The 458,334-nt window shown below is 60.9% G+C and carries 401 protein-coding genes, 2 other RNA genes, 7 pseudogenes and 2 riboswitches (2 of these 412 running past the window's edge); of the genes and pseudogenes, 192 read left to right on the forward strand and 218 right to left on the reverse strand.

Annotation, left to right across the window (positions count from 1 at the left end; all coding sequences use genetic code 11):
- From AB9N64_RS00250 to AB9N64_RS00285, 8 genes are all read left to right on the forward strand, one after another.
- On the forward strand, window positions 1–2 hold a 2-nt sliver of the coding sequence (locus AB9N64_RS00250; protein WP_014718007.1) for a VOC family protein. The gene continues 424 nt to the left of window position 1, outside the view; a 2-nt sliver of its 426-nt coding sequence is all that appears in the window; its start codon lies beyond the left edge, outside the window; only part of the stop codon is in view: it crosses the left edge, with 2 bases visible at window positions 1–2.
- 111 nt (window positions 3–113) lie between these two features.
- The gene (locus tag AB9N64_RS00255) at window positions 114–1,370 is read left to right on the forward strand and encodes a cation:dicarboxylate symporter family transporter (RefSeq protein WP_137271305.1); all 1,257 of its coding nucleotides are present in this window, start codon (window positions 114–116) and stop codon (window positions 1,368–1,370) included.
- Window positions 1,371–1,474: 104 nt separating this feature from the next.
- On the forward strand, window positions 1,475–2,056 hold the full coding sequence (locus AB9N64_RS00260; RefSeq protein WP_020303201.1) for a TetR/AcrR family transcriptional regulator: 582 nt from the start codon (window positions 1,475–1,477) through the stop codon (window positions 2,054–2,056).
- A gap of 55 nt (window positions 2,057–2,111) precedes the next feature.
- A complete protein-coding gene (locus AB9N64_RS00265; RefSeq protein ID WP_282399022.1) occupies window positions 2,112–3,239 on the forward strand; it encodes an alkene reductase in 1,128 nt (375 codons plus the stop codon).
- 44 nt (window positions 3,240–3,283) lie between these two features.
- On the forward strand, window positions 3,284–4,027 hold the full coding sequence (locus tag AB9N64_RS00270) for an SDR family oxidoreductase (RefSeq protein WP_032892370.1): 744 nt from the start codon (window positions 3,284–3,286) through the stop codon (window positions 4,025–4,027).
- 92 nt (window positions 4,028–4,119) lie between these two features.
- On the forward strand, window positions 4,120–4,506 hold the full coding sequence (locus AB9N64_RS00275; protein ID WP_014718012.1) for a nuclear transport factor 2 family protein: 387 nt from the start codon (window positions 4,120–4,122) through the stop codon (window positions 4,504–4,506).
- Between the two features lie 313 nt (window positions 4,507–4,819).
- Window positions 4,820–5,041 carry a PLDc N-terminal domain-containing protein gene (locus AB9N64_RS00280; RefSeq protein WP_003190416.1) on the forward strand — a complete coding sequence of 74 codons (222 nt, stop codon included), beginning with the start codon at window positions 4,820–4,822 and terminating at the stop codon, window positions 5,039–5,041.
- A gap of 14 nt (window positions 5,042–5,055) precedes the next feature.
- Entirely contained in the window at window positions 5,056–5,571 is a 516-nt protein-coding gene (locus tag AB9N64_RS00285) for a hypothetical protein (RefSeq protein ID WP_014718013.1), read from the forward strand.
- Between the two features lie 15 nt (window positions 5,572–5,586).
- Here the strand turns inward: AB9N64_RS00285 and AB9N64_RS00290 are convergent, their stop codons facing one another.
- Window positions 5,587–9,732 (reverse strand): CheR family methyltransferase, encoded by a 4,146-nt coding sequence (locus AB9N64_RS00290; RefSeq protein ID WP_371359828.1) that lies wholly within the window; start codon window positions 9,730–9,732, stop codon window positions 5,587–5,589.
- A 308-nt stretch (window positions 9,733–10,040) separates the two neighbouring features.
- Between AB9N64_RS00290 and AB9N64_RS00295 the strand changes: the two genes are divergently transcribed.
- Window positions 10,041–10,898 (forward strand): SDR family oxidoreductase, encoded by an 858-nt coding sequence (locus tag AB9N64_RS00295; RefSeq protein ID WP_371359829.1) that lies wholly within the window; start codon window positions 10,041–10,043, stop codon window positions 10,896–10,898.
- Between the two features lie 258 nt (window positions 10,899–11,156).
- Here the strand turns inward: AB9N64_RS00295 and AB9N64_RS00300 are convergent, their stop codons facing one another.
- The 5 genes from AB9N64_RS00300 to AB9N64_RS00320 form a co-directional block, all read right to left on the reverse strand.
- A complete protein-coding gene (locus AB9N64_RS00300) occupies window positions 11,157–11,396 on the reverse strand; it encodes a hypothetical protein (protein ID WP_019821471.1) in 240 nt (79 codons plus the stop codon).
- On the reverse strand, window positions 11,393–11,650 hold the full coding sequence (locus tag AB9N64_RS00305; RefSeq protein ID WP_003190423.1) for a DUF6555 family protein: 258 nt from the start codon (window positions 11,648–11,650) through the stop codon (window positions 11,393–11,395). Before AB9N64_RS00305 ends, AB9N64_RS00300 begins: the two co-directional genes overlap by 4 nt.
- Window positions 11,651–11,752: 102 nt before the next feature.
- Window positions 11,753–12,034, reverse strand: a complete 282-nt coding sequence (locus tag AB9N64_RS00310) for a hypothetical protein (RefSeq protein ID WP_371359830.1) — start codon at window positions 12,032–12,034, stop codon at window positions 11,753–11,755.
- A gap of 173 nt (window positions 12,035–12,207) precedes the next feature.
- On the reverse strand, window positions 12,208–13,497 hold the full coding sequence (locus AB9N64_RS00315) for an SDR family oxidoreductase (protein WP_032903514.1): 1,290 nt from the start codon (window positions 13,495–13,497) through the stop codon (window positions 12,208–12,210).
- Between the two features lie 81 nt (window positions 13,498–13,578).
- Window positions 13,579–14,343 (reverse strand): OBAP family protein, encoded by a 765-nt coding sequence (locus AB9N64_RS00320; RefSeq protein ID WP_014718018.1) that lies wholly within the window; start codon window positions 14,341–14,343, stop codon window positions 13,579–13,581.
- Between the two features lie 192 nt (window positions 14,344–14,535).
- On the opposite strand from AB9N64_RS00320, the gene AB9N64_RS00325 reads away from it, so the two are divergent.
- Window positions 14,536–15,597, forward strand: a complete 1,062-nt coding sequence (locus AB9N64_RS00325; RefSeq protein ID WP_106111768.1) for a M28 family peptidase — start codon at window positions 14,536–14,538, stop codon at window positions 15,595–15,597.
- Window positions 15,598–15,629: 32 nt separating this feature from the next.
- Here AB9N64_RS00325 and AB9N64_RS00330 read toward each other — a convergent pair whose 3' ends face one another.
- Window positions 15,630–16,028: a low affinity iron permease family protein gene (locus tag AB9N64_RS00330; RefSeq protein WP_014718020.1), complete on the reverse strand. Its 399-nt coding sequence runs from the start codon at window positions 16,026–16,028 to the stop codon at window positions 15,630–15,632.
- A 123-nt stretch (window positions 16,029–16,151) separates the two neighbouring features.
- Between AB9N64_RS00330 and AB9N64_RS00335 the strand changes: the two genes are divergently transcribed.
- Window positions 16,152–16,652, forward strand: a complete 501-nt coding sequence (locus tag AB9N64_RS00335) for a CinA family protein (RefSeq protein WP_019821476.1) — start codon at window positions 16,152–16,154, stop codon at window positions 16,650–16,652.
- Between the two features lie 19 nt (window positions 16,653–16,671).
- Here the strand turns inward: AB9N64_RS00335 and AB9N64_RS00340 are convergent, their stop codons facing one another.
- The 3 genes from AB9N64_RS00340 to AB9N64_RS00350 all read right to left on the reverse strand — a co-directional run bounded on the left by AB9N64_RS00340 (window position 16,672) and on the right by AB9N64_RS00350 (window position 17,641).
- Entirely contained in the window at window positions 16,672–16,950 is a 279-nt protein-coding gene (locus tag AB9N64_RS00340) for a hypothetical protein (protein WP_020303212.1), read from the reverse strand.
- A gap of 5 nt (window positions 16,951–16,955) precedes the next feature.
- Window positions 16,956–17,210, reverse strand: coding sequence for a hypothetical protein (locus AB9N64_RS00345; protein ID WP_014718023.1), 255 nt, complete (start codon window positions 17,208–17,210; stop codon window positions 16,956–16,958).
- 248 nt (window positions 17,211–17,458) lie between these two features.
- Window positions 17,459–17,641 carry a general stress protein gene (locus AB9N64_RS00350; RefSeq protein WP_003190457.1) on the reverse strand — a complete coding sequence of 61 codons (183 nt, stop codon included), beginning with the start codon at window positions 17,639–17,641 and terminating at the stop codon, window positions 17,459–17,461.
- Window positions 17,642–17,962: 321 nt separating this feature from the next.
- Here AB9N64_RS00350 and AB9N64_RS00355 point away from each other — a divergent pair, with 321 nt between their 5' ends.
- From AB9N64_RS00355 to AB9N64_RS00370, 4 genes are all read left to right on the forward strand, one after another.
- Window positions 17,963–18,193, forward strand: a complete 231-nt coding sequence (locus AB9N64_RS00355) for a hypothetical protein (protein WP_371359831.1) — start codon at window positions 17,963–17,965, stop codon at window positions 18,191–18,193.
- 165 nt (window positions 18,194–18,358) lie between these two features.
- Window positions 18,359–19,243, forward strand: coding sequence for a manganese catalase family protein (locus AB9N64_RS00360; protein ID WP_014718025.1), 885 nt, complete (start codon window positions 18,359–18,361; stop codon window positions 19,241–19,243).
- A 63-nt stretch (window positions 19,244–19,306) separates the two neighbouring features.
- The gene (locus AB9N64_RS00365) at window positions 19,307–19,816 is read left to right on the forward strand and encodes a ferritin-like domain-containing protein (protein WP_133634799.1); all 510 of its coding nucleotides are present in this window, start codon (window positions 19,307–19,309) and stop codon (window positions 19,814–19,816) included.
- Between the two features lie 153 nt (window positions 19,817–19,969).
- Window positions 19,970–21,502 carry a histidine kinase famiy protein gene (locus AB9N64_RS00370; protein ID WP_231125719.1) on the forward strand — a complete coding sequence of 511 codons (1,533 nt, stop codon included), beginning with the start codon at window positions 19,970–19,972 and terminating at the stop codon, window positions 21,500–21,502.
- Window positions 21,503–21,668: 166 nt separating this feature from the next.
- Here the strand turns inward: AB9N64_RS00370 and cyoE are convergent, their stop codons facing one another.
- Genes cyoE through cyoA form a run of 5 tightly spaced genes read right to left on the reverse strand, consistent with a single transcriptional unit; the run spans window position 21,669 to window position 26,380 of the window.
- The gene (gene cyoE, locus AB9N64_RS00375) at window positions 21,669–22,565 is read right to left on the reverse strand and encodes a heme o synthase (RefSeq protein WP_191949207.1); all 897 of its coding nucleotides are present in this window, start codon (window positions 22,563–22,565) and stop codon (window positions 21,669–21,671) included.
- Window positions 22,523–22,861: a cytochrome o ubiquinol oxidase subunit IV gene (cyoD, locus tag AB9N64_RS00380; RefSeq protein WP_058410191.1), complete on the reverse strand. Its 339-nt coding sequence runs from the start codon at window positions 22,859–22,861 to the stop codon at window positions 22,523–22,525. The genes cyoE and cyoD overlap by 43 nt, the downstream gene beginning before the upstream one ends.
- A gap of 1 nt (window position 22,862) precedes the next feature.
- Window positions 22,863–23,477: a cytochrome o ubiquinol oxidase subunit III gene (cyoC, locus tag AB9N64_RS00385; RefSeq protein ID WP_371359832.1), complete on the reverse strand. Its 615-nt coding sequence runs from the start codon at window positions 23,475–23,477 to the stop codon at window positions 22,863–22,865.
- Window positions 23,478–23,480: 3 nt separating this feature from the next.
- Window positions 23,481–25,454, reverse strand: coding sequence for a cytochrome o ubiquinol oxidase subunit I (gene cyoB / locus AB9N64_RS00390; protein ID WP_014718030.1), 1,974 nt, complete (start codon window positions 25,452–25,454; stop codon window positions 23,481–23,483).
- A gap of 2 nt (window positions 25,455–25,456) precedes the next feature.
- Entirely contained in the window at window positions 25,457–26,380 is a 924-nt protein-coding gene (gene cyoA, locus AB9N64_RS00395) for a ubiquinol oxidase subunit II (RefSeq protein ID WP_014718031.1), read from the reverse strand.
- A 397-nt stretch (window positions 26,381–26,777) separates the two neighbouring features.
- Between cyoA and AB9N64_RS00400 the strand changes: the two genes are divergently transcribed.
- Entirely contained in the window at window positions 26,778–27,092 is a 315-nt protein-coding gene (locus AB9N64_RS00400; protein ID WP_020303217.1) for a hypothetical protein, read from the forward strand.
- A gap of 474 nt (window positions 27,093–27,566) precedes the next feature.
- Window positions 27,567–27,836 carry a DUF6555 family protein gene (locus AB9N64_RS00405; protein WP_003190473.1) on the forward strand — a complete coding sequence of 90 codons (270 nt, stop codon included), beginning with the start codon at window positions 27,567–27,569 and terminating at the stop codon, window positions 27,834–27,836.
- A gap of 55 nt (window positions 27,837–27,891) precedes the next feature.
- Here the strand turns inward: AB9N64_RS00405 and AB9N64_RS00410 are convergent, their stop codons facing one another.
- The 5 genes from AB9N64_RS00410 to AB9N64_RS00430 form a co-directional block, all read right to left on the reverse strand.
- Entirely contained in the window at window positions 27,892–28,101 is a 210-nt protein-coding gene (locus AB9N64_RS00410) for a hypothetical protein (RefSeq protein WP_019821488.1), read from the reverse strand.
- Between the two features lie 211 nt (window positions 28,102–28,312).
- Window positions 28,313–28,546: a DUF2934 domain-containing protein gene (locus AB9N64_RS00415; RefSeq protein ID WP_019821490.1), complete on the reverse strand. Its 234-nt coding sequence runs from the start codon at window positions 28,544–28,546 to the stop codon at window positions 28,313–28,315.
- Window positions 28,547–28,575: 29 nt separating this feature from the next.
- Entirely contained in the window at window positions 28,576–29,127 is a 552-nt protein-coding gene (locus tag AB9N64_RS00420) for an ATP-dependent Clp protease proteolytic subunit (RefSeq protein WP_371359833.1), read from the reverse strand.
- 53 nt (window positions 29,128–29,180) lie between these two features.
- Window positions 29,181–29,531 carry a general stress protein gene (locus AB9N64_RS00425; RefSeq protein ID WP_019821493.1) on the reverse strand — a complete coding sequence of 117 codons (351 nt, stop codon included), beginning with the start codon at window positions 29,529–29,531 and terminating at the stop codon, window positions 29,181–29,183.
- 328 nt (window positions 29,532–29,859) lie between these two features.
- Entirely contained in the window at window positions 29,860–30,036 is a 177-nt protein-coding gene (locus AB9N64_RS00430) for a general stress protein (protein WP_014718037.1), read from the reverse strand.
- Between the two features lie 418 nt (window positions 30,037–30,454).
- Between AB9N64_RS00430 and AB9N64_RS00435 the strand changes: the two genes are divergently transcribed.
- Entirely contained in the window at window positions 30,455–31,978 is a 1,524-nt protein-coding gene (locus tag AB9N64_RS00435; protein WP_371359834.1) for a diguanylate cyclase, read from the forward strand.
- A 27-nt stretch (window positions 31,979–32,005) separates the two neighbouring features.
- Here AB9N64_RS00435 and AB9N64_RS00440 read toward each other — a convergent pair whose 3' ends face one another.
- Together AB9N64_RS00440 and AB9N64_RS00445 are read right to left on the reverse strand one after the other, a co-directional pair.
- Window positions 32,006–32,155, reverse strand: coding sequence for a hypothetical protein (locus AB9N64_RS00440; RefSeq protein ID WP_019821496.1), 150 nt, complete (start codon window positions 32,153–32,155; stop codon window positions 32,006–32,008).
- A gap of 90 nt (window positions 32,156–32,245) precedes the next feature.
- Window positions 32,246–32,701 carry a GNAT family N-acetyltransferase gene (locus AB9N64_RS00445; RefSeq protein WP_003190483.1) on the reverse strand — a complete coding sequence of 152 codons (456 nt, stop codon included), beginning with the start codon at window positions 32,699–32,701 and terminating at the stop codon, window positions 32,246–32,248.
- A gap of 100 nt (window positions 32,702–32,801) precedes the next feature.
- On the opposite strand from AB9N64_RS00445, the pseudogene AB9N64_RS00450 reads away from it, so the two are divergent.
- From AB9N64_RS00450 to AB9N64_RS00500, 11 genes and pseudogenes are all read left to right on the forward strand, one after another.
- A pseudogene (locus AB9N64_RS00450) lies at window positions 32,802–32,963 on the forward strand (AraC family transcriptional regulator CmrA); the annotation flags it as partial.
- Window positions 32,964–33,068: 105 nt separating this feature from the next.
- On the forward strand, window positions 33,069–34,418 hold the full coding sequence (locus AB9N64_RS00455) for an EAL domain-containing protein (protein ID WP_371359835.1): 1,350 nt from the start codon (window positions 33,069–33,071) through the stop codon (window positions 34,416–34,418).
- A gap of 220 nt (window positions 34,419–34,638) precedes the next feature.
- The gene (locus tag AB9N64_RS00460) at window positions 34,639–35,304 is read left to right on the forward strand and encodes a response regulator transcription factor (RefSeq protein WP_038449765.1); all 666 of its coding nucleotides are present in this window, start codon (window positions 34,639–34,641) and stop codon (window positions 35,302–35,304) included.
- A 139-nt stretch (window positions 35,305–35,443) separates the two neighbouring features.
- Complete coding sequence (locus AB9N64_RS00465; RefSeq protein ID WP_161906649.1) at window positions 35,444–36,109, forward strand: response regulator transcription factor; 666 nt, start codon at window positions 35,444–35,446, stop codon at window positions 36,107–36,109.
- A 41-nt stretch (window positions 36,110–36,150) separates the two neighbouring features.
- A complete protein-coding gene (locus AB9N64_RS00470) occupies window positions 36,151–38,493 on the forward strand; it encodes an ATP-binding protein (RefSeq protein WP_371359836.1) in 2,343 nt (780 codons plus the stop codon).
- Window positions 38,493–40,826: an ATP-binding protein gene (locus AB9N64_RS00475; protein ID WP_198715091.1), complete on the forward strand. Its 2,334-nt coding sequence runs from the start codon at window positions 38,493–38,495 to the stop codon at window positions 40,824–40,826. Before AB9N64_RS00470 ends, AB9N64_RS00475 begins: the two co-directional genes overlap by 1 nt.
- Window positions 40,827–41,102: 276 nt before the next feature.
- Window positions 41,103–41,651, forward strand: a complete 549-nt coding sequence (locus AB9N64_RS00480) for a fimbrial protein (RefSeq protein ID WP_038449771.1) — start codon at window positions 41,103–41,105, stop codon at window positions 41,649–41,651.
- Window positions 41,652–41,724: 73 nt separating this feature from the next.
- The gene (locus AB9N64_RS00485; RefSeq protein WP_038449772.1) at window positions 41,725–42,471 is read left to right on the forward strand and encodes a molecular chaperone; all 747 of its coding nucleotides are present in this window, start codon (window positions 41,725–41,727) and stop codon (window positions 42,469–42,471) included.
- Between the two features lie 33 nt (window positions 42,472–42,504).
- Window positions 42,505–45,102 carry a fimbria/pilus outer membrane usher protein gene (locus AB9N64_RS00490; protein ID WP_081339063.1) on the forward strand — a complete coding sequence of 866 codons (2,598 nt, stop codon included), beginning with the start codon at window positions 42,505–42,507 and terminating at the stop codon, window positions 45,100–45,102.
- Window positions 45,099–46,223 carry a fimbrial protein gene (locus AB9N64_RS00495; RefSeq protein WP_371359837.1) on the forward strand — a complete coding sequence of 375 codons (1,125 nt, stop codon included), beginning with the start codon at window positions 45,099–45,101 and terminating at the stop codon, window positions 46,221–46,223. The genes AB9N64_RS00490 and AB9N64_RS00495 overlap by 4 nt, the downstream gene beginning before the upstream one ends.
- Before the next feature lie 11 nt (window positions 46,224–46,234).
- Window positions 46,235–46,681 (forward strand): hypothetical protein, encoded by a 447-nt coding sequence (locus tag AB9N64_RS00500; RefSeq protein WP_038449776.1) that lies wholly within the window; start codon window positions 46,235–46,237, stop codon window positions 46,679–46,681.
- A gap of 233 nt (window positions 46,682–46,914) precedes the next feature.
- On the opposite strand, the gene AB9N64_RS00505 is transcribed toward AB9N64_RS00500, so the two are convergent.
- A complete protein-coding gene (locus tag AB9N64_RS00505; RefSeq protein WP_038449779.1) occupies window positions 46,915–47,607 on the reverse strand; it encodes an alpha/beta hydrolase in 693 nt (230 codons plus the stop codon).
- A 232-nt stretch (window positions 47,608–47,839) separates the two neighbouring features.
- Here AB9N64_RS00505 and AB9N64_RS00510 point away from each other — a divergent pair, with 232 nt between their 5' ends.
- Window positions 47,840–48,679 (forward strand): DNA/RNA non-specific endonuclease, encoded by an 840-nt coding sequence (locus AB9N64_RS00510; RefSeq protein ID WP_371359838.1) that lies wholly within the window; start codon window positions 47,840–47,842, stop codon window positions 48,677–48,679.
- A 3-nt stretch (window positions 48,680–48,682) separates the two neighbouring features.
- On the opposite strand, the gene AB9N64_RS00515 is transcribed toward AB9N64_RS00510, so the two are convergent.
- Complete coding sequence (locus AB9N64_RS00515; RefSeq protein ID WP_038449783.1) at window positions 48,683–48,901, reverse strand: hypothetical protein; 219 nt, start codon at window positions 48,899–48,901, stop codon at window positions 48,683–48,685.
- A gap of 234 nt (window positions 48,902–49,135) precedes the next feature.
- On the opposite strand from AB9N64_RS00515, the gene AB9N64_RS00520 reads away from it, so the two are divergent.
- The gene (locus tag AB9N64_RS00520) at window positions 49,136–49,579 is read left to right on the forward strand and encodes a DUF421 domain-containing protein (protein ID WP_014718042.1); all 444 of its coding nucleotides are present in this window, start codon (window positions 49,136–49,138) and stop codon (window positions 49,577–49,579) included.
- Between the two features lie 134 nt (window positions 49,580–49,713).
- Window positions 49,714–49,863 (forward strand): hypothetical protein, encoded by a 150-nt coding sequence (locus AB9N64_RS00525; protein ID WP_014718043.1) that lies wholly within the window; start codon window positions 49,714–49,716, stop codon window positions 49,861–49,863.
- Between the two features lie 282 nt (window positions 49,864–50,145).
- On the opposite strand, the gene AB9N64_RS00530 is transcribed toward AB9N64_RS00525, so the two are convergent.
- From AB9N64_RS00530 to AB9N64_RS00545, 4 genes are all read right to left on the reverse strand, one after another.
- Window positions 50,146–51,486 carry a cytochrome c gene (locus AB9N64_RS00530; RefSeq protein ID WP_032905029.1) on the reverse strand — a complete coding sequence of 447 codons (1,341 nt, stop codon included), beginning with the start codon at window positions 51,484–51,486 and terminating at the stop codon, window positions 50,146–50,148.
- Window positions 51,487–51,502: 16 nt separating this feature from the next.
- A complete protein-coding gene (locus AB9N64_RS00535; RefSeq protein WP_032903499.1) occupies window positions 51,503–53,740 on the reverse strand; it encodes a molybdopterin cofactor-binding domain-containing protein in 2,238 nt (745 codons plus the stop codon).
- Entirely contained in the window at window positions 53,740–54,198 is a 459-nt protein-coding gene (locus AB9N64_RS00540; RefSeq protein WP_014718046.1) for a (2Fe-2S)-binding protein, read from the reverse strand. The genes AB9N64_RS00535 and AB9N64_RS00540 overlap by 1 nt, the downstream gene beginning before the upstream one ends.
- Window positions 54,199–54,370: 172 nt before the next feature.
- Window positions 54,371–55,300, reverse strand: coding sequence for a LysR family transcriptional regulator (locus AB9N64_RS00545; protein WP_323556247.1), 930 nt, complete (start codon window positions 55,298–55,300; stop codon window positions 54,371–54,373).
- Between the two features lie 108 nt (window positions 55,301–55,408).
- On the opposite strand from AB9N64_RS00545, the gene AB9N64_RS00550 reads away from it, so the two are divergent.
- Both AB9N64_RS00550 and AB9N64_RS00555 read left to right on the forward strand, forming a co-directional pair.
- The gene (locus AB9N64_RS00550) at window positions 55,409–56,908 is read left to right on the forward strand and encodes a CoA-acylating methylmalonate-semialdehyde dehydrogenase (RefSeq protein ID WP_060767473.1); all 1,500 of its coding nucleotides are present in this window, start codon (window positions 55,409–55,411) and stop codon (window positions 56,906–56,908) included.
- 174 nt (window positions 56,909–57,082) lie between these two features.
- A complete protein-coding gene (locus tag AB9N64_RS00555) occupies window positions 57,083–57,859 on the forward strand; it encodes an ABC transporter substrate-binding protein (RefSeq protein WP_060767472.1) in 777 nt (258 codons plus the stop codon).
- A gap of 158 nt (window positions 57,860–58,017) precedes the next feature.
- Here AB9N64_RS00555 and AB9N64_RS00560 read toward each other — a convergent pair whose 3' ends face one another.
- The 7 genes from AB9N64_RS00560 to xylA form a co-directional block, all read right to left on the reverse strand.
- On the reverse strand, window positions 58,018–58,644 hold the full coding sequence (locus tag AB9N64_RS00560; protein WP_003190517.1) for a transcriptional regulator: 627 nt from the start codon (window positions 58,642–58,644) through the stop codon (window positions 58,018–58,020).
- A complete protein-coding gene (locus tag AB9N64_RS00565; protein ID WP_019817277.1) occupies window positions 58,644–59,777 on the reverse strand; it encodes an FAD-binding oxidoreductase in 1,134 nt (377 codons plus the stop codon). Before AB9N64_RS00565 ends, AB9N64_RS00560 begins: the two co-directional genes overlap by 1 nt.
- Before the next feature lie 13 nt (window positions 59,778–59,790).
- Window positions 59,791–60,738, reverse strand: a complete 948-nt coding sequence (locus AB9N64_RS00570; RefSeq protein WP_371359839.1) for an ornithine cyclodeaminase family protein — start codon at window positions 60,736–60,738, stop codon at window positions 59,791–59,793.
- Between the two features lie 224 nt (window positions 60,739–60,962).
- Window positions 60,963–62,099 (reverse strand): sugar ABC transporter permease, encoded by a 1,137-nt coding sequence (locus AB9N64_RS00575; protein WP_014718057.1) that lies wholly within the window; start codon window positions 62,097–62,099, stop codon window positions 60,963–60,965.
- Window positions 62,100–63,653, reverse strand: a complete 1,554-nt coding sequence (gene xylG, locus AB9N64_RS00580) for a D-xylose ABC transporter ATP-binding protein (protein ID WP_137271292.1) — start codon at window positions 63,651–63,653, stop codon at window positions 62,100–62,102.
- On the reverse strand, window positions 63,650–64,651 hold the full coding sequence (gene xylF, locus AB9N64_RS00585; RefSeq protein ID WP_019817280.1) for a D-xylose ABC transporter substrate-binding protein: 1,002 nt from the start codon (window positions 64,649–64,651) through the stop codon (window positions 63,650–63,652). Before xylF ends, xylG begins: the two co-directional genes overlap by 4 nt.
- 101 nt (window positions 64,652–64,752) lie before the next feature.
- On the reverse strand, window positions 64,753–66,069 hold the full coding sequence (gene xylA, locus AB9N64_RS00590; RefSeq protein WP_014718060.1) for a xylose isomerase: 1,317 nt from the start codon (window positions 66,067–66,069) through the stop codon (window positions 64,753–64,755).
- A 139-nt stretch (window positions 66,070–66,208) separates the two neighbouring features.
- On the opposite strand from xylA, the gene AB9N64_RS00595 reads away from it, so the two are divergent.
- On the forward strand, window positions 66,209–67,384 hold the full coding sequence (locus AB9N64_RS00595) for a XylR family transcriptional regulator (protein WP_020302070.1): 1,176 nt from the start codon (window positions 66,209–66,211) through the stop codon (window positions 67,382–67,384).
- Here AB9N64_RS00595 and AB9N64_RS00600 read toward each other — a convergent pair.
- The 5 genes and pseudogenes from AB9N64_RS00600 to AB9N64_RS00620 all read right to left on the reverse strand — a co-directional run bounded on the left by AB9N64_RS00600 (window position 67,381) and on the right by AB9N64_RS00620 (window position 74,268).
- Window positions 67,381–68,643: a carbohydrate porin gene (locus AB9N64_RS00600; RefSeq protein ID WP_371359840.1), complete on the reverse strand. Its 1,263-nt coding sequence runs from the start codon at window positions 68,641–68,643 to the stop codon at window positions 67,381–67,383. The genes AB9N64_RS00595 and AB9N64_RS00600 overlap by 4 nt on opposite strands.
- 57 nt (window positions 68,644–68,700) lie before the next feature.
- Entirely contained in the window at window positions 68,701–71,109 is a 2,409-nt protein-coding gene (locus AB9N64_RS00605; RefSeq protein WP_371359841.1) for a glucose/quinate/shikimate family membrane-bound PQQ-dependent dehydrogenase, read from the reverse strand.
- A 521-nt stretch (window positions 71,110–71,630) separates the two neighbouring features.
- A pseudogene (locus AB9N64_RS00610) lies at window positions 71,631–72,150 on the reverse strand (methyl-accepting chemotaxis protein); the annotation flags it as partial.
- 57 nt (window positions 72,151–72,207) lie between these two features.
- Window positions 72,208–73,239 (reverse strand): annotated as a pseudogene (locus tag AB9N64_RS00615) (cache domain-containing protein); the annotation flags it as partial.
- 138 nt (window positions 73,240–73,377) lie between these two features.
- A complete protein-coding gene (locus AB9N64_RS00620) occupies window positions 73,378–74,268 on the reverse strand; it encodes a bestrophin family protein (RefSeq protein ID WP_003190542.1) in 891 nt (296 codons plus the stop codon).
- A gap of 329 nt (window positions 74,269–74,597) precedes the next feature.
- On the opposite strand from AB9N64_RS00620, the gene AB9N64_RS00625 reads away from it, so the two are divergent.
- Complete coding sequence (locus AB9N64_RS00625; RefSeq protein WP_172832686.1) at window positions 74,598–75,449, forward strand: hypothetical protein; 852 nt, start codon at window positions 74,598–74,600, stop codon at window positions 75,447–75,449.
- Between the two features lie 2 nt (window positions 75,450–75,451).
- The gene (locus AB9N64_RS00630; protein WP_014718066.1) at window positions 75,452–76,480 is read left to right on the forward strand and encodes a GGDEF domain-containing protein; all 1,029 of its coding nucleotides are present in this window, start codon (window positions 75,452–75,454) and stop codon (window positions 76,478–76,480) included.
- Window positions 76,481–76,490: 10 nt separating this feature from the next.
- Here AB9N64_RS00630 and AB9N64_RS00635 read toward each other — a convergent pair whose 3' ends face one another.
- Entirely contained in the window at window positions 76,491–76,790 is a 300-nt protein-coding gene (locus tag AB9N64_RS00635) for a helix-turn-helix transcriptional regulator (RefSeq protein WP_003190545.1), read from the reverse strand.
- 90 nt (window positions 76,791–76,880) lie between these two features.
- On the opposite strand from AB9N64_RS00635, the gene AB9N64_RS00640 reads away from it, so the two are divergent.
- Together AB9N64_RS00640 and AB9N64_RS00645 are read left to right on the forward strand one after the other, a co-directional pair.
- Window positions 76,881–77,972, forward strand: a complete 1,092-nt coding sequence (locus tag AB9N64_RS00640; protein ID WP_014718067.1) for an NADH:flavin oxidoreductase/NADH oxidase — start codon at window positions 76,881–76,883, stop codon at window positions 77,970–77,972.
- A gap of 189 nt (window positions 77,973–78,161) precedes the next feature.
- Complete coding sequence (locus AB9N64_RS00645; RefSeq protein WP_371359842.1) at window positions 78,162–80,291, forward strand: TonB-dependent siderophore receptor; 2,130 nt, start codon at window positions 78,162–78,164, stop codon at window positions 80,289–80,291.
- Window positions 80,292–80,782: 491 nt separating this feature from the next.
- Here AB9N64_RS00645 and AB9N64_RS00650 read toward each other — a convergent pair whose 3' ends face one another.
- Complete coding sequence (locus AB9N64_RS00650; protein ID WP_003190551.1) at window positions 80,783–81,505, reverse strand: FadR/GntR family transcriptional regulator; 723 nt, start codon at window positions 81,503–81,505, stop codon at window positions 80,783–80,785.
- Between the two features lie 48 nt (window positions 81,506–81,553).
- Window positions 81,554–83,290, reverse strand: a complete 1,737-nt coding sequence (locus tag AB9N64_RS00655; RefSeq protein WP_019817288.1) for an IlvD/Edd family dehydratase — start codon at window positions 83,288–83,290, stop codon at window positions 81,554–81,556.
- 191 nt (window positions 83,291–83,481) lie between these two features.
- On the opposite strand from AB9N64_RS00655, the gene AB9N64_RS00660 reads away from it, so the two are divergent.
- Genes AB9N64_RS00660 through araH form a run of 7 tightly spaced genes read left to right on the forward strand, consistent with a single transcriptional unit; the run spans window position 83,482 to window position 91,787 of the window.
- Entirely contained in the window at window positions 83,482–84,804 is a 1,323-nt protein-coding gene (locus AB9N64_RS00660; protein ID WP_003190554.1) for an MFS transporter, read from the forward strand.
- A 16-nt stretch (window positions 84,805–84,820) separates the two neighbouring features.
- Window positions 84,821–85,813 carry an AraD1 family protein gene (gene araD1 / locus AB9N64_RS00665; RefSeq protein ID WP_014718070.1) on the forward strand — a complete coding sequence of 331 codons (993 nt, stop codon included), beginning with the start codon at window positions 84,821–84,823 and terminating at the stop codon, window positions 85,811–85,813.
- A 10-nt stretch (window positions 85,814–85,823) separates the two neighbouring features.
- Window positions 85,824–87,404, forward strand: coding sequence for an aldehyde dehydrogenase (NADP(+)) (locus AB9N64_RS00670; protein ID WP_288857410.1), 1,581 nt, complete (start codon window positions 85,824–85,826; stop codon window positions 87,402–87,404).
- Window positions 87,405–87,420: 16 nt separating this feature from the next.
- Window positions 87,421–88,284, forward strand: a complete 864-nt coding sequence (locus AB9N64_RS00675; RefSeq protein ID WP_038449806.1) for an SMP-30/gluconolactonase/LRE family protein — start codon at window positions 87,421–87,423, stop codon at window positions 88,282–88,284.
- A gap of 39 nt (window positions 88,285–88,323) precedes the next feature.
- Window positions 88,324–89,310 carry a substrate-binding domain-containing protein gene (locus AB9N64_RS00680; protein ID WP_038449809.1) on the forward strand — a complete coding sequence of 329 codons (987 nt, stop codon included), beginning with the start codon at window positions 88,324–88,326 and terminating at the stop codon, window positions 89,308–89,310.
- On the forward strand, window positions 89,307–90,809 hold the full coding sequence (gene araG, locus AB9N64_RS00685) for an L-arabinose ABC transporter ATP-binding protein AraG (protein ID WP_093114189.1): 1,503 nt from the start codon (window positions 89,307–89,309) through the stop codon (window positions 90,807–90,809). Before AB9N64_RS00680 ends, araG begins: the two co-directional genes overlap by 4 nt.
- Before the next feature lie 9 nt (window positions 90,810–90,818).
- Window positions 90,819–91,787 carry an L-arabinose ABC transporter permease AraH gene (gene araH, locus AB9N64_RS00690; RefSeq protein ID WP_014718075.1) on the forward strand — a complete coding sequence of 323 codons (969 nt, stop codon included), beginning with the start codon at window positions 90,819–90,821 and terminating at the stop codon, window positions 91,785–91,787.
- Window positions 91,788–91,902: 115 nt separating this feature from the next.
- On the opposite strand, the gene AB9N64_RS00695 is transcribed toward araH, so the two are convergent.
- Window positions 91,903–93,051 (reverse strand): aldose epimerase family protein, encoded by a 1,149-nt coding sequence (locus AB9N64_RS00695; protein WP_102666800.1) that lies wholly within the window; start codon window positions 93,049–93,051, stop codon window positions 91,903–91,905.
- Window positions 93,052–93,189: 138 nt separating this feature from the next.
- Between AB9N64_RS00695 and AB9N64_RS00700 the strand changes: the two genes are divergently transcribed.
- On the forward strand, window positions 93,190–93,957 hold the full coding sequence (locus tag AB9N64_RS00700) for an SDR family NAD(P)-dependent oxidoreductase (protein WP_102666799.1): 768 nt from the start codon (window positions 93,190–93,192) through the stop codon (window positions 93,955–93,957).
- A gap of 134 nt (window positions 93,958–94,091) precedes the next feature.
- Here AB9N64_RS00700 and AB9N64_RS00705 read toward each other — a convergent pair whose 3' ends face one another.
- The gene (locus AB9N64_RS00705) at window positions 94,092–94,688 is read right to left on the reverse strand and encodes a glutathione S-transferase family protein (protein WP_019817325.1); all 597 of its coding nucleotides are present in this window, start codon (window positions 94,686–94,688) and stop codon (window positions 94,092–94,094) included.
- A gap of 30 nt (window positions 94,689–94,718) precedes the next feature.
- Window positions 94,719–95,252 (reverse strand): G/U mismatch-specific DNA glycosylase, encoded by a 534-nt coding sequence (gene mug, locus AB9N64_RS00710; protein WP_371359843.1) that lies wholly within the window; start codon window positions 95,250–95,252, stop codon window positions 94,719–94,721.
- A gap of 95 nt (window positions 95,253–95,347) precedes the next feature.
- On the opposite strand from mug, the gene yghU reads away from it, so the two are divergent.
- The gene (gene yghU, locus AB9N64_RS00715) at window positions 95,348–96,178 is read left to right on the forward strand and encodes a glutathione-dependent disulfide-bond oxidoreductase (RefSeq protein ID WP_020303155.1); all 831 of its coding nucleotides are present in this window, start codon (window positions 95,348–95,350) and stop codon (window positions 96,176–96,178) included.
- 122 nt (window positions 96,179–96,300) lie between these two features.
- On the opposite strand, the gene AB9N64_RS00720 is transcribed toward yghU, so the two are convergent.
- The 3 genes from AB9N64_RS00720 to AB9N64_RS00730 are packed head-to-tail and all read right to left on the reverse strand — an operon-like array spanning window position 96,301 to window position 99,042.
- Window positions 96,301–97,227, reverse strand: a complete 927-nt coding sequence (locus AB9N64_RS00720; protein ID WP_020303156.1) for a sugar ABC transporter substrate-binding protein — start codon at window positions 97,225–97,227, stop codon at window positions 96,301–96,303.
- Window positions 97,228–97,246: 19 nt separating this feature from the next.
- Complete coding sequence (locus tag AB9N64_RS00725; RefSeq protein ID WP_102666797.1) at window positions 97,247–98,026, reverse strand: TIM barrel protein; 780 nt, start codon at window positions 98,024–98,026, stop codon at window positions 97,247–97,249.
- Window positions 98,026–99,042: a Gfo/Idh/MocA family oxidoreductase gene (locus AB9N64_RS00730; RefSeq protein WP_137271408.1), complete on the reverse strand. Its 1,017-nt coding sequence runs from the start codon at window positions 99,040–99,042 to the stop codon at window positions 98,026–98,028. The genes AB9N64_RS00725 and AB9N64_RS00730 overlap by 1 nt, the downstream gene beginning before the upstream one ends.
- A gap of 188 nt (window positions 99,043–99,230) precedes the next feature.
- On the opposite strand from AB9N64_RS00730, the gene AB9N64_RS00735 reads away from it, so the two are divergent.
- A complete protein-coding gene (locus AB9N64_RS00735; protein WP_014718084.1) occupies window positions 99,231–101,192 on the forward strand; it encodes a sigma-54-dependent Fis family transcriptional regulator in 1,962 nt (653 codons plus the stop codon).
- An 18-nt stretch (window positions 101,193–101,210) separates the two neighbouring features.
- Here the strand turns inward: AB9N64_RS00735 and AB9N64_RS00740 are convergent, their stop codons facing one another.
- The gene (locus AB9N64_RS00740) at window positions 101,211–102,260 is read right to left on the reverse strand and encodes a LacI family DNA-binding transcriptional regulator (protein ID WP_106111782.1); all 1,050 of its coding nucleotides are present in this window, start codon (window positions 102,258–102,260) and stop codon (window positions 101,211–101,213) included.
- A 161-nt stretch (window positions 102,261–102,421) separates the two neighbouring features.
- Here AB9N64_RS00740 and AB9N64_RS00745 point away from each other — a divergent pair, with 161 nt between their 5' ends.
- Genes AB9N64_RS00745 through AB9N64_RS00765 form a run of 5 tightly spaced genes read left to right on the forward strand, consistent with a single transcriptional unit; the run spans window position 102,422 to window position 106,867 of the window.
- Window positions 102,422–103,516 (forward strand): fatty acid desaturase family protein, encoded by a 1,095-nt coding sequence (locus tag AB9N64_RS00745; RefSeq protein ID WP_014718086.1) that lies wholly within the window; start codon window positions 102,422–102,424, stop codon window positions 103,514–103,516.
- Entirely contained in the window at window positions 103,513–103,839 is a 327-nt protein-coding gene (locus AB9N64_RS00750; RefSeq protein WP_019817317.1) for a MocE family 2Fe-2S type ferredoxin, read from the forward strand. The genes AB9N64_RS00745 and AB9N64_RS00750 overlap by 4 nt, the downstream gene beginning before the upstream one ends.
- On the forward strand, window positions 103,836–105,035 hold the full coding sequence (locus tag AB9N64_RS00755; RefSeq protein WP_371359844.1) for an NAD(P)/FAD-dependent oxidoreductase: 1,200 nt from the start codon (window positions 103,836–103,838) through the stop codon (window positions 105,033–105,035). Before AB9N64_RS00750 ends, AB9N64_RS00755 begins: the two co-directional genes overlap by 4 nt.
- 2 nt (window positions 105,036–105,037) lie before the next feature.
- Window positions 105,038–105,856 (forward strand): sugar phosphate isomerase/epimerase, encoded by an 819-nt coding sequence (locus AB9N64_RS00760; protein ID WP_133632726.1) that lies wholly within the window; start codon window positions 105,038–105,040, stop codon window positions 105,854–105,856.
- 48 nt (window positions 105,857–105,904) lie between these two features.
- Window positions 105,905–106,867 carry a Dyp-type peroxidase gene (locus tag AB9N64_RS00765; RefSeq protein ID WP_371359845.1) on the forward strand — a complete coding sequence of 321 codons (963 nt, stop codon included), beginning with the start codon at window positions 105,905–105,907 and terminating at the stop codon, window positions 106,865–106,867.
- Here the strand turns inward: AB9N64_RS00765 and AB9N64_RS00770 are convergent.
- The gene (locus tag AB9N64_RS00770) at window positions 106,864–107,736 is read right to left on the reverse strand and encodes an undecaprenyl-diphosphate phosphatase (protein WP_038449834.1); all 873 of its coding nucleotides are present in this window, start codon (window positions 107,734–107,736) and stop codon (window positions 106,864–106,866) included. The two genes, AB9N64_RS00765 and AB9N64_RS00770, sit on opposite strands and share 4 nt — an antisense overlap.
- A 48-nt stretch (window positions 107,737–107,784) precedes the next feature.
- On the opposite strand from AB9N64_RS00770, the gene AB9N64_RS00775 reads away from it, so the two are divergent.
- On the forward strand, window positions 107,785–108,423 hold the full coding sequence (locus AB9N64_RS00775) for a GNAT family N-acetyltransferase (protein WP_014718092.1): 639 nt from the start codon (window positions 107,785–107,787) through the stop codon (window positions 108,421–108,423).
- Here the strand turns inward: AB9N64_RS00775 and AB9N64_RS00780 are convergent.
- Complete coding sequence (locus AB9N64_RS00780; RefSeq protein ID WP_019817312.1) at window positions 108,401–109,345, reverse strand: GlxA family transcriptional regulator; 945 nt, start codon at window positions 109,343–109,345, stop codon at window positions 108,401–108,403. The two genes, AB9N64_RS00775 and AB9N64_RS00780, sit on opposite strands and share 23 nt — an antisense overlap.
- A gap of 166 nt (window positions 109,346–109,511) precedes the next feature.
- Between AB9N64_RS00780 and AB9N64_RS00785 the strand changes: the two genes are divergently transcribed.
- A complete protein-coding gene (locus AB9N64_RS00785; RefSeq protein WP_019817311.1) occupies window positions 109,512–110,189 on the forward strand; it encodes a type 1 glutamine amidotransferase domain-containing protein in 678 nt (225 codons plus the stop codon).
- A 78-nt stretch (window positions 110,190–110,267) separates the two neighbouring features.
- On the forward strand, window positions 110,268–111,398 hold the full coding sequence (locus tag AB9N64_RS00790) for an alkene reductase (RefSeq protein ID WP_019817310.1): 1,131 nt from the start codon (window positions 110,268–110,270) through the stop codon (window positions 111,396–111,398).
- A 185-nt stretch (window positions 111,399–111,583) separates the two neighbouring features.
- Here the strand turns inward: AB9N64_RS00790 and AB9N64_RS00795 are convergent, their stop codons facing one another.
- Window positions 111,584–112,582, reverse strand: a complete 999-nt coding sequence (locus tag AB9N64_RS00795) for an NAD(P)H-quinone oxidoreductase (RefSeq protein ID WP_014718096.1) — start codon at window positions 112,580–112,582, stop codon at window positions 111,584–111,586.
- A gap of 183 nt (window positions 112,583–112,765) precedes the next feature.
- On the opposite strand from AB9N64_RS00795, the gene AB9N64_RS00800 reads away from it, so the two are divergent.
- Window positions 112,766–113,152, forward strand: a complete 387-nt coding sequence (locus AB9N64_RS00800) for a DoxX family protein (protein ID WP_014718097.1) — start codon at window positions 112,766–112,768, stop codon at window positions 113,150–113,152.
- Between the two features lie 52 nt (window positions 113,153–113,204).
- On the opposite strand, the gene AB9N64_RS00805 is transcribed toward AB9N64_RS00800, so the two are convergent.
- From AB9N64_RS00805 to AB9N64_RS00820, 4 genes are all read right to left on the reverse strand, one after another.
- The gene (locus AB9N64_RS00805) at window positions 113,205–114,023 is read right to left on the reverse strand and encodes an alpha/beta fold hydrolase (protein ID WP_014718098.1); all 819 of its coding nucleotides are present in this window, start codon (window positions 114,021–114,023) and stop codon (window positions 113,205–113,207) included.
- A 93-nt stretch (window positions 114,024–114,116) separates the two neighbouring features.
- Window positions 114,117–115,508, reverse strand: coding sequence for an alginate export family protein (locus tag AB9N64_RS00810; RefSeq protein WP_014718099.1), 1,392 nt, complete (start codon window positions 115,506–115,508; stop codon window positions 114,117–114,119).
- Window positions 115,505–116,401, reverse strand: a complete 897-nt coding sequence (locus tag AB9N64_RS00815) for a VOC family protein (protein ID WP_019817307.1) — start codon at window positions 116,399–116,401, stop codon at window positions 115,505–115,507. The genes AB9N64_RS00810 and AB9N64_RS00815 overlap by 4 nt, the downstream gene beginning before the upstream one ends.
- A 238-nt stretch (window positions 116,402–116,639) precedes the next feature.
- Complete coding sequence (locus AB9N64_RS00820; RefSeq protein WP_003190613.1) at window positions 116,640–117,212, reverse strand: LuxR C-terminal-related transcriptional regulator; 573 nt, start codon at window positions 117,210–117,212, stop codon at window positions 116,640–116,642.
- Window positions 117,213–117,342: 130 nt separating this feature from the next.
- Here AB9N64_RS00820 and AB9N64_RS00825 point away from each other — a divergent pair, with 130 nt between their 5' ends.
- From AB9N64_RS00825 to AB9N64_RS00850, 6 genes are all read left to right on the forward strand, one after another.
- Window positions 117,343–118,521 carry an acetyl-CoA acetyltransferase gene (locus AB9N64_RS00825; RefSeq protein ID WP_371359846.1) on the forward strand — a complete coding sequence of 393 codons (1,179 nt, stop codon included), beginning with the start codon at window positions 117,343–117,345 and terminating at the stop codon, window positions 118,519–118,521.
- 3 nt (window positions 118,522–118,524) lie between these two features.
- Window positions 118,525–120,054, forward strand: a complete 1,530-nt coding sequence (locus tag AB9N64_RS00830; protein WP_371359847.1) for a class I adenylate-forming enzyme family protein — start codon at window positions 118,525–118,527, stop codon at window positions 120,052–120,054.
- 33 nt (window positions 120,055–120,087) lie between these two features.
- Window positions 120,088–121,407, forward strand: coding sequence for an MFS transporter (locus AB9N64_RS00835; protein ID WP_137271403.1), 1,320 nt, complete (start codon window positions 120,088–120,090; stop codon window positions 121,405–121,407).
- Window positions 121,408–121,550: 143 nt separating this feature from the next.
- Entirely contained in the window at window positions 121,551–122,105 is a 555-nt protein-coding gene (locus tag AB9N64_RS00840; RefSeq protein ID WP_014718104.1) for a histidine phosphatase family protein, read from the forward strand.
- Between the two features lie 45 nt (window positions 122,106–122,150).
- A complete protein-coding gene (cobF, locus tag AB9N64_RS00845) occupies window positions 122,151–122,906 on the forward strand; it encodes a precorrin-6A synthase (deacetylating) (protein ID WP_371359848.1) in 756 nt (251 codons plus the stop codon).
- 10 nt (window positions 122,907–122,916) lie between these two features.
- The gene (locus AB9N64_RS00850; protein ID WP_371359849.1) at window positions 122,917–123,633 is read left to right on the forward strand and encodes an alpha/beta hydrolase; all 717 of its coding nucleotides are present in this window, start codon (window positions 122,917–122,919) and stop codon (window positions 123,631–123,633) included.
- Window positions 123,634–123,766: 133 nt separating this feature from the next.
- On the opposite strand, the gene AB9N64_RS00855 is transcribed toward AB9N64_RS00850, so the two are convergent.
- From AB9N64_RS00855 to AB9N64_RS00865, 3 genes and pseudogenes are all read right to left on the reverse strand, one after another.
- Window positions 123,767–124,321: a hypothetical protein gene (locus AB9N64_RS00855; RefSeq protein WP_014718107.1), complete on the reverse strand. Its 555-nt coding sequence runs from the start codon at window positions 124,319–124,321 to the stop codon at window positions 123,767–123,769.
- Between the two features lie 72 nt (window positions 124,322–124,393).
- A complete protein-coding gene (locus AB9N64_RS00860) occupies window positions 124,394–126,205 on the reverse strand; it encodes a monovalent cation:proton antiporter-2 (CPA2) family protein (protein WP_014718108.1) in 1,812 nt (603 codons plus the stop codon).
- A gap of 26 nt (window positions 126,206–126,231) precedes the next feature.
- Window positions 126,232–126,345 (reverse strand): annotated as a pseudogene (locus AB9N64_RS00865) (outer membrane lipoprotein carrier protein LolA); the annotation flags it as partial.
- A 271-nt stretch (window positions 126,346–126,616) separates the two neighbouring features.
- Between AB9N64_RS00865 and AB9N64_RS00870 the strand changes: the two are divergent.
- On the forward strand, window positions 126,617–138,004 hold the full coding sequence (locus AB9N64_RS00870; RefSeq protein ID WP_371359850.1) for an autotransporter-associated beta strand repeat-containing protein: 11,388 nt from the start codon (window positions 126,617–126,619) through the stop codon (window positions 138,002–138,004).
- 116 nt (window positions 138,005–138,120) lie between these two features.
- On the opposite strand, the gene AB9N64_RS00875 is transcribed toward AB9N64_RS00870, so the two are convergent.
- Together AB9N64_RS00875 and AB9N64_RS00880 are read right to left on the reverse strand one after the other, a co-directional pair.
- Window positions 138,121–138,792 carry a helix-turn-helix transcriptional regulator gene (locus AB9N64_RS00875; protein ID WP_072435738.1) on the reverse strand — a complete coding sequence of 224 codons (672 nt, stop codon included), beginning with the start codon at window positions 138,790–138,792 and terminating at the stop codon, window positions 138,121–138,123.
- Between the two features lie 231 nt (window positions 138,793–139,023).
- Window positions 139,024–140,268 (reverse strand): methionine gamma-lyase, encoded by a 1,245-nt coding sequence (locus AB9N64_RS00880; protein WP_073454248.1) that lies wholly within the window; start codon window positions 140,266–140,268, stop codon window positions 139,024–139,026.
- Between the two features lie 123 nt (window positions 140,269–140,391).
- Here AB9N64_RS00880 and AB9N64_RS00885 point away from each other — a divergent pair, with 123 nt between their 5' ends.
- Window positions 140,392–140,862 (forward strand): Lrp/AsnC family transcriptional regulator, encoded by a 471-nt coding sequence (locus AB9N64_RS00885; RefSeq protein WP_014718112.1) that lies wholly within the window; start codon window positions 140,392–140,394, stop codon window positions 140,860–140,862.
- A gap of 493 nt (window positions 140,863–141,355) precedes the next feature.
- Here AB9N64_RS00885 and AB9N64_RS00890 read toward each other — a convergent pair whose 3' ends face one another.
- Window positions 141,356–142,786, reverse strand: coding sequence for a PLP-dependent aminotransferase family protein (locus AB9N64_RS00890; protein WP_019817295.1), 1,431 nt, complete (start codon window positions 142,784–142,786; stop codon window positions 141,356–141,358).
- Window positions 142,787–142,944: 158 nt separating this feature from the next.
- Between AB9N64_RS00890 and AB9N64_RS00895 the strand changes: the two genes are divergently transcribed.
- The 5 genes from AB9N64_RS00895 to AB9N64_RS00915 all read left to right on the forward strand — a co-directional run bounded on the left by AB9N64_RS00895 (window position 142,945) and on the right by AB9N64_RS00915 (window position 147,142).
- On the forward strand, window positions 142,945–143,127 hold the full coding sequence (locus tag AB9N64_RS00895) for a rubredoxin (RefSeq protein ID WP_014718115.1): 183 nt from the start codon (window positions 142,945–142,947) through the stop codon (window positions 143,125–143,127).
- Window positions 143,128–143,154: 27 nt separating this feature from the next.
- Window positions 143,155–144,024 (forward strand): sugar phosphate isomerase/epimerase, encoded by an 870-nt coding sequence (locus tag AB9N64_RS00900; RefSeq protein WP_014718116.1) that lies wholly within the window; start codon window positions 143,155–143,157, stop codon window positions 144,022–144,024.
- A 69-nt stretch (window positions 144,025–144,093) separates the two neighbouring features.
- On the forward strand, window positions 144,094–144,726 hold the full coding sequence (locus AB9N64_RS00905) for a LysE family translocator (protein WP_014718117.1): 633 nt from the start codon (window positions 144,094–144,096) through the stop codon (window positions 144,724–144,726).
- Between the two features lie 79 nt (window positions 144,727–144,805).
- A complete protein-coding gene (locus AB9N64_RS00910) occupies window positions 144,806–145,864 on the forward strand; it encodes a diguanylate cyclase (protein ID WP_014718118.1) in 1,059 nt (352 codons plus the stop codon).
- 48 nt (window positions 145,865–145,912) lie between these two features.
- Window positions 145,913–147,142, forward strand: coding sequence for a M20/M25/M40 family metallo-hydrolase (locus AB9N64_RS00915; protein ID WP_020303175.1), 1,230 nt, complete (start codon window positions 145,913–145,915; stop codon window positions 147,140–147,142).
- Window positions 147,143–147,657: 515 nt separating this feature from the next.
- Here the strand turns inward: AB9N64_RS00915 and AB9N64_RS00920 are convergent.
- The 6 genes from AB9N64_RS00920 to AB9N64_RS00945 form a co-directional block, all read right to left on the reverse strand.
- A complete protein-coding gene (locus AB9N64_RS00920) occupies window positions 147,658–148,074 on the reverse strand; it encodes a hypothetical protein (RefSeq protein ID WP_019819573.1) in 417 nt (138 codons plus the stop codon).
- The gene (locus AB9N64_RS00925) at window positions 148,068–148,352 is read right to left on the reverse strand and encodes a hypothetical protein (RefSeq protein WP_074059145.1); all 285 of its coding nucleotides are present in this window, start codon (window positions 148,350–148,352) and stop codon (window positions 148,068–148,070) included. The genes AB9N64_RS00920 and AB9N64_RS00925 overlap by 7 nt, the downstream gene beginning before the upstream one ends.
- A gap of 50 nt (window positions 148,353–148,402) precedes the next feature.
- Window positions 148,403–148,714, reverse strand: a complete 312-nt coding sequence (locus AB9N64_RS00930; protein ID WP_014718121.1) for a contact-dependent growth inhibition system immunity protein — start codon at window positions 148,712–148,714, stop codon at window positions 148,403–148,405.
- A complete protein-coding gene (locus tag AB9N64_RS00935; RefSeq protein WP_371360406.1) occupies window positions 148,711–153,399 on the reverse strand; it encodes an RHS repeat-associated core domain-containing protein in 4,689 nt (1,562 codons plus the stop codon). Before AB9N64_RS00935 ends, AB9N64_RS00930 begins: the two co-directional genes overlap by 4 nt.
- Window positions 153,400–153,533: 134 nt before the next feature.
- The gene (locus AB9N64_RS00940) at window positions 153,534–156,608 is read right to left on the reverse strand and encodes an efflux RND transporter permease subunit (protein ID WP_014718123.1); all 3,075 of its coding nucleotides are present in this window, start codon (window positions 156,606–156,608) and stop codon (window positions 153,534–153,536) included.
- A 2-nt stretch (window positions 156,609–156,610) separates the two neighbouring features.
- Window positions 156,611–157,717, reverse strand: a complete 1,107-nt coding sequence (locus tag AB9N64_RS00945; protein WP_014718124.1) for an efflux RND transporter periplasmic adaptor subunit — start codon at window positions 157,715–157,717, stop codon at window positions 156,611–156,613.
- A 100-nt stretch (window positions 157,718–157,817) separates the two neighbouring features.
- On the opposite strand from AB9N64_RS00945, the gene AB9N64_RS00950 reads away from it, so the two are divergent.
- The 4 genes from AB9N64_RS00950 to AB9N64_RS00965 all read left to right on the forward strand — a co-directional run bounded on the left by AB9N64_RS00950 (window position 157,818) and on the right by AB9N64_RS00965 (window position 162,109).
- A complete protein-coding gene (locus AB9N64_RS00950) occupies window positions 157,818–159,023 on the forward strand; it encodes a multidrug effflux MFS transporter (RefSeq protein ID WP_371359851.1) in 1,206 nt (401 codons plus the stop codon).
- Between the two features lie 76 nt (window positions 159,024–159,099).
- The gene (locus tag AB9N64_RS00955) at window positions 159,100–159,966 is read left to right on the forward strand and encodes a pirin family protein (RefSeq protein WP_371359852.1); all 867 of its coding nucleotides are present in this window, start codon (window positions 159,100–159,102) and stop codon (window positions 159,964–159,966) included.
- 166 nt (window positions 159,967–160,132) lie between these two features.
- A complete protein-coding gene (locus tag AB9N64_RS00960; protein ID WP_014718127.1) occupies window positions 160,133–161,578 on the forward strand; it encodes a mechanosensitive ion channel family protein in 1,446 nt (481 codons plus the stop codon).
- Window positions 161,579–161,671: 93 nt separating this feature from the next.
- A complete protein-coding gene (locus AB9N64_RS00965) occupies window positions 161,672–162,109 on the forward strand; it encodes a carboxymuconolactone decarboxylase family protein (protein WP_003190655.1) in 438 nt (145 codons plus the stop codon).
- A 5-nt stretch (window positions 162,110–162,114) separates the two neighbouring features.
- Here AB9N64_RS00965 and AB9N64_RS00970 read toward each other — a convergent pair whose 3' ends face one another.
- Window positions 162,115–162,885 (reverse strand): helix-turn-helix domain-containing protein, encoded by a 771-nt coding sequence (locus AB9N64_RS00970; RefSeq protein ID WP_038449861.1) that lies wholly within the window; start codon window positions 162,883–162,885, stop codon window positions 162,115–162,117.
- Window positions 162,886–162,983: 98 nt separating this feature from the next.
- On the opposite strand from AB9N64_RS00970, the gene AB9N64_RS00975 reads away from it, so the two are divergent.
- On the forward strand, window positions 162,984–164,114 hold the full coding sequence (locus AB9N64_RS00975) for an MFS transporter (protein ID WP_371359853.1): 1,131 nt from the start codon (window positions 162,984–162,986) through the stop codon (window positions 164,112–164,114).
- On the opposite strand, the gene AB9N64_RS00980 is transcribed toward AB9N64_RS00975, so the two are convergent.
- Window positions 164,104–166,263: a TonB-dependent siderophore receptor gene (locus AB9N64_RS00980; RefSeq protein ID WP_371359854.1), complete on the reverse strand. Its 2,160-nt coding sequence runs from the start codon at window positions 166,261–166,263 to the stop codon at window positions 164,104–164,106. The two genes, AB9N64_RS00975 and AB9N64_RS00980, sit on opposite strands and share 11 nt — an antisense overlap.
- A 191-nt stretch (window positions 166,264–166,454) precedes the next feature.
- On the opposite strand from AB9N64_RS00980, the gene AB9N64_RS00985 reads away from it, so the two are divergent.
- Entirely contained in the window at window positions 166,455–167,234 is a 780-nt protein-coding gene (locus tag AB9N64_RS00985; RefSeq protein ID WP_003190660.1) for an acetoin reductase, read from the forward strand.
- Window positions 167,235–167,275: 41 nt separating this feature from the next.
- Here AB9N64_RS00985 and AB9N64_RS00990 read toward each other — a convergent pair whose 3' ends face one another.
- The gene (locus AB9N64_RS00990; RefSeq protein ID WP_014718133.1) at window positions 167,276–169,138 is read right to left on the reverse strand and encodes a sigma-54-dependent Fis family transcriptional regulator; all 1,863 of its coding nucleotides are present in this window, start codon (window positions 169,136–169,138) and stop codon (window positions 167,276–167,278) included.
- Window positions 169,139–169,445: 307 nt separating this feature from the next.
- Between AB9N64_RS00990 and AB9N64_RS00995 the strand changes: the two genes are divergently transcribed.
- From AB9N64_RS00995 to AB9N64_RS01005, 3 genes are read left to right on the forward strand one after another with little or no spacing between them, the layout of a single operon-like run.
- Window positions 169,446–170,423: a thiamine pyrophosphate-dependent dehydrogenase E1 component subunit alpha gene (locus AB9N64_RS00995; protein WP_371359855.1), complete on the forward strand. Its 978-nt coding sequence runs from the start codon at window positions 169,446–169,448 to the stop codon at window positions 170,421–170,423.
- Window positions 170,424–170,460: 37 nt separating this feature from the next.
- Window positions 170,461–171,480, forward strand: coding sequence for an alpha-ketoacid dehydrogenase subunit beta (locus AB9N64_RS01000; RefSeq protein WP_003190665.1), 1,020 nt, complete (start codon window positions 170,461–170,463; stop codon window positions 171,478–171,480).
- Window positions 171,477–172,580, forward strand: coding sequence for an acetoin dehydrogenase dihydrolipoyllysine-residue acetyltransferase subunit (locus AB9N64_RS01005; RefSeq protein WP_003190667.1), 1,104 nt, complete (start codon window positions 171,477–171,479; stop codon window positions 172,578–172,580). Before AB9N64_RS01000 ends, AB9N64_RS01005 begins: the two co-directional genes overlap by 4 nt.
- A 59-nt stretch (window positions 172,581–172,639) precedes the next feature.
- Here the strand turns inward: AB9N64_RS01005 and AB9N64_RS01010 are convergent, their stop codons facing one another.
- Window positions 172,640–173,536 carry a helix-turn-helix domain-containing protein gene (locus AB9N64_RS01010; RefSeq protein ID WP_032903529.1) on the reverse strand — a complete coding sequence of 299 codons (897 nt, stop codon included), beginning with the start codon at window positions 173,534–173,536 and terminating at the stop codon, window positions 172,640–172,642.
- Window positions 173,537–173,673: 137 nt separating this feature from the next.
- Between AB9N64_RS01010 and AB9N64_RS01015 the strand changes: the two genes are divergently transcribed.
- The 3 genes from AB9N64_RS01015 to AB9N64_RS01025 are packed head-to-tail and all read left to right on the forward strand — an operon-like array spanning window position 173,674 to window position 177,435.
- On the forward strand, window positions 173,674–175,032 hold the full coding sequence (locus AB9N64_RS01015) for a glutamine synthetase family protein (RefSeq protein ID WP_014718136.1): 1,359 nt from the start codon (window positions 173,674–173,676) through the stop codon (window positions 175,030–175,032).
- Window positions 175,033–175,057: 25 nt separating this feature from the next.
- A complete protein-coding gene (locus AB9N64_RS01020) occupies window positions 175,058–176,146 on the forward strand; it encodes a polyamine ABC transporter substrate-binding protein (RefSeq protein ID WP_060767324.1) in 1,089 nt (362 codons plus the stop codon).
- Window positions 176,143–177,435 carry an FAD-binding oxidoreductase gene (locus AB9N64_RS01025; RefSeq protein WP_014718138.1) on the forward strand — a complete coding sequence of 431 codons (1,293 nt, stop codon included), beginning with the start codon at window positions 176,143–176,145 and terminating at the stop codon, window positions 177,433–177,435. Before AB9N64_RS01020 ends, AB9N64_RS01025 begins: the two co-directional genes overlap by 4 nt.
- 159 nt (window positions 177,436–177,594) lie before the next feature.
- Here the strand turns inward: AB9N64_RS01025 and AB9N64_RS01030 are convergent, their stop codons facing one another.
- Entirely contained in the window at window positions 177,595–178,491 is an 897-nt protein-coding gene (locus AB9N64_RS01030) for a LysR substrate-binding domain-containing protein (RefSeq protein ID WP_371359856.1), read from the reverse strand.
- A 112-nt stretch (window positions 178,492–178,603) separates the two neighbouring features.
- On the opposite strand from AB9N64_RS01030, the gene AB9N64_RS01035 reads away from it, so the two are divergent.
- Genes AB9N64_RS01035 through AB9N64_RS01045 form a run of 3 tightly spaced genes read left to right on the forward strand, consistent with a single transcriptional unit; the run spans window position 178,604 to window position 180,859 of the window.
- Complete coding sequence (locus AB9N64_RS01035; protein ID WP_014718140.1) at window positions 178,604–179,614, forward strand: aldo/keto reductase; 1,011 nt, start codon at window positions 178,604–178,606, stop codon at window positions 179,612–179,614.
- A gap of 11 nt (window positions 179,615–179,625) precedes the next feature.
- Entirely contained in the window at window positions 179,626–180,423 is a 798-nt protein-coding gene (locus tag AB9N64_RS01040) for an SDR family NAD(P)-dependent oxidoreductase (protein ID WP_020301857.1), read from the forward strand.
- A 25-nt stretch (window positions 180,424–180,448) separates the two neighbouring features.
- Complete coding sequence (locus tag AB9N64_RS01045; RefSeq protein ID WP_032903525.1) at window positions 180,449–180,859, forward strand: SRPBCC family protein; 411 nt, start codon at window positions 180,449–180,451, stop codon at window positions 180,857–180,859.
- A gap of 42 nt (window positions 180,860–180,901) precedes the next feature.
- On the opposite strand, the gene AB9N64_RS01050 is transcribed toward AB9N64_RS01045, so the two are convergent.
- Window positions 180,902–181,399, reverse strand: coding sequence for an AAA family ATPase (locus tag AB9N64_RS01050; RefSeq protein WP_020301859.1), 498 nt, complete (start codon window positions 181,397–181,399; stop codon window positions 180,902–180,904).
- Window positions 181,400–181,555: 156 nt separating this feature from the next.
- Here AB9N64_RS01050 and dapF point away from each other — a divergent pair, with 156 nt between their 5' ends.
- Window positions 181,556–182,359 carry a diaminopimelate epimerase gene (gene dapF, locus AB9N64_RS01055; protein ID WP_130175657.1) on the forward strand — a complete coding sequence of 268 codons (804 nt, stop codon included), beginning with the start codon at window positions 181,556–181,558 and terminating at the stop codon, window positions 182,357–182,359.
- Here the strand turns inward: dapF and AB9N64_RS01060 are convergent.
- Together AB9N64_RS01060 and AB9N64_RS01065 are read right to left on the reverse strand one after the other, a co-directional pair.
- Entirely contained in the window at window positions 182,356–183,492 is a 1,137-nt protein-coding gene (locus tag AB9N64_RS01060) for a PAS domain-containing sensor histidine kinase (protein ID WP_014718145.1), read from the reverse strand. The two genes, dapF and AB9N64_RS01060, sit on opposite strands and share 4 nt — an antisense overlap.
- Entirely contained in the window at window positions 183,482–184,297 is an 816-nt protein-coding gene (locus AB9N64_RS01065; protein ID WP_020301861.1) for an alpha/beta fold hydrolase, read from the reverse strand. The genes AB9N64_RS01060 and AB9N64_RS01065 overlap by 11 nt, the downstream gene beginning before the upstream one ends.
- A 132-nt stretch (window positions 184,298–184,429) precedes the next feature.
- Between AB9N64_RS01065 and AB9N64_RS01070 the strand changes: the two genes are divergently transcribed.
- A complete protein-coding gene (locus AB9N64_RS01070) occupies window positions 184,430–185,623 on the forward strand; it encodes a YgcG family protein (RefSeq protein WP_020301862.1) in 1,194 nt (397 codons plus the stop codon).
- A 121-nt stretch (window positions 185,624–185,744) separates the two neighbouring features.
- Here the strand turns inward: AB9N64_RS01070 and AB9N64_RS01075 are convergent, their stop codons facing one another.
- The 4 genes and pseudogenes from AB9N64_RS01075 to AB9N64_RS01090 all read right to left on the reverse strand — a co-directional run bounded on the left by AB9N64_RS01075 (window position 185,745) and on the right by AB9N64_RS01090 (window position 189,209).
- Complete coding sequence (locus tag AB9N64_RS01075) at window positions 185,745–186,143, reverse strand: hypothetical protein (protein WP_014718148.1); 399 nt, start codon at window positions 186,141–186,143, stop codon at window positions 185,745–185,747.
- 329 nt (window positions 186,144–186,472) lie between these two features.
- Window positions 186,473–186,964: a GNAT family N-acetyltransferase gene (locus tag AB9N64_RS01080; protein ID WP_014718149.1), complete on the reverse strand. Its 492-nt coding sequence runs from the start codon at window positions 186,962–186,964 to the stop codon at window positions 186,473–186,475.
- A gap of 651 nt (window positions 186,965–187,615) precedes the next feature.
- Window positions 187,616–187,711: pseudogene (locus tag AB9N64_RS01085) on the reverse strand (fructose-bisphosphate aldolase); the annotation flags it as partial.
- Window positions 187,712–187,793: 82 nt separating this feature from the next.
- Window positions 187,794–189,209: a cytosine permease gene (locus AB9N64_RS01090; RefSeq protein ID WP_020301876.1), complete on the reverse strand. Its 1,416-nt coding sequence runs from the start codon at window positions 189,207–189,209 to the stop codon at window positions 187,794–187,796.
- Window positions 189,210–189,459: 250 nt separating this feature from the next.
- Between AB9N64_RS01090 and AB9N64_RS01095 the strand changes: the two genes are divergently transcribed.
- Entirely contained in the window at window positions 189,460–190,371 is a 912-nt protein-coding gene (locus AB9N64_RS01095; RefSeq protein ID WP_014718151.1) for a LysR substrate-binding domain-containing protein, read from the forward strand.
- 213 nt (window positions 190,372–190,584) lie between these two features.
- Here AB9N64_RS01095 and argE read toward each other — a convergent pair whose 3' ends face one another.
- From argE to AB9N64_RS01115, 4 genes are read right to left on the reverse strand one after another with little or no spacing between them, the layout of a single operon-like run.
- A complete protein-coding gene (gene argE / locus AB9N64_RS01100) occupies window positions 190,585–191,730 on the reverse strand; it encodes an acetylornithine deacetylase (RefSeq protein WP_014718152.1) in 1,146 nt (381 codons plus the stop codon).
- Window positions 191,727–192,404, reverse strand: coding sequence for a DUF1028 domain-containing protein (locus tag AB9N64_RS01105; RefSeq protein ID WP_014718153.1), 678 nt, complete (start codon window positions 192,402–192,404; stop codon window positions 191,727–191,729). Before AB9N64_RS01105 ends, argE begins: the two co-directional genes overlap by 4 nt.
- Window positions 192,405–192,415: 11 nt before the next feature.
- Window positions 192,416–192,826: a RidA family protein gene (locus AB9N64_RS01110; RefSeq protein WP_014718154.1), complete on the reverse strand. Its 411-nt coding sequence runs from the start codon at window positions 192,824–192,826 to the stop codon at window positions 192,416–192,418.
- A 23-nt stretch (window positions 192,827–192,849) separates the two neighbouring features.
- Window positions 192,850–194,181: an NAD(P)/FAD-dependent oxidoreductase gene (locus tag AB9N64_RS01115; protein WP_161981182.1), complete on the reverse strand. Its 1,332-nt coding sequence runs from the start codon at window positions 194,179–194,181 to the stop codon at window positions 192,850–192,852.
- Between the two features lie 178 nt (window positions 194,182–194,359).
- Between AB9N64_RS01115 and AB9N64_RS01120 the strand changes: the two genes are divergently transcribed.
- The 4 genes from AB9N64_RS01120 (at window position 194,360) to AB9N64_RS01135 (ending at window position 198,511) form a co-directional block, all read left to right on the forward strand.
- Complete coding sequence (locus AB9N64_RS01120) at window positions 194,360–194,950, forward strand: antibiotic biosynthesis monooxygenase (RefSeq protein ID WP_060767285.1); 591 nt, start codon at window positions 194,360–194,362, stop codon at window positions 194,948–194,950.
- Complete coding sequence (locus AB9N64_RS01125; protein ID WP_014718157.1) at window positions 194,947–196,785, forward strand: amidohydrolase; 1,839 nt, start codon at window positions 194,947–194,949, stop codon at window positions 196,783–196,785. Before AB9N64_RS01120 ends, AB9N64_RS01125 begins: the two co-directional genes overlap by 4 nt.
- A gap of 29 nt (window positions 196,786–196,814) precedes the next feature.
- Window positions 196,815–197,432, forward strand: coding sequence for an isochorismate family cysteine hydrolase YcaC (gene ycaC, locus AB9N64_RS01130; protein WP_003191905.1), 618 nt, complete (start codon window positions 196,815–196,817; stop codon window positions 197,430–197,432).
- Between the two features lie 197 nt (window positions 197,433–197,629).
- The gene (locus AB9N64_RS01135) at window positions 197,630–198,511 is read left to right on the forward strand and encodes a LysR family transcriptional regulator (protein WP_014718158.1); all 882 of its coding nucleotides are present in this window, start codon (window positions 197,630–197,632) and stop codon (window positions 198,509–198,511) included.
- Here AB9N64_RS01135 and AB9N64_RS01140 read toward each other — a convergent pair.
- The 51 genes from AB9N64_RS01140 to AB9N64_RS01390 form a co-directional block, all read right to left on the reverse strand.
- Window positions 198,498–199,535: an AraC family transcriptional regulator gene (locus AB9N64_RS01140; protein ID WP_102666987.1), complete on the reverse strand. Its 1,038-nt coding sequence runs from the start codon at window positions 199,533–199,535 to the stop codon at window positions 198,498–198,500. The two genes, AB9N64_RS01135 and AB9N64_RS01140, sit on opposite strands and share 14 nt — an antisense overlap.
- A gap of 1 nt (window position 199,536) precedes the next feature.
- A complete protein-coding gene (locus AB9N64_RS01145) occupies window positions 199,537–200,451 on the reverse strand; it encodes a GGDEF domain-containing protein (RefSeq protein ID WP_371359858.1) in 915 nt (304 codons plus the stop codon).
- A gap of 620 nt (window positions 200,452–201,071) precedes the next feature.
- Window positions 201,072–201,491, reverse strand: coding sequence for a tail fiber assembly protein (locus tag AB9N64_RS01150; protein ID WP_371359859.1), 420 nt, complete (start codon window positions 201,489–201,491; stop codon window positions 201,072–201,074).
- Window positions 201,492–201,504: 13 nt separating this feature from the next.
- Window positions 201,505–202,647 (reverse strand): hypothetical protein, encoded by a 1,143-nt coding sequence (locus AB9N64_RS01155; protein ID WP_371359860.1) that lies wholly within the window; start codon window positions 202,645–202,647, stop codon window positions 201,505–201,507.
- Entirely contained in the window at window positions 202,647–203,222 is a 576-nt protein-coding gene (locus AB9N64_RS01160; protein WP_371359861.1) for a YmfQ family protein, read from the reverse strand. Before AB9N64_RS01160 ends, AB9N64_RS01155 begins: the two co-directional genes overlap by 1 nt.
- Window positions 203,219–204,289 carry a baseplate J/gp47 family protein gene (locus tag AB9N64_RS01165; protein WP_371359862.1) on the reverse strand — a complete coding sequence of 357 codons (1,071 nt, stop codon included), beginning with the start codon at window positions 204,287–204,289 and terminating at the stop codon, window positions 203,219–203,221. Before AB9N64_RS01165 ends, AB9N64_RS01160 begins: the two co-directional genes overlap by 4 nt.
- 1 nt (window position 204,290) lies before the next feature.
- The gene (locus tag AB9N64_RS01170; RefSeq protein WP_138739430.1) at window positions 204,291–204,641 is read right to left on the reverse strand and encodes a phage GP46 family protein; all 351 of its coding nucleotides are present in this window, start codon (window positions 204,639–204,641) and stop codon (window positions 204,291–204,293) included.
- Between the two features lie 76 nt (window positions 204,642–204,717).
- A complete protein-coding gene (locus AB9N64_RS01175) occupies window positions 204,718–205,260 on the reverse strand; it encodes a phage baseplate assembly protein (protein WP_338741501.1) in 543 nt (180 codons plus the stop codon).
- Window positions 205,260–206,393, reverse strand: a complete 1,134-nt coding sequence (locus AB9N64_RS01180) for a phage baseplate assembly protein (RefSeq protein ID WP_371359863.1) — start codon at window positions 206,391–206,393, stop codon at window positions 205,260–205,262. The genes AB9N64_RS01175 and AB9N64_RS01180 overlap by 1 nt, the downstream gene beginning before the upstream one ends.
- The gene (locus AB9N64_RS01185; protein ID WP_371359864.1) at window positions 206,377–207,747 is read right to left on the reverse strand and encodes a DNA circularization protein; all 1,371 of its coding nucleotides are present in this window, start codon (window positions 207,745–207,747) and stop codon (window positions 206,377–206,379) included. The genes AB9N64_RS01180 and AB9N64_RS01185 overlap by 17 nt, the downstream gene beginning before the upstream one ends.
- A complete protein-coding gene (locus AB9N64_RS01190; protein WP_371359865.1) occupies window positions 207,744–210,161 on the reverse strand; it encodes a phage tail tape measure protein in 2,418 nt (805 codons plus the stop codon). Before AB9N64_RS01190 ends, AB9N64_RS01185 begins: the two co-directional genes overlap by 4 nt.
- Before the next feature lie 177 nt (window positions 210,162–210,338).
- Window positions 210,339–210,725, reverse strand: a complete 387-nt coding sequence (locus AB9N64_RS01195) for a hypothetical protein (RefSeq protein ID WP_371359866.1) — start codon at window positions 210,723–210,725, stop codon at window positions 210,339–210,341.
- Window positions 210,726–210,729: 4 nt separating this feature from the next.
- The gene (locus AB9N64_RS01200) at window positions 210,730–211,101 is read right to left on the reverse strand and encodes a hypothetical protein (protein ID WP_046068438.1); all 372 of its coding nucleotides are present in this window, start codon (window positions 211,099–211,101) and stop codon (window positions 210,730–210,732) included.
- A 13-nt stretch (window positions 211,102–211,114) separates the two neighbouring features.
- The gene (locus AB9N64_RS01205; RefSeq protein WP_371359867.1) at window positions 211,115–212,215 is read right to left on the reverse strand and encodes a phage tail sheath C-terminal domain-containing protein; all 1,101 of its coding nucleotides are present in this window, start codon (window positions 212,213–212,215) and stop codon (window positions 211,115–211,117) included.
- Window positions 212,212–212,403, reverse strand: a complete 192-nt coding sequence (locus AB9N64_RS01210; RefSeq protein ID WP_371359868.1) for a hypothetical protein — start codon at window positions 212,401–212,403, stop codon at window positions 212,212–212,214. Before AB9N64_RS01210 ends, AB9N64_RS01205 begins: the two co-directional genes overlap by 4 nt.
- A complete protein-coding gene (locus tag AB9N64_RS01215) occupies window positions 212,403–212,969 on the reverse strand; it encodes a phage protein Gp37 (protein WP_371359869.1) in 567 nt (188 codons plus the stop codon). Before AB9N64_RS01215 ends, AB9N64_RS01210 begins: the two co-directional genes overlap by 1 nt.
- Window positions 212,969–213,460, reverse strand: a complete 492-nt coding sequence (locus AB9N64_RS01220; RefSeq protein ID WP_301050485.1) for a phage protein Gp36 family protein — start codon at window positions 213,458–213,460, stop codon at window positions 212,969–212,971. The genes AB9N64_RS01215 and AB9N64_RS01220 overlap by 1 nt, the downstream gene beginning before the upstream one ends.
- Window positions 213,457–213,951, reverse strand: a complete 495-nt coding sequence (locus AB9N64_RS01225; RefSeq protein WP_371359871.1) for an HI1506-related protein — start codon at window positions 213,949–213,951, stop codon at window positions 213,457–213,459. The genes AB9N64_RS01220 and AB9N64_RS01225 overlap by 4 nt, the downstream gene beginning before the upstream one ends.
- 9 nt (window positions 213,952–213,960) lie before the next feature.
- Window positions 213,961–214,854: a Mu-like prophage major head subunit gpT family protein gene (locus tag AB9N64_RS01230; protein WP_371359872.1), complete on the reverse strand. Its 894-nt coding sequence runs from the start codon at window positions 214,852–214,854 to the stop codon at window positions 213,961–213,963.
- Between the two features lie 28 nt (window positions 214,855–214,882).
- A complete protein-coding gene (locus tag AB9N64_RS01235) occupies window positions 214,883–215,854 on the reverse strand; it encodes a phage protease (protein WP_371359873.1) in 972 nt (323 codons plus the stop codon).
- 251 nt (window positions 215,855–216,105) lie between these two features.
- Window positions 216,106–216,669 carry a phage virion morphogenesis protein gene (locus AB9N64_RS01240; protein WP_371359874.1) on the reverse strand — a complete coding sequence of 188 codons (564 nt, stop codon included), beginning with the start codon at window positions 216,667–216,669 and terminating at the stop codon, window positions 216,106–216,108.
- Between the two features lie 9 nt (window positions 216,670–216,678).
- Window positions 216,679–217,941 carry a PBECR2 nuclease fold domain-containing protein gene (locus AB9N64_RS01245; RefSeq protein ID WP_371359875.1) on the reverse strand — a complete coding sequence of 421 codons (1,263 nt, stop codon included), beginning with the start codon at window positions 217,939–217,941 and terminating at the stop codon, window positions 216,679–216,681.
- A gap of 2 nt (window positions 217,942–217,943) precedes the next feature.
- Entirely contained in the window at window positions 217,944–219,500 is a 1,557-nt protein-coding gene (locus AB9N64_RS01250) for a DUF935 domain-containing protein (protein WP_371359876.1), read from the reverse strand.
- On the reverse strand, window positions 219,500–221,053 hold the full coding sequence (locus tag AB9N64_RS01255) for a hypothetical protein (RefSeq protein ID WP_371359877.1): 1,554 nt from the start codon (window positions 221,051–221,053) through the stop codon (window positions 219,500–219,502). Before AB9N64_RS01255 ends, AB9N64_RS01250 begins: the two co-directional genes overlap by 1 nt.
- A complete protein-coding gene (locus tag AB9N64_RS01260) occupies window positions 221,050–221,562 on the reverse strand; it encodes a DUF3486 family protein (protein WP_010564657.1) in 513 nt (170 codons plus the stop codon). The genes AB9N64_RS01255 and AB9N64_RS01260 overlap by 4 nt, the downstream gene beginning before the upstream one ends.
- Window positions 221,563–221,566: 4 nt before the next feature.
- Window positions 221,567–221,875, reverse strand: coding sequence for a hypothetical protein (locus AB9N64_RS01265; protein ID WP_371359878.1), 309 nt, complete (start codon window positions 221,873–221,875; stop codon window positions 221,567–221,569).
- Complete coding sequence (locus tag AB9N64_RS01270; protein ID WP_010564659.1) at window positions 221,875–222,183, reverse strand: hypothetical protein; 309 nt, start codon at window positions 222,181–222,183, stop codon at window positions 221,875–221,877. The genes AB9N64_RS01265 and AB9N64_RS01270 overlap by 1 nt, the downstream gene beginning before the upstream one ends.
- Window positions 222,180–222,401, reverse strand: a complete 222-nt coding sequence (locus AB9N64_RS01275; RefSeq protein ID WP_339457213.1) for a TraR/DksA C4-type zinc finger protein — start codon at window positions 222,399–222,401, stop codon at window positions 222,180–222,182. Before AB9N64_RS01275 ends, AB9N64_RS01270 begins: the two co-directional genes overlap by 4 nt.
- Window positions 222,388–223,032: a DNA-packaging protein gene (locus tag AB9N64_RS01280; RefSeq protein WP_371359879.1), complete on the reverse strand. Its 645-nt coding sequence runs from the start codon at window positions 223,030–223,032 to the stop codon at window positions 222,388–222,390. Before AB9N64_RS01280 ends, AB9N64_RS01275 begins: the two co-directional genes overlap by 14 nt.
- Window positions 223,029–223,667, reverse strand: a complete 639-nt coding sequence (locus AB9N64_RS01285; protein WP_371359880.1) for a transglycosylase SLT domain-containing protein — start codon at window positions 223,665–223,667, stop codon at window positions 223,029–223,031. Before AB9N64_RS01285 ends, AB9N64_RS01280 begins: the two co-directional genes overlap by 4 nt.
- Before the next feature lies 1 nt (window position 223,668).
- Window positions 223,669–223,920: a putative holin gene (locus AB9N64_RS01290; protein ID WP_371359881.1), complete on the reverse strand. Its 252-nt coding sequence runs from the start codon at window positions 223,918–223,920 to the stop codon at window positions 223,669–223,671.
- Between the two features lie 38 nt (window positions 223,921–223,958).
- Entirely contained in the window at window positions 223,959–224,300 is a 342-nt protein-coding gene (locus AB9N64_RS01295; RefSeq protein WP_371359882.1) for a hypothetical protein, read from the reverse strand.
- Between the two features lie 110 nt (window positions 224,301–224,410).
- On the reverse strand, window positions 224,411–224,950 hold the full coding sequence (locus AB9N64_RS01300; RefSeq protein WP_371359883.1) for a hypothetical protein: 540 nt from the start codon (window positions 224,948–224,950) through the stop codon (window positions 224,411–224,413).
- A 22-nt stretch (window positions 224,951–224,972) separates the two neighbouring features.
- The gene (locus AB9N64_RS01305; RefSeq protein ID WP_371359884.1) at window positions 224,973–225,410 is read right to left on the reverse strand and encodes a Mor transcription activator family protein; all 438 of its coding nucleotides are present in this window, start codon (window positions 225,408–225,410) and stop codon (window positions 224,973–224,975) included.
- Window positions 225,407–225,823, reverse strand: coding sequence for a gp16 family protein (locus AB9N64_RS01310; protein WP_371359885.1), 417 nt, complete (start codon window positions 225,821–225,823; stop codon window positions 225,407–225,409). The genes AB9N64_RS01305 and AB9N64_RS01310 overlap by 4 nt, the downstream gene beginning before the upstream one ends.
- Window positions 225,820–226,098: a hypothetical protein gene (locus AB9N64_RS01315; protein ID WP_371359886.1), complete on the reverse strand. Its 279-nt coding sequence runs from the start codon at window positions 226,096–226,098 to the stop codon at window positions 225,820–225,822. Before AB9N64_RS01315 ends, AB9N64_RS01310 begins: the two co-directional genes overlap by 4 nt.
- An RNA gene (locus AB9N64_RS01320) (hammerhead ribozyme type II) lies at window positions 226,099–226,169 on the reverse strand.
- The gene (locus AB9N64_RS01325) at window positions 226,168–226,839 is read right to left on the reverse strand and encodes a DUF2786 domain-containing protein (RefSeq protein WP_371359887.1); all 672 of its coding nucleotides are present in this window, start codon (window positions 226,837–226,839) and stop codon (window positions 226,168–226,170) included. Before AB9N64_RS01325 ends, AB9N64_RS01320 begins: the two co-directional genes overlap by 2 nt.
- A gap of 4 nt (window positions 226,840–226,843) precedes the next feature.
- On the reverse strand, window positions 226,844–227,260 hold the full coding sequence (locus AB9N64_RS01330; RefSeq protein WP_371359888.1) for a hypothetical protein: 417 nt from the start codon (window positions 227,258–227,260) through the stop codon (window positions 226,844–226,846).
- Between the two features lie 5 nt (window positions 227,261–227,265).
- Window positions 227,266–227,336: hammerhead ribozyme type II (locus AB9N64_RS01335), an RNA gene on the reverse strand.
- Window positions 227,335–227,556 carry a hypothetical protein gene (locus AB9N64_RS01340; protein ID WP_371359889.1) on the reverse strand — a complete coding sequence of 74 codons (222 nt, stop codon included), beginning with the start codon at window positions 227,554–227,556 and terminating at the stop codon, window positions 227,335–227,337. Before AB9N64_RS01340 ends, AB9N64_RS01335 begins: the two co-directional genes overlap by 2 nt.
- Window positions 227,557–227,564: 8 nt before the next feature.
- Complete coding sequence (locus AB9N64_RS01345) at window positions 227,565–227,978, reverse strand: hypothetical protein (protein ID WP_371359890.1); 414 nt, start codon at window positions 227,976–227,978, stop codon at window positions 227,565–227,567.
- A 2-nt stretch (window positions 227,979–227,980) separates the two neighbouring features.
- Window positions 227,981–228,193, reverse strand: a complete 213-nt coding sequence (locus tag AB9N64_RS01350; RefSeq protein WP_371359891.1) for a hypothetical protein — start codon at window positions 228,191–228,193, stop codon at window positions 227,981–227,983.
- Window position 228,194: 1 nt separating this feature from the next.
- Window positions 228,195–228,815, reverse strand: a complete 621-nt coding sequence (locus tag AB9N64_RS01355; RefSeq protein ID WP_371359892.1) for a DUF3164 family protein — start codon at window positions 228,813–228,815, stop codon at window positions 228,195–228,197.
- Between the two features lie 11 nt (window positions 228,816–228,826).
- On the reverse strand, window positions 228,827–229,150 hold the full coding sequence (locus AB9N64_RS01360) for a hypothetical protein (RefSeq protein ID WP_371359893.1): 324 nt from the start codon (window positions 229,148–229,150) through the stop codon (window positions 228,827–228,829).
- Window positions 229,134–229,517: a hypothetical protein gene (locus AB9N64_RS01365; RefSeq protein ID WP_371359894.1), complete on the reverse strand. Its 384-nt coding sequence runs from the start codon at window positions 229,515–229,517 to the stop codon at window positions 229,134–229,136. The genes AB9N64_RS01360 and AB9N64_RS01365 overlap by 17 nt, the downstream gene beginning before the upstream one ends.
- Window positions 229,514–230,098 (reverse strand): hypothetical protein, encoded by a 585-nt coding sequence (locus AB9N64_RS01370; protein WP_371360379.1) that lies wholly within the window; start codon window positions 230,096–230,098, stop codon window positions 229,514–229,516. Before AB9N64_RS01370 ends, AB9N64_RS01365 begins: the two co-directional genes overlap by 4 nt.
- 30 nt (window positions 230,099–230,128) lie before the next feature.
- Entirely contained in the window at window positions 230,129–230,848 is a 720-nt protein-coding gene (locus tag AB9N64_RS01375) for an AAA family ATPase (protein WP_371359895.1), read from the reverse strand.
- A 24-nt stretch (window positions 230,849–230,872) separates the two neighbouring features.
- Window positions 230,873–232,999 carry a DNA-binding protein gene (locus AB9N64_RS01380; RefSeq protein ID WP_371360380.1) on the reverse strand — a complete coding sequence of 709 codons (2,127 nt, stop codon included), beginning with the start codon at window positions 232,997–232,999 and terminating at the stop codon, window positions 230,873–230,875.
- Complete coding sequence (locus tag AB9N64_RS01385; protein WP_371359896.1) at window positions 232,899–233,339, reverse strand: hypothetical protein; 441 nt, start codon at window positions 233,337–233,339, stop codon at window positions 232,899–232,901. The genes AB9N64_RS01380 and AB9N64_RS01385 overlap by 101 nt, the downstream gene beginning before the upstream one ends.
- A gap of 2 nt (window positions 233,340–233,341) precedes the next feature.
- Window positions 233,342–233,680, reverse strand: a complete 339-nt coding sequence (locus AB9N64_RS01390) for a transcriptional regulator (protein WP_371359897.1) — start codon at window positions 233,678–233,680, stop codon at window positions 233,342–233,344.
- 242 nt (window positions 233,681–233,922) lie between these two features.
- On the opposite strand from AB9N64_RS01390, the gene AB9N64_RS01395 reads away from it, so the two are divergent.
- The 6 genes and pseudogenes from AB9N64_RS01395 to AB9N64_RS01420 all read left to right on the forward strand — a co-directional run bounded on the left by AB9N64_RS01395 (window position 233,923) and on the right by AB9N64_RS01420 (window position 241,451).
- The gene (locus tag AB9N64_RS01395) at window positions 233,923–234,579 is read left to right on the forward strand and encodes an XRE family transcriptional regulator (protein ID WP_371359899.1); all 657 of its coding nucleotides are present in this window, start codon (window positions 233,923–233,925) and stop codon (window positions 234,577–234,579) included.
- A 505-nt stretch (window positions 234,580–235,084) separates the two neighbouring features.
- The gene (locus AB9N64_RS01400) at window positions 235,085–237,595 is read left to right on the forward strand and encodes a TonB-dependent receptor (protein WP_371359900.1); all 2,511 of its coding nucleotides are present in this window, start codon (window positions 235,085–235,087) and stop codon (window positions 237,593–237,595) included.
- Window positions 237,596–237,630: 35 nt separating this feature from the next.
- Entirely contained in the window at window positions 237,631–239,496 is a 1,866-nt protein-coding gene (locus tag AB9N64_RS01405; RefSeq protein ID WP_371359901.1) for a phytase, read from the forward strand.
- A gap of 47 nt (window positions 239,497–239,543) precedes the next feature.
- The gene (gene tolQ / locus AB9N64_RS01410) at window positions 239,544–240,236 is read left to right on the forward strand and encodes a protein TolQ (protein WP_014718164.1); all 693 of its coding nucleotides are present in this window, start codon (window positions 239,544–239,546) and stop codon (window positions 240,234–240,236) included.
- 15 nt (window positions 240,237–240,251) lie between these two features.
- Complete coding sequence (tolR, locus tag AB9N64_RS01415) at window positions 240,252–240,698, forward strand: protein TolR (RefSeq protein ID WP_038449895.1); 447 nt, start codon at window positions 240,252–240,254, stop codon at window positions 240,696–240,698.
- Window positions 240,695–241,451: pseudogene (locus tag AB9N64_RS01420) on the forward strand (TonB family protein). Before tolR ends, AB9N64_RS01420 begins: the two are co-directional and overlap by 4 nt.
- A gap of 800 nt (window positions 241,452–242,251) precedes the next feature.
- On the opposite strand, the gene AB9N64_RS01425 reads toward AB9N64_RS01420, so the two are convergent.
- The 4 genes from AB9N64_RS01425 to AB9N64_RS01440 form a co-directional block, all read right to left on the reverse strand.
- Entirely contained in the window at window positions 242,252–243,592 is a 1,341-nt protein-coding gene (locus tag AB9N64_RS01425) for an LLM class flavin-dependent oxidoreductase (protein WP_060767288.1), read from the reverse strand.
- A 10-nt stretch (window positions 243,593–243,602) separates the two neighbouring features.
- The gene (locus AB9N64_RS01430; RefSeq protein ID WP_014718168.1) at window positions 243,603–244,577 is read right to left on the reverse strand and encodes an ABC transporter substrate-binding protein; all 975 of its coding nucleotides are present in this window, start codon (window positions 244,575–244,577) and stop codon (window positions 243,603–243,605) included.
- Between the two features lie 82 nt (window positions 244,578–244,659).
- Window positions 244,660–246,243, reverse strand: coding sequence for a rhodanese-related sulfurtransferase (locus AB9N64_RS01435; RefSeq protein ID WP_371359902.1), 1,584 nt, complete (start codon window positions 246,241–246,243; stop codon window positions 244,660–244,662).
- Window positions 246,240–246,851 carry a cysteine dioxygenase gene (locus AB9N64_RS01440; protein WP_038449899.1) on the reverse strand — a complete coding sequence of 204 codons (612 nt, stop codon included), beginning with the start codon at window positions 246,849–246,851 and terminating at the stop codon, window positions 246,240–246,242. Before AB9N64_RS01440 ends, AB9N64_RS01435 begins: the two co-directional genes overlap by 4 nt.
- Before the next feature lie 213 nt (window positions 246,852–247,064).
- Here AB9N64_RS01440 and AB9N64_RS01445 point away from each other — a divergent pair, with 213 nt between their 5' ends.
- The gene (locus AB9N64_RS01445) at window positions 247,065–247,970 is read left to right on the forward strand and encodes a LysR family transcriptional regulator (RefSeq protein WP_003191880.1); all 906 of its coding nucleotides are present in this window, start codon (window positions 247,065–247,067) and stop codon (window positions 247,968–247,970) included.
- 510 nt (window positions 247,971–248,480) lie between these two features.
- Here the strand turns inward: AB9N64_RS01445 and AB9N64_RS01450 are convergent.
- On the reverse strand, window positions 248,481–249,266 hold the full coding sequence (locus AB9N64_RS01450) for a DeoR/GlpR family DNA-binding transcription regulator (RefSeq protein ID WP_038449901.1): 786 nt from the start codon (window positions 249,264–249,266) through the stop codon (window positions 248,481–248,483).
- Between the two features lie 120 nt (window positions 249,267–249,386).
- On the opposite strand from AB9N64_RS01450, the gene AB9N64_RS01455 reads away from it, so the two are divergent.
- Window positions 249,387–250,547 (forward strand): alpha-hydroxy acid oxidase, encoded by a 1,161-nt coding sequence (locus AB9N64_RS01455; protein ID WP_014718172.1) that lies wholly within the window; start codon window positions 249,387–249,389, stop codon window positions 250,545–250,547.
- Window positions 250,548–250,739: 192 nt separating this feature from the next.
- Here the strand turns inward: AB9N64_RS01455 and AB9N64_RS01460 are convergent, their stop codons facing one another.
- Window positions 250,740–251,666, reverse strand: coding sequence for an alpha/beta hydrolase (locus tag AB9N64_RS01460; protein WP_133633946.1), 927 nt, complete (start codon window positions 251,664–251,666; stop codon window positions 250,740–250,742).
- 165 nt (window positions 251,667–251,831) lie between these two features.
- Between AB9N64_RS01460 and AB9N64_RS01465 the strand changes: the two genes are divergently transcribed.
- The 7 genes from AB9N64_RS01465 (at window position 251,832) to uvrA (ending at window position 263,095) form a co-directional block, all read left to right on the forward strand.
- Window positions 251,832–252,419 carry an NUDIX domain-containing protein gene (locus AB9N64_RS01465; protein ID WP_034125680.1) on the forward strand — a complete coding sequence of 196 codons (588 nt, stop codon included), beginning with the start codon at window positions 251,832–251,834 and terminating at the stop codon, window positions 252,417–252,419.
- A 584-nt stretch (window positions 252,420–253,003) separates the two neighbouring features.
- The gene (gene lexA, locus AB9N64_RS01470) at window positions 253,004–253,621 is read left to right on the forward strand and encodes a transcriptional repressor LexA (protein WP_020301598.1); all 618 of its coding nucleotides are present in this window, start codon (window positions 253,004–253,006) and stop codon (window positions 253,619–253,621) included.
- Window positions 253,621–254,235, forward strand: coding sequence for a translesion DNA synthesis-associated protein ImuA (gene imuA / locus AB9N64_RS01475; RefSeq protein ID WP_003191873.1), 615 nt, complete (start codon window positions 253,621–253,623; stop codon window positions 254,233–254,235). The genes lexA and imuA overlap by 1 nt, the downstream gene beginning before the upstream one ends.
- Before the next feature lie 7 nt (window positions 254,236–254,242).
- Complete coding sequence (locus AB9N64_RS01480) at window positions 254,243–255,658, forward strand: DNA polymerase Y family protein (protein WP_371359903.1); 1,416 nt, start codon at window positions 254,243–254,245, stop codon at window positions 255,656–255,658.
- Between the two features lie 35 nt (window positions 255,659–255,693).
- Window positions 255,694–258,765: an error-prone DNA polymerase gene (locus tag AB9N64_RS01485; RefSeq protein WP_038449907.1), complete on the forward strand. Its 3,072-nt coding sequence runs from the start codon at window positions 255,694–255,696 to the stop codon at window positions 258,763–258,765.
- 101 nt (window positions 258,766–258,866) lie between these two features.
- Window positions 258,867–260,579 (forward strand): ATP-binding protein, encoded by a 1,713-nt coding sequence (locus AB9N64_RS01490; protein WP_014718178.1) that lies wholly within the window; start codon window positions 258,867–258,869, stop codon window positions 260,577–260,579.
- The gene (gene uvrA / locus AB9N64_RS01495; protein WP_371359904.1) at window positions 260,576–263,095 is read left to right on the forward strand and encodes an excinuclease ABC subunit UvrA; all 2,520 of its coding nucleotides are present in this window, start codon (window positions 260,576–260,578) and stop codon (window positions 263,093–263,095) included. The genes AB9N64_RS01490 and uvrA overlap by 4 nt, the downstream gene beginning before the upstream one ends.
- 58 nt (window positions 263,096–263,153) lie before the next feature.
- Here uvrA and tkt read toward each other — a convergent pair whose 3' ends face one another.
- Window positions 263,154–265,211, reverse strand: a complete 2,058-nt coding sequence (gene tkt, locus AB9N64_RS01500) for a transketolase (protein ID WP_014718180.1) — start codon at window positions 265,209–265,211, stop codon at window positions 263,154–263,156.
- A gap of 175 nt (window positions 265,212–265,386) precedes the next feature.
- Here tkt and AB9N64_RS01505 point away from each other — a divergent pair, with 175 nt between their 5' ends.
- Window positions 265,387–265,611, forward strand: coding sequence for a DUF465 domain-containing protein (locus AB9N64_RS01505; protein ID WP_014718181.1), 225 nt, complete (start codon window positions 265,387–265,389; stop codon window positions 265,609–265,611).
- Window positions 265,612–266,381: 770 nt separating this feature from the next.
- Here AB9N64_RS01505 and AB9N64_RS01510 read toward each other — a convergent pair.
- Complete coding sequence (locus tag AB9N64_RS01510) at window positions 266,382–267,758, reverse strand: VOC family protein (protein WP_014718183.1); 1,377 nt, start codon at window positions 267,756–267,758, stop codon at window positions 266,382–266,384.
- Window positions 267,759–267,956: 198 nt separating this feature from the next.
- On the opposite strand from AB9N64_RS01510, the gene AB9N64_RS01515 reads away from it, so the two are divergent.
- On the forward strand, window positions 267,957–270,593 hold the full coding sequence (locus AB9N64_RS01515) for a glucosidase (protein WP_371359905.1): 2,637 nt from the start codon (window positions 267,957–267,959) through the stop codon (window positions 270,591–270,593).
- Window positions 270,594–270,722: 129 nt separating this feature from the next.
- Here AB9N64_RS01515 and AB9N64_RS01520 read toward each other — a convergent pair whose 3' ends face one another.
- Window positions 270,723–271,037: an SCP2 sterol-binding domain-containing protein gene (locus AB9N64_RS01520; protein ID WP_014718185.1), complete on the reverse strand. Its 315-nt coding sequence runs from the start codon at window positions 271,035–271,037 to the stop codon at window positions 270,723–270,725.
- A 56-nt stretch (window positions 271,038–271,093) separates the two neighbouring features.
- Window positions 271,094–271,804 (reverse strand): histidine phosphatase family protein, encoded by a 711-nt coding sequence (locus AB9N64_RS01525; protein WP_014718186.1) that lies wholly within the window; start codon window positions 271,802–271,804, stop codon window positions 271,094–271,096.
- Window positions 271,805–271,998: 194 nt separating this feature from the next.
- On the opposite strand from AB9N64_RS01525, the gene sohB reads away from it, so the two are divergent.
- Window positions 271,999–273,024 carry a protease SohB gene (sohB, locus tag AB9N64_RS01530; protein ID WP_014718187.1) on the forward strand — a complete coding sequence of 342 codons (1,026 nt, stop codon included), beginning with the start codon at window positions 271,999–272,001 and terminating at the stop codon, window positions 273,022–273,024.
- Between the two features lie 133 nt (window positions 273,025–273,157).
- Here the strand turns inward: sohB and dhaL are convergent, their stop codons facing one another.
- From dhaL to AB9N64_RS01565, 7 genes are all read right to left on the reverse strand, one after another.
- Window positions 273,158–273,802 carry a dihydroxyacetone kinase subunit DhaL gene (gene dhaL / locus AB9N64_RS01535; RefSeq protein ID WP_019817619.1) on the reverse strand — a complete coding sequence of 215 codons (645 nt, stop codon included), beginning with the start codon at window positions 273,800–273,802 and terminating at the stop codon, window positions 273,158–273,160.
- A 3-nt stretch (window positions 273,803–273,805) separates the two neighbouring features.
- Window positions 273,806–274,807, reverse strand: a complete 1,002-nt coding sequence (locus tag AB9N64_RS01540; RefSeq protein ID WP_072434463.1) for a dihydroxyacetone kinase subunit DhaK — start codon at window positions 274,805–274,807, stop codon at window positions 273,806–273,808.
- 156 nt (window positions 274,808–274,963) lie between these two features.
- Window positions 274,964–276,079, reverse strand: coding sequence for an alcohol dehydrogenase catalytic domain-containing protein (locus tag AB9N64_RS01545; RefSeq protein ID WP_371359906.1), 1,116 nt, complete (start codon window positions 276,077–276,079; stop codon window positions 274,964–274,966).
- Between the two features lie 27 nt (window positions 276,080–276,106).
- Window positions 276,107–276,862 (reverse strand): SDR family oxidoreductase, encoded by a 756-nt coding sequence (locus AB9N64_RS01550; protein WP_371359907.1) that lies wholly within the window; start codon window positions 276,860–276,862, stop codon window positions 276,107–276,109.
- A 121-nt stretch (window positions 276,863–276,983) separates the two neighbouring features.
- Window positions 276,984–277,991: a substrate-binding domain-containing protein gene (locus tag AB9N64_RS01555; protein WP_014718192.1), complete on the reverse strand. Its 1,008-nt coding sequence runs from the start codon at window positions 277,989–277,991 to the stop codon at window positions 276,984–276,986.
- A gap of 34 nt (window positions 277,992–278,025) precedes the next feature.
- Window positions 278,026–279,003 carry an ABC transporter permease gene (locus tag AB9N64_RS01560; RefSeq protein ID WP_014718193.1) on the reverse strand — a complete coding sequence of 326 codons (978 nt, stop codon included), beginning with the start codon at window positions 279,001–279,003 and terminating at the stop codon, window positions 278,026–278,028.
- Window positions 279,000–280,487 carry a sugar ABC transporter ATP-binding protein gene (locus AB9N64_RS01565; RefSeq protein ID WP_060767524.1) on the reverse strand — a complete coding sequence of 496 codons (1,488 nt, stop codon included), beginning with the start codon at window positions 280,485–280,487 and terminating at the stop codon, window positions 279,000–279,002. The genes AB9N64_RS01560 and AB9N64_RS01565 overlap by 4 nt, the downstream gene beginning before the upstream one ends.
- A gap of 262 nt (window positions 280,488–280,749) precedes the next feature.
- Here AB9N64_RS01565 and rpiB point away from each other — a divergent pair, with 262 nt between their 5' ends.
- The 3 genes from rpiB to AB9N64_RS01580 all read left to right on the forward strand — a co-directional run bounded on the left by rpiB (window position 280,750) and on the right by AB9N64_RS01580 (window position 284,258).
- Window positions 280,750–281,211 carry a ribose 5-phosphate isomerase B gene (gene rpiB, locus AB9N64_RS01570; protein ID WP_019817614.1) on the forward strand — a complete coding sequence of 154 codons (462 nt, stop codon included), beginning with the start codon at window positions 280,750–280,752 and terminating at the stop codon, window positions 281,209–281,211.
- Between the two features lie 63 nt (window positions 281,212–281,274).
- A complete protein-coding gene (locus AB9N64_RS01575; protein ID WP_003191835.1) occupies window positions 281,275–282,255 on the forward strand; it encodes a sugar-binding transcriptional regulator in 981 nt (326 codons plus the stop codon).
- A gap of 434 nt (window positions 282,256–282,689) precedes the next feature.
- Entirely contained in the window at window positions 282,690–284,258 is a 1,569-nt protein-coding gene (locus tag AB9N64_RS01580) for a transporter associated domain-containing protein (protein ID WP_371359908.1), read from the forward strand.
- 85 nt (window positions 284,259–284,343) lie between these two features.
- Here AB9N64_RS01580 and AB9N64_RS01585 read toward each other — a convergent pair.
- Window positions 284,344–284,568: pseudogene (locus tag AB9N64_RS01585) on the reverse strand (thioredoxin); the annotation flags it as partial.
- Window positions 284,569–284,894: 326 nt separating this feature from the next.
- Here AB9N64_RS01585 and AB9N64_RS01590 point away from each other — a divergent pair.
- The 8 genes from AB9N64_RS01590 (at window position 284,895) to AB9N64_RS01625 (ending at window position 291,481) form a co-directional block, all read left to right on the forward strand.
- Window positions 284,895–285,743 carry a transporter substrate-binding domain-containing protein gene (locus tag AB9N64_RS01590; protein ID WP_019817613.1) on the forward strand — a complete coding sequence of 283 codons (849 nt, stop codon included), beginning with the start codon at window positions 284,895–284,897 and terminating at the stop codon, window positions 285,741–285,743.
- A gap of 52 nt (window positions 285,744–285,795) precedes the next feature.
- The gene (locus AB9N64_RS01595) at window positions 285,796–286,458 is read left to right on the forward strand and encodes an amino acid ABC transporter permease (protein ID WP_371359909.1); all 663 of its coding nucleotides are present in this window, start codon (window positions 285,796–285,798) and stop codon (window positions 286,456–286,458) included.
- Between the two features lie 11 nt (window positions 286,459–286,469).
- Entirely contained in the window at window positions 286,470–287,132 is a 663-nt protein-coding gene (locus tag AB9N64_RS01600; protein ID WP_014718199.1) for an amino acid ABC transporter permease, read from the forward strand.
- The gene (locus tag AB9N64_RS01605) at window positions 287,129–287,911 is read left to right on the forward strand and encodes an amino acid ABC transporter ATP-binding protein (RefSeq protein ID WP_020301585.1); all 783 of its coding nucleotides are present in this window, start codon (window positions 287,129–287,131) and stop codon (window positions 287,909–287,911) included. The genes AB9N64_RS01600 and AB9N64_RS01605 overlap by 4 nt, the downstream gene beginning before the upstream one ends.
- Before the next feature lie 14 nt (window positions 287,912–287,925).
- Window positions 287,926–288,315, forward strand: coding sequence for a RidA family protein (locus tag AB9N64_RS01610; protein WP_003191822.1), 390 nt, complete (start codon window positions 287,926–287,928; stop codon window positions 288,313–288,315).
- A gap of 134 nt (window positions 288,316–288,449) precedes the next feature.
- Complete coding sequence (locus tag AB9N64_RS01615; protein WP_014718201.1) at window positions 288,450–289,214, forward strand: IclR family transcriptional regulator; 765 nt, start codon at window positions 288,450–288,452, stop codon at window positions 289,212–289,214.
- A 9-nt stretch (window positions 289,215–289,223) separates the two neighbouring features.
- The gene (locus tag AB9N64_RS01620) at window positions 289,224–290,432 is read left to right on the forward strand and encodes an amino acid deaminase (protein ID WP_019817610.1); all 1,209 of its coding nucleotides are present in this window, start codon (window positions 289,224–289,226) and stop codon (window positions 290,430–290,432) included.
- 143 nt (window positions 290,433–290,575) lie between these two features.
- The gene (locus tag AB9N64_RS01625) at window positions 290,576–291,481 is read left to right on the forward strand and encodes a sugar kinase (RefSeq protein WP_371359910.1); all 906 of its coding nucleotides are present in this window, start codon (window positions 290,576–290,578) and stop codon (window positions 291,479–291,481) included.
- A gap of 159 nt (window positions 291,482–291,640) precedes the next feature.
- Here the strand turns inward: AB9N64_RS01625 and AB9N64_RS01630 are convergent, their stop codons facing one another.
- From AB9N64_RS01630 to AB9N64_RS01690, 13 genes are all read right to left on the reverse strand, one after another.
- Window positions 291,641–291,916 (reverse strand): peptidylprolyl isomerase, encoded by a 276-nt coding sequence (locus AB9N64_RS01630; RefSeq protein WP_003174397.1) that lies wholly within the window; start codon window positions 291,914–291,916, stop codon window positions 291,641–291,643.
- A gap of 43 nt (window positions 291,917–291,959) precedes the next feature.
- Window positions 291,960–294,497 carry a PAS domain-containing protein gene (locus AB9N64_RS01635; protein WP_032903871.1) on the reverse strand — a complete coding sequence of 846 codons (2,538 nt, stop codon included), beginning with the start codon at window positions 294,495–294,497 and terminating at the stop codon, window positions 291,960–291,962.
- Between the two features lie 138 nt (window positions 294,498–294,635).
- Entirely contained in the window at window positions 294,636–296,591 is a 1,956-nt protein-coding gene (locus tag AB9N64_RS01640; protein WP_371359911.1) for an acetoacetate--CoA ligase, read from the reverse strand.
- Window positions 296,592–296,718: 127 nt separating this feature from the next.
- Window positions 296,719–297,492 carry a 3-hydroxybutyrate dehydrogenase gene (locus AB9N64_RS01645; protein WP_032903869.1) on the reverse strand — a complete coding sequence of 258 codons (774 nt, stop codon included), beginning with the start codon at window positions 297,490–297,492 and terminating at the stop codon, window positions 296,719–296,721.
- Window positions 297,493–297,499: 7 nt separating this feature from the next.
- Window positions 297,500–298,891, reverse strand: coding sequence for a GntP family permease (locus AB9N64_RS01650; RefSeq protein WP_371359912.1), 1,392 nt, complete (start codon window positions 298,889–298,891; stop codon window positions 297,500–297,502).
- Window positions 298,892–299,184: 293 nt separating this feature from the next.
- A complete protein-coding gene (locus AB9N64_RS01655; RefSeq protein ID WP_014718208.1) occupies window positions 299,185–300,576 on the reverse strand; it encodes a sigma-54-dependent Fis family transcriptional regulator in 1,392 nt (463 codons plus the stop codon).
- Window positions 300,577–300,722: 146 nt separating this feature from the next.
- Window positions 300,723–302,294, reverse strand: a complete 1,572-nt coding sequence (locus AB9N64_RS01660; protein WP_019817606.1) for an ABC transporter ATP-binding protein — start codon at window positions 302,292–302,294, stop codon at window positions 300,723–300,725.
- 10 nt (window positions 302,295–302,304) lie between these two features.
- The gene (locus AB9N64_RS01665; RefSeq protein ID WP_014718210.1) at window positions 302,305–303,327 is read right to left on the reverse strand and encodes an ABC transporter permease; all 1,023 of its coding nucleotides are present in this window, start codon (window positions 303,325–303,327) and stop codon (window positions 302,305–302,307) included.
- Complete coding sequence (locus tag AB9N64_RS01670) at window positions 303,327–304,385, reverse strand: microcin C ABC transporter permease YejB (protein WP_069868396.1); 1,059 nt, start codon at window positions 304,383–304,385, stop codon at window positions 303,327–303,329. The genes AB9N64_RS01665 and AB9N64_RS01670 overlap by 1 nt, the downstream gene beginning before the upstream one ends.
- Window positions 304,385–306,244 carry an extracellular solute-binding protein gene (locus AB9N64_RS01675; RefSeq protein WP_032872826.1) on the reverse strand — a complete coding sequence of 620 codons (1,860 nt, stop codon included), beginning with the start codon at window positions 306,242–306,244 and terminating at the stop codon, window positions 304,385–304,387. The genes AB9N64_RS01670 and AB9N64_RS01675 overlap by 1 nt, the downstream gene beginning before the upstream one ends.
- 130 nt (window positions 306,245–306,374) lie before the next feature.
- The gene (locus AB9N64_RS01680; protein WP_014718212.1) at window positions 306,375–306,656 is read right to left on the reverse strand and encodes a peptidylprolyl isomerase; all 282 of its coding nucleotides are present in this window, start codon (window positions 306,654–306,656) and stop codon (window positions 306,375–306,377) included.
- 108 nt (window positions 306,657–306,764) lie between these two features.
- On the reverse strand, window positions 306,765–307,259 hold the full coding sequence (locus AB9N64_RS01685) for a DUF1543 domain-containing protein (RefSeq protein ID WP_069868398.1): 495 nt from the start codon (window positions 307,257–307,259) through the stop codon (window positions 306,765–306,767).
- 630 nt (window positions 307,260–307,889) lie between these two features.
- The gene (locus AB9N64_RS01690; protein ID WP_014718214.1) at window positions 307,890–308,405 is read right to left on the reverse strand and encodes an Hcp family type VI secretion system effector; all 516 of its coding nucleotides are present in this window, start codon (window positions 308,403–308,405) and stop codon (window positions 307,890–307,892) included.
- 469 nt (window positions 308,406–308,874) lie between these two features.
- Here AB9N64_RS01690 and tssA point away from each other — a divergent pair, with 469 nt between their 5' ends.
- From tssA to AB9N64_RS01765, 15 genes are all read left to right on the forward strand, one after another.
- Complete coding sequence (gene tssA / locus AB9N64_RS01695) at window positions 308,875–310,419, forward strand: type VI secretion system protein TssA (protein ID WP_196770413.1); 1,545 nt, start codon at window positions 308,875–308,877, stop codon at window positions 310,417–310,419.
- 24 nt (window positions 310,420–310,443) lie between these two features.
- Window positions 310,444–310,941, forward strand: coding sequence for a type VI secretion system contractile sheath small subunit (tssB, locus tag AB9N64_RS01700; protein WP_014718216.1), 498 nt, complete (start codon window positions 310,444–310,446; stop codon window positions 310,939–310,941).
- A gap of 27 nt (window positions 310,942–310,968) precedes the next feature.
- Window positions 310,969–312,447 carry a type VI secretion system contractile sheath large subunit gene (gene tssC, locus AB9N64_RS01705; RefSeq protein WP_014718217.1) on the forward strand — a complete coding sequence of 493 codons (1,479 nt, stop codon included), beginning with the start codon at window positions 310,969–310,971 and terminating at the stop codon, window positions 312,445–312,447.
- A 14-nt stretch (window positions 312,448–312,461) separates the two neighbouring features.
- Entirely contained in the window at window positions 312,462–312,863 is a 402-nt protein-coding gene (gene tssE / locus AB9N64_RS01710; protein ID WP_014718218.1) for a type VI secretion system baseplate subunit TssE, read from the forward strand.
- A complete protein-coding gene (tssF, locus tag AB9N64_RS01715) occupies window positions 312,853–314,640 on the forward strand; it encodes a type VI secretion system baseplate subunit TssF (protein ID WP_032903855.1) in 1,788 nt (595 codons plus the stop codon). The genes tssE and tssF overlap by 11 nt, the downstream gene beginning before the upstream one ends.
- Complete coding sequence (gene tssG / locus AB9N64_RS01720; RefSeq protein ID WP_019817599.1) at window positions 314,604–315,611, forward strand: type VI secretion system baseplate subunit TssG; 1,008 nt, start codon at window positions 314,604–314,606, stop codon at window positions 315,609–315,611. Before tssF ends, tssG begins: the two co-directional genes overlap by 37 nt.
- Before the next feature lie 104 nt (window positions 315,612–315,715).
- A complete protein-coding gene (locus AB9N64_RS01725; RefSeq protein ID WP_014718221.1) occupies window positions 315,716–317,245 on the forward strand; it encodes a sigma-54-dependent Fis family transcriptional regulator in 1,530 nt (509 codons plus the stop codon).
- A 35-nt stretch (window positions 317,246–317,280) separates the two neighbouring features.
- Complete coding sequence (locus tag AB9N64_RS01730; protein WP_014718222.1) at window positions 317,281–317,412, forward strand: hypothetical protein; 132 nt, start codon at window positions 317,281–317,283, stop codon at window positions 317,410–317,412.
- Window positions 317,413–317,423: 11 nt separating this feature from the next.
- Window positions 317,424–318,620 (forward strand): type VI secretion system-associated FHA domain protein TagH, encoded by a 1,197-nt coding sequence (gene tagH, locus AB9N64_RS01735; RefSeq protein ID WP_371359913.1) that lies wholly within the window; start codon window positions 317,424–317,426, stop codon window positions 318,618–318,620.
- 5 nt (window positions 318,621–318,625) lie between these two features.
- Entirely contained in the window at window positions 318,626–319,111 is a 486-nt protein-coding gene (tssJ, locus tag AB9N64_RS01740; protein ID WP_019817596.1) for a type VI secretion system lipoprotein TssJ, read from the forward strand.
- 1 nt (window position 319,112) lies between these two features.
- Entirely contained in the window at window positions 319,113–320,441 is a 1,329-nt protein-coding gene (gene tssK / locus AB9N64_RS01745; RefSeq protein WP_168224531.1) for a type VI secretion system baseplate subunit TssK, read from the forward strand.
- 5 nt (window positions 320,442–320,446) lie between these two features.
- Window positions 320,447–321,307 (forward strand): type IVB secretion system protein IcmH/DotU, encoded by an 861-nt coding sequence (gene icmH / locus AB9N64_RS01750; RefSeq protein WP_014718226.1) that lies wholly within the window; start codon window positions 320,447–320,449, stop codon window positions 321,305–321,307.
- A gap of 16 nt (window positions 321,308–321,323) precedes the next feature.
- Entirely contained in the window at window positions 321,324–324,689 is a 3,366-nt protein-coding gene (gene tssM / locus AB9N64_RS01755; RefSeq protein WP_371359914.1) for a type VI secretion system membrane subunit TssM, read from the forward strand.
- Window positions 324,690–324,694: 5 nt separating this feature from the next.
- Window positions 324,695–325,417 (forward strand): PP2C family serine/threonine-protein phosphatase, encoded by a 723-nt coding sequence (locus tag AB9N64_RS01760; RefSeq protein ID WP_044483593.1) that lies wholly within the window; start codon window positions 324,695–324,697, stop codon window positions 325,415–325,417.
- The gene (locus AB9N64_RS01765; protein ID WP_072434478.1) at window positions 325,414–326,256 is read left to right on the forward strand and encodes a serine/threonine-protein kinase; all 843 of its coding nucleotides are present in this window, start codon (window positions 325,414–325,416) and stop codon (window positions 326,254–326,256) included. Before AB9N64_RS01760 ends, AB9N64_RS01765 begins: the two co-directional genes overlap by 4 nt.
- Window positions 326,257–326,264: 8 nt before the next feature.
- Here AB9N64_RS01765 and AB9N64_RS01770 read toward each other — a convergent pair whose 3' ends face one another.
- On the reverse strand, window positions 326,265–326,594 hold the full coding sequence (locus tag AB9N64_RS01770; RefSeq protein WP_014718230.1) for a DUF6388 family protein: 330 nt from the start codon (window positions 326,592–326,594) through the stop codon (window positions 326,265–326,267).
- An 11-nt stretch (window positions 326,595–326,605) separates the two neighbouring features.
- Complete coding sequence (locus AB9N64_RS01775) at window positions 326,606–326,860, reverse strand: hypothetical protein (protein ID WP_224797013.1); 255 nt, start codon at window positions 326,858–326,860, stop codon at window positions 326,606–326,608.
- A gap of 345 nt (window positions 326,861–327,205) precedes the next feature.
- Between AB9N64_RS01775 and AB9N64_RS01780 the strand changes: the two genes are divergently transcribed.
- The 8 genes from AB9N64_RS01780 (at window position 327,206) to AB9N64_RS01815 (ending at window position 336,749) form a co-directional block, all read left to right on the forward strand.
- Window positions 327,206–329,275 (forward strand): EAL domain-containing protein, encoded by a 2,070-nt coding sequence (locus AB9N64_RS01780; RefSeq protein WP_038449948.1) that lies wholly within the window; start codon window positions 327,206–327,208, stop codon window positions 329,273–329,275.
- A 557-nt stretch (window positions 329,276–329,832) separates the two neighbouring features.
- On the forward strand, window positions 329,833–330,828 hold the full coding sequence (locus tag AB9N64_RS01785; protein ID WP_371359915.1) for an HOASN domain-containing protein: 996 nt from the start codon (window positions 329,833–329,835) through the stop codon (window positions 330,826–330,828).
- A 39-nt stretch (window positions 330,829–330,867) separates the two neighbouring features.
- Window positions 330,868–331,854, forward strand: coding sequence for an HOASN domain-containing protein (locus AB9N64_RS01790; RefSeq protein WP_032903843.1), 987 nt, complete (start codon window positions 330,868–330,870; stop codon window positions 331,852–331,854).
- A gap of 29 nt (window positions 331,855–331,883) precedes the next feature.
- Window positions 331,884–333,317, forward strand: coding sequence for an adenylosuccinate lyase (gene purB / locus AB9N64_RS01795; RefSeq protein ID WP_371359916.1), 1,434 nt, complete (start codon window positions 331,884–331,886; stop codon window positions 333,315–333,317).
- Window positions 333,317–334,765, forward strand: coding sequence for an adenylosuccinate lyase family protein (locus tag AB9N64_RS01800; protein ID WP_014718236.1), 1,449 nt, complete (start codon window positions 333,317–333,319; stop codon window positions 334,763–334,765). The genes purB and AB9N64_RS01800 overlap by 1 nt, the downstream gene beginning before the upstream one ends.
- Before the next feature lie 38 nt (window positions 334,766–334,803).
- Window positions 334,804–335,877 (forward strand): class I SAM-dependent methyltransferase, encoded by a 1,074-nt coding sequence (locus AB9N64_RS01805; protein WP_014718237.1) that lies wholly within the window; start codon window positions 334,804–334,806, stop codon window positions 335,875–335,877.
- Window positions 335,878–335,987: 110 nt separating this feature from the next.
- The gene (locus AB9N64_RS01810) at window positions 335,988–336,317 is read left to right on the forward strand and encodes a hypothetical protein (protein WP_014718238.1); all 330 of its coding nucleotides are present in this window, start codon (window positions 335,988–335,990) and stop codon (window positions 336,315–336,317) included.
- A 135-nt stretch (window positions 336,318–336,452) separates the two neighbouring features.
- On the forward strand, window positions 336,453–336,749 hold the full coding sequence (locus AB9N64_RS01815) for a chitin-binding domain-containing protein (RefSeq protein ID WP_157720743.1): 297 nt from the start codon (window positions 336,453–336,455) through the stop codon (window positions 336,747–336,749).
- A gap of 171 nt (window positions 336,750–336,920) precedes the next feature.
- Here the strand turns inward: AB9N64_RS01815 and AB9N64_RS01820 are convergent, their stop codons facing one another.
- Window positions 336,921–340,631 (reverse strand): hypothetical protein, encoded by a 3,711-nt coding sequence (locus AB9N64_RS01820; protein WP_371359918.1) that lies wholly within the window; start codon window positions 340,629–340,631, stop codon window positions 336,921–336,923.
- Between the two features lie 289 nt (window positions 340,632–340,920).
- On the opposite strand from AB9N64_RS01820, the gene AB9N64_RS01825 reads away from it, so the two are divergent.
- The 3 genes from AB9N64_RS01825 (at window position 340,921) to AB9N64_RS01835 (ending at window position 342,281) form a co-directional block, all read left to right on the forward strand.
- Window positions 340,921–341,367: a GNAT family N-acetyltransferase gene (locus AB9N64_RS01825; RefSeq protein ID WP_014718240.1), complete on the forward strand. Its 447-nt coding sequence runs from the start codon at window positions 340,921–340,923 to the stop codon at window positions 341,365–341,367.
- Between the two features lie 4 nt (window positions 341,368–341,371).
- Complete coding sequence (locus tag AB9N64_RS01830; protein ID WP_019820299.1) at window positions 341,372–341,632, forward strand: hypothetical protein; 261 nt, start codon at window positions 341,372–341,374, stop codon at window positions 341,630–341,632.
- Window positions 341,633–342,032: 400 nt separating this feature from the next.
- The gene (locus AB9N64_RS01835; RefSeq protein WP_014718242.1) at window positions 342,033–342,281 is read left to right on the forward strand and encodes a DUF1652 domain-containing protein; all 249 of its coding nucleotides are present in this window, start codon (window positions 342,033–342,035) and stop codon (window positions 342,279–342,281) included.
- A gap of 15 nt (window positions 342,282–342,296) precedes the next feature.
- Here the strand turns inward: AB9N64_RS01835 and AB9N64_RS01840 are convergent, their stop codons facing one another.
- Window positions 342,297–342,659 carry an NUDIX hydrolase gene (locus AB9N64_RS01840; RefSeq protein WP_014718243.1) on the reverse strand — a complete coding sequence of 121 codons (363 nt, stop codon included), beginning with the start codon at window positions 342,657–342,659 and terminating at the stop codon, window positions 342,297–342,299.
- Between the two features lie 126 nt (window positions 342,660–342,785).
- Here AB9N64_RS01840 and AB9N64_RS01845 point away from each other — a divergent pair, with 126 nt between their 5' ends.
- On the forward strand, window positions 342,786–343,763 hold the full coding sequence (locus tag AB9N64_RS01845) for a Gfo/Idh/MocA family protein (protein WP_014718244.1): 978 nt from the start codon (window positions 342,786–342,788) through the stop codon (window positions 343,761–343,763).
- A 45-nt stretch (window positions 343,764–343,808) separates the two neighbouring features.
- On the forward strand, window positions 343,809–344,438 hold the full coding sequence (locus AB9N64_RS01850; protein WP_060767546.1) for a ribonuclease T2: 630 nt from the start codon (window positions 343,809–343,811) through the stop codon (window positions 344,436–344,438).
- Between the two features lie 13 nt (window positions 344,439–344,451).
- Here the strand turns inward: AB9N64_RS01850 and AB9N64_RS01855 are convergent, their stop codons facing one another.
- On the reverse strand, window positions 344,452–345,054 hold the full coding sequence (locus AB9N64_RS01855; RefSeq protein ID WP_014718246.1) for a response regulator transcription factor: 603 nt from the start codon (window positions 345,052–345,054) through the stop codon (window positions 344,452–344,454).
- Between the two features lie 181 nt (window positions 345,055–345,235).
- On the opposite strand from AB9N64_RS01855, the gene AB9N64_RS01860 reads away from it, so the two are divergent.
- Window positions 345,236–346,849 carry a hybrid sensor histidine kinase/response regulator gene (locus tag AB9N64_RS01860; RefSeq protein WP_014718247.1) on the forward strand — a complete coding sequence of 538 codons (1,614 nt, stop codon included), beginning with the start codon at window positions 345,236–345,238 and terminating at the stop codon, window positions 346,847–346,849.
- On the opposite strand, the gene AB9N64_RS01865 is transcribed toward AB9N64_RS01860, so the two are convergent.
- Complete coding sequence (locus tag AB9N64_RS01865; RefSeq protein WP_014718248.1) at window positions 346,839–347,174, reverse strand: hypothetical protein; 336 nt, start codon at window positions 347,172–347,174, stop codon at window positions 346,839–346,841. The two genes, AB9N64_RS01860 and AB9N64_RS01865, sit on opposite strands and share 11 nt — an antisense overlap.
- Before the next feature lie 176 nt (window positions 347,175–347,350).
- On the opposite strand from AB9N64_RS01865, the gene AB9N64_RS01870 reads away from it, so the two are divergent.
- Complete coding sequence (locus AB9N64_RS01870) at window positions 347,351–347,833, forward strand: GNAT family N-acetyltransferase (RefSeq protein WP_014718249.1); 483 nt, start codon at window positions 347,351–347,353, stop codon at window positions 347,831–347,833.
- Here AB9N64_RS01870 and AB9N64_RS01875 read toward each other — a convergent pair.
- Window positions 347,817–348,305 (reverse strand): hypothetical protein, encoded by a 489-nt coding sequence (locus tag AB9N64_RS01875; RefSeq protein WP_058410579.1) that lies wholly within the window; start codon window positions 348,303–348,305, stop codon window positions 347,817–347,819. The two genes, AB9N64_RS01870 and AB9N64_RS01875, sit on opposite strands and share 17 nt — an antisense overlap.
- A 409-nt stretch (window positions 348,306–348,714) precedes the next feature.
- Between AB9N64_RS01875 and AB9N64_RS01880 the strand changes: the two genes are divergently transcribed.
- Window positions 348,715–349,302 (forward strand): LysE family translocator, encoded by a 588-nt coding sequence (locus tag AB9N64_RS01880; protein ID WP_019820289.1) that lies wholly within the window; start codon window positions 348,715–348,717, stop codon window positions 349,300–349,302.
- Here AB9N64_RS01880 and AB9N64_RS01885 read toward each other — a convergent pair.
- From AB9N64_RS01885 to gloB, 8 genes are all read right to left on the reverse strand, one after another.
- Window positions 349,244–350,137: an AraC family transcriptional regulator gene (locus tag AB9N64_RS01885; RefSeq protein WP_288855969.1), complete on the reverse strand. Its 894-nt coding sequence runs from the start codon at window positions 350,135–350,137 to the stop codon at window positions 349,244–349,246. The two genes, AB9N64_RS01880 and AB9N64_RS01885, sit on opposite strands and share 59 nt — an antisense overlap.
- A gap of 35 nt (window positions 350,138–350,172) precedes the next feature.
- Window positions 350,173–351,774, reverse strand: coding sequence for an ABC transporter ATP-binding protein (locus AB9N64_RS01890; protein ID WP_371359919.1), 1,602 nt, complete (start codon window positions 351,772–351,774; stop codon window positions 350,173–350,175).
- Window position 351,775: 1 nt separating this feature from the next.
- Window positions 351,776–352,795: an ABC transporter permease gene (locus AB9N64_RS01895; protein ID WP_003190688.1), complete on the reverse strand. Its 1,020-nt coding sequence runs from the start codon at window positions 352,793–352,795 to the stop codon at window positions 351,776–351,778.
- A gap of 1 nt (window position 352,796) precedes the next feature.
- The gene (locus AB9N64_RS01900) at window positions 352,797–353,870 is read right to left on the reverse strand and encodes a microcin C ABC transporter permease YejB (protein WP_060767548.1); all 1,074 of its coding nucleotides are present in this window, start codon (window positions 353,868–353,870) and stop codon (window positions 352,797–352,799) included.
- Entirely contained in the window at window positions 353,871–355,709 is a 1,839-nt protein-coding gene (locus AB9N64_RS01905) for an extracellular solute-binding protein (RefSeq protein WP_014718254.1), read from the reverse strand. It abuts the gene before it with no gap.
- Entirely contained in the window at window positions 355,706–357,535 is a 1,830-nt protein-coding gene (locus AB9N64_RS01910; RefSeq protein WP_371359921.1) for an extracellular solute-binding protein, read from the reverse strand. The genes AB9N64_RS01905 and AB9N64_RS01910 overlap by 4 nt, the downstream gene beginning before the upstream one ends.
- A 236-nt stretch (window positions 357,536–357,771) precedes the next feature.
- Window positions 357,772–359,172, reverse strand: a complete 1,401-nt coding sequence (locus AB9N64_RS01915; protein ID WP_020301567.1) for a transglycosylase SLT domain-containing protein — start codon at window positions 359,170–359,172, stop codon at window positions 357,772–357,774.
- Window positions 359,173–359,270: 98 nt separating this feature from the next.
- Window positions 359,271–360,038 carry a hydroxyacylglutathione hydrolase gene (gene gloB, locus AB9N64_RS01920; protein WP_060767550.1) on the reverse strand — a complete coding sequence of 256 codons (768 nt, stop codon included), beginning with the start codon at window positions 360,036–360,038 and terminating at the stop codon, window positions 359,271–359,273.
- A gap of 65 nt (window positions 360,039–360,103) precedes the next feature.
- On the opposite strand from gloB, the gene AB9N64_RS01925 reads away from it, so the two are divergent.
- Window positions 360,104–360,862: a class I SAM-dependent methyltransferase gene (locus AB9N64_RS01925; RefSeq protein WP_003190694.1), complete on the forward strand. Its 759-nt coding sequence runs from the start codon at window positions 360,104–360,106 to the stop codon at window positions 360,860–360,862.
- Between the two features lie 31 nt (window positions 360,863–360,893).
- A complete protein-coding gene (gene rnhA / locus AB9N64_RS01930; RefSeq protein ID WP_003173571.1) occupies window positions 360,894–361,346 on the forward strand; it encodes a ribonuclease HI in 453 nt (150 codons plus the stop codon).
- Window positions 361,347–361,481: 135 nt separating this feature from the next.
- Here rnhA and AB9N64_RS01935 read toward each other — a convergent pair whose 3' ends face one another.
- On the reverse strand, window positions 361,482–361,787 hold the full coding sequence (locus tag AB9N64_RS01935; RefSeq protein ID WP_003190695.1) for a DUF2388 domain-containing protein: 306 nt from the start codon (window positions 361,785–361,787) through the stop codon (window positions 361,482–361,484).
- A gap of 202 nt (window positions 361,788–361,989) precedes the next feature.
- On the opposite strand from AB9N64_RS01935, the gene dnaQ reads away from it, so the two are divergent.
- Entirely contained in the window at window positions 361,990–362,730 is a 741-nt protein-coding gene (gene dnaQ, locus AB9N64_RS01940; protein WP_164692278.1) for a DNA polymerase III subunit epsilon, read from the forward strand.
- 226 nt (window positions 362,731–362,956) lie between these two features.
- Here dnaQ and AB9N64_RS01945 read toward each other — a convergent pair whose 3' ends face one another.
- Window positions 362,957–363,898 carry a transposase gene (locus tag AB9N64_RS01945; protein ID WP_172832683.1) on the reverse strand — a complete coding sequence of 314 codons (942 nt, stop codon included), beginning with the start codon at window positions 363,896–363,898 and terminating at the stop codon, window positions 362,957–362,959.
- Between the two features lie 593 nt (window positions 363,899–364,491).
- Between AB9N64_RS01945 and AB9N64_RS01950 the strand changes: the two genes are divergently transcribed.
- On the forward strand, window positions 364,492–366,747 hold the full coding sequence (locus AB9N64_RS01950; protein ID WP_072434487.1) for an Orn/Lys/Arg decarboxylase N-terminal domain-containing protein: 2,256 nt from the start codon (window positions 364,492–364,494) through the stop codon (window positions 366,745–366,747).
- Window positions 366,748–366,767: 20 nt separating this feature from the next.
- On the forward strand, window positions 366,768–367,337 hold the full coding sequence (locus AB9N64_RS01955; protein ID WP_019820276.1) for a GNAT family N-acetyltransferase: 570 nt from the start codon (window positions 366,768–366,770) through the stop codon (window positions 367,335–367,337).
- A 4-nt stretch (window positions 367,338–367,341) separates the two neighbouring features.
- Here the strand turns inward: AB9N64_RS01955 and AB9N64_RS01960 are convergent, their stop codons facing one another.
- On the reverse strand, window positions 367,342–368,250 hold the full coding sequence (locus AB9N64_RS01960) for a LysR substrate-binding domain-containing protein (RefSeq protein WP_014718261.1): 909 nt from the start codon (window positions 368,248–368,250) through the stop codon (window positions 367,342–367,344).
- A gap of 183 nt (window positions 368,251–368,433) precedes the next feature.
- Between AB9N64_RS01960 and AB9N64_RS01965 the strand changes: the two genes are divergently transcribed.
- Window positions 368,434–368,772: a hypothetical protein gene (locus tag AB9N64_RS01965; RefSeq protein WP_020301563.1), complete on the forward strand. Its 339-nt coding sequence runs from the start codon at window positions 368,434–368,436 to the stop codon at window positions 368,770–368,772.
- Window positions 368,773–368,821: 49 nt separating this feature from the next.
- On the opposite strand, the gene AB9N64_RS01970 is transcribed toward AB9N64_RS01965, so the two are convergent.
- The gene (locus AB9N64_RS01970) at window positions 368,822–369,058 is read right to left on the reverse strand and encodes a hypothetical protein (protein WP_032874044.1); all 237 of its coding nucleotides are present in this window, start codon (window positions 369,056–369,058) and stop codon (window positions 368,822–368,824) included.
- A 227-nt stretch (window positions 369,059–369,285) separates the two neighbouring features.
- Between AB9N64_RS01970 and AB9N64_RS01975 the strand changes: the two genes are divergently transcribed.
- Complete coding sequence (locus AB9N64_RS01975) at window positions 369,286–369,843, forward strand: NADPH-dependent FMN reductase (RefSeq protein WP_032903539.1); 558 nt, start codon at window positions 369,286–369,288, stop codon at window positions 369,841–369,843.
- 52 nt (window positions 369,844–369,895) lie between these two features.
- Here AB9N64_RS01975 and poxB read toward each other — a convergent pair whose 3' ends face one another.
- The 4 genes from poxB to AB9N64_RS01995 all read right to left on the reverse strand — a co-directional run bounded on the left by poxB (window position 369,896) and on the right by AB9N64_RS01995 (window position 375,202).
- Window positions 369,896–371,620: a ubiquinone-dependent pyruvate dehydrogenase gene (gene poxB / locus AB9N64_RS01980; protein ID WP_371359922.1), complete on the reverse strand. Its 1,725-nt coding sequence runs from the start codon at window positions 371,618–371,620 to the stop codon at window positions 369,896–369,898.
- 78 nt (window positions 371,621–371,698) lie between these two features.
- Window positions 371,699–372,931, reverse strand: coding sequence for an NADH:flavin oxidoreductase/NADH oxidase family protein (locus tag AB9N64_RS01985; RefSeq protein WP_073452308.1), 1,233 nt, complete (start codon window positions 372,929–372,931; stop codon window positions 371,699–371,701).
- Between the two features lie 134 nt (window positions 372,932–373,065).
- On the reverse strand, window positions 373,066–373,560 hold the full coding sequence (locus tag AB9N64_RS01990; protein WP_003190711.1) for a DUF934 domain-containing protein: 495 nt from the start codon (window positions 373,558–373,560) through the stop codon (window positions 373,066–373,068).
- Window positions 373,544–375,202 (reverse strand): nitrite/sulfite reductase, encoded by a 1,659-nt coding sequence (locus AB9N64_RS01995; RefSeq protein ID WP_003190712.1) that lies wholly within the window; start codon window positions 375,200–375,202, stop codon window positions 373,544–373,546. Before AB9N64_RS01995 ends, AB9N64_RS01990 begins: the two co-directional genes overlap by 17 nt.
- A gap of 425 nt (window positions 375,203–375,627) precedes the next feature.
- Between AB9N64_RS01995 and AB9N64_RS02000 the strand changes: the two genes are divergently transcribed.
- Window positions 375,628–376,695: an ABC transporter substrate-binding protein gene (locus tag AB9N64_RS02000; RefSeq protein WP_014718268.1), complete on the forward strand. Its 1,068-nt coding sequence runs from the start codon at window positions 375,628–375,630 to the stop codon at window positions 376,693–376,695.
- Here AB9N64_RS02000 and AB9N64_RS02005 read toward each other — a convergent pair.
- The 3 genes from AB9N64_RS02005 to metH all read right to left on the reverse strand — a co-directional run bounded on the left by AB9N64_RS02005 (window position 376,692) and on the right by metH (window position 386,151).
- On the reverse strand, window positions 376,692–376,910 hold the full coding sequence (locus AB9N64_RS02005; protein WP_014718269.1) for a DUF2970 domain-containing protein: 219 nt from the start codon (window positions 376,908–376,910) through the stop codon (window positions 376,692–376,694). The two genes, AB9N64_RS02000 and AB9N64_RS02005, sit on opposite strands and share 4 nt — an antisense overlap.
- A gap of 52 nt (window positions 376,911–376,962) precedes the next feature.
- A complete protein-coding gene (locus AB9N64_RS02010) occupies window positions 376,963–381,807 on the reverse strand; it encodes a dermonecrotic toxin domain-containing protein (protein ID WP_371359924.1) in 4,845 nt (1,614 codons plus the stop codon).
- A gap of 633 nt (window positions 381,808–382,440) precedes the next feature.
- Window positions 382,441–386,151, reverse strand: a complete 3,711-nt coding sequence (gene metH / locus AB9N64_RS02015; protein ID WP_371359925.1) for a methionine synthase — start codon at window positions 386,149–386,151, stop codon at window positions 382,441–382,443.
- Window positions 386,152–386,318: 167 nt separating this feature from the next.
- On the opposite strand from metH, the gene AB9N64_RS02020 reads away from it, so the two are divergent.
- On the forward strand, window positions 386,319–388,610 hold the full coding sequence (locus AB9N64_RS02020) for a fatty acid cis/trans isomerase (protein ID WP_371359926.1): 2,292 nt from the start codon (window positions 386,319–386,321) through the stop codon (window positions 388,608–388,610).
- Window positions 388,611–388,691: 81 nt separating this feature from the next.
- Complete coding sequence (locus AB9N64_RS02025; protein WP_019820255.1) at window positions 388,692–389,714, forward strand: acyltransferase; 1,023 nt, start codon at window positions 388,692–388,694, stop codon at window positions 389,712–389,714.
- 17 nt (window positions 389,715–389,731) lie between these two features.
- Here the strand turns inward: AB9N64_RS02025 and AB9N64_RS02030 are convergent, their stop codons facing one another.
- Window positions 389,732–394,084, reverse strand: a complete 4,353-nt coding sequence (locus AB9N64_RS02030) for an SET domain-containing protein (protein WP_060767532.1) — start codon at window positions 394,082–394,084, stop codon at window positions 389,732–389,734.
- A gap of 214 nt (window positions 394,085–394,298) precedes the next feature.
- Here AB9N64_RS02030 and nfuA point away from each other — a divergent pair, with 214 nt between their 5' ends.
- Entirely contained in the window at window positions 394,299–394,883 is a 585-nt protein-coding gene (nfuA, locus tag AB9N64_RS02035) for a Fe-S biogenesis protein NfuA (protein WP_003190728.1), read from the forward strand.
- 115 nt (window positions 394,884–394,998) lie between these two features.
- Here the strand turns inward: nfuA and cobM are convergent, their stop codons facing one another.
- The 4 genes from cobM to AB9N64_RS02055 all read right to left on the reverse strand — a co-directional run bounded on the left by cobM (window position 394,999) and on the right by AB9N64_RS02055 (window position 397,109).
- A complete protein-coding gene (gene cobM, locus AB9N64_RS02040; RefSeq protein ID WP_288855946.1) occupies window positions 394,999–395,745 on the reverse strand; it encodes a precorrin-4 C(11)-methyltransferase in 747 nt (248 codons plus the stop codon).
- Between the two features lie 70 nt (window positions 395,746–395,815).
- Window positions 395,816–396,208, reverse strand: coding sequence for a cobalamin biosynthesis protein (locus tag AB9N64_RS02045; protein WP_020301553.1), 393 nt, complete (start codon window positions 396,206–396,208; stop codon window positions 395,816–395,818).
- On the reverse strand, window positions 396,205–396,909 hold the full coding sequence (locus tag AB9N64_RS02050) for a CbtA family protein (protein ID WP_019820249.1): 705 nt from the start codon (window positions 396,907–396,909) through the stop codon (window positions 396,205–396,207). Before AB9N64_RS02050 ends, AB9N64_RS02045 begins: the two co-directional genes overlap by 4 nt.
- Before the next feature lie 11 nt (window positions 396,910–396,920).
- Window positions 396,921–397,109 carry a CbtB-domain containing protein gene (locus AB9N64_RS02055; protein WP_003190735.1) on the reverse strand — a complete coding sequence of 63 codons (189 nt, stop codon included), beginning with the start codon at window positions 397,107–397,109 and terminating at the stop codon, window positions 396,921–396,923.
- 95 nt (window positions 397,110–397,204) lie between these two features.
- A riboswitch (cobalamin riboswitch) is annotated at window positions 397,205–397,417 on the reverse strand.
- Between the two features lie 191 nt (window positions 397,418–397,608).
- Between AB9N64_RS02055 and AB9N64_RS02060 the strand changes: the two genes are divergently transcribed.
- From AB9N64_RS02060 to AB9N64_RS02080, 5 genes are all read left to right on the forward strand, one after another.
- Entirely contained in the window at window positions 397,609–398,976 is a 1,368-nt protein-coding gene (locus AB9N64_RS02060) for a M10 family metallopeptidase C-terminal domain-containing protein (RefSeq protein WP_003190737.1), read from the forward strand.
- Window positions 398,977–399,040: 64 nt separating this feature from the next.
- Window positions 399,041–399,241: riboswitch (cobalamin riboswitch) on the forward strand.
- Between the two features lie 92 nt (window positions 399,242–399,333).
- The gene (cobW, locus tag AB9N64_RS02065; protein ID WP_371359927.1) at window positions 399,334–400,395 is read left to right on the forward strand and encodes a cobalamin biosynthesis protein CobW; all 1,062 of its coding nucleotides are present in this window, start codon (window positions 399,334–399,336) and stop codon (window positions 400,393–400,395) included.
- Window positions 400,396–400,397: 2 nt separating this feature from the next.
- The gene (cobN, locus tag AB9N64_RS02070) at window positions 400,398–404,147 is read left to right on the forward strand and encodes a cobaltochelatase subunit CobN (RefSeq protein ID WP_371359928.1); all 3,750 of its coding nucleotides are present in this window, start codon (window positions 400,398–400,400) and stop codon (window positions 404,145–404,147) included.
- A gap of 125 nt (window positions 404,148–404,272) precedes the next feature.
- Window positions 404,273–405,277 carry an ATP-binding protein gene (locus AB9N64_RS02075; RefSeq protein ID WP_019820244.1) on the forward strand — a complete coding sequence of 335 codons (1,005 nt, stop codon included), beginning with the start codon at window positions 404,273–404,275 and terminating at the stop codon, window positions 405,275–405,277.
- Window positions 405,278–405,330: 53 nt separating this feature from the next.
- Window positions 405,331–405,933 carry a VWA domain-containing protein gene (locus AB9N64_RS02080; RefSeq protein WP_019820242.1) on the forward strand — a complete coding sequence of 201 codons (603 nt, stop codon included), beginning with the start codon at window positions 405,331–405,333 and terminating at the stop codon, window positions 405,931–405,933.
- 322 nt (window positions 405,934–406,255) lie between these two features.
- On the opposite strand, the gene AB9N64_RS02085 is transcribed toward AB9N64_RS02080, so the two are convergent.
- A complete protein-coding gene (locus AB9N64_RS02085; RefSeq protein ID WP_201500733.1) occupies window positions 406,256–407,203 on the reverse strand; it encodes a DUF1853 family protein in 948 nt (315 codons plus the stop codon).
- A gap of 144 nt (window positions 407,204–407,347) precedes the next feature.
- Between AB9N64_RS02085 and AB9N64_RS02090 the strand changes: the two genes are divergently transcribed.
- From AB9N64_RS02090 to pepN, 6 genes are read left to right on the forward strand one after another with little or no spacing between them, the layout of a single operon-like run.
- Complete coding sequence (locus AB9N64_RS02090) at window positions 407,348–408,238, forward strand: NAD(+) kinase (protein ID WP_003217892.1); 891 nt, start codon at window positions 407,348–407,350, stop codon at window positions 408,236–408,238.
- The gene (locus AB9N64_RS02095) at window positions 408,235–409,209 is read left to right on the forward strand and encodes a metallophosphoesterase (RefSeq protein WP_371360381.1); all 975 of its coding nucleotides are present in this window, start codon (window positions 408,235–408,237) and stop codon (window positions 409,207–409,209) included. The genes AB9N64_RS02090 and AB9N64_RS02095 overlap by 4 nt, the downstream gene beginning before the upstream one ends.
- Window positions 409,206–410,075, forward strand: coding sequence for a rhomboid family intramembrane serine protease (locus AB9N64_RS02100; RefSeq protein WP_019820232.1), 870 nt, complete (start codon window positions 409,206–409,208; stop codon window positions 410,073–410,075). Before AB9N64_RS02095 ends, AB9N64_RS02100 begins: the two co-directional genes overlap by 4 nt.
- Before the next feature lie 14 nt (window positions 410,076–410,089).
- A complete protein-coding gene (locus AB9N64_RS02105; RefSeq protein ID WP_003190750.1) occupies window positions 410,090–410,350 on the forward strand; it encodes a YeaC family protein in 261 nt (86 codons plus the stop codon).
- Window positions 410,347–411,177: a DUF2797 domain-containing protein gene (locus AB9N64_RS02110; protein WP_173877532.1), complete on the forward strand. Its 831-nt coding sequence runs from the start codon at window positions 410,347–410,349 to the stop codon at window positions 411,175–411,177. The genes AB9N64_RS02105 and AB9N64_RS02110 overlap by 4 nt, the downstream gene beginning before the upstream one ends.
- Window positions 411,178–411,190: 13 nt before the next feature.
- The gene (gene pepN, locus AB9N64_RS02115) at window positions 411,191–413,848 is read left to right on the forward strand and encodes an aminopeptidase N (protein ID WP_019820227.1); all 2,658 of its coding nucleotides are present in this window, start codon (window positions 411,191–411,193) and stop codon (window positions 413,846–413,848) included.
- A 121-nt stretch (window positions 413,849–413,969) separates the two neighbouring features.
- Here pepN and AB9N64_RS02120 read toward each other — a convergent pair whose 3' ends face one another.
- Genes AB9N64_RS02120 through AB9N64_RS02130 form a run of 3 tightly spaced genes read right to left on the reverse strand, consistent with a single transcriptional unit; the run spans window position 413,970 to window position 417,268 of the window.
- Entirely contained in the window at window positions 413,970–414,827 is an 858-nt protein-coding gene (locus tag AB9N64_RS02120) for a metal-dependent hydrolase (protein ID WP_014718287.1), read from the reverse strand.
- A 15-nt stretch (window positions 414,828–414,842) separates the two neighbouring features.
- On the reverse strand, window positions 414,843–415,733 hold the full coding sequence (locus AB9N64_RS02125; RefSeq protein WP_020301543.1) for an SDR family oxidoreductase: 891 nt from the start codon (window positions 415,731–415,733) through the stop codon (window positions 414,843–414,845).
- Window positions 415,730–417,268: an NAD(P)/FAD-dependent oxidoreductase gene (locus AB9N64_RS02130; protein ID WP_014718289.1), complete on the reverse strand. Its 1,539-nt coding sequence runs from the start codon at window positions 417,266–417,268 to the stop codon at window positions 415,730–415,732. Before AB9N64_RS02130 ends, AB9N64_RS02125 begins: the two co-directional genes overlap by 4 nt.
- A gap of 287 nt (window positions 417,269–417,555) precedes the next feature.
- Between AB9N64_RS02130 and AB9N64_RS02135 the strand changes: the two genes are divergently transcribed.
- The 10 genes from AB9N64_RS02135 to AB9N64_RS02180 all read left to right on the forward strand — a co-directional run bounded on the left by AB9N64_RS02135 (window position 417,556) and on the right by AB9N64_RS02180 (window position 431,104).
- Complete coding sequence (locus tag AB9N64_RS02135) at window positions 417,556–418,554, forward strand: alpha/beta fold hydrolase (protein WP_014718290.1); 999 nt, start codon at window positions 417,556–417,558, stop codon at window positions 418,552–418,554.
- A 295-nt stretch (window positions 418,555–418,849) separates the two neighbouring features.
- On the forward strand, window positions 418,850–420,130 hold the full coding sequence (locus tag AB9N64_RS02140) for an alkane 1-monooxygenase (protein ID WP_014718291.1): 1,281 nt from the start codon (window positions 418,850–418,852) through the stop codon (window positions 420,128–420,130).
- 125 nt (window positions 420,131–420,255) lie between these two features.
- Window positions 420,256–420,750, forward strand: coding sequence for an alkane oxidation protein activator PraA (gene praA, locus AB9N64_RS02145; protein WP_014718292.1), 495 nt, complete (start codon window positions 420,256–420,258; stop codon window positions 420,748–420,750).
- A 134-nt stretch (window positions 420,751–420,884) separates the two neighbouring features.
- The gene (gene praB / locus AB9N64_RS02150; RefSeq protein ID WP_014718293.1) at window positions 420,885–421,370 is read left to right on the forward strand and encodes an alkane oxidation protein activator PraB; all 486 of its coding nucleotides are present in this window, start codon (window positions 420,885–420,887) and stop codon (window positions 421,368–421,370) included.
- A 141-nt stretch (window positions 421,371–421,511) separates the two neighbouring features.
- The gene (locus tag AB9N64_RS02155; protein ID WP_014718294.1) at window positions 421,512–422,957 is read left to right on the forward strand and encodes an outer membrane protein transport protein; all 1,446 of its coding nucleotides are present in this window, start codon (window positions 421,512–421,514) and stop codon (window positions 422,955–422,957) included.
- A gap of 217 nt (window positions 422,958–423,174) precedes the next feature.
- Window positions 423,175–425,685: an acyl-CoA dehydrogenase gene (locus AB9N64_RS02160; RefSeq protein ID WP_371359929.1), complete on the forward strand. Its 2,511-nt coding sequence runs from the start codon at window positions 423,175–423,177 to the stop codon at window positions 425,683–425,685.
- Between the two features lie 151 nt (window positions 425,686–425,836).
- The gene (locus AB9N64_RS02165) at window positions 425,837–427,180 is read left to right on the forward strand and encodes a 3-oxoacyl-ACP reductase (protein WP_371359930.1); all 1,344 of its coding nucleotides are present in this window, start codon (window positions 425,837–425,839) and stop codon (window positions 427,178–427,180) included.
- Between the two features lie 3 nt (window positions 427,181–427,183).
- On the forward strand, window positions 427,184–428,074 hold the full coding sequence (locus tag AB9N64_RS02170) for a MaoC/PaaZ C-terminal domain-containing protein (RefSeq protein WP_014718297.1): 891 nt from the start codon (window positions 427,184–427,186) through the stop codon (window positions 428,072–428,074).
- Window positions 428,071–429,369: an acetyl-CoA C-acetyltransferase gene (locus AB9N64_RS02175; protein WP_014718298.1), complete on the forward strand. Its 1,299-nt coding sequence runs from the start codon at window positions 428,071–428,073 to the stop codon at window positions 429,367–429,369. The genes AB9N64_RS02170 and AB9N64_RS02175 overlap by 4 nt, the downstream gene beginning before the upstream one ends.
- A gap of 31 nt (window positions 429,370–429,400) precedes the next feature.
- Window positions 429,401–431,104 carry an AMP-binding protein gene (locus AB9N64_RS02180; protein ID WP_133633839.1) on the forward strand — a complete coding sequence of 568 codons (1,704 nt, stop codon included), beginning with the start codon at window positions 429,401–429,403 and terminating at the stop codon, window positions 431,102–431,104.
- Between the two features lie 114 nt (window positions 431,105–431,218).
- Here AB9N64_RS02180 and AB9N64_RS02185 read toward each other — a convergent pair whose 3' ends face one another.
- On the reverse strand, window positions 431,219–432,334 hold the full coding sequence (locus AB9N64_RS02185; protein WP_069868436.1) for a Gfo/Idh/MocA family protein: 1,116 nt from the start codon (window positions 432,332–432,334) through the stop codon (window positions 431,219–431,221).
- A 431-nt stretch (window positions 432,335–432,765) separates the two neighbouring features.
- On the opposite strand from AB9N64_RS02185, the gene AB9N64_RS02190 reads away from it, so the two are divergent.
- From AB9N64_RS02190 to AB9N64_RS02210, 5 genes are all read left to right on the forward strand, one after another.
- Window positions 432,766–433,803, forward strand: coding sequence for a YCF48-related protein (locus AB9N64_RS02190; protein ID WP_038450003.1), 1,038 nt, complete (start codon window positions 432,766–432,768; stop codon window positions 433,801–433,803).
- An 18-nt stretch (window positions 433,804–433,821) separates the two neighbouring features.
- On the forward strand, window positions 433,822–436,197 hold the full coding sequence (locus AB9N64_RS02195) for an RND family transporter (RefSeq protein WP_032903192.1): 2,376 nt from the start codon (window positions 433,822–433,824) through the stop codon (window positions 436,195–436,197).
- A gap of 203 nt (window positions 436,198–436,400) precedes the next feature.
- Window positions 436,401–436,688 (forward strand): DUF5629 family protein, encoded by a 288-nt coding sequence (locus AB9N64_RS02200; protein ID WP_014718303.1) that lies wholly within the window; start codon window positions 436,401–436,403, stop codon window positions 436,686–436,688.
- Window positions 436,678–437,850: a lactonase family protein gene (locus AB9N64_RS02205; protein ID WP_102666575.1), complete on the forward strand. Its 1,173-nt coding sequence runs from the start codon at window positions 436,678–436,680 to the stop codon at window positions 437,848–437,850. Before AB9N64_RS02200 ends, AB9N64_RS02205 begins: the two co-directional genes overlap by 11 nt.
- 156 nt (window positions 437,851–438,006) lie before the next feature.
- A complete protein-coding gene (locus AB9N64_RS02210; protein WP_003190784.1) occupies window positions 438,007–438,186 on the forward strand; it encodes a hypothetical protein in 180 nt (59 codons plus the stop codon).
- A 110-nt stretch (window positions 438,187–438,296) separates the two neighbouring features.
- On the opposite strand, the gene AB9N64_RS02215 is transcribed toward AB9N64_RS02210, so the two are convergent.
- The 4 genes from AB9N64_RS02215 to AB9N64_RS02230 form a co-directional block, all read right to left on the reverse strand.
- Window positions 438,297–438,890 carry a glutathione S-transferase gene (locus AB9N64_RS02215; protein ID WP_003190786.1) on the reverse strand — a complete coding sequence of 198 codons (594 nt, stop codon included), beginning with the start codon at window positions 438,888–438,890 and terminating at the stop codon, window positions 438,297–438,299.
- Window positions 438,887–442,525: an AAA family ATPase gene (locus AB9N64_RS02220; RefSeq protein WP_371359931.1), complete on the reverse strand. Its 3,639-nt coding sequence runs from the start codon at window positions 442,523–442,525 to the stop codon at window positions 438,887–438,889. The genes AB9N64_RS02215 and AB9N64_RS02220 overlap by 4 nt, the downstream gene beginning before the upstream one ends.
- Window positions 442,522–443,763, reverse strand: a complete 1,242-nt coding sequence (locus AB9N64_RS02225) for an exonuclease SbcCD subunit D C-terminal domain-containing protein (RefSeq protein WP_020301530.1) — start codon at window positions 443,761–443,763, stop codon at window positions 442,522–442,524. The genes AB9N64_RS02220 and AB9N64_RS02225 overlap by 4 nt, the downstream gene beginning before the upstream one ends.
- 173 nt (window positions 443,764–443,936) lie before the next feature.
- On the reverse strand, window positions 443,937–444,188 hold the full coding sequence (locus AB9N64_RS02230; protein WP_197865557.1) for a DUF6124 family protein: 252 nt from the start codon (window positions 444,186–444,188) through the stop codon (window positions 443,937–443,939).
- A 407-nt stretch (window positions 444,189–444,595) separates the two neighbouring features.
- On the opposite strand from AB9N64_RS02230, the gene AB9N64_RS02235 reads away from it, so the two are divergent.
- Complete coding sequence (locus AB9N64_RS02235) at window positions 444,596–445,066, forward strand: hypothetical protein (protein ID WP_173877528.1); 471 nt, start codon at window positions 444,596–444,598, stop codon at window positions 445,064–445,066.
- A 156-nt stretch (window positions 445,067–445,222) separates the two neighbouring features.
- Here the strand turns inward: AB9N64_RS02235 and AB9N64_RS02240 are convergent, their stop codons facing one another.
- The 11 genes from AB9N64_RS02240 to AB9N64_RS02290 all read right to left on the reverse strand — a co-directional run bounded on the left by AB9N64_RS02240 (window position 445,223) and on the right by AB9N64_RS02290 (window position 453,589).
- On the reverse strand, window positions 445,223–445,345 hold the full coding sequence (locus AB9N64_RS02240) for a hypothetical protein (protein WP_020301528.1): 123 nt from the start codon (window positions 445,343–445,345) through the stop codon (window positions 445,223–445,225).
- A gap of 103 nt (window positions 445,346–445,448) precedes the next feature.
- Complete coding sequence (locus AB9N64_RS02245) at window positions 445,449–445,571, reverse strand: hypothetical protein (protein WP_254989527.1); 123 nt, start codon at window positions 445,569–445,571, stop codon at window positions 445,449–445,451.
- Between the two features lie 103 nt (window positions 445,572–445,674).
- Window positions 445,675–445,797 (reverse strand): hypothetical protein, encoded by a 123-nt coding sequence (locus tag AB9N64_RS02250; RefSeq protein WP_020301527.1) that lies wholly within the window; start codon window positions 445,795–445,797, stop codon window positions 445,675–445,677.
- A 103-nt stretch (window positions 445,798–445,900) separates the two neighbouring features.
- Complete coding sequence (locus AB9N64_RS02255; protein ID WP_020301528.1) at window positions 445,901–446,023, reverse strand: hypothetical protein; 123 nt, start codon at window positions 446,021–446,023, stop codon at window positions 445,901–445,903.
- Between the two features lie 103 nt (window positions 446,024–446,126).
- The gene (locus AB9N64_RS02260; protein ID WP_019820202.1) at window positions 446,127–447,767 is read right to left on the reverse strand and encodes a BatD family protein; all 1,641 of its coding nucleotides are present in this window, start codon (window positions 447,765–447,767) and stop codon (window positions 446,127–446,129) included.
- On the reverse strand, window positions 447,764–449,503 hold the full coding sequence (locus tag AB9N64_RS02265) for a tetratricopeptide repeat protein (RefSeq protein WP_371359932.1): 1,740 nt from the start codon (window positions 449,501–449,503) through the stop codon (window positions 447,764–447,766). The genes AB9N64_RS02260 and AB9N64_RS02265 overlap by 4 nt, the downstream gene beginning before the upstream one ends.
- Complete coding sequence (locus AB9N64_RS02270; RefSeq protein ID WP_122365615.1) at window positions 449,500–450,588, reverse strand: VWA domain-containing protein; 1,089 nt, start codon at window positions 450,586–450,588, stop codon at window positions 449,500–449,502. Before AB9N64_RS02270 ends, AB9N64_RS02265 begins: the two co-directional genes overlap by 4 nt.
- Window positions 450,581–451,075 carry a DUF4381 domain-containing protein gene (locus AB9N64_RS02275; protein WP_371359933.1) on the reverse strand — a complete coding sequence of 165 codons (495 nt, stop codon included), beginning with the start codon at window positions 451,073–451,075 and terminating at the stop codon, window positions 450,581–450,583. Before AB9N64_RS02275 ends, AB9N64_RS02270 begins: the two co-directional genes overlap by 8 nt.
- Complete coding sequence (locus AB9N64_RS02280; protein WP_014718313.1) at window positions 451,072–452,004, reverse strand: DUF58 domain-containing protein; 933 nt, start codon at window positions 452,002–452,004, stop codon at window positions 451,072–451,074. Before AB9N64_RS02280 ends, AB9N64_RS02275 begins: the two co-directional genes overlap by 4 nt.
- A 5-nt stretch (window positions 452,005–452,009) precedes the next feature.
- Entirely contained in the window at window positions 452,010–452,969 is a 960-nt protein-coding gene (locus tag AB9N64_RS02285) for a MoxR family ATPase (RefSeq protein ID WP_020301524.1), read from the reverse strand.
- A gap of 266 nt (window positions 452,970–453,235) precedes the next feature.
- On the reverse strand, window positions 453,236–453,589 hold the full coding sequence (locus AB9N64_RS02290) for a hypothetical protein (protein WP_003190803.1): 354 nt from the start codon (window positions 453,587–453,589) through the stop codon (window positions 453,236–453,238).
- 482 nt (window positions 453,590–454,071) lie between these two features.
- Here AB9N64_RS02290 and AB9N64_RS02295 point away from each other — a divergent pair, with 482 nt between their 5' ends.
- On the forward strand, window positions 454,072–458,334 hold the 5' portion of the coding sequence (locus tag AB9N64_RS02295) for an NAD-glutamate dehydrogenase (RefSeq protein WP_102666842.1). Its footprint extends 606 nt past the window's final position; only the first 4,263 of its 4,869 coding nucleotides appear in the window; the start codon lies at window positions 454,072–454,074; its stop codon lies off the right edge, out of view.

Below are 458,334 nucleotides of genomic sequence, written 5' to 3' on the forward strand. Positions count from 1 at the left end.
AAGAACACCCATGGCACAGCTGAGCTGTGCCATGGGGCTCACGTGAGCTGCAAGCTCATGACTCTAGCAACTGCTGATAACGCAGACCTTTCATTCCAACAAGAAGGCTAGACATGAAACGTATTCCCTTGGTGTGGCAAATCGTTGCCGGGCTGTCGCTTGGCGTGCTTGTCGGTTGGTACTTCAATACCCATCCGCACTATCAGGCATGGGTCAGCGTGCAGGTTCTGAAACCGCTTGGTGACATCTTTATCAAGATGATGAAGATGGTCGTTGTGCCAATCGTGTTCTGCTGCATGATTCTGGGCATTGCAGGTGGCCCAGACAGCAAGTCATTTGGCCGCATGGGTGTGCGCTCGCTCGGTTATTTCTTTGCGATTACCGCGCTGGCCGTCGTCATAGGCTTGTGTTTCGCAAATCTCTTCGAACCGGGAACAGGTACCGATATTTCCGGTGTTTCGCACGGTGCCGCATCCATCACGCTGGAGCCGCCGAAAGGAGCGCTGGTAATATTGCAGAACATCGTGCCCGATAACGTATTGGCTGCGATGTCGGAGGGGAAGTTGCTGTCGGTGTTGTTTTTTGCCGTGCTGTTCGGCCTGGCATTGAACGCCTTACCGAAAGAGAAAAACGCACCGGTCATCGCACTGCTTCAAAGTGTTTGCGATGCGATGTTCAAGGTTGTCTCCATGGTTATGGCTTATGCGCCTGTGGGTGTGTTCGGCATGATCGGCGCGACCGTGGCGACGTTTGGTTTCGCTTCCTTGTTGCCATTGCTCAAGTTGATTGGTGTTGTGTACCTGGCGCTGATTGTTTTCGCGTTGGTGGTACTTGGCGGTATCTGTTACTTGATAGGCGAAAACATTTTCAAGTTGATCCGGTACTTGCGCGATGAGTTGATGCTCGCATTCTCAAGTGCCGCCTCAGCCGCAGTGATGCCGCAGTTGATGACAAAAATGGAAAGTTACGGCGTGCCGCGTCGGATCGTCAGTTTCGTGGTGCCGGTGGGGTATGCGTTCAACCTCGATGGTGCGTCGATTTTTCTTGGGGTGGCGACGATCTTTGTCGCGCAACTCCATGGCATCGACCTGTCGTTATCCCAGCAGATCCTGTTGGTGGTGACCATGGTGCTGACTTCCAAGGGCGCAGCAGGGGTGCCAGGTTTCGCCATCATCATCTTGTCAGCGACATTGGCCTCAGCAGGTCTTCCACTGGAAGGCGTCGCGTTGATCGCTGGCATTTTCAGGATCATCGACAGTGGTACCACTACGTTGAACGTGTTGGGCAATGCCATTGCGCCGTTAGTCATCGCCAAGTGGGAAAAGGTCGAGCTCAGACCTTCAACGGATTATCCAGCCGCACGGGTCTAGTCGTTTGCAGGAGCAACGATAGGCGAGAACGCAGGAGGTCATTCGTCAGGTATTGCTAATGTTTTGTAGACGACCGGTCTAGTTTTGGATAGGCTCTCGTCATTATGAAAAAATCTAATCTGGACATGCGACAGCACATCATCGATGTAGCGAAGACACTGATGACCCACAAGGGCTATACCGCCGTCGGTCTTATGGAAGTATTGACGACGGCGGGCGTGCCCAAGGGCTCGTTTTATCACTACTTCCGCTCCAAGGAGGAGTTCGGCCAGGCACTACTGGAAGAGTATTTCCAAGAGTATATCGGTCGGGTAGACATCGTCATGGCAGCGCAAGGGACTGGCGCCGAGCGGCTGATTGGCTACCTGAGTTACTGGGCGAAGACACAGGCGTTCGATCATCCCGAGGAGAAATGCCTGGTGGTGAAACTCGGCGCAGAAGTGTGTGACCTCTCGGAGGACATGCGCAGCGTACTTGAAGAGGGCACCGCACTGATTATCCAGAGGATCACCCGGTGTGTTGAACAGGGGATGGCCGATGGCTCCATCACGTCAACCCAGAACGCCGAGACATTGGCTGAATCGTTGTATCAACTGTGGCTTGGGGCTTCACTGTTAGTGAAGGTGCGAAACACAACTGCTGCGTTCGAAACAGCGCTGAACACGAGTAAGCGCCTGCTGGCATAGGGGCGTTTTTTTTACCACTTTACTAGACGACCGGTCTAATTTATCGAGAGGCTTTATGACCGATATCACCACGGATACCGACCTTTTTTCTCCCATGCATCTGGGGGCGCTGCAATTGGCTAACCGGATAGTCATGGCGCCCGTCACACGTAGCCGGATGGCCGACGACGGTGTGCCAAATGAAATGCACGCCACTTACTACGCTCAACGTGCCAGTGCCGGCTTGATCATTGCCGAAGCGACGAACATTTCTGCCCAAGGACGTGGCTATGCCATGACTCCGGGAATCTGGTCGCAAGAACAGGTGGCCGGCTGGAAAAAGGTCACCGACGCAGTGCACGCGGCGGGCGGCAAAATTGTCAGTCAGTTGTGGCACGTGGGGCGTTTTTCCAGTGTCGAGTTGCAACCCAACGGCGATGCCCCCGTAGCGCCTTCGGCGATCAAGGCTGAAGGTAGCACCTACACCGAAAATGGCTTTGTCGAGGTGTCGACGCCTCGTGCGCTGCAAACCTCGGAGATCCCAGGGATCATCGAGCAATACAAGCGGGCCGCCGAGAACGCCAAGCGAGCCGGTTTTGATGGCGTAGAAGTGCATTCGGCCAACAGCTATCTGCTCGATCAATTCCTGCGTGATTCCACTAACAAACGCACCGATCAATACGGTGGCTCCATTGAGAACCGGGTGCGACTGACCTTGGAAGTCACCGAAGCCGTGGTTTCGATATGGGGTAACGACCGTGTCGGTATTCGCCTTTCACCGGTGACCCCTGATGCCGGTAATACGCCTCCTGACAGCAATGTCATGGCGACTTATGGCTACCTGATCCAGCAGCTCAATCAATTGAACCTGGCGTACCTGCATTTTGTTGAAGGCGCCACGGCGACCTCCCGCACCGTGCCCGAAGGCGTGGACCTGGATGCACTGAGTGCCCAGTTTGAAGGGCCATTCATAGGCAATAACAACTATGACCTGGCGATGGCAATCGAACGCCGGGCGCAGGGCCGGATTGATGCGGTGGCATTTGGTCGCTTGTTCATTTCCAACCCCGACCTCGTAGAGCGTCTGCGTCGCGGTATTGAGCTGACCATCGCTCCACGCGAGAGTTACTACGGCGGCGGTGCAAAAGGTTACATCGATTGGCCAACCGCTGACGCCTCAATAGCAAGGTCCCGCGCTAATTAAGGCGCAGGCGTCGCAATAGCATTAATTGCAAAAAGGTATTGAACATGAATTACCTGCAAAACAAGGTAGTCATCGTCACGGGCGCATCCTCAGGCATCGGCGCGGCAACCACCCGGGCGCTGGTAGCGCAAGGTGCGCGTGTGGTTGCCGCCGCCCTTGATGAAGAGGCGTTGGAGTCTTTCGTCGCTGACCTGCGCGAGGCCGCAAGTGAGGTGGTCGCGTTTACTACTGATGTGACTCAACCGGATCAAACCCAGGCACTTGCCAGGTTTGCCCGTGAAACATACGGCGCCATCGACATTCTGGTGAACAACGCTGGCCTGATGCTTTTTTCCCGTTGGGTTGATCTGGCCGTGCAGGATTGGGAAAAGATGATCGATGTGAACATCAAGGGTTACCTCAACATGACGGCTGCAGTATTGCCGTTCATGTTGGAACAGAAGTCCGGGCAGATTCTCAATATGGACTCTGTTGCAGGGCATCAGGTAGGGCCGTCTGCGGGTGTCTACAGTGCGACCAAGTTTTTCGTCCAGGCCATGACCGAGTCCATGCGCAAAGAACTTGGCGTGCAGCACGGTATTCGCGTTAACACGATCAGCCCTGGCGTCATCAATACAGGGTGGGCGGACAAGGTCAGTGATCCGCAGGGGCGCAAGGCTGCCCAGGCGCTGAACCGGATTGCTATTGGGCCTGACGATGTCGCCCGTGCAGTGATTTACGCGCTCAACCAGCCGGAAAACGTCACCGTCAATGACTTGATCATCTCGCCGACGCGCCAGGATTGGTAGCGGGCGGCGGTCATTGACTCATTCAGCAAGACCCCTCGGCTATGTCACGCGAGCGGTGTGGCATCTCATCCCCCATGAAAGGAAAAACAAGCATGTCGAAGAATATCAAGGCAGTACCCACCCACGAGTACGACGCTGTCATCGCCACAGCCAATCAGTACGTGGAAGGTCTGCGTACCGGTAATGCTCAAAGCGTTGCACAAGCCTTCCATCAAGACGCAGTGATGTATGGGTTCACCAATGGCGAGTTGCTCGGCGGCCCGATCAACAAGCTGTTTGATTTCGTTGCGAAGAACGGCGGCGCCCCCCAAATCACCACTCGCCTTGACGTATTGGCAATTACGCCGAGCACCGCAGTAGTACGTGTCGATATGGAAAACGATGCGATTGGCGCCGATTACAACGACTACCTGACACTGATCAAAATTGAGGGTGTCTGGAAGGTGATTGCCAAGGTGTATCACCAGTTCGACGCGTAAGCATCAACCGATCCCGGCACCCCTGATGCCGGGATCGCCGGGCTGTCTATTCAAAGGGTCATACGATGCCAATGGTTGAATTCTCCGCTGTTTTGAACGCCGTGCACAACGCGCCTGAAGCGTGATGAAGAAGTTTGGTGAGATCCAGCAATGGCACCCTGCGATTGTCAAAAGCAGCCTCGAAGACGGCGAGTCCGATGGGGCTGTTGGGTGTCTGCTTGCTCAGTGGCGATGAGTCCAACGGTAGGCCCTTAAAAATAATGAACCCTGCCTGCGCCTGTGCACCCAAAGTTACATAACCTGGAGGTGCATCATGCAAACCACTTACTTCTGGATAGGCCTGGCAGTGATCCTCGTACTGCTTGATGCGTGGATCATCAACAGCATCTGGCGCAGCGATAACGCCTCGGCGAGCAAGGCAGGCTGGAGTGCGGTAGTCGTGGTCCTGCCGTTCCTGGGCGCCGCAATATGGGCGATTGCCGGCCCAAGGGGTGTCACCAAGGGGCCGTCTTCTCCCGAGCACAGCAAGGGCTGAGTCCGGGCCGCGCTATGAACAACCCAGGCCCCGACGACTTACAGAGCCGCAACTACCCGGTACCGGAAGATATGGCCTTGCAGCGCAAGGTCTGGCGCTTTGAGCGGGTGGGTTGGTACGCGCTGCTGGTGCTGATGGGGCTGAGCCTGGCGGGCCTGTTTTCCAGCGGGCCGCTGAGCACCCGCCAAGTGCGCAGTGCCGATGGGCAGTTGCGCGTGGAGTACCAACGCTTTTTGCGCAATGGCGCCTCCGATGGGCTGGTGGTTCATCTGCAAGGCAAGGCCCAAGAACCCCTGGAGGTCGAGTTGAGCGGTGAACTGCTGCGCGGCTTCAATATCGAGATGCTGCAGCCTCAGCCGCTCAAGGCCAGGGCGGCCGGGGAGGGTGTAAGCGTCTGGATGCTGAGTGACAGTGCTGGCCAGGCCGTGCTGTACCTGACCTTGCGCAGCGACACGGTGGGCAGCGTGGATACCCAGGTGTCGCGACCCACAGGGGCGTCCGTGCGCTTTTCTCAGTTTATTTACCCTTGACCGTCAGCCCCGACCCTAACGGCGTGAGCTGCACAGTTTTTCGATCAAGGAGATCAACGAATCATGGCCCACGGGCTTGCTGACATGCGCATTAAAGCCTGATTCAGTCGCCTTTTTCTGGTCATTGCCTGCGCCGTAGCCGGTCAATGCAATGGCGGGAGCCTGTCGAAGGTGGCCTACTTTACGCAGCTTCTGCATCAGCTCATGGCCATTCATTTTCGGCATGCCGATGTCCGAAATAATCACGTCGTAATGGGCATCCCGGGCTGTTTCAAGCGCGCTTAACGGGTCGCTGAAGGCGCTCACTTGGGCGCCTTCCATTTCCAGCAGCATGTTCAGCACCTCAAGGACTTCGGCTGAATCATCGACCAGTAACACCTTGAGGCCATTGAGGCGCTGATCTTCGTTCTGGGTAGCGCCGCTATCCAGCAGATGATCCTGCTGTTCGCACAGCGGCAACCAGATCGAAAAGGTGCAACCGAAGCCCAACCCTCGCGAATGCACGCTCACCGAACCGCCGTGGGCCTCCACCAGCTGCCGCACCAACGACAAGCCAATCCCCAGGCCTTCGCGCTGGTGAGTCTGGTGCTGGTTTTCCGCTTGCCCGAACAGGTCGAAGATTTCTTCCAGGCTTTCTTGGGCCAGGCCCGCGCCGCTGTCGATGACGTCCAGTTGCGCGCGCCCGTCCGAGCGGCTGACCACCAACTGCACCTGGCCGTCTTCGGGGGTGAATTTCAGGGCGTTGTTGACCAGGTTCCAGATCACTTGCTCGATGCGCGTCGGGTCTACGTCAACGATCAACGGGCCCGGCACCGAAGGGGTTTGAAGGCTGACCTGGCGACGATGACCGTCGGCAAGCACCACGCTATGAATGTCCTTGAGGGTGCGAATCAGGTCGATCGGTTGCTTTTTCAGCTTCAGCTTGCCCGTGCGAACCCGGGCGACATCCAGCAGGTCGTCAATGATCCGCGCCTGGCTGGACACCGCTTCGCAGATGGTATTGACCGCCTTGATGGCCGGGCCCGCGACCTTGGTGGCGGGCAAGCGCCGCAACAGTTCGGCGTTCAGCTGGATCAGGTTCAACGGATGCTTGAGTTCGTGGGACATCACCGCGAAGAACTCATCCTTGAGATGGCTGTTGGTCTGGGTTTCCTTCAAGCGCTGATTCTGTTCGTCCTGGGTGCGTTTGTGGCCGGTAAGGTCCCGGGCAATCTTGACGTAGCCGCGCAAACTATTGCTCTTGAGCTGGGTGACCTCGCCGCTGCAATAGAAGCGGCTGCCGTCCTTGCGCACATGCCAGCGTTCATCTTCGCCACGCCCATGTTCGCGGGCGGTGCGCAGTTCTTTCTCCGGCACGCCAGCGGTGCGGTCTTCCGGGGAGAAAATCAGATCGTAGTAAGCGCCCAGCACCTCGTCCTTGGTGTAGCCGAAGATCAGTTCGGCACCGGTGTTCCAGTCGGTGATGGCGCCATGGTCATCGAGGATGATGATGGCAAAGTCATGGGTGCTCTCGGCGACCAGGCGCATGCGCTCCTCGCCCAGGCGCAGTTCCTCTTCGGCCTGACGCCGCTTGGTGATATCAATGAAGGTCAGCACGGTGCCATCAATGTGATCTTCGCTGGAGCGGTAGGGCAGCAACCGCACAATGTACCAGCGGTCGTCGTTGCTGCTGATCTCCCGCTCGATCATGCTCAGGGACTCAAACACGGTGGTGGCGTCTTCGGTCATTTGCGGGTAATCGAGGCGATGGGTGATGTCCAGCAACGAGCGCCCGGTGTCTACCGGCAGCATGCTGAAAATATCCGTGGCCCGCGGTGTGAACCAGCGAATGCGCATGTTGCGGTCGACGAAGACCGTGGCGATGTCGGTGGACGCGATCAGGTTGGTCAGGTAGTCGTTGACCTTGTCCGTCTCTTCCACCTTGGTCTTGAGCTCGAAATTGACGGTCAGCAATTCCTCGTTGATCGACTGCAGTTCTTCTTTGCTGGTTTCCAGCTCCTCGGTGGCCGAGCGCAGTTCTTCGTTGACGGCCTGCATTTCTTCGTTGGAGGCCTTGAGTTCCTCGCTGGAGACTTCCGCCTGTTCGATGGTGTCCTGCAAGTGCAACTTGGTGCGTTGCAGCTCGCGCTCCAGGTTGCTCATGATCGCGTTTTCGGCCTGGGTGACGGTGTCGATGTCGGGCAGCAACGGGTCGACGGCGGTTTCCTGGAAGATCACCAGCACGTAGTCGTTTTCGGTCGCTTCATCGCGGTAGGGGCGGGCGCTGATGTCCACCAGGAAGGGGCCTTGCTCGCGTTGGATGCGGATCTTGCGTGAGGACACTGGGTTATTCGATTGCTGGACCTGGAACAGCGTGGTGCGAATATCCAGGCGCAAATCGGGGTGCACCAGCGTGACCAGGTTGTGCGTCACCTCGCCGGCCACGTAGCGCAGGAATCGACCTGCGCCTTCGCTCATGTGCAGGATATCGGCCTGCATATTCACGATAACGCTGGGCGGCGCGGCTTTTTCCAGGGCGCGCAGATGGATGTCTGCGAACGAGACCTTGCTGGGCGCCTTGGTTTCAATCGCCAGCGTCGTGGCGCTCGGGCGCAGATAGCCGCCTCGCGGCATGGTCGGGGCGCGGCGCACGGCGGACGAGCCGGCACGCACCCTGAAAATGCGGTTGCGCTTGTCCACCGGTACAAACAGGTCCAGGCAGCCGTCGGCCGACTCCGAGGAGCCGAGGAACAGGTAGCCACCGGGACGCAACGCGAAGTGGAACATTTGCAGGATGTCGCGTTGCACTTCGCGGTCCAGGTAGATCAACAGGTTGCGGCACACGATCAGGTCGATCTGCGAGAACGGTGGGTCGGCCAACAGGCTGTGTTTGGCGAACAGCACCTTTTCGCGAATTTCCTTGCGCACCCGGTAGTGCTGGTTCTTCTCCTTGGCAAAGTACTGGCGCAACCGTTGAGGCGGTACGTCGGTGATGATCGCTTCGGGGTACACGCCGTTGCGGCCATGGGTGATGGCCCGCTCATCTATATCGGTGGCAAACACCTGCATCTTTGCACCGCTGGCGTCCAGCGCCAGTTGCTCGGCCACCAGCATCGCCAGGCTGTAGGCCTCTTCGCCGGTGGAGCAACCCGCCGACCAGATGCGCACCTCCTCACGGTGCGGCACGCTGTCTTCCAGTGACTTCACCAGGTTTGGGATTACGTCTCGCTCAAGCGCTTCGAAGGCCTCGCGGTCGCGAAAGAAGTTGGTCACGCCAATCAGCATGTCGCCCAGCAAAGCCTTGGTTTCGTCCGGGTTGGCCTGGAGGAAGTTGTAATAGGTGGCGAGGTCGGGTTGGGCCGTGACCTGCAAGCGCCGCTCGATACGACGTAACACCGTGGCGCGCTTGTAATGCTTGAAGTCATGCCCGGTACTGGCGCGCAACTGGATTAGAATATCCAGCAACAGCTGCTCGGCCACGGCGGCATCGCGTTCGGAGCTGGGTGGGATGGTCTTGATCTCAGGATCGTTGGCGGTGGGCAGCACAATCGACTGGGCATTGCGCCACAGTTCCAGCAGCTTCTGCGGCATTTCCACCACCGGCAGCACCAGGTCGACCATCTGGGTTTCGATGGCCGCCAGCGGCATGCCATCGTACTCGGCGTCTTCCGGTGCTTGTACCAGGGTGATGCCGCCTTGCTCTTTGATGCGCGACAGCCCCACCGCGCCGTCTGAGCCGGTACCAGACAGGATCAGGCAAAACGCGCGTTCTTTATGGGTGTCTGCCAGGTCGCGAAAAAACAGGTCGATGGCAATGTGCGATCCACCTTCGCGCACGGCAGGCGAGACCGCCAGGTAACCATCGTTCATCTTCAAGAGCTGCGCCGGGGAGATGACGTACACGTGATTCTTTTCGATGGGCGTGGCGTCATTGACCTGCGACACCGGCATGCGGGTCGTTTCCTGGATGATCTTGTCTGCCACGCTTTGATGGTCGGGCGAAAGATGCAGGACCACCACGAAGGCCATGCCGCAGTCTTTGGGCATGTGCTCGAAGAACGCTTTCACGGCTTGCAGCCCGCCCGCCGAGGCACCGATACCCACCACCGGGAAATTCAAGTTACTGGGGGTCAGATCTTTGCGTTGCGGAACGTTGGGGGACCGCGGGGGGGCAGACTTCATAAATACCAACCTTGGATAACGGCGCACAGGAAGACGGGTGTAGGGGGAAGAATTTGAACAACGTGGGCGAGGGCTGAACCGACAGTGAAATATAGCTGAAAACCTGCTGCCAACAAAAAAAGCCTTGAAGCCACCCGGTCATTCGACGGACCACTTACTGCCGGTTGAGGCGCGCAACCTGCGGAAGGTTTAATCAAACTGACGAGTGGCCATCGCGGTTGCACGGTTATCCGATTTTCTGAAAATCCGTCTGAACTTCGCTTCCTGGCGAACCCTCGCAAAGAGAAACCCACCCAGGAGACGTTCTGATGAACAGCTACCCAAAACCACCCTTCAAAGCCCAGCAACAGCCCGTACCCGGTGAGCAGCGCAAGATGGACCCGATGCCCGATTGCGGTGAGCAGTCATACCAAGGCTCGGGCCGGCTCGCTAATAAAATCGCCTTGGTCACCGGGGCCGACAGCGGCATCGGACGGGCCGTGGCCATTGCCTTCGCACGTGAAGGCGCGGACGTGGCGGTGTCGTATCTGGATGAACATGAAGACGCCAAGGAGACCGCACGCTGGGTCGAGGCGGCGGGTCGTCAATGCCTGTTACTGCCCGGCGACCTGGGCGATGCGGCGCAGTGCACGGCCATCGTCAACGACACCGTGGAGAAGTTCGGCCGCATCGATGTGCTGGTCAACAACGCAGCGTTCCAGATGACCTATCAATCGCTGGAAGACATCCCCGACGAGGACTGGGTGAAAACCTTCAACGTCAACATCACCGCGATGTTTCGCATCTGCAAGGCCGCGCTGCCGCATATGGCCGAGGGCAGTTCGATCATCAACACCAGCTCGGTCAACTCCGATATGCCCAACCCCAGCCTGTTGCCCTATGCGGCCACCAAGGGCGCGATTGCCAACTTCACCGCCGGCCTGGCGCAGATGCTCGGCGAGCGGGGGATTCGCGTCAACAGCGTGGCACCCGGGCCTATCTGGACGCCGTTGATCGTCTCGACGATGACGCCGGACATGGTGAAAAACTTTGGCGGCAACACCCCATTGGGACGCCCAGGCCAGCCAGTGGAAGTGGCGCCGATCTATGTGCTGCTGGCGTCGGATGAAGGCAGCTACATCTCCGGCGAACGCTACGGCGTGACGGGTGGCAAGCCGATACTTTGATCAGTGATTGAGGAGGGCGGTATGAGCGAAGCCTCGAAGCACCACGAGCCGAATCCTTCTGAGCGCAAGGTGCGCCCGCCGGCGGCTAAGCGAAACGATAAATCGCAGGCACCGGCAGGCGGACAACAGGCAAAGGAGCAAGGCGGTGTTGCTCCCGGAGGGCCTTCGACAGACCCTGAGTCAGGGGCGTGAACGCGAGGGGATATACACTCGGCCTGACATCCTGATGGGTTGTCAGGCCGCTATCGCAGGCTGACGTTATTTGCGCTTGGAACGATGAATTCGCATCCACTCCCGATAGGCCACTGTACGCTGCGCATCCGCACGTTTCTTCGCCTCGGTAAACCGCGCCCACGTCTGCGCATCGCCGCTGTAGGACTCAATAATCTCGTACGCCAACGCGTCCAATCGATCCGCTTCGAAGAACATCTCGGCGTTTCGCGTGACCTCGTCGTCCCGCCTGTTTGTAGTTGTGTAACCAAGAGTCTGACTGTTCATCCTCTGAGGCCCTCCGCCCATTGAATCTGTGCCGCGCCACTCCAGCGCACCTGGGTAATGCCGTATTTCTCCGCCATCGGTTTGGACACACGCTTGAACGTGTGTTGCCCAAATTTGGGGATCACCGCCACACCAGCGTCACAACTGGCCCAATGCCAAGCCTCGGCATTGTCCATGCGCGGTGCGCGCACGATGAAGGACTTGGGCTCGCCATGCAGCTGGTACTCGATAGTGAATAGGTCGTTGTGTTTCATGAGGCCTCCTTGATACTCATGAACTACAGATATTTGACGTCAAAAATAATTCAAATAAGTTGTCCGACAATTCGATGACTGGGCGCAAGGCATGGATGAAGCCTAATCATCTACCGTAAAGGTGACCCATCCGGGCCCATCGGCCGGGCGTTGCAGCTCGGCGATGACACCGCTGACGGAGGATCCGTCGGGCAAATTGACGGTGATAAAGTTGGGATTGCCTGGCCAATCCATTGGCGTGTCAAAGTCCAGGCGCGCGATGGTCGGTTTACCGCTACTTGTCATTTGGATGCTTTTTGATTCGTTAAGGCATTCATCTGAATGTGTTCCAAGATGGCGCGAGGCAGTGATGACACTGGCAATACCTTGGTAGTCGTAAGACATGCTGGGTTACCTCATGTAAAGGGAACAACGAACATCAAATGTGGGAGCGGGCTTGCTCGCGAAAGCGGTGGATCAGTCACATCAATGTTTAATGGACCGACGCCTTCGCGAGCAAGCCCGCTCCCACAGAGGAGTTGTGCTTGACTGGCTGCTATTCGGGGTTTGCCCCGTTTTCATTTGTGACGAGCCGAATATTTGCGCGCAACGACAACGCCGCCCACTAGCAGCGCTGCGCCTATTGCAACCATCCCATAGGGCGTACGGCGGGTTTGCCGCCAGCCGCCTTCGACACGACGTTCGCCGCTTGCCGGGGTGTAGAGGTTGCCCGTAGAGGTCGCGGCGCGCTGGCTGCGCTCCAGGCCGAGGCGGGTGAGCCAACCGGATAACCGGGCAAAGCCGGGCAGCAAAAAATGCGCGACGCGGGCCACGGTGGCAGCGCTGCCTACCGTGGTGCTGTCCCTCGGTTGCAGCGCACAGGCCACCATCGCTTGCGCGACTTTATGTGGGTCGTAGACCGGTGGCGGTGGCGTCAACTCGTGGCCGGTAAAATTGCCGCCATCGCGAAAGCCCGGTGTGTCCATCACGGCGGGATAGATGTCGCACACATGAATATCCGGGTAGTCAGTCAGCTCGCCGCGCAGTGCCTCAGTCAGGCCGCGCAGGCCGTATTTACTGGCCGAGTAGGCGACGGCATAGGGCTGGGCTACCCAACTGCCCAGCGACAAGGTGTTGATCAGAGTGCCGCGGTGCTGGGCTTTGAAATAGGGCCACGCCACGTGGGCGCCGCGCAGGTACCCGAGCAGGTCGGTTTGCAGCACCTGTTCGTGGGCTTCCAGGGGCGTGTCCTCGAAACTGCCGACGGCGCCTACTCCGGCATTGTTGATCCAGATATCGATGCGGCCATTGCCGAAGGCCGCCGCTTGTTCGGCAAGGGCGCGCATCTGGTCGCCCTGGGTTACATCGGTTTTAACGGCGATGGCCTCGGCGCCACGCGCAGCGCATTCCTCGACGACCTCTCCCAAGGCCTTTTCATCTCGGGCCGCCAATACCAAGCGGGTACTTTGCTCGGCAAAGGCGTGAGCAGCCGCGCGACCAATGCCACTGGAGGCGCCGGTGATCACCACGGTCTTGCCGTGCAGTTTCCCCTTGGCCTGCATGACGCCAGGCGAATCCTCGGGCACGTGGACGGGCACCGGGTGCAGTTGCAAGCGGGTACCGTCAGTCAGTACCAGGGTCAGGTTCTCGAGGGTGCCAGCGACGCGGTCGGGAAATACCGGTTCGCCTGTGGCGTCGAGCTCATCATAGATAAACGTCTGGCCCTCAAGCCATCCGACTGCTGTCATCAGTTCAGGGCCCAGGTAGTACTTTCCGTCCAGGAAAAACCCGCTGAAGTTCGGTGTGCGCTCCAGGTTTTCCACGGCGTATCGCTCGCCAGGCCTCATTCCGGTTGCGGTATCAATCATCATGACATCCTCCTTTGGCTGGTCTTGGGGTAGAGAAGGGCCCGCAAATGATCGTTCAATCCAAATGACTGAATGGTGGTGTCAATGTTGATGGGCCTTCAGGGTCGGGTCGGCGATCTGGATAACCGTGCCCTGGCGCCACGCGTCCGCGCCGGGCGCGATGGGCGGCGCGGGGATATCGGCACGCGTCTTTTTCTTGTCGGCACTGTCGATGCCCAGTCGTTTATCTCGTTCGGCGACCATACGCGGGTCAGCCTGGCCGTCTGCGGTAAACCCCATCATCAACTGAGGCACGCCTAACGGCAGGCGTTTATCCAGATCGGTATGCCAGGTGTGCCAGGTCTTGCCGTAGGTGTGCACCAGCTTCTCCATCAGCGCATGTTCCGCCGCCTCAGGAATGCCCGGCGCGACCAGTTGCCCTGACTTCACTTCATGCACATGGCTATGCCACAACGCCTTTTCAGGCGCGGGCAGCGTGTTGAACTGCGCCTCGCTGATGATGTACTCCACGCCCATCAACTTGGCATCCTTGCGGTTGCCGTCGTAGATCACACACTGGATGACCTCCTCGTTGAGGATTGCGCAGTAGTGATGGGCTTCCATTTGCACATCGGGATGGCCGTTGTAGAAGTGAAAACCGTCCAGGTAGGCGTTCAGGGCATCAATCGGTGGGCGTGATTGCAGCAGGGCGGCGCCGGCTTCCAGCGTTCGGGTCGAAGGCGTTGTCGGCTTCCCAGGTGCCTCGACATTCGAAGGTGAGTTGTTGCCAGCGCAGGCGCTGAGCAGGGACAGCGCAACTGCGGCGGATAGGGATTTTGTCACTCGATGGGTTGGGGTGTCAGTCATGGTCGGCTGCCTCCTGTTGCCGGTGTGGTCACATTCGATGATCTGCGTCAGGGCTGATCCTGTTCTCGTTGGAAAGACGCGCGTACAGGGCGTTCAAAATGCTTTGAGTTGAACACTCACTCATTCATCAGGTCGTTTTTTATAGAGGCGCTGACAGCGCAATTGCTTACCTGCCAGTGAGGTGTTCATCCCATGCACAAGACTGAAAATCGAGCGTCGACGCTGCTTACCCAATTGCTCCGGGCACGCGGGCCGGGCGGTCAGGAAGACGAGGTGCGCGCCATTTGCCTGGAAAGCCTGACGCCGTTGTGCGATGAGGCCTGGGTCGATCGGGCGGGTAATGTGGTGGGTTTGATCAAGGGCAAGCACAACGATGCCGAGCCTGCCGGTGCGGTTAAAGTCATGGCACATATGGATGAAATCGCCATGGTGGTTAAACGCGTCGAGGCGGATGGCACGTTGCGGGTGACGGCGCTGGGTGGGGCCAACCCGGTCAACTTTGGCGTGTGCCCGGTGGATATCCTGGGGGACACACGCATCCTTCCTGGCGTGCTGTCCTTTGGCTCGATGCACGCCACCAGTAATACGGCACAAGGGGCTGATGTGCTCTCGGGCGATGTGCACTGGAACGACGTTCATGTGATCACGCGATGCACTGCCCAGGCATTGTGCGAGTACGGCATTCGGCCCGGAAGCCGTGTGGTGCTGAGCCGTCATTGGCGTGAGCCCTTCCAAGTGGGCGATGCCATTGCCGCGCATTTTCTGGATGACCGCGCCCCGATTGCTGCCGTTCTGCATACAGCCCAGCTGCTGGCTTCGCGCCGGGAGGCGTTGGCCAGGGATGTCTATCTGGTATTCACCACGCTCGAAGAGGAGTGCAATGCCGGGGCAATGTATGCCGCGTCGACGCTACCCGGCGACACCACCATCGCGGTGGAGGTGGGGCCGGTCATGCAGGAATACGGCACGCGCCTGGCCGTCGACCCGATCATCAATACGGGGGACCAGAAAGGCTATTACACCCGGGCGGTGGTCAACGACCTGGCGGCTGCCGCAGAGCGCTGCGGCTACAGCCCCCAATATGCGCTGTTGGTGGATTTCGCTTCGGATGCCAGTGCGGTCATGAGTAACGGGACCTGCGCCCGCGCCGGCTGCCTGGCCATTCCAACGGAAAATACCCATGGTTATGAATTGATTCTGGATGGGGCGGTGCAGGCCTGTGCCGCGACATTGGCCGAGTACCTTGCAGCCTGATAGACGGTGCAAGGTACGCTGACCGGTGGGGCTCAGATTGGGCCGCTTGGAGAATCTGTCTCCTGCCTGATTTCATCGGCCGCATTGGGTTGCCCCAGCTTGCTGTATTGCTCGCGCAATTTTTGCAACTCTCGCGACCCAAGCTTATCCAGGCTTAACGCCGCATTGTGAGCTTCTTTGGTGGCACGAATCAGCTCGTCCAGTTTCAGATGAAGAATATCGTTGTCGCGGTTCTGGGTATTCTGGATCAGGAACACCATCAGGAAGGTGATGATGGTAGTGGAGGTGTTGATGATTAACTGCCAGGTGTCGTTGTAATGAAAGTAAGGCCCGGTGAGCGCCCAAACAGCAATCAAGCTGACGGCTGTCAGAAAGGTTTTTGAGCTGCCCGCCTGGTTGGAGAGTTTTTGGCAGAATTTCGCGAACTTCATGGTGCTGTCTCCTGGGGGATGTTCCTCTGTAGACCCCAGCAGAATTTCGAAATTCTTTTTTACAAATCGTTTTTTTTTGACAAAAATCAATGAGCAAATCCCTCTTGCACAGGAGCACTCAGCATGTCGGTCGCTGCTTCTATCGTTGAATACCTCAAGCACCATCAGTTGGTCATCACGACGGCGGAGTCGTGTACCGCAGGCAAGATCATCACCTTGCTTTCGCAGGTCGACGGCAGCGGTTCGTGGATCGAAAGCGGGTACGTGGTGTATTCGCCAGAAGCGAAACAGCGGCTGTTGAACGTGCGTCGCTATACCATCGATACCTTCAATCTCACCAGCTGTGAGGTCGCCCAGGAAATGGCCCAAGGCGCGCTGCGCGACAGCCCCGCTGATGTGGCGGTCGCCACCACTGGCCTGCTGGGGCCGGATGGAATTGATGGCATTCCCCCAGGCACTGTCTGTTTTGCCTGGGCCTATCGAAACGGCGGGGCACTGAGTGTGTTCAGTCGCAAGGAACGCTTTATGGGTTCTCGTGAGCAGGTGCAGTTGGCCGCGTCTCTTCATGCATTGAAATGGCTGCCGCATTTTCACCAACGGGCGATGGCCGGTGAACGCGCCTAATGCTGCCAAGTGCGCGCGTTTACGGCTGCGGTTCGATGTCCATCAGCAAGTCGCCGTTGGTCAAGGATTCAGCCTCCTGCACCACGCCACGATAGGCCTGACCATTCCATTCAAAGCTAATCCAGTGGGCCTTCGGCAATAGCTTTGGCCATGGCGGTGCAAGCCGCAACTGCACGCCGGGCGCAGTGCGCACAAGTTGCCCCATGCATTCGCTGGCGAGCGTGTTCACACCGAACAGCGTGTCATGCAGGTATTGAATGTTGACCGGTTGCAACGTTGCGTCAGTAGCGTCTGGCATATCTGTTACCCCACCGATGACAGCCAGAAAGACTGTCTGGCGATGACCATTTCTTCACGTATTTCCCGCACAAGCCGGTTGATCCCCGAAACACCGTGGTAGTGGGCGCGGTTGATGTTGGCGATGGTGAATTGGTCCATACCGTGCGCCGTTACAGTGACTGAAAGGCTGCCGTCCGCGTTGAGTGCGCACTTGACCGCGCACTTGGGAAGGCGAGCGGACAGGGCCGTTTCGATTTCGGCTTTCGTTAACGTATCCATGAGTTCACCGCATAAAGGACTCAGCGCGGTAAGGCTAGCTCATAATGACGGGGCGTAAATACTGGCAAGGTGATAGCTTTGTAAGAAGGGTCGTCCACAACTTTGCGTCGAAAGCCTCTACTTGAAACTTGGGCTGAAGGTTCGCTCGTTGTTAAATCAAGCGGGCAGGATGAGGGGGGATTATAAGGTGTAGCCTGTTCAAACTATTGGGTTTGAAGGGGCAGCCAGGCTGCCCCTCCTACCGTTACTCAAGAACCCGACTTCCGACCGCCGCCGTGGCTGTGCTGGCCACCCTTGCGACCTGCTTCAGAGGCCTTTTCACGGTCGTTGGCGAAATTGCCGCCCGACGCTTGGCCGCCTTTTTTACCGGCTTCGGAGGCTTTTTCGCGATCATTGGCAAAGTTGCCCGGGTTTTTATTACCTGTAGTCATGATAGTTCTCCAATCGCTAAGTTTGCGTTTCGTTAGTTGGCCGTTTCGCAACGGACACTTATTCCGATATTGGCTTTTTGAAAAATGTTTTACCGATTTTTCTAACCGGCGACGAACGGTAATTTGGTTGAAAAAAGTTATACAAAGATGCGGTTGATGCGCCGCTTCGTATAACTTTTATTGCCGGCCAGCGCTTTGATATTAATCAGATCGAAACGGCTGGTTTAGTTAGCGGTCCTGCCATTCGTCTTTTTCGTCGCACTCTAAAAAAGGGTGTGGTTCCAACGAGGTTCCTAACCTGTGAACGGGAGCTTTTCAGCCATGAAACACAACCCATCCAACCCACAGTACCGGCCGCTCGAGCATCCAGACGCACCCAATGAAGACGGTTGCGTCATCGGCACTGCCGGGCGCGACGAAGACCCCAACGCGACTACCGATTGGGACCATCCCGACAGCGCCGCAACACCCGCTGACGCCACCATCAAACCCGCCAGCGGTACGCCCGGCATCGACGCCGTGCCCGAGTCGGAAAACGACGGCGCCAATTGAGAGAACTGCGCTACAAGTGCCGTTTCGCTTGGCCTGCAGCGCATTACCGCTGGTCGTGATGCGCTGGTTTATTTTGAAATTTTCCACGCGCAGGCCACTTCCCATGCAAGGTAGGCGCGCATTCCAGCAGGGCGCCTTTTTCCGTAAGCCTGAGGAGATTTGTTCATGTTTCTACATAACAAGCGACTTCAATACACCGTGCGTGTCGCCGAGCCCAACCCGGGCCTGGCTAACCTTTTGCTCGAACAGTTTGGCGGCGCTCAAGGTGAGTTGGCCGCCGCGTCCCGTTACTTCACCCAAGCCTTGGCGGAAGACGACCCGGGGCGCAAAGATTTGCTGATGGACATCGCCACCGAAGAACTCAGCCATCTGGAGATCGTCGGCTCCATCATTGTCATGCTCAACAAGGGCGCCAAGGGGCGAATGGCCGAAGGCGTGGAAGAGGAGGGCGAGTTGTATCGTGCCCTCAATGGCGCCGGCAATGACTCGCATATCACCAGCCTGCTGTACGGGGCGGGTTCGCCTTTGACCAACTCTGCCGGCGTGCCGTGGACCGCCGCCTACATCGACACTATTGGTGAACCCACCGCAGACATGCGCTCGAATATCGCCGCCGAAGCCCGGGCCAAAATTGTCTATGAGCGGTTGATGAACGTCACCGATGACCCGGGTGTAAAAGATGCGCTGGGGTTTTTGATGACGCGGGAAATCGCTCACCAGATATCCTTCGAAAAAGCGCTGCATGCGATCCAGCCGAATTTTCCCCAGGGCAAGTTGCCGGGCAAACCGGAGTTCACCCAGGTGTACTTCAACATGTCCCAAGGCGCGGAGAACCTGCGCGGGCCCTGGAACCAGGGTGACGGTTGGGAGTTTGTGGAAAACCCACAACCGGCGGTCGATGGCGGTGACGGCACCGCCAGCGTGCAGTTGGACGCCGACGATGAAGCGGTGCTGAGCGCGATGAAAATCCGCACGCTCTCGGACCCTACCAGCGACCCCACCACCGGCGCTGACCTGGGGGCGGGCCTCAAGCCCAAGCCCGACCTTTGATTGAGAACAGCCGCACGCTGAAGGGCGTGCGGTGCTTTCGACTTTCTTGACGAGGACAACGACATGGCAACCCCACAGGAAAACCTGCTCGACTGGCTACGTGATGCCCATGCGATGGAGCAACAGGCCGAGAAAATGCTCAAGGCACAGTCCGAGCGCCTGGAGAATTACCCCCAACTCAAGGCGCGAATCGACGAGCACATTGAGGAAACCCTTGGGCAGCAGCAACTGATTGACGAATGCCTGACGCGTTTGGGAGGCAGTGCTTCGACCCTTAAAGATGTGGGCGGCAAGCTGATGGCTTTCGGTCAGGCGGTCGGTGGCTCGCTGATGAGTGACGAGGTGATCAAGGGCGCGATGGCCGGCTACGTGTTTGAAAATATGGAAGTGGCCAGCTACACGGTGCTCATCGCGGCCGCGAAGGCAGCGGGTGATGCCGAGACACAAGCGGCGTGCGAAAAGATTCTACCCCAGGAAGTCGCCATGGCTCAGTGGTTGCTCGCGCACTTGCCAGAGCTTACGCAAGCGTTTTTGCAACGCTCTGAGGCGCCTGACACACAAGCCAAGCGTTAAAGACACGTGCGGTGCCCTTGGGGGGCGCCGCGTCCGCTCGGCACAAGATGGCACTGCGCAGCGTTTTCACGGTCCATGGAACACGTACCACGTATCTGGAGGTGAACCTTGGCGACAAAGAAGAAGCCTGTGGTCGACGGTATGGAATTGGCAATGCTGTCTGCCAGCCGCAAAGACCTGTTCTTTGCGGCCATGCAAGCCAGCCACAGTGCAATGATCGTGACCGACCCCGCGGGGCCTGATAACCCGATCATCTTTGCCAACCAGGCGTTCCTGACCCTGACAGGCTTTGAACTGGACGAAGTGATCGGACGTAATTGCAGGTTCCTGCAGGGGCCTCAAACCGACAAAAACGCGCTGCACCAAGTGCAGCGCGCGGTTGAGCAGCACCATGAGGCCTGTGTCGAGGTGCTCAATTACCGCAAGGATGGCTCGACCTTCTGGAACGAGCTGTTCATTTCGCCGTTGTTCAACGAACGTGGGCAACTGGTGTATTTTTTCGCATCGCAGTTGGACGTGAGCCGGCGCCACGACGCAGAACAGCGCGTGCGTCGCGCACAAGACCTGGAAGCGCTGGGGCAACTGACCGGTGGCATTGCCCATGACTTCAATAACTTGCTGCAAGTGATGATGGGTTATCTCGACTTGATCCAGCAGAGCGCCAAGCGCCCCGGTAGCGATCCGCAGCGCATCGTCAACAGTGCCAGCCGTGCCAGGGCAGCGGCGGAAAAAGCTCAGACCCTGACCCAGCAGTTGCTGGCGTTTTCGCGCAAGCAACGGCTCGACAGTCGAGTGATCAACTTGAACAGCTTGCTCAGCCGCCCCGAATTCATGGCACGTGCGCTGCAGGGCGTCGAGTTGCATGTAGAACTTGCCGACGATTTGTGGAACTGCCGCATCGACCCTGTCCAGGCGGAGCTGGCAGTGCAGCACCTGTTATCCAATGCCCAGGATGCTTTGCGCGGGCGTGCAGACCCAGCGGTAACCGTCCAGACCTGCAACGTCCAGGTACCGGGCGATGTCGGTGCCGAGCGTGATGGGTTGACCGAGGGCTGTTACGTGAGCATTTCGGTCTCGGATAACGGCAACGGCATCGACGCAGGTATTCAGGACAAAGTCATGCAGCCGTTCTTCACCACCAAGGAGGAAGGCCAGGGCTCAGGCCTGGGGTTGTCGATGGTGTATGGCTTCGTCAAGCAATCGGGCGGCACGGCGCGGATTCATTCAGACCCGGGCATCGGTACGACGATTCGATTGTACTTTCCTGCAGATGACAGCCAGCTGTGGGTCGAGCAGACACCCACAGCCATCTCACCGCAAGGTAACGAACGCATCCTGATCGTGGAGGACCGGCCCGAGGTGGCCGAGTTGGCGCAGGTCATTCTGTCTGACTACGGTTACCACACGGACATCGCCCTCAATGCCGCCGAGGCATTGGGCATGCTCAAACAGGCGACGTATGACTTGGTGTTCAGTGACTTGATCATGCCCGGCGCGATGAATGGCGCGGCGTTGGCGCGGGAGGTGTCGCGCTTGTATCCGCACATCAGGATCTTGCTGACTACCGGCTATGCGAAAGACGCGTTGGCCCGCGCGGAGATAGAGGTGCATGAGTTCGAGTTGATTCCCAAGCCGTATCAGCCTGCTGATTTGCCGCGCAAAATCCGGGCGGTGCTCGATGCCTGATCGAGCAGGCCAATGCGCTCAAAATGTGGGAGCTGGCTTGCCCGCGAAGGCGGTGTGTCCGTCACTGCATCTGTTACAGCACGACCGCTTTCGCAGGCAAGCCAGCTCCCACAGTTGATCTTCGTTGCTTTGAGCATTGCATTCCGCGGGTGCCCGCCCCGCAGAGCTACCTCAGCACCGCCAACGCCAGGTTAAGGGCCAGCACCAGCACAATTGAAAACCCGAATATCCTGCGCGCCCAGCCGGTCGGATCAGTCAGCCGTGTACTGCTGGCCGCCAGGTTGAGCCAATACCCCCCAAGCCCGAGCATCACCACAAAATACAGCGCCGCCATCTGCGCCACCGCGCCCAGCATCAGGGCGCTGGCGAGAAAGGCCAGCATGTACGCCTGGATCTGCCGATGGGCTTGGGCCAGGCTCAACAGCGGCAAGCCTGCGGCGCGGAAATCCTCGCGGCGCATAACGGTGATGGCGTGTGAATGCGGCATCTGCCAACAACAGAACACCGCGATCAGCAGCATGGCCGTGAGGTCAAACCGCCCGGTGACCGCGCAATAGCCGATCACCGGCGGCATCGCCCCGGAGACGCTGCCGATCAAGGTGGCCCAGTGGGAACGCCGCTTGAGCCAGTAGGTGTAGACCCCCGCATAGATCACCAGCCCGACCATTGCCAGCCCACACGCCAGCGCATTGCTGCCGGCCCACAGCAAGCCAAAACCGCAGGCGCCCAGGACGATCCCATAGCCTGCGGCAGTGGACACCCTGATGGTGCGCAATGCCAATGGCCGATGACAGGTGCGCACCATGCGCCGGTCGATGTCGCGGTCAATGCAGTTGTTGATGACACAACCGCACCCGATCACCAGGGCGGTGCCGAGCAGGGTGGCAAGCCCGTGCGTCACCGAGGCCACATGCCCGCTGGCGGCGAGCAGGTAACCGCCCAGCACCGAGGCCAGGTTACCGACAATAATGCCCGGCTTGGTGAGCTCGATGGCGGTATTGAACAGCCCCCGCCAGTGTTTCAGTGCGCCAGCATGTTGTGATGAATACTGTCCATGATCCATAACGAAAGCCCCACCAACAGAAGAATGATGACCGCCGAGAAAATCAGCGCAATCAGGTTCCAGCGTTGTTCTTCGGCCGTGTCCAGGTGCAGGAAGAACTTGAGGTGGACCACGATTTGTATCGCGCCCAGCGCCACCACCAGCCAGGCGGTGACGGTGCGCGGCAGTGACGGGAACATCACCAGGCCGAACGGGATCAGGGTGAGCAGTACTGACACCAGGAACCCGACCAGATAGGAGCGACTGCTGCCATGGCTGGTACCGGCACTGCTGTGAAGCGAGCTTTGCTTGTACATGTCACACCACCCCCAACAGATAGACCACGGTAAAGACGCAGATCCACACCACGTCCAAAAAGTGCCAGAACAGGCTCAGGCAACTGAGCCGGGTGGCGTTGGTGCTGGTCAGGCCGCGTTGCTTGACCTGGACCATCAGCACCGCCATCCAGATCAACCCGGTGAACACGTGCGCGCCGTGGGTGCCGACGAGGGTGAAGAAGGCCGTCAGGAAGCCGCTGCGGTCCGGCCCGTAGCCTTCTGCGATCAAGTGGTGGAATTCGTTGATCTCCATGGCGATGAAGCCCGCGCCCAACACGAACGTGAGCCCCAGCCAGCGCAGCACATCGCGTTGCTTGCTGTGGTTCATGGCGAGCATGGCGTAGCCGTAGGTGATACTGCTCAACAGCAGCAGCATGGTTTCGGCGAGCACATAGGGCAGTTCGAAAATATCCATGCTCGACGGCCCGCCCGCCACGCTGTCGCGCAACACGGCGTAGCCGGCGAACAAGGTCGCGAACAGGATGCAGTCGGTCATCAGGTAGATCCAGAACCCGAACAGGCTCAGGGAACCGGCGTCTTCATGCCCTTGTTCGTGGGTGTGGGCGATGTCTTTTTCCATAACGATATTGGACATGGGTCAAGCCTCTGCCAGGTCTTTGAGACGTGCCGTTTCGATGCGCGCGACTTCCTGCGCGGGCACGAAGTAATCGGTGTCTTCGTCGTAGCTGCGCACCACGAACGCCACCACCGAGGCCACCAGGCCGAACGCCGCCATCCACCAGATGTGCCACACCAACGCAAAGCTGCAGACCAGCGCAAACAGGCTGATCACCAGGCCCGACGCGGTATTGCGCGGCATGTGGATGCTGCGATAGTCGGTGTGGCTGAGGGTGCTGACGCCGCGCTCCTTCATGCCCCAGTACGCGTCCAGGTCATTGACCTTGGGCTGCTCGGCGAAGTTGTACAGCGGCGGCGGGGACGCGGTGGCCCATTCCAGGGTGCGCCCGTCCCACGGGTCGCCGGTGAGGTCGCGGTATTGATGACGGTTGCGGATGCTGACAAACAATTGCAAGGCTTGCGCCGCCACGCCGCAGAGGATGATTGCCACTCCCACCAACTCCAGCAGCAGCCAGGGCCGCCATTCGGGGTTGTCGAAATGATTGAGGCGGCGCGTCATGCCCATGAAACCCAGCACGTAGGAGGGCATGAACGCGAAGTAAAAGCCCACCAGCCAGCACCAGAAAGCGATGCGCCCCAGCTTGTCGTTCAAGCGGAAACCGAACGCTTTGGGGAACCAATACGTCAGGCCGGCCATATAGCCGAACACCGCGCCACCGATGATCACGTTGTGAAAGTGCGCGATCAGGAACAGGCTGTTGTGCAGCAGGAAATCGGCCCCGGGCACCGCCAGCAGCACCCCGGTCATGCCGCCGATGCTGAAGGTCACGATAAAGCCCAGGGTCCACAGCATGGGCGTTTCGAAGCGCACGCGGCCGCGGTACATGGTGAACAACCAGGTGAAGATTTTCACCCCGGTCGGCACCGCGATGATCATCGTCATGATGCCGAAGAACGCGTTGACGTTGCCCCCCGCGCCCATGGTGAAAAAGTGATGCAGCCACACGATGAACGACAACACGGTGATCGCGATGGTCGCCCATACCAGCGACACGTAGCCGAACAGCCGCTTGCTGCTGAAGGTGGCGGCAATCTCGGAAAACACCCCGAACGCGGGCAGGATCAGGATGTACACCTCCGGATGCCCCCAGGCCCAGATGAGGTTCACGTACATCATCGGGTTGCCGCCGGCCTCGTTGGTGAAAAAATGCATACCCAGGTAACGGTCCAGGGTCAGCATCAACAGGGTGGCGGTGAGGATCGGAAATGCCGCCAGGATCAGCACCGACGTGCACAGCGCATTCCAGGTGAACACCGGCATCTTGAACAGCGTCATGCCTTCGGTGCGCATCTTCAGGATGGTGACGAAGAAATTCACCCCCGTGAGCAGCGTGCCGATGCCGGATATCTGCAATGACCAGATGTAGTAATCCACGCCGACGCCGGGGCTGTAGCCCAGCTCGGATAACGGCGGATACGCGACCCAGCCGGTGCGCGCGAACTCACCGACCCCCAGCGAAATGTTCACCAGCGCCGCACCCACCACGAACAGCCAGAAACTCAGGGCGTTGAGAAACGGATAGGCCACATCCCGAGCGCCGATCTGCAACGGCACGACGATGTTCATCAAGCCGACCACGAAGGGCATGGCCATGAAGAAGATCATGATCACGCCGTGGGCGGTGAAGATCTGGTCGTAATGTTCCGGCGGCAGGTAACCCGGCCCGCCGCTGGCGGCCATGGCTTGTTGGGTGCGCATCATGATCGCATCAGAAAACCCACGCAGCAGCATCACCAGGGCGACGATGATGTACATGCAACCGATCTTCTTGTGGTCCACCGAGGTGAACCATTCGCGCCACAAATAGCCCCACTTGCGTTTCCAGGTAATCGAGCCCACCAACGCCACCCCGATCAGGCCGACGATGGCCAGGGTGTACATCACAATGGGTTCAGTGGTTGGGATCGCGTCCCACGACAGTTTTCCGAACATGGTTACCGCTCCTCAGCCAGCAGACTTGGGTGTTGATCGGTGCGTTGTGCAGCGTCGCTCAATGGCGAGCGCCGGGGTTTATTGGCCTTGTTCATGCCTTCGTATTTATCGACGATGTCCAGGAACAAGCGCTCCTGTACCGCCGAGTAATAGGTCACCGGGTGCTTGAGGGTCGGCTTGGCCAATTGCGCGTAAGTGCTGTGGTCCAGAGAGGTGGCCGCGCCCTTGACCTTTGTCACCCAGGTTTGAAAGTCGGCAGTGCTCAGGGACAGCGTGGTGAAATGCATGTCGGAAAAACCGGGGCCGTTGTAGTTGGCGGCAATCCCTCTGAACTCACCGGTTTCGTTGGCGATCAGGTGCAACTTGGTCTGCATGCCGGCCATGGCGTAGATCTGCCCGCCGAGTGCGGGAATAAAGAACGAGGTCATGGCCGCGTCGGAGGTGACGGTGAAACTTACCGGCGTGTGTACCGGCAGGGCCAGTTCGTTGACGCTGGCGATGCCCAGGTCAGGGTAGATAAACAGCCATTTCCAGTCGGTGGCCACCACCTGCACATTGATCGGCGGGGTGTCTGACTCCAGCGGGCGATAGGGGTCGAGTGCGTGGGTGGTCTCCCACGTCACCCACCCCAGGACGATGATGATCAGCAGGGGAACGCCCCATACCACCGCTTCGATTTTGTGCGAACTGGCCCAGCGGGGGGAGTAACGCGCTTTTTTATTGGTGGCGCGGTAGCGGTAGGCGAAGACAAACATCATCACAATCACCGGAACGACCACCAGTAGCATCAGGCCCGTAGCGAGAATAATCAGGTCGCGCTCATCGGTTGCTACTTGCCCCTTGGGGTTGAATACCACCAGGTTGCAACTGGTGAGTAAGAAGAGGCTGGTGATAGTGACCAGGCAATAACCCATCGCTCGTTTCATGCCTTGCTCCTGTATTGGAAACTTGCGTTTTGCTGTGCCGAATCAGTGCTCAAGCGTTAACTAAGCGAAGCGCTTGTTAACCTCAGGAGCCGTCAGGTGTTAAACACTCGGCAATAAGGTGCCGTCAGTAGAAAAAGTGCTTCTACTGCTCGGTTTTATTGGCTTCTGCTGCCGCTCTGCAGGGCGCCTTTCGCCGCGCTCCCGAACATTTTGAATAGAGCCCGGTGGGTTGGTTTAACAATTTGTTTCCTCGCCTGACGAACGGTTTAACAGGCGAAACGGTAAAAGGTTTTTATCGGTGCATGATGGAGGTGGCCTTGCAGAAAGTCTGAATTCTGGTTAGGGATTTCAGTCGTTAGTTGATGGCCAACCCCACTAACGGTTTTGGAGAAGCGCTATGTTTATACGGGGCAACACCTATAAAGCCTGGGTCTCAAAAGCACTGAAAGAAAAATGCTTCACCCGGGAAGTCGAAAACGGCTGCCATATCGAAGTCAGGGCCCGAGAGCGGGAGGACGCTGATATTGAAGTGCTGCTCTGTGTTTATACCGCGACGGGACAATGTGTGGTTGAACGCATCAAGCAGTTGCCGGGTGCCGAATGGACGGTGAATGACGCGCTCAAACGCGGTATTGATCAGGCGGAACGGATTGCCGGAGGTGAGTCCGGCCGACTGCCCTGTGCTGACGCTCACGTGCACGACGACGATTGAGTGGCTCCGCGATCTTGAATGTGGGAGCTGGCTTGCCTGCGATGACGGCCGACAGCCGGCGCCTATCTTCCTGATCCCAAACGATCCAAATGTGGGAGCGGGCTTGCTCGCGAAGGCAGCCTGACAGCCGATGAGGATTTTGGTCCGACAGGCAAGCTTGGACCTCGGTGCATCAGTTAGACAAGCGTCGGCTGCCCGGCCGTCACGGGAGCAAGCTCCCTCGCCACACGGTGTAGCGTCGCGGCAAAATAAAAAAGCCCGCACAGAGTGCGGGCAAGACAGGAGTTTTTACCAAGAGCCTGGAGTGAACAGACTCAGTATTAAGAAACAAAAGAAGCATGAGCAGTTTTATTTTTTTAATGCGAGGCCGACGAACGGTAGTGCAACAGCAAGTGCGTGATCGTCGTCATTAAAACATTAAAATTTCTGAACCTTCGTTCTGAGCAAATAACAAAAAAATCAGAAGGAGAGGTTATGAAAAATTCTTTATATGTCATCGAATACGAATACCACCACGAGCCTAAGTCTTTCATTATAAGAGCGGAGGTGATGAATAACGCAGAGGCGTGGCATTGGGCCTGTTGCGATGCAGGCATTGGCATTATTCCCAGGTCGCGTAATGAAAAGATCAAACGCATCAGTAAACCGCTGGCCGAGCGCTACGGTCTTGAGAATGTAAGATGGCGCCCGTCTGGGAGTATCCCGTTTATTGCAAAGCCTTATGTGCCGCCGCCACCCGAATGAATGTATTTTTAATGGACGGTGTCCATGCGGGTGGCGGTAGGGGCGAGGCGCGTGTTTACTGTTTTTTGCGTCGCTCCTGCAACATGCACAACTTTTGCACGCTGCGTTGAAGTGCCTCTTTCATCAGGTCTGCTGCATAGTGTTGCTTGCAGGCCGGGCAGAGCATGTCAGAGGCCGACGACACCAGAAAGTCGGGGTCATCCAGCGTCGATTCGTAGGGTTGTTTGCATTGCAGGCAACTTCGGTTCGCTTGTAGATGGATCACATCGATTCCTCCCTGAATGAACGGCCACTCTCGATTAAGAAATGGGCGTTTTCAACTGCTAAAAAGGAGGAATTCAAACAAGCGATTAGTTGATGTTTTAATGCCAGTATCGAGAGGCGGCGGGGCGGGGATGACGCTTGGACGGCTGCCGATGTTTTAGAACCCTGGCGGGTTTATCGACAGGCGCGTCCTCACTCTCGGCTCTGTGGGTTCAGCTGTTGGGTTTTCTGCTGCGGGTTTTTTGCCCGGCGGCGGTCGCCTGGCGCTTTGATCGGTCCGGGTTGGGCGGGGTGACGCTACTTTCTATCGAGCCTGCCAGGCCGTCAGTCGGCGGGGTTGTCAGCTCCTCCCTGGCTTGTAACCAGTGCACGAAATCCTGACCGTCAGGCTTCCCTTGCTGTTCCCAAATGCGGTACGCGGTGAGTCGGATCGTTTCTTCGTCCATTGTGAGGCTCCCCTATTGAATAAAAGGTGCTAGGAGTGAATGAAGCTGCTCACGAACTCCGCCTTGATCACGGGCAGTTCGATCCCATGGATCAAGCCGGCGGTCAGCGCTTGTTGCGGATCAAGAATGCGGGGCGCGGCGATCAGGTACTTTTCGGTCTCCAGTTTTTCGACGGCATCGGCGGTGCGCTCGGCCACGATGCGTGCGTACAACTGCAAGTCGTAATCGAGGCTCATCGCGTATTCGGACATGCGCGAATGGTCAACCGCGCCTTGCACATGCCAGTGGAAGGGGTGGAACAGGAATTTGCTGTGCTTGCAGGCGGTCCTGCGCTCACCAGCCAGGAAGATGATATTGCCCATGGATTCCACGGTGCCGAGGTTATGGGTATGCACCGGAATCGGCAGGGACAATAAAAAGTTGTACATCGTAAAGCCGTAGCTGCATTCACCACCCATGGTGGCGATATTCAGTACCAGGCCCTGGGCATCTTGTTGTACGGCCAACGAGGCTTTTTCAATCAGTTGGCTGCACGTAGAAGCGGTGATCGGTGCGGTGAAGTTGATAATGTGTAAAGGCATGGTGTCCCTCATCAATGAAAGCAGGGGAGCACGGCTCCCCTGCATCAAGCACATCAGCTTTTGCGTCCGCCGCCGTGGCTGTGTTCGCCACCTTTACGCCCGGCTTCGGAAGCTTTTTCACGGTCGTTGGCAAAATTGCCGCCACTGTTCTGGCCGCCTTTGCTGCCCGCCTCGGCGGCGCGTTCGGGGTCATTCTTGAAATTGCCCCCGCTGTTCTGGCCGCCTTTGCTGCCGGCTTCAGCGGCGCGCTCGGGATCATTCTTGAAGTTCCCGCCACTGTTTTGGCCACCTTTGCTGCCGATCTCCTGGTAGAACTCTTTGTCATGGGACGCAGAAGTGGCTTCGCCGCCTTTTTTACCGGCTTCGCTGACGCTCATGTTGCCTTGCTTGTCTTGAGTAGTCATGTTCAGTTACCTCGTCGTTATGTCGGTAATGTAACGTTCACTTCGATTGTGCTTGAAGCGTGCACTTGGTCGCGGGCATCAAGCTGCACGATTACAAGTGCCTTTCACACAAGGGTGGCGTTTTAGATGCACTTATCGTGGCTTCGGCTTGTTCAGCAAGTTGCTGATGTTCGTAACACGCAGACGTATTAGAACGCAGGCCGGTCCTTGCTTTAGTTTGCACTTCTACAATCGGCCTGCGAGCTGGCTCGCCGCGCTGATTATCAATGTACGCACGCATGATCAATGCCCTTTGTTAACAAACGGAACAGCGGTACTGCCCGTGTGGTCAGGACTTACGCCCCCCACCATGACTGTTCTGGCCGCCTTTACGCCCGGCTTCCGCGGCTTTCTCGCGGTCGTTGGCGAAATTGCCGCCAGAGGCCTGTCCACCTTTCTTTCCCGCCTCTGATGCTTTTTCGCGATCGTTAGCAAAGTTTCCAGGGTTTTTATTGCTCGTCGTCATAACAATACTCCCAGTCTTGAAATGTCGTTTCGCTAGTTGCCCGTTTATGCAACGGACATCTTTTCTGATAAGGGAAAGTGCGCAGATGTTTTGAAATTTTTTAAAAAGGGCGATGAACGGTAGAGTGGCAGATGAAACTTGTACAAGTAGGCTCAGAAAGTGCCGCTTCGTATAAGTTTTTCTGCGTCGATTGATATTGAATTAATAGCGACCTTAACGGTTGGTTTAGCATTCAATACCCTGTTTTGATAGTGGTCATTAAAGGCGCTGGCTCCTCTGGCCGGCGCTCAGCCCCACACTCTGTTGCTGCAGCTCGCACAGACTGCTTGTATGCTGGCACTCTGGAACCGGTTGCCCCTGTGAGTACCGACGTTCGAATGATGGCTGGATGGAAACCGGACTTCCTTAAGGTGCTGACGTGAAGCGTGATACCCGTCTTGTGATGCTGTTGCTGTTGGTGATCGGCTGTTCCCTGACTTCGCTGACGATTTGGAAAGTCCTGTCTTCCCGCGACCGTGCGCTGGCGGAAGTGGATGTGCATGGCTTGAACCTGACCCAGGCCCTTAACACCTATACCGAAGGCATCGTGCGGCAAAGCTCGTTGCTGTTGCTGGGGTTGGTGGAGCGCCTGGAAACCGAAGGCAGTGGCCCGGTACAAATCCAGCGCATCAGTACGCTGATCAACCGACAGCAGCCGCTGATGCCGCAGCTCAGCGGCATCACCATTTATGATCATCAGGGCCGGTGGCTGCTGTCTTCCAATCGTGCGATTCCGGAGGGCGCCAATAGCAGTGATCGGGCCTATTTCATCCACCATCGCGACGATCCGAGTGCTGAACCTTTTATTGGCCCGCCGATTCAAAGCCGCGCCAACCATGAATGGGTGGTGACCATCAGCCGCCGTTTCAACGACGCGGCCGGCAACTTCGCTGGCGTGGTCGCTGTGACCCTGGGGGTGGAAAACTTTCTGCGGGTATTCGGTAAACTCGATGTGGGCCAGGAGGGCGCCATCGGCCTGTCCTACGCCGACGGCACGTTGCTGGTGCGTTACCCCTTCCGCGAGCAGGACATGGGCCGCAACTTTTCCACCTCGCCTATTTATTCCAAGTACCTCGTCGACCAGCCTGTGGGCACTGCGGCCTATACCTCCAGCCTGGACGGGGTAGAGCGACTCTATGCCTTTCGCAAAAGCGAAACCCTGCCGCTGATCACCACGGTCGCGTTGGGCAAGCACGAAGCCCTCGCGGCGTGGCGCATCGAGGCGGCACTGTCAGCGGTCGTGGTAGCGGGGCTGTTGGGGCTGACGGGGCTGATCGGCTGGTTTCTGATCCTGGATATCCGCAGGCGTACGGCGGCGGAAGATGCGTTGCGTGTCGCCCAGCAACAGTTGCTCGACTCCAATCGGCAATTGGCGCTATTAGCGAAAAAGGACGCGCTGACCGGCCTGGCCAACCGCCGCTGTTTTGACGAAACGCTGGCCGTGGAAGCGCGCCGGGCGCAGCGCGAGGGTACGTCGCTGGCATTGCTGATGCTCGATATTGACCATTTCAAACGCTTTAACGATGCCTTTGGTCACGTCGCGGGAGATGCGTGCTTGCAGGCAGTCAGCACGTTATTGGAAACGTGCGTGCGGCGCCCGTCGGACCTGGTGGCGCGCTATGGCGGAGAAGAAATGGCGATCATCCTGCCCGCGACTGACAGCACAGGCGCTGCGGTGGTCGCGCAACGCATTCTTTCGCGCCTACAGCAGGAGCACATCACACACCCAGGCAGCCCCTTCGGGCGCGTGAGCGTGAGTATCGGCGTTGCGACGGGCATGGGCTCACGGCTGGAGCCGGTGTTGGGTTTGGTCGAGGCGGCCGATGCAGCGCTTTACGGTGCGAAGGCGGCGGGGCGCAATGGGTTCAACGTGCATCCTGCGCACGTGACGTCGAGCGGCTGAAACGGCTTTTACCTGGGTATGCGCGGCTCACATCCCAAGCGTCGGGATCATGAGTTCGCCGCACTCCATCAGTTGGCCAGCGGTGACTTGCAACTGCGGGGTGGGTTTGGCCGCATAGCCTGCGATGAAGCCGGCACTTAGCAGTGCCAGGCAGAGGACGGCTTTTTTCACAAGCATGCGCAGGGTCTCAATCGGTTCAAAAGGGTGAACCACAGATTGTGCATTCGAGAAAAGGTTCCCGCCCGCGCAGAAGGCACCTTATGGAGCTCAGCGAATGAACCTGACGTACACACGTTCAGGGTCGTTATCGTCCAGATTCTCGATCTGCCCGCTGGGAATAAAGCCGGCTTTCGTCAGCAGGGCCTGGGACGCGCCGTTGGAGGCATTGGTCGATGCGAACAGCTTGGGCGTCTTGCAGGCTGCTTCGGCCGCTGACAGCAGACGAAGGGCGACGCCTTGGCGCTGGTACAGCGGTGAAACCACCACCAGCGCAATAAACCCATGGTTGAAAAAGTCGTGGGTGAGCACCAGGTAGCCGGCGCACACGTTAGCGTCGGCGGCTACCAAGCATTGCTGGCGAACCACGGCGTCATAGATAAACACACGACGGCTGGCATGCTCGGTTGCGTAGGCATCCAGTGCGACCAAGGCATGCACATCGTCGGGGGTGGCTTGGCGGATCAGCCAGTGTGGGGCAGCGGGGGGCAGAAGGTATTCAGCCATGGTCGTTAAGCATCCTCTGTTTAAACACTTCATTACCCCTCGAGCTTGATTACATCGTCACGACAGCGAACGCGCCGCCTTATCGATAGCATATCGTCCGCGGCAACTGATGCTCAATCAGGTCTTGGACGCAGGCCAGGCGAGCAGCCCGGTGGGCTATGAAAGCGCCTCGCAATTGAGCCGCGAATACAAGCGACTGTTTGGCGCGCCGCCCTTACGGGATAGCCGGCGTATGCGTGATGGGGCGGATGCTGCTCAATAAAGGCTGATGGCAGCCACGCTGGCTTTTAGTCCCAGTCCTATTTGTTTCTTTTTTGGCGCTGATAAGCTTTTTCCCTGAAGAAATAGTCTCGGGAAATTCCTTGTCATGATCCTAAATGTCGCCGTGCCCAACGAGTTCAGCGCGTTACGTGTAATCACGCTGGCATCCGATGCGGCGTGCGCACATCGGCTTGCATCCGCATTGAGTGGCATGGGGGTCTTGCCCCTGGCCAACGTCGACTCCCTGGATGCGCTGCAAGCGTGGCTGGATGATTATCCGGTCGACGTCATCGTGAGTGAAATTCGCCCTGAATGCGGCGATGGCTTGATGTTGCCCAGCCTGCTCAAGGCACGTCTCGAGTCTGGCAAACTGGCCCAGTTTCCAGGGATTTTGTGGATGGGCGAAACCACGCTGGGCGCGCCGGGTGGGGCCGCTGACGGTGCACGTACGTCTGCGCGTGAAAGGTCGGCCAAGCCGCTGTGGGTCAAGTACTTGGGTGGAGTCGCCGTCAGCGCCCTGGAATCCCATGCCCGTTTGGCAAGGGCGGCGGGCATTTTCGTCGAGATCGTGCGCGAAGGCGGTACCCTGGACTTGGGCGATGCATTGCGCGCCACGGTATTGACCCGCGTGCAACCCGACCCCTCGCTACGCAAAAATACCTTCGACGCCCTGGCCGAAGATGAGGTGATCCATGCGCTGACGACTGGCGACGGGCTGCGCTTTGTGTTTCAACCGCAGTTCGAATTGCTCAGCCGACGCATTGTGGGGGCCGAAGCGTTGGTGCGCTGGAAGCACCCCCGCTTTGGTGAAGTACCGCCTTCGGTACTGATGCCTTTGGTCAACCGCCTGGGCCTGGATTTGCTGTTGTTCAGCCTGGTGGAGATGTGGACGATCAAGGTCATGCTGTCGCTCAAGCGCGCGAACATCCAGATTCCCATTGCCGTAAATGCTTCGGCCAAGACGATTTGTACGCCCAACTTCGCCGATCGCCTGGCAGCCAGAATGCGGCAGGCAGAGCTGCCCAATCGCCTGCTCAAGATCGAGCTGACCGAAGACGTGCCCGAACCCAATGAGTTGTATCTGTCGGCCTCGTTGACCGCTATTCGAGCCAAGGGCTTCCAGGTGTCGATGGATGATTTCGGCACAGGGGCGGCGACCTTCGCCTTGCTGGCAAACCTGTCGTTTGACGAGATGAAAATCGATGGCTCGTTTGTCCGGGGGGTCGAACAGCATTCCTCGTCACGTAATGTCATCGCCGGCATCGTCAACTGGGCGCGGCTGCTCAACCTGAGCCTGGTGGCGGAGGGGATCGAGGATGAGTCGACGATCCCGTTGCTGCACCGTTTGGGCTGCCGGGTTGGACAAGGCTATGCCTTGGCGCGGCCGATGGAAATCGATGCCTTCCTGAACTTTGTGACCCAACAGAACAGCAACGGCGCCTCGGCAATTGAGTGAGCCATACGCTTTTAAGAGCAGTCTGATATTCATCGGGGCGCCATTGCATTAAGTTGCGCATCGTCTGATTTTTCAAATGTTCAGTGCTTTTGAATATCCTGCTGCTGAGGCGTAGTCGCTCGGCTGGCGAACTGTGCGCTTGAAAAGTCGAGAACTAACTAACAGTCGATAAGTTTCGGTTCTCGTCTTTTTGCTCGTTATAAAGAGTGTTCCTTGATCTATGAAACGTTTACACATTGCTTTGCTGGATGATCATGCAATTGTACGACATGGTTTAGTCAATCGACTGGTACAGGAACCGGACTTTGAAGTGGTCGGCGTGTATAGCCGTAGCCGTGATCTGATGGCTGGGCTGGCGACCGAACCGGCTGAGATATTGCTGCTCGATTTTGTGCTCGGCCCCTGCGAGCTGGATGGTATTTCGTTGATTCGCGCGCTGCGCGTGAAGTTTCCAACCTGCCGGATCCTGATCTTTTCGACGCACCACGATGCGGCGACGGCAATTCTGGCGTTACGGGTGGGCGCACGCGGGTTTCTGGGCAAGGGCGAGGACATGGAGCAGTTGATCTGCGCAGTCCGCCTGGTGGCCTCGGGCGCGGTGTACTTGAGCCCGGACATGGCCTACCGCGTGGCGGAAGCTACCGCCGTGAGCTATGACGGCGAGGCCAAAGGCCGGGATGAAGCCCTGCGCTTTGTCAGCCTTTCTGCGCGCGAGCAGGAGGTGATCCGGTGTTACCTGGCCGGCATGACCATCACGGAAATCGCCGAGAAATTCCACCGCAGTATCAAAACCATCAGCTCGCAAAAAGCCTCCGCATTTCGCAAGTTGGGGGTGATGTCGAACAATGAGTTATTCAGGATCAGGCATATTATCGAAGGGGTTTGAGCGGCACGAATTCATCTGCTGTGCGCGTGTCATTTTGCGGCTATTGCATATACTCATGTGCGTATTAGACGTTGTATCGATGAGTTATCCCTGTATTTCGACGGTGCGGTGCGCGCCGGACCGAGAGGGTACGATCACGATGAAAACCATACGCATTGCGTTATTGGATGACCACGCGGTCGTTCGACATGGCCTTGCCAATACGTTGGCGGCCGAAGCGAACTTTGAAGTGGTTGGCATTTATGAAAAAAGCCGCGACTTAATTGTAGGCCTTGTTACGGCACCGGCAGATTTACTACTTCTGGATTTCTCCCTTAATCCCAATGAGTTGGACGGTGTATCACTGATCCGCGCTTTACGCGTCAAATTTCCCAACTGCCATATCCTGATCCTGTCCAGCCATCATGATCCGGCGACAGTGGGCCTCGCCATGCGGGTCGGGGCCCGTGGTTTTGTGGGTAAGGGCGAAGACATGAGCCAGTTGGTGAAGGCGATTCGAAAAGTCGCAGCGGGTGCGGTGTATTTGAACACCGACATGACGTATCGCCTGGCGGAAACGGTCACAGGTGAGAAAAGTGCAAGCCCCGCTGAAGAGCGGGACGCCTTGGCGCTGGCGGAGCTGACCAGCCGTGAGCAGGAAGTCATTCGTTGTTATCTGGCAGGCATGACCGTGAGTGAAATAGCCGAGAAATTCAATCGCAGCATCAAAACCATCAGCACGCAAAAAACCTCTGCATTCCGCAAGCTCGGGGTGACGTCCAACAATGAGCTGTTCAAGCTCAACAAGATCATCGGTACACCATGAAAACGGGGCGGTGCGTCGTGGCGTTATGGTGCTTGCTGATAATGCTGGTGCCTGGTGTAAGGGCCGGTCCGGTCGAACTGAGTGCAGAGCAAAAGCACTGGATCCAGACGCATCCGGTGTTACGGGTCGGGGTGGTTGAGGATCTGATTCCTTTCGAATACATGGACGCGGGGGTATTGCACGGGCGGTCATCAGAGTATTTGCAAGCTGTCACAGCCGCGACGGGCATTCAGTTCACTTACCTGCCCGGGAAGACGCTGGCAGAGCGCGAAGACATGTTGCTGGAGGGGCAGGTGGACCTGCTGTCCTCCTATTTGCGCTTCCGGTCTGAACCCACCATCAAGGGGCTTCAAACGCTGACTTACGAATCGACCTCACCGATCATTGTCACGCGTGTTGATAGCCCCGACGTTTTCGATATTGACCAATTGCAGGGCAAGACCGTAGCGATACCGGATGTGGCGTACTACGAGCAAATATTCCGCCGAAAGGGGGTAAAGGCAAATCTCAAAAAAAGCGCTTCGGCCCTGGAGATACTGACCCGCGTTGAAAACGGCAGCGCCGACGCGGCAATCGCGTCAGCCATCTTTCTAACGCCTTATCTGTACCAGCGGTACCAGGGCATTCTGGAAGTATCCGGTGTGCTCGGCAGCGAAGTGCTGGATGTGAGCATGGCGACCCGTACAGACCAGGTCATGCTGTATTCGATCCTTGAAAAGGTGTTCGCGTCCATCAGCGTCGAGCAACGCAACACGCTGTATGGGCGCTGGTACCAGGACCTGAACCTTAATATCCCTTCATTGCCGAGTATCGCCGCCCATTATTCGCATGTGCTGATCCTTGGCGCGCTGGTGCTGGTCAGCTTGTGCGCTCTGGTGTATCGCGGCCAGCGCCAGCGGCATCTGGCCGTGCTTGGCGAGCAGGAAAAATCCATGTTCCTGGTCGTGATGGGGCATGAAATCCGCTCACCGATGAACGCCGTGCTAGCAGCGATGGAGTTGCTTGGGCACACCCGGCTTAACCAGCAGCAGCGCCATTTGGCCCATTTAGCCAACAGTGGCGCCAACGCCCTGGCGCGCCTGCTCGATGATGTGCTGGACAGGCCCGGCTCGGTCGCCAAACTGCCCCGGCTGGCCTTTGAGGCAATCGACGTGTCGGCATTGGTTCAAGGCGTAGTTGGCCTGCATCGACTGCGTGCGCGAGAAAAAAAACTGAGCTTGAACAGCCATATTCAGGCGCAACTGCCCCTGTTGCTGCTCGACAGCTCCCGGCTCACGCAGATCTTCCATAACCTGATTTCCAATGCCATCAAGTTTACCGACACGGGCAGTATCGACATTGACGTGGCGTTGGCGACTTTACCGGACGGCAGCCCGCAATTGCAGATTGAAGTTCGCGACAGTGGCGTCGGCATTTCAGAGGCAGTGCAGGCCGCCCTGTTTCAGCCCTATGCCCAGGCCCGCGAGTCTTCCAGGCGCACAGGGGGTACCGGGTTGGGCCTGATGATTTGTCGACAGTTGGTGGATTTGATGCACGGGGCATTGACGCTGACCAGCGAGCAGGGCACGGGCACCACAGTGACTATCCGCTTACCGGTGAGCATCGGCGAGGAACCACCTGTCTTGCTGGCGCAAGCTGCACCCTCAACCCAGCCAACCTCGAGCGGGCTGCGAATTCTGGTGGTGGAAGATACTTATGCCAACCAGGAGGTATTGCGCGCGCAAATCAGTGCGCTTGACTGTCAACCAGTGATTGCTGCCAACGCTGCGCAAGCCTGGCCCCTGTTCAGGGAAACCGTCTATGACCTGGTGCTGATGGACTGCGATTTGCCCGATGAGGATGGCTATGGGCTGGTGCGCAGATTACGCGCCCTGGAAATACAATTGGGGCGCATACGCAGCCCGATTATCGCCATCTCTGCCCTGACCGGCGACCGTCATCTGCAACGCTGTATCGAGGCGGGCATGGACGCGACGTTGAGCAAGCCCATACGTCTTGGGCAGTTATCCGAGGTCATTGAGCGCTGGTGTGGGGTCAAGCTGGCTGCGCCGAGCACCAGCTTGATGGCGCCTTTGCTGGATCAAGCCTCAATCTACCGTGAAATGGCCGGCGACCTGGCAAACCTGATCAAAGCCGTCGCCCTGTGTGATCGCGCATCGGCGCAGCACGTGGCTCATCGATTGCACGGCGCGGCGTTGATCATGGAGTGGGCGGCACTGGCGCAGGCCGCTGAATACATGGAGCGTCTGCTGTACGGCGAACATGAGTGGGGGCCGGTGCACGCCCAAGCCTTGCAGCCGTTACTGCAGCATTGGGCCGCTTTGAGCGGCGATACTGCGCTCGACGTGCTGCCGGCGACACCGGTGCAACGGACGGCACGCTGATGCGGCGCCTGCTGGTGGTACTGGCGTTAGTGTGCCTTCCGGCGTCGGTTGGCGTGTACGCCAGTTCGCCACCCATGGCGTTGACGCAACAGGAGGTGGCCTGGATCGCTGCCAATCCGGTGCTGCGTGTGGGTGTGTTTGAGGACTTGCTGCCTTTCGAATACATGAGCAGCGGCCAATTGCGCGGTCTTTCGGCCAAATACCTGAGGCTGATCGGCCTGCGTACCGGCCTGCATTTCGAACCGGTGCTGACCACCACGCGCAGTGCCCGCAAGGACATGCTGATCAGCGGTGAGGTCGACATCTTGTCCACTCGACGCCGCTCCGACGACCCGGCCCAGGATCGTGGGATGCTTTACACCCTGCCTTACAACACCAGCTCGACGATCCTTGTCAGTCGTTTCGGCGATCAGCCCCTGGCAGGTCTGCAACAGCTCGCTCACAAACGGTTAGTCATGTTGGGACGCGAAGTCTATGGCGCATTCCTGCGCCACGAGGCCCCGGGAGTCACGATCATCACCGCGCAGAACGCCGTAGACATGATGGCCATGGTCAAGGACGGCAAGGCAGACGCCGCAATCGCTTCGGAGTGGTTGTTGATCCCGTATCTTTCCCGCCAGTACCAGGGCGTATTGCAGATATCCGGCGTGGTGCCCCAATTGCACACGGGTGTCAGCATGGCGGTGCGCGACAGCGATGAAATCCTGCTGTCGATCCTGGAGAAGGCATTGACCTCGATCACCGGCGATGAGCGCAAGGCGATCTTCGACGCCTGGTTTGCCGACATGAACCTGGATATCCCGACCATCAGGTCCATCGCCGCACATTACGCGGGTGAGTTGTGGCTGTTACTGGCCATTGTGCTGTTACTTATCATCCTGGTGTGGCAAAGCCGGTTGCAGCGACGGCGCGCGGTGCAGCGCGAGCGCGAGAAAGCGATGTTCCTGGCGGTCATGAGCCATGAAATCCGCTCGCCGATGAACGCAGTGCTGGCGGCAGTTGAGCTGCTTGAGCACACACCGCTGGACGAACAACAGCGGCACTTCACGGGCCTGGCCAATACCGGCGCCAACACCTTGTTGCGCCTGGTAGACGATGTGCTGGATATCTCCAAAATGGAGGCCGGGCAATTGCGGCTCAACCTTGAGCCGGTGGACCTGTGGTCACTGCTGCAAGAGCAGGTGGATGATTACCGAGGCTATGCCGAGGAAAAGAGGCTGACGTTGACATTGACCGGTCAGCGTCCCGTTGTTTCAGCACTGCTCGATGACCAACGGGTGGCCCAGGTGCTACGTAATCTGATTTCCAACGCCATCAAGTTCACCGAGCACGGCGGGGTTGAGGTTCAACTGCTGCTGCCCGACGCACAGCCGGGGGCAACATCGCAGGCGTTGATACGCGTGGTCGACACCGGCATTGGCTTGTCCGACCAGGCGCAAGCTGCGCTGTTTCGGCCCTATGCCCGCGCCAGGCAGTCATTCAAGCGCAGTGGCGGCACCGGTTTGGGGCTGGTGATCTGTCGCCGGTTGGTGAGGTTGATGCAGGGCGAGCTGACGTTGAGCAGCGTGCCGGGGAGCGGCACCCAAGTCGAAGTGAGGTTGCCCGTCGAGTGGGCTGGCGCGCTTGAGTCGCCAGTGCGGGCGGCAGATTCTGTCGCAGCGCCTATAGAGGTTTCATTCTGGGTACTGGTGTTGGAGGCGGAGTACGCCGATCAGCAAGCAGTGAAAGCCCTGCTTCAAGGTTTTGGCCTGGGCGTGTTGTCGGCGGACGATGATGAAGAGGCGCTGGCGCTCTTCAATAAGCACAGGGTTGCTCTGGTACTGATCGATGAGCATCACGCGTTCAACCTGAGCCGCGCTTTGCGCGACGTGGAGCGCCAACAACAGTACGGGCATTGCCCAATCATTGCGATGTCGCAGGTGACCGGCAATGCCTATCTCGAACGCTGTTTTGCGGCTGGCCTGGACGGCGTTCTGAGCAAGCCGGTGCGTCAGGACAAATTGCAGCAAATGATTGAGTTGTGGTGCGATCAGGTGCCGGTAGCCGCGACGCAGGTGCACGGTGCCTCCAGGCATGAGCGGGAAGGGCCGCAGGAAGCGTTGCGCCCGGATATGAACCGTCTGTTCAGCGCTGTTGCCCTGCGTGACCGCCCGGTTGCCATGCAGGCTGCGCATCGCCTCCAGGGCGCTGCGCAGACGGCAGGTTGGGCGGCGATTGCGGCCGGCGCCGAAAAGGTCGAGTTGTTGTTGCACGATGAAGTGAGCTGGCCAACGGTGGCGGTCGCGCGTCAATTGAGTCTCATGATGGATGACTGGACTGCAGCGAGTTATTAAATAGTCTGCGTTGCGTCGATAGCCAGCTTTTTAGGACCACTCCTATAGACGAAGTAATGAGCAGCCCAATAAAAAACATAAGTTGAAGGGGTAAGTTTACACCGAGGGAAAGAGGCGTTAATTGTTTGAAATATTGAGTGGCTTAGTTGTTTTTAGGAGCACTCCTATATTGGGTTTTGCGTGGGCTCCCTACACTTCACTGCGCAACAACACAGAAGTTCTCCAGCACCGGAAACTTCTTCACTTACCTGGTATATCGCTCTCTCGGAGTTACTCATGAATTACAAAGCTCGCGTCCTCGCTGCACTGGTCGCCGCCACCGCCACCTCCGCTGCCATGGCGTCGGACGGCACCATCAATTTCAACGGCGAACTGAAGGCCGAGACCTGCCAGGTTGCAGTGAATGGGGCGGCCGGCTCGGCAGGCACTACCGTCACGCTGCCGACTATCTCCACTGCCTCGTTGACCTCGTCTGGCCAAGTGGCCGGCCAGACCGGTTTCAGCATTCAGTTGAGCAAATGCTCGGCAGCGCTGAAAACCGCAGCTGCGTTCTTTGAAGCCGGCGGTTCGGTTGATCCGGCCAGCGGCAACTTGAAGAACATCGGCGGCGGTGCTACCAAGGTTCAACTGCAACTGATCGACGCATCCAATGGCAAGTCCATCAAAGCCGGTGACACCGCACAAGTGGCTTCCACCAGCCGTATCGCCATCGACGCCACCGCACTCAGCGCAGACCTGCCGTACGCTGTTCAATACTACGCCCAAGCCGCGACCACGCCGGGCACCGTTATCAGCAACGTGACTTACTCCATCAATTATCAGTAAGTCGCCGGTAATGACTACACGCCCTGTTGAATAGTTAAAGGGCGTGTTTTCGGGGCGGCATTGGGACTACGTCATGCCTTGCATACTTCCATTTAAACAAATGCTTCTGGCAAGTCTTGTGGCAATTGGGTGTTCCCAGGCGCTGGCAGGTGTGGTGATCACCGGCACCCGCGTGATCTACCCGGCAGACCAGAAAGAAGTCACAGTAAAACTCAATAACAACGGTACTCAACCCGCGTTGATGCAAGCGTGGATTGATACCGGCAGTGTGGAGTCCACGCCCACCAGCTCCAAGGCGCCGTTTCTGCTTTCGCCTCCGGTGGCGCGTATCGACCCGACCAAGGGCCAAAGCCTGCGCGTATTGTTTACCGGGGCAGCGCTGCCCCAGGACAAGGAGTCGGTGTTCTGGCTCAACGTGCTGGAAATACCACCCAAACCTGAGGCCGGGGCAGACCTGAATACTCTGCAAATGGCCTTCCGTTCGCGGATCAAATTGTTCTACCGCCCGACGGGCCTTGCAGGCACCGCCAGCGAAGCGATCGAGCAGGTGCAATGGCAACTGGTGACGGCCCGCGATGGCCAGGGCCTGGCTCTGCGAGCGTTCAATCCATCGGCTTTTCACGTATCGCTGGTTGAGCTGGACTTGGTGTCTGGCAGTCAGCGCGCGCGCAGTGAGGACGGCATGGTGGGCCCGGGTCAAACCCGGCAATTCCCGCTGCCGACGCTTAAAACCCGACCAGCCCCAGGCGCACAGGTGGAGTTCAGCGCAATCAACGATTACGGCGCGCTGATCCCGACTCGGACAGCACTCAAGCCCTGAACCATTCCTGACGTCTTTACCCGCGAGTCATTTATGCAGACCTCTTCCCGCTCCAGGCCGCCCCTGGGGGCGCAGCCTCGCTTCGCCCTGAATCCGCTCACCCGCTTGATACTCAAGGTATTGGCCGCCGCGCCATGCGCCTGGGGGGGCCACGCCGCGTTGGCGCAAGAGGTGCAGTTCAACGATGCATTCCTGCCGGAAGACTCACGCAATCTTGACCTCGGCAAATACCAGGCCGGCAACCCGGTGACCCCGGGGCAGTACCGTGCGGACGTTATGCTCAACGGCCAGTTGAACAGTCGCCAGGACATTCGTATCGAGGCTCAGCCCGACGGCAGCAAGCCGGTGGTGTGCATGGATCATGGCCTGCTTGAGCGCCAGGGCGTGAACATCGCCAAACTGTCACCCGAAGCCAGCCTGGCGCTTGAGGGTCCAGGCTGCACGGCGTTGGGCAGTTTGATTCAGGGCGCCAGTGCGAACTTCTCCCCGGAGAACCAGGCACTTGACCTCAGCATCCCTCAGGCGGCCTTGAAGCGTAACTCGCGTGGCTATGTCAGCCCTGAACTGTGGGACCGTGGCGTCACTGCAGGGATGCTCAGTTATAACTTCAATGCCAATCGCAACCGCACCCGCAGCGGCACCAATGACTCGGCGTTCCTGGGGCTCAATGCAGGCCTCAATCTGGGCGACTGGCGCTTGCGTCACAATGCCTCGATGAGCTGGCAATCGCGCAACGGTAGCCAGTACCAGGCGTTGGACAGCTACGCGCAACGCGATATCACTGCGCTGAAAAGCCAGCTGACTGTAGGTGAGTCCAACACCAGCGGTGAGATCTTCGACACCTTGTCTTATCGCGGCGTACAGTTGGCCAGTGATGACCGCATGTTGCCCGACTCCATGCGCGGATATGCGCCGGTTATCCGTGGCATCGCCCGCACCAATGCGCGTGTCACCATTCGCCAGGCCGGCAACGTGCTGCTGGAAACCACGGTCGCCCCCGGCGCCTTCGTCATCGACGACCTGTACTCCACCGGCTACGGAGGCGACCTCAACGTGAGCGTGGCCGAGGCGGACGGTACCGAACAAAACTTTATCGTGCCCTACGCCTCGGTCAGCCAGTTGCTGCGCCCTGGCACCTCGCGTTTCAGTGTCACCGCCGGGGAAACCCGCAACAACTTCGTTGACGAGCAGACGCGCCTTTTGCAAGGCACGCTGCAATATGGTCTGAACAACACCTTCACCGGGTTTGGCGGTGTGCAATCAAGCGATGACTACGCGGCCATCCTCACAGGCGTAGCGTTCGGCACGCCGATTGGCGCGATGGCGGTGGACGTGACGCACGCCCAGACCGATCTGGCTGCCGGCCGGGCGAAGGGGCAGAGCATGCGCCTGTCCTACAGCAAGAACATCCTCAGTACCGGCAGTAACTTTTCGGTAGCGGCCTATCGTTTTTCTACCCGTGACTACCTGGACTTCAGCAATGCCGTGCAACTGCTCGATGCCGAGAAAAACGGTTGGGACACCAGCGAGTTCGGCCGCCCGCGCAGCCGCTTGTCAGTCACCGCCGACCAAAGCTTCGGGCCCTGGGGTCAGGTGTCGATCAGCGGCTATGCCCAGAACTACTGGAACCAGCAGGGCAGCGACGTGCAGTACCAGTTCAGCTACAGCAAGCAGTTCAACCGGGTGAGTTTCAGCCTGAACGCTAACCGCAGCCGGATGGGCCTGGGCGATATGGAAAACAGTTTTCTGCTGACCATGAGCATGCCCCTGGAATTCGGCGGCCCGGGCTATGGGCCGCAAGTGACGGCACAGCTGGGCCGGGACCCCCGAGGCCATTACAGCGAGCAGGCGGGTATCAGCGGCACCGCCGGCGAGGACCGCCAGTACGGCTACGGCGCCACCTTCGGCCATGACGGTGGCAGCAATACCAAGAGCGCAGCCCTCAACGGCCAGTATACCGGCGCCCGCGCCATGCTCAGTGCCGCCCTGGGCCGGGGCGATGGCTATACCAGCGCGTCGGTGGGCGCCAGCGGCACGGTGGTAGCCCATGTCGACGGGGTGACCATGACGCCTTATCGCGGTGAAACCATGGCCGTGGTCAGCGCCCCAGGCGCCGAGGGCGCGAAGGTCTCCGGCTACCCGGGCCTGAGGCTCGACGGCAGCGGCAACGCCGTGGTGCCCTACCTGCGCCCGTACGAATTGAACGAGGTAGCGATCGACCCGATCGGCAGCTCCCTGGACGTAGAGCTAAGTGAAACCAGCCAACAGACCGCGCCGCGTGCCGGTGCCGTTGTGCACCTCAAATACGCCACCAACCAGGGCCGCGCGGTGCTGCTCAATGTGCGCCTGGACGACGGCAGCAGCCTGCCGTTCGGCGCGGGCGTGACCGATGGCGAGGGTGCCACCGTGGGCGTGGTCGGGCAGGGCGGTCAACTGTATGCGCGGATCAAACCCGAAACGCGCCGTTTGCTGGTCAACTGGGGCAGCCAGGCGCAGCAGCAGTGCGCCCTGACGATCCCGCCGGGCCCCGGCGATGGGCAACAGCTGCAACAAGTAGACGCCGTGTGTGCGGCCGGCAAACAGGTCGCTGACAGCGTGCGGCCCAACACCCAGCAAAAGGTAGCGTTATGAACATCGGCTCTTTGATCAAACTGGGGGGGCTGGGCTTGGCCTTGTGGGCGTCGGCCGGCACGGCCATGGCAGTCACCTGTTCCTATATGGACGGTACCCGGCCTGCCGTGGGCTCAATGCCGTTGCAGATCTCGGCGATCACCGTCGGGCGGGATGTGCCGGTGGGCACTGAGGTCTACCGTCAAAAGTTCAGCATGGCCTCAGGTCAGGCGGTGAAGTTGGAGTGCCTTGTCGCGCCGTTTCAGCAGTGGACCGACCTTATCGTTGAATCCAGCCAGGCTCTGGCCAATGTAACCAGTGGCACCTATGCCAATAAAGTCTACAGAACCAGCATCCCCGGATTGGGCGTTGCTTTCAACAGCAACGGTGGCCTGCTGCCCAGGCAAAGCGCCAAGGCATGGACCTCGTGTTCGGCGGGTTTCAGATGCATCGTGCCTTTTGACGGGCCTTCGAACTTTGAACTGATCTTGATTAAGATCGGCGAGGTGACGCCAGGTGTGCTGGTGGGCAGTACATTGCCGATCGTGAGCCTGTTCGGCAATTTCGGCGACGCCAGAATGAGCGGCTTCAGGATGGGCATTTCCGGGAGCATCCAGATTGTCTCGCGCACCTGCAGCACACCGGATGTCTCGGTACCGATGGGCACCCACCTGGTCAACAAATTCACTGGCCTCAACAGTTCCACCGGCTGGACGGACTTCTCCATTGCGCTAAATGACTGCCCGGCGTTCAACGGCATATTCTCCGCCGCGGGTCCCGGCTGGATTTCGCAAGGTGGTAACTCACCCTCAGGCACCGGCACCAGCGGAACCCGCGTCAACAACACACTGCAATACCGCATCGACCCGGCTCGGACTGCCATCAATGCAAGCAACGGCATCCTGAGCCTCGACCCGAGCACCGCCAGCAACGCGCCTGCTGCGACTGGCGTCGGCATTCAGGTCGCCACCAGTAACGGCGTTGCCCTGCCGCTGGCAAGCAACCAAAACACGGGCCTGACCCTCAGGAGCACCGAAAGCAGTTATGCCATCCCACTGCGAGCGCGCTACCTGCAAACCGGGGCCAAGGTCACGCCGGGGCCGGCGAATGCGTCGGCAACCTTCACGATCATTTATCAGTGAGCGGTGGGAACATGACCAATAAAGCGCTACGCATTCTGATTGCCGATGGGCAGCATTTCTACCGCTTGAAAATCGAACGGGCGTTGAACCAGCTGGGCTATTACCGCATCGCGCCGATACACCGGCTGGATGAAGTATTGAGTGCAGTGGATTTCGGCGATACGCCGCTGGATGTGCTGATCATCAATGCCGCCCTGGCGCACAGCGTCAAATTCGATTTGCTCTGGTTCATCAGGGACAACCCACAGATTCGTCATGTGTTGATCTATGGCCAGAGCGAACGCGCTTCGCCCGCGCTTGCGTGGTGCCATGCGCCCAACGTGCTGACCAGCACGGCGCCGTTGCCTGATCTGCAAGCGCTGGAGGCGTTTATGAGAAAGGTTGATGGCAAGGCTGGTTGGGATAATCAGGGCAATGGGTCAAATAAGCCATCGGGCGCTAAGCACATCACTTTTTGAAGGTGACCTGTGTGTTCGTCCCGATGCTCTCTGAGTACGATAAAGCTGTGCTTTTTGTTGATGCTCTGGTGCGACAAACAGCGCCGCCAGAGTGTCTTCATATACGCAACTGAAACCCAGTGTTGAGAGTGCTCAGAAGGGTGACCGGCAATGTTGTGGGAAAGGGATACGGCGCGTTCAATTGGACGCAACGCTGAACGCGCCATTGGGGACAGCCATGTCTGATCACACCATCACGACAACGAACGCGCCGCCCTATCGATAAACGCAGCGACCTCTACCGGCCTGGACGCCAGGGAGGCGTGGCTGGCATCCAGGGTGATGGTTTCCCGGGTGCCTAGGCGTTTGGCCATGCGCACCTGGTTATCGGGATGGATCATGCGGTCCTGGCTCGAAATCTGGTACCAGGACGGTTTGTTCTTCCACGCCGGGTTGCTGATCACATCGCCAAAGGTGCTCGCTAGCGGAGCCTTTTGGGTGACGCCCATGACTTGACCTTCTTGCTGGGGCAGGTCCTGGCAGAAGCTGTCGTGGAACTGTTCAGGCTTGACCCACAGATAACCGTCGCTATCAGGCGCCAGGTTGGGGGCGGCTTCTGGCAGATGTTCCTGGGTGATGCCGCCTGGGCTTTCGCCGTCATCCGGGGCGAATGCCGCGATGTACACCAGGCCTGCGACATTCGGTTCATTACCCGCCTGAGTGATGACGGCGCCGCCATAGGAATGCCCCACCAACAACACCGGGCCTTTGATTTGCGCAACCATCTTGCGGGTACGCTCGGCATCGTCGGCCAGCGAGGTCAGCGGCATCTCCACCGCATGCAAATCGGTATAGCCCTTTTTGTGCAGCTCGATAATCACCCGGTTCCAGTGCGCCGCACCGCCCCAAAAACCATGGACCAAGACAATTGCCGGTTTCCCACTCATGTGTAAGTTCCTTGTGCGTTGATGAGGTGATGCTATCGCCCGCCAAAGGGCGGCGTTATGGATAACACAGTTATGGGTGCGATGGCGCGCGCGGGGGGTACGTTCGTCGGCCTGATTGCTGTCGTTGTTTAGAAATGTTTATGTGATTCAATGGTCATCTCGGCTTGCGCAGGAAGCGCATCAGCCGAGGCCATTTTGATCTTTCAAGAAATTCATCCCAAGGAGTAACACCATGCAAGGAAGCACATCGTTCAAGTACCTGGCGTTTTCGTTGATCCCGTTGATGGCCGCCTGTACCACGCCCACACGCCAGTCCGCCGTCCTCCCTGCGCCAGCCTTGCCGTTCGATAACTGCGCGGTTGGCTGCCCCACCGGCGGCAGCCCGGTGACGTTGAACCGCCAGGCCTACACGTTGAACAACAACGGTTCGACCAAGTTTGCCAATTGGGTGTCCTACAAGATCACCAAGGCCACGGCGGCCAGCGGGCGCTCCCGTGACTGGCGCACCGACCCGGATATTCCAGCCGGGGAAACCCTGGACCCGGTGGATTACAACGGCGCCAACGTCGCGCTCAAAATCGACCGTGGGCATCAGGCCAACCTGGCTTCGATGGCCGGGGTGGCCGATTGGCAAACGCTCAACTACTTGTCGAACATCACCCCGCAAAAGGCCGAGCTCAACCAGGGGCCCTGGGCGCGCCTGGAAGACCAGGAGCGCAACCTCAGCAAGGAGCCAGGCGTCGATCAGGTGTATGTGGCCACCGGGCCGCTGTATGAGCATTTTGTCGGCTCGTTGCCGGGCACGAACAAAGTGCACACCATCCCCAGTGGCTATTGGAAAATCATCGTGGTCGGCAGTTCGCCGGAAACGGGCCTGTACGCCTCATTCGTGATGAACCAGGAAACCCCCAAGGGCGCAGACTTCTGTGATTACCAGGTCACCGTGGATCACATCGAAGAGCGCTCCGGGCTGACGTTCTGGAGCACCTTGCCGCAAGCGCTGCAGGCCACGCTGAAGGCCAGACAGGGTCAGTTGCCGAGTCGGATCGGCTGTAGCCGAACCAAAGCCTGACGCCTAGTCGGCACACACCAACGAGGGCCTGCGGCTGTTGTTCTTGCCCAGGCGCTCATGCGTGGCGACGTCTGTGGCCTGTTCACGCAGTGCTTCTTCGAGCGCGTGCAGATGCTTGGAAAGGATTTTCACCGACCCACTCGGGTTGGCGGGGTCGAAGGGGATGCGGCCATTGGCAATCAGCACCATAGCCAGTTCCCAGGCGCGTTGTGAGTCGTTCATGACAGGGGTTCCTTCTTCAGCGTGATCGATATAGAGCTGTGACCCGCTGCCAACGCCCCGGTATCAACTGGGTTACTGCCGAAATTTCGATCATTTCAACGATTCAGTTGCGCTGAAACCATCATCTTTTTAGATGGTGGTCGAGACGTGTCGAAAGAATGAACCACCGCGGCGCGGTGGTCACCTAATCCGTATGAATCGGTCGTTTCCCATTCAATGATCCGAGGGGCAACCATGGACTCTGTACTGCGGGCTGTGGCGATTTACCTGGTGCTGCTGGTGCTGTTCAAAGTTGCCGGCAGGCGCACGCTGGCGGAGCTCACCACCTTTGACCTGGTGTTGTTGATGGTCATCGGCGAAGCCACCCAACAGGCGTTGCTGGGCGAAGATTTCTCGATGACCAACGCCGTGCTGGTCATCGCCACCCTCATTGCCATCGACATTGGCTTCTCGCTGGCCAAGCAGCGTTCAGCCTGGTTCGCACGGGTGCTCGATGGCGGGCCGACGGTGCTGGTCGAGCAAGGCCAGGTGCTGCATAAAAGGCTCAAGCATGCGCGCCTGGACGAGGGCGACATTCTTGAGGCGGCCCGGTCTACCCAAGGGCTTGTCGAACTCAAGCAGATCCGCTTCGCGATTCTTGAGCGCAACGGCAAGATTTCGGTGATCCCGTTTGAATAAAACGCGGCCCCATTCGTCAGCCAAGGGGCTATTTTTTGAACGCCAGCGCTTCTGTTCCAGACAGATAGATCATGGGCGGACGAATTCTGCTTTCGTCACGCCGATAACACACACTTGCCAACAGGTGAACGATCATGAAGAAGCTTTATATGTGCGTGGGCCTGTGCAGCGCGTTCCTGCTGCACGGCTGTTTTGACAACGCCGACAACGCCACTAAAGACAACAACAGTGGCACCGAGTCGTCGGTGCAGATGCAGGAAGGCAAGGCGGACGAGAGCAAATAGAGCGGCCTGCCAGCCGCCGCTTATATCATTGATGCTCATTGCCGAATGTGGGAGCTGGCTTGCCTGCGATAGCGGTGGTTCAGTTAACGATGCAGTGACTGACAGTCCGCCTTCGCGGGCAAGCCCGCTCCCACAGGGGACCTGTGCCAGGCGCTGATTTTGTGGGCAATGCATGGCCAGCGTGGGAGCTGGCTGGCCTGCGAATGGATCGACTCGGTTTACCTGATGAACCGAGGTGCTTGCATCGCAGGCAAGCCAGCTCCCACCGTTGATCGCGACCTATCAACGCATATGCAAAATAATCGGGCTACTGCTCGCAGGGTCAGTATGCCCGCGCAACTTGCCCACGGCCTTCGCATCGACCGCGCCGCCGTGGTTGCCCCAGGTACCGCGCACGTAGCTCAGCACGTCGGCGATTTCCTGGTCGGACAATTGCTCACGAAACGCGGGCATGCGGTAGGCGTCTGGCATCCCGGCGGTGACCACGCGTTGTGAGCCGTTGAGGGTGATGTTGATCGCGGAGGCGTTTTCCGTGGCTAGGGCCGAGGTGGCGCCGGCCAGGGGCGGCATCCAGTCGGGCTGGCCTTTGCCGTCGAGCCCATGGCAGGAGGCGCAGCGGGTGGCGTACGTGTGGGCACCGGGGACATCCGAGCGCGCCGTTACCGGCTGATATTGCCAAGGGCTGCCGTCACGCTGCGGGTCGCCGGGCAGTGACTTGAGGTAGCGAGCGATCGCGGCCAGGTCATCGTCCTGCATGAACTGCGTGGAGTTGTTGAAGGCCTCGGTCATCGACCCGTAGACCACGGCATGCTGGTTGCGACCGGTCTTGAGGAACTGCACGATCTGTTCCTCACTCCAGCGCCCCAGGCCGGTGTTGTGGTCCTGGCGCAAGCTGGGGGCGTACCAGCCGTCGAGCAGAGCACCGGCCAGGAACGGCGCGCCGGATTCGTCCAGGGCCTTTTCGTTGAACGCCAGCCCCCGAGGCGTGTGGCAACTGCCGCAGTGGCCGGGACCTTGGACGATATAGGCGCCCCGGTTCCATAGTGCGTCCTGGCCGGGCTTGGCGGCATAGGTCGCGGTCGGTGCAAACACACCGTTCCACAGGGCGATGGGCCAACGCAGGTTGAGCGGCCAGGGAATGTCGCTGGGGATATTAGGCTGGTTGGCCGGTTGCACGCCTTTCATGAAAAATGCGTACAGCGCCTGGATGTCATCGTCGCTGAGCTTCACATAAGACGGGTAGGGCATGGCCGGGTAGAGCCGTCGCCCGCCCGGTGCTACGCCGTGGCGTACGGCGCGGTCGAAGTCGGCCAGGCTATAGGCACCGATGCCATGCTCGCGGTCGGGGGTGACGTTCGTGGCGTGGATCGCCCCCAGCGGCGTGGCCATTTCCAGGCCCCCGGCGAAGGGCGTCTTGCCTGGCAGGCTGTGGCAGGCCACGCAGTCACTTACGCGGGCGACGTATTCGCCGCGGCTGACCAAGGCGGGGTCGAAACTCGTGGCCTGTTGCTGTTCAAAAGGCGAGGCAGGCTCGCGGGTGACATACCAGGCCAGCAGGCCGGCGGCGACCACGCAGGGCAGCACCAGCCACCCTGCGGTTCTTGCGAATCGGCGGTTATTCATGGGCATTCCCTGTCGGTTAGCTGAAGGTGTAACGGCTCAAAGGCAGACTGCGGATGCGTTGGCCGGTCAGCTGCGCCACGGCATTCGCCACGGCCGGGGCCACAGCCGGCAACGGCGGTTCGCCGATACCGCCCATTTTTTCTCCGCTCTCCACGATCTTCACGTGGACCTGCGCCATACGCGAAGGCGGCAGCACCGGATAAAGGTCGTAGTTGCGCGCCCGTGGCTTGCCATCCACGTACACCGCTTCCTCCAACAAGGTTTGCGACAGGCCCAAGGCCACGGCACCGTTGACCTGCGCCTCTACAATCGCCGGGTTGACGATGCTGCCCGGGTCAATCGCTTCCCAGATGTGATGAACCTTGACCTGACCGTTCTCGATCGACACCTCGGCCACCACCGCTGCATGGGAGCCAAACGGCGAGGCCATGGCTACGCCGCGTGCACGGCGGGTGCCGTCTTCGGCGGTGTAGGGCCCACGCTTCCAACCGCCAGACAGCTCGGCGGCCGCTTGCAGCAGGGTGGTCAGGCGCGGGTTGTCGCGCAGCAGGTGCAGGCGCAGTTCATAGGGATCATGGCCGCCTTTGTCGGCCAGTTCGTCCAGGAAGGCTTCGTAGAAAAAGTCATTGAGCGAGTTACCCACCGAGCGCCAGTAACCGAGCATAGCCGGACCTTTGACGTAGATCTGCGCAATGCGTTTGTTGGGGATCGCATAGCTCTTGCCCGACAAGCCTTCCAGGGCAGTAGGGTCGATAGCGTCGCCCTGTTTGCCGGCGATGGCTTCTGTGGGGCCTTCGGTGGCGCTGACCGCTTCGATGGCTACGGGCAGGCCTTTGTCATCCAGTGCGGCGCGGAACTTGACCACGGCGACGGGGCGCAATACATCGCGCACGAATTCTTCTTCACGGCTCCAGATCAGCTTGATCGGCCGGCCCACCGCCTTGGCCAACGCAATGGCTTGCGGGTAAGGGTTTGCCGAGTCATACAGGAAATGCCGGCCGAAAAAGCCGCCCAGCAACGGTGAGTGCAGGGTGATTTGCTCAGTGCTCAGGCCGGTGCGCTTGGCGATGTCGGCACGGAACATATCCGGCGCCTGGTTAGGCAGCCACACCTCCAGCGTGCCGTCGGGGTTAAAGCGTGCCAGGGCTGAAGGCGGTTCCAGCTGGGCATGGTTGAGGTACTGGTTGTGGTAGGTGGCTTCGACGCGGGTTTTGGCGCTGGCCAGTGCGCCGGCCACATCGCCTTCGTTTTCGTCATCGCGGGCCGGGCCTTGCTGGGCGGCGAGGAAGTCGCGGTACTTGTCGCTGGAAAAATCCGCCGGCATCGCCCGCACGGTGGAGTCGGCGGCGGCTTCAAGCCATTCGACCTGGATGGCTTCGACGGCCCGCTTGGCATGCCACCAACGCTCGGCTACCACGGCCACGGCGCCGGGCAGGGTGTGAACCGAATGCACGCCTTTCATGGCTTGCACCTGCGCCTGGTTGCGCAGGCTGCCCACGGTCATGCCCAGGCGTGGCGCATGCTGGACGGCAGCGTGGAGCATGCCGTCGATTTTCAGGTCGATGGTGTACTGCGCCTTGCCGGTGGATTTGTCATAGGCATCCAGGCGCTTGACCGGCTTGCCGATCCAGCGGAACTGGCTCGGGTCGCGCAGGGTGATGCTGGCCGGGTCGGGCACCGGCATATCCAGGGCGGCACCTGCCAGTTCGCCGTAGCCCAGGGAGCGGCCGGAAGCGGCGTGCACCACGCGACCGGGTTGTGTGGTCAGCTCGCTGAGCGGTACGCGCAGTTGCTCGGCGCCGGCTTGCATCAGCATCGCGCGGGCGAGGGCGCCGAGGCGGCGCATGGTCGGGTAGCTCATGCGCACCGACATACTGCCGCCGGTGATGCGCAGGCCATTTTCCATCACCACATAGGCTTCGCCGGGCGGGGCCGCTTCGACAATGAACGTGGCCGGGTCGGCATCCAATTCTTCACCGACGATCTGCGCCATGGCGGTGTGAGTGCCTTGGCCGCCTTCCATGAAGGGGCTGAGCAGGCGCACGCTGCCGTCGGGGCGAATTTCCAGGAAGGCGGGTACTTGAGTGCCGCGTTCAGCGGCGGCGCCGGTCGCGGCTTGCACGCGGGAGGTGCCCAGTGGCAAGCCGAAACCGATCACCAACGCGCCCACCGCGGTGCTGGCCAGGAAGCGGCGACGGGACAGGTTGATCGGTTCGCCCAGGGTCACGCCGGGAATGATCTCGTTGGTGTTCATCAGGCGGTCTCCTTCCCGGCGGCCAAGGCATCCATGGCGGCATGGATCGCGTTGTAGGTGCCGCAACGGCAGAGGTTGACCATCGCCGCGTCGATCTGCGCCTTGGTCGGCGCGGGGGTGTGCTTGAGCAGCGCCGTGGCCGCCATCACCTGCCCGGACTGGCAGTAACCGCATTGCGCTACTTGATGTTCGACCCAGGCCGCCACCACACGCTTGCCCACGTCATCGGCCTCGACGGCCTCGATGGTGGTGATCTCGCGACCGACCACGCCGGCCACGGGCGTCACGCAGGCGCGCACCACATTGCCGTCCACCAGCACCGAACAGGCGCCGCACTGGGCCAGGCCGCAGCCGTATTTGGTGCCGGTCATGCCCAGGTTATCGCGGATCACCCACAACAACGGGGTGTCGGCTTCGGCATCGACCTGATAGGCCTTTTGGTTGATACGTAATTCCATGCGGGCTCACCTGCTGATCATCGGTTGGTGGTGCTGAGTTCTTATAGGAGCGGTGCGACTGGAAGTCGCCCATCGTCGAACTCTAGACCAACGCGCAAGGGCTATCTATCCGATTGCCCTCAAGTTCAGAGGATCAGGCAAGTATTTGACAGGATTAGGCCTGCGCTCCCATCTATTGGAACCCGCCCGACAGCTGCGCCTTCAAGTAGGCTACCAACGCACTCACCGATTTGGGCACATGGGGTGAGTAGGGCCGAATCAGGTAAATCTCATCGGCAAATGCGCCTTTGAGTGTCCAGTCCTTCAATACCTGCACCACCTTGCCAGCGGCCAGCGCCGCCTGGGCGCTGAAGTCCGGGAGCAGGGCGATGCCCAGGTGGTTGAGTGCGGCGTCGCGCAAGGCTTCGCTGTTATTAGTGGCGAAGCTGCCGGCGATAGGCACGGTGAGGCGCTCGAGGGGCTGGCTGCCGCGTTCAAAGGTCCAGGCGGGCTGGTCGGTGCCGCGTGGGTAAAACAGGCAGTTGTGGGCCGACAGGTCGCCCGGCTCGCGGGGTTCACCGTGGTGTTGCAGGTAGTCATGGGTGGCGACCAGTACCGAGTTGGTGTCGCACAGCTTCCAGGCCACGTGGGTTTCGGGCACCTGGAAGCCGTGGCGCACCGCCAGGTCGTAACCCTCGGCGGCCAATGAGCTCAAGGCATCGGAGACGTCCAATTGGATACGCACCTGAGGGTACAGCTGCAAAAAGCCGGACAGGTGCGGCACCAATTGTTGCCGGGCGAACGCCACGGGGGCGGTCAGGCGCAGCAGCCCGCGTATTTCCCCGACCGAGTCGCGCACCGAGGAAAAACTGCGGGCGATCTGCGCGTAGGCGCTGCGTACTTCGCGGGTCAACGACAGCCCCGCATCGGTCAGCCGCACGCTGCGGGTGGTGCGCGTCACCAGCCGCGTGCCGGTGGCCTTTTCCAGGTCGGAAATGCGCTGGCTCACCGCCGATTTACTCACCCCCAGGCGCGCGGCGGCAGCGGTGTAGGTGCCTTGTTCCTCCAGCACTGACAGCCAGTGAATGTGGGTCCACAACCCTTCGATCTCAGCCTTTTCCATGGGTGTATTGTTCGCATATAAGGACAATAAGTTCTGGATTCTGCTCTGGTTCGGAACAAAGCGAAAGCCTATCGTGTGGACCAACGCCACCCATCTGGATCGACTGCCATGACTGCAACCATCGAGCACTACATCAACGACCAGCGCGTCAGCCGCGATGACCGTTATCAGGACGTCTACAACCCGGCCACCGGTGAAGTCACCGCCCGTGTGGCCCTGGCCAGCCGCCAGACCGTGGCCGAAGCCGTCGCCGCCGCCCAGGCTGCGTTTGCCGGCTGGGCCGACACCCCGCCGATCCGTCGCGCCCGCGTGTTGTTCCAATACCTGCACCTGCTGCGCGAACGCAAGGACGACCTGGCGCGCATCATCGTCGCCGAGCACGGCAAGGTGTTCACCGATGCCCAGGGCGAAGTCGACCGTGGCATCGACATTCTCGAATTTGCCTGCGGCATTCCCAACCTGCTCAAGGGCGAACACTCCGACCAGGTCTCCCGTGGCATGGACAACTGGACGATGCGCCAGCCGCTGGGCGTGGTCGCCGGCGTGACGCCGTTCAACTTCCCGGTGATGGTACCGATGTGGATGTACCCCATCGCTATTGCGGCGGGTAACACCTTTATCCTCAAGCCCAGCCCGACTGACCCGAGCGCGTCGCTGTTCATGGCCGAGTTGCTGCATGAAGCCGGCCTGCCCAAAGGCGTGTTCAATGTGGTGCAGGGTGATAAAGAGTCGGTGGACGCGCTGATCGAACACCCGGACGTCAAGGCCGTGAGCTTCGTCGGCTCCACGCCGATTGCCCAATACATCTACGAGAGCGGCGCCCGCAACGGCAAGCGCGTGCAAGGCCTGGGCGGGGCGAAAAACCATATGGTGGTGATGCCCGACGCCGATATCGAACGCACCGTGGATGCGCTGATGGGCGCCGCCTACGGCAGTGCCGGCGAGCGCTGCATGGCGATCTCGGTGGCGGTGCTGGTGGGTGATGTGGGCGACAAGGTGATCGCCGCTTTGACCGAACGCGCCAAGTTGCTGCGCATCACCGATGGCCGCGATCTCAAAGCCGAGATGGGCCCGATCGTGTCGCGGGCCGCGCTGGAACGCATCAGTGGCTACATTGAGCAGGGTGTACACGCCGGCGCGCAGTTGCTGCTCGATGGCCGTGACTACGTGCCCACCGAACCCGGCCTGGAAAACGGCTTCTGGCTCGGCGCGACCTTGTTCGACCACGTGACCCAGGACATGAGCATCTACCGCGAAGAAATCTTCGGCCCGGTGTTGGCCTGTGTGCGCGTCAACGACTTTGCCGAAGCGGTGAAGTTGGTCAACGACCACGAGTTTGGCAACGGCGTCAGTTGCTTCACTCGCGATGGCAACATTGCTCGTGAGTTTGCGCGGCGTATCGAGGTGGGCATGGTCGGTATCAACGTGCCGATCCCGGTGCCCATGGCCTGGCACGGGTTTGGTGGCTGGAAGAAGAGCCTGTTCGGTGACATGCATGCCTACGGCACCGAGGGTGTGCGCTTCTACACCAAGCAGAAGTCGATCATGCAACGCTGGTCGGAGAGCATCGAGCAGGGCGCGGAGTTTGCAATGCCGGTGTCCAAGTAAGGTTTAAGCTGTGCTGCTGGATCTGATGTGGGAAGGCTCAAGCCCTCCCACATTTTTTTTGCCTGTTGACGGTGAAACACATAAAAGTCCAGTATGGAATTATAAGTACAAAATAGCTGCTGCACGTTTTTCTTCACTCTTGCCAAACCAACAACAACTTGCGAGAACCCCTCCATGAAGAAACGCCATCTCCTTCCCGCCCTGGCCCTGAGCCTGTTTGCTTCCAGCCACCTGCTGGCCGCCGAGAAAACCCTGCGTATCGGTATCGAGGCGGCTTACCCCCCGTTCGCCTCCAAGACCGGTGACGGCAAGATCGTCGGTTTCGACTACGACATCGGCAACGCCCTGTGCGCGCAAATGAAGGTCAAGTGCGTGTGGATCGAAGGGGAGTTCGACGGGCTGATTCCGTCCCTCAAGGTCAAGAAGATCGACATGGCGTTGTCGTCCATGACCATCAACGAAGACCGCAAGAAGTCGGTGGATTTCACCCACAAGTACTACTTCACCTCGTCGCGCCTGGTGATGAAGGACGGCGCCGTGGTGGATGACCAGTACGCCAGCCTCAAGGGCAAGAACGTCGGTGTACAGCGCGCCACCACCACCGACCGCTATGCCACCGAGGTGTTCGAACCCAAGGGCATCAACGTCAAGCGCTACAGCAACAACGAAGAAATCTACATGGACCTGGCAGCGGGGCGCCTGGATGCGATCTTTGCCGACACCATCCCCCTGAGCGACTTTCTGTCGATGCCGCGCGGGCAGGGTTATGCCTTTGTCGGCCCGGAGCTCAAGGACCCGAAATACGTGGGCGAGGGCTCGGGGATTGCCGTGCGCAAAGGCAATACAGCGTTGGTCAGCGAATTGAACGCGGCCATCGACGGCATTCGCGCCAGTGGCGAATACCAGAAGATTTCACAGCAATACTTCAAGGCCGATATCTACGGCGACTGATCCAAGGAAATACGCGTTCAATGTGGGAGCTGTCGAGCTTTAGCGAGGCTGCGAAAGCGGTGGGTCAGGCAATGAAAATGTTGACCTTGCCGGCCCCTTCGCAGCCTCGCCGGGGCTCGACAGCTCCCACAGGGATCGGCGTTGTCGTCAGAAAGGGGTCAGCCCTTGAGTTCTTTCAAATGCTTGTAGACCGTCGCCCGGCCCATACCCAGCACATTGGCCACATAGTTGGAGGCGCTCTTGCCCTTGAATGCCCCCTCGGCATGCAGCGCCAGCACCAGTTCGCGTTTGTGGTCGCGGGTCAACAGGTTCAGGCTCAACTGACGCTCGCGCAGCCAGGCATGCAGAAAGGTGTTGATGCGTTCCTGCCAGTCATCACGGAACAGCGCGTCCGGCTGTGCGATCAGCTTGCTTGGCGACAGGAATAAATCCAGCGCCGCCTTGGCTGTTTCGAACATTGAAATATTCAGGTTGATGCACAACACAGCCAGCCTGCGCCCTTTGTGGTCGTGCAGCACGGTGCTCAGGCTGCGGATTTTCTGGCCATCCCAGTTGAGCTTTTCGTAAGGGCCGATATTCACCTCGCTGACGTCACCGTCGAGCATGTCCTCCAGGGACGAGTCGTCACCCAGGCTGCGTTTGGACAGGTTATTGGCGATGTAATCCACGGTTTGCGTGCGCAGGTCATGCAACACCACTTCCGCATGGGGAAAGAACAGCGTGGCGATTGCATCGGCAATCGCGCGGAAGTTCTGCATGACCTTGTCTTGTTCGGCGGTGTTCATCAATGGGGCTCCAGGCGGACCGGGGAGAGCATACCAGCGTCCAGCCCGAACCGGGTCAGTGCCTCCGGCAGCGGTTCGCCGCGCACCAGGGCGGCGCTTGCCTGGCCCATGGCGGGTGAGGTCTGGATACCATAGCCGCCTTGCGCTGCCACCCAGAACAGTCCCGGTACTTGCGGGTCAAAGCCCGACAGTAAATCACCGTCCTGCACAAAACTGCGCAGCCCGGCCCAGGTGCGCGTGGGGCGGCGGATGGTCAGGGTGGTGGCTTCCTCGATCTGGTAAATGCCCATGGCAATATCCAGCTCTTCGGGTTGCACATCCTGGGGTTCTACCGGGTCGGCGTTGGCCGGCGAGCCGAGGAACATGCCGGCATCCGGTTTCATGTAGAACGCTTCGTCGAGGGCCACCAGCATCGGCCAGTCGTGGCTGTCCATGCCCTCGGGACCAGCAAAGACAAAGGCCGAGCGGCGCTTGGGCTGCAAGCCGATGGACGCTGCGCCCGCCAGCCCGCCGATATGGTCGGCCCAGGCACCGGCGGCGTTGATGATGACCGGCGCGCTGAAGATTGCAGCCTGGGTGCGCACCTGCCACAAGCCATCGGCGTCGCGGCTCAAGCCCAGCACATGGCTGTCGGTGCGCACTTCGCCCTGGTTGCGGCGGATACCGCGCAGGTAGCCTTGATGCAGGGCGTCGGTGTCGATGTCACAGGCGGTAGGGTCGTAGATTGCCCCGTGGACTTTTTCACGGCGCAGGATCGGCAAGCGTGCACAGGCTTCATCGACCGTCAGGCGCTGCACCTGCGCCACGGTGGCCTTGGCGCTCAGGTACTGGCTGTCGAGTTCGGCCGGGTCACCGTTGAAATCCACGGTCATTTCGCCCCGGGGCGTCAGCAGTGGGTGTTCGCAAAAGCCTGCGGGTGGCTGGTCGAAGAAGGCCCGGCTGGCCAAGGTCAGCGCCCGCACTTGCGGGGTGCCATACGCGGCGGTGTAGAGCGCCGCCGAACGCCCGGTGGAGTGATAGGCCGGGTGATTTTCACGCTCCAGCACCAGAACCTTGCCGTGCTGCGACAACCAGAACCCGGTGGACGCGCCGGCGATGCCGCCGCCGATAATGATGAAGTCTGCCTGGTGCATAACACTCTCCTGATTAGCGTTGGCGTTGGTACAGGGCATTGGCCAGTGCGATGTCTTCCAGGCCCAGGCCGATGGAGCGGAAAAAGACGTGACGATCGTAGTCGGGGCGTTGGGCCATGTCGCTGAACAATTCGGGCAGGTCGCCGACAATCGTACGTTTGTCCCAGCCGTGCCGCTCGCTGGCGATCAGCATCTCACCGGCCGAATCCGGGGTGGTCTGGCGGTAGTCGCAGAACACGTGCATCTGGTTAAGGCAGTGCGGCGGCACTTCATGGGCACGCGGTGCGTTGGTGCTGATGGAGGTGATCAGCGCGGGTTTGCTCAGGCGCGAGGGGTCGATGACCGGCCCGGCGGACGAGGTGCACAGCAGGATCACATCCGCGTCTTCCAGGGCGGCTTCACAACTTGCGGCGAGGCTCAGGCGCGGGTCCAGGCTGGCCAACTGCGCACGCGTTTCGGCGCTGGCGCTGCCCAGGCTTGGCGAGTACAGGCGGATTTGCTGCCAGTCGCGCAGGTTCTGCACATAATGCAGGTGCGCCTGGGCGACCTTGCCGCTGCCGATGATCGCCAGGCGTTGCGCCGCCGCCGGGGCCAGCGCATCTACCGCCAAGGCCGTGGTGGCGGCGGTGCGTGCGGTGGTCAATTCAGCAGCATCGCACAACAGCAACGGCTGGCCGCTGTGCATCGACATCAACAGGGTCCAGGCCGTCACCAGGGGGCCTTGTTCACGCACGATGTAGGGCGAAGTCTTGACCCCATACACCCCGTCTTCGGCCAATACGCCCAGGTAGTTGATGAAGTCCCCGGCGCCATCGGGAAACGCCACCAGCTGTTGCGCCGGCTGCACCGCTTGCCCGGCAGCGAGGTCGCGGAACAGTTTGCGCAGGATCAAAGGCACGTCGATTTGAGCCAGCAAGGTACGGGCCTGGGCCTGGTCGATAACGAGGGGCGTCGTGGACATGGGGCTCTCCGGATAAACTAATTTGTCCATTATGGACTTTTAGTTTTTATCCGCAATAACCGGAGGGAAAAATCAGATCAATGTGGAGGGAGCCATGAAGATCAAATGTGGGAGCTGGCTTGCCTGCGATAGCGGTGTGTCAGTCGGTCCATCAGGTGGCTGACCCGCCGCTATCGCAGGCAAGCCAGCTCCCACAGGTAATCGATGATGTTCTGGAGGACGAGTTACCGCCTGCCCGAGCGCGTGCTCACATCCACCCACACCGCCAGCACCAAAATGCTGCCCTTGACGATCATCTGCCAGTAGCTGTCCACATCCAGCATCGACATGCCATTGTCCAGGCTGGTAATCACCAGCGCCCCCAGCAACGCGCCATACACCGTGCCCGACCCACCGCGCATCGAAGTGCCGCCAATAAAGCACGCGGCGATGGCGTCGAGTTCGCCCATGTTACCCGCCGACGGTGAGCCCGCCGCGAGGCGCGCGGTGTTGACCAGGCCGGCGAGGGCGCACATCACGCCCATGATGCCGAAGATCCACAGTTTCACCGCTTGCACATTGATGCCCGACAGCCGCGTGGCCTCCATATTGCTGCCCACCGCATACACCCGGCGGCCGAACACAGTCTGGTGCGTGACATAGCTGAACACCCCCAGCAGCGCCAGCAACAGCAGCACCGGCACGGGGATGCCGTCGTAGCGGTTGAGGGTGGTGACAAAGCCTGCGAGCACCGCGCCAATCAGCACCACGCGCAGTGCATCGCGCAGCCGTGAATGCGCGGCCAACCCATGCAGCGCACGGTTGCGCCGTTGTTTCCAGGTGAGGAACAGTGTCAGGGCAAACAACAATACGCCAAGCCCGATGCCGACGTTGTGGGGCAAATACCCCTGGCCCACATACACCAGCGACGGCGACACCGGCGCAATGGTGGTGCCGCCGGTAATCCCCAGCAGAATCCCGCGAAACGCCAACATTCCGCCCAGGCCGACGATGAACGAGGGGATGCGCAGGTAAGCGGTCATGTAGCCGTTGGCCAAGCCGATCATCAAGCCGCACAGCGCCACCAGGCTCAGGTTGGCCAATAGCGGCACGTGATAGACCACATCCAGAATCGCCGCCAGCCCGCCCAACAGCCCGAGCAACGAGCCCACCGACAAGTCGATCTCGCCGCTGATAATCACCAGCACCATGCCGCACGCCAATATCCCGGTGATCGACATCTGCCGCAGCAGGTTGGAGAGGTTGCGCGGGGTGAGAAAACCACCCTCGGTCTGCCAACTGAAAAACAACCAGATGAACGCCACGGCGATCACCAGCGCGAGCATCTTGTAGCGGGTAAAAAGGTGTTTGACCTGATTCATCTACGCGGTCTTCCGATTGTTATTGTTTTGGCTGAGCGCAGCGGCGAGCACCTGTTCCTGGGTGAGCCCGTCATTGATGAAATCCCCGCGCAACTGGCCGTCACCAATTACCAGTACGCGGTTGGACACGCCGAGCACTTCGGCCAATTCCGAGGACACCATGATGATCGACACGCCTTCGGCCGCCAACGCGCCCATCAGTTTGTAGATCTCGTACTTGGCCCCAACGTCCACGCCACGTGTAGGTTCGTCGAGGATCAGCACCTTGGGCTGGGTCATCAGCATTTTCGCCAGCACGGCCTTTTGCTGGTTGCCGCCTGAGAGGCTGGTGATCGGCAGCGACGGGCTGGCGGTCTTGAGGTGCATGCGGCTTATTTGCTGGTCGATGCTGCCCAGTTCGGCCTCGGCGTTGATGCGGGTCAGGTGCGCGTAGGTGTCCAGCACCGCCAGGGTGATGTTCTGGCCCACGCCCAGGTCGGGGATGATGCCTTGGCGCTTGCGATCTTCGGGCACCATGCACAGCCCGGCGCGGATCGACTTGAGCGGCGTGCGCGTGTCGATCACCTGACCCTCCAGCCACACCTCGGCGCTGTAGCGCCCGGGGTAGGCGCCGAACAGCGCCGACACCAACTCCGTGCGCCCGGCCCCCACCAAGCCGGCGATGCCAAGGATTTCACCGCGCCTGAGCACGAAGGAGATGTCGTCGACGCGCTTGCGCTTGGGGTTGTCGACGTCGTAGCAGGTGACGTTACGAGCTTCAAAGATAACTTCGCCCACCTCATGGGGCTCGGTGGGGTAGAGGTTGCTCATTTCGCGGCCGACCATCTGCGTGATGATCCGGGGGATGTCCATGTCGGCCATGGCGGTGGTCGCGATGTGCTTGCCGTCGCGAATTACTGCAATGGTGTCGCACACCGCCGCCACTTCATCGAGCTTGTGCGAGATATACACACAGGCCACGCCCTTGGCCTTGAGGCCCCGGACAATGTCCAGCAGCACCTCGATTTCGCCACGGGTCAGGGCCGAGGAGGGCTCGTCGAGGATCAACAGGCGCGCCTGTTTATTCAGCGCCTTGGCGATCTCCACCAATTGCTGGTAGCCGCCGCCATACTGCGACACCGGCAGCGCCACATTCATGTCCGGCACCTTGAGTTCACGCATCAACGCCTCGGCGCGGTGCAACATCGCCGGGTAGTTCATGCGCCCACCGGGCAGGGTCAGTTCATGGCCCATGAAAATGTTCTCGGCCACCGACAGGTCGGGCACCAGGGTCAGTTCCTGATGAATGATGACAATCCCGGCCGCCTCGGTTTCGCGGATGGACTGGGCCTTGAGCGGCTGCCCATCCCAGACGATTTCCCCCTCCCAAGTGCCGTGCGGGTACACCGCCGACAGCACCTTCATCAAGGTGGATTTACCCGCACCGTTTTCACCGCACAGGCCCACACACTCCCCAGGTTTGACCTTGATGTCGATGCCGTTAAGGGCGTTGACACCGCCAAAGCTTTTGACGATGCCGTTCATTTGCAGCAGGTAATCGGCGGCCACGGTCATTGCCCGGCGATCTGCTCTTTGGTGTAGAAACCGTCCTTTTCCAACAGGTCGATGTTGGCTTTGGTCAACGGCGTCGGCGTAAGCAGGATGGTGTCGACCTTCTTGCTGCCATTGTCGTATTGCGAGCTGTAGGTCGGCTGTTCGCTGCGTGCCAACTGCACCGAAAGTTTGGCCGCTTCGGTGGCGATCAGCTTGAGCGGTTTGTACACGGTCATGGTCTGGGTGCCATCGATCACGCGCTTGATCGCCGCGAGGTCAGCGTCCTGGCCGGAGATCGGTACCTTGCCCGCCAGTTTCTGCGCGGCCAGGGCCTGGATCGCACCGCCGGCGGTGGCGTCGTTGGAGGCGACGATGGCGTCGATCTTGTTGTCGTTACGGGTCAGGGCGTTTTCGACAATGCTCAAGGCCTCGGTGGGGTTCCATTCCTTGACCCATTGCTGGCCGACGATCTTGATATCGCCTTTGTCGATGGCCGGTTGCAGCACCTTCATCTGACCTTCGCGCAGCACCTTGGCGTTGTTGTCCGTCGGCGCGCCGCCCAGCAGGAAGTAATTGCCCTTGGGCGCCGCTTGCAACACGCCGCTGGCCTGCATCTCGCCGACTTTTTCGTTATCGAAGGAAATATAGGCGTCGACGTCGGCATTGAGGATCAGGCGATCATAGGACACCACCTTGATCCCGGCCTTCTTGGCTTCAGCCACTGCGTTGGTCAGCACCGTGGCGTTGAACGGCACGATCACGATCACATCGACGCCACGGGAGATGAGGTTTTCGATCTGGGCAATCTGCTTCTGTTCGTTGGCATCGGCAGACTGCACGAACACCTTCGCATCGAGCTTTTGCGCGGCGGCGACAAAGTAATCACGGTCGCGAGACCAGCGCTCCAGGCGCAGGTCGTCGATGGAAAAACCGATTTTGGGGTGCGCAGGGTCGGCCATCACCGGCAGGGCGAGCAGTGCCAGGGCTGCGGCGAGCAGGGCAGGTTTGAATGACTTCATGGTGGTGCGTCCTTTTATTGTTGTTGGAAAGACACAGCGTGGTGCGGGTTGAACTGTAGAGCGTCACTCGACGCTCTGTGCAGAGATTTGTCGTGCAAATGTCACCGATAGATAAACCGATTCACAACGCCTTCAAGCATCTCCTGGCGCCCACTCACCGCCTGTGGGTCCAGCGCGTTGGCAAAGGCATGTTCAGCCAATGACTCCAGGCTGAACTCACCGGCCAACACCGCCTGGCCCAATGGTTGGCTCCAGCCGGCATAGCGCTGGTCCTTGAACTGCTGCAAGCGGTCGTCCTGCACCATCGCCGCCGCACGCTCCAACGCCAGGGCCAGCACATCCATGGCGGCGACATGCCCATGGAACAGGTCCACCTCGTCGAGGCTCTGGCGGCGCACCTTGGAATCGAAGTTATAGCCGCCGTTCTTGAACCCGCCGGCCTTGAGGATTTCATAGGTGGCCAGGGTCATCTCCTCGACGCTATTGGGGAACTGGTCGGTGTCCCAACCGTTCTGCGGGTCGCCGCGGTTGGCGTCGATGCTGCCGAAGATCCCCAACGACACGGCGGTGGCGATCTCATGATGAAAACTGTGCCCGGCCAGCGTCGCGTGGTTGGCCTCGATGTTCACTTTGATTTCGTGTTCCAGGCCGTACTCATGCAGGAATCCGAACACGGTGGCGCTGTCGTAATCGTATTGGTGCTTGGTCGGCTCCTGGGGCTTGGGCTCGATCAACAGGTCACCCGTAAAGCCGATCTTGTGCTTGTGCTCCACCACCATGCGCATAAAACGCCCGAGCTGTTCGCGCTCGCGCTTGAGGTCGGTGTTGAGCAAGGTTTCATAACCCTCACGACCACCCCACAGCACATAGTTGGCGCCCTTGAGCCGCAGCGTGGCATTCATCGCGCTGAACACCTGGGCGGCGGCGAAGGCGAACACCTCTGGGTCCGGGTTGCTCGCGGCCCCGGCGGCAAAGCGCGGGTTACTGAAGCAATTGGCAGTGCCCCATAGCAGCTTGATGCCGGTCTGTTCCTGATGGCGCTCCAGGTGGTCGACCATCTGCGCAAAGTGGTTGCGGTACTCCTTGAGCGAGCTGCCTTCGGGCGCCACATCGGTGTCGTGAAAGCTGTAGTAGTCGATGCCCAGCTTGGAAAAAAACTCAAACGCCGCCTCGGCCTTGCCGATGGCCACCTCCATCGGATCGCCACTGCGCTGCCAAGGGCGTTTGAACGTGCCCATCCCAAACATATCCGCCCCCGGCCACACAAAGGTATGCCAGTAACAGGCCGCCATGCGCAGGTGCTCCCGCATAGGCTTGCCGAGGATCAGTTTGTTGGCGTCGTAGTGACGAAACGCGAGGGCAGAGGTGCTGGCAGGGCCTTCGAAGCGCACCTTCTCGACACCGGGGAAGTACGGCATGGGGTTTTCCTTATTGTTCTGGGCGGTGTCTGGATACTAGCAATGGCACCTGGGCGGCTGATTATGAAAATCACCAAGGTGTAGTGCGATTTTGAGTGGTGAGGGTTAGTCTGTCCCTACCGGCCTAAGGACAAAAACAATGAAAACCCTACCGCCCGTTCACCGCATCGCCTTGCTGTTCAACGGCAGCAAAATCTACGACCGCGGCATCATCGCCGGCATTGGCAATTACCTGAGCAGCACCCGCGCATCCTGGGACCTGTTCCTGGAAGAAGACTTCCTCTGCCGCCTGCGCGGTATCGAGCGTTGGCAGGGGGACGGCATCATTGCCGACTTCGATGACCCGCTGATTGGCGAGGCGCTGGCCGGCAGTCGGCTTCCAGTGGTGGCGGTGGGTGGCTCTTATGAGGATGTCAGCAAGTACCCCAAGGGCATTCCTTATGTGGCCACCGATAACCATGCCCTGATGAAGCTGGCCTACGAGCATCTGGTGGAGGCGGGGTTGACGCGGTTTGCCTGTTTCAGCCTGCCCGAAGCCCAGGCCAATCGGTGGGCCCAGGAGCGTGAGAAAGCTTTTCGCCGCTTGATGCAGCGCGATGGCTTGCAGGTAGAGGTGTATCGCGGCCTGGGCACCAGTGCGCCGTTGTGGGACAGCGCGGTGGAGCAGCAGATTGCCTGGCTGCACAGTTTGCCCAAGCCTATCGGCATCATCGCGGTGACCGATGCCCGCGCTCGGCAATTGCTGCAAGCCTGCCTGACGGCGGGTATTGCGGTGCCGGAGGAGGTGGCGTTGATCGGCATCGATAACGACCCGCTGACCCGTACCCTCACGCGGGTGCCGCTCAGTTCGGTGATCCAGGGCACCGAGACCATGGGCCGCACCGCTGCGGCGCTGTTGCATCAGATGCTGCACGGCAAACCCTGCACGGGCACGCAGGTGCTGGTGCCGCCGGACGCCATCAACGTGCAGGCCTCCAGCCTGCATCAGCCCCTAGGCAATCCTTACGTGATGCAGGCCTTGTTGTTTATCCGCCAGTACGCTTGCCAGGGCATCAAGACCGATCAGGTCGCGGCTTATGTCGGTGTTTCCCGCTCGTCCCTGGAAGCGCATTTTCGCAAGGCCCGCGGCTGCAGCGTGCATGATGAGATTCTGCGCTTCAAACTTGCCGCTGCCGCCAAAGGCCTGGAAAACCACAGCCTTGCGATTGCCGACATTGCTGCACGCTGTGGCTTCACCTCTGCGCAGTACCTGCATACGGTGTTTCGCCGCGAATTTGGCTGTACGCCGCGTCAGTATCAGCAGGGCACGAACTAGAACACCGCTTTGACCTGCAAGCCCAGCACCAGCGCATTGTCGATGCTCTCCCCGGAAAAAGCCCCCGGCTCGATGATGTATTGCACATCCGGGCGCAAGGTCAGCCAAGGCGTGGCCTGGTAGCCATAACTGAGTTCGATCAACTGTTCGGCGGTGTCCAGGTCGGGGTAGGCCGTGCCGGCGTTGAACGCTGCCAGCTCCTGTACATCACGGCTGCGCGGGTTTGGCACCGCGCGGCCATAGCCCAGGGCGACGGTATCGCGCGGGCGACCTTCGAACGGCTTGTACAGCACCACGCCCGCGCCATACCACTTGGTGAACGGCGAGGCCGCTTGGCTGGCGGCAGAGTACTGGCCGAAGGCGTGCAGGCTGCGGCCTTGGGATGATGGGGAGGCCCACACAGCCTGGTCGATCAAGAGGTAGTGACCGCCACGTCCGCTGACGTCCTTGTTGCTGCCAATGCGTTTTACATCGGAACTGTCGTAGTAATACCCGAGCTTGTATTCCCCGGGCAGTGCGCCCGCATGCTTGTAGATAAGCTCGATGGGCACCACGGTGCCGGTGGTGTGCTTGGGTCCCAGGTGCCAGGCACGGCTGGAGTTGCCGTTGCTGGACGGGTCGACATTGAACGCCGCCACGCGCAGTTGCCAGTTGGGCGAAAAGTCGTACTTCACCCGGGCACCCAGGTGCGCATTCGGGTAGTTGGCCCAGCCGCTGCCGCCGGACATGTTCAGCGGATGCCCGCAGAAGCCGGCGTTCATGAAGTTGCACAGGATGCCGCTGTCCAGGCCACCGAGATCATTGCCCATGGCCATATAGCCCAGCTTGAGGTTCAGCGCCGGGGTGAACAGCGTGCGCTCGTAGCTCAGTTCGGTGAGGCGCGTGTAGAGGCCGCCGTAGTTTTCCTGGATCGGCAGGCGGTTGCCCACCAGGTCCTCGGAGGCGCTGTTGCCGCGTCGGTCGTTGATGGTCAGCTGGATGCGGTCGCCGTTGGTGAAACCGTAGAGCTTGCCCAGGTCGAATTGCACGCCGAGTTTGATGTTTTGCGAGTAGCGCGCCGAACGATGCTGGCCGCCGTGGGCGTTGTAGGCGGTCTCGCCGCTGTAGTCACCGGTAAAGCGCACACCTTGCGCGTCGAGTTCGCGGCGCAGGCCGTCCCAGTCGCCGGTCAGGGTGGTGTCGTCGGCTTGAACGGGCAGGGCGGCCGCAAAGGCCAGGCCCAGCGCCAGGCGCCAGGCGGTATGAGGAGTAGGGGTCATGGGGGATCTTTCCAAACACAAAGCGCGGTGCCGGAGCACCGCGCGAACAAAGGGCGGTTACGGCAGGGCGTAGGCGATCACGTAGTCGCCACGGTCGGTGGACTGGCGTGCGCCGCCGGCGGTGACGACGATGTATTGCTTGCCGGTTTTCGGCGACACGTAGGTCATCGGCCCACCCTGGCTGCCGACGGGCAGGCGGGCTTTCCAGATTTCATCGCCATTGCCGCTGTTGAAGGCGCGCAGGTAGAAGTCCTGGGTGCCGGCGATAAAGATCAGGCCGCCTTGGGTGGACAGCGTACCGCCCAGGGTCGGCAGGCCTACCTTGATCGGCAGGTGCATGCGGATACCCAGGGGGCCGGTGTCTTCAACGGTGCCCACCGGTACTTGCCAAGCGACCTTTTGCGTCTTCATGTCGATGGCGGTCAAGGTGCCGAATGGCGGCGCCTGGCACGGAATGCCGGCCACCGACAGGAAGCGGTTTTTGTTCACCGCATACGGCGTGCCCTTGAGCGGCACGGCGCCCATGCCGGTGTTCAGCGCTTCACCACCGGAAGAGGTCTGGGTCTTGTTCTGCGACGGTACCATCTGGATCCACAGGCCCAGGCGCATGTCGTTGACGAAGATAAAACCGTGCACCGGGTCGGTGGAGATGCTGCCCCAGTTCATGCCGCCCAGGGAACCCGGGAAGCTCAGGGATTTATCGGTGCCTGGCGCGGTGTACAGGCCGTCGTAGCGCATGCCCTTGAAGTCGATGCGGCACAGCAACTGGTCATACGGCGTCGCGCCCCACATGTCCGACTCGGTGAGGGTTTGCGCGCCGATCTGCGGCATGCCCACGGATTTCGGCTGGGTCAGGGAATACGGCTCGTTGGGAATGTTCGCGGCTTTGACCGGCACTTCCTGCACGTCTGTCAGCGGCTTGCCGGTGGCGCGGTCGAGCACGTAAATCTGCCCGGCCTTGGTGCCGATGACCACGGCCGGTACAGCTTTGTTGCTGCCTGGCGGGGTGAAGTCGATCAGGCTTGGCTGCATTGGCAGGTCGAAGTCCCAGAGGTCGTTGTGGACTGTCTGGTAGACCCACTTCTCGGCGCCGGTGGAGGCGTCGAGTGCCAGCACCGAAGCGCCGTATTTGTGGTTGAGCTGGGTGCGCTCCACGCCGTAGATATCGGTGGAGGAGCTGCCCATCGGCAGGAAGACCGTGTTCATCAGTGGGTCGTAAGACATCGGCGCCCAGCTGTTCGGGGTGCTGCGCACGTAGGTGGCGTCGCCCGTCGGGGCCTGCTTGTCTTCAGGGTTGCCTGGGTCGAACGCCCAGCGCATTTGACCCGTGATCACGTCAAAGCCACGGATCACGCCACCGGGCATATCGGTCTGCACGTTGTCTGCCACGCGACCGCCGACTACGACGGTGGTACCGGCCATCAGCGGCGCCGAGGACAGTTGGTAGTAGCTGTCCGGCACATTGCCCAAGCCGGTCTTGAGGTCCACCTGACCGTGGGTGCCGAAGTCTTCGCAGAACTTGCCGGTGTCGGCGTCTACGGCGATCAGGCGTGCATCAATGGTGTTGGTCAGCAGGCGACGCTGGCACTGCGCACCGGCGGGCACGCTGGCGGCCAGGACCGGCGAGCTGTCGGGCTGGGTCGGCTGGGCAATCGGCGCGCTGGCGTCGAAATACGCCATGCCCCGGCAACGCTGCCACACTGCCGACTTGGCGTTGACTTCGTTTTTCCACAGTTCTTTGCCGGTGTCGGCATCCAACGCGATCAGGTTGTTGTGCGGGGTGCAGATAAACACTTTGTTGCCGACCTGCAGGGGCGTCAGCTGGTCTTCGGCACCGTTGCCGTCGCTGATGGCCACGTCGCCGGTGTGGTAGGTCCAGGCGACTTTGAGCTTGTCGATGTTGTCGCGGTTGATCTGGTCCAGCGCGGCGAAACGGCTGCCACCTTCGGTATTACCGTAGTGGGCCCAATCTTTCTGCGCATCGGCCGCCGCCACCGGGGTCATGCCCGGGCCTGCACCGGTGGGCGCAACGCTTGGGTGCGCGACAAACATATTGCCCGCCGCCACCGCCACGCCCAGCGCCAACACGGCGGCGACGCCATAGGCACCCCGCGCCGGTTTGCCGGCCAGCAATGGATACACCAGCGCCACAACCACGCCAATCACCGCAAACATGAACAGTCGCGAGAACAGCGGCCAGTATTCCAGGCCCACGTCGGCCACCGCCCACACGGCAGTAGCCACTAGAAACGCGGCGAACAACCAGGCGCCGGCAGGCTTGCAGCGGGCAATCAACAGCCCGGAAATGGCCATGGCCACGCCGCCGAGCAGGAAGTACCAGGAGCCTCCCAGGCTGACCAATTTGGCACCGCCGACGGCCAGCGCAAGGCCGAGCAGGGCGATGACGACGCCCAGGCCCAGGAGTAAGAATCTAGAGACGCCAGCGGCGCGCGATGCTCGTTTCATGTCGAATGGACTCGAGTGAGAGAGGGCAAAGACGCGATTTTAGCAAGATAAGTAACCAGTTAGTACATTTGAGTCCTGCAATAGACTGTTGCAGGTACTGCGATGATGGCGCGGCCCTCTTCTGAAGGGGTCAGTAGGTGGCCCAGACAAACCTCTGTGGCGAGGGAGCAAGCTCCCTCGCCACGGCATCAGAACTTGAAGCGCCCCACCAGCCCATTGAGCTGGCCGGAAATATCCGTCAGCCGCCCTGAACCGGTCTGCGCCGAATGCGCAAAGCCTTCCACCAACTGCGCGTCGGCGTGGATCTGCGCGATATGCCGGTTGATCTCTTCGGCCACCTGGTGCTGCTCTTCGGCGGCGGTGGCGATCTGGGTGTTCTGGTCGCGAATCGAGTCCACCGAACCACGGATCTTGTCGAAGCTGTCGCGGGCCTGCTGGATGCGCTCCACGCTGGTGTTGGACCAGCAAGCTGCCTTGCATCTGCTGGGTGACTTCCTGGGTGCGGCGGGCGAGGTTGCCCAGCAGGCTGTCGATTTCGCCGGTGGAGTCGGCGGTGCGACGCGCCAGTGCACGCACTTCATCGGCGACCACCGCAAAGCCGCGGCCCTGGTCGCCAGCGCGGGCAGCTTCGATCGCGGCGTTGAGCGCCAGCAGGTTGGTCTGTTCGGCTATCGAACGGATGGTATCGAGGATGGTGTTGATGTTCTGGCTGTCTTGCTCGAGCAACTGCATGGTCTGTGTGGATTTTTGCAGGTCTTCGCTGAGCTTGAGCACGCTGCCGGTGGCTTCGCCGATGTGCTGCTGGCCGGTGTGCACGTCGCGATAGCCCTCATCGGCACTCGTGGCGGCGGCGCTGCATGAACGCGCGACTTCGTTGGCGGTGGCAACCATCTCGTTGAACGCAGTGCTCACCAGTTCCACGGCTTCGCGCTGGCGGCCGGCGGCCTGGTTCATATTGTTGGCCACGGCGCTGGTGTCGGCGGCGGCGGTTTGCAGGTCTGAGGAGGCGTTGCCGATGCGCTGCACCAATTGCGCGATCATGCTCAGGAACTGGTTGAACCAGCCGGCCAGGCTGGCGGTTTCGTCCTTGCCTTGCACTTTGAGCTGGCGCGTGAGGTCGCCTTCACCTTCGGCGATTTCCTGCAGGCCGTCGGCCACACCGCGAATGGGACGCACGATCACACGGGCGAAACTAGCGCCTACTATCGCGAACACCACGGCCAATACGGCGGCAATCGCCGCGATCAACCACGTCAGGCGGGTGGCGCCGGCCATCACTTCGTCGCGCTTGATCAGGCCGATAAAGCGCCAGCCCAGGTCTTTGGAACTGACCACGTTAGCCATGTAGGCCACGCCGTCGATGCTCACCTCGGTCACGCCATCGCCGTGCTTGGCCAGTTCGGCGTAGTTCGCGCCCAGGCCCGCCAGGGGCTTGAAGTTGTGCGTGGCATCGCTGGGGTCCACCAGCACGTTGCCGTCGGCTTCCACCAGCATCAGGTAGCCGCTGTCGCCCAGCTTGATGGTGCGCACCAACTCGGTCAGTTGCTTGAGCGACACGTCCAGGCCAACCACCCCAAGGACATTGCCCGTGGCATCCGCGACGGTGCGCACGGTGCCGATCAGCACCACGTCGTCCGGGGCCCAGTAGTAGGCGCCTGTGCGCACGGTCTTGCCTGGCGCTGCGATGGCGGCCTGGTACCAGGGGCGGGTGCGCGGGTCGTATTGCGTCAGTTTGGCGTCGTCCGGCCAACTGGCGTAGCCGCCATCGCTCAGGCCCAGGGACAGGTAGGCGGTGCTGGGGTGGCTTTTGGCGAACTGATCGAAAATCGCCAGCAGTTCTGTATTGGTCGGCGTCAGCGGGATTTGCGCGGCATCGGCGCCGGCATAGCTTTTGAGGTTCTTGGCCGCGATCACGCGCGGGTCCTTGGCGACGAAGTCGACATTCTGGCTGATGCCGTCGAAAAACTGCTGCATGCCATTGTCGATCTGGCGGATCTCGCGGCCGCTGCTGTCGAGGAAGTTGGCCAGCGCACCCTCGCGCAGATTCAGCACCACGATAATGGCGACCAGGATGACCGGCACGCACGCGATGGCCGCAAACGCCCATGTCAGCTTCTGCTTGATATTCATGACTTCACCCGCGGGTATTTATAGTTTTGGCAAGGGGAGAAAAATTAGTGCTGCGTGTCGCAGGCGTTTTTGTGAGAGGCGAGGCCATGCGTACCCTCGGTATATCGGCCGAGGGAGTTGGCACTTGAGCAGGGGGAATCAGGCGATCGGGTCACCGACCAGGGCATCGCGGCGCATCGACTGCAGGTTCTTCTCGATGGTTTCGCAGATGCTTTCCATCTGGATCTGGTGTTCGCTGGAATTGAACGGGCTTTGCAGGTCGGTGCCGATGCGTTCGATGGCCAGCAGCATGAAGCCCACGACTGTGGAAGCCAGCGGCGTGAACCAACCGAGGGATTCCACCAGGCCCACCGGTACGATCAGGCAGAACAGCGAAATGAATAGCCGCGGGAAGTACACGTAAGGGTAGGGCAGTGGCGTGTTGGCAATCCGCTCCATGCCGCCCTGGGCGTTGGAGAGGTCCACCAGGGTCGACTCCAACCGCGCCAGGCGGATGCTGTCCAGGCGCCCGGCCTGGTATTCGCGCGCCAGCAACGAGGCTGAGCCGGTGAGGATGTCATTGGCGAAGTTATTGGTGGCGCCGTTGCGCGCAAATTCTTCGGCGGGGATAAAGGCTCGCACTTCCTCCGGGCACGGCTGGCCCTTGAGGTGCGCAGCCAGGCAGTTGACGTAAGCCACGTGACGGCGCAACAGCGTCGACTTCACCGGGTTCACCTCACCGGGGGCGTCATCGAGCAGGGTCAACACTTGCCGGGCAAAACTGCGCGAGTTGTTGACCATCGCACCCCACAGCGTGCGTGCTTCCCACCAGCGGTTATAGGCGCTGCTGTTGCGAAAACTGATCAGCACCACCAGTGCCGAGCCGAGCAAGGTCAGGGGCATCAGCGGCAAATTGATCTTGGCGGTGAGAAACAGCATGAAATCCACCGTCACCGCCACATCCCACAACAACAGCCAGAACAACGCCCAGCCCACATAGCCCATGGTCTTGATGATCAGGCGGTATTTCTTCAGAAGGGCAGCTTTCAAACGAGAACCTCGCGGCGGGCGGTTGGCAACAATCCCCTGTTACGACGCCGTCGAGGAAGGAAGGTTCGCAGTGTGCTGAATCGATTAGTCCTCTAACCGCCAGGCGGAGAGAATGTAACCAAAGGTTGCGCGTAAGTGTGTGCTACGGGGCATTTGACGGTGGAACAACTTTGGTACTGATGACGTCTTGTCCGGCAATCGCTGTACATTGCGTTCGAGGCAAAAAGCCATTAATGGCAGGAATTTTGAAGTGATTTGTTTTGGGGCCGGGCTGCAGGGATTTCGTAGCTGAGATCAGTGGCATCAAGTTGGATGATCAGGGCTCTTTCATGCGTGTCAGTTCGTTGAAGTTGGCTATGTGTAATACCGCGCAAGCGCTCGAACGCCATAAGGATTTTGAATCGTGCATGAGAGCGCATTACCACGTGCTGCTCGTGCCCTATTCAAAACGACCGTTTTTCTACAAGAGTGCCCTTAAATACAGCCGCTTGATGGTGTCGTTTGCATTATTGAGCCAATACTTTTCCACACCGCTTCCGTTGTTGGCAGAAGTTAAAGCCTTGTGCGTAACGCGCAAATATTGTTCGAAAAACAGCCTGGAATCGATTTTTTTGCTATTCCGGGCTCTGGGTTTCATGGAGGTTGCGCCGCACCCCGAAGACAGTCGCTTCAGGGTGTATGCACCCTCGGATGAAGCCTGCCGCGAAGCGCGGTTGATGCTCACCGCCCTCACGGAGTCGTTGGCGCTGCTCTACCCCGAACGGGAAGTGTTCCGGCAGATGCGTGACTTGGATGACCGTGAGTTCCTGGCGCTCTATTTCAAAGGTTTTGCCATGATTCTCGCGGCCGAGTTGACGGTGGATGTCTTGCTGCCCGAATGTTATTGGCTGGTGAAACGCGATGCCGGCCATCTGTTGATGCTGGCGATCTACAACGATGCCTTTGCCCCTGAGAACGACCGCGCCACCTTCCGGTCGTCTTCCTATCTGGCCTTGGCCAAGCAACTTTCCGTGTCCAAGACCCACATTATCCGTATGGTGCAGGAGGGGGTCGAAAAGGGTTATTTCAAAGCCCACTCCAAAACCCGGCTGGAAGTTCTGCCACCCTTTGCCAGCCTGGTAAAGCGGTTCATGGCCTTTTCATTTGCGATGGGCCTGCATGCTATTGAGATGGGAGCGTAAGGATGCCTGCTAACTTGAAGTTGCGGCCCAGAATGCGCAGTTTGTTGTCACCTGCGGTGACCCAAGCCGAATGGGTCGGGATTATTGCCTGGGTCGGCATGCTCCTGATTCCTGCGGCCCTGAAGTTGGATTTTTATATGTTGGCCGTCACGGTGGGCCTGCTGATTGTTTGCCGGGTACATGCCACCACCACGAACTTTCTGCTCTGGCGAGTGCTGGGAGTCACCTATATGGTGTTGTTGTCCGTCGGCTTCGCTTATCTGATTCATATGCACGCAGAGTTGCGTATCTATGGCTTGCCGTTGGCGGTGACCCTGGTGGTGGGCAGTGCAATCTTGTTTATCAGTGTCCAGGATTATCTGGCCGATGCGCTATTGATCTGGCTGATCCTGTGGCCGCCCATGCAGGCGGATATATACGCCGGCACCGAGGTGTATTTGCTGCTGTTCTGCGCGGCGTCGGTGTCCATCGGGTTTATCTTGAGTTATTCCTACTTGAAGAACCTGCGTTCGGTATTGCTGGTGGAAAGCGAGTTTCGCGCCTTGGCCGAGACCGACTACCTGACGTCCATCCTCAACCGGCGCGCCTTTATGCAGAGCTTCGAGAAGTTGCTCGGTGGGGAGCGGGGCGGCTACTTCATCATGTTGGATATCGACAGTTTCAAGGAAAAAAACGACCTGTATGGCCACGACGTGGGGGACAAGATTCTGCGCGCCATGGCGCTGTGCCTGAAAAACGCCAAGGGCAGCCACAGCTTCGGACGAATCGGCGGGGAAGAGTTCGGCGTGTTATTGCAGGGCGACGATGTGGAGGTGGCCTGTGATTATGCCCTGGACTTGTTGCAGGCGATCCGCAGCAGCGTGCCTGCGCCCCACCATTACACCTGCAGTGCGGGGATGGCGCGTTTTTCGCCAGGCGACGAGTTGTCGGCCGTACTCAAGATGGCGGACAAGAACCTGTACGGCGCCAAGCGCAATGGCAAGGACTGTGTGCACCTGGACGGCGCATTGCTACAGGCGGTCTTGTCCTGACGCGTGCCGTCTAGTGCTGTGACAGAACGCTCGCCAGCAACCCAGGGAAGCGGCTTTCCAGCTCGTCACGGCGCAACGAGTTCATATGGGTGGTGCCCACATTGCGTGTGTGCACCAGGCCGGCATCGCGCAATACCCGGAAGTGATGGGACATGCTGGATTTGGGCCGCCCCCCGTCGAGTTCGCCACAGGTGGCCTCTGGCACGTTGGCCAGGTAGCGCACGATGTCCAGGCGCACGGGGTCGCTCAAGGCGTACAGCACACGCTCAAGCGTCAATTCTTGGGGGGTAGGGTGTTTGAAGGCTCGCATGGGGCGGATCATAACAGGGGGGTAGCGTTCAATACCATAGTTCGATTACCATCGAACTATCGAATCACCCACCCCTTCCTGGAGTTCTCAATGTCGGCTTTGTTCGAACCGTTCAAACTCAAAGATGTGACCTTGCGCAATCGCATTGCTATCCCCCCGATGTGCCAATACATGGCCGAAGACGGCATGGTCAACGACTGGCACCACGTCCACCTGGCCGGCATGGCCCGTGGCGGTGCCGGCCTGCTGGTGGTCGAGGCCACCGCGGTCGCCCCTGAAGGACGCATCACCCCAGGCTGCGCTGGGATCTGGAGCGACGCCCACGCCCAGGCATTCGTGCCCATGGTCAAAGCCATCAAGGCCGCAGGTTCGGTGCCGGGCATCCAGATCGCCCACGCCGGTCGCAAAGCCAGTGCCAATCGCCCCTGGGAAGGTGATGACCACATCCCGGCCTCTGATGCCCGTAGCTGGGAAACCATCGCTCCCTCTGCCATCGCGTTCGGTGCCAACCTGCCCAACGTACCGCGTGCCATGACCCTGGAAGACATCGCCCGTGTGCAGCAGGACTTCGTCGACGCGGCCCGTCGCGCCCGCGATGCCGGTTTTGAATGGATCGAGCTGCACTTCGCCCACGGTTACCTGGGCCAGAGCTTTTTCTCCGAGCATTCCAACCAGCGTACCGATGCCTACGGTGGCAGCTTCGACAACCGCAGCCGCTTCCTCCTCGAAACCCTGGCTGCGGTGCGTGAAGTCTGGCCGGAAAACCTGCCGCTCACCGCCCGGTTCGGCGTGATCGAATACGACGGTCGTGATGAGCAGACCCTCACCGAGTCCATTGAACTGGCGCGCCGTTTCAAGGACGGGGGCCTGGACCTGTTGAGCGTCAGCGTCGGCTTTACCATTCCTGACACCAACATCCCATGGGGCCCGGCCTTCATGGGCCCGATTGCCGAGCGAGTGCGCCGTGAAGCCGGTATTCCGGTGACCTCGGCCTGGGGCTTCGGCACGCCGCAACTGGCCCAAGGCGCTTTGCAGGCCGGGCACCTGGACCTGGTTTCGGTAGGGCGTGCGCATCTGGCCGACCCGCATTGGGCCTACTTTGCTGCCAAGGAGCTGGGCGTGGACAAGTCCTCCTGGACCTTGCCGGCGCCTTACGCGCATTGGCTGGAACGCTATCGCTGAGGTACGCCTGCGCGTTGCATGAGCCACTCGATTGAGTGGCTTTTTTTCGCCTGTCGCTTTTCGCGACCTACGCGGTGAAAAATAACAAATGAGAATCGATGTCAAACGAGAATCCGCTGATATATGATGCGCCGCGAATTCTTGGCAGGTTTGCCGTCCCATCTGGCTCATTCACTAGGTTCTACACCCATGCGTCGTACCCTGATTTCCATCTGTGTGCTCCAGGCGTTTTCCCCCTTCGCGTGGGCAGAGCAGGCACCTGCCGAGAACGCCAGTATCGAGCTGCAAGCGACCAATGTCACCGCCACCGCGGACCTTGAGTCGGCCCAAGGCCCCGTGCAGGGCTACCACGCCACACGTTCAGCCAGTGCGACGCGCACCGACACCGCCATTCATGAAACTCCACAGTCCATCAGCGTAGTGTCCAAGGACGTGGTCGAAGACCTCGGTGCAACGCGCCTGCAGGATGCCCTCGATTACGCGGGCGGCGTGGGCCGCGCCAACAATTTCGGCGGCCAGGGCCTGACCACCTTTACCGTTCGCGGCTTCACCACCGGCGAGTTCTACCGCAACGGTTTCCCGATCAACCGGGGTTACCCGAACATGCCGGACGCCAACACCATCGAGCGTCTTGAAGTGCTGCGCGGCCCTGCGACCATGCTCTACGGCCGTGGCGACCCAGGCGGTACCTTCAACGTGGTGTCCAAGCAGCCGCTGGCTGAACGCACCGTCACCCTGGGCAGCCAGCTCAATGACCAGGGCATGAAGCGCGGCACCCTGGATGCCTCCGGCCCGCTGGACGAGGAAGGCCGCCTGGCCTATCGCCTGAACGTGGTGGGCGAGGGCGGCGACACCTTCCGCGATCACGTCGAGACGGAACGCTACGGCGTGACGCCGGTGATCACCTGGCAGGCCACCGATGACACCAAGGTGACCTTCGAAGGCGATTTCATGCGCAACAACCACCCGCTGGACCGCGGCCTGACGCGTTTCCCCAACCAGCGTGGCACCCCCTCGCGCGATACGTTCTGGGGCGACAAGGATGCCGGCAAGCTGCACAACGACAACAACATGGCGCAGTTGCGTTTCGAGCACGTGCTTAACGACAACTGGACCCTGGGCGGCGGTTTTCAATGGTTGGACGGCAGCCTGAAGGGCAACGCCATTGAGGCCAATGGGCCGGGTAGCCTGGGCGCCGATGGCCAGACCCTGCAACGCAACTTCAACTACCGCAAGCTGGAATGGACCGACAAGGACTATCAGCTCAACCTGACCGGGCACTTCTCCACCGGCGGGTTCGATCACACCTTGCTTACCGGTATCGAGTACGAGGATTACGACTATAAGTCGATCATTCAACGTTCAAGCGACGAGGTGGGCACTTACCCGGTCGACATCTTCAACCCTGTGTACGGCCAAACGCGTCCGGCGCTGACCCGAACGCCGACCCACGATAAGGAAAACCTCAAGACCTACGCCGCTTTCGTACAGGACCAGGTCGCCCTCACTGAACGGCTGAAAGTACTGGCCAGTGCCCGCTTCGAGCGTTTCGAGCATGACTACCACAACTATGTAGGTAAAAGCTGGCAGGCCGCCGACAACGCCGTCACCCCGCGCGTGGGTGTGATCTACGACCTCACCGACACCGTCGCGGTCTATGCTGACGCCGCACGTTCGTTCAAACCCAACACTGGCGCCAGCCGCGAAGGTGGTGGTTTTGCGCCGGAGAAAGGCAAGTCCTATGAGATGGGCATCAAGTGGGAGGCGCTGGACCGGCAGTTGAGCGTGGATGCGGCGATCTATCAGATCGAGAAGAAGAACGTGCTGACCACCGACCCCGTGGACAATACCTTCAGTGTTGCGGCCGGCCAGGTGCGCAGTCGGGGCTTCGATCTCAATGTGGCGGGCAACCTCACGCCCGAATGGCGCGTGATCGGCGGTTACGCCTATGTAGATGCAGAAGTCACCCGTGATAACACTCTGCGCTCCGGCACACGCTTGATGAACATCCCGCGCAGCAGCTTCAGCCTGCTCAACGTCTACGAGTTCCAGGACGGCGCGCTCAAAGGCCTGGGCCTGGGCGCCGGCGGCAAGTACATCGACCAGCGCGCCGGCCAGACCGCCAATACGGCATTCTCCATGGACGCCTATACCGTGGTCGACCTGCTCGGTTACTACAAGGTCAATGAGCGTGTGCGCTTGAACCTCGATGTGAAGAACCTGTTCAACCGTGAATATGAAGAGGGCGCGTTCGGCAATATCTACGCTTACCCCGGTGCACCGCGAACTGTGCAGGTGGGCATCGCCTACACCCTGTGATGAACAGCTGCGGTACCACGCAGGGCCTGTGGCGAGGGAGCTTGCTCCCGCCACGGCGCCTATCTACCTGACGCCCCGCGTTCCAACTGTGGGAGCTGGCTTGCCTGCGAAGACGGCCTGCCAGCCGACGCATTTCTACCTGACGCCCCGCAATCCAACTGTGGGAGCTGGCTTGCCTGCGATGGCGGCCTGCCAGCCGACACAGGGTGTCAGACCGAGTACGTATCCATTCCTGCGGTAACGGCTGCTCAGGGTTCCGCTTTTACAGCGGGTCACTTTTGGAAAAGAGCCCGGAATGCCGGCCCAGCCAAAAGTAACCAAAAGGGCTCTTGCCCCACCACTCGGCACCTCGCCTAGGCTCGGTGTGCCCGTAATCCGCCAGTGATTTGGGGGGGGCGCCTAAGATCAAGATTAAAAGCAGAGCAAGAGCACGAGCGGCTCGCTTCGCATCGTGAGCTGGGCGAAAGTTAACAGTCAGGAATGACGCGGGGTTACAACGGCGTCAACACATTCATCACCGTGTCCAGCGCGACCCGCGTGTCATCCAGTTGCACCAGCGACGCATGCCGCGCACCCAGGGCATCGCGGTTCTGGATCGCCGTGAGGATCGCTTTGTGCCGAGGCAGACTCAGGCCCTGGATATCCGGACGGCGGTTGGTGATGTTGATCGACTCGCGCAACGGCAGCGAGAGCATGTTGCACATATAGGCGAGCAGGTCGTTGCGGGTGGCGTCGGCAATCGCACGGTGGAAGTCCAGGTCGGCCTGCAACAGCTCCTCGTGGGTCTTGGCGGTTTCCATGCCTTGGTAGGCGTGTTCGATAGTGGCGATGTCTTCATCGGTGGCGGTGGTCGCGGCCATCGCGGCGATTTCCGGTTCGAGGATGCGGCGCACCCCGGCCAGGGTGTTGAAGAACTCGCTGTGGGGCGTGGACTGCATCAACCAGGACAGCACGTCCGGGTCGAGCAGGTGCCATTTCAAGCGTGGCCGCACCACCGCGCCCACCCGTGGCTTGGAATACACCAGGCCCTTGGCGCTGAGCACCCGCGTGGCTTCGCGCAATACCGAGCGGCTGACCTGGTATTCCTCGCACAGCGTAGCTTCCATGGGCAAGCGTTCTTCAGGCTTGAAACGACCGGAAACGATGTGCATGCCCAGATCCTGAACGATCTGGGCATGCTGGCTCTTGCGCGGCTTGGGCGGCTGGTGATCCATAACGACGGGCAGGCTCTGGCTTAGATTCGCCGCATCATAGCATCCCAATTAGTGGGAATGCCGTGGGACTTCTGCCCCGCGACAGCCCACCAGGAAGTCAAAGTCGCAGCCTTGGTCGGCTTGTAGCACATGGTCGATGTACAGCTGGCGATAGCCGCCGACGATGAGGTTTTGTGCTGGGGGCAGGTCGGCCATGCGCGCTGCCAGCTCGGCGTCTGGAATGTCCAGGTGCAGGCGGCCATTGGCGCAATCGAGTTCGATCCAGTCACCTTCCTTCACTGTTGCCAACGGCCCGCCGGCAGCGGCTTCCGGGGCCACGTGCAACACCACGGTGCCGTAGGCGGTGCCGCTCATGCGCGCATCGGAAATGCGCACCATGTCCGTCACGCCCTGGGCCAGCAGCTTGGCCGGCAGGCCCATGTTGCCGACTTCGGCCATGCCGGGGTAACCCTTGGGGCCGCAGTTTTTCATGACCAAAATCGAGTTGGCATCCACGTCCAGCTCCGGGTCGTTGATGCGTGCCTTGTACATGTCGAAGTTCTCGAACACCACGGCGCGGCCACGGTGCTGCATCAGTTCGGGGCTCGCTGCCGAAGGCTTGAGCACCGCACCCAGGGGCGCGAGGTTGCCACGCAGCACGCAGATGCCGCCGTCGGCGCGGATCGGGTTGTCCAGGGTGCGGATCACTTCGTCCTGGCCGTAGATCGGCGAATCCTGGGTGTTCTCGCCCAGGGACTTGCCGTTGACCGTCAAGGCGTTCGGGTGGGGGATCAGGTTGGCCTCACCCAGGCGACGCAGCACCGCGGGCAGGCCGCCGGCGTAGTAGAACTCTTCCATCAAGAAGCGCCCCGAGGGTTGCAGGTCGACGATGGTCGGCATACCGCGCCCGATGCGGGTCCAGTCATCCAGGTCCAACTCCACGCCGATGCGCCCGGCGATGGCTTTCAGGTGGATCACCGCGTTGGTCGAACCGCCGATGGCTGCGTTTACGCGAATCGCGTTTTCAAACGCTTCTTTGGTGAGGATCTTCGACAGCTTCAAGTCTTCGCGCACCATCTCGACCGCACGCATACCGGACATATGCGCCAGCACATATCGCCGTGCATCCACCGCCGGGATCGCCGCGTTGTGGGGCAGGGACGTGCCCAGCGCCTCGGCCATGCAGGCCATGGTCGAGGCCGTGCCCATGGTGTTGCAGGTGCCCGCCGAACGCGACATGCCGCCCTCGGCCGCGAGGAAATCATCCAGGGTGATGGTGCCGGCCTTGACCTGTTCGCTGAGCTGCCACACCACCGTCCCCGAGCCGATGTCCTGGCCCTTGTGCTTGCCGTTGAGCATCGGCCCGCCAGTGACCACGATGGCCGGCACATCACAACTGGCGGCGCCCATCAGCAGCGCTGGGGTGGTCTTGTCGCAGCCGGTGAGCAGTACCACGCCATCAATCGGATTACCGCGAATCGCTTCTTCCACATCCATGCTCGCCAGGTTGCGCGTGAGCATGGCGGTAGGGCGCAGGTTGGATTCGCCATTGGAAAACACCGGGAACTCCACCGGGAAGCCTCCGGCCTCGATCACGCCACGCTTGACGTGTTCGGCTATCTGACGGAAGTGCGCGTTGCACGGCGTCAGCTCCGACCAGGTGTTACAGATGCCGATGATCGGCTTGCCATGGAACTGATGGTCGGCAATGCCTTGGTTCTTCATCCAGCTGCGGTACATGAAGCCGTTCTTGTCGGCAGTACCGAACCACTGGGCAGAGCGTAGGCCGGGCTTTTTGTCAGGCATGATCGATTCTCTTATTGTATGACTATATGTTCTATGCGTGCTTAAACATAAGCGCAAAATCGCCGCTTTGGAAGTGTTGTTTTGCAAATAGTCATACTATATAGTCGGTCGTAACTGAGGTATGGCCCTGGCGGATTTCGTCAGAGGCGTCCCCCGAGCTTCTATAAAAACAACAATCGGAGATCGACCCCATGAGCCAGGAACTGCGGCTTATTCGGCGCATCACGCTGAAACTGATTCCCTTCCTGATCTTGCTGTACCTGATCGCCTACGTGGACCGTTCCGCCGTAGGGTTCGCCAAGCTGCACATGGGCGCTGACGTGGGCATCGGCGACGCCGCCTATGGCCTCGGTGCCGGGTTGTTCTTCATTGGCTATTTCCTGTTCGAGATTCCCAGCAACCTGATGCTCGACCGCTTCGGCGCGCGGCGCTGGTTTGCGCGCATCATGATCACCTGGGGCGCCATCACCATCGGCATGGCGTTCGTGCAAGGGCCGCACAGCTTCTATGTGATGCGTTTTCTGCTGGGCGCGGCGGAGGCGGGGTTCTTCCCCGGCGTGCTGTACTACATCACCCAATGGTTCCCGGTGCGCCATCGCGGCAAGATCCTCGGGCTGTTCATCCTCTCCCAACCGATTGCAATGATGATCACAGGTCCAGTGTCCGGCGGTCTGCTCGGCATGGACGGCATTCTCGGCCTGCATGGCTGGCAGTGGCTGTTTATCGTGATCGGTACCCCGGCGATCCTGCTGACCTGGCCGGTGCTGCGTTACCTGCCGGACGGCCCCCAGAAGGTCAACTGGATGAGCGAGGAAGAAAAAGCCTGGCTCACCGGCGAGCTGCACAAAGACTTGCAAGCCTACGGCCAGACACGCCATGGCAACCCCTTGCATGCGCTCAAGGACAAGCGCGTGTTGTTGCTGGCGCTGTTCTACCTGCCGGTGACCCTGAGCATCTACGGCCTCGGCCTGTGGCTGCCGACCCTGATCAAGCAGTTTGGCGGCAGCGACCTTACCACCGGCTTCATCTCCGCCGTGCCCTATATCTTCGGCATCATCGGCCTGTTGATCATCCCGCGCAGTTCCGACCGTTTGAACGACCGTTACGGCCATCTCGCCGTGCTCTATGTGCTGGGCGCCATCGGCCTGTTCTGCAGCGCCTGGCTCACGGTGCCAGTGCTGCAAATGGCCGCGCTGTGCCTGGCGGCGTTTGCAATGTTTTCCTGCACCGCCGTGTTCTGGACCCTGCCGGGGCGCTTCTTTGCCGGCGCCAGTGCGGCGGCCGGTATTGCCTTGATCAACTCGGTGGGCAACCTCGGCGGCTATATCGGCCCGTTCGTGATCGGTGCGCTCAAGGAGTACACCGGCAACTTGGCCTCAGGCTTGTATTTCTTATCCGGTGTGATGGTGTTCGGGTTGCTGCTGACCCTCGTGGTCTACCGCTTGTTGGAACGCAAGCACGTGCTGCCCGTCGACCAATTCGCCGCCAGCGCCCGTGGCGCCACACGCACTTAAATCCAGGAGAACCTGCATGCGTTTAGTTCAGTTCGAGTTGAGCAACGGTGAGCGCCGCGTCGGCGTGGTAGAAGGCAACCAGGTACGCGAAGTGCGCGGCGCCCACAGCGTGCGTGAACTGGCGCTGGCCGCCATCGAAGCCGGCGGCAAGTTGCAGCAACAGGTGCAAGCCCTCGGCCTGGGCGCCAGCCATGACTACACCGCTTTGTTGGCGGACCACAAAATCCTGCCCCCGCTGGACCACCCCGACCCGGCCCACATGCTGATCAGCGGCACCGGCCTCACCCACCTGGGCAGTGCCTCGGCCCGCGACAAGATGCACCAGCAGGCCGGCGACGACAGCGCGATGACCGACACCATGCGCATCTTCAAATGGGGCGTGGAGGGCGGCAAACCAGGCGCCGGCCAGGCCGGTGTGCAACCGGAGTGGTTTTACAAAGGCGATGGCAGCATCGTAGTGCGCCCGGGCCAGGCCTTCCCGGTGCCGCCGTTTGCCGAAGATGCCGGCGAAGAACCAGAAATCGGTGGCCTCTATGTGATCGGGCATGACCGTAAGCCCTATCGCCTGGGTTTTGCGGTGGGCAACGAGTTCTCCGACCATGTGATGGAGCGCAAGAATTACCTGTACCTGGCCCATTCCAAGCTGCGCAGTTGCAGTTACGGCCCGGAGCTGCGCGTGGGCGAACTGCCCGAGCATCTGGCGGGCACCAGCCGCATCCTGCGCAACGGCGAGGTCATCTGGCAGAACGAATTCCTCAGTGGCGAGGCCAATATGTGCCACAGCCTGGAAAACCTCGAATACCACCACTTCAAATACAGCCAGTTCCTCAAGCCGGGTGATGTGCACATTCACTTCTTCGGCACCGCCACCTTGTCATTCGCCGACGGTATACGTACCCAGCCGGGCGATGTGTTCGAGATCAGCCAGGCTGAATTCGGCGCGCCGTTGATCAACGGTATCGGCAGCAGCGATGCGGCATTTGAACCCGGCCAAGTCACCCCCCTTTAAGGAGATCAACATGACCCCGTTCCTCGGCCACAACTACATCGGCGGCCAGCGCAGCGCCAACGGTAGCACTAAGCTGCAAAGCATCGACGCCACCACCGGCGAAGCCTTGCCCCAGGATTTCTACCAGGCCACCGCCCAGGAAGTGGACGCCGCCGCCCAGGCCGCGGCCCAGGCGTACCCGGCCTATCGCGCCTTGAGCGCCGCACGACGTGCGCAGTTTCTGGATGCGGTGGCCGATGAGCTGGACGCCTTGGGCGATGACTTCGTCGAACTGGTCTGCCGCGAAACCGCATTGCCGGCCGCACGCATCAAAGGCGAACGCGGGCGCACCAGCGGCCAGATGCGTTTGTTCGCCACCGTGCTGCGCCGCGGTGACTTCTACGGCGCGCGTATCGACAAGGCCCTGCCAGAGCGCCAGCCGTTGCCGCGCCCAGACCTGCGCCAATACCGCATCGGCCTCGGTCCGGTGGCGGTCTTTGGTGCCAGTAACTTCCCCCTGGCATTCTCCACCGCCGGCGGTGACACGGCGGCTGCATTGGCCGCCGGTTGCCCGGTGGTGTTCAAGGCCCACAGCGGCCACATGGCGACCGCCGAGCGCGTGGCCGATGCGATCATTCGTGCCGCCGAGGCCACCGAGATGCCGGCCGGCGTGTTCAACATGATTTTTGGCGGCGGCGTCGGTGAGGCGCTGGTCAAGCACCCGGCGATCCAGGCGGTGGGCTTTACCGGCTCACTCAAAGGCGGCCGCGCCCTGTGCGACATGGCCGCGGCGCGCCCGCAACCGATCCCGGTGTTTGCCGAAATGTCGAGCATCAACCCGGTGATCGTGCTGCCCCAGGCGCTGCACGCCCGCGCCGAGAGCATCGCCCGCGACCTGACCGCCTCGGTGGTGCAAGGCTGCGGCCAGTTCTGCACCAACCCAGGTCTGGTGATCGGTATCGCTTCGCCTGCGTTCACCGCGTTCACTCAGCAGGTCGCGCAATTGATCGGCGAGCAACCGGCGCAAACCATGCTGAATGCCGGCACCCTGGGCAGCTACGGCAAGGGCCTGGAAAAACTCCGGTCTCACCCGGGCATCCAGCATCTGGCGGGCAGTGCGCAATCGGGCAACCAGGCGCAACCGCAACTGTTCAAGGCGGATGTACGTCTGTTGATTGACGGCGACGAAGTGCTGCAAGAGGAAGTGTTCGGCCCCACCACGGTGTTCGTCGAAGTGGCCGATCAGGCCCAACTCAGCGCCGCCCTGCAGGGGCTGCACGGGCAATTGACCGCCACGCTCATCGGCGAACCGGCCGACCTGCAACAGTTCGCCGAACTCACGCCGCTGCTGGAACAGAAAGTCGGGCGCATCCTGCTCAACGGTTACCCCACTGGCGTGGAGGTGTGCGATTCCATGGTTCACGGCGGGCCGTACCCGGCGACTTCCGACGCCCGTGGCACCTCGGTCGGCACGCTGGCCATCGACCGTTTCCTGCGCCCGGTGTGCTTCCAGAACTACCCTGATAGCCTGCTGCCCGACGCGTTGAAAAACGCCAACCCCTTGCGTATTCAGCGCCTGGTAAATGGCACGCCATCGCGCGAATCGCTGTAACTGATCAGGAGGCTTCATGTCGTTGAGCGCAGTCACCCCGCACCGTGCCCGGTTGGGCGAAGGGCCGTTCTGGGATGTACCGACCCAGGCCCTGTATTGGGTGGATATCGCCGCCCGCCAGGCGCTGCGTCTGATGGGTGGGCAGTTGCAGGTGTGGCAATTGCCTGAGCACGTCTCGGCGTTCATCCCCTGTCAAAGCGGTGATGCGCTGGTGACCTTGAGCAGCGGCGTATATCGCCTGGACCTGGCCACCGAAGCCTTGACCCTGCTGTGCGTAGCCGACCCGCAAACGGGCAACCGCGGCAATGAAGCACGCTGCGATGCCCAGGGCCGGCTGTGGTTGGGCACCATGCAGAACAACATCGGCGAGCAGGGCGAAGACCTGCCGATTACCCGGCGCTCCGGTGGCCTGTTTCGCATCGATGCCGATGCGCGGGTCACGCCGTTGCTGGCGGGCCTGGGCATTCCCAACACCCTGCTCTGGAACGAGGAGGGCAGCCAGGTGCATTTCGGCGACAGCATGGACGGCACGCTCTATCAGCATTCGATCCAGGCTGACGGTCAACTCGGTGCCGCCCAGGCCTGGTTCGGGCCGCACACACGCGGCGGGCCGGATGGCTCGGCCATGGACGCCGACGGCTACATCTGGAATGCGCGCTGGGACGGCAGTTGCCTGCTGCGTCTGACGCCTTCAGGTGAGGTGGATCGCATAATCGAACTGCCGGTCAGCCGTCCCACCAGTTGCGTGTTCGGTGGGCCCGAGCTCACCACGCTGTACATCACCAGCGCGGCGAGTCCCTTGGATCACCCCCTTGATGGTGCGGTATTGGCCATTGAAGTCGATGTTCCTGGCAAGCCTTGCCATCGTTTCGCCGGTTAAACCCAAGACTTAAAAAAACAACAACAAGAGGTGTCGTTCATGAAAAAGGTTCTACGCGTTCTGGCTGCCGCTGTTGCGTTAAGCAGCCTCAGCAGCATCGTATCCGCTGAAGACGTGAAGATCGGCTTTCTGGTCAAGCAGGCCGAAGAGCCCTGGTTCCAGACGGAGTGGGCGTTTGCGGAAAAAGCCGCCCAGGACAAAGGCTTCAAACTCATCAAGATCGCGGTGCCCGACGGCGAGAAAACCCTCTCGGCCATCGACAGCCTGGCCGCCAACGGCGCCAAAGGCTTCGTGATCTGCCCGCCGGACGTGTCCCTGGGCCCTGCGATTGTCGCCAAAGCCAAGGTCAACGGTTTGAAAGTGATGGCCGTGGATGACCGCTTTGTCGATGCCAAGGGCAACTTCATGGAAGACGTGCCGTACCTGGGCATGGCCGCGTTTGAGGTGGGCCAGAAGCAGGGCGCCGCCATGGCCGCCGAAGCGAAAAAACGCGGTTGGGACTGGAAGGACACCTACGCGGTGATCAATACCTTCAACGAACTCGACACCGGCAAGAAACGCACCGACGGCTCGATCAAATCCCTGGAGGAGGCCGGGATTCCCAAGGACCACATCCTCACCGCCGCGCTCAAAACCCTCGACGTACCTGGCAGCATGGACGCCACCAACTCGGCCCTGGTGAAGCTGCCGAGTGGGGCGAAGAACCTGATCATCGGCGGCATGAACGACAACACCGTGCTCGGCGGCGTGCGTGCCACCGAAAGTGCCGGTTTCGCCGCAGCCAACGTGATCGGTATCGGCATCAATGGCACCGACGCCATCGGCGAATTGAAGAAAGCCAACAGCGGCTTCTTCGGCTCAATGCTGCCCAGCCCGCACATTGAAGGCTACAAAACCGCTGAGATGATGTACGAGTGGGTTACCCAAGGCACCGAGCCGCCGAAATACACGGCCATGGACGAAGTGACGCTGATCACCCGTGAAAACTTCCAGGCGGAACTGACCAAGATCGGGCTGTGGAAATGACCGCTGCGGCCCTGCGGTTTGACGGCATCGGCAAGACCTTTCCCGGGGTCAAGGCGCTGGACGGCATTTGCTTCACCGCCCACCCCGGGCAGGTGCACGCGCTGATGGGCGAGAACGGCGCAGGCAAGTCGACGCTGCTGAAAATCCTCGGCGGCGCCTACATTCCGTCCAGCGGCACGGTGCAGATCGGCGCGCAGACCATGGCCTTCAAATGCGCCGCCGACAGCATCGCCAGCGGTGTGGCGGTGATTCACCAAGAGCTGCACCTGGTGCCGGAAATGAGCGTGGCCGAGAACCTGTTCCTCGGGCATTTGCCCACGCGCTTTGGCGTGGTCAACCGGAGCCTGCTGCGTAAGCAGGCCCTGGCGTGTCTCAAGGGGCTGGCCGATGAAATCGACCCCGACGAGAAACTCGGGCGCCTGTCCCTGGGCCAGCGCCAACTGGTGGAAATCGCCAAGGCGCTGTCTCGCGGCGCCAACGTGATCGCCTTTGATGAACCCACCAGCAGTTTATCGGCGCGGGAAATCGACCGCTTGATGGCGATCATCACGCGCCTGCGCGACGAGGGCAAAGTGGTGCTCTACGTGTCGCACCGTATGGAAGAAGTGTTCCGTATCTGTGACGCAGTGACGGTGTTCAAGGACGGCCGCTACGTGCGTACTTTCGAGGACATGAGCACGCTGACTCACGACCAGTTGGTGACCTGCATGGTCGGTCGCGATATTCAGGACATCTACGATTACCGCCCGCGCGAGCAAGGCGAAGTGGCGCTCAAGGTGGACGGCTTGCTCGGCCCGGGCCTGCGTGAGCCGATCAGTTTCCAGGTGCGCAAGGGCGAGATCCTGGGCCTGTTCGGGCTGGTGGGCGCGGGGCGTACCGAGCTGTTTCGCCTGCTCAGTGGGTTAGAGCGCGCCAGTGCCGGCAGCCTGGAACTGTGCGGGCACGCGCTGCAACTGCGCTCACCCCGGGACGCCATCGCCGCCGGGGTATTGCTGTGTCCGGAGGATCGCAAGAAAGAGGGCATCATCCCGCTGGGCAGCGTCGCTGAAAACATCAACATCAGCGCCCGTGGCGCCCATTCCACCTTTGGCTGGCTGTTGCGCGAAGGCTGGGAGAAAGGCAACGCCGACCGACAGATCCAGGCGATGCGGGTCAAAACGCCGAACGCGGCGCAGAAGATCCTGTACCTGTCCGGCGGCAACCAACAGAAAGCCATTCTTGGCCGCTGGCTGTCGATGCCGATGAAGGTGTTGCTGCTCGACGAACCCACTCGCGGTATCGACATCGGCGCCAAGTCGGAGATCTACCAGATCATCCATAACCTGGCGGCCAGTGGCATTGCGGTGATCGTGGTGTCCAGCGACCTGATGGAGGTGATGGGCATCTCTGACCGCATCCTGGTGCTGTGCGAAGGCGCCCTGCGCGGCGAACAACTGCGCGAGCACGCGACTGAATCCAACCTGCTGCAGCTGGCCTTGCCACGCGGCCTGGCGAACTGAGAGACGACCATGACCATTCAAAACAACGCGTTGCCCTCGGCACGCAAACCCCTCGATATGCGTGCATTGCTCGATAACTGGGCGATGCTCTTGGCGGCGGTGGGCATCTTCGTACTGTGCGCGCTGCTGATCGATAACTTCCTCTCTCCGCTCAACATGCGCGGCTTGGGCCTGGCGATTTCGACTGTCGGTATTGCCGCGTGCACCATGCTGTTCTGCCTGGCCTCGGGGCACTTCGACCTGTCGGTAGGCTCGGTGATCGCCTGCGCCGGGGTAGTTGCGGCGATTGTAATGCGCGATACCGACAGCGTGATGCTGGGCATTGGTGCAGCGCTGCTGATGGGCCTGATGGTGGGGCTGATCAACGGCATCGTGATCGCCAAGCTGCGGGTCAACGCCTTGATCACTACCCTGGCGACCATGCAGATCGTGCGCGGCCTGGCTTACATCTTTGCCGACGGCAAGGCGGTAGGCGTGTCCCAGGAGCAATTTTTCGTGTTCGGCAACGGCCAATTGTTCGGCGTGCCGGTGCCGATCCTGATCACCATTGTCTGCTTCCTGTTCTTCGGCTGGCTGCTCAACTACACCACCTATGGGCGCAACACCATGGCCATCGGCGGTAACCCGGAGGCGGCGCTGCTGGCGGGCGTGAACGTTGACCGCACCAAGATCCTGATCTTCGCCATCCATGGCCTGATCGGCGCCTTGGCCGGGGTGATCCTGGCTTCGCGCATGACCTCCGGCCAGCCGATGATCGGCCAGGGCTTCGAGCTGACGGTGATCTCGGCCTGCGTGCTGGGTGGGGTGTCGCTGAGCGGCGGCATCGGCATGATCCGCCATGTGATCGCCGGGGTGTTGATTCTGGCGATCATCGAGAATGCGATGAACCTGAAGAACATCGATACCTTTTACCAGTATGTGATCCGCGGTTCGATCCTGCTGTTGGCCGTGGTCATCGACCGCATGAAACAACGCTGAACCCAGGCGCTGTGAAAAACCAATGTGGGAGCTGGCTTGCCTGCGATAGCGTTGGTTCAGGCAATAATTGAGTAGCCTGTGCCACCGCCATCGCAGGCAAGCCAGCTCCCACAATTTAATCAGCGGTGAACTTTAAAATAGTGTGTTGGGTGTAAGTCTGCCCTGGATTCAAACGCGTTGAGGCAAAGCTCGGCTGGTTAGGCGCATCCGGAAAATGCTGGGTCTCCAAGGTAAACCCACTCCAGTGCTGGTACGTCTTGCCGCCTTTACCCTTCACCGAACCGTCCAGGAAGTTGCTGGTATAAAACTGTACGCCAGGCTCTGTGGTGTAGAGCTGCAAACGCCGCCCTGATTCAGGGTCATGCACTTCGGCGGCCAGCTGTTTCACATTCCCTTTGGTATCCAGCGCCCAGTTGAAGTCGAAGCCACCCTGTTTCGGCTCGGCGAATTTGAGCTGCGGATGGTCGTCTTTGATGTGCTGGCCGATAGGTGTGGGCTTCAGGAAGTCCATCGGCGTGCCCTTGACCGGCGCCAATTCACCGGTGGGAATCAAGGTGGCATTCACCGGTGTGTAGTGGCTGGCGTGCAAGGTGGCGACCTGCTTGAGAATGTCGCCGTTGCCCGCGCCGGCCAGGTTGAAGTAGCTGTGGTTGGTGAGGTTGAGCACCGTCGGTTTGTCGGTGGTGGCGGTGTAGTCGATGTGCAGTTCGTTGTGGTCGTTGAGGCGGTAGGTGACCTCGGTTTTCAAGTTGCCCGGAAAGCCCATTTCCCCATCTTTGGACAGGTAGGTGAGGGTGACGCCCACCGAATCCTTGTCCTTGACCGATTTGGCTTGCCACACCTGCTTGTCGAAGCCCTGGGCGCCGCCATGCAATGAGTTAGGGCCGTCGTTGAGCGGTACCTGGTAGCGTTTGCCGTCGAGTTCGAAGGCGCCGCCGGCCAGGCGGTTGCCGAAGCGGCCAATGGTCGCGCCGAAAAACGCGGTACCGCCTTGATAGCCTTGCACGTCATCGAAGCCCAGCACCACGTCGTCGAGCTTGCCGTGTTTGTCTGGCACTTTTAGCGACTGCAGCACGCCGCCGTAGGTGATCACCGTGGCTTGCATGCCATGGCTGTTGCGCAACACGTACTGTTCGACGGCGGTGCCATCGTTGGTTTTGCCGAAGGGTTTGTGTTCGCTGCTAAGGCCGGCGGCGTGCGCGCCACCGCTGGCGATCAGCATGGACAGCGCGAGGCCGGACAGCAGGTATCGAGGGTGCTTCATGGTCGAACTTCCTTTTGTTGTTTTGCTGGAATAGTTCTACTAATTTGAGATATTTTGTCGATATGACAGCAGATTTATAGCCTTTAACGCCGTTCTTGCAAAATAAAATAAGACTAATTAAGCGGAGCACTGATTGTTATGACTACCCAGCAAGCAATTTATCCCGACCTCAAGGACAAAACCGTGCTGGTTTCCGGCGGGGCGTCGGGGATTGGCGAGTTCATGGTGCGGGCCTTCGCCGCGCAGGGTGCCAAGGTGGCGTTTGTGGACCGTGCACAGAGCCAGGGTGAACGCTTGGCGGCGCTGCTCAACTCCAAAGGGCAGAGTGTCGAGTTCGAGTGCTGCGATATCACCGACGAGATCGGCTACCGCGCGGCGATCGGGCGCTTCGAGCATTCCCTGGGGCCGATCACGGTACTGGTCAACAACGCAGCGAACGATGTGCGCCACAGCCTGGAAGAAATCGACTCGCACATGTTCGACCAGCTGATTGCGGTCAACCTCAAGCACGCCTTCTTTGCCGCCAAGGCGGTGGTGCCCATGATGAAGGAGGCCGGTAGCGGCTCGATCATCAACCTGGGCTCGGTGGGCTGGATGATGGCCTCGGCCGGCTACCCCGTATACGCCGCCAGCAAGGCCGCCGCCCACGGCATGACCCGAGCCCTGGCGCGTGAGCTGGGGCCCAACCGTATTCGCGTCAACACCTTGGTGCCGGGTTGGGTGATGACCGAAAAACAACTGGCCATGTGGGTCGACGACGCCGCCAAGGAACTCATCGCCCGCAGCCAGTGCCTGCCCGGCAGCGTGATGCCAGAACACATCGCCAACATGGCGCTGTTTTTGGCCTCGGATGCCTCGGCGATGTGCTCGGCGCAGAACTTTATCGTCGACGGCGGGTGGGTATAAAACGCGATTTTCAGAATGATGCACATCGAGTGTGGGAGCGGGCTTGCTAGCGAAGGCGGTGTGCCAGTGAACTTATTAGGTTCTGACACACCGCCTTCGCGAGCAAGCCCGCTCCCACAGTTAAATGGTGGTGCTTACTCGATGGGGTAACGCTTGAACGCCGGGTGCTGCTCCAGGCGTTCAGCATGGCGCTTGAGGTTGGGGAACGCATCGGCTTTCACCACCGAGGGCACGGTGAACTGGCTGAACGACCAGGCGACCGCTGCGGTAATCGACGCCTGGGTCAGCGCTTCATTGCCTGCCAGCTGCTTGTCCAGCAGCGCATAAGCCGCCAGCAGTTGCCCGGTAACGCGCTCAAGCCACGGCGCATGCAATTTTTCAGCGGGGCGAAGGTTGTGTTCATAGACGATCTGCACGCTTTTCTCGCATGCCGCCAGCGCGAGCCCAAGCAGTTGCAGGTCACGGGCACGTGCCGCCGGTTGTTGGGGCAGCAGCTTCTTGTCAGCCGGCGCCAGCGCTTCCAGGTAATCGAGGATCAGACTCGAATCCATCAGCACCGTGCCGTCGTCCAGCACCAGGGTAGGGGCCTTGACTACGGGGTTGATCTGGGCAAATTCAGCGTAAGTGCTGAACACCGACAGCGGTTCATGCACAAAGTCCACCCCGTATAACTCCAGGGAAACAGCCACGCGGCGTACGTAGGGCGAGTCCAGCATTCCGACCAGTTTCATGCAGCCTCCATTGCTTACAGGGTGTTGGGCTCAAAAGATTACGGGCACGGGCCGGGCGTGCGCAACGGCGTTGTGCAGCAGCCGATACGCTTGCACCAATTGATCGAGGCTGAACGCCAGGTTGCGCCCGCTGGGGTTGGGCAGTACCCAGACCGAGGCGTCGCCCAGTGGCTGCGCTTGCAAACCCCAGGCGACCTCGCGCTGGCCGCTCAGCGCGCTATAGCCGGGCTTGCCGAGGAACGCCACGAAACGCGGGGCATGGCGGCGGATCTTGTGTTCGAACGCCGCCGCCGCGTCCTGGAATTCATGCCGCGCCAACTCGCCTGCACTGGCCGTTGGCCGTGCCACCAAGGTGGTCAATCCGCAACCGTAGTGCAGCAAGGTGGCGCCGTCTTGCGGGCGAATTTCATGGGGCGTGAAACCGGCCAGATGCACGGTGCGCCAGAAGCGGTTGCTGCGATTGGCAAAATGCAGGCCGCGGGCTGCCGAGCCCTTGCCAGGGTTGATGCCGCAGAACAGTACGTGCAAGTGGTCGGCGAGGAGGTCGTCGAGTCGCTCGTTCATGCCGGATCTTCCATGCTGATAGGTGTGACGAGTCATCAACCTTTGGTTTAGTCTGGAACGCTTAGTGGATCACAAGCGCCTCTGGAGCATTGATTATGACCGAGTACGTACCTGCCAAAGTCTGGACCTGGGACACCGAAAGCGGCGGCACCTTCGCCAGCATCAACCGGCCCATCGCCGGCGCCACCCACGAAAAGCCGCTGCCGGTGGGCAAGCACCCGCTGCAGTTATACTCCCTGGCCACGCCCAATGGACAGAAGGTCACGATCCTGCTGGAAGAACTGCTGGCCCTGGGGCACAGCGGCGCCGAATACGATGCCTGGCTGATCAAGATCGGCGACGGCGACCAGTTCGGCAGTGGCTTTGTGGCGGTGAACCCGAACTCGAAGATTCCAGCGCTGATGGACCACAGCGGCGCCACGCCGATTCGCGTGTTCGAATCGGGCGCGATTCTGCAGTACCTGGCCGAGAAGTTCGGTGCGTTCCTGCCCACGGAGCCCGCCGCACGGGCTGAATGCCTGTCGTGGCTGTTCTGGCAGATGGGCAGCGCGCCTTACCTGGGGGGTGGCTTCGGGCATTTCTATGCCTATGCGCCGAGCAAGATGGAATACCCGATCAACCGCTTCGCCATGGAGACCAAGCGCCAACTGGATGTGCTGGATAAGCGCCTGGCGGTCAGCCAATACATCGCCGGGGATGAATACACCATTGCCGACATCGCGATATGGCCTTGGTACGGTGGGTTGGTCAAAGGCCGCTTGTATGGCGACTCGGCGGAGTTTCTCTCTGTGCATGAATACAAGCACGTGCTGCGCTGGGCCGACGCAATTGACGCCCGGCCGGCGGTGCAGCGCGGGCGGCGGGTGAACCGGGTGTCGGGTGAGGAGCAGTTGCCAGAACGGCATGATGCAAGTGACCTGGATTGATTCAGATCCAGTGTGGGAGGGGGCTTGCCCCCGATGGCGGTGAATCAGTCACAGATGTAACAACTGATCCACCCTCATCGGGAGCAAGCCCCCTCCCACATTTAGTTTTCCTTCGCTTCGATTTATTTGTAGCGTTGTTCGAATACCGCCACCTGTTCGGGCTTGATCAGTTCAAACGGCACCCACACTTGGGCTTCAATCGGCTCGCCCTTGATCATCTTGATCGCCGCTTGCACCGCCTGGGTCGCCTGGGCCTTGGGGTCCTGGAACACTGAGGCAGCAAGCAGCCCACGCTTGATCGCTGCCAAACCGTCGGGCAAGCCGTCGATGCCGACGATCGCAATCTCGCCCTTGGCCTTGCCGGCTTGCTGCAACGCCATGGCCGCACCGATTGCCATTTCATCATTGTTGGCGACAATGGCATCGAACTGTGTACCTGCCAGCAGCCAGTTGCTGGTGAGGTCCATGCCTTTGTTGCGTTGCCATTCGGCGCTTTGCTGCTCGACGACCTGGATCCCCGGAAAGTCCTTGAGCACCTGCCTGGCGCCTTCGGTACGGTCATGGGTGGCGTTCTGTGCAAGGTCGCCCATGATGATCGCCACATTGCCCTTGCCGCCCAGTTTTTGGGCGAGGTAGCGCATCTGCAATTGCCCCGCTTCGATGTCGTTGGAGGCCACCGTGACCACGCCCGCAGGCAGCGTACGCTCATCCGGGTGGCGGTTGACGTACACCAGCGGTGTCTTCGCCGCCACGGCGGCGCGGGTGATGTTGGCAGTGGCGGCGGTGTCGACCGGCAGCACGATCACCGCATCGACCTTCTGGTTGAGAAAACCTTCGACTTGATTGAGCTGGCGCACCACATCGCCCTGGGCGTCTTCAAATTGGATCTGCACGTCCTGGTGTTTGGCTGCCGCCTCCAGGCCGGTGCGCACGTAGGTCATGAAGTTATCGTCCACCCGGGCAATGCTCACGCCGATGCGATAGGCGGCGAAGGACCACTGGCTGAACATCAACAACAGCGCGGCCACTAGTAATGAATAACGGTGCATGAGGCTGTTCCTTTTATTGTTATAGGGTGAATGCCTGGCGGAAACGCTCCAGAGCCGACTCGCTGTCGCCGCTGGCCCAGCCCTCCAGGCCGACCACACCGGTGTAACCCATGGCGTGCAAGGCCCGGGCAATGGCCGGGTAGTGGATTTCGCCCGTGCCGGGCTCTTTGCGCCCAGGCACATCAGCGACCTGGATTTCGCCGATGGCGCTGCCAGCGCGCTGGATCAATTCGATGAGGTTACCTTCGCCAATCTGCGCGTGGTACAGGTCCAGGTTCATTTTCAGATGCGGGCTGCCGACGGCTTCGATCAGGGCCAGGGTGTCGTCGGCACGTGCGAACGGTGTACCTGGGTGGTCGACGGCGGTGTTGAGGTTTTCCAGCAGGAACACGCGGCCGGCGTCTTCCCCCAGGCGCGCGATTTTCTCCAGGCTCTTGCAAGCGCTCAGCCACATGCGCCCGTTGGTGTGGCTGACGGCCTGCACGGGCAGGCCGCCTTCACCCAGGCCCGTGCCATGCAGGTTGAGGCTGGGGCAATTGAGGCGCTCGGCAATGCCCAGGGACTCACGGGCGCTGTCGAGCAATTGGCGGATGCCGTCGGGGTCGGTGAGGGTGCCGCTGAGGTAGCCGGTCATCGAGGTGAAGTCCGCGCCGGTCGCCGCCAAGGCCTGAATGTCCTTATCGGCCCAACCCCAGATTTCGGCGCTGAAACCCAGGGCATGTATACGTTTGACGCGTTCGATGAAGGGCAGCTCGAGGAACACCATTTCGGCGCTGACGGTCAATTTGAACGGCATCATCAAAGGGCTCCTTGAACGGCCACGGCCTTGCCGGTTTGGTACGACTCAATGCAGGCGCGGGCAATTGCCAGGGCTGCACGCGCATCTTCACCGTTGGCCAGGGGCTTGGCGCCGCTGCGCAGGCAGTCGACAAAGTGGTTGAGCTCGGCGATGTAGGCGTCGCGCAACAGGTCGGTGTCCATCCGCTGGGTGTCTGCCTGGATGCCCTCGGCCAGGTAGCGCACCAGGTCGCAGTCGTTAAGGCTGCCCATGCTCAGCATGCCCTTGCTGCCGAACACTTCGCCGCGCACGTCGTAGCCATACACGGCCTGGAAGCTGGCTTCGGCGGTGGCAATGGCGCCGTTGTCAAAGCGCAGGGTGACCACGGCGGTATCGAGCAAACCTTGGCTTTTGAACTGCGGGGCAATCAGCGCGTCGGCCATCACCTGCACCTGTACCACTTCGGCCCCAGGGTTGAGGTAGCGCAGGGTGTCGAAGTCGTGGATCAGGGTTTCGAGGAAGATCACCCATTGCGGCGAGTTGGCCGGGTTGTTCAGCGCCGGGTCGCGGGTCAGCGAGCGTAGCAGCTGCGGCGTGCCAATACGTCCAGCGACGACGTCGAGGTGCGCTGTGCGAAAGCTTCTGGCGAAGCGCCGATTGAAGCCGACCTGCAACGGCACCCGTGCATCGACAGCGGCGGCGATGGCGCGGTCGGCTTCGTCCAGCGTGATCGCCATGGGTTTTTCGCAGAAGATACCCTTGCCGGCGCGTGCGGCGTTGATCACCAGCTCCGCGTGGCTACGGGCAGGGGCGGCGATGAGCACGCCGTCGATGTCCGGGTCGTCCAGCAGCTGTTGCGGGTCGGTGTAGGCCTTGTCCACCCCCAGTTCTGCTGCCAGGCGAGCGGCCTGGCCTGGGACGGGATCGGCGATGGCGGCGAGGCAGGCACCGGGGATGTGGCGTGCGGCGGTAAGGCCATGGAAGCTGCCCATGCGGCCGGCACCGATCAAGCCCAGGCGGATGTTCTGTGTACTCATGAAGCGACCCCTTTTGTTGTTGTGGGCCCCCAGGAACATCCTGGGTGACATGGGGGGAAGGAGCAAGGCCTGTGCCAATTCATAACTAGCTGATTTACATGGGGTTATTATTTTAGTTAAACAAAAAGTGTTCATGTTAATGACATGTCTATACTGACATGTCGAAAATATGAACATGGATAACCGCAATGACCCAGGCGTTCAGTGTGCAAGACCTCGAATACCTCACGAACCTGGGGCCTGCCGCGCTGAACGATGGGCCCATCGCCGCGTTGGAACAGGCGTGGCGAGAGTGCCTGGCTGGCAAAGTCGTGCGTCCGGACGGGGTGCGCCAGGTCATCTGGGATTCCTGGCGACGCAGTGTCGAGGCGGGTATCGAGCCCGGTAACAGCGACTACCGCTTTGTTGCGCCTCATGCGCTGGCGGCGACCCTGGCCCACCATCGCGCCCTGATCGCCGCTGCCGCGCAAGTCATGCATGGATTGCTGGCTTACAACCCGCGCGGGCATATCAACCTCACGGATGCCGAGGGCACGACGCTGTATTTTTGCGGGGTGGACATCACCCCGGTGGGCAGTCGCTTGCTCGAATCGGTGCAAGGCACCAACTGCACCGGCCTGGCCCTGGCCGAAGATCGCCTGGTGTATGTGCTGGCTGAAGAAAATTTCGCCAGCGGCCTGCGCCAGCGCCACATGCACTGCGCCGCCGCGCCGATCAAGGATGCCCAAGGCCAGACCCTGGCCATGCTCACCCTGACCGCCGAGCCCGGCTGGTTTCATTTCCATACCCTGGGCACCGTTCAAGCGGCGGCCGAGGCGGTGTCGCGGCAGATGGCGCTGCAGGTGTTGCTGGAAGAACAACAGGCCGTGCTCGAAGTGCTCAACGAAGGTTTGGTGGTGCTCGATGAGCGTGGCTGCATCAAGGCACTCAACCGTTATGCGCGGCAACTGTTCGGGGTGGGGCGCGAATTGATCGGCAGTCCTTTCCAGCGCCTGGGCCGCAGTGAACTGAGCGACGCGCTGGGTGAGCCGGTGCGCGACCGCGATTGCACCTTCCACTTGCACGACGCCAGCCAACTCGCCTGCCTGGTTTCGGTATGCCCACTGGAGCAGGGTGGGGTGATTGTGTCGGTGCGCGAAAACCGCCGTATCCGCGAGATTACCCGGCGCATTATCGGCACCCAGGCCCGCTATACCTTCGAGACCATCCTGGGCACCTCGCGGGCCATACAAGATGCACTGCACCTGGGGCGCATTGCCAGTCGCAGCGAGTCCACCACCTTGATCCTCGGCGAAAGCGGCACCGGCAAGGAGCTGTTTGCCCAGGCCATTCACAACGGCAGCGAGCGTTGCAACGGCCCGTTTGTGGCGGTCAACTGCGGCGCGATCCCACGGGACTTGGTGCAGAGTGAACTGTTTGGCCACGTCGAAGGCGCATTCACCGGCTCGGCGCGGGGTGGGGCGGCAGGCAAGTTCGAACTGGCGGATGGCGGCACCATCTTCCTGGATGAAATCGGCGACATGTCCTTCGATGCCCAGGTCAGTCTGCTACGGGTTTTGCAGGAGGGTGAAATCACCCGCGTCGGGGCCAAGCAATCGCGGCAAGTTGACGTGCGCATCATCGCCGCCACCCATCGCAACCTGAGCCAGGCGGTGGCCGAGGGCGCGTTTCGTGAAGACCTTTACTACCGACTCAACGTGCTGAACCTGAGCGTGCCGCCACTGCGTATGCGCCGTGACGATATCCCATTGCTGGCGCGGCACTTCCTGCAGCGCTGTGCCCGCTCGCTACGTAAAACGGTGCAAGGTTTCGCGCCGGATGCGTTAGCGTTGCTGTCAGCCCATGGTTGGCCGGGCAACGTGCGGGAACTGGAGAACGTTATCGAACGAGCGACCAACCTGGCGATGGGCGAGCTGATTCAATCGGCCGACTTGCCGTTGGAAACCCAGCAACGCCCGACGTTGCGCGCCTACCAGCCCCAGCCCGCGCAGGATTTGAGCAGCCATGAAAGGCACGCCATCGTTGCCGCGCTCACCAGCACCCGCGGCAACATTCGCCTGGCCGCACAGCAACTGGATGTGTCGCGGGGCGGGCTGTACAACAAGATGAGCCGGTTTGGCTTGAGCGCCGCTGATTTCCGTGAGCGCTGAAACCTCAAGCCAAACCGATCAGCTGCACAGGTTTTCCGGGGTCACTATCTGCGGCGGTATATGCACGCGGTGCCTCAATGGGTCAAACCCCTCATCACTCTGCAAGCGCACCAGCAACTCCACCAGCGCCACGGCCGTTTGCCGTGGCTGCGAGTCCATCACCACATCAATCAAGCCGTTGCTCAGTGCCTGACGCGACAACGGCGTGGACTCTTGCAGGATGCAGCACAGCGCCGGGCGCTTGGGCAGTTGCGCCAGGGCGTTGATCACGCCGTCGCCACCACCGCCGACCACACATAACCCACGCAAATCGGTATGGCGGCTGAGCAGATCGAGGGTGGCTTCTTCGGTGATGTCGCAGTTGTCCAGGTTGATCAGCGGCTCCAACGGTTTGAGCCCCGGCGCGTGTTCGGCCAGGTAGCTGTGCAAGCCTTCGACCCGTGCCTGATGGCCGAGGAAACGATGGCCGCCCAACAGGATGCCCACGCTGCCTTTGCGTGCGCCGCAGGTGCGCGCCAGCAGCCAGCCCATGGTGCGCCCGACCACGTGGTTGTTCTGGCCTACATAGGGTTCGGCAGCGTGTTCATGGATATCCGAAAGCAGGGCAACCACCGGCACGCCTGCTTCACGAATCTGCGCCAGGCAGGCGTTGATCAACGGATGGGCGAAGCTGACCACCGCGAGGGCGTCGCACTGCACGGCCAGTTGTTCGATTTGCGCGACGATGACGCCGGGCGTGCGGTCGTTGATGTAGTCGAACTGGCAGCTCAGGTTAGCGGTGGCGTGATGCTGCGCTGCCTCGCTAATGGCGTGGGCCAACTGCGCATAGAAGGCTTGGGCGGTCCCCAGCAACAGCACGCCGAAACGGTAGGTGGGCCGACGTTCGCGAATGCGCTGGCCGATCAGCCGTGCGGCGAAATAGCCCACCGCTTCGGCGGCCTGGAACACCTGTTCGGCGGTGCCGGGGTTGACCGGCGCGCGGGCGTTCAATACGCGGTCGACGGTGGCTACGCTGAGCCCCGCATGGGCGGCGACGGTGGCGATGGTTGGGCGTTTGTTGTTGTGCATGGCAGGCCCCTTGAGCGTCTTGATAGAAAACTATCAAGCCCCGCTGGGCCTGGATGATAGCTTGATAGGGAATGGATTCAAGGCCTTGAGGGTGATTTAGCCGCACTCTATCGTTGGTTTCGCAAAGCCCCTGAAACCCACGCTTGCGGAGAACAATAACAATGCCTGGACACACCGCTCACCGCGCTCGGCGCGATTACAGCCTCACCGGCCCCGAAGCCGCCCGGGCCGCCGACAAGGGCCTGGTCTCGGCCCGTTGGTACCAGTCGCCCATCCCGCGCAATCGCATGAAAGCCCTGATGCAACGCCGCGACGCTCCGGCGTTGCTCGACACCGCCCTGTGGTTCTCAGCGTTGTTGGCCACCGGTGTCGGCGGCTACTGGTTCTGGGGCAGTTGGGCCTGCGTGCCATTCTTCATCGCCTACGGTGTGCTCTACGGCACGGCCTCCAACCCGCGCTGGCACGAAACCGGCCACGGCACGGCGTTCAAGACCCGCTGGATGAACGATGCGCTGTATCAGGTGGCGAGCTTCATGTGCCTCTTCGAACCCCACGTGTGGCGCTGGAGCCATGCCCGCCATCACACCGACACCATTGTCGTCGGTCGCGACCCGGAGATCGTTGAACCGCGCCCGCCGAGCTTATGGATGATGGCCCTCAGTCTGTTCAACCTACCCCTGGCCTGGAAGACCTTCAGCGGCGTGGCCCGCCATACGTTCGGGCGAATGAGTGCCCAGGAGCAGGACTTCATCCCCGAATCCGAGTGGCCCAAGGTGTACCGAGATGCGCGTATCTGGGTCGGCATCTACGCCCTGATCATCGGCACCGCGCTGTACCTGCACAGCGGGTTGCCGCTGATGCTGGTGGGCCTGCCCAGCCTCTACGGCGCGTGGCTCGGCTACCTGTTTGGTCTCAGCCAACACGTGGGCCTGGCCGAAGATGTGCTCGACCACCGTAGCAATTGCCGCACCATCTACATGAACCGCGTGTTGCGCTTTATCTACATGAACATGAACTACCACCTCGAACACCACATGTACCCGATGGTGCCTTACCACGCGCTCAGTCAACTGCACGAAGAGATCCGCAGCGACTGCCCGCCGCCGTATGCCAACCTGTGGCAGGCCTACCAGGAAATCATTCCGACGATCTGGCGCCAGCGCAGAGACCCCAGCTATTTCGTCCAGCGCCCCACCCGTGGCGAGCAAGCTCGCTCGCCACAGACTGAAAGCCAGTCATTGGAGATAAATGCATGAACGATCAATGGATCGACGTCTGCGCCGTGGGCGAAATAGAAGCAGAAGACGTGCTGCGCTTCGACCACGGCGCGCAGACCTACGCGGTGTTCCGTTCAGCCGATAACGAATTCTTCGCCACCGCCGGCCTGTGCACCCACGAGAAAATCCACCTGGCCGACGGCCTGGTGATGGACCATGTGATCGAATGCCCCAAGCACAACGGACGCTTTGATTACCGCACCGGCAAGGCCCTGGGCGCGCCGGTGTGCGTCAACCTCAAGACCTACCCCGTGCGGGTAGATGCGGGGCGGGTACTGCTCGCCGTCACGGCCGAAGAATGAACGCTCCCCTGATCATCGTCGGCGCCGGCCATGCTGGTGGCCGTGCGGCACTGACCCTGCGTGACGAAGGTTACAGCGGGCGCCTGATCCTGATTGGCGATGAAGCGCACTTGCCCTACGAGCGGCCACCGTTGTCCAAGGGCTTGCTGCAAGGCTCGACCGACTTGGCGCAATGCAGCCTGTGCGACAGCCAGCAGTTGGCGGCGCTCGAGGTAGAGCATATCGCCGCCAACCCGGTCAGCCGCCTGGAGCCGCAGCACCACCGGTTGCAATTGGCCGACGGCCAGTGGTTGAGCTATGCCGGCCTGCTGCTGGCCACCGGAGGCCGGGCGCGGCGTTTGCCCCAGGAGCAGGCCAACGTGTTTTACCTGCGCACCCATGATGACGCGTTGGTCTTGCGCAATGAATTAAAGCCAGGCGCCAGGCTGGTGGTGGTTGGCGGTGGTTTTATCGGCCTGGAGGTGGCAGCGACGGCGCGGGGCCTGGGCTGCGAGGTGACGCTACTGGAAGCCGGGCCAAGGCTGGCAGGGCGGGTGTTGCCGCCGGTGATCAGTGACGCGTTGCTGGCATTGCACCGTGAGCAGGGTGTGGACGTGCGTTTGAACGTCGCCCTGGAGTGCATCCACGCCGACGCCGTGCAACTGGTCGACGGGCAGCGGTTGCCCTGCGACCTGGTGGTGGTCGGCATTGGCATGCAGCCCAACATCGAGGTGGCCGCGGCGGCGGGCTTGGACGTCGGGCAGGGCATTCGTGTCGACGCGCAGTTGCGCACCAGTGCGGCGGATATCTACGCGGCGGGGGATGTGTGCGAGTTTCGCCTGGCGGGCCTTTATCAGCGCCAGGAAACCTGGCGCAACGCCGAAGCCCAGGGCCGTCTCGCGGCGTTGAACCTGCTGGGGCAGGCGTTGGCGTTCGAGACGATCCCGGGTTTCTGGTCCGATCAATACGCGTGGGGCTTGTACACCGTCGGGGTGATGACTGCACTGATGGTCCGCCGGCAATTGCCCGACGGCGGCCTGCTGCTGTTCTACCTTGACGACCATCACCGTTTGCAAGGCGCCTGCGGTTGGGCCATGGGTCACCGCGCAGCGAAGGACATCAAGCTGTGCGAGCACTTGATCACTGCCCACATCCCGCTTAACCCGGCCAGCCTGGCCGACCCCGAGGTATCCCTGAAGCTGTTATTGCGAGGCTGACCATGCGCCAGTTGTTAGTATTCCAATCGATGTGGGCCATGCAAACCGAGCCCGGCAGCCTCGAAGCGCAACTGGACCGCATCGCCGCCGCCGGTTATGACGGCATCACCGACCATTACTGGGCGCCGGCATCGGTGCAGCGCCTGCACGCGGCGGCCACGGCCAGGGGCCTGCAGATTGAAGGGCAACTGTTCCCGCAATCGGTGGATGAGCTGGCCAGGGCATTGGAGGTGATCAGCCGCTACGGTTGTCACCACCTCACCTTGCAAGCCGACGTGCGCCCACGTACCCAGGCCGAGGCGGCCAGGCTGATCGACGGCTGGCAACGCCTGGCCGAACAGGTGGACTTCCCGATCCTGCTGGAAACCCACCGTTATCGGCTCACCAACGACCTGTTGTTCACCCTCGACCTGCTGGCACAGATGCCCGATCTGAAACTGCTCGCTGACCTGTCCCACTACGTGGTTGGCCGCGAGTTGCCCCAGCCCGGCAGTGTGGAAGACGACGAACAGATACGCACCATCCTGCGTCACAGCTGGGGTTTTCATGGGCGCATCGCCAGCAGCGAACAGGTGCAGGTTGGCCTGGATTTTCCCCAGCACCAACCGTGGGTCGAGCGATTTACCGGCTGGTGGCGCTATGGGATCGAACACTGGCTGGGCCGCGCTGACACCCCGCAGAGCCTGTCCTTCACTTGCGAGTTGGGCCCGCCACCCTATGCGATTACCGACGCACAGGGGCGCGAACTCACCGATCGCTGGGCCGAGGCGCTCAAGCTCAAAGCCCTGATTCGCCAGGTGTGGGCCAGTTGCCATCGATGATCTGCTAATCTGCGCGGGTTCAAACCGCCCTCAGCCTGTGGAATGCCCATGAAAACCTGCCCCGTCCGTCCCCCGCTCGAACCGCAATCGGTGTGTCACCCGATCACCAGCAGCGCGATCTTTATGGTCGCCACCCTGGCGCCTGATGCGGTTGAAAACGTGCGGGCCTGGTGCGCCGACATCGCAGGCCTGGTGCGCTCGGTAGGCAAGCGCGTGCCCTCGGGCAACCTGACTTGCGTTTGCGGATTTGGCTCGGATGCCTGGGACCGCCTGTTCGGCGCGCCGCGCCCGGCGGCCTTGCATCCGTTTCGCGAGTTCGGTGTGGAGGGGCGCAAGGCAGTGTCGACCCCAGGTGACATCCTGCTGCACATCCGTGCCGAACAGATGGACCTGTGTTTCGAGCTGGCGACCCAGCTGATGGCGGCCCTGGGTGATAGCGTGAAGGTGGTGGATGAGGTCCAGGGCTTTCGCTACTTCGATATGCGCAGCATCATCGGTTTCGTCGACGGCACCGAGAACCCGGTGGGGCGCAAGGCCGAGGCGTTTACCCTGGTGGGCGATGAAGACCCTGAGTTCGAAGGCGGCAGCTATATGCTGGTGCAGAAATACCTGCACAACATGACCGCGTGGAATGGCTTGACGGTGGAGGCTCAAGAGAAGGTGATCGGGCGCACCAAATTGTCGGACATCGAACTGGACGACGACACCAAGCCGAGCAACTCCCACAGCGCCCTGACAGTGATCACTGACGAGGACGGCGAGGAGGTGAAGATCCTGCGCGACAACATGCCCTTCGGCCGCCCTGGTGCCGGGGAGTTCGGCACCTACTTCATCGGCTATGCACGCTCGCCGCAGCCGTTGGAGCAGATGCTGGAGAACATGTTCGTCGGCCGCCCGGCCGGCAACTACGACCGCTTGCTCGACTTCAGCACGGCCGTGACCGGCGGCCTGTTCTTCGTGCCCTCGGCCGACTTGCTCGAAGCGCTGGCCGACCGCGAGCCGGTGGCTTAACTCAACAACCCGGTGCTGACCGCCACAATCAGGAAGATCCCCAGCAGCGCACGGTAGATCACGAACGGCCAGGTGGAGAAACGCTCCAGAAATTTCATCAGGCCCCAGATGGCAAAGAACGCCGAGATGCTGGCCACCACCAGGCCAAAGATCAAGTGCGGCCAGGCGTGGGCGGGTAGGTCGGCGCGCAGCAGCACCCATAACTCTTTCAAACCGGCCAGGGCGATGGCCGGCAAGCCTAACAGGAAAGAAAACCGCGCCGCTTCTTCGCGTTTGAAATTCAGGAACAGCGCCGCGGTCAACGTGGAGCCCGAACGCGATACGCCCGGTATCAACGCGCCAATCTGTGCAACCCCCACGATCAGGGCATCGCGCAGGCGCATTTGGCTCACGTCGCGTGTATGCCGGGCACGCAGTTCGGCCACTGCCAGCAGCACCGCCATCACCACGCAGGAAATGCCGATCACCATCAGCCCGCGCAATGGCGAGTTGCAGGCATTCAAGGTCGACGACAACGCCAGTCCGGCGATGCCAATCGGGACGGTTGCCAGCACAATTGCCACGGCGAGCTTGAACCAGCGGTCGTTGTAGTCGCCCCGGCGCACCGCACTGATGCTGCCCGTGGTGACCTGGCGCACATCGCGCCAGAAGTAACTGACCACTGCTGCCAACGCCGCCAATTGCATGGCTGCGGAAAACGCCGAGCCAGGGTCTTGCCAGCCGAGCAGGGCGGGTACCACGCGCATATGGGCGGTGGATGACACCGGCAGCAATTCAGTAATGCCCTGGATCACCCCAAGGATGAAGATTTGCAGGTAATCCAGGGAGGCAAAGCCCACATCCAGGCCGGCGGTACAGACGTTGGTCAAAATACGTGTCCTTGAGCAATAGGGGGAAACCGGCGAAGTTTATTCTAAATGTTTCAGGATTTCGGCCAGGGCAACCGCTATTTGCAATCGGTTCAGCCAATAGAAAGGATTCGCCAGGCCATTGGCGTGGGCAGCACTTTTGTGAACAATGGCGCCCTGCGTTTTTCCACCGAGAGCCCCATGCCTGAAACCACCGTCGAATTGATCCAGACCGGCCCCGAAGAAGCCGAACTGATCCGCAATCTTTACCAGTACTACGCCTACGAGTCTTCGGACTGGGAACAGGAAGATGTCGAGGCCGATGGGCGTTTCTACATCCACGACGAACACTTGGCCCGCTACTGGAGCGACCCGCAATGGAGCGCCAACCTGCTGCTGGTAGACGGCTACATCGCCGGCTTCCTGTTGATCGAAGGCAGCGAACTGCCGGGCATCGACGCCCTGGAACTGGCCGACCTGTTCATCCTCAAGCGCTACCGCCGTAAAGGCATTGGCCGCGCCATTGCCAGCCAGGTGCTGTGCAGCGGCGCGGCCAATTGGTTGGTGCGTTTCTATGATCAGGACGAGGTGTCCCAGGCGTTCTGGCGCACCGTGCTGGATAACCTGCCGCGCCCGGTGCAGAGCATTGAATTGGACGATGACCCGCAGTTGGTGAACTACCTGATTACCCGGGCATCGCTGCATTAAAAGCCTGCTGCATCGCCTGGGGCGGCTGCCCGAAGGCTCTGAGGAACGCCTGGCGCATGCGTTCGCGGTCTCCAAACCCGGTTTCGCGGGCCACCACCTCTACCGGGTGACGGCTGATTTCCATCATCGCCCGCGCAGCTTCCACCCGCAGGGCTTCGATGGCTTTGGCTGGGGTTTGACCGGTTTCTTCGCGAAACACCCGGCTGAACTGGCGGGGGCTGAGCCGGGCAACGTCGGCCAGGGCGTCCACCGACAAATCATGGGTGAGGTTTTCACGGGCATAGGCCAGGGCCAACTGCACTCGGTCGGACTTTGGGTCCAGTTCCAGCAAGGCCGACAGTTGCGACTGCTCGCTGCCGCGGCGCTGGGCAATCACCAGCTTGCGTGCAATGCGCCGGGCCAGGCCGCTGCCCAGGTCGTCCTCCACCATCGCCAGCGCCAGGTCGACCCCGGCGCTCATGCCCGCACCGGTCCACACCTGGCCGTCGACAATGAACAACTTGTCTTCTTCCAGGTGGATATCCGGATAGCGTTTGCGAAATGCCGGCGCATGGATCCAGTGGGTGGTGGTGCGCTTGCCCGCCAGCAGGCCTGCCTCGGCCAGTACAAAGATGCCCATGCATAAGGACGCCACCCGGCGCGACTGCGCGGACGCGGCCTTGACCAGCTCCAGCAGGTTGGCTTCGGGCAGGCGAAACTCCAGGTAGCCGCTGACAATCAAGGTGTCATAGCCCTCTGGGCGCAGCGCGCTGGTGTTCACCGAAAAACCCTGGGAGGTCATCACGGCGCCGCCGCTTTCCGACACCAGGTGAAACTCATAGGCCGGCTCGCCGCGCAGCAGGTTGGCGCACTCGAACACCGAGCCCAGGCTGAGGCTCAACGACTGGAAATTCGGGTAAACCATCAGCGCAACGCTGTGCATTGCATCTCTCCAAGGGGCGGGGGAGAGGCGATTGTCGGCGCGTGCCCGGCAAACGGCAACCGACTTTGGTGCATGTCCGCAATCCTTGCGGATATGACATTGTGAGCCACTGCCTCGCTGCCTAACATGAGACAACTGTTATTCACACCGACCGAGGCACTGGAAAATGAAAGTATTAATGGTACTGACCTCTCACGACCAGCTTGGCGATACCGGGCGCAAGACCGGCTTCTGGCTCGAAGAATTCGCCGCACCTTATTACGCGTTCAAGGACGCTGGCGCCGAAGTGGTGTTGGCTTCCCCGGCCGGCGGCCAGCCGCCGCTGGACCCCAAGAGCGATGAACCGGATGCGCAAACCGAGCAGACCGAGCGCTTCGGTAAAGACTCGGCTGCGCAGCAAGCCTTGGCGACCACCGTGAAGCTGGACTCGGTCAACGCCGCCGACTTCGACACCGTGTTCTACCCAGGCGGCCACGGCCCGCTGTGGGACCTGGCGGAGTCGCCGGTGTCCATCGCGCTGATCGAAGCCTTCGAGCGGGCCGGCAAGCCCATTGGCTTTGTGTGCCATGCACCGGGTGCCTTGCGTCACGTCAAGGCGGTTAACGGTGAGCCGTTGATCAAGGGCCGCCGCGTCACCGGGTTCTCCAACTCGGAAGAGGCCGCTGTGCAGTTGACTGAAGTCGTGCCGTTCCTGATTGAAGATGAATTCAAAAAACTGGGCGGCCAGTATGAGAAGGGCGCTGACTGGCAATCCTTCGTCCTCGTCGATGGCTTGCTGGTGACTGGGCAAAACCCAGGCAGCTCCAGCGAAGTGGCCAAGGCCCTGCTGACACTCTGCGCTTAAGTTAATCAACCGATCTACACGGTGGCGACTCCCAGGAGTTGCCACGGTTTTCGTTCGTCCTGAATTTGGAATATCGCCGTGCCTGACTGCATCCTGAACACCCCGATCAAGCTGGGGAATCACCGCTTGAACAACCGTGTCGTACTGCCGCCGCTGACCCGCCAGCGCAGCGCCCAGCCGGGTAATATCGCCACCGACCTGATGGCCGAGTATTACCGTCAACGGGCCAGTGCCGGGTTCATGGTCAGCGAGGGGACGCAGATCGAACCCCGGGGCCAGGGCTACGCGTGGACGCCGGGCATTCATACACCGGCGCAAATCCAGGGTTGGCGCAAAGTCACCGCAGCGGTGCATGACGAGGGCGGTGTGATCTTCGCCCAGCTATGGCATGTGGGGCGGGTGTCCCATCACGCGCTGCAACCTGACGGTGGTGCACCGGTGGGGCCGTCTGCACTGGCGGCGTTGCAAGCCAAAGCCTTCATTGAAACCGGGCCTGGTGTGGGTGAACTGGTGCAGCCACCGGTACCCCGCGCCTTGACCGCGCTGGAAATCGAAGAGCTGGTGGGGCACTACGCCCAGGCTGCACGCAATGCCCTGGACGCCGGGTTCGACGGTGTGGAAATCCACGCGGCCAACGGCTACCTGGTCAACCAGTTCATCTCGGCCCATTCCAACCTGCGTGAGGATGAGTACGGCGGCTCGCTGGACAATCGCCTGCGCTTGCTGCGCGAGATTGTCGAAGCGGTGTGCAAGGTGGTGGGGCCGGAGCGCCTGGGCGTGCGCTTTTCGCCGCTGTTCAGTGGCACCGACCAGGACCGGGTCTACATCGGCCTGGTGGAAGAAGACCCGCACCTTACCTATATCGAAGCGATCAAAGTGCTGGAAGCGTCGGGCATCGCCTATGTGTCCATCGCCGAAGCCGACTGGGACAACGCGCCCGACCTGCCCGAGACTTTCCGCCAGGCCGTGCGCCGCACCTTCAGCGGCAGGATCATCTACGCCGGCCGCTACACCGCCGAGCGCGGCGCACGGCTGGTAGAGACCGGGTTGGCGGACCTGATCGCCTTTGGACGGCCCTTCATTGCCAACCCGGACTTGCCCCAGCGGCTGTTCAATGGCTGGCCATTGAATGCGTTGAAGGCCGAAGGCTTGTATGGTGGGACAGAGGCGGGGTATGTGGACTATCCGGTGTATGCCCAACAGCCGTGATAGCCCATGATGGCCTGTGTTTTATCCAGTGTGGGAGGAGGCTTGCCCTAACGCCGGTCAGTTAAACGAACGCTATGCTCGAAGCAATGAAGATCAAATGTGGGAGCTGGCTTGCCTGCGAAAGCGGTCGTGCAGTAACAGATACAGTGACTGACACACCACCTTCGCGAGCAAGTCGAATCGCCTCACTTCACCCGCAACACAATCTTGCCGATATGGTCCCCACCTTCCATCCGCGCATGGGCCTGGGCGGCGTCGGTGTAGGCGTAGACCTGGTCGATCATCGGTAGGCAGCGCCCGGCACTGAGTACCGGCCACACGTGTTCGCGCAGTTGCTGGGCAATCTCGGCCTTTTCTTCCCGGGTGCGGGCGCGCAGCAGTGAGCCGGTGATCACCGCGCGTTTGCCGAGGATGGTCAGCAGGTCGACGTCGTTGGCCTTGCCGCCACCGAGGAAGCCGAGGATCACCAGGTGGCCGTCCATGCCCAGGGCCTTGAGGTTATTGTTCAGGTACGAGGCGCCCATGATATCGAGGATCACGTTGACGCCTTTGCCGTCGGTCTGTTTGGCGATGACCTCGGCAAAGTCCTGTTCGCGGTAGTTGATCGGCTCGGCACCGAGCTTGGCAATCGCCGCGCATTTGTCGGCGCTGCCCGCCGTGGCGAATGCCTGGATGCCGAACTCCTGGCAGAGCATCAACGCGGTGGTACCGATGCCACTGGTGCCGCCGTGGATCAAGGCGCGCTGGCCCTTATGGGCACCGCCGAGGCCGAACAGGTTGGCCCAGACCGTGAAGAACGTTTCCGGCACGGCAGCGGCCTGAATCCAGTCCATGCCCGCAGGGATCGGCAGCGCCTGGCTGGCCGGCACCGCGCAATACTGCGCATAGCCGCCGCCATTGGTCAGGGCGCAAACCTTGTCGCCCACGCTGTATTCGTTCACGCCAGTGCCCAGCGCCACCACTTCACCGGCCACTTCCAACCCCGGGATCGGGCTCATGCCGGGCTTCATCGGGTATTTGCCCGCGCGCTGCAAGGCGTCTGGGCGGTTGACCCCGGCGGCGTGCACGCGAATCAGAATCTCGCCTGGCCCGGCCACTGGCACGTCGGCGCTGCGCGGCTGCAAGACCTCGGGCCCGCCAGGGGTGGTGATTTCGATCAGGGTCATTTCTTGGGGAAGCGTCATGGAAAAATTCCTGTAGCGATGAGCGTATGGGTTGGGACCGTAGCGCGGGGTCGGCAGTTCAGCAAGATCATGCCGGGTTCTTTGGGCAATGCAAACGCAGGATTTCAGCACAAGCCTGCAAGTGCGGCGACGCGACGTTGGACACACTGACTGCCGGTCATTTTCGACGCAAACAGGTGGCATATGAACCAAGCAAGAAATCAGGATATCGGGCTGTTGTTTCTGCGGGTCAGCGGGGCGTTGTTCCTGCTGTGGGTGCATGGGTTGCCCAAGTTGTTCCACTACAGCGAGCAATTGAAGCTGATCGAGGACCCGTTTCACCTGGGCGCCCATGTCACGTTGCTGCTGGCGATCTTTGCCGAGGTGCTGTGCCCGCTGCTGATCATCGCGGGCGTGCTGGTGCGCCTGGCGTGCCTGCCGATCCTGGCGGTGCTGGTCATCGCGTTGCTGGTGGTGCACCCGGAGTGGACGCTGTTCGAAGGTCAGTTCGGCTGGCTGCTGTTGATCATCTTTACCAGCATCCTCATTGCCGGGCCGGGCCGGCTGGTATTGGCTCAGCGCTTTGCTTGAACAAAAAAAGGCCGGGCGAGCCCGGCCAAACAAGGAGAGGATGTTTCAAGGTTCAGCGGTTCAGGAACCCCAACAGGTCTTCATTGAGCTGTTGAGCGTGGGTCACGGCAAACCCGTGCGGCGCATCCTTGTACACTTTCAGTTGTGCGCCCTCGATCATCTGCGCCGCGACTTTGCCGGTGGTGTCGAACGGCACGATCTGGTCGCCGTCGCCATGGATCACCAGGGTCGGTACGTCGATCTTGGCCATGTCCGGGCGGAAGTCGGTTTGCGAGAACGCGGTGACGCAATCCACGGTCGACTTGAGCGAGGCAAGCATGGCGATCTGCAGGGTCTGGCTGAGCACACCCTCTGAAACGTGCTGGCCTTTATTGAGACCGAAGAACGGCGTGTTGAAGTCGCTGATGAACTGCGCACGATCCTTCAACAGGCCTGCCTTGATGCCATCGAACACCTCACCAGGCACGCCTTGGGGGTAGTCGGCTTGCTGGCCGAAGATCGGCGTGACCGCGCCCAACAACACCAGGCCGGCGACACGGGCACTGCCGTGGCGGGCGATGTAGCGCGCCACGTCACCGCCACCCATGGAGAAGCCCACCAGGGTCACGTCCTGCAGGTCCAGGTGTTCGATCAACTGGGCGATATCGTCAGCGAAGGTGTCGTAGTCGTTACCGGTCCAGGGCTGGTCCGAGCGGCCAAAACCACGACGGTCAAAGGCAATGGTGCGAAAGCCACGGCTGCTCAGGTATTCCATCTGGTATTCCCACATGTCCGCATCCAGCGGCCAGCCGTGGCTGAACAGCACGGGCTTACCGCTGCCCCAGTCCTTGAAGTAGATCTGGGTACCGTCTTTGGCAACGAATGTGCTCATCTGAAACTCCTTGCAGGGCTGAAAAAGGGCGGTGAAAAAACCGCATCACTATTGCCGTAAACCTGAGCCGAGGCTTGTATGGGTGTGCTTGTCTCACCAACTGAACTTGAGCTCCATGCCCAGGTAATTGCTGTCGTGTCCACCGGCATCACGCAGGGTCTGGCCGACCGCGTAGTGCACGGCCTCGACCGCACCGCTGAGGTTGGGCGTAAAGGCGTAGTCGGTGCGCAGTTGACCGTAGGCGCCGGTCCAGCGCTCACCTTGGCCCGCCGTGCCAGCCACGGGCAGGTTGGGCTGGGTGTAGACGGCGTCTGCGGTGGTCTGCCGCCACAGCAGGCCGACGGCGGTTTGCACGCTGAGCTTGGCGAGGGGCTTGACGGTAATCGACGGCTTGACGTGGATCAGGTTGCTGTAGCCGGTATAGCCCGCCAGGGAAAAGTAATAGCCATTGGGGAACAGCGGGTTGAAGGTGCCGACCCGGCCGTCACCGGCCTGGCGGTCACCGGAAGCGATATCCAGTTGCAGGCCGATACGCGGCTTCCAGGCCAGCGTGTCAAAGGTGTAGCCGGTGCGGCTGCCACCGGCCCAGGCGCGAATCGTCTTGCTACCCACCGAGCCCCGTTGCAGCATGGCTTCGACGTCCCAGTCGAAACCCTGGGCTGCGCCACCGAGGCGGGCGTCCAGCAACTGGCGCGTCTCTTCGCCGTCGGCGTCCAGGTAATGAGCGGCGCTGCGCTCGTACACGCCGTAATAGGCCGACAGCTCATTGGTGCCGCCCACCAGCCGCTCGACCCGCAGCATGTGGAAGCGCGCGTCGCTGTTGGACTTGTCGTCGAAATGCCGGCCATCCTGATACTGCACCGGTTGGCTGGCGATCCCGATAAAGCGCCATTGCGGCGTTTCCCAGTCCGCCCACAACGCATCGAAGGACTGCCGCACATTCGGGCCGTCCCGTGACGAGATGAAGCGCTGCAAGTCGAAGGCGAAATCCTGGCGGCCAGCCCGTGCCTTGAAGGTGCCGGCGCTGAAGGTCTTCACGTATTCGGCAAAGGCCAGGCGCAGGTCGACGCGGTTCTGGTCGGCACCGCCAATCGTGGTCTTGTCATAGGCCCGCACATCTTCCAGCTGGGTGAACAGCCGCCAGTGTTCGTTCAGGTGCAAGTCGGCGTGCACCTGAAAGCGCTGGATCAGGTAGCGGTCACGCGGTACATCCCGCACGCCGAACCCGCTGGCGTCGTTCATCTCGAAGCGTTCACGCAAGGTTGCGCCCAACGACAAGTAGGTGAACGGGTTGGCGGCGGACAGTGGGATGTACTTGAGGTTGTCCAGCGGTTGCGTGCGCAACGCCGGGTCCTTGAGCACAGACCAGTCCTCCTGCCAGCGGTTGGCCTTGATCACCGGGCGTACCGGCGGGTCGTCGGCCTGCACGCTGCCAGCAAGCAACGGCCACAGCACCGCCAGGCTCCAGCCTGCGTGACGAATCATTTTGCCGCGCTGAGTTGGTGGATTTCTGCGACATAACCGCCGGGGAACTCCACCAACGCACTGCGCCGACCTTTGCTGTCGAACGCCGGCACCAGCACGGTGGCACCAGACCCGGTGGCCTTGCCCAGGGTGGCGGCGAGGTCGTTGACCTGATAACCGGTGGTGTCGTGGCCGAACGGGTAGGGCAGTTGGCCGTTGGTGACCAGCACCGCCATGCGCCCGAACGGCGATTCGATATCCACGCGGCGGTAGTGGCCGCCGGCCTGGCCGACATCAACCCCTGGGGCGTGCTTGTCGTCGCTCACTACCTTGCCGTGGGAGAAACCCAGGAACGCCTTGATAAACCGCTCGGCGCTGTCGTGAGACACATACACACGGTTTTCCGGCACGGTGTCGAAGGCGGTGTAATCCGGGGTCTTGGTGTGCCAGTAGAGCTGCATGTTCACACCACCCGGCCACTGCACCACGGCATCACGGCCGATGGGGTCGGGGAAATCGCTGACGATCACATCGGCGCCATTTTCCCGCGCGGCCTTGAGGGCCACGTCCATGTCCTTGACCAGATAGCCGTTGCGTTCCTGGCCGAACGGGTGGGGTACGGGGGTGGTAAAGCCGAACAACGACACCGTACCCGCCGGGGTTTGCAGCAGTTGCGAGGTGGTGCTGCTCGGTACCGGCAGCACATTGACCACGACCTGTGGCGTGCTTTTGCCGCCGAAGGTGGCGAGGAAACTCTGGGCAAAACGGTCCACATCGGCCGGTGCCACATACACATGGCTGGTGTCGTATTGCGGCGCCACGGCCACGCTTGGGGTGGCGGCGAACGCGCTGTTCATCATCGCGCTTGCCAGCAGCGTCAATGCCAGCGATACCTTGGTTGTTGTGTTACCCATGCCCGTTCTCCAGCGCTTCTGAGGGTTCGAAAGCCGTGAGGTTAGGGGGGCAGGGCGGTGGGGAATTGTATGGACGTGCTCGGTTGAACGTTTCAGCTACCTGACGCCCCTCAATTTAAATGTGGGAGCTGGCTTGCCTGCGATGACGGCGTGTCAGTCACTGCATCTATGACTGCACGACCGATTTCGCAGGCAAGCCAGCTCCCACATTTGATCTTCGCTGCTTTGGGCATTGAGGTCAGGCCACCATGATGATCTTCGATACCAATTCCACCACCGTCTTGGCCTGCAGTTTCTTCATCAGCCGCGCCCGGTGCACCTCAACGGTGCGGTGGGAGATCGCCAGGCGCAGGGCGATTTCCTTGGATTTGAAGCCGTTGACGATGTGCATGGCAATTTCCCGCTCACGGGGCGTGAGGTCGCCGGTGCCCTGGTGCATGCGGTCCAGGCGTTCGAAGTGCCAGATCATCAGTTTGAATGGGTCTTTGGGGGTGAGGGTGTAACCGTGGGACTTGGCCCAGAACACTTCGCCGTTGTGGTGCTGCATGAAGCGTTCATCGGAATAAAAGCCGTTGTCGCTGTCGAGCAGCCAGTCATGGCTGCGCTTGCCGATGGCGTGGTAGTCGGCCTGGGACGGGTAGATCAGCAGGGTTAGTTGGTTGACCAGTGCATCGCGCGTATAGCCGAACAGCTTCAGAAAAGCGTCGTTGCAGTCGAGAATCACGCGGTCGCTGGTGACGATCTGCGGGGCAGGGGACAGCTTGAACGCCAGGCGTTCGAGGTCGGGAAATTGCTGGGCTAGCGCGGTCATGGGGCATCCTGCCTCGTTGTTCAATGCCCTGGGGCGCTACTTACCCGTGTAAGTAGTTACACGAATTGGCGCACGATCAGGGGTGGGTCATTGTAAGTAAAGTCCGAATCAAGAACAGAAGAAATTGATTATGCCTGCTGATTGCGTCTCCATTGTTGCCGCTGGTCACTCCCGCTTTGGTCGCCTGGAAGGCACGACGCTGGAAGACCTGATCGTCCAGGTGACCCGGGAAGCCCTGAGCGACGCCGAGATTGACGCGTCGCAAATCGATGCGTTGTTCCTCGGTCATTTCAACTCGGGGCTGGTGCCCGACGGGTTTGCCGCCTCATTGCTATTGCAAGCCGACCCCGGTCTGCGCTTCAAACCTGCCAACCGCTGTGAAAACGCCTGTGCGTCCGGCTCGGCAGCGATCCAGGCGGGGGTCAATGCGATTCTCTCCGGCAGCGCCGAGCTGGTATTGGTAGTGGGCGCCGAGAAGATGACCCACACCAGCACCGCCGCAGTCACCCAAGCCTTGGCCGGGGCCGGTTACCAGAACGATCCGGCCGAAGCCGGCCTGAGTTTCCCGCAGTTGTTCGGCCGCGCCGCCCGCCAATACGCCGAGCGTTACCACTGCCCGCTGGGCTCGATGGCGGCCATCGCCACCAAAAACCACTCCAATGCCATGGCCAACCCCTTGGCGCAGATGCATCGGGAGATGAATTTCGAGCACTGCAATAACGTCTCCCAAAGCAACCCGTTCGTGGCCGAGTCCCTGCGCCTGACCGATTGCTCGTTGATCAGCGATGGCGCCGCCGCCATCATCCTCGCCTCGCCCAAACGTGCGCGTGCGTTTCGTCGCGAGGTGCAGATACGTGCAATGACCCAGGTCAACGACACGCTGCCCATCGCCCAACGCGACATCCTCGCCTTCGAGGGCCCGCAGCGGGCGATTCACTCAGCATTGCGCGGCGCAAATGTGACCCTGGCCGACCTGAGCTTCGCCGAAGTGCACGACTGCTTCACCATTGCCGAGTTGCTGATCTACGAAGCCATGGGCCTGGCGCCCAAGGGCGAAGGCCATCGCGTGCTCGACAGCGGCGTGGTGCGCGCCGGCGGGCGCTTGCCGGTGAACCTTTCCGGCGGGCTCAAGGCCAAGGGGCACCCCGTCGGTGCCACGGGGGTGTCCATGCATGCCTTGGCGTTCCGGCAATTGACCGGCGAACCGATTGGCCTGGCGGTGCCCAACCCGGAGTTTGGCCTGGTGTTCAACATGGGCGGCATGGCGGTGGCCAACTACGCCTCGGTCCTGCAGGCACGCCGGAGCTGAGCCATGAACATTGCCAACTGGCTGCACGACACCCAGCGCCGGGCCCCGCAACGCCCGGCCTTGTTCGACGGCAGCGTGCAAGTGGCCGACTACGCCACCTTCGCCGCCCACGTGCGCCAACGCGCCGCGCACCTGGTGGAGCAGCATGGCCTGGTGCCGGGAGACGCGGTGGCGCTGCTGATGAAAAACAGCTGCGACTACCTGGAACTGCTCTACGCCATCTGGTGGATGGGCGGCGTGGCGGTGCCGATCAACGCCAAGCTGCACCCCAGCGAAGCGGCGTGGATTGCCGATAATGCCGAGGCGCGGTTGATCTTTACCGACGGCGGCCAGGTATTTTCATCGCGGGATTTGCCCGCGCATTGCACGGAACTGGACGGCCACCCGCTGCCGCCCAGCCATGGTTGGCCCGGCCTGGAGCAGCCGGTGCCCCGCCAGGATCACGACCTCGCCTGGCTGTTCTACACCTCCGGCACCACCGGGCGTTCCAAGGGCGTGATGCTGTCCCACGGCAACTTGATCGCCATGTCGCTGTGCTACGCCACGGATGTCGATCAAGTGAGTGCCGACGATGCGGCGCTGTATGCCGCGCCCATGTCCCACGGCGCCGGCCTGTACAACTTTATCCATGTGCGCTGTGGCGCCCGGCATGTGGTGCCGGCTTCCCATGGCTTTGATGCCGCCGAGCTGTTCGGGCTGGCCGAGCACATGGGCGATGTGTCGTTGTTTGCTGCGCCGACCATGGTCAAGCGCATGGTCGAGCAGGCGCGGCGCCAGGATTATCACGGCGCCGGCATCAAGACCATCGTCTACGGCGGCGGCCCCATGTACCTGGCCGACCTGCGCGAAGCAGTCGACACCTTCGGCCCGCGCCTGGTGCAGATCTACGGCCAGGGCGAGAGCCCGATGACCATCAGCGTCTTGCCACGCGCCTTGATCGCCGAGCGCCAGCGTCCCGACTGGGCCACCTTGGCCGCCTCGGTGGGCCACGCGCAAGCCTGTGTCGAGATCCGCATTCTTGATGCCGAGCACCAGCCACTGCCCACCGGCGAGCGCGGTGAAATCGCGGTGCGTGGCGCCACGGTGATGCAAGGCTATTGGCGCAACCCGCAGGCCACGCGCCAGACGCTGGTGGACGGCTGGCTGCTGACCGGCGACATCGGCTACCTCGACCCGGCCGGCTACCTGACCCTGACGGATCGCTCCAAGGACGTGATCATCAGTGGCGGCAGCAACGTGTACCCGCGTGAAGTCGAGGAAGTGCTGGCCCAGCATCCCGAGGTGTTCGAAGTGTGCGTGGTGGGCGAGCCGGACGCGCAATGGGGTGAGTCGGTGGTGGCCTTTGTCGTGACGCGCAGCGGCCAGCCGCTGGACGAAAGCGAGCTGACGGCCTGGTTCCTGGCGCGCATGGCCTCGTTCAAAAAGCCGAAAAAATATGTGTGGCGCAGCGATTTGCCGAAGAACAGCTACGGCAAGATTCTCAAGACCGACTTGCGGCATTGGCTGCAAACCGCGAGTATCGCCGCGCTTTAACATGGATCGATAATCAGACAAGGAGTCCCCACGATGGGCAATCCCGCACAAGACACCGTCCGCAAGCGCCGCCGTGCGTTTCTGGGCGCCACCTCCGGCCACTTGATCGAGTGGTACGACTACGGCGTGTATGGCTTTCTCGCGGTCTATATCGGCCAGGCGTTCTTCGTCTCCGATGACCCCACCACCAGCCTGTTGGCCAGCTTTGCCGCGTTTGCACTGAGCTTCTTTATCCGCCCTCTGGGTGGGCTGTTCTTTGGCCCGCTGGCGGACAAGATCGGCCGGCGCAAAACCCTGATCATGGCGCTGGTGATGATGACCGGCTCCACGGTGATGCTGGGCCTGTTGCCGACCTACGCCAGCCTGGGCATCGCCGCACCGATCCTGTTGATTCTGGTGCGCTGCGTACAGGGCTTCTCGGCGGGCGGCGAAATCGGCACCGTCACCAGCTTTATCTCTGAATACGCCGGCCCCGGTCGCCGCGGCTTTGCCACCTGCTGGCTGATGGTTACCGCCGTACTCGGCCTGCTGCTCGGCGGCGCTGTGGCCAACGGCATGACCTGGGGGCTGGGCGCCGAGGTCATGCAGGAATGGGCCTGGCGCGTACCGTTCCTGATCGCCGCGCCCCTGGGCTTTATCTCCATGTACATCCGCCTCAAGCTCGAAGACAGCCCCGAGTTCCTGGCCCTGCAACGCGCCGGGCAAACGTCGCGGGCGCCGCTGCGCGAGGTCTGGCAGTGGAAGCGTGCAATTGCCCTGGTGTTCTTTATCATCACTTTGCACAGCTCGATTTTCTACCTGGTGCTGACCTTTGCCTCGACCTACATGGCCAAGATCCTCAAGTTCGACAGCGGCACCACCTTGCTGTACGTGTTCGTCGCCAGCTTCTCGGCGGCTTTCGTGATGCCATTTGGCGGGGCCTTTACCGATAAATACGGGCGCAAGCCGTTCCTGATGGTGATCGGCACCTTGGCGACCCTGGCGATGTTCTGGCTGTTCAAATCCGCCCCCACCGCCACCCCGGCGACCTTCTTCGCGCCGTTGATGGCGGTGGCGATTTTGTTCGGGCTGTACGCGTCGTCAACCTATGCGCTGATGAGTGAACTGCTGCCCACGCGCATTCGTTCCACCGGGATTGCGGTGGCCTATAACGTGCCGGTGGCGGTATTTGGCGGCAGCGCACCGTTGATTTCCACCTGGCTGATCAAGGTGACAGGCGACATTACCTCGCCGTGGTATTTCTACGTGGCGACCGGGGTGGTGTCGTTGCTGGCGTTGGTGGTGTTGCGCAAGGAGGATTTTGTCGCCAGCGGTCATTCGACAACCGTGCCTGCCAGCGCTGCGTTGGCTTGAAGCACGAACACCCCGTAGGAGCGAGCTTGCTCGCGAAAAACTCATAGGCGCCGCGCTTATTCAGGCAGCACGCGTTATCGTTGACGCTTTTCGCGAGCAAGAACTAGGCGTCCCCCTCGCTCCTACAGGTACAGAGAATTGCCATGCCGGCCACCCGCTTGACCCTGATCTGCCACGCCATCACGCCCCTGCAAAAGCAGGGGCGTTTCTCTGATGACGAGTCCGTCACGATGGACTGGCAGGGCGCGGCCTTGTCCCTGGCCGGCCGCTACAAACAACAGGCACGCCTGCTGTGCGGCCCCGAGGCCAGAACCTGCCAGAGCGCTGGCTTGTTCGGCGATAACGCCCAGGTCGACCCCGCCTTACGCGACCTTGATGTCGGCGCATGGAAAGGCCAGCGCATCGGCCAACTCGACAGCGCAACCTTGAACACCTGGGCCACCGACAGCGCCAGTGCAGTCCACGGCGGCGAGTCGGTGGGTCAGTTGTGCATTAGGGTTGGCCAATGGCTCAACTCCCTCGAAACCCACCCCGGCCATGTCATCGCCGTGACCCACCCGTTCGTCATCCGCGCGGCGATGCTGTCCGTCATGCAGTTGCCGAGCGCGATGTTCTACCGGATCGACGTCGAGCCATTGTCCGCCACCGAGCTACGCTTCAACGGCGTGTGGCGCCTGCGCCTGGAAACTTCCGCCTGATTCCCGGAACATGGCAAAATCAACGCCCCGCACTGAGAGCACCCCATGAAACGCATCCTGATCATCGGCATTGGCGCCGGCAACCCTGACTACATCACGATACAGGCCGTGAAGGCGCTGAACCGTACCGACGTGTTCTTCCTGATGGACAAGGGCCAGAGCAAGGACAAGCTGATCGACCTGCGCCGGGAAATCTGCGACACCTACATCACCGAACCCGGCTACCGTTTTGTCGAGGCCGATTGCCCGGAGCGGGTGCGTGGTGAAATCGACTACACCACCGCCGTGCAAGACCTCAACCGCGATAAGCAGCAGACCTTCGAACGCATGATCAACGAAGAAATGGCCGACGGCGAAGTCGGGGCGTTTTTGGCCTGGGGCGACCCGGCGCTGTACGACAGCACCATTCGTATCTTGCAGGCGATTCTTGCCAGCGGTCGCTGTGTGTTCGAGTTTGAAGTGATCCCCGGTATCACCAGCGTGCAGGCCCTGGCGGCGCAGCATAAGGTGCCGCTCAACCGTATCGGCAAGTCCATCGAAATCACCACTGGGCGACGGCTGGCGGCGGGACAGGCGAGTGATGCCGATACCCTGGTGGTGATGCTCGACGCCGAAGATTCCTACCGCAGCGTAGCGGATCAGGACCTGGATATTTACTGGGGCGCCTACCTGGGCACGCCGGACGAGATCCTGATCAGCGGTAAAGTGGCGCACGTGGCAGAAGAGATCGAACGGGTACGCAAGGCGGCGCGCCTGGAAAACGGCTGGATCATGGACACCTATTTGCTGCGCAAACCCTGAGGTAAACCCGATGCTCAAACAGCTTGCCCTCGCCTTGGCCCTGGTGGCCGGCGCCGCTCATGCCGACACCGGCTTGCACACCGACTTGCCGTTGTCCTACCTGGAACAGACCCAGGGCGATGCGCGCAACCAGCCGCTGGTGATCTTCCTGCATGGGTTTGGCAGCAACGAGGAAGATTTGTTTGGCATCAAGGACGCGTTACCGTCTACCTGGACCTACCTATCAGTGCGTGCGCCACTGCCGGTGGAGCCGCAGGGGTATCGTTGGTTTACCAAGACCGATGAGCCTGAGTACAACGGCGAGACCGATGAACTGTTCAGCAGCGCCCGTCTGATCAAGGACTTTGTGCTCAAGGCCACCGCCAAGTACCGCACCCAAAGTGATCGGGTGTTCCTGGTGGGGTTCAGCCAGGGCGCGATCATGTCTTACGAGGTGGCCTTGCGTGAACCCGAATTGGTACGCGGTATCGCCGCGCTCAGTGGCAGCGTGCTACCAGTGCTCAGGTCTGCGCTGAAACCGGATGCGGCGATGGGCAAGCTGGCGATCTTTATTGGCCATGGCACTTTGGATCAGGCGTTGCCCTTTAGCTCGGCCACGCAAGCGAACAAGGTGCTGGCGGGGTTGGGGCTCAAGCCGGAGTTTCATGAATACCCGGGGATGAATCACACCATCAGCGAAGCAGAAATCCAGGACTTAAAAGCCTGGCTAGAGAAAAGCCTGAAGTGAAATGCGCTTAAAAATGTGGGAGCTGGCTTGCCTGCGATAGCGGTGGCTCAGTAAAAGAATGAGTGACTGACACACCGCTATCGCGGGCAAGCCCGCTCCCACATGGGTTTTGTGTTGGCTGTAAAGAGGAGGGTCATTTGCCGCCTGTAATCTGCTTCACCAACTGCGCATGCCCCTTCACATCATCCGCCCGGGAAATGGCCTGAATCACCAGCAAATGGTTGCCCGAACCACCCAGGAATGTGGAGTTCAAGGTCTTGCCACCACCTTGGGTGGCGCTGCTGTCCACTTGGCGCAGGCCCAGGCCCTTGTAGGTGAGTTTCTTCTCGCCCAGTTTCTTGAAGTCAGGCAGCGCAGCGCTCTGGTCCTTGACGAAATCGGCCACGGCGCCGTCTAGGAACTGCGGGTCGTTATCCTGGATAGTTGCCCCATCGTTGCGCACGGTTTCGGCGACGATCACCACACTTTTCGTCGTCGAGTTGGCGTACAGGGTGCCTTGGGTGTCAGCGGTGCCGTCTTGCGCCGTGCCGGAGGGCAGGGTGTCGGCGCTGTAGGCCTTGGGCAGTTTGAAGGTGAACTTGCCACCCAAGGTGGAGATGGTCTGGGTGGTAGGCTTTGCAGCAGCGAATACGCTGCCGGCGGTGAGCGCGAGGGCCAGCAGCATTGCGGTCTTGGTGAACGTGGCCATGAAGCACTCCGGGGATGAACGAAATTGCGGCGTATTCTGTCAGAAAATTCGCAATCTCGTTCATCGGCCCCGTCACACTTTGTCGGAAGACTCTTCCTCAAGCCTGTCCATTTCAAACAGGCGCGCCAGTTCCCCACGGGCTTCCTGGGCGGTTTGCATGACCTTGGCCGCGTCGTCGTACACCGCGTGTTGGGCGGCAAGTACCTGCTGGTCGTGGGTCTTGAAGCGGTTGATGCGCGCATCGGCCTGGGCCTGGCTCAAACCGAGGCCGACCAGGGTACGGCGGCTCATTTCCAGGCTGGAGTAGAAGGTTTCGCGCACCGGTGAAGCGTCCAGGTCCACCAGGCGGTGTACGTGCTGGCGGTTACGCGCACGGGCGATGATCTTCATGTGCGGGTAGAGGTTGCGCACCAACTCGGCGGTCTTGATGTTGATCTCTGGGTCGTCCATGGCGATCACGAAGAATTCCGCCTGATCGACTTTGGCCGCGTGGAGGATTTCCGGGCGCTGGGGGTCGCCGTAGAACACCGGCATACCGCCGAAACTGCGGGTCAGCTCGATGGTTTCCACCGAGGTGTCGAGGGCGATGAACGAGATGTTCTGCGCGCGCAGGATGCGCGCCACGATCTGGCCCATACGGCCCATGCCGGCGATGACCACGCGGGGCGCATCGCTTTCGATGGCGCGGTATTCCTCGGGTACTTCCACCGGCTTGACCTTGGGCTTGAACAGCTTCGGGCACACCAGCAACAGCAGCGGGGTCACGGCCATGGACAACGTGATGGTGAGCACCAGCACGTCGTACAACTGCGGTTCGAACAGGCCCTGGTCGCGGCCGATCTTGAACACCACAAAGGCGAACTCACCCCCCGCCGCCAGCACCACGCCCAGGCGTAAAGCGCTTTCGCGGTTGAGGTCGCCCACCATCCGCCCGACGGCGTACAGCAGCGGCAGCTTCAAGCCGATCAGCAGCAGGGTCAGGCCGATCACCACCAGCGGTGTGCTGAGCAGCAGACTGAGGTTGGCGCCCATGCCCACGCTGATAAAAAACAGGCCCAGCAGCAGACCCTTGAACGGCTCGATCTGGGACTCCAGTTCGTGGCGGTATTCCGAATCCGCCAGCAGCAGGCCGGCGAGGAAGGCCCCCAAGGCCATGGACACGCCCACCAACTCCATCAGCCAGGCGGTGCCGATCACCACCAGCAACGCGGTGGCGGTGGACACTTCGCGCAGGCCGGTCTTGGCGACAATGCGAAACACCGGGCGCAACAGGTAGCGCCCGCCGATGATCACCACGGCGATGCTGCCCAGGATCTGCAGCACATGTTGCAGGCCTTGGGCCTCGGTGGTCGGATGATCGCTGCCGGCCAGCAACGGCACCATGGCGATCAGCGGGATGGCGGCGATGTCCTGGAACAACAGGATGGCAAAGGCCAGGCGTCCGTGGGGTTGGTTGAGTTCCTTGCGTTCGGCCAGGCTTTGCAGGCCAAACGCCGTGGAGGATAGTGCCAGGCCAAGGCCCAGCACGATGGCGCTGTTCCACGACTGGCCAAACAGCCACAGCGCGACCGCGCCCATCACCACACCGGTGAGCAGGACCTGGGCCAGACCGACGCCGAACACCGCCTTGCGCATCACCCATAAACGTTTGGGTGACAATTCCAGGCCGATGATGAACAGCAACAGCACCACGCCCAGTTCAGAAAACTGCGCCACGCTTTGCGGGTTGCCGATCAGGCCGAGTACTGACGGGCCGATGATCACACCGGCGAACAGATAGCCCAGCACCGCGCCCAATTGCAGGCGCTTGGCCAGGGGCACGGTCAGCACGGCGGCGAACAGGAACACCACGGCTGCTTGTAACAGATTGCCTTCATGGGGCATTACGAACTCCAGCATTTGCATCGATCAACGGTAGGAGCGAGCTTGCTTGCGAAGAACGCAAGGGCACCGCGTTGTGTCTGGTTTGTCGCGTCATCGTTGAGGATTTTCGCGAGCAGGCTCGCTCCTACGGTGGGGAGGATAGGGCGCTATTAGAGCGCTTTTTCACATTTGGAAACTTGTATTTTTGACGCGACAGTCAATGGATGTTGGCGCTCATCCCATTCTTACACCGGTTTTACGAAAGTATTAATACCATTTAATTCAATGGCTTTCGCGCAGGTCTACTAACGTTTCGAAAAACTGAACCAGTAGTCACCACGGTCAGGTGTTTCGAATTCGATGCGTGTGGATCGTTGAAACAAGGCGTGCACGCAGTCACGGATGAAAGGCTTGGACCACAAGGAGTAGAACGTGGATAGAAGACTTGCGACTGCCGCTTTACCTCGTATTTCTGCGCTTTCTCTTGCGATCCGCCTGGGCGTGGCCGGGCTGGTGATGGGGCTGGCGAGCCCGGATGTGTTCGCCGCCTGTAGCCCGGCGAGTCCCACCGCTGGAGCGACGGTGACCTGTACGGGTGTGCCGACATTGCTGCTGATTCCCAACACCTTCAACAGCGCTGTCAACACCCTCACGGTCAACGTCACCGCCGGGACGAAGCTCAATACATTGGTGGGTGGTGTCGCGCTGAGCCTGACGGGCAACAACACGACATTGAACAACGCCGGCACCATTGACCCGGCAGTACTTGGGTTGGTTTCAGCCCTGAGCGGTGGTGTGGTGATCGGCAACTCGACAGCCAATGCGCTGAACATCACCAACGCGGCCACCGGCGTTATTAACGGTACCGGCGCGCTGCTTGGGTTGAACCTGGCCTCGCTGGGCGGCATGGCACTCAATGCCACCAACGGCGTAGGCGGCACCACCACGATTGTCAACGACGGCACCATTGGTTCGTCTTTCTTGCTCGGCCTTTCGCTGCTTTCCTCCGACACCCCGGTGGTGGCGGTACAGGGTGGCGGGCAGGTCAATATGACGAATAACGGCACCCTGACCGGGCGCGTGGCGTTCGAGAGCTCCACTACAGGGAACACGTTCCGCAACACCGGCACTATCTCTGGCGGTGTGTCGATGGGGGCCGCCAGTACCAACACCTTTACGGCAGTCACGGGCTCGCAAGTGACCAACGGCGGCGGCCTCGGCTTAAGCCTTGGCGGACTGATCGGCGTGAACCTGACGTTCGCCCCCACCGGCCAGGTGGACGGCGGCGCAGGCGGCAGCAACTCGCTGATCCTTGAAAACACGACGGGCGTCGGTGGTGGCAGTACAGGCACCGGCACGGCTTCAAGCGCCAACTATGTCAACTTCAACAACCTGGCCATCAATAGTGGCACCTGGACGTTGCAGGGGCCGTTGGTCAGCGGCAGCACTACGCTCAATGGCGGTGTGGCGCAATTCAATAACAACGCGACATTTGGCAGCGGTGTGCTCACGTCTAACGGCGGCGCTATCGAGGCCACCGGCAACGGCTTGACACTGGCCAACCTGATGACCCTGGGTACCGGTGGTTTAACGGTACAGGGCGCCTCGACCGGGTTGACCCTGAGTGGTGTGATCTCGGGCGCCGCGGGTGTGAGCAAAGCGGGTACCGGCGAATTGATCCTCAGTGGCGCCAACACCTTCCAGGGTGGTACCACCTTGAACGCCGGCACGCTTACATTGGGCAATGCCGCAGCGCTAGGTACCGGTGCATTGACCGTGGCGGGTGCAGGTACTTTGCAGAGCAATGCTGCGCTGACAACCAGCAATGCGATTACCTTGAACGCCAATCTGACCGTGGACGGCGTGAACCCGCTGACCCTTGGCGGGGTTGTCAGCGGTGGTTCCGGGTTGATCAAGGAGGGCGTATCGAGCCTGGCGCTTACGGGCAACAATACTTACACCGGCGCCACGGCCCTCAACGCCGGTTCGCTGGTGGTGGGCTCCAATACTGCGCTCGGCGCCAGTGTGTTGAACGCCTCGGCGGGTACCACGTTGGATGCCAGTGCAGCAGTGAGCCTGGGCAATAACCTCAACCTGGGCGGTAACCTGACCCTTGGCGGCAGCAACGCGCTGACCCTTGGCGGTGTGGTGGCGGGCCTTGGTGGGTTGATCAAGAACGGCCCGGCGGATCTGCTCCTCAATCAAGCGAACACTTACCTGGGCAACACGGCACTCAACAGCGGCAAGCTGGTGATTGGCGCTACCGGTGCCTTGGGTGCGGGTACGTTGAATGCAGCTGCAGGCACGACCCTGGACGCCAGCACCAGTGCCACGCTGACTAACGCGATCAACCTGGCCGGTAACCTTGGAATCGGTGGCAGCGCCAACCTGACCCTGGGCGGCACAGTCAACGGTGCAGGCAGCCTGACCAAGAACGGCACAGCCGGCCTGACACTGAGCGGCAGCAATAACTTCCTGGGTGGCACCACGCTGAATGCCGGCACGCTGACCGTCGGCAGCAACACGGCGCTTGGCCTGGGCAACTTGACCGTCGGCGGCGCCGCAACCCTGGACAGCACCTCGGCGGTGGCGTTGGGCAATGGTATTGCCCTCAACGCCGGGCTGACCGTCGGCGGCACCAATGGGCTGACCCTGGGCGGTGTGGTCAGCGGCGCGGGTGCGCTGATCAAGGATGGCCTAGCCAACCTGACCCTTAACGGCACCAACACGTTCACCGGTGGCACCAGCCTCAACGCCGGTACGTTGACCTTGGGCACGGCAGGCGCATTGGGCGCAGGCCCCTTGACGGTCGGCGGTGCGGCAACCCTGGATAACAGTGCGGCCCTTACCCTGGGCAACGGGATTGCCTTGAATGGCGACCTGACGCTCGCGGGCAACAATGACCTGAACCTCAGCGGCGTGCTCAGCGGCGCCAGTGCGCTGATCAAAAATGGCTTGGCTGACCTGACCTTGAGCGGCAACAACACGTTTACCGGGCCATTGAATATTGTCTCCGGCAGCGTCACCACCGGCAGCGCCGGTGCATTGGGCAACACCTCTGGCGTCAATGTCAGCACCGGCGCCGCACTGAACCTGGGCGTCGATTCCAGCCTGGCCGGCCTCAGCGGTGCGGGTGGCGTGGCAGTCGGCGGCGGTTTGAATCTCACCGTGGGAGGGGTGAACACCAGCAGTACTTTTGACGGTGACCTCAGCGGCGCGGGCAGCTTGATCAAAGTGGGTACCGGCACGCTCACGCTCAACGGAATCAATGGCATCACCGGTAACACGGCGATCAACGCGGGCACCCTGGATGTCGATGGTTCCCTGGGTAGCGCGTCGGTCAACGTGAATACCGGCGGCACCCTCACCGGCAGTGGCTCGCTATTGGGTACGGCGAATATCAACAACGGCGGGCACCTGGCGCTGGGCAGTGGCACGACCTTGTCGGCCGCTGGCCTGAACATGAGTGCCGGGGCCAGTCTGGATGTGGCCCTCGGCGCACCGTCGCTGACCTCGCTGATGAATGTCGGCGGCAACGTGAATCTGGCCGGCGACCTTAATGTGAGCGATGCCGGTGGCTTTGGCGCTGGTGTGTATCGCTTGATCAACTACACCGGCGGCTTGACCGGCGCATTGAACGTCAACACGGTGCCGCTGGGTTATGGGCTGGGTGATCTGCTGGTACAGACCTCAGTGGGCAGCCAGGTCAACCTGGTGGTAGCGGCGCCGAATATTCGTTTCTGGGACGGCAGCAACACCCTTGCCAACGGCACTGTTGACGGTGGCAACGGCACCTGGACAGCGGGGGGCACCAACTGGACCTCGGCCGACGGCCTTTCCAACCAGACCTGGGGCGGTGGCTTTGCGGTGTTCCAAGGTGCTGCGGGCACTGTCAGCGTGGATGGCGTACAAACCATCACCGGTCTGCAATTCGTCACCGATGGCTACAGCCTGGTCAATGGCACCGGTGGGCAGTTGAGCACCGGCAGCGGCAACTTCGCCGTGCGCGTCGACCCACTGGCGACTGCCACCCTCGGCGTCGATATCACCGGCGCGGGCGTGCTGAACAAACTCGATACCGGCACGCTGGTGCTCAATGGCGCCAACAGCTACACCGGCGGCACCTTGCTCAATGGCGGTACGGTGGTGGTCGGCAGCAACACCGCGCTGGGCACTGGCACGCTGACCGCTGCGGCGGGCACCACCCTGGACAGCAACGCCTCTGTAACCCTGGGCAATGATGCGGTACTCAACGGCAGCCTGACGGTCGGCGGCAGCAACGCATTGGCGCTCAATGGCGCCATCAGCGGCACCGGTGGCCTGGTCAAGAATGGCACGGCAGGCCTGACACTCGGCGGCACCAATACCTTCCTGGGCCCTGTGGCCTTGAACGCAGGCGGGCTGATCCTGGCCAGCAATACGGCGCTGGGCGCGGGCGTGTTGAACGCCGCAGGCGGTACCACCTTGGACGCGAGCACGGCGGTCGCCACCACCAACGCGATCAATCTGGCGGGCAACCTGGGCATCGGCGGCACCGCTGACCTGACCCTCGGCGGCGCAATCAACGGTGCAGGCAGTCTGACCAAGGAGGGCACGGCCAATCTGATCCTCAGCGGCGCCAACGCCTACCTGGGTGGCACCACCCTGAACGCCGGTACGCTGACCTTGGGCAGCGCCACCGCCCTTGGCCTGGGCAACCTCACCGTTGGCGGCGCGGCGACCCTGGATAACACGGCAGCGCTGAGTGTGGGCAATGGCGTCGTGCTTGACGCCAACCTCGCCGTCACCGGCAGCAACGACCTGACCCTGGGTGGCCTGGTCACCGGCACGGCTGGCCTGAGCAAAGACGGCGCGGCCAACCTGACCCTCAATGGCGTCAACACCTTCCAAGGCGGCACCAGCCTCAACGCCGGCACGCTGACCCTGGGCACGGCAGCAGCCCTGGGTACCGGCGCCTTGAACGTAAACGGTGCAGCTACTCTGGCCAACAGCACACCGCTGGTATTGGCCAATGCGGTCAACCTCAACGCTGGGCTGACCGTGGGCGGTCTCAACAACAACCTGACCCTGGCCGGCGTGCTGGCCGGCAGTGGCAGCCTGGTCAAAACCGGCACGGCGGATGTGAGCCTGACCGGTACTAACACCTTCAACGGCCTGTTCGATGTGCAATCAGGCAGCCTCACCACGCTGGGCAACGGAGCACTGGGTGTCGGCGCCGGGGTCAACCTGGCGAGCGGTACTTCCCTCAACCTGGGCGGTAGCTCCAGCCTGGGCGCACTCACGGGTACCGGGCTTGCAACCGTAGGGGCCGGCAGCACCTTGAGCGTCGGCAACAATAATCTGGACAGCACCTTCAACGGCGTCGTGGCAGGCCTCGGCAACCTGGCCAAAGACGGCACAGGCGCCTTGACCCTCGGTGGCCTCAGCGTGGTGACCGGGGACGCCCAGGTCAACGCCGGCAGCTTGCTCGTCAATGGTTCCCTGGCCAGCGCCAACGTGGCGGTGGGCAGTGGTGCCACCCTCGGTGGTACCGGTACTTTGTTGGGCAACGTGAGCATCGCCGACGGCGGCCACCTGGCCGTCAATTCCGGCGCGACCCTGACCACCGGTTCGCTGCTGCTCAATGCCAACGCCAACCTGGATGCGGGCCTCGGCGCGCCCGCGACGGGCGGTACGGCGCTGGTGCAGGTCAACGGCAACCTGACTCTGGACGGCACCCTTAACGTCACGGATATCGGCGGCTTCGGTGCGGGTATCTACCGCCTGATCGATTACACCGGTGGCCTGACCAACAACGGCCTGCTATTGGGCAGCCTGCCGGTGAACATCCCGGCCAGCGACCTGGACCTGCAAACCGCGATCGGCAACCAGATCAACCTGCTGGTCAACGGCAGCACCAACGTGCAGTTCTGGGACGGCAGCCAAACCACGGGCAATGGCACCATCGAAGGCGGCAGCGGCACCTGGAGTGCAGGCGGCAGCCAATGGACCGGCGTCAATGGTGCATTCAATACAGCCTGGACGCCCAACAGCTTTGCCGTGTTCCAAGGCACGGCGGGCACCGTCACGGTTGACGGCGCGCAAGCCATCACTGGTTTGCAGTTCGTCACCGATGGCTACAACCTGGCCGGCGGGGCAGCGGGCGCCCTGACCCTGTTCAATGGCGTGGGCGGCAACACCGCCGTACGTGTCGATCCAGGCGTCACTGCCACCTTGGGCGTGGCGCTTAACGGCGGCGGCACCCTGGCCAAGCTCGACACCGGCACCCTGGTGCTCAACGGCGCCAACAGCTACACCGGCGGCACTGCCCTGGATGGCGGCACCCTGGTGGTCGGCAATAACAGTGCCCTGGGCAGCGGCCTCTTGACCACCGCCAACGGCACCACCCTGGACAGCAACACCGCGGTCAGCCTGGCCAATGCACTCAACGTCAACGGCAGCCTGACCCTCGGCGGCAGCAATGCCCTGACCCTGGCCGGCACGGTGGCGGGCACGGGCAGCCTGATCAAGAATGGCATCGCCAACCTGACCCTCAGTGGCAACAACACCTATGCTGGCCCAACCGCACTCAACGCAGGCGGCCTGATCCTGGCCTCCAATTCGGCCCTGGGCAGTGGTGCCCTGAACGCGGCCGCCGGCACCACCCTCGACAGCAGCACGGCGGTCGCCCTGGCCAACACGGTGAATCTGGCCGGCAACCTGGGCATTCTGGGCACCGCCGACCTGAGCCTGAACGGCTTGGTCAGCGGTAGCGGTGGGCTGACCAAAACCGGTGCGGGCAACCTGACGCTCAACGGTGCCAATGCCTACCTGGGTGGCACGCAATTGAATGCCGGTTCCTTGACCCTAGGCAATGCGACAGCCCTGGGCAGCGGTGCCTTGGCGGTCAATGGGGCATCCACCCTGGACACCAACACGGCGTTGGCCCTGGCCAATAACACCAGCCTGAACGCCGCGCTCACCGTCGGCGGCAGCAACGATCTGAGCCTCAACGGTGTAGTGGACGGCAGTGGTTCGTTGACCAAGGCCGGTGGCGCCAACCTGACCCTCAACGGCACCAATACCTACAGCGGCGGCACGGCCCTCAATGCCGGCACGCTGACCGTCGGCAGCACCACGGCCCTGGGCTCGGGCGCATTGACCGTCGGCGGTACGGCGACCCTGGCCAACAGCACGCCGTTGGTGTTGGCCAATGCGGTCAACCTCAATGGCGACCTCACTGTCGCAGGCAGCAACAACCTGACCCTGGCCGGTGTACTCGCTGGCAATGCAGCGCTGATCAAGAATGGCGCGGCGGACCTGCTGCTGACCGGCAACAACAGCTTCAGCGGCCCACTGACCGTGGCGGCGGGCAGCGTGACCACGACGGGTAATGGTGCGCTAGGCACCACCTCCGGCGTCACTGTCGGCAGCGGCGCCAGCCTCAACCTGGGTGGCAACGCCAACCTCAACAGCCTGGCCGGCAACGGCGTGGTACAGGTGGCTGGCGGCAACACGCTGGCGGTGGGTGGCAGCAACCTGGATAACAGCTTTGGCGGTGCGCTCAACGGTGCCGGCAATCTGGATAAAAACGGCAGCGGGGTGCTCAACCTGAGCGGCACCAATGCCATCAGCGGCGCGGCCAACGTCAACGGCGGCACCTTGAATGTCACCGGTTCCCTGGCCAGCGGCACGGTGGCAGTGAACAGCGGCGCGACCCTGGCCGGCAGCGGTTCATTGGCTGGCGCGGTGACCGTGGCCGACGGTGGGCACATCGGCTTGGCCACCGGCAGCACGCTGTCGGTGGGCTCGTTGGTGCTGGGTGGCAACTCGAACCTGGATGTCGGTCTCGGCACTCCGGTGCTGGGTGGCGGCACAGGCCTGCTGAATGTCGGCGGCAATCTGACCCTGGACGGCAACCTCAATGTCACTGATATCGGCGGCTTTGGCAGCGGCGTCTACAACCTTATCAACTACACCGGGGCCTTGACCGATAACGGCCTGGCTCTTGGCACACTGCCAGGCAGCGTGGTGCCGGGCGACCTGCAAGTGCAGACCGCGATCACCAACAAGGTCAACCTGCTGGTGACTGCGCCCAACACCACCGTGCAGTTCTGGGATGGCAACAGCCTGATCGGCAACGGTGCGATTGACGGCGGCAACGGCACCTGGAACGCCGGCAATACCAACTGGACCAATGTCGACGGCACTCTCAACCAAGGCTGGGCCAACAGCTTCGCGGTGTTCCAAGGCGCGGCGGGCAACGTGACGGTGGACGGTACGCAAAACATCACCGGCATGCAGTTCGTCACTGATGGCTACACCCTGGGCTCCGGCACGGCGGGCGTGCTCAACCTGGTCAATGGCGGCACCGGCAACACCGCGGTACGCGTCGACCCCAACGCCACCGCGACCCTGGGCGTGACCCTCAACGGCGCTGGCACCCTGGCCAAGCTCGACAGCGGCACCCTGGTACTCAACGGCAATAATGGCTACACCGGCGGTACCGCGCTCAATGGCGGCACCCTGGTGGTGGGTAATAACAGTGCCCTGGGCACAGGCGCTCTGACGGCGGCCGGCGGCACCACCCTGGACAGCAACGCGGCGGTCAGCCTGGCCAATGCGGCCGTGCTTAACGGTGCCTTGGCGGTGGCAGGCAGCAACGCGCTGACCCTTGATGGGGTTGTCAGCGGCAGCGGCAGCCTGGTGAAAAACGGTGCGGCAGCGCTGACACTCAATGGCGTCAACAGCTACAGCGGCGGCACTGGCCTGAACGCCGGTCAATTGATCCTTGGCAATAATGCTGCCCTGGGCAGTGGTGCCTTGACGGTCGGCGGCGCGGCGCAACTGGATGGCAGCACCGACCTGCAACTGGCCAATACCCTCAACCTGGGTGGCGCGCTGACCCTGGCCGGCAGCCACGACCTGGCCCTCAACGGCGTGGTCAGCGGCAGCGGCGGCCTGGTGAAAAATGGCAACGGCGACTTGTTGCTGACCGCGGCCAACACCTACAGCGGCGGTACCACGCTCAACGGCGGCAGCACCACGGGCAACACCACCAGCCTGCAAGGCGCTATCGCCAACAACGCGGCGTTGACCTTTGAGCAAGCCATCGACGGCACCTACACCGGCAACCTCACCGGTACCGGTGTGTTGAACAAAACCGGCACCGGCGCGTTGTTGCTCAGCGGCAACAACACCTTTACCGGCAACACCAACGTCAACACCGGCAGCCTGCTGGTCAACGGCACCTTGAACAGCGCCGCAGTGCAAGTCGCCAGCGGCGCGACCCTCGGCGGCAGCGGTACCCTGGGCGGTGCGGTGAACATGGCTGACGGCTCGGTGCTCCAGGCCGGTGCCGCGACGCCGCTGTCGGTGGGTTCGCTGGCCTTGTCATCGGGCACCACCCTGGACTTCGCCCTCGGTGCGCCGGGTGCCTCCAGTACAGCGGTGAACGTGGCGGGCAACCTGACCCTGGACGGCACCCTCAACGTCAGCGATACCGGCGGCTTCGGTGTCGGCGTGTACCAGCTGTTCCGCTACGGCGGCAGCTTGACCGATAACGGCCTCACCTTTGGCACCTTGCCGGTGGCACTGGGCAACCTGAGCCTGCAAACGGCGCTGGCCAACCAGCTCAACCTGGTGGTGCAAACCACCCCAGGGCAGATCCAGTTCTGGAACGGCGGCACCACCAACCCCGATGGCAGCATCACCGGCGGCAGTGGTACCTGGGGCCCAGGCACCAACTGGACCGACCCCACCGGCACTCAAGGGCAGGCGTCCACCAATCAGTTCGCGGTATTTGGCGGGCAGGGCGGCACCGTGACCGTAGTTGGCAACCAAGGCTTCACTGGACTGCAAGTGCTGGACGCCGGCTACACGCTGGTCGCCGGCGCAGGCGGTAGCTTGAGCCCGACCAATGCGGCCGATGGCAGCCTGGCGCCAGTGCGCGTCAATTCCGGCGTGACCGCTCAGATTGATGCACCGCTGGTGGGAACCGGCGGCATCAACAAGCTGGATGCGGGCACCTTGCTGCTGACTGGCGCCAATACCTACACCGGCGGCACCACCGTCAGTGGCGGTACGCTGGCGGGCACCACCACCAGCCTGCGTGGCAGGATCCTCAACAACGCGCGGTTGTTGTTTACCCAGCGCACCAATGGCCAGTTCAGCGGCACCTTGAGCGGCACCGGTGCGCTGATCAAGCAAGGCGCAGGCGCGCTGTTGCTGACCGGCAACCAGCCGTTCAGTGGCACCGTGGCGGTGGAAGAGGGCGTGTTGCAAGTGGGTAACGCGGCCAACCCAGGCGCGGTGCTTGGCGGCCAAGTCACTGTGGCCAACGGTGCGGGGCTGACCGGTAACGGCAGTGTCGGTTCGCTGGTCAACAACGGCTCGGTGACGCCCGACGGTGGCAAGCTGACCGTTGCCGGCAACTTCACCAACGCCAGCACCGGTGCGCTGAACCTGGTGATCACCCCATCCACCACCGGCTCCCTGGCCGTGGGCGGCACCGCCAACCTGGGCGGCACCTTGAATGTGGTCAACCTGGCACCCTATGCCGGCGCCACCACCTACACCCTGCTGACGGCGGGCGCGGTCAACGGCACCTTTGCCACCACCAACCTGGAGAACCTGGCATTCCTCACTACCGCGTTGAACTACAGCCCAACCCAAGTGGCCCTGGCGGTCAGCCGCAACGACGTCAGCTACGCCAGCGTGGCGGCCACCGGTAACCAGCGCGGCGTAGCGGCGGCGTTGGGCACAGGCACCGCAGTCGGTGGCGCAGCGGTGCAAAATGCACTGCTTAACGGTGATGCAGGGGCGGCACGTGCGGCCTTCGACAGCTTGTCCGGCGAAATCCACGCCAGCACCGCCAGCGCCATGCTTGAAGACTCGCGTTACGTGCGTGATGCGGTCAACGAGCGCCTGCGCCAACCCGGTTGCTACCGCGAGGACGACCCGCGCAATGCCCTGGCACCCAGCGAAAACCACCTGAGCAGCGCCGGTTGCCACGGCGAGATGGTCGGCTGGATGCGCGTGCTCGGCACCTGGGGCCACATGGGCGGTGACAGCAACAGCGCCAAGCTGGACCGCAACCTCAGCGGCTTCCTGCTCGGTACCGACAAGCAAGTGGACGACGCCTGGCGCGTGGGCGTGGCCGCCGGCTATACCCGCAGCGACCTGGACGCCAAGCGCCGCAACTCGAGCGCCGATGTGGACAGCTACCACCTGATGGCCTACACCGCCTACCAGCAAGAAGCCTTCGCCGCACGCATGGGCGTGGCGTACAGCTGGCATGACGTTGAAAGCAAACGCAACGTGGCCGTCGGTGGCGAAGGCCAACGCCTCAAAGCCGATTACAAGGCACGCAGTGCGCAGGTGTTCGGTGAAGTCGGCTACACCATTCAAACCCCTACCGTGGCCCTGGAACCGTTCGCCGGCCTGGCCTACGTCAACTATGACAGCGACACCATCAAGGAAAAAGGCGGCTCGGCAGCCCTGCGTGGCGATGCCGACCAGGACATCACCTACTCGACCTTGGGCGTGCGCATTGGCCAGACCATCACCCTGGGCAACGGCTCGAAAATCACCCCACGGGGCAGCATCGGCTGGCGCCATGCCTTCGGTGATACCAAGCCCGACGCCGACCTGAGCTTTATCAATGGCGGTGGCTCGTTCAGCACCCAGGGCGTGCCGATTGCCAAGGACAGCGCGGTGGTGGAAGCGGGCCTGGATTACCAGATCAGCCAGAACGGCAGACTGGGCCTGGGCTATTCCGGCCAACTCTCGCGCAACGACAAGGACCACGCCGTGACGGTGAGTTTCTCCCTCGGTTTCTGATCAAGGCCGAGTTTTTTTGAACCGCCCGCAAGGGCGGTTTTTTTTGCTGAAAGCTGGGCTTGCTCGAATACCCCGTGTAGAAGCGAGCGTGCTCCCACAGTTTGATTGGCGTGAGCTCAGAAACGGGTGCCGTCTTCGGTCGAGTACATCCACCGCAACAACGAATGCCGCCCGCTGATCCCCAACTTGATCGCCGCACGCTTGAGGTAGCTCTCGATGGTGTTGACCTTCAACGCCAGTTGTTCGGCCAACTCCGGCGCGGTGCGCCCGGCCAGCAGGCCTACGCACACTTGCAGTTCACGGTTGGACAGGGTCAGCCCCGATTGCACCAGGCGCTCCTGAATGCGTCGGTGCAAGGTGTCGATGCCCTGATGTTGGGGCACTGCGCACGGGCTGTCTGGGAGCGATGGCTGCAGCGCGGTGATGTGTTTTTCCACCATGGGCAGCAACAGCGCGGAGAAGTCTTGGAGCATGCTGCGTTCTTGCGCGGAAAAGCTGTCGGACGGGTGCGAGCGATACACCGACAGTACATAGCGCACATCGTCCTTGCGGCCCGTGAGGTGCAGTTGTGCGGCGAGTTGCTCGCTGCCCAGGGCCGCCACCGAATCGGTGTACACCGGGCTGATCTTGCGGCGGCCAAGGCCTTCGCGGCTGACGTGCAATTGGGTGATATGGGTGGCGTCCACTGCCAGTTGGGTGAGGATCAGGTCATGCAGCATGCGTGGAAAATGGCGGCTGCCGGTGCTGGCGATGACCTTGCCTATCTGTGGGAACAGGTGTGAGTTCATCAATTCGTCCGTGAGTTTCGTGCAGGTGTTCGGTTTTATAGCGACGGGGGTTAAGAAGGTAACGAATGTGAATAACCTGCAGTGATAGTGCGTCCCGCTGCGGACATGCTAGTACAGGCTGGCTAAAGGAGGGGGATCCAATCTGCGAAAAAAAAAGCATTAAACATGTAGAACGGCAGTCGGATCCTTCCGACCGCCGCCCAGGCACCGCAAAACGCACGGCTTGAGGCGCTATTTCATCGCATAAACCGCTGTCGCGGCTGGCCGCAGGTTGGCACCGCTGCACTTGGCCAGGGCCTGTTGGATATCCGTCAGCAGGTCGGCAACGTCTTCAAGCCCCACCGACAAACGCACCAGGCCCTCGCTGATACCGTGCTGCGCAAGTTGCTCGGGGGTGTAGGTGGAGTGGGTCATGCTCGCCGGGTGTTGGGCCAGTGATTCGGCATCTCCCAGGCTGACCGCACGGGTGAACAGTTGCAGTGCGTTCATAAAGCGCCGGCCCGTCTCGATCCCACCCTTGAGTTCAAAGGCAATCATGCCGCCGGGCAGTTTCATTTGCCGGGTCGCCAGTTCGTACTGGGGGAAGGAACGCAGCCCGGGGTAGATCACACTCTCCACGGCCGGGTGCGCCTGCAAGGCTTCGGCCAGCGCCTGGGCATTACTGCAATGACGGTCCATGCGCAGGGCCAGGGTCTTGAGGCCGCGCATCAGCAACGACGCGTCCTGGGGTGACATCACTGCGCCGGTCAGGTCCTTGAGCCCTTGCAGGCGGATGCGCTGTGCCAGCGCCTGGTTGCTCACCGCAACACCTGCGGTGATGTCGCCGTGGCCGCTGAGGTATTTGGTGGCCGAGTGCACCACCACATCGGCACCCAGTTCCAGGGGGCGTTGCAGATAGGGCGTGCAATAAGTGTTATCGACCACCACGGTGACATTCGGCTGTTGATGGGCCAACTCGGCCACGGCGGCGATGTCGATCAGGCGCAGGTTGGGGTTCGCCGGCGTCTCGCAGTAGAGCATGCGCGTGGCCGGGGAGAATGCTGCTTGCAGGGCGGCCAGGTCGGTCAGGTCGACATGCCGCACCTTGATACCGAATTCGCCCAGGCCATGGTGCAACAGGGCGAAGGTACAGCCATAGAGGGTCTGGCTGACGATGATCTCGTCGCCCGGGCGCAACAGGGTCCAGAACGTTGCGGCAATCGCGCCCATGCCGGAGCTGAATGCTACGGCGGCCTCGCCGTTTTCCAGGCTGGCCATGCGTGACTCCAGCAGGGCCAGGGTGGGGTTGGAAATGCGCGTATAGAAGTGGCCGCTGGCTTCGCCGGCAAAGCAGGCGGCGCCGTATTCGACGGTGGGGAAGGCGAAGGTGGCAGACAAGTAGATGGGCGGAACGAGGGCGCCGTGATGGTCAACAGGGTCATAGCCATGGTGAATGGCACGGGTGCAAAAGCCGAAGCTGGTGTGTTGAGTGTGCATGTCGGGCGCTCCTTATTTCCTACAATGCTATGCTCATAACCACAGATGAACTTTGCGAAAAAGCCTGCAAAAACCCGCGTTTGTGGATCAAACATCGATAAAAATAATGATTAGAGGCACGTTATGCCCATCAAGCTGGACCGTACGGACAAAGCCCTTTTAAACGCGTTGCAAGGCAACGCCCGCCTGACCGTGGCCGAGTTGGCAGAGCGGGTGGCCCTCACCACCTCACCGTGCTGGCGCCGGGTGCGCACCCTGGAGGAGAGCGGGGTGATCAGTGGCTACCAGGCGATCCTTTCTCCCAAGGCGCTGGGTTATGGGGTGACCGCGTTTGTCAGCATCATGATGGAAAGCCACACCCAGGAAATCGCCCGCGCGTTCGAGCAGCGCCTGTTGGCGATTCCGGAGATTGTGGCGTGCCATAACGTCTCGGGGCGCTATGACTTTTTGCTGGAAGTGGTGGCCAAAGACCTGGAATCGTTTGGCGAGTTTGCCCGCGAGGTTTTGCAGACGTTGCCCTGCGTCAAGGAGATCTATTCGAGCTTTTCCTACAAGTCGGTGCGGCCGTTGCGGGTGATTCCGTTGCCGGGTTGACGGGAGGCTTACGGCGCGAGCCGATGCGTATCCACCCGACGCCCCGCGATCCAACTGTGGGAGCTGGCTTGCCTGCGATGGCGGCCTGCCAGCCGACACCTATCTACCTGACGCCCCGCGATCAATTTGTGGGAGCTGGCTTGCCTGCGAAGGCGGCCTGACAGCCGACGCAGTTATACCGAGTACATATCCATTCCTGCGGTAACGGCCACCTAGGGGTCCGCCCTTACGGCGGGTCACTTTGGAAAAGCCCCAAAGTAACCAAAGGGCTCTTGCCCCACCACTCGGCACCTCGCTTAGGCTCGGTGTGCCCGTAATCCGCCAGTGATTTGGGGGGCCGCCGCCACGCGCCATCCATGGCGCGGGGCGGCTAAACCGGCATCCCTGCCGGTTTACCCCCCAAATCCCTGTCGAATTCCGGCCAGCGTGGTTTAACGGGGCGCCTGAGATCAAAATCAGAGCAAGAGCAAGAGCTACTCGCTTCGCATCGTGGTTACGTTGGGCCGCTTTTGCTTTTGTGTGCCACCCCATGCAACAACAGCGCCTCAAATACCCGCTGCACCCGTGGCTCATCACTGTGGGCCACATTGAAGCGCATCGAGTCGCGATGGGCCGGGTCATAGCCAAACAGCGCACCGGGCGCCAGCACCATGCTGCGTTTCAGGGCTTGCTGAGCCAGGAGTTCGCCGTTCACGCCAGGCGGCAGGCGTGCCCAGATGAACATCCCGCCTTCATACGCCATCGGCAGTTCGCACCCGCAGCGCTTGAGCCATTGTTCGACGCGCCCTCCGGCCTCCATCAGGCGTTGCACCATGCGCTTGCGATGCTTGGCATAGCTGCCTTCGCTGAGCATACGGTAGACGATTTGTTCGAACAGTTCGGAGGTGACGCCGCCGCTCATCAATTTCATATTGGTGAGGTTGGCGGCCAGTTGCGGCGCGGCCACGACGTAGCTGACGCGGGTGTTGGCGCTGAGGCTCTTGGAGAACCCCGACAAGTAGGTGACCTGCTCCAGCCCGGCGACGGCGGCCAGGCGTGGAGGAGGGTTGGGATGCAGGTCGCCATAAAGATCATCCTCGACGATATGGCAGTGATAGTGCTGGGTCAGTTGCAGCAGCCGAAACGCCTGGCTGGGGCTGAAGGAATGCCCGGTGGGGTTATGCAGAACGCTAGTGGTCAGGTAAAGGCTGGGGCGGTGTTCGGCCAGCAACTGTTCGAGGGCCGCGAAATCGAACCCATCGGGGCGGCGCTCAATGGTAACGACCTTGACCCCATGCAGCGCCAGGTTGGCGTGGAAGTTGAAATAGCACGGCGCGTCGAGCAACACCGTGTCGCCGGGGCGTGCAAGCAGGCGCATGAGCATGTCCAGGCCCTGCACGGTGTTGGGGGTTGTGATGATTTGCTCCACCGGCACCGACAAGCCTTCGCCATGCAGTTTCTGTTGCAGCGCCTGGCGCAACGGCAACAGCCCCGCCGGCGTGCCCAGCCCGGCGATGCGCAGCGACGGCGCACGCACCACGCTGCGCATGGCCTGGCGGATCGCTTCGCCATTGAGCCAGTCCTCCGGCAGGTGTCCGCCACCGGGCCGCAGTTCGCCACTGGCGGTGGCCAAGGGCCGGCGCAATACGCTGAGCAGGTCTTGGGGCAGTAGATCGACCCAGGTCGCCGAAGCAGGGCGTGTGCTGTCCATCGCCACGAAGTAGCCGCGGCCCTGGCTCGAGGTCAGCAGGTGGCGACCGCGCAGGCGGTCCAGAGCCTCATTGAGGGTGAACTTGCTGACGCCGAGGATCTGGGTCAGCTCACGCACGGATGGCAGTTTGCTGCCCGGTGCCCATTCGCCATTTTCGATGGCGTGGCTGAACGCCTCGACGATCTGCTGGACCTTGGGCGTGCCTTCTACAAAAGCGATGGCGGATACGAACATGACGCGTCCTTGTGTTTGCCGGTGATTTTACCGGTGAAGTTAGGCCGGATTAGGCATCACTTTACCTGCCTTGCGCAATGCCACTCCCCTAGACTGCGCGGCATCTCGCCTGGAGATGGCGATATTTCCTACACCTGAGCAATGGATTCTGCATTTCCATGAAGACTTATATGTGCGCACCCTGCGGTTTTATGTACGTAGAAGAACTGGGTATTCCGGAGGACGGAATTCCCGCAGGCACCCCTTGGGAAGAGGTGCCTGAAGACTGGACATGCCCGGATTGCGGCGTGACCAAGGCCGACTTCATGGCCATCAATCTTCCTGAACGTCAATTCGCCTGACACTCCATCAACGAAAGGAATCGCTCCATGGAAAGCAAACTGATCAACGCCACCGTCCCGTTCTGCACCGGTGTGGCCCACCAGAAATACCTGGGCGCCGAAAAGGGCCTGCAAACCGCCATCGAAGGTGACTGCACCCACTGGTACATCGACGGCAGCCTGTTCGGCGAAATGGTCGATGACTGGACCGAGGCGCGTATCGAAAGCCTGCAGGCGCAAATCACGGCGACTGGGGTCAAGCCGGTTTTCCACGGCAACTTCAAGGCACCGTTGGGCAGTGATGTAGAAGCCTTCCGCAGCGCTGCCGTGGAGTATGTGAAAAAGGAAATCGACATCGCCAGCCGCCTGGGCGCGCCGTTGATCATTCACGGCGGTTGCATCGTCGAGCCGAAAATGGTGCTGATGGCCAAGAAGGTTGCCCTGGAGCATTACCTCAAGTCGGTGCAGGAACTGGCGCGCTACGCCGAGGCCAAGGGCACGGATATCTACCTGGAGAACCTGTCCAACTACGTCAACTATCGGCCGTTCCACTACATCTTTACCCATGAAGCGGAATACGCTTTTGTGTTCGAGCGCCTGCAAGCCCACAGCAATGTGTACTTCTTCCTCGACGCCGGCCATGCCAACATCGAGAACGGCCTGCCGGCAGAAGTGGTGCGCAAGTATCACCACCTGATCAAGGGCATCTCTTTCAGCAATAACAACGGCGTGCAAGACCAGCACTTCGGCATCCATGACGGTAACTGTGATTACGCCGATGTGGTGCAGGCCATTGTCGAGACCAACTGGAAGGGCCTGGTGGCGTTTGAAACCCGTAACCAGACCGCCAAGGCCGCGCTGGCTGACCTTGCGGTGATGTACCGCGAGTCCCTGACGACTGAAATCGCCGTCGCCTGACCGGCCTGGGGCGGGCGCTTGATGCGCTCGCCTCGTTGCTGTTGTTCTCTTAATTCAAGGTCCCTGGCCATGACAAGTGCGTTAACCCTGTCGTCGTTTCTCTACTTTTTGCTGTTTTGCGCCACCATGACCTTCAGCCCCGGCCCCATGACCTTGTTGTTGTTGAGCCTGGGCCTGAAGGACGGCCTGCGCAGTTCGATCCCCGCGCAGATCGGCGCCAGTGTGTCTTACCTGATTTCCATCCTGATCTTTGCCGTGGGCTTCTCGGAACTGATCAAGGGCAACCTTGCCATTACCCAGACCATCCAGTTTGTCGGTGTGGCCTATATTCTCTACCTGGCCTACAAGCAGTGGACCAGCAGCGGCGTGTCGATCAACAACGCAGGTGCCGTGGAGGGTTCGCGCAGCCTGTTTGGCAAAGGGCTGTTGACCGGGTTTTCCAACCCCAAGACCATCATCATGTTCAGCGCCGTGTTCCCGCAGTTTGCCGGCGCCGGTGAACACAGTTCGGCGGCGGACATCGCCATCCTTGGCCTGACCTTCCTGCTGCTGCAATTTGCCAGCGGCTGCCTGTATTGCTATTTCGGCCAGCGCATCAAGCACGTGCTGGAAAACCCCAAGCGCCGGGTGTTGTTGCAGCGGGTCACGGCCGTCTTGCTGCTGGGCGTCGCCTTGATGCTGGCACGCGGGTTTTCGCACTGAAGTATTAGCCAATAAGCGGTAGTGGCGATTTGACGTCGCCCTGTTAGACTCCAGGCATTCACCCAGGATCGCCCCCACCATGCCAGCCGTCGGAGGAAAAGGACTTCCGCTCGCTTTGCGCTTGTACAAATCTCGCCTGCTGGGGCTGACGCTCGGCTTTGTGTGCGTGGCGTTCGGCATGTATCCGTTGAACCCCTCTCTGTGGGTATGGGCTTGGATGCTGGTCAATGCCTTTGCGTGGCCGCACCTGGCTTTTCAATGCTCGTTGCGCTCGGCCAATACCTTGCGCAGCGAACGCCGCAGCCTGCTGTTCGATTCCTTTTGCGGTGGGTTCTGGGTTGGCGCGATGCACTTCAACCCGCTGCCCAGCGTCACCACCCTGTCGATGATGAGCATGAACAACGTCGCCATCGGCGGGCCGCGCTTCCTGTTCGCGGGTTGGGTGGCGCAGGCACTGGGACTGGGCACCGCGTTGTTGCTGTTCACACCTGGGTTTGTCGCCCTGACCACCCAGGCCCAGCTGTATGCCTGCCTGCCGATCCTGATGCTGTATCCCCTGGCCCTGGGATGGATCTGCTATCGCCAGGCCGTCACCTTGGCCCGGCACAAACGTGAACTGCTGGCCTTGAGCCGCACCGACAGCCTGTCGGGCCTGCTCAACCACGGCGCCTGGAAGGACCATCTGGACCTCGAATTTCAACGTTGCCGCCGTGGCCCGGCCGGTGCCGCCATCGCGTTGATCGACATCGACCACTTCAAGACCATCAACGACACCTACGGCCATGTGACCGGCGATATCGTCCTGCGCCAACTGAGCAAGGTGCTGCGCCAGAACCTGCGCACCACCGACCTGGCCGGCCGTTATGGCGGTGATGAGTTCTGCGTGATCCTGCCCGATATGCCCCTCAACCGTGCCACCGAGGTGATGGAGGCCTTGCGCGGTCGCTTCAACGCCTTGGCCTACGCCCAGGACCCAACACTGCGAGTGAGCCTGAGCATCGGCCTGGCGCCGTATCAGCCGAGCCACGCCGACTCCATCAGTTGGCTCAACGATGCCGACCAGGCGCTGTATGAAGCCAAGAGCAGCGGGCGCAACCGGGTCAGCTCGGTACAGGGCAGTTGGTTGCGGTCAGTTTAGTGGGGTAGGGTGGCGGGGCACCCTCCAACAAAAAACAAGGATCGGTCCATGTTCTTCACCTTCCCGCGTACCCTGTTGGCCGCTACCCTGGCCTTGTCTTTCAGCCTGCCGGCCTACAGCGCCGAGCCTCATAAACAGATCCAGCAACAGGCCGAACAATACAAGGCCCAAGCCTTGAAGCTGCTGGAGCGCCTGGTGAATATCGACTCGGGCTCAGGCTACGAGCCGGGCCTGACCCAAGTGCGCGATATCGCCGTGGACGAGTTGAAACAGTTGGGTTTCACCATCGAATTGGTGCCGGATAAAGCCGCCAACAACAGCCATGTGGTCGCCACCCTCAAAGGCACCGGCAAGGCCAAGATCCTGCTGATGGCCCATATGGACACCGTATTCAAGGAAGGCTCGGCTGCCGAGCGCCCCTTCCACATCAAGGACGGCCGCGCCTACGGCCCCGGCGTGATGGATGACAAGGGCGGCATCGTCGCGGGCATCTATGCGCTCAAAGTCCTCAAAAGCCAGGGCTTCAAGGATTACGCGCAGATCACCTTCCTGCTCGATGCCAGCGAAGAAACCGGCTCCGACGCCGCCTCCGAACTGATCCGCAACACTGCCAAGGGCCACGACGTGACCCTGAACCTTGAACCCGGCCGCCCCGCCGACGGCCTGGTGGTGTGGCGCAAAGGCAGCGCCACCGCGGTGGTCGAAGTCAAAGGCAAGGCCGCCCACGCCGGCGTCGCCCCGGAACTGGGACGCAACGCCGCCATGGAAGCCGCGCACCAGATCCTGCAACTGGGCAAACTCGGCGATGAAGACAAGAAAACCACCATCAACTTCACCGTGCTCAAGGCCGGTGACCGCACCAACGTCATCCCTGACCAAGCCACCGCCAAGGCCGACGTGCGTGCGGCCTTGCCGGAAGAGTTCGACCGGATCGAGAAAGACCTGGCCCGGGTTTCAGCCAACAAATTGATCCCGGAAACCGAAGTGAACACCAGCCTGCAGCGCGGCCTGCCACCGATGCCGCAGACGGCCGAGTCGGATAAGTTGGTGGCGATGGCCCAAGGGATTTATGGCGAACTGGGACGCAAGTTGACCATCGAAGGCAGCGGCGGCGCGGCGGATGCCAGCTTGTCCGCCGGGGTAGGCACGCCGACGTTGGATGGGTTTGGGATAGTGGGGGGCAATATTCACACGGCGGAGGAATATGCCGAGGTGGAGAGTGTGGTACCGCGGGTTTATTTGTTGAGTCGGATGATTATGGAGTTGTCCAAGCGCTGATCAGAACACTGGATGATCGAACGAAGCAGATTTGAATGGGGGAGGAATGCCCCTCAGGCAAACGCAGATCCCCTGTGGGAGCGGGCTTGCCCGCGAAGGCGGTGTGTCAGTCGCTGCATGTGTTACTGCACTACCGCTTTCGCAGGCAAGCCAGCTCCCACATTTGATCTTTTTTGCTTTGAGCGTTGCGTTCGCCTGACTGATCGGTATTCGGGGGTGATTGTGATGGGGCAGTTTGCACATGAATTGGCTGGCCCGCGCTGATCAGATCGCTGGATTTCGAAGCGAAGCTAAAGGTTGGCAAACCCTGATGTCAGTCTGTTAAAAGCATGTGTAGGAGCGAGCTTGCTCGCGAAAAATTCACAGGCGCCGCGTTTATTCAGGCAGCACACGTTATCGTTGATGTTTTTCGCGAGCAAGCTCGCTTCTACAACAGGTGACGATGACGCTCTAACTGACCGGCATTTGGGCTTGCCCCCTCCCACATTGAGTACTCGGTGTATTCAATGTGGAAGTCACCATGTGGCAGGGTCTTCGAGGCTGGCTTTTTGGAGGTCTTCTTTCCACCATTCATTAGTTAATCTATAAATTTCTTCGAAAAAACCTTTTGGATTGTCCATTTCACTCCATCCCCACGGCAGGGTGCAATAATAGCCGGGAGCCTGTCTCAATAAGTGCGAAAAATCAAAGGTTTCGTCGCTAAGTGCAGCCCCCAATTTGTCGCATAAAACCTTGCGATGTCGATAGCTTAGATCTGAAGATTTCTCAATTATGTATTTTTTGATCAGTCGTCTTCTGTCTGTGTCAAGGTTGATGTCGTAACGTGCAAACTCTTCACCTAAAGTCTCTTCGCGATCATAAATATCGAACGGGCTGAGTAAGTGCCGAAGTTTCGGTGCGTACGGGATATCTAGAAAAGGGTGTTTCAGCATTGGTCATTACCCACAGGGAATACGGTATAAAGTTCTTTGGTTTCGCGATCAAATTTTGCGATCGCTGCATCCATGTTTTCATCAAGTATTGGATTGTTTCGGTCAGAAGGGTTTGGTATGTATCCTCTTCCGCAACCCTGCATTTCGATTCGGACAACTGGGTTGCCGTAGTAATCTTCCCCGGTAAAAGGCGGTAGGTTGCGTTCTGCTCTGGTGGTTACCTCATTTAGTACAGCGAGTTGCGCTCGATGACTTTTAAACTGCGTACTTAACTGCATAGGATTTTTCCTTTAGTGGCGGTGCTGATTTGTTTAGGGGGGGCGATCGATTATTGTTTGAGGAGTAAGTGGTTCTCAATTTTTCTTACGATGTGGCTCAGCCAAAGCGGCCCTGATGCCCACTCGTGCGGATAATAATAATAGCAATACTGTTTGTGTAGCAGGTTCTCCAAAAGATTTGATTCGTTTGTATAGTATTTGAGCAGTTCTAGAATTTCTTCTTTTACGGTGATGATTACATCCGTAGATGAGACTAGTAGAAAAGCATCAATGACCTCGTCAGCTGTGGCGTGCTCATCTACCCAGTCTTGATGGAAGTAAGCTCCAAAGAATTGCTGAAGTTCAGTTAGTTGGTTGTTCATTTTTCTATTGGGTATCCTGTCAGTAAAAGGTAGCCGTCTGGCATTTTTGGTTTTCGAATTAAAACTAGCATAAACTTATAAACAGGTATGGATTCTGTGGTGCCTCTTATAACGCTCAACCCTACGGGTTGGCTCGAATGCTCTCTGATAATATGCTTGTCCTTCGTTCCTTGTAGGAATTTGGATATTTCCTGACTGTGCGAAGCCAAGCTTTTGGATACAAGTGCTTCTGCGTCTTCTAAAGTTTTGAACGTAGACGCTGCAGGTATATGTGGCTCCACCTCAAGCCTTTCTACCAATTGATAGTCAGTCCGCTCTACGTGCTTCTTAATCAGATGTCCGCCTGCTTTTTCATGCCCGTCTAGTACGCCGCTGGGTATTTTTTTTGCTGGAGCGTCGATTTTTGAGCCAGGACAAATTCCAACCTTACAGCTCAGCCCTAAGGGATCTACCCATCCCGTCGGATTGGGCACATACCGGTACCCATTGATCCCTCCCGCCAACTTCACCGGATCTGGCGTCAGGTAGCGACCAATATCTGGATAGTAGTAGCGATGGCGGTTGTAATGCAGCCCGCTTTCCGCATCGAAATACTGCCCTTGAAACCGCAGTGGGTTGTCGATTTTGCCCACGTCGAGCCGGGCGATCTGGCCGTAGGCGCGGTAGTGGGCGGACCAGACGATTTCTCCCTCGGGGTTGGTCAGTTCCTGCGGGGTGCCGAGGTGGTCGAGTTGGTAGTGGTAGGGCTTGGTTTCTTTTGGACCGAAACCTTCCAATAGTGCTAATGGGCGGAAGCTGCCGGGCTCGTAGAGGTAGCTGCGATGGCGCTCTGCATGGTGTTCGGCAATCAGCTTGTCGCCTTGCCAGAAAAACTCGGTAGTCTTGCCGTCCACGGTCTTGCTGATACGCCGCCCAAACGGGTCATAGCGATAGCTGGCGGTTTGGCCGTTGGGCGTTGTAACCCCGACTAACCGATGCTGGCAGTCGTAGCGGTACTCAGTGACAAGTTGCTGGCCTTTGCCGCGTCGTTCGCGGATGAGGTTGCCGAAGGCGTCGTAGTCGTAATGACGGTCGCCCTGGATCATCAGACGATTCGCCGCGACGATGTCCGGGCCGGGGCGGTCTTGCATCAGCAGGTTGCCGGCCGGGTTGTGGGCGAAGCGTTCCTGTACGTCCTGCGAGTGATCGGCGCGGGTCAGGCGGGCGAGGGGGGCGTAGCGGTAGTCGTGTTGGCCTTTGCGGGTGTCGAGCAGGCGGGTGAGGTTGCCGGCTTTGTCGTAGTCGTATTGGCGTTGGTAGAGGTGGTTTTGTTGCTGCGTTACCGCGTGGGCGTGCAGGCGGTGTTGGTCGTCGTAGTGGTAGTGGCTGAGCACTTGGCCTTGCTGGCGCTGATGCTCTCGACCGCTCTTGAATAGGTGCGAGGTAAGCACTTCACCGTTGAGTTCGATGGTGGCGAGGTGGCCGCCTTTGTCGTGGTTGAAGGTGACGCGGTTGTTGTCCGGCAGGCACAAGGTTTTAAGCTGCCCGCAGGCGTCGTAGCCGTAGCGCAGGGTGCCCCAGCCTTGGTGTTCGGCGGTGAGGCGGTTTTGGCGGTCGTATTCGTAGGCCAGCGCCCAGTGGCCGTCTTCGGCGCTGAGGAGGTTGCCTTGGCGGTCGTAGGTATAGTCGACAACGCTGGCATCGGGCAGGGTTTTTTGTACGAGGCGCCCGGCGTGGTCGCGCTGATAACGGGTGATTAGCTGACTGTTATCGTCGCCGTATTCGGTTTTCTCCAGCAGGTTGCCGTTGAGGTCGTAGGCATACGCGGTGCGCTGGCCGTCGAAGCCGGTTTCCTGGCGGATCAGGCCGTTGGGGTGATAGTCGAGTTGGTAGGTTTCGCCGGCTTCGTTTTCGATCTCGGTGAGCAGCAGCCGGGCGTTGTCGTAGCGGTACTTGACTTGGGTGCCGTCGGCGTTGAGGCGGCGGCTGATCAGGTGCAGGCCGTCGGCGTATTCGTAGCGGGTGACGTGGCCGAGTTCGTCGCGTTCTGCGATGATTTTGCCGTAGGGGTTGTAGCTGAATTCCCTACAACCACCGCCTGGCAATACAAGACGAATCAACCTGCCGACGCAGTCCCAGTGATATTGCGTCAGCGCACCATGCTCATCCTCACAGGCAACTTGCCGCCCCAGATCGTCATAGCGATAACGCTTGAGCCCACCATTGGGCAATTGCTCCTCAAGCAGTTGCCCGCGTTCGTTCCACACCAGCCGCTGGCAACTGCTGTCGGGATACCAAACCCCAACTAATTGCCCATGTTTGTCATAGCTGTAGTCAGTCGAATTGCCATCCGGGTCAATCTTGCGGATGACATCGCCCTGAACATTGCGCTCATATTTCCAGACCGCCTCCCCACGCCTGACAACCCGAACAAAACCGTTGTCATGTTCGTAGGAAGTCGGCTCATCATCCCCCGGAAACAACGCCACCAAGCGTCCGGCGTCGTCATATTGATAGGCCGTCACCGCGCCCATCGGGTCTTGCTCGACGGTCAGCCGGCCCTGGTCGTCGTAGGATTTGAAATGCGTGGCACCATCCGGATCAATCCTCTGTACCAGCCGCGCCCGCTGATCATGGACATACACTTCCTGGCTACCATCGGCGTTATGCACGGTGACGCGCCCGTCATCGCCCCAGGCATAACGCGTGTCCATCTGCGAAAAACTCGCCCAATGCCGAACGCAGCGCGCCGCCTTGCCAGCGTGTTCCCATTCCCAATAGAAACTCGCGCCTCCGGCCAACTGCCGCTCGAGAATGACGTGCTGATCGTCGTACCGATAACGCTCGCTTTCCCCGACAGCATTGGTCGCGCAGACCAGTCGTCCGTGTTCGTCATAGGCGTAGGAAACAAGGTTCTGCTCGGTCTCCCACACGTAGGGCTCACGCCCTTTGGCGCGATGCACCTGATAGTCCACCGCGACGATGCGACCCAACTCATAACGCAGCAGCAACGAACGACCGGCGCCATTATCCAACCGCTCAATCCGCCCAGAACGATCCCGGCAAAGGCGCAGCCGGTTGTCATACGCGTCGCTGATCGAGACCAGCACACCGTCGCGAAAGTGATAGAAACGCGACGCCTGGGCCAGCACCAACTCATCAGGAGCCGAACCCAAGTAGATCGCCGCTTCAGCCAGGCTATTGGTGATCGCGGGCCGAGAGTCGGTGGGCAAGGGCAGGGTAGTCGAGCGGTTCTCATGGTCAGTCCACACCACCAAATCGCCCGACACCACCAGCCGATGAGCCAGCGCATGACTCCAGCCAAACCCCAACCCACAATCAATGTCCACCGCACTGGTGCGGTACAGCCGCGTCCACTCAAACGGCAAGATCCCATCCAGCACGCCATCGGTGAGGGTCAGCAATTCCTCGCCAGTGACCATCGACACCGGGCAACCGTGGGTAACGGTCTTGTCCGCTGGCGCCGCCGCGTCCCCCTTCGGATTTGAAGCCATGGCCGGCACATCATCGACAGGCTCCTGACGGACCAACGTCGTGCGCTGGGCCTTGCCGCGCACCATCGGCACCGGGTTCGAAACCAGCGTGTCGCCCGCCTTCAACGGCACAGCCGGCACCGTCTTAATCGGTGTCGCCGCACTGCTCAGCAACACCGGCTTGGCGGCCTCCACATGGGGTTCCAGCCGAGGCCCCGCCACCTGCTTGGCCAGCAACTCCAACAACGCCCGCGCCCGCCCGGACTTGACGCCACTAAGCACCTGAGCACCCAGGCGCAGCTGTACTCCAATACCCCGTGTGGCCCAGATCAGCAGCAAGTTGATCAACACTTCGCCGGTGATTTCACCCAGCAGTTCGTACATGTCGGGTGGCGGCAGCATGCGTACCCAGGCCACCAGCGCCGACAGGTAGATAAACAACAGCGGCTCGTCACTGAGTACCAGCAACCCCTTGGCCAGCGTGTCTTTGCCCAGCTTGAGCAGCGCATTCAGCTCGGCCTCGGACAGGTATTTCAGCAACGTTTCGCTGTTGGACTTGAGGTTCGCGAGCAGGTCGTACAGCTCGGTGATGTTGTCCCACAGGTTGTAGAGCGCCTTGCCCAGCCCGGTCGCAAAGGCAATGCCCTGAATGCCGCTACGCTTGTAGGCTGGCGCTTTGGCAAAGTCTGCCCATCGAGGCTTGAAGTGCTCGGCCCATGCCGTGCGCAAATCCGTTTCCAGCCCGGCGATCACAGACTCATAGGACGCATACAGCGCCTGGACGTGAGCCTTGGAAACAGTGGGGTAAAAGGTGATTTCGTACTGTTGGTCGCGGCTACAGTCGCTGACTTCAAGAATGCCGCTGGGGCCAATGGTCCGATGCAGTGGCGCGCCTACCGGGCTGCCGTCCTGTGCAACGGCTTGCAGCCTCACGGGCGTGTTGCCGATAGGCACGAACTGCGTGCTTTCGAACAGATGCACCAGCGTCAGCCCGCCCTGGGCTTTGCATTGAGCGACCGTGCGGCTGGGCTTGTCGGAAGAGATCGGCGCGACCAGTGCGACGTCTTCCCCAACCTTGAATACCTGCTCCACGCTAAGTGCCGAACCACTTAAAAAGCTGTCGGCCCACTTATCAAAGGTATTCAGGCAGGTACGCAAATCCGCGAATACGCGCTCAACCTTCGGCGCTTCGGGATCCATCGGCACTAGCATCAGGTTGGCCAGCACCGAGATCAAGAGACAGCCCCATCCATCAGGGCTTTAACGAACACCACCATCTGCAATCCCTCGCACTGTTTGATCAGGCGAGGGACTTTGCAGAGGTTTACAGGGGAGGGGAGTAGAGCTTATCCGGCAGTTACGTGGGACGTTTCAGTAACCTTATCGCGCAGCACCAGACTGCACAGTGCGGGCAAAAACAACAGCGTCAACACCGTGCCCACCAATACGCCGCCAATCAGCACATAGGCCAGCGACGACCAGAACACCGACAGTGTCAGTGGAATAAACGCCAACGCCGCCGCCAGTGCGGTAAGGATCACCGGCCGCGCACGCCGCACCGTGGCTTCGATGATGGCCTCGCGAATCGCCATGCCGTGGTCCTGGTTCTGGCGGATCTGGTCGGTGAAGATTAGCGTGTTGCGCATCAGGATGCCGCCGATGCCGATCAGCCCGAGAATTGCGTTGAAGCCGAACGGCTGGTTGAACAGCAACAAGGTCGGCACTGCGCCAATCAGGCCCAAAGGCGCGGTAGCGAACACCATGAACATCACGCCGAACGAGCGCACCTGGAACATGATCACCGTGAGGGTCAGCAGGATCATGATCGGGAACAGCGCCGCCAGGGCGACGTTGGCCTTGGCGCTTTCCTCAACCGGGCCGCCGATGTCGATTTTGTACCCGCTGGGCAGTTTGGCGATCAGTGGCTGCAGGTCTTTGTACACGGCCATTTCCACATCGGGCGGTTGTACGCCGTCGATGATGTCGGCGCGCACTTCCACGGTGGTGGCGCGGTCGCGGCGCTTGAGGATCGGCTCTTCCATTACCGCCTGGAAATGCCCGACCTGGGCCAGCGGCACCGACGTACCGGCGCTGTTGGTCAGCGTCATGTTGTTGAGGTTGGCCAGGTCTTCGCGTTGGCTGCCTTGGGCGCGGGCCACCACTGAGACGGTGCGGTTGCCTTCGCGCACTTCGGTGATCGGGTTGCCGCTGAGCAGGGCGTTGAGTTGGGACTTGACCTCGTCGGGGGTAAAACCCAGCAAGCGCAAGCGATCCTGGTCCAGCACCAGGCGATAACCGCTGGCACGTTCGCCCCATTCGAGGAAGGTGTCCCTGGTCAGCGTGTTGCCAGCCACAACCTGACGCACGTCTTCAGACAGCCCGCGCAGCACATTCAGGTCCGGCCCGGAGACGCGGAACACCACCGGGAACGGCACCGGCGGTCCGAAGACGAGCTGCGTGACCCGTACCCGCGCCGACGAAAATTCGCCTGCTGCAATGCGCTCGCGCATCCGCAGTTTCAGTGCGTCGCGGGCGTGGGAATCCGGGGTTTGCACAATCAATTTGGCAAACGCCGGGTCGGGCATTTCTGGGTTCAACGATAGGAAAAACCGCGGTGCACCGCCCCCCACATAGGTGTCGACCATACTGGTCTGCGGCTCTTGCAACAGCGCCTTCTCCACCTGCGCCGCCACGGCTTCGGTGCTTTTGAAGGCGCTGCCGGGTGGCATATACACTTCCAGAATCAGTTCCGAGCGGTCGGAGTCCGGGAAGAACTGTTTCTTCACCACCGCCATACCCAGGCCGCACACCACGAACGCGGCCACCACCAGCCCGGTCACCAGCCAGCGCCCGCGCACGCAAGCCTCCACCAGGCTGCGCAGTTTCTGGTAGTAGCGCCCGGCATAAATCGCATCATGCCCGCCGGGCACTGGCTTGATCTGCGGCAACAACTTCACGCCCAGGTAGGGCGTGAACACCACGGCCACCAGCCAGGATGAAATCAGCGCGAAACCCACTATCCAGAAGATATTGCCGGCGTATTCACCCGCCCCGGAGCGCGCAAACCCAACCGGCAGAAAGCCGATGATGGTGACCAGGGTGCCGGTCAGCATCGGCGCCGCCGTGGAGCTCCAGGCGTAGGTGGCCGCGTGGATGCGGTCAAAGCCTTCTTCGAGTTTGACCACCATCATCTCGATGGCAATGATCGCGTCGTCCACCAACAGGCCCAGGGAGATGATCAATGCCCCGAGGGTCACGCGGTCGAATTCGCGGCCCGTGACCAGCATGATCACGAACACGATCGACAGCGTCAGCGGCACGGCCGCCGCCACCACCAGCCCCACGCGAAAGCCCAGGGCCAATAGGCTGATCAGCATCACCACCGCCAGGGCGACGAAGAATTTGAGCATGAATTCATTGACTGCCAGGCTGATGTTTTTCGCCTGGTCGGAGACCTTGGCGAAGTTCACGCCCAGGGGCAGGTCGGCCTGAATCCGCGCTTCTTCGGCTTGCAGGCTCTTGTCCAATTCCAGGCCGTTCCAGTGCTTCTCCATGATCACGCCCAGCATCAACGCCGGGTCGCCCTGATGGCGGATGCGATAACTGGGCGGGTCTTCATAACCGCGGCTCACGGTGGCCACATCGGCGATGCGCAATACGCGGCCATTGACTTGCAGGGGCACGTTCTCGATCAAGGCCAGGCTGTCGAACGCGCCGTCGATGCGGATATAAGCGCGGGCGCCCGCCGTTTCGACGAAGCCTGAGGGCGCCACGGCGTTTTGTGCGGCGAGGGCGGTGAAGATCTGTTCGGGCTTGATGCCCAGGGTTGCCAGGCGCTCATAGGAAAACTCCACAAACACGCGTTGGGCCTGTTCGCCAAGGATATTGACCTTCTTCACCCCTGGCAGGTTGAGCAAACCCTGGCGCAGCTCCTCGGCCATTTGCACTTGTTGGCGATGGGGCAGGTGTTCGGCTTCCAGGGCGTACAACGCAAAGTACACGTCGGAATACTCATCGTTGAAAAACGGCCCGATCACGCCCTTGGGCAGGCGCGTGGCTTCGTCGCTGAGTTTTTTGCGGGTCTGGTAGAACAGTTCCTGGATTTCGCTCGGGCGTGTGGACTCCAGGAAGGTCATGCGCATCGACACAAAGCCTGGCTGGGCGATGGTCTCGACGCGGTCGTAGTAGTCCAGTTCCTGCAGGCGTTTTTCCAGGCGGTCGGCCACTTGCTCCTGCATCTCCTGGGCGGTGGCGCCGGGCCAGGCGGCGGTGATGGTCATGACCTTGACGGTAAACGAAGGGTCTTCGGCGCGCCCCAGCTTGCCGAACGCGAAGACCCCGGCGACGAGGATCGCGATCAGCAAAAACAGGGTGACGGCGCGGTGTTTGACGGCCAGTTCGGAGAGGTTGATCCCGCGCATACTCATTGGTCCTGCTGACGGTTGAGGGCCAGCGCCTGGGCGGGCAGCAAGCGCACCGTGTCGCCGCTGTGCAGCAGGTGAGCGCCGAGGGCGACGATGGTTTGGCCGGGTGTTACGCCGCTGTCGAGCAAGGCGTCTTCCTGGCCGAGGCTGGCGACCTTCACTGGGGCGAAGCTGATCTTTTGGTCATCGCCAATCAGCCAGACGCCCGTGCCTTGCCCCGCATCCTGCAAGGCGCCAATCGGCACGCGGGTTTGCAGCGGCTGGCCATTGCCTTGCAGGCGTACGGTGATGGTGGAGCCGAGGGCGAACCGCTCGACCGGACCCTGCAGCACATAACGTGCGCGGTAGGTGCGGGTGACCGGGTCGGCGCTGGCGGACAGTTCGCGCAGGGTGGCGGTCACGGCCTGGTCCGCTGCGCCAAAGGGCAACGCCAGGGCTTTTTGCGCGGCCAGGTCACGCCGGTTTTCCGGCAGGTTGACGATGGCTTCGCGGGCGCCGTCATGGGCCAGGCGTGCCACGATTTGCCCTTCGGCCACCACTTGGCCGCGATCGGCCAGCACGTCGGTGATGATGCCGTCGCCATCGGCCTTGAGGACCGAATAAGTGCGACGGTTTTCGATCTGGCTGGCGTCCGATTGCGCCGCGGCCAGTTCGGCCTGGGCGACGCGCAGGTTGGTGGCCGACTGGTCGAAGATCTGCCGCGACACCGCGCCGGTACTGGCCAGGCGCTGGTAACGGTTTTCATCATCACGGCGCTGGCGCAGTTGGGCCTGGGCGGCGTTGACGCGGTTCTTGGCCGAGCGCAGCGCCAGTTCGAAGTCGCCGATGTCCAGCACCAACAGGGTGTCACCACGGGAGACGTGCTGGCCGGGGTCGACCTTGCGCTCGATCACCTTGCCGCTGACCCGAAAGCCCAGGTCACTTTCAGTGCGTGCCGCCACCACGCCGGTATAAGCGCTTTGCTGGGTGCCGGCTGCTTCGACTTTGACGGCCAGCACCGGGCGCGATGTGGGCGCCTGGGCGGCGCTGTCGGCCTTGCTGTTACAACCACTGAGGACCACCAGCAGAGCCAGGGGCGTGAGAAGGCGCAGGGGGAGAGGGGGCATGACGAACTCCAGGGTGACCATAGGGCAAAAAATTATGGACATAATTTTTTGCTCATATTATGGTCGAAATATAAATTAATCCAGCCCCCGGATATTCCCCATGGCAAACGCCCCGGCACCCTCACGCAGCTTGCTGTTCTTGCTGGTTGCCCTCACCGCATTGGGTGAAGTCTCGACGCAACTGATCATCCCCGGCCTGGGTGCCATCGAGCACGCGCTGCAGGCGCCGCAAGGCTCGGCACTGATGGCGCTGTCGGCGTTCGTTGCTGCGTTTGGCCTGGGGCAGCTACTGTTCGGGCCGCTGTCGGATCGCATCGGCCGGCGGCCAGTCTTGATCGGGGGCCTGGCGCTCTACGTAGTGGCGACGCTGGCGATGCTGCTGGTCACCGACATCCAGCAGTTTATCGCCGCTCGGGTGTTGCAAGGCCTGGGCGCGTGCGCCGCGCTGGTACTAGCGCGCACCGTGGTGCGCGATGTGTGGAAAGCCGAGGCAGGCCCGGCCCTGGCGCTGACGATGATCGGCATGTTGTATGCCATCGTCGTTGCGCCGATAGCAGGGGGCTTGCTGATCAAATTACTGGGGTGGCGTGCGCCCATCGCCCTGGCGTTGGTGATCGGCAGCCTGGTGTTATTGCTGGCGCTGCTGTTCTTTCGCGAGAGCAATCATCACCTCGATCCCAGGGCCGCACACTGGCGCACCCTCGGCGGGCAGTATCTGGATCTGCTCAAGGGGCGCCAGTACCGTGCTTACGCGGTGGCCCTGGCGTGTACCTATGGCGCGATGTTTGCGGTGATCGCGGGTTCATCGGCGGTGTTTATCAATCTGCTGGGGTTCAGCAGCCTTGAGTACGGGCTCAACTTCGGGCTGATTGTGTCGATGCTGATCGTCGGCTCCACCTACACCCGGCGTAACATTCAGCGCCTGGGGCCGCAGCGCATTGTGGCGATGGGTGTGAAGATGGTGGCGGTGGGCGGGGTGGCAGCCCTGGCGATTTACCTGGTGTTCGGGTTGTCGGTAGTGGGGCTGGATATTCCCATCGCCCTGGTCACGCTCGGCGGCGGCCTGGTGCTGCCGGGATCCGTTACCGGGGCCGTGATGCCCAATGCGCACCGTGCGGGTTTAGCCGCCGGGCTCATGGGATTTGCACAGATGTTCGGCGCCACGTGCAGCGGGTTGCTGCTGAGCCAGTTACGCGATGGCAGTGCCGCGCCGATGATCATTATCCAGGCCGGGCTTGCACTGTCGGCACTGGTTGCCTTTCAACTGCTGCGCCAACGCCAGGTTAAAACGCTGTCCTATATATAGAACGATCAGGGCCATTTTTACCGGCTAGTGCTCAAGGGTGAGGCGATTTAAGGTGTACTCACTTTGGAGGTACACCATGAAAAAGCTGATTGGTATCTACACCAGCCCCCGCGCCCACTGGGTCGGTGATGGCTTTCCGGTACGCACGCTGTTTTCCTACGACACCATGGGCAAGCACATCAGCCCATTCCTGTTGCTGGATCACGCAGGTCCGGCCGAATTCACCCCGACTGAACAACGTCGCGGCGTCGGCCAGCACCCGCATCGCGGTTTTGAAACCGTGACCATCGTCTACAACGGCGAAGTCGAGCACCGCGATTCTACCGGTGCCGGCGGCAAAATCGGCCCGGGCGATGTGCAATGGATGACCGCAGCCAAAGGGATCCTGCACGAAGAGTTTCACTCCCAAGACTTCGCTCGTAGTGGCGGCGCACTGGAGATGGTGCAACTGTGGGTCAACCTGCCGGCCAAGGACAAAATGGCGGATGCCGGTTACCAGACCATCGTCGATGGTGACATTCCGGTGCTGCCATTGGCGAACGACGCTGGCCACCTGCGCCTGATCGCCGGGGAATTTGCCGGTACTCAAGGCCCGGCCCGCACCTTCACGCCGATAGACGTGTGGGACTTGCGCCTCAACGCCGGTAAAGCGGTCACGCTGGACCTGCACGCCGGGCGTAACACCGCTTTGGTGGTGCTCAGCGGCACGTTGTTGATCAACGGCGAGGAGGTCGCACGCCAGGGGCAGTTGGCGCTGTTCGAGCGCGACGGTAAGCGACTGACCCTGGAGTCCAACGACGACGCCAAGGTGCTGCTGCTCAGCGGCGAACCCATCGACGAGCCCATCGTCGGCCACGGTCCGTTCGTGATGAACACCGAGCAGGAGATTCACCAGGCATTTGCCGACTTCCAGTCGGGAAAATTCGGGCAAATGCACGCCTGACGGTTCACCGCCACCCCCTGTGGGAGCTGGCTTGCCTGCGATAGCATCATCATGGTGTAGCTGATACACCGCGGTGTGTGCATCGCAGGCAAGCCAGCTCCCACATTTTGTTTCCAGGGTTCTGATTTCATGCGATCTTCTCGGCATTCGCCCTGGAGTCGCCTGGATGCCCTCATTTATCGCTGATCACCCGATGCTGTGCGCCGTGGCGTTGATCCTGATCGACATCGCCGTGTGGCGCCTTATTTCCCCAAACCTTGCCAACTGGAAACTCGCAGCGCGGCTAGTGATCTTTGCGGTGTTCAGTGCCGTATTGTTCAACGACGGCATGAACCCCATGCAGGCGGCGCCCTATGCCGATGACACCACCTTGCACCTGGCCGCCACGGCATTGCAGATCGGCTGGTGGCTGTTTGCGGCGCGTACCCTCACGGTATTGCTCGGCGCAGTGATGATGCAGCGGGTCGGCCATACCGGGCGCTTGTTGCAGGACCTGATGGGCGCGGTGATTTTCCTCATTGCGATCATCGCCGCCATGGCCTACGTGCTCGACCTGCCGGTCAAGGGCGTGCTGGCCACCTCCGGCGCCGTGGCGATCATCGTCGGCCTGGCCTTGCAAAGCACCCTGAGCGATGTGTTTTCCGGGATCGTCCTCAATACCACCAAGCCTTACCAGATCGATGACTGGATCTCCATCGACGGCACCGAAGGCCGCGTCACCGACATCGACTGGCGCGCCACGCGCCTGCAAACCTCCCAGGGCAGCCTGGCGGTGATCCCCAACTCCCTGGCGGCCAAGGCCAAGATCATCAACTTCTCGCGCCCGGCAGACATGTTCGGCCTGGCGGTCAGCCTGCAAGTGAGCCCCCATGCGCGCCCGCAAACCGTGATCGAAGCGCTGGAACGTGCGATGCAGGGCTGCCGGCCGTTGCTGGCCCAGCCGGCGCCCAGCGTCGCGTTCAAGGCGTCCACCGGCAGTGGCGTGGAGTATGAGATCAGCGGCTTTGTGCCGGCCATGGGCCTCAAGCGCGAAACCCGCAACCAGCTTTACGACCTGGCCTACCGGCATTTGCAGGCGGCGGGCGTGGGCCTGTTGTCCGCCACCGAAGGCAGCACGCCGCCTGCGGTGTCTGGCGCCCGCGCCTTGCTGGAGCGCTCGACGATCTTCTCCACCTTGCGCCAGGAAGAAAAAGACACCTTCAGCCAGAACATGACCCTGCACACCTACCGCGCCGGTGAGATGATCCTGGCGGCGGGGGAGGTCAGCGATCACCTGTTCATCATCGAGTCCGGCGTGGTCTCGGTGCTGTTGATCAAGGACGGGCACACGTTCGAGGCAGGGCGCATGGGCCCGGGGGAGGTGATCGGTGAGTCCGGCATTCTCTCCGACCAGGCGGCGCTGGCGGATTTTTCGGCCAAGACCTACTGCACGCTCTACCGCATCGAAAACGAATACCTCAAGCCGTGCCTGGACGCCCGGCATGATATCGGTGAAGCCATGAAGGCGCTGCTGGACTTCCGCCGCCATGCCGCCCAGGCCCTGACCGAAGACGCGCCCGTGGTACCGGTCAAGAAGGGCTTCATCCAGTGGCTGAGGAACCGCGGCCTGTAGATTGGTCACCTGTTCTTCGCCAGGATTGGCTATTTCTCCAGGACGCCGGGGTGACTAACCTGCTCACCAATCCCACTGTCCTGGAGCAACACCATGCAAACCCGTACCGATTTCTACACCGCTTCCCCAGACGCCATGAAAGCCATGCTCGCCCTGGAAGCGGCAGTCGGCAAACTCTCCATCGAACTGCCACTGCTGGAACTGGTGCGCCTGCGCGTATCGCAGATCAACGGCTGCGCGTTCTGCCTGGACATGCACACCGCCGATGCACGCAAGGGCGGCGAAACCGAGCGGCGCCTGTACACCGTGTCGGCCTGGCGTGAAACCCCGTTCTTCACCCCGCGCGAGCGCGCCGCCCTGGCTTGGGCCGAAAGCCTGACCCTGCTCAGCCAGACCCACGCCCCGGATGAAGACTTCGACGCACTGGCCGCCCAATTCAGCCCCCAGGAACAAGTCGACCTGAGCGTCGCCATCGCCACCATCAACAGCTGGAACCGCCTGGCGGTGGGTTTTCGCAAGATGCCCAAGTAAGGCCTTCAGTTGGCTTTGAAATAGCTGCGCGGCGTGGTGCCGGTCATGCCTTTGAAAAAGGCGATCAGTGCACTGTCGCTGGCAAAGCCCAGTTCAAAGGCGCAGTAGCCCAGGCTGCGCCCGGTGGCGAGCAGTTCGATCACCCGCATCAGACGCCACTGTTGGCGCCATTGCTGATACCCCAGGCCGGTTTCCTTGAGGAAAATCCGGCCGATGGTCTTGGTGCTGGCGCCAATGTGCTGTTCCAGGTCCTGCAGCGTGGGGGGCAGGCGGTCGAGCTGGGCTAGCAGCGGCGCCAGGCGCTTGTCCCGTGGCAACGGCAGCAGCATGGGTTGTGCGGCTGCGTGGCGGATTTCATCCAGGCACAGCCCCAACAAATGGGCATAGCGACCCGCCTGCCAATCAGTCTCGAACGGCGCCAGGGCCATGGGCTCCAGCACTGCCCTGAGCAAGGCACTCACTTCGATCACCCGCACCTGGGCCGGTAATTGCTCGGCCAGGGCCGCACTCACATACACCGACCGATAGTCCACCGCCTGCTGCATCACCGCACGATGGGGCAGGCCGCTGGGGATCCAGGCTGCGCGGCTAGGTGGCAACAGGCACAGTTGATTGTCCAGGGTGATGCGCGTGCAACCTTGCTGGGTGAACAGCAGTTGCCCGCGCTGGTGCACATGCAGGCCCGAATCGTGATTGCCCAACACCGCCGCGATGCCGATCACGGGCGCTGAGTAAACATCGGGGTTGAAAGACGCGGTAGCGGCAAGCCAGGCCATGGGTTGTCCGATTTGATGGATAAAGTGTCGAAGTCTGGATAATAGCCCAGCTGGCGCGCCCTAGAATCCGTCCGTTGTGTTTATGGAGGGATCTTGTGATGACGTTTAAAAAATTGCTGGCGCTGACCATGGCCCTGCTGATGTTCCCGCAGTTGGCCCAGACCCTTTACAGCCCGGCCTTGGGCGATATCGGCCGGGCCTTTGATGTCGCGCCCGAGCGAGCGGGGCAGACCTTGTCGGTGTATTTCCTCGCCTTCGCCCTGGGCGTGGTGGTGTGGGGCCGGTTGAGTGATCGTTTGGGGCGGCGGCCGGTGATGCTGATGGGGCTGGCAGTCTATGTGGGCGCTTCGGCGCTGGCCTTGACTGCGACGACATTCAACGCCTTGCTGCTGGCCCAGGCCTGCGCGGCATTGGGTGCGGCCGTGGGGTCGGTGGTCACGCAGACAGTGCTGCGTGACCGTTTCCACGGTGCCGAACTGGCCCAGGTGTTTTCCGTGATGGGCGTTGCGCTGGCCGCCAGTCCTGCTGTCGGCTTGTTCAGCGGTGCGAGCCTGGTGGAGTTTTTCGGTTACCGCGGTGTGCTCTGCACGTTGCTGATGCTCGCGGGGGTGTTATGGGGCTGGTGTTGGTGGGCCTTACCGGAGACCCGTCCGGCATCGCTGCCCACCGCCGCCCTTGGCCAGACGCTCGGCCTGATGCTCAAGGATGCCGGAGTATGGCGCTCGGTCGGGTTGGTCGCGGCGTTCAATATTGCGCTGTTCAGCTATTACAGCGTGGGGCCGTTTATCTTCGCGCAGCAGGGGCGTTCCACCGCCGAGTTTGGTTACAGCGGTGTGCTGCTGGCGCTGGGCTCCGGCTCGGGTGCATGGCTGAACAAAGCCTTGCTCAAGCATGGGTGGAGCGGCGAGCGGTTGGTGGTTGTCGCCGCCGCGGTGACCGTGGCGGGGAGCCTGTTGGTGTTGGCCCTGCAGCACAGTTGGCTGTTGGTGTGGCCGATGCTGTTGGTGGTGCTGGCCTTCGGCATGGCGATTCCCAACGTGCTGGGGGCGGCCCTGGTCGATTACCGTGACCGCCTTGGCACCGCCGCCGCCCTGTTTGGCTTGCTGTACTACCTGGTGATTGGTGGCGGGCTGGCCTTGGTGACCTGGTCCCAGGATCTTGGCTGGAGCCTGTTGGTGTGCGCTTTGGCGGCGTTGTGGCTGGCCACGTCGCGGCTATTCAGAAGTTGACCGACGCGCTCAGGCGCGCGGTCAACGGTGCGCCCTGGAACAGGTAGTCATCACCCATGTATTCGCCGGCGTCGCGCCAGTAGCGCTTGTCGAACAGGTTATCGACGCTCAGGCGAAACACCGTTTCGTAGCCATCGACCTTGGTGGTGTAGCGGCTACCGACGTTGACCACCGCGTAGTCGCCCACTTCCACATTGCCGGTGCGATTGGCGGACTTCTTGGCGCTGTATTGCACGCCGCCCAATACCGCCAGGCCGTTGACCCAGGGCAGGGCGTAGTCGGCGTACACGCTGGCGCGCAGCTTGGGCACGTTGATCGCCTGATGGCCTTCGTACGCCGGCGTGCCGCTGCCGCTCACCCGCGCTCGGATCGCGGCCACGCTGGTGGCGATCTGCAGACGGTCGGTGGCCCAGCCGTTGGCGGACAATTCAATGCCGGTGTTTTTTTGCTGGCCCTGCTGCACGTAGTTGAACGTGTCACCTTCGGGTTTGGCGTACTGGTAAGCCTGGCGCGTCTGGAACACGGCGGCGGCGAAGCTGATACGGCGCCAGTCGTATTTCACCCCGGCTTCGAGCTGGCGCGAGACGGTAGGGGCGAGTGTTTCGCCGTCATTGGTGGTTGTCCACGGTGCTTCACCGCCCAGAGAAAGGCCTTTGCTATAGCTGGTGTACAGCGAAATGTTCTCAATCGGCTTATAGATCAGCGAGGCCTGGGGAAGGAACACGTACCGCTGGGTATGCCGTGACTCAGTGCCGTTCTCGTCGAAAGCCTTTTCATCCAGGCGCACTTCACGCCCGCCCAGAATGGTTTGCCATTGCTCGTTGAAGCGGATGCGGTCGGTGACGAACAGGCCGTACTGGCGGCTGTCGAGGTTGCGGTGGCTGTCGTTCAGCGGTTTTTTGGTAGGTTCGAAGCTTGGCGTATCCTGATTGATATTACCGCTGCCGATGGGGTCGTTGACCGACTCACGCTTGTCGATCACCCGGCGAAACGCGCTGGTGCCAAAGGTCAGTTCGTGGCCGATGCCGGCGGTGTCGAAGAGGCCGGTCATGGCCGCCTGGATTTCGTCGTCGCGGCGAGTGTCGTCCGGGCTGCGGTAGTCGTAGACGTCGTAATTGCCTTCGGGGCTGAAGTAGTTCGGCACGCTGGCGGCACTGCAACTGGCCGAACCATAGCAACCCCAGGCAAACGAGCTGTAGTCATCAATCACCACCTTGCTACGCGCCGCGCTGACACTGCCTTTCCACTGATCGCTGAAACGGTACTCGAACTTGCCGTTGAGGTTCAGCGAATCAATCCCGACCTGCTTGCCGCCCGTCTGGTGCCCCAACAGCTTCTTCGGTGAAGCACCGTGGGGCACTTCGGTGCCCCCCAGCAGTTGATACCCCGGTACCGAACGCTGTTGCTTGTTCTGGTATTCGGCGTCCAGTTGCAGCACGGCGTCGGGGCTGATGTTCCAGTCAAAGGCCAGGGACACGAAATCGCGCTGGCCGTTGGCGTGTTCCACATAGGAGTTGAGGTCTTCATGGGCGACGTTGGCGCGCAGGCCGAACTGCTGCTCGCTGCCAAACCAGCCGCCGACATCGGTGGCGATGTAACCACTGCCACGATCATCAGTGGACACCGTCACCGAGCGCACATCCTGGGGGCGTTTGGTCACGTAGTTGATCACCCCGCTGGGCTCGGAAATGCCGCTCTGCAAACCGGCCAGGCCCTTGAGCACTTCCACCTGCTGCTTGTTTTCCAGCGCGACGTTCTGCTCGCCGGTGATGGTGCGCCCATTGATCTTGTAACTGCTGGCCGCGTTCAGCGAAAAGCCACGCACCACGAAATTCTCGTAATAACCGATAGGCGCATAACTGTCGCCCACTGAGGCATCGTTGCGCAGCACTTCACTGAGCAAGCGTGCCTGCTGGTCCTTGATCAGCGCGGCGTTGATCACGGTGATCGAGGCGGGGGTGTCCAACAGCGGCGCTTCATCAAAGCCGCCCACCGACGCGGTTTCACTGCGGTAGCCCGACTCATCCTGGCCCTGAACCTTTACCGTCGGCAACTCGATCTCGGCGGCCAGGCTGCTGCCGATGCCGCCACTGAGCAACAGGCCGAGGGCGAAACGTGAAGTGACGACGGGGCGAAAACGCAAAACCATGGGGCAAGGCCTTAAAGCGCTGGGCGGGGGGCGCCTAAGCTAGGCATAAGCGCGGCCTTTTACAAGCTTTCGCGCAAGGTTCGCACGGCGAGACAACCCGTCTCAGCTCCGATGCCGATCCTGTTGCGGCTCGACAGCCAGGCGCCGGCTTGCGATAGACAAGGCTCCCCTCATCGTTTCAGGAGATTGTCATGGGTATCGCAGGTAAAGTCGCGCTGGTCACCGGCGCCGGGCAGGGCATAGGCCGGGCTATTGCCATGCGCCTTGCACAGGACGGCGCCGATGTCGCGTTGGTGGACATTGACGGCGCCAAGCTCAACGCCGTGGCCGCCGAAATCGTCGCCACCGGCCGCAAAGCCTCTGTGTTCATCGCTGATGTATCCAGACGCGAACAGGTGACGGCTGCGGTAGAGCATGCCCACCAGACGCTGGGCGGATTCGACATCATCGTCAATAACGCCGGAGTGGCGCAGATCGACTCATTGCTCGATGTCAGCCCGCAGCAGGTCGAGCGCACCCTGGATATCAACGTCAAGGGCGTGCTGTGGGGGATCCAGGCGGCCGCCAACAAATTCAAGGCGCTCAAGCACAAGGGCAAAATCATCAATGCTTGTTCAATCGCAGGGCATGAAGGCTTTGCGCTGTTAGGGGTCTACTCGGCGAGCAAATTCGCGGTGCGCGCCTTGACCCAGGCGGCGGCCAAGGAACTGGCGAGCGCGGGGATCACGGTAAACGCCTATTGCCCCGGTGTGGTGGGCACCGATATGTGGGTTGAGATCGACAAGCGCATGGCCGAGATTACCGGGGCGCAGGTGGGGGCAACCTACAAGCAGTACGTGGATGGGATTGCCTTGGGCCGTGCGCAAACGCCGGAGGATGTGGCGGGGTTTGTGGCATTTCTGGCAGGCCCGGACGCAGACTATATGACCGGGCAGGCGCCGTTGATCGACGGTGGCCTGGTCTACCGCTGACAGCGTGGTCGACTCGCCTGCGTGGGAGTCGATCCCTTGTATCAGTGGGTTTTGCCGGGCATATCAATACCCAGTTGGTTCACGCGTCGGTACAGGGTTGCCCTTGAAATCCCCAGGGCCTGTGCCGCAGGCGAGGGTTTCCAGCGATGGCGAATCAACGCATCCAGAACCATTTGACGCTCGGGGCTGGCGCTTTGCTCTTCCAGCCCTTGAGGCTGCTCGCCCCGGATTTCAATCGGCAAATCCACCACTTGCAGCGTAGTGCCTTCGCACACCGCACAGGCGTACGCCAGCACATGCCGCAGTTGCCGCACATTGCCCGGCCACGCATAACCCAGTAGCAATTGCAGTGTGGCCTGGCCGATGCCCAACGACACGCCACTGTTACGCGCCTCTTGCTCCAACAGCCGATTGATCAGGGCCAGCTTATCGGTGCGTTCGCGCAACGGCGGCAGGCAGAAGCGCGCACAACCCAGGCGAAAGTACAGGTCTTCACGGAATCGGCCCGCGCTGACCAGCGCCGCCAAATCGCGGTGGCTGGCGCAGATCACCTGAATGTTCACCACGCGGGTTTTCGCTGCGCCCAACGGCGCGACTTCACCCTCGGCCAGCACCCGCAGCAACCGTGTCTGCAACGCCAACGGCATATCGCCGATTTCGTCGAGGAACAACGTACCGCCTTCGGCTTGCAGTAGCAGCCCGCTCATGCCTTTGCTGGAGGCTCCGGTGAAGGCGCCGGGCGAATAGCCGAACAGCTCGCTTTCAATCAGGCTCTCCGGAATCGCCGCGCAGTTCACCGCCACAAACGGCCCGTGCCGGCGCGCGCTGTGCTCGTGCAACTGGCGGGCGAAGACTTCTTTGCCGACGCCGGTTTCACCTTGCACCAGCACGGGCAGGTTGCGGTCCTTGACCCGCGCAGCCAAGCGCAGGTGCTCCTGGATCCGCGGGTCGACTTGAGTCTCTGGCAGCGCCCGAACCGAGGGGCGTCGGGGTGCATTGACCCTCACGTGTACCGCGTCGGGCTTGCCCAGCCAGTGCAACTGCCGGGTTGACTGATCAGTGGCTGCACGCAATGCATCCACATCGAACACTTCGCCGATATGCTCAGGCAGCTGGCCAAAGCGCAAGCGCAGGGCTTGACGCGCCTTGCTGTTCAAGGCGTGCAGACGTCCGTCCTGGTCCCAGGCCAGCAGCAGGTCGGGTTGGCTGTCGACAAAGCCTGGAGTGCTATGGGCTTGTAACACCCAGTGCTGCCGGGCGCTGTGCATGAAAAAAGCGTTTTCGATGGCCTGGGCGCTCTGCGCCACCATCTGCCTTATCAGGTGCTGGCTGCCGCGGTCATCCGGCGACTTGAGCGCCGAGACATCCAGCACACCCAACAGGTGGCCCTGCGGGTCGAAGATGGGCGCAGCCGAACACGTCAGGCCGATAAACGCTGCGCGAAAGTGATCACGCTTGTGCACCGTTACCGCCGTTTTACTGGTCAGCACCGTGGCCACGCCGCAGGTGCCTTCCTCGGCTTCCGACCAGCAGGTGCCCAGGTAAAGGCCGGCCTTGCGGCAGTCGGTGCGAATGCTCGCATCGACACGGTGATCGATGGTCTGGCCCTGGGCGTCGGTGAGCATCACGCAGTAGTCGGCATGGCGCACGCGATGGTGCAACTGTGCGACTTCTTCGCCGGCGATGCGCATGAACAGCTCGGCGCGCTCGCGGCATTCCTTGAGCAAGGGTTCGCTGAGGATACGTGGACCTTGCAGGGAGCCGGGGTCCAGGCGGTGTTGCTCCATGGACCGCCGCCACGAATCGAAGATCAGCGACGGCACGGGCGCCTGGGGCAGGCGCTCGGCATTGCGGACCACGCGGCTGACACAGTCGACATGCTCCCTGGAGTTCATGGCGAGCATAAAGCCTCCGGTTCTCAAGCTTTGTTGTTATGCGCGTCATTAAGCGCGCATGTGTGCCCACGGACAAGGGCACCCTGACCAACGCCTGCATTGAGACGCTGCGTCTCATGCCGCTGAGACTCAAGGGTCGAACTGCGTGGTTGCGTCTCACATTTAGTCGACCACTTGCCTGGGCATCGCTGTGTTGCACGGCTCTGGATCAAGGCTTTGCCAGGTTTTCTCGACGGTTGGCACAAGCTGTGCTGAACAGCTTGGCACTGGCCGCAGCCAGTTTTTTGTGCGTCGAGACAACCTGGAGAACAACAAGATGTCCACCCACCTGTGCACCGATCAGTTACTGCATGCCTACACCGTGATGCGCACCATCCGCGATTTCGAAGAACGCCTGCATGTGGAGTTCGCCACCGGCGAGATCCCCGGTTTCGTTCACCTGTATGCCGGTCAGGAAGCCTGCGCCGCTGGCGTCATGGCGCACCTCAATGACGATGATTGCATCGCGTCCAACCACCGCGGCCACGGACACTGCATCGCCAAGGGCGTCGACGTGTTCGGCATGATGGCCGAAATCTATGGCAAGAAAACCGGCGTGTGCGGCGGCAAGGGCGGCTCCATGCACATCGCCGACCAAGAGAAAGGCATGCTCGGCGCCAACGGCATTGTCGGTGCCGGCGCACCGTTGGCCGCGGGGGCGGCGCTGGCTGCCAAGCTCAAGGGGAGCCAGGGCGTGGCAGTGGCATTTTTTGGCGACGGTGGCTCCAACGAAGGTGCCGTGTTCGAAGCGATGAACCTGGCGTCGATCATGCAGCTGCCGTGTCTGTTTGTCGCCGAAAACAACGGTTATGCCGAGGCCACTGGCGCCGGTTGGTCGGTGGCCTGCAAAGACATCGCTGAGCGCGCCGCCGGGTTTGGTATGCCGGGGGTGATCGTCCACGGCAATGATTTTTTCGCGGTGCATGAAGCACTCGGCGTTGCTGTGGAGCGGGCGCGCCAAGGCGACGGGCCAACGCTGGTCGAGGTCAAGCTCAGCCGTTTCTATGGGCACTTCGAGGGCGATGCGCAAACCTATCGCGGCGCTGACGAAGTGAAAAACCTGCGTGAAAACGCCGATTGCCTGGCCTTGTTCCGTCAGCGCTGCCATGCCGAAGGCTGGCTGGATGCAGCGCAGTTCGAGCGCATCGACGGTGAAGTGGCGCAATTGATCGAAGACGCCGTACGCCTGGCCAAAACCGATCCCAAGCCCCAGGCCGCCGACCTGCTAAGCGACGTTTACGTGGCCTACCGCTGATACCAACCCTATAAAAACAAGACGTGGAGAGAATCTAATGGCTCGTAAAATCAGCTATCAGCAGGCGATCAATGAGGCCTTGGCTCAAGAGATGGGCCGTGACCAGAGCGTATTCATCATCGGTCAGGATGTGGCCGGTGGCACCGGTTCCCCCGGTGAGCAGGACGCATGGGGCGGCGTGCTCGGCGTGACCAAGGGCTTGCACCCGCAATTTCCCGGGCGCGTGCTGGACGCACCGTTGTCTGAGGTCGGCTACGTGGGCATGGCGGTGGGCGCCGCTACCCGTGGCATGCGCCCAGTGTGCGAATTGATGTTCGTCGACTTCATCGGCTGCTGCCTGGACCAGTTGCTCAACCAGGCTGCCAAGTTCCGCTATATGTTCGGTGGCAAAACCACTACACCGCTGGTGATCCGTGCCATGTACGGCGCCGGTTTGCGGGCGGCTGCCCAGCATTCGCAAATGCTCACCTCCATGTGGACGCATATCCCCGGCCTCAAGGTGGTATGCCCGGCCACGCCCTACGACGCCAAGGGCATGTTGATCCAGGCAATCCGCGACAATGACCCGGTGATTTTCCTTGAGCACAAAATGCTCTACGGCATGCAGGGCGACGTACCGCAAGAGCTGTACACGGTCCCGTTTGGCGAAGCCAACTTTGTGCGTGAGGGCAAGGATGTGACGCTGGTGACCTACGGCCGCATGCTGCATATCGCCCTGGAGGCTGCGGCCAACCTGGCGCGTCAAGGCATTGATTGTGAAGTGCTGGACCTGCGCACCACCAGCCCGCTGGATGAAGACAGCATCCTTGAAAGCGTCGAGAAAACCGGGCGCCTGGTGGTGATCGACGAATCCAACCCACGCTGCTCGGTCGCCACCGACATCAGTGCCCTGGTGGCCCAGCGGGGGTTCGCTTTCCTGCGCGCTCCCATCGAGATGGTCACCGCGCCGCACACCCCGGTGCCGTTTTCCGATGCACTGGAAGACCTGTACATCCCCAACGCCGCGAAGATCGAGGCCGCCGTGATGAAGATCGCCGACAAGAGGACCGCCGCATGATTCATACCCTGACCATGCCCAAATGGGGCCTGTCGATGACCGAGGGCCGCATCGATGTCTGGCTCAAACAACCCGGCGACCGAGTGGAAAAGGGCGAGGAAGTGCTGGACGTGGAGACCGACAAGATCTCCAGCAGTGTCGAGGCGCCTTTTAGCGGCGTGCTGCGTCGGGTACTGGCGCTCAGTGATGAAACCCTGCCGGTGGGCGCTCTACTGGGAATTGTGGTGGAGGGCGAGGCGACAGAGGCTCAGATCGATAGCGTGATCGAAAGCTTCAACGCCGGGTTCGTCTCCAGTGCCGCCGAAGCCAAAGAGGCCGGCCCCAGCGCACAAAAAGTCGAGGTAGGCGGGCGCTTGCTGCGTTATCTGGACATGGGCGAGGGCGGCACGCCGCTGGTGTTGGTGCACGGCTTCGGGGGCGATCTGAACAACTGGCTGTTCAATCAACCGGCCCTGGCCGCCGAACGCCGGGTGATTGCCCTGGACCTGCCGGGGCACGGGGAGTCGGGCAAGTCTCTGCAAACGGGAGACGCTGCCGAACTCAGTCATGCCGTACTGGCATTGCTCGACCACCTGGCGCTCGACCGTGTGCATTTGGCCGGCCACTCCATGGGTGGGCTGGTGACCCTCACCGTCGCCAGCCTGGCGCCTGCACGTATCGCCTCCATCACCTTGATCGCCAGCGCCGGTCTGGGTGCCGATATCAACGGCGATTACCTGCGAGGTTTTGTCGAAGCCAACAACCGTAACGCGCTCAAGCCGCCATTGACTCAACTGTTCAGTAACCCTGCGTTGGTGACGCGGCAGATGCTGGAGGACATGCTCAAATTCAAGCGCCTGGAAGGGGTGGATCAAGCGTTGCGCCAGCTCGATCACAAGCTGTTCGATGGCGGGCGGCAGATGCTGGATCTTCGCAGCGAGGTGGGCCGCCAGCCGAGCCTGGTGATCTGGGGCAGTGACGATGCGATCATCCCGGCAAGTCACGCCCAAGGGCTGCAGGCTCAGGTGCATGTATTGCCGGGGCAGGGGCATATGGTGCAGCTGGAGGCGGCGGAGCAGGTCAATCAACTGATCTCCACTTTTTTGAACGCGCAGCCCTGATTGAGGTTCAAGGGAGGGACGGTTTGGTCTGTCCCTCCCACAAGGTCAAGCGTGTTTTTTCAGCTGGAGCGTTTCAGGGTTTCGCTGGGCAGCTCCTGAAAAAGCGCCCGGTAGCTGTTTGAAAACCGCCCCAAATGCCAGAACGACCAATTCATCGCGACCTCGGCCACCGTGGTGTCGGTCGTGCTCAGCAACTCCCGCCGCGCCCCGTTCAAGCGGCGCAACCGCAACCACTGCGCCGGGCTTATCCCCGTGTAGGTCTTGAACCCTTGCTGCAATTGGCGCAACGGCACCCCCGCAATCTGCGCCAGTTCCAACAGGTTGGCGGTTTCATCCGGCGCATCCGCCGCCCATTCGCCGATGCGCGCCATCAATTGGCGTTCTTCATTGCGCTTTTGCAATGAACTGCCGTCCAGGCACACGCAGGCGTTATCGAGGATAAACAGGCAGTCGTCGAGCAGTTGCTGGGTGAGGGCATCGCGGCTGATGGGGTCGGTGAGTGCGGACAAGCGCGTGAGCGTGCCACTGAGCCAGCGGGTGAACAGCGCGTTCTGTTGGCAGCTCAGCGGTGCCATGAACAGGCCTTCGAGCTTGGCCATATCCAGGCCGTGGCGCTGGACAAACTGCGGGCCGAACACCACGGCCACTTCGCGGTAGTTGACCGGGGTGATCCAGGTGTTGCGGCTTTCGCCATTGAGCAGGTACAGCGCGTTGTCACTGGCGTCGAAACAGAACGCCAGGGCGCCGGCAGGTGCGTTGAAATGCTGCTCCACCCGGGTGTTCATGCACTCTTCGTAGACCTGCACCCCGTGCAGGTCGAGGTAGCGCACCTGCCCGGCAAAATGCCCGGGGGACATCTGCTGGTACTGCTGCACCCAGCCGGGTGTCGCACTGCATTGGGCGGCCACATCGCCGGTGGCGAAGGCCTGTACGCGCAAAGCGGTTGCCTGTGTCATGGTGATCCGTGCGCACTCTATTGGTGCGTTGTGCCGCGTGCAAAGTGGATAGATGCCGTTTCAAGGCTGGCCCAAGATAGACCTCAATGCGCTGGGAGTACAACCCAGCGTCGCATCCCGCCCAAGACGAGGTCCTTATGAACGCCCCCTTCGATCAGCTGTCCACCTGGCTGAAAGAACACAAGATTACCGAAGTCGAATGCGTGATCAGTGACTTGACTGGCATCGCACGCGGCAAGATTGCACCCACCAACAAGTTCCTGCATGAGCGAGGCATGCGCCTGCCGGAAAGTGTGTTGCTGCAAACGGTAACCGGGGACTTTGTCGACGACGATATCTATTACGACCTGCTGGACCCGGCCGATATCGACATGATTTGCCGCCCGGTCGCCAACGCCACTTACGTAGTGCCGTGGGCCATCGAGCCCACCGCCATCGTGATCCACGACACCTTCGACAAGCAGGGCAACCCGATCGAACTGTCGCCGCGCAATGTGTTGAAGAAAGTCCTGCAGCTCTATACCGACCAAGGCTGGCAGCCGATTGTCGCGCCGGAAATGGAGTTCTACCTGACCCAGCGCTGCGAAGATCCGGACCTGCCCTTGAAGACCCCGATTGGCCGTTCTGGCCGTGCCGAAACCGGGCGCCAGTCGTTCTCGATCGATGCCGCCAACGAATTCGACCCGCTGTTCGAAGATGTCTATGACTGGTGCGAAGCCCAGGGCCTGGACCTCGACACCCTGATCCACGAAGACGGCCCGGCGCAGATGGAAATCAACTTCCGCCATGGCGACGCCCTGGACCTGGCCGACCAGATCACGGTGTTCAAGCGCACCTTGCGCGAGGCCGCCCTCAAGCACAACGTCGCCGCCACCTTCATGGCCAAGCCGGTGGCCGACGAGCCCGGCAGCGCCATGCACCTGCACCAGAGCGTGGTCGAAATCGCTACCGGCAAACCGGTGTTCGTCGATGCCGACGGCAACATGAGCCCGTTGTTCCTGCATCACATCGGCGGCCTGCAGAAGTACATCCCCAAGCTGCTGCCGATGTTTGCCCCCAACGTGAACTCGTTTCGGCGTTTTTTGCCGGACACCTCGGCGCCGGTCAACGTCGAATGGGGCGAAGAAAATCGCACCGTCGGCCTGCGCGTACCCACGTCCAGCCCGGAGGCGATGCGCGTGGAAAACCGCCTGCCAGGGGCCGATGCAAACCCGTACCTGGCCATTGCCGCGAGCCTGTTGTGCGGTTATCTGGGCATGATCGAGCACATCGAACCCAGTGCCCCGGTGGAAGGCCGCGCCTATGAACGCCGCAACCTGCGCCTGCCGTTCACCCTCGAAGATGCGCTGGCGCGCATGGAGGATTGCGACACGGTCAAGCAGTACCTGGGCGAAAAATTCGTGCGCGGCTACGTCGCGGTCAAGCGCGCCGAGCATGAGAATTTCAAGCGGGTGATCAGTTCCTGGGAGCGCGAGTTCCTGCTGTTGAGCGTCTGAAAACAAGCATAAGAGGGGTGACGATATGCGTCTTGTGAACAAGCTTCTTCCACTGGCCCTGGTCGCGGCGTTCAGCGGTGCCGGTCAGGCGGCGCCGACGGTGAGTGTCTACAACTGGACCGATTACATTGGCGAGACCACCTTGGCGGATTTCCAGGCCAAGACCGGCATCAAGGTGATCTACGATGTGTTCGACTCCAACGAAACCCTGGAGGGCAAGTTGCTGGCCGGGCGCACCGGGTATGACGTGGTGGTGCCGTCCAACCACTTCCTGGCGCGCCAGGTGAAGGCCGGCGCGTTCCTCAAGCTTGACCGCGCGCAGTTGCCCAACTTCAAGAACCTGGACCCCAAGCTGCTCAAGTTACTGGAACAGAACGACCCCGGTAATGCGCACTCGGTGCCGTACCTGTGGGGCACCAATGGCATTGGCTACAACGTCGACAAGGTCAAGCAAGTGCTGGGCATCGACCGCATCGACTCGTGGGCGGTGTTGTTCGAGCCGGAAAACATCAAGAAGCTGCATGAGTGCGGCGTGGCCTTCCTCGATTCAGCGGATGAGCTGTTCCCGGCGATCCTCAACTACATGGGCAAGGACCCACGCAGCGAGAATGCCGAGGACTACAAGCAGGCCGAAGCCAAGTTGCTCACGCTGCGGCCGTACATCACCTATTTCCACTCTTCCAAGTACATCTCCGACCTTGCCAACGGCAATATCTGCGTGGCCTTCGGTTATTCCGGCGATGTGTTCCAGGCCGCCAACCGCGCCAAGGAAGCCAAGAACGGGGTGAACATTGCGTATTCGATCCCCAAGGAAGGCTCCAACCTGTGGTTCGACCTGTTGGCGATTCCGGCCGACGCGAGCAACCCTAAAGAAGCCCATGCGTTCATCAACGACCTGCTGGAGCCTGAGGTGATTGCCAAGGTCAGCGCCTCGGTGGGCTATGCCAACGCCAACCCGGCCGCCAAGCCGTTCATGGCACCGGAACTGGTGAACAACCCTGAGGTGTATCCGCCCCAGGAGGTTCTCGACAAACTCTATATTTCCACCACGCCCACGCCGGCGACCATGCGCGTGATGACCCGCGCCTGGAGCAAAGTGAAGTCCAACCGATGATGCAGTCCAATGAACATGCCCCGTCCTATTACCGCGCTTCGGCGAATGCCATGGTGCAGCGGCCCGCACTTGAGGCAGACCTGAGCGCCGATGTGTGTGTGATCGGCGGCGGTTTCACCGGGGTCAACACCGCCATTGAACTGGCCCAGCGCGGGCTTTCGGTGATCCTGCTGGAGGCGCGCCGCATCGGTTGGGGCGCCAGCGGGCGCAATGGCGGGCAATTAATTCGGGGTATCGGCCATGATGTCTCCGGGTTTGCCAAATACGTGGGCGAGGAGGGCGTGCGCTATATGGAGCGGGCCGGTATCGACTCGGTCGCTCTGGTGGGCCAGCGCATTGCCGAGCACGGCATCGACTGTGACCTGCGCTGGGGCTTTTGCGAACTGGCTAACACCCCGGCGCAGTTTGCCGCGTTCAAGGGCGAACAGGCGCACCTGGCGGCCATGGGGTATGCCCATGAAACGCGGCTGGTCGGCCCACAAGACATGGCACAGGTGGTGGGCTCTACGGTGTATGCCGGCGGCCTGGTCGACATGGGTTCCGGGCATCTGCACCCGCTTAACCTAGTTTTGGGTGAAGCGCGTGCGGCCGAGGCCCTTGGGGTGCGCATCTTTGAGCACAGCCCGGTGCTGGAGCTGATCCATGGCGAGACGGTGCAAGTGCGCTGCGCAGGCGGCAGCGTGCGCGCAGCCAACCTGGTGCTGGCATGCAATGCCCATCTTGAGGAACTGGAGCCGCGCTTGAGCGGCAAGGTGCTGCCGGCGGGCAGCTACATCATCGCCACCGAGCCACTGCCTGAACCAGTAGCCCAGCAGTTGATCCCGCGGAACCTGGCGCTGTGCGACCAGAAAGTCGGCCTGGATTACTACCGGCTGACTGCCGACCGGCGCCTGTTGTTCGGCGGTGCCTGCCACTACTCGGGGCGCGACCCCCAGGACATCGCCGCGTACATGCGCCCGAAAATGCTCAAGGTGTTCCCACAGTTGGCCAACACGGCTATCGAGTTCCAGTGGGGTGGCAAGATTGGCATCACCGCCAACCGCTTTCCCCAGGTCGGGCGGCTCAAGCAGTACCCCAATGTGTTCTATGCCCAAGGCTATTCCGGTCACGGCTTGAACGTGACGCATTGGTGCGCACGGCTGCTGGCCGAAGGGGTACATGCGGGTGCAAGCCAGGGCCTGGATATCTTCAGCCAGGTGCCGCACATGACCTTTCCCGGTGGCAAGGCGCTGCGCTCGCCACTGCTGGCGTTGGGGATGTTGTGGTATCGGTTGCGCGAAGCACTCTGATTCCTGACCCAATGTGGGAGGGGGCTTGCCCGCGAAGGCGGTGTGTCAGTCACTGAATCTTCAACTGAACCACCGCTATCGCAGGCAAGCCAGCTCCCACACTGGTTCTGCGTTGCTCACAAAATCATCACCCGGCATAGACACCCTGTGAGACGTCAGTCAGATAGCCTCAGGTTCGGTCAGCACTTTGCGAAAGGTTTCCACCAACGGCCTCAAGTTGACGCGGTGCCATGCCGCCCACAGCGGTGTGGTGTAGTCCAGCCACGGCAGCTCGCGCAACACTACGCCTGGCGGTGCGTTGCGGCTCAGGCCTTTTTGCACCATCGCCACCCCCAGCCCGGACGCCACCAGGCCCAGTGCGGTAAAGGGCTCGCTGGCCTCCATGGGGATTTGCGGGGTGAAACCGGCACGGATACAGGCGGCGACGAAATCATCGGCCGGGTTGGCGCCAGGTTTGCGCTGCACGCCGATCCATTGTTGGTCGGCCAGGTGCTCGGGTAACAGTTCATGTTGTTGAACCAGCGGATGCTGTTCGGGCAGGGCCAGCAGCATCGGGTCATCGAGGACTTGCCAGGCGGTCAGGTCCGGGTCGTCGGCGGCAGGTGGTTCGCCCACCAGGGCGATGTCCAGGCTGCGTTGGCGCAAACCTTCCAGTTGTTCCAGGGAGGGCAGGTTATACAGCTTGATGTGCACGGCGGGCCTATCGTCGCGCAGTATGCGCAAGGCATTGGGCAGGACACCGGCGTGCATGGCGTTCTCGATATAACCGATGCACAAACCGCCTTCTTCACCACGGCCCAGGCGCTTGCCCAGGGACTCCAGGCGGTTGGCGTGGGTCAGCAGGGCCTTGGTTTCGGCCAGGAAGGTCTGGCCGTCGCGGGTCAGGCGGATGCGCTGCTGGCTGCGCTCGAACAGGGTCAGGCCCAGGCGTTCCTCGAGCTGGGCGATCTGCCGACTCAGGGGCGATTGGGAAATGTGCAAGCGCTCGGCGGCGCCGCCGACGTGTTCTTCTTCGGCCACCACTTCGAAGTAGCGCAACTGGCGTAGATCAATCATGTAAGACCTTCAAGGACTCAAGTTGGTCGCAGTATGTCTTGGACGGTCTGATCTGCGCAATCTAGCATCTGCTCAACGGTCACAGCGACCTCGCACCGATTGAGGAACCACCATGAGCTTGAAAGACACACTGCCCGGCGTACTGGGCTTTGGCACCGCCCCCTTGGGCAATATGTTCCGCGCCATCCCCGAAGCAGAAGCCCAGGCCACCGTCCAGGCCGCCTGGAACCAGGGCGTGCGTTACTTCGATACCGCGCCGTTCTACGGCTCGGGCCTGTCGGAAATTCGCCTGGGCCAAGCGCTGTCCAACTATCACCGCGACGACTACGTGCTCAGCACCAAGGTCGGCCGGGTGATTCTCGATGAAGTCGAAGAAACCGCCCGTGACCTTGGCGAAAAAAGCGGCGTATTCGAACACGGCCGGCCCAATAAAATAATCAATGACTACAGCGCCGACGCCACCCTGCGCTCCATTGAAGACAGCCTGACACGCCTGCAAACCGATCGCCTGGACATCGTGTGGGTTCACGACATCGCCCAGGATTTTTACGGCGACCAATGGCTGGAATACTTCAACCAGGCCCGCACTGGTGCCTTCAAAGTACTCACCCGTTTGCGCGAGCAAGGAGTGATCAAGGCCTGGGGGCTGGGCGTCAATCGTGTCGAGCCTTGCGAGTTGACCCTGGACCTGGCCGAAGCCCAGCCTGATGGTTTTCTGCTGGCGGGTCGCTATACGCTGCTGGACCACGACCGCGCCTTGCAGCGCCTGATGGACGCGGCCCACGCCCAGCAGGTCGAGATCGTTGTCGGTGGCCCGTACAGCTCCGGCATCCTCGCTGGCGGTGCGCACTTTGAATACCAGCAAGCCGGCCCGGCGATCATTGCCAAGGTCGAGCAGATCAAGGCAATTGCCCAGGCGTTTGGCGTCAGTATCAAGGCCGCTGCGCTACAGTTTTCACTGGCCCATCCGGCAGTGGCAGCGGTGATTCCTGGCGCCAGTCGTCCGGGGCGGATTGCCGAAGACGTCGCGGCGTTGTCTGAACAGATTCCAGCAGCCTTCTGGCAGGCGTTGCGCGAGGCCCGCTTGATCTCGGACCGTGCACCTTTGCCTCTCTCACGTTAAGGAGCTTGAGCATGAAAATTGATGTAAGTGGCAAAGTGGCTATTGTCAGCGGCAGCACCGCCGGGATTGGCCTGGGTATCAGCCAGGCCCTGGCGCAATCCGGTGCCACGGTGGTGGTGATCGGGCGGGATGCAGGCAAGGTGGACGACGCCTTGGCCAGCATTCGCCAAGCGGTTCCGGCTGCTCAACTGCGTGGTGTGGTGGCCGACCTCGGCACCGTTGAAGGCGCACAGAAACTTTTCGCCGCCGAACCCCGCGCCGACATTCTGGTCAACAACCTGGGCATCTTCGACGCGGTGGATTTCTTCGACGCGCCGGACAGTGAGTGGGCGCGCTTCTATGAGGTCAATGTGATCTCCGGCGTGCGCCTGGCGCGGCATTATGTGCCGGGTATGGTCGAGCAGGGCTGGGGCCGGGTGATCTTCGTGTCGTCGGAGTCTGGCGTGGCGACGCCGGCCGACATGATCAACTACGGGGTGACCAAAAGCGCCAACCTGGCGGTGTCCCACGGCCTGGCCAAGCGCCTGGCGGGTACTGGGGTGACGGTGAATGCTATCTTGCCGGGGCCGACCTTTACCGATGGCCTGGAACACATGCTCAAGGACGCCACGGCCGAATCCGGGCGCAGTGCCCGAGAGGAAGCGGATGTATTTGTGCGCCATGCGCGGCCCACCTCGATCATCCAGCGCGCGGCCAATGTGGATGAAGTGGCGAACCTGGTGGCGTACATTGCTTCACCGCTGTCTTCGGCGACGACCGGTGCCGCGCTGCGGGTCGACGGTGGCGTTGTCGACAGCATGGCAATCTGATTTTTTCCTGACTGGAGTATTGATCGTGGCAACAGCGTCTTCTGTGATTGAAATTGCGGTGTCGGCCGACCAGGTCTGGCAACTGATTGGCGGCTTCAACAGCCTGCCTGACTGGCTGCCTTTGATTGCCAAGAGCGAGCCGAGCGAGGGTGGCCGTGTGCGTCACCTGACCACCGCTGACGGCGGCGCGATTGTCGAGCGTTTGCAGACCTTCGACAACGTGGCGCGCACCTACAGCTACACCATTGAAGCGTCGCCGTTTCCGGTGAGTGCTTACTTGGCGACCTTGCAGGTTGAAGCGCTGACGGACACCTCGGCGAAAGTGACCTGGTCCGGCGTGTTCACGCCGGCAGCGGGTACCACCGAGGCGCAAGTCGAGGCATTGTTTGCCGGTGTCTACGAAGGCGGGCTTGAGGCGTTGCGCGGTAACTTCTAAAGAATGTGGTGAGGGAGCAAGCTCCCTCGCCACAGGTGGGTTTTAGCCTATATGGAGCAAGGCTGCCGCGACAGCCTCTGCCGGCGTCATCTGCGCCGTATCCAGCCTGAACGGTGGGGTTTCCCAGCGTTCGTACTTATGCGCCTGCACCGATTCCCAGGTCGGCGGCACCAGCCCGGGAATATCGCCCACACGCCCTTCGACTCGACGCCGATGCGCCTGCTGATCGGTACACACCACCTCGATATTGCTCAGCGCCACACCGGCCGCTGTCGCCACCGCTTGCCAGGCATCGCGGCTTTCCTTCACGGGGTTCACACAATCGGCGATCACCCGCTGCCCCAGGCGCAGGTTACTCAGCGCCAGCGCATTCGCCACCGCGTAGCCGCTGGCCCCCACATCGCCTACCAACACCGCAGCCTCCCGCAGCGCCTGCTCAATCACATCGATACGCAGGTAAACCGCGCCCAACTGTCGCGCCAGCTCCCTGGCAATCGTGGTCTTGCCACTGCCGGGCAAGCCGCTGAATACAATAAGCATGACCCTTCAACCCTTTGTAGGCGCGCTGCTCGCGAAAAACGCCAACCATAACGCGCACTCCCTGAATAAACGCGGCGCCTGTGAGTTTTTCGCGAGCAACCTCGCTCCTACAATGGTATTAGAACCGCTTGACTCATTTCACCCACAGGAGCGCCCATGACCCTGCCGTTCGTGAAGATGCACGCCCACGGCGACGACTTCATTATCATTGACCGCCGTGGCGAGGATAACCCTATTACTGCGCAGATTGCCCGCCACTTGGGTAACCGCCGCACCGGCATCGGTTTCAATCAGCTGGCGGTGGTGCTCGACTGTGAGGAGGCTGCTGCGCGCGTTCAGTTCTGGAACCCGGACGGAACACGCTTGCAAACCTGCGGCAGCGCGACGCGTGGCGTGGCGGATCGCCTGATGCATGAGGCTGGCACCCAAAGCATCGTGCTGGGCAGCGACCGTGGCTTGCTGACATGCACACGTGCTGATGGGCAGCGCGTGTCGGTGGATATGGGCCCACCCTCGCTGGACTGGGCGTCGGTACCCTTGGCCAGGGCGATGGACACCTGCGTGTTGCCTATCGACGGCCAGCCGGCGGCGTGCAGCATGGGCAACCCGCATTGCACGTTTTTTGTGGAGGATGTGACGGCGCTCGATATTGAAGCCATGGGCTCGACCCTGGAAGTTCACCCGCTGTTTCCGGCCAGGACCAATGTGCATTTCGTGCAAGTGCTGGACCGCGGCCATATCCGCCTGCGTATCTGGGAGCGTGGCGGAGGTGTGCCGCTGGGGTCCGGTTCATGCTGTTGCGCGGCGGTCGTCAACGGCATCCGGCGAGGGCTGCTCGATGAGCGTGTGGAGGTCCAGTGCGACGGCGGCGCGGTCACGGTGCAATGGGACGGGCGGGGCGGGGTGATATTGACCGGCCGGGTCGAGCCGATCATGCAGGGCGCCGCGTACCTGTACTAGAACTTCACGGTAAACGTGGTGCCGGCGCTCGCACATGAACTCACCGCCACGTCGCCGCCATGTACTCTGGCCAGTTCGCGCACGATATACAGGCCCAGGCCTACGCTGCGCACGTCGCTGCCCTGGTCGGTGCCGCGGGTCATGGGTTCGAACAACCCGGCCAGCAGGGTTTGGGGAATCGCCGGGCCGTGGTTATGCACCGCGACCGCGCAGGTGTTATCGCCCAGGCGCGAGGTAATGGTGATCGGCTGCAGCAAGTCGCCATAGGCCACGCTGTTGGCCACCAGGTTACCGATCATCTGTTGCACGCGGTCGGCGTCCAGGCACGCGTCGCCCTGGCCCTCGGCGTGATGCACCAGCGTGGCCTTGGGGAAGGCCACCCGCAGTTCGTCGACGCTGCGATGAATAACGCTGTGCAGGTCCAGCGGTTGCGGCTTGATGGTAATGCCCTGGCCGACCCGGGCCTGGGTGAAGTCCAGCAGGTCGGCGATCATGCGGTGGGCGCGTTCGGACGACTGGCCGATGTGCCCCAACAACTGGCGCTCCTTGGCCGTGCGCTCGCCACGCTGGAGAAAGTCGGAGGCCATGCGGATCGCGGTGAGTGGGTTTTTCAGGTCATGGCTGACAATCGCCACCATCTGCTCGGCAAACAACGCCCGGCGCTGGGCAATGGCATAGGCCTCGCTCAGTTCGGCCTGGGCCTGTTGCAGGGCCAGTTCCGTAGCAGTTTTTTCCTGCAGCAGGGCTTCAGCCTGCTTGTGGGCATTGAGCAGCTCACGCTCGTACTTGTCACGGTCGGTGGTGCCGAACAGCGCCAAGTCATACACCACGCCGTCGGGCTGCTGGCGCCGGTTGGCGTTGAGCAAGACCGTGACTTTGTGCCCGTTGCAATGACGGATGTCGAGCTTCACCTCGGTGACGCTGCCATGCATACGCAGCATCGGCGCCAGGTGCGTCTGGTAAAAAATCCGCCCGCCCATGGCCAGCAGGTCCTGGAAACGCCGGCCCAGCAGCTGGGCCGCAGTAAAGCCCAGCCAGTCGCACAAGCGCGGGTTGACGTGCAGGATCGTGCCATCTTCCTGGGTCACCGCCAGGGCACACGCCGCGCTGTCAAACAGCGGGTCAACGGGCATCGGCAGCCGCCCAATGGGCCAGGAACCGGTCCATCGCCGTTGCACACGCCTGGGGGGCGCTCATATGCGGGCAATGGCCGACATTCTCGACCAGGCAATAAGTGCTGTTAGGTAGTACGGCGTGCAGGTATTCACCCACGGCCACGGGCGCGATCAGGTCGTCGGTCGATTGCAGGATGAGTACCGGGGTGGTCAGGCCGAACACATCCTGGCGGTTATCCGAGAGGAAGGTCACGCGGGCGAACTGCTTGGCGATGTCCGGCTCGGTGCGGCAGAAGCTCTCGGTGAGCGCCTCGCTCAGGTGCGGCTGCGTCGGGGCGCCCATGATCACCGGGGCCATGGCGCTGGACCAGCCCAGGTAGTTGCTGTCGAGGGTGTCGAGCAGGTCGTCGATGTCGTCGCGCTGGAAACCGCCGACATATTCCTCGGTATCGATATAGCGTGGCGATGGGCCAATCATCACGTGTGCGGCAATGCGGCCCGGGAGGAAACGGTCGGCGAGGGTGCCGATCATCGCGCTGACCGAGTGGCCCACCAGAATCACCGGGCCTTGGGCATAGGCGTCGATAATCTCGTTCAGGTCATGGGCATAGCCATCCAGGCGGCTGTATTTGGTTTTGTCGAACGCACTCAAGTCCGACAGGCCGGCGCCGACCAGGTCATACAGCACCACGCGAAAGCGCTCGAGAAAGTGCGGTGCCAAGGCATTCCACATGGCCTGGTTGCAACCAAAGCCGTGGGAAAACACCAGCGTCGAGGGACCGTGGCCCATCACATGTATATTGTTGCGGTGACGTAGGTCCATGGGGTTCTCGTGGATGGCTAATTGCTATGCAGCTTAGTGGGCAGTTTAGATAGTCGCAGGCCCTGGGTCACGCGTTTGCGTGCAGATAAGGTAAAGTCGGCGTCTTCAGGGAGAGACTTCAGGTAACCATACATGATCGTGCTTGTGCGGCAATCGGTGTTCAGCCTACTGGCCCTGGTGTTTTCCAGCCTGTTCATCGCCGCTCATGCGGACACCTCGCCGATTGGGGTTGCCCTTGATCAGCGGGTCATCGACCTGACCAATACCCTCGACTCGGGCACCGTGCTGCGCCTCAAGCAACAACTCGCCGACCTTGAACAACGCAAAGGCGCGCAAGTGGCCGTATTGCTGGTGCCGACCACCGGCAGCAGCGGCATCGAAGACTATGCCAACCAACTGTTCCGCGCCTGGAAGCTGGGGCGCAAGGACGTCAACGACGGCATCCTGCTGGTGGTGGCCAAAGCCGACCGCACAGTGCGCATCGAGGTGGGTTATGGCCTGGAAGGCATCGTCACTGACCTGCTGGCCCATCGCATCATTGAAGAACGTCTCACTCCAGCGTTTCGTCAGGGCGATTTTGCCGGTGGCATCCAGCAAGGCGTGAGCGCGCTGGTGGTCCTGGTGGACGGCGGCGACCTGCCTGAAGTGGCCGGGCCGGGGATCAACCCGCAATTTTTCGCGATATTGGCGGCGTTTGTCCTGGGGGCGCTCGCCGGTACACTGATCGCCGCTGGCAAGTTGCACTGGCGCAGAGCTTTGATCATCGCAGTTGCGGCCACGCTGTTGCTGACGGTATTGGCCGGTGGTCGGGACTGGCCGATGTTCCTCGTTGCAATGCCGCTGACCTTGTTGATTGGCGGCGCGCTATTCGGCGCGTTGTGGCAGGTGCGCACGCTGTTTTACGGCGTGATCGGGCTGCTGGGTTATATCCTCGGGTTGGTGGTGGCAAACCATTACGTAGACGTCAGTTTCACCCACTGGTTGCTGTGGCCCCTGGGCGTCTTGGTGGTGCTGGGGTTGTACCTGGTGCTGGTGCTGCTCATGAGGCAGACCTGGCGCACCAGCCGCGCAGGTTTTAGCGTACGACTGCTGGCGGCGGTGGCCGTGTATGGGGTGGCGGGGCAGGTGATGGACGGCGATCGCGACGCCTGGTTGCTGGCATTTCCTATCGCATCGTTTGTTGCGCTGATTATCTTTGGCAAGGTCGGCGAAGGTTCTGGCTCCGGCGGCGGGTCCAGCTCAGGTTCCAGCGGCTCCAGCACCAGCAGCAGTTCGTCGGGCGGTGGCGGTTCCAGCGGTGGCGGGGGGGCTTCCGGCAGTTGGTAGATGACTCGGCGGCTGTCCCATAGTGGAACAACCGCTGAACTGTACCTTTGAGGGTGAAGCCCCTGGGTACTGGTTGTTCGGCAAAGCCCTGAGTGCTAAAGCGGCTTAGACAGTGGAGTTGTCACGCCTTGGTCCAACCGCCGTTGCCGTCAGGTTTTATTTCGAAGTCGATCGGTTGACGCAGGGCATTGGACGCGGAGTCGTTTAAGGCCTTGTCATCCCAAGTTGGGAAGGCGGGCAGGGTGCCGGTGCCGTGATATCCAGCCCTGGTATTGACCTGGGCGTCATCGACGGTCTTTTTGTCTGAAGGCAAGAAATTGCGATCCAGCCGAGTGCGGTTGGCGTGGTCGCGCGTCGCATTGCCAATGTTTTTCCAGCCGCCCTTGCCATTGGACACTTCGGCATCTTCTCCAGCCTGTTTGTCCAGAGAGTTTTTCCTCGGTACATCGTTATCGATAGGGTGTTTGGCAGCGGGCTGGTACGCGGGTACGAATGGGGCGGAGCCATTGATTGAAGACATGATTGCACCTCTCTGATTGCTTGGAAATTGACCCTGTCAGAGGGTGGCCCTGACAGGGCGTTTCGCAGGCTACAGCGCCTGGGGCAGGCGCTCAACGAGGTCTGTTTTGGCTGGATGTAACAACGTGAAACCGCATCAGGTGTTGGTTTTCGAGTGAGTCAAAAGGCTATAGGCGCAGTCCGGCCCACGCTCCGAAAAGTCAGGCTGGCTGTCAGATAGCGCAGCGCAGTGCCAGCTTTTCACTCACCGAAACACATTCGGTCGTTGCAGGTCTTTTGGTTGCCTCACGCTTGGAAACACTTTTGCAATCACTCGTGCAACGGCTTGCATTAAAGCGTCTTCACCATCTCATGCCACGCCATACCCCCATGATCCGACGGCGAAGGGCGCACGTAGGTGTAGCCCATTGCTCGGTACAACGGCACATGCTGCGCCTTGCACATCAGGTGGAGGGTGCGCTTGCCCATTGCCTGCATGCGTTGCACGAACTCAGTCATCAGCCGTTTCGCATAGCCCTTGCCTTGATGGGCCGGGTCGACCACCACCGACATGATCACCACATTCGGTGCCTCGGCCACATGGCCCACCAACTCCTTGAAGGCCTCGTCCGACATCACCACTTCATGGGCGCACCCTGAGTTGATGAAGCCCACCACTGCGCCATCTTCCTCCAGGATCAAAAAGCCCTCGGGATACTGCGCGATACGCGTGGTGATCTTTTCAAGCGTGGCGGCTTCGTCGCCCTCGTAGGCGCTGGTTTCGATTTCAAAGCAGCGTGCTGCGTCGGTGGGCAGGGCGTTGCGCAGGGTGAGGGTGGGCATGGGCCGTTCCAGAGATTTTCAGTGAAAGGCCACATCATAGAGAAACGTTGCACCTTTGGCACCGCAAGGCCGGCCCTGACGGGTGAAGCGTGAGGTTCAACTTTGGTGCTGCGCAATCAAACTGTGGGGCTTGCCTGCGAAGGCGGCCTGAAGGCCGACACCTATCTATCTGACCCTACGCGATCCAAATGTGGGAGCTGGCTTGCCTGCGAAGACGGCCTAACAGTCAACACAGTTGGACCGTGTACATATCCATTCCTGCGGTAACGGCCACTTAGGGTTCCGCTTTTACAGCGGGTCACTTTTGGAAGGACCCAAAAGTAACCAAAAGGTCCTCGCCCCACCACTCGGCACCTCGCTTGGGCTCGGTGTGCCCGTAATCCGCCAGTGATTTGGGGGGCCGCCGCCACGCGCCATCCATGGCGCGGGGCGGCTAAACCGGCATCCCTGCCGGTTTACCCCCCAAATCCCTGTCGAATTCCGGCCAGCGTGGTTTAACGGGGCGCCTGAGATCAAAAGCAAGATCAAAAGCAAGATCAAAAGCAGATCAAGAGCGGCTCGCTTCGCATCGTGGTTACCGCCTGGGTAGGAGCGGGTAGGATTGAGTTTCGCAAAAACCAGAAAACCCGCCGAGGCGGGTTTTCTCACAACTTACTGCACAGCAGGCGAATCAAGGCCATGTTTTTCAATCACCGTAAACACATCCGCCACATCCTGGACCATGATCCGGGCGGTATTGGCAACTGTGCGCGGGTTCGCAGACCAGGAAGAATCACCCCCGGCAGACCCGAAGGTCTCCCACGCACAGCCGTCACACCGACAGGATGTATCAAACCCCACTCACCAACTTCCCACTGTCCATCCGGCGCTTATACGCACTGTCCCGACTCGCCAACCAGAAGTACAACGGCGACGTCACCACCAACCCCACCACCCACGACAAGTCCGCGCCGTTGATGTGCTGCGAAATCGGCCCCACGTACAGCGGCGTGTTCATGAACGGAATCTGCACCACGATCCCCACCGCATAGGCCAGCAGCGCCTGGGGGTTGTACTTGCCGTAGATGCCGCCATCCACGCGGAAGATCGAGGCGATGTCGTATTGGCCTTTGTGAATGGCATAGAAGTCGATCAGGTTGATCGCCGTCCAAGGCACCAGCACCACCAGTAGCACCAGCACCATGTCAACGAAGTGGCCGATGAAGTCTTGGGAGGCAAACACCGCCGCAATCGAACAGGCGGCCAGCACGATGATGGAGATCACCGCACGGCTTTTCGCGGTCGGGATCCAGCGGTAGGCGAAGGTCTGTACCAGGGTGATGATCGACAGCACCGCGCCGTACAGGTTGAGGGCGTTGTGGCTGATCACGCTGAGCAGGAACAGCACCAGCATCAACGGGCCGATGGCGCCGGTGGCGAGTTTGACGGCGTCCATGGTGTCCATGCCTACCGGCGTGGCGAGCACTGCCACGGCGCCGAAGATGAACGCCAGGCTCGACCCCAGCGCCGAGCCCAGGTAGGTGGTCCAGAAGGTGGCGGCTACCGGCACGTCGGCGGGCAGGTAGCGGGAGTAGTCCGACACGTAGGGCGCAAACGCGATTTGCCACAGTGCAGCCAGGGAAACGGTGGCCAGCCAACCGGAGATGTTGAAGCTGCCACGGGTGAGGAAATCGGTGGTCTGCACATGGGTGAAGATGTAGCCAAAGCCCAGCACGATGCCTGCGCCGAGGACCCAGGTACCGATGCGGTTGAGTACGTGGATGAAGCGGTAGCCGATGATGCCGATGATCCCGGAACCGATGGCGCCGATAACGATGCCCACCGGTACAGGCACGGCGTCCACCACACCATGCAGGGATTTACCGGCCAGCACGATGTTGGAGGCGAAGAAGCCGATGTACATCACCCCGGCAATCACCACCACCAGCAATGCGCCGAGGGAGCCGAACTGTGCACGACTCTGGATCATCTGCGGGATACCCATTTGCGGGCCCTGGGCCGAGTGCAATGCCATCAACACACCGCCGACCAAATGGCCGACAAGGATGGCGACAATGCCCCACACCAGGTTGAGGTGGAACAGTTGCACACCCAGTGCGCCAGTGACGATCGGCAACGGCGCGATGTTGCCGCCGAACCACAGGGTGAACAGGTCTCTTACCTTTCCATGGCGATCTTCCGGGGGCACGTATCCAATCGTGTGTTTTTCGATGAGCGGGGCGGAGGATGTTGCAGTGGTAACCATGACGAGCTCCAAGGCAAGGTGAGTACGTGGGCGTACTTCGCTGTGCGGCGCATGGGCACCGCTTTGTTGTTGGAGTGATCATCTGCAATGGGCGCAGGCAGGTAAATTAGTAAGTTTGTTGCTATAGACCTTAAAAAAAGTATCTCGTGAGGTTTTTTGCTCCGGTATGTTGCATGCACGTCAATGGCTTGAAAAACCGGTGTTTCTGCGCACTTGTTTGGGGCAAAAAACCACGTTTAGAGAGGTGCCGATGGCAGCCTATAACCTGCGTCAGCTCAGATATTTTGTGACCACGGCCGAATGCGGCAGCGTTGCCGAGGCGTCGCGCAAGCTGTATATCGCCCAGCCGTCGGTTTCCACAGCGATCAAGCAACTGGAAGACAGCTTTGGCGTGCAACTGTTTATCCGCCATCACGCCCAGGGCGTTTCCCTCACGCCCAGCGGCGCGCGCTTTTATCGCAAGGCGTTGGAGCTGTTGCGGGTAGCCCATGAGTTCGAGCAGAACGCCCTGGCCGATAACGATGTGGTGGCCGGGCAGATTGACATCGGTTGTTTTGAAACCGTGGCACCGTTGTACTTGCCACGCTTGATCGCCGGTTTCAAGGCGCGCTGGCCGGGCGTGGAGATCCGCATCCGCGATGGCGAGCAGCAGGAGCTGGTGCAGGCGCTGACGGCGGGCAGTATCGACGTGGCGATGCTGTTTGAGCACGACCTGGGCAGCACCATCGAGACCACGCCGCTGATGCCGCCGCAACAGCCCTATGCGTTGCTGCCGGCCGACCACCGCTTTGCCCAACAGGCCAAGGTGTCCCTGGCCGACCTGGTGCTGGAGCCGATGATTTTACTGGACGTGTTGCCCAGCCGTACCTACTTCGTGAGCATCTTCGAAGAGCGCGGGCTGACCCCGAATATTGTATTTAGCTCGCCCTCCATCGAAATGGTGCGGGGCATGGTGGGGCGGGGGTTCGGGTTCTCGATCCTGGTGACCAAACCGTTCAGCGAGTACACCTATGATGGGCAGAAAGTGGTGTGCATTCCCTTGGTGGAAACGGTCACGGGGTCGGGGTTGTCCGCCGTCTGGCTACGCCGCGCACCCTTGACCAAACCGGTGCAGTTGTTTGTCGACTACTGCCGCGAAGAGTTGGCGCGACTACTGGGCTGAACACCAAACCCCAATGCCGATCAGTTAAGCGAACACAGTGCTCAACGCAACGAAGCTCAAAGGTGGGAGCTGGCTTGCCTGCGAAAGCGGTCGTGCAGTAACCGATGCAGTGATTGACACACCGCCTTCGCGGGCAAGCCCGCTCCCACAGGGATTTGCGCTTAACTGATCGGCATTGGGGCTGGCCCCTCCCACATAGGTGGTGCGATATCTTCAGGTACTGATAAAGCCTAGCAACCGCTGCAACATCGCATCGCAGCCATCGAGCTGCTCCAGGCTCACAAACTCATCGGGCTTATGCCCTTGGTCCATGCTGCCTGGCCCGCATACCACGGTGGGAATACCCACCGCATCGAACAGCCCGCCCTCGGTACCAAACGCTACGGTGCCGAATGCCTGCGAGTCGCAAAACGTCGCAATCAATTGCGCCGCCTGGCTGCGCTCATCCGTGACCAGCCCTGGGTAGGCCGACAACTCGGTGAACCGAATCGAACTCTGCTTGCTGACCGCCTGCATGCGCGGCAACACCTGCTGCCGCGCGTAGGCCTGCAGCTCTTCAGCTACTTCGCCCGGGTCCATGGAGGGCAGGGCGCGCACCTCAAAGTCAAAGCGGCAGTCGGCCGGCACGATATTCAAGGCCTTGCCGCCGTTGATCATGCCGGTCTGTACCGTGCTGAACGGCGGGTCAAAACGTGGGTCCTGACGCGCGCGCAGCCGTTGGCCAATGCGCCCCAGTTCACCGATCAACTCGGCGGCGTGTTCAATCGCATTCACACCCGAGGGCGCATAGGCCGAGTGGCACGCCTGGCCCTGAACATCGCAGCGCATCGCCAACTTCCCCTTGTGGCCCAGCACCGGCTTGAGCTCGGTCGGCTCGCCGATGATGCACAACATCGGCTTGACCGGACGCTGTTCAAGAACGGCGAGCAGCGAGCGCACGCCCAGGCAGCCGACTTCCTCATCGTAGGACAGGGCGATGTGCACCGGCAGGCGCAATGGCGCCTTGACCAGCGCTGGCACCAACGCCAGCACGCAGGCGATATACCCCTTCATGTCGGCGGTGCCGCGCCCGAACAGCTTGCCGTCGCGCTCGGTCAGCGTGAACGGCGGCAGGCTCCAGGGTTGCCCATCCACCGGCACCACGTCGGTATGCCCCGACAGCACGATACCTGGTAGTTCCACCGGGCCGATGCTGGCAAACAGGTTGGCCTTGCTGCGTTGCGCGTTGTAGACCAGCTCGCTGGTGACGCCAAGCCCGGCCAGGTAATCGCGCACATACTCGATCAATTGCAGGTTGGACTCGCGGCTGGTGGTGTCGAAGCCCACCAGGGTTTCCAGCAGGTCGCGGCTGCGGCTCATCGGTCGTCTCCGGCCACACCGTAGCCGGGGGAGCGGTCGGGGGCGAGGGCGCGATCGATATAGTCCTGCACCTGTGGGCGGTAGGCATCCCAGAGTTTTTGCAATTCGCCAATCGGCGCCTCGTCGGCCCAATCCACGCGCAAGTTGATAATCGGCCAAGTCAACTCGCCCACCACCACCAGCGCGGCGGAGTGCACCGGGCCGGCTTCGCCACCGGCGGCGATGGCGGCATGCATCGCGGCCAGTAGACGGTCTGCGAGCTGGCCTTCGCCCTGTTCGAAGGCCGTGACCATCGCGGTGATCACTTCAGGGGCGGCGAGCATATTGCCCGCCGCCACGCATTGCTCGCCCGATACCGCGTGATGGGTACCCAGGGTCTGACTGCCGCTGAAATGCACGCTGCGGCCCAGATGGTCAATCGCCGTCAGTTGCCGGTACTGGCTGTAGCCGTTGCGGGTGAGCGCTTTATCGACGGCGTCGGCGGGAGCCAGGCCCTGTTCCAGCCCGTCGAGGACGTCAGGGCCGAGGGCCGGCAAGGTGATGTTCTGGGTCGACACGGCGCCCACACCGGGCCGCAGCCACGGGCAGCGGGCGCCCACGGCGATGCTCGATGAGCTGATGGCAATGCCCAGTTGGCCGGTCTCTGCACAACGGCCGACGATAGAAAAGGTCATGGCTAGCCTCCTTACTCTGGAATAACCGCGATCACATCAATTTCCATCAGCCACTGCGGCTGGCCCAGGGCCGAAACCACCAGCCCGGTGGAAATCGGGAACACGCCCTTGAGCCACTTGCCGACTTCCTGGTACACCGGCTCGCGGTAGCGTGGGTCGATCAAATAGGTGGTGGTCTTGACGATATGGCTGAGGTCGCTGCCGGCTTCTTCCAGCAGTTGCTTGACGTTCTTCATCGCCTGCTCGGCCTGGGCCCGTGGGTCGCCGAGGCCGACCAGGTTGCCGTCGAAATCAGTGCCCACCTGGCCGCGTACGTACACGGTGTTGCCGGCGCGCACGGCCTGGCATAGGTCGTTGTCCAGGCTCTGGTTGGGATAGGTTTCTTTGGTGTTGAACATGCGAATGCGAGTGTGAGTAGGCATCAAAAAACTCCTGGGAAAAATGATCAGGCGCTGACAGGGGACTGGCGGGCAACCGGGGCGGCTTCGCGGTACTCAAGGTACTGACGCTGGATGGCGATATGGTCGGCCACGTATTTGGCGTCGTGCCACACGCCCCAGATAAACGACGAGCCACGCCGCGATTGCCATGGCAACCCAAGGAAGTAGATGCCCGCTTCGCTGGAGACACCGCGCTGGTGTTGCGGCTTGCCAGCGGCGTCGAAGGCGTCTACCTGCAACCAGCTGTAGTCCACGGCAAATCCGGTGGCCCAGATGATCGAAGTGATGCCAGCCTCCGCCAGGTCCAGTGTCAGGATCGGCTGCTTGATGCATTCAGCGTCGGGGAACACGCGACGTGCCTCGGGCTCCAGGGGCAGGTCGAGGCCGTTGCGCTCGATATAGGCGTCGGCCGCATCCAGCAAGGCCAGGTAGTTTTCATCACCGCGCGCCAGGTTCTCCACCAGGTTGGGTTGGAACGTTGCCACCGTGCCGTCGAAGGCGTGAGTCAGGCCGACCAGGGTCATGCCTTGCTGGGCCAGCTCGCGAAAGTCGATGGTCTTGCCGCCGTGGGCGCCACTCACGGCAATGGTGACGTGCTCGCGGCCGGGTTTCATCGCCGCCTGGTCCCACTCGCCCAATACGCCCAACCACCAGCAGAAGTCGCGGTTGCGATAGGCGCGAGGAGGGCGGTCATGGGCGCCGACCGACAGGTACACCTGGCGACCGGAACGCTGCAATTCATCGGCAATTTGCACCCCGGACGAGCCGGCGCCCACCACCAGCACAGCGCCGGCTGGCAGTTGCCCAGGGTTGCGATAGTCGGCGGAATGGATCTGGTGCAGCGCGGTGTCTTTAGGCGCGATAGCGGGAATCACAGGCTTCTGAAAGGGCCCGGTGGCGGCTACCACGCGGTTGGCTTCGATCACGCCTTCGCTGGTGTGCACGGTAAAGCCGGGGCGCCCCTCGTTGCGTACTACTGAGGTGACGTCCACGCCGGTGCGGATCGGCGCGTTGAATTTACGGGCATAGGCTTCGAAGTAATCGGCGACGCGCTCTTTGGGTGCGAACCCATCGGCGGGGACGTCATCGAAATGCAGGCCGGGGAAGCGGTCATGCCAGGCCGGGCCGTTGGCGACCAATGAGTCCCAGCGGCCGGTGCGCCAGCGCTCGGCAATACGGCTGCGTTCCAGCACCAGGTGCGGCACGCCTTGCTTGCTCAAATGCTCGCTCATGGCCACACCAGCTTGACCTGCGCCAACCACCAGCGTGTCTATTTTTGTTATCGCTACAGTCATGTCTCTATCCTTGCGTAATGCAGTTGGATTCAGCTCGGGCATGACGTCAAGTTAGGCGGCGGGGGGGTATTAATAAAATATTATTAAGTTGGGAAGTGAGCATAAATATCGGATGCAGAGCCGGCGAATGCCTGCCAGACAGCACATACATGCAATTCCCCACACCTGCCAACCGGCCACACTCTCCCCATCGCTCAATGCTCCGGGGAAACACCCAGCCATGGAATCAACCGCCAACACCCGCCCCGACGAAGTCGTCACCCTGGTCGTCAAGCACCGGGTCAAACCCGGCTTTGAAGTCGAGTACGAAGCCTGGCTGCGCCGCATCGTGCGCATCGCGGGCGAACGCCCTGGGCACCTTGGCGTTGACGTGGTGCGCAGCCAGCAAAACGGCATGGCGCTGTTCACTTGCGTGCTGCGCTATAGCTCCACCAACGCCCTTGAGCTGTGGCTCGGCTCCCCGCAACGCCAGGCCCTGATCGACGAAGCCGCGCCGATGCTGGCGGATGGCGACCAGACGGAAATCGGCGCGGCCAATGAATTCTGGTTCACGCCCCAGGCCGATGGCGGTGCCAAGCCGCCGCGCTGGAAGCAGGCGGTGGTCAGCCTGTTTGTGATCCTGCCGCAAACCCTGCTGCTGCCGTTTATCTGGGGGCCGATCCTGCGGTTGCACCCGTTTTTGTCCAACTACGTGGTCTCCACCTTCCTGGTCACCCTGACCATCGTGTTGCTGGTGGTGTACCTGCTGATGCCGGCGGCCACCCGCCTGTTCGCTCCCTGGCTTGAAGCCTCTGTAAAGGAAACCCTATGAACGCCGATCTGATTCTGTTCAATGGCCAGTTCCACACCGTGGACCGGGAAAACCCACGCGCCACCGCCGTGGCCATCCACCAAGGGCGCTTTGTCGCCGTCGGTACCGACGGCGAAGCCATGGCCCTGCGCGGCAGCGGCACCCAAGTCATCGACCTCAAGGGCCGCACCGTAATTCCCGGCCTCAACGACTCGCACTTGCACCTGATTCGTGGCGGGTTGAACTACAACCTTGAACTGCGCTGGGAAGGCGTGCCGTCCCTGGCCGATGCCTTGCGCATGCTCAAGGACCAGGCCGACCGCACGCCCACGCCGCAATGGGTGCGCGTGGTGGGCGGTTGGAACGAATTCCAGTTCGCCGAAAAGCGCATGCCCACCCTGGAAGAACTCAACCAGGCCGCCCCGGACACCCCGGTGTTCGTGCTGCACTTGTACGACCGCGCCTTGCTCAACCGCGCAGCCCTGCGGGTGGCGGGCTACACCAAGGACACGCCGAACCCGCCGGGCGGTGAGATCGTACGCGACAGCAACGGCAACCCCACCGGCATGCTGGTGGCGCGGCCCAACGCGATGATCTTGTACTCGACCTTGGCCAAAGGCCCGAAACTGCCTTTGGAATATCAGGTCAACTCCACCCGCCAGTTCATGCGGGAACTCAATCGCCTGGGCCTGACCAGCGCCATCGATGCCGGCGGCGGCTTCCAGAACTACCCCGATGACTATGCGGTGATCGAGCAACTGGCCAAGGATCAACAGTTGACGGTGCGCATCGCCTACAACCTGTTCACCCAGAAGCCCAAGGAAGAGCTCAGCGACTTCAAGCACTGGACCGGCAGCGTCACCCTGCACCAGGGCGATGACTACCTGCGCCATAACGGTGCCGGCGAGATGCTGGTGTTCTCGGCGGCGGATTTCGAAGACTTCCTCGAACCCCGCCCTGACCTGCCGCTGACCATGGAACAGGAGCTGGAACCGGTGGTACGCCACCTGGTGGAACAGCGCTGGCCGTTCCGTCTGCACGCCACTTACGACGAGTCCATCTCGCGCATGCTCGACGTGTTCGAGAAGGTCAACCGCGATATTCCGTTCAATGGCTTGCCGTGGTTCTTCGACCACGCCGAAACCATCACCCCGAAAAACATCGAACGCGTGCGTGCCCTCGGTGGCGGTATTGCGATTCAGGATCGCATGGCGTTCCAGGGCGAATACTTCGTCGAGCGCTACGGCGCCAAGGCCGCCGAAGCCACGCCGCCGATCAAGCGCATGCTGGCCGAAGGCGTGCCGGTAGGGGCGGGCACCGATGCCACCCGCGTGTCGAGCTACAACCCCTGGACCTCGCTGTATTGGATGGTCAGCGGCCGCACCGTCGGTGGCCTGGAGCTGCACGCCGAGGGCTTGCCGCGCCTTACCGCATTGGAGCTGTTCACCCACGGCAGCGCCTGGTTCTCCTCCGAGCAGGGCAAGAAAGGCCAGATCAAGGTCGGTCAACTGGCGGATGTCGCCGCGTTGTCGGCGGACTTTTTCAGCGTCGAAGAAGAAGCCATCAAGTGGATCGAGTCGGTGCTGACCGTGGTCGGCGGCAAGGTCGTGTACGGCGCTGGCGACTTCGAAGATTTCGCACCGCCACGGGTACCGGTGCTGCCGGACTGGTCGCCGGTGGTCAAGGTGCCGGGGCACTGGCGCCCCACGTCGCCGATGCAGGCCCAGGTTCACCAGTGCAGCGGCCCCTGTGGCGTGCATGCCCATAGCCATGAAAAAGCGCGCCTTTCCAGCGTGCCGGTCAGCGACTTCCAGGGTTTCTGGGGTGCGTTCGGCTGCTCCTGCTTTGCCTTTTGAAGAACACCCCATCCCTAAAGGAGTTACCCATGACTTACAAGCGCTTGAACAAAGACGATGCTGTTGTTTTGTTGGTTGATCACCAGACCGGCCTGATCTCCCTGGTGCAGGATTTCTCCCCCAACGAGTTCAAGAACAACGTGCTGGCCCTGGCCGACGTGGCGAAGTTCTTCAACCTGCCGACCATCCTGACCACCAGCTTTGAAAGCGGCCCCAACGGCCCATTGGTGCCTGAGCTCAAAGAACTGTTCCCCGACGCGCCGTACATTCCGCGCCCTGGCCAGATCAACGCGTGGGACAACGAAGATTTCGTCAAGGCCGTCAAGGCCACCGGCCGCAAGCAAATCATCATTGCCGGTGTGGTGACCGACGTGTGCGTGGCGTTCCCGACCCTGTGTGCCCTTGACGAAGGCTTTGAGGTCTTCGTGGTCACCGACGCTTCCGGCACCTTCAACGAAACCGTGCAACAAGCCGCCTGGGCGCGTATGACCGCCGCCGGTGCACAACTGGTCAACTGGTTCTCGGTGGCTTGCGAGCTGCAAGTGGACTGGCGCAACGACATGGAAGGCCTGGCCAACCTGCTCTCGCCGCGCATTCCCAACTACCGCAACCTGATGAACAGCTACTCGGCGTTCGCTGCCAAGTAACCTGGTCGGTAAAACACCGCAAAACCCTGTGGGAGCTGGCTTGCCTGCGATAGCGGTGCATCAGTCAACAGCATTGCTGGCTGATACACCGCTATCGCAGGCAAGCCAGCTCCCACATTTGATTGTGTTCACATTTTGGTTTGTGGTGTGACCACTGACAGGCTATAAAACAGCCCATCGTCCCCTGAGAAGCGACAATGAACCCCTTCGAAGACATGCGCCTGTTCTGCCAGGTCATGGAATCCGGCAGTTTCACCGCCGCCGCCGAGCAATTGGGCTTGTCCAAGCAATTCGTCAGCCGCCGCCTGATCCAACTGGAAGACCGCCTGGGCGTGCGCTTGCTTAACCGCTCCACACGGCGCCTGGACGTCACGCCGCTGGGCCAGAGTTACTACGAGTCGGCCTTGCGCCTGCTCGGTGAGGTGGAACAAGTGGAGCAGGGCATCGCTGGCCAGAACAGCGAGCCCCGAGGCACCATTCGCCTCAGTGCACCCTTGTCGTTCGCCATGGCGCACCTGGGTTGCCTGTTGCCGTTGTTTCTGCGTCAGCATCCGCAGGTCTGCGTTGAAGTTGACCTGAGCGACCGCCCGGTGGACTTGATCGGCGAAGGCTACGACCTGGTGCTACGCATCGGCACGCTGGAAGATTCCACCCTGATCGCCCGACGGATCGCCGCTATCGAGCGGGTGTATTGCGCCAGCCCCGACTACCTGGCGTTGCGGGGTACGCCTTCGAAACCCGAGGACTTAACCACGCACGACTGCCTGCCCTACGGCCACGGCCGCCAGGTGCAATGGCGCTTCAAAGGCAAGGTGCAAGCCTTGAGCGTCAGTGGGCGCATGCGCGTCAATAACGGTGACCTGCTGCGCGATACCGCGATTGCCGGTCTGGGCGTTACCTATCTACCGACGTTCATTGTCAGCGAGGCCTTGAAGGACGGTCGCTTGGTCAAGGTATTGGAAGACTTCGCCCCAGAGGCCTTGACCCTGTCGGCCGTGTACCCGCAGCACCGACAGAGTTCACGCCCGGTGCAAGCGCTGGTGGAGTTCCTGCGCGAACGCCTCGCTAGCGGCTGCTGAACAGTTGGCGGATCAGGTTGGGCGTGCTGCCCGTCCACCGCTTGAACGAACGCCGAAAATTCGCCGCATCGTTGAAGTTCAGGTACGCCGCGACTTCCTCGTTACTCAAGCCCTTGGTCAGGTACAGGTGCAAGGCCACATGCTTGCGCACCCGGTCGACCTGTTGCTGAAAACCGGTGTCGTGCCGTTGCAACTTGCGCTTTAGCGTGGCCGGGCTCATGGCGAAAATGTGCGCGGCCTGTTCCAGGCTGGGTGGTTGGCGCACATGTTCGCGCAGGTAGGCATAGAGGCAGTCCAGAAAACTTGTGGCAAAGCCCAGTTGCTCGATTTGTTCAAGGGCTTGCTGGCGCGCGACCTGGCCCGCCGTGGCCGAAGCGCCCGGCCAGTTGTGGGTGAGGTATTCACGGGGGATGCACATCATATCCAGCGGGCGTTCGAAGCGCGTGTGCTCGCCCAGATGCACCCAGTATTGCTCGACATACCGAGGTTCGGCATGGTTGAAACTGCACACCCATGGCAAGCGCTCGCCGCTGAGCCATTGGCTCATGGCAACCAGCGAGGTCATGCTGGCTTCGAGCAGAAAGCGCCAGTGTTCGCCGGCGCCGCAACTGTCCAACCAATACAGGTAAGCGTGGTGCTCATCCAGTTCCAGTTGCAGCGTAGCCAGCGGGCTGAGCAGCACTTGTTGCTGGATCAGGATGTCCAGGGCCTGATGAAGGTTCTGTGCATGCCCCAGCGCATGGCTGGCGGCGCCGTAGTAGCCGGGCAGCAGGCGTTGGCCAAACAGGAAACTGCTGTCATCGGCGTCCAGTAGTTTGCGGCTGTTGCCGATCAAGCCCAGAAACTGTTGCGGGCTCAACCGCGCGTTGCCGGCCAGGATGTCTTCGTGGAACAGGCCGGTGCCCCGCAGCAGGCGATGGCTGTCGATGTCCCGGGACAAGCCCAGGTCGATCAACGTGGCGGGTTGATAGTGACCGGGGATGAAGCGGCTGTCGTTTTCATACCAGCTGGTTTTCACGGCCATTTCAGGCGCTTTTCGCAAGGGGTTGCTTGGCCCGGGCCAGGCTTATATTCAGCCGTTTGAGCAGCTCGTGGGGTGACTCTTGCAAGGCCATTACCACCGCCGTGGTCGCCGCCAGTTGCAGGCGTTCGCCCTGTTGCCGGGTCTTGTGGGCCAGGCTCTGCACCGCGTGTTGCAACTCCAGCGCCAGGCCCTGGGCCTGACGCTCGCCGGTATTGGGCAGCAGCACCACGAAACGATCGCCCGCCAGGCGGCACAACAGGTCTTGGCGGCGCAGGTTGAGCAGCAGCACGTGGCTGACCGCCTGTAGCACCGCATCACCCTCGGCATGCCCGTAGACCTGGTTGATGGTGGCGAAGTTATCCAGGTCCAGGGCGAGCAACGACAGTGGTTGTTGCTGCGCTTGGCTGTCGCGCAGGCTGTCGGCGAGTTGGCGCTTGAGGTAGTCGGCGCCGGCCAGGGGCGTGAGTTTGTCGAATAGCCGGTGCTCGCGAAACAACCGCTCGCGTTTTTCCATTTGCGCGCTGATCGCCAGTTGTTCGTGGTGCCAGTGATAAATGCCAATCGTCAGCAGGATCATGCCCACCGGCATTGGCCCTGACTCCAGCCAGTGGTCCCAGGACACGCTATCAGGCAGGCGGATGAATTCGTCGAGGCTGTCGATCCACCAGGAAAAAAAGATGCACGACAGCCCCAGCGCCAGGTATTGGGTGACCCGTCCGGCGGGGCGGCTTTTCAACACCAGGCCCAGCCAGATCAGCGCGAGCAGCGCCGAACCGCCTTCGCCGATGATATCCAGCCATACCCATTCGCTGACGCTCTTGAGCTCGCCGCAGGCCAGGTGCAGGAGTAGTCCGAGGTTGGCGGCGATCAGGAGCAACGCGAGTTTCCAGCGGTGGGGTTTGAGCACGGAAAACATGGCCACGGGTCCTTGGGCAAATGAGTAATGGGCGCCAGCACAGCAGATGGATGTGACGGTTGGATGACGGGCGGGGAGGGTCGAATCAGCTCATGCCCTTGGCACATTTTTCAGCTGAACATAGATCCCATGTGGGAGCTGGCTTGCCTGCGAAGACGGCCTGGCAGCCGGCCTCTATCTATCTGACGGTCAGCGTTCCAAATGTGGGAGCTGGCTTGCCTGCGATGGCGACCTGACAGGCGACACTGTTTATACCGAGTACATATCCATTCCTGCGGTAACGGCCACTTAGGGTTCCGCTTTTACAGCGGCTCACTTTTGAAAAGCGCAAAAGTAAGCAAAACGCTCTTGCCCCACCACTCGGCACCTCGCTTGGGCTCGGTGTGCCCGTAATCCGCCAGTGATTTGGGGGGCCGCCGCCACGCGCCATCCATGGCGCGGGGCGGCTAAACCGGCATCCCTGCCGGTTTACCCCCCAAATCCCTGTCGAATTCCGGCCAGCGTGGTTTAACGGGGCGTCTGAGATCAAAAGCAGATCAAGAGCAAGATCAAGATCAAGATGTAAGCGCGCGCCGGATTTGGCACCGCTTAGCGCAAAAATTGGCACCGAGGGTGGCGTCTCATTCGGCGGGATTTTGCAGTTCGTTTGGCACCGTAGGCCAGTCAATGTTCTGCGGGAAGCCATCCTGCTGCTGAATCCGGTTTAGAAGCATGCGGTAGCGCTTCCACGCTGTTAACTCAGCGTCTTCATCAGCCGTAGCCTCTCCAATCTCGACGGCATCCTGTAGCGGGGCCATTCTTGCCGTTGCAACGCTCAGCAGTCTGTCACGACGTCTAAGCGCTATCTCCTCATCTGTCGGACCGACACTGGGTATAAGGACAGGTAACCCGTCCGCTCCAGGACCGACCGTACCGTCGATAGTGGTCGTGAAAAGCTCGCAATACAGCTCCTTGCTGATCTCGACGGCGTCCTCGGGTATTGAGGTATTGAGTGAGTCGATATAGGCGCCATTAGTGGCTCCGCTGTAAAAGTATTTCATGGTGTTTTACCTGTTAGAACCCAACGCACCACCAAGATACGGCTGAGCCGCCGAGGGCCGAATTGGTTTCGTTATATGAGACATTAATCTGCGACAAGCTTACAAATTGTCCCGCCGATACGCGGCATGCGGCGGAGTCGCCAGAGACGCTACCGTAGAGCGAAGTCCACATTTGCAACGTTGTGGATGGGAACGTAAAAGGAAGGGACACGTTGGTTGCAGAACCATCGGTGAGAACGGCTGTTCTTCCCCACTGAATGATCAGACCGCCGAGCCATGTGGGGAACGCAATAAAACCGTTCTCAGTGAAGCTGGAGAGAAAGCCAGCACGCAACTTGCGTGGAGTAACAATTGTCGCGTTGTCAGTTCCGCTATTGGTCTGGTTTTGAGTTGCTATCGCCGCAGTGCCAGCGAAAATTTCTGTCGCCGCCCCCTTGTCAGCCTTGTTGGACAAGGCACTGTCTACCTGCCCCTTCGTGTAAGCATCACCGATGTTGTAGCCGGCAAGCGTGGAGGCCTTGCTCGCAAATGACTGCCCAGCCTCAGTTTTGGTGTAGGCGTCACTAATACCATAGGCCGCTAGGGTGGTCCCCTTGTCAGCCTTGCTGGACAAGGCACTGTCTACCTGCGTCTTCGTGTAAGCATCACCGATGTTGTAGCCGGCGAGCGTGGAGGCCTTGCTCGCAAATGACTGCCCAGCCTCAGTTTTGGTATAGGCATCGGTGATGCCATAGCCCGCCAGGGTCGTGGATTTGCTCGCAAAGGACTGGCCAGCCTCAGTTCTGGTATAGGCATCAGTGATACCGTACCCCGCCAAAGTTGTTGCACGATATGCAACAGGCGCAAAAGACTGATCAATTTCCGCTTTGGTATAACCATCGGAAATACCGTACCCAGCCAAGGTTGTCGGCTTTTTTGTTATGTTTGGGAATTCCGCTGCTTTACCTGCCAGGGCGGCAACAGCTTTCACTACTTGGCCGTCGTCGGCTACATTTAGCGCTGCACCTGATCCGTTGATCAAGTTAGTCAGCTCGCGCTGAATCGTATTGAGCCAACGAGCCGTGATCCGAGTGGCCGCGACACCCGCTGCCGGATTGCCTTCGGTGTATTCGCCGGACGCGTTTGCTGTATTAGTACTATCGCTGATCTTTTGCATTAATAGTCTCCATAACCGAACAGCAAAATAGATTCGGCGGGTTTCAGTTGGTTAAGCCGACACTCAAGAGGCTTATTGCCCCATGCCGCCAAGGGATCACCCGCGCTCGCGGTTCCAGCCCTGGCACTGCTGGTGGTCACAGCCGGTGCGTTGATACGCCAAGCAAAATTCCAATCCCCTCCGTTGAGGGAATCGCCAGCACGCGCCATACCGGCGTTGGCGGGCCTGAACGTTGTGATCGTAATGTCGTAGCCCATGGACTTTGCCAAAGCGATAAAGAAAGCCTTGCTCTGGCCCGCACGACCTTGCAGCTTGCTTACAACCGCCTGAACTCGCTGCCCTACTGTTTGCGACTGATCGATTAAGCATGAATCTGGAAGCGCCAATACACGCTCCCAATCGGACAATCCTTCTCCCGTATCGGGAAAAATCGCGTTGTAAATTGAATTGGCCTGTTCTTCCGCCAGAATCATGGCGTTTGCTTCGGCTTCAATAGTTGCTGACAGATAGGGCGCAGTCCCATCGTAGGAAACCGGAGGGAGTAATAACCGAAGCTGGTCCGCGAGCGTCGTCATGCCATCAATCCCAACGTGATGGTGCCAGGGCGAATCCAGCCGATGAGCGCTGGATTATCTGATGCGTTGACGTTGCCAGTTGGAGCAGTTACGACGCGATCCAGAACACCGGCCAAGTTGTTTATCATTGCCTCAATCTGGGAGCGCTTGAGAGCTTCACCCGGCTTTAAAGCACCCGCGAGCATGGTGTAGGCTTTCTGCGCGGCAGCTTGAACATCAGACATTGAGTAGCCAGAAGCCAACTCGATATTCGCGGCCGCGTTGACGGTACGGATGGTTGGGGCATAGACCCAGACATCAGCGATGACCGAGCATTGTTCCTGTAAGTGCGCCAAACAGGCGGCGATGACTTCCGCCGAAGGTAGTCCGGTACTTGCTGTGATAACCACGTCGACGGTCCCTCCGCCTCGGCGCCGAGGGATTACCAGGGCTTCGGACACCCCATCAACCTCCAGAGCCCAACGGCGAAAGTCGTAAGCAGCACCTCCGGCCGGAGGCGTTTGGATAATGTCTAAAAAGCGGGCGAGCAGAGATTCGACTGCCTCTTGATCATCACCGCCAGCAGTTTTACCGATGAATGCCGCAGACGAATCCATGCCCAAGGGTGGGCTGGTAAGAATCAGGCCTCCCGTAAGATTGTTGACTGCCACACCAACTTTCTGTGCTTCAACCAATACCGAAGCGGTGCCATTGACACCAAGTTTCGCGCCAGCTTTGGCAGTGAATTGCTCGCCCGTGACAACGTGCCTCATGGTCGCGCCCACTAACAACTCGACACCCGGCGAGCCCTTCAATGCAACAGTGCCGGTGGCAGCAACAGCGTCTTTTCGCAAAACGCCTCTGAGTCCGGCCGCATGAAGAAGCTCTTCCTCATCGGCCGTGTCAGGGAAGATTTGGCGGTAAAGCCAGGCTAGCTTCTGATACAGCCCTTCAATGGCCGACGCCACAGCGGCTGACCGAACATAGTTGTCGCTGTCCGGACCAATATCAGCTTCGGCCTGAAGGTTGCGAATATCACGGAGGATGCCCTGCAATATTGTGTCGAGGGCGGGAGCGGTAAAAGCCATATCAGTTCACCCTTACAGGTTGGCGAAACACCTGCGGATTGCCGGTAGCGTCGGTGATGTCAATTTGCAGGTTGAGCCAGCCGTTGTGAGGCTGTTCAACGGTGATTGTGATGCTCTGGGCGCGGCCGTCATCGAGCAGCGGCTGGAGTGCCTGCTCGGCGTACTGCTTGGCGAGCTTGCCAACCCGTGGCAGGTCTTTAGAGCGTTTCAGTTCGTGCAGGCGGGAGCCCACGGTGGTGTCTTTCCACCAGGTGCCGAGGGGTGTAATGAGGCGGATGTAAACGGCGTTGCCCAGCGTATAGATACGCTGGCCCGTCAAGTCGCCAGTAGTTGGGTTTATGCCTGCGTCCATAGGCTGGCATAGTGACGTGCACGCAAAAGACGCCGAGTATCAGCGGGGTTTAAGAATTTCCCTGGGGGCTTTCGGCTTACTGCTGTTGACCTGGTACTGGACCGCCCCCGTGGTTATGCCCGTTATAGATAAGCCGATCTGCCTGCATAGTCCGGGTATGGTCCGCGATATCTCCCGCTGCTTTAACGTCCTCGCTCATTTCGACCAGGGGCGTTTCAAAACGCACCTTGGTCGAGGCCCTGACCACCAATGTGTCAGTTTCGATTTCAATCAGCCGACCACGCTTCATATGGATGTAGTCGCCCTCATCGGTATATAGGGCCACCTCGCCATCCTTGATCACGACCCGATAACGTCCGTCCTCACTGGCCACGACGACCGTGTGCTTACTATTGCCGCCTACAGGAATCGCGATAAATTCAGCACCAGGCAGCGGCCCCGAGGTGAACCCATAGTGTTGCATCAGTTCGCCGGAAACCGACTCGCCCGCAAGCCCTTCCATTTCAATGCCAATCAACGTGCCATGGGTATTACGTGCCGCCGTACCTCGGAAGGCCTGGCGAATGTTCCCCACCACTCTACTGACCTGCTCGCGCACCAGGCGCGCCATATTGCTCATCATGCCCCCCTGATGATTTCGATGAATGCCGCGTCCGGGTTGGCTTTCTTGCCCTTGCGCTTCTTGGTGGGGTTGCCGTCCAGCACCCACATTTTGTCTTCACGCAACCGCAGCTCGGTGATAGGCCCGTCACTCCGAGTCAGGCGCAAGGTGCGGGCCATCAGAAAGTAAGTCGCATCCAGCCCATGGGGCTCACTACGCACAATGACCCGCTGGCCCGGGTTCCAAACTTGGCCGTTGTCGGCACGGTGGCCCATGACCACGGCTCGAATCTCGAAACCCTCCAGGCGACTGTCCGCCAACAGCTTACGGGCACGGGTGGTAGCCATGTCCTGGTTCTCGCTGGAGCTGTCGATCACCACCTTCGGCCGGAAAATCCCACGGCGGGCCAGGGTTTCGTCCTGGATGACTGAGCGCAGGTGGGAGCGTTTGGTGTCGAGGCCGTCGTTGTCATACTGACCGTGCTGGCCCAATACAGTGATCTGGCTGTATCGGTTGGCGATAGAACGCCGCACACTGAGACGCTGCACGTTATTGCCGACGCCGTCTTCCCGCATGATCAGTGTACTGACTGGCGCGGCGTTGTAGTCCGGCCCGCCGATGATCAGGCGGCCGTCAGGCTCTACCCAGGGCCACAGGCCGTTGGCTTCGGCAACCTGGAGCAATGCCTCCCAGGCGCTTTGACCTGGTTCAATCTGAACGCGGCGCCTGGTCTTGGCCTGGGCGGCGCGGATTTCTATTTGAGTAATGCCCAGCGGCTTTACGACTTGGTCCAGGATCTGCGCCAGCGAAGCTTCGCGCATCGATACGAACGGTGCGGAACAGTCGACCAGGGGCGCCGCACGGTCCCGCCCGGTAATACGCATAGAGATACCCTGACGGGAGATGTCGTGTTCGAATTCGTCGACCTGGCCGGTTAGTACGCGGTCCTTGCCCAAGGTCAGCGAGCAAGGCGCGCCCTCGGCTAATACGCTAGGCAAGCGGGTGGCGTCTTTGGTGTACAGCTCAAGTTCGAAACCGTCAGCAGCGGTCAACAGATCGGACTCAACCGACCAGCCGTCCCATTCTTCATGCGCCAGGCCACCAATGGACAGACGTATAGACTCGTCCAGCACGTTACTTGGCGTAGGCACGCAGCACCTCCCCGGCCTGAATGTTATGTGGAGTTTTCAAGCTGGGATTGAGGCGGATCAGCTCGGCGGCGCGGGTATGGTCGCCGTACCAGCGGTGGGCCAACAGATGCAGGCTAGCAGGCGTCTCAACCACTCGTTTCAGCAACGGCGGACTTTGCAGAATGACTTGGCGGGCGCGGGCCTGGATCAACGCGGCGACATTGCGCAATGCCTCAATGATCGGAAGAGCGGTTTCCACGTCGTAAAGGTGACGTTGAAGCAGAATGGATGACTGGACCAGAGAGCGCACCAGGTTAACCAGGCCTTCCAGTTCTAATGGACTCAAGGTCGGCGTATCGGCTTCGTCCTCGATGATGGTGGCCACCGCCTGGGCGTGAGCAAGCGCCAGTTCGGTGATGACCAGGACGACCAGAGCGAAACCGCTAGCGGCAACTGGATCATCTGGCATGCCATCAGGCAGCAGCACCAAGACGCTACCTGGAATGGTTGGCGCGCCATCGATCAGCGGGCCGACAGTGGTAGCCACACCCTGGCGCGCACCGATCAAAAAGCCCGCGCCTGCACGCGCTGCATCTGCCGGCAGGCTCGCATTACCTGGCAACGTAGCGGGCACACCAGTACGAGTAAGTAATGCTGTTGACGAGCTAGGTGTACTGCCCTGGACTGCATCCCGGATCTCTGACGGGGTACGCATCAGATCGACCAGGGGATCAAACGCCCCTGACGGACGCTTGGCCATAGACCCAACACCGGACACCACGCCGAGGATCTGAGAGCGCAGTTGTTGCAGACGTAGGCCAATGCCAGGTAGGCCCAGGGCCTTTTCGATCAGCCCCACCCAGCCTCCGCCAATCCACGACTGGATCTCGCCGACCAGGGAGTCAATGCGGCCAAACAGATCGAAGATGCCATCCTGCCAGCTATATTCATCCTCCAGCCCCAATACGCCAATGTCGACGAACTCGAATTGCCGGTCGAAGAATGGAGCGTCGGGCGTGTCCTCAACAAACACTATGCTGATCTCGGCATAATCCGGCCGGTCGGCGCTGTGCTTCACCTCGCCAGTATTGCTGACGACATTCATGCTGCCATAGATCGGGTGGATCAGTTCGCCCGTACCTGGTGTGTTCAGGGTGCGGAGGATGTTCTGGAGTTCGATCTCATAATTGACGCCGAACACGACCACTTGCATGGGGATGCGACGCGCACCACGGCCCAGGTCTTTGACCCGGTCGCCATCCTTGAAAGGCGTCCCATGCTCGGACAGCGCGCGTTGCCATTGCAGGCTTTCGCTTTCTACCTGGAGCGGGACGCCGCGAAAAGAGGCGTCCAGCAGGTTCTCTGCCCAGCTCATCCGCCGCGCCTCATCTGAATGTCAGTTCGACGCTCGACCTCGGCCTGGATCATGCGCGAATCAGTACGCACTTCGATGACCAGCGGCTGGGTGAGCAACGAACGGAGGCGTTCCTCGGCGGCTTGTGCGGCAGGATTGGCACCGATTGCACCTGGTGCGGAGCCGTTGCCGGTAATTCCTGGAAAGCCGGCCATGCTGCCGCCCGACAACGGGTTAGCCAGGCGTTGTGCCTGGTCAGCTAACCAGGTCGAAGGCTGGCTGTTACCGGTTTGCGACATCATGTCCCGCAGGCGTTGCTGTGCTGTGAAGGTGTTGGCACCCGCAGCCAGGGCACGACTGGCGATGCCCTGGGCCCAAGTGTTAGCGCCGTCGATGGGAAGGCCCGCAGCTGTCAGGCCGGTTTCATGGTGCGCCAGGCGCTGGGCCTCTGAGGACAGCCAGTCAGATGACTGGTCGGGATTCCTGTCGGCCAGGGCCATGCGGTTGCGGTAGAAGGACGCCTGGTACGTTCGCTGATCATCGTTAAGCAGCTTGCTGCGCTGGGCAGCATCGAGGCGACCTTCATCTGTGGCCGTCGCACTTGCCCCGCCGATCTGCGTGGCCGTCGCAGCTAAAGCCAAGGGGGCTAGCCACGGGGTGATAAAACCACCTGGCTTCCCGTTGCCTTTACCGGAACTGGGACCATTGGGCAGGTCGGGACCGCTGCCAATACCGAGGGGCGTACCAGCAGGCCAGTTGGTGACGAACACCGAAGTGACGCCGGTAGCTTCCTCAAGCACCTTGCCCACGGCGATGTTCTTCAACGTCTCAGGGCCGCCCATGAACTTATTCAGCAACGCTCCTGCACCAGCCTTGGCACCGCGTCCGGCGTAATAACCGCCAACGCCCAAAGCTGCACCACCCGCCAGCATTTGCTCGCCGGAAAGATTCAAGTCATCGAGCAGGTAACTGCCGAGGTCTGCAAAGCCCTTGTTCAATGGCTTCGCCATACGGTCGATAGCCTCGCCCAGGGTGGCCTTCATTCGAGAACCGACGGCAGTCGAACTGCTCATGTTATCGGCCAAATCCTTTTCTATAACACCCTTGGCGTTATTGATATCACCAGTACTTTTCGCAAAGTTTTCCAGTCGGTCACCAGTCAGGAAAGCTTTAACTCCCTTCTGCGTGTCCTGATCCATTTTTCCAAATACCACACCCATGAATCGAGCGCGATCTTTGTCGTTATTAAACGATTTATATTTGCGCTGTAGATCAAGAAATACATCCTGAGTATTCCTTACAGACTTATCTTTATTAAAAAACTCCACGCCAGTATTTTTCGTAACGCTTTTGCGGTAGGTGTCGTTGTTGAATGTACGTAAAGTCGATTGCGCCAGCGTACCCAAACGATCAGGCTCAAGCTCAATTAGAGATAATGTTTCAACAAACGAAAGAGACTGAGCCATGGACATGCCGGCGGACTTGGCATCCTGTCCCACTTTGGGAAAAATACTTGAAAGGTTCTCAAGTTCAGCGTTACCCAATCGGCCCGCTACGATCATTTTTTGAAGGATGTCTAAAGCGGCGTTTGGCTTGGAGAGGTCGATATCAAAAGCACTTGCTCCAGTTATAAGTGCTTTAGCCAGAATCCCAGAATCGGCCCCAGTAACTGCTGTAGCTTGAGCGATAGCACCGGAACTTGCCTTCGCCTTATCGTAGGATAAGCCACTTGCAATCAATGTATCGAAACCTGTTTGAACTTGCTCACGCTCAATACCGTAGGTTTTTGCTAGTCGCCATTGTTCACCACGCCACTCTTCACGCTCTTCGACAGACATACCCGCAGTCTGTTGAGTACGTATAAGCTGACGGTCCAGCTTGGCACTTGATGTAACGCCTGACGCAACACCAACGCCAACCCCCAGCCCAGCCAGTTTCCCTTGCATACTGCCGCCCAGGCCTTTGAGGCGATCAAACTCCTGACGCACACCCATCGCGATGGTTTTCAAAGTGCGCAGGCTGCGACCGCTGTTCTGCGCCATGCGGCGGAAGGACGCTTCTGTCTTATCGACGCTCTGACGCAAAGGCTGCACACCTTGCCGGTCGGTACTCTGCAACTCAGTTTTTGCATCTCGTGCAGCCTTGCGAGCGGCGTTGGCCATATCCTTGAGTTCGGCAGTTGTCTTGCTGACCTCGATGCGCGTGCCGGAACCAGCCGTAGCGGTTTCGCGCATTGCTGCACGGATGACTTTATAGCTGTTGGCCCCGACCTGGCCGACCTTGGTGATGGCAGAAGACGCCTTCCAGCTTTCATCGGCCAGAGCCTTGGCGCCTTCCTTGCCAGCCTTGCGCAGGTCACGGTTGATCTGCTCGATCTCGCGGCGGCTGTTGCCTGCATGAGCCTGGAAACGGAGCGCGACGCGCAAATCGGACATGGAAAACTCCCGGAAAGGGTCTTACAGGGACAAGAAAGGCCCGGTGTCGAGCCAGTCATCTGGGTTTGGGTAAGGGTTTGCGCTGGCGCTGACTGATGTAGCGAGTGCCTTTTTTCTTGCCGAGGATCAGATCAATACGTGCATCGATCTCGGCCCTGGTCATCTGTCGGACCTCTTCTAGTCGGTATCCGTGGCGGACAAAGGCGTGTTCGATTCGGCGCCAGTCGGCGTGTCCGCGCTCGGCGGCGCGAGCTTTTTTTCCAGTTCGGCATCGGCATCGGCAATGATGGCCAGGTCGCTCTCGGTGAGTTCGCCCAGGAGCAATTCAGTGGTCAACGCGTCGGCGGGAATCTCGCCCAGGGACAACAACTGACGGCGATAAACCTCCAGGGTGATCAGTTGAAATGGCGCACCTGGGTGCAGCTCCTGTGCGGCGACCAGGTCGCCCGCAACAGGAACACGCAAAGTGAAGGTCTTGTGGCGCAGGCCGGAGTAATAGACACCCATTTGGAGTTCGCGGGTGATGCTCAGTCCTTCCCAGCGCTTGCTTGATTGCTCGGTCATTGCATCACTCCGTGTAGTAGTTGAGGGCGGCGATGGTCAGGTCGCGGGTGGCTTCACCTTCAAGCTGGTACTTACTGCCCAGCTCGATCAGAGAACAACCTGTCCAGGTCTCACGCTTACCGCCACCATCCTGGGCATAGATCGTCAGCTTGGCATCCATCAGAGCGCGCCATTCCGGCTCGCCGCTTTTAGGAATGACCACCGAGATTTTCAGCTCGTGCTCTTCGATACCCTTTGCGGTGCCGGTGGGACGGCCTGTGCGGTTCATCGTCTTGACGACCTTACGCCCGGTCTTAAGGCTCGGCTCAACGCTCGTCACCTCATAATCGGTGCCGTTGATCTCCAGGACGATCTGCCCTACATAGTTATCAGCCATCTAAAATCACCTCTTACAGGAGCAGGTCAATACGACCAGCAAATACGTGCAGTCCGTTGACCACATCGACAGGGATGGAGCAGTCGAGGCGGTTTACGTCCTGGAGTGAACGCTCAACTACCAGGCCATCCGCGTTGGCATCGACTTCTTCGACGATTTCCAGCTCTTCCAGCTTCTTGAGTACGTCCAGAATCTCGCCACGAACAGCCGCAGGTGTCTTGGTGGAGAGTTTCGAGCGAGGGAAGCGCAGGCGGATACGGTCGCGAACCGCCACTCGCACGTAATACAGGGTGCGTATGGTGGTCAGATCCAGCAGCGACACGTCCGTAGCACCGGCAGCGGACTTGGTGTAAGTGGTCACTGCACGGACGATCTGAATGACATCACCGGCCGCAACTTCAAGCGGCGTGACACCATTGGCCAGGGCCGTTTCCTGCTCCGTGCGGCCGAGGCGCTGAGTGACAGGCGGAACCTTGATACCAGTCAATATCAGGGTATTCAGCGGCCGCGCTGGATCTTCTTCCGAGGCGATCATGGCGGCGTAAGCGGCGGCGACCTGGCGCGCAGTCGATGCAGTTCCCGGCAGGACTGCCAAACTGATTGCGCCGGAGTTCAGCGACGTGGCCAACGTGGTCGCGGCCGATAAGGTGCTGGTCAGCGCCGCCACACCGATGATGCCCTGTTGCTCCATCGAACTGGTGTAGGTCTGGATGTGCGTGCGCAATGCAGTGAGTGCGACCTGGCTAAACCAGGCAGGCACCAGGATGGTGAAACCACCCATGGCGGTCGAGTCCAAAGCAGCCTTGATGTCGGGCTCTGTTTCGCCCGTGACCACCACGCCAACAGCCGAGAGGGAGGCGTACCGATTGGCGGTGATAAATGCATCCGCCATTTCCCCGGCCACTGTGCCGCCGAACAAAGCCTTGGCCTCGGCTGCACTGTAGAACGGCGTAGGCACGTTGGCAGCAACAGTAGCATCGACGCCCAGGGGCACGATCAGGCAGACGCTCTGCTTGTTGGTGGGCAGCGTCCGTACCGCCAGGCTGGTATTGAACTCAATATAAACGCCCGGCTTGCGAATCGACGCCGGGATGGTGTCAAAGGAAATGCTCATTCAGCGGATTCCTGTGCGAGTTGTTTGGCACTGCCGCGTGGTTTCTTCGCGGCGAGCAGTTCACCAGCCGCCAAGCGGCGTCGGTAATAGGAGGTATCTGGCACGTCGACGGACTCAGTCTCTTCGATGTACTTGTACGGATCTTCATCCATGGGCACCCGATGACCAGGTGCGGCGATAACGCGCATTACACGTCCCTCAGTTCGATGATGTCGGTGGCCACCGGCTCGGGGTTCTCCGATGGGGTGTGGTATTCCAAGCTAGCGCCCAGGAAGTCAGGCAGAGCTTCTTTCGGTTTCTCCCAATCCAGTTCGATGACGAACGACTGCCCCAGGACTGAGAGGTGGTCGCTGGCCAACTTGCCGTTGACCAGGTTGGAAAGCTCTGTCGGACGGATAGCCGCACGATTTATCCAGGGCTGCCATTCCACCAGTTGATGCATGCAGGCTTCCCACAGGTCGTAGCTACCCACGTCCTTCGGGCCGCTACCGCGCCGGGTTTCCCGCTCGCCACGGGGGTGACGTGTGGCAATGACCAGGCGAAAAGTAATCGGCACCGTGTAGCGATTTTGACTACGCCGTTGAAACGTCACCTTGGGCACCATGACCAGTACAGCCGGGCAACGTTTGAGTAACCCAGACAACAGGTCCGGGTCGCTCAATTCACCGCCGTAGCTTTCCACGGCCAGGCGCGGGATCTTGGCCGTCAGTTCCTTCAGGCGCGCCTCAATCAGGTCTTCCAGCTCGCCCAACATCAGAGCGATCTCAAGGTGGTGCGAGACATGAGTCGTGGCTGACTGGTGAGCTGCATGCCCGACCGGCCTGCCTCGGCGGCTCCACGTTCCTTGTCTTCCTTGGCCAGAGTTTCAAGGCGCTTTATCACGTCCTTGTAGAGCACCCGCACAGTCGACTCTTCCTTTCCGGCATCGTCGTACAGGTGGTAGCGGGCGATCTCGGCCAGGTCATCCGTGACCCATTCGGGAGCATCTTCGCCAGCTGCACGGAACCGCAGGTAAAACGAAACCTCACTACGCGACCGAGTGACCGCATCAGCGATCCTGGCCAACGCCATGACGGCGATGGCCACATCTTCCGCAGACCAGTCATCCAATGGCTTGCCTGCAGCAGCGGCTACCAGCAGCTCGGGCTCGATGACCCGGTCGGTATCCGCGACTGCTACCTCAGTGATATCACGAGGGCCAAAGCGGACCAGGAGCTGACTGGCGGACGGCAGCGAGAGGTTCATTTATCCGCTGCCTTTTTCGGCTTTGCTGGTGCCTTGGCCGCCTTTACTTTGGCCGCCTCCCGCAGTACATCCTCCGCAATCGCCTCATCCCAAAGCGTTTCGGTTTCTGCATTCAGCTTGGCTGCTTCCCGTTGTTCGTCTTCCAGGAGGGCATCGTCCCAAAGGGAATCAAGGTTGCCCGCCACCGGGGCTACGGGCAAAACCACTCCATCACCCAGCGCTGTAGCGCTTGCTTCAAGCGTCTGCGACTGATCGTTTTGTGCGGCGCCGGACGCTTTCGATACATCGACTTCCTGGAGGTTTTCATCGCGGCGGTCCTTTACCTGGTCGAATTCATCCTCCTCATAAGCGAGGATCAACTGAGGCTCTTTTGACAGAGCCCGCAACTGCGCTTCCGAAAAAAAGTCATCCGGGTAACGCGCTGCCGAGCTGGAGTGGGCGATGCCACAACGGCGGAAACCGTCATGTTTCGAGGTGATCACAATGGTCATGACGCCCCCTTAACCCAGCCAAGCCGGTGCAAGTACTTCGGCTGTGCCTGCCCATTCGTTGCCGTTGTCCGCATCCTTGACCAGGATCTTGCGAGCAGCGCCCTCCAGTTGGGATGGAACGACAAGGAGGCCAGGATTAATGCCCAGAGGGCGACCACCATCGGCCTGGAAGTTCTTCATGGCAGCACGCGCCAAGCCGTAGTTCTCAGCCGTCAGCGGGGCTTTCGAGCAATAGGCGAACTGCCAGAAGCCGAAGCCGACGTTCACACGCGCATCCACGCCATAGCGGTATTCGTCGCGCATGAAGACGCTTTCGTCGTCCATCGCGGTCATCGCTTTCAGGTCGTAATTGCGACGGTTCTGAAAGATGATAGGTTTCAGGGCGCGGCTGACATCGAGCAGATACCAGGCCGGGCCTGCACCGTCTTGATAGTTGCTGACGGAAACCGCCGTGCCGGTCGCATCGGTCGATGGGTAGACCGGATGATCGGTGTCGAAGAAGTACTGGCCGTCATAACAGGTAGTGGTCAGGCCAGCCTTGAGCAGCGCGAATACCAGTTCGTCCGGGTGCGCGCTGGAAGCTCGACCCATTTCGGCAAACAGCGGCTTGTAAACGCCGATCTCGTCGTCTTCGATGGCATCACGTGGGACACCTACCGAGGACTCAAACTTCTTGTTGGTGATGGAGTAGCCATGCGCTGCCATGTTCTTGAGAACACGGTCGCCGATCCACTCACGGAACGTCGGGAACTGACCCAGCCAGCCGTAGGTATTGCTGGCCGATGAGGACGGGACCGGCGTGGCAATGCGCTTCCAGTCGGTCGGCGTCGCGGCCTGGGCGTTTTGGAACTCGGCCTTGTACGCAACAAACAGCGCGTTCAAGACACTGGCGTTAATGATCATGAATCTCTTCCTTTATATAGAGGGGGAGTTACGCCTTGCCCTTGATGAATTCCGCTTCGCTCATACCCAGCAACGATGCGACCTTTTGTTCCTCGGCATTGAGAGCCGTGGCGGTATTCGCCGGGTTCCTGTTGCCCAGGTCAGAGACAGCAGCCACTACTGGGGCAGCTGTCACAAACTCCTTGAAGCGCGCCAGGCCCGCTTCGTCATGGCACATGGCGCGGTGATACTCGACCGTGGACGGGGTGATCTTTCCGGCCTGGGTGGCCGATGTGATGACCGCCTCGACTTCCTTGTCGTGCTCGGCCTTCTTCTGGCTGGCCAGCGCCTGTTCGGCGTTGGTGGCACGGCCGACCAGGGCGTCGTAGTCCGCACGCGGAACGAACTGCGTGAGGTTAGGTTGTTCGGCGTTGGCAGCCTGGGCGGTAGTTTTGAGTTGGCTTGCGGCCGACATGGCCTGTTCTTCGGTGGCGGTGTCGGGCAGGCCGAGCAGTGCCAAAAACGCAGCTGAAAGTTTCACTGGTGTGGTCTCCGGGTCTTCTTGATTAAGTGCTGTCAGGAGGAAATTCGGCTTGTTGGTCAGGCCCGCGCTGACCAGGCGCGCAATGCGCATGGTCACTGGGTCGTAATCAAAAACCGGGGAAAGGAAACGGTACTCGCGGCTACTCACCTGGGCGGCGGCGCGGGGAGTCCACTCAACCCGGCCCCACAAAGCACCGTCGCGAATCTCCAATTGCAAGATCCAACCACCTGCGGGTGCGGGCTCGCCTTTAGGTGCGCGGTGCTGGGTGGAATGCTCCCAATCAATCGGCAACTCATCTGCTCGATCAGTGAAATTGGAAAGCACCAGAGCTTGGCCCTGTACGTCGAACAACCATTTACGGCCGTCACGGCCGGTGACGGTCTGACCGGCTGGAATCAGCTCAACCCAATCCGGGATCGTGCCTTCTGGGGCCGTTGCGGAGAGGTCGGTATTGAGTGCGAGAAGTGTCTTTTTCATGCCGCCAGTTTGGGCGGCCAGGCGGAACGAGTGAGTATCAGCGGGGTTTAAGAATGTGTGCGCTGGGGAAGGCGGTGAGGGGATGCTGCGTCGACCCATTCTATACGTAGACAATGGGGGGACTGTCTCGCGCAGACGTAATAAATACCGCTAGAACTGAATCTAACGCATGTCTAACGCCGCTCAATCACTCCATGAGCGGCGGACGTACCCGCAAAACGCGATCAGCGAGCCTGCGCGATTCTGCGCCATTACTCAGTCATTGGCTCCATAAGGTAGTTCTGGATGATCGCCAGTATCTCAATATCGTCGCCTGATGACAGGCCTAGGTAGGGTCTTGCCTTGATTTCGGAGTCATGCGCACCACGGGTAACCCACTGTGCAAAGTTGGACTTGCTCTTCTTCACAAAGCGATTACCCACCGATCCATCTTTACCCTGACGGAAGTAGACCTGCTGTGACCTGGCCGCATGCTGGACCTTACCACCGAACTGGTGAATGGCACCGTATGGTCGGTCAGTACCGAAAGACAGTTCATTGTTGCTGACGTTGTGACGCAGTGTGTCCTGTAGAGTGCCTTTCTCACGCAGGATGCGAGGGCCTTTCTTGCGCGCCAGGGTTGAGGCCGCGAGCGGCGCCCAGGGCGAACCGTCCGGGGCAACCTGCTGGCGAAAGCGATCATCAGTGGATTGGTACAGGTGTTCTGCGATGTCATTGAGCGGCGTTGTCAGGTCGCCCAACCGCTCGGCCAGGTCATCCAGGGCCTTGCCGACAGGACTTGTATCGACGGATACCTCAAGCATTGAACCAGCCATGTCCGCTCCTTATTCGGTACGTCGGTAAAGCAGGACACCGAGACGCAATGCCTCAAGATACTGCTCACTGTCATCCACAAACCCTGTAACGCCGGTCCAGCCATCTGCGCCTTGGTCGAATATGGCAACAGCTGGATCAGCCTTCCCCTTGACCTGGACGTGCGCCAGGTAACGACGGCGCAACACTGCTTTGCCTTGGTCAGGCTGCCACTCCAAGCGTGCCCAGATCTCATCAGGTGCCTTAATGGCCTCAGCCAACAACGGCAGCTCGCGAGCCTTGACGTGTTGGGCCAAGGCTATTGCGCCGGTTTTGGCATCGCTGAACATCTCCCGCCCGATGACTAGGGCCTCACCGGTCACGTCACGGAACACTGCCGGTACGACGTCAGTGGCGCCGAACTCGCCCAGGAACTGGGTCACCGCTTGAGGGGTAGATACCTTGGCGGGGAGCAGACGCTTTGCCGGGACCGGTCGAGGCTGCGGCAAAGGCCCGCTTGGTTGCTGGTTGGGCAAGCCGGTTGTCGGTGCCGGAGCTGCTGATGGTGCTGGAACCAGATCATGGGTGCGCAGCTGGGGCACGGAGTTGGCCAAGCGTGATTGACCAGGTGCATATTCAAAGCCTGGATCAATCCCCTTGGGCATTCGCACGGTGCGTGGACCACCAGGGCTGTTCTTGCCGATGACCCGATCTTCCCACTCTATAGCGGGTGCCGGACCAATCGTCAGGCCCTGACGCTCTACGTCTCTGGCCGAGGCCATGAACTTCTTGCACTTGCAGCCCCAGCCGCATGACGGGGTATGGGTTTCCCACCAGGGATCATCAAGCGGCAACGTGGTGCCGTTCCAGGCCAGATGCATCGGGCGTGGATGTGCGCTGTCGCCATGGCGATATATGCCGTAGGGGCGGCGTTTGCGCAACTCCGGGTCGGCCATCTGCGCTTCGCGCCCGGCGTTATACGATTGGCGTAGGTTGGTCTCCCAGATGACATTGGTGCGCCAACCGCGCTCGCCCTGGTACTGCCAGCCATGTTTGCCTACGACCTGGTCAAAGTCTTTGCGGAACTGCTCCAGGGTGGTGCCCCTGGCGATGGACTTCTCTACGGCACCCCGCAGATCGGCCAGAAGATCTCGCTTCGCAGCACCCGCCACGACGAACGCATAGTCGTGTTCAGCAACGTAGGCATCGGTCCATGCGCGGGTCGGCAGGTCGACCTTGCCACGGAAGTAGTCGATCTGTTCCTTGAATGGTAGGGAGCCGTGTGAGACCGCCATGGTTACAGGCCTCTCAGAATGTCATCGCGACCAGCCAGGCTGGCGGCAGCCAGGCCGTCAGCAATCGCATCGGCCAATTGGTTGGTGGTCATCGCTGGATAGGCTTCGATCAATCGATCTCGGAACTCTTCTAGGCTGCTGACGGTGTCGAGCAGTTCCTTGATCTGCTCGACCATGTCATCCATGTAGACCCCCACAGTCCGCTCCAGCGTGCGCACCTGGTTATCGACGATGTCCGGTATCACCGTCGGTTTGGCTGGCTTTTGTTCGGTGTTCGTTGCCTGAGCCAACACGGGCGTGGCAACTGGGGCCGGAACGCCCAGCAGCTCGGCACCATCGGCTGGAGCCGGGATATTGAGCTTGTCACGGATTACCGACTGCTCGACCTTCAACCCTAACGGTACGAGTGTCTTAAGCGCCTCGATCAGGATTTTGGTGTTTTCAGGCTCCGGCACATCGATGATCAGCCGGGGGTACGGACGACCAGGTGCAAAATTCAGATCACACCAGGGCCGCACAAAGTAGCGGTTCAAGGTGTTAGATTCGGCCTTGGCATCGGCTTGCAGCAGGTCTATACGAACTTCATTATGAATCGTTGCCTGGGCTTGGCTGGAGCCGTCATCGGTTGACATGGTCTGACCAACCACGGCCTTACTGACTTGTTTATCCCACCATTCGGCCAGGCCTTTGAAGAAGTCACCGGCACCCGCCACGTTGGCGGCCTGAGTAAAATCAATGCGCATGCTGTCCGGGATCACGGCTGCTGCATCGCTGCCCAGGTTGGCCACCGCTGACATCAGGGTGCTGATGTCTTCCTTGCTCGCACCTGCGCCGTACCGGCCGACGCGCATCGGCATGCCGAAGATGTCAGCAAAGCCCATCCAGTCCTTCCAAGTCCAGGCTTTGCACATGTATCCAACAGCCGCAAGACGCGCCAGGCCGCCCCGAATCGGCAGACCAGAGCGGATACGCGGCAGATGCACAATGAACTTGTACGGCGCCAGGGCAACACCATTGATCGGATCAGCCTCATCGAGCAGGCGCAGCTCCCGGCCGGTTTCACGGTCAAATTGGAAGAATCGCTGATCGCGGGGTTCAAAACGCTCAGGATTCCAGGTCTTGCCACTACGGTCCCACATGATTTCTGAGACGGCATAGCCTTTGCCCATAGCGTCAGTCAGGTCCGACTGAAGCTCGCCAAACTCGGGAGAGTCAACCAGTTCCTTGAGCTGATCGGCCCGGCGTACGTCCTCGGGATCGTCGCTCGCTGCCTCGACACGAACGGACAACCCAGCCACTGCCAGCTTGCGCGTGCCTAACACCGAGGCGTAATGCAGGTCGCGCTCCTCCATTTCCTCGGCAAGGGTCAGGTAGTCATTGGCGGATCCCTCGGCAGCGGCTCGCAAAATACTCGCCAGGCGCTGGGGCGTTAGGCCGTTGGCCACCGACTGGTGCCAAACCTGGCGAATGCCGGTGGTACGTGCTGCAGCCAGCTCTTCCGTGAGTTTGTCGTACTGGATCGGGCGACCGTACTGGTCGACGATTTTGGATTCAGCCATTACCAAATGCCTTTCTGAGAGCGCCAGCCAGCCCCGAGCTTGATCTCGCGATCATGCTGGGTGGCTGGCTGGACGCGGTGATATTCGAAGATTTCGACATCCTGACGGGACGCATAGTCGGCCAGCACGGCGGCGATACCGGCGTCGCCGTGACGCTTTGGTCCGGACTTCTCGCCCTTTTCGTTGGTGCGCTTTTCGGGGATGCGAGCCACCCCCTTGACCATTCGAAATGCACGCACGTCGCTGACCACGTCCTTATCGGCCGGGATGTCGTAGAAGGTGTCATCTTCCAGGGCGGCCTTGAACGGCGGCATGTTGTCGCGATACCAGCCCTCGGTGAGCATGACCCGCTCGATGCGGTTGAAGCCGAACTCGACAGCAGTGTCTTCCGACAGTTGCGAGCCGTTGCCCCTGGCGTCGTCGGCGCCTTTGAGGAAGTTGGGTAAGCGACGAATGATGTAAAACTTAATCTGGAGTTGTTGCTTGAACGGGACGTTACGCAGCTCGACCACAAAGGGCGTGCGTTTGCGCAGATTCTGCTCTTTGAGCAATGGCCAGAAGACCGAGAGGTCGCCGGAGCGGCCGAAGTCCATGCCATAGAAGCTCTGAACGTCCAGGGGAATCGCCGACAGCAGCGGGAGCAAATGCTCTTCGCACCACTCCAGGGACTCGGCCAGGCGCAAGTGTTCGGCGATGGTTTCGTAACCCTGCGGGTATGCCAGGCGCAGTACCGGCACGTCACGATTACTGCGCTGCTCCACCAGGGCCATGCTGAGGAAGGCACCGCCGCCCTGGGACGGTACGCAATCAAGCTCTTCATCGGCTGCATCGCCGTAGAAACCGTAAACGCCATTCACCCAGGCGATTTCATCCTCAAGTCTGTATTCAATACCTTTACGAAGGCAGACACGCTTGTACAGACCATCGGCAACGGCTTCACCGAAAGTGCAGCGGAACACTTCGCCATTGCGCTTGCCAGCCCGGATTTCGTTGACCAGGTCGTTAAAGGCGTTCTCCGTGCCGTCGTGGGTGCTGATCACATGGACTTCACCGCCCCAGATCAACAGAGCCATGGCCGCTTTCAGCAGCTCGGCCAAGTCCGCATGGAACGCGGCTTCGTCGATCACGACAACGCCCTGACGGCCACGCAGGTTGGACGGGCGACTGGTCAGCGCGACGATGCGGTGGCCGCTGGGAAACGCGATGGTGTAGGTCTTGATGTGTTTGTCAGGGTCGCTGTCGGGCCAGATGCCTTCTTCTATTTGCTCAGCTGCGTAGTTATAGGCCCGCGCCCACATGGCGCAGGCCTGGATGTACTCCACGGTCATGTCCTGGTTGTAGCCCAGGTAATAGACAGTTTGACCGCCCGCCGATTTTTCGGACGCGGCTACCAGAACGTTGTCTGCCGCCTCGGCCCATGTGAGACCGATACGCCGGGATTTCTCGCCAACCTTGAGTGGGGCGCGTATACCGATCCACTCTTTCTGATAGTCGAGTAAGACTGCTGGGGCAAGCAACGTGGCGGTGCTGTCCAGGATGAGGGGCAGACTCACGATGCCATCCCCAGGATCTCGCGCCGGATTTCATCGGAGGTCGCCTGTGTCAGGCCTCCTTTCTTGGCGATCTTATCAACGCGCGCCGCTGCCGTTTCGACCTTCTCCTTCCACTCCGCCTGCCATTTCTTCTGCACAACCGAGGCCTTACCCAACTCGGCCACAGCTTTGGCGACCTTCGGCAAGTCCATCTGGTCGCCATCGCTCATCAGCAGTTTGAACAGGTGTTCCTGGACAAGACGCATCAGCGCTTCGTTAACCGCGCCTTCTTCATCCGGAGCAGCAGCCACCACGGCACGGGCCTGCTCGCTGGCCATCTTCAAGGCAGAGAGTTTGGACTCAAAGTCCTGGCCATAGCGATGTAGCGCCGACTTACTGATCGAAAAACCCTGGCTCGACAGTTCGTTGGCCAGGGCTTCGTAATCGCTGAAGTTGTTCTCGGCTAGAGCCTTGTCGAGCCAGGTCTTGACCGATTTGGGCAGACTGGCAACCTTGCTGCGTGGGGGCATGGGGTCACCAGTACTTTTCTGGTCGGGCAACGCCTGGATTGCAGGCGATGGTGTATTCCGCGATGTCCACCCCGTAGTGGGTCAGGCCGCAGATCCACACGCCGTTGGGCTTTTTGTCCAGCGTCACCAGGCTTCGGTCGGCCAGATAGTCGAGTTCGCGGCGCAGTTCCATGATGGTGGCGTCGGGATAGATGCCCTGGATGGTGGACAACACGATAGCCTCATGAGGATCTACGGGGCGCGAGGTGTCCAGGGTCTTGATGATGTACCAGCGCAGGGATTCCCGGCGCGTTTTGGCGGCGTCGATGTTCATTACTTCAGTCCTTTTAATTGAACGGTTTCTAGCTTGAGGGCCAACGCATCAAGCTTGGCCTCGATCACGGTTTGGCCGCGCACGTAGTCTTCCCGGCGCACGTAGTGCACGGGCATGTCACCCCGCAGCCGTTCAAAGGATATTTCCAGTGTGCGCAGGCGTTCGCTGTCCTTGTCCGTTATCGCAAAGCGCTGGTCCAGGCGGCGCTCCATTTGCATGACCATAACCTTCACCAGTCCGGCGAAAGCGCCGAGGATGGTTACGGCGATGCTCACCAGTTGCCACGCAGGCATCTCAATAGTCGTCATCGGCGGCTCCGTTTTTCGCGATGCGTTTGGCACTGCGCGCAAAGCTGCACACCTGGTATGGCCACACGGCGTTGTTCCGGGATTGGCATATCGCAATCCTCTCCTGTGCAGAACTCGGCCGAAGGGCCGGTCAATACTTCACGTTGTGCCAAATGCGCCGCCAAGGAGGATTCGTTGTGGATCGCCTCCAGGTGACTGGCAAAGTCAGTTACTTCCATTGAGTGTCCAATCGATCAGGCGGTTGAGCTGAGCCCGGCAGGAACTGTGCAGCTCCCCGTTGCGAATCTGGTTGGCAAGGACAAGCGGCTGGGTGACGCCCGAGTCGAGGCTGTCAGCGGCTCCGGTTCCATCGGACGACGTAGCAATTCCGCTGGTGGTTTGTCGGGCTTGCTGGGCAGGCACTGCGGTGCCGATTCCGTTGGCGTTGTTCCACACGCGGACAAAGCCAACAGTGAACACGCCAGCAGGCAAAGGCTCAGGTGCCGATTCGAGGGTACGGCGATACAGGGTCGTGACACGGGCAATCTCTCCCTTGAGTAGGTCGGTATTCTTGCGAAAGGATTCCTTTGCGTCGGTGAGCTGGGTGGCGAGCAGGTCGCCCCGATCCCTCTGAACGCGCAGATCTATAACCGCCTGATTGGCGGCTTTAGCTGTTGCCTCTGCGATAAGTTGCTGTTCCTGGGAGTGTTCTAGGCGCAACTTGGCGATGGCTGTTTCCCCTTCGCCCAAGGCCTTGGCGTAACCCTGGTCATAGCCGTCCTGCCAGTTGAGGTGCAGGCCGATCACCACTGCCGCGATGATGCCCACGTACCACACGGCGGGCTTGAGTAGGTCGAGTAAGCCATTCATTGGCACACCCCTTGGCCCCAGCCATCAGCAACGTAGAGAGCTTCCCATCGCAGCAGGATCAGGCGCGGGTATTGGCGGTTTTCCTTGAAGGCAGCGGCCGAGCGGCCGTTGTTGAACCGCTCGACGGAGTTGAACCAGGTCAGCGGATCGGCACCCTTAGCCGAAGCCAACTTGCGGTCCTTGATCACCCATCCCAAGCCGCCGTTATAGGCGGAAAGGATCAGCGCTCCTTGTTCGCAAGGGCCATGCGCCTGGATGCGGTTCGCCAGCCAGCGGTCGTAGCTGACAAGCGCCTGCATGGACCAAACCGGGTTATACGGTTCGATCTTGCCGAGGGCCTTGGGGAACAGCTCAGCAAGCCAGGTGGCGGTCGAGGGCATCACCTGGCCCAAGCCTTGCGCACCGACAGGCGATTTCGCATCGAACTTCCAGCGGCTTTCCTGGTGGATCTGGGCGGCGAAGGTAGACACCGGGGCATCAAGGCCCCATTCGGCCTGGGCGATGCGGGTTAAGTCGCGGCGGTAGCGCTCGGCTTGGTCCGGGATCTCGGCCTTGGCCGGTGGGCTGGCGGCCAGGCATACCAGCAAACCCACGCATGCCGCAGCTATATATAGAAGAGAACGAGAGCGGCGCATGTCAGAGCCCCAGCGTCAGGCCGAGGACGCAACCCAGCACCACCAGGGCGCGACGGATACCGGCCATGGATTGGTCGCAGTTCGGCACCATGTCCGGCCGTGCGTATGGGAACAGCGCTCGATCCAGCCAGTAGCCCAGCACGCAGCCCAGCGTAACCAGGCCACATTTATAGAGGACGACAGGCAGTTTGGTCGGGGCGACGATGGCCAGGCAGAAAAGCAAGGCGACGGTGATCAGTGCCCAGAAGGTCATACGGGGCGTGCGGGGACGCCGCTTCGGTGCGGTGGAAGTCATTGGGATACTCGCGGTGAGTGGATGGCGGCGCGCAATGCGGCCAGGTGTTGGGCGGCGACCACGACATTGCCGGGTACACGGACGGGGTGGCGGTACTCGGCGAAGGTCGGCGTGGTGGTTCTTACAGCGGGGCGTAATTTCTCTTTTTGGCGCACGAATTGCTCGGCGCGCCCTTCAGCTTGTGCAATGTGCAACTGCACCAGTTCCCGCCAATCGGCCGGAACCTTGGCCCACAAAACCGAACGCGCAGCATCATCACCAGCGGCGAGAATGAGCTGGGCGAATTGGCGCGGCCATTGAGGCCGGGAGACTTTGGGGGATGCGGGAGCGGAATGCATGGTGCGAACCTGCCGTTGGGGGAACGGTGCCAGCTTCGCGTATGGGGAGGATTCGTTGAGTATCAGCGGGGTTTAAGAAAAAGCCCCGCTCGATGGCGGGGCTTTTGATATTAAAGCAGCTTCATTGCGTAAACTGCCATTAGCCCCTGAGGCGCTCTTGCAAGCTCTAGCCTGGCCTCGGCTGTTCCTTTCGCAATCTTCTTAACTCCCGGCTTTGGCGTTCCACCAGCCAGTAGCACTGGCTGCTGACGCTCCAGTTCTTGTATGAAGAAATCATTAATCAAGCTGAACGCTGCGCCACGCCCCAAAAGTCCCTGGAACAGCACGTCGCGCAAAGCTTCGGCTCTATCATAATCGGCGTCACTGCTAGAGGGGGTGGAGAGCAGCATGACGGTCAAGCCAGTTATAGATTCTTTATTCTTTCCATCGATCTGGACCACGGCTGCAACACTCCCGACCTGTACTGTGCCATTCCAACGCTTTGAACCACTCACATCCAATTCAGTTAGTTGGCTTTGTACGTTTGGAAGCTCTGCCAGCATATGATCATACGAGTACTTAAATGCGTGTTTTGGAGTATCTACGGCGGCATTAGTAGATCCCCAAATAAATAAAGCCAGGCACAACGCGGTAATTTTTGCAGCCTTCATGACACTCCTCCAATGGGCGATTCTAGTGAATAGTCCCTTCTTCAAACCCAAATAGATCGGGCTCACTCTTGCGATGCAACGCCCGTTGTCGGCGAATGATGTCATAAATCGTCTGGTTCGCAAGGTCGTACTTGCTGACCAGGTCCGGGATCGGGGTGTTGTGTTCTTTCCAATCTCGATAGATTTTGGCATCTCGCAACGCCCGCTTAAGCGCGTCACCCCGTGGCAAGTACACCACCTTACCGCCCATCACCGAACAAATCGCAAAGACAACATGCCGGGCCAGTTCCGCGGCTTCCACTCCCGGCTTAATTTCGACCAGGAGCTTTGCCTCGGCGATTTCTACCATTTCCCGCAAAGAGCCTTCCCAGCGAGATATAACCGTAGGGTCCTGCATATTCGCCAATACCTTCTTGGCGTCCAGTTGATCAATGTCATCCGGGAACAATTCTTCATTCATCGCTCAGGTCTCCCATGTCGGCGGGCATCGTAGGTCAGGGCCGCAACCATTTTTTGCAGCTGGCCAGGGTCAAGCCATTCCACGCGCTCGACCTTGAACATGCGCAAAGCCATCCCGTCGGCATATGCCCAGGAGCGTTTCGCCTCGGCGAGAAAGGCCTCGATCTTGCCCATCAGCTTTTTCCGGTCCGGTGCCGCAACAGGCGCTTTGCGGCCAGGCTTTTTAACGGGGGCAGACTCCCAACCCAACCGGGCGAACTCGGCCAGTACTGCGCCGGTCTGGCGTGGGGTCAGGTCTTTGGCCGAACGTACACCCGCCACGCGCCCCAACAAGGCGCGGTAGGTTTCGTCATCCAGCCCAAGGTCCTTCTTGGCGATGTGAATCTTGCTCAATTGCAGGTTACGTGTAGTCACTGTCTTCCTCCTTTGATCAGTACCTGGAACGCCGCAGGGTCGGTTCGGGACAATGCGGCGACACCGTGAATGGTCATCGTGAGCGCATGGTCTGTTTCGTCGAATTTACCGGCGGTGCGTATCTGCTCCAGCTCGTTTTGGGTGCCGCTGTAGATTTCTATCTTGAGCTTGCTGGCACCCATGGCCAGGCGCTTGTCGCTGTCGCGCTTGCGCTGGGCACGTTTACGCTCGCGTGCCAGGCGGGTTTTGCGCTGTTTGGGTGTTTCGTCTGTCATGGGTGGCTGCTCATCAGTACCGGACAACCACGTCCGGCAGACCACCCTGGCGCGCCAGGGCGGTTTCGCTTAATGCAGGGCAAGTTGTTCCTGGCCGTTCACACCGTGGTTCAGGCGCACATCGCCGGCCGCGAGAACACCGTGCATGGCGTCAGTCATGGCACGCACACCATTGCCCTTGCTGGCGTTGCGGTCTCGGCAATCAAGCTTTTCCGTCTCGGCATGGTGCTTGAGCATGTAAGCCGCCGTTGCCGGTGAAGGCTCATCGTTGCCAGCAAATGCCATTACTTGGTGACGCACGGCCAATACCCACGCACCACAGAACACGTCAGCGCGCTTGGTCTTGGTCGCAGGCTTACAGCGCTTTAGTTGAGTGCTGATGAAGTCACGGCGGGACTGGCGAACCTGACGCAGTAACAAGGCCATGGTGTAGCTGGCCAGCTCGGCCAGTTCACCGATAAAGCGCCATTCACCGATACCGGCCATGAACAGGACTTTGCAGGCGTAGGCCTGGGTCACAGCGCCAACCAGGTTGGCCTCCCATTGCGGTGGGGTCATTTTTGAACCGCTACGGGCGGCGCATTCGAATACCTCGGAGAGCTGAATATCCGATTCTTCCAGGCGGTACTTTTCCATCAGTGCGCGGGCCTGGCGCATGGCTGCGGCAGCTTCGTGCGGGTTGTCGCTTGCTGCCAGACGGAGCAGTTTCTTGATTTTGTCTAGGGCTTTGCTGTGGTCCATAACGTCAGCTCTCCAGGATGCGGGTGATGCTGGTGTTGTTGGCCAGCAGGTGTTTTTTCAGGGAACTGAAGCTTTTCCAGCACCAGTCGTAGGTGTAAAACTTGATCGCCTCCATTTCGGTGGCTTTGCGCTTACCGTAGATTTTCCGGTAGCTCTCGATATCCCTTTTGGTATGAAGAGCCCGAGTTACCTTGCGGTAAAAACGGCGAGTTTCTTCATGCTTCGGCTCGCCGGTTTTGTGGTCACAATCCAACCAAATGCCCTTCAAATAACCATCGACATAGACCATCGTGGACCAGCTCTTTTTAGTGCGGTCAGTCTCCTGCGATAGGCTGATCTCAAACCCATCGCATTTGAGCCTCATGCAGCCCCAAGGGCTTGCCATCTGCTCTTTCAGCGCATCCCAGTCCGCTTGTTCCATCTTTTCCTCGGCTGCTCATCAGTACCAGGCAACCACGCCTGGCAGACCGTCCCGGATGGCCGGGGCGGTTTCGCTTAGTGACGTGTTGTCGTGCCGGGTTGCCAGCGACACGCAGGAATGGCACCCAACATCTTTTCGCTGGCGACCAGGTCAAACAACTTGTTGAACATGCGCACGGCTTCCGTCTGGCGAGGTGTGCCCAGGTTCGTAGTTGGTACACCTGTCATATCGACGGCTACCGATGGCTTGCCGTCGCCTTCGCGGCGGTCCTCGAGGGTGATGGTGATCTTGGCCATGGGGCCTCCTATCGTTGAGAGTGGAAGGTGATGTGGTAGTCGCGGGCGACCTGACGTACGTATTTCTCGGTCATGTGGTGCTTGCGTGCGATCCACTTTGGCGAGTTGCCCATGGCCGCATCGGCCATGATCAATGCCGCGTGCTTGTTGGCGTCCGGGAAACCTTCGATTTCCGCTGGCACCACTGCCTCGGCTGCTGTCACAGGGGGCGCAGCCGCAAAAAGATGGGCATAAACCGGCGACCGCTCCGGGTTTATGGTGAACGTCGCTGGGGCGCTGCTCATCTGGTGACCGACGTGCTGGCCCTTGCCGCCGCGTGCCAGGAACTCCGCAGTCAGGCGGTCGAGGTTGGTGCGCTCGATGTCGTGTTGCGGCGAGTGGATTGGCAATGGGTCTTTGGCTGAGTCGTGATAGCGCTGCATGATCAGGCCTCCATTCGCTGTTTTAGGCGTTGGATTTCTTCGGCAATGGAATCAACCTGATCAGGTTCGCCATAGATAACCGCTACCACGTAGCTACGACCTGAATTCGGCTCCAGGTGAATGACATCGAACGTGTCCTGCTCGCTTTCTTCCGCATCGTTGAGCAGGTCCAGTAAGCTGGTTTTCGGCCAGGTCATTGCAGTCAGAAGTCCCATTTCAAACCCCCGCAATATCAAGGCTGATGGGTTCGTACTGGTCGGTATCGCCAACACGCTGGTACACGCGGATGTAGGACTTAGAGCCAACCACCTGGCAGGCATCGCCAATGGCTTGCATGGCGCGCTGCCAGCGTTCATCAGTGATTTCCATACGGCGCAGCGCAAGCACACGAGCGGTGCGAATGTCGCCTTTCTGGTCAGTCCGAAAGGCGTCATTTACCAGCGTGACCACTTCGGGACGCGCCCCGGTGGTCCAGTCCCGCAGGCACTCATCAATCAATGCCCGCGCCGCCTGGAGGCGTTCGTCGAAAGCGATGCTTTCCTGTACGGCACGCATGATCTTGAAACGCCCATCGAAGCTGATCAGGCTGACATTTCCCTTCTTCCCCCCGATCTGCGCGCCATACTGCTCGGCGCTGAGTTCGACAAAGGCTTCAATATCACCGAAAGCCGAAGCTTTGAACTTCGCCAGCACATCGCTGGCAGCGCGGGCTTTTTCAACCAGGCCAAGTACCAGGGCATCCCGCTCCAGGTCGATAGGTTTGATCATGCTTTCCGGAATCAGCCGCTTTTGAGCATCGACGCGGTAGCCTTCGGGAATGGTTTGTTGTTGTGTCATTACAAGGTTCCTCAGTGGAGAGTCGGGCGCGACCAGTCGGCAGGACGGGAGGCGCTAATAGGTTCGCGCCATTCCAGGGTCACGCCCTGGAACTGCACGTTGAAACGGGTGCTACCGGCCGTGCTGTGGCGTTGATAGCCCTCGGTGTGGCCCAGGTTGACCAGTCGTTGACCTGACTCGGGGCTGATCACCAGGAGATTGGTTGCTGGGTGAAACGCTTGTACGCGGATGCCATGCGCCTGCAAGTTGCGAGCGGCAGCGTTGAACACTCGCAGGCGGTCTGCCAGGGTCGGGGTTAAGACTTTCAAAGGCGTGCGGTTAATGGAGGCGAGCATGGGCGTTCTCCTGGTTGCAGCAGTCGGGGTTAATTGGGCAGTGTTGGCAGGCACGCCAGTGCTGCATGGCCTGCGGATTGTGGGTCGGCGCTGGTTTTTCGCGATAGCTTTGGCACTGGTCCGTCGTGACGGTCTCGCCTAGGGCGACACATTCAATGCGCCCCAGGGTTTCCATTACCCGACGCTCGACACCGGCCATGCTGGGCGACGCATAGCGGTTGGAAAGGGTCAGGCTCACGGCCGTGCGGCTCATGCCGATACGCTGGCTGGCCTTGGTCTTGTTGGTGGCAGCGACTTCGGCGGCGAGCAAGCGCACGAACAACGGCGCGTCCTGACCCCACGCTGCAAGGTGGTTGACCTGGTTCATTTGGTCACCGCCTGGTCAGCTTTGCGCCACACCACCTGATCCAAATTCGGGTCGTAGACCTGATCGAAGTCACGCTGGTAGATTGGGTGTTTGGGGCCGGTATACCGCGACGGCACCAGACAAAAGCGCGTTTTAACGCCTGGCGTTCCGCCTCTGCGAGTCACGTAGCCAGCCTTTGCCAGGCCCGACAAATACACCTGAGCGCCAAACTCGCTTATGGATACGCCGTTCACACTGGCAGCGATTGCGGCTTCGGCGGCGGTGAACTCACCCAGGATACGCAGTGCCCGCCAGATGTTTTCCACGCCACCTGCGTGAGTCGAGCGCTTGCCGTGGTGGTTAACCCGTGGGGCTTCGACACCTTCGTCTTTGAGTAACGTCCACTCGGAGTCGCGGCGGTCGATATTGCGGACTTTGCTAACAATCCCGGCCTTTTCCATATCTCTGAAATAGGCACGTACGGCTTGATCGTCTTGGTTCGATTTGCGCGCAACAGTGTAGGTTGTCAGTGCTTTAGGTCCGGCGTTGACAGCGCGGATAGCTTCCCAAATGTATTGGCGAGGGGACTTACCGCCCACCATCACCAAATCAGCTCTGGCTCTAGGCATCCCTCAAACCCTCCGCACGGGGGCTTCGCCGGTAAACCAGCTATCGGAGCCCCAGCTAGCCAGGTCAATGCGGTCAATGCAGCGGGCGCGTGCTTCGCTGTAGACCTTGTAAAGGTTGACCGCGACGCGACGTAGGCAGCCATTCACCTTCTTGCGCAGGTCATCCAGCAAATCATCAGCGAAGTGCAATTCCGGGTAGCTGGACTCGGCTAGTGCGCGCAGATCGTCGAGAGTGGCGCGCTGCGCAGGCACCCACTCCAGCACCCGGTTGTGCAGACGTTCCAGCTTCGCCAGGCTACCGGGCACACGTTCTTCGCCGATCAGGACAATGGTCCCTTCGCTGGCGTTGTAGATGTCGGTCAGGACGTTGGCTATTGCCTTTTCGAGCAGGTATTGCACGTCATCGATCAACAGCGGGCGCCCGCTCTTGGACAGTTGCTCGGCGATCTGATCGACCATCACCGACATTGTTGTAGCCGGTTGGATGCTCATTTCGCGAAGGATGGCGTGCAGGAAAGCCTTTTTGCTCCAGGTGTTGCGACACTCCACGTAGTAGGCACGGTGCTGGTTTGCGGCGAAGGCCGCACCGACGCTTTTACCCAGGCCGCTTGCGCCGTACATCACTACCAGGCCAGGCAATCCTGCCGGACGGCTGAGGGTACGGGCGATAGCGGCGGACAAGAGCCCGACGTTGGTCAAGGGAACTATCTTGGAAATACTCATAATTCGACTCCTAAAGGTCTTGGGTTAAGCGCGGGCCTGCTCGGCAAACGCGAACATTTGTTGAATTGAGGTGAAGTCCGGGTGCTGCGGGTAGCGGGAATGCCACTGCGTTTCCTCTGGTGACAGCGGCTCGCCGCTGGTGAGGCGGGCGTCGAGCTGGTTCCAAAGGCGATAACGGGCAGTTGGGTCGGTAGGCAAGTCGAAGGCTTTGGGCTTTGGCGCTGACAGTTCGGCAAAACGGCGGGCTTCGGCCATCTGTTCAAGGCTGAGCTGCGCCGACGGTGCGCTGGTCGGTGCGATCATTTCCACGCGCTTGCCTGTCAGCGTTTCGAGCTTGTCTACAGCGCGTTTCATCTGGCCGCTTTCGCGCTTGTCGTAGGCCTTCTCAATCATGGCTTTCGGCATGTAGTCGCAGGCGTTGCCGTCGACCAGTGCCTCACCGATCAGGTCCCCCTCAAGCGTGCGGACCCAAACGCGGGATGCATCACGCACGTCGTAGGCCAGACGGATTTCTTCGCCGTGAAAGCTGCGCAAGGCATCAAGGAAGTAGGTTTCACCTGCCCAGGTGACTTCTCCGCGACGTGTCGGACGAACGACTTGTGGGCGCGACAGGTCGTTGAGCAGCTCGGCCGGAGCAATAATTGGCTCCCAGCCTTCGGCCCGTGCGGCTTCCCACGCTTCGTTCGGACTCATGTGCCGCAGCTTACCGGTCAGTGGGTCGCGGAATTTGGCGAGCCCTCTGTGCGGGCTGTTGTTGTAGGTTTTAATTTCGTATTCGACACCGGCCATGAACTCGGCAAAGGTCGGAATCAGGCGGGTCCGACCAGTTTCGCGCAGCTCTTTCCGGCCTATCCGATGCACTTTGGTCCCGGCGTGCTTGTCCATGTCGGCACCGATGTAGCTCGTCAGCTTCTTGGCTGCATTAACCCAAATTGTTTGGTGGGACCGTTCGATAAGGCCGCGGGCTTGGCTGTTGTACGGCAGCGCGTGGGTCATGGTGCCGCCGAGACGGTCGACCACTTCACGGACGGTGTCGTTGGCAAAGCCTGAGCCGTTGTCGACGTAGAACATGGCGAACATGCCGTGCTGCATCGCATCACGCAGCGCGTCCATTACGCCGATGGTGGACTCGGCTTCGCCAATGGAAATGCCCAAGGCTTTGCGTGTTGCGACATCGAGGACAGTGGTTGCTTCCGGGCGATAAGGCTTGCCGGTGCGCGGATTCAACACCTCGGCGTCGAACTTGTGGCCGTCGGCGGTGAATACGTCGCAGGGATACATGCTTTTTGTGGAACGACGCTTGAACGGTTGCAGGGCTTTGAGTTCCTGCGGCGTACGACGGCCGCGCTCGCGGGCTTCTGCACTGAGCTTATTAAGAAAGCGGCGTACTACATGGATGCTTGGACGTTCGGCCGGGTTCTTCATGGCGAACTCGGCATAGGCCGATTCGACGCTGGGCTTGGTCGGGCGCTGGTAGCACGCCAAGAACGCCGCCGCCCATGTTGGGAGGCTCATGTCTTTCTGACGGCGAGCAGGTGCCAGGCCGGTTTCACCCTCTCTGCGGTAATCGGCCAACCAACGCTTGAGCGTGCGCTCGCTCAAAGAGCGGTCGCCGGTCTTGCGGTCGTTGGCGCGTTGCACCAGACCATTAAGATAGGGGGTGAGCTGTTCAGCTTTTGCCAGGGATACGAGGGTGTCGATGGCGCGTTGCTGGCTGATGGTCTGGCTCATACGTTCGATTTCACGGACGAACGCCAGGCGAGCAGTCATCACAGAGCGTTGATCTTCGCTCAAGCGTGACGCCGAAACAGCGTCACGCTGAGTAGTTATTAAATCGGTAGGCGGCGCACACTCTGGTGCTACATACGATACAGAGGCAGCGATTAACGCGGCTTGGGTTTCTGGCGGCAGTGCAGCGAAACGATACTCGACAGCCTTACTGCCAAGACGGCCTTGGCCTTCCCATCGCTCGCGTTTAGCACGCAGTTGAATTGCCCGCTCTGTTCCCGGCATGCCAGGCAAACCAGCCAATTCACGGGCGGAATACCAATTATGCATGGCCGTCACCCAGCAGCTTCTTAAGCTCGCGTGCTTGCCTAGTCGCGTCAGCGGCAACTCGCGCCAGACGACCAAGCTCCGCGTTGAGTGCATCGCGACCGTAAGCCACGCGGCCACCACGTTGCTCAACCAGCCAGTCGGTTAAAACGTGACTGCTACAAACTTCTTCAAGCAGCGGGGCTCTATAGAACGGTAGGTTATGATCTGTTCGGGCTGGGCTCGACCACGCATCAAGCATGTGCTTACTCACGTCATCGCCAGACAAGCGAGACATGCGTGCACCAATTTCGTAACGATCCAGGTCGGAACCTTTCAGAATCTCACTGATCAGTTCACTGACTTGTGCCGCATTGTTGCCATTCCCAGGGATAGCTAGAACTGGCTGTGGGACAGAGAAGATGTCTAACGTACGGTCATCTTTAGTACGGCGCATGTTTATCCCTCCGTACCGGTTTTACGGTGTCGAAGGGCATAAGCTGGGTTATGCTCTTGGCTAGAAGTTGCGTTGTGCTCTGCACGCTGCACCCGGATACGGTGCGGAGTACCGTTTGCGTTCCAACGCTCGGGCCACAAGTCAATTGGCTTGAGACCTAGCGCACGAGCAATGGCTCTTTCCATTCGTGGATAGGCGGTGCGCTTAGCGTTCTTGACGGCAGCATCTGAAACGTCAAGCTCACGTGCCAGGATGGCGAGCGACGTACCTCTGGTACGAAGTTGGTATTTGATCCATTCCCATCGCTGGGCTGGGTCGAGCGGGATTTCGGTTTTGTTCATGCCTAGCGTCCATTCATAACCACCGGCAAGGGTGGTTTTTTTGGGATGTCTAACGTTACCTAGGGCATAAACATAGCCAAATATAACTATGTGGTAAAGCGAAAAATGGCGTTTCGTTTTCCATCTTTGGCTTTATGGTGGCTAATTTTGTCTATCTCTTTGATTTATATAGCTTTATCGAGAAAGCGAAATTTCGCTTTGTGCATGGATGCCGTTTCGGATAGCTCAATGGAGAAAGCGAAATGAGTGAGGGGCTTGCGGAGCGTATTCGACAATGCGCTGACATGGCGGGAAGTGGCGATGAGTTGGCGCGACTTACCGCTATCCCACGACGCACGCTTGAGTATTACCTGACCGGGCAGAGCGAGCCCAAGGTAGCCCGGTGCGTCGACATCGCTAAGGCGGTCGGCGTCGACATTGGTTGGCTGGCATCTGGTGAGGGGGATAAGCTTAAAGGCACTAGTCCCCAGTCCGTTGCGGAGGATAGGTACGCCTATGTGCCGCTGTACGACGCCCACTGTAGCGCGGGACATGGCGCCTGGAGCGAAGGCGCGAAGGTCCTTACCCAGCTCGCGTTCACCGCATACTCACTCCGCAAGAAAGGCCTGGACTCCACACGGCTGTCGGCAATCCGCGTGGACGGGGATTCGATGGAGGGGCTGCTAAGCGATGGCGATACTGTGATGATCGACCACAGCCGCAGTTCGCTTGAGGGAGAAGCTGTCTACGTCATCCGGCTGGATGACCATCTCTATGCGAAGAGACTCCAGCGGCAGTTCGACGGGTCTATTCATATCATCAGTGAGAACAAGGCCTACCGCGACATGGTCGTCCCTAGGGATCAACTGAATGACTTGGAGATAATCGGCCGGGTCGTATGGGCTGGTGGCTGGATCTAAAGCCTGACGGAGACGGCGTATGGGGGCGGTGCCAAAGATTTCGCTAATCTGGCACCGACTCAACGCCTGTACCGAATTTGACCTGTTTATTCCTTGACAGTGCTTTGGCATCGTTTTGAGATGTGGTGCCTTCCCCAACCCCTTGTCCCGCCTAGCCCATCGCACTATCTCCCGCTTTGTCCCGGCTCATCCCACCGACTTCCTACCAGTGCCATATCTAGAACCTCCCCACACAAGATCAAGAGCGGCTCGCTTCGCATCGTGGTTACCTGGGCGGCACATTTGACTTCTCTGTCGATTGAACCGCCGCCTTCGCAGGCAAGCCAGCTCCCACAGGTTGAGTGAGGTCATTTCAGCTCATTTGTACCCTCCAGAAGCCTGTAAACCCCGCTTTGACAGGCTCTGCCCGCAACCTTGTCACAGAACCGTCACGCCTCATCCCTAGCTTGCCCTCCCAGTTGCCGGGCCCCTTGCCTGGCGCCAACGGATTCTTGGGGAGGGTTTCATGTACAAGCGCACCGGGCTCGTCAGCTTTACGCTTACCGCCTTGGCTCTGGCGATAGCCTGCGAGCGGCTCAACGCCGCCGAAGCGGCCACCGAGCATGTCGATGTGGTCGGCCAAGCCGCTGCGATCGACAGCGCCCTCAAGGAGCAACGCTCTTCCGACAGTATCAAAAGCGTGGTGCATGCCGACGGCGTCGCCCAGTTGCCGGATGAGAATGTTGCCGAGGCGGTGCAGCGCTTGCCGGGCATCAGCGTTGAACGTGACCAGGGCGAAGGCCGCTTTGTCAGCGTGCGCGGCCTGGGCCCGGACCTCAACAGCGTGACCATCAACGGCACCCTGGTGCCATCCCCCGAGAGCGAACGCCGCGCCGTGGCCCTCGATGTTCTGCCCTCGGAATTGGTGCAGTCGCTGTCGGTGATCAAGACGCTCACACCGGACATGGACGCCAACTCCCTCGGCGGCACTGTCGATGTGAAGAGCCTCTCGGCGTTCGACCACAAGGGCCTGTTCTACACCGGCAGCACCGAGGCCAGTTATGACAAGAACACGCACCAGACCAGCCCGAAATTCTCTGGCGCCGCCAGTAACCGGTTCAGCCTCGGCGACGGTATCGACAACTTTGGCGTGGCCGCGGCGCTCAGTTGGCAGAAGCGTGATTTCGGCTCGGACAACGTCGAAACTGGCGGCGCCTGGGACTTCACCAACGGCGCCCGGCTCAACGAATTCGAGCAGCGCGACTACGACATCAGCCGTGAACGCGCCGGTGGTGGCCTTAACTTTGATTACAAGCCCGATGACCTGAGCAGCTACTATCTGCGCACCCTCTACAGCCGCTACAAGGACACCGAAACCCGCAACGCCGCCAGCCTCGAGTTCGCTGACCCGCAAGCGCCCGGTGAATTGGGCGAAGCCGAGGGCAAACGCAAGCTCAAGAACCGCGAGGAAACCCAGCAAATCCAGTCCTACGTATTGGGCGGTGAACGCCTGCTCGGCCTGTGGACCTTGAGCGGCCAGGCCGGTTACAGCCGTTCCAGCGAAGACAGCCCGGGGCATATTGCCGGTGCGACCTTCGATGGCGGTGATTTTGCCCACAGCGGCTTTTACGACAAGGCCAAGCCGCGGCCCATCGTTGGTAGCGGTTTCTACGACCCTGCCAATTTCAGCCTCGACAAAGTCGACTGGGAAAAACAGCACACCCAGGACACCGAGAAAAACCTGCGCCTGGACCTGGCGCGCGACTACGACCTGCGCGGTTACGCATCCCAGTTCAAGTTCGGCGGCAAGGTCAGCCGACGCCACAAGGACAATGACTTGGAGGCCTGGGTCTACAAGGACCTGGATGAACAGGGCTTGAGCGATGAACAACTCAACCTCACGCAGTTCCAGAAGGGCAGCGTCGACTACCGTCTCGGCCGCTTTGGCCCAGGCATCAGCGCGAGCAATATCCGCCAGTTGATCGGCGGCCTCAATCGCGATGACTTCTATGACCCCACCGAATCCACGGTCAACGACTTCACCATCCGCGAAGACATCAACGCCGGCTACCTGATGAACACCGTCGATATTGACGACTGGCGCTTCATTGCCGGCATGCGTTACGAGGGGACTGAATTCGAAGCCAAGGGCACCGGCGCCACGGACGGCCAGTTCAGCGCCACCGAGACCAAGCGCCGTTATCACCATTGTCTGCCGGGCTTGCATGCGCGCTACCAGATTGACAAGAACACCCAAGTGCGCGCCGCCTGGACCAAATCGGTGGTGCGTCCGACCTTTGGCCAACTGGCCCCAGGTTTTGTGATCGACGATGACGAAGCCACCTTCGGCAACCCGGACCTCAAGCCTCTGGAGTCGAGCAACCTGGACCTGGGCATCGAACATTTCATAGGCCGTGCCGGTACCGTGTCGGCATTCGTGTTCTACAAAGACATCCAGAACTTCGTCTACAACACCGATGTCGCCGGTACCGGGGCCTGGGCCAACTTCGCCGAGGCGCACACCTTTGCCAACGGCGACAGCGCCAAACTCTATGGCCTGGAGTTGGCCTACTCACAGAAGTTCGACTGGCTGCCTGCGCCGTGGAACGGCTTGATGATCGGCGCCAACAGCACCTTCAGCCGTTCCAGCGCGGACATCGAGGGCTTCGACAGTGCCAGCGGGCGCAATCGCAAGCGCAACATCAGCCTGCCCAACCAATCGGACACGGTCGGCAACCTGATGCTCGGTTGGGAAGACGACACCCTCAGCCTGCGTCTCTCGGCCAATTACAAATCGGCCTACCTGTACGAGTTGGCGTCGATCAACGACAAGGCCCATGACCTGCACGTCGACGCGCAAACCTTCGTTGATTTCAGCGCGCGCTACTCGCTGACCAAGAACCTGCAGGTCAGCTTCGAGGCACAGAACCTCACCGATGAGTCGTACTTCGTCTACACCGGCCACCGCAGCTACAACGGCCAGTACGAAGAGTACGGCCCCACCTACAAGCTGGGCCTGACATTCACCCATTTCTAACGATAACGCGTGCATCCTGAAGGATTTGTCTGTTCATGAGAATTTCCAAGCTGTGCCTGCTGGTCGTACTGGTTAGCAGCGCCAATGCGTTCGCCACTGACCTACCGTTGACCCCGTGGGCACCGAGCCTTAACGCCCAAGCCGTTGCCTTCCTGCCCGGCGGCACCCAGCGCGTAGCGGCCAGTGCCCGCGACGGCCTGCTGCTGCTCGACGATAACGGCGTCGAACTGGCCCGCTTCAAAGGCCGTTTCAGCAGCCTCGACACACGCACTGCCGGCACTCAATCGCTGATCGCCAGCCTCGACAACGACCGCCAGCAGGCCTTGCTGATCGGCCTCGATGGCGCCGGCAAAACCTGGGGTACGCCGCTGTACCTGCCGCCCCTCGACTTTGCGGTAAACAGCCTGTGCCTCTATCGCGATGCGACGGCCAACCTGTTTGTGTTTCTGGTCGGTGAAGAGGGCAAGGGCGAACAGTGGCTGGTGGGCAATGGTGCGACCCTGTTGGCCCAGGCGCAGCGTGTTCGCAGCCTGCCACTGCCGCCATCGGCGCAATACTGCCAAGTGGACGATGCGACCGAGCGATTGGTGGTGAATGAGCAAAACGTCGGCTGGTGGGCCTACCCGGCGCACCCGGAAGCCGAGGTGAAGCGCACGCCCGTGGCGCTGTTCGACGATCCCCAGCGCGAAGCCGGCGTCATGGCGCTGGTGCCGGGCGGGATGCTCGCGCTGGACCCGAAAACCGCGCAGTTGCACCTGTTCCAGCAAGTCGGGGAGCGTTGGGTCGGGCAATCCAGCCTGGCCTTGCCGGGCCTCAAAGAACCGGAGCAACTGGCGATACAGGGCCGGCAGGTGCTGGTGCGGGACGACAACAGCGGCCAGCTCTATCAGGGCCGTCTCGACTGGCAAGCCACGCCGGTGCCGGTTGCGCCGATACTTGCCCAAGTCGCTGCACTGCGCCAGACCGAACCCGTGGGTCGCCAGGGCGACGCGGCGGATGACCCGGCCATCTGGATTCACCCGGAAACACCGGCCAAAAGCCGTGTGCTGGGGACCAACAAGAAACAGGGCCTGCTGGCCTACGATCTCGACGGCAAGCTGCTGCAGGAACTGGCAGTGGGGCGCCTGAACAATGTCGACCTACGCCCAGGCTTCAAACTGGGTACGCACACCGTCGACTTGGCCGTGGCGAGTAACCGCGACCGCAACAGCTTGAGCCTGTTCAGCATCGACCGTCAGAGCGGCGAGCTGCGTGAAGCCGGTGAGGTCTCCACGCCACTCAAGGACATCTACGGCATCTGCCTGTACCAGCCCGCCAGCGGTGAACTCTACGCATTTGCCAATGACAAGGATGGCACCTTCCTGCAATACCGCCTGAGTGCACCGGCTGGCCGTGTGCAGGGCGAGTTGGTGCGTCAGTTCAAGGTCGACAGCCAACCCGAGGGCTGTGTGGCCGATGACCAGCGCCAACGCTTGTTCATCGGTGAGGAAGATGTCGGCGTGTGGGCGATGGATGCCCGTGCCGAGCAACCGGCCATGCTCACTTCGGTGATCAACGTCGGCCCGCAACTGCATGCGGATGTCGAAGGCCTGGCGCTGTATCAAAGCCCCGCACGGGATTACCTGGTGGTCTCCAGCCAAGGCAATGACAGCTACCTGGTGCTGGACGCCGAGCCGCCATTCGCTGTGCGCGGCGCCTTGCGCGTTGGCCTCAATGCAGCCGCCGGCATTGATGGCGCCTCGGAAACCGATGGCCTGGAGGTCACTGCCGTCAACCTCGGCGGGCCATGGAGCCAGGGCATGCTGGTGGTGCAGGACGGGCGCAAGCGCATGCCCGAGCAAGCCCAGAACTTCAAGTTCGTGCCCTGGGCCGAGGTGAGCCGTGCGTTGAAATTACCCTGAGCTGTCATCACGCAGTCATCCGTTTTTAATCGAATAGGAGCTTCACCATGCACGCGACGATGGAACATATGACGATCTGGAGCTTGATCAGCGACGCCAGCCTGTTGGTCAAGGCTGTGATGGTCACTTTGCTGCTGGCGTCCTTGCTCAGTTGGTACCTGATCATTCAGCGCAGCAGTGTGCTGCGTGGTCTGGAACGCCAGCTTGACGGCTTCCTGGCGCGCTTTCGCGTGGCGTCGGACCTGCAACCCTTGTATCGCGAAACCGTGCAGGCGGGCGAGGGCGGTGTGGCGCCGATCTTTATTGCCGGCATGCAGGAATACCAGCACTTGCACCACCACGATCCGGCAGTGCTCGAGGGTGTGGAGCGCGCCTTGCAGGTAGCGATCACCGAGCAGGAGCTGGAGCTGGAAAAGGGCTTGCAGTTTCTGGCCACGGTGGGGTCGGTCAGCCCCTACATCGGCCTGTTCGGGACCGTGTGGGGCATCATGAATTCGTTCCTCGGCTTGTCCCAGGTGCAACAGGCCACCCTATCGACCGTGGCACCGGGTATTGCAGAAGCCTTGATTGCCACGGCCATTGGCCTGTTTGCGGCGATTCCGGCAGTGGTCGCCTATAACCGCTTTGCGGCACGCAGCCAGACCTTGCTCACGCGCTACTACGCTTTTGGCAATGAGCTGCAAGTGCACCTGCACCGCACACTGCGCGGTACCTCGAACAACCTGGCCGTGGCCGCCTGAACAAGGAGCAAAGCGATGTTGATCAGGCCGCAACGCAAGCACGGGCCCAAGGCCGAGATGAATGTGGTGCCCTACATCGACGTGATGCTGGTGCTGCTGGTGATTTTCATGGTCACCGCGCCCATGCTCACCCAGGGCGTGAAGATCGAACTGCCCAAGGTCGCCGCCGAGGCACTGGCCACCGATACGCGCCAGCAGATCCTGACGTTATCGGTGAAGGCGGACGGTGGCTACTACTGGAACCTGGGGGGCGAACTGGATACCCGCCAGCAGACCGACAGCGCGGTGACCCTGGAAGAAATGAGCGCCAAGGTCATACAGGTGGTGGCGGCGCGCAGCGATACCCAGGTGTATATCCGCGCTGATGACAATGCCGGTTATGGCCGTGTGGTGGCGGCCATGGCGGTGCTGCAGAAGGGCGGCATCAGCAATCTTGGGCTGGTGACAGAGGCCCCACAATGACGGTGATGATCATGCACAGTCCGGCACTGGCCTTGGCGCCTGACAGCGATGGTTTCTGGCGTAAAAGCCTGGCAGCGAGCCTGGCCGTGGCGCTGCATGGTGCGGTGGCAGTGGCGTTGATGCTGGGCTGGTCAACGGAGCGACCGGGGGGGGCCAGCGCCACGGGTGATGCACACGCAGTGGGTGGTTTTACCCGCGCCGGCGCCTGCGCCGACACCTGAACCCGTCGCTGTCGCACTGCCAGAACCTGTTGCCATCCCGGTACCAACCAAACCGACGGTCGATCCGCAGGTCCAGGCGCAAAAGCTCGAGAAAGCCGCGCTGGCGCGCAAGCGGGTGGAAGAAAAGAAACTCGAGCAACAACAGCAGCGCATGGCGACCGAGCAGCGCAATCAGGCGTTGGAACAGCAGCGTCTGAGTCAGGCGCGTGCCGCTTCGGAAAAAGCCCGAGCCGCCGTGCCTGTGCCTACCCCTGCATTCGACAGCCGCCAGTACCAACCCTTGAGCAAGGCCGCCCCCGACTACCCCGAACGCGCCTTGGACAAGAACATCGAAGGCGACTGTTCGGTGGAGTACACCGTCAACACCCAGGGCCACGTGGAAAACCCCAAGGTGCTGGACGGCTGTCACCCGTTGTTCATTCGGCCCTCATTGGCGGCGGCCAATACTTTTCGCTACCAGCCGAGAATCGTCGATGGCAAGGCTGTTGCCGTACCGGCAGTGCGCAACACCTTCCACTACCGCATCAAATGAGCTTCTCCAGCCACCTCCCCAAAACCTGTGGGAGCTGGCCTGCCTGCGATAGCGGTGGCTCAGTTGAATATTCAGTGACTGACACACCGCCTTCGCGGGCAAGCCCGCTCCCACAGGGGATCTGTGCCGGGCGCTGATTTTTTGTGGGCAATGCATGACTAGTGTGGGAGCTGGCTTGCCTGCGATAGCGGTGGCTCAGTTGAATATTCAGTGACTGACACACCGCCTTCGCGGGCAAGCCCGCTTCCACAGGGGATTTGTGCCGGGCGCTGATTTTTTGTGGGCAATGCATGACTAGTGTGGGAGCTGGCTTGCCTGCGAAAGCGGTGGCTCAGTTGAATATTCAGTGACTGACACACCGCCTTCGCGGGCAAGCCCGCTTCCACAGGGGATCTGTGCCAGGCGCTGATTTTGTGGGCAATACATGACCAATGTGGGAGCTGGCCTGCCTGCGATAGCGGTGGCTCAGTTGAATATTCAGTGACTGACACACCGCCTTCGCGGGCAAGCCCGCTCCCACAGGGGATCTGTGCCAGGCGCTGATTTTGTGGGCAATACATGACCAATGTGGGAGCTGGCTTGCCTGCGATAGCGGTGGCTCAGTTGAATATTCAGTGACTGACACACCGCCTTCGCGGGTAAGCTCGCTTCCACAGGGAATCTGTGCCAGGCGCTGATTTTGTGGGCAATACATGACTAGTGTGGGAGCTGGCTTGCCTGCGAAAGCGGTGGCTCAGTTGAATATTCAGTGACTGACACACCGCCTTCGCGGGCAAGCCCGCTCCCACAGTGGAATGTGTTCAGGCCAGCGCTTTCTCGTGGGGTTCGATCACGCTGTAGCGGTTCGCTGGCACTTCCAGGCCGAGGTTGTCGCGCAATGTTCGGCCGCTGTACTCGGTACGAAACAACCCCCGCTGTTGAAGCACCGGCACCACCCACTCAGTGAAATACTGCAAGCCATCCGGCAGTACCGAATTGATAATGAAACCATCGCTGGCACCGCTCTCGAACCAGGTTTGGATCGCATCCGCGACCTGTTGCGGGGTGCCGACAAAGTCGCGCAGGGGCCGTGAGAAACGCAGGGCTACTTCGCGCAGGGTCAGGCCTTCGTCACGGGCCAGTTGCTTGATACGCTCGGAGCCACCTTTCTGGCTGTTGGCGCCCAGGTCGCCCAGTTCGGGAAAGGGCGCATCCAGCGGGTACTGGCTGAAATCATGGTCGTTGAACGGTCGGCCGAGGGCGACGATGGCGTCCTCCACAGTGACCAGCGCCACGGCTTGCTGGTAGCGGCTTTCCACTTCGGCGGCATCGCGCCCGACAATCGGGCGGATGCCCGGCAGGATCGACAGGCTGTCCGGGTCGCGGCCAAAGCCCTTGGCGCGGCGTTTCAAATCGGCGCTGTAGGCCTTGGCCTCGTCGATAGTTTCCACGTGCACAAAAATCGCATCGGCGTTTTCAGCGGCAAAGTTACGCCCATCCTGCGAAGTGCCCGCCTGGAAAATCACCGGTTGGCCCTGGCGCGAACGCGCGATGTTCAGCGGGCCTTTGACCGAGAAGAATTCGCCCTTGTGGTTAAGCGCATGCAACTTGCCTGGGGTGAAGAATTCGCCGCTGTGTTTGTTATAGGCAAAGGCGTCGTCCTCCCAGGAATCCCATAGGCCCTTGACCACATTCAAATGCTCCTTGGCGATGCGGTAACGCACGGCGTGGGGCGGGTGTTCGGCCTTGCCGAAATTATCGGCGGTGCCGCTCAGCCACGAGGTGACTACGTTCCAGCCAGCGCGGCCGCCGCTGATGTGGTCCAGGGAGGCGAACTGGCGTGCTACCTGGTAAGGCTCGGTGTAGCTGACGGTCACGGTGGCGACCAGGCCGATGTGAGTGGTCAGCGCGGCCAAGGCCGAGAGGATCGTCAGCGGCTCGAAACGGTTGAGGTAATGGGGGCTGGACTTGGGGTGGATATGCAGGCTGTCGGCGATGAACACGAAGTCGAACCGGGCGGCTTCGGCCAGTGCGGTCTGCTGCTTGTAGAAGCCGAAATTGGTGCTGGCGTCGGGTTGTGCCTGCGGGTGGCGCCATTCGCCCCAACCGTGGCCGACACCGTGCACCATGGCACCGAGTTTCAATTGACGTGGCTTGCTCATGTTCTGCTCCTTAGCGCGAGGCTTGTTCGAGGGGGATACGCTTGGCGTTGAAGCTGGAATCGAAGCCCTGGGAGACGTCGATGTGTTTGCTCAGCAGGCCTTCTTTTACATAGGTGTCGGCGGTGGCTTGCAGGCCATGGATCACCGTATCGTCAATCGTGACCGGGGAAAGATGGGTGTCCTTGGCCACTTCGATATGCACGGCCAGTGGCAGGCCAGTGATCTTGGCTTGGGCAGCGGCGTATTGCTCGGGATGGGTATTGGCCCAGGCGTAGGCGCGATCAATGCGGGCGACAAAGTCGTCCAGTTGCACACGTTTGTCGGCAATGGCCTGGCCGGTAGCGGCGAAGTACAGATGATTGCTCAGCAGGTGCTTGCCGCTCACCAGCACGCGAGCATTGCTCTGTGAGGTGACCACGGTGGTGTAAGGGTCCCACGTCGCCCAGGCATCGGCGGTGCCGTTGTCGAGTACCAACCGGGACTCGGCGGGCAGCAGGAAGATGAACTGCACATCCTGGGTGGTCAGCCCCGCATCGTTCAGGGCCTTGATCGCCAGGTAGTGCCCGATGGAGCCGCGCCCGGTGACGATCTTCTTGCCCTTGAGGTCGGCCGCGGTCTTGATCGGTGAATCCTTGGGCACCAGCAGCGCCGTGGTGTTACGGCCTTCGGCATGGATGATGCTGATCACCTTGATCGAGGCACCGGCGCCGAGGGCGAACACATAAGGGGCATCGCCCAGGGCGCCGACATCCACAGCACCGGCATTCAGCGCTTCGCCCAGGGGCGAGGCCGAGGGGAATTCCGACCATTTGATCTCGTAAGGCACGTTCTGGCTTTCGCCCGAGGCTTCCAGCAGCGCCTTGATCGTGGATTTCTGGTTGGCCACGCGCAGCGGTTGCAGGTCGCCAGCCTGGACGGTGGAAAGCAGGCCGAAGGCCAGGGCGGCGCCCCACAACAGGCGTTTGAATGGGAGGGCATACAGCATGGGAAAAACTCCAGGCGTTGGGTAAAGGGAGATACCTCCGCCTGGAGAAGGGGTCGGTTGGGCGAAACGATGCAGCGGTGAATCAGATCACGTAGAAGCCATGGGTGCCGTCGCGGGCCAGTTGTTCCACGAGGCCGAACTCCCAATCCAGGTAAGCCTGCATGGCTTCCCGAGGGTTGTCGGTGCCTTCGTAAGGGCGGCGGTAGCGGTCGATACGCGGGGACGCCAGGTGGCTTTCGCCTGACTCAAGGGGCAGTTGCGCTTGGATCCAGCCGGCCGTGCCGTCCTGCAGCAAAAAGACCGGCTTGCCGGTGAGGGCCTCGACTTCCGGCACGGCCAGGCGCGCCAGTTGGCTGCTGCCGCAGGTCAACACATAGCGCTGGGCGCTCGGTACCTTGCTCAGGGCCTCGGGCAGTTGCGCGCGCAGCACCCACCAGGCGCCGGGGATATGACGTTTCACGTAGTTGGCGCTGGCCGTGAAGTCCAGCACCTGCGTGTCGCCATGGCTGAGCCAGTCGGCAAGGGTGTGGGGGCTGATCAGTTCGGCCTGGAGCGGTGGCGGCACGGGTGCGACCCATGCACCGCGTTCGCTGAAGTGCGTGGCTTGCAGGTCGTCCAGCACGGAGACCTGCCAGCCCAACTGGGCCAGCCATGACGCGGACATATTGGCGCGCACGCCGTCGTCGTCCACCAGTACCAGGCGCGCACCGCGCACACTGGCGACGTGATCGGTTTCCTGCACCAGTTGCCCGCCCGGGGTGGCGCGGGCGCCCGGCAGGTGGCCGGCTTCGAATTCTTCTACGGTGCGCACATCGAACAGGTAGGTGGTGCGGGTCGCGTCCTGTTGCCAGCGGTGCAGGTCATTGAGCGTCGCACGCTTGACCCCGGCTTTATCGGCAACACCACGTGCCTTTTGGGCGGCGAGCTGGCGATGGTTTTCCGAGGTCGGCGCAAAGCGGCGCGCCTGGCCATGGGCGAGGGTCTGCCCGGCCAAGGTCCAGCCGATGGTGCCGTTGCGCAGGGCTGCCACCGGGTTGGGGAGGCCGGCGTTGATCAACGACTGGGTGCCGATAATGCTGCGGGTGCGCCCGGCGCAATTGACGATGATGCGCGTGGCTGGATCGGGCGCCAGCTCACGGGCGCGCAACACCAACTCGGCCCCCGGCACACTGATGCCGGTGGGGATGCTCATGGTCTGGTATTCGTCGAAACGGCGCGCATCGAGCACCACCACATCGGCCTGGCTGTCGAGCAGGGCCTGGACCTCTTCGGCGGCCAGGGACGGCGTGTGACGCTGGTTCTCCACCAGCTCGCCAAACGCCTTGCTGGGTACATTGACGTCGATAAACAGCTCGCCACCGGCCCGACGCCAACCGTCCAGCCCATCCTCCAGCAGGCTGACCTGGGTGTAGCCCAGTGCAACCAGGTGTTCGGCGGCGCGCTGGGCCAGCCCTTCGCCGTTGTCGTACAGGGTGACCTGGGTATCGCGGCGTGGAATGCGCGCGTACACCTCCAGTTCAAGCTTGGACAAAGGGATATTCGCGGCGAACAGAGGGTGGGCCTCGGCAAAGGGGGCTTCTTCGCGTACGTCGATCAGCGCGACTTCTTCGCGTGCCAACAGGGCCTGGCGAATCTGCGCAAAGCTGCGGGTCGATAGGGTGGTCATAGGGCAGGGCTCTTTTCTTTGGACAGGTCCCAGATGTTCGGGAGATAGGCGTTGGAATAACCGGAGATAAACAGTTTCTCGCTGCCGTCGGGTTGATACACCGCCCGGCGCACCGCGCCGATATTGGCGCCGTATACGTGGATGCTGATGGACACTTGGTCGCCGTGGGCATTGCTGACCTGATGGATATCGCCGACTTTGGGCGACACCGCCTCGACCTGGCCCGGCAGCAATTGCACGGGTTCGCCTAGCGCTACCAGGCTGCCGCCCGGTGCCCGGGCAAACCCCTGGGAAACCTCCGCGCCGCGCAACATACCGATCAGCCCCCACACCCGGTGGTCATGAATCGGCGTGCGTTGCCCTGGCCCCCACACAAAGCTGACCACGCTGAATCGCTGGCGCGAATCGGCATGTAGCAAGAATTGCTGGTAGCGCTCGGGGTCGGGCTGGGCGAATTCGTCGGGTAGCCAATCATCGTGGCTGACCAATTGCGCCAGCAACTTGCCGCCACGGTGCAGCAGGTCGCCTTCACGCGGGTTGCCGTCGATCAATTCCGCCAGGGCGCCTATGAAGGCTCTGAGTCTCTCGGGGTGTCGGGCCTGGGTCATGACCATTCCATCGGGCTGTTGGTGTGTTTTTATCTAAGCATAATGTTTGTTTTTAATATGCTATTTTTTAATGATTAGCTTATAGCCGGAGGTAATTTAGAACCGGTTTGAATAGGGTTAGACGTTATTGATCACTGGCTGGGCTATCCAGACCTGTGTGCGGCCACTATGCTTCACGCACATCTTAATGACTGATCTGTATGTGCAGCCCAAATGAAAATTGACGATATCGATGCCTTTGTCGAAGTGATTCGTTGCCAGTCCATCAGCCATGCCGCCGCGTCGTTGCAGCTGACCCAGCCAGCCATCACCCGCCGCGTGCAGAACTTCGAGCAGGCTCTGGGAGTGGAACTGTTCGACCGCAACACCAAGCCCCTCAAGCCAACGCTGATCGGTACCCGTGTCTATGAGCAATGCCGGTTGATCCTGCGCGAGATGGATGCCCTGCGCGAACTGGTGGCCACCGATGCACCGCCCACCGGCGTGCTGCGCCTGGGCGTACCGCAGACCATCGGCGATGTGGTGCTGCTGGACGCACTCAAGCATCTGCGCAGCGAATACGCCGACTTGCGCGCCCAGGTTGCCACCGGCTGGGGCAGCCAATTGGTCGGCAAGATCGAACGCGGCGAACTGGATGCGGCGGTGGCGTTGTTCCCCGCGGGCAAGATCTTTCCGGACAACCTGGTCGGTGAGTCCATCGGCAAGATGGAGTTGGTGGTGGTCTGTGCCAAGGCGCAATTGCCGAAGAAGCCTTGCAAGCTGGCGGACGTGTACCAGAGCGGTTGGATCCTCAACCCGGACGGCTGCGGGTTCCGTGCGGGGTTGCAGCGCACCTTGTCTGACCAGGGCCTGGCGCTGCGGGTAAACCTGGAAACCTTTGGCACTGAACTGCAACTGGGCCTGGTGGCCGACGGCCTCGGCCTTGGCCTAGTGCCACGTCCGTTGCTGGAACGCAGTGCTCATCGCGAGCAGTTGGCGGCGATGCCCCTCAAGGACTTCAAGCCGGTGATGGATTTGTGGCTGATCTATCCGCATTTTCTCGGCAACCTGCAAGGGCCGGTGGATGCTTTTGGTCAATGGGTGGCAGACGCTTTGCACAAGATCCGCAGCGCTGCCTGACGCTCTGCCAGCCGACGCTTATCCACCTGACCCCCCGGCGAACCCAATGTGGGAGCTGGCTTGCCTGCGATGACGGCCTGACAGCCGACATTTACCTACCAGACACCCCCGCAATCCAACTGTGGGAGCTGGCTTGCCTGCGATAGCGGCCTGACAGTCGATACAGTTATACCGAGTACATATCCATTCCTGCGGTAACGGCCACTTAGGGTTCCGCTTTTACAGCGGCTCACTTTTGAAAAGCGCAAAAGTAAGCAAAACGCTCTTGCCCCACCACTCGGCACCTCGCCCAGGCTCGGTGTGCCCGTAATCCGCCAGTGATTTGGGGGGGCCGCCGCCCCGCGCCATCCATGGCGCGGGGCGGCTAAACCGGCATCCCTGCCGGTTTACCCCCCAAATCCCTGTCGAATTCCGGCCAGCGTGGTTTAACGGGGCGCCTAAGATCAAGATCAAAAGCAGATCAAAAGCAGATCAAGATCAAGAGCGGCTCGCTTCGCATCGTGGTTTGTATCACTGCACGTCCACCCGCTGCACCTGCAACCCCAACTGTTCATATGCCTGCACATCCGGTGCATCCCACTCGGTAATCAGCGTATGAATACGGCTGCATGGCGCCACCACAAAGGGTTCCACCGCGCCGAGTTTGTCTGAGGTGGTCACGGCGATGACGTGGGACGCGCTGTCGAGCAAGGCTTGCTTGACGGCCACTTCACCAAAATGCAGCGAGGTGATGCCCACTTGCGGGTGCAATGCGCACACTCCGGTGAACAACAGGTCGGCCTTGACGCTCTGGATCAGGCGCACCGCTTCATGGCCGCCGGTGGAGAGCGTAGCGGGGTTGAGTTGGCCGCCGGCCAGGATCACTTTTATATGCGGATGGTCGGCCAGGGCGATGGCGATCATGGGGGATGGCGTGACCACGGTCAGGTGCAGTGCATGGGGCAAGCACTGCGCGATCTGCAAGGTGGTGGAGCCAGAATCGAACAGCACGATCTGGCCGTCTTCAACCCGCTCCGCCGCCACGCGGGCGAGGTGGCGCTTGACCTCGTTGGTCTCGCCGACACGGGTAAAGAAATCCTTGCCGGTGTCCTTGGGCCGGGGCAGGGCGCCGCCGTGTACGCGTTGCAACAGGCCGGCGGCAGCGAGTTCGCCAAGGTCGCGGCGGATGGTGTCCTGGGACACGGCGAAATGCTCGACCAACTCAGATGCGGTGACCTTGCCGTCGCGTTCCAGCAGCAACAAGATCTTTTGTTTGCGCAGGGAAGGCAGGTCGATAGCTTGATGAGTGTTATGCATGTTTGTGCGCTTTATTGCGGGTTTGTGCGAGATTAATCGTCAGTCCATCTAAACGCAACGGCTGGTTGCCCACGCTCCTGCCGGTTACTCTCTGTGTTCAGTTCAGGGAGAGGTGACCCGATGCCGTTGATCACAACCATCGAAGACTTACGCAAGCTGGCGCAAAAACGTGTCCCCCGCATGTTCTACGACTACGCCGATTCCGGCTCTTGGACTGAGAGCACCTACCGCGCCAACGAAACTGATTTTGCGCGTATCAAGTTCCGTCAACGGGTGGCGCGCAATATCGACGAGCGTTCGATCCGCGCCAGTATGATTGGCCAGGACATGGCCATGCCCGTGGCGCTGGCGCCGACTGGCCTGGCGGGCATGCAGCATGCCGATGGCGAAATCCTCACTGCCCGTGCCGCTGCTGCGTTCGGGCTGCGCTACACCTTGTCGACCATGAGTATCTGTTCGCTGGAAGACATTGCCGAGCATGTCGGCCAGCCGTTCTGGTTTCAGTTGTATGTGATGCGCGACCGCAGTTTTATCGAGCAGTTGATCGAGCGCGCCAAGGCGGCCGGGGTGGATGCATTGGTGCTGACCCTGGATTTGCAGATTCTGGGGCAGCGCCACAAGGACTTGATCAATGGTTTGTCCGCGCCGCCCAAGCTGACCCTGCCGAACATTCTCAACATGATGACCAAGCCGCGCTGGGTGATGGGCATGCTGGGTACCCAGCGGCGTGGTTTCGGCAATATCGTCGGGCATGTGAAGGGGGTGGCCGACATGAGTTCGCTGTCGTCGTGGACCGCCCAGCAATTTGACCCGCGCCTGAGCTGGGACGATGTGGCGTGGATCAAGCGGTGCTGGGGCGGCAAGCTAATAATCAAGGGCATTCTCGATGTGGAGGATGCGCGCTTGGCGGCCGATTGCGGTGCCGATGCGTTGGTGGTGAGTAACCACGGTGGCCGGCAGCTTGATGGCGCGCCGTCGAGCATCAGCCAATTGCCGGCGATTGTCGAGGCCGTGGGCAACCGCATTGAAGTGTGGCTCGACGGGGGTATTCGTTCCGGCCAGGACGTGCTCAAGGCCATGGCGCTGGGCGCCAAGGGCACCATGATTGGCCGCCCGCACTTGTATGGGTTGGGGGCGATGGGCGAGGCGGGGGTGACCAAGGCGCTTGATATCATCGCCCGCGAACTGGATGTGTCGATGGCGCTCTGTGGCTATAAGGATATACGCGAAGTAAATCGCGAAATCCTGTTGCCCGGTACCTTTCCTGGAAGCACGGCTTGAGCAAAAAAAACGTAAAAATATAAAAAGAGTTGTCCACGAAAACCGTGGGTATCTCTGTGGATAACTTTGCGAAGGCCCGGCAGCGTTGGCGATTTCAGCGAAGATCATTATTTGATCAACTTGTATTTCGGACCAACATGGCCAGGGTTTGCGCTTGACAGCCAAGTGCGAACCCAGTGTCGAAAAGCGTATTTACGAGGCGTTATCGCGGCCTGTGGAGTGTGTCACCACCTGGGCAGGCATCTTCGTGCGCATCAGGTTTTCCAGCGCCTGCCCATAGCTGCGTCCGGCGAGGTTCATGCTGTTGTTATGGCTGGCACCGGGCACCAGCAACAGGTGTTTGGGTTGCTGGGCGGCTTCGAATAACTGCTGGCTGAAGCGCGGTGGTACGTAGTGGTCGTCGAGGCCGTGGACCACCAGCAGCGGCATGTGGATGTCGGCAATCTTGTCGATGGAATCGAACTTCTGCGACAGCAACCAGCGCACCGGCAATGAGGTGTTGGCAACGGCCGTGGCGACATCCGCCAGGGAGGTGAACGTGGACTCGATCACCAGCCCGCGCACCGGCAATGGCACCTGCTTGCCCAACTCGGCAGCGAGGTCGATGGCGACCGCGCCACCCAGGGAGTGCCCGTAGATCAGGCGCTTGCCGGGGTCTGGTTGCAGGGTCTGGAAACGCTCCCAGGCAATGCGAGCGTCCTCGTACACCGTGGCTTCCGAGGGCAAGTCGCCCTGGCTTTGGCCAAAGCCGCGATAGTCGATGGCCAGGACCGAAAAGCCCAGGGCATGCAATTGCTCGATGCGAAACAATTGGCCCGTGAGGTTCCAGCGTACCCCGTGCAGGTAGAGGATGGCGGGCGCGTCTTTGTTGGCTGCCGGGTACCACCAGCCATGAATGTTCTGCCCTGCTTTGAAACTGGCGGGCTTGAGTTCGAATTCCTGCACCGCCTTGGGCAGGCCGGTGTACCAGCCGGCGGTTCCCGGCTCGATGCGAAACACAAGTTCGCGCTCCTTGTGTTGCAACACGGCGCAACCGACCGGCAGGCCGACAATCAACACGGCCATGCACAGCCAGACAAACCAGCGCAGGCCCCGGCGGGGCATAGAAGCAGAAGACATGAAGGTTCCAGAACAAAGATGAAGCACGGGTTTTACCAGATGGCCTGGGCGGGTAGGCATTAATGCGACGGCCGTGACGGATGAAAGTGTTACAGCATTGAACAATCCTCGTGCGGGTTGATAGGGTGGACGGCTTGAACCTGCCCTACCTGCAAAGGCCCACACATGAACAACAGCCCCGTGCGCATCACCGCCGAAGAAACCCTCTCGGACAACTGGTACCTGCTGAAGAAATACAGCTTCGACCTGCGCCGTCGCGACGGCAGTTGGCAAGCCCAGACCCGCGAGGTGTATGACCGGGGCAACGGTGCGACCATCCTGTTGTACAACCGTGAGCAGCGCACAGTCTTGCTGATTCGCCAGTTCCGCATGCCCACGTTCGTCAACGATTACCCCGGCTACCTGATTGAAGCGGCGGCCGGTTTGCTCGATAACGCCAGCGCCGAAGAACGCATCCGCCTGGAGGCCGAGGAAGAGACCGGCTATCGCGTGGGGCATGTTGAGAAAATCTACGCGGCGTTCATGAGCCCGGGATCGGTGACCGAGCGGATTCACTTTTTTATCGGTGAATACCAGCCAGGCGACCGAGTGGGGGCGGGCGGTGGCCTGGAAGAAGAGGGCGAGGATATCGAGGTGCTGGAGCTGGGCTTTGAGCAGGCACTGGCGATGGTGCAGAGCGGGGAGATTGTGGATGGCAAGACGATTATGTTGTTGCAGCATCTGGAGCTGCGGATGTTGAAAGAGGGGTGGTGAGACGCTTGGAAACTCTGCTGATGAGCGCGGGCCGAGGTGGGAGGGATCTACACAACGTTGGAGGTTGTAGCAGCCAACGGTAACCACGATGCGAAGCGAGCCGCTCTTGATCTTGCTCTTGATTTGCTTTTGATCTTAGGCGCCCCGTTAAACCACGCTGGCCGGAATTCGACAGGGATTTGGGGGGTAAACCGGCAGGGATGCCGGTTTAGCCGCCCCGCGCCATGGATGGCGCGTGGCGGCGGCCCCCCAAATCACTGGCGGATTACGGGCACACCGAGCCTAGGCGAGGTGCCGAGTGGTGGGGCAAGAGCGTTTTGCTTACTTTTGCGCTTTTCAAAAGTGAGCCGCTGTAAAAGCGGAACCCTAAGTGGCCGTTACCGCAGGAATGGATATGTACACGGTCCAACTGTGTTGACTGTCAGGCCGCTATCGCAGGCAAGCCAGCTCCCACAGTTGAATCATGGGGTGTCAGGTAGGCGGGCGTCGACTGTCAGGCCGTCACGGAGGCAAGTCCCCTCGCACAGGTGTAACACCCAGCCCCGACTGACGGTTATTGTCAGAAATTTCCCACAGGAGTACAAATGTACTCCATGACAAACCTGACTCCCCGCCGCACCGCCATCCTGACCTTCATTCGCGAGCGCATCGCGCAACAAGGCCAGCCTCCCAGCCTCGCCGAGATCGCCGAGGCGTTCGGCTTCGCCTCGCGCAGCGTCGCCCGCAAGCATGTGGTGGCGCTGACCGAAGCCGGCTTTATCGAGGTCAACCCCAACCAGGCCCGTGGCATTCGCTTGCTCAATCAACCTGCGCGTCCCGAGTGGCTGGATGTACCGGTGCTCGGCCGTGTGGCGGCCGGTCGGCCGATTGGCGCCGATGCCGAGGTGCACAGCCGCTTGCAACTGGACCCCGCCACCTTCGCCAAAACCCCCGACTACCTGCTGCGAGTGCAGGGCGATTCGATGATTGAAGATGGCATTCTCGATGGCGACCTGGTGGGCGTACGCCGCACTGCCGAAGCCTTGAACGGGCAGATTGTGGTGGCGCGCCTGGACGGCGACGTCACCATCAAGCGATTCGAGCGCCACGGCGACAGGGTTCGCCTGTTGCCGCGCAACCCGGCGTATCAACCCATCGTGGTCGGGCCCGAGCAGGACCTGGCCATCGAAGGCGTGTTCTGCGGCCTGGTGAGGCAAGGCTGATGGGCGCCGTGGTTGCCCTGGACTCGCTGTTCAATGGCGGGCGAGTCTGGAAGGGCCGGCCCGCCGCGCCACCGGCCAGCGTACATCCCACAGGGCTGGCGGCGCTGGATGCGGTGCTGCCCAGTGGCGGCTGGCCGGAATCGGCCTTGAGTGAAATCCTGATGGCCCAGGACGGGGTGGGCGAGTTGCAACTGGTGCTGCCCACACTGGCGCGCTTGTCGGCCCTGGGCGAGCGCATTGTGCTGGTGGCGCCGCCCTATACCCCCTATCCCCATGCGTGGCAGAACGCCGGGGTGGATGTGCGCCAGTTGTCCATCATCCGGGCCGAGGAGCGTGACGCGCTGTGGGCGGTGGAGCAATGCCTGCGTTCGGGCAGTTGCGGGGCGGTGTTGTGTTGGCCGCGCAAGGCCGATGATCGTGCCTTGCGGCGTTTGCAGGTAGCGGCGGAAACCGGGCAGACCCTGGCGTTTGCCTGGCGCTCCTTGAGCGAGGCGATCAATGCCTCGCCCGCCGCCCTGCGCTTGGCGGTCGAGGCCAGGCCCGCGCAAGTGCGGGTGCTCAAGTGCCGTGGCGGGCTGGCCCATCCGGCGCCGATTGCCCTGGCGGGGCATTGAGGTTGCCATGCGTTGGGTGTGTATTGTCTTCCCGCAATTGGCGCTGGACGGGGCACAGCGTGTGCACCCCGAACCCGAGCAGCCGCTGGCGCTGCTGGCCGGCACGCCGCAGCGGCGTGTACTGCAAACCGTCAACGCCGCCGCCCGCGCCTTGGGCCTGCGTCCCGGGCAATCGTTGACGGCGGCCCATGCCCTGGTCAAGCACTTTGCCTGTGTCGAATACGACCCGTTGGAGATCGAGCGCCTGCAGCAGTTTCTGGCCGCCTGGGCCTATCGTTTCAGCTCCCAGGTCAGCCTGTATTACCCACGGGCTTTGTTGTTCGAGATCGAATCGAGCCTGGGCCTGTTCGGGCCCTGGCCGCACCTCGAGGCGCGTTTGCGCAAAGAGCTGACCGAACTTGGCTTTCGCCATCGCATCGTCGCTGCGCCCAACCCGGCGGCGGCGCGGATATTGGCAAACGGCTACGACGGCCTGGCCGTGGCCGATGACCGCGCCCTGATGCAGGCCCTGGCATCGTTGCCTATCGACCGCGCGGGCCTTGAACCCCAGGCCGCCACCGCCTTGTCGCGCATGGGCCTGCGCAGCCTGGCCCAGGTGCAGGCCTTGCCACGGCATACCCTGGCGAGACGCTTTGACGCCAGCCTGCTCAAGCACCTCGACGCCCTGAGCGGGCAGCGGCCATTGGCCCTGGAGTTCTATCAACCGCCCGACCAGTTCGATGCACGCATCGAGTTGAATTTCGACGTGCAATCCCACCAGGCGCTGTTGTTCCCCTTGCGGCGCTTGACCGGCGATCTGTCCGCTTTCCTGTGCGGGCGTGACAGTGGCGTGCAGCGCTTTGACCTGCACCTGGAACACGCCCAGGCACACGACAGCGTGATCAAGGTGGGCCTGCTCAGTGCCGAGCGCGAGCCTTCGATGTTGTTCGAACTGGCCCGTGGGCGCCTGGAGCAGGTACAGGTCACCGCGCCGGTGCGGGGGGTGCGCCTGGTGGCCGAGGACTTGCCGGTGTTCGTGCCGCAACGCCAGGACCTGTTCGACGACCGCCCGCAACAAACTCTGCCGTGGGAACAGTTGCGCGAACGCCTGCGTGCACGTCTGGGGGATGAGGCGGTGCAGGGCCTGCGTTTTCAGGCCGACCACCGCCCCGAATGCGCCTGGCAGGCCGCGACCGACCACCAGTCGTGCCCGAGCTTGAACAAGGTCCGCCGCCCAGGCTGGTTATTGCCGCAACCGACCTTGCTGGCCGAACACGGCGTACAGATCCTGATGGGCCCGGAGCGCATTGAATCCGGCTGGTGGGATGGCGCCGATGTGCGCCGCGACTATTACCTGGTCCAGACCCGCGCCGGCCAGCAGGGGTGGGCCTATCGCACGGTGGGGCAAGGCGATGGGCTGTGGTTGCAAGGGTGGTTTGCATGAAAACCCTTGGGCCGCCACCTACTGTAGGAGGGTGCATGAGTTACGCCGAGCTGCACTGCCTGTCCAATTTCAGTTTCCAGCGTGGCGCCTCCAGTGCGCTGGAGCTTTTCGAGCGCGCCAAGCGCCAAGGCTACAGCGCCCTGGCGATTACCGATGAATGCACGCTGTCGGGCATCGTGCGCGCTTGGCAAGCCGCCAAAGCCGTAGACTTGCCGTTGATTATCGGCAGCGAAATGCACATCGAAAACGGCCCGAAACTGGTGCTGCTGGTAGAGAGCCTGAGCGGTTACCAGCACCTGTGCCGGCTGATCACCCTGGCCCGGCGGCGGGCTGAAAAGGGCCGCTATCGCCTGCTACAGGAAGATTTCGAGCAACCGTTGCCCGGTCTTTTGGCGTTGTGGGTAGCGCAAGACAGCGACACCCAGGCCAGCCTCGACTGGCTGCGCCGCACCTTCGACCAGCGCCTGTGGCTGGCGGTGCATCTGCATTGCGGCCAGGACGATGCGCGCCATCTGCAACAGCGCTTGCAACTGGCCCACAGCCTGCAAATCCCTGCCGTGGCCTGCGGCGATGTGCATATGCATGCGCGGGGCCGCCGGGCCCTGCAAGACACCATGACCGCCATCCGCCACCACGTGCCGGTGGCCGAAGCCGGCACGCGCCTGCACCCCAATGGCGAACGCCACCTGCGTAGCCTCGATGCGCTGGCGGCGCTGTATCCCCAGGCCTTACTGGATGAAACCCTCGCCATCGCGCGGCGCTGCACCTTCGACCTCGGCCAGTTGCGCTATCACTATCCACGCGAGCTGGTACCCGCGGGGCATGACGCCCAATCCTGGCTGCGCACCCTCACCGAAGAAGGCATCGCCCAGCGCTGGCCCGAAGGCATCGACGACAAGACCTTGCAGCAAATCCATCGTGAACTGCAGCTGATCAGCGAGCTGGGTTACGAAAGCTATTTTCTTACGGTGCATGACATCGTGCGTTTCGCCCGCAGCCGTTCGATTTTGTGCCAAGGCCGTGGTTCGGCGGCTAACTCGGCGGTGTGTTTTGCCTTGGGCATCACCGAAATCAACCCGAGCCTGACCAACCTGCTGTTCGAGCGCTTCCTGTCCAAGGAGCGCAACGAGCCGCCGGACATCGACGTGGATTTTGAGCACGAACGCCGCGAAGAGGTGCTGCAATACGTGTTCCAGCGCTATGGCCGCACCCGTGCAGCCTTGACGGCGGTGGTCAGCAGTTACCACGCCACGGGCGCGGTACGTGATGTGGCCAAGGCCCTCGGGCTGCCGCCGGACCAGATCAACGCCTTGGCCGATTGCTGCGGGCGCTGGAGCGATGAGGCGCCGCCGTTGGAGCGCCTGCGTGAAAGCGGCTTCGACCCGGACAGCCCACTGCTGCGGCGTGTCTTGACGTTGACCCAGCAACTGATCGGTTTTCCGCGGCACCTGTCCCAGCACCCTGGCGGCTTTGTGATCAGCGAATACCCGCTGGACACCCTGGTGCCGGTGGAAAATGCGGCCATGGCCGAGCGCACCATTATCCAGTGGGACAAGGACGACCTCGACGCCGTCGGCTTGCTCAAGGTGGACATCCTCGCCCTGGGCATGCTCAGCGCGATCCGCCGCTGTTTCGATTTGCTGCGCCGGCATCGCCACCGGGACTTGAGCCTGGCCACGATTCCCAAAGAAGACCCGGCCACCTACGCCATGATCAGCAAGGCCGACACCATCGGTGTATTCCAGATCGAGTCGCGGGCACAGATGTCGATGTTGCCCCGGCTCAAGCCGCAGACGTTTTATGACCTGGTGATCGAGGTCGCCATCGTACGGCCTGGGCCGATCCAGGGCGGCATGGTGCATCCGTACTTGCGTCGACGGAATAATGAAGAGCCCACGACCTATCCGTCGCCGCAATTGAAAGCCGTGCTGGAACGCACCCTGGGCATCCCGCTGTTCCAGGAACAGGTGATGCAGATTGCCATGGTCGCCGCCGACTACAGCCCCGGCGAGGCCGACCAGTTGCGCCGCTCCATGGCCGCCTGGAAACGCCACGGTGGCCTGGAGCCGCATCAGCAACGCCTGCGCACCGGCATGCTGAAGAACGGCTACACCGAAGCCTTTGCCGCGCAGATTTTCGAGCAGATCAAGGGCTTTGGCAGCTATGGTTTCCCTGAGTCCCACGCCGCCAGTTTCGCCTTGCTGACCTATGCCAGTTGCTGGCTCAAATGCCATGAGCCAGCGGCCTTCGCCTGCGCCCTGATCAACAGCTGGCCCATGGGCTTCTACAGCCCGGACCAGATCCTGCAGGACGCCCGGCGCCATCGCTTGCAGATCCGCCCGGTGGATGTGCAGGCCAGTGACTGGGAGTGCAGCCTGGAGCCCATTGACGGGCAGCAACCGGCGATTCGCTTGGGCTTGCGCATGATCTCGGGGTTTCGCGAGGAAGACGGGCGGCGTATCGAAGCGGCGAGGCAGCAGCGGCGGTTCAACGACATCGCTGACCTGGACGCGCGCGCCGGCCTGGATACGCGTGCCCAGGCGCTGCTGGCGGATGCCGGGGCCTTGCGCGCCCTGGCCGGCAACCGCCATCAGGCGCGCTGGGACGTAGCCGGTGTGCATCAGCAACTGGGCTTGTTTGCCGGCCTGCCGAGCCCCGATGAAACGCGGGTGGCATTGCCCGAGCCCACGGTAGGCGAAGATTTGCACGCCGATTACGCCACCCTCGGTACCACCCTGGGGCCCCATCCCCTGGCGTTGTTGCGCGCCGAGTTACGCCGGCGCCGCTGCCGCAGTTCCCAGGAGTTGCTGGCGGTGGAACATGGGCGCAACGTGAGCATCGCCGGGCTGGTCACAGGGCGCCAACGCCCAGGCACGGCGAGCGGCGTAACCTTTGTCACCCTGGAAGATGAGTTCGGCAACCTCAATGTGGTGGTCTGGCGCGACCTAGCCGAGCGTCAGCGCCAGGCGCTGGTGGGCTCGCGTTTGCTCAAGGTGGACGGCCGTTGGGAGGCGGTGGGTGAGGTGCGGCATTTGATCGCGGGGCGCCTCACCGATTTGACGCCGCTGCTGGATGGAATGGTGGTGCGCAGCCGGGATTTTCATTGAGTTCCAGGGGTTTATGCATTCCTCTGTGTTCAGGATGAAACCATCCACCGCTGGCGCGCTCCAAAACTTGCGACTGTCTTGTCCCTGCACAGAGCCCAATCATGCAATTTTTATCCAACCCCCATGGCTGTGAAGGCTGGGCCGGCGAAATGGCCCAGCGGATTCGCACGTTTGACTGGTCAAGTACCGACCTTGGCCCCTTGGATCAGTGGTCCACGAGCCTGGCTTGCACCGTGCAAATGATGCTCGCCTCACCCGTGCCGATGGTGATGCTGTGGGGGCGGGCAGGGTACATGATCTACAACGACAGCTATTCGGCATTTGCCGGCGGGCGCCATCCCTACCTCTTGGGCACTCCGGTCGAACTGGGCTGGCCGGAGGTGGCCGAGTTCAATCGGCATGTGGTGGATACGTGCCTGGCGGGCGGCACCTTGTCGTTCAATAACAAGGAGCTGGTGCTATCGCGTCACAGCCAACCGGAAAGCGTATGGCTGGACCTCTATTACAGCCCCGTGGCCGGGGACAACCAACAGCCGGCCGGGGTGCTGGCGATTGTGGTGGAAACCACCGAACTGGTGAAGTCCGAGCGGGTGCGCCAGGAGCTCACCCATAATCTGGAGCAACGCGTAGCCGCTGAAGTGCAGGCGCGGTCGGCCGCAGAAGACCAGTTGCGCCAGTCACAGAAGCTGGAAGCGATTGGCGGCCTGACCGGGGGCGTGGCCCATGACTTCAATAACTTGCTGCAAGTGATCGCCGGCAACCTGCATTTGCTCGCCAGGCATGAACCGGACAACCCCCAGGTGCAACGTCGCGTCACCGCGGCCATCGCCGCCGTGGAACGTGGGGCCAAGCTGTCGTCGCAACTGCTGGCCTTTGCGCGTCGCCAGCCCTTGTCTCCGGCGGTGTACAACCCGCAGCGCATCTACGCTGGCCTGGGCGAGTTGTTGCAACGGGCGTTGGGGGAAACCATTCATATCGACGTGCAACTGCCCCAGGACTCCTGGTGCATCAATGTCGACCGCAACCAGCTGGAAAACGCGCTGCTCAACCTGGCGATCAACGCCCGCGATGCCATGCAGGGCGAGGGTGTGATTCGTATCACCGGAGAAAACGTCATCCTCAACCCGGACGATTGCATCGGTAAAAGCATCAAGCCCGGCGAGTACGTGCGCCTGGCAGTGGCCGACACCGGCGTGGGCATGTCCGAGGCGACCCTCAAGCGCGCATTCGAACCCTTCTTTACCACCAAGCGCGAAGGCCACGGCACCGGCCTGGGGTTGAGCATGGTGTTCGGTTTTGTGCGCCAAAGTGGCGGGCACGTGGACATGTGGAGTGAGGAGGGCAAGGGCTCGGTGGTGCAGATGTATTTCCCCCACTGCCTGGAGCCTGAATGCTTCGACGACTACAGTGATGCGGACCTGCAAGGCGGCGGCCAGGAAACCATCCTGGTGGTCGAGGACAATGAAGGCGTACGCCTGACGGTGGTCGAGTTGCTGCAGCAGTCGGGCTATACCGTACTGATTGCCGAGGATGGCGACCGCGCGATGCAAGTGTTGCAGCGCGGCGTGTCGCCGGACCTGATCTTCACCGATGTGGTGATGCCCGGTCGGGTCAAGAGCACCGACCTGGCCACCTGGGCCCGCGCGCAGAACCCGCCGGTGCCGGTGCTGTTTACCTCAGGCCATACCCGCGACATTCTGTCTTCCAATCATCTGCTCAGCGCCGATATCCACCTGCTGAGCAAACCCTACAGCCCCGATGCCCTGACCCAACGCGTGCGCAGGGTGCTAAGCGCAAGACAAGGTTGCCCATGACATCACCGCGCAACATCCCACCGCTCACCGCCCGGCAAGCGGGCTTTGTCAGGGTGCGTGGCGCCCGTGAACATAACTTGCGTAATGTCGATGTGGATATTCCCCGGGACGCCCTGGTGGTGTTTACCGGCGTGTCTGGCTCCGGCAAATCGTCCCTGGCGTTTTCCACAGTGTATGCCGAGGCCCAGCGCCGCTATTTCGAATCGGTGGCGCCCTATGCGCGGCGCTTGATCGACCAGGTCGGCGTGCCGGATGTAGACAGCATCGAAGGCTTGCCGCCTGCCGTGGCCCTGCAACAGCAACGCGGTACACCCAGTGCGCGCTCGTCGGTGGGCAGTGTCACCACTTTGTCGAGCTTGATCCGCATGCTCTATTCCCGCGCCGGCCGTTATCCGAAAGGGCAGGCTATGTTGTACGCCGAGGACTTCTCGCCGAACCTGCCCCAGGGCGCGTGCCCGCAATGCCACGGCCTGGGCCGCGTGTATGAAGTGACCGAAGCGCTGATGGTGCCTGATCCGTCGTTGACCATCCGCCAGCGTGCAGTGGCGTCCTGGCCGTTGGCGTGGCAGCGCCAGAACCTGCGCGACATCCTCGTGACCCTGGGTTATGACGTGGACATCCCGTGGCGCGAGCTGCCGAAAAAGCAGCGCGACTGGATCCTGTTCACCGAAGAAACCCCCACCGTACCGGTGTACGCCGGCTTCACCCCGCAGCAGACCCGCGAGGCGTTGAAACGCAAGTTGGAGCCCAGTTACCAAGGCACCTTCAGCGGCGCCCGGCGCTATATCCTGCACACCTTCGCCCACACCCAAAGCGCGCTGATGAAAAAGCGCGTGTCGCAGTTCATGCAAGGCAGTGCCTGCCCATTGTGCGAGGGCAAACGCCTGAACCAGGCGGCGCTGTCGGTGAAGTTTGCCGGGGTGGATATCGGTGAGCTGTCGCAGCTGTCTTTGGCGCAATTGGCCGAGTTGCTGCGGCCGGTGGCCGCGGGACAGGACAGGATGAAGCTGTCGGTGGAAAAACGCCTGGCGGCCCAACGCATCGCCCAGGACCTGCTCGAACGGGTCAACACCTTGATCGAACTGGGCCTGGGCTATCTGTCCCTGGAGCGCAGCACGCCGACCCTGTCGTCCGGGGAACTGCAGCGTCTGCGCTTGGCTACCCAATTAGGCTCGCAGTTGTTCGGTGTTATTTATGTGCTCGATGAGCCTTCGGCGGGCCTGCACCCGGCGGATGGCGAAGCATTGTTCACCGCGCTTGATCGTTTGAAGGCCGCGGGCAATTCGCTGTTTGTGGTGGAACATGACCTGGAAACCATGCGCCGCGCCGACTGGCTGATCGACGTGGGCCCGGCTGCCGGCGAACATGGCGGGCAAGTGCTGTACAGCGGGCCGCCCGCAGGGTTGGCGGACGTCGAGGCCTCGCAGACCCGCGAATACCTGTTTGCCCCACCTCGCCCGGCCAATGCGCCAAGCCGCGAGCCGGCCGGGTGGCTGAAGCTCACAGGCGTGACGCGAAATAACCTGAAAGATTTGAACGTGGATTTCCCGCTGGGCTGTTTCACCGCGGTGACCGGTATTTCCGGCTCGGGCAAGTCCAGCCTGGTCAGCCAGGCGCTGCTGGAGCTGGTGGGCACGGGCCTGGGGCGTGTGCTGGAAAGCGACGACGAACCGAGCCTGGAAGATGCTGCACCGCAAGCCAGTGGCGGGCGCATCAGCGCCGGGCTGGAGCACATCCAGCGCCTGGTGCAGGTGGACCAGAAGCCCATCGGCCGCACGCCGCGCTCCAACCTGGCGACCTACACCGGGCTGTTCGACAACGTGCGCAAACTGTTCGCCGCCACGCCAGCGGCCAAAAAGCGCAATTACGATGCCGGGCAGTTCTCCTTCAATGTCGCCAAGGGCCGTTGCCCGAACTGTGAGGGTGAAGGTTTTGTCAGCGTCGAGTTGCTGTTCATGCCCAGCGTGTACGCGCCATGCCCGACCTGCCACGGCGCGCGCTATAACCCCGACACCCTGGCGATCAAATGGCAGGGCTTGAATATCGCCCAGGTGCTGGGGCTGACGGTGGAGCAGGCGGTGCAGGTGTTCGCCGAGCAACCGGGCATCCTGCGCTCGTTAGTCGTGCTGCGCGATATCGGCCTGGGTTATCTGCGCCTGGGGCAGCCGGCTACCGAGCTGTCCGGCGGCGAAGCCCAACGCATCAAGCTCGCTACTGAACTGCAACGTAACGCCCGGGGCGCCACCTTGTATGTCTTGGACGAACCGACCACCGGCTTGCACCCCAAGGACGTCGATCGTTTGCTCAGCCAGTTGAATCACTTGGTGGAGGCGGGGCATACGGTGGTTGTGGTGGAGCATGAAATGCGCGTGGTGGCCCAGAGTGACTGGGTGATTGATATCGGCCCGGGGGCAGGGGACCTGGGCGGAACGGTAGTGGCGTGCGGCACGCCCCACAAGGTTGCCAAGAGCAAACACAGCCGCACCGCACCTTATCTAGCCCAATCACTGACCTAACGGGGGCTGATGCCCAACATGTGGGAGGGGCAAGCCCGCTCCCCCATTAAGCCCCGTGTTAGTCAGTGAGGTTGTGCTGGATCTGCTCTTTGGCCAGCTTCACCACATTCTCCACGGTAAACCCGAACTTCTCCTGCAACTTGGCCAGCGGTGCCGAGGCGCCGAAGCTGTTCATCACCACTTTGGCGCCGGTCTGCCCGACGTAGCGGTCCCACCCCAAGGGCCCTGCCTGCTCCACCACTACACGGGCTTTTACCGCAGGCGGCAGGACGCTGTCGCGGTAGGCTTGATCCTGGTCTTCAAACAGCTCCCAACTGGGCATCGACACCACGCGAGCGCCAATGCCTTGGTCTTTGAGCTGCTCATAGGCGGCCACCGCCAGGCCCACTTCGCTGCCGGTGGCGATCAAGATGACCTCCGGTTGATCCGCGTCGGCCAACACATACGCACCTTTGGCCGCGCCGGAAGCTGCGGCAAAGTGGTTGCGGTCGAGGGTCGGCAATGCCTGGCGCGATAACACCATACAGCTGGGCCGATGGGTTTGTGCCAGCGCCACCTTCCACAGCTCAAGGGTTTCATTCGCATCGCCCGGCCGTAGCGTCAACAGCCCCGGCGTGGCACGCAGTTGGGTCAGGTGTTCGATGGGCTGGTGGGTGGGCCCGTCTTCGCCTACGCCGATGGAGTCATGGGTAAACACGAAGATCACCGGCAATTCCATGATCGCCGCCAGGCGGATTGGCGGTTTCATGTAGTCGCTGAACACCAGGAAGGTCGAGGTGTACGGGCGCAGGTAGGACAGCGCCATGCCGTTGGCAATTGCGCCCATGGCGTGTTCGCGGATACCGAAGTGCAGGTTGCGCCCGCCGTAGTCACCCGCGCTGAAACGCCCGGCACCGTCGAAGGTGAGGTTGGTCTTGGTCGAGGGCGACAGGTCTGCCGAACCGCCCAGCAGCCATGGAATTTGTTGGGCGAAGGCATTCAATACCTCGCCGCCCGAAGCACGGCTGGCGACGCCTTTGGCATCGGCGGCAAAGCTGGGCAGGTGTGCTTGCCATTGCTCGGGCATCTCCCCGGCGCGCATGCGTTGCAGCTCATCGGCCCGTTGCGGGTCGAGGGCGGCGAGGGTCTGGTTCCACTCGGCGTACAGCGGCTCGGCGCGTTCGTAAAGGGCATCGCGCAACAGTGTGCGGGCCTCTTCGGGCACGAGAAAACTTGAATCCTGCGGCCAGCCATAGGCGGCCTTGGTCAGGCGAATCTCGTCCTCTCCCAGTGGCTCGCCATGGGCCGCAGCGGTGTTGTGTTTGTGCGGTGAGCCGTAGCCGATCACGCTGTCCACCACGATCAAGGTGGGGGCGCCGGTGTTGGCCTTGAAGGTTTCCAGCGCCACGCTCAAGGCCTGCAAGTCATTGGCGTCGGTGACATGCACGGTGTGCCAGCCATAAGCCTGGAAGCGTTGGATTACGTCTTCACTGAACGCCAGCTCAGTGTGGCCCTCGATGCTGATGGTGTTGTTGTCATAGATCCAGCACAGGTTATCGAGCTTCAAGTGCCCGGCCAGGGACGCGGCTTCGCTGCTGATGCCCTCCATCATGTCGCCATCACCGCACAGGGTGTAGACGTCGTAGTCAAACAGCACCTGGCCGTCGCGGTTGAAGCGCTGGCCCAGCCAACGCTCGGCCATGGCCATGCCCACGCTGTTGGCGCAGCCCTGGCCCAGCGGCCCGGTGGTAGTTTCCACGCCCGTGGTCATGCGGTACTCGGGATGGCCTGGGGTCTTGGAGCCGATCTGCCGGAACTGCTTGATGTCGTCCAGGCTGACGGCCGGCTCGCCCGAGCGCTGGCCATGGGCATCGATTTCCACCACGCCGGCCAGGTGCAACAGCGAATACAGCAGCATCGAGGCATGCCCTACCGACAGCACAAAACGGTCACGGTTGGGCCAGTCAGGATGCTCGGGGTGATAACGCAGGAAGCGACTCCACAACGTATAACCCACCGGCGCCAGGCCCATGGGCGTACCCGGGTGCCCCGAATTGGCCTTCTGCACGGCATCCATGGCCAGGGTGCGTAGGGTGTTGATGCATTGGGTGTCGGCAGCAGTGGCAACGTGATTCATAAAACCGTTCTCCCTGGGGTGGCGATCTACAGTGGAGGGCGGGGCGGGGCAAAGGTTTGATCCCATCGCTTGCGCCGCGACGAACGGGACGTTGTTGGCCTCAAACATGACAAGAGCTGTTGGAATGGGCTAGCTTCAAGGGCGTAGACCATCGATCAATCTGTGGAGGTACGCCATGCCAGTGAAACACGACCTGTATCAGGACTTGGGGTTGAGCAAGGAAGTTGTTCACGAACGCAGGGCGCAGGACAAACGGTTGGATGCGCTGCTCACTCAATACGACGACGCCGACGCTGAGGTGCTAAAAGCGGAAAAAGCCAGTGCCAGCGATGAGGATGTGGAAAAGCTGAAGAAGAAACGGCTATTGGTCAAAGACGAAATTGTGGGGCGGCTGGGTTAGGCAATCCCTCGCCACACACTTGGAATGTGCACATTTGTTCAGAATTGTCTGGAGGACAAATGCCGTTTCACTCCTTATGATGCGCCCCGTCCACTCGGCTCTGGGGCTTGTTGCGGCGCAAGGATTGCGTTGTTTGAGCCGGGTGGGCATCCTCAGAATTCATGCAACACAGGGCCGAATCGGTCGGCTGCAAATGCTGCCTGTGGGAGCGGGCTTGCCTGCGATGGCGGCCTCCCAGCCGACGCCTATTCACCTGACACCCCACAATCCAATGTGGGAGTTGGCTTGCCTGCGAAGACGGCCTCCCAGCCGACGCCTATCCACCTGACACCCCACAATCAAACTGTGGGAGCTGGCTTGCCTGCGATGACGGCCTGACAGTCAACACAGTTGGACCGGGTACATATCCATTCCTGCGGTAACGGCCACTTAGGGTTCCGCTTTTACAGCGGCTCACTTTTGAAAAGCCGGAATGCCGGCCCAGACAAAAGTTAGCAAAACGCTCTTGCCCCACCACTCGGCACCTCGCCTAGGCTCGGTGTGCCCGTAATCCGCCAGGGATTTGGGGGGGTCGCCGCCACGCGCCATCCATGGCGCGGGGCGGCTAAACCGGCATCCCTGCCGGTTTACCCCCAAATCCCTGTCGAATTCCGGCCAGCGTGGTTTAACGGGGCGCCTAAGATCAAGATCAAAAGCAGATCAAGAGCGACTCGCTTCGCATCGTGGTTACCGTCAAGGCCGTGACGCTTGGCGTTCGGTCTTGCATCCAGTCATTTCAACAGCGTTTCAACACATATATCCATGGAACGCTGCTGCGTCTGCTCATACAACTGCAGCTCATCAATCGTGCTGCGCCCCAGCGCCTGCTCGAAGGCTGCCCGGTTGGAGTTGCCCGCGTAGTGACTCTGCGCCCCATCCCCCAGGTTTGACTGGAAGATTCCCGCCGCACTGACCGGCAGAAAATCCTCGTACACCAGCGGTTCCACCGCCACATGACCGGCGTTGACCAGCGTCTGCAACGTGCGTGGCTGGTCTACCTGGCCGCGTGCCGCCAAGCCCTTGTCGGTGACGAAGTAGCGAAAATACGCCAAGCCCTGCTCACGCATTTGCGGGTAGTTATCGGGGAAGGCATGGAAGTGCTGTTCCATCAATTGCACATAGCGTTCGGCGTTGGCTTCATTGGGGAATGTGCCGAGTTCGTCGCGGGCGGCGTTCAGCAGTTGGTCGTACAGGGCGCGACCTTTAGGCGTAAGCGCGACGCCGCGTTGTTCGATTTCGCCGAAGCGCGCGCTGTGGCTGCCGTGGGCATCGGTGAAGGCGATGGGTTCGTCCAAGGCCTTGAAGCTGGTCTGGCGTAGCAGGATCGGGCACTGGCGCCGAGGTGGGCCTTCGATCACGGCTTTGGGGGTGATGCCTTTGCCAGGCATCGCCGCCTGCACCTGGTCTATGTCCAGGGTGCGTGGCGTCAGGTGGTTGATGTGCGGGCCTTTGAACGCGACGACGTCGGCGATCAGGCGGTGCTGGTCGCTCAGTTGCTGATATTGGGCGCCGGTGACCGTGGCAGTGTGGTGCCAGCGGAACGTCTCCAGGGCCTGGCGGATAAAGGCCTCGGCATCGCTGGCATTCAAGCCGCCTTGGGTCTCTGCCTGGTCGATCAATGCCAACGCCTCGGCGGTAAAGATCGAGCGTTTGGCCAGGGCGCTTTCGGCGAAGGCACGCAGGTCGGGGTTTTCGATCAGTTCCAGGCGCAGCAATGAGGTGAACACGCGAAACGGGCTGGTTTGCAGCGCATGTTCATGCACGGCGCGAAAGGCGGTGGAGTGAACAGGCACGCCAGCGGGGGTGAGGTCGTAGTAGCCCACCGGTTGCATGCCCATCACCGCGAATAAACGGCTGATGGTTGCCAGTTCCGCAGCGGTGCCCAGGCGGATGGCGCCGTGGCGTTCCATGTCCAGGCGCTGGATTTCGCCGGTACGTTGCAGTTGATGCGCCAGGCCCGGTTCGCTGTCGAGCACGCGGGCATTGGTCTGGGCCACCAGCTCAAGCAGCGCGCCGTACAAGGGCACTTCATCTCGATACATGTCGGACATGGCCTTGGAAAAGCCCTTGCGGATCTCGTCGGGGCTGACATGGGCGGTGGCGTGCATAGAAAAATTCCTGATGACTGGAGCGATGATCGTGGCCTTTGCCCGATTTTGTTGAGCGGCCGGCCGGCTTGCAAACGAAGATTCCTCTGGACTTCATTCTGCAAATGAATGAGTTGACCTTGCGTCCAAGTCTTCATGTGCATGCGGGCGTCATTGCGCTCTACACTGCGCCTCACTGTGTAGGTGAAGGAGGACCCGATGACGGCCAAACCCGCAACCAACCTGCTGGGCACCATTGAAGGCCAGCGCCTGGCAACGCAACACGCCGAACGTTGGCGCGAGTGGGGGCCGTACCTGAGTGAACGCCAGTGGGGCACGGTACGCGAAGACTACAGCGCCGACGGTGACGCCTGGGCCTACTTCCCTCATGAACACGCTCGCAGCCGCGCCTATCGATGGGGCGAGGACGGGTTGGCCGGTTTCAGTGACAAGGCCCAACGCTGGTGCCTGGGCCTGGCGCTGTGGAACGAGCGCGATGCAATCCTCAAGGAGCGTCTGTTCGGCCTCGACAACGCCGAAGGCAACCACGGTGAAGACGTCAAGGAGCTGTACTTTTTCGTCGATGGCGTACCGAGCCATGCCTACATGCGCATGCTCTACAAATACCCCCATGCGGCCTTTCCCTACGCTGACCTGATCGCCGAAAACGCCCGTCGTGGGCTGGATGATGCCGAGTATGAAATCCTTGATACCGGTGTGTTTGCAGATAACCATTACTGCGATGTCAGTGTCGAATACGCCAAGCATCAACCCGACGATATTTTCATGCGCGTCACCGTGCATAACCGTTCGGACCAACCCACACGCCTGCAGGTGCTGCCCCAGCTCTGGGCGCGTAATGACTGGAGCTGGACCTTCGATGCACCCAAGCCCAGCTTGAGGCTGGACGGCGAGCGGATTCTGGCGCTTCATCATGAACTCGATGATCGCCACCTCAGTGCCTGGGGCCAGGACGGGTTGCAGTGGCTGTTCTGCGAAAACCAAACCAATCGGCCCAAACTGGACGGGCAACCGGCGCCGGGGCCATTCAAGGATGGCATTAACGATTACGTGGTGGGCGCGGTTGAGTCGGCCGTTCGCCGGGACGCCGGTACCAAGGTGGCCGCGCATTTCACCCTTGAGCTGGCAGGCCAGGAAAGCAAAACCCTTTACCTGCGTTTTGCGCCGGTGGGCGCGCCCGATGTCAATGCGCGCAAACTGTTCGAACAGCGCCGCCAGGAGGCCGATGACTTCTACTCGGTGTTGCAACAGGGCCTTGCCGATGACGATGCGCGCACTGTACAACGCCAGGCCCTGGCCGGCCTGCTGTGGTCCAAGCAGCTGTACTATTTCGACGTGAACCAGTGGCTTGACGGCGACCCGGCCCAGCCCGCTCCACCGCCCGAGCGCCTGCATATCCGCAATACTCATTGGCGGCACCTGTGCAACTTCGACATCCTGTCGATGCCAGACACCTGGGAATACCCGTGGTACGCCTCCTGGGATCAAGGCTTCCAGGCGGTGGCCATCGCGCTGATCGACCCTGGTTACGCCAAGCAACAGTTGTTGTTGCTGGTAAAGGACCGCTTCATGCACCCCAACGGCCAATTGCCGGCCTACGAATGGCGCTTTGACGACGCCAACCCGCCCGTGCATGCCTGGGCCAGCTGGCGCGTATATCAGCAGGACAAGGCGCTGACCGGCGTGGGCGATATGGATTTCCTGGAGCGGATCTTTCACAAGCTGCTGTTGAATTTTTCTTGGTGGGTCAACCGCAAGGACGCCGAGGGCCGCAACCTGTTCCAGGGCGGTTTTCTGGGCCTGGACAATATCGCCTTGTTCGACCGCTCGGCCCCGTTGCCGACGGGTTACCAGTTGGACCAGGCCGACGGCACCGCCTGGGTGGCGGCCTATGCCTTGGACCTGATGCGCATCGGCCTGGAGCTGGCCAAGCGTAATGGGGTGTACGTGGATATTGCTGTGAAGTTTTTCGAGCATTTCCTCTACATCGCCGGCGCTATCAACCGCGTCGATGACAGCGCCGAAGGCTTGTGGGATGAGCAGGACCAGTTTTTCTATGACGTGCTGCACCGCCCTGATGGCCAGAGCGAGCCGGTGCGCCTGCGCTCCATCGTCGGGTTAATGCCGCTGTTCGCGGTGCTGGTGCTGGAGCAGCGCGAGCATGAAGGCTTGGAGGGCTTGCGCGAGCGCCTGCTGGGCTTTATGCATCATCGGCCGGACCTGGCCAAGCTGGTTTCGCGCTGGACCGAACCGGGGCAGGGCAACCGCCTGTTGCTGGCGCTGCTGCGCGGTGAACGCACCAAGGATTTGCTGCGGCGCATGCTGGATGATCAGGAGTTCTTGTCGGCCTTTGGCGTGCGCGCCCTGTCCAAGGCGTTCGCCGAGCAGCCCCTGGCGTTGAAGATGAATGGCGACACCTTGTGTGCCAGTTACCAGCCCGGTGAGTCCGACTCACGCTTGTACGGTGGCAACTCCAATTGGCGCGGGCCACTGTGGATGCCGGTCAATTACATGCTGATTGAATCGTTGCGCGAGTTTCACCGCTACTACGCCGATAACTTTTCCGTGGAGTACCCGGCGGGCAGTGGGTATCTGGCGTCTCTGGAGGAGGTGGCTGACAGCCTCAGCGAGCGGCTGACGCGGTTGTTTCTAAGAGATGAAAACGGGGTGCGGCCGTCGATGGCGGGCTATGCACAGTTGCAGGAGGACCCGGCCAGTCGTGACCTGGTGTTGTTCCATGAGTATTTTCATGGAGAGACAGGGCGAGGGCTGGGGGCTTCACACCAGACCGGGTGGAGCGCGTTGGTGGCGTTACTGTTACAACCAAAACCCTGAGCAATCCACAAACCAAATGTGGGAGCGGGCTTGCTCGCGAATGCGGTGGTTCAGTGCCTGATGCATTTAGCTGACACTGCGCATTCGCGAGCAAGCCCGCTCCCACAGAGATTCAGGGTTACCTGTGAATCAGGAAGGGAACAGCTCGCTCAGCTTCATCGCCAGCATCATGTCGCCTTCGGTGCGCAGCTTGCCGCCCATGAACGCCTGCATGCCGTCGGTGGAGCCGTCGACGATGCCTTCCAGGGTCTCGCTGTCCATCACCAGGGTGACCTGAGCGTCAGGGTTTTCGCCTTCTTTGAGTTCGCAGGTCTTGTCCTTGACCACCAGCGAGAAATTCTTGGTGTCGTCGATACGGAAACCGAACACCAGGTCCAAGCCTTCGGCAGCGCTTGGGTTGAATTTGGCTTTCATTGCTTCTACGGCTTTAGCTACGTCAGTCATGGTTTCGATCCTTAAGGGTAGAGTCCAGTGACCTTGGGGTCACGGTTGGCCACAGTTCATCGGAAAGTGATGAGCTGCGGCGCCTTCAACAGTTGCAAGTGGGCGTGACTGTTGAAGGAAGCCAGTGCCACCTCGCGACCACGGAACTTGAGTTGGTTGAGCGAGGTGTTAACAATTTGCCAGTTCATTTCGAAGGCCTGGGCGGCAGGCATTCGGGTAATCAGGTGAAGCAGGGCGGTGATGGTGCCGCCGGAGGTGAATACGGCGATTTTGTCGGTGTGGTTCGCGGCTTCCAGGATACGCTGCAAGCCACCCTGGACCCGCTCGACAAACCCCAGCCAGCTTTCCAGCCCTGGTGGGTCATAGGTGCCGGCCAGCCAGCGCTCGATGATCAGGGCGAAAATGCGTTGGAACTCGCTGCGGTTCTGCGGGCCGTTGCGCAGGATGTGCACGGCATCCGGTTCACTGCTGAGCAGGTCGGGCAACAGGCCGCGAATGATCGCTTCGCCGTCGAACTCGTTGAACGCGCTATCTGTTTCCAGCGCCGGAACCGGCAAGCCCAAGGCGCTGTACTGATCGAACGTGGCGCTGGCAGTGTGCTGCTGGCGACGCAGGTCGCCGGCGATGCAGCGGTCAAACGCAATGCCCAGGTCTGCCAGGTGGCGACCGAGCACTTGCGCTTGTTCCACGCCAACGGGCGAGAGGACGTCATAGTCGTCTGCACCGAAGGAGGCCTGGCCATGTCGAATCAGATAAATGCTGCCCACGTCCGTTTTCCCGGTACGTTGAAAGTCTGGCGAGGTTATGAGGATGCCTGCGAGCTGTCAATGAAAAAACATACGCTTGTTTTAAAAGCGCGTTGGAGCCCGCCTGCTGGCGGTTTGATCACTGGCTCCTTCGCAGTGGCGTCGGTATGCTGGGGCCATCCGCGCCCGGCGCAGTGCATTTTTTAAGGAGACATATGGATTTTTTGGCCGAATACGCGAGCTTTCTGGCGAAGACCGTCACCCTGGTGGTCGCTATTCTGGTGGTACTGATCAGCTTTGCAGCACTGCGCAGCAAAGGTCGTCGTAAGTCCGCCGGCCAATTGCAGGTCAGCAAGCTGAATGATTTCTACAAGGGCCTGCGCGAGCGCCTGGAGTCGAGCCTGCTCGACAAGGACCAGCTCAAGGCCCTGCGCAAGTCCGAAAGCAAAGCTGAAAAGAAAAAAGACAAGAAGAAGCCCGAGCCCAAGCCGAGGGTGTTCGTGCTGGATTTCGACGGTGACATCAAGGCCTCGGCCACCGAAAGCCTGCGCCATGAAATCACCGCACTGCTGAGCCTGGCCACGCCCAAGGATGAAGTGGTGCTGCGCCTGGAAAGCGGCGGCGGCATGGTGCACAGCTATGGCCTGGCCTCTTCGCAACTGGCGCGTATCCGCCAGGCCGGCGTGCCGTTGACCGTGTGCATCGACAAAGTGGCGGCCAGCGGCGGCTACATGATGGCCTGCATCGGCGAGAAGATCATCAGTGCACCCTTCGCCATTCTCGGTTCCATTGGCGTGGTGGCGCAGTTGCCCAACGTCAATCGCCTGCTTAAAAAGCACGACATCGACTTTGAAGTGCTGACCGCCGGTGAATACAAGCGCACGCTCACAGTGTTCGGCGAGAACACCGAGAAGGGCCGGGAGAAGTTCCAGGAAGACCTGGACATCACCCATCAGCTGTTCAAGAACTTCGTCTCGCGTTACCGCCCGCAGTTGGCGATTGACGAGGTGGCCACCGGTGAAGTGTGGTTGGGCGTCGCTGCCCTCGACAAGCAACTGGTCGATGAGCTGCAAACCAGCGACGAATACCTGGCTACCAAGGCCAAGACCGCCGAAGTGTTCCACTTGCACTATGCCGAGCGTAAGAGCCTGCAAGAGCGCGTGGGCCTGGCGGCCAGCGGTTCGGTGGACCGGGTGCTGTTGACCTGGTGGAGCCGCTTGACCCAGCAGCGGTTCTGGTAAGCCAGTACTGAAAACCAGGTAATCCCTTGTGGGAGCGGGCTTGCTCGCGAATGCGGAGTGTCAGCCAGCAAATCTACTGACTGATATACCGCATTCGCGAGCAAGCCCGCTCCCACATTGGTTTTCGGTCATGTCAGGTCAAGCGGGGTTTAATCGAGTCCGCCAACTGCGTAAGGATCAGGCAGCACGACACGGCCCCGGCATCCAGAACGCCGAGGGAGCGCTCACCCAAACGACTGGCCCGGCCAATCTTGGCCACCAGGTCCTTGGTCGAATCCCGTCCTTGGGAGGCGGCCGTTTTCATCGCATCGAGCGCATCGCTGAAAGAACGCCCCGACGCCTGCGCCCGTTCAAAGGCTTCTACCGCCGGAATCAATGTATCCATCAAGCACTTGTCGCCCACGCCCGCTTCGGTGATGTCCTGCAGCGAGGTCAAGCCGCCGCGCAGCAGGCGGGCGAAGGTGGCGGCGTCGATGTCTTCACTGCCGCGCACTTCGTCGGCCATGCCGATAAACAGGCTGCCATACAAGGGCCCCATGGAGCCGCCGATGCCTTCCATCAGGCTCAGGGTCAGTTCATCCAGAGCTTCGGCCAGGGTCAGTTGGCGGCCTTCGATCGTGCGGCCGCAATGGGCAAAGCCTTTGGCCATGTTGATGCCATGGTCGCCATCGCCTATAGCGCCGTCGACTTCGCTGAGGTACTCCCGGTTGGCCACGATCACGCTGACCAGGTCGGCGACGATGGCGCTGCCATCATGGGTGGAAAAATGCTGGCTCATGGTTCACTCCGCCTGGGTCATGCCGATGGAGCGGCAGGGTTGGTCGATCAGGGTTTTCAGCTCGGCGTCGAGGCCGAGCAGGGTCAAGGTCACGCCCATCATCTCCAGGGAAGTGAAGTAGTTGCCCACGTAGCAACGGTGAATCTTCAAACCTTTGGCCTTGAGCTGTTTTTCCACCTCGGCGTAGAAAATATACAACTCCATCACCGGGGTGGCGCCGAGGCCAGAGACCAGCACCACCACGCTGTCGTCCTGGCTGAAATCGCGGTCGGCGAGGATCGGCGCCAGCATGCGCTTGGCCATGGCGGCGGCCGGTTCAATCGGGATGACTTCGATGCCCGGCTCGCCATGATGGCCAATACCTAATTCCATCTGCCCGTCGGGAATCTGGAAGTTCGGCTTGCCCACCGCGGCGATGGTGCAGGGCGTAAGGCCGATACCAATCGAGCGGCAGTGGTCGACGGTTTTCTGCGCCACCCGAATCACGCCGTCCAGGTCGTAATGCTGGGCAGCGGCGGCACCGCCGATCTTCCACATGAAGATCTCCCCGGCTACACCGCGACGCTTGGCGATGTCGGCCTTGGGCGCGGACGCCACGTCGTCGTTGGCGACCACCGTGCGGATGCGCATGTCTTTGCTGGCGGCCATTTTCATCGCCAGCTTCACGTTCATGTTGTCGCCCGCGTAGTTGCCATACAGGCAGGCAACGCCAGCACCATGGTCGGCAGCGCGGAAGGCGTCGAAAAAGCTTTTGGCGGTGGGCGAGGAAAAAATCTCGCCAACGGCCACCGCATCCACCAGGCCTGGGCCAACATAACCGAGGAACGCCGGCTCATGCCCGGAGCCGCCGCCGGTGACAATGCCAACGCGGCCCTGGGCTGAGGGCTTGGCCTTGACGATGACCCGTGGGTTGCTTTCGTACTGGCGCAGCTCGGGGTGCGCGACCAGGATGCCGCGCAGCATGTCTTCGACCACTTGGTCGGGATCGTTGATGACTCGATTCATAACGCGGGTTCCTGTGTTCTTGTTCTAAGGGGCGGCACTATTCCACTGTGGGAGCTGGCTTGCCTGCGATGGCGGTGTGTCAGCTGGGGATTTTTTACTGATGCACCGTCATCGCAGGCAAGCCAGCTCCCACAGGGTTTTGTGTTGTTACTCAGATCAGGGTTCGAGCACAACCTTGAGCGATTTATCGCCGCGCTCCATCACTGCAAACGCTTCCTTGAAATCCGCCAGCGCAAACTTGTGGGTCACCACGTCGCGCATGTCGATCTTGCGGTTGCCGATAAAGTCGATGGCCCTTGGGTACATATACGGTCCCAGGTGTGAGCCGAGGATATCCAGCTCCTTGCGATCGCCAATGATCGACCAGTCCACCGTGGCCTCGTCATTGAACACGCTGAATTCGACAAAGCGTCCCAGCTTGCGCAGCATCGCCAGGCCCTGGTTCACCGCCTTGTGGTGCCCGGTGGCTTCGATATAAATGTCGCAGCCGTAGCCATCGGTGATTTCGCGGATTTTCGCCAGCACATCCACCTCGGCCGGGTTCCACACTTCATCGGCGCCCAGGCGCAGGGCGAGGGCGGCGCGTTCGGTTTTCATGTCCAGCACGATGAGTTTTTTAGGGTTGCGCAACCGCACCGCGCCGATGATGCCCAGGCCCAGGGTGCCAGCGCCGGCGACCACCACGATGTCGTCATGGTCGACATTGGCCCGTTCCGCCGCGTGCAGCGAGCAGGCCATCGGCTCGATCAGGATCGCTTCATCGGGGGCGATGGATTCCGGTACTTTGTGGATGATGCCTTCCTTGGTGAAGATCATGTATTGGGCCATGGCGCCCTGCACATTGTTCTGGAAGCCATACAGGTCGTGCTTTTGGCACATCCAGTACTGGCCGTGGTTGCAAAAGCGGCAGCCCCAGCACGGCACGATCTGCTCGGAGATCACCCGGTCGCCCACGGCCACGCCGCGCTTCTCGGCGCCTGGGCCAAGGGCGACCACGCGGCACACGAACTCATGCCCGGGGATCATCGGTGGCTTCACGTAGCGCGGTTGTTCGGCATCGCCCCAGAACGACGGCGCGCCGCGATAGGTCTTGATATCGCCCATGCAAATGCCGCACAGCTCGACTTTGGTCAGGATCTCGTCGGGGCCGGGGGTGGGCACGTCGACGGTTTCCAGGCGGTAGTCTTCCGGGCCGTGGCAGACCACAGCCTGCATGGTTTTCGGGATGCTCGGGGCGAGTTGTTCAGGTGTGCGTTCGGTGACGGTGGACATGACAAAACCTCACGACATAACGATGAATTACTGAATGCTGTAGCCGCCGTCGATCACCATGTTGGCACCGGTGATCATCTGCGCGGCATCACTGAGCAGGTACAACGCCAGCCCGGCGATTTCTTCCGGCTGGGCAAAGCGACCTGCCGGAATCTGCAATTTGGCCCGCTCACCCACCTCGCCCGCCCAGGCTTTTTTGCCCAGGGCGGTTTCGACGATGGTCGGGGAGATGGCGTTGACGTTGATCTGCGGCGCCCACTCCATGGCCAATACCTTGGTCATGCCGACGATGGCGGCTTTGCTGGCGCAGTAGGCGACGTGACGGTCCAGGCCAATCACGGCAGCCTGGGACGCCAGGTTGACGATGCGCCCGCTGCCCTGGGCGATCATGTGCCTGGCGCAGGCCTGAGCCATGAAAAAACTGGCCTTGAGGTTGATGTCCAAGGTGGTGTCCCAGGCGCTTTCGCTGACGTCGATGGCCTTGTCCAGCAGCACCACGCCTGCGCTGTTGATCAGGTAATCCAGGCGCTGGAAATGTGCGAACACCTTGTCGACGGTCGGTTGTATCTGGTCGATCTTCCCGAGGTCGACGGCAATGCCCAGGTGCCCGGCACCCAGGCTGGCGGCCACCTCGACCACGGCCGGATCGCGGTCCAGCAGCGCCACCCTTGCGCCGCGTTCCGCCAGCAAGGTAGCGCAGGCCAGGCCGATGCCGGCGGCGCCACCGGTGATCACCGCGCAACGGCCGCTGAGGTCGAAGGCTTGGTTCCAGAAACCAGACATGAATGACTCCTCGTTCCCACGCTCTGCGTGGGAATGCCGCGTGGAACGCTCTGCGTTCCGATGTTAAGTGACGCGCAGCGTCACGGGATGCGTTCCCACGCGGAGCGTGGGAACGATCAAACTACTTACCGCCGCTGACTTGCTTGTACAGCGCATCCGCATTGGCATTGGTCACCGGCACCCAGGGCAGGATGTAGTTCTTGGCTGTGCCGTCGGCCCATTTCACGTCCTTGGCGTAGCGCTCCCAGATCACCGATTGCGGCTTGTAGTCCTCGCCTGCCAGGGCGCGCAGGGCCACGTCCAGTGCGCCTTGGGATTGGGCCTGGGCATCCTGGAGGAAGGTGGTGACTTCGTCCTTTTTCGCCGCCTGGATCGCATCCGGCATGCCGTCGATAGAGGTAACGGGCACATCCTTGGCGGTGAGGCCATGGGACTTCAAGGCCTGCACGGCGCCCAGGGCCATGTCGTCGTTCTGGGCGATCACGCCATTGATGCCCTTGGGGTGGGCGTTGAGCCAGTCTTCGGTGAGGGTCATGGCCTGGGCGCGGTCCCAGTTGGCGGTTTTCTTTTCGATGATCTTGATGTCCGGGTGTTTGCCCAGCACTTCCAGCTCGCCTTTTTCCCGGTCGATCTGCGCCGACTGGCCAATCGGGCCTTGGATGATCACCACGTTGCCCTTGCCGTTGAGCTTGTCGACCATGGCCTGGGCCTGCAGGCGGCCGCCTTCCACGTCGTCGTTACCCACATACGGCACGCTGGCATCGGCTACTTTCGTATTGGAGGCGATGACCACCACGTCGTTGCTCATGGCGGCCTTGACGGTGCCGACGCCGGCCTTGGTATCAATCGGCACGAACAGAATCGCGTCGTAGCGTTGGGTCACCATATTTTCGATCTGGTTGTTCTGGGTCAGGGCGTCGTAGTTGCCGTCGAACACGGTCAACTGCACGGTGCCATCCTTGACGGCCGGATGCTCCTTGAGCTCACGAACCCAGTTCTGCATGAACTGCCCCTTGAGGCCATAGACGGCTGCGCCGATCTTGTAGGTCTTGCCGTCGGCGGCCAGGGCGATACTGCTGGCGAGCAGGGAGAGGGCCGCCGCGGCGGCCAGGGTGGTACCCAGTTTCATAAGTAGAACTCCGGTTATTGTTATGGGTCGTTCTTCAGCGTTTCTTCTTGCGCCACACGTCGATCAGTACTGCGAACACAATGATCAGGCCCTTGGCGACCTGCTGGTAATAGGAGGACACGCCGAGCAGGTTCAGGCCGTTGTTGATCACGCCGATCAACAGGGCCCCGAACAAGGTGCCGACAATGCTGCCGGTACCGCCCGACAGGCTGGTGCCGCCGATCACCACCGCGGCAATCGCGTCCAGCTCATAGGAAACCCCGGCCTGGGGCAGGGCAGAGGTGGTGCGTGCCGACAGCACCACGCCGGCCAGCCCGGCGAGCAGGCCCGAGACCACGTACACCGAGAACATCACCTTGCGCACGCCAATGCCGGAGGTGCGTGCGCTTTTTTCATTGCCGCCCACCGCATACACATAACGGCCGTAGGTGGTGTAGCGCAGCACCATCCAGAAAATAAGCGCGACCACGGCGAAGATGATGATCGGCACGCCCACCGGGCCGACCTTGCCGATGCCCAGGGCCAGGTAGGCGTCGGGCAGGTCGGTGATCGGGCTGCCGTCGTTGAGAATAAAGGTCATGCCCCGCGCGATGCTGAGCATGCCGAGGGTGGCCACGAACGGCGGGATCGACAGGTTGGCGATCATGAAACCATTGACCACCCCGAGCATCGCGCCGGCAAACATCCCTGCGCTGACCGCCGCCAACAGGCCATAACCCTGGGTGGCGACCATGGCGCTGCACAACCCGGCGAACGCCAGGATCGACCCCACCGACAGGTCGATACCCTTGGTCAGGATCACATAGGTCATGCCCACGGCGAGAATGCCGTTGATGGAGGTCTGGCGCAGGATGTCCATCCAGTTGCGCCAGGTCATGAAGTACTCACTGGAAAACGCCATCACCACGCACAGCAGGATAAACACCAGCGGCAGGCCGAAGCGGTCGAGGGACAGGCGCAGGCGGTTGCGCGGCGCGGCGGTAACGGGGGCAACGATGGTTTTGGCATTCATGAGGCAAGACTCAACAAGGCTTCCTGGGAAAGGGCGGTGTCGGTGCTGATAGTGACCAGCCGGCCACCTTTGAAGACGGCGATGCGGTCGCTCAAGTGCAGCAGTTCCGGTGCTTCTGACGACACCACAATGGCTGCGCCACCGGCCCGCACAAACTGGTCGAGCAGGTGGTAGATCTCCTGTTTGGCGCCTTCGTCGATGCCGCGGGTGGGTTCATCGCAGAGCAGGCACACCGGTTCCGTGGACAGGCATTTGGCGAGCACCACCTTTTGCTGGTTGCCGCCGCTCATGGACGCCACCGGCAGCTCCAGGGAACTGGTCTTGATCTGCAGGCGCTTGACCATCTCCTCGGCCAGTTGCGCCTCTTTGCGTGCGTTGATCAGCGACCAACTCGACAAGCGCTTATAGGCCGACAGTGCAATGTTCGACAGGATGCTGCCGGTCAGCACCAGGCCGCTGTCCTTGCGGTCTTCGGTGACCAGCGACATGCCGGCGTCGATGGTCGCCTTGGGCTGCCCGATGGGCATGGGCTTGCCTTGCAAGGTAACGCTGCCGGCATCCGCCACGGTCAGGCCGTAGATGCAATTGAGGAATTCACTGCGCCCGGAGCCCATCAACCCATAAATGCCGAGGATCTCGCCACGGCGCAGTTGCAGGCTGATGTCGTGGAACTCACCGTTGCGGCTCAGGTGGTCGACCTGCAGGCAGGTGCTGGCCGCGCATTCGCGGCCCACCTTGTGGTCGATGCGCGTCAGTTCCTGGCCGACAATGCCGCGCACCAGGTGGTCGCGGTCGATATCGGCCATGCGCCCGCTTTCCACAAAGGCGCCATCACGGAAGATGCTGTAGTCATCGGCGATCTGCGCCAGTTCGCTCAGTCGATGGGACACGTACACGATGCCGGCACCGCGTGCGGTAAGGCGGCGAATCGCCTTGAACAGGGTTTCGGCCTCGCGCTCGCCGATGGCCGAGGTGGGCTCGTCCATGATCATCACCTGGCAGTCATGGCTGAACGCCTTGGCGATTTCCACCAATTGCATCTGCGCCACGCTCAAGCGGTGCATGGGGCTGGTGGCGTCGACGTCGAACTCCAGGCTTTCGAGCAGTTCGCGGGTGCGGCGGTTGAGGGCCTTGCTGTCGACGATGCAACCGGCGCGGCGCGGTTCGCGGCCCAGCCAGATGTTTTCGGCGACGGTCATGTAGGGGATGGGTTCGAGCTCCTGGGTGATCATTGCGATCCCCGCGGCCAAGGCTTCACTCGGGCGATTGAACTGCACCGGTGCGCCGTTGAGCACAATGCTGCCGGCGTCACGCTGGGTGATGCCCATCAGGATGCTCAGGAAGGTCGACTTGCCGGCACCGTTGCCGCCGCACAGGGCGTGGACGCTGCCGGCGCGCAGAGAAAGGCGCCCGTCGCGCAGGGCTGGCACCCCGGCGTAAGCCTTGGCGACATGTTCAGCCTGGAGCAGTAATGGCGTGGCCATCGGCGTGTCCTCGTGCTGTGAATTCTTATTAGGTCGCACAGTCATGTTTCGCTGTGATCATATGTGTATCAAATGAAATTCTGATCAGTCAATCTCTTTCACTTAAAAGGTGTGATTCTCATCTTTGACGCGGTTATTGCCTTGGTATAGGGCTTTGACTGGCAGGTCAGTTAAATCTCGCTTGACAGTAAGGGGTGAATGCTTGCGAAATGAGTGAGAGATATTTCACTAAGTGATCATTTGATCAGTGGAGTTTGGCGCCATGAACACACCTTTCCCGGTGGCTATCGGATGCGATGAAGCAGGTTTTGAGCTCAAAGAGTTGTTGAAGCGCCATATCGAGGCGTTGGGGTACCCGGTCACCGACTTCGGTACGCATTCAACGGCACCGGTGCTGTACCCGGACATCGCCTTGGCCGTGGCCACGGCCATCAATGCCGGGCAACAGCGCCTCGGCGTGCTGGTATGCGGCACCGGCATAGGCATGGCCATCTCGGCCAACAAAGTTCTGGGCATCCGTGCGGCCCAGGCTCATGACACCTACTCGGCGGAGCGGGCGCGCAAGAGCAACGATGCGCAAATCCTCTCCATCGGTGCGCGGGTCATCGGTGCGGAGTTGGCCAAAAGCATCGTCAGTGCGTTTTTGGCCTCGGAGTTCGAAGCGGCGCGGTCCGGGGCCAAGGTCGAGCGCATCAATGCGATCGAGCGCGATGGGCATCAGTAGTGGACGGCGCAGGGCAAGAGTCGGGAGAATGCGCCTTTGACGCCGAAACGGAAGCCCGTCCCCATGAGTGACAGTACCCAGCGCATGGCCAGTGATATCGATCAGATGACCGAAGTGGCGATGCTCTATTACCTTGAGAACGTCACTCAGGAGGCCATTGCCAAGCGTTTTGACCTGTCGCGGGCAAAAGTCAGCCGCCTGCTCAAGCGCGCGCGCGATGAAGGGATTGTCGAGGTGCGCGTGCTGCAGCACCCGGCAATGAACAACGAGCTGGAACGGGCACTGGTGGAGCGCTTCAAGCTCGACCGCGCCTTGATTGCGGTCGACCACAGCGACCCCGACACCCAGCGCTCGGCGGTCGCCAGCCTGGTGGCCAACTACCTCAACAAGACCCTGGGCGACGGCATGATCGTTGCGGTGGGCATGGGGCGTAACGTCGGCGCGGTGGCCGATAACGTGTTTCTGCCGGTGACCCGCAACTGCACCTTCGTGTGTGCCATCGGCGGTTCGCTCAAGGCCGGTGAATACATGAACCCTGACCACATCTGCCGGCGCCTGGCCCTGCGCTTTGGGGGTGAAAGTGAAAGCCTCTACGCCCCAGCGCTGGTGGCCAACCCCGAGCTGCGCGGGGTGCTGATCAACAACGACACGGTGCGCTCCACCCTTGACCGCGCACGCCGCGCTGACATTGCCTTGATCGGCATCGGCGACATGAGCGAGAACAGCAACATGGTGCGCATGGGCTGGTTCTCGCCCCAGGAAATCGCCCAGGCGCGCCTGTCTGGCACTGTGGGCGACATGATGGGCTATGACTTTATCGACATTCACGGCCAGCCGGCGGTCAACGCCATCCAGGGGCGCGTGATCGGGTTGACGGTGCAGGAGCTGTTTCGCATCCCGGATGTGGTGGCGATTGCCAGTGAGAACACCAAGGCGGCGGCGACCTTAGGGGCGTTGCGCTCGGGAGTGATCAATACGCTGGCGACCACCGTCACCAACGCCCACACCATCCTGGCGCTGGACGATGCCACTCGTAAAACCTGATACAGATCGTTCCCACGCTCCAGCGTGGGAACGCATCCTGTGACGCTCCGCGTCACCCTTGCGCGGGTGGGACGCGGAGCGTCAAAGGCGGCATTCCCACGCGGAGCGTGGGAACGATCAACACCGAGGTGCCTGCATCGCAGGCAAGCCAGCTCCCACAAGTATTGGTGTGCTTCTGATAGGGGCTACAGGTTTTGTAATAGTTTTGCGCTGTAGGAAATTTGTATTTCAAATGTAGGATTCAAGTCCTTTTGTCATTTCAGGACTTGCATGAACACCCTCTCGGAGCCTCCCAGTCGTCTTTCCCCAAGACAACCGCTGTCGCTGTTCCCGCTGAAGCACCCCGTATTCCGTCAACTAACCTTGTCTCGGTCGTATGACCGCACTTTGCCGTGCCCGGCGTTCTGAACACTTTAAAGACAGAGAATTTATAAATGGAATGGTTAGCGGATCCTACGGCCTGGCTCGGCCTTGCGACCTTGATTGTGCTGGAACTGGTGCTGGGTATCGACAACCTGGTGTTTATCGCGATCCTGGCGGACAAGCTGCCACCGGAGCAGCGTGACCGTGCACGTTTGATCGGTTTATCCCTGGCGCTGCTGATGCGCCTGGGCCTGTTGGCGAGTATTTCCTGGTTGGTGACCCTGACCCAGCCGCTGTTCGAGGTGTTCGACAAGAGCTTCTCGGGCCGTGACCTGATCATGCTGTTCGGCGGTATATTCCTGCTGTTCAAGGCCACCATGGAATTGCATGAGCGCCTTGAAGGCCATGTGGCGCAGCACAAGGGCAATGTGGCTTACGCGATGTTCTGGCCGATCGTCGCGCAAATCGTGGTGCTGGATGCGGTGTTCTCCCTCGATGCGGTGATTACCGCCGTGGGCATGGTCGACGAGCTGGCGGTGATGATGATCGCGGTGATCGTGTCCATCGGCCTGATGATCGTGGCGAGCAAGCCGCTGACCCGTTTCGTCAATGCGCACCCCACCGTGATCATGCTGTGCCTGGGCTTCCTGATGATGATCGGTTTCGCCCTGACCGCCGAAGGCCTGGGTTTCCATATTCCCAAGGGCTACCTGTACGCGGCTATTGGCTTCTCGATTCTGATCGAGGTGTTCAACCAGATCGCCCGAGCCCGTCGCAAGAAATCGGCGCAGGGCGTGTTGCCGGTGCGTGAGCGTACCGCCCATGCGGTGATGCGCTTGTTGGGCGGCCGCAGCCTGGCGGTGGAAGAAGTGGGTGAAGACGTGGCTGACCTGCTGGGCGAGCCGGATGCTGCGCAGGGGCCGCTGTTTGATCGACGCGAACGGGTGATGATCAGCGGTGTGCTGCAACTGGCCGAGCGGCCGATTCGCACCCTGATGACCCCAAGGGCCAAGGTTGACTGTATCGACCTGGCGGACGAGCCCGAGACGACGCGTCTGAAACTGATGCACTCGTCCTACTCGCGTCTGCCGTTGATCCGTAAGGGTGCAGTGGATGAGCCTTTGGGCTTTGTGCACAAGAAAGAGCTGCTCAAGGAATACCTGGCTGGCAACGAGCCGAACCTTGCGCACTTGGCGCGTCGGGCGATCAACCTGCTGGAAAGCTTTTCGATCCTCAACGCTCTGGAGCAGATGCGCCAGGAGTCTACCCACATCGCTTTCGTGATCAACGAATTCGGCGACTTCATGGGTGTATTGAGCATGACGGATATTCTGGAATCCATCGCCGGTGAATTGCCCGATGCCAGCGAAATCGAAGGGCCGGACATAGTCGAGGACGGCGATGGTTTCCGTGCCAATGGTGCCTTGAACCTCAACCTGCTGCGTCAGCGTACGGGCTTCAAGGCTGCGGCTACCGAGGACTATCAAACCTTGGCGGGGTTGGTGATGAGCCTGCTCGACCGCCTGCCGGCGGTGGGCGATAGCCTGGAGCATGAAGGCTGGCGTTTGACCGTGGCTGAAGTGGAAGAGCGCCGGGTGACGCAAGTGCACTTGCGCCCTTGCTCAGGTCATAACGGCTGAATATGTCTTTTACGCACTGTTCTTGTTCTTCAACGGGGCCGAAGCCTTTGAGCCGTTCTACCACGGCCCCCTTCAGGTAGATCAGCAGCGTCGGGGTGCCCGTCACGTCAGGGTGCCTCGGCGTATGGGCGCAGTCGAGTAACAGGTTGACTATCCAGGGATGCTTCCATGCGGTCTGTTCGAATAAGTGGCATGCCTGCGCGCAAGCGGGGCAGTGCTCTGAAAAAAAAAGAATAAACACCGGGCGCGGTGTGTTCAGTACCCGATTGAACCCTTGGGCGCTGGAAATTCTGCGCGTGGCGACTCCCATGTTGATCCTCCTGCCTGCCGTGTTGGTTTTTGCTCACGCTAAGCCGGAGGGTCGTCACCGTCTACTGTCAACCTTCACAGGTGCGCGTCACTTGCACTCGACCCGTCTAGGTGCGCTGTAACACCGTTGTGGGGCGTTGCGTAGCACTGCCATGCGACGACGGCGCAACGCTGTTTATCTCTGCAATCGCTATCACGCTGATCCATAACGCATTTATTACCCCCATAGGTTTCCTCCAGCGTCTGTGGCACACTTTCTGCTGTCTATTCCGTTGTTACATACCAAGTTCCGGTATAGCGGAATACACAATCCCTGGAGTGCTTGTCATGCATCACCGACCTTCCGTATTCAAAGCGTGTGTTTTTCTCGTCGCTGCATCGGCTTCCTTCGCCAGCCTGGTGCAGGCGGCGGACAGCAAGCTCGATGATGTGCTCAAGCGTGGGCACTTGATCGTAGGTACAGGCAGTACCAATGCGCCGTGGCACTTCCAGGGAGCGGATGGCAAGTTGCAGGGATTTGATATCGACATCGGCCGCATCGTGGCCAAAGGCTTGTTCAATGACCCGAGCAAGGTGGAGTTTGTGGTGCAGTCGTCCGATGCACGTATTCCCAACCTGCTCACCGACAAGGTCGACATGAGCTGCCAGTTCATCACCGTCACCGCCAGCCGTGCGCAGCAGGTGGCCTTCACCCTGCCGTACTACCGGGAAGGCGTCGGCCTGCTGCTGCCGAACAACAGCAAGTACAAGGAAATCGAAGATCTCCAAGCCGCAGGTGATGACGTTACCGTGGCAGTGCTGCAAAACGTATACGCCGAAGAGTTGGTGCACCAGGCGCTGCCCAAGGCCAAGGTCGACCAGTACGACAGTGTCGACTTGATGTACCAGGCCGTGAACTCAGGTCGCGCCGATGCCGCCGCCACCGATCAGTCCTCGGTCAAATACCTGATGGTGCAGAACCCTGGCCGCTACCGCAGCCCCACCTACGCCTGGAGCCCGCAAACCTACGCCTGCGCGGTCAAGCGCGGCGACCAGGACTGGTTGAACTTCGTCAATACCGCGCTGCACGAAGCCATGACCGGTGTGGAGTTCCCCACCTATAAAGCCTCGTTCAAGCAGTGGTTTGGCGTGGATCTGCCAGAACCGGCGATTGGTTTTCCCGTGGAATTCAAGTGACCCGCAACAATAGGGGCGTGCCTGAACACGCCCCCTTCAGGTGCTGCTGACCATGAACTATCAGTTGAACTTTGCCGCCGTCTGGCGTGATTTCGACACCTTGCTGGCGGGGCTCGGCCTGGGGTTGCAGTTGGCGTTGCTGTCGATCGCCATCGGCTGCGTGATCGGCCTGTTGATGGCGTTTGCCATGCTCTCCAGGCACCGTGCGTTGCGTATTCTTGCCTCGATGTATGTGACGGTGGTGCGCAACACCCCCATCCTGGTGTTGATCCTGTTGATCTACTTCGCCTTGCCCTCCCTGGGTATTCGCCTGGATAAGATTCCCTCGTTCATCATCACCCTGTCGTTGTATGCCGGTGCCTATCTCACCGAAGTGTTCCGCGCAGGCCTGGTGAATATTCCCAAGGGTTTGCGGGAAGCCGGCCTGGCCATCGGCCTGGGCGAGTGGCGAATTCGCGCTTACATCACCGTGCCGGTGATGCTGCGCAACGTGCTGCCGGCGCTGTCGAACAACTTTATCTCGCTGTTCAAGGACACCTCCCTGGCCGCTGCGATCGCGGTGCCGGAGCTGACCTATTACGCCCGCAAGATCAACGTCGAAAGCTATCGGGTGATTGAAACCTGGCTGGTCACGACCGCGCTCTACGTGGCTGCCTGTTACCTGATTGCCATGCTGCTCCGTTACCTGGAACAGCGTTTGGCTATCCGTCGTTAAGGAAGGGTCCCATGTACGAATCCCCCAGTTGGCTGCATGAATTGTGGATCGCCCGCGAGACCCTTTGGGCTGGCTTCCAGGCCAGCGTGGCGGTCTCGGCGCTGGCGATTGTCTTTGGCACCCTGATCGGCATCGTCGCCGGGTTGATCCTCACCTACGGCAAATTCTGGATGCGCGCGCCGTTCCGTCTGTATGTCGATTTGATCCGTGGCACGCCGGTGTTTGTACTGGTGTTGGCGTGTTTCTACATGCTGCCGGCCCTTGGCTGGCAAATCAGTGCGTTCCAGGCCGGTGCGGTCGGGCTCACCTTGTTCTGTGGCTCCCATGTATCGGAAATCGTGCGCGGCGCGCTGCAAGCCATTCCCCGTGGGCAAATGGAAGCGGGTAAGGCGATTGGCCTGACGTTTTATCAGTCCCTGGGCTACGTGCTGTTGCCCCAGGCGCTGCGGCAGATTTTGCCGACCTGGGTCAATTCCTCCACGGAAATTGTCAAGGCTTCCACCTTGCTGTCGGTGATCGGCGTGGCCGAATTGCTGCTCAGTACTCAGCAGGTGATCGCGCGCACCTTCATGACCCTGGAGTTCTACCTGTTCGCCGGTTTTCTGTTCTTTGTCATCAACTACGCCATCGAATTATTCGGGCGCTACATTGAAAAACGGGTGGCCTTGCCATGAACCAAGCTCAAACCAACCCAGCGCTGCTGGACATTCGTGGCCTGCGTAAACAATACGGCCAGGTGGAAGTGCTCAAGGGCGTCGACCTGTCCATGCAGCGCGGCAATGTGGTGACGTTGATCGGCTCCAGCGGCTCGGGCAAGACCACCTTGCTGCGCTGCGTGAACCTGCTGGAGGAGTTCCAGGGCGGGCAGATCACCCTGGATGGCGAGTCCATTGGTTACAGCGATGTTGGCGGCAAGCGCGTACGCCACCCGGAGCGGGTGATCGCCCAGCACCGCGCAATGACCGGCATGGCGTTCCAGCAATTCAACCTGTTCCCGCACCTGACTGCGCTGCAGAACGTTACCCTCGGCTTGCTCAAGGTCAAGAAGATGGGCAAGGATGAAGCGGTAGCCCTGGCCGAAAAATGGTTGGACCGCGTCGGCCTGCTGGAACGCCGCAATCACTTTCCCGGCCAATTGTCCGGCGGCCAGCAACAACGTGTGGCCATTGCCCGGGCCATTGCCATGAACCCCAGCCTGATGCTGTTCGATGAAGTCACCTCGGCCCTCGACCCGGAGTTGGTGGGCGAAGTGCTCAGCGTGATCAAGGGGCTGGCGGAGGAGGGCATGACCATGTTGTTGGTCACCCACGAGATGCGCTTTGCCTATGAAGTTTCGGACCAGATAGTGTTCATGAACCAGGGCCGCATTGAAGAGCAGGGCAGCGCGAAAGATATATTCGAGCGGCCGCAGTCGCCGCGACTGGCGGAATTTCTCAAGAACATTCGTTTTTAACAAGGAGCAACTATATGAGCATTACTCGTTACGGCACCGGCAGCACCGCAGGTGGCGGCCAGCCACGCCCGTTCGCCCGCGCTGTGGAAGCCGATGGCTGGCTGTACGTGTCGGGCCAGGTACCTGCGGTGGACGGTGAAATCATCAATGGCGGCATCATCGAGCAAACCCGCCAGACGATGCGCAACGTGGTGGCGATCCTCGAAGAAGCCGGCTACGAGCTCAAGGATGTGGTTCGGGTGGGCGTATGGTTGGAAGACCCACGGGACTTCTGGAGCTTCAACAAGGTGTTCGGCGAGTACTTCACCCCGGAACACGCCCCTGCGCGCGCCTGTGTGCAGGCCAATATGATGGTCGATTGCAAGGTCGAGATTGATTGCGTGGCCTACAAGAAAAAGGCCTAACTGATCATTCCCACGCTCTGCGTGGGAATACCGCCTTGGACGCTCTGCGTCCGCGCTTGTGACGCAGAGCGTCACCGCATGCATACCCACGCAGAGCGTGGGAACGATCATCTGGAACGGGACCGAGTACTGCCATGACCGAAGATACCATCAAACGCCGCGCCAAAGGCCTGGACCGTGCGTTCGATATCCTCGATTTTCTCAAGGAAATCGGCCAGCCCCTGCGCCCGAATGATATTGCCAGCGGCATCGGCAGCCCCAAATCCACGGTCTACGAACTGGTGGCGTCGTTGCTGGAGCGGCGCATCCTGGAAACCGTGGGCAAGGAAGGCCACGTGTACCTGGGGCGTCAGCTGTATTTCCTTGGCCAGGCACACTTGCGTCACTTTGACCTGACCCGCGAGGCCGACCACGCCTTGCAGGAGATCGTCAGCCAGACCCACGAAACCGCACAGATGTGCCTGCTCAACGGGCGCAAATACACGGTAGCGCTGATGCGCGAGGGCCAGCGGCATTTCCGTATTTCTTCGGATATCGGTGAAAACGCCCCCATTCCCTGGACCGCCTCGGGGCGCTTGTTGCTGGGGCATTTGAGCGATCAGCAGATCGTCGACCTGATCGATCCCGACGACTTCATCCTGCCGGACGGCCTGCGCCTGCCGCTGGACACTTTCCTGGCGCAGATCCGCCAGGCCAGCCTGGATGGGTTCTTCTCCTTCGACAGTGTGGCCGACACCTTCACCCATTGTTTCGCCGCCCCGGTGCGCGATGCCCAGGGCATCAGCATCGCAACCCTGTGCATCGTCGCCCCCCGGGCTGATGCGAGCAAAAACTACCACGACTATCGCCGGGTACTGATCGACAGTGCCAACAGCCTGGCCCGGCGCATCAACGAATAGGAGTTTTCCATGTCCGCCCTCAACGCCGTTGAAAAAGGTGCCGCTGCCGTCGGTGCCCATTTGGTTCGCGATGTCAGCCTGCCGGCCCTGGTGCTGCACCGTGACGCCCTGGAACATAACATCCGCTGGATGCAAGACTTTGTCCGCAGCAGCGGCGCCGAGCTGGCGCCCCACGGCAAGACCAGCATGATGCCCGCGCTGTTCCAGCGCCAGATCACCGCCGGTGCCTGGGGCATCACCCTGGCTACCGCCGTGCAGACCCGCGCCGCCTACGCCAGCGGCGTGCGTCGCGTGCTGATGGCCAACCAACTGGTGGGCGCAGCGAACATGGCCTTGATCGCGGACCTGCTGGCCGACAAGGATTTTGACTTTCATTGCATGGTCGATCACCCGGACAACGTTGCCGACCTGGGCCTGTTCTTCGCCGCCCGTGGTCAGCGCCTCAATGTGATGATCGAGTATGGCGTGGTCGGTGGCCGGTGCGGCTGTCGCAGCGAGCAGCAAGTGCGCGACCTGGCCAAGGCGGTCCAGGCCCAGCCGGCCTTGGCCCTCACCGGTATCGAGGGTTACGAAGGCGTGATCCACGGCGAGCACGCCATCAGTGGTATCCGCGCCTTCGCCGCCAGCCTGGTGAGCCTGGCGGTCGAGCTGCAAGACAGCGGCCTGTTCGACCTGCCCACGCCGATCATCACCGCATCGGGCTCGGCCTGGTACGACCTGATCGCCGAGTCGTTCGAAACGCAGAACGCCGCCGGTCGTTTCCTCAGCGTGTTGCGCCCAGGCAGTTACGTGGCCCACGACCATGGCATCTACAAAGAGGCGCAGTGCTGTGTACTCGAACGCCGCAGCGACCTCAACGAGGGCCTGCGCCCGGCAATGGAAGTCTGGGCGCATGTGCAGTCGTTGCCGGAGCCTGGTTTTGCGGTGGTTGCCCTGGGCAAGCGCGACGTGGCCTACGACGCCGGTTTGCCGGTGCCACTCAAGCGCTACAAGGCCGGGATCGTGCCGGCGCAAGGTGATGATGTGAGCGGGTGCAAGGTCACGGCGGTAATGGACCAGCATGCGTTCATGACCGTGGCGCCGGAGGTGGAATTGCGCATTGGCGACATCATTTCCTTTGGTACGTCCCACCCTTGCCTGACCTTTGATAAATGGCAGGTGGGGTGCCTGGTGGATGAGCAGTTGCAGGTGGTTGAGTCTCTGCGTACCTGCTTCTAGACCGAGTCGCGGCTATCGCAGCGATGCGGCGACCCGACAAGCCAGCTCCCACAGTGACCGCGTTTTAACTGAAGGAATGCAGTCGAATGTGGGAGTCGGGCTTGCCCGCGATGGGGCCCTCCAGCACACCTGAGAACTTTGCCATGAACACCCACCCCCGCATCGCCCTCATCGGCGAATGCATGATCGAACTGCAACACCGCGCCGACGGCAGCCTGCACCAGAGCTTCGGCGGCGACACCCTGAACACTGCAGTGTACCTGCGTCGCGAGCTGGGCGATGCCGGCAGCGTTGACTACGTCACCGCCCTGGGCGATGACAGCTTCAGCGATGCCATGTGTGAGCATTGGCACGCCGAAGGCCTTGGCCTGGGCAGGGTCCAGCGTCTGCCTGGGCGCCTGCCGGGCTTGTATTGCATCCAGACTGATGCCCAGGGCGAACGTAAATTCCTCTACTGGCGCAACGAAGCGGCCGTGCGCGACTGCTTCACCACGCCTGCCGCCGAGCCGGTCCTGGCGGCATTGCCGGGCTATGACGTGGTGTATTTCAGTGGCATTACCCTGGCGGTGCTGGGAGACATCGGGCGTGAGCGCTTACTGCAGGCGCTGATCGAAGCCCGCCAGCGTGGCGCCAAGGTGGTGTTCGATAACAACTACCGGCCCAGGCTGTGGGCCGATGTGCAAACGGCCCGTGAGGCGTATCGCAGGGTGTTGGCCGCAGTGGACATTGCCTTGCTCACCGAGGATGACGAACGCGCGTTGTTCGGCTATGAGGATAGCGAGCAGGTGTTTGCGGCGTATCCCTCGATTGCAGAAGTGGTGCTCAAGCGGGGAGCGGATGCGTGCTTGATTCGTTGCGCGGGCGAGCGCTTTGCGGTGCCGGCGTTGAAAGTGGAGAAGGTGGTGGACACCACGGCGGCGGGGGATTCGTTCAGTGCGGCGTATCTGGCCAGTCGGCTCAACGGTGGTTCGCCCCAGGAGGCCGCTTTGGCGGGGCATCGGTTGGCGAGCCGGGTGATTCAGGTGCCGGGGGCGCTGATACCGAGATGATCACTGATCGTTCCCACGCTCTGCGTGGGAGCGCAGCCCGGGACGCTCCGCGTCCCAGAAACGGACGCAGAGCGTCCAGTGAGGCATTCCCACGCAGAGCGTGGGAACGATCGGATGTGGGAGCTGGCTTGCCTGCGATAGCGGACTGAAGCCATCCACTCAATCGCGGTAAAACACCTGCACCAGGTGATAGCCAAACTTGCTCTTGATCGGCCCGTGCACCACTTTCACCGGTTTCTTGAAGATCACCGCATCAATCGCCCCCACCATCTGCCCGGGCCGCACTTCGCCCAGGTCACCACCGCGTTTGCCCGACGGGCAGGTGGAGTACTTCTTGGCCAGCACATCAAAGGCTTCGCCTTTGGCAATACGCTGCTTGAGTTGTTCGGCTTCTTCGCTGGTTTTCACCAGGATATGACGGGCTTGGGCTTTCATGGGGCTCTACCAGCTGTGCGACGGCGCGCGATTATGCCTGAACTCAGGCCTCGACGCCGATCATGCTACGGATTTTGTTGGCCAACAGGTCAATGGAAAAAGGCTTGGCGACCATGTCCATGCCGTCCTCCAGGAACCCCTGGCGTTCGGCGGCTTTCTCGGCATAACCGGTCATGAACAGCACGCGCAGGCCGGGGCGATGCTGGCGGGCGATTTCCGCCAGTTGCCGGCCGTTCATGCCGGGCAAGCCAACGTCGGTCACCAGCAAGTCCACGCGCAAATCCGATTCCAGCAACGGCAGCGCCGCACGCGCATCCGCCGCCTGGTGCGCGGTATAGCCCAGTTCGTCGAGTACATTGACCACCAGCATGCGCACCGCCGGGTCGTCCTCGACCACCACCACCGCTTCACCGGCCAGGGCCACGGGGGCTTCGGTCAGGCTGGTAGGCAGGCTGCTTTCCAGTGCGGTGCCATACAAACGCGGCAGGTACAGGCGCACGCAGGTGCCCTGGCCCGGTTCGCTCTGGATGGTCACGTGGCCGCCGGATTGCTGGGCAAAACCGTAGATCATCGACAACCCAAGGCCAGTGCCTTGGCCGATGGGTTTGGTGGTGAAGAACGGGTCGAACGCCTTGGCGAGGATTTTCGGCGCCATGCCGCTGCCGTTGTCGCTCACGCCAAGCATCACATAGTCGCCAGCCTTGACCGGTTCCAGGGTGGTGATGTCGGTGCCGTCCAGGTAACTGTTGGCGGTTTCGATCAGCAGCTCGCCGCCGTCGGGCATGGCGTCGCGGGCGTTGATCACCAGGTTGAGCAGGGCGTTTTCCAATTGGCTGGCATCGGTGTTCACCGGCCAGGTGTCCTTGCCCAGTTTTACCTTGAGTTCGATATGCGCGCCCTTGGTGCGCCGGAACAGGTCTTCCAGGGACGCCACCAGTTGGTTGGGGTCGGTGGGGCGACGGTCCAGCGACTGGCGTCGCGAGAACGCCAGCAGCCGGTGGGTGAGGGCGGCGGCGCGGTGGGCGGAGGACACGGCGGCATCGGCAAAACGGCCGATATCGTCGCTGCGTCCGGCGGCAATGTAACGCTGCATCAGGTCGAGGCTGCCGATGATGCCGGTGAGCATGTTGTTGAAGTCATGGGCGATACCGCCGGTGAGCTGGCCGACCGCTTCCATCTTCTGCGCATGGCGCAGGGCATCTTCGGCACGCTCGCGCTCGAACATCTCGTTTTGCAGGCGCTGGTTGGCTTCGGCCAGCGCCTGGGTGCGCTGGGCCACGCGTTCTTCAAGGTTCTCGTTGAGGTGGCGCAGGGCTTCTTCGGTGAGCTTGCGTTCGGTCTCGTCGATCACAAAGATGTAGAAACCATTCACTGAGCCGTCACTGCTAAAGCGCGGCAGGTACTTCATCAGTGCATGGCGCGGGCGGCCATCGCGATGAGGCGTCACCGTCATGAAGCTGCACGCCTTGCCCTTGAGCGCGGCGGCAATCTTGTCTGCGCGCCCGGCATACACCTCGTCGCCAAGTACTTCGCGGATGGTTTTGCCGTACAGCTCCTGGGGCGTCTTGCCGTACCAGTCCAGGTAAGCGCTGTTGTTGAGGCGAAAGCGCTGGTCGTGGTCAACGTAGCCGATCAACACCGGCATGGCGTTGATGATCAGTTGCAGCTCGGTCTGGCTCTGGCGCAGGGCTTGCTCGGTGTTTTTACGCTCGGTGAGGTCCAGCGCGGCGCCGAGGAAACGCGCAGGCCGGCCCTGTTGATCCTTGTAGCAGCGGCCACGGGCGAACACCCAGCGCACTTGGCCGTCGGCTTGCAGCAAGCGATACTCCTCGGCGTATTCGGTGCCATGGGTAATGCAATGCTTGATGCTGCGCGTCACCGTTCCCCGGTCCTCAGGGTGCACACCATGCAGGTAGGCGCTGATGGGCAGCAGGCTCGAATCGTTGGGGTCGACGCCATGCAGGTAGGCGAAATGGGCGTCGGCGATGAAACGGTCTTCGCCGATATCCCAGTCCCAGGTGCCTACCGCGTCGGTGGCCGCCAGTGCCAGTTGCAGGCGCTGCTCGGTGTTGTGCTGGGCCTTGAGGCTGGCTTCGGAGCGCTGTTGCAGTTCGAGGGTTTTGCTGCGCCGCTCATTGGTTTCAATGGCCGTGACCAGGATGCCGGCCACCCGGCAGCTTTCATCGCGCACCGGGCTGTAGGTCAGGTCGAGCCATATCTCGGTGTCGCGGCCCTCGCGTTGCAGCACAAAGCGTTGCTCGCTGAAGGTGCGCACCTGGCCGCCGAGCACGGCGTCGTAGACCGGCGCGGCGAAGCTTTCCAGTTCGGGCCAAGTGTGGTGCGCCGGCTGGCCCAGAGCGCCGGGGTGCTTGCCGCCTATCAGGTGGGCAAAGCCATCGTTATAGAGTTGTATGAGGTGTGGGCCCCACAGCAGCACCATTGGCATGGGTGAATGCACGACGATATCGACAGCAGTGCGCAGGCTTTGCGGCCACTCAGTGGCCTCACCGAGGGGGCTTTGCGCCCAGTCCAGCCGCCTGATCAATGCAGCGGCTTCGCTACCGGTGGATGTTCCATTCATAAAAAGCCCTGAGCCTGACGCTTTGAAAAATGACAACACCCATTGTCCCAAGGAACGACAACGGGTGGCTACCCCGGAAAAATAGCATGCCTTGAGGGTTTTTCTTCAAAACGCTGTGTCAGCGCTGAAACCTTTCATCTAATCGGCCAGCTCAGCTCTGTGGCGAAATTGCTCCAGTGCCTGGGGGTTGGCCAGGGCATCGGTGTTTTTCACCGGCTCGCCATGCACCACATTGCGCACCGCCAATTCGACGATTTTGCCGCTGATGGTGCGGGGGATATCCGTGACAGCGAGGATCTTCGCCGGCACGTGCCGCGGTGTGGTGTTGGCGCGAATCACCTGGCGGATCTGCTGTTGCAGCGCCTCGTCCAGTTCAATTCCATCATCCAGGCGCACAAACAGCACCACGCGCACGTCGTCCTGCCAGCGTTGACCGATGGCGAGGCTTTCCAGCACCTGCGGGACCTTTTCCACCTGGCGATAAATCTCGGCGGTGCCAATGCGCACGCCGCCGGGGTTGAGCACCGCATCGGAACGCCCGTGGATCAACAGGCTGCCGTTGGCGCGTTGCTCGGCATAGTCACCCTGTGCCCACACGCCGGGGAACTGGCTGAAATACGAGGCGCGCAGTTTTTGCTGTTGCGGGTCATTCCACAGCCCGATGGGCATGGCAGGGAAGTGCCGGGTGCACACCAGTTCGCCTTTCTCCCCGATCAGGGGCCGGCCCTGGTCGTCCCACACTTCGATGGCCATGGCCAGGCTCTTGCACTGCATTTCACCGCGCCGTACCGGCAGCACCGGGTTGCCGATCACAAAGCAGGAGACAATGTCGGTGCCACCGGACATCGAGGACAGGCACAGCTCAGCCTTGATCTCGCGGTACACGTAGTCGTAACTCTGGGGCGACAACGGCGAGCCGGTCGAAATCAGACCCTTGAGGCTGCCCAGGTCGTGGCTCAGGCGCGGCTGCAACCCGGATTTTTCCAGGGTGGTGAGGAATTTGGGGCTGGTGCCGAACACGCTGATTTTTTCCGCATCGATCAGGTCGATCAAGCGTTCGGGGCCGGGATGGAACGGCGAGCCGTCGTACAGCACCGCGGTGGCGCCGATCGCCAGCACCGACACCAACCAGTTCCACATCATCCAGCCGCAGGTGGTGTAGTAGAACAGGCAGTCCTCGCGGTTCAGGTCGGCATGCAGGCCGTGTTCCTTGAGGTGCGTCAGCAATACGCCGCCAGTGCCGTGGATGATGCACTTGGGGATGCCGGTGGTGCCGCTGGAATAGAGGATATACAGCGGGTGATCGAACGGCACCGCGACAAATTCCGGTTCGCCGCCGGCTTGATAGAAGTCGTCCCACAGCGCGACGTGGGCGTGGGTGGCGTAGTCCCCAGCCTGCGCCTCGGGCTTGGCGTAAGGCACGATGATCAGCTGTTGCAGGGAGGGCAGGCGTTCGAGGATTTCATTGAGCTTGGCGCTCTGGTCGATGCGCTTGCCGGCATAGCGGTAGCCTGCGCAGGTGATCAGCACCTTGGGCTCGATCTGGCCGAAGCGGTCGATGACGCCCTGGGTGCCGAAATCTGGCGAGGAGCACGACCAGATCGCACCGAGGCTGGTGGTGGCGAGCATGCCGACCAGGGTTTGCCAGGTGTTGGGCATACACGCGGCCACCCGGTCACCCAGGCCGACCCCTGCCGCCCGCAGGCTTTTTTGCAGGCCGGCCACGTGTTCCGCCAGCTGCGCATAGCTCAATTGTTCACGTTGGCCGTCTTCGCTGACAGCCACCACAGCAGGATGATCGTCGCGGCGGCGCAACAGGTGTTCGGCAAAGTTCAGGGTGGCGCCGGGAAACCATTGGGCGCTGGGCATCTCGATGTCTTCGATCAGGGTCACCGTGGGCGGGCTGCGAAACTGCACGTCAAAGAACGCGACAATCGCCTGCCAGAAGTCCGGGCGTTGGTCGATGCTCCATTGGTGCAGGGCGGGGTAGTCGTGGAGCTGCACGCCGTGGCGTTGGTTGATGAAGCGGCGGAACTGATCCATGCGCGTGTTGGCGATGCGTTCCGGGGACGGTTGCCAGAGGATGTCGGACATAAGCTGCCTCTTCTCATTCCCACGCTTCGCGTGGGAATGCCTGACTGGACGCTCTGCGTCCACTTTTGGGGCGCGGAGCGCCCCGGTCTGCGTGCCCACGCAGAGCGTGGGAACGATCATCACGGGTTTACTGGGCCAGCCAGCCACCATCGATGTTCCAGGCCGCGCCGCGCACCTGGGCACCGGCTTCACTGCACAAGAACAACACCAGCTCCCCGAGCTGCGACGGCGTCACAAACTCCAGCGACGGCTGTTTCTCCGCCAGGAGATCCTGCTGCGCTTGCTGTGGGTCGACCCCGGTAGCCACGCGATCATCAATCTGCTTCTGCACCAGCGGCGTCAGCACCCAGCCCGGGCAGATGGCGTTGCAGGTGACATTGCTGGTGGCGGTTTCCAGGCCCACCACCTTGGTGAGGCCGATCACCCCATGTTTGGCCGCCACATACGCCGCCTTGCCCACTGAGCCGACTCGCCCATGCACCGAGGCGATATTGACGATGCGCCCCCAGCCCTTGGCCTTCATGCCCGGCAAGCTCAGGCGTGTGCTGTGGAACACCGAGGACAGGTTGATGGCGATGATCGAATCCCAGCGCTCCACAGGGAAGTCTTCTACCGCTGCCACATGCTGGATACCGGCATTGTTGACCAGGATGTCCACGCCACCGAACTCGCGCTCGGCGTAGGCGAGCATGTCGGCGATTTGCGCGGGGTCGCTGACGTCTGCCGGGTGATGCCCGACCTTGCCGCCAAACGCCTGTACCTGGGCGATCACCGCGCTGGCGTCGCCGAAGCCGTTGAGAATCAGGTTGGCGCCGGCCTTGGCCAGGCTCAGGGCAATCCCTAAGCCGATGCCGCTGGTGGAGCCGGTGACCAGGGCGGTCTTGCCATTCAAAGTTGTCATGAAAACCTCACACAATGCCGGTGGCGTAGAAAGTGCCGATCACCACGAACACCGCAAGGGTCTTGATGATCGTGATGCCAAAAATGTCCTTGTAGGCTTCGCGGTGGGTCAGCCCGGTGACGGCCAGCAGGGTGATCACCGCGCCGTTGTGGGGCAGGGTATCCATGCCGCCGCTGGCCATGGCCGCGACCCGGTGCAGCACCTCAAGGGGGATATTGGCCGCGTGGGCGGCTGCAATAAAGCTCTCGGACATCGCGGCGAGGGCGATGCTCATGCCGCCGGAAGCGGAGCCGGTGATACCGGCCAGCAAGGTCACGGTGATCGCTTCGTTGACCAGCGGGTTGGGGATGCCCTTGAGCCAGTCCGCCAGTACCAGAAAGCCTGGCAGCGAGGCGATTACTGCGCCAAAGCCGTATTCCGAGGCGGTGTTCATTGCCGCTAGCAGCGCACCGCTGACCGCACTTTTACTGCCTTCGGCCAGCTTGCTCCTGATCGCCGAGAAGCCGAACACCAGCACCACGATAATCCCCACCAGCAACGCCGCCTGCACCGCCCAGATCGCGGTGAGCTTGGCGATTTCGGTGGTCACCGGCGCGCTCATGCCCGGCAGGCTGAGGCTGTGGGTCTTGCCGTACCACTGCGGGATCCAGTGGGTGAACAACAGGTTCATCACCCCCACCAGGATCAGCGGCGACAACGCGAGCCATGGGTTGGGCAAGGCAAGGTTGTCGGCGGTTTCCGGCTCATTGCGCAACTCGGTGCCATAGCCTTCACCGGCACGCTGGGCCTTGTTACGCTGGCGTGCGAGGTAGAGCATACCGGCGCAAAACACGAAGATCGTGCCGATCAGCCCTAGCCACGGCGCCGCCCAGGCGGTGGTGTTGAAGAAGGTGCTGGGGATGATGTTCTGGATCTGCGGCGTACCGGGTAGGGCGTCCATGGTGAACGAGAACGCACCGAGGGCGATGGTCGCCGGGATCAGGCGCTTGGGGATATTGCTCTGGCGGAACATCTCGGCGGCAAACGGGTACACCGCAAACACCACCACGAACAGCGACACACCACCGTAGGTGAGCAGGGCGCAGACCAGCACAATCACCAGCATCGCCTGGCGCGTGCCGAGCAAGCGGATCGCGGCGGCGACGATCGAGCGCGAAAACCCCGACAGCTCAATGAGCTTGCCGAACACCGCACCGAGCAGGAATACCGGGAAATACAGCTTGATAAAACCGACCATCTTTTCCATGAACACCCCGGTAAAGGCAGGGGCGACGGCGGACGGGTCAGTGAGCAGCACCGCGCCAAGGGCGGCGATGGGGGCGAACAGGATAACGCTATAGCCACGGTAGGCGGCCAGCATCAGCAGCGCGAGCGCGGCCAGGGCAATGATCACACTCATGGTGTGTCTCCATCGGATTGTTATTGTTGTGGGTGAGGCTGTGGGAGGAAGCTATAGCGAGATGTGTGCCAGATTTATAACTTGTTGATATGTATGGATTTATTGTGGATTTAAAGTGATTTTCGAGACGGCAGTCTCAATCTGGAGACGAGGGGAGATCCTTGTGGGAGCTGGCTTGCCTGCGATAGCGGTGGTTCAGCTGGCTTGTAGGGCGCTGTTAGACCGCTATCGCAGGCGAGCCAGCTCCCACATAAGAAAGTCTTGATATTGGGAATTGCGTCTCTTGTTTGAGACTAAGTTAGTCCAAGCGCCAGCATTTTTTTATACAATGTCGACCGCCCAAGCCCCAACCGCTTGGCCGCCTCTACAACATTTCCGTCACTGGCCTTGAGCGCGCCCGCAATCACCTGGCGATCAAACCGCTGCCGCGCCGCCGCAAAGGTTTCACCCTCGACCGCCGCCACCGCGCCTCGCTGTACCGGGCTGAACGTGCCAATCGCTGCGCGAAGGTCGCTGGCATTGAGCATCAGGTCATCACTCAACAGCGCCGCACGCTCCAGCACATTGCGCAGCTCGCGGATATTGCCCGGCCAGGCATGTTGGGCCAACAGCGCCAGGGCATCGCGGTCCAGTTCGTGCTGGCTGCGCAACTCCTCAAGGATCGCCTCGCTCAATGCCGGAATATCCTCCAGCCGCTCACGCAACGGCGGCACCTGGATCGGCAGCACATTGAGGCGGTAATACAGATCGGCACGAAACTCGCCACGCTTGATCGCTGCCTCCAGGTCCATGGACGTCGCGGCAATCACCCGCACATCACTGTGCAGCATCTCGTTGGAGCCCACCGGTTCGAATTCCTTTTCCTGCAACACCCGCAGCAATTTGCTTTGCAGTGGCAGCGGCATGTCGCCGATTTCATCGAGAAACAGCGTGCCGCCCTGGGCGATCTGGAATTTGCCGGGGCGACCCTTGCGGTCGGCACCGGTAAAGGCGCCGGGCGCAGTGCCGAAGAACTCGGCTTCAAGCAGGTCATGGGGAATCGCCGCGCTATTGATGCTCACAAAAGCTTTGTGCGCCCGGGGCGATGCGCCGTGGATGGCCTGGGCGAGCAACTCCTTGCCGGTGCCGGTTTCCCCGAGCAGCAATACCGGCGACTCGGCACTCGCACTGCGCCGCGCCCGGCGCTTGACCTCAAGGCTGGCGGCGCTGGTGCCGATAAAGTGCGCAAAGTTGTATTTGCTTTGCCGCGAACGCAGCAGCGAGCGCGTGGAGGCTAGCTCCTGCTGCATGCTCAGGTAGCGCTCGATCAGCGGCGACAGGTTGCGCAGTTCATCGAACAGCGCAAAGCCAATCGCGCCGATCACCGCCCCGGCCTCGTCATGGATCGGCAGACGCATCACCACCAGCGGGCCCTTGGGGGTGTCCTGGATATCCAGCAGGATCGGCCGGTCGTTGCGCACCACCTGGCGCAGCAGGCTGTTGGAAATCACCTGCTCGCAAGGCTGGCCAATGGCTTGGTCGGCGCTCTTGAGGCCAAAGCGCTTGGCGTAACGCTCGTTCATCCACACGATATTTGCATCGCGGTCGACGATGACCGTGCCCTCGCTGGACTGCTCGATGATCTCGAACAGCGACTGGATGGCCAGGCCGCGAACCTGTTGGTAGTCCTTGAGGCTAGTGCTCATGGGTACAGAATCCTGTTAATGATCGTTCCCACGCTCTGCGTGGGAATGCCTACCGTGACGCTCTGCGTCACTTGGCGTAGGGCCAGGGCACGACGCGGAGCGTCTCGGGTTGTGTTCCCACGCAGAGCGTGGGAACAATCTCACCCCTACAAAGGGATGTGCGCTGCTGCCAGCAGTTCTTTGGTGTACGGGTGTTGGGGCGATTCGAACACCTCATGGCTCGCGCCACGCTCCACCACCTTGCCATCCTTGACCACGATCATGTCATGGGCCATGGCGCGCACCACCGCCAGGTCATGGCTGATAAACAGGTAGGTCAGGCCGTATTTGTCCTGCAGTTCGCGCAGCAGCGCCACCACTTGTTTCTGCACCGTACGGTCCAGGGCCGAGGTGGGTTCGTCGAGCAGCATCAGCGCTGGCTTGAGTACCAGGGCGCGGGCAATGGCGATGCGTTGGCGCTGGCCACCGGAAAACTCATGGGGGTAGCGATGTCGGCTGGCAGGGTCGAGGCCCACGTCCTTGAGCACCTGGACCACTTGCGCATCGCGGTCGGCCAGGCTGCACGGGGCATGCACTTCCAGGCCCTCGCTGATGATCTGCTGCACCGACATGCGCGGGCTGAGGCTGCCATAGGGGTCCTGGAACACCACCTGCATCTGCTTGCGCCATGGGCGCATCTGCTGATGGTTGAGCGGGTCCAGAGCTTCACCCTGAAAGCGGATGCTGCCGCTGGAGTCGAGCAAGCGCAGGATCGCCTGGCCCAGGGTGGACTTGCCGGAGCCGGACTCGCCGACAATCCCCAGGGTCTTGCCGCGCTGCACGCTGAGGCTGATGCCGTCCACTGCGCGCAGGTAGGTCTTGGCCCGGAACAGTCCGCCACCGAGAGGGAATTGCACGCTCAGGTCATCCACTTCCAGTACCGTGTCACGCGGCTCGCTGCACAGCACGTCGCCCGAGGGCTCGGCATCCAGCAGCAGGCGGCTGTAGGGATGCTGGGGGGCGGTGAACAAGGCCTGGCAGTCGGCCTGCTCGACGATTTCGCCGGCACGCATCACGCAGACCCGCTGGGCGATACTGCGTACCAGGTTGAGGTCATGGCTGATCAGCAGCAGCGACATGCCCAGGCGTTGTTGCAAGGACTTGAGCAGCAACAGGATCTTGCGCTGCACCGTCACGTCCAGCGCTGTGGTGGGCTCGTCGGCAATCAGCAGCTCGGGCTCGCAGGCCAGGGCCATGGCGATCATCACCCGCTGGCGCTGGCCGCCGGACAATTGATGGGGGTAGGCCTTGAGCCGTTCCTGGGGTTTCTGGATGCCCACCAGTTCCAGCAGTTCGAGGATGCGCGCCTGCGCCGCCTTGCCGCCCAGGCCCTTGTGCAGCAGCAGGGTTTCGCCGATCTGCTTTTCGATGCTGTGCAGGGGGTTCAGGGAGGTCATCGGCTCCTGGAAGATCATGGCAATGCGGTTGCCGCGCAATTTTTGCAAGGTACTCGGTGAGGCGCCGATCAGTTCCTGGCCGCGATACTTGATCGAACCCAGGGTTTGGGTGCCGGCTTGCGGCAGCAGTTGCAGGATAGAGTGGGCCGTCACCGACTTGCCCGAGCCCGACTCGCCCACCAGCGCCAGGCACTCGCCAGGGCGCACGTCCAGGCTCAGGTTGCGCACGACGGTCTGGCCGTTGAAGGCGACGCACAGGTCGCGGATTTCGATCAGGTTCATACGCGGTCACTCATGAGCGGGGGTCGAAGGCATCACGCAATGCCTCGCCGATAAACACCAGCAACGACAGAATCAGCGCCAGGGTGAAAAACGCCGTCAAGCCCAGCCACGGCGCTTGCAGGTTCTGCTTGCCCTGGCCGATCAGCTCGCCCAGGGACGCGCTGCCGGCGGGCATGCCGAAGCCAAGGAAATCCAGGGCGCTCAAGGTGGATATCGCCCCGGTCAAAATGAACGGCAAATAGCTGAGGGTCGCGGTCATGGCGTTGGGCAGGATGTGCCGACGAATGATCTTGCCGTCGCCCAGGCCCAGGGCGCGCGCGGCCTTGACGTATTCCAGGTTGCGCCCGCGCAGGAACTCGGCGCGCACCACGTCCACCAGGGCCAGCCAGGAAAACAGCGCCATGATCCCCAGCAACCACCAGAAATTCGGCTCCACAAACCCCGACAGGATAATCAGCAGGTACAGCACCGGCAGGCCAGACCACACCTCCAGGATGCGCTGGCCGAGCAAGTCTACCCAGCCACCGTAGTACCCCTGCAACGCCCCGGCGGCAATGCCAATGACGGCGCTAATGGCGGTCAGGGCCAGGGCAAACAGGATCGACACCCGTGCACCAAAGATCACCCGGGCCAACACATCGCGGGACTGGTCATCGGTGCCCAGCCAGTTCACCGCCGACGGCGGGCTCGGGGCAGGGCGGGTGAGTTCGTAGTTGGGCGTGTCATCGCTGAAAGGAATTGGCGGAAACAGCATCCAGCCGCCCTCCTGCTTGATCAGCTTTTGCACGTAGTCACTGCGGTAGTCCGCCTGGAACGGCAACTGCCCACCGAACTGCTGCTCGGTGTAGCGCTTGAACACCGGAAAATACAGCTCGTTCTTGAAACTGAGCACCAGCGGCTTGTCATTGGCGATCAACTCGCCGCCCAGGGTCAGGATAAACAGGCCGATAAACAGCCACAGCGACCACCAGCCACGGCGGTTTTTCTTGAAGCGCTCGAAGCGTCGGCGGGCCACGGGGGAGAGGTTGAGCATCAGGCGTTCCTCGCGGCGAAGTCGATACGCGGGTCCACCAGGGTGTAGCAGAGGTCACCGATGAGTTTTATCAAGAGGCCGAACAGGGTGAAGATAAACAGCGAGCCGAACACCACCGGGTAGTCGCGGGACACGGCCGCCTCGTAGCTCATGCGGCCCAGGCCATCGAGGGAGAAGATCACCTCGATCAGCAGCGAACCGGCAAAGAACACGCTGATAAACGCTTGGGGAATCCCCGAGATCACCAGCAACATCGCATTGCGGAACACGTGACCGTACAGCACCCGGCGTTCGCTCAAACCCTTGGCGCGGGCGGTGACCACGTACTGGCGGGTAATTTCATTGAGGAACGAGTTCTTGGTGAGGATGGTCAAGGTGGCGAACCCGCCGATCACCAACGCGGTTACCGGCAATACCAGGTGCCAGAAGTAGTCGGCGATTTTGCCCACGGCGCTCAGTTCGGCGAAATTTTCCGAGACCAGCCCGCGTACCGGGAACCAGTTCAGCGAGGTACCGCCAGCGAACACCACGATCAGGAACATCGCGAACAGGAATGCCGGCATCGCGTAACCGATGACGATGGCCGTGCTGCTCCACATATCAAAGCTGCTGCCATGGCGCACGGCCTTGCGTATGCCCAACGGGATCGACACCAGGTAGGTGATCAGCGTGGCCCACAGGCCGAGGGAAATGGTGACGGGCATCTTTTCCAGGATCAGGTCAGTTACCGTTGTGCCGCGAAAGAAGCTGTTGCCGAAGTCCAGTTGGGCGTAATTCTTGAGCATCAACCACAGGCGTTCCGGCGCAGATTTGTCGAAGCCGTATTGTTTCTCGATGTCCTTGATCAGCTTTGGGTCCAGACCGCGGCTGGCTCGCGAGCCGCTGATGCCTTCGCCGGATGCGCCGGCTACACCACCGCCGCCAATGCCTTGCAAGTGGGCGATAGCTTGCTCCACCGGCCCGCCGGGCGCGGCCTGCACGATCACGAAGTTCACCAACAGGATGATCACCAGCGTCGGGATGATCAGCAGCAGGCGCCGTACGATATAGGCAAACATCAGTGGGCCTCTCCGCGTTTTTTCAACTCAGCCTGCATTTGTTCGTTCGTCAGCGGGGTGGGGCTGACTTCCCACCAGGTTTCCAGGGCTTCGTCGTTCTTCGCCTCGATGGCCGGGCGCCCGAAACGGTTCCACCATGCGGCGGAGGTGCCCGGTGGGTAATAGTTGGGGATCCACAGGTAATTCCATTGCAGCACGCGGTCCAGGGCGTGGGCATAGGTGAGCATCTTCGCCTGGGTATCAGCCTTGACCAGGCCATGGATCAGGGTATCGACGGCCGGGTCCTTGAGCACGATGTAGTTGTTGGCGCCCGAATCGAACGCGGCGGCAGAGCCGAAATAGTTGTACAGCTCCATGCCGGGCGAGGTGGTGACCGGGAAACCCGTGACGATCATGTCGTAGTCGCGGGCCATCAGTCGGTTGACGTATTGCGAGGAGTCGATGCGGCGGATATTCAGGGTGATGCCGATCTGCGCCAGGTTACGTTTGTAGGGCAGCAACAGGCGCTCAAGGCCGTTCTGGACGTTGAGGAAGGTGAATTCCAGTGGCTCGCCCTGGGCATTGACGAGTTTGTCGCCCACAGGTTTCCAGCCGGCGTCTTCCAGCAGGGCCAAGGCTTGCAGCTGTTTGTCGCGGATCATGCCACTGCCATCGGTGACCGGGGCCTTGAACACCTGGGTAAACACCTCGTCGGGAACCTGACCGCGCAGGGGTTCGAGGATCGCCAGTTCTTCCGGGGTCGGTAACTGGCTGGCGGCCAGCGGGCTATTGGAGAAATAGCTCTGCTGGCGGATGTACAGGTTGCGCATCATCTGGCGGTTGGCCCATTCAAAGTCCCACAGCATCGCCAGGGCCTGGCGCACGCGGCGATCCTTGAACATCGGTTTTTGCACATTGAACACATAGCCCTGGGCCGGCTGCGGCATCTCCTTGGCCAGGTGCGCGCGCTGCAGACGGCCATCGTCCAGGGCCGGGCCGTTGTAGCCGATGGAGTAACCGGTGGCGGAGAATTCACGGTTGAAATCATAGGCGCCGCCGCGTAGCACTTGGCGCGCTACTTCGGTGTCGCCGAAGTACTCCAGGCTCAGGTGATCGAAGTTGTACAAGCCGCGGCTGACCGGCAAGTCCTTGCCCCACCAGTCGGGGTCGCGGGTGAAGGTGATGGTATTGCCGGAGTCGATCTTGCTGACCTTGTAAGGGCCGCTGCCCAGTGGCGCTTCGTAGCCGCCGCCGTTGGCAAAGTCGCGGGTCTTCCACCAGTGCTCGGGGAACACCGGCAAAGTGGCGAGATCCAGAGGGAGGGTGCGGTTTTCGTTGCTGGAAAAATCAAAGCGCACCTGTCGTTCGCCTTCGATTTCGACGTGTTTGACGTCTGCAAATAACGTGCGATAGCGCAGGCTGCCTTGGGTCATCAACACGTCAAAGCTGTAGCGCACGTCTTGCGCGGTAATGGGCGTGCCATCGGCAAAGCGCGCCTTGGGGTTCAGGTAGAAGCGCAGCGACAGGCCGTCGTCGGCCCGTTCCATCTTTTGCGCCACCAGGCCATAGACGGTGTAAGGCTCATCCAGCGAGCGCAACGCCAAGGGTGCATACACCCAGCCGTCGACCTGGGACACGCCGATGCCTTTGTCGATATAGGGCAGCACATGGTCAAACCGCCCCACCTCCAGCGCTGAGCGCCGTAGGCTGCCGCCCTTGGGGGCGTTGGGGTTGGCATAGTCGAAATGGCTGAAACCTTCGGCGTACTTGGCGGGCTCGCCGTACACCGTCAGGTAGGTTTGCGGGGCTGCGATCACCGCAGTGCTGGCCATTAGAAAGGCCAGGGTGGAGCAGAGCAGAGATGAAAAAGCCAATCGCATTATCAGCCTTGAGCGCCGGGTAAAGAATAATAAGGATTTGTACGCTAACGGCCTGGGCATCGCCAGTCATCAGATGCACAACGGCCCACCAAAGGGCGGGCCGTTGTTTATAGCATCAGCGCAGATTGAATCAATCCTGGCGGCTGGTGACTTCCAACAGGTGATAGCCGAACTGGGTCTTCACCGGGCCTTGCACGGTGTTGACCGGGGCACTGAAGACCACGGTGTCGAATTCCTTGACCATCTGGCCTGGGCCGAACGAACCGAGGTCACCGCCCTGACGGCTGGATGGGCAGCTGGAGTTGGCTTTAGCGACTTCTGCGAAATCAGCGCCGCCTTCGATTTGGGCCTTGAGTTCGTTGCACTTGTCTTCAGAGGCAACGAGGATGTGACGGGCGGTGGCTTTGGCCATGGTGAGTAACTCCTAGAGTAAAAAACGGTGAGCGTACCGGATTCAGGCGGTTATTTCTCGGCAAAGTTCCACTGGGTTTTCAGTCGCCGCTGTTTAGGTCATGCCGGTTCAAGGCAGTACGAGATAGTCGTTGCGCTGCACGATCGCTTGGTGCGCTGCTTGCACCAGGTGGATATAGCGGCCGTCCACCAGGTCGATGGGCAGGCAATCGTCGATATCCAGCACCGTGTCGGTGTGGGTCTGGGACCAGTGGCTGAGCATCTGCTGCTTACCTTTGCGCATGGCCTCCTGTTTGTTACGGGCGACCACCAGCAGGTAGTGGTGGGCTTCGCCAAAGCTATTGGCCTCGTAGCCGCCGAGGTTGATGAAGTACAGGCGCGGCGCATCGCCGTGGGGCGCCAGGTGGCTCAGTTCAACCTTCCAGCCGTCGACGCCATCGACGGCCATCCATGAATCGATGTGTACGCCTTTGGGGCTGCCAAACCAGGCGTCGCGTAATTGTGGGTAGGTGGCTTGCAGGGTATCGGCCACTGCGAATACCACATCGTGTACTTCGATCCTGGCTCGCGGGTGCTTTCCCCCGAGCATGACGACAAACAGCATTACCGGTGTTTCCTGGGGAGTGGTTAGAGGGCAACCATACTGCGATTGAGCTGGTTTGTCCGGTTGTGATGAGGCCTGTGTGTCGCGACGCTGAACCTGTGGGAGCTGGCTTGCCTGCGATAACGCCCTGACAAGCAATACCTATCTACCTGACACCCCAGGATCCAACTGTGGGAGCTGGCTTGCCTGCGATAACGCCCTGACAAGCAATACCTATCTATCTGACACCCCACAATCCAACTGTGGGAGCTGGCTTGCTAGCGAAGGCGGCCTGGCAGTCAACACAGTTGGATTGTGTACATATCCATTTCTGCGGTAACGGCCACCTAGGGTTCCGCCCAACGGCGGCTCACTTTCGAAAAGCGCGAAAGTAAGCAAAGCGCTCTTGCCCCACCACTCGGCACCTCGCTTGGGCTCGGTGTGCCCGAACGCAGGCTTGAATCCGTGGGCCGCCGCCACGCGCCATCCATGGCGCGGGGCGGCTAACCCGGCGTCCTGCCGGGTTAGCCACGAATTCAAGCCTGCGTTCGGCCAGCGTGGTTTAACGGGGCGCCTGAGATCAAGATCAAAAGCAGATCAAGATCAACAGCGGCTCGCTTCGTATCGTGGTTACCGTCTTTACTGCTCGCGTTAACCCGTCACTGGGCTGCGCCAGTCATCCGAGCCGGACGTCCCGGCCACTTCGTGAGTCCAGATAATCTTGCGATAGGTGAAGTGCACATCCTCCAGGTGGGTAAAGTGGGCGTTGTCTGGGTCTTGGCAGTTGGGCATGCGAGATTGGATGTCAACGATGGTGGCGCCTTCCAGTTCAATCGTGAAGTAGTGCTCCTGGGTTCCGGCCGAGGAGGTGCGCAGCCACTCCAGGCGGCAGGACACTTCTTCGCCGGTGGTCAGGGCGCTGAACAGCAAGGGTGAGGATTTATCGAAAACCTTGCTGATCATCAGGGGTTTATGCACGCGCTGACCGGTCGGCTGGCCCGATTGCGGGTCGCGGGGAATGATCACCTGATGAGCAAACGCCTGCACCAGAATCTGGTCCTCATGGCCTTCCTGATAAATGTTGCCTACCGAGTCCTGGGTAAATGTGCCTGCCGTAATCAAACCTTGTTTGACACCAGTGATGGAGAGGTACGCGGGTGTGGGCATGACGGGTTTCCTTGCCTGATTGAGTAGGTATTGCCGGGCAGCGAGAGCGCTGAGCGGTCAAGTGCCTTTAACAAGAAGCGTGCCTGAAAGTGTGAGGCTCAATGAAATAAGGGCGAAGAAGACTCAGTGGCCGTTATTGAGAATTTGTTGTAGGGCTGTGGGTGAGTTTTTAGCGCTATTAGTTGCACGCCTATGCGCACTTAGTTGCTCATGTCATGTGTTTTTGTAAATGCAAGGCTGTGAGCGCTTGAGAGTGTTTTCTAGTTGGATAGACTGCGCAAATAACTGCGCATGTCTTTATTTTCAAGCTGCGTAGGATGTTTCTTAAGTTCCGTTCCGTTACTTGCTGATTGTTTTTTTCGTGGCTAAGGTTCGTTCACTTCGATGTGTTTTGAACGGAAGTTAAAAGGTTTTTAACAACGACGTTAATTTTGCCTATTTTGCCTTGGATGGTTGTGTGCAGCCCAAAATAGTTTATTCAGAACAGCTATATGCCTATTGCCAGGAACTTGCCCGGACAGCGTGTTCGCCAAGCAGTTTTGTTGGTAGCGACATGCGTTTTTCAAACGAGTTTGAGGTGCTGGAAACCGAGTTGGGCAAGGCTCACTCCATTCATGGTGCGGGGCTGCCGGATTGGCAGAAGATCAGCGAGATCAGCGAGTGCATTTTGCGTGAGCATTCCAAGGATCTGCGCGTCGCCGCCTGGTTGACCTGGGCCCTGTATCAGCGTGATTCATTCGCTGGGTTGCTGGCTGGTCTCGGTGTGCTGCGCGAACTCTGCGAGCACCATTGGACGCAGGTCTATCCAGTTAAGCTGCGTACCCGCGTTGCGGCGTTTGGCTGGTTGGTGTTGCGCCTTGAGCAAGCGTGCGCGCACAACCTGCCGCTCAGTGATCAACGGCCTTTATTCCAGGCGCTGTTGGAACACCTCGAATGTCTCGATCAGATATGGGGTGAACAGCTTGGCAGCGAGGCGCCGCTGCTGTTGCCGGTTCGCCGGCAGCTGTCGGCGCGCTTGGCCCAGGCTGCTGCCGAACCTGGCGACGTCGCGGGCGTCATTGCCCGGGTCAAACCTGCGCCAAGCCCGCTGCCGGCCCCCGAGCAACCGCTCAATAACGAAAAAGACGCGCACAAACGGCTGCGCGCATTGCAGGAGCAGGCTCGGCCTTTATGTACCTGGTGGTTGCGTCAGGATGCGGCCGACCCGCGCGCCTTGCGCCTGGGCCGAACCTTGGCCTGGCTGATGCTCGTCAATTATCCCGACGCCAATAATGAGCGCGTCACGGCGCTGCGCCCATTGGCTACCGACAAGCGCAAGCGCTATCAAGACCGCTTCAGCCAAGGCCATTACGCCGATCTGTTGCTTGAACTCGAGGTCAGCCTGGCCGGTGCAATGTTCTGGTTCGATGGTTTGCGCATGGTCTGGGAGTGCCTGGAGGCCTTGCACGCAGACCTCGCCATGACCGAACTGGAAATGCAATTTGCTCTGCTGCTGCATCGCCTGCCGAACCTGCCTGAGTATCGGTTCGAGGACGGCACGCCCTTTGCCGACTCCGCGACAGGTGAGTGGATCGCATTTCACGTCATGCGTCACCTGCACAAGCCTGAGCCCTCCAATGTCGTCGTCGACAGCGCTGCTCAGCCCTGGGAAGCCGCGTTGCAGGCGGTGATGCCCTGCCTGCGCAAAGACGGGCTCAAGGCCGCGGTGAGTGTGCTCAAGCAAGGGCTGCGGGCGGCGAGCGGTGATCGAGCGCGTTTTCACTGGCACCTGGCGCTGGCCAGGTTGTGTGTGGCGGCCGGCAAGCATGACCTGGCCAGGATCCAGCTGGAACAACTCGACCTGCAATTACAGCGCACGGGCCTGGAAAGTTGGGAGCCGGAGCTGGCCATGCAAGTGGGCCAACTGCTGTATCGCTGCTACGACCTGTTGCCACAAAACCAAGCCGTACAAGACGGAAAAGACACCCTGCATCGCCGGTTATGCCATTTCGACCTGGAAGCAGTACTTGAATAGCGCCTCATCAAAAGGAGAAGCACCATGGCCAAAGACGGTTCGGTAGCCCCCAAGGAACGTATCAATATTACCTTCAAACCCGCGGTCGGTAGCGCTCAGGAAGATGTCGAACTGCCGTTGAAGCTGCTGGTGCTGGGGGATTTTTCCCAGCGCGCGGACCCACGCAAACTCGAAGATCGCAAGCCCATCGGTATCGACAAGCACACCTTTGACGAGGTGTTGGCCAAGCAAGCATTGAGCCTGACGCTGAGCGTTCCCAACCGCCTCCAGGATGCAGCCGACGTGGAAGAACTGCCGGTTCAGGTGCGAATTAACACCATGAAGGACTTCAACCCCGCGAACCTGGTGGAGCAGATCCCGCAATTGCAAAAGTTGATGGCATTGCGTGAGGCATTAGTGGCGCTCAAGGGACCGCTGGGCAATACGCCCAGCTTTCGCAACGCTATCGAGCGGGCGTTGGCCAATGGTGACTCTCGCGCACGAGTGCTCGCCGAACTGGGCCTGGATAGGCCTCAAGCCTGACGTTTTCAGTAAAAGGACACTGACACCATGACCACCATTCAACACGGCACGCAACCCGTACAGGTTATCGAAAGCGGTAGCATCCTCGATAACATCATTTCCCAGACATTGCTCAGCGCCGACGACGAGGCTTATGGCATCGCCAAGCGCGGCGTGTCGGCGTTTATCGCAGAGCTGGTCAAGCCACATAATTGTGACGAACCCGTAAAGAAACGCCTGGTCGACCGGATGATCGCCGAGATCGACACCAAGCTCAGCGAACAAATGGATGAGATCCTTCACCATCCGGACTTCCAGGCGTTGGAGGCTTCGTGGCGAGGCTTGCAGTTGCTGGTCGATCGCACCAATTTTCGCGAGAACATCAAGATCGAACTGCTGAATGTTTCGCGCGAGGACCTGTTGGATGATTTCGAAGATTCATCGGAAATTACCCAGTCCGGGTTATACAAGCACGTCTATAGCGCCGAATACGGTCAGTTCGGCGGTCAGCCAGTGGGCGCGATCATTGCCAATTACTTTCTTTCGCCCAGTGCGCCCGATGTGAAACTGATGCAATACGCATCCAGCGTCGCCGGCATGGCCCACGCGCCCTTTATCGCTGCAGCGGGGCCAAGTTTCTTCGGCTTGGAAAGCTTCACCGGGTTGCCCGACCTGAAGGATCTGCGGGACCATTTCGAAGGCCCGCAGTTTGCCAAATGGCAAAGTTTCCGGCAGAGCGAAGACGCACGATATATTGGCCTCACCGTGCCGCGCTTTTTGCTGCGCACCCCGTATGACCCCCTTGAGTGCCCGGTCAAGACCTTCGCCTACCAGGAGAACGTGGTTAACAGCCACGAGCATTACTTGTGGGGCAATACCGCCTATGCCTTTGCCACTCGCCTGACCGACAGCTTCGCGCGCTTTCGCTGGTGCCCCAACATTATTGGCCCGCAAAGCGGCGGGGCGGTCGAAGACCTGCCGCTGCATCACTTCCAGAGCATGGGCGAGATTGAAACCAAGATTCCTACGGAGGTGCTGATTTCGGACCGACGTGAGTACGAGCTGGCACAAGAAGGTTTCATCGCCTTGACCATGCGCAAGGGCAGCGATAACGCAGCGTTTTTTTCCGCCAGCTCCGTGCAGAAGCCCAAATCGTTCGGCATCAGTGAGGAGGGCAAGGCGGCAGAGCTGAATTACCGCTTGGGCACCCAATTGCCCTACATGATGGTGGTCAACCGCCTGGCTCATTACCTCAAAGTGCTGCAACGGGAGCAGTTGGGCGCGTGGAAAGAGCGGACGGACCTGGAGTTGGAGCTCAATAAATGGGTTCGCCAATACGTGGCGGACCAGGAAAATCCCAGTGCCGAGGTGCGCGGGCGGCGCCCCTTGCGCGCTGCGCGCATTGTCGTCAGCGATGTCGAGGGCGAGCCTGGCTGGTACCGGGTCAACGTTACGGTACGCCCGCATTTCAAATACATGGGGGCAGACTTCACGTTGTCCCTGGTCGGGAAGCTCGATAAAGAATGAGCAGAAGCCAGGGCATGCTTGAGCACAACAGCCTTTTCGAACGCCTCGAGCAGGGGGCGTCTAACCCGGGTGCCACCGTGGCGTCCATCGCCGCACATTTGGGGAAAATGCTCAGCACTCGTGCGGGCAGTGTCCAGACGCTGCCTGATTATGGCTTGCCTGACCTCAATGACATGCGGCTCAGCTTGCATGAGTCCTTGAGCCAGTCGCGGCTGCATATCGAACGTTTTATCCAGGCCTATGAGCCGCGGCTGACGAACGTACGTGTCAGGCTGTTGCCGGTTGTGCGTGACTCCTTGTCCCTGGCATTCGCCATTGAGGCTGAGCGGATGATTGAGGGCGTACTGCATCCTGTAGTGTTCCACGCGCGCCTCACGGATACCGGGCGGGTTGAGGTCTGTGCCAATGACGCTTAACCGTTATTTTCAAAGCGAACTCAGTGCGTTGCGCCAACTGGGGCGACGTTTTTCCGAACGTAATCCCGCCCTGGCGCCGTTTCTCGGCGAAGCGGGCCAGGACCCGGATGTCGAGCGCTTGCTGGAGGGCTTTGCATTCCTGACCGGGCGCTTGCGTCAGAAGCTGGATGACGAACTGCCGGAGTTGACGCACTCGTTGATGCACTTGCTCTGGCCCCATTACATGCGCCCGATACCGGCCTTCAGCATCTTGCAATTCGACCCGTTGAAACGCGCCGGCCCAAGCGTTCGGGTGGCTCGGGATACCGCCGTGCAAAGCGCTCCCATCCACGGTGAGCGTTGCCAGTTCCGTACATGCTATCCCACCGATGTCATGCCATTGCAACTCACTGACCTGGAATACAAATGCCAGGGCGAAGGGGCCTGGTTGGCTTTGCGCCTGTGCATGAGTGTCGACGGCAGCTTCAGTGAGTTGGAATTCGATTCGCTGCGACTGCACCTGGCCGGCGACCACTACATCAGTCAGGGCCTGTACCTGGGCCTATTGCGCCATCTGGCGGGAATCAGCCTGCAGCTCGTGGATCACGATGGCCTGCCGATCAGCGCCGGCGATGACCAACCCCTGACGCTGCGGCTCAATGCCAACCAGGTCCGGCCAGTGGGGTTTTCCCAGGAACAGGCGCTGATTCCTTATCCGCAGAACACGCTGGAGGGTTATCGGCACCTGCAGGAGTACTTCGCGTTTCCCGAGAAATACCTGTTTGTCGATGTCGAAGGCTTGGAGGTGTTGCACACGTTGTCTCACGAGTTGCTCCGGCAGGCGCACGGCCTGGTGATGCGTTTCGAGCTCCGCAGTCAGGGCCGCGAGCCCCTGCGTCCTACCTTGGATAACGTAAAGCTGTATTGCACGCCCATCGTCAACCTGTTTACTCAGGATGCAATTCCCATTCGCCTGGACGGTAAACAGGACGAGTACCTTTTGGTACCTGGGGAATACACGCCGGGCAATGCCAGCGTGTATTCAGTGGACCGGGTCACCGGCTGGCGCCCCGGTGGCTTGGGCTATCAAACCTACGTGCGGTTCGAGTCGTTTGAACATGACTGCCACAGCGAGCCTGTGGCGGCACCGCCCAGCTACAGCATTCGCCAACGTTCGTCGGTTCAACATGGTGGACTCGACACCTGGATGGGGTTCGGCAATCGCCGCAAACAGGGCCAGGAAACCCTGTCGGTCGAACTGACCTGTACCAATTGCAACCTGCCACGGCAATTACGTGCAGGCGATATCAACCAGCCCGGCGAACACACACCGGAGTCGTTGACGTTTCGCAATATCACCGCGCCAACGGCGAGCTACGCACCGCCCCTGGACCAGGATTTCCTGTGGAATCTCATCAGCAATATGTCGCTCAACTACTTGTCGTTGACCGACATCAACGCCTTGAAGGCGATTCTCGCAACCTACGACCTGCCGCGTTATTACGACCGCCAGGCGCTGAAGGTCAGCCAGAAAAGACTGGCGGCTTTGCGCGCCATCCATCATGAGGCGACGGATCGCCTGCATCGTGGGTTGCCCGTGCGAGGGGTGCGGGTCGATCTGACGGTCGATTCCCAAGGCTTTGTCGGCCAGGGCGACTTATTTGTATTCGCTTCGGTCCTCAATCAGTTCTTTGCGCTTTATGCCAGCCTCAATTCCCATCACGAGTTGCGTGTCATCAGCACACAAGGAGACGTGTATTTATGGCCATCCCTGACGGGACAACAGCCCCTGCTCTGAATCAACTTTGCCGTGGTATCCGTGAATACACGTTGTTCCAGGCGGTTTTGCAGGTGATCGAGCGATTGCGTGAGGCTCATCCGCTGCTGGATGAGGACGCGTTGTACGACCAGTTGGAGTTCCAGGCCAACCCTGGCTTGGGCTTTGCCGCGCACGATATCGACCGAGTGGAGTTCTTTATGGAGCATGGACATTTGCGCGCACGCCTGCGCCTCAATGTACTGGGGTTATTTGGCGCCGGGTCCCCACTGCCTGCGTTTTATGGTGAGCAGGCATTTGCCGAGCAGCCAGGCGGCAACCCGACTCGAGATTTCCTGGATATGTTCCATCATCGCTTGCACCGGCTGATGCTCCCGATCTGGCGCAAGTACCGCTATCGGGCGTGTTTCCGGGCAGGCGCCAATGATGGTTTTTCCGAGCAGATGTTTGCCTTGACGGGTCTGGGCGGCACCGCAATCCGTGGCGCTTCCCAGCTCGATTGCAAACGCCTGCTGCCCTACCTGGGCCTGCTGAGTGTGCGTGTGCACTCGGCGGCGTTGATCGAGTCGGTCCTGCGCTACTACTTCAAGCACGACGCGTTGTTTATCGAGCAGTGGGTTGAACGCCAGGTCGAGATCAGCCCGGTCCAGCGCAATGACCTGGGGCGGGCCAACAGTGTGCTTGGCGAGGACCTGGTGCTGGGGCGCCGCGTCGCTGACCGCAGTGGCAAGTTCAGGGTGCATGTCCGCGCGTTGGGGTGGCAGCGTTTTCACGACTTCCTGCCCACGGGAAAGGCCTATCAGCCGCTGCGTTCGCTGGTGCGCCTGACCCTGCGCGACCCATTGGAATACGACCTGCGTCTGGTACTGGCGCAGGGTCAGATCAGGGCTCTGCACATTGGCGAAAACACGGTTTGCCGCCTGGGTTGGACCACCTGGCTGGGGCACGAGCGGGCCGATGGCGTAGTCACGCTAACCCGTAATTTTCATTAGGGATGAATGGACATGATGAACAGGGATTTGCAACGCATGATCGGCGCACTGTCAGCACGGCTGGAAACAGCATCGGCCCTGGTGGATTTCTGCGGGTGCAGCCAATGACCGATAACCTGCCCGGTGGCGGGGCCGACGCGCTGAGGTATGCCGACGCGTTGTCTGCCTGTTTCGCACGCTTGGGGTTCGAGCGTGATGAACACGCGTTACCTGACGGATGTGTCAGCACGGCGGCCCGGCTGAGCCAATCTGACGTCAGCCAATTGTATCTGCTCGATGAAGTGACCGGCCGGCTTGAACTGATCGCCCAACATCTAGCCCAAGTGTCGTCGCTCACCGTCGTGCCTCCACGGCCTGGTCAGCATTCCCAACAGTTGCTGCACGACGCCTTGACCCAAGGCACTGGGTTGAGCCTGGAGGATGTGCAAGGCAGCGGCCATGACACAGGTTTTCTGCCCGCATTGGCGACACCATGGCGTGCGCTATTAATCGTGCCGCTGTTCAATCAATGTGAGCGGATAACTGGGGTGCTGGTGTGCGCCCGCCAACAGCCGGCCCAGCTGCAAGGCTACGCCCCCTCGTTGGGGCATTTGGGCAGCTACGCCGTGAACCGGTTACGCGTACTGCGCGGTAGGCAGCCCAACGTCGGCCCAAAGCCCGCAGGCCACAAACCCTTGGTTGGCGCATACGGCCTGATTGGCACCAGCGCGGCAATGGAGCAGGCCTGTCGTTTGATCAGTAAAGTCCTGCACACCCCTTACACCGTGCTGTTGCAGGGTGAGACCGGCACAGGCAAGGAAGTGGTGGCCCGGGCCATACACACGGCCGGGCCGCGCAAGGCCAAGGCCTTTGTCGTGCAGAACTGCGCGGCGTTCCCGGAAGGATTGCTTGAAAGTGAGCTGTTCGGCTACCGCAAAGGTGCGTTCACTGGCGCCGATCGCAATCACGGGGGGCTGTTCGACGCCGCACATGGCGGTACGTTGCTGTTGGATGAGATCGGCGATATGCCGCTGCCCTTGCAAGCCAAGTTGCTGCGGGTATTACAGGAGGGTGAGGTTCGCCCGCTGGGTGCCAGTGCGGCACATAAGGTCGACGTACGCATCATTGCCGCGACCCACCGCGACCTCGCGGCGATGGTCGCCGAAGGGCGCTTTCGCGAAGACCTCTATTACCGACTGGCTCAGTTCCCCATCACCTTACCGGCCCTGCGCGAGCGGGACGGCGATGTGCTGCAACTGGCGCGCCATTTCACAGGCAAGGTGTGCGCGGCGCTGGGGAGGCCACCTGTCGAATGGGCGAATACCGCCCTCGATCAACTCTCCAGCCATGGTTTTCCCGGCAACGTACGCGAGCTCAAATGCCTGGTGGAACGCGCCGTGTTGTTGTGTGACGACAGCGTGATTCGGCCCGAGCACCTGGCACTGCCGCTGGCACCAGAGCCGGCCACTCCCGATGACGTGACGCTGCGCCAGCGGATGGAGCGAGTGGAGCGTACGTTCCTGCTCGACTGCCTGCACAAGAACCATGGCAATCGCACCCGCACCGCGCGCGAGCTGGGGGTCGCCCGGCGCACCCTGCTTTACCGTCTTGCCCGTTTGAACATTCCCTTTGGCGATGCCCGGGAGGAACGCTGAATGGTGCACTTGATTTTTACTGTGGGAGAAACCTGATGCCTGATCGTCCATGGCACGTCGTCGTGCTGGTGATGTGTTTGCTGGGAGGCTGTAACGCTAACTATGTGTTCGATGATGCCGAGTACCACCCCATGGGTGACCCGCAGGCGATCATTCGTGGCCGCTGAAAGGAGGGGGCATGAAGCTGCAGCTTGTGTTTGAGGTCTGCGCGTGCGAAAGCGACCAGAGCCTACTTTTGGCCCGCAAAGTATTTGACGGTACAGGCGGCGTGATCGGGCGTGGTCCTGGATGTGACTGGGTGATCCCTGACGCCAGCCGCGTACTCTCCAGCCATCATGGATTGATCGGTTACCGTGAAGGACGTTATTTCCTCACGGATATCAGCCGCAACGGTATCGGGATGGCCAAGAGTCCTGAGCGCCTGCGCAAGGGGCAGGCACGATTGATCAGTGACGGCGACGTATTCGAGCTGGGGGTGTTGACGATACGTGCGCGATTGCTGGAATCGCCGCGACCTTCCGACGAGCTGCTGGCGCCAGCGGCGGTGCCGATCCCCGATGACGCTTTCCTGTCGCTGGACCCGTTGCATGCCTTGGATCTTGATCGGCAGATGCGTGCCACGTCGGATGATCTGGAGGCCTTGAACAAGAGCGCCGATGAGCAAGCGGTATGGGCAGATCACTATGGGGCCGATTGCGAGCACGTGGTATTGCCGCGGCGGCAAGACCCTTCGATGGAGGTTACCGCGGTACCCGCTGTCGCGTCGACGCTGTCGACCGACGAGGTGTTCTGGTCGCAATTTGCAGCGGTCCTGGGTATGGACCTGACGACCCTCGACACACCGGCCCGGGAGGCATTGGCGATCAAGGTGGCACGCTTGTTTCGGGTGACGATCGAAGGGCTGCAACAAGGTTTGCGCACCCGTGAAGAACTGAATAACGAACTGGGTATGGCGCCGTTCGCCAGTCAGGGCTCCGGCCAGAATCCCTTGAAAGTGTATAGCGACACCGATGCTGCTTTATCCGCGATGCTCGATACCCGGGAGTTGGGTCAACTGCCCGCGGTGCGCGCCATTGCCCAGGTGCACCTGGAACTGCAGGTGCATCAGGTTGCGTTGCTGGCCGCTTGTCGAAGCGCCATGCGTAATGCCCGCGCTGTCTTTGAACCCAGCCATCTGTTGGGGTGTTTTGCGTCCCAGGGCAAGCCTGCCGGGTTTTTCTCCGATGGCGGGCGGTGGCGTGCCTACCAGCGTTACTACCAGCGTGTGGTGGCGCAAGAACAGTTGAATGATCGCCCGTTGGCCGGCGACTTCGCCAAGGCCTATGAGGAGCAGGTGCGCCTGATCTCCAGCCTGCACATTGATTTTCCAGGATGATAATCATGTATCGAGCCACCCTTGTTTCGTTGTTGCTCTTGTGCGGGCTGTTGGCGGGTTGCAGCGCCGTCTCGCCATTTTCCACGCTGACCAAGCTGGACGTGGTGCTGACTGCCAGCGAGCACGTCAACCCGGACTTGCACGGTCGTCCTTCTCCCGTGGTGGTGCAGTTGATCGAACTGCGCCATGGCGTTGCCTTTGAACATGCCGACTTCTTCAGCCTGTATGGCAATGCGCAGCAGACGCTGCCAAAGGACTGGGTCGGCAGCGAGGAGGTTGAGCTGCGCCCGGGTGACCGGCTGGCGCTCAAACTGCGCATCGCTCCCGATAGTCGTTTTGTGGGAGTACTGGCCGCTTTTCGAGACTTGCCCCATGTCCAGTGGCGGCTGCTGGTGCCCTTGACGGTACAGCAACGCAACCGTGTCGAGCTGGTGCTGGACCAGGGCGGTATACGTGTTGCTGACCCGCTCGCCGGTGTGGAGGCGCAATAACATGCAGGTTCATAAAGTTATCTGGCAGGAAGGCATGCTGTTGCGGCCACAGCACTTGCAACACAACGACCGTTATTACCACCAGCAGCTCAATCAGACCCGCCTGCTGGGCAGTGACACCTGGGGTTTGCTCACGTTCGAACTCAATACGCAGTACCTCAAGTTGGGCAAGCTGGTGGTCAACCAGGCCAGCGGCGTGTTGCCGGACGGCAGCCTGTTTGACTTGAATGCTGCCATGGAGCCGCTGGTGGTGCAGGTGCCAGAGGGTTCGGGCGCGCAAGGGGTTTACCTGGCGCTGCCGCTGGTCAGCGGCAGTCACCTTGAAGCCCGCCGGCCTGAGCAAAGTGACGTGTTGGCGCGCTACCTCAGCTGTGAAGTGGAAGTGGGGGATTCCAACGTGGGGGCGGATACGCGTTGCCGAATCCACTGCGCGCGCCCGGACTTACGTCTTCTGTTGGGTGAACAGCCGGGTGACCAGCTCTTCATCAAGCTCAAGGTGGCCCAGGTACTCGACGCCAGCGGTGAAGGCGGTGTGAACCTGGATACGGCGTTCATCCCGACGTTTATCTTCGTGCAGGAGCATGGGTACGTGGCGTCGTGTCTCAAGGAGGTGATTGGCCTGCTTGCCAGTCGGGGCGATGCCATCGCGGCGCGCATTCGTGGCGAGAGCACGACCCAAGGCACACAAATCGCCGATTTCCTGATGCTGCAAGTGATCAATCGTAGTGAGCTGGAGCTGCGCCACTGCCTGAGCCAGACGCGGGTGCGGCCTGAAGCGGTGTTCCGTGCGCTGGTGTCGCTGCTCGGGGAGCTATCAACCTTCACCACTGAGAGTAAACGCGCGCAGTTGGATGTTCACTATCAACACGGCGATCAGGGCGCCAGTTTTCGCGGGCTGATGGCGCAGGTGCGTACGGCACTGTCGGTGGTGCTGGAGCAACAGGCGATCAAGTTGGCATTGCAGCCTCGCCAGTACGGGGTGCTGGTATGCCCGGTCAGCGAGTTGAAACTGCTTGGCACCGCCACCTTCATCCTGGCGGCCACCGCGCAGTGTGAGGCGCAGGAATTGCGCCAGCGCCTGCCAGCCCACCTGAAAGTCGCGCCGGTTGAGCGCATACGCGAGTTGGTCAACCTGCACTTGGCCGGTATCAAGGTCAAGCCTTTGCCAGTGGCGCCGCGACAGATTCCTTTCCATGCCGGCAAGACCTATTTCGTGCTCGATATGAGCCCCCGTGATATCGCACAGCTGGAACAGTCGGGTGGTTTCGCTTTCCACGTCGGGGGTGAATTCACCGGGCTTGAACTCGACTTCTGGGCCATCAGGAACTGAATGCCATGGACAGTGAATACACCCAGGATGAAAAAACCGTCCTGCTCGACCGGGAGACTCATGAGCCTGCCCAGGGGCCGTTGACGGATTTCCCATCGCCGCCGCGCTACGAACAGTTGGAAGACCGCATGATCTACGCCGGCCACAGGCTCGATACGCATAGCTTTCAGACAGGGCTCAACCCGCTGGTAGCCGCAGCCTTGGCGGTATTGTTCGAGGTTATTGGGATCAGGGTCTGCTCCGGCCGTGAAAACCTGGGCACGCTCAACGACCGATTAGTGTTGGCGGTGACTCAGTTCGAAACCCGCGCCTTGCAGGGCGGCGTGGAGAACAGCCAGGTCATGTCGGCGCGCTATGTGTTGTGCAGCGTGATCGACGAGGCGGTGGTGACGACACCGTGGGGGGCGCAAAGCGAATGGTCGAAGATGAGCCTGTTGAGCCGCTTCCATAACGAAACCTTTGGCGGCGAAAAAGTATTCCAGTTGCTGGAGCGCCTCACGCGCGACCCGGTGAAGCACCTGGCGATGCTGGAGTTGCTGTATCTGTGCCTGTCCCTGGGGTTCGAAGGCAAATACCGGGTGATGGAGCGGGGCGTGACGCAACTTGAGGCTGTCCGCGATGCCTTGTATCGCCAGATCAGGCACGTACGTGGGGAGCCGGCGGCGCAAGCGCTACTGCCTGCCCAGCAGCGGACCGACCGGCGCAAGCAGGTGCGGGTCATCCCTGCCACTTGGTGGGTCGGCCTCACCTTGGTGTGTGTGTTGGCGATGTACACAGGGTTTGCCTGGGTGCTGAGCAACGAGCGTACAAACGCGCTGCACCCCCTTCAACTTTCGGCGTCGGATCTGGTCCGCACGCCCTTGTAAACGCTGGGAGCAATGAATGATCGCATTCTTCAAGGGGGTGGGCACCGTGCTGGGCAGGGTTTGGGTGTGGAGCCTGTTGCTGGTGCTTTCCTGCGCGGCAATGGTGTGGTTCTTGGGGCCGCTGCTGGCAGTGGATGATCACCGTATCTGGGCCGGGGCGACTGCTCGGTTGGTCACCATCAGCGGTGTGTTCTTGCTATGGGGACTGGCGATGGCGTTTGTGGGCCCAGGTTTTGCCGCCTGGCGCCAAAGACCAGAACGCGAGGTGCGCCGACAGCCGATGACGGGGGTGGAGGACGAACGCCGGCACCTGCGCAGTCGGTTCAAGAAAGCCGTGCACCTGCTCAAGATATCCCGCCATTATGGAGAGCGTAACGCGCGTTGGCGTCATGAGTTGCCCTGGTACCTGTTGATCGGTGAGCCGGGCAGTGGCAAGACACGGCTGCTGGCGGCAGCGGGCTTGCCGCTGGCGCTGGACCACGCGCAAACGCGGCCGATCGGTAGCAGTGCCCATTGTGACTGGTATTTCGGCGACGAAGGCGTGCTGATCGACACCCCGGGACGCTACCTTACCCAGCCCGACTCTTCAGTGGACGCCGCAGGCTGGATCACCTTGCTGCATCTGCTCCGGTGGCGCCGTCGAGTGCGGCCGCTCAGCGGTGTGGTGGTGACGCTATCGGTCGACATGCTGTCGAGCACCAACGAATACGACTTGGATCATCACGCACGCCATGTACACTCGCGCCTGCAAGAGATCCAACAAACGTTGCATGTGGATGTGCCGATTTACCTGGTGTTGACCCACGCCGACCGATTGCCGGGATTCGCTGAATTCTTCGACTCACCCCTTGGAGAAAGTGCCGACAGCGTGTTGGGTCAGCACCTGCAAGGTTGCGCCGACGGTACTGACACAACACAGGTTCGTCAGGCGGTCGAGCAATTATTGCAGCGCTTGAACAGTGAGCTGATTGGGCGACTGCATCAGGAGCGCAATGTCGAGCGACGTGGGCAGATGCTGGAGTTTCCCCAGCAGGCAGCACGAATGGGGGAGCGCGTCAGCCTGTTCGTTGACATGGCGTTTTGCGCACATCGCTACCAACCCATCAACGGTTTGCGAGGGTTCTTCTTGACCTGCGCCGATGGCAGGCACCCGCGCTTTGTGCAGGGCCTGTTCAGCCAGGTGATCTTCGCCGAGGCCGACCTTGCGGGTTTGCAGGCTCAGGAACAACAACGTCTGCGTTGGCGCCAGGGCGCGCAGGCGGTGGCTGCAGCGCTGGTTATTGGCGGTGTCGGCGGGCTATGGGGGCACAGTTACTCAGTCAACCACCAACGCTTGGCGCAATTGTCGGCGCTGACCTCACACCCGCCGCTCGCCCTTGCGGCCGACGATGAAAGCACGGCGCTGTTGGCGCTGTTGGACGCGCGACTGGCGGCGACCCAGGTTTTTCCTGGGCCGGCAGATGTACGCCTGGTGGAGCGCACCGGGCTGTATCAGGGCGAACTGAGCCGTCCCAGCGTCGATCAAGCCTATGATCACGCGCTGCAAAAGCCATTTCTGGCCTGGACAGCCGCCCAGTTGGAAGAACAGGTAATTGCCAGCCTCGGGGACCGGGAGCGGCTGCTCGACGACCTGCGTGCCTACCTGATGCTCAATCTGCGCGAACGCCGTGACACGACCTGGCTGGCAGAACATATTGCAAGCCTTTGGTCGGTGCGGTTTGCCGGGGATATGCCAACACAGAAGCGCCTCAATGTGCACCTTGCGCGGCTGCTGGAGCAACCTTTTGTGGTGTCACTCAACGCGGAGCGGGTGGCCCAGGCCCGTGAAGCGCTGAGGGGCGAATCGTTGGCCGATGGGGTCTATCGGGTATTGCGCGAACAAGCGCGCAGCCTGGAGCCGTTGCGGCTGGCCGAGGGTAAGGTGTTCGCCGCTATCGATCCGCCTGTGCCGGGGTTCTATACCAAACGCTATGTGCAGTACTTTGAGGCGCAGGGCCCGCGGTTGGTAAACGCCATCATCCAGGACAACTGGGTGCTCGGCGAGGGTACCGACCTGGGGACCGAGGACTTGCGGCGCCTGATGGCGGAACTGCAGCAACGTTATTTCAGCGAGTATGCCGATGCCTGGAGCGATGCGCTTGGCCGAGTCAGGCTGCAAGAGACTGACAACCTGCGCCAGGATGCCGAGCAACTGATGAACCTGACGTCGGCGCAATCGCCTTTGATTCGTCTCTTGCAACAGGTGCGTGAAAATACGCGTTTGTTGCCAAGCCATGGACTGCTGGACAAAGTGGCCCAGCAGTCGGCAGACCTGGGCGAGATGGCCAAGTCGAGGTTGACGGCGGGGCAGGCGGGTATTGTCGAGGCTCCGCGGCGCGCCTTGCAGCGCCGCTTTGAGCCTTTGCATCAATTGCTGGATGAGCAGCAGAACCCCGGCGTAGAGCTGACTCAGGCCTTGCGTCTGCTGGATGAAGTGCACCTGCATATGACGGCCTTGAACCGGGACAGCGCACCCGAGCAGGCCGCCTTCCTGCGTGCCAGGCAGCGCATGGAGGTCCAGCAGGATGCATTGGGCCATCTGCGAGACGCCGCCGCTCGCCTGCCGCTGCCCGTTGCCGGCTGGCTCGAAAGTATGGCGGATGACAGTTGGCGGCATTTGCTGGAACAGGCCTATGTGCACGTCAACCAACGTTATCAGAGCGAGGTGCATAGCCTTTATGCCAAGGCCATTGGCCGACGTTACCCATTCAATGCGCACGCCAGCAGTGAGGTCGCCCTTCACGATTTTCAGGAGTTCTTCAAGCCACGCGGGGTGATGGCGCGCTTTTATGAGGGCTACCTGCGGCCTTTTATCAGTGCCGACGGCAGCCGCTACCGATTGCGTGGGCTGGATGGCCAGAGTTTGCCGGTTTCCCGTGCGCTGCTGGAGCAATTGATGAAGACCCAGGTCATCCGCCGCGGCTTTTTTACCGAAGACGCGGGGGAGTTGTCCGTGCGATTCACCTTGGCACCCTACAGCCTGGACCCATCGGTCAGCCGAGCGATCCTGCGGTTTGGCGACCAGCAATTGGAGTATCGCCACGGTCCGATCGTACCCATGACGTTCCATTGGCCCACCGACGCAGACAATGGGCGCAGCAGCCTCGTCTTGGAGAGAGGCGCGGAGCAGCGCCCCTTGGGCATCGAAAAAGACACTGGAGCGTGGTCGTTGTTCCGGTTTCTGGACCTGCTGCAGAAAGAGCCCGCCAGCGGCCGTAATATACAGATCCTCAAGGCAGACCTCGCCGGCCTGCGCGCCAATTACCGGCTCACCAGCCAGCGTACGCCCGGTCCGTTTGACATGGACACATGGCGCACCTTTCGCCTGCCGGAGCAGCTGTGACCCCGATGGAAGCCCCGTGGCGCAGCGCCGGGCGCACGCAGCGAGGCCTGGCGCGGTTGCGCAATGAGGATGCATTCCTGGACAACCCGAGCACGGGTTGCTGGGCGGTGGCGGACGGCATGGGCGGGTATCGGCACGGGGATGTCGCCAGCCAGTGGATAGTCAGCCACTTGGCTTCAGTGTCGGCTGACGGCAACCTTGACCAACGTATTCAGGCGGTTCGCAACAAATTGCAGGACGTCAACCAAGGAGTACGACGCGCATGGACAGAACCTGGCGCAACCGGTGAAGTGACGATGGGCAGCACCGTGGTCGCCCTGTTGTTGGAGAAGGGCCGGGCGGCCTGCCTATGGGCGGGAGACAGTCGCTGCTATTTATGGCGCGACCAGAGTCTCTACCAATTGTCGAAGGACCACTCGCTGCTGCAGCGCCTCATGGACGAGCGTCAGTTGAGTGTGGCGCAAGCCCAGGCTTACCCGGGTGCCAGGGCCTTGACCCGGGCCGTTGGCGCGCGTTCGCGGTTGCATCTGGAGGTACTGGAACTGCGTACCCGCCCTGGGGATGTATTTTTGTTGTGCAGTGATGGCTTGTATCAGGCCCTCAGCCACGTTGACCTGGGGCGGGCGTTGAGCATGGGCACGCCTCAACGGGCAGTGGAACGGCTATTTGCAGCGGCGTTGCGCCGGCCGATACGCGATGACCTGACTGCGGTTGTGGTGCAGCCATGAACTCGGCAGCTCAAGCCTGCCGTTTACTGTCTGGGCGCTATCACCTTGAACGTGTCTTGGGCAGAGGTGGCATGGGCAGGGTGTACCGCGCGCGCGACCTGTTGCACGAGCAATTGGGCGAACCCTGTTCCAAGGTCGCGATCAAGCTACTCGACGAACCCATTTCCCAGTGCCCCGACGCGCATGTGTTGTTGTACAGCGAGTTTGCGTTGACCCGCAGCCTGAGGCACGCGCATGTGGTACGGGCGTTTTCGTTTGAGGTCGATACACACAGTCAAGTCGCGTTTTTCACCATGGAGTTGCTGCAAGGAGTGACGCTGGACCGCCTGCTGCTGGAGTGCCCCTATGGCTTGCCCTGGCGGGAGTTGCGACCCATCGCCGTGCAGTTGCTGGATGCGCTGGTCTACACCCACCAGCAAGACGTTCTGCACGGTGATGTCAAACCAGCCAATGTCATGGTGGGCGAGGAGGGCGTGCGCTTGTTCGATTTCGGCCTGGGCCAGGCTCAAGCAGGCGCCGCAATGGGTTTGCCGAGTGTCAGCCGCAGTCGTTTCAATGCCTGGACACCTGCCTACGCCGCCCCGGAACTGTTGGCCGGCGGTGCGCTGACCGCCGCTGCCGACCTGTACGGCGTGGCCTGCGTCCTGTACGAACTGGCCCACGGCAAGCGCGTTGGGGAGCGCGCCTCCACGGTCTGTCTGCCCCGGCCCGCGCAGTTGCCCAGGCATTGCTGGGTGGCGTTACAGGCAGCGTTGGCGATAGACCCGCAGCACCGAAGCATAACGGTCGCCGAGTTGCGTCACGTCATGGGGCGCAACCGAGCACGCTGGTGCTTGTAGGGCAAAGGTCAAACGGCCAAGCCGTGCAACTGGCAGTACTGCGCCCAGTCCATGCCTGCCATCTGTGCGACTTCTTTATGCACTTCGCGCCGCTGGGCCTCGAAGGCTTCGGTCGAATCGGCCGTCAGCTTGAGGGTCAATTCCCAGGCGAATAATTTTTGCTGTTCAGCGTGTGCTTCGAAAGCCTCATGCAGGCGTTCGGCGCGATACTGCGCCAGGGTTTCGCCCCTGGCCTGGGCTACCAGCGGGTTTAGGCTGTCCAGCTCGGCAGCGACCTGCGGTTGTTCGCGCAGGAATCTGTCCAGCGCAAGTTGGTGCGTATCGTTGGGTGCCGACACAGGTAGACACCTTAATGAGAAGGGTGAGAGTTGCTATCGGACGCGCGTGCGTTGAGGTGATGGCGGGCACGCTTGCGCGACCTGCGCTGCATCCAGTTTTGCAACGGCGCCAGCAAGAAAAACATCAGGTAAGCGACCAGCACCAGGGTCAGGTCTACCCAGGTTTCAGCCACAGGCCCAGTGAACAACTCAATGAGGTTCTTGATTACAAACAGCAACACCACGCTGCACAACCACAGCAGGATGGTGACAAACAGAGGACGCATGTGACTTGAGCGTTTGTCTTGCATAGTGAGGTTCTCTCCTTTGGCCTGTTGTCGTTCCAGGCAAGATTCCCTGAGTGCGTACCCATTATCAGACAGGTTGTAACATCCTTTAACACGCACAAACCGTGCGGATGATACCGACTCAGACAGCCTTAGGGGATGATTCAAGTCAGAAAGTTCGATAAATCTGTAGGGATTTAGTCTAGCAACCCGGCATTCACTGGTAAAAAAGCCGGGCAGGGACGGGGATAAAGGCTTTCGCTTCGGCTATCAGGCCGTGTAGCGTTAGCGGGTGTTTCCGGCCCTGATCTTCAGCGGCAGTCGGTGACAGGCAGAGGACGGCCCATGGCGCACACCCTGTTCAAACTTTTCCTGACACAGCGCCTGGCGGTCCTGGCCAGCACGGAGTCGCTGCGTGCGATTCGGGAGGGGCTGCTGTGGATACTGCCGTGCCTGTTGGTGTCCGCTGGTTTCCTGATCCTGTCCGAATGCGCCCTGGCGCTGGGGTTCGATGCGCAGGTGGTGAGTTTCCTGGCCGGGTTGCATAAACAGATCAGCTCGGTGATCCCGTTGCTGGTGGCGGCCTCCATCGGTTACATGTTGGCGATTCAACACCGTCTGCCACAACTGCCGGTCGCCTTCCTGTGCCTGGCCCATGTAGTGGTCGCAACCTTCGTGCTGCGTGAGTACCCGCGTGCTTCGGCCACGTTCCTACTCTTTATTGCCATTGCTTCGCCCTTGATCAATGTGCCAGCCATCGCCTGGCTGCACCGCTTTCGCTGGACGCGCCTGGTCAACCAGGACCTAGTCGGCCATAACCTCAAGGGCACCATCAACATGGTGATACCCGGCGCACTCACGGCCTTGTCGTTGGTGGCGGTGTTGTCGTTGCTGCTGTTGATCCCCCATGTGGCGCAAATCCAGGGGCCGCAGGTGCTTGATGCGTTGCAGACGCCTTACGGCAGCGGGTTGTTTGTCACCCTGATGAATTCGCTGCTGTGGTTCTTCGGGATTCACGGCGTGTATGCCATGCAGCCGTTATTCGATGCATTGGACCAGGCGGTGGCGCTCAATGGCGCAGCGTTGGCGGCGGGGGAGCCGGTGCTGTACCTGCTCAACAACGGCTTGCTGGGCAGTTTTGCGTTTATCGGTGGCTCGGGCGCAACCTTATGCCTGTTATTGGCGATCCTGCTGTTTTCCAAGAGCCAGTCCATGCGCTTGCTGGCGGTGGCCAGTTTGCCGCTGTCATTATTCAATGTCAGCGAAGTGCTGTTGTTCGGTTTGCCGATCATCCTCAACCCGCGCCTGTTCATACCATTTCTATTGGTGCCGGCGTTCAACGCGATGGTGGCGTTGATGGTGGTGCAACTGGGCTGGGTCTCACCGGCGGTGGCCAGCGTGCCCTTTACCGCCCCGGTGCTGCTCAACGCGTACCTCAGCACCCATGGCGATGTGGCGGCGGTGGTGTTGCAGATCGTTCTGTTGGGCGCCGGTACCCTGGTGTATGCGCCCTACGTCAGGGCGATTCATCGCCAGTCCAGCGATGGCGGCACGGTGTACCTCAAATCCCTTGACATGACCTTTCGCGGTCTCGAGGAGAAAGGCCGTCTGCTGGAGTTCGATCCGGTGCTGGCCACTCACCAGACATTGGCCCGTCAGGCCGCTGAGTTGAACCGTATTCAACAGATCAGCGATTACGAGTTCTACCTTGAGTTTCAACCCCAGGTCTCCACCCGCACCGGTTTGTGCACCGGCTGCGAGGCGTTGATGCGCGCCCGGGACAGCCAGGGCACGGTGCATTCGCCCTGGGAGTTCCTGCAATGGCTGGCGCACGCCAGGCTGATGCCGGACGTAGACGTGTGGGTGGCATCCCAGGCTGTGCGCCAGTATCAGAAATGGCAGAAGGTGGGTTTTGAACTGCCGATGACCATCAATATTTCCAGCACCACGCTCAAGGACGCCGCCTATGGCGACCGCCTGGTGGAAATTCTTCGCCAGGCCCGTGGGCAAGTTTCAGTGGAAATTACCGAAGACGCGCTGGTCAGCGACATCCCGGCCACCCGCCAGACCATCCAGAAGTTGCAGGCCATGGGCGCCAAGGTCTATCTGGATGATTTTGGCACTGGGTTTTCTGCGTTGAGCTATCTGCACCAGTTTCCTGTGGATTTCATCAAGATCGACCGCAGTTTTGTGGTTGCCCAGCATGACCCTAAAGGCGCCCAGGTGCTCACAGGTATGTTGCGGTTCTGCGAGGCCTTGGACCTGGGCGTGGTAGTGGAAGGGGTTGAGACGGCTGAGCAATTGGCCTTTTTGAGTAACGGGCCTGAGTTGTTTATCCAGGGCTGGTATTTCAGCAAGGCACTGCCTGGGGATCAGTTGCCGCGCTTTGTGCGTGAGCGCAGGGCGTTGGTCTGATGGCCGACGCTTATCTAACTGACGCCCTGCGGTCCAACTGTGGGAGCTGGCTTGCCTGCGATGACGGCCTGCCAGTCGACGCCTATCTACCTGACACCCCGCAGTCCAACTGTGGGAGCTGGCTTGCCTGCGATGACGCCCTGACAGCCGACGCTGTTATACCGTGTACATATCCATTCCTGCGGTCACGACCACTTAGGGTTCCGCTCTGACAGCGGGGCACTTTGGAAAAGAGCCGGAATGCCGGCCCAGCCCAAAGTAACCAAAGGGCTCTTGCCCCACACTCGGCACCTCGCTTGGGCTCGGTGTGCCCGTAATCCGCCAGTGATTTGGGGGGGCGCTTCAGATCAAGAGCAAGATCAAGAGCGACTCGCTTCGCATCGTGGTTACCGCTGGCTGCTACGGAGTTGTGTAATACCTATTGTTTGGTGGCGCCAACCCCCCATCTTCAAGCCTTTGAAAGAATTTTCCTACAGGTGTTGACCTTGCCACTACGGGAACCTTTAGGCTTTTTTCCGAGTACGCCCAACCACAAAAACAAGATTCAGGGGTTATCAATGGATACTGCTGCCCTGCAACAACGCTCGGATTCAGATCTCTTCACCAACGCCTCGCGGCTGATGGTGAATGCCTTGGAACCCAGCGCCAACTACGCCCAAGTCACCCGCGCGCTGGAAGCGCTGCTCGCACTGACCCGGCAAGGCCAGGCGGGAGACGCCCAAGCTTATGCGCACTATCAGTCAGCCCTGCTGCAACTGCACCTCCCCGGTGACCCGCGCACCGAGCCGACCCGGCGCTGGATGGCCAGCGAGGTCTACCGCGTCGAAGATGAGTTCGCCGCCGACGTGCCGGGCTTTAAAGCGTTGCCGGCGGACGAGTTCCGTCAACAGGTCGACGCTGAAATCGCCGCACGCAGCCGGGTCAACCACCCGATGTCGGTGCACCTGTTCCAAGGTACGCCGCCGGTGCAGGATGTGCGCTTTTTCCTGGAGCATCACTGGACCCGTTCCTACAACTTCTACAGCCTGCTGGCCGAGTTGGCCTTTCGCTTCGAAGCGATCGAAGACGCCTCGGTGTTTTACCGCAACTTGTACGGCGAAGCAGGCGCTGAGACACCGGAGCGTTCGCACCCGGCGATGCTCGCCCATCTGATGGAGTATTTCGATATTCCGCTGGCCATCGATTTCCCCGCGCTGCATCCGCTGGAAAAGGCCTACCTGAATAATCGCATTCGCTGTGTGCGCCACATCGATGTCGCCTGGGGCCTTGCGCTGCTCTATGCGGTGGAGTCTGTCAGCTGCGTCAACCATCGGCGCATCTACGAGTTGTTGCAGCGCCTGGATGTACCGGCGCAGCCCAGCGAATTCCACCGCTTGCATGGCACCCAGGATGAGATCGACACCGAAGAAATGTGGGCACTGATTGCCAAGTTCGCCAGCGAGGAAGGCTTTCAACGCACGTTCATGCGCGCACTCAAGCACCACTTCGAAATCAACAAGGCCTACTTCGACAGCCTGTGGCAGCAGATGCAGGCCCAACGCCTGTCTGCCTGAACGACCTGCGATCCAAAAACAAAAATAATGGAGCACATGATGAGCCCACGTAATTTTTCCCTGGCGCAATTGCAGAATATTCACACGGCCGAAGCCCGTCTGCTGGCGGAAGCCTTGAAACCGGACGCGACGTTCAATCGCATCGAAATTGCCGCCAATATGCTGCGCGCCCTGTGCGAGACCGGCCAACGTGGCGACGCCGCGAATGCAGCGCAGTGCCAGCAATTGCTGTACATCCTCTCGTTGAGCGACGACGTGGCCACCGCCTCGACCCGGCGCTGGCTGGCCAATGCCGTCTATAGCGTGCAAGAGCGTTTCATGCCGTCAGCCGACTTGGCATCGCCCTTGTCCGAGGCCGGCTTCCAGCAGCGCCTGGAAGAGCAGATTGCCGCGCAGTCGCGGGAAAACCATCCGATGTCGCAGTATGTGTTTGAAGGCAAAGCCTCTCACGAGCAACTGCAGGTGTTTTTGCGCCACCAATGGTTCCGTACTTATCGCCTTTACCGGGACGCCGCCGACCTGCTGGTCAACCTGACTGACGTGGACGAGGCGGCTGCCCTGGCGCGTTATCTCTACGGCGAGTTGGGCGAAGAGGATGAGCAGCGTTCCCACCCGAAGCTGTTGGCCAAGCTGCTCGCCGCCGTGGGCCTGAATGCCGATTTCGAGGCCCTCTCGACGATGCCCGAGGAAATCGCCTACCTCAACAACCGCGCACGCTGTTTCCGCAACCCCGATGTCGGCTGGGGCCTGGCGGTGTTCTACATCACCGAACTGGTGGTGCCCGGTAACCACGGCAAGCTGTACAACGCCCTGCGCAACGCGGGCTTGAGCCAGGATGACGCGGAGTACTACGAAGTGCACATCAGCCTGGTGCCGCCGCGGGCCAAGCGTGAATGGGCACTGATCTCACGGCGTATTCCGGACCTGGGGTTCCAGAATGCGTTCCTGACGTCTCTGGCCGAGCACTTCCGGCTGGAGCGGGCTTATTACGATGCAGTCTGGGAAGAAGTACAACGCGTGAAGTAGCCCTCCCTGGACAACCCGAGTAACCCGACATGCCAAGTCATATCACTGAATCCCGTATCCACGGGGGCGCTTACTCGTCCCCGGAATTTGCTGCAATCTTCTCTGATGCCAATCAGGTGCAGAAGTGGCTCGATGTTGAAACAGCGCTGGCGGCGACCCAGGCGCAGATGGGCCTCATCCCCCACGAGGCCGCCCGGGAGATTGCCCGGGTAGCCAGCGTGGAACTGCTGGACCTCGATGCGTTGGGGCGCGAGGGCCTGGAAACCGGGCACATCCTGGTGCCGACCCTGCGCGCCTTGCAGGGGTTATGCGCCGATGGGCTGGGCGAATACGTGCATTACGGCGTGACCACCCAGGACATCCTCGACACCGGGCTGATCCTGCAAATCCGCGATGCCTGGGGCCTGGTAGTGCAGCGTTTGCGCGGGATCCGCGGGCATCTGCTCACGCTCGCCCTGCGCCATAAGCACACGCCGATGGTCGCCAGGACCCATGGTCAACACGCATTGCCCACCACGTTCGGCTACAAGGTGGCGGTGTGGGTCGATGAGATTGATCGACACCTTGAACGCTTCGAAGAAGCCTACGCCCGGGTGATGGTCGGCAACCTGACCGGCGCCGTGGGCACCCTGGCCGGGCTTGGCCCGCACGGTTTGGAAGTGCAGCGCCGCACCCTGGAAAGCCTCGGCCTGTCGGCACCGTTGAGCAGTTGGCACAGCGCCCGCGACCGCATCCTGGAAGCAGCGTGGTTGCTGGTGCAGGCGTCGGCGACGTTGGGTCGTGTCGCCAATGAGATCTACCACCTGCAGCGCACCGAGATCGACGAAGTGCGCGAGGGGCGGCGAGCCGGGCAGGTGGGAAGTAGCACCATGCCCCACAAGCAAAACCCGTCGACGGTGGACCTGATCAGCGCGCTGTCACGGCTGGTGCGTGCGCAGATGGTTGCGCTGACCGATGCGGCTTTCCAGATGCACGAGCGTGACGGCACCACCTGGCGCATCGAATGGGCGGCCTTACCCGAGCTGTTCATTTACGCCGGTGCGTTGCTCGCTCGTATGGAAGGCTTGCTGCTGGCGGGGTTGGAGGTGCGTGAAGCGCGCATGCGCAGCAACCTGGACTTGTTGGGCGGGCTGATCCTGTCGGAGCGCGTGATGCTTGCGCTGGCGCCTCGGTGTGGCAAGCAGACGGCCCATCACCTGGTGCACGACATCGCCCAGCAGGCCCAAGACGCGGGCGTTTGCTTTCGCGACGCGCTGCTTGGCGACCCTCGGCTGCGCGGTTGTTTCAGCGCGCAAATGCTCGATGACTTGCTTGACCCGACGGCCTACACAGGGCTGGCGGCCGAAATGGTCGATCTGGTGGCAACTAAAGCACGACCTCGCGCTTCAGGCGATGGCGCTGAAGCACTGATGGCAACCCAAGGCAATACCAATCAGTCCCTGTACGCTACGGAGGGTATGTGATGGATGCGCAAACTTTGGAAACGACAGCTCGTGCGTCTTGCACCGCACGTTCGGACCACCCAGGTTTTGATCATGACGGCGAGCAATGCCGCCACGAACACAGCCACATCCTCGATTCGAAAACCCACGGTTCGGGTTATGCCGGCCCGCAGAGCCGCAAGATTTTTTGCAGTCATTGTCGCCTGCAACGCTGGCTGGACGTGGAAGCCGCGCTGGCCATGGCGCAGGCCGATGTCAACATCATCCCGCGCGAGGCGGCCCTGGAGATCGAAAAGGCCGCGTTGCTATCGGGCATCAATGTGCGCCAACTGGCCGAGGGTGTGGTTGCCACTGGGCATTCGCTGATGCCATTGCTGAGCGCCCTGCAAAAAAATTGCAGCCCCAGTGCCCGTGAATACGTGCATTACGGCGCTACCACCCAAGACATACAGGACACCGCCCAGTCCCTGGAGATGCGCGATGTGCTTGATGCGATGGACCAGGCCCTGGAGACTTTGCTGGGTAAGTTGTCGACCCTGGCCGATGCGCACCGTGACTCGCTGATGGTCGCCAGGACCCACTCGATTCCCGCCTTGCCGACCACCTTCGGGCTGAAGGTCGCTGGCTGGATCGATGAGCTGTTGCGCCACCAGCAGCGCTTGGCCGAAGCCCGCCAGCGTGTACTGGTGGTGCAACTGTTCGGCGGGGTCGGCACCATGGCGGCGTTCGGCCCGGACGCCATGCCGATGCTGGAGCGTTTTGCCCAGCGCTTGTCGCTGCAAGTGCCCCTGACGGGCTGGCATGTGTCCCGTGACCGCGTTGCGGAGTTCGTCAGCACCCTGGCCATGGTTACCGCCTCGTTGGCCCGCGTAGCCGATGAAATCCGTACGCTCAATCGCTGGGAAATCGCTGAAGTGGAAGTGGGCTGGAGCGACCAGCAGATCGGCAGCAGCACCATGCCGCACAAACGCAACCCCGAAGGCTGCGAGCAGGTGGTGGTGTTGGCGCGGCTGGCCAAGGCCCAGGTCATGCTCGCGCTGGACGCGATGATTCTTGAGCATGAGCGCGATTACCGCGGTACGCGGCTGGAGTGGTGCGCGGTCGCGGACGTTTCCCACTATGCATTGATGGCGCTCTCGATTCTGACCGAGACCATCGACGGGCTCACCGTGAATGTGCAGAAGATGGAAGGCACCGCCCAGGCGTATGGCGATGCCATCTGCACCGAAGCGGTGGTGTTCGAAATGGCGCGCAAGCTGGGCAAGAGCAGCGCCTACCAGATCATCTTCGAAGTATCCCAGGCCAGCCAGCGCAATCACGTGTCGATCCGCGAGGCAATCGAGGCCGATGCGCGGGTGCTTGCTGTCATGAGTGACGGCGCCCTGGCACGGCTGTTCGAGCCCAGGACCCACCTGGGCATGTCCGAGCGCATCGTTGACAACGTGCTGGCCAAACTCGCCGGCCATTGATCCCTTAACAGACTTGCAAATTCATCAAGGAGCGACAGATGTCCAACGTTATGGAAGTTGATAAAGCCAAGGTCCAACAGTTCTCGGCGCGGATCATGGAGGATTACGGCAACACGCTGCGCGGTGCCATGCTCTACATCGGCGACCAACTCGGCTTGTTCAAGGCATTGGCCGACGGCCAGGCGGTGACCCTGGAAGAGTTGGCGCACAAGACTGGCTACAACGCGCGTTACTTGCGCGAATGGCTGGGCAGCATGGCCACCGGCAATTATGTGACCTACGACGCGCAAACCCGCCGCTACCAGATGCCGGCTGAATTTGTGCCGGTGCTGGCCGATGAAGACTCGCCGTATTTCGCCGGCGGCATCATTCAGCTGAGCGTGCCGTTCGTGAGCATGGCGCCCAAGGTCATCGAAGCCTTCCGCCATGGTGGTGGCTGCGCTGAAGAGGCGTTCCCGCTGGAAACCTGGAAAGGCATGGAGCGCATGACCATGCCCTGGTACAAGCATTACTTGGTCCAGCACTGGATTCCATCCTTGGATGGCGTCGAAGAGAAGCTCAAGACCGGCGGCAGTGTCCTGGATTTTGGCTGCGGTGCGGGCCTGGCGGCGATCACCATGGCCAAGGCCTATCCTGAGGCGCGCATTGTCGGCTGCGATTTCCACCTGCCTTCCATCGAGTTGGCGCGGGCCAACGCCGAGGCGGCCGGCGTGGGTGACCGGGTGCAATTCGAGGTGAACGACTCCGATGCGTTGCGCGGCCAGCAATTCGACTTCGTGACCACCTTTGTGGTGATCCACGATGCTACCGACCCCCAGCAGATGCTCAAGGATTTGCGCGCCGCCACGGCCGAGGACGGCACCTACCTGATGGTGGAGCTCAACCTGTCCGAAGAACTGCACGAGAACATGAACCTGTTCGGACGCGTCATGTACCCGCAGAGCACCCTCTATTGCATGACCTGTTCGCTGTCCCATGGCGGCGCCGGGCTGGGCGCGTTCATGGGCGAGAAGCGTGCCCGCCAGATGGCTGAAGCAGCCGGGTTCAGCCGCTTTCGTAAAGTGCCTTCGCAGTGGCCACCGATGCCGGCGCTGTTCGAACTCAAGCCTTGATAGAAAGCATCCGCGAGTCGCTTTGCGCAGTAAGGCAATTTAATGGCCCCTTTGTAACAAAATCATCGCCAAAATCACTTTTATTTTCAGGTGGTTAGGTGAGGATGCAAATGCGCGCTGTGGGAATGATGCTGATTGCCTGCTCCCTGGCTGGCGGCGCGACTGTCGCGCAGGCCAGGGAATTGCGCGAGGGTGACAAGTACATGTGCAGTTGGGGCGCAGGCACGGCCGCCAGGGCCCAGGAACTCAAGTTATCCGGCGTTTCGCTGTACGCGGCCCGGCAGAAGATCCAGACCCTCAAGTTCAGCAAATCGTGGATGCGCATGATGGCCATGGGCATCACCGAGCAGACCTATGACAGCCGCTCAAGGCTCAAGCCCGAGGCGATTCGTCAGAGCTTTTATCAGGATTGCCTGCGCTACAAGGTGGCGCGCAAGTAATTTGTAGCCGACTCACAGGGAGTGAGCGTGGATCACCCTTTGTCTGAAAAACCCTTCTACCTAGTAGTTTTGACAGTAGACGGCATGAAATCTGGGGGAGCTCAATACGGGAGCACATCAACACAGGAGCACCTCATGAGCATACTTAAGATCAAAGCCACAAGTCGGCGCATCACCCATACCTCGGGGTTACTGTTACTGGCGTTGCTGGTGAGCGCGTGCAGTACCGAAATAAATCCCGAGCAACGTGGCGTAAGTTCCGCAAAGAACGTGCCTGACCCTCCCTGTACGGTCGCAGGATATTTCAAGAGTAATGAACCTGGAAAATACTACCAGTGCATATACAGCTCAGCGCAGGGAAGATGGCTTAAAAAGCTTTTTTCATGTCCTTCAGGGCAAAACTTTGATGAAGTCGCGCAAAAGTGCAAATAGCACTTCGCACTCGGTTTTCCCACCGCTAAACCTTCACCCGCATCGTTGGTGCTGTGGTGATGGTCGGTTTGTTTCCCGCGCCGTACTCACGCAAACACGTTAACGTCCAAAGACCACAAAAAGCAGATCCGCTTAATACGGATCTGCTTTGTCGACCAGCGCCTCTTCTGGCTATACACTTATTTTTTGGACACGAATAGAGTCAAGCTGGGTATTGCCACCATCAAACCTTATATCCAGCTGTATGTTTTCCCCAGCATAAACCGGCCCTATCACTTGCGTCACCCAACTACTCGACGCAGAGGTGGTGAAATATTGAGAGGTGCCGCCAGGGCCACGTAACCATACATAGTTGGTAGTTGCCGCAGTCGCATGACGATACCTAACCGTTATCTGGTATCCCCCCGCACCTGCGCCAGGAAACGCTTTTGTGCAACCCAAATAATATCGAGTCGGCGCGACCAGATAAAACTCCGTACCCGATACCTGCACCTGAATAGGCACACCGCTATTCAATGGCTCCCAACCATTGCGATTAAAATTATCGAAGTCAGTCATATCGTCCAATATAGGGGGGGCGTTCTCAACAATGTAGTTGGTTGAACGCAGGGGTATGCTTTTAGAACGATCAATGTCGCCGCTATACGCCACATCGCACGATATTGTTATGTTATGACCACGAGGCACAGCCTGTAGCCAGCTGCGCACTACCGATTTGTTCCTCAACCCATTGGCAGCTTCCTGCTGGGTGATGACTTCTCCGCTCGCGGTGAGAACATCGAGCGGCGCCATCTGTGCACTGCGACAAGTGATCCATACACGTTGCCTGGCAGCGCTTAACGCCCATTTAATAATTGAGGCCAGCCCATCGCCGACAAAAGTTCTCAAGTCTAGGACATCACCGGGCGCAATATTATTGATCAATGGCTGTGGTAAATCGGCGGGCTGTATCGTATCGACCCTCACCGTCTGCACCTGTGACGGAATCGGGACCGTCACACCCGGCCGTTCTACCGAATACTTCAAGCACACGGTACTGTTCACACTGCGGTGCAAGACCTTGACCGAGGTCAGGTTGAACACCACCGTGCCCCCATCCAACCCATTTTCGACCGCCGTATGGTGGGTACCATCGGCAAAAATCCATTCAAACGTTATGCGATCCCGATTGCTCATACCGGTGTAGCGAACAGTGACCGTCGTATTGTGCTCAATCGGCAGCGGGTCCACCGTCACGTTCGGCCCGGTGTCGGTGGTGCCATTGATAAACGGGTGGGGCAATACGCCCGGCAGGGACTGGATGGTGTAGTGGCGCTCGCGGAACAACACCGCATTGGCCTTGTTGAAACTGCGGTCAAAGCAGACCCAGAAACGGATGGTTAATAGCGTTCCATCCTTGAGCTTGCGCAGTTCGTCCACGGGGGTCGGTGGCAGGATTCCAGTGCGTTCGCCTTCTTCGGTCACGAGGTTGTTGGTGTAGGTGGCCTCGAAGTATGGCGTCTCTGGAACGGTGTCATAGGTGCCGCTGTACTCCATCCAGATGCGCTGAGCCCGATGAATGAAGTGCCAGATATTGATCATCGTGCGCTCGGTTCCATTCAACTTGGAGGTCTCGAGCACCGGGGCGTCCCCAATCCCTTCGATGGTCGGGATCGGCAAGGTGGTCAGGTTGAGCAGCAGCAGGTCGAGGATTGGAGAAGGTGTTTCTCGTCCGTTACGTATGAGGAAGTATTGCACGTTGATCCGTTGGCCAAATGGCGCAATATTGGCGCCCACGACTTCAGGCGGGACGGTGAAGTCCACGGTTTTACGGGTGTTGCCGTCTTGGGTTTCACAGTGGCTGCCGATGTCGGGAATGCCGGTCCAGCACGCTCGGATACGGTCGGTCGGTAGCATCTGCGCGAAGGTGACCCGAATGGTCGCACCGGCGGTAACCGCTTCCGGTGCCAATTGGTCGGGGGCTTTGGATGCTTCGAGCACTTCCGGGCAAGGCAGGTCACCCAGCGCCTTACCGACAGTCACTTCGAGTATTTCAGAGCGCAGGGTGCGCCCACCATTCGCGGGGATCATTGAATAGCTCAAGCGAATCACGCCGCCCAGGTTGGCGTCGGCGTAGTGCCGATCCAGCGAAAAGTGCACTGGACTTCCTGCGGTGGCGGGATTCAGGCGGATGTCACCCTGGGTGCTGCCGTCCACAGCCGTCCCTGTCAGGCGCCATGTAAAGACATCGCCATCGTAAGTTTCAGCGTAGGGCAGCGTGATGTCGAGCTGGCCAAACAAGTCATCTGGGTCTAGGTTGTCGTCCTCATCGACCCGGTCGATTTCCGGTCTTGGCATTTCGGCAATACGCTCGCCGAACCGCACATACGTCGACTCTGACTCGCGGATGGCCTGCGTCCCTGTACCCAATGCCCGCATGAGGCCGTCGTCTACCGTGTAGAAAACCCGCACATAACCCAGCCCGATAAATCGAGTGAAGTTGGCTTGGGTTACGGTACGAAAACGGGTGGGCGGTGGTGGAGCACCTGCGTTATGGCGTTGTTCGTATTCAACGAGCCCGCCACCCGGTAGAACAGCCTCCATCCGCAGCCTGACCAGATTATCCGGATCGTAGGGCGTATAGGCCGGGTTCGGATAATTAATGGTGATGTAAGGCTCTTCGGGGTCAATCAAGCCGGCATCGGCCTGCACCACCGTGACTGCCGGCATGTCCGCAATCGTGCCAGAGATCAGGATCGTCAGGGATTGGGACGTGGCCAGTAAGGTGCCCAGCGGGAACTCAAGCCGCCAGGTGATCTTCATCGAGCCTTGGATCAATTGTTTGATGATGTCGTCATCGACAGGAAACGAAGTCGGCCAACCCGGGTCCGCGCGCTGATCGGTCAGATCGAGTTCAAACGTTGACTCATCGGCGTGAGTACCACTCAAGGTTGCAATGACGCGAGTATTCGCCGGGACAAAACGGCCATCCGGAAGCTGAAAAGGCGTGACTACCTGAACAGCAAAGAATTTCCCTGCATCCTGATCATAATTGACCGAGGTGACCGAGGTGGAGCCGACGAGGAAGCGCGCCCGCCTGAGCAGGCTGGGGTCAAGCTCGGCCTGTACATGCACGGCCTGAGAAAAGTGCTCGACATGCCCGGAGCGGTTTTCCACTTCATCGAGCACCTGATAACGTATCGGTAGGAGGCCGCTGCCGGTGCCGATGACGCTTGCCGGAACTTCCACTTCAATCGGCTTTGCCCCGCTGGCGTGGTCGTCATCGAGTTGGAAAACCACCACCTGCGCGATCGTGTCCCAATACAAAAGAATCTTGTCTCGCACACGTTTACCGGGGTAATCGAGCGTGAACACTACGCCTTGGGCGGCGCGCTCCGGAGTCAAGACTGCGCCGGGCGCTGCGAGGTCGTCCGGCAAGCTGAGCAGCAATTTGTCGTGGTACCCCAGCCCGGGCTGTTCATCCAGGCCAGGTCGCGTGTCCTTGACGAAGACAGTCAGCTCATCTGAGGTACTTGGCGTGCCAGAGCCATTACGGACAACGCGTACAAACACAGGAAAGGATAGCCCCCGCGGTATACTTTCCTCGTTGATGGCCAGTTGAAAAAAGTTTTTGCCTGTTTCCTCTGGTTTGACGGTGTGAAAGCCCAGGCGCAACGTACGGCTGCCGTGGAAGTACTCGCAGGTATCACCCGCTTGCAAATTAATCCAGCGCAAAATGGTTACATATAGATAAGTATCGAGATGCCGCACGCCTAGGCCCCTGTCAGCCCCAACCACGTTGAGAACCGGGTTCGAGTAGGCCGGCGGGTCGAGATCATTGCGGGGAGTGGATGAGCTTCGCGCTACCGGAAAGCGCTCCTCGGGGGCATGTAATTTGGACATGGCTGAACTCCTTGGCTGGGGCCTGGACGGCTATGGAACAAGGAAATCAGACGCTTGAAGGGGATGGGCGTCTAGCTGTCAGAATTGACAGTGGCGACAAACGGTAACGCACTGATAGTTTGAAGGTCGTCCATGCCACGAACAGGGGGCATGGTGAATCCCGTTAAAAAAGATATGGAGGTGGTGAGGGTAGTGTCAATCGCAGCTCTTCAAAGAGCTGTTTACAAAACCACGACAAACCCCGTGTGAGTATTTGCATACAATTGCGCACTTCTTCATGGAGGCCGGTATGCAAGTACTGATTCGAACGGCAACACCTGATGACGTCGACACGCTGTGCGCGATTCGCACCTCGGTGGTGCAAAACCACCTGAGCCTTGAACAGATGGCTGGCCTGGGGATTACCCCGCAGGTATTGAGCGACACGTTGCGCGCAGCACCTTGTGGCTGGATCGCGGAAGTGGACGGCCAGGCGGCGGGGTTTTCCATGGTCGACCTGGATGAAGGTGAAGTGTTCGCGATGTTCGTGCTGCCATCCCACGAGAAGCTTGGCCTGGGCCGTCAACTGATGGCGGTGGCCGAGGCGGCCCTGTTTGAGCGCCACGACACGGCGTACCTGGTGACTGATGGGCGTGATGAGATCCGGGCCAATGGGTTCTATCAGCGCCTGGGCTGGTCTGTCGTGGGCCCGGTCGATGGAGATGATGTGCGTTATGAAAAGAGCAGGGCGCCATAAGGCCATGAATGCCCCAGCGCCTTCATCGTCCAACAGCTTGCGCTACTTCGCGGCGGGCGTGCTGGTTGTCGCCGTGTTACTGGGGTTCTATTTTGTTCAGCTCAACGCCAAGGTCGACCGCCAACGTGAAGAAGCCGCTGAACGTTTGGCGCTGTGTCGTCACCTGGAGGCTGTGGTGGGCGCCACCGCTTCGAGTCGTGAGGCCCTTCAAGAAACGTGCAAGCAATTAAGTGAACAATTACTTAAAAGTACGGCACCGGATTAATAACCCTTTTTTATACGTGGGTTTATAACCGTTACTTGCACCAAAAAGTAGCATGACTGCCGCCTTCCACCTTAAAAAACATGTGGTTATTGAATGACTTACGACGCTTTCAATCCGACGAAAGGATTAAAATAATCTTGTTACATGTTTTTACAATCGCTACTATAGCCGGGCGTTCACCTCCCACGGTTTATGCATTTTTAAATCCCAAGTTTCCATCAGCTACTTGGGATTTTTTTTGCCCGCGATTTAATCTCGGCCTGTCGTTCATGGCCGGTTACGCCCGACAAAGTGAGGGCTGGTTAACACTGTTGCATTAAATGTCCGGTGGCCGGCAAAACCTTATCTATGCTGCTTGCATCACCTCAATCGGGTAGAACCCAGGGACGGGGGGCTGATCATGATTTCCATCACCGAATTCAACCGCATCATGGCTTCAGGCTTCCTGCCGCTTGCGTGTGAGTGCTGCCTTAACAGCGACGGCTCACTGCGCATCAGCGTGTTCGAGCCTGCGTCCGGTCGTGTCGACTTGCTGCTGACCCGCGTATCGCCCGAGGGCCTGGACAGCATCCGTGCCATCGCCAACCTGATTGGTGAGTTGCGTGCCGAGATAAAGGCCGGGCGCCGCGGGTTCGCGGCGGTGGGTTAGCGGCTGTCCAGGGCGTCAGAGGCGCCGCAGGAAGGATTTGACGATGTGGCGGGTGGCGTCTGTGGTGTCCAGCTCGTCCAGGGCGCTGTAGGCATACCACTGGCAATCGACAATCTCATTGCACGGCCGTGCCTCGTCGATATTGACCACCGAGGCCTCAAACACATGGTGGACGGTGTCGCGGGCCTTGAGCTCTTGCAGGTACAGCAAGCCGTCCACGTTTAACCCGGTTTCTTCTTCCAGTTCGCGTTCCGCCGCGCCGACAGGGCGCTCGTGCGCTTCGACTTTCCCGCCGGGCAATGCCCATTTTGATCTGGCCTTGCGCACGAAGAGGATATGCCCCTCATGTTCGCAAATGACGGTTGCCCTAATTTTCATCGAATGTGCCCCCGCGCCGAATGAGTGTCATAAAAGTGTAATGCAATTGTCATGCTAAGTGGTTATGGCGCGCCAGGGCCGGTATGTGGATACTGCCCGATTGACGAATACGACCGAGGACATTAGATGAAGACCATACGCTGGGGCATGATCGGCTGTGGCAGTGTCACTGAATTGAAGAGTGGACCGGCTTTCTATAAAGCGCCAGGTTCGGCCTTGGTCGCCGTGATGGGGCGGCGTGCCGAGGCGGTGCGCGATTACGCGGCGCGCCATGGTATTGCCCGTTGTTATACCGATGCCCAGGCCTTGATCGACGACCCCGAGGTGGATGCGGTCTACATCGCCACGCCACCCGACAGCCATCTTGAATACGCCTTGAGGGTGGCGGCGGCGGGCAAGCATTGCTGCGTCGAAAAGCCGATGTCGCTGAATGCTGAACAGAGCGCGTTGATGCAGCGCACATTCGAGCGCGCCGGGCTGCATCTGTTTGTCTCCTACTACCGGCGTTCATTGCCACGCTTTCAGCAAGTGCGCACCTGGCTGCAGGAAGGCCGTATCGGTGAGTTGCGTCACCTGACCTGGACCTTGTGCAAACCCGCTGCCGTTACAGACACCGACGCCAGCAATTGGCGCACCGACCCGGCCATTGCCGGTGGCGGCTACTTTGCTGACCTGGCCAGCCATGGGTTCGACCTGTTCCAGTACCTGGCCGGGGACATCGTCGAGGTCTCAGGCTTTTCCGCACGACAGGCAGGACGCTACGCGGCAGAAGACGCAGTGACGGCCTGCTGGACATTTGCCAGCGGTGCATTGGGCATGGGCTGCTGGAATTTTGTGGCGGACCGCCGCGAAGACCGGGTCGAACTGATCGGCAGTCGCGGCCGTATTCAATTTTCGGTGTTCGACGACCAGCCGCTGCGTCTTGAAGGCGAGACCACCGAGGTGTTAGAGGTGCCGTGTCACACCCATATTCAATGGCACCATGTCCTGAACATGAACGCGCATATTCGTGGCGAGGCCGAGCATCCGTCGCTGGCCATCGAAGCGCTGAAGACCGATATCATCCTGGACAAGGTGTTACACCGTTATTCCCAGCATCCCTAGTCGTGGCAATAGCGTAAGGCTTCACTCTTTTAAAGGAATACCGGGATGAAATACTGGATGGTGGTGTGGCTGCTGATCGCCACCGCGACAACGGCGGCGCCACGCAGCCAAGGGCAGTCGGGCGAGTTTGATTTCTATGTGCTGTCGTTATCGTGGTCACCCACGTTTTGCCTGACGCACCCAGGCAACGAGCAATGCTCGGGTAAGGGCTACGGCTTTGTGCTGCACGGTTTGTGGCCGCAATACGCGCGGGGAGGGTGGCCGGCGTCCTGTACGCCGCAGACGCGCTTGAGCGAGGTAGAAATGGACAAGGGCGCTGCGCTGTTTCCCACCCGCGCGCTGCTCAAGCATGAGTGGACCACGCATGGCACCTGCAGTGGGCTCGAACCGTTGGAATATCTGGAGAAGACCGATGTAGCGCTCGGTGCGGTCGCCATCCCGCAGCAGTTGCAACCGTTTAATACGCCGCCGTCATTGCCGGCCAGTGAGATCGAGGCGCTGTTTCGCGCGAGCAACCCGCGTATGGGTAACCACGGGATGGCGGTGATCTGCAAGGGAAAGGTGTTGTCGGAGGTACGGGTGTGCCTGACCAAGGACCTGGCCTTTGCCGGTTGCCCGCGCAGTGTGAAAAGCCAATGCCGTGGGGGCGGTATTCGTATTCCCGCGCAGCGTTGAGCCGTGCAATCGCCTAGAACTCGCCGGAATACTTCACCGCAGCTGCAGCGCGCGAGGGGACATTCAGGCTGCGCAACAATGACGACACATGGATACGTACGGTAAACGGCGAGATATTCAGGGCCTTGGCAATTTCCTTGTTGGTCTTGCCCTGGGCAATCAGGCGCAGCACTTCCTGCTGGCGGGTGGTGAGGGTGTGGGTGTCGAGGGGCAGCAGGCCTGAAGGGGCGAATTTGACCAGCACTTCGCCTTCGCGGATCGCCAGCAGCGCCTGGCCGATCTCGTCCGGGGCGATGTTCTTGCCGATAAAACCGTCGGCGCCCAAGGCCATGACCTGTTCGATCAGCGCGGGGTCATCGACCATCGACACCAGGACCAAGGTGGTGCGCTTCAGTTGCTGGCGCAGTTCGGCCAGTTGGCTGATGCAGGTCAGGCCGGGAAAGCGCAAATCGAGGATCAAGGTATCGACCTCGCCCGCTTCGCACAGCAACGCATTCACCGTGGCCAGGTCGCCGGCCTCCTGCACCACCGCGCCCGGCAGCAGGCGCTGCACGGTGCGCGTCATGCCTTCGCGAAACATGGGGTGGTCGTCGGCGATGATGATTCGGCCGGTCATGGCGAGCTCCTTCCTGGGGCAAGGTTGTGTCGAGGCATGCTAATTTATTTACCGTCGGTGTAGGAGCGGGCTTGCTCGCGAAGCACGCACGGGCGCCGGGTACTTCCAGGTCAAACGCGTTATCGTTGACGTTTTTCGCGAGCAAGCTCGCTCCTACAGATGATAGGTCAGGGATATGACGATGAGTCTTGAGACCAACTCCGAACTCGATCAGGCTAACCTGCGCATTGTGGTGGCCACCATCGCCATTGTGTATATAAGCCTGCTGGGTTTCCTACCTGGGCAATCGCTGGACACCTACCTGCCGGTGATCCTCTATATCTTTCTGTTCCTGCTGGCGTCCATCGTGCTTCGCCAAGTGATCGCACGCTGGCCCGGGCATTATCCGGCGCGGCGGATCTTTGGCATGATCCACGACTACACGGGCACTTCGTTCGGCCTGGTGGTAGGCGGTGAGGCGGCATTGCCGCTGTATGCGGTGATGGTCTGGGTGAACCTGGGCAACGGCATGCGCTACGGTTCGCGCTACCTGGCAATTGCGACGGGGCTGGCGTTGCTGGCGCTGTTGATCGTGTACCAACTCACGCCGCTGTGGCAGGCACAACCATTCATGGTGCTGATGCTGATGATCACCAGCACGGTGATCCCGGTGTATGCCCATATCCTGTTGGAGCGCACGCGCAAGGCCTCCGAGCAGGCGATCGCCGCCAACCTGGAAAAATCCCGTTTTCTCGCCCAAGCCAGCCATGACCTGCGCCAGCCGATCCACTCCATTGGCCTGTTTACCGCCTGCCTGCGTGAAGCCCGTTTGGGCGAGGACGAACAGCGCTTGGTGGACAATATCGACCGCTCGCTGCTTAACGTCTCGCAATTGTTCCGCTCGATTCTCGACCTCTACACCCTCGACAACGGGCGCCTGTTGCCCAAATACCAAGTGATCCACCTGGGCGACTTCCTTGCCGACCTCGTGCGCCAGAACGCCGAGGCTGCTCGCTGGGCGGGCGTGGAGCTGCGCCTGCGCCCCTGTGCCCACTGGGTGCTGGTTGATCCGGCCATGCTGGCGACCATGGTGCAGAACCTGCTCTCCAATTGCTTCAAGTACGGGGCGCAACGACCGGTGCTGATTGGCGTGCGCATGCGTGATGACGGCGTGGTGGTGCAGGTGCACGACCAGGGGCGGGGGATTGCCAAGGAGCATCTGTCAAAGGTCTTCGAAGAGTTTTATCGCGTGCGCCAACTGCGTGACAAGGACGTCGAAGGTGTTGGCCTTGGGCTGTCCATCGTCAAGCGCCTGGGGCAATTGATGGGGTTGCAGGTGAGCCTGCGTTCGCGGGTCGGCCATGGCACCTCAGTAAGCCTGCATGGCCTAGCCTTGGCCACCGCGCCGCGTCAACCGGCCTTGCGCGACGATGCACGCCAAGCCGGGCTGCTCACCGGCCTTAAGGTGTGCCTGGTGGAAGATGACTACAACGTGCTGCTCGCCACCCAGGCCCTGCTGGAGCGTTGGGGGTGCCAAGTGCAGGCCGAGTCCACGGGGCAGGGTTTGGTCAGTGACTGCGACATCATCGTTGCCGACTATGACCTGGGCAACCACGCCACCGGCATCGAATGCATCGACCAGTTACGCCAGCAACGCGGCTGGGCGGTGCCAGCGCTGATCCTTACCGGGCACGACGTGGAGAAAATCCAGGCCGCGTTGCATGATCGTCAGATAGCTATTTTGTCCAAACCGGTACGCCCTGCGGAACTGCGCGGCACTCTGCGAGCGCTCAGCCAGGAAAATATTACTGCATGAACGGCGTCAACCCATTGCCTTTGGCGCCCTTGGGCATGCAGTAGGCCGCGGGTTTCATCAGGCCGAAGCTGGCAATCGCGAACGCGCCGCCGCTGGCACCACTGGGTACGGAGCAGTTGTACTCGCCGGAGGCTGTGTTAGCGACGTAGTAGGTGGTCATGGAGTCGCTGCGCACATTGGAGATACGTTTTACCGGCTCGCCCAGATTGGTTTCCGACAGCTTCTTGAGATGATCTTCGGTGGGCTTGATATTGCTGCAACCGGCGACGCCGATGATCAAGGCGCCCAGCAGGGCAAAGCGAGTGACAGGGGAGTAGAGTTTCATGGTGCTTCTTCCTTGGGGTTGTTTTGGTTTTTCCAACGCGCAACGAACCCGCGCGCACGGAATGCGCGGTGTGGGTGAGAACGTTGGAAGTGCCGCGGAATATAGCGCTGCCGTGAGGTAGGGTCGATTAGCACAAATGGGCTAATGGCAGTTTGAGGTCACGGAAGGAGCTTGCGATGCTGGAGATAAAACGTGCCACGCCGGACGACGCCGAGCGTGCGTTTGAGATTCGTCGCGAGGCCATTCGCGGCCAATGCATTGGCGCCTATAGCGCTGAACAAATGGCGCTCTGGACCCGAGGTCGCGCCAGTGATGGCTACGGCGCGCTGATGGAAAAACAGTTCTACATGGGATGGTTCAATGGCAAACCAGTCGTCACTGGCATGCTGGATCTTGCCAGCCATGAAATCGGAGCCTTGTTTGTATTGCCCCTATTCAGCGGGCGAGGGTTTGGCAAAGTGATGCTTGCTCACTTGGAGCGTATGGCGCAGCAGCGAGCGATTGAACAGGTTGTGCTGGATGCGACACTGAACGCGGTGAGTTTTTATAGAGCGTGCGGGTATGTGGGCGATGAGCAGGCGGTGTACCGCTCGCCGTCCGGGTTGGTGCTGGCGTGTGTACCGATGGTGAAGCGGTTGCGGGTTATGAGTCCCGTTTGAATGCAGCGCGCAATTGCTCGATCACAGGCTCTATCCCTGGCCCTTGAATCGGCGGCGGGGTGAGGCTCTCGCCAAACTCGCGCCATACGAACAGGGTCAGTTCAGCGCCATCGGTCATGGGTTCGAGGGGGGGCGTCCCGAAAGCGTTCAGCGAGCGATAGCGTTCGTCCCGCCAGAACGCTTGCTCTACCCAGTCATAGACGGGAATGCAATGAAAATGCAGCGGTAAGCCCGGCATATGGCCGTAACGGCTGATATACAGCCATTTTGGCTGGAGCTGGGTTTGCATCACCCGCTGGATATTGGCGAGCAGGCCGCCCAGTTCGGCCAGTGCGGCTTCAGGCATGTCGGGGAGGGCGTCAATCGGCGCCCTGGCGCCCAGCATCAAGTAACCGGGCAGCTTCGAGGTCAGGTGGTGGTTGAGCTGCCAGTGCTCGGTCTGGTGAAGGATAAAGGCTGGGTTGATTTGCATGCGCACGGGTCCCTGTGGGTTGGAGTGGCAGGATACCAAGGGTGAGGCGGTGTCATCCCCTCCAAGTGGCCACGCGCTGTACCTGTGGCGAGGGCGCTTGCTCCCGCGACGCCCCACGATCCAAATGTGGGAGCTGGCTTGCCTGCGAAAGCGGTGGTTCAGTTAAAGATGCAGTGGCTGACACGCCGCCTTCGCGGGCAAGCCCGCTCCCACTGGGGACCGGTGCCAGGCGTAGATCCTTTGGGCGATGCATGACCAATGTGGAAGCCAGCTCCCATAGTTTGATCGTGGGGGCATCCATCAGATCAGCGTTCGTTTCTGAAGCGCCCAGGGGCATTTTGTTCAATACGCTCATCGCCCGGCGCGTTACCGTGATCTCAACATCGTTGGCATCACACAAGGAACTGTAATGAGCTTGATCCTCTCCATGGCCGCTTTTGCCCTGGCCACGTCCATCACGCCCGGCCCCGTCAATGTGGTTGCTTTAAGTGCCGGCGCGCGTTTCGGTTTTGTCGCCAGCCAGAAACATGTGTTGGGCGCCGCCGTAGGTTTCACCTTGTTGTTGATACTGATCGGCCTGGGGCTGCATGAAGTGCTGGTGCGCTGGCCGATACTGATCCAATTGATCCGCTGGGGCGGAGTCGCGTTCCTGTTGTACATGGCGTGGAAACTCGCCGTGGACGATGGTCGGCTGGACGCTGACGGTACCGACACCGCGCCGTCGATGCTGTATGGCGCGATCATGCAGTGGCTCAACCCGAAAGCCTGGCTGGCGTGTGTGGCAGGCATGGGGTTGTTTGTGGCTGATGGCGATGCGGCGCAGGTGTGGTTGTTTGCCGCGCTTTACCTGGTGATCTGCTACCTGTCGGTGGCGTGCTGGGTGTATGCGGGGACGTTTTTACGCCGCTACTTGAACAACCCCAAAGGTGTACGGCTGTTCAACCGCTCAATGGCCGCGTTGCTGGTGGCCAGTGTGGGTTATTTGCTGATGGCTTGAGGTTCTCGCGGTATTGCCCCGGCGTGGCCGCGAAGTGTTGTTTGAAGGTGCGCTGGAAGTGCGCCTGGTCGGCAAAGCCCGCGGCCAGGGCGACGTCGGCAATCAGTGCGCCATTGCGCAGTTGGCTGCGGGCAAACTGGATGCGTCGGTTGACCATGAAAGCGTGGGGCGTCAAGCCGTAATACTGCTTGAACGCGCGGATCAGGTAAGACGGCGACAGGTCGGCCGCCTGGCAGATGTCTTCGAGTTTCAAGGCCAGAGTGCAGTAAGCGCGGATGTAGTCGGCGGCGCGTTCGAGTTTGTGGTTGACCTCGCGTACCGGTGCCAACGAAGGGTTCAGACGCTGTTGCACCTCGGTGAAGTAACTCACCAGCGTGCTCTGTTTTTGCAGCAGTTCGGCCTGTTCATCCACTAGCGTGCGGTACAGGTCGAGCAAGCCGTGGTACAGCGTGGCGTCGCGGGTATGGGGCGTGTCGAATGGCCGGTAGCCCTGGTCGGTACTGAACCCCAGCTGGTATTGCAGGTCGGTCAGCCAGGGCGTGTCCAGGTACAGCATGTGGTAGGACCAGGGCTGGTCATGGATGGGGTTGCACGCATGCACATCGCCTGGGTTCATCAGCACCACGGTGCCGGCGCTGATTTCGAAGGTGCGCGCGCCGTAGTGGTAATAGCTGCAGCCGGTGGTGATCGCACCGATGGAAAAATGCTCATGGGCGTGCCGGGTGTAGGTGACCTTGCGCCCGTCGGCGATGGTGCGCGCTTCGATGAACGGCAGGCGTTCGTCGCGCCAGAAGCGCGGCGTGTCTGCGGGACGGGCGATTGGGCTGAGCGACATGGCGTTATTTCTCCTGCATTTGCACCCGCGTGCCGTCAGGCCGGCACCAAAAAAGCCGCCTTGAGCAACTGCCGGGTATAGGCATGTTGCGGGTCAGCAAAAATAGCCTGGGCATCGCCTTGCTCCACCACCTGGCCTTGCTTGACCACCATCAACTGGTGACTCAGCGCCTTCACCACTGCCAGGTCATGGCTGATAAACAGGTAGGTCAGGTTGTACTTGGCCTGCAAACCGCGCAGCAACTCTACCACCTGGCGCTGTACCGTGCGGTCCAGGGCCGAGGTGGGTTCGTCCAGCAGGATCAGGCGCGGCTTGAGCACCAGCGCTCGGGCGATAGCGATGCGTTGGCGCTGGCCGCCGGAAAATTCATGGGGGTAGCGATGCCGGGATTCGGGGTCCAGGCCCACTTCCTTGAGCGCCGCGATAATCGCCGCTTCCTGTTCGGCGGGCGTGCCCATCTTGTGGATACGCAGGCCTTCGCCAACGATCTCGCTGACGCACATGCGCGGGCTCAGGCTGCCGAACGGGTCCTGGAACACCACCTGCATTTCCCGGCGCAACGGGCGCACCTGCTGTTGGCTGAGGCGGTCCAGTTGCTGGCCTTCGAAGCGAATCCCGCCCTGGCTGCCGATCAGGCGCAAAATTGCCAGGCCCAAGGTGGACTTGCCCGAGCCACTTTCGCCAACGATGCCCAGGGTTTGGCCCTGGGGCAGGCTGAAGTTGATGCCGTCCACAGCCTTGACGTAATCGACGGTATTGCGCAAAAAGCCTTTCTTGATCGGAAACCAGACTTTCAGGTCGTCCACTTCCAGCAGCGGAGGGCCGACATCATTGTTGGCTGGCCCACCACTGGGCTCCGCCGCGAGCAATTCCTGGGTGTAGGGATGCTGGGGCGACTGGAACAGTGTCTCGCAATCGGCCTGTTCAACGATGCAACCTTGCTGCATCACACACACACGATGGGCGATGCGCCGTACCAGGTTGAGGTCGTGGCTGATCAGCAGCAGGGCCATGCCCAGCCGCGCCTGCAGCTCCTTGAGCAATTCCAGGATCTTCAACTGCACGGTGACATCCAGCGCCGTGGTCGGCTCGTCGGCAATCAACAACTCCGGCTCGTTGGCCAGGGCCATGGCGATCATCACCCGCTGGCGCTGGCCGCCGGACAGCTCATGGGGCAGGGCCTTGAGGCGTTTGTGCGGTTCGGGGATACCCACCAGCTCCAGCAATTCCAACGTGCGCTGGGTGGCGACCTTGCCGGTCAGGCCCTTGTGCAGGCCGAGCACCTCGTTGATCTGTTTTTCGATGGAGTGCAGCGGGTTCAACGAGGTCATCGGCTCCTGGAAGATCATCGCAATCCGATTGCCGCGTATATGCCGCAGGGTCTTCTCTTTAAGCGTCAGCAGGTCTTGCCGTGAATACTCGATAGTGCCCGACGGATGCCTGGCCAACGGGTAGGGCAGCAGGCGCAGGATCGAATGGGCGGTGACCGATTTGCCCGAACCGCTTTCACCCACCAGCGCCAGGGTTTCGCCGCGCTTGATGTCGAAGCTGACGTGGTTGACCACCCGGTGGTGATGCTCGCCGGTGACGAATTCGACACTGAGGTCGCGGATTTCGATCAGATTGTCCGGCTTCATCTCATTTCCTCGGGTCGAACGCATCGCGAGCGGACTCGCCGATAAACACCAGCAGGCTCAACATGATCGCCAGCACCGCAAAGGCACTCATGCCCAGCCACGGCGCTTGCAGGTTGGACTTGCCCTGGGCCACCAGCTCACCCAGCGACGGCGAACCTGCCGGCAGCCCGAAGCCGAGAAAGTCCAGGGCGGTGAGGGTGCCAATGGCGCCGGTGAGGATGAAGGGCAGGAAGGTCATGGTCGAGACCATCGCATTGGGCAGGATGTGACGAAACATGATCGCGCCGTTCTGCATGCCCAGCGCCCGCGCCGCGCGCACGTACTCCAGGTTGCGCCCGCGCAGGAACTCGGCGCGCACCACATCCACCAGGCTCATCCAGGAAAACAGCAGCATGATCCCCAGCAGCCACCAGAAGTTGGGTTGCACGAAGCTGGCCAGGATGATCAGCAGGTAGAGCACCGGCAAGCCGGACCAGATCTCCAGGAAACGTTGCCCGGCCAGGTCGACCCAGCCGCCATAAAATCCCTGCAAGGCGCCGGCAATCACGCCGATGATCGAGCTGAGTATGGTCAGGGTCAGGGCGAAGAGCACCGATACACGAAAGCCGTAGATCACCCGCGCGAGCACATCGCGCCCCTGGTCATCGGTGCCCAGCAGGTTGACCGAGGACGGCGGCGCCGGGGCCGGGACTTTCAGGTCGTAATTGATGCTCTGGTAGCTGAACGGAATCGGCGCCCACAAGGTCCAGGCGTCCTTGGCCTTGAGCAGTTCCTGGATATACGGGCTCTTGTAGTTGGCTTCCAGCGGGAATTCACCGCCGAAGGTAGTCTCCGGGTAGCGCTTGAGCGCCGGGAAGTACCAGCCGCCGTCGAAGTGCACCGCCAGGGGCTTGTCGTTGGCGATCAACTCGGCGCCCAGGCTCAGCACGAACAGCACCAGAAACAGCCACAGCGACCACCAGCCACGTTTGTTGGCCTTGAACCGCTCGAACCGGCGGCGATTGAGGGGGGACAGGTTCATCTCAATGCTCCCGGCTGGCAAAGTCGATTCGCGGATCGACCAGGGTGTAGGTGAGGTCGCCGATCAGTTTCACGATCAGCCCCAGCAGGGTGAAGATAAACAGCGTGCCGAACACCACTGGGTAGTCACGGTTGATCGCCGCTTCAAAGCTCATCAGGCCCAGGCCGTCGAGGGAGAAGATCACCTCCACCAACAACGAGCCGGTAAAGAAGATGCCAATGAAGGCCGAAGGGAAACCGGCGATCACCAGCAGCATGGCGTTGCGGAACACGTGGCCATACAGCACGCGGCGGTTAGTCAGGCCCTTGGCCTTGGCGGTGACCACGTACTGCTTGTTGATCTCGTCGAGAAAGCTGTTCTTGGTCAGCAGGGTCATGGTCGCGAAGTTGCCGATCACCAGGGCGGTGACGGGCAGCGCCAGGTGCCAGAAGTAATCGAGGATCTTGGCGCCCCAGCTCAACTCCTCGAAGTTGTTGGAGGTGAGCCCGCGCAAGGGGAACCAGTCGAAATAACTACCACCGGCAAACACCACGATCAGCAGAATCGCAAACAGGAATGCCGGTATCGCGTAGCCGACGATGATCGCCGAGCTGGTCCACACATCGAAATGGCTGCCGTGGCGCGTGGCCTTGGCGATCCCCAGGGGGATGGACACCAGGTACATGATCAGGGTGCTCCACAACCCGAGGGAAATGGACACCGGCATCTTCTCCTTGATCAGGTCGATGACCTTGGCGTCCCGGAAAAAGCTGTCACCGAAGTCCAGCTGGGCATAGTTCTTGACCATGATCCACAAGCGTTCCGGCGCCGACTTGTCGAAGCCGTACATCTTTTCGATTTCCTTGATCAGCGCCGGGTCCAGGCCCTGGGCGCCACGGTAGGTGGAACCGGCCACCGCAACTTCGGCGCCGCCGCCAGCAATGCGGCTGGTGGCGCCGTCGAAGCCTTCGAGTTTGGCGATCATTTGCTCCACCGGGCCGCCGGGAGCGGCCTGGATGATGACAAAGTTGATCAGCAAGATCCCGAACAGCGTGGGGATGATCAGCAACAGGCGGCGAACAATATAGGCCAGCATTCAATCGCCTCCGCTCGCCGCATCGGCGTTCTGCGTGGTGTCGAGGGATACCGCCGGTTTGACGTCGGGTTTAGCCCACCAGGTGGCGGTGCCGACGTCGTAGCGTGGCGAGACCTTGGGGTGGCCCAGGTGGTCCCAGTACGCCACGCGGAAGGTCTTGATGTGCCAGTTGGGAATCACGTAGTAGCCGAACTGCAGCACGCGATCCAGCGCCCTGGCGTGGGCGATCAGGCTTTGCCGCGAACCGGCGTCGATCAACTCTTCCACCAACTGGTCGACGGCGGGGTCCTTGAGGCCCATGTAGTTGCGGCTGCCGGGCTTGTCGGCGCTGGAGGATTTCCAGAACTCGCGCTGCTCGTTACCCGGCGAGGTGGATTGCGGGAAGCTGCCCACCAGCATGTCGAAGTCGCGGGAGCGCAGGCGGTTGACGAACTGCGAGACGTCCACCCGACGAATCACCAGGTCGATGCCCAGGTCCGCCAGGTTGCGCTTGAACGGCAGCAGGATGCGCTCGAACTCGGTCTGGGCCAGCAGGAACTCGATGGTCACCGGTTTGCCGGTATTGTCGACCATTTTGTCGTCAACGATCTTCCAGCCCGCTTCTTGCAGCAGTTGGTAGGCCTCGCGCTGTTGGGTGCGAATCATGCCGCTGCCGTCGGTGTGGGACGGTTCGAATGCCTGGGTGAAGACTTCGCCAGGGATCTTGTCGCGCAGCGGCTCGAGAATCGCCAGCTCGTCCGGACCGGGTAGGCCGGTGGCGGCCATTTCCGAGTTTTCGAAATAGCTGCGGGTACGGGTGTAGGCACCGTTGAACAGCTGTTTGTTGCTCCATTCGAAATCCAGCAACAGGCTGATGGCCTTGCGCACCCGCACGTCCTGGAACATCGGCTTGCGCATGTTGAACACGAAGCCCTGCATGCCGGTGGGGTTGCCGTTGGGTATTTCTTCCTTGATCAAACGGCCTTCTTTCACCGCTGGAATATTGTAGGCATTGGCCCAGTTCTTGGCGCTGAACTCCAACCAGTAGTCGAACTGCCCGGCCTTCAAGGCTTCCAGGGAGACGGTGCTGTCGCGGTAGTAATCGGTGATGCGGGTATCGAAGTTGTAGAAGCCCTTATTGACCGGCAGGTCCTTGGCCCAATAATCCTTGACCCGCTCGTAGCGAATCATACGGCCTGGCTTGACCTCCGCCACTTGGTAAGGCCCGCTGCCCAAGGGGACTTCCAGATTGCCCTTGGAAAAATCCCGGGTCGCCCACCAGTGTTTAGGCAGCACTGGCAACTGCCCCAGGATCAGCGGCAATTCGCGGTTGTTGGTGCGCTTGAACTTGAACAGCACGCGCAACGGGTCTTCAGCCACGACTTCATCGACGTCGGCGTAGTAGTTGCGGTACAGCGGGTTGCCTTCCTTGATCAGGGTCTGGAAGGTGAACACCACGTCTTCAGCGCGGATCGGGTGGCCATCATGGAAGCGCGCTTCGGGGCGCAGGTAGAAGCGCACCCAGCTGTTGTCCGGGGCTTTTTCGATTTTGCCAGCCACCAGGCCGTATTCGGTGATGGGTTCGTCCAGGCTTTGCATGGCCAAGGTGTCGTAGATCAGCGGCAGGTTGTCTGCCGGCACGCCCTTGCTGATATAGGGGTTGAGGCTGTCGAAGCCGCCCATGGCCGATTCGCGGAAGGTCCCGCCCTTGGGGGCGTCGGGGTTTACGTAGTCAAAATGCTTGAAGTCGGCGGGGTACTTGGGGGGCTCGTTGTAGAGGGTCAGCGCATGTTGCGGCGCGGCGTGCGCCGCGGTGCACAGCAACAGGCTGGCGAGCAGGGTAGTACGCAAGGACATCATTGGGCTTTCTCCGAAGCTTTCAGCCACCACGCGCTCAGGCCCAGGCTGTAGGGCGGCGTGGTGACGAAGGCGAACCGGTTGCGGTACGCCAGGCGATGATAGTTGAGGTACCAGTTGGGAATGCTGTAGTGCTGCCACAGCAGCACCCGGTCCAGGGCGCGGCCGGCAGCCAGTTGTTCGTCGCGGGTCTGCGCCGCCAGCAGTTGGTCCAGCAGGTGGTCGACCACCGGGTTGGCGATACCGGCGTAATTCTTGCTGCCCTTGATTGCGGCCTGGCTGGAGTGGAAGTACTGCCACTGCTCAAGACCGGGGCTCAAGGTCTGGTTGAGAGTCATCAGAATCATGTCGAAATCGAATTGATCGAGGCGCTGTTTGTACTGTGCGCGGTCAACGGTGCGCAAGCGGGCGTCGATGCCGATGCGGGTCAGATTTTCGACATAAGGTTGCAGGATGCGCTCAAGGTTCGGGTTGACCAACAGGATTTCCAGGCGCAGCGGTTGCCCGCCCTTGTCCAGCAGGCGCTGCCCCGACAGTTTCCAGCCGGCCTCGCTGAGCAGGGCCAGGGCCTGGCGCAGGGTTTCGCGGGGAATGCCACGGCCATCGGTGTGCGGCAGGCTGAACGGTTGGGTAAACAGCGCGGCCGGCAGTTGGTCGCGGTAGGGCGAGAGCATCAACCACTCATGGCCCACGGGCAGACCGGTGGCCGAGAATTCACTGTTGGGGTAATAGCTCACCGAACGCTTGTAGGCGCTGCTGAACAGCGTGCGGTTGGTCCATTCAAAATCGAACATCAACCCCAGGGCTTCACGCAGCTTGGCCTGGCTGAACGCCGGTCGCCGGGTATTCATGAACAGGCCCTGGCTCTGGGTGGGGATCTGATGGGCGATCTGCGCCTTGATCACATCGCCGCGGTTGACCGCCGGGAAGTTGTAACCGGTGGCCCAGTTCTTGGCCTGATGCTCGATATAAATATCGAATTCACCGGCCTTGAAGGCTTCAAAGGCCACGTCGCTGTCGCGATAGAATTCCACTTCAACCTTGTCGTAGTTATAGAAACCCTGGTTGACCGGCAGGTCTTTGCCCCAGTAATCCTTGACCCGTTCAAACATCAGTTGCCGCCCAGGCGCAACCTTGGTGATGCGATAAGGCCCACTGCCCAGGGGCGGCTCGAAGGTGGTGGCCTTGAAATCACGGTTTTTCCAATAGTGCTGGGGCAGCACCGGCAACTCGCCCAGGCGCAGGATCAGCAAGGGGTTGCCGGCGCGCTTGAACACAAAGCGGATACGGTGGGGGTTGAGGATATCGACCCGTGCCACTTCTTGCAGATTGGTGCGGTACTGCGGGTGGCCTTCGGTCAGTAGGGTGCGATAGGAGAACGCCACGTCATCGGCTGTGATCGGCTTGCCGTCGTGAAAGCGTGCTTCGGGGCGCAGGTTGAACACCACCCAACTGCGGTCCTCGCTGTATTCCACCGACTGGGCAATCAGGCCATAACTGGAGGTGGGTTCATCGCCCGACGGCGCGTATTGCCCGGTGCCCACCATCAAGGGTTCATTGAGCTCGTTGACGCCGTACTGCAGGAAGTTGGCGGTGGAAACCGGGCTTGAACCCTTGAAGGTGTAGGGGTTGAGCGTATCGAAGGTGCCAAATGCCATCACCCGCAGCGTCCCGCCTTTGGGCGCTGCAGGGTTTACCCAATCGTAATGGGTGAATTTGGCCGGGTACTTGAGTGTGCCGAACTGCGCATAACCGTGGCTCTCGGTGATCGTCGCGTTCGCCGCAAAGCTCAAGGCCAGGCTTATTAGTAGAAGGAGGGGACGCTTCAAGTCAGAGATCCGATCCAGGCGGCTTGGGCTTTATGATCGGTACAGTAACAGCTTGTTCCGGTTGGAAAAAGGCTGTCGGGAAGGCCATGTTGCGCACTGCGAGCTATTGGACGGTGTGAAGGTCAAATGTGGGAGCTGGCTTGCCTGCGATAGCATCACTGCGGTCTGACTGATAGACCGAGGTGCCTGCATCGCAGGCAAGCCAGCTCCCACACAAGCCAGCTCTCCCCGAGGTATTAGCGCGGCCCGGAAACCACCAGCATCTGCCCTGGCTTCAATGCCTGGCCGGTGCGCGGGTTCCAACGCTTGAGGTGTTGCATCTCAACGTTGAAGCGCTTGGCCACCATGTACAGCGAGTCACCTTTCTTGACCTTGTACTGCACCGGTTTTTTCGCCGCGACTTTACGCGTGTCCTGCATCACCAGGGTCTGGCCGACCTTGAGCGCCTGGCCGTTGAGCTTGTTCCAGCGCTGCAGGTCATGCACGTCAACCTTGTTGGCCTTGGCGATCAGCGTGAGGTTATCGCCACTGCGTACCTTGTAGCTGCGGGTACGCCCGGCAACCGCCTTGGTCTCGACTTCGTCGAACACCGGCTTCTTGGGGCGCATGCTCAGCAATTCTTCCGGCTTCATCGTCGAAAGGGTGCTGGTCAGCAGTTGGGCCTTGGAGGTTGGTACCAGCAGATGCTGGGGGCCATCCAGAGTGGTGCGTTGTTTCAAGGCCGGGTTGAGCTGGAACAGTTCGTCTTCGTCGATCTCGGCCAGCGCGGCAACCCGTGACAGGTCCATGCTTTGCTTGACTTCAACTACTTCGAAGTACGGTGTGTTGGCAATCGGGTTCAGGTTGACGCCATAGGCCTCGGGCGCCAGTACCACCTGGGACAAGGCCAGGAATTTGGGCACATAGTCCTTGGTTTCCTGAGGCAGGGGCAGGTTCCAGTAGTCAGTGGGCAGGCCGAGCTTTTCGTTGCGCTCGATTGCCCGGCTGACCGTGCCTTCGCCGGCGTTATAGGCCGCCAGGGCCAGCAGCCAGTCGCCGTTGAACATGTCATGCAGACGCGTCAGATAGTCCAGGGCGGCGGTGGTGGAGGCGGTGATGTCGCGGCGGCCATCGTAGGCGCGGGTCTGGCGCAGGTTGAAGTAGCGCCCGGTGGAGGGAATGAACTGCCACAAGCCGACCGCATCGCTGCGCGAATAGGCCATTGGGTTGTAGGCACTTTCAATCACTGGCAGCAGCGCCAGTTCCAGGGGCATGTTGCGTTCTTCAAGGCGTTCGACGATGTAATGAATGTAGAGGCTGCCGCGTTCGCCGGCATTCTCCAGAAAGGAGGGGTTACTGGCGAACCACAGGCGCTGTTGCTCGATGCGCGGGTTGACGCCGACACCGTCCTGCAATTGAAAGCCCCGACGCATGCGTTCCCAGACGTCCTGGGGTACTTCGGGGCTGGGCTTCTCTGATAGCCAAATAGGTTTTTGCTTGATCTTGGCAGCAAGATTCGGTTTGGGTTGCACGGTGGATTGTGCAGCGTAATTGGTCGATTGGCAGCCCGCCAGAGTCGCGGAAACGGCCACCGCCACGGCTTGAGCCAGGCGGGTCAATGCGTCTGAAGAAATGGATTTACGAATAGATGACGACATTGGCTGGAAGTAAGTTCCGGGCAAAAATGTCGGGCGATTCTAGAAAGCGCTTTGGTTCCGGTCAACCATTCAGAAATTACGTATCAGATTGCATCTGGTTAGAACTTATCTTTCCAAGCCCTCAAGCTAGCAAACACCTCGCCCCCAGAGCGGTTGTCGCGGCCGTTCCGTTCGTCCGCTTTTTGTTTAACGGATGTTTCAGCGGTGCGCAGAAAAGGGTTAGTACGTTTTTCCAGGGCCAGGTTGGAGGGCAGCGTCATCTCACCACGGGCGCGAAGTTGGGCGACATTTTCCACCCGTTCGGCGATGTCGGCGTTGTGCGGTTCCACGGCTTGGGCAAATTTCAAGTTACTTTGCGTGTATTCATGGGTGCAGTACACCTGCGTATCGGCGGGCAGGGCGGCCAGGCGTTCCAGAGAGTTGTACATCTGTTCGGGTGTGCCTTCGAACAGGCGACCGCAACCCGCGGCGAACAAGGTATCGCCACACAGCAATACGCCCTGGTGGTAAAAGGCGATGTGGCCGAGGGTGTGGCCAGGCACGGCGTACACGTCGAAGTCCCAGCCCAGCACGCTGATACGGTCGTTATCCTGCAAGGCCACATCCCGCGCCGGGATCTTTTCGTTGGCCGGGCCGTAGACCGTGGCGCCGGTGACAGTTTTCAGTTGCTCCACACCGCCCACATGATCATGGTGATGATGGGTGACCAGAATGTCGCTGAGGCGCCACTCGGCATTCTGCTTGAGCCAGGCCAGTACTGGCGCGGCATCGCCGGGGTCGACCACGGCGCAGCGCCGGGTCGTGGGGTCTTGTAACAACCAGATGTAGTTGTCGGTGAAGGCGGGTAGGGCACTGATCTGTATCATTCTTCGATTCGCCAAGCTGAACACATTGGTGCATCTTAGAACGTCTAGGCGAGTTGGAGAATGCAATGACTGATAAAGCGTTCGCCCAGGCCGATCCTGAGTGGCTGGCCCTGATCAGCGCCGCCCGCGAATGGTTGTCCGGGCCGATTGGGCAGTTTTTGCTGGAAGAAGAGCGGCGCATGCTCGAAGACGAGCTGGGCCGGTTCTTTGGGGGCTACCTGGTGCATTACGGGCCGTCGGCCGACACGCCGCCCTCGGCACCGCAGGTGCAACGCAATGTACGCCTGGGCGCGCCATTGCCAGGTGTGGAAATCGTCTGCGAGGAACAGGCCTGGCCGTTGAGCGAACACGCCGCCGATGTGGTGGTGTTGCAGCATGGCCTGGATTTCTGCCTGTCGCCCCACGGTTTGTTGCGCGAAGCGGCGAGCAGCGTGCGCCCTGGTGGCCATTTACTGATTGTCGGCATCAACCCCTGGAGCAGTTGGGGCCTGCGCCGTGTGTTCGCCCATGACGGACTGCGTCAGGCGCGTTGCATCGCGCCATCACGGGTGGGCGACTGGCTCAACCTGCTGGGCTTCGCGCTGGAGAAACGGCGCTTCGGGTGCTATCGTCCGCCGCTTGCGACGGCCAAGTGGCAGGGCCGCCTGGCCGGTTGGGAACGCCGCGCAGGGGCCTGGCAGCTGTCGGGTGGCGGCTTTTATTTGCTGGTTGCACGCAAGATCGTGGTCGGGCTGCGACCGGTGCAACAAGTGCGCCGCGAGCCGATCGGCAAGCTCGTGCCGATGCCGTTGGCCAAGGTCAACCGCGAACAACGCGAACCGTAAAACCTCTTTTTGATTTCAGGCCGAATAACCGATGACCGATAGCGTAGAACTCTTCACCGATGGCGCCTGCAAGGGCAACCCCGGCCCGGGCGGCTGGGGCGCCTTGCTGGTGTGCAAGGGCGTGGAGAAGGAATTGTGGGGCGGCGAAGCCAATACCACCAATAACCGCATGGAACTGATGGGCGCGATTCGCGGCCTCGAAGAACTCAAGCGACGCTGCAACGTACTCCTGGTGACCGACTCGCAGTACGTGATGAAGGGCATCAACGAGTGGATGGTCAACTGGAAAAAACGTGGCTGGAAGACAGCGGCCAAGGAGCCGGTCAAGAACGCCGACCTGTGGCAATTGCTCGATGAACAGTGCAACCGTCACGACATCACCTGGAAATGGGTACGCGGGCACATTGGCCACCCTGGCAACGAGCGCGCCGACCAGTTGGCCAACCGTGGCGTGGATGAAGTGCGCGGCTACAAGCAGAGCTGAGTCAGCGACACCGCAGCGGCCGCTCGAGCCGCTGCTTCACCGCCGCCATCGCGTGTGGCGAATCTACCAGCACGGCATTGAGCTTCAGGCAGGCAGACGTTGGCCTGATCACAAAGATCCCGTGATTGTTGTCGCTTACAGAGCCAGGATCGCACGGGCGAGTTGTTCGTCCGTGTATCGCAGGTCCACTCTCGTCTGGCGAATATGCCGCAAGGCTGACTCTAGTTGGGCACCGCGTATTGCACCTTCGCTTGCGACAAACGAGGCGGCATCGGCCTTGGCTGCCAGCACAATCTTGTCGTCCTTGAAGCTGCTGCTGGTGCCGCCCGTGGCACTCATCGACAGGCTCACCAAGGCGTCAGTGGTCATCACGAAACTGGTGGCTTGCGCACCGGCAGCGCTGAGCAGGCAGGGGATGAACAGCCATTTCAGGTTGAACATGAGTCAGGGAATTCCGTATCTGGAGGAGGCGCGCAGGTTAGCGATGAGGGGCGTAGCAATCCGCAGCAAGTTTGCGAAATCTTGTAAATAACTGTTGGGTGTCCACCGGTGGCTGGGTGCCATGGGCGCTTCGTTTACAGAGCGTGCTAATATCCCGCCCCTTGAACTGTACCGAACCGTTGAGAGCTGAACCCTGATGGCCATCCGATCTGTTGTACTCGATACCGAAACCACCGGCATGCCGGTGACCGATGGTCACCGGATCATCGAAATCGGCTGTGTCGAATTGATGGGGCGCCGCCTGACCGGCCGCCACTTCCACGTCTACCTGCAACCGGACCGCGACAGTGATGAGGGCGCGATTGGCGTCCACGGCATCACCGACGAATTCCTCAAGGGCAAGCCGCGCTTCGCCGAAGTGGCCGATGAGTTCTTCGAATTCATCAATGGCGCCCAGTTGATCATCCATAACGCGGCGTTCGACATCGGCTTCATCAATAACGAATTTGCCCTGATGGGGCAGACCGACCGTGCGGACATCTCCCAGCACTGTACGATCCTCGATACCTTGATGATGGCCCGCGAGCGCCACCCGGGCCAACGCAACAGCCTCGATGCCTTGTGCAAGCGCTATGGCGTCGACAACTCCGGCCGTGAACTCCACGGCGCCTTGCTCGACTCCGAGATCCTGGCCGACGTTTACCTGACCATGACCGGCGGGCAGACCAGCCTGTCCCTGGCCGGTAATGCATCCGATGGCAGCGGTTCGGCGGAAGGCTCGGGCAACCGCCCTTCGGAAATCCGCCGCTTGCCAGCTGATCGCAAGCCGACGCCGATCATCCGTGCCAGCGAGCAGGACCTGGCCGAGCATGCGGCACGCTTGGAAGCGATCGCCAAGGCAGCCGGTGCACCGGCGTTGTGGACTCAACTCACTCAGCAATAACCGCTCATGTAGGAGCAGGCTTGCTGCCATGGGTACTTACACAGTTGCATCTGTGGCGAGGGAGCTTGCTCCCGTGGCGGCCTGCCAGCCAATACCTATCTACCTGACGCTGCGCGATCAAACTGTGGGAGCTGGCTTGCCTGCGAATGCGGCCTGCCAGCCAACGCCTATCGACCTGACGCCCCGCGTTCAAGCTGTGGGAGATTCTATGGTTGAGGGGCAACCCTCAACCAACTTTTGGCTGATATTCGCTTTGCCCTTTCAGCAGAGCGAACACCACCCTAGCAAGCTTGCGGGCCAGTATTACCAGCGCCTGTGTGGTGCTATAGCCTCGCGCCCTCTGTGCTTGATAAAACGCTTTCCATGTCTCTGTTCGGCTAGCCGCCATCGCTGCGTTATGCAGCAGGCGCCGAGCTTCTGAGTCGCCGCGCTTACTTAAACTACGACGACCATCCTTCTGTCCTGACTTGTTGACGCGCAAATCCATACCAAGAAAGGCGATAAACGCGTCCGAATTCCTGAACTCTCCCCGTTGGAAGGTGGCAATCAAACGCGCGCCAGTCAAAAAACCGATGCCTTCGACTTTCAAGCAACGCTTCAACTGACCCAGTAAACCTGCTTCTTTCAGGCAGTCACTGATCATTTTTTCGATTAACCCTTCCAGTCTCTGCATCGACTTCACCTGCTCGGCAAACGAGGCCTTAAGAAGCGGCTCGTTCGCCCAGCTTTGCGTCAGGCTGACGCGCGCCTGAACCAAGGCTGCGCGCCGACGAAACAGGCTTAGAAGATGGCGATACAGCGGTGATGGAGGTGTCCAGGGACGCAGTTCGTCTGCCTCCTTTCTCAAATAGCGGACGAGCAACTTGGCATCCAAAGCATCGGTCTTGGCCCGGATCTTCACGCTTTCGCGGTAATGCTTGAGCTCATAACCTCCAACCATGTAAACCACGCAACCAGCTTCATGAGCTAGATCAGCAAACTCCAAGTGGTAGATATTGGTGGCTTCAATTGCGATGGCCACTTTGCAGGACAAGGCCTTCAGCCATTTTTTGATAGCGGCTTTGGTGTTTGGGATTGTTTCTAACAGATCGACTTCAGCGTGATAAATCACCAGTTCATTCTTAGCGACATCGACGCCTACGATTGGCTTTGAGACAGAAACTGGCATTGCCATGGGGCTTCCTCCGGGCTAAGGTTTTGAGCACTTGAAGGGCTCACCCAGAGGCGCAGGCTTGTTCCTATCGTCGGTCATAGCCAGATGCATTCTTTATCGGCGCTTGGGTGAAAGGAGGAGGGGCGAAATCTCCCACGGTCTGTACTGCGTCAACAGTCAGAATCGGGCTTTGTCCCTTCTCCTCCCTTCAAGTCCTAGCATACAAGCGGGCTTGCTCGCGAATGCGGCCTGACAGTCAACACGGTTGGATTGGGTACATCTCCATTCCTGCGGTAATGGCCACTTAGCGTTGCGCTCTGACAGCGGGTCACTTTGGAAAAGCCGGAATGCCGGCCCAGCCCACCCACATTTGGATTGCGGAGCCTCAGGTAGATAAGTGTCGGCTGGCAGGCCGCATTCGCAGGCAAGCCAGCTCCCACAGTTTGATCGCGGGTGTGAGGCAGGTATGGCCCGGCAGGCGGGCCGTCACGGGAGCAAGCTCCCTCGCGACTTATGTAGATACCTCTCGACCACCTGTGAAATCTTCATTCGCCACATCTGCTTCCAGCTTCTACCCTTTGTGCAAAGCCTCCGGAGTAAGAGTGCTCATGTACAAAGACCTGAAGTTCCCCGTTCTGATCGTGCACCGTGACATCAAGGCCGACACCGTTGCCGGTGACCGGGTTCGAGGCATCGCCAGGGAGTTGGAACAGGAGGGCTTCAGTATTTTTTCTGCGGTGGACTACGCCGAGGGGCGGCTAGTGGCCGCTACCCATCACGGCCTGGCCTGCATGCTGATCGCCGCCGAAGGCGCTGGGGAAAACACCCATCTGTTGCAAAACATGGTTGAGCTGATTCGCCTGGCGCGGCTGCGTGCACCCAACCTGCCGATCTTTGCGTTGGGCGAGCAAGTCACCTTGGAAAACGCGCCCGCCGATGCCATGAGCGAGCTCAACCAACTGCGCGGCATCCTATATCTGTTCGAAGACACCGTGCCGTTTCTGGCGCGCCAGGTCGCCCGCGCCGCACGCACGTACCTGGATGGCCTGTTGCCGCCGTTCTTCAAGGCGCTGGTGCAACACACCGCCGACTCCAATTATTCCTGGCACACCCCCGGTCATGGCGGTGGCGTGGCCTATCGCAAAAGCCCGGTGGGGCAGGCCTTTCATCAGTTCTTTGGGGAAAACACCCTGCGCTCTGACTTGTCGGTGTCGGTGCCCGAACTGGGCTCGCTGCTCGATCACACCGGGCCTTTGGCCGAAGCCGAGGCCCGCGCCGCGCGCAACTTTGGCGCCGACCATACGTTCTTCGTGATCAACGGCACGTCCACCGCCAACAAGATCGTCTGGCATTCCATGGTGGGGCGCGATGACCTGGTGCTAGTGGACCGCAATTGCCACAAGTCGGTGTTGCATTCGATCATCATGACCGGCGCGATCCCGCTGTACCTGTGCCCGGAGCGCAACGAGCTGGGGATCATCGGCCCTATCCCCCTGAGCGAATTCAGCCCTGAGTCGATCCGCGCCAAGATCGACGCCAGCCCCTTGACCCGTGGGCGACCACCGAAAGTGAAATTGGCGGTGGTGACCAACTCCACCTATGACGGCCTGTGTTACAACGCCGAACTGATCAAGCAGCAACTGGGCAACAGTGTCGAGGTGCTGCACTTTGATGAGGCCTGGTATGCCTATGCTGCCTTTCACGAGTTCTTCGCCGGGCGCTATGGCATGGGCACCTCGCGCACGCCGGACAGCCCCTTGGTGTTCACCACCCACAGTACGCATAAGTTGCTGGCGGCATTCAGCCAGGCGTCGATGATCCACGTGCAGGACGGCGGCGCAAGGCAACTGGACCGTGACCGCTTCAATGAAGCCTTCATGATGCATATCTCCACCTCGCCGCAATACAGCATCATCGCGTCGCTGGATGTGGCCTCGGCAATGATGGAGGGCCCGGCCGGACGCTCGCTGCTTCAGGAAATGTTCGACGAGGCCTTGAGTTTTCGCCGTGCCCTGGCCAACTTGCGCCAGCATATAGCGGCCCAAGACTGGTGGTTCTCTATCTGGCAGCCACCCTCGGTCGCGGGCATCGACCGGGTCGCCACGGCGGATTGGTTGTTGCACCCTGGGGATGAATGGCATGGCTTTGGCGACGTGGTCGAAGACTACGTATTGCTGGACCCGATCAAAGTCACGCTGGTGATGCCTGGCCTCAACGCCGGAGGGGCCTTGAGCGATTGCGGGATTCCCGCCGCAGTGGTCAGCAAGTTCCTCTGGGAGCGCGGTCTGGTAGTGGAGAAGACTGGGCTGTATTCGTTCCTCGTGCTGTTTTCCATGGGCATTACCAAAGGCAAATGGAGCACCTTGCTCACTGAGTTGCTGGAGTTCAAGCGTAGCTACGATGCCAATGTCAGCCTGGCCAGTTGCTTGCCGTCGGTGTATGCCCAAGGCCCGGCGCGTTATCAAGGCCTGGGGCTGCGCGACCTTTGCGACCAGTTGCACAGCTGTTACCGTAGCAATGCCACGGCCAGGCACCTCAAACGTATGTATACGGTATTACCGCAAATCGCGATGAAACCCGCCGATGCCTACGACCAACTGGTCAGGGGCGAGGTGGAGGCGGTCTGCATCGATGCCTTGGCCGGACGCATCGCCGCCGTGATGCTGGTGCCTTACCCGCCGGGCATACCCCTGATCATGCCCGGCGAACGCTTCACCGAGTCAACCCGTTCAATCATCGATTACCTGGCATTTGCCCGCACGTTCGATAGCAGTTTCCCCGGTTTTGTCGCGGATGTGCATGGGCTGCAACACGAAGATGACGGCACTGGCCGTCGTTACACCGTCGATTGCATCAAGGGTTAAGGAAGTTTATGCAAGCTGTGATGAACCCGAAGTATCCAGGGCTCAGTGTGCGAGTCGCCGACGAAGGTTTTGACGCCTATGTGTGGGGCAACGATTTCAGCTTTGAAGTCAGCGCCTATGGGGTGCCGCAAATGGGCCAGCGCGTCGAACAATGGCCGGTGGAAAAAGTGCTGCCGTACCGCAAGTGCTATGGCATCGACCCGGAAGAATTCGCCAGTTTTCGTGACGCCGCCGACAGCTCGATCTTCATGGCGTACCTGGATGACCGCGCAGTGGGGCATATCGTGGTCAGCACCAACTGGAACGGTTTCGCCCATGTTGACGAGTTGGCTGTGGCGTTACCGGCGCGTCGACATGGCGTGGCCAAGTCGTTGTTGGACGTGGCGCAGTTCTGGGCTCGCAAGAAGAACCTGCCGGGCATGATGCTTGAGACCCAGAACAACAACCTCGGCGCCTGTCGCCTGTATGAGCGTTGTGGCTATGTAATGGGCGGCATCGATCAACTGCGTTATCGCGGGATTGACCCGCAAACCCGCGAGGTCGCGATTTTCTGGTATCGGTTGTTCAAGGCGCAAGTGGAGGCGGTCTGACCTCCTACAGGGGCTTGGTGTCGTTACCAAGCAGGCTTTCGGCTTTCTGGATGACGATCTCCAGCAGCGCATTCAATGCAGGGGAGGCCGCAGCGTCTTTCAAGGTCAGCGCATACAGGCTGACCACTATCGGTGGTGACACCGGGCACGCATCAAGCCCGGACTCGCGTGCACCCAAGGCGGTGAACGGGTCGACAATCGCCAGGCCTTCCCCGGCTTCTACCAGGCCGCGCATCATCGGGTAGGTTTGTACGCGCGTCTGCACCACGGGCACCGGCCGCAGGGCATGCAGCTTGGCGTCCAGCAAACGGCTGAGCGGATCATGGCCTTCAAGGCCGATCAACGATTGGCCGGCCAACTCCTGCAGCGCAATGTACTTTTGCTTGGGCTTGAGCCAGCCATGGGGGGCCAGCAACTGCAATTTGCCTTGGGCCAGCACCGTGCTCTGGATATGGGGGTGTTCTGGGTCATGCAGGCTCAGGCCCACATCGGCTTCATGCAACAGCAGGCTGTTGATGATCTGGCCAACTGGCCGGCTCGACAGGTTACACGGCATGTCCTGGAAGCGTCGACGCAGCGCGGCAATGCTCTGCGGCAACAGTTGGTTGGCCAACGGCGGTGTGCAGAGGGCGCGCAGGGGCGGAGCATGATGGTGTTTCAAGCGGCTGGCAAGGCGTTGCAACGGCTCCAGGGCTTCATACAGAGTTGTGATTTGTGCCTGCAACTCCAGGGTTTCCCGCGTGGCCTGCAAGCGCCCGCGCACGCTGGCGAACAGCATGAAGCCCAGTTGCTGCTCGGCATCCTTGAGGGTGGCGTCTACATCGCCCACGGGGAGTTGCAACCACTCGGCGGCGGTGCCGAGGTGGCCGGTCTGCAAGATGGCCTGAATCACTTCGATATGACGTAAACGCATGGCCGGAGTCTATGTGCAGTGCGCAGGGGATTCAATGGCGCAGGCCTTCGTGCGCAAAAAAGACTGCCGGGGTCGTCCCGGCCTATGGCGCTCAGCCAGGACCCCATTAGAATGGCGGGTCTGATCAGCAACGACCCCTGCCGGTTTGCCGGTACTTAAAATAAAAAACAGGTCTGGTCTCATATGCCTCTACCCTCGACTTTCTTCGGGGTAACGGCCAAGCAACTCGTGGTCCTGGTGACCGTGGGAGGCCTGGCGGCTTACTTCTTCAATCATCAGGATGAACCGACGCCGGACAATCTCGCACTGGAAGCCTTTATTCGCTCCCAGCAACAGGTGGGCGAGCAGGTGGGCGCAGTCGTGGGGATCAGCCTGATCAGGGAGGTGGAGGCTTACCCCGCGTACAACGCAGCAGGTTACAAGCGCTCGATGTTTACCGTGCAAGGGGAGCACGGCCAGGTGCTGGTGACGCTCAAGCAAGACGAACAGGGCATAGAGATGACGCAGATCCGCCGCCCATGAACGTCCCCAGCCCAGCCCCCAGGACTGAGCAGGTGAACAAGGCAAGCGCTTACGATGCCAGAGTGGTTTCGGACTCGCGCACGAGAATGGTGCCCGACTGGATCAGTTTGAATTCATCACCTTCCAGCTTTTCTACACGGTCGCCAATGGCCAGCTTGTAGGTCGTGGTGGGCGTCGATCCGGCCAGGTCGCCTTGCGCCGGGTTGGATTCCTGAAACTCATGCACCGAATAAACGCGGCCTTCCGCGTCTCTGGCATGAAACTGTCCAACAAGTACTGCAGCCATCTGTTTAGAACCTCTGGAGATAAACACTCGATTTGCGGTTCTGTAGACCGTCAGGGAGCGGGGTAGTTTACCTATAAGAAAAAAATACTATTCGCTGATATTTTCAGACGCTTCCTACGCAAGTGCTTGCAAGGAAAACGTCGAGGGAATCCGCACAACCCTCTGGTGAACGCGCCGCGAAGCCTCTATAACTACAAGCTCCTTTATTCAGAAGTCGGGAAACCTCAATGAGCAAGGTCTACACGATTGCCGTCCTGGTGGGCAGCTTGAGAAAAGAGTCGATCAACCGCAAGGTCGCCCTGGCCCTGGCCGAACTGGCCCCTGCCAATCTCAAGTTGAACATTGTTGAAATCGGCGACTTGCCGCTCTACAACGAGGACATCGACGGTGCAACACCGCCCGCAGCCTACAGTACTTTTCGCAAACAAGTGAGTTCATCCGACGCGGTGCTGTTCGTCACCCCCGAATACAACCGCTCCGTGCCGGCGGCCTTGAAAAATGCCATTGACGTGGGCTCGCGCCCATACGGGCAAAGCGCCTGGAGTGGCAAGCCCGGGGCGATCATCAGCGTGTCGCCGGGTGCCATTGGCGGTTTTGGCGCCAACCACCATTTGCGCCAGTCCCTGGTGTTCCTGGATGTGTGGTGCATGCAACAGCCGGAAGCCTACCTGGGCGGGGCGGGCAATGTGTTCGATGAGGCGGGGAAGGTGTCGGAAAAGACCAAGCCGTTCCTGCAGGCATTCATCGATGCCTACGGTAAGTGGGTAGAAAAACAGAAGGATTGATTTGGCAATGCGCTCAAATGTGGGAGCGAGCAAGCCCGCTCCCACAATGGGGTTATCGCAACCAGTTGGTGCGTGCCAGTTCGATAACCTCATCGCCACGCCCGCTCATCACCGCCTTGAGCATGTACAGGCTGAACCCCTTGGCCTGTTCCAGCTTGATGCTCGGCGGCATCACCAGTTCCTGTGTCGCGGTCACCACATCCACCAACACCGGGCCATCGTGGGCCAGGGCTCGGCGCAGTGCCGGCTCCAGGTCTTCGGATTGCTCCACACGTATGCCCAAAATGCCCATGGCATTGGACATGGCCGCGAAGTCCGGGTTTTTCAGCTCGGTGCCGGTGTCCAGGTAACCCGCAGCCTTCATCTCCATGGCGACGAAGCCCAGGGACGAATTGTTGAACACCACGAGTTTGACCGGCAATTGCAGTTGCGCCAGGGAAATGAAATCCCCCATCAACATGGTGAAACCACCGTCCCCAGACATCGAGATCACCTGCCGTTCAGGGAATGCCGCCTGGGCGCCGATAGCCTGAGGCATGGCGTTGGCCATCGAGCCATGGTTGAACGAGCCGATCAGCCGGCGCTTGCCGTTCATCTTCAGATAACGCGCCGCCCACACGGTGGGTGAGCCGACATCGGCAGTAAAGATCGCATCATCATCGGCCAGCTCGCTGAGCAAGCGCGCCACATACTGGGGATGGATCGGCCGGCCGGCCTTGGACGGTTGCGCCAGGTCATCCAGGCCTTGGCGGGCTTTTTCGTAGTGCTTCAAGGAGGTCTCGAGGAAGCTGCGATCGGTCTTGCGGGTCAGGCGCGGCAACAGCGCGGCGATGGTTTCACTGACGTCGGCGGCGATGCCCAGATCCAGGGTCGCACGACGCCCCAGGGCTTGGGGGTTGCGGTCCACCTGGATGATCCTGGCGTCGGTCGGGTAGAACTGGCGATAAGGGAAGTCGGTGCCGAGCATGACCAAGGTGTCGCAATCGAGCATGGCGTGGTAGCCGGAGCTAAAACCGATCAGGCCGGTCATGCCGACGTCGAACGGGTTATCCCACTCCACATGCTCCTTGCCCCTCAGTGCGTGCACCACCGGCGCGCCGAGGGCGTCGGCCAGCGCCACCACTTGATCGTGGGCACCGGCACAGCCGCTGCCACACAGCAGAGTGACTTTCTCGCTGCTCTGGAGCATGTCGGTGAGGCGCTGCAAGTCCTGCTCAACCGGCAGGGTGCGCGGTGCGTGCAAGGCCGGCCACGGCTTGAGCTTATCTTCCACCTCCAGCAGCGACACATCCCCCGGAATCACCACCACCGCCACGCCTCGGTTAAGAATCGCCGAACGCATGGCACGGTGCAGGACATGGGGCATCTGCTCGGGGTTGCTCACCAGCTCGATAAAATGGCTGCACTCCTTGAACAGTTCCTGGGGATGGGTTTCCTGAAAGTAATTCAGGCCAACCTCCGATGACGGAATCTGCGCGGCAATCGCCAGCACCGGCACATGGTTGCGATGGCAATCGAACAAACCATTGATCAAATGCAGGTTGCCCGGCCCGCAACTGCCGGCGCACACCGTCAACTCGCCGGTGGCCGCCGCTTCGGCACCGGCAGCGAAGGCGGCGACCTCCTCGTGGCGCACATGCATCCACTCGATGCTGTCCATGCTGCGCAGGGCGTCGGTCAGGCCATTGAGGCTGTCGCCGGTGAGCCCCCAGATACGCTTGATACCCGCTTGTTCCAGGGTGGTCGCCAACTGCTGGGCCAGGTTGATTTTCGCCATGAGGAACTCCAATCGTCAGTGAGGTTGAAAAACTGCTGATCAGTAGGGGACAGTTCAATCACGGCGAATGCTCCGCCTTTAATGTGAAGATTGCGTCATGCTTGCGCGGTATTGCCGCGTACGCCGCGCGATAAACCACTGGTCACAGGCCAATGCCAGCCAGGGCGCAACGTTGGGGTTGGGCAGGCGGCCGCGGCTCAGACGGCGCATCTGGTCGCGCACCACGGCGAGGGTGGCGAGGGCGGCCAGGGGTTTGCGCTTCCATTCCATGGGCCGCAGTTGTGGGTTGAGGTCGCGACCTTCACGCCACTGTTTGATCAGTTGCGGCTCCAGGGTCAGGGCGGTGGCGATGCCGGCCATGGCGATGCCGCTGTCCAATACTTGCTGAACCACCGGCAAGCGGCGAATACCTCCGGTCACCATCAGTGGCATGGTGGCGATGCTCGCCATTTGTGTGGCGAAATCCAAAAAGTAGGCTTCACGGGCCAAGGTGCGGCCGTCCCGCGCCTCACCTTGCATGGCCGGCGCTTCATAGCTGCCGCCGGACAACTCAAGCAAATCGATCGGCAGTGTATTGAGCATCTCCACTACTGCGCGCGCATCGGTCTCATCGAAGCCGCCGCGCTGGAAGTCTGCGGAATTGAGCTTTACCGACACACAAAATGAAGGGCTGACGCTGGCACGTACGGCACGGACGACCTCCAGCAACAGGCGTGCGCGGTTTTCCAAGGGGCCGCCCCAGCGGTCGGTGCGATGGTTGCTCAAGGGCGAGAGAAATTGGCTCAACAAATAACCATGGGCGCCGTGGATCTGTACGCCGGTGAACCCGGCTTGCTCGGCCAGGCGGGCGCTGGTGGCGAAGCGCTTGATGACGTCCTGGATGTCGTCTTCGGTCATGGCCTTGGGTTTGGCGAACATCTTGGAAAAACTGCCCACATCCAGCGCAATAGCCGAGGGGGCCAACGCTTGTTGACCGAGGTTGGCCATGGTCTGACGGCCCGGATGGCTGAGCTGTACCCAGAAGTGCACACCTTTGGCCCGGGCTACGTCGGCCCATTCACGAAAACTGGCCAGGTGTTGCTCGTTTTCCAGAGCGACACCACCAGGGCCGGTCATGGCGCGGCGGTCGATCATCACATTACCGGTCAGCAGCAGGCCGGGCTCGCCGTCGGCCCAGGTCTTGTACAGCTGCTTCAAGGCTTTGGACGGTGCCTGATGCAGGTCCGCCATGTTCTCTTCCATCGCGGCCTTGCCGATGCGGTTGGCGATGACTTGGCCGTTAGGCAGTTGCAGCGATTCGAACGGTGACATGGGTTAACTCCTGAGCAGGGGAGGTCTCAGGCTAAGCTTAAAGTTAACTTTAATGTCAAGCGGGAGTCGATCACACAGGATTGACGGGCGATGGAACGGCAGGAGCGAGGCGTTCCCCTCGCTCCTACAGAGTGTCAGCGGCGGCGGAACAGCGGCAAAGGTTCATCGGTGGCCGCTTGATAGGTCACCGAGAAATCCTTGAGGCTTTCCAGCGCTTCGTACGGGTCTTTGTCCGCGCGCAAGGCGAAGGCATCGAACCCGCAGCGGTGCAGGTAGAACAGTTGGTCACGCAGCACGTCGCCAATGGCCCGCAGTTCACCCTTGTAGCCATAACGGTCACGCAGCAGGCGGGCATTGGAGTAGTTGCGCCCGTCGGTGAAGGCCGGGAAGTTAAGGGCGATGACCTGAAAATGCTGCACGTCATCACCGATTTCTTCGGCTTCTTCATCGGCGTCCAGCCACACGCCCAGGCCGCCATCGCGGGCCTTGAGGGCATGGCCGTGCTCGCGCCACAGTGCCAGCGGCACGATCAGGTCGTCGCAGTTGGAGATGCCGTCGAAGCTCGCGTCCTTGGGCAGCAGGTGCCAGGTTTCGTCGACGACTGCGTTGTTCTTAATGATTCGCTGCATAGACACGCTCCTTGAACAGGTCGATGCCGATGCGCTGGTAGGTGTCGATGAAGCGCTCATCTTCGGTACGCTGTTCGATATACACGTCGATCAGCTTGCCGATCACCTCTGGCATGGCTTCCTGGGCGAAGGATGGGCCGAGGATCTTGCCCAGGCTCGCATCGCGGCTGGCGCTGCCACCCAGGGACACTTGGTAGAATTCTTCGCCTTTCTTGTCCACGCCCAGGATGCCGATGTGGCCGACGTGGTGGTGGCCACAGGCGTTCATGCAACCGGAGATGTTAAGGTCCAGCTCGCCGATGTCGAACAGGTAATCCAGGTCGTCGAAACGGCGTTGGATCGACTCGGCAATCGGGATCGACTTGGCGTTGGCCAGGGAGCAGAAGTCGCCGCCCGGGCAGCAGATGATATCGGTCAGCAGGCCGATGTTCGGCGTAGCAAAGCCGCCTTCGCGCAGTTCGCCCCACAGGGTGAACAATTGGCTTTGTTCAACGTCCGCAAGAATGATGTTCTGCTCGTGGGAGGTGCGCAGTTGGCCAAAGCTGTAGCGCTCAGCCAGGTCGGCGACCGCGTCCAGTTGCTTGTCGGTGATGTCGCCAGGGGCAACGCCGGTGGGTTTGAGCGACAGGGTCACTGCCACGTAGCCGGGCTTCTTGTGCGCCAGGGTGTTGCGCGTGCGCCAGCGGGCGAAACCTGGGTGTTGCTGGTCGAGTGCGGCCAGCTCGGCGTCCTGATTGCTCAGGGCCTTGTACTCAGGGTCGACGAAGTGTTTGGCGACGCGGTGCACTTCGGCTTCGGTCAGGGTGGTCTGGCCGCCGCGCAGGTGTTCCATTTCGGCGTCGACTTTCTGGGCAAACACCTCAGGGGTCAGCGCCTTGACCAGGATCTTGATCCGGGCCTTGTACTTGTTGTCGCGACGACCGTAGCGGTTGTAAACCCGCAGGATGGCGTCGAGGTAGCTCAGCAGGTCCTGCCACGGCAGGAACTCGTTGATAAAGGCGCCGACCACCGGGGTACGGCCCAGGCCACCGCCGACCAATACGCGAAAACCCAGCTCGCCGGCGGCGTTGTACACCGGCTCCAGGCCGATGTCGTGCACTTCGATGGCGGCACGGTCCGAGGTCGAGCCATTGATGGCGATCTTGAACTTGCGCGGCAGGTAGGCGAATTCGGGGTGGAAGGTGGTCCACTGACGCACGATTTCACACCACGGCCGCGGGTCGATCAACTCGTCGGCAGCGACGCCGGCAAATTGGTCGGTGGTCACGTTGCGCAGGCAGTTACCGCTGGTCTGAATGGCGTGCATCTGCACGGTAGCCAGTTCAGCCAGGATGTCCGGCACATCTTCCAGGGCCGGCCAGTTGAACTGCACATTCTGGCGGGTGCTGATGTGGGCATAGCCTTTGTCGAAGTCGCGGGCGATCTTGGCCATCATTCGCGTCTGGCGCGACGTCAGTTGGCCATAGGGCACGGCCACCCTCAGCATCGGCGCAAAGCGCTGCACATAAAGGCCATTTTGCAGGCGCAGAGGGCGGAACTCTTCTTCGCTCAGTTCACCTGCTAAGTAGCGTCGGGTCTGATCACGGAACTGCTTGACGCGGTCCTCGATGATGCGCTGATCGTATTCGTCGTATACGTACATATAGGTCCTGTTCTCGGCAAATCTGCGCGCACGGCCGCGCACTCCCAACGGAGCCGGCGCACGATACCAGTTTGCGTATATGCGCAAAAGTGATGTTTGGGTATATGTAAATAACCAAACTGACTAATGAGAACCGTTATCGCCATACCCACATTTGTCATAGGGAAAACTCTGGTCTTTACTGTGATCGAGTCTTAGTGCAGTCACCTATAAAACCGACAAGAGGCGATGCGATGAGCAATTCCACCAAAGCCCGTAAACCCGACAGTACCGTGGATGCCTGGGCCATTTTATTTTTGATCATCCTGGTGGTGGGAACCGCCGTGTTCTGGGTTAGCCACCAGTAAAGCAGCGGGTTGATTGAACCTCGATTGAATATCTAATTGCCACTATCATGGCGCTCTATGTTCAAGGTTCAGACAACCATGTTGAAGGTTCTGATGGCGTGTGTGTGGTTGCTGGGGTCGGCGTACGGGGCAATCGCCCAGGCTGCGTCGGTGGTGTTTCTCAACCCTGGCCGGTCTTCGGAAACCTTCTGGGTCAGTTATGCGCAATTCATGCAGGCCGGCGCCAAGGACCTCGGCCTGGATTTGCGTGTGCGCTATTCCGAGCGTGACAACCAAGTCACCCTGGCCCATGCGCGAGAGGCATTGCTGGGCACTGAACGACCTGATTACCTGGTGCTGGTGAATGAGCAATACGTTGCCCCGCAAATCATGCGCATGGCCCAGGGCAGCGGGGTGAAATTACTGATCGTCAACAACGCCCTGACGCCCGACCAGACGCAGCTCTTGGACGCCTACCACGACACCCGGTTGATCGGCAGCATGGTCGCGGACGACGAGCAGGCCGGCTACCTGATGTTGACCGACTTGTTGCGCCAACACGGGCCGATAGCTTCTGGCGCAACGCTGGACCTGCTGGCATTTTCCGGTGCCAAGACCACACCGGCGGCGCAGTTGCGTGAACAGGGCCTGCGCCGCGCCCTGGCCGAACATCCGCAAGTGCGCCTGCGCCAGTTGGTCTACGGTGAATGGAACCGCCAGCGCGCCTACGAACAAGCCACGCAGATGCTCAAGCGCTATCCACAATCGGCCCTGGTGTGGTCGGCCAATGATGAGATGGCATTGGGCGCCATGCAGGCCCTGCAAGACAGCGGTCGGGTACCGGGCAAGGATGTGTTGTTCAGTGCGGTCAACAGTTCGCCGCAGATCCTTGCAGCACGCCTGGACGGGCGCCTGAGTACGCTGGTGGCGGGGCACTTCACCCTGGGCGGCTGGGCAATGGTGTTGATCCATGATGAGGCCAAGGGTGTCGATATCGGCGCCCGTGGCGGTCGCAACCGCCAGCAAGCGTTGTTCCAGTTGATCGACTCCGCCCAGGCACGCCGGCTATCGGGCCCCCTGCCATCGGTGGATTTTCGCGCATTGTCAGCGGTGGGCAAGCCCGCATCCTACCGTTACCCATTCAGCCTGCAACTGTTGCTGCGTTAAACCCCGGCCAGGTGCAGCACCAGCTTGACGATGCCAAACAGGGTCAAGGCAAACACCGCCGTGAACACAATACCCAGGATCACGAAATGGCTAGGCTTGCCGTGGGTAAAATCGCGGGCGCGGTTCTTGCCGCTTTGCACACCAAAAGCCGCCGCCATCACGCTGTGCAGCATCTGCCAGAAGGTCGGCGGCTTGTTATCGATTGGGTCGTCCATACAGCCCTCGTCAACGGGGTCATCGTACAGAGCATAGACAATCGGTTACGGCTTATCTTGGGCTGAGTACCTCCAGACCCAGGAATAGCTGTTGGTCCAGCGGCGGCTTGATCTCGGCTTTCTCCAGGTTGACCACGGCCCGGTTGTCGGCACGTGCCCGCTCGATCAGGTCCTTGCGGGTATACAGCCGTTCAGCTTTGGTTTTCAGATGCCCGAAGTCAGGGCTGGCAGGCGGCTTGTCGGCCGTCGCGTAGTGGAAGTGGGCGTACCACAGCACGGCATCCTCGCCTTGTTTGCCTTCCCTGATTTTGCTTTTATCGCGTATCGCATACTCGGTCAGGTAGTCCCCCGCTTTTAACGGGACACGGCTGCGGACCAGGTTGATGTCGACAAAACCGTGTCGCCATAAATAGGCCACATGGGCTGCCCTGGGGCGCTGCAACTTGTAACCGAGGCTGCATGCCTCGCGTGCTTGCCGGGTGGCGGCGGCGGCCTCTTCCTGGTAACGGTCGATCAGCTCGGTGGCACGGGCGTCTGTGGCATGGTCGCGCTTGAGTTCTTCAGCCAGGGTTGTGAATTTTTGCGCATGTTGCGTCAGCATGACATCCCATTCATGGGGGGCCAGGCTTTCCAGTCGGCTGGGGTCGTTGAGTTTGCGTTGTTGAAAATGAATACTGCGATCAATTCCCGCGCGCTCGTCTTTGACCGTTTGTGCCTGTGCCTCTATTGCCCTCAGTGGGCGCTTAAGCGCCACCTCAGCAGGCGGTGCGGCGCGGGCTGGCTCTACGACATTCCAGAACCCCTCACTGGCGTGTTCAAGGTAGGTGGCGAGCGTCTTGCCGGTCAGCGGGTCTTTGATATCGACGAAATTGCCTGGCGCATCCGGCTGGCCGACACGCAAGTCTCCTACCAGGGTCCTCCTGTCGCGGGTGGTGATGACTCTGCGACTCGAGGCTTTGAGTCGCGTGGCGCTGTCGGGGGGCGTGACAGGGGCAAAACCCTCCTCGACCAGAATCGAATGGGCCAGTTGGGTTTCAAGGCTGCTGCGGGCTTGGGCCAGATGTTGCAGGAAGGGCTCGCGATATTCTTCGCGAATAAACCCTGAACCCATTTCAGTCAATGAGTTGACGGCGTTTTCCAATTGCTCATAGCGCTCCAGGACACTCTTGAGTACATCGATCTGCTCTAGGGTCGAGTAGCCGCTGGTCGTCATCATTTCCGTATGCGCCGACAGGCTGGTTGCCGTGCGTGGGTCGGTCAGTTCACTGACGAAAGGATACTCCGCCAGCTCCCTTGAGCCGTGCGCACGGTTTAATACCAAGTCGATAAACACCAGCAGCGCATGTTGCTTGATGATCACTGAGTGGATGTTTTGATCGGTGGGTCTGTCTTGCAGTAAAAACTGACGTGTTGCCGGGGTAGCTTCCTTGAGCAGCGTCTCGATTTTTTCTGCGGGCTCGATCATGTGTTCGAGCGCGTGGACCTGGCGTTTCTGCAGGTTGATGTAGTCGTCGTAGGCGTCGGTGATGTCATTGGGCAACTCCTGCTTAGTGCGCGCATTCAGCTCGTCATAACTTTCGCCGCGCTCGGTCTCAAGGGTGTCTGACATTCGTTGGGAGAGAGACTCATAAAGCCCGCCCCAGAAGCTGTAAAGGGTTTTGATGGCCCTGTCCCGCGCGCGCTCGTGGGCCGGGTCAGTCCTGTCCAGGCTCATCAGCTCGTTGGCCTTGGCCTGGATTTTTTTCATCAGTTCGACAACGGGTAGCCCGTGTCGGCGCTGGTTGTCCAGGGCAATATCCCACTGGATCCTGGCCTGTGCGGTTGCAATGCGGCGTTGCTCATGACGCTTGACCACTTCGGCGTGCAGTTTCGGAATGCTCTTGGAACTGGCCAGCAGCAACCAATCCTTGCGCAGGTTCTTACTCTGTTCGACCAGATTGGTACGGGCGATCGTCAGGGCTCTTTCAGAGGTAAAAGAGGCACCCATCAAGGAAAACATCGTGGCGTTGAGCGCAGTGAGCTCTGAATTCAGAGTCCGCAGGCGTTCGGCACGTTCCTTTTGCCAGGTACTCAATCGGTCACGGGGCATGCCGCCGTTGAGCCTCGCGTGGCGGTCAAGGCGCCAATGTCCTTGGCCGTCGCTTATCAGCCTGAAGCCTGGATGTTGAGGATGTTTGGGGTGCACCAGGTAGACCTCGCCGAACCCCGGTGTCACGCTGACTTGGAACAGCAGCCCGCCAAGGCTGGCGTGCCAGACGCCGTCAATGCGGTAGAGGCCCTTGAGTGCACCGCTCGCTTGCGGGGCCGGCAGTGACGAGGGCCAGGGCACCTGAATATCGAGCATCGCTCTGAGCCGTTCACTGGCTTGAGGGCTGGCCAGGGACCGGCTGAAGTCCAGCACCGTATCACCCGTCGCCGGCGGCTCACCGGGCAGCGACACCACGCCCTCGCGTATCGCTGGCAGTTGTTCCGCTTCCGGCGTGCCCGGGGCACGGCGCCAGGCTGCCAGTCGCAAACCACGGGCCTCTGTATCAGCTTCCAGTAACGGCGTGCCAGACGCGGATGCGCCATGCAGCAACACCATGGCGGTATTGAGCAGCAGATCGATCAATGCCGATTCACGCGTAATCGGGTCCATGCTGTCCAACCCCGCCAGATCCTGCTCCAGGCTGGCGACCAGCACCAGAAACCAGCCCGCCAACATGGCTGGGCCGCGTACCAGCGGCAGCAACAAGGTGTTGAACAGCAACCACGCACCTTCCATCAAGACGGCCCAGCGGCTTTCGGTGTTGGAGATTGATTCACGGTCCGCCAAATCGACCAGCGCCCGCGCTGTACTGCCGAACAGATGACTAAGCAGCTGGCCGTTGACCTGCGATTGCAGCCATTCACCGGCACCCTCATCAACCGCCAGGGTCGCCGGGGCGGGTTTCTCGGCCAGGCTGTATTCATCGCCGGGCAGGAAACGAATGATGTGCGGTTCCTTGATACCGCCGTGGGCATAGATGGGGCGGGCTTTCTCCGATAACCAGTCCAGCACGCTGTTTTGCAACTCGCCTGGCTGGGCAATGGCCTCCAACAGCGCCTGGCGGCTGGGGTATTGATGCAGGGCGTCGGCATACAACGGTCGATACAGCAAATGTGGACCCGCACTGATATCGCGTGGCTCGATGATGAACATGTTGTTTGCCTGATCCGGCGAAGCCCCGGCTTTGCGGCACAGAGCCAGCGGGCGCAAGACGATTTCCTGGCCATCAACCACTCTGTCGGCGGGCATTTGCGCCATCAGCGCCTTGACGTACCGATAACCGGTGACGGTCATGCCGTGTTGCTGGCGGATCTTGTATTCCAGTGCCTGCATCGGCAGATGAACCTTGAGTTCACGAGTAAACAGCGACTCCCTGCGCTGGGCATCGGCGGTGTCGGATAACAACAGCTCTTTGAGAGCTTCAGGGTAGGTAGTGCCAATATCAACGCGCTGGATCAGGCCGCTGCTGCCCAACAGGTAATCTTCGTTCAACCAGCCTGGCAACGGTGTTGTCGTGCTGGAGGATAGCTTCAGCGTGCCAGAGGGCTTGCCAGCGAGGTTCTTCAGAGCCAGTTCCGTCAGCGACATGCGCACATGCTCGACAATTCCGGCTCCCCCTGGATAACCGGCGGCCACAGTGAAATCCAACAGCACGGCATCGGGGTCGACGTCGCCGTGATCAGCCTGCATCTGCTTGCGTAGCGCGGCCCGGCTGAACGTGTGGATGTTTTCAACGCCTTCGTTGAACGCGCGGCCCTGGTTTTTTTGCAGCACCTGCGCCATGTCCTGCAGATGGCGGTGGTAGGCAAATCGATCAGCGCTGCTGGCTTGTGCGAGCCATGCCGGCAGTCGCTGGCTCACGGCATCGAGCCGTTCGGCAGCGACGATCGGGACGTCGGTGAAATAGCGTGCCGGATCGGTGATCTTCTCCAGGTGCTGCTCAAGGGTTTTTTCGTCTTGACCCTGGAAGGACAGGGTCTCCAGATCTTCCAGGTGTGTATTGAGGATCAGCCCCGCCTGTTGCTCAAACACATTGGCGACCGGCTCGTTGCGCCGCCAGGTCAGGCTGTCGCATCGGAACTGCTCCTGCATCTTCGCGCCCCAGGCCTGGCTGAACGCCGCCAGTGAGTCGAACGCGTCGATCTTGCCGGCCACGCTGTACAGCAGCAGCTGTTTTTCACGTACCAGCAGCAGATCTGGGGTGAGTACGCGCACGGTTTTGCCGGCGTCGGCGAGCGTGGTTTCTATGAAATACACATAGGTGGCCGGTGAGGAGCGGGGCAGGCGCTCACGTTGTGCCGGCCAGGCGGCGACCACCGCCAACATGTCACGCTGCGTGTCGGTCAGGGTTGAAGGACCCGCCGCCGCGGCGGTCATCCGACCGTTGAGGAACTCGCTGAGCCACTGCCAGCGACTGTTGCCATGCTCGTCAACCTGGCTCCAATAGTCGGCCAGCTCATGCTGCATGTACAGATAAAGCGAGGCTGGCAGCTCGTCGATGATCTGTGCGATGACTTGCATGTCGAGCCCCGGCAGGCCCTCGGGCTTGATCACTTCGGGTGGCGTCTGGGTGAGGAAGTAGGGACGCTCGCGCACGGAGTGCAGGTCAAGCGTCCGCGGGTTCAGCACATGGGCGATAGCCACTTCCATCAATGCAGGATAGGCGTAACCGCCGGATGGCTGAGGGCTTGCCAGTTTGACCGTCTGCCAGTCCAGCTTCAACGACGGGTAGCGTTCCAGAATACGCTCGCGCAGGGCGTTCAATAGCACTGAATACAGGGCTGGGCGGGTGGCGAAACGCGCATGTACGGCCTGGGCGGGTAATTGGCGAAAGGCCAGGGTTGACGCGGGTGTAATGGGTTCGGGCATGACGAAATCCGTTTCCTGTGTAAAACCGGTTGTTCTGAGCTGCCGGCCCAGCGGACCGGGAATCGGTCCGGCACAGGAAATCGCATTTGGTCATTGCGGGTGCGGTAGGTGATTACCGCGAGCCTATCAGTTGCGGTGCTAACGACCCTGCACCGTATATATTCACCACCGAGCAGCGTCTGGAGGGTGATGTTCTGTCATTCCCAATCACAGGAATGACCGAATGTCTGATCTACCCACCCAGCGCTTCGTTGACAAGCAACCGGCAGCGACTTCAGGTTATGTGCGGGAATGAGCCTGATGAAAATCAGGCTGACAGGCTGTGTGTATTTTGCCATTGGCGACAAGTACAGCGACCACCGCAGGACCTGGCCGTCCCCAGGCGGCAGTTATGGCAACAACTGGCCGATGAGCCGGGGCATGAGCGGTTTTTCCATTTGCTCGAACCACTGCACGATACCGAGGCGTACCGGTATGCGACGGCTGATCAAGGGCCAGCGTTTGCTGGGGCTGTCCCGACAATTGTTAAGGAGGTGCAGGCATTACAGGCAACTGTCACCGTAGCGCCACGGCCCGGTCCGGCATCGCCGCAACCGGGGCCGTCGACACGGCGGTAACGAGCCGGGCAGGCCTTCAGTTGTCGTAACCCAGGTTCGGCGCCAGCCAGCGCTCTGTGACGCTCAGGTCCTGGCCTTTGCGTGCGGTGTAGCTGGTCACCTGATCCTTGTCGACTTTGCCCACCGCAAAATACTGCGCCTGTGGGTGGGCAAAGTACCAGCCACTGACCGCCGCCGCCGGGAACATCGCGTAGTGCTCGGTCAGGAATACGCCGCTGCGCCCGGCGTGCATTTCACGCGCCTCTGGGTCCAGTAGTTGAAACAGCTGGGCCTTTTCTGTGTGGTCCGGGCACGCCGGGTAGCCGGGGGCAGGGCGTATGCCGCTGTACTGCTCCTTGATCAGTGCTTCGTTGTCCAGTTGCTCGTCCTTGGCATAACCCCAGTGCTCTTTACGCACTTGCTGGTGCAGCCATTCGGCGCAGGCTTCGGCGAGACGGTCGGCGAGGGCCTTGACCATGATCGAGTTGTAGTCATCGCCGGCGTCCTGGTAAGCCTTGGCCACTTCTTCGGCACCGATGCCGGCGGTGGTGATGAAACCACCGATATAGTCGGTCACGCCGCTGTCCTTGGGCGCGACGAAGTCGGCCAGGGAAAAGTTCGGCTTGCCGTCGGTCTTGATGATTTGCTGGCGCAAGTGATGCAGTTTGGCGATGGGCTGGCCGTCGTCACCGTAGACTTCCAGATCATCGTCCTGCACCTGGTTGGTCGGCCAGAAACCGAACACCGCACGGGCGCTGATGAGTTTTTCGTCGATCAACTTCTTGAGCATTTCCTGGGCATCGGCATACAGCGCGGTTGCCGCTTCACCCACCACTTCATCGGTGAGGATGCGCGGGAACTTGCCGGCCAGGTCCCAGGAGATGAAGAACGGCGTCCAGTCGATGTATTCGGCGAGGACGTTGAGGTCGATATTGTCCAGCACCCTGGCGCCGGTAAAGGTCGGTTTGACCGGGGTGTAGCTGCTCCAGTCGAACTGCGGCTTCTTGGCGATGGCCGCCGGGTAGCTCAGGCGCTCGGTGCGTGCACTACGGTTGGAGGTGCGCTCACGTACGTCGATGTATTCCAGACGGGTCTTTTCGACGAAGCCGGCCTTCAACTCCTTGGACAGCAACTGGGTGGCCACGCCCACGGCGCGGGAGGCGTCGGTGACGTAGATCACCGCGTCGTTGCTGTACTTGGGCTCGATCTTCACCGCCGTGTGCGCCTTGGAGGTGGTGGCGCCCCCGATCATCAGCGGCAGGTGGAAATCCTGGCGCTGCATCTCGCGGGCCACATGCACCATTTCATCCAGAGACGGGGTGATCAGGCCGGATAGACCGATGATGTCGCACTTCTGCTCCTTGGCCACCTGCAGGATCTTCTCCGCCGGTACCATCACCCCCAGGTCGACGATGTCATAGCCGTTGCAACCCAGCACCACGCCGACAATGTTCTTGCCGATGTCATGCACGTCGCCCTTGACCGTGGCCATCAGGATCTTGCCCTTGGCTTCAGGCTTGTCGCCTTTTTCCAGCTCGATGAACGGGATCAAGTGGGCCACCGCCTGCTTCATCACCCGGGCGGATTTCACCACTTGGGGCAGGAACATCTTACCGGCGCCGAACAGGTCGCCGACGATGTTCATGCCGGACATCAGCGGACCTTCGATCACTTCGATCGGGCGCGCAAACGACAGGCGCGACTCTTCGGTGTCTTCGACAATGTGCGTGGTGATGCCCTTGACCAGCGCGTGTTCCAGACGTTTGTTGACCTCCCAGCCACGCCATTCCTCGGTCTCGGCTTCCTTGACGCTGCCGTCGCCCTTGTACTTGTCGGCAATCGCCAGCAGGGCGTCGGTGCCGTCCGGCGTACGGTTGAGTACCACGTCTTCGACGGCGTCACGCAGCTCGGCGGGGATCTGGTCGTAGATCTCCAACTGGCCGGCGTTGACGATACCCATGGTCAGGCCCGCACGGATCGCATGCAGCAGGAACACCGAGTGGATCGCTTCGCGAACCGGGTTGTTGCCCCGGAACGAGAACGACACGTTGGACACGCCACCGGAGGTCAGCGCGTAGGGCAACTCATCACGGATATAGGCACAGGCGTTGATGAAATCGACGGCATAGTTGTTGTGCTCTTCGATACCGGTGGCGACCGCGAAGATGTTCGGGTCGAAGATGATGTCTTCCGGCGGGAAACCGACATCATTGACCAGGATGTCGTAGGAGCGTTTGCAGATTTCTTTCTTGCGCGCTTCGGTGTCAGCCTGGCCGGCTTCGTCGAACGCCATCACCACCACCGCCGCGCCGTAGCGCTTGCACAGCTTGGCGTGGTGAATGAACTGCTCTACGCCTTCCTTCATGCTGATGGAGTTGACGATGCCCTTGCCCTGGATGCACTTGAGCCCGGCTTCGATCACTTCCCACTTGGAAGAGTCGATCATGATCGGTACGCGGGAGATGTCTGGCTCACCGGCGATCAGATTGAGGAAGGTCACCATGGCCTTCTTCGAATCCAGCATGCCCTCGTCCATGTTAATGTCGATCACCTGGGCGCCGGCTTCCACCTGCTGCAGGGCGACTTCCAGGGCTTCGGTGTAGTTGTCTTCGCGGATCAGGCGGGCGAACTTGGCTGAGCCTGTGATGTTGGTACGTTCGCCGACGTTGACGAACAGCGAACGGCGATCAATGGTGAACGGCTCCAGGCCTGATAGGCGGCAGGCCTTGGGAATGTCCGGGATCGGGCGCGGCGCGTAACCGGCCACGGCCTTGGCGATGGCTTCGATATGCCCCGGCGTGGTGCCGCAGCAACCGCCGACGATGTTCAGGAAGCCGCTTTGGGCGAATTCTTCGATGACCTTGGCGGTTTCTGACGGCAGTTCGTCGTACTCGCCGAATTCGTTGGGTAGGCCAGCATTAGGGTGCGCCGAAACGTGGGTGTTGGCCTTGTTCGACAACTCCTCCAGGTAGGGGCGCAGCTCGCTGGCGCCGAGGGCGCAGTTCAAACCGACCGAGATCGGCTTGGCGTGTGCCACGGAGTTCCAGAACGCTTCGGTGGTCTGGCCCGACAGGGTTCGGCCGGAGGCGTCGGTGATGGTGCCGGAGATCATGATCGGCAGTTCCACGCCCAGTTCCTCGAACACCCCTTGCACGGCGAAGATCGCGGCCTTGGCGTTAAGGGTGTCGAAGATGGTTTCGATCAGGATCAGGTCGGCGCCGCCTTCGATCAGGCCCTTGGTGGCTTCGGTGTAGTTTTCCACCAGCTCATCGAAGGTCACGTTGCGGTAGCCGGGGTTGTTGACGTCTGGCGACAGCGAGCAGGTGCGGCTGGTCGGGCCCAGTACACCGGCGACAAAACGCGGCTTGGCCGGGTTCTCGTGGGTTTTGGCGTCGGCCACCTTGCGCGCCAGGCGTGCGCCTTCCACGTTCAGTTCATAGGCCAGTTCTTCCATGCCGTAATCGGCCATGGAGATTCGCGTGGCGTTGAAGGTGTTGGTTTCAAGGATGTCGGCGCCGGCGTCCAGGTAGGCTTTTTCAATGCCGCCGATCACGTCCGGGCGGGTCAGCACCAGCAGGTCGTTGTTGCCCTTGACGTCGTTTGGCCAATCGGCGAAGCGTTTGCCACGGTAGTCCTGCTCCTCGAGTTTATAGCTCTGGATCATCGTGCCCATGCCACCATCAAGGATCAGGATGCGTTCCTTGAGGGCTTGGTGAAGGGCTTGCAGGCGAGCGCTACGATCGGGCATGGGACTACTCTGGTCAGGCATTACGGAGGGCGTGAATCATAGCAAACCTGTGCCGATTTGGAGCATGTCCGGGTTGTGCATGAATATCGCTCATGTTGCTGGCGGTCATGGCCCGGTAGAATCACCGCCATTTCACAGACCGCACGCCTTGAATCGGGACCCGATACATGTCACTTCGTTTGATCGTCAGCGCCGTCCTGGCCTTGATAGCCAGTACTGCGCAGGCAGAGGGTCCCGCTTCGGCGATCTCCTACACCCGCGATATCCAACCGATCTTCACCGAGAAATGCGTGGCCTGCCACGCCTGCTACGACTCCGCCTGCCAGCTCAACTTGGGGAGCGCCGAGGGCGCCGCACGCGGGGCAAGCAAAATGCCGGTGTATGACGGCGAGCGCAGCCAGGCCACGCCAACTACGCGGTTGTTTTATGACGCATTCGGGAAGCAGGCGTGGCAGCAAAAGGGCTTCTATTCGGTGCTGGACGCCCAGGGCAGCCAGGCTGCGCTGATGGCGCGCATGCTGGAGCTGGGGCACAACGCGCCGCTGGCGCCCAATGCCAAGCTGCCCGACAACATTGTGCTGGGGCTCAACCGCGAAAATATGTGCGCAACGCCCGGCGAGTTCGGTGCCTATGCCGGCGCTCACCCCAAGGAAGGTATGCCGCTGGCGGTCACCGGCCTGACCGATCAGCAATACCAGACTTTGCAACGCTGGCTGGCCTCCGGCGCGCCGATTGACGAGCAGGGCCTGGCGCCGAGTGCCAGGGAAGCGTTGCAAGTGCAACAGTGGGAAAACCTGTTCAACCAGCCGGGCGCCCGGGATAGCCTGGTGGCGCGCTGGCTGTTCGAGCATTTGTTCCTGGCGCATATCTATTTCGAGAACGGCGAGCCGGGGCATTACTTCCAGTGGGTGCGTTCGCGTACGCCCAGTGGCCAGCCGATTGACTTGATCGCCACACGTCGCCCCAACGACGACCCAGGCACCCAGGTGTACTACCGCCTGTGGCCGGTGCAGGGTGTGATCGTGCATAAAACTCACATCACTTACCCCTTCAGCGCGGCGAAGATGGCGCGGATCAAGGCGTTGTTCTACGCCGGCGACTGGCAGGTCACGGCCTTGCCAGGCTATGGCCCCGGCAGCCGGGCCAATCCGTTCGCGACATTCGAAGCCATCCCGGCTAAAGCGCGCTACCAATTCATGCTCGAAAACGCTGAGTACTTCGTGCGTACCTTCATTCGCGGGCCGGTGTGCCGTGGGCAGATCGCCACGGACGTGATCCGCGATAACTTCTGGACGCTGTTCCAGGACCCCGACCACGATCTGTACATCACCGATGCGCGTTATCGCGGCCAGGCCACGCCGTTGCTGGCCATGCCCGGGCAGAATGACGACGTGGGCAGTGTGCTGAGCCTGTGGCTGGCCTATCGTGACAAGCGCAACCAATACGAAGCCTTGCGCCGTGACAACTATGCAGACCTGCCGGCGCCGAGCTGGTCGACATTGTGGGCGGGCAATGACAACGCCTTGTTGAGCATTTTCCGCCATTTCGACAGCGCCTCGGTGACCAAGGGCCTGATTGGCGAGGTTCCGCAGACGATGTGGCTGTTCGACTACCCACTGCTGGAACGCACCTATTACCAGCTGGCGGTGAATTTCGATGTGTTCGGCAACGTCTCGCACCAGGCCCAGACCCGCCTGTATTTCGACCTGATCCGCAACGGCGCCGAGCAGAACTTCCTGCGCCTGATGCCCGCCGACACCCGTGAAGACTTCATGGACGATTGGTACCAGAACAGCGGCAAGCTCAAGCTGTGGCTGGACTACGAAGCGATTGACGATGACAAGGCCAGTGGTTTGCACCTGAGCGAGAAGGACCCCAAGCGTGACTTCGCCAACCAGTTGCTGACCCGCTACGGCCATTTGAACGCCAGCCCCGACCCGATCAACCGCTGCAGCGGCGCGTTCTGCTCCCGCGACGGCATTGACCCGGCCTTGCAGGATGCCGAGCAAGCCCTGAGCCGCCTGACCTCGCGGCCGGCGGCAGGGCTCAAGGTGATCGAGCAATTGCCCGAAGCCACCATGCTGCGCATCGAAACCGCCAGCGGCAAGCGCGAGGTCTACAGCCTGCTGCGCAACCGTGCCCACAGTAACGTGGCGTTCCTGCTGGGAGAGGCGTATCGCTATCAGCCGGGGCTGGACACGGTGACGATCTACCCAGGCGTGCTCAGCAGCTACCCGAACTTCATGTTCAATATCCCGGCCCGGCAAGTGCCTGAGTTTGTCGCGCAGATGGAGCAGGCCAAGGACGCCAAGAGCTTCGAGAAAATCGTCGACCGCTGGGGTGTGCGTCGCAGTCACCCGCTGTTCTGGCAGTACTTCCATGACTTGTCGCGGTACATTCACGAAACCACGCCGGTGGAAGAGGGCGTATTGGACATGAACCGCTATGAGAACCTATAACGAAGTGCATTGATCCGGTCATTTCTGCATGCGGGGCTGAAGCAGTCGGATATTTACCTACATATTGGAAAGGGTATGCCGATGCTGATTTCAGTGCAGTTGTTGCGCGCGTTGGCTGCATGGGTAGTGGTGGGTCACCACGTCATGCAGCTGTTTTTCAACTTCGAGGCCCACAACGCCTTGGAGGACCTGTTGGTCGAAAAGGGCGGCGCCGGGGTGGACGTATTCTTCGTCATCAGCGGCTTGGTGATTTTCCTCGCGAGCGCCGATAAAGCGCTGACACCCTGGCGCTTCATGCTGATGCGCGTGGCCAGGATTGCTCCGGCGTACTGGTTCTATACCGTGCTTTTGGCTGTGCTGGTCACGGCCATGCCCTGGATGTTTCCAGACGTTCAGCTAGAACTGGGTCATGTGCTCCTGTCGATGCTCTTTATCCCCGCGCAAAACCCGGCGGGCTACGGCGTGTATCCACTGCTGGATGTGGGCTGGACGTTGAATTTCGAGATGCTGTTCTACTGCCTGTTCGCTGTTGCGCTGCTGGTGCGTGAAGCCTGTCGGCTGTGGGTGGTGGCGGCGCTGTTGTATCTGCTGTGCTACGTCATTGGCCCCGCCTTTGACTTGGCCGACGGGTTTTACCGTAATGACATTGTCCTGGAGTTTCTCATGGGCGTGGCGATCGGCATGCTCTACCGCCGCGGTCTGTGCCGGTCCAGGCCGTGGCTGGCGTTGCTGGGCGTCGTCGCGGCATTGGCGGCGATCTACCATGGCGTGGATGCCCCGCGCGCGTTGGAATGGGGAGTGCCCAGCGCCGTGCTGGTGATCAGTTGTGTGGCGCTGGAGCCTTACTTCCATGGTTCGCGCTTGATAAAACTGCTGGGAGACTGCTCCTACTCGGTGTATCTGCTTCACGTACTGGTGCTATGCGCTGGGCGCTGGGCCATCGAGCACAGGGCAATAGACCCCTACGCAATGATACCGGTGTGCATCGCTGTCATTGCGCTGGGCGCATGGGCCAGTTACCAGGTGTTGGAGAAGGCTACGCATCGCAGGCTCAAACATTGGTTTGGCATTGATGATGCGTTACCCATCAGGCAAAAGCATTAGGACCGCCGTTTGGCGGCTCAGGGCCTCACGTACTTCCAGTAGGCTTTACCATAGTCCATCAGCAACTCGGTCCCGGCAGGGATATCCCGCCAAGCGACTATGAACACCATGTATTTGCCTACATACACGGCGCCGACATTTTCGATGCCAACGTCGGGCAGATTGGGCACCTTGACCGCATTGATCAGGCTTAGCGTGTTGCTGTTACCGTGGCCGCTGATAGTCGCGCCATGAGTGTGGGTCTGGAATAAATACGTGCCGACGGCCGCTTCACCTTTTTCCAGTATCTCGGTATTGATCGAGGCTTGATCCAAGTGCAGCTTGCCGGTATACGGCCCAAGGACATCGAAGCGTTTTATATCGGTTCTGGCTACGACCGACAGGCCACGCTCTGGGCCCTCCTGCAGTTTCTTGACCTCCAAAAGGCGATCAAGCCGGCGATGATGATTGCCTTCCTTGGCGATCCATTCACGGATACTCTTGGTTGCAGCCTCTTTGACTTCGACGTATTGCAGGCCGGTGAACTCGTCAAAAAACTGGTTGGCGTCGGTGATCTCTATTTTTTGCAACGGACCTTCAAGTTCAAGGGTCAAGCTGCGCCTGACGTCGTTGGGGTCTTGCAGAATTGGCGCATTATTGTTGATTTTATGATCAAAAGACGCCGTGATTGAAGTGGATCGGCGCCGCGTGGGTGTGGCGTCATCGTCCAGCCGCGGACGTTTTGAGCTACCTGCCGTGGGGGGCGCAGGCCGCTTCCTGGCCACGGGCTCGTCCACCGGGCTTCGTTGTCCGAACAGCCACCTTTCTCTACCGGCGCGGGTCATGCTGCCATTGTCATTGACGTAGTCACTCCAGATAACCGGGTTGAGGTTGTTCTGCTCGACAAATGCGTGCATGGACACCCTTGAGTTGGTGGCGTTGTAGTGCTTGTTCCACTCTTGCAGGTGTTCGGGTTTCAGGTCGTCGAATTGTTCACCTCTGGCGTATTTGGCGAGTACTTTGCCTGCCGCTCGATAGGTGCCATCAATGTTTACATGCTCGGCAAAGGCCACCGGGTCCAGGTTATGGTCGGCGGCGAAGCCTTCAAGGGTGAGGCTGTTGCGCTCGCGCTGGGACGCCTTGCTCCAGTGCTCCATATGCTCGTAAGTGACGCAGGTGCGGGCGGTCCCTGCACGGTCCAGCATCTTTCGCCCTCGGGGTGTCAGGGTGTTGCGGCTGTTGACGAACTGCCGAAAGGCGCTGGGGTCCAGGTTGTAAGTGCTGACGAAGTTGTCCATGGTTTTTTTCAGGGCGTCTTCACTGGCCTCGGTCCATTTCAACAGCACTGAGGGCGTTACCACGCTTGGCGCATCCGGCGCGCCGCCCGCGAGCTTGATCGGGCCTGAATACCAATGACCAGGCTCCACCGACGACAGCGTGATCGACAAATCGCGATTGCTCCTCGGATTGACCAGTACGATAGAAAAGCTGGTGTCGGCGCCCGCGGCGGCCTCCTGAATGAACCCATAGGAATTGTCGCGGACCTGGTACACCGCGATTTTGCCCTTGTCATCAACATTACAGATGAACTTCTGGTTGTAGTCCGCTCGGGAGAAGATACCGCGTGCGTCGGGCTTGAGGCCTCTGATCAACTCCGGGTCAACCGCGTACTGACGAATCAACGGGCTGCTGTTGCTGATGACCGTGATCGGCTCTCTAAAGCGCGGCCCGAAGGCTTTATTGGAGGCGGTATCGATCAAGCGATAATCCGGCGCCTCGAGGCTGCCGACGTTGCGCATCGGGACATTGGCGAAGCCGTCCACGGTAAACAGTTGATCGCCCGCCTGCAGCGGCTTCCAGCTGTCAGGGTCAACCGAGCGTATGTGCCTTGCGGCGATCGTCCCATCGCGCAGCTGGGCAATACCCCGTTTTGCCTGGCGCATCAATTTATGTCCCAGCTTGAGCAAACCAAAGCGCGCGAGCCTGAGCAGGCTGGGCAGGGCGGCCAGGGGGTTGAGTTCGTGGAGCGTGGCAATTACCAGCTTCCCGGTCAGTTTCGCGAGCTTAGGCAGCGCCAGGCGCAGCCCGGTCTTGCCTGCGTGGATGAGCAGGCGGGTGGAGCCGGCCACATACCGCCCTACCGGCAACGCGAAAGCTACGATGTCAATGAACAGGCCGGCGACGCCTGACTTGATGCGCTGGGGATCACCGGAGGCGATGTCGTCGATACCGCCCCAAAACGGGATAAAAATCTTGCCCCAGAACGCCAAGTCTTCGAGTACCTCAGCGGGAATGTCTACCTCCCGCGTGTCTTTGCGGGTTTTTTCCAGGAGGGCTTGCTCATCGCAGAAAAACAGCTCGCGGGCAATCATGCTTGCCAGGGTTTCACTGCGCGGCGCATACAGCGTGTTGGGCGCGAACGATGGGATGCGCGGCCCTGCGTCGATGCCAGGCAGTGTCTCGCCGACTTGTTCAACGATCAACTCAGCTTTTTTGCCTGGTCTGGGCGCTTTGTTCTCGCGGTAAGCCTCTCGATCAAACGGTACTTCGGTGGCCAGCCTGTACTTGTCCCAGCTCATGGCGTCGCGTAGCTCTACCACTTTGCCGTTTAGCGGTAGGCTTTGCAGGTCTTTGCGTCGACGCAGCAGGCCGGCGAAGGGGAATACCTCGATGTAGATGGCATGGAGGGGCGAGCGGGGCTTGGCGATGCGTAGGATAAAACCTGTCCGGTAACGAACGGCATCGGTCTTGGCTTTGGTTTCATATTCGATGGGCACCTTGTCCAGGGCTTCTCTTAATGAATACACGGTGATCTCGTCCTGATCCACATCCAGGGTCGCATTGCCCAGGTGCGCAAGCAGTGACTGGATTAAGGTCTTGTAGGCGTTTCTCGGCATCTCAAGGGCGTCGCGAAAGGCTTTGTCGTACTCCATGTCCGAGACAAAGCGCCAACGGCTGGGCAGTTTGAGTTTGAGGTTCTGAATTGCGTTGAACATCTCATATTCATGCTGCTCCAGGGCGGTGACGGCCTGGGTGAGCTCATCCCGTGAGTGGCCCGACGATCGGCTGGCGATCAGGCCGTTGGCCTGTGCCCATTGCACGGTGGGGCCCAACTTGGCCGCTGCGACCAGTGCCTGTTGTTTAATGTCATCGCCGCTGGCGCGAAAGTGTTCCGCCGCCAGGTTGAGCAATTGTTCGAAACTCATGTGGCGCGATGAACCCGGTGCAATCGTTTCGGCCAGCAGAAAGCCGCTTCTGAAATTGACCCAGGTACTGGTGGCAGCGTAGGGGAGGTCATCGGGAATATCGGCCACCCAGACTTCGCTGGCAACATTGGCCTTGAGGACGCACACCGCCAATTGTGCCGCGTCAGCGCTGATCGACAAGCTATGTTCATAGCGGCTGATCAAGGATTGGCGGACCGACGAATAAGACGCGCCAGGCGCGATGAATAGTTTCAATTCGTTGTCGATCAGCGAGTCGGTGCTGGGAATGATCGTCAGCCACAACGCGCGCCACAGTAATTTCACCCGTACCGGGTCTGGGCAGATTTCGTCCTTCTGGCTGCCATACCAGTCCAAGGCCTTGGCAATCCGTTCGCCCAGTGCCAGGTTATCGGGGCTATTGAGCAATTGATCGAGCAGCACGGTGGGGGTGGTGGTGAGCATGTCCTGTTGTGAGGCGGTGAATGTTTCGGGCAATACATGACGGAACAGCGATTGACGGGTTTGTGTTTCGATCTGGCGGATAATCTCCTTGATTTTCTGGTCGGCAGGCGCATCCAGCAAGTGCTGCAAATCGCTGAGGTTGCCTTCGTGTCCGAGTTTTTTCAGGGTGTGATGTTCCTGCAAGACAGCGAGAACCGCTTTCCACTGCTCGCGGGTTTTGGGCTGTGCCGGGATGATCGAGTAATACTTGAGCACCAGATCAAACCGCACCGAACCGTCGCTTTTGAGGCCGTTACCCACACGCCGGTTGATATCCAGCAACACGTCGGCGTCGATGTACCAATAGGTGGGCATATGGCGCAGGATGACCGAATGGTCGGCAATGCTGAACGTTTCGGCAGGGTCGGGTATCGGTGAGCGCGTGCTGCTGAACAGGGTGGAGAGCAGGTCGTAAAGGAAGTCCCGGCCGATAATGGAATCATCCGGTTCGGGCTTTTCCCGCAGGAAGCGCTGAAAGTCTTCATCGGCTTCCAGCTTTGCCAAGACTCGAAAGGCTTCCTTGCACTCGCGATGCAGTTCGCTGTTGTGCGGGGGGCAGTAGTACACCTCGGCGGCGGATGCCGTCAGCGAGCCTTGTGTCGTCACAAAATCAATCAGATGGTCCAAATGCACTTGCTGTTCCGGCAAGCCCTTGAAATAGAAGCTCTGCAATGCGTTATTCATTCAATCCTCACAATCCGTAGTCGAAGAGGATTCACTCTATTGAGCCGGGGTTTGCGGGGAGGGCTATATAGGTAGGCACAGGTTTTCGCAGAAATGGCCAGGTGTCACGATGCGTCAGGCCAACAGGAACAGGTCTTTCCCGACAAAAATACTCGGACTTTGTACCTGCGTAATAATTTGGCGTAAACTGCGGGCAAGCCTGTGAGGAGTTTCCATGACTGCCATAACCATTACCGACGCCGCCCACGATTACCTGGCTGACCTGCTGTCCAAGCAGAACACCCCGGGTATCGGCATCCGCGTCTTTATCACCCAGCCCGGCACCCAGTATGCCGAGACTTGCATTGCCTACTGCAAGCCCGGCGAAGAGAAGCCTGAAGACACCGCCCTGGGGCTCAAAAGCTTCACCGCGTACATCGATGCCTTCAGCGAAGCCTTCCTGGACGACGCCGTGGTCGACTACGCCACCGACCGTATGGGCGGCCAGTTGACCATCAAGGCCCCCAACGCCAAGGTGCCGAACGTCAACGCCGACAGCCCGGTCAATGAGCGTATCAACTACTACCTGCAAACCGAGATCAACCCGGGGCTGGCCAGCCATGGCGGCCAGGTGAGCCTGATCGACGTGGTGGATGACGGTATCGCCGTACTGAAGTTCGGCGGCGGCTGCCAGGGCTGCGGCCAGGCGGACGTGACCTTGCGTGAGGGCATCGAGCGCACGCTGCTGGAACGTATTCCTGAACTCAAGGGTGTACGTGACGTGACTGACCACACGCAGAAAGAAAACGCCTACTACTGAGTAAGGTGTTCACTGCGAACAAAAAAACGGCGCCCGTGAGCGCCGTTTTTTATTATTTAAATTCATAGAGTTGCAAAATATATCTGATAAAGCAGATCAAGTGTGGGAGCTGGCTTCAGGGGCGATAGAGGTGCGCATGCCCTGCGCGGTACAGCGACGACTCGCTGAAACTGTCACTGGACAACACCCGGCCCACCACAATCAACGCTGTTCGCCGAAACCCCTTGGCCGCGACTTTCTCGGCAATGTCACTCAGCGTGCCCACCACCCACTCCTGATCCGGCCAGGTGGCACGGTGTACCACGGCAATCGGGCAGTCTGCGCCATAGTGCGGCAGCAGCTCGGCAACGATTTTCTCCAGATGATTGACCCCCAGATGAATCGCCATCGTGGTGCCATGCCGCGCCAGGCTGTCGAAGTCTTCACCGGGGGGCATGCTGGTTTTATCGGCGTAACGGGTCAGGATCACGCTTTGGGCGATGTCCGGCAGGGTCAGTTCGGTCTCCAGCAGGGCCGCGCACGCGGCGACCGCCGTGACCCCTGGAATGATCTGGAAAGGGATGCCCAGCTCACGCAAATGGCGTATTTGTTCACCAATCGCCCCATACAGGCTGGGATCACCGGAGTGCACCCGCGCCACGTCCTGGCCTTGGGCATGGGCCGTCTTGATCAGCTCGATGATCTGCTCCAGGTGCAGTTCGGCGCTGTTGACCACCTGGAGCGCCTGATGACCTTCCAGCACGGCGGCGGGCACCAGCGAGCCGGCGTAGATGATCACCGGGCAACTGCGGATCAGCCGCTGGCCCTTGACGGTGATCAATTCCGGGTCACCGGGGCCGGCGCCGATAAAGTAGACGGTCATGGAGAAATCCTGTTGAAAAACGGGCGAGCATGAACACGGCTCATGCTCAAGAGCGGAAATTATCGGGTTTTTAACCCGCGCAGGCTAACGCAAAGGTGGCCTGCGCGCTTTTTTGACGGGTGATCAGCAGGCGGGCAGGGCTGTCGGACAGCTGTTCGGCCAGGGCCAGGGCGGCGCTTTCGGCCACGCCGTAACAGCCGGTGTGGGCAAAAGCCAGCGCTGAGCGATGGCTCAGCCGATGTTCATAGCCCGCCAGGTGCTCGGCGCTGAAGCACTGCAAGGGCAGGTTCAATCGCTGGGCCAGTGCCAGCAGCCCAGGTTCATCGCGTTTGTGGTCAATGCTTGCCAGCGCGGTCACGCGTGAGCGATCAATGCCGGCCTCGACCAGGGCGCTGTCGAGCAACGCCAGCAGGCTGTGAACCTCACAGCCCCGCTGGCAGCCCAAGCCGACAACCAGGATCATGCCGAGTATTGGTCGTCGCGGTTGCGGCGGAACAACCAGGCGCTGATCAGGCCCAAGGCCAGCCAGAAAGCGACGTTGGTCAATTGCGAGGCGATCTTGAACTGCGCTTCGAGCGCCTCCGGGGCCAGCATCGAATGTACCTCAGGTTGCGGCGCGCCGATGACGTGGGGCACGGCAAGAATCGCCAGCCCAAGGCCTTTCAACAGCCAGTTGCGGCCGAACACGATCAGCGCCAGGCCGGCGGCGGTGGAGGCTGCGGTGCCGATCCACCAGGTCTGGCGCAGTGTCAGGTCCGCCGCCGCAGTGCCCGGCAGTTCCGGTGGCAGGCCCAGGGTGGGTGCCAGTACAAAGGTCGCGTAGCCGGCCAGGCCCCAGAGCAGGCCTTGCGCGGTGCGGGTCGGCGCACGCAGCGTGTAGAGGCCGGCGAGCATCAGTGCAAAGCCTACGGCCACCACCAGGTTGCCTCCAGTGGTGGACAACACCCGCTGCCAGCCATCTTCCGGCTCCCAGGCTTGGGCATCGTGGCTGTGGGCTGCAGCGCCAGCGGCGTGCTCATGCACCATTTCGGAGGCTGGCGGGGCTTTTTCAAAGCTTTCCGCCTGCAGAATCAGCGGTGCCACCCAGAAACTTTGCAGCAGGGTCAGCAGCAAGGCAGCCAATAGCCCAGTGAAACCTGCGGTTTGCGCAATACGCTTGATCATGTCGGCAGCTCTCAATGGCACGGGAACGCGGCGCTGTGGCGGGTATCGTGGGCGGCGTTGTGCACTGCCTCGATATGCGAGAACCCGGCGAAATACACCAGGCACGCGCCAAGGATCGACGCACCGATGGCGGCGGTCAGGCGTTGGCTGAGGGTGGCGGTGCTAGTGGCGGTGTGCGAAGTGCTGCTGATGATCGACATGGCGCGTCCCTTTCAGGTGTCAGGGTGAAACGAGCGCATGAAAACCCCACGCGCCAGGCACGCAGGGTTCGAACAGCGCCCGCCCACCGCGGGTTTGTTATCTGAAGTTTTCGGGCCGGTCTCCGGGCTTGCGAGGGGCGGCTCTGGAAAGAGTCCTCCTGAAAGCATCGCCTTCCCATGCACAAGCACAGTGGCCATGACGCTTCGCTCGCTTACCGTTGCGGGGGCAGCACCGGACTTGTCATTGGATTTGACGCACCGGTTTCCCGTTTCACCCTGTGAAGGGCACCCGAAACAAGGTGTGTAGGAGAGCATGGTGTGCAGGTCAGCGTCAATTGGATGAGGACACCTACGAAGTACACGGCGATGAAGTATTTGCAGACGCAATAGGCAGACACGCGATGTATGAAGTGTTTGGGAACGCCTGCGCTTTTTTCGATAACTCAGAAGGAAACCCGGTTTATCTCCCCGCGCAACATTGAAATTAACGGTGGGCTTTATGCGACTTTCCAATACGCTGCAAAGTTTTCATGCGCCGCTTGCTGGCGATCAGCAATCAGCGGTGGCCGATGCGACCCTCAGGCCCAACGACCCCTCTGAATCGAACGTTGATAAACCCTCTTTCACGGTTGATCAGGCCGCGCGTCAAATCACTCGAACCGGCCATCGTTGGTTTGACGCCAATCGCGACGGCATCACGCAGATCTCCTATTCATTCAACAAGCACGCAAGAGGGCACACGGCGTTCAATGCGACCCAGAAAGAGCAGGCCCGGCGCTCGATGCAATCGTGGGAGGATGTCGCGAATGTTTCATTCCAGGAAGGCAGTCGTCGCCCCGAGGGGCTTCTAGCGTTCTCCAATAGCACGGACTACGAGGTCGCCTTCGGCCAGTATCCGGGCCAGGAAGGTAAAGTGCTGATCAATCCCCGATTTGGCACCAATACTAATCCAGCCTTGCACAACCATGGGCGAATGACCCTGACCCATGAAATTGGGCACAACCTGGGCCTGTTACACCCAGGCACCTATAATTTTGGTAATCCCAATTACCGCGATCACGCCTTATATGCTCAGGATACGCGGGCTTACAGCGTGATGAGCTACTTCGATGCACCTGAAGCGGGTAAACACTTCAATGGAAAGTTACCGTCGGCGCCGATGATGGATGATATCGCCGCTGCGCAGCGGGTTTATGGTGCCAATAACACGACGCGCAATTCAGATACCACCTATGGCTTCAACTCCAATGCGGGACGAGACTATCTGGAGTTGAACTCGCGTCACGATACGGCCTTGTTTTGTGTATGGGACGGTGGTGGTGTCGATACGTTGGACTTTTCCAAGTATCACCAAAACCAGACTATCAATTTGCGGGCGGAGTCCTTTTCGGATGTTGGCGGCCTGGTGGGGAATGTTTCCATTGCCAAGGGGGTTACGCTGGAGAATGCAATCGGCGGCTCCGGGCATGACTCGATCATTGGTAACCAAGCAAACAACGTGCTTAAAGGTGGGGCGGGTGCGGATCGACTCCGAGGTGCGGGGGGCGCTGACACCTTCGCTTACGACAATGCCAGCGACTCCACGCCGGAATATCCCGATCAGATTATGGATTTTGTCACGGGTGTGGACAGAATCGATCTGTCGAACCTGCTGGGCAACGCGGGGGTTGATGCCCTGAGGTTCGTCAGGCGGCTGACGGGCAAACCAGGTGAAGCGATTCTGGATTACAACCGTACGACTAACCTGTCTAGGCTGGCCATCGACCTCACAGGGAATGGCCGATTTGATTTTTTCCTCAAGGCTTACGGCCCGATCAATGTGCCCGACATCATCACCGCCAATCCTGGCAGGCAGCGCTACGCCTAGTTGGCCGCTGCCTGGACCGACTTGCCGGTAGGTGCTTGAGCATTGACCGCCTGCCGTGCACTGCGTAGCCTTGCACCCTCGAGGTTCTTCGGCCCAGGCCGAAGCTAAGAAGGGAACGCGGTTCAAGCCGCGGCTGCCCCCGCAACTGTGAAGGGTTCAGTTGACTGCCACGCCACTGCCGATAGGGCGGGAAGGCGCAGTCAGCGTTGGTCGCAAGACCTGCACACCCCAAGCCAGGAGACCTGCCTCGCCACTGATTTTCCAATTCAACCGGGCGGGGTGATCCGGTGACGAAATCCGCTGCTGCGCGCCGCCGCAGGGCCTGTCGTCCCGTATGCCCGCCCCAAAGGGCATCCGATGAAAACACTGGCCAAACTTCCCGTCACCATCGTTACCGGCTTCCTTGGCTCGGGCAAAACCACGCTGTTGCGCCATATGCTCGACAACGCCCAGGGCCGTCGCATTGCGGTGATCGTCAACGAGTTCGGCGAGCTGGGCATCGACGGTGAAATCCTCAAGCAGTGTTCTATCGGTTGCACCGAAGAAGAAGCCAATGGCCGCGTCTACGAGCTGGCCAACGGTTGCCTGTGCTGCACGGTGCAGGAAGAGTTCTTTCCGGTGATGCGCGAATTGGTCGCCCGTCGCGGTGACCTGGACCATATCCTCATCGAAACCTCGGGCCTGGCCCTGCCCAAGCCGTTGGTGCAAGCCTTCCAGTGGCCGGAAATCCGCAGCGCCTGCACCGTTGACGCGGTGATCACCGTGGTCGACAGCCCGGCCGTGGCCGCCGGTACCTTTGCCGCCTTCCCGGACCAGGTCGACGCCCAGCGCAAACTTGACCCGAACCTGGACCACGAGTCGCCGTTGCATGAGTTGTTCGCCGACCAACTGGCCAGCGCCGACCTGGTGATCCTCAACAAAAGCGACCTGATCAGCGCCGAAGACCTGGCCCGCGTGCGCCTGGAGGTCGCCGAAGAACTGCCGGCCGCGGTGAAGATCATCGAAGCCAGCAGCGGTCGCCTGCCCCTGGACGTGCTGATCGGCCTGGGCGCCGGTTCCGAGGAACATATCGACGGGCGTCACAGCCATCACGACCATCACCACGAAGGTGAAGACGACCACGATCACGATGCCTTTGACTCCATCTCCATCGACTTGCCCCAAGCCGATGAGGCGCTGCTGCTCGACGCCCTGACCCAATTGGTGGTGCAGCACGGCATCCTGCGGGTGAAAGGGTTTGCCGCGATCCCCAACAAACCGATGCGCCTGCTGGTCCAGGGCGTGGGCACGCGCTTTGACAAGCACTTCGACCGTGCCTGGGGCGCTGACGAAGCACGCACCACGCGCCTGGTGCTGATCGGCCAGGAACTGGACGCCGCCGGCCTCGAAGCGCAATTGCGCGCTGCCCTCAGCGTTTAACCATGCACCTGCTCAGGACCCAACCCGGTGGTTTCGTCGCGGACGACAATATAGCCGACCTTGGCCAGACCCCCGCTGAACTGGTGATCCTGTGCAGCGGCGATTCCAGCCTGGCGCTGCTCGCCGAAGCCGCCCAGCAATTGCCCGAGGATTACCCCAGCCTGCGCCTGGCCAACCCGATGCAGGTGCAGAACCATGCCTCGGTCGACCTGTACGTCGACGAGGTATTGCGCCACGCCAAGGTCATCCTGCTGTCATTGCACGGCGGCATCGGGTACTGGCGCTACGGCATCGAGCGCCTGGTGGAGTTGGCCGAACGCGGCGTCACCCTGATCCTGGTGCCGGGTGACGACCGTCCAGACCCGGAACTCAGCGGCCTGAGCACCGTTGCGGCCGAACACCGCGAGCGCCTGTGGCACTTCCTGCGCCAAGGTGGCCTGGGCAATGCCCTGGATTTTTACCACTGCCTGGCCAGTGCCCACCTGGGACGCGACTATGCCTGGGCCGAGCCGCAAGCGCTGCCGCGCACGGCGATCTATCACCCGCACAACGCCAATGCCCGCCTCAATGATTGGCACGCTGATTGGCCGGTGGCTGCGGTGCTGTTCTACCGCTCCCATTTACAGGCGGCCAATACCGGTTTTATTGATGTGTTCTGCCAGCGCTTACAGGCGGCGGGCCTCAACCCCTTGCCTGTCGCGGTGGCCAGTTTGAAAGAACCCGGCTGCCTCACGGTGGTCGAGGACCTGTTGGATGACGTGCAAGCCGCGGTAATTCTGAACACCACCGGCTTTGCCCAATCGAGCCCGGAAGCGCCGCATTTGCGCCCGTTTCGCCGTAATATCCCGGTGATCCAGGCGATCTGCGCCCAGGACAACCAGCCCGGCTGGCAGGCCAGCGAACAAGGCCTCGGGCCCCGTGACCTGGCGATGCACATTGCCTTGCCGGAGTTGGACGGGCGCATCATCAGCCGGCCGATCAGTTTCAAGGACCTGGCCTGGCGCAGCGAGCGCAGCCAGTCGGACGTGGTGTGCTACCGCGCAGCGCCCGAACGCATGGATTTTGTCGCTGAGCTGGCACGCCGCTGGGTCGAGTTGGCGCGGGTGCCCAATGCCGAGAAACGGATTGCGTTGATCCTCGCCAACTACCCGACCCGCGACGGTCGCATCGGCAACGGCGTAGGCTTGGACACCCCGGCGGCAGCGCTGAATATCCTGCGCGCCTTGCAAGCCGAGGGCTACCCGGTGGCGGAGCGGCTGCCCGACAGCGGCACCGCGCTGATCCATGAACTGCTCGGCGGCGTCACCAACGATCTCGACAGCCTCGACCTGCGCCCCTGCCATCAAAGCCTGAGCGTTGTGGAATACCAGGCGATGTTTGATCGTTTGCCGGCCTCCAATCGCCAGGCCGTGCTGGAGCGTTGGGGCGCGCCGCAAAACGATCCGATGTGCCGCGATGGCCGCTTGATGGTCGCCGGCCTGCGCCTGGGCCTGACCTTTGTCGGCATCCAGCCGGCCCGGGGTTACCAGGTAGATGCCAGCGCGGTGTACCACGACCCGGACCTGGTGCCGCCCCATGGCTACCTGGCGTTCTATTTCTGGCTACGCCATACCTACGGCGCCCACGGCGTGATCCATGTGGGCAAGCACGGCAACCTGGAGTGGCTGCCCGGCAAAGGCGTGGGCCTGTCGGAGCACTGCTGGCCGGATGCATTGCTGGGGCCGCTGCCGAATATCTACCCGTTTATCGTCAACGACCCGGGTGAGGGCGCCCAGGCCAAGCGGCGCACCCAGGCGGTGATCATCGACCACCTGATGCCACCGCTGACCCGCGCCGAAACCTACGGCCCGCTGCGTGACCTTGAGTTATTGGCCGACGAATATTACGAGGCGCAATTGCTTGACCCGCGCCGTGCGCTGGAGCTGCAAAAAGACATCCTCAAACTGGTGCGCGAAACCCGTATCGACCAGGAGCTTGAACTGGGCAGTGAGGCGGACGCGGCGGTGTGGCTGCCGCGCCTGGATACCTACCTGTGCGACTTGAAGGAATCGCAGATCCGCGATGGCCTGCATATCTTTGGCGAGTCGCCCGAGGGCCGCTTGCGTATCGACACCTTGCTGGCGCTGTTGCGCATTCCCCGTGGCGATGGCCGGGGCCCGCAGTCGAGCCTGCTGCGAGTGTTGGCCAAGGCATTCGACCTGGGGTTTGATCCGCTCGATTGCGCACTGGCCGAGCCCTGGACGGGGCGGCGCCCGTTGGTGTTGCAGAAGATTGACGATCAGCTGTGGCGTACGGCCGGGGATACCCGTGAACGTCTGGAGTTGTACGCGGCGCGCTTGATCGAGCAGGCACTGGAAGGCCCCATCGAACAGTTGGAAGAGCCCGGCTGGCAGGAGGTGAAGGCGGTGATCGAAGGCCTGCGCATCGTCGTCGCGCCACGCCTGGATGCCTGCGGCCCCGCAGAGATGCGTGGCTTGCTCGATGCCTTGAGTGGGCGTTTTGTCCCGGCGGGGCCCAGCGGTGCGCCGAGTCGCGGTCGGCTGGATGTGCTGCCTACGGGGCGTAACTTCTTTACCGTGGACGTACGCAACCTGCCAACCACCACGGCCTGGCGTCTCGGATTCCAGTCGGCCAACCTGATTCTTGAGCGGCACCTGCAAGACCACGGTGACCACCTGCGTCAGCTCGGCCTGTCGGTATGGGGCACTGCCACCATGCGCACTGGCGGGGACGATATCGCCCAAGCCATGGCGCTGATGGGCGTGCGCCCGGTATGGGCCACCGGCAGCCAGCGGGTGGACGATTTCGAGATCCTGCCGATCAGCTTATTGGACCGTCCGCGCGTGGACGTGACCCTGCGCGTGTCCGGGTTCTTCCGCGATGCGTTTGCCAACCTAATCCGCCTGTTCGATGCGGCGGTGCAGGCGGTGGCGGCCCTGGATGAACCCGACGACATGAACCCGCTGGCCGCCAAAGTGCGCAGTGAACGCCAAGCATTGCTTGAGGCGGGCCTGGATGAAGGTGCCGCGGCCAAGCAAGCCGGCTGGCGCATTTTCGGCGCCAAACCGGGTGCCTATGGCGCGGGCGTGCAGGGCGCGATTGACGGGCGCTTGTGGCAGAGCCGCGAGGACTTGGCCGAGGTCTACCTGAACTGGGGTGGCTACGCTTACGGGGGGGCTGACGAAGGCACTGCGGCCCGCGAGCAATTTGCCCAGCGGTTGAGCCAGGTGCAGGCGGTGTTGCAGAACCAGGACAATCGCGAGCACGACTTGCTCGACTCCAACGACTACTACCAATTCCAGGGCGGCATGCTGGCCGCCGTGGAAACCCTGAGCGGCGAAAAGGCCGCCAGCTACCATGGCGACCACAGCCAGCCGGACGTGCCGAAAATCCGCACCTTGAAAGAAGAGCTCAACCGGGTGATCCGTTCCCGTGCGGCCAACCCCAAGTGGATCGAAGGCGTGAAGCGCCATGGCTATAAAGGCGCGTTTGAAATGGCCGCGACCGTGGACAACCTGTTCGCCTTCGACGCTACCACCGCGCTGATTGACGATCACCAATACGCCTTGCTCGCCGATGCCTACCTGCTGGACCCTGATACCCGTGCCTTTGTGCAACAGCACAACCCAGATGCCCTGCGCGACATGACCGAGCGCATGCTCGAAGCCCAGCAACGTGGCTTGTGGCAGGCACCGGGGGCGTACCGCGAAGCCTTGGAAAACCTGTTGCTGGACATAGAAGAAGACAGCTGAGTGATCGTTCCCACGCTCCGCGTGGGAATGCAGCCCGTGACGCTCTGCGTCACAAGAACGGACGCCGAGCGTCCAGCGAAGCGTTCCCACGCGGGAGCGTTGGAACGAGCTATTAAGAGTTGACTATGACTGATACTCCCCATTTTCCGCTGTCCGCCGTGGTCGGCGCCGATGACTTGAAGCTCGCGCTGTGCCTGGCGGCCATCGACCCGAAGATCGGCGGCGTGCTGATCGAAGGGCCACGGGGCATGGCCAAGTCGACTCTGGCCCGCGGGCTGGCAGACCTGCTGGCCAGCGGGCAGTTTGTCACTTTGCCCCTGGGCGCAACCGAAGAGCGCCTGGTCGGCACCCTGGACCTGGATGCCGCGCTGGGCGAAGGCCGCGCGCAATTCTCCCCCGGCGTGTTGGCCAAGGCCGACGGCGGGGTGTTGTACGTGGATGAAGTCAACCTGCTGGCCGACCACTTGGTGGACCTGCTGCTGGACGTAGCCGCCAGCGGCACCAACCTGATCGAACGCGACGGGATTTCCCATCGCCATGCGGCGCGCTTTGTGTTGATCGGCACCATGAACCCGGAGGAGGGCGAGCTGCGCCCGCAGTTGCTCGACCGCTTCGGTTTCAACGTGGCCTTGAGCGGACAAACCTTGCCCGCCGAGCGCGGGCAGATCATTCGGCGTCGCCTGGATTTCGACACTGACCCGGCGGCGTTCTGCGCGCAGTGGGCGCCAGCGCAAGCTGCCTTGCGCGAACGCTGCACCCTGGCGCGGGCACGGCTAGACAGTATCGCCCTGGATGACCAGGCGTTGGCCCACATCACCGAGCGCTGCTTTGCCGCTGGGGTCGACGGCCTGCGTGCCGACCTGGTCTGGTTGCGTGGCGCCCGTGCCCATGCGGCGTGGCGTGGCGCCGTCGCTATCGAGCAGGACGATATCGACGCGGTGGCGGAGTTCGCCTTGCGCCATCGACGTCAGCAGCAAGCGCCTGCAGGCGCGCCGCCCCCGCCGAATGACGGGCCGTCATCGTCACCCTCTGACCCCTCGCCCGGCCAAGGCCAGTGGGGCGATATGCCCGCACCCGCCTTGCCCACGGGCACCCGCCGCGATGTACCCACCTGGCCAAAAAAGCCCTAGGCATCCGCCCCCGAGCTGACACGGGGGCGGATGCCCGGCCCCAGGCGGGGCGATTGAACACTGGCCGGCAGGGCAAGGCCCGCAGCGCACAGCGCGGGGCGATCAATTGGCCGGGCACGTTGCTGGGTGGGCGGCCGCAATGCCGTGAGGACCTGCTGTTCCACCTGCGTAGCCGGTCGGCTCCTGAACTGTGGTTGGTGATTGTCGATGCCTCGGCGTCCACGCGGCGCCATCGGGCGTTGACCGATGCCAAGGGGTTGTTGGCTCAGCTGTTTGACGATGCTTATCGGCAACGGGCGCGCATGGCGTTATTGACGGCCAGCGGGCAATCGCCGAAGTGGCAGGTGCAAGGCTTGAAGGCGGCGAAAGGCTTGGCCGATTGGTTGGGGCAGTTGGGAGCAGGCGGCGGGACGCCGTTGCTGGCTGCGCTGACGGAGGCGGGGCATTGGTTGGCGGCACGGCGCAAGCGCTATCGGGCCGAGCAACAGAAGCTGCTGGTGGTGACCGATGGGCGGCTCAAGGCGACGGGCGCGCTGCCGCGGTTGGAGTGTCCAGGCATGCTGATTGACATCGAACGTGGGCCTATCAGGTTGGGGCGTGCTGAGGAATTGGCGGTCGGATTGCAGTTGGAGTATCAGCACATCGATAAGTTGTAGCGCCTGGGCTATCGCCATCGCAGGCAAGCCAGCTCCCACAGGGATAGGCGGCGCGTCAAACAGTGTGGCTTCAGTTGGATTATCAGCACATCGATAAGCTGTAGCGCCTGGGCTATCGCCATCGCAGGCAAGCCAGCTCCCACAGGGATAGGCGGCGCGTCAAACGGTGTGGCTTCAGTTGGAGTATCAGCACATCGATAAGCTGTAGCGCCTGGGCTATCGCCATCGCAGGCAAGCCAGCTCCCACATTCTGGCGGCGCCGCCGGTTCCATGTGGGAGCTGGCTTGCCTGCGATGAGGCCCTCAATTACACCGCACACCTATCAGCCTGTCCCCGGTACATTCGGCCAAAGATCGGCCACCAGAAACAACCGCTCTGCTTCTTCCCACTCCTCACCGTTCGGCACCATGCGCACCAGCAACTGCGCCGGGGCCATCGGGTCCAGGTCTGCCAGCCAGCCTTTCATCTGCACTTCACTCCACACTTCATCGGCCGGGTAATGCGCGGGCGCCAGCCAGGCATGGCGGGGCAGGGGTTGCCAACGGCCCTCTGGGCGGGTGCTGACAAAGTCTGTCCAGTCGCGCTGATGCAACCAGCGTCCACGCAGGTGCTGCGGGTGAGCGCCGAGGGGGGAGAGCGCCGCGCCGGGCCAGGGGTAGAGCAGATAGCCGCCGAGCCACAAGTGCGCATCGAACGCTTGGATATCCAGCGCCGCCAAGGCCCCGCGGCTTTCTGCCCGCGCAGAGATTGGCAATTGATGCTCGGCCAGGTGTGCCAGCTTGCGGTCCAGCCGATCATGGCAGCCAGGCCCCAGCCATTGCGTAGCGTCCTGGCCGTTGCCGTCCTGCGGGCCCAGGTAGAGTTTGATCGCCAGTTCCAGGTGGTGCACCCCCTCGCGGTCGCGCAGCAGCATGTCCAACTCGCCCAGCGTGTGCCCGGCACGGCGGATCGGCAGATTGGCGGCCAGCAACTCCACGCCCGGCGCCTGCTGCACCGCAAATTGCCACAAGCGCTCGTAGTACAGGCCCAGGCGCCGGGTACGTGCCAGGCTCAACCACTGCTGCAACGCGCTGCTGTCCTGGTCCAGCTGGCGCAGCCAGGCTTCGAGTTGGTGAGGGGCTTGCACCCAGTCACTGCCCGCCAGCGGATGGCGCTGCGGCCAAGGCGTCTGCGCCAGCATCGGTGGTGCGAGCATCACCCACGCCAGGTCGCGCACCTCGGGGTGGCGCAGTTGGCGGGGCAGGGTGTGCAAGTCGGGGAATGGCGTCATGGTCCGAGCATAGCCTTTTCAGCGCGCAGAAGGTGCCTGAGAACCATTGTCATCAAGGCGTGGCGGCGACAAAGGATTTTGCCTGAGACGGCCTTTCGCCCATAATCGCTCTTTTTGCCTCACCCCAGATCCCGCAGGAGCCCCATGGAGCAATTTCGCAATATCGGCATTATCGGTCGCCTGGGCAGTACCCAGGTGTTGGACACCGTCCGCCGGCTGAAGAAGTTTCTGCTCGAGCGCCACCTGCATGTGATCCTCGAAGACACCATCGCTGAAATCCTCCCTGGCCACGGACTGCAAACCTCGTCGCGCAAGATGCTCGGCGAGGTGTGCGACATGGTCATCGTGGTCGGTGGCGATGGCAGCCTGCTCGGCGCTGCCCGGGCGCTGGCGCGGCATAACGTGCCGGTGCTGGGGATCAACCGCGGCAGCCTGGGGTTCCTCACCGACATCCGCCCCGATGAGCTGGAAGTCGAAGTGGCCAAGGTGCTCGACGGCCATTACCTGGTGGAGAACCGCTTCCTGCTGCAGGCCGAAGTGCGCCGCCATGGCGAGGCGATCGGCCAGGGCGATGCCCTTAACGACGTGGTGCTGCACCCCGGCAAATCCACGCGCATGATCGAGTTCGAGCTGTATATCGACGGCCAGTTCGTCTGCAGCCAGAAGGCCGACGGCCTGATCGTCGCCACGCCCACAGGTTCCACCGCCTACGCGCTGTCGGCCGGCGGCCCGATCATGCACCCCAAGCTCGATGCCATTGTGATCGTGCCGATGTACCCCCATATGTTGTCCAGTCGGCCAATTGTGGTCGATGGCAACAGTGAGCTGAAAATCGTGGTGTCCAAAGACATGCAAATCTACCCGCAAGTCTCCTGCGACGGGCAGAACCATTTCACCTGCGCCCCCGGTGACACCATCACCGTGAGCAAGAAGGCACAGAAGTTGCGCTTGATCCACCCGCTGGATCACAACTACTACGAAGTGTGCCGCACCAAGTTGGGCTGGGGCAGCCGCTTGGGAGGTGGAGGCGACTGATGCTCGATCCCGCGCGTAGCTACGACCTGATTGGTGACGTGCACGGTTGCGCTCATACCCTTGAGCACTTGCTCGACCAATTGGGTTACCACAAGCAGGGCGGCACTTGGCGCCATCCGTCACGCATGGCGGTGTTCCTGGGCGATATCATCGACCGTGGCCCGCGCATCCGTGAGGCGCTGCATATCGTCCACGATATGACCGAGGCCGGCCAGGCGCTGTGCATCATGGGCAACCACGAGTTCAATGCGCTGGGCTGGACCACGCCGGCCCCGCCGGGCAGCGGCAAGCAGTTTGTGCGTGAGCACAACCCGCGCCACGCCCGCTTGATCCACGAGACCCTGACCCAGTTCGAACACCACCCGGCCGACTGGCACGACTTCCTCGGCTGGTTCTACGACATGCCGCTGTTTGTCGATGCCGGGCGTTTCCGCGTGGTGCACGCGTGCTGGGATGACAGTTTTATCCAGCCGCTGCGCGCCACCTTCCCGGACGGCTGCATCGACCAACACTTCCTGCAAGCCGCCGCCGTACCGGGCAGTTTCGCCTGCAATGCATTCGATCGCCTGTTGCGCGGCACCGATATGCGCCTGCCCGATGGGCTCACCCTGACCGGTGGCGATGGCCTGACGCGTTCGTTCTTTCGCACCAAGTTCTGGGAAGACGACCCCAAGACCTACGGCGACATCGTGTTCCAGCCCGACGCCTTGCCGGAGCCGGTGGCACGCACGCCGTTGTCGTCCACACAAAAGAATTCTTTGCTGCGCTATGGCGTCGATGAACCGCTGTTGTTCGTCGGCCACTACTGGCGCAGCGGCAAACCCGTGCCGATCCGCCCGAACCTGGCCTGCCTGGACTACAGCGCGGTGCTGTACGGCAAGCTGGTGGCGTATCGACTGGACCAGGAAACCCAGCTGGATCCGCGTAAATTCGTATGGGTCGACGTTGAGCGACCAGAGGCCATTCCATGAGTACCGTAGCTGTATTGCGCTTGCCCCTGAGCGTCGACCTGGGTGGTTTCGTCAAGTTGCTGCACCGCATGCAGGTGCCGCACCGCGTCAGCGAGGAGGCCGGTGAACAGGTGCTGTGGGTGCCCGAGGCCATCAGCGACGACGTGCGCGTGCTGTATCAACGTTTCCCCGCTGGCGACCCCGACCAGCAACTGGACATTCCCGAGCAGGCGCCGGTTGCGCGGCCAGGTTTTGTCCAGCAGGTGCGCCACAGCCCAGTCACCGCGCTGGTGCTGTTGGCCAGCCTGATTGTGGGTGCGGTGACCCTGCTGGGTGAAAACCTGCAAACCATGGCCTGGCTGACCTTCCTGCCGTTCCGGGTGCTGGGCGAGTACATCCAGTTCACGCCGTTGGCTGACACCCTGGCCTCGGGGCAGTGGTGGCGCCTGGTCACGCCGATGCTGATCCACTTCGGCATCCTGCATCTGGCGATGAACGGCATGTGGTACTGGGAGCTGGGTCGGCGCATTGAAGCGCGCCAGGGCAGCATCAACCTGCTGGGCCTGACCCTGTTGTTCAGCCTGGTCTCCAACTACGTGCAATACGCCTACGGTGGCCCCGGCTTGTTTGGCGGCTTGTCTGGCGTGTTGTACGGCCTGCTCGGGCACTGCTGGATCTTTCAATTATTGTCGCCCAACCCGGCCTATCGCCTGCCCCGTGGGGTGCTGGTGATGATGCTGGTGTGGTTGTTGCTCTGCCTGTCGGGGCTGGTCTCGATGATCGGTTTCGGCGAAATCGCCAACGCGGCCCATGTGGGCGGGTTGGTCATCGGTTGCTTGACGGGTTTGCTCGGTGGTTTGTACAACCGTCGCAAAGCGTCTCTTTGATAAGGAAGAGCCTTATGTCCTCTTTTGCTGAAATGATCGAAAACATCACCCCGGACATCTACGAGAGCCTCAAGCTCGCGGTAGAGATCGGCAAATGGTCCGATGGCCGCAAGCTCACCGCCGAGCAGCGCGAATTGTCGTTGCAAGCGATGATCGCCTGGGAGATCCAGAACCTGCCCGAAGAGCAGCGCACCGGCTATATGGGCCCGCAGGAGTGCGCGTCCAAATCCGCGCCAGTACCGAATATCCTGTTCAAGTCGGACGCGATCCATTGATTGAAATTGGTCGCGGTGCAGTCAGCAAAATGTCGGCGCAGCTCGGTGAGCCGACCGTTCAATACGCCTTTCGCTTAGGAAGCACCGAGGTGCCGGTCAATCCGCTGATCGGTACCCATATCCGCCTGGAATACCTGGGCGCGATTCATTGCAGCCATTGCGGGCGCAAGACCAAGACCAGCTTCAGCCAGGGCTACTGCTACCCCTGCATGACCAAGCTGGCCCAGTGTGACCTGTGCATCATGAGCCCCGAGCGTTGCCATTACGACGCCGGTACCTGCCGCGATCCGGGCTGGGGCGAGACATTCTGCATGACCGACCACGTGGTGTACCTGGCCAACTCGTCGGGCATCAAGGTCGGCATTACGCGTGCTACGCAGTTGCCCACCCGTTGGCTGGACCAGGGCGCCAGCCAGGCGCTGCCGATCATGCGCGTGGCGACACGTCAGCAATCGGGCTTCGTCGAAGACCTGTTCCGCAGCCAGGTGGCCGACAAGACCAACTGGCGCGCCTTGCTCAAGGGCGACGCGCAAGCGGTGGACCTCAAGCCGGTGCGTGATGAGCTGTTCGCCTCTTGCGCCGAGGGCTTGCTGGGTTTGCAGGAACGCTTTGGCCTGCAAGCCATCCAAACCATTGCCGACATCGAGCCGATTGAAATCCGCTACCCGGTCGAGCAGTATCCGACCAAGATCGTCAGCTTCAACCTGGACAAGAACCCGATTGCCGAAGGCACGCTGCTGGGGATCAAGGGCCAATACCTGATCTTCGACACCGGCGTCATCAACATTCGTAAATACACGGCCTATCAGCTCGCCGTGCATCAGTAGAAGGATCCCCAGCATGCGCACCGAACAACCGAAGATGATTTACCTTAAGGACTATCAGGCGCCGGACTACCTGATCGACGAGACGCACCTGACCTTCGAGTTGTTCGAGGACCACAGCCTGGTCCACGCGCAGCTGGTGATGCGCCGCAACCCCGAGCGCGGCGCCGGTTTGCCGCCATTGGTGCTCGATGGCCAGCAACTTGAGCTGTTGAGTGTCAACCTGGCCGACCAGCCGTTGACGGACGCTGACTACCAGCTGACCGACAGCCACCTGACCGTGCAGCCCAAGAGTGAGACCTTCACCCTCGACACCACCGTCAAGATCCACCCAGAAACCAACACCGCCCTGGAAGGCTTGTACAAATCCAGCGGTATGTTCTGCACCCAGTGCGAGGCCGAAGGTTTCCGCAAGATCACCTATTACCTCGACCGCCCGGACGTGATGAGCGTGTTCACCACCACGGTGATCGCCGAGCAGCACAGCTACCCGGTGCTGTTGTCCAACGGCAACCCGATCGCCAGCGGCCCCGGTGAAGACGGCCGGCACTGGGCGACCTGGGAAGACCCGTTCAAGAAACCGGCCTACCTGTTTGCCTTGGTGGCCGGTGACCTGTGGTGCGTTGAAGACAGCTTCACTACCATGACCAACCGCGAAGTCGCGCTACGCATCTACGTCGAGCCGGAAAATATCGACAAGTGCCAGCACGCCATGACCAGCCTGAAAAAATCCATGCGCTGGGACGAAGAGACCTACGGCCGCGAGTACGACCTCGACATCTTCATGATCGTCGCGGTCAACGACTTCAACATGGGCGCCATGGAGAACAAGGGCCTTAACATCTTCAACTCCAGCGCCGTGCTGGCCCGCGCCGAAACCGCTACAGACGCCGCTCACCAGCGCGTCGAAGCCATCGTCGCCCACGAATACTTCCATAACTGGTCGGGCAACCGCGTGACCTGCCGCGACTGGTTCCAACTGTCGCTCAAGGAAGGCTTCACCGTGTTCCGTGACTCGGGCTTCTCTGCCGACATGAACTCGGCCACGGTCAAACGCATCCAGGACGTGGCGTACCTGCGTACCCACCAGTTCGCTGAAGATGCCGGCCCCATGGCCCACGCCGTGCGCCCGGACAGCTTTATCGAGATCTCCAACTTCTACACCCTGACCGTGTATGAAAAGGGCTCGGAAGTGGTCGGCATGATCCACACCTTGCTCGGTGCCGAGGGCTTTCGCAAAGGCAGCGACCTGTATTTCGACCGCCATGACGGCCAGGCCGTGACCTGCGACGACTTCATCAAGGCCATGGAAGACGCCAACGGCGCCGACCTCAGCCAGTTCAAGCGCTGGTACAGCCAGGCCGGTACCCCGCGCCTGGCGGTGAGCGAAGCCTACGATGCGGCGGCCAAGACCTACAGCCTGACCTTCCGCCAGAGCTGCCCACCCACTCCGGATAAGGTCGAGAAGTTGCCCTTCGTGATCCCGGTGGCGCTGGGCTTGCTGGACGGGCAGGGCGCCGGCATTGCCTTGCGCCTGGCCGGTGAAGCGACGGCGGGCGACACTTCGCGGGTAATCTCGGTAACCGAAGCGGAACAGACCTTTACCTTCGTCGACATCGCTGAAAAACCCTTGCCTTCGTTGCTGCGTGGTTTCTCGGCGCCGGTGAAGCTCAGCTTCCCCTACAGCCGCGATCAACTGATGTTCCTGATGCAGCACGACAGCGACGGTTTCAACCGCTGGGATGCCGGCCAGCAGTTGGCCGTGCAGGTGTTGCAGGAGCTGATCGGCCAGCATCAGGCGGGCCAGCCGCTGAAGCTTGATCAACGCTTGATCGACGCGCTGCGCACGGTGTTGAGTGATGAAAGCCTGGACCAGGCCATGGTCGCCGAAATGCTCTCGTTGCCGAGCGAAGCCTACCTCACGGAAATCAGCGAGGTGGCGGATGTGGACGCTATCCACGCTGCCCGCGAGTTTGCCCGCAAGCAACTGGCCGACAACCTGTTCGAAGGCTTGTGGCTGCGCTACCAGGCCAACCGCGAGCTGTCCAAGCAAACGCCTTACGTGGCAGAAGCCGAGCACTTCGCCCGGCGTGCGCTGCAGAACATCGCGCTGTCGTACCTGATGCTCAGCGGCAAGCCAGAAGTGTTGGCGGCCACCCTGGATCAGTTCGACACCAGCGATAACATGACCGAACGCCTGACGGCGTTGGCGGTGTTGGTGAACTCGCCGTTCGAAGCAGAGAAAGCCCAGGCCTTGGCGGTGTTTGCCGAAAATTTCAAGGACAACCCGCTGGTCATGGACCAATGGTTCAGCGTACAGGCCGGCAGCACCTTGCCGGGCGGGCTGGCGCGGGTCAAGGCGTTGATGGAGCACCCGGCGTTCACCATCAAGAACCCCAACAAGGTGCGCGCACTGGTGGGCGCATTTGCCGGGCAGAACCTGATCAACTTCCATGCGGCGGATGGCTCGGGCTATCGCTTCCTGGCCGACCTGGTAATCCAGCTCAATACCTTGAACCCGCAGATCGCCTCGCGCCAACTGGCGCCGCTGACACGCTGGCGTAAATACGACAGCGCCCGGCAGGCGCTGATGAAGGCGGAGCTGGAGCGCATCCTGGGTGCGGGTGAACTGTCCAGCGATGTGTTTGAGGTGGTCAGCAAGAGCCTGGCGTAACCCTCACTGCCTTAACGCGATCCCCCTGTGGGAGCGGGCTTGCTCGCGAAGGCGGCGTGTCAGTCGACATCAATATGACTGACCCACCGCTTTCGCGAGCAAGCCCGCTCCCGCATTTAGGTCAGGAGGCGTCAGTTTGATAAGCGTCGTAGCTGCGGCGCGTGCGCTCTATCTCTTCGACCAACCGGTCAATGCCCGCCAATCGTGCCCGGTTGTCATGATCCCAGGGATGAAAGCCCGGCTTGAAGTAATGCAGCCACGGCCGGAACATCCGTGGAAACACACCCTTGGGCCCATACAAGAACTTCACCATGCGCCACAAGCCCTTCAGCGTGCCGCCCGAAGTGCGGTCGGCGATCAACAGGCGCACGTGAAAATCCAGCACCACCACCCAGAACAGCACGCTGGTGGTCAGCATGGTGCCGGTGCGCAGCAGGTAACGTGCAGGCCCTGGCTTGATCACCCTGTTCCACACATCGAACGCCACGGCTTTGTGTTCGGTTTCTTCCAGGGCGTGCCAGTACCACATCTGCTGGTAACCCTTGAGTGAGTCGCCAAAGCGCGAAGGGTCGCTCAGCAGGATTTCCGCGAGCATGGCGGTGTAGTGTTCCAGGGCGATGGTCACCGCCAGGTTGAACGACGCCGGCAGGTGTTTTTTCTGCAGGTCGAGGAAGAACTTCAAGCGTCGGTCAAGGGTGTGCGCCGGCAGGCCGGCCGCTTGCAGCAAGTCGTTATACGCCACGTGTTCACGGCTGTGCATGGCCTCCTGGCCGATAAACCCCTGGATCTCTTTTTTCAGTTCGGCATCGTCGATCTGCCCACGGTAGTGGCGCACGCTGTCCATGAAGAACAGCTCGCCCTGGGGAAACAGCAGCGACAGGGCATTGAAGAAATGGCTGACCACGGGCCCTTGTTCGTGCCAGTTCTTGATGCGCTCGGCAGGCAAGGCAAAACGGATATCGCGACGGATCGGCAACATGGTGCGTGCTCCTGTTCAGAGTCGAGGCTCGTCGTTGGTTTCAAACACCGGCGTGCGCGGTTTGGGCGCCATGCGCTTGCTGGCAAACACCACCAGCGCCTGATAGGCCGCCGGCAGGCAACGGGCGAGCAGGTCGAGGAAATAGGCATCGCGGCCAATCAGCACGCGACGCTTGTTTTTGCGTACGCCTTGCAGGATCACTTTGGCGGCCTGGTCGGCGTCGGTGATGAAGAGTTTTTCGAAATCGGCGCGGGCTTGTTGCTCGCTGTGGATGAGAAAGCCGGTCATGTTCGCGTCGATGCGGCTGCTGCGGCAGATGTCTGTACGAATGCCACCGGGGTGCACACAGGTGGCCGACACGCCGCAGCGTTGCAGGTCGAGTTCCTGGCGCAAGGCTTCGGTGAAGCCGCGTACCGCGAACTTTGTAGCGTTGTAGCCGCTCATGCCGGGCTGGGCGAACAGGCCGAACACGCTGGACGTATTGATGATATGCCCGTCGCCGCTGGCCTTGAGGTACGGCAGGAATGCCTTGGTGCCATGCACCACTCCCCAGAAGTTGATGCCGACGATCCATTCCAGGTCGGCGTAATCCACGCCTTCGACGGTGCTCGACAGCGCCACCCCGGCATTATTGAAGACCAGGTTGACCTTGCCGTGCTCGGCCACGCAGCGTGCTGCCCAATCGTGCATGGCCTGGCGGTCGGACACGTCCAGCACTTGGGTGGTGACAGTGACGGGCGACAAGGTCGAGGTGCGGATCAGCGCCAGGGTCTGTTCCAGGCCCTGGCTGTTTTTGTCTGCCAGCGCCAAGTGACACCCTTCCCGCGCCAGGGCCAGGGCCAATGAGCGGCCCATGCCGGAAGCCGCGCCGGTGATCGCCGCAACGCGGCCGTTGAATGACTTCATGACAGGCTGCCTTCTGTGGTGGAGTGGGGCGTTGCAACCGCTCGCGGCAGGGCGGGCGCCGGCGCCTGGCTGACGCTGTAGTCTTTGAGGGCAAAATGCCGGGTGACCTGCTTGAAGCGCCAGGTCGAGCCGGGCCACAGCGTGGTGTTCTTGCCGGTGCGCGGGTCGAGGTACCAGCTCTGGCAGCCGCCGGTGTTCCAGATGGTGCGCTTGAGCTTGTCCTGCAACTGCTGGTTGTAGGCGTGCTCCACGGCGGGCTTGACCTCTACCGTGGTAAGGCGCTGGCGCTGCATGTGTTTCAGGGCGTCGAGGATGTACGCGACCTGGGCCTCGATCATCAGGATCATCGAGTTATGCCCCAGGCCAGTATTGGGGCCCACGATCAGAAACAGGTTCGGGTAGCCCGGCACGGTGGTGCCTTTGTAGGCATGGGCGCCATCGCGCCAGGCATCCATCAGGTCGATGCCGTCACGGCCGATGATGCAGCCACGGGGCAACGGGTCGCTGGCCTGGAAACCCGTGCCGAAGATCAGGCAATCGGCGGGGTGCTTGATACCGTCGGCGGTGATCACGCCGTCGGCTTCGATGCGCAGCACGTTGTCGGTGATCACCTCAACATTGCTGCGCGAGAGTGCCGGGTAGTAATCGTTGGAAATCAGCACGCGCTTGCAGCCGATGGTGTAGTCCGGCGTCAGGGTTTTGCGCAGGGAAGGGCGGGCCACCTGTTTGCGCAGATGACGCAGGGCGATTTTCTGCACCATTTTCATCAGGCGTGGATGCAGGGCAAAGCCCACCACGCGGCCCTCCAGTGCCCAGTAAAGCGCAGCACGCACCAGCTTCTGGGTGAGCGGTACATGCTTGAACAACCAGCGCTCGGCAGCGGAAATCGGCCGATCAGGCTTGGGCATGATCCACGGCGGTGTGCGCTGGAACAGGTCCAGGTGCGCCACCTGCGGGGCGATCTGCGGCACGAATTGGATGGCGCTGGCACCGGTGCCGATCACCGCCACGCGCTTGCCCTTCAAGGAGTACTCGTGATCCCACTGCTGGGAGTGGAAGCGCTTGCCCTTGAAACTGTCCAGCCCTGGGATATCTGGCATTGCCGGGCGCGACAAGCCCCCCATTCCCGACACCAGCACCCGTGCGCTGACGTGGCGGCCGTTAGTGAAGGTCAGTTGCCAGCGCTGCTGTTGTTCATCAAACAGCGCCCGTTGCAGGCCCATGCCAAAGCGCAGGTAGGGCGCCAGCTTGAAGCGCCTGGCGCAGTCTTCCAGATAGGCGCGTATCTCGGGTTGCGCCGCGAACTGTCGCGTCCAGTTCGGGTTGGGCGCAAAGGAAAACGAATACACATGGGACTGCACGTCGCAGGCGCAACCTGGGTAGTGGTTGTCGCGCCATGTACCGCCGAGGGTCTGGGCCTGTTCGGCGATAAAGAAGTCGGTGAGCCCGGCTTCCTTGAGTTTGATCGCCATGCACAGGCCCGCGAACCCGGAGCCAATGATGGCGATGTCGATTGAGTCACTGGGGGCATTCATAGGGCTGCCTCGTCAATAAAGCGCTTGGGCATCGGATGTGCTCCTGTTTTTGTTTTGTCTTTTAGATAGAACACCATTGCAAAGGAAAATTGAATTAATTATTTTAAAAAAGATTTTAAATAATCTACCTGAAAAATTCGCCTACGCTAGGGCCTTGTTGCGCATGAGCGATTTGTCCGACGGACGAACGTGGTATGCATGAAGTCTAGGTCCAGGGTGTGGACGATGGCTGGGGCCAGATCAATTCCGGTCGGGTCGCCAGCAGCAGGGAAGCAGAGGACCGAGCTATGGCTGTCGAATGGGTTGTCGCTGCGGGTGTGCTGGCGGGCGCCAGTGCGGCGTTATGGGGCTTGAGTGCCTGGATGACGCGGCGCATTGAAGCGACCGTGCCGATCAACGGGCGTTTCGTCGAGGTGGATGGCGAGCGCTTTCATTATGTCGAAGAGGGCAAGGGCCCGCCGCTGGTGATGATTCACGGGCTGATGGGCAGCAGTCGCAACCTGACCTATGCCTTGTCCGGCCAGTTGCGTGAGCATTTTCGGGTCATCAGCCTCGACCGGCCGGGCTCAGGCTATTCCACCCGGCACAGCGGCACGCCGGCAGACTTGCCGGCCCAGGCGCGACAAATCGCGGCCTTCATCAAGGCGCTGGATCTGGGCAAACCGCTGATACTGGGGCACTCCCTGGGCGGAGCGATTGCCCTGGCGCTGGCCCTCGACCATCCTCATGCGGTGTCCGGGTTGGTGCTGGTTGCGCCCTTGACTCACCCCCAACGCATGCTGCCGCTGGTGTTTCTGTCTCTGGCCGTGCGCCCGGCCTGGCTGCGGCGCTGGGTGGCGCACACCTTGACCCTGCCCATCGGCCTGCTGACCAAAGACTCGGTGGTGAAGGGCGTATTTGCCCCCGATCCTGCGCCGCCGGACTTTGCCACCCGTGGCGGCGGTTTGCTGGGCATGCGCCCCGACAATTTCTACGCCGCGTCCACCGAGATCAACCGGGTCAACGACCACCTGCCGGAGATGGTCAAGCGCTACTCCCGATTGACCCTGCCCATCGGCCTGATCTACGGCGCGCAGGACAAGGTGCTCGACTTCCAGAAACACGGCCAGGCCCTGGCCAGCAAGGTGCCAGGGCTGAAAATGCAAGTGATCGAAGGCCGTGGGCATATGTTGCCGATCACCGCCACCGAGCGCGTGGCGGCGCTGGTGGAGCAGGTGGCCAAGCGGGCTCGACCCGGCGAGAGCGTCCGGCCGTTAAACCCACCTGTCGCCCTGGCGAGCCAGTAACAGTGCCACCTGACTGCGGCGCCTGGCGTTGACGCCTGCCCCTGAGCACCTGACCAGATGGCTGAAAAGAGACTGCTCGGTCACGGAAAAAAGGGCTGGAGAAACTAGTTGACGACCTAACGATTCCGCGCTATTTATTTAAAAAAATTATTTCAATGTGTAATTTGAAATTATTTTTGAAATGCCTAAGAGCGAATAAAATAATGAAAAAAACGCCTTTTATCGCATGCATGATTTCTCGCAGCAGTCAGCGCACCGCTGCCGCATTGCCTACCGAATGTGTGCGGAGGCTGCCATGAACCAGACTCTGGCAGCTGCGACCGTGTGGGCCGACGGCAAACGCCACCTGTGGTGGCTGGGCATTATGCCGCTGGCGACGCCCTTGCTCTCCGGCGCCCTTGCCATCACCACAGGCGTGCAACAACTGTGGTGGGTGGGCGTGCTGGTGATCTTCGGCTTGATCCCGCTGATTGACGGCCTGCTCGGCGAAGACGTCAGCAACCCGCCCGAATCTGCGGTCAGCCACCTTGAATCCCAACGCTACTACCGCTGGATCGTCTACACCGGCGTGCTGTTTGTGATTGCCTCGGTGGTGATCACCGGTTGGCTCGCTGCGGGCGGTATCGACTGGATCATCAACGGCGGCCTGTTGCGGGCCACGGCCACCCTGGAACCCTCGAACTGGCTGGCCAGGACCGCCGCGTTCATCACCGCACGCACTGAACTTCACGGTGCAGTCAGCTGGTTGACGTATGTGGGCATGGCCATGTCCACCGGGGCCGCCACCGGCATTGCCATCAACACCGCCCATGAGCTGGGGCACAAACCCAAGCCCTTGGAAGTGTTCCTGGCCAAGGTCACCCTGGCGCCGACCTTCTATGGCCACTTTTACACCGAACATAACCGTGGCCATCACGTGCGGGTCGCCACGCCGGAAGACCCGGCCAGCTCGCGCCTGGGTGAAAGTTTCTGGGCATTCCTGCCGCGTTCGGTGTGGTTCAGCGCTGTGTCGGCCTGGAACCTGGAGCGCGAACGCCTGCGCAAACTCGGCCTGCCGGCCCTGCACTGGAAGAACGCGGTGCTCAGCGCCTGGATGTATAGCGTGGTGTTGTGGGGCGCAATGATTGCCTGGCTGGGGGCGGCGGTAATTCCGTTCCTGATTATCCAGGGCATCTACGGGTTCTCGTTGCTGGAAGTGGTGAACTATGTCGAGCATTACGGCCTCAAGCGTCAGAAGTTGCCCAATGGTCGTTATGAACGCTGCTCGCCGCGTCACTCGTGGAACAGTAATCGGATTGTCACCAATATCTTTCTGTTCCAGTTGCAACGGCACTCCGATCACCATGCCAACCCCACGCGCAGTTATCAGTCGCTGCGTCATTTTGATGAGTCACCGCAACTTCCCTATGGCTACGCCAGCATGATTGTCTGGGCTTATGTGCCGTACTTGTGGCGGCGTCGCATGGACCATCGTGTACTGAATCACTATGCCGGCGATATCAACCTGACCAATCTTCAGCCGTCAAAGCGTTTGAAGTATCTGGAGAAGTACAGCGGTAGTGCCAAGCCGTTTTGAGATGAAGTAAGCCTTCAGGGTGTACTCGGGATCTGTGTATCGCGCAGGTCCTTGTCGCCCGGCGTTTTGAGTGCAAGAACCTGGTTTGACCCTACAACAATAATTTCAAGGGAAGGACGTACACCATGCAAAGTTCTGCCAAGTTCACCGCCCACATCCTGTTGGCGGCCATGGGTTTGATTGCTTACCACCAGGCTCAGGCTGCGCGTATCGAACCTGCTGGCAGTGCCTTCACTGCCCAAGGACCTATCAGCTTTTCCAAAGGCAAGCTCATCAGTGCCGACTGCACCATCAAGGTAGCCGGCAAGGTTGCAGCCGATGGTTCATCGGTGAATGTCGACAAAGTCGAGTTCGACGGTGGCCTCAAGTGCAGCCGTGTCGAAGCCATCAACTTGCCTTGGGTGTTAATCGCCAAAGATACAAAAAGCGGCTCCATGTCGAAGATCAGCGTGGACGTGCATGCCTTTGGCCTGGGTGGCAAGTGTGGGCCGTCGACGGCCGACGGTACTTGGGATAACGCCACCGGCAAGTTGGAAGCCGCCGATGTTGCGATTGGCGAAGACTGCAAGATCAAGACGGTGTCGATCAAGATGCCGCCCAACTTCAAAGTTGTCGAATAACACGTTCCGACAGTTGTAGCGGTAAATGCATTGAAATTTGGCTGGAAAGGGAAGTTCTGCAGTTTCACCGTGACCTCTCGATCATGGCCATTACCCCTGGCGAAATGAATCGCCATAACATGTGAGGAAAAACAATGAAAAGCTTGAAAACCCTCGTTTGTGCAACTTCGTTTGCTCTGTGCTTTGGTGCCGCCTCCATGGCGAGCGCGGCGTCCGTTTCTCCAGACGGTCCGTTCTCGACTAATGCCGGTACCATCGTGGTGAAGTCGCCCTCATCCTTCGGTGCGGCAGTGACTTGCGGCATTACCTTTACCGGCAACGTTAGCGGTGGCGTGGCTTCTATCAACGGTGCGTCCTTGACCGGCGGCGGCCTGTGCGCACTGCCCACGCTGACTAACCTGCCTTGGGTTCTTACCGCAGCGACGGGCACCACCGGCACCGTGACCAACGTAGGCTACAAAATCTCCTCGATTCCGGCCACTAACTGCGGCCCTACCACCATTGCCGTGGCGTGGACTCCTGGTACCAAAACACTTTCGGCCACCAATCAGTCGCTGACCGGCAACTGCACCGTCGTATCGCTGAATGTTGTTGCCCCGACGCTGACGGTTAACCCGTAAGCATGTGACTCCAGAGGGCTGATCACCCGTGAAAGGCCGATGCCTCATGCGAGGCATCGGTTGGGCAGGGTACTTACGGTGTGCCTGCGGCCACACGACCCACCGGCAGGGGCCGGGCGAAATAATAATAAGGAGCAGCGCATGAATAATAAGAAACAACACGCTCACACGTTACTGGGGTTGGCGCTGTTGGGAGGTTTGATGACCACGGGACATGTGCAGGCGGGCGGCTTCTCCACGCCAACCTACGGTGCGCCTGGCTGGGGCCGCGCGTTTGGCGGCGGTTCATTGTTCAAGAACGACCCCAGTGCCGCGTACAACAACCCGGCGGCCATGGCGTTCATCGATTCAACTATCGCGCAGCAGACTGTCGATTATGCCCGGGTCAAGATCAAATATTCGGGTCAGGCTTTTGACCACAACGGTAATCCTGTGACCAATACGCCGGTATTGGATGATCAGGGCAGCATGGGCGATCCGACGCTCAATAACAATAACGGGGGGCAAGGTGGCTTTACCGCGTGGCTGCCAACCGGTTTCCTGGTGATCCCAATCGGCGACCGCTTTGCGTTTGGCTTGAGCCAGGTGGTCCCCCAGGGCATGAGAACAACTTGGAACGAAGACTCCAAGCTGCGGGATTTTGCAGTCGACACCAAAATTGAGACCGTTGGCCTGACAGGCTCACTGTCGTTCAAGGTCAATGACCAGTTTTCGGTCGGCGGTGGCGCCATCGTCCAACGCAGCCAGGGATTTGTCAGCCAGAACGTCGACTTGCTGGCAGCGGCGGACGTCTCTCCCGGACTCGGCGGGACCGGCTTTCCGACCGGTGTAGGGCATTCGTTGATGCGTGTGAAAGTCGATAATATCTCGGTCGGTTGGTTTGGCGGTGTGGTATGGAAGCCGACGGCGCAAGACACACTGGGCTTGAACTATCACGCCAAAATCAAAAACAAGATGACCGGCAAATACAATGTCTATACGGATGCTATCGGTCGCAACGCGATGACCAATCCTATTGGACCGAACGGCGAAACATTGGTTGAAATGGCGTATCCGGGGCTGAAGCTTTTCCCGGACGGGGCGCATGCCAGCACTCAGTTGGATATTCCGGCTACTGCGGCGATTGACTGGGTCCACCAGTTCAATGATCGCTGGACATTAGGTGTCAGCGCCCAGTGGACTGAATGGTCTTCGTTCAAAGACCTGACACTCAAGTCGCAAGGCTCGACTATTGTTGCCATCCCGTACAACTACAAGAACGCCTGGATGACCTCGATCGGTGGCGACTATAAAGCCACTGACGAACTTACCCTGCGTGCCGGTGTAGCTTACGACCAGACACCTACCCGTAACTCCACGCGTGACCCCCGGATCCCCGACGGCGACCGCTATTTCTTGGCGTTTGGTGCCGGTTATGACATCAAGGCTGTGCCTGGTCTGTCAGTGGATGCCGCGTATTCGCACCAATTCGTCCAGAAGGTCAATCTGAAGACCAAGAACGTTGATCGTCTCGGAGCCGCCCAACTGGACGGCAAAGCCGAATCTTCAGGTGATGTGGTCAGTCTGTCGGCTACCTACAAGTTCTAAAGGGCACGTGGAGCAGTTGTCGAGCAGGGTTCCCAGTGCACCTGGAGACCCTGCCGGGGCTGTTTAGGCTGTTCTGGTTTCTTATTCCACAAGGCTGAGTCGTTCAGCCTGATTTTTTTCGTCAACATACTAAATAAAAATTTCAAAACATTATTTGAATTTATGATTTGAAGTTTGTAGTGTGGTTTTACGCCCTGAATCAAGTAGAGGTATCCCCATGCTTATCTGGTTATTGGTGGGTCTCGCCGCCGCGATTGCCCTGGCGTATCGACAAGCCGCCGCCAACCTCTGGCTGGGCGCTGGCCTGGTCTGGTTAGCGGCGGGTTATCTGTTCAACGCGGTGGCCGTGCCGGGCATTACCCTGGCGGCGGTATTGGTGGTGGTGCCCGCCTTGGTGCTGGCAGTCAAACCCCTGCGCCGCAAGCTGCTGACTACCAAGGCCTTGGGCCTGTTTCGTACAATCATGCCGGCGATGTCCGATACCGAGCGTGCGGCCATCGAGTCCGGCACGGTGTGGTGGGATGCCGAGCTGTTCAGCGGCAAACCCGACTGGCAGCGCCTGCTGCAAGCCGCGCCGGCCAGCCTGAGCGCCGAGGAGCAAGCTTTCCTCGACAACGAAGTCGAAACCCTGTGCGACATCGCTAACGACTGGGAAACCACGCAAGTCTGGCAGGACATGTCCCCCGAGGGCTGGCAGTACACCAAGGAGGCCGGGTTCCTCGGCATGATCATTCCCAAGCAGTACGGCGGCAAAGGCTTCTCCCACTACGCCCATTCCCAGGTGGTGATGAAGCTGTCGACACGTTGCTCGGCGGCAGCCATTTCGGTGATGGTGCCCAACTCCCTGGGGCCGGCCGAGCTGCTGCTGCATTACGGCACCGACGCTCAGCGCAACTACTACCTGCCGCGCCTGGCACGCGGTGACGATATTCCGTGTTTCGCCCTGACCAGCCCGTATGCCGGCTCCGATGCCGGCGCGATCCCTGACCTGGGCATCGTCTGCAAAGGCATGCATGAGGGCGAGGAAGTACTGGGTTTCAAAGTGACCTGGGACAAGCGCTACATCACCCTCGGCCCGATTGCCACGGTGCTGGGCCTGGCGTTCCGCGCCGAAGACCCGCAGGGCTTGCTTGGCGCGCCAGGTTCCCTGGGCATTACCTGTGCGTTGATCCCCACCTCCCATCCAGGGGTAAACAGCGGCCGGCGTCACTGGCCGTTGAATGCGGTTTTCCAGAACGGTCCTACTACCGGCAAGGATGTGTTCATTCCCTTGGAGTGGGTGATCGGTGGTCGCGAACAAATCGGCAACGGCTGGCGCATGTTGATGGAATGCCTGGCGGCAGGCCGGGCGATTTCCCTGCCATCGGCCAACGTCGGCCTGGGTAAAGTGGCGGTGCGCGGTACCACAGCCTATGCGGCGATGCGCAAGCAATTCGGCCTGCCCATCGGCAAGTTCGAAGGTGTACAGGCGCCGCTGGCGCGCATGGCCGGGCATCTGTATGCCTGTGATGCGGTGCGCAAGGTGTCGGTGGCATCCCTGGACGCCGGCGAGAAACCGTCGGTGATCTCGGCCATTGCCAAGTACCACGTCACCGAGCGGGCGCGCATCATCGTCAACGACGGCATGGACATCGTCGCCGGCAAAGGCATCTGCATGGGCCCCAATAACTTCCTCGCCCGTGCCTACCAGCAAAGCCCCATCGCCATTACGGTGGAGGGTGCGAACATCATGACCCGCTGCCTGATCATCTTTGGCCAGGGCTTGATTCGTTGCCATCCCTACGTGTTCCGCGAGATGGAAGCGGCGCACAACCCCGACCGGCGCAAGGCCCTGGAAGACTTCGACAGCGCAATGTTTGGCCATGTGAGTTTTGTCGTGGCCAACACCGTACGCGCAGCGGTGCATGCCCTGACCGGCGGACGCCTGATTGCGGCCCCGGCCAAGACCGACTCGGCGCTGGCTGCCTACTACCGCCAGGCCAATCGGCTGTCGGTGGTGCTGGCGCTGATCTCGGATATTTCCATGGGCGTGCTGGGCGGTGCCCTCAAGCGCAAGGAAAGTATTACCGGGCGCCTGGGGGATATTTTGTCGCAGTTGTACATCCTGTCTTGCGTGCTCAAGCGCTTCGAGGATGACGGCAGGCCCCAGGCGGACTTGCCGCTGGTGCACTGGGCGGCCCAGGACGCCTTGTTGCGCGCCCACGAAGCCTTGGCCGAAGTGCTCGACAACTACCCTTCAAAGCCCGCAGCAGCAGTGGTGCGTGCGTTGAGTTTTCCGTTTGGCATCCCGCAGCGCAAACCGTCGGATCGCCTGTTGGCGCAGGTGGCGGAGGTGGTGCAGACCCCTGGCGAAACCCGCGACCGTTTGCTGGCCAACTCCTACATCCCCCGTCCGGAAGTCGACAAGCTGGCCTACGGCGAATTGGGTTTCCGTTTGCTGCCCCAAGTGGAGCTGATCGAGGCGCGGCTCAAGCCCGCCATCAAGCAAGGTCTGCTCGGTCCGCTGCCGATCTCTGCCACGGCCTTCACCGACTGGCGCGTGAAGGCGCGGGCGCTGGATTTGATCAGCGACGACGAAGACGCCTTGCTGGCGCGCTATGTGGAATACGCCGACCACGGTATCCAGGTGGACGACTTTCCCCAGGACTTTGGTTTGCTGGAGGCCCTGCAGCAGCGTAAGCAGGCGCTCGAGCCGGTGGCCAAACGGCGCAGCGCTCCGGTCAATTAAGAGAAACCCGGTCCACCTGTGGGAGCTGGCTTGCCTGCGATGGCATCACCTCGGTTTGACTGATACACCGAGTCGTCGGCATCGCAGGCAAGCCAGCTCCCCCATTCGATCGGGATTACAAGACAGCCATTGTGTTGTGAGTGGAACCTCTATGAGTGACAGCTACCTTTCGTTCGTCAATTCCCCCTGGGGCCGGCGTCTGGCCCAGGCGGTCGGCTTGCCGCAACCCTTGCCCCTGCAACGGCATCGCAGCGGCCAGGCCGGCCTGGCTAATCCTGTGATCATCGCCGGGGCAGGGCGGCTGGTGGCCTCGGTGCAGCGCGTGTTCAGCGCCACCGACACCGTCGCCGCGAGCCCGGCGACGCTCAAGGCACCGTCCACGGTCAAGGTGCAAGGCGCGGTGTTCGACGCCAGCGGCTTGACCGACCTGCAGCAGCTGGATGAGCTCTACCTGTTCTTTCACAGCAACGCCAAGCGCCTCGGCCAGCATGGCCGGGTGGTGGTACTCGGCACGGCACCCGAGCATTGCGACGACTTGCCCCAGGCCATCGCCCAACGCGCCCTTGAAGGCTTGGTGCGGTCGCTGGCCAAGGAACTGCGCCGCGCGATTACCGTGCAACTGCTGTACGTGGCGCCGGGCGAGGAAGACGCGCTGGACAGCAGCCTGGGGTTTTTCCTGTCGCGCCGCTCCGCCTATGTCTCGGGGCAAGTGGTGCGCCTGGAAAAACCGGTCGATGGCCACGCCACCATCAACTGGGACAAACCCTTTGCCGGCAAACGTGCCCTGGTCACCGGCGCCTCCCGTGGCATCGGCCTGGCGATTGCCCAGGTGCTGGCGCGCGACGGTGCCCATGTGGTGTGTGTGGACGTGCCCCAGGCCCAGGAAGCCTTGCAGCAGGCGGCGACCAGCGTGGGCGGTTCGGCGTTGCCTCTGGATATTACCGCCGCCGACACCGTCTCACTGTTGCAAACCCACGTCAGCCAATATGGCGCCTTTGATGTGGTGGTGCACAACGCCGGCATCACCCGCGACAAGACCATCGCCAAAATGACCGAGGGCGCCTGGCGCAGTGTCCTGGCGGTCAATCTCGAAGCGCCGTGGCAGCTCAGTGAGGCTTTGCTCGACAGTCAGGGTTTGAACCCTGGTGGGCGCATTGTGTGCGTGTCGTCGATTTCCGGTATCGCCGGCAACCTGGGGCAGAGCAACTACGCCACGTCCAAGGCCGGGGTGATCGGCCTGGTACAGGGCCTGGCGCCGCGTGCGGCAGCCCGGCAGGTCACGGTGAACGCGGTGGCACCCGGCTTTATCGAGACCCAGATGACCGCGAAGATCCCGCTGATGATCCGCGAAGCGGGGCGGCGCATGAATTCGTTGTCCCAGGGCGGGCAACCCATCGACGTGGCCGAGACCATCGCCTGGCTGGCGCATCCGGCGTCGGGCGGCGTCAATGGCCAGGTGGTGCGGGTGTGCGGCCAAAGCCTGTTGGGAGCCTGACCGATGGACTACGTGACACAGATCATCGACCCACCGCCGTCGCGCACGCAGTTGTTGCTCGACGGCCTGCGCGCCTTGCGCAAACCCAAGCCCGACGGTGCGCCGCCATTGCCCACCGCACGCCTGGTGCGCAGCGCGGTGGAGCTTTCGTCGGCCGGTATCGCCGCTTACTCACGGGCGTGTGGTTTTCGTCGCGAGCAGGGCGTGCCATTGTCCTATCCCCATGTGCTGGCGTTCCCACTGCACCTCATGCTGCTGACTCGGCCAAGCTTTCCGTACCCGGCCAGTGGCATGGTGCACCTGGCCAATCGTATTCGTCAGCACCAGCGCTTGCACGAGGGTCAGGCGTTGCGCCTGGAGGTGTATTGCGAGCGCTGGGTGGCCCATCCCAAAGGGCAGGCGTTGAGCATTGCTACCCGTGCCTACAGCCAGGAAACCCTGGTGTGGGAAAGCGATAGCCTGTATTTGCGCCGTGACGTCAGCAATCCGGTGGGTGAACCCTGGAATGACCCTCTGCCGCTACAGGAAGACGGCCTGTTACGCACCCAGCGCTGGGTACTGCCCGCCGACCTGGGGCGACGCTTTGCCAAGGTCTCGGGGGATTTCAATCCCATTCACACGTCGGTCATCGGTGCCAGGCTCTTCGGCTTTCGTCGCGCCATCGCCCATGGCATGTGGACCCTGGGCCGCGCATTGGCAGCGCAACAGCCGCCCGGTGGCCTGGACCAGGCCGAGGCACATTGCGACTTCAAATTGCCGATCTTCCTGCCCGGCCAGGTCGCCCTGTGGCGTCACCCGGCGAGCGGGCCACGGCGCGAGTTCGAAGTGCGCAATTTTGTCGGGGACAAGCCCCATATGCGCGGGCTATTCATTTGGAAAGAGAGCCAGCAATGAGTGACTACAGTTTTACCCCGGCCCCGACCCGCCGCGTGGCGATTATCGGCGGCAACCGTATTCCATTTGCGCGCTCCAACACGGTGTATGCCCACGACAGTAACCAGGACCTGCTGGTCGCCGCCCTGCAAGGGTTGGTGGAGCGCTACAACCTGCACGGCCAACGCCTGGGCGAGTTTGCCGCCGGGGCGGTGATCAAGCACTCGCGGGATTTCAACCTGGCGCGCGAGGCGCTGTTGTCCACCACGTTGTCTGCGCAAACCCCTGCCTATGATGTGCAACAAGCCTGTGGCACGGGCCTGGAAGCCGCGCTGCTGGTGGCGAATAAAATCGCCCTCGGCCAGATCGAGGTGGGCATTGCCGGTGGCGCCGATACCACTTCCGACGCGCCCATTGGCATCAACGAATCCTTGCGCCATACCTTGCTCGCGGCCAATCGCGCCAAAAGCCTGGGCGACAAGCTTAAGGCCTTGATGAAAGTGCGCCCATCGATGCTGTTCAAACCATTGCTGCCGCGCAATGGCGAGCCGCGCACCGGGCTGTCCATGGGCGAGCACTGCGAAGAAATGGCCAAGCGCTGGCAGATCAAGCGCCTGGCCCAGGACGAGCTGACCCTCACCAGCCACCAGCGCCTGGATGCGGCCTATCAACGCGGCTTCTTCGACGACCTGATCAGCCCCCACCGCGGCTTGGCCCGTGACAACAACTTGCGTGCCGATATCAGCCTGGAAAAGCTCGCCGGCTTGTCGCCGGCCTTCGACCGCCAGAACGGCACGCTCACCGCCGGCAACTCCACGCCCCTGACCGATGGCGCCTCGGTGGTGCTGCTGGCCAGTGAAGAATGGGCCGCCGCCCATGGCTGGCCGGTGTTGGCCTACTTGCGCACGGGCGAAACGGCTGCGGTGAATTTTGTCGATGGCACCGAGGGCCTGCTGATGGCGCCGGCTTACGCCGTGCCACGCATGCTTGCGCGGGAAGGCTTGAGGTTTGCCGACTTCGATTTCTTCGAGATCCACGAAGCGTTCGCCGCCCAGGTGCTGTGCACGCTCAAGGCCTGGGAAGACCCGCAGTATTGCCGCGAGCGACTCGGCCTTGACGCCCCCCTGGGCGCCATCGACCGGGCCAAGATGAACGTCAACGGCGGCTCACTGGGTTGCGGCCATCCCTTTGCGGCCACCGGTGGCCGGCAACTGGCGGCGCTGGCCAAGGCTATCCATGAACGCGGTGGCGGTCGCGGCCTGATCTCGATCTGCGCGGCGGGTGGGTTGGGCATCACCGCCATCGTCGAAAAGTAGCGCTATCAAAAACAACAATAAGGACACTGCGATGAACGCGATCAGCCTGGAACACACCGAACGCATCTGGTTGAACACATACCTGCCTGGCGTGCCGGCGGATATAGAGGCCGGGATCGAGGACTACCCGTCGTTGCGCGAACTGTTCCTTGAGCACCTGGAAAAATTCCGTGAGCGGGTGGCCTACGTCAGCATCGGTACCGAAATGACCTATGCCGACTGGCGCACCCAGGGCATTGCCTTTGCCGCCTGGCTGCAGGACCAGGGCGTGAAGAAGGGCGATCGCGTGGCCCTGATGATGCCCAACTGCTTGCAGTACCCGATCTGCCTGCTGGGCACGATCCTGGCCGGGGCGGTGGTGGTCAACGTCAACCCGTTGTATACCGCCCACGAGCTCAAGCACCTGCTCAAAGACAGTGGTGCCGAAACCGTGGTGATCTTCGAAAATTTCGCGCATACCCTGGAAAAAGCCATGGTCGGCAGCAGCGTCAAGCGTGTGGTGGTCGCGGCGATCGGTGACTTGCTGGGCACCTTCAAGGGCGCGGCAATGAACTTCATCCTGCGCAGCGTGCAGAAGCAGGTACCAGCCTTCAGGCTGCCCGGCTCGCTGCGTTTCAACCAAGTGCTCAAACAGGGCAGGGCCATGCACCATTTACCGGTCAGCCTGCACCGCGATGAACTGGCCTTCCTGCAATACACCGGCGGCACCACCGGTGATGCCAAGGGCGTGATGCTCAGCCACCGCAATATCATCGCCAACCTGCTGCAAGCCAAGGCCTGGGTCGGTGATCAGTTAAACCTGCACAAGCAGGAAACCAACGTGACCTTGCTGCCGCTGTACCACATCTTCTCCCTGACGGTGAACTGCCTGATGTTCATGTGCCTGGGCGGGCGCAATATCCTCATCGCCAACCCTCGGGACGTGAAGCGCGTGCAGATGATCCTGCGCAAGGAACGCTTCAATGGCATCGCCGGGGTGAACACGCTGTTCAATGGCTTGCTGGAAAACAAGGAGTTCTGTGCACGGGACTTTTCCGACCTGCGCCTGGTGATTGCTGGCGGCATGGCCACCCACACCGCGGTGGCCAAGCGCTGGAAGGAAGTAACCGGGCTGCCGATCATCGAAGGCTACGGGCTGACCGAGTGCTCGCCCGTGGTGAGCATCAGCCCCATCGATATTTCGCGCATGCGCGAGATGGAATTCACCGGCAGCATTGGCGTGCCGTTGCCCTCGACCTGGGTGCGCTTCTTGCGCGAAGACGGCGAACTGGCGGATATCGGCGAGCAGGGCGAGTTGCAAGTACGTGGCCCGCAAGTGATGCAGGGCTACTGGCAACGACCGAAGGAAACCGCCGAGGTGCTGGATGCCGAGGGCTGGCTGTCTACCGGGGATATCGGCGTGATGGACGCACGCGGGTATATCCGCCTGGTGGACCGCAAGAAGGACATGATCCTGGTCTCGGGCTTCAACGTGTACCCCAATGAAATCGAGGACGTGGTGGCCATGCACCCTGGGGTCGCCGAAGTGGCCGCCATTGGTGTGGAAGATGCGGTGACCGGGGAGAAAGTCAAGATCATCGTCGTGCGCAAGGACCCGAGCCTGACACAGGAGCAGATTCTTGCGCACTGCCGAGAGTACCTGACGGGGTACAAGCTGCCTAAATATGTGGAGTTCCGCACCATGGAATTGCCCAAGACCACGGTGGGCAAAGTGCTGCGCCGGGCCTTGCGCTGATTGAATGGTTCAGATGACCAAATGTGGGAGCAGGCTTGCTCGCGAAAGCGGCGGTTCAGGCACTGAATGTGCCGACTGACACAGCGTATTCGCGAGCAAGCCCGCTCCCACTGTTTAAACCGTGCCCACTTTCACCCAGCGTTCCTCAAGGGCGGCCACTCGAATCGCCGTCGCCAACCGCTCCACCTCCCAGGCCGCCTCAAAGTCCGTCCCCTGGGCCCCTTGGCCGGCCAGCGCCATGATCAACTCGTGCACTTCCAACGTCTTCAATTCGTTGTAACCCAACTGGTGCCCCGCCGCCGGGCTGAATGCCGCATAGCCGGGCAGGGCAGGGCCAGCCAGCACGCGCTGGAAGCCGTCCTGGCCGATGCGGTACAGGCGCAGTTCATTCAAGCGTTCCTGGTCAAACGCCAGCGTGCCTTGGGTGCCGCTGATCTCGAAACTCAGATGGTTCTTATAGCCGTGCTTGAGCCAACTGCTGCTCACCGTGCCACGGGCGCCGTTGGCGAAGCGCAACAGGGCATGCACCTGGTCATCCACGGCAATGGCTTTTGAGGTTGGGCTGCCGGCAGTGGCGGGGCGCTGGCCGTGCACGGTCTGGGTGTCGGCACAGACATGAGTGACCTCGCCCACCAGATAGCGGGCCATCGACAGCAAATGGCTGCCCAGGTCAGCCAGGGCGCCGCCAGCGTGCTCCACTTCGCAGCGCCACGACCAAGGGGAGGCCGGGTCGGCCATGAAGTCTTCGCTGAACTCACCCTGGAAGCTGATGAGTTGGCCCAGTTCGCCTTGGGCGATCATCTGCCGCGCCAACACGATCATCGGGTTGTGCTGGTAGTTGTAACCCACCCGCGTTACCACTCCGGCGGTATGGGCGGCGCGGCGCATAGCGTCGGCTTGTTCAAGGCTGACGGCCAGGGGTTTCTCGCAATACACCGCTTTACCCGCCGCAATCGCGGCCATGGCCATGGGGTAATGCAAGTGGTTGGGGGTGGTGATAGCCACGACATCGACCTTGGGGTCATTGATCAACGCTTGCCAGTCGCCATGGGCCTGGGCAAACCCCCAGGCGCTGGCGCAACGCTGGGCGCGTTCGGTGTCGGCATCGGCCAGGGCGGCCAGCTTGAGCTGCACGGGCAGTTCAAATACCGCCCGAGCGTTGTTGAACGCCAGCGCGTGGGCGCGGCCCATGAAGCCTGTGCCGATCAAGCCGATTCCGAGTTCACGCATCGTCGTGGTCCTTTGGATTATTGTTTTCAGGAACGCCATTAATGGAATAAAAATTCACCAAATTCAATAGATGGAATAAAAATTCATTTCTCCTGATCGTTCCCACGCTCCGCGTGGGAATGCCGCCCGGGGCGCTCTGCGCCCCGCTGTTTGCGCGGTGAGGACGCAGAGCGTCAGGGGATGCATTCCCACGCGGAGCGTGGGAACGATCACGTGGGGCCATCATTTCAGCTGATGTAGCTATATTCAGCACATGGCCAAACGCCGCCAGTTAACAAAAGATAACGTAGCGCCGATTGTCAGACGATTCCAAAGCCCGATAGGATGGCCCCTGCTTCCTCCAGGCGCTCTAGATTGCAGGTTTCAAGGTCCTGGAACAGAAGACGACCTAACAATAATAAATGGGAGAAAGGTCTATGAGTGAGCCTGTCATGGGTTGGGTTGTTTGCCGCCCACGCGCCGCACGCAGGGTTGCGTTGCTGGCCACAGCGCTCTCGCTGCTTGCTGGCAGCGCATTGTCGCTGCCGGTTCTGGCTGCCAGCGATACCCCCGCCGCCGCAGTCTTTGCAATTGAATCCCCCAGGGCCGCCAAAGGCTTGATGATCGACGTGGTTCACGCAGGCAAGCGCCTGGTGGCGGTCGGTGATCGTGGGCATATCCTCTATTCCGATGACCAGGGCAACACCTGGACCCAAGCCAAAGTGCCCACTCGGCAACTGCTCACGGCGGTGTTTTTCGTCGATGACCAGCACGGCTGGGCCGTCGGCCATGATGCGCAGATTCTTGCCAGTACCGATGGCGGCGCCACGTGGACCCAGCAATATCAAGACCTCAAGCGCGAAGCACCGTTGCTCGATGTGTGGTTCAACGACGCCAACCACGGCCTGGCCGTGGGCGCCTACGGTGCGCTGATCGAAACCACCGACGGCGGCAAAACCTGGAACGATGTCAGCGAGCGTCTCGACAACGAAGACCAGTACCACCTCAACGCCATCGCCCAGATCAAGGGCGCCGGCCTGTTTATTGTCGGTGAGCAAGGCAGCATGTTTCGCTCAAGCGACGACGGCCAGACCTGGGAAAAACTCGAAGGCCCCTACGAGGGTTCGCTGTTTGGCGTGATCAGCACCGCACAGCCGCAAACCCTGCTGGCGTACGGGCTGCGCGGCAACCTCTACCGCTCCACCGATTTCGGCAGCACCTGGGAGCAGGTCCAGTTGAACGCGGCGCGTGGCGCGTTGGAGTTTGGCCTGTCGGGGGCGACCTTGCTGGAGGACGGTTCCATTGTTGTGGTCGGCAACGGCGGCAGCGTGGTGGTCAGCCATGACGACGGCCAGACCTTCAGTGTGTTCAATCGCCCGGACCGCATTTCACTCTCAGCGGTCACGGCAGCAGGCAATGGCAATTTGGTCCTCGCGGGGCAGGGTGGCGTGCGGGTTGCCACATCGGCCGGCGCAGAGCTCTCAAAATAATAAGAAGGCGGGGATTCAATGAGCAGTCATCACAACGATAAAGCGACCTTTCTTGAGCGTCTGATCTTCAACAATCGCCCGGCGGTGATCGTCATCTGCCTGTTGGTGAGTATCTTCCTGTTCTGGCAGGCGACCTTGATTCGCCCGTCTACCAGCTTTGAAAAGATGATCCCGCTCAAGCACCCCTTCATCGAAAAAATGATGGAGCACCGCAACGATTTGGCCAACCTGGGCAACACCGTGCGTATTTCGGTGGAAGCCAAGGACGGCGACATCTTCACTAAGGAGTACATGGAGACCCTGCGCCAGATCCACGACGAGGTGTTCTACATCTCCGGTGTGGACCGCTCGGGCCTCAAGTCGCTGTGGAGCCCCAGCGTGCGCTGGACCGAGGTGACCGAAGAAGGGTTTGCCGGCGGGGAAGTGATCCCGCAGAGCTACAACGGTTCGCCGCAGAGCCTCGACCAGTTGCGTAATAACGTGCTCAAGTCCGGCCAGGTCGGGCGGCTGGTGGCCAATGACTTCAAGTCGAGCATCGTTGATATCCCGCTGTTGGAGTCCTACCCGGACCCGCAAGACCAAGGCAAGTTGCTGGCCCTGGACTACCGCAAGTTCTCCCATGAACTGGAAGACAAGATCCGCGACAAGTTCGAAACCCAGAACCCCAACGTCAAGATTCATATTGTCGGCTTTGCCAAAAAGGTGGGCGACCTGATCGATGGCCTGGTGATGGTGGTGCTGTTCTTCGGCGTTGCGTTCGTCATCACCCTGATTCTGCTGCTGTGGTTCACCAACTGCCTGCGCAGCACCATAGCGGTGTTGAGCACGACATTGGTGGCGGTGGTCTGGCAACTCGGGCTGATGCACTTCTTCGGTTTCGGACTGGACCCGTATTCAATGCTGGTGCCGTTCCTGATCTTCGCCATTGGCATTTCCCATGGCGTGCAAAAGATCAACGGCATTGCCCTGCAATCCAGCGAGGCAGACAACGCCCTGACCGCTGCGCGGCGCACCTTCCGGCAACTGTTCCTGCCGGGGATGATCGCCATTCTGGCGGATGCGGTGGGCTTCATCACGCTGCTGATCATCGACATCGGCGTGATCCGCGAACTGGCTATTGGCGCGTCCATCGGCGTGGCGGTGATCGTGTTCACCAACCTGATCCTGCTGCCGGTCGCGATTTCCTACGTGGGCATCAGCAAGCGTGCCATCGCCAAGAGCAAGAAAGACGCGAACCGCGAACACAGCTTCTGGCGCCTGCTGTCCAAATTCGCCAGCCCGAAAGTCGCGCCGGTGTCGGTGTTCCTCGCCTTGATCGCCTTTGGTGGTGGCCTCTGGTACAGCCAGAACCTGAAGATCGGCGACCTGGACCAAGGCGCACCGGAATTGCGCCCGGATTCGCGCTACAACAAGGACAACAACTTCATCATCAACAATTACTCCACCAGCTCCGACGTGCTGGTGGTGATGGTCAAGACCAAGGCCGAAGGCTGCTCGCGCTATGAAGCCATGGCGCCCATCGACCAGTTGATGTGGAAGATGCAGAACACCGAGGGCGTGCAGTCGGCGATCTCGTTGGTGACCGTGTCCAAGCAAATGATCAAGGGCATGAACGAGGGCAACCTGAAATGGGAAACCCTGTCGCGCAACCCGGATGTGCTGAACAACTCCATCGCCCGTGCCGATGGCTTGTACAACAACAATTGCTCCCTGGCGCCAGTGTTGGTGTTCCTCAACGACCACAAGGCCGAAACCCTCGACCGTGCCGTGCATGCGGTGCAGGACTTCGCCAAGGAAAACAACAAGGACGGCCTGGAATTCATCCTCGCAGCGGGTAATGCCGGGATCGAAGCGGCCACCAACGAGGTGATCAAGGAGTCGGAGCTGATCATCCTGATCCTGGTGTACCTGTGCGTGGCGACCATGTGCATGATCACCTTCCGCTCCTGGGCGGCGACCCTGTGCATCGTGTTGCCGCTGGTGCTGACCTCGGTACTGGGCAACGCACTGATGGCGTTCATGGGCATTGGCGTCAAGGTCGCGACCTTGCCGGTGGTGGCCCTGGGTGTGGGGATTGGCGTGGACTACGGCATCTACATCTACAGCCGCCTGGAAAGCTTCCTGCGCGCCGGCCTGCCGCTACAAGAGGCGTACTACCAGACGCTGAAATCCACCGGCAAGGCCGTGCTGTTTACCGGCCTGTGCCTGGCCATCGGCGTGTGCACCTGGATCTTCTCGGCCATCAAGTTCCAGGCCGACATGGGTTTGATGTTGACCTTCATGTTGCTGTGGAACATGTTCGGCGCGCTGTGGCTGTTGCCGGCGCTGGCGCGATTCCTGATCAAGCCTGAGAAGCTGGCAGGGCAGAAGGGCAACTCGTTGTTCGCGCACTGATCCTGCTCCCAAATGGCGAGATCGGGCTTGTGTGGGAGCGGGCTTGCCTGCGATAGCATCGCCGCGGTGTCACTGATACACCTCGGCATCTGCATCGCGGGCAAGCCCGGCTCCCACACATCGCTCCCACATGGGTGCGGTGTTCAACCTCTAGGCTACAGCCTGGGCTATCATTGCGGCTTTCCCCAAAATGATTGACTGCCATGACTGCCGACACCCTGACTCGCGTCCTTGCTACCAGCGATATGCTGATCATCAATGGGCTGCACGCCTTTGACTTCGAGCTTGATCAGCAACTGCAGATCCAAAGCATGGATGGCCGGGAACTCAAGCGCTGGACCTTCAGTCCAGAACAGTTGGAGGCGGCTACCTTTGACGAGAGCTTGCAAAGCTGGTTGCTGATCAACGACGACGGTGAACACCGTCTGGTCTGCTTGAGCGCCATCCAGGGCGACAACAATAACGACGAGGACGAAGCAGATGATGCGTAAATTCTGGCCCCTGCTGATGGCAGGCAGTGTCGGTGCGATGTCGGTGCAGGCCGCACCGGCCGATATCCATGAACTGTTGGTCGGCAGCTATACGGCCGGCACCAGTGAAGGGATCTACCGCCTGCAATTCGACAGTAGCACCGGGCAGTTCAGCGGCAAGCCGGTGCTGGCGGCGAAAACCGCCAACCCTTCCTGGCTGACGATTTCCAAAGACCAGAAGCAGTTGTTTGTGGTCAATGAAAACGGCCCCGGCCAGGAAGACCCGGTGGGGCGTGTCAGCAGCTATAGCATCGACCCCCAGAACCACCAGTTGACCCTGATCAACCAGGTGCAGAGCCTGGGCAATGAGCCGACCCATTCCAGTGTGGCCGCCGATGGGCGCTACCTGTTCGTCGCCAACTACTCGGTGGTGGAAGACCCGGGTGGCAGCCTCGCGATCCTGCCGGTGGATGCCAGCGGCAAGCTGTCGGCACCGGTGCAGTTGAGCGGGCACCCGGCCAGCCGTGTGAACCCGGAGCGCCAGGCGTCCAATCATGTGCATTCGGTGGTGTCGTCGCCGGACGGCAAGTATGTATTTGTGCAGGACCTGGGGGCGGACAAGGTGTTTGCCTACCGCTACGACCCCAAGGCCAATCATGAGCTGCCACTGACGGCGGCCGACCCGGCGTCGGTGCAGTTGCCACCGGGCAGCGGCCCGCGTCACTTGCTGTTCAGCGCGGACGGCAAGCACGCCTGGCTGACCACTGAGATGAGCGCCCAGGTAGCCGTGTTCGATTACAACGACGGCAAGCTGACGCAAACCCAGTTGCTCGACTATGCCGCCGGCCAACCGGTGTCCGACAAAGCCGGTGCGGCGTTGCATGCGTCAAACGACGGCAAATTCCTGTACGTGAGCAACCGTGGCACGGCCAATCAGATGCTGGTGTTCAGCATCGACCCGGCCACCGCGCACCTCAAGGAAATCCAGCGGCGTTCTGTCGAAGGCGACCATCCGCGTGAGTTCAGCCTCGACCCTAGCGGCAAATTCCTGCTGATCGCCAACCAGAAAAGCAATGAAATTGTCGTCGTCGAGCGCGACCTCAAGACCGGGCTGCTGGGTAAAACCGTGCAGAAATTGCCGATTGATGCCCCCAGTGACCTCAAGTTCCTGGTGCGTCAATAAGCCACAGGCCCCGCACTGCGGGGCCTGAGCCTTTGTATTAATCGCAGTGATAACGGCTACTGTTTCAAAGCATTTCTAAGGTTCAACCCTCGGGCGTAAGTTGGGTTCCAAGGCCTTCCCAGGCCACCCAACCAAACGCACACAAGGGTTACCGCCATGAATTTCAATCTCTTCTCGATCATTGCTGCTTCTGCTGTTTCCGCCACCGTGGCATTGCCTGCCGCCGCCAGCGTGGAAGTCACCGGCAAAAAATCCAATGTCACGGCCTATACCCAGAAATACCTGCAACAGAGCGCCAATTTCTATGCGGCGCTGGATCACAAGACCCAGCACTGAGCCACGGTCCAATGCGGGAGCTGGCTTGCCTGCGATGCGGACCACTCGGTATTGCTGATGTACCGAGTCGATGCCATCGCAGGCAAGCCAGCTCCCACATTGGATTGGCCTCAGGGTTTTGCCATCACTGCTCTAAACAACGGTGAATCCAGAAACCGCTGTAACCAGGCCTGCAAACGCCGATAGGGCGTGCCCGCAAACCACTCCCGATTCACATGGGCAAACTGGCGCACAAACGGCGCCAGCGCTGCATCTGCCAAGCTCAGGTGATCGGCGAGTAGATACTCACGGTCTGCCAGCAAATCTTCCAGCTTGCGCAAGAACACCTCGCCCTCGGCCCGATAGTGTTCCATCGGTTGCTCCGGGTAGCGCTCGGCGTACTTGTATCGATTCAAATGATGTTTGAACACCTGGTCATTTTCTTCAATCAGCGCATACACCGCCGGATCGCCCTGTAGCCGCCAGTTTTCGGGGTCGTGCTGGGCCAGCGCCCACTGCATGATCTCCAGGCTTTCTTCGATCACTCGCCCTTCGACGCTCAACACCGGCACCGTGCCCTTGGGCGACAGCGCGAGCATCTCGGCCGGCTTGGCTTTCAGGCTGACTTCGACGATGCTCACCGCAACGCCGGAATAACGCAGCGCCAGTCGCGCGCGCATTGCATAGGGGCAGCGCCGGAACGAATAAAGCAGCGCTTCGCTCACTTGACCTCCAACGTGCTCAGGCCATTGCCCTGGCGCTGGACCTGGATCTGCACCGGGATGCGTTCATGCATTTCCTGTACGTGGGAGATCACCGCCACCTTGCGACCCTGGGCCTGCAAACCATCCAGAGCGTCCATCGCCAATTGCAAGGACTCCGGATCAAGGCTGCCAAAACCTTCGTCGATAAACAGCGACTCGATCTTCAAGGTGCTCGACGCCATCGAGGCCAGCCCCAACGCCAGTGCCAACGACACCAGGAAGGTTTCGCCACCGGACAGGGAATGCACCGAGCGCAGTTCATCGCCCATCTCTGTGTCCATCACCAGCAGCCCCAGCATGCTGCCGCCGCGTTTAAGCCGGTAGCGGCGTACCAGTTGGCGCAGTTGCACGTTGGCATGGTGCACCAGCAAGTCGAGGTTGTAGGCCTGGGCGATCTTGCGGAAGGTGTCGCCGGTGGCCGAGCCGATCAGCGCATTCAGGCGTGCCCAGCGCTGCCACTGCTCGTAAGCCTTGGCAATCTGTTCGGCCAGGGCCTGGTTGGCATTCTGGCGGCGCTGGTCTTCGGACTGGCGTGCGCGCAGTTCGGCGCAGTGTTTCTCACCCTCGAGCAATTGTTGCTCAAGCGTTGCCAGGGTGGCGGCCAACTGCTCGGCCTCCAGGTTGCCATTGTGCAGGGCCTGGTGTTCGGCCAGGCGCTGTTCGCGCTCGTGCAACAGAACCTTGGCTTGCTCGACGGCCTTTTCGCTGCTGTGCAGGTGCTGGCGCAACTGCGCGACCTGGGCTTCATCAAGGGCCAACAGGCGTGCCAGGCCCTGATCATCCAGGTCTGGGTGCAGGGCGCGCCATTCGCCGATGCGTGTCGCAAGGGCTTGCTGCTCCGCCTCCAATGCCTGCTGGTGGTGCTGCTGGGCCTTGAGGTCGGCGGCCAGCTGTACCTGGGCCGTGTGCACGGCGTGCAGTTCCTGGTTGGCGTCCGTCTCGCTTTGGCGCGACTGCGTGACCGCTTGCTCCAGCTGCTGTTGCCAGTGCTCGGCGCTGGGGTGGTCCCCTAGCAAGGCGCGGAGTTTTTCCTGGACGGCGTGTTGCTGGTCGGCCAGCTCGGCGACTTGCAGATTCAAGGCGTCGAGTTGCTGCTGACGATGCTGTTGGTGGGTGTGTTGTTTCTCGATGGCCTGTTGGCGCTCCTGCTGCTCGGCCTGCTCATCGCGTTGATGGCCCAACTGCTCAAGGCGCTGGCTGACCTGCTGGTCGAGCTGCATGAAGGTCGCCGCAGGCGCGCTGCGCAAACCTTCCAGCGTTTCGCTGGGCAACAGGCTGGCGAAGGCGCTGAGTTCCGCCTCCAGGCGTTCGCGGTCGCCGGCCAGTTGCCGTTGTTGGTCCACCAGCAATTGCCGGGCTTGCTGGCTGGCGTCCTGGGCCGCTTGCAATTGTTGCTGCAAGCGCCCGGCGTTCTGTTGCAGGTTGAGCAGGGCGCCTTGGCGTTGTTCGTCCTGGCTGATGCTTTGGGTCAATTGGGCCAATTGCTGGGCCAGCCAAGGGCTGCGCTTGGCGGCGTCCTGGGCGAGCAGCGAGGCCGACAGTGGGTGGGCTTGCAGGCTCGGTGCCAAACCCTGCTGCTGCATGGCCAACTGTTCCTGTTGTTGCAGGAACTCTTTTTGCTGAGCGATCAGGCCGCCCACTTCACCGCGCAGTTCGGTAAGTTGTTCCTTGAGGCTGTCGACGGCTTTCTGCGCAGCCGCCTCTTCACTTTCATCATGGCGACCCAGGCTCTGTAGCAGAGCCTCGGGCTGGTGATAGGGGTGTTCGTGGCTACCGCACACCGGGCAGGGTTGGTCATCCTGCAACTGCTCGCGTAATTCCTCGACGCTGGCACTGCGGGCCAGGCGTTGGCGCTCAAGCAGTTGCTTGGTCACCGTCAGGGTTTGTTCGGCAACGGTGAGTTCGGCCTTGGTTTGCAGGCCGGTCTGGTTCAGTTGTTCGCGTTTTTGCGCGGCCTCGGCGAGCCTTTGCGTGAGCGCAGAGGCCTGTTGATCCAACTGTTGCTGGCTGTCCCACAAGCGGGCCAGGTCTTCGAAGGCGCGCTGTTGCTTGCGATTGTCTTGCAGCAGGCTGGCCAGTAACTGGATTTGTTCGGCCACCGCGTGCGGTTCGGCACCGGCCTCGTGGTAGAGCAAATCCAGGGCTTCGCGCTGTTGGGTGAACTGTTCAATGGCGGCGCTGGCGCGCTGTTCGAGCTGCCCCAGCTCGGCCTGGCCTTGGTTGAGGCGATTGCCGATCAACACCAACTGTTGCAGGCGGTCACGGTAGGCGTTCCAGGCATCGCTCAGCGGCGCGAGGGCGGCGCTGTGCTCAAGCTCGGTGGCTAGGCGTTGCAGGCGCTCGGTGCCTTGGGCCTGCGTGTGTTGCAAACCGTCGAGCAGGGCCTGGCCTTCGGTGCAGGCGCTTTCGTGCTGGTGTTTTTCCTCGTTGCGCTTGGCCAGTTCGCGGCTCACGTGGGCGAGGGTGTTTTGCTCTTCGATGGCCTGGCGCAGCAGGGGCGCGGCGTCGGCCTGGTGTTTCAGGGCCTCGGCCAGTGCTGCCTGGGCGGCCACTTGCTGGTGTTGCGCCTGTTCCTGGCGGGTGTGCAGGGCGGTTTGTTGCTCGAGGTGCTGGGCAATCTGCGCCGCCAGGGGCGTCAGCAAGGTGGCGAGTTCTGCCTGGCGCAGGAAGTGATGGCGTTGCGGTGCCAACTGCTCCAGAAGGCTCAGGTCCTGGCGTTGCTGACCTTGGTCGGCCCAGGTCTGCTCGTCGCGTTGCAGTTGCTCCACAGCATGCTGATGGCGCTCCTGCCATTCACGCAGCTCCTTGAGCCAGGTGTGCTGCAACTCCAGCTGCTTGAGCTGGGCTTGCTGGCTCTTGAGCTGCTGCTGGGCTTGGGCCAACTGTTGATCCAGCTCGGCGCGGGCTTCGGGGGCCAGGGGCACCACGCCGGTGGCTTGGTCCTGTAGCTGTTTGTGGGCGTCCTTGGCCTCTTTGGCCTTGTCGAACGCACGGCGGCCGAGCTGGGTGTAGAGCGCGGTGTCGGTGAGCTTTTCCAGCAGTTCGCTGCGCTCATTGTCATTGGCCTTGAGGAAGGCGCTGAACTCGCTTTGCGCCAGCAGCACCGCACGGGTGAACTGTTCGAAGTTCAGGCCCAGGGCCAATTCCAGCTGGGTCTTGTATTCGGTTTTCTGGCTGGCCAGCAGTTGGTCGCTGTCCAGGTCGATCAGGCTTTGCCGGCTGTTCTGTAACTTGCCGCTGGCCTTGTCGCGGGCGCGGTTGGCTTCCCAGCGGGCGCGGTAGCGACGGCCACTGACACCGACAAAATCCACCTCGGCATAGCCGCCGCCAGTGCCGCGGCGAATCAGGGTGCGCGGGTCGCCGATGGAAATGTCCGTGTCGGCATCCGGCATTTTGGCCTGGCCGGTATCACCCAGGCGCGGCACCGCGCCAAACAGCGCCAGGCACAACGCATCGAGCAGGGTGCTTTTCCCCGCGCCAGTCGGCCCGGTGATGGCGAACAGGCCAGCACTGGCCAGGGGCTCGGCGGTAAAGTCGATTTCGAACGGGCCCGCCAGGGAGGCGAGGTTTTTCAAGCGGATGGCGAGGATCTTCATGGCTGTTCGCCCTCCTGTTGCACTTCCTGGAGCAGCACGGCGAAGTCCTTCAAGGTCTGTTCATCCACTTCACTGCCGTAGCTGTCCTGCCAGGCGCGGCTGAACAACTCCTGGGGCGTGAGCTGGTCGAGTTCGATCAGTTGCGCATCGTCTGCCTCTGCGCTGCCGCGTGTGCCGGCATAGTCGGCGGCGATCCGCACCAGGCGCACGGCCTTGCCTTGCAGGGCGGTTTCGATCTGCTGGCGCAGGTCCGGTTGCGGCTCGTCGAGGCGCACGCGCACTTCCAGCCAAGGGTGGCGCTGGGTTTCGGCGAGCAGGTCGATGTCGGGCAGTTCACCCAGTTGCTTGAGAATATCGGCCAGGGGCGCGGCTTCCAGGCGTTGCAGGTTGACGGAGCGGGGAATCAGGATCGGTTCACAGCCCACCAGCCGTTCGCCCTGGAACGTCACGTCGAGAATCTGGTGCTTGTAGCCGATTTCGGAGAACGACAGGGGGATTGGCGAGCCGCTGTAGCGAATGCGCTCCTCGCCATTGACCTTTTGCGGCTTGTGCAAATGGCCGAGGGCCACATATGCCACGCTTCGGTCGAACAGTGTGACGGGCAGCGCCTCGGCATTACCGATGATCAGGCTGCGTTCGGAGTCTTCGGATACCGACCCACCGGCCATGTGCGCATGGCTGATGGCTATCAATGCCTGGCCTTTGTTGCGCTTGGCATTGGCGGCCGCGATCAGCCATTCATGCACTTGGCCGATGCCGCGCAGGTAATCATCGCCCAGCTGTGCGCCGGTGACTTCCGCCGGGCGCAGGAAGGGCAGCGCCAGGCACCAGGCGGCGATCTTGCCTTTGGCATTGGGCAGCGGGATCAGCAGGCGGTCGGCATCCAGTTGCCCGTCATCCAGCCACAGCACTCGGCCCAGGGCATGGGTGCGCAAGCGGCGCATCAGAGGCGCAGGCAGCTCAATGCGCGAACCGGAGTCATGGTTGCCGGCAATCATCACAATGGTCAGTGTCGGCTGTTGTTCGTGGGCGCTGATGATGAAGTCATACAAGCGCTCCTGGGCCTTGAGCGGCGGGTTGACCGTGTCGAAGATATCGCCGGCGATCAACAGCACGTCCGGGCGCTGTGCCTTGAGTTGGCCCAGCAGCCACTCAAGGAAACAAGCGTGTTCGAAGTCGCGTTCCTGGCCGTGGAGGTTTTGGCCCAAGTGCCAGTCGGAGGTATGAAACAGACGCAAGGCGAACTCCGTGGAGAAGATGAAAAGGAGGGGAGTTTACCTGTTCTGCGTACCTGCTGCTCCAGGCGACGCAGGTCAAATGTGGGAGAGGACTTGCCCTCGATGGCGCTGGGTCAGCCAGCATCCCTGGCACTGAACCACCGCCATCGGGGGCAAGCCCCCTCCCACAGGGGTTATGGGGTGTTAGTGGGGTTGGGTTGCAGGCAATCCAGCGCACGGTCGGCGAGGGTGCGGGCCATGTCGATCAGGTGAGCGGTGGAACAGGCCATGTCGCGCCGGGTGCCTTTGAGGCCCTCGGCGGTTTCGGTGGCGGTGGTGGTGGCGCAACGCAGTAGCGAGGAGATGCTGGCGATAGCGTCTTCGAAACTCAGGTCTTCGTGGGCGACGAAAATCGGAAAGGGTGGGTCGGGGATAAGTTTGTTCATGGATAAAGCTCCTGCTTGGATTGGGAGCCATTCTTTTGCCGATCTCACACGTCAAAAGGTGCAGCTATGTGCGGGGTGAGATACCGGAAAACAGGACCCGGCCAGACCGAAGTCTGCCCGCACACAGCCGCCATTGACGGTTGTAGCGCAGTGCGCCTGCTAATAACGGGATCTCACACCCGATCGCTGATAGGCAGCGACGAAGCGAAGGCTAGCCAGCGAAATGAGCAGGCGCAAGGCCAAAGGATTGTCTAGGAAACGTCCTGCAAATTAAAGGGATATGGATTGCTGGCCTTTAACAATGCATGTCGAGCGGGCGTGACGAACGAAGTGGAACCACAGGGCGAGTGGCGACCACGCACAACGTGGATTTCTCAATCAACCCCTGAATGAATCAGAGGCCCACCATGTCTTTTTCAGTAAACCCACCTTCCACTAGCGCTTTCACCGCTCTACCAGAGCAACTGGATGCTGAAAGTCGCTCAACCCAAGCTAACCATCGTCAGGCACGAAGCACTCAAACCCAGGCCAGCGCCCCGGACCTGCGCCCGTACGCAAGCGTGAGTGACCGGCAACTAATAGGGTTGATCCGCGATCACTTCCGTGAATTCGCCGCAGGGGCGACAGACAGCTATGTGAACTTCAATGAATTGAAAGAGGCCGCCGGCCTGATCGCCACCGACAGGACGTTCTCACCCGAGGCGCACCACGCGGCCAAGGAGCTACTCTCACGCCCTAAACTGCTGCGCAAGCTGGATATCGGCATCAGCTTCTTCGGTGGCCCCGGCAAGGAGGATGGCCGGTTCGATATGGATAACCTGAACTATCTGTACAAGTTCCCCCATCGGGAATGGAAGGTGCCGCGTCGTAATCACTGAGTGCAAGCAGGCGTCCGAGCAGGCGATGCAGATCAACTGTGGGAGCTGGCTTGCCTGCGATGGCGGAGTATCAGCCAGCACATCTGCCGCCTGTTACACCGCCATCGCAGGCAAGCTAGCTCCCACAGGGGTTTTGTGGTGTTGGTTGAGGCTGGGTTACTTGGGGTAGAGCGGCAGCAAGCTGGTGGTGTCGGTGGCCAGGTCTTGCTCGCGTTCGGCCACGGGGATGGCCTTGATCGCTCGCCATTGATCGTTCCCACGCTCTGCGTGGTAATGCATCCCGTGACGCTCTGCGTCACCGTTGCACAGGGCGCAAAACCTGGACGCGGAGCGTCCGGGGCGGCATTCCCACGCAGAGCGTGGGAACGAGCAGGCTCGGGGGTTACTTGGGGTAGAGCGGCGGCAAGCTGGTGGTGTCGGTGGCCGGGTCTTGCTCGCGTTCGGCCACGGGGATGGCTTTGATCGCTCGCCATTGATCGTTCCCACGCTCTGCGTGGTAATGCATCCCGTGACGCTCTGCGTCACCGTTGCACAGGGCGTAAAACCTGGACGCGGAGCGTCCGGGGCGGCATTCCCACGCAGAGCGTGGGAACGAGCAGGCTCGGGGGTTACTTGGGGTAGAGCGGCGGCAAACTGGTGGTATCAGTGGTCGGGTCTTGTTCGCGTTCGGCAACGGGGATTGCCTTGATCGCTCGCCATTGATCGTTCCCACGCTCTGCGTGGTAATGCATCCCGTGACGCTCTGCGTCACCGTTGCACAGGGCGTAAAACCTGGACGCGGAGCGTCCGGGGCGGCATTCCCACGCAGAGCGTGGGAACGAGCAGGCTCGGGGGTTACTTGGGGTAGAGCGGCAGCAAGCTGGTGGTGTCGGTGGCCAGGTCTTGCTCGCGTTCGGCCACGGGGATGGCCTTGATCGCTCGCCATTGATCGTTCCCACGCTCTGCGTGGTAATGCATCCCGTGACGCTCTGCGTCACCGTTGCACAGGGCGCAAAACCTGGACGCGGAGCGTCCGGGGCGGCATTCCCACGCAGAGCGTGGGAACGAGCAGGCTCGGGGGTTACTTGGGGTAGAGCGGCGGCAAGCTGGTGGTGTCGGTGGCCGGGTCTTGCTCGCGTTCGGCCACGGGGATGGCTTTGATCGCTCGCCACAGGTCATCACCCAACCAGTATTGACCGCTTTCGCTGTACAGCGCGCCATTCAGGCCATCCAAGGCATCTGACAGCGGCACAAACCGTGCGGCCATGTCGGCCAGGGTTTCGGGTTGTTGCCGCGCCCAGGCGTCGAGGGCCTGGCGGGTGGCGTGGGGGTCGTTGGCCTGGGTGGCGCGCTTGAGGTCGTCGAGCAGGGTGCGTGGGCTGGGACCGGTTTGCGCGGCGCGTTGTACCGCCGGTTGCCGGCGTGCGCGCCACCACAGGCCAAAGCCCAGCAGGGTGGTGCAGGCCAGTATCAGTGTGCTCAGTTGCCACAGCCACAGGCGGTCATCGTCGGGGGCGGTGATGATCGTCGGTGTCGCCGGTGTGTCCACCACCAGGCTGGGGTTCACCGCCACGTGCACGGTGCGCGCCGGCAGGCTGGTGCGTTCCAGATGATCTTCGTGAGTGTTCCACCACACCACTTCCACGGCGGGCAGTTCCAGTTCGCCGGCGCGGGTCGGCACCAGGGCTTCGCGGTCTTCACGGCTGCCGGTCAGCCCGCGGTCGCTGGTACGGTTAGCCATCACTGGTTGGTCGGGGTAGCGGCGCAGGCCGTTGACCTCGGTGCCGGGCAGCGCCGGCAGTTGTGCGCTGGACAGGCCTTCGGCCTCCACGGTAAGGCTGCGGGTCAGAGAGTCGCCGACTTGCACGTGGTCCGGCGTGGGGTTCCAGCCTTCGCTCAAGGTCAGGCTGCGCGCGGGCAACCAGGGGGTGTCGGCGGGGTAGGCGTCCGGTTTGGGTTTGACCGTCAAGGGCAGGGGCGCTGAGCTAACGTGAATCATCTTGCCCGGCTTGGTGCCCTGCAGGGTGTTTTCCTGGGGCGGTCGCGATTCCACCAGGGTAGCGCTGAAGGTCTGCGCCGGAATCACCACAGCGCCGCTGTGTTGCGGGTAGAGGGCGTAGCGGGTTTCGATCACGCCATGGCGAATGCTGTTGATGACCTTTTCATAGGTGCGTGATTCGCCCAGTTGTTCGACACGTGCATCCGGTATCTGCAAGGGCGTGAGGCTGCTGTCGTCATACAGCGACACCGAGTGGTAGACGCGCACGGTCAACAGGGCCTGGGCCTGCACGTACACGCTGGTCTGGTCGAGGCTGGCTTCGATGAACACCGGGGCCAGTTCGGCGCTGGTGTTCTGGCTGGCGCTTTCCACCACTTGCAGGGTGATCGGCTGGGTCTTGAGTGCGCCCACCTGCAGCGGCGGGATCACCACGTTGCCGTTTACCTTGGGCAACAGGGTGATGATCCAGCGGGTGGTGGCGTGGTTGTCGCCGTCCAGCGTGGTGAGTTGGTTGATCTGGCGGGTGCCGCTGACTTCGAACTGCGCGTCCAGGGGCGACAGGTCCGGTTTGCCAAACTGGGTTACATCACTGGATTGCACCGTCAGCTCCACCGTTTCCCCGGAGTTGAGGCGGCTGCGGTCTACGCTGGCGACCAGGTCCGCCGCCTGGGCGTGGCCTGCCGACAACGCGAGCAGGAGCAAAAGGGTAGTGCGGCGGCTCATCGAGTGGTGTCCTGATGTTGTTGCTGTTCGTACCAGAATTTGCGGCGCAACAGCTCGCCGGGGTTGTCCGGGATTTCCTGCAACCATTGCTCCAGCGCTTGGCGGCGCTCGCCTTCCAGGCGCGTGTCGGCAGGGCGCAGTGGCGGCGTGGTGGTTTGCTCGTCACCCAGTTCGCTGCCTGGCACTTCATTGCCACCGGCCTGTGGCGGGGCGTTGGCCTGGGTCTCACCCGTGCCGGCTTCGCCCTGGCCGTGGGACGATTGCTCGCCGCCCTGGGCCGTTTGCGCGCTGGTGCCCGGTTGCGCAGTTTGGCCGGGTTGGGCGGTTTCGTCATCTGCGTTTTTTGCGGGCGGGTCCGGCTCGGGCTGCGCTTGCTCCTGCATCAGCGCTTCAACCAGGGCTTTGTTTTTCAGCGCGGGCTGCAAATCGGGCTGGGCTTCCAGGGCTTGTTCATACGCATCAAGGGCCGCTTCAAGTTCACCGGCCTTGGCCAGGGCATTGCCGCGGTTGTAGTGAGAATAGGCGTCGCTGCCTTGGGCAAACCGCTTGATGGCCTCGGCGTAATTGCCGGCTTCATACAGCGCCACGCCTTGCCATTGTGGGTCCTGGAAGTGTTCGGCGGCTTCGGCCGGGCGTTTGTGCTTGAGCAGGTACTGGCCTTGTTGGTCGGGGCGCAGCCACAGGTCCTGCAGCCCAAAGGCGTAGCTGGGTTGCGGCACGCCCATCAGCAACAAGGGCAGGCAGAACAGCCAGCCGCGACGCCCGGCGCACGCGGCCAGCAGCAACAACGGCAAGAGCAGCCAGTAACCCTGGTCGGCCCAGCTGTCCAGGCGCAGCCGTTGGCCGTCGTCGCGCAGGGCTTGAGCGCTGTCGAGCATGCCGAGTTGGCGCAGGTCCTTGTCATCCAGGCGTGCCGCACGGTAGCGGCCGCCCATTTCGCTGGCGAACGCCTTGAGGGTCGGGCTGTCGAGACGCGGCACCAGGATCGCGCCCTGGTCGTCCTTGAGGAATTCGCCGCTCTCCTGCGTCACCGGCGTGCCTTCGCGACTGCCGATGCCGAGGATCGACAACGTTGGAGCCTGGGCACTTTGCAGTTGCAGGCGGATGCCTTGGCGCTCTTGTTTGGACAGTGAGGAACCGACCAGCAGTAGGCGCCCCTGGCCGAGGCCGCCTTGCTTGAGCAGGCCCAGGGCTTTTTCCACGGCCAGATCGGCACGATGGCCGGGCTCGGGCATGATCGATGGGCGCAGGGCTTCCAACAGGTTGCGGCTGGTAGCCAGGTCATCGGACAGCGGCACCAAGGTATGGGCGCTGCCGGCATACACGATGATGGCTGTTTGAGCATCGGTGCGTGCTTGCAGCAAGTCATACAGCTTGCGCCGCGCCTGTTCCAGGCGGTTGGGCGGGCTGTCGGTGGCGAGCATTTCCGGGGTCAGTTCCAGCAGCACCACCAGGGGGTCGGAAGGTTTCTGGCTGGCCTGTTCAACCCGTTGCCAACTGGGGCCCAGCAACGCGAGCACGGCCAACAGCCAGGCGATGCCGAGCACCACCCATGGCGATCTACTCTCGCGGCCATTGCCACCACTGAGCAACTCGGCATGGAACGCCGGCGGCAGGATCATCTGCCAGCGCCCGGCGCGCTTTTGCCGATGCCATAGCTGCCACAGCAACCAGCCAAGCAGGGGCAGCAGCAATAGCCACCAGGGGCGCAACCAGTGCGGCCACAGCGCGATCATCGACGCCTCCGCAAGCGCAGGCGCTGTAGGCGCTGGCGCCATTCAGGGTGTTGCTGCAAAAAGATGCCCCTGCTCGATAGCCTATTGAAGGCTCGTTGCAAAGCGTTGTTCGGCCAGCGTTCCTGGATCACCAGCAGCAGGCTCAACACCAACGCCAAGGCCAACGGGCCGCTGTACAGCGCCTGGGCCGGGCGGGCCTGGGTGGGTTGTTGTTCCACGGGCTCGAGGGTGTCGAGGGTGTCCTTGATCTTCAGCAGTTCCTCGCCGTCCCGGGCGCGGAAATACTGGCCGCCGGTGGCCTCGGCCAGTGCCTTGAGCGCCGGTTCGTCGAGGTCCAGGCTCGGGTTTACGCCAAGGATGCCCAGGGAGCCGGTTTGCTCGGGGTCGGCACCGATGCCGATGGGGTAGATTTTTACGCCTTCCTCGGCCGCCAGGCGCGCGGCGGTCAACGGGTCGATCTGCCCGGCGTTGTTGGCGCCGTCGGTGACCAGGATCAGCACACGGCTTTGCGCCGGGCGTTGGCGCAGACGCTTGAGGGCCAGGCCGATGGCGTCGCCGATGGCGGTGTTCTTGCCGGCAATGCCGATGCGCGCTTCATCCAGCCAGGTGCGCACGGTGCGGCGGTCAAAGGTCAGGGGCGCTTGCAGGTAGGCTTGGCTGCCGAACAGGATCAGGCCCACGCGGTCACCTTCACGCTCCTCCAGAAAGTCTCCCAGCAGGTGCTTGACCAGGGCCAGGCGGCTGACGTCTTCGTCCTGCCAATGCATGTCGGGAAAGTCCATGGAGCCGGAGACATCCACCGCCACCAGCAAATCCCGGCCGCTGGCAGCAATCGGCAAGGGTTCGCCCAGCCATTGCGGGCGGGCGGCGGCGGTCAACAGCAGCAGCCACAGCACCACGAATGGGGCTTGCTGGCGCCAGCCGGGCAGGTTGACCCGGGCACGACGGCGGGCCAAGCCTTCCAGGTCACTGAGGTAACTGACTTTGAGCGCCGGTTCGCCGCTGTCGGCCACGGGCAGCACCAGGCGCATGATCCAGGGCAGTGGCAACAGGACGAAGATCCACGGCCAGGCGAACTCAAACATGTTTGCGAATCCAGGTGTCGACGGCTTGGGTAAGACCGGCGATGGCTTTGTCGTCGAGCTTGCATTCGGGCTTGTAGGCGCCTTCCACCAACACCATCCAGCGCGTCAGGCCGGCGGCGGGGCAGCGGTTATCCAGGAAGGCCAGCCATTTGCGCCCGTTGAGGGTGTGGCTCTGGCTATAAGGGTAGTCGTTACGGCAAAGGCGCTTGAGCAGGCCGTTGAGTTGCTGCAACCAGGCGCCCGCTGGCGCTCCGTCGTAGGGCTTGGGCATCAACGCCAACTCGGCCAGGGCGGCGATACGCAACGGGTCCAGCGGTTGTTCGGCACGGGCCACGGGGCGGCGGGCCGGCAGGAAACGACGCAGCCACCACAAGCCCCAACTGAGCAGTGGGATCACCAGCAGCAACAGCCACCAGCCCGGCGCAGGTGGCCAGAAGCCAATGGCGGGCGGGGCAATCAGCGGTTGCAGTTGGTCCAGGCTGCTCATGGTTTTTTAACCGGGCGTTGCGGGTTGAGGTATTCGCGCAGTTGCTCGACCATTTCACTCTGGGTGCTCAAGGGCATCAACAACAGCCGCAGTTTCTGCGCGAGCAGTTCCCAGCGGGCGATACGCGCTTCGGCTTGGGCCTTGTAGGCCTGGCGCAGGTCGATGTTCAGTGTGTCCAGTTCCAGTTGCGCACCTCTTTGTGCGAAACGCAGCAGCCCGGCGGCGGGCAGGGCGTGGTCCAACGGGTCGGAGATTGGCAACAACAGCAGGTCGCAATGGCGCGCCAGCAGGCTCAGCTGTTGCTCGGCGCCTTCGGTGAGGGCGCGTTCATCACAGATCACCACCACCAGGCTGCCCGGGCGCAGTACCTCGCGGCCACGGCGCAAGGCCATGCCCAGGGCATCCGCTTCCGGCTGACGCTCGGTATCCAGGCTCTGGTTGACCCGCACCAGCCGGTTAAGCAGTTGCAATAGGCTTTGCTTGCTGCGCCGTGGCTTGATCTCGTAGTGCTCATTGTCGCCGAACACCAGCCCGCCCACCCGGTCGTTATGGCCCAGGGCGGCCCAGCCGATCAGGCTGGCGGCCTGGGCGGCGAGCACCGACTTGAACATTTGCCCCGAGCCGAAAAACAGCCGGCAACTTTGCTCGACCATGATGAAAATCGGCCGTTCGCGCTCTTCGTGGAACAGCTTGGTGTGCGGCTCCTGGGTACGCGCCGTCACGCGCCAGTCGATGGTGCGCACGTCGTCGCCGGCCTGGTACACGCGCACCTGGTCGAAATCGACGCCACGCCCGCGCAGCTTGGAGTGATGCAGGCCCACCAGCGGGCTACGCTGGCCAGGCGTGGAGAACAACTGCACTTCACGCACGCGGTGGCGCATCTCAATCAATTCACTGAGGGTTACGCGGATACCATCGCTTGCGTTCATCGACTTCAAGCGACGGCAACGACGTCGAGAATGCGTTGCACCACGCGGTCCTGGTCGACACCGGCGGCTTCGGCCTCGAACGACAGGATGATGCGGTGACGCAGCACGTCGAACAGCACCGCCTGGATATCTTCCGGGCTGACAAAATCGCGACCGGCCAACCAGGCATGGGCTCGGGCACAACGGTCCAGGGCGATGGAACCACGGGGGCTGGCGCCATAGGCGATCCACTCGGCCATTTCCGGGTCGAACTTGGCAGGGGTGCGCGTGGCCATCACCAGTTGCACCAGATATTCCTCCACGGCATCGGCCATGTACAGGCCGAGGATTTCCTTACGCGCAGCAAAGATGGCCTGCTGACTGACCCGGCGCTCGGGCTTGGTTTCGCCATTGAGTGCTTCGCCGCGGGCTTGCTGCAGGATGCGGCGCTCGACGGCGGCGTCCGGGAAGCCGATCTTGACGTGCATCAGGAACCGGTCGAGCTGCGCTTCGGGCAGCGGGTAGGTGCCTTCCTGTTCGATGGGGTTCTGCGTGGCCATCACCAAAAACAGCGGCGACAGCTCATAGGTGCTGCGGCCTACGCTGACCTGACGCTCGGCCATCGCCTCCAGCAAGGCCGACTGGACCTTGGCCGGGGCACGGTTGATTTCGTCGGCCAGTACCAGATTGTGGAAGATCGGCCCCTGCTGGAATACGAAACTGCCGGTTTCCGGGCGATAGATCTCAGTGCCGGTGATGTCGGCGGGCAGCAGGTCGGGGGTGAACTGAATACGATGGAACTGCGCTTCGATCCCTTCGGCCAACTCCTTGATCGCCTTGGTCTTGGCCAGCCCCGGTGCGCCTTCGACCAGCATATGGCCGTCGGCGAGCAGGGCGATCAGCAGGCGATCGATGAGTTTTTCCTGGCCGAGAATCTGCGTAGAAAGAAAGGTTCGCAGCGCAAGCAGCGCTTCACGATGTTCCATCGATGACGGTTCCTGGAAAGATGAGCCTGGGTGTTGTGACAGAACACCGGGCCTGGGGCGTTTACTTTAATGCATCGCGGGGTGCGGCGACTAACGGCTTGATGGGTATTTTTAGCAAAACCCATGGGATAGCAAGCGTCTGGGCTGGTAAAGCACGGTCACTGTGGGAGCTGGCTTGCCTGCGATGGCCTCAACTCGGTCTGGCTGAAAGACCCCACCGCCTGCATCGCAGGCAAGCCAGCTCCCACATGGGGTCTTCGGTGCATTCAGATCCGAATGAACGTGCCGGTGCCTGTGAGGATGTTCTGCAGCGTTTCCTGCACTTCGGCCATGTCTGCCGCAGCGGTGCTGTGGGTGATCTCCAACTGGTCCTTGCCGCCCAGGGCATCGGCATCGCCGGCCGCCAGTTCGATCAATAAGGTGGTGTCGCCCAACGTCACTTTCAGCCCATCGAGGGTCGAAGGCTCGTAATCCCAGGTCAGCTCCACTTCATCTTCATCCGGGTAACGGGTGAGCATGAACATTTCGCCGTTCTTGCCGTGACAGCAAAGCATGGCCATGTTGTCTTCTTCGTCGTCGCACGGAGTGGCCATCAGGGCGTCGGTTTTCAGCTGCAGCATGGGGCAATCCTGTGTTGGGGAGGGCAATTGTGCCACTGCGGCGAATTTTGTGCTTCATCCTGTGTCGGAACTTGTGCATGACCTGACGGGCCGGATCGGTCATTTCTGGTACTGATGGTGTGCAAAGTAGCAAGATTTTCTACCGAAAATCCGAGGTTGCCCAAGTTGCAACCGACACCCTGCTTACCGATGACCGAATATGTCGCAGCGTCGCAAGCAGCGTTCTTCCTACACTCGTTAAGCTGCGCAACGGATGTGCCCTGTGCCAGGCGCCTGACCTGCCCGTCGTATCGTCATCTGGCCAACGGCATGCCGTATGGAAGTTGTATGTGACCTGACTGTCCTGTCCAGCTTCACCCACCTGTCACCCTGATTCGTTTATGGTGCTTGTCAGCACACCAGCGAACAGAGCTGACGGTCTCCCCGCAAGGGGATAACACGCGACGCTTTCATCAATAACAAGCCCAAGCGGAGTACCACAGATGGCGTTCTTCACCGCAGCCAGCAAGGCCGACTTCCAGCACCAACTGCAAGCGGCACTGGCGCAGCACATCAGCGAACAGGCACTGCCACAAGTGGCGCTGTTCGCTGAGCAATTCTTCGGCATCATTTCTCTGGACGAACTGACCCAGCGTCGCCTTTCCGACCTGGCCGGTTGCACCCTGTCTGCCTGGCGCCTGCTTGAGCGCTTTGATCACACCCAACCGCAAGTGCGGGTCTACAACCCCGATTATGAGCGTCATGGCTGGCAATCGACGCATACTGCGGTCGAAGTGCTGCACCATGACCTGCCCTTTCTGGTCGACTCGGTACGCACCGAGCTGAATCGCCGTGGCTACAGCATCCATACCCTGCAAACCACCGTGCTCAGCGTGCGTCGTGGCAACAAGGGCGAGCTGCTGGAAATCCTGCCCAAGGGCACCCAGGGCGACGGCATCCTGCAAGAATCGCTGATGTACCTGGAGATCGACCGCTGCGCCAACGCCGCCGAACTGAACGTGCTGAGCAAAGAGCTTGAGCAGGTGCTGGGCGAAGTACGCGTGGCCGTGGCCGATTTCGAACCGATGAAAGCCAAGGTCCAGGACCTGCTCGCCGGTATCGACGCCAGCGCGTTCGCCATCGACGGCGAAGAAAAAGCCGAGATCAAGAACTTCCTCGAATGGCTGGTGGGCAACCACTTCACCTTCCTGGGCTACGAAGAGTTCGTGGTACGTGACGAGGCGGACGGCGGTCATATCGAATATGACGCCAGCTCCTTCCTCGGTCTGACCAAGCTGCTGCGCGCCGGCCTCACCGCCGAAGACCTGCGCATCGAGGACTACGCGGTGGCCTACCTGCGCGAGCCGACCGTACTGTCGTTCGCCAAGGCCGCCCACCCAAGCCGCGTGCACCGTCCGGCCTACCCGGACTACGTGTCGATCCGTGAGATCAGCGCCGACGGCAAGGTCATCAAGGAACACCGTTTCATGGGCCTGTACACCTCCTCGGTGTACGGCGAAAGCGTGCGGGTGATCCCTTACATCCGCCGCAAGGTCGCGGAAATCGAACGTCGTTCGGGCTTCCAGGCCAAGGCGCACCTGGGTAAAGAACTTGCCCAGGTGGTGGAAGTATTGCCCCGTGACGACCTGTTCCAGACTCCAGTCGACGAGCTGTTCAGCACCGTGATGTCCATCGTGCAGATCCAGGAACGCAACAAGATCCGCGTGTTCCTGCGCAAAGACCCCTACGGTCGTTTCTGCTACTGCCTGGCGTACGTGCCACGCGACATCTACTCCACCGAAGTGCGCCAGAAGATCCAGCAAGTGCTGATGGACCGTCTGAAAGCCTCGGACTGCGAGTTCTGGACCTTCTTCTCCGAGTCCGTCCTTGCCCGTGTGCAACTGATTCTGCGAGTTGACCCGAAGAACCGCCTGGACATCGACCCGCTGCAACTGGAAAAAGAAGTGGTGCAGGCCTGCCGCAGCTGGCAGGACGACTACGCCAGTCTGGTCGTGGAAAGCTTCGGCGAAGCCCAGGGCACCAACGTGCTGGCGGATTTCCCTAAGGGCTTCCCGGCCGGCTACCGCGAGCGTTTCGCTGCGCATTCGGCTGTGGTCGACATGCAGCACCTCAACAGCCTGACCGAAGCCAACCCGCTGGTGATGAGCTTCTATCAGCCGCTGGGCCAGGTCTCCGGTCAGCGTGAGCTGCATTGCAAGCTCTACCACGCTGACACCCCGCTGGCGCTGTCCGACGTACTGCCGATCCTGGAAAACCTCGGCCTGCGCGTGCTGGGCGAGTTTCCGTATCGCCTGCGTCATGCCAATGGCCGGGAGTTCTGGATTCATGACTTTGCGTTCATCGCCGCCGAAGGCGTGAACCTGGATATCCAACAGCTCAACGACACCCTGCAGGATGCGTTCGTGCACATCGTGCATGGCGATGCCGAGAACGATGCGTTCAACCGCCTGGTCCTCACCGCCGGCCTGCCATGGCGCGACGTGGCGCTGCTGCGTGCCTATGCCCGTTACCTGAAGCAGATTCGCCTGGGCTTCGACCTGGGTTACATCGCCAGCACCCTGAACAACCACACCGACATCGCCCGCGAGTTGACCCGGCTGTTCAAGACCCGCTTCTACCTGGCGCGCAAGCTCACTGCCGACGACCTGGAAGACAAGCAGCAACGCCTGGAACAAGCGATTCTCACGGCTCTGGACGACGTTCAGGTGCTCAACGAAGACCGCATCCTGCGTCGCTACCTGGACCTGATCAAGGCCACCCTGCGCACCAACTTCTACCAGACCGATGCCAACGGCCAGAACAAGTCGTACTTCAGCTTCAAGTTCGACCCGCGTGCCATCCCCGAGCTGCCCAAGCCAGTGCCGAAGTTTGAAATCTTCGTGTACTCGCCACGGGTCGAGGGCGTGCACCTGCGCTTCGGCAACGTCGCTCGTGGCGGCCTGCGCTGGTCTGACCGTGAAGAAGACTTCCGCACCGAAGTGCTTGGCCTGGTAAAAGCCCAGCAAGTGAAGAACTCGGTAATCGTGCCGGTGGGCGCCAAGGGCGGCTTCCTGCCGCGTCGCCTGCCATTGGGCGGCAGCCGGGACGAGATCGCGGCCGAAGGCATCGCCTGCTACCGCATCTTCATCTCCGGCCTGTTGGACATCACCGACAACCTGAAAGACGGCGCCCTGGTGCCGCCGGCCAACGTCGTGCGTCATGACGACGATGACCCGTACCTGGTGGTGGCGGCGGACAAGGGCACTGCGACCTTCTCCGACATCGCCAACGGCATTGCCATCGACTATGGCTTCTGGCTGGGCGATGCGTTCGCCTCCGGTGGTTCGGCTGGTTACGACCACAAGAAAATGGGCATCACCGCCAAGGGCGCATGGGTAGGTGTACAGCGTCACTTCCGTGAGCGCGGCATCAACGTGCAGGAAGACAGCATCACTGTGGTAGGCGTCGGCGATATGGCCGGTGACGTGTTCGGTAACGGCTTGTTGATGTCGGACAAACTGCAACTGGTCGCAGCCTTCAACCACCTGCATATCTTCGTCGACCCGAACCCGAACCCGGCCACCAGCTTCGTCGAGCGCAAGCGTTTGTTCGAGCTGCCGCGTTCGGCCTGGACCGACTACGACACCAGCATCATGTCTGAAGGTGGCGGTATCTTCTCGCGCAGCGCGAAAAGCATTGCCATCTCGCCACAGATGAAAGAACGCTTCGACATCCAGGCCGACAAGCTGACCCCGACCGAACTGCTCAACGCCTTGCTCAAGGCACCGGTGGACCTGTTGTGGAACGGCGGTATCGGTACCTACGTCAAGGCCAGCACCGAAAGCCATGCCGACGTGGGCGACAAGGCCAACGACGCACTGCGCGTGAACGGCAACGAACTGCGCTGCAAGGTGGTGGGCGAGGGCGGCAACCTGGGCATGACCCAACTGGGCCGTGTGGAATTCGGTCTCAATGGCGGCGGTTCCAACACCGACTTCATCGACAACGCCGGTGGCGTGGATTGCTCCGACCACGAAGTGAACATCAAGATCCTGCTCAACGAAGTGGTGCAGGCCGGTGACATGACCGACAAGCAGCGCAACCAACTGCTGGCGAGCATGACCGACGAAGTTGGCAACCTGGTGTTGGGCAACAACTACAAGCAGACCCAGGCCCTGTCCCTGGCCGCGCGCAAGGCTTACGAGCGTGCTGCCGAGTACAAGCGCCTGATGAGCGACCTGGAAGGCCGTGGCAAGCTGGACCGTGCCATCGAGTACCTGCCGACCGAGGAACAGCTTACTGAACGCGCCTCTGCCGGCAAGGGCCTGACCCGCCCGGAACTGTCGGTACTGATCTCGTACAGCAAGATCGACCTCAAGGAAGCATTGCTCAAGTCGCTGGTACCGGATGATGAGTACCTGACCCGTGACATGGAGACCGCGTTCCCACCGAGCCTGGTGGCCAAGTTCGGCGAAGCCATGCGTCGCCATCGTCTGAAGCGCGAGATCGTCAGCACCCAGATCGCCAACGACCTGGTCAACCACATGGGTATCACCTTCGTGCAGCGACTCAAAGAGTCGACCGGCATGAGCCCAGCGAACGTGGCGGGCGCGTATGTGATCGTGCGGGACATCTTCCATCTCCCGCACTGGTTCCGTCAGATTGAAGCCCTGGACCACCAGGTTTCCGCTGACGTGCAACTGGAGCTCATGGATGAACTGATGCGCCTGGGCCGTCGTGCTACGCGCTGGTTCTTGCGCAGCCGT

Origin of the sequence: Pseudomonas sp. KT_2_4 (assembly GCF_041410225.1) — a bacterium.
In the GTDB taxonomy this organism is placed as follows: Bacteria; Pseudomonadota; Gammaproteobacteria; order Pseudomonadales; family Pseudomonadaceae; genus Aquipseudomonas; species Aquipseudomonas paracarnis.

Bases quoted from the DNA above. Each gene is read 5' to 3' on its own strand.
- AB9N64_RS01250 (WP_371359876.1), bottom strand. From the start codon at position 219,500: ATGGCTGAATCCAAAATCGTCGACCAGTACGGTCGCCCGATCCAGTAC.
- AB9N64_RS00765 (WP_371359845.1), top strand. From the start codon at position 105,905: ATGAAAACCTGCCCCGTCCGTCCCCCGCTCGAACCGCAATCGGTGTGT.
- AB9N64_RS00695 (WP_102666800.1), bottom strand. From the start codon at position 93,051: ATGAAGCACCCTCGATACCTGCTGTCCGGCCTCGCGCTGTCCATGCTG.
- AB9N64_RS01115 (WP_161981182.1), bottom strand. From the start codon at position 194,181: ATGCCCGAGCTGAATCCAACTGCATTACGCAAGGATAGAGACATGACT.
- pepN (WP_019820227.1), top strand. From the start codon at position 411,191: ATGCGCACCGAACAACCGAAGATGATTTACCTTAAGGACTATCAGGCG.
- argE (WP_014718152.1), bottom strand. From the start codon at position 191,730: ATGAGCCGCAGCCGCGACCTGCTGGAAACCCTGGTGGGCTTCGACACC.
- tolR (WP_038449895.1), top strand. From the start codon at position 240,252: ATGTTGATCAGGCCGCAACGCAAGCACGGGCCCAAGGCCGAGATGAAT.
- AB9N64_RS00670 (WP_288857410.1), top strand. From the start codon at position 85,824: ATGACCCCGTTCCTCGGCCACAACTACATCGGCGGCCAGCGCAGCGCC.
- AB9N64_RS01520 (WP_014718185.1), bottom strand. From the start codon at position 271,037: ATGACTGACGTAGCTAAAGCCGTAGAAGCAATGAAAGCCAAATTCAAC.
- AB9N64_RS00440 (WP_019821496.1), bottom strand. From the start codon at position 32,155: ATGCTTGTGAAAAAAGCCGTCCTCTGCCTGGCACTGCTAAGTGCCGGC.
- AB9N64_RS01070 (WP_020301862.1), top strand. From the start codon at position 184,430: ATGATCGTGCTTGTGCGGCAATCGGTGTTCAGCCTACTGGCCCTGGTG.
- praB (WP_014718293.1), top strand. From the start codon at position 420,885: ATGAAAAGCTTGAAAACCCTCGTTTGTGCAACTTCGTTTGCTCTGTGC.
- xylA (WP_014718060.1), bottom strand. From the start codon at position 66,069: ATGCCGTACTTCCCCGGTGTCGAGAAGGTGCGCTTCGAAGGCCCTGCC.
- praA (WP_014718292.1), top strand. From the start codon at position 420,256: ATGCAAAGTTCTGCCAAGTTCACCGCCCACATCCTGTTGGCGGCCATG.
- AB9N64_RS00705 (WP_019817325.1), bottom strand. From the start codon at position 94,688: ATGAAACTGGTCGGAATGCTGGACTCGCCCTACGTACGCCGCGTGGCT.
- tssC (WP_014718217.1), top strand. From the start codon at position 310,969: ATGACCACCATTCAACACGGCACGCAACCCGTACAGGTTATCGAAAGC.
- AB9N64_RS00315 (WP_032903514.1), bottom strand. From the start codon at position 13,497: ATGATTGATACCGCAACCGGAATGAGGCCTGGCGAGCGATACGCCGTG.
- AB9N64_RS00820 (WP_003190613.1), bottom strand. From the start codon at position 117,212: ATGACCGCGCTAGCCCAGCAATTTCCCGACCTCGAACGCCTGGCGTTC.
- AB9N64_RS01810 (WP_014718238.1), top strand. From the start codon at position 335,988: ATGCGCGCTGTGGGAATGATGCTGATTGCCTGCTCCCTGGCTGGCGGC.
- AB9N64_RS01855 (WP_014718246.1), bottom strand. From the start codon at position 345,054: ATGACCGGCCGAATCATCATCGCCGACGACCACCCCATGTTTCGCGAA.
- yghU (WP_020303155.1), top strand. From the start codon at position 95,348: ATGACCGAGTACGTACCTGCCAAAGTCTGGACCTGGGACACCGAAAGC.
- AB9N64_RS02030 (WP_060767532.1), bottom strand. From the start codon at position 394,084: ATGAATAACGCATTGCAGAGCTTCTATTTCAAGGGCTTGCCGGAACAG.
- AB9N64_RS02100 (WP_019820232.1), top strand. From the start codon at position 409,206: ATGAGTACCGTAGCTGTATTGCGCTTGCCCCTGAGCGTCGACCTGGGT.
- AB9N64_RS00330 (WP_014718020.1), bottom strand. From the start codon at position 16,028: ATGAAGTTCGCGAAATTCTGCCAAAAACTCTCCAACCAGGCGGGCAGC.
- AB9N64_RS00945 (WP_014718124.1), bottom strand. From the start codon at position 157,717: ATGCCCCCTCTCCCCCTGCGCCTTCTCACGCCCCTGGCTCTGCTGGTG.
- AB9N64_RS00470 (WP_371359836.1), top strand. From the start codon at position 36,151: ATGCTGGTGCCTGGTGTAAGGGCCGGTCCGGTCGAACTGAGTGCAGAG.
- AB9N64_RS01870 (WP_014718249.1), top strand. From the start codon at position 347,351: ATGCTGGAGATAAAACGTGCCACGCCGGACGACGCCGAGCGTGCGTTT.
- AB9N64_RS00680 (WP_038449809.1), top strand. From the start codon at position 88,324: ATGAAAAAGGTTCTACGCGTTCTGGCTGCCGCTGTTGCGTTAAGCAGC.
- AB9N64_RS01225 (WP_371359871.1), bottom strand. From the start codon at position 213,951: ATGACCATTGTGATCACCTCGAAACATGACGGTTTCCGCCGTTGTGGC.
- AB9N64_RS01105 (WP_014718153.1), bottom strand. From the start codon at position 192,404: ATGACCTTTTCTATCGTCGGCCGTTGTGCAGAGACCGGCCAACTGGGC.
- tssM (WP_371359914.1), top strand. From the start codon at position 321,324: ATGATCGCATTCTTCAAGGGGGTGGGCACCGTGCTGGGCAGGGTTTGG.
- AB9N64_RS01280 (WP_371359879.1), bottom strand. From the start codon at position 223,032: ATGAATGGCTTACTCGACCTACTCAAGCCCGCCGTGTGGTACGTGGGC.
- AB9N64_RS01205 (WP_371359867.1), bottom strand. From the start codon at position 212,215: ATGAGCATTTCCTTTGACACCATCCCGGCGTCGATTCGCAAGCCGGGC.
- AB9N64_RS02250 (WP_020301527.1), bottom strand. From the start codon at position 445,797: ATGCATTACCACGCAGAGCGTGGGAACGATCAATGGCGAGCGATCAAG.
- AB9N64_RS01900 (WP_060767548.1), bottom strand. From the start codon at position 353,870: ATGCTGGCCTATATTGTTCGCCGCCTGTTGCTGATCATCCCCACGCTG.
- AB9N64_RS01350 (WP_371359891.1), bottom strand. From the start codon at position 228,193: ATGGGACTTCTGACTGCAATGACCTGGCCGAAAACCAGCTTACTGGAC.
- AB9N64_RS02130 (WP_014718289.1), bottom strand. From the start codon at position 417,268: ATGAATGCCCCCAGTGACTCAATCGACATCGCCATCATTGGCTCCGGG.
- AB9N64_RS01145 (WP_371359858.1), bottom strand. From the start codon at position 200,451: ATGTTTTCCGTGCTCAAACCCCACCGCTGGAAACTCGCGTTGCTCCTG.
- mug (WP_371359843.1), bottom strand. From the start codon at position 95,252: ATGAACGAGCGACTCGACGACCTCCTCGCCGACCACTTGCACGTACTG.
- AB9N64_RS01730 (WP_014718222.1), top strand. From the start codon at position 317,281: ATGCCTGATCGTCCATGGCACGTCGTCGTGCTGGTGATGTGTTTGCTG.
- AB9N64_RS00570 (WP_371359839.1), bottom strand. From the start codon at position 60,738: ATGTCCACGACGCCCCTCGTTATCGACCAGGCCCAGGCCCGTACCTTG.
- AB9N64_RS00750 (WP_019817317.1), top strand. From the start codon at position 103,513: ATGAACGATCAATGGATCGACGTCTGCGCCGTGGGCGAAATAGAAGCA.
- AB9N64_RS01540 (WP_072434463.1), bottom strand. From the start codon at position 274,807: ATGAATCGAGTCATCAACGATCCCGACCAAGTGGTCGAAGACATGCTG.
- AB9N64_RS01505 (WP_014718181.1), top strand. From the start codon at position 265,387: ATGCCAGTGAAACACGACCTGTATCAGGACTTGGGGTTGAGCAAGGAA.
- AB9N64_RS00920 (WP_019819573.1), bottom strand. From the start codon at position 148,074: ATGCTGAAACACCCTTTTCTAGATATCCCGTACGCACCGAAACTTCGG.
- AB9N64_RS01190 (WP_371359865.1), bottom strand. From the start codon at position 210,161: ATGTCCGATTTGCGCGTCGCGCTCCGTTTCCAGGCTCATGCAGGCAAC.
- AB9N64_RS00520 (WP_014718042.1), top strand. From the start codon at position 49,136: ATGGACTCTGTACTGCGGGCTGTGGCGATTTACCTGGTGCTGCTGGTG.
- AB9N64_RS00575 (WP_014718057.1), bottom strand. From the start codon at position 62,099: ATGAATCAGGTCAAACACCTTTTTACCCGCTACAAGATGCTCGCGCTG.
- AB9N64_RS01815 (WP_157720743.1), top strand. From the start codon at position 336,453: ATGAGCATACTTAAGATCAAAGCCACAAGTCGGCGCATCACCCATACC.
- AB9N64_RS00935 (WP_371360406.1), bottom strand. From the start codon at position 153,399: ATGCTAGTGCCGATGGATCCCGAAGCGCCGAAGGTTGAGCGCGTATTC.
- AB9N64_RS01835 (WP_014718242.1), top strand. From the start codon at position 342,033: ATGATTTCCATCACCGAATTCAACCGCATCATGGCTTCAGGCTTCCTG.
- AB9N64_RS01050 (WP_020301859.1), bottom strand. From the start codon at position 181,399: ATGCTTATTGTATTCAGCGGCTTGCCCGGCAGTGGCAAGACCACGATT.
- AB9N64_RS01660 (WP_019817606.1), bottom strand. From the start codon at position 302,294: ATGAACCTGATCGAAATCCGCGACCTGTGCGTCGCCTTCAACGGCCAG.
- AB9N64_RS01440 (WP_038449899.1), bottom strand. From the start codon at position 246,851: ATGACCCAGGCCCGACACCCCGAGAGACTCAGAGCCTTCATAGGCGCC.
- AB9N64_RS02170 (WP_014718297.1), top strand. From the start codon at position 427,184: ATGGACTACGTGACACAGATCATCGACCCACCGCCGTCGCGCACGCAG.
- AB9N64_RS00525 (WP_014718043.1), top strand. From the start codon at position 49,714: ATGAAGAAGCTTTATATGTGCGTGGGCCTGTGCAGCGCGTTCCTGCTG.
- AB9N64_RS00295 (WP_371359829.1), top strand. From the start codon at position 10,041: ATGAACAGCTACCCAAAACCACCCTTCAAAGCCCAGCAACAGCCCGTA.
- AB9N64_RS01800 (WP_014718236.1), top strand. From the start codon at position 333,317: ATGGATGCGCAAACTTTGGAAACGACAGCTCGTGCGTCTTGCACCGCA.
- AB9N64_RS01285 (WP_371359880.1), bottom strand. From the start codon at position 223,667: ATGCGCCGCTCTCGTTCTCTTCTATATATAGCTGCGGCATGCGTGGGT.
- AB9N64_RS01110 (WP_014718154.1), bottom strand. From the start codon at position 192,826: ATGCCTACTCACACTCGCATTCGCATGTTCAACACCAAAGAAACCTAT.
- AB9N64_RS01365 (WP_371359894.1), bottom strand. From the start codon at position 229,517: ATGAACCAGGTCAACCACCTTGCAGCGTGGGGTCAGGACGCGCCGTTG.
- AB9N64_RS00505 (WP_038449779.1), bottom strand. From the start codon at position 47,607: ATGAGTGGGAAACCGGCAATTGTCTTGGTCCATGGTTTTTGGGGCGGT.
- AB9N64_RS01995 (WP_003190712.1), bottom strand. From the start codon at position 375,202: ATGTACGTATACGACGAATACGATCAGCGCATCATCGAGGACCGCGTC.
- AB9N64_RS01635 (WP_032903871.1), bottom strand. From the start codon at position 294,497: ATGAATGGAACATCCACCGGTAGCGAAGCCGCTGCATTGATCAGGCGG.
- AB9N64_RS01590 (WP_019817613.1), top strand. From the start codon at position 284,895: ATGCATCACCGACCTTCCGTATTCAAAGCGTGTGTTTTTCTCGTCGCT.
- AB9N64_RS01515 (WP_371359905.1), top strand. From the start codon at position 267,957: ATGACGGCCAAACCCGCAACCAACCTGCTGGGCACCATTGAAGGCCAG.
- AB9N64_RS01005 (WP_003190667.1), top strand. From the start codon at position 171,477: ATGATTCATACCCTGACCATGCCCAAATGGGGCCTGTCGATGACCGAG.
- AB9N64_RS01615 (WP_014718201.1), top strand. From the start codon at position 288,450: ATGACCGAAGATACCATCAAACGCCGCGCCAAAGGCCTGGACCGTGCG.
- cyoD (WP_058410191.1), bottom strand. From the start codon at position 22,861: ATGTACAAGCAAAGCTCGCTTCACAGCAGTGCCGGTACCAGCCATGGC.
- AB9N64_RS01460 (WP_133633946.1), bottom strand. From the start codon at position 251,666: ATGTCTTCTGCTTCTATGCCCCGCCGGGGCCTGCGCTGGTTTGTCTGG.
- AB9N64_RS01370 (WP_371360379.1), bottom strand. From the start codon at position 230,098: ATGGTGGGCGGTAAGTCCCCTCGCCAATACATTTGGGAAGCTATCCGC.
- AB9N64_RS01780 (WP_038449948.1), top strand. From the start codon at position 327,206: ATGGCGCACACCCTGTTCAAACTTTTCCTGACACAGCGCCTGGCGGTC.
- AB9N64_RS01395 (WP_371359899.1), top strand. From the start codon at position 233,923: ATGAGTGAGGGGCTTGCGGAGCGTATTCGACAATGCGCTGACATGGCG.
- AB9N64_RS01925 (WP_003190694.1), top strand. From the start codon at position 360,104: ATGACTGATAAAGCGTTCGCCCAGGCCGATCCTGAGTGGCTGGCCCTG.
- AB9N64_RS01200 (WP_046068438.1), bottom strand. From the start codon at position 211,101: ATGGCTGATAACTATGTAGGGCAGATCGTCCTGGAGATCAACGGCACC.
- AB9N64_RS01760 (WP_044483593.1), top strand. From the start codon at position 324,695: ATGGAAGCCCCGTGGCGCAGCGCCGGGCGCACGCAGCGAGGCCTGGCG.
- AB9N64_RS02265 (WP_371359932.1), bottom strand. From the start codon at position 449,503: ATGATCGCGCTGTGGCCGCACTGGTTGCGCCCCTGGTGGCTATTGCTG.
- AB9N64_RS00940 (WP_014718123.1), bottom strand. From the start codon at position 156,608: ATGCGCGGGATCAACCTCTCCGAACTGGCCGTCAAACACCGCGCCGTC.
- AB9N64_RS00890 (WP_019817295.1), bottom strand. From the start codon at position 142,786: ATGTTCGTATCCGCCATCGCTTTTGTAGAAGGCACGCCCAAGGTCCAG.
- AB9N64_RS00290 (WP_371359828.1), bottom strand. From the start codon at position 9,732: ATGAAGTCTGCCCCCCCGCGGTCCCCCAACGTTCCGCAACGCAAAGAT.
- AB9N64_RS01185 (WP_371359864.1), bottom strand. From the start codon at position 207,747: ATGAGCTGGGCAGAGAACCTGCTGGACGCCTCTTTTCGCGGCGTCCCG.
- AB9N64_RS01765 (WP_072434478.1), top strand. From the start codon at position 325,414: ATGAACTCGGCAGCTCAAGCCTGCCGTTTACTGTCTGGGCGCTATCAC.
- AB9N64_RS00650 (WP_003190551.1), bottom strand. From the start codon at position 81,505: ATGGATCACCAGCCGCCCAAGCCGCGCAAGAGCCAGCATGCCCAGATC.
- AB9N64_RS00630 (WP_014718066.1), top strand. From the start codon at position 75,452: ATGCCTGCTAACTTGAAGTTGCGGCCCAGAATGCGCAGTTTGTTGTCA.
- AB9N64_RS02050 (WP_019820249.1), bottom strand. From the start codon at position 396,909: ATGATCAAGCGTATTGCGCAAACCGCAGGTTTCACTGGGCTATTGGCT.
- AB9N64_RS00825 (WP_371359846.1), top strand. From the start codon at position 117,343: ATGCCTGCTGATTGCGTCTCCATTGTTGCCGCTGGTCACTCCCGCTTT.
- AB9N64_RS00925 (WP_074059145.1), bottom strand. From the start codon at position 148,352: ATGCAGTTAAGTACGCAGTTTAAAAGTCATCGAGCGCAACTCGCTGTA.
- AB9N64_RS01120 (WP_060767285.1), top strand. From the start codon at position 194,360: ATGGAATCAACCGCCAACACCCGCCCCGACGAAGTCGTCACCCTGGTC.
- AB9N64_RS01975 (WP_032903539.1), top strand. From the start codon at position 369,286: ATGAGCAAGGTCTACACGATTGCCGTCCTGGTGGGCAGCTTGAGAAAA.
- AB9N64_RS00510 (WP_371359838.1), top strand. From the start codon at position 47,840: ATGCAAGGAAGCACATCGTTCAAGTACCTGGCGTTTTCGTTGATCCCG.
- AB9N64_RS01565 (WP_060767524.1), bottom strand. From the start codon at position 280,487: ATGGCCACGCCATTACTGCTCCAGGCTGAACATGTCGCCAAGGCTTAC.
- AB9N64_RS02205 (WP_102666575.1), top strand. From the start codon at position 436,678: ATGATGCGTAAATTCTGGCCCCTGCTGATGGCAGGCAGTGTCGGTGCG.
- AB9N64_RS01685 (WP_069868398.1), bottom strand. From the start codon at position 307,259: ATGCTGTTTGTCGTCATGCTCGGGGGAAAGCACCCGCGAGCCAGGATC.
- AB9N64_RS00340 (WP_020303212.1), bottom strand. From the start codon at position 16,950: ATGCCAGACGCTACTGACGCAACGTTGCAACCGGTCAACATTCAATAC.
- AB9N64_RS01725 (WP_014718221.1), top strand. From the start codon at position 315,716: ATGACCGATAACCTGCCCGGTGGCGGGGCCGACGCGCTGAGGTATGCC.
- AB9N64_RS00860 (WP_014718108.1), bottom strand. From the start codon at position 126,205: ATGCCCCATGAAGGCAATCTGTTACAAGCAGCCGTGGTGTTCCTGTTC.
- AB9N64_RS02255 (WP_020301528.1), bottom strand. From the start codon at position 446,023: ATGCATTACCACGCAGAGCGTGGGAACGATCAATGGCGAGCGATCAAG.
- AB9N64_RS01235 (WP_371359873.1), bottom strand. From the start codon at position 215,854: ATGAAAAAGACACTTCTCGCACTCAATACCGACCTCTCCGCAACGGCC.
- AB9N64_RS02125 (WP_020301543.1), bottom strand. From the start codon at position 415,733: ATGAAGTCATTCAACGGCCGCGTTGCGGCGATCACCGGCGCGGCTTCC.
- AB9N64_RS01020 (WP_060767324.1), top strand. From the start codon at position 175,058: ATGCGTCTTGTGAACAAGCTTCTTCCACTGGCCCTGGTCGCGGCGTTC.
- AB9N64_RS02160 (WP_371359929.1), top strand. From the start codon at position 423,175: ATGCTTATCTGGTTATTGGTGGGTCTCGCCGCCGCGATTGCCCTGGCG.
- AB9N64_RS00370 (WP_231125719.1), top strand. From the start codon at position 19,970: ATGCTGTCTGCCAGCCGCAAAGACCTGTTCTTTGCGGCCATGCAAGCC.
- AB9N64_RS02235 (WP_173877528.1), top strand. From the start codon at position 444,596: ATGTCTTTTTCAGTAAACCCACCTTCCACTAGCGCTTTCACCGCTCTA.
- AB9N64_RS02290 (WP_003190803.1), bottom strand. From the start codon at position 453,589: ATGCTGCAGCTGAAAACCGACGCCCTGATGGCCACTCCGTGCGACGAC.
- AB9N64_RS01890 (WP_371359919.1), bottom strand. From the start codon at position 351,774: ATGAAGCCGGACAATCTGATCGAAATCCGCGACCTCAGTGTCGAATTC.
- AB9N64_RS02200 (WP_014718303.1), top strand. From the start codon at position 436,401: ATGACTGCCGACACCCTGACTCGCGTCCTTGCTACCAGCGATATGCTG.
- AB9N64_RS00850 (WP_371359849.1), top strand. From the start codon at position 122,917: ATGCTCAAACAGCTTGCCCTCGCCTTGGCCCTGGTGGCCGGCGCCGCT.
- tssE (WP_014718218.1), top strand. From the start codon at position 312,462: ATGCTTGAGCACAACAGCCTTTTCGAACGCCTCGAGCAGGGGGCGTCT.
- AB9N64_RS02210 (WP_003190784.1), top strand. From the start codon at position 438,007: ATGAATTTCAATCTCTTCTCGATCATTGCTGCTTCTGCTGTTTCCGCC.
- AB9N64_RS00930 (WP_014718121.1), bottom strand. From the start codon at position 148,714: ATGAACAACCAACTAACTGAACTTCAGCAATTCTTTGGAGCTTACTTC.
- AB9N64_RS01000 (WP_003190665.1), top strand. From the start codon at position 170,461: ATGGCTCGTAAAATCAGCTATCAGCAGGCGATCAATGAGGCCTTGGCT.
- AB9N64_RS00415 (WP_019821490.1), bottom strand. From the start codon at position 28,546: ATGGACGAAGAAACGATCCGACTCACCGCGTACCGCATTTGGGAACAG.
- AB9N64_RS01305 (WP_371359884.1), bottom strand. From the start codon at position 225,410: ATGAATGAAGAATTGTTCCCGGATGACATTGATCAACTGGACGCCAAG.
- AB9N64_RS00830 (WP_371359847.1), top strand. From the start codon at position 118,525: ATGAACATTGCCAACTGGCTGCACGACACCCAGCGCCGGGCCCCGCAA.
- AB9N64_RS02270 (WP_122365615.1), bottom strand. From the start codon at position 450,588: ATGTTTGAGTTCGCCTGGCCGTGGATCTTCGTCCTGTTGCCACTGCCC.
- AB9N64_RS01545 (WP_371359906.1), bottom strand. From the start codon at position 276,079: ATGTCCACCGTCACCGAACGCACACCTGAACAACTCGCCCCGAGCATC.
- AB9N64_RS00275 (WP_014718012.1), top strand. From the start codon at position 4,120: ATGTCGAAGAATATCAAGGCAGTACCCACCCACGAGTACGACGCTGTC.
- AB9N64_RS00550 (WP_060767473.1), top strand. From the start codon at position 55,409: ATGACTGCAACCATCGAGCACTACATCAACGACCAGCGCGTCAGCCGC.
- AB9N64_RS01825 (WP_014718240.1), top strand. From the start codon at position 340,921: ATGCAAGTACTGATTCGAACGGCAACACCTGATGACGTCGACACGCTG.
- AB9N64_RS00365 (WP_133634799.1), top strand. From the start codon at position 19,307: ATGGCAACCCCACAGGAAAACCTGCTCGACTGGCTACGTGATGCCCAT.
- AB9N64_RS01210 (WP_371359868.1), bottom strand. From the start codon at position 212,403: ATGCGCGTTATCGCCGCACCTGGTCATCGGGTGCCCATGGATGAAGAT.
- AB9N64_RS01775 (WP_224797013.1), bottom strand. From the start codon at position 326,860: ATGCGTCCTCTGTTTGTCACCATCCTGCTGTGGTTGTGCAGCGTGGTG.
- AB9N64_RS01665 (WP_014718210.1), bottom strand. From the start codon at position 303,327: ATGCTCAACCTCTCCCCCGTGGCCCGCCGACGCTTCGAGCGCTTCAAG.
- AB9N64_RS01400 (WP_371359900.1), top strand. From the start codon at position 235,085: ATGTACAAGCGCACCGGGCTCGTCAGCTTTACGCTTACCGCCTTGGCT.
- AB9N64_RS01330 (WP_371359888.1), bottom strand. From the start codon at position 227,260: ATGGAACAAGCGGACTGGGATGCGCTGAAAGAGCAGATGGCAAGCCCT.
- AB9N64_RS00760 (WP_133632726.1), top strand. From the start codon at position 105,038: ATGCGCCAGTTGTTAGTATTCCAATCGATGTGGGCCATGCAAACCGAG.
- AB9N64_RS00425 (WP_019821493.1), bottom strand. From the start codon at position 29,531: ATGACTACTCAAGACAAGCAAGGCAACATGAGCGTCAGCGAAGCCGGT.
- AB9N64_RS02090 (WP_003217892.1), top strand. From the start codon at position 407,348: ATGGAGCAATTTCGCAATATCGGCATTATCGGTCGCCTGGGCAGTACC.
- AB9N64_RS02180 (WP_133633839.1), top strand. From the start codon at position 429,401: ATGAACGCGATCAGCCTGGAACACACCGAACGCATCTGGTTGAACACA.
- ycaC (WP_003191905.1), top strand. From the start codon at position 196,815: ATGACTTACAAGCGCTTGAACAAAGACGATGCTGTTGTTTTGTTGGTT.
- AB9N64_RS02230 (WP_197865557.1), bottom strand. From the start codon at position 444,188: ATGAACAAACTTATCCCCGACCCACCCTTTCCGATTTTCGTCGCCCAC.
- AB9N64_RS02185 (WP_069868436.1), bottom strand. From the start codon at position 432,334: ATGCGTGAACTCGGAATCGGCTTGATCGGCACAGGCTTCATGGGCCGC.
- cyoE (WP_191949207.1), bottom strand. From the start codon at position 22,565: ATGGATCATGGACAGTATTCATCACAACATGCTGGCGCACTGAAACAC.
- AB9N64_RS00565 (WP_019817277.1), bottom strand. From the start codon at position 59,777: ATGCACCAGGCAGACTTCATCATTATCGGCGGCGGCATCGCCGGCGCG.
- AB9N64_RS01455 (WP_014718172.1), top strand. From the start codon at position 249,387: ATGCCGTTGATCACAACCATCGAAGACTTACGCAAGCTGGCGCAAAAA.
- AB9N64_RS02075 (WP_019820244.1), top strand. From the start codon at position 404,273: ATGACTGATACTCCCCATTTTCCGCTGTCCGCCGTGGTCGGCGCCGAT.
- AB9N64_RS01075 (WP_014718148.1), bottom strand. From the start codon at position 186,143: ATGTCTTCAATCAATGGCTCCGCCCCATTCGTACCCGCGTACCAGCCC.
- AB9N64_RS00950 (WP_371359851.1), top strand. From the start codon at position 157,818: ATGGCAAACGCCCCGGCACCCTCACGCAGCTTGCTGTTCTTGCTGGTT.
- AB9N64_RS01630 (WP_003174397.1), bottom strand. From the start codon at position 291,916: ATGAAAGCCCAAGCCCGTCATATCCTGGTGAAAACCAGCGAAGAAGCC.
- cobW (WP_371359927.1), top strand. From the start codon at position 399,334: ATGAAAACACTGGCCAAACTTCCCGTCACCATCGTTACCGGCTTCCTT.
- AB9N64_RS01165 (WP_371359862.1), bottom strand. From the start codon at position 204,289: ATGGCTTTTACCGCTCCCGCCCTCGACACAATATTGCAGGGCATCCTC.
- AB9N64_RS01955 (WP_019820276.1), top strand. From the start codon at position 366,768: ATGAACCCGAAGTATCCAGGGCTCAGTGTGCGAGTCGCCGACGAAGGT.
- AB9N64_RS01875 (WP_058410579.1), bottom strand. From the start codon at position 348,305: ATGCAAATCAACCCAGCCTTTATCCTTCACCAGACCGAGCACTGGCAG.
- AB9N64_RS01095 (WP_014718151.1), top strand. From the start codon at position 189,460: ATGGCAGCCTATAACCTGCGTCAGCTCAGATATTTTGTGACCACGGCC.
- dapF (WP_130175657.1), top strand. From the start codon at position 181,556: ATGACCCTGCCGTTCGTGAAGATGCACGCCCACGGCGACGACTTCATT.
- AB9N64_RS00840 (WP_014718104.1), top strand. From the start codon at position 121,551: ATGCCGGCCACCCGCTTGACCCTGATCTGCCACGCCATCACGCCCCTG.
- AB9N64_RS01895 (WP_003190688.1), bottom strand. From the start codon at position 352,795: ATGAACCTGTCCCCCCTCAATCGCCGCCGGTTCGAGCGGTTCAAGGCC.
- AB9N64_RS01550 (WP_371359907.1), bottom strand. From the start codon at position 276,862: ATGTCTGGTTTCTGGAACCAAGCCTTCGACCTCAGCGGCCGTTGCGCG.
- cyoA (WP_014718031.1), bottom strand. From the start codon at position 26,380: ATGAAACGAGCGATGGGTTATTGCCTGGTCACTATCACCAGCCTCTTC.
- AB9N64_RS01680 (WP_014718212.1), bottom strand. From the start codon at position 306,656: ATGGCCAAAGCCACCGCCCGTCACATCCTCGTTGCCTCTGAAGACAAG.
- AB9N64_RS00285 (WP_014718013.1), top strand. From the start codon at position 5,056: ATGAACAACCCAGGCCCCGACGACTTACAGAGCCGCAACTACCCGGTA.
- rpiB (WP_019817614.1), top strand. From the start codon at position 280,750: ATGAACACACCTTTCCCGGTGGCTATCGGATGCGATGAAGCAGGTTTT.
- AB9N64_RS00970 (WP_038449861.1), bottom strand. From the start codon at position 162,885: ATGGCCTGGCTTGCCGCTACCGCGTCTTTCAACCCCGATGTTTACTCA.
- AB9N64_RS01150 (WP_371359859.1), bottom strand. From the start codon at position 201,491: ATGAAATACTTTTACAGCGGAGCCACTAATGGCGCCTATATCGACTCA.
- AB9N64_RS01945 (WP_172832683.1), bottom strand. From the start codon at position 363,898: ATGCCAGTTTCTGTCTCAAAGCCAATCGTAGGCGTCGATGTCGCTAAG.
- AB9N64_RS01480 (WP_371359903.1), top strand. From the start codon at position 254,243: ATGCGTTGGGTGTGTATTGTCTTCCCGCAATTGGCGCTGGACGGGGCA.
- AB9N64_RS01160 (WP_371359861.1), bottom strand. From the start codon at position 203,222: ATGACGACGCTCGCGGACCAGCTTCGGTTATTACTCCCTCCGGTTTCC.
- AB9N64_RS00300 (WP_019821471.1), bottom strand. From the start codon at position 11,396: ATGAACAGTCAGACTCTTGGTTACACAACTACAAACAGGCGGGACGAC.
- AB9N64_RS01270 (WP_010564659.1), bottom strand. From the start codon at position 222,183: ATGACGACTATTGAGATGCCTGCGTGGCAACTGGTGAGCATCGCCGTA.
- AB9N64_RS02045 (WP_020301553.1), bottom strand. From the start codon at position 396,208: ATGATCCTGGTTGTCGGCTTGGGCTGCCAGCGGGGCTGTGAGGTTCAC.
- AB9N64_RS01675 (WP_032872826.1), bottom strand. From the start codon at position 306,244: ATGCGATTGGCTTTTTCATCTCTGCTCTGCTCCACCCTGGCCTTTCTA.
- AB9N64_RS00530 (WP_032905029.1), bottom strand. From the start codon at position 51,486: ATGAATAACCGCCGATTCGCAAGAACCGCAGGGTGGCTGGTGCTGCCC.
- AB9N64_RS01080 (WP_014718149.1), bottom strand. From the start codon at position 186,964: ATGCCCACCCTCACCCTGCGCAACGCCCTGCCCACCGACGCAGCACGC.
- AB9N64_RS01175 (WP_338741501.1), bottom strand. From the start codon at position 205,260: ATGAGCAATATGGCGCGCCTGGTGCGCGAGCAGGTCAGTAGAGTGGTG.
- AB9N64_RS02025 (WP_019820255.1), top strand. From the start codon at position 388,692: ATGCTGATTTCAGTGCAGTTGTTGCGCGCGTTGGCTGCATGGGTAGTG.
- cyoB (WP_014718030.1), bottom strand. From the start codon at position 25,454: ATGTTCGGAAAACTGTCGTGGGACGCGATCCCAACCACTGAACCCATT.
- AB9N64_RS01380 (WP_371360380.1), bottom strand. From the start codon at position 232,999: ATGCACTCAACGCGGAGCTTGGTCGTCTGGCGCGAGTTGCCGCTGACG.
- araG (WP_093114189.1), top strand. From the start codon at position 89,307: ATGACCGCTGCGGCCCTGCGGTTTGACGGCATCGGCAAGACCTTTCCC.
- AB9N64_RS01230 (WP_371359872.1), bottom strand. From the start codon at position 214,854: ATGATCATTAACGCCAGTGTCTTGAACGCGCTGTTTGTTGCGTACAAG.
- poxB (WP_371359922.1), bottom strand. From the start codon at position 371,620: ATGGCGAAAATCAACCTGGCCCAGCAGTTGGCGACCACCCTGGAACAA.
- AB9N64_RS01345 (WP_371359890.1), bottom strand. From the start codon at position 227,978: ATGCAGCGCTATCACGACTCAGCCAAAGACCCATTGCCAATCCACTCG.
- imuA (WP_003191873.1), top strand. From the start codon at position 253,621: ATGGGCGCCGTGGTTGCCCTGGACTCGCTGTTCAATGGCGGGCGAGTC.
- AB9N64_RS01850 (WP_060767546.1), top strand. From the start codon at position 343,809: ATGAAATACTGGATGGTGGTGTGGCTGCTGATCGCCACCGCGACAACG.
- AB9N64_RS01245 (WP_371359875.1), bottom strand. From the start codon at position 217,941: ATGGCGGTCTCACACGGCTCCCTACCATTCAAGGAACAGATCGACTAC.
- AB9N64_RS01580 (WP_371359908.1), top strand. From the start codon at position 282,690: ATGGAATGGTTAGCGGATCCTACGGCCTGGCTCGGCCTTGCGACCTTG.
- AB9N64_RS01355 (WP_371359892.1), bottom strand. From the start codon at position 228,815: ATGACACAACAACAAACCATTCCCGAAGGCTACCGCGTCGATGCTCAA.
- AB9N64_RS01375 (WP_371359895.1), bottom strand. From the start codon at position 230,848: ATGAGTATTTCCAAGATAGTTCCCTTGACCAACGTCGGGCTCTTGTCC.
- AB9N64_RS01155 (WP_371359860.1), bottom strand. From the start codon at position 202,647: ATGCAAAAGATCAGCGATAGTACTAATACAGCAAACGCGTCCGGCGAA.
- AB9N64_RS00355 (WP_371359831.1), top strand. From the start codon at position 17,963: ATGAAACACAACCCATCCAACCCACAGTACCGGCCGCTCGAGCATCCA.
- AB9N64_RS01125 (WP_014718157.1), top strand. From the start codon at position 194,947: ATGAACGCCGATCTGATTCTGTTCAATGGCCAGTTCCACACCGTGGAC.
- AB9N64_RS00465 (WP_161906649.1), top strand. From the start codon at position 35,444: ATGAAAACCATACGCATTGCGTTATTGGATGACCACGCGGTCGTTCGA.
- cobN (WP_371359928.1), top strand. From the start codon at position 400,398: ATGCACCTGCTCAGGACCCAACCCGGTGGTTTCGTCGCGGACGACAAT.
- tssB (WP_014718216.1), top strand. From the start codon at position 310,444: ATGGCCAAAGACGGTTCGGTAGCCCCCAAGGAACGTATCAATATTACC.
- AB9N64_RS01960 (WP_014718261.1), bottom strand. From the start codon at position 368,250: ATGCGTTTACGTCATATCGAAGTGATTCAGGCCATCTTGCAGACCGGC.
- AB9N64_RS02120 (WP_014718287.1), bottom strand. From the start codon at position 414,827: ATGTTGCCGATCCGTCGCGATATCCGTTTTGCCTTGCCTGCCGAGCGC.
- rnhA (WP_003173571.1), top strand. From the start codon at position 360,894: ATGACCGATAGCGTAGAACTCTTCACCGATGGCGCCTGCAAGGGCAAC.
- AB9N64_RS01830 (WP_019820299.1), top strand. From the start codon at position 341,372: ATGAATGCCCCAGCGCCTTCATCGTCCAACAGCTTGCGCTACTTCGCG.
- AB9N64_RS01965 (WP_020301563.1), top strand. From the start codon at position 368,434: ATGCCTCTACCCTCGACTTTCTTCGGGGTAACGGCCAAGCAACTCGTG.
- AB9N64_RS01220 (WP_301050485.1), bottom strand. From the start codon at position 213,460: ATGAACCTCTCGCTGCCGTCCGCCAGTCAGCTCCTGGTCCGCTTTGGC.
- AB9N64_RS01690 (WP_014718214.1), bottom strand. From the start codon at position 308,405: ATGCCCACACCCGCGTACCTCTCCATCACTGGTGTCAAACAAGGTTTG.
- AB9N64_RS01805 (WP_014718237.1), top strand. From the start codon at position 334,804: ATGTCCAACGTTATGGAAGTTGATAAAGCCAAGGTCCAACAGTTCTCG.
- uvrA (WP_371359904.1), top strand. From the start codon at position 260,576: ATGACATCACCGCGCAACATCCCACCGCTCACCGCCCGGCAAGCGGGC.
- araD1 (WP_014718070.1), top strand. From the start codon at position 84,821: ATGCGTTTAGTTCAGTTCGAGTTGAGCAACGGTGAGCGCCGCGTCGGC.
- AB9N64_RS00985 (WP_003190660.1), top strand. From the start codon at position 166,455: ATGGGTATCGCAGGTAAAGTCGCGCTGGTCACCGGCGCCGGGCAGGGC.
- AB9N64_RS01645 (WP_032903869.1), bottom strand. From the start codon at position 297,492: ATGACAACTTTGAATGGCAAGACCGCCCTGGTCACCGGCTCCACCAGC.
- AB9N64_RS01450 (WP_038449901.1), bottom strand. From the start codon at position 249,266: ATGCATAACACTCATCAAGCTATCGACCTGCCTTCCCTGCGCAAACAA.
- AB9N64_RS00455 (WP_371359835.1), top strand. From the start codon at position 33,069: ATGATCCTAAATGTCGCCGTGCCCAACGAGTTCAGCGCGTTACGTGTA.
- AB9N64_RS00600 (WP_371359840.1), bottom strand. From the start codon at position 68,643: ATGACCCCTACTCCTCATACCGCCTGGCGCCTGGCGCTGGGCCTGGCC.
- sohB (WP_014718187.1), top strand. From the start codon at position 271,999: ATGGATTTTTTGGCCGAATACGCGAGCTTTCTGGCGAAGACCGTCACC.
- AB9N64_RS01010 (WP_032903529.1), bottom strand. From the start codon at position 173,536: ATGACACAGGCAACCGCTTTGCGCGTACAGGCCTTCGCCACCGGCGAT.
- cobM (WP_288855946.1), bottom strand. From the start codon at position 395,745: ATGACCGTCTACTTTATCGGCGCCGGCCCCGGTGACCCGGAATTGATC.
- AB9N64_RS00990 (WP_014718133.1), bottom strand. From the start codon at position 169,138: ATGCTCGCCATGAACTCCAGGGAGCATGTCGACTGTGTCAGCCGCGTG.
- AB9N64_RS00500 (WP_038449776.1), top strand. From the start codon at position 46,235: ATGACCAATAAAGCGCTACGCATTCTGATTGCCGATGGGCAGCATTTC.
- AB9N64_RS01985 (WP_073452308.1), bottom strand. From the start codon at position 372,931: ATGTCACCGTTCGAATCGCTGCAACTGCCTAACGGCCAAGTCATCGCC.
- icmH (WP_014718226.1), top strand. From the start codon at position 320,447: ATGGACAGTGAATACACCCAGGATGAAAAAACCGTCCTGCTCGACCGG.
- AB9N64_RS02010 (WP_371359924.1), bottom strand. From the start codon at position 381,807: ATGCCCGAACCCATTACACCCGCGTCAACCCTGGCCTTTCGCCAATTA.
- AB9N64_RS00725 (WP_102666797.1), bottom strand. From the start codon at position 98,026: ATGATGCCGTTCAAATTGACCGTCAGCGCCGAAATGGTGTTCCTCGAG.
- AB9N64_RS00270 (WP_032892370.1), top strand. From the start codon at position 3,284: ATGAATTACCTGCAAAACAAGGTAGTCATCGTCACGGGCGCATCCTCA.
- AB9N64_RS00445 (WP_003190483.1), bottom strand. From the start codon at position 32,701: ATGGCTGAATACCTTCTGCCCCCCGCTGCCCCACACTGGCTGATCCGC.
- AB9N64_RS00305 (WP_003190423.1), bottom strand. From the start codon at position 11,650: ATGAAACACAACGACCTATTCACTATCGAGTACCAGCTGCATGGCGAG.
- AB9N64_RS01240 (WP_371359874.1), bottom strand. From the start codon at position 216,669: ATGGCTGGTTCAATGCTTGAGGTATCCGTCGATACAAGTCCTGTCGGC.
- AB9N64_RS00735 (WP_014718084.1), top strand. From the start codon at position 99,231: ATGACCCAGGCGTTCAGTGTGCAAGACCTCGAATACCTCACGAACCTG.
- AB9N64_RS01785 (WP_371359915.1), top strand. From the start codon at position 329,833: ATGGATACTGCTGCCCTGCAACAACGCTCGGATTCAGATCTCTTCACC.
- AB9N64_RS01290 (WP_371359881.1), bottom strand. From the start codon at position 223,920: ATGACCTTCTGGGCACTGATCACCGTCGCCTTGCTTTTCTGCCTGGCC.
- tagH (WP_371359913.1), top strand. From the start codon at position 317,424: ATGAAGCTGCAGCTTGTGTTTGAGGTCTGCGCGTGCGAAAGCGACCAG.
- AB9N64_RS02000 (WP_014718268.1), top strand. From the start codon at position 375,628: ATGTTGAAGGTTCTGATGGCGTGTGTGTGGTTGCTGGGGTCGGCGTAC.
- AB9N64_RS02285 (WP_020301524.1), bottom strand. From the start codon at position 452,969: ATGGAACATCGTGAAGCGCTGCTTGCGCTGCGAACCTTTCTTTCTACG.
- AB9N64_RS00900 (WP_014718116.1), top strand. From the start codon at position 143,155: ATGGAAAGCAAACTGATCAACGCCACCGTCCCGTTCTGCACCGGTGTG.
- AB9N64_RS02105 (WP_003190750.1), top strand. From the start codon at position 410,090: ATGTCCTCTTTTGCTGAAATGATCGAAAACATCACCCCGGACATCTAC.
- AB9N64_RS00555 (WP_060767472.1), top strand. From the start codon at position 57,083: ATGAAGAAACGCCATCTCCTTCCCGCCCTGGCCCTGAGCCTGTTTGCT.
- AB9N64_RS00420 (WP_371359833.1), bottom strand. From the start codon at position 29,127: ATGCCTTTACACATTATCAACTTCACCGCACCGATCACCGCTTCTACG.
- AB9N64_RS00605 (WP_371359841.1), bottom strand. From the start codon at position 71,109: ATGAAACGAGCATCGCGCGCCGCTGGCGTCTCTAGATTCTTACTCCTG.
- metH (WP_371359925.1), bottom strand. From the start codon at position 386,151: ATGCCCGATCGTAGCGCTCGCCTGCAAGCCCTTCACCAAGCCCTCAAG.
- AB9N64_RS00805 (WP_014718098.1), bottom strand. From the start codon at position 114,023: ATGAGCACATTCGTTGCCAAAGACGGTACCCAGATCTACTTCAAGGAC.
- AB9N64_RS01465 (WP_034125680.1), top strand. From the start codon at position 251,832: ATGAACAACAGCCCCGTGCGCATCACCGCCGAAGAAACCCTCTCGGAC.
- AB9N64_RS01865 (WP_014718248.1), bottom strand. From the start codon at position 347,174: ATGAAACTCTACTCCCCTGTCACTCGCTTTGCCCTGCTGGGCGCCTTG.
- AB9N64_RS00325 (WP_106111768.1), top strand. From the start codon at position 14,536: ATGCACAAGACTGAAAATCGAGCGTCGACGCTGCTTACCCAATTGCTC.
- AB9N64_RS01015 (WP_014718136.1), top strand. From the start codon at position 173,674: ATGAACGCCCCCTTCGATCAGCTGTCCACCTGGCTGAAAGAACACAAG.
- AB9N64_RS00730 (WP_137271408.1), bottom strand. From the start codon at position 99,042: ATGAGTACACAGAACATCCGCCTGGGCTTGATCGGTGCCGGCCGCATG.
- AB9N64_RS00280 (WP_003190416.1), top strand. From the start codon at position 4,820: ATGCAAACCACTTACTTCTGGATAGGCCTGGCAGTGATCCTCGTACTG.
- AB9N64_RS00775 (WP_014718092.1), top strand. From the start codon at position 107,785: ATGTTTCAGGATTTCGGCCAGGGCAACCGCTATTTGCAATCGGTTCAG.
- AB9N64_RS01135 (WP_014718158.1), top strand. From the start codon at position 197,630: ATGAACCCCTTCGAAGACATGCGCCTGTTCTGCCAGGTCATGGAATCC.
- AB9N64_RS00260 (WP_020303201.1), top strand. From the start codon at position 1,475: ATGAAAAAATCTAATCTGGACATGCGACAGCACATCATCGATGTAGCG.
- AB9N64_RS01990 (WP_003190711.1), bottom strand. From the start codon at position 373,560: ATGCAGCGAATCATTAAGAACAACGCAGTCGTCGACGAAACCTGGCAC.
- AB9N64_RS01880 (WP_019820289.1), top strand. From the start codon at position 348,715: ATGAGCTTGATCCTCTCCATGGCCGCTTTTGCCCTGGCCACGTCCATC.
- AB9N64_RS01605 (WP_020301585.1), top strand. From the start codon at position 287,129: ATGAACCAAGCTCAAACCAACCCAGCGCTGCTGGACATTCGTGGCCTG.
- AB9N64_RS00490 (WP_081339063.1), top strand. From the start codon at position 42,505: ATGCAGACCTCTTCCCGCTCCAGGCCGCCCCTGGGGGCGCAGCCTCGC.
- AB9N64_RS01950 (WP_072434487.1), top strand. From the start codon at position 364,492: ATGTACAAAGACCTGAAGTTCCCCGTTCTGATCGTGCACCGTGACATC.
- AB9N64_RS01390 (WP_371359897.1), bottom strand. From the start codon at position 233,680: ATGAACAAAACCGAAATCCCGCTCGACCCAGCCCAGCGATGGGAATGG.
- tkt (WP_014718180.1), bottom strand. From the start codon at position 265,211: ATGAATCACGTTGCCACTGCTGCCGACACCCAATGCATCAACACCCTA.
- AB9N64_RS01090 (WP_020301876.1), bottom strand. From the start codon at position 189,209: ATGGTTACCACTGCAACATCCTCCGCCCCGCTCATCGAAAAACACACG.
- purB (WP_371359916.1), top strand. From the start codon at position 331,884: ATGCCAAGTCATATCACTGAATCCCGTATCCACGGGGGCGCTTACTCG.
- AB9N64_RS00540 (WP_014718046.1), bottom strand. From the start codon at position 54,198: ATGGAATTACGTATCAACCAAAAGGCCTATCAGGTCGATGCCGAAGCC.
- AB9N64_RS02240 (WP_020301528.1), bottom strand. From the start codon at position 445,345: ATGCATTACCACGCAGAGCGTGGGAACGATCAATGGCGAGCGATCAAG.
- AB9N64_RS02060 (WP_003190737.1), top strand. From the start codon at position 397,609: ATGCGACTTTCCAATACGCTGCAAAGTTTTCATGCGCCGCTTGCTGGC.
- AB9N64_RS01360 (WP_371359893.1), bottom strand. From the start codon at position 229,150: ATGCTCGCCTCCATTAACCGCACGCCTTTGAAAGTCTTAACCCCGACC.
- araH (WP_014718075.1), top strand. From the start codon at position 90,819: ATGACCATTCAAAACAACGCGTTGCCCTCGGCACGCAAACCCCTCGAT.
- AB9N64_RS02020 (WP_371359926.1), top strand. From the start codon at position 386,319: ATGTCACTTCGTTTGATCGTCAGCGCCGTCCTGGCCTTGATAGCCAGT.
- AB9N64_RS00745 (WP_014718086.1), top strand. From the start codon at position 102,422: ATGCCTGGACACACCGCTCACCGCGCTCGGCGCGATTACAGCCTCACC.
- AB9N64_RS01620 (WP_019817610.1), top strand. From the start codon at position 289,224: ATGTCCGCCCTCAACGCCGTTGAAAAAGGTGCCGCTGCCGTCGGTGCC.
- AB9N64_RS01030 (WP_371359856.1), bottom strand. From the start codon at position 178,491: ATGATTGATCTACGCCAGTTGCGCTACTTCGAAGTGGTGGCCGAAGAA.
- AB9N64_RS00360 (WP_014718025.1), top strand. From the start codon at position 18,359: ATGTTTCTACATAACAAGCGACTTCAATACACCGTGCGTGTCGCCGAG.
- AB9N64_RS00855 (WP_014718107.1), bottom strand. From the start codon at position 124,321: ATGGCCACGTTCACCAAGACCGCAATGCTGCTGGCCCTCGCGCTCACC.
- AB9N64_RS01485 (WP_038449907.1), top strand. From the start codon at position 255,694: ATGAGTTACGCCGAGCTGCACTGCCTGTCCAATTTCAGTTTCCAGCGT.
- AB9N64_RS00460 (WP_038449765.1), top strand. From the start codon at position 34,639: ATGAAACGTTTACACATTGCTTTGCTGGATGATCATGCAATTGTACGA.
- AB9N64_RS01035 (WP_014718140.1), top strand. From the start codon at position 178,604: ATGAGCTTGAAAGACACACTGCCCGGCGTACTGGGCTTTGGCACCGCC.
- AB9N64_RS01640 (WP_371359911.1), bottom strand. From the start codon at position 296,591: ATGTCCGACATCCTCTGGCAACCGTCCCCGGAACGCATCGCCAACACG.
- AB9N64_RS00335 (WP_019821476.1), top strand. From the start codon at position 16,152: ATGTCGGTCGCTGCTTCTATCGTTGAATACCTCAAGCACCATCAGTTG.
- AB9N64_RS00645 (WP_371359842.1), top strand. From the start codon at position 78,162: ATGCGTCGTACCCTGATTTCCATCTGTGTGCTCCAGGCGTTTTCCCCC.
- AB9N64_RS01915 (WP_020301567.1), bottom strand. From the start codon at position 359,172: ATGTCGTCATCTATTCGTAAATCCATTTCTTCAGACGCATTGACCCGC.
- AB9N64_RS00835 (WP_137271403.1), top strand. From the start codon at position 120,088: ATGGGCAATCCCGCACAAGACACCGTCCGCAAGCGCCGCCGTGCGTTT.
- AB9N64_RS02005 (WP_014718269.1), bottom strand. From the start codon at position 376,910: ATGGACGACCCAATCGATAACAAGCCGCCGACCTTCTGGCAGATGCTG.
- AB9N64_RS00535 (WP_032903499.1), bottom strand. From the start codon at position 53,740: ATGAACACCAACGAGATCATTCCCGGCGTGACCCTGGGCGAACCGATC.
- AB9N64_RS01905 (WP_014718254.1), bottom strand. From the start codon at position 355,709: ATGATGTCCTTGCGTACTACCCTGCTCGCCAGCCTGTTGCTGTGCACC.
- AB9N64_RS01555 (WP_014718192.1), bottom strand. From the start codon at position 277,991: ATGAAACTGGGTACCACCCTGGCCGCCGCGGCGGCCCTCTCCCTGCTC.
- AB9N64_RS00785 (WP_019817311.1), top strand. From the start codon at position 109,512: ATGAAAGTATTAATGGTACTGACCTCTCACGACCAGCTTGGCGATACC.
- AB9N64_RS01885 (WP_288855969.1), bottom strand. From the start codon at position 350,137: ATGTCGCTCAGCCCAATCGCCCGTCCCGCAGACACGCCGCGCTTCTGG.
- AB9N64_RS01295 (WP_371359882.1), bottom strand. From the start codon at position 224,300: ATGCATTCCGCTCCCGCATCCCCCAAAGTCTCCCGGCCTCAATGGCCG.
- AB9N64_RS01560 (WP_014718193.1), bottom strand. From the start codon at position 279,003: ATGAATGCCAAAACCATCGTTGCCCCCGTTACCGCCGCGCCGCGCAAC.
- AB9N64_RS01610 (WP_003191822.1), top strand. From the start codon at position 287,926: ATGAGCATTACTCGTTACGGCACCGGCAGCACCGCAGGTGGCGGCCAG.
- AB9N64_RS00350 (WP_003190457.1), bottom strand. From the start codon at position 17,641: ATGACTACAGGTAATAAAAACCCGGGCAACTTTGCCAATGATCGCGAA.
- AB9N64_RS01340 (WP_371359889.1), bottom strand. From the start codon at position 227,556: ATGGCCAAGATCACCATCACCCTCGAGGACCGCCGCGAAGGCGACGGC.
- AB9N64_RS01025 (WP_014718138.1), top strand. From the start codon at position 176,143: ATGATGCAGTCCAATGAACATGCCCCGTCCTATTACCGCGCTTCGGCG.
- AB9N64_RS01385 (WP_371359896.1), bottom strand. From the start codon at position 233,339: ATGCGCCGTACTAAAGATGACCGTACGTTAGACATCTTCTCTGTCCCA.
- AB9N64_RS00755 (WP_371359844.1), top strand. From the start codon at position 103,836: ATGAACGCTCCCCTGATCATCGTCGGCGCCGGCCATGCTGGTGGCCGT.
- AB9N64_RS00895 (WP_014718115.1), top strand. From the start codon at position 142,945: ATGAAGACTTATATGTGCGCACCCTGCGGTTTTATGTACGTAGAAGAA.
- AB9N64_RS00700 (WP_102666799.1), top strand. From the start codon at position 93,190: ATGACTACCCAGCAAGCAATTTATCCCGACCTCAAGGACAAAACCGTG.
- AB9N64_RS02190 (WP_038450003.1), top strand. From the start codon at position 432,766: ATGGGTTGGGTTGTTTGCCGCCCACGCGCCGCACGCAGGGTTGCGTTG.
- AB9N64_RS00635 (WP_003190545.1), bottom strand. From the start codon at position 76,790: ATGCGAGCCTTCAAACACCCTACCCCCCAAGAATTGACGCTTGAGCGT.
- AB9N64_RS02055 (WP_003190735.1), bottom strand. From the start codon at position 397,109: ATGTCGATCATCAGCAGCACTTCGCACACCGCCACTAGCACCGCCACC.
- AB9N64_RS00910 (WP_014718118.1), top strand. From the start codon at position 144,806: ATGCCAGCCGTCGGAGGAAAAGGACTTCCGCTCGCTTTGCGCTTGTAC.
- AB9N64_RS01170 (WP_138739430.1), bottom strand. From the start codon at position 204,641: ATGGACGCAGGCATAAACCCAACTACTGGCGACTTGACGGGCCAGCGT.
- AB9N64_RS01425 (WP_060767288.1), bottom strand. From the start codon at position 243,592: ATGAGCAAGCCACGTCAATTGAAACTCGGTGCCATGGTGCACGGTGTC.
- AB9N64_RS00515 (WP_038449783.1), bottom strand. From the start codon at position 48,901: ATGAACGACTCACAACGCGCCTGGGAACTGGCTATGGTGCTGATTGCC.
- AB9N64_RS01625 (WP_371359910.1), top strand. From the start codon at position 290,576: ATGAACACCCACCCCCGCATCGCCCTCATCGGCGAATGCATGATCGAA.
- AB9N64_RS00310 (WP_371359830.1), bottom strand. From the start codon at position 12,034: ATGTCTTACGACTACCAAGGTATTGCCAGTGTCATCACTGCCTCGCGC.
- AB9N64_RS00655 (WP_019817288.1), bottom strand. From the start codon at position 83,290: ATGCCTGACAAAAAGCCCGGCCTACGCTCTGCCCAGTGGTTCGGTACT.
- AB9N64_RS02245 (WP_254989527.1), bottom strand. From the start codon at position 445,571: ATGCATTACCACGCAGAGCGTGGGAACGATCAATGGCGAGCGATCAAA.
- AB9N64_RS00265 (WP_282399022.1), top strand. From the start codon at position 2,112: ATGACCGATATCACCACGGATACCGACCTTTTTTCTCCCATGCATCTG.
- AB9N64_RS00810 (WP_014718099.1), bottom strand. From the start codon at position 115,508: ATGATTCGTCACGCAGGCTGGAGCCTGGCGGTGCTGTGGCCGTTGCTT.
- AB9N64_RS00320 (WP_014718018.1), bottom strand. From the start codon at position 14,343: ATGACTGACACCCCAACCCATCGAGTGACAAAATCCCTATCCGCCGCA.
- AB9N64_RS00885 (WP_014718112.1), top strand. From the start codon at position 140,392: ATGCCCATCAAGCTGGACCGTACGGACAAAGCCCTTTTAAACGCGTTG.
- AB9N64_RS02260 (WP_019820202.1), bottom strand. From the start codon at position 447,767: ATGAGCCGCCGCACTACCCTTTTGCTCCTGCTCGCGTTGTCGGCAGGC.
- AB9N64_RS01860 (WP_014718247.1), top strand. From the start codon at position 345,236: ATGAGTCTTGAGACCAACTCCGAACTCGATCAGGCTAACCTGCGCATT.
- AB9N64_RS01065 (WP_020301861.1), bottom strand. From the start codon at position 184,297: ATGGACCTACGTCACCGCAACAATATACATGTGATGGGCCACGGTCCC.
- AB9N64_RS00345 (WP_014718023.1), bottom strand. From the start codon at position 17,210: ATGGATACGTTAACGAAAGCCGAAATCGAAACGGCCCTGTCCGCTCGC.
- AB9N64_RS00660 (WP_003190554.1), top strand. From the start codon at position 83,482: ATGAGCCAGGAACTGCGGCTTATTCGGCGCATCACGCTGAAACTGATT.
- AB9N64_RS01655 (WP_014718208.1), bottom strand. From the start codon at position 300,576: ATGAGCACTAGCCTCAAGGACTACCAACAGGTTCGCGGCCTGGCCATC.
- tssF (WP_032903855.1), top strand. From the start codon at position 312,853: ATGACGCTTAACCGTTATTTTCAAAGCGAACTCAGTGCGTTGCGCCAA.
- AB9N64_RS02140 (WP_014718291.1), top strand. From the start codon at position 418,850: ATGAACCAGACTCTGGCAGCTGCGACCGTGTGGGCCGACGGCAAACGC.
- AB9N64_RS01840 (WP_014718243.1), bottom strand. From the start codon at position 342,659: ATGAAAATTAGGGCAACCGTCATTTGCGAACATGAGGGGCATATCCTC.
- nfuA (WP_003190728.1), top strand. From the start codon at position 394,299: ATGACTGCCATAACCATTACCGACGCCGCCCACGATTACCTGGCTGAC.
- AB9N64_RS00915 (WP_020303175.1), top strand. From the start codon at position 145,913: ATGTTCTTCACCTTCCCGCGTACCCTGTTGGCCGCTACCCTGGCCTTG.
- AB9N64_RS01790 (WP_032903843.1), top strand. From the start codon at position 330,868: ATGAGCCCACGTAATTTTTCCCTGGCGCAATTGCAGAATATTCACACG.
- AB9N64_RS00560 (WP_003190517.1), bottom strand. From the start codon at position 58,644: ATGAACACCGCCGAACAAGACAAGGTCATGCAGAACTTCCGCGCGATT.
- AB9N64_RS01435 (WP_371359902.1), bottom strand. From the start codon at position 246,243: ATGACCACCCTATCGACCCGCAGCTTTGCGCAGATTCGCCAGGCCCTG.
- tssG (WP_019817599.1), top strand. From the start codon at position 314,604: ATGGCCATCCCTGACGGGACAACAGCCCCTGCTCTGAATCAACTTTGC.
- tssK (WP_168224531.1), top strand. From the start codon at position 319,113: ATGCAGGTTCATAAAGTTATCTGGCAGGAAGGCATGCTGTTGCGGCCA.
- AB9N64_RS00625 (WP_172832686.1), top strand. From the start codon at position 74,598: ATGCGTGTCAGTTCGTTGAAGTTGGCTATGTGTAATACCGCGCAAGCG.
- AB9N64_RS02165 (WP_371359930.1), top strand. From the start codon at position 425,837: ATGAGTGACAGCTACCTTTCGTTCGTCAATTCCCCCTGGGGCCGGCGT.
- AB9N64_RS01315 (WP_371359886.1), bottom strand. From the start codon at position 226,098: ATGACAGACGAAACACCCAAACAGCGCAAAACCCGCCTGGCACGCGAG.
- AB9N64_RS00995 (WP_371359855.1), top strand. From the start codon at position 169,446: ATGTCCACCCACCTGTGCACCGATCAGTTACTGCATGCCTACACCGTG.
- AB9N64_RS01650 (WP_371359912.1), bottom strand. From the start codon at position 298,891: ATGAGTGTGATCATTGCCCTGGCCGCGCTCGCGCTGCTGATGCTGGCC.
- AB9N64_RS01265 (WP_371359878.1), bottom strand. From the start codon at position 221,875: ATGAACATCGACGCCGCCAAAACGCGCCGGGAATCCCTGCGCTGGTAC.
- AB9N64_RS00975 (WP_371359853.1), top strand. From the start codon at position 162,984: ATGACGTTTAAAAAATTGCTGGCGCTGACCATGGCCCTGCTGATGTTC.
- AB9N64_RS01260 (WP_010564657.1), bottom strand. From the start codon at position 221,562: ATGCCCCCACGCAGCAAGGTTGCCAGTCTGCCCAAATCGGTCAAGACC.
- AB9N64_RS00640 (WP_014718067.1), top strand. From the start codon at position 76,881: ATGTCGGCTTTGTTCGAACCGTTCAAACTCAAAGATGTGACCTTGCGC.
- AB9N64_RS01140 (WP_102666987.1), bottom strand. From the start codon at position 199,535: ATGGCCGTGAAAACCAGCTGGTATGAAAACGACAGCCGCTTCATCCCC.
- AB9N64_RS00255 (WP_137271305.1), top strand. From the start codon at position 114: ATGAAACGTATTCCCTTGGTGTGGCAAATCGTTGCCGGGCTGTCGCTT.
- AB9N64_RS01935 (WP_003190695.1), bottom strand. From the start codon at position 361,787: ATGTTCAACCTGAAATGGCTGTTCATCCCCTGCCTGCTCAGCGCTGCC.
- AB9N64_RS00480 (WP_038449771.1), top strand. From the start codon at position 41,103: ATGAATTACAAAGCTCGCGTCCTCGCTGCACTGGTCGCCGCCACCGCC.
- AB9N64_RS00400 (WP_020303217.1), top strand. From the start codon at position 26,778: ATGTTTATACGGGGCAACACCTATAAAGCCTGGGTCTCAAAAGCACTG.
- AB9N64_RS01575 (WP_003191835.1), top strand. From the start codon at position 281,275: ATGAGTGACAGTACCCAGCGCATGGCCAGTGATATCGATCAGATGACC.
- AB9N64_RS02220 (WP_371359931.1), bottom strand. From the start codon at position 442,525: ATGAAGATCCTCGCCATCCGCTTGAAAAACCTCGCCTCCCTGGCGGGC.
- AB9N64_RS01595 (WP_371359909.1), top strand. From the start codon at position 285,796: ATGAACTATCAGTTGAACTTTGCCGCCGTCTGGCGTGATTTCGACACC.
- AB9N64_RS00905 (WP_014718117.1), top strand. From the start codon at position 144,094: ATGACAAGTGCGTTAACCCTGTCGTCGTTTCTCTACTTTTTGCTGTTT.
- AB9N64_RS01405 (WP_371359901.1), top strand. From the start codon at position 237,631: ATGAGAATTTCCAAGCTGTGCCTGCTGGTCGTACTGGTTAGCAGCGCC.
- AB9N64_RS00875 (WP_072435738.1), bottom strand. From the start codon at position 138,792: ATGAACTCACACCTGTTCCCACAGATAGGCAAGGTCATCGCCAGCACC.
- AB9N64_RS00960 (WP_014718127.1), top strand. From the start codon at position 160,133: ATGCCCTCATTTATCGCTGATCACCCGATGCTGTGCGCCGTGGCGTTG.
- AB9N64_RS00475 (WP_198715091.1), top strand. From the start codon at position 38,493: ATGCGGCGCCTGCTGGTGGTACTGGCGTTAGTGTGCCTTCCGGCGTCG.
- AB9N64_RS01490 (WP_014718178.1), top strand. From the start codon at position 258,867: ATGCAATTTTTATCCAACCCCCATGGCTGTGAAGGCTGGGCCGGCGAA.
- lexA (WP_020301598.1), top strand. From the start codon at position 253,004: ATGTACTCCATGACAAACCTGACTCCCCGCCGCACCGCCATCCTGACC.
- AB9N64_RS01275 (WP_339457213.1), bottom strand. From the start codon at position 222,401: ATGGAAGTAACTGACTTTGCCAGTCACCTGGAGGCGATCCACAACGAA.
- AB9N64_RS00965 (WP_003190655.1), top strand. From the start codon at position 161,672: ATGCAAACCCGTACCGATTTCTACACCGCTTCCCCAGACGCCATGAAA.
- AB9N64_RS00955 (WP_371359852.1), top strand. From the start codon at position 159,100: ATGAAAAAGCTGATTGGTATCTACACCAGCCCCCGCGCCCACTGGGTC.
- AB9N64_RS02135 (WP_014718290.1), top strand. From the start codon at position 417,556: ATGGCTGTCGAATGGGTTGTCGCTGCGGGTGTGCTGGCGGGCGCCAGT.
- cyoC (WP_371359832.1), bottom strand. From the start codon at position 23,477: ATGTCCAATATCGTTATGGAAAAAGACATCGCCCACACCCACGAACAA.
- AB9N64_RS02175 (WP_014718298.1), top strand. From the start codon at position 428,071: ATGAGTGACTACAGTTTTACCCCGGCCCCGACCCGCCGCGTGGCGATT.
- AB9N64_RS00495 (WP_371359837.1), top strand. From the start codon at position 45,099: ATGAACATCGGCTCTTTGATCAAACTGGGGGGGCTGGGCTTGGCCTTG.
- AB9N64_RS01820 (WP_371359918.1), bottom strand. From the start codon at position 340,631: ATGTCCAAATTACATGCCCCCGAGGAGCGCTTTCCGGTAGCGCGAAGC.
- AB9N64_RS00780 (WP_019817312.1), bottom strand. From the start codon at position 109,345: ATGCACAGCGTTGCGCTGATGGTTTACCCGAATTTCCAGTCGTTGAGC.
- AB9N64_RS00740 (WP_106111782.1), bottom strand. From the start codon at position 102,260: ATGCACAACAACAAACGCCCAACCATCGCCACCGTCGCCGCCCATGCG.
- AB9N64_RS01195 (WP_371359866.1), bottom strand. From the start codon at position 210,725: ATGACCGAGCAATCAAGCAAGCGCTGGGAAGGACTGAGCATCACCCGC.
- AB9N64_RS00485 (WP_038449772.1), top strand. From the start codon at position 41,725: ATGCCTTGCATACTTCCATTTAAACAAATGCTTCTGGCAAGTCTTGTG.
- dhaL (WP_019817619.1), bottom strand. From the start codon at position 273,802: ATGAGCCAGCATTTTTCCACCCATGATGGCAGCGCCATCGTCGCCGAC.
- AB9N64_RS01430 (WP_014718168.1), bottom strand. From the start codon at position 244,577: ATGCTGTATGCCCTCCCATTCAAACGCCTGTTGTGGGGCGCCGCCCTG.
- xylF (WP_019817280.1), bottom strand. From the start codon at position 64,651: ATGAAGTCATTCAAACCTGCCCTGCTCGCCGCAGCCCTGGCACTGCTC.
- AB9N64_RS01970 (WP_032874044.1), bottom strand. From the start codon at position 369,058: ATGGCTGCAGTACTTGTTGGACAGTTTCATGCCAGAGACGCGGAAGGC.
- AB9N64_RS00800 (WP_014718097.1), top strand. From the start codon at position 112,766: ATGAACCAAGCAAGAAATCAGGATATCGGGCTGTTGTTTCTGCGGGTC.
- AB9N64_RS01670 (WP_069868396.1), bottom strand. From the start codon at position 304,385: ATGTTTGCCTATATCGTACGGCGCCTGCTGCTGATCATCCCGACGCTG.
- AB9N64_RS01300 (WP_371359883.1), bottom strand. From the start codon at position 224,950: ATGAAGGCTGCAAAAATTACCGCGTTGTGCCTGGCTTTATTTATTTGG.
- AB9N64_RS01325 (WP_371359887.1), bottom strand. From the start codon at position 226,839: ATGGACCACAGCAAAGCCCTAGACAAAATCAAGAAACTGCTCCGTCTG.
- tssJ (WP_019817596.1), top strand. From the start codon at position 318,626: ATGTATCGAGCCACCCTTGTTTCGTTGTTGCTCTTGTGCGGGCTGTTG.
- AB9N64_RS00815 (WP_019817307.1), bottom strand. From the start codon at position 116,401: ATGGGTAACACAACAACCAAGGTATCGCTGGCATTGACGCTGCTGGCA.
- AB9N64_RS01040 (WP_020301857.1), top strand. From the start codon at position 179,626: ATGAAAATTGATGTAAGTGGCAAAGTGGCTATTGTCAGCGGCAGCACC.
- cobF (WP_371359848.1), top strand. From the start codon at position 122,151: ATGAAACGCATCCTGATCATCGGCATTGGCGCCGGCAACCCTGACTAC.
- AB9N64_RS02195 (WP_032903192.1), top strand. From the start codon at position 433,822: ATGAGCAGTCATCACAACGATAAAGCGACCTTTCTTGAGCGTCTGATC.
- AB9N64_RS02275 (WP_371359933.1), bottom strand. From the start codon at position 451,075: ATGAGCAGCCTGGACCAACTGCAACCGCTGATTGCCCCGCCCGCCATT.
- xylG (WP_137271292.1), bottom strand. From the start codon at position 63,653: ATGACCGTGGCCGCCGATTACCTGCTGCAAATGAACGGCATCGTCAAA.
- AB9N64_RS02280 (WP_014718313.1), bottom strand. From the start codon at position 452,004: ATGAACGCAAGCGATGGTATCCGCGTAACCCTCAGTGAATTGATTGAG.
- AB9N64_RS00405 (WP_003190473.1), top strand. From the start codon at position 27,567: ATGAAAAATTCTTTATATGTCATCGAATACGAATACCACCACGAGCCT.
- AB9N64_RS01060 (WP_014718145.1), bottom strand. From the start codon at position 183,492: ATGCCCGTTGACCCGCTGTTTGACAGCGCGGCGTGTGCCCTGGCGGTG.
- AB9N64_RS02085 (WP_201500733.1), bottom strand. From the start codon at position 407,203: ATGACGCCATTCCCCGACTTGCACACCCTGCCCCGCCAACTGCGCCAC.
- AB9N64_RS01845 (WP_014718244.1), top strand. From the start codon at position 342,786: ATGAAGACCATACGCTGGGGCATGATCGGCTGTGGCAGTGTCACTGAA.
- AB9N64_RS00980 (WP_371359854.1), bottom strand. From the start codon at position 166,263: ATGGTTTTGCGTTTTCGCCCCGTCGTCACTTCACGTTTCGCCCTCGGC.
- AB9N64_RS00795 (WP_014718096.1), bottom strand. From the start codon at position 112,582: ATGACGCTTCCCCAAGAAATGACCCTGATCGAAATCACCACCCCTGGC.
- gloB (WP_060767550.1), bottom strand. From the start codon at position 360,038: ATGATACAGATCAGTGCCCTACCCGCCTTCACCGACAACTACATCTGG.
- AB9N64_RS00595 (WP_020302070.1), top strand. From the start codon at position 66,209: ATGAAAACCCTACCGCCCGTTCACCGCATCGCCTTGCTGTTCAACGGC.
- AB9N64_RS00880 (WP_073454248.1), bottom strand. From the start codon at position 140,268: ATGCACACTCAACACACCAGCTTCGGCTTTTGCACCCGTGCCATTCAC.
- tolQ (WP_014718164.1), top strand. From the start codon at position 239,544: ATGCACGCGACGATGGAACATATGACGATCTGGAGCTTGATCAGCGAC.
- AB9N64_RS00430 (WP_014718037.1), bottom strand. From the start codon at position 30,036: ATGACGACGAGCAATAAAAACCCTGGAAACTTTGCTAACGATCGCGAA.
- AB9N64_RS02155 (WP_014718294.1), top strand. From the start codon at position 421,512: ATGAATAATAAGAAACAACACGCTCACACGTTACTGGGGTTGGCGCTG.
- AB9N64_RS00545 (WP_323556247.1), bottom strand. From the start codon at position 55,300: ATGGAAAAGGCTGAGATCGAAGGGTTGTGGACCCACATTCACTGGCTG.
- AB9N64_RS01510 (WP_014718183.1), bottom strand. From the start codon at position 267,758: ATGCACGCCACCGCCCATGTCAGCCCCGACGAGATCCGCAAGGGCTTT.
- AB9N64_RS01215 (WP_371359869.1), bottom strand. From the start codon at position 212,969: ATGTTGGGCGAGCTGGAAGACCTGATTGAGGCGCGCCTGAAGGAACTG.
- AB9N64_RS01445 (WP_003191880.1), top strand. From the start codon at position 247,065: ATGAAAATTGACGATATCGATGCCTTTGTCGAAGTGATTCGTTGCCAG.
- AB9N64_RS00720 (WP_020303156.1), bottom strand. From the start codon at position 97,227: ATGCACCGTTATTCATTACTAGTGGCCGCGCTGTTGTTGATGTTCAGC.
- AB9N64_RS00675 (WP_038449806.1), top strand. From the start codon at position 87,421: ATGTCGTTGAGCGCAGTCACCCCGCACCGTGCCCGGTTGGGCGAAGGG.
- AB9N64_RS01600 (WP_014718199.1), top strand. From the start codon at position 286,470: ATGTACGAATCCCCCAGTTGGCTGCATGAATTGTGGATCGCCCGCGAG.